This window comes from Streptomyces dangxiongensis (assembly GCF_003675325.1).
Classification (GTDB): Bacteria; Actinomycetota; Actinomycetes; order Streptomycetales; family Streptomycetaceae; genus Streptomyces; species Streptomyces dangxiongensis.
The window spans coordinates 3,791,695-4,253,067 of the sequence record NZ_CP033073.1 but is presented as its reverse complement, the minus strand read 5'-3'; the positions used below and the strand labels follow the sequence as shown (position 1 = coordinate 4,253,067).

The 461,373-nt window shown below is 71.5% G+C and carries 374 protein-coding genes, 17 tRNA genes, 3 rRNA genes, 1 other RNA gene, 23 pseudogenes and 2 riboswitches (2 of these 420 cut by a window edge); of the genes and pseudogenes, 227 read left to right on the top strand and 191 right to left on the bottom strand.

Annotated elements, in window-relative coordinates:
- Window positions 1-1,578: the 5' portion of a bifunctional metallophosphatase/5'-nucleotidase gene (locus D9753_RS19010; RefSeq protein WP_121788082.1), read on the bottom strand. It extends 207 nt beyond the left edge of the window; the window shows 1,578 of its 1,785 coding nt (coding positions 1-1,578); it begins with the start codon at window positions 1,576-1,578; the stop codon falls past the left edge of the window.
- Window positions 1,579-1,708: 130 nt separating this feature from the next.
- On the opposite strand from D9753_RS19010, the gene mshD reads away from it, so the two are divergent.
- The 7 genes from mshD (at window position 1,709) to D9753_RS18970 (ending at window position 9,400) form a co-directional block, all read left to right on the top strand.
- The gene (gene mshD, locus D9753_RS19005; RefSeq protein ID WP_121788081.1) at window positions 1,709-2,635 is read left to right on the top strand and encodes a mycothiol synthase; all 927 of its coding nucleotides are present in this window, start codon (window positions 1,709-1,711) and stop codon (window positions 2,633-2,635) included.
- 132 nt (window positions 2,636-2,767) lie between these two features.
- On the top strand, window positions 2,768-3,154 hold the full coding sequence (locus tag D9753_RS19000) for a GntR family transcriptional regulator (protein ID WP_121788080.1): 387 nt from the start codon (window positions 2,768-2,770) through the stop codon (window positions 3,152-3,154).
- Window positions 3,151-4,032, top strand: a complete 882-nt coding sequence (locus D9753_RS18995; RefSeq protein ID WP_121788079.1) for an ABC transporter ATP-binding protein — start codon at window positions 3,151-3,153, stop codon at window positions 4,030-4,032. The genes D9753_RS19000 and D9753_RS18995 overlap by 4 nt, the downstream gene beginning before the upstream one ends.
- Window positions 4,029-5,048, top strand: a complete 1,020-nt coding sequence (locus tag D9753_RS18985; protein ID WP_163010733.1) for an ABC transporter permease — start codon at window positions 4,029-4,031, stop codon at window positions 5,046-5,048. The genes D9753_RS18995 and D9753_RS18985 overlap by 4 nt, the downstream gene beginning before the upstream one ends.
- The gene (locus D9753_RS18980) at window positions 5,045-5,794 is read left to right on the top strand and encodes a hypothetical protein (RefSeq protein ID WP_121788076.1); all 750 of its coding nucleotides are present in this window, start codon (window positions 5,045-5,047) and stop codon (window positions 5,792-5,794) included. Before D9753_RS18985 ends, D9753_RS18980 begins: the two co-directional genes overlap by 4 nt.
- Before the next feature lie 155 nt (window positions 5,795-5,949).
- Window positions 5,950-8,304 (top strand): RNA degradosome polyphosphate kinase, encoded by a 2,355-nt coding sequence (locus D9753_RS18975; protein ID WP_205614197.1) that lies wholly within the window; start codon window positions 5,950-5,952, stop codon window positions 8,302-8,304.
- Window positions 8,285-9,400 carry a CHAD domain-containing protein gene (locus D9753_RS18970; RefSeq protein ID WP_121788074.1) on the top strand — a complete coding sequence of 372 codons (1,116 nt, stop codon included), beginning with the start codon at window positions 8,285-8,287 and terminating at the stop codon, window positions 9,398-9,400. Before D9753_RS18975 ends, D9753_RS18970 begins: the two co-directional genes overlap by 20 nt.
- 205 nt (window positions 9,401-9,605) lie before the next feature.
- Here D9753_RS18970 and D9753_RS18965 read toward each other — a convergent pair whose 3' ends face one another.
- A complete protein-coding gene (locus tag D9753_RS18965; RefSeq protein ID WP_121791155.1) occupies window positions 9,606-9,791 on the bottom strand; it encodes a hypothetical protein in 186 nt (61 codons plus the stop codon).
- 201 nt (window positions 9,792-9,992) lie between these two features.
- Here D9753_RS18965 and D9753_RS18960 point away from each other — a divergent pair, with 201 nt between their 5' ends.
- Both D9753_RS18960 and D9753_RS36595 read left to right on the top strand, forming a co-directional pair.
- Window positions 9,993-10,871 carry a hypothetical protein gene (locus tag D9753_RS18960; protein ID WP_121788073.1) on the top strand — a complete coding sequence of 293 codons (879 nt, stop codon included), beginning with the start codon at window positions 9,993-9,995 and terminating at the stop codon, window positions 10,869-10,871.
- A 101-nt stretch (window positions 10,872-10,972) separates the two neighbouring features.
- A complete protein-coding gene (locus tag D9753_RS36595) occupies window positions 10,973-11,134 on the top strand; it encodes a hypothetical protein (RefSeq protein WP_163010732.1) in 162 nt (53 codons plus the stop codon).
- A gap of 27 nt (window positions 11,135-11,161) precedes the next feature.
- On the opposite strand, the gene D9753_RS18955 is transcribed toward D9753_RS36595, so the two are convergent.
- Window positions 11,162-11,467, bottom strand: coding sequence for a metal-sensitive transcriptional regulator (locus D9753_RS18955; RefSeq protein ID WP_121788072.1), 306 nt, complete (start codon window positions 11,465-11,467; stop codon window positions 11,162-11,164).
- A 215-nt stretch (window positions 11,468-11,682) separates the two neighbouring features.
- On the opposite strand from D9753_RS18955, the gene D9753_RS18950 reads away from it, so the two are divergent.
- The gene (locus D9753_RS18950) at window positions 11,683-12,303 is read left to right on the top strand and encodes a DUF47 domain-containing protein (RefSeq protein WP_121788071.1); all 621 of its coding nucleotides are present in this window, start codon (window positions 11,683-11,685) and stop codon (window positions 12,301-12,303) included.
- Between the two features lie 7 nt (window positions 12,304-12,310).
- Window positions 12,311-13,309 (top strand): inorganic phosphate transporter, encoded by a 999-nt coding sequence (locus D9753_RS18945; protein WP_121788070.1) that lies wholly within the window; start codon window positions 12,311-12,313, stop codon window positions 13,307-13,309.
- Window positions 13,310-13,406: 97 nt separating this feature from the next.
- Here the strand turns inward: D9753_RS18945 and pstB are convergent, their stop codons facing one another.
- The 4 genes from pstB to pstS all read right to left on the bottom strand — a co-directional run bounded on the left by pstB (window position 13,407) and on the right by pstS (window position 17,557).
- On the bottom strand, window positions 13,407-14,183 hold the full coding sequence (gene pstB, locus D9753_RS18940) for a phosphate ABC transporter ATP-binding protein PstB (protein ID WP_121788069.1): 777 nt from the start codon (window positions 14,181-14,183) through the stop codon (window positions 13,407-13,409).
- A gap of 74 nt (window positions 14,184-14,257) precedes the next feature.
- Window positions 14,258-15,310 carry a phosphate ABC transporter permease PstA gene (gene pstA, locus D9753_RS18935; RefSeq protein WP_121788068.1) on the bottom strand — a complete coding sequence of 351 codons (1,053 nt, stop codon included), beginning with the start codon at window positions 15,308-15,310 and terminating at the stop codon, window positions 14,258-14,260.
- Window positions 15,307-16,311 (bottom strand): phosphate ABC transporter permease subunit PstC, encoded by a 1,005-nt coding sequence (pstC, locus tag D9753_RS18930; protein ID WP_121788067.1) that lies wholly within the window; start codon window positions 16,309-16,311, stop codon window positions 15,307-15,309. Before pstC ends, pstA begins: the two co-directional genes overlap by 4 nt.
- A 115-nt stretch (window positions 16,312-16,426) precedes the next feature.
- Entirely contained in the window at window positions 16,427-17,557 is a 1,131-nt protein-coding gene (gene pstS / locus D9753_RS18925) for a phosphate ABC transporter substrate-binding protein PstS (RefSeq protein WP_121788066.1), read from the bottom strand.
- Window positions 17,558-17,889: 332 nt separating this feature from the next.
- Between pstS and D9753_RS18920 the strand changes: the two genes are divergently transcribed.
- Window positions 17,890-19,467, top strand: a complete 1,578-nt coding sequence (locus D9753_RS18920) for an FAD-binding oxidoreductase (RefSeq protein ID WP_121788065.1) — start codon at window positions 17,890-17,892, stop codon at window positions 19,465-19,467.
- 156 nt (window positions 19,468-19,623) lie between these two features.
- Here the strand turns inward: D9753_RS18920 and D9753_RS18915 are convergent, their stop codons facing one another.
- The 3 genes from D9753_RS18915 to D9753_RS18905 all read right to left on the bottom strand — a co-directional run bounded on the left by D9753_RS18915 (window position 19,624) and on the right by D9753_RS18905 (window position 22,422).
- Entirely contained in the window at window positions 19,624-20,319 is a 696-nt protein-coding gene (locus D9753_RS18915) for a phosphatase PAP2 family protein (RefSeq protein ID WP_121788064.1), read from the bottom strand.
- Window positions 20,320-20,549: 230 nt separating this feature from the next.
- Window positions 20,550-21,551, bottom strand: a complete 1,002-nt coding sequence (locus D9753_RS18910; protein WP_121788063.1) for a C40 family peptidase — start codon at window positions 21,549-21,551, stop codon at window positions 20,550-20,552.
- Window positions 21,552-21,642: 91 nt separating this feature from the next.
- Complete coding sequence (locus D9753_RS18905) at window positions 21,643-22,422, bottom strand: trypsin-like peptidase domain-containing protein (RefSeq protein ID WP_205614196.1); 780 nt, start codon at window positions 22,420-22,422, stop codon at window positions 21,643-21,645.
- 268 nt (window positions 22,423-22,690) lie between these two features.
- Here D9753_RS18905 and D9753_RS18900 point away from each other — a divergent pair, with 268 nt between their 5' ends.
- From D9753_RS18900 to D9753_RS18870, 7 genes and pseudogenes are all read left to right on the top strand, one after another.
- Window positions 22,691-23,452: a hypothetical protein gene (locus D9753_RS18900; protein WP_121788062.1), complete on the top strand. Its 762-nt coding sequence runs from the start codon at window positions 22,691-22,693 to the stop codon at window positions 23,450-23,452.
- Between the two features lie 345 nt (window positions 23,453-23,797).
- Entirely contained in the window at window positions 23,798-24,106 is a 309-nt protein-coding gene (locus D9753_RS18895; protein WP_016436843.1) for a hypothetical protein, read from the top strand.
- A gap of 171 nt (window positions 24,107-24,277) precedes the next feature.
- Entirely contained in the window at window positions 24,278-25,108 is an 831-nt protein-coding gene (locus D9753_RS18890; RefSeq protein ID WP_121788061.1) for a hypothetical protein, read from the top strand.
- Entirely contained in the window at window positions 25,098-26,423 is a 1,326-nt protein-coding gene (locus tag D9753_RS18885; protein ID WP_121788060.1) for a hypothetical protein, read from the top strand. Before D9753_RS18890 ends, D9753_RS18885 begins: the two co-directional genes overlap by 11 nt.
- Window positions 26,420-27,976, top strand: coding sequence for an SCO6880 family protein (locus D9753_RS18880; RefSeq protein WP_121788059.1), 1,557 nt, complete (start codon window positions 26,420-26,422; stop codon window positions 27,974-27,976). Before D9753_RS18885 ends, D9753_RS18880 begins: the two co-directional genes overlap by 4 nt.
- A gap of 14 nt (window positions 27,977-27,990) precedes the next feature.
- Window positions 27,991-29,406 (top strand): ATP-binding protein, encoded by a 1,416-nt coding sequence (locus tag D9753_RS18875; protein ID WP_121788058.1) that lies wholly within the window; start codon window positions 27,991-27,993, stop codon window positions 29,404-29,406.
- A gap of 11 nt (window positions 29,407-29,417) precedes the next feature.
- Window positions 29,418-31,074 (top strand): annotated as a pseudogene (locus D9753_RS18870) (type VI secretion protein).
- 5 nt (window positions 31,075-31,079) lie between these two features.
- Here the strand turns inward: D9753_RS18870 and D9753_RS18865 are convergent.
- Window positions 31,080-31,578, bottom strand: a pseudogene (locus tag D9753_RS18865) (GNAT family N-acetyltransferase).
- Between the two features lie 132 nt (window positions 31,579-31,710).
- On the opposite strand from D9753_RS18865, the gene D9753_RS18860 reads away from it, so the two are divergent.
- On the top strand, window positions 31,711-32,259 hold the full coding sequence (locus D9753_RS18860) for an isochorismatase family protein (RefSeq protein WP_121788057.1): 549 nt from the start codon (window positions 31,711-31,713) through the stop codon (window positions 32,257-32,259).
- A gap of 72 nt (window positions 32,260-32,331) precedes the next feature.
- On the opposite strand, the gene rrf is transcribed toward D9753_RS18860, so the two are convergent.
- The 4 genes from rrf to D9753_RS18835 form a co-directional block, all read right to left on the bottom strand.
- Window positions 32,332-32,448 (bottom strand): 5S ribosomal RNA (rrf, locus tag D9753_RS18855).
- 89 nt (window positions 32,449-32,537) lie between these two features.
- A 23S ribosomal RNA gene (locus D9753_RS18850) occupies window positions 32,538-35,656 on the bottom strand.
- 300 nt (window positions 35,657-35,956) lie between these two features.
- A 16S ribosomal RNA gene (locus D9753_RS18845) occupies window positions 35,957-37,482 on the bottom strand.
- The 16S, 23S and 5S rRNA genes sit together here, the layout of an rRNA operon.
- Window positions 37,483-38,135: 653 nt before the next feature.
- Window positions 38,136-38,684, bottom strand: coding sequence for a MarR family winged helix-turn-helix transcriptional regulator (locus D9753_RS18835; protein ID WP_121788056.1), 549 nt, complete (start codon window positions 38,682-38,684; stop codon window positions 38,136-38,138).
- 97 nt (window positions 38,685-38,781) lie between these two features.
- Here D9753_RS18835 and D9753_RS18830 point away from each other — a divergent pair, with 97 nt between their 5' ends.
- Window positions 38,782-40,071: an MFS transporter gene (locus tag D9753_RS18830; RefSeq protein ID WP_240468219.1), complete on the top strand. Its 1,290-nt coding sequence runs from the start codon at window positions 38,782-38,784 to the stop codon at window positions 40,069-40,071.
- A 78-nt stretch (window positions 40,072-40,149) separates the two neighbouring features.
- Here the strand turns inward: D9753_RS18830 and D9753_RS18825 are convergent, their stop codons facing one another.
- Both D9753_RS18825 and D9753_RS18820 read right to left on the bottom strand, forming a co-directional pair.
- Window positions 40,150-41,796 (bottom strand): ATP-binding SpoIIE family protein phosphatase, encoded by a 1,647-nt coding sequence (locus D9753_RS18825; RefSeq protein ID WP_121788054.1) that lies wholly within the window; start codon window positions 41,794-41,796, stop codon window positions 40,150-40,152.
- Window positions 41,797-41,929: 133 nt separating this feature from the next.
- Window positions 41,930-43,306 (bottom strand): NAD(P)/FAD-dependent oxidoreductase, encoded by a 1,377-nt coding sequence (locus D9753_RS18820; RefSeq protein WP_276209438.1) that lies wholly within the window; start codon window positions 43,304-43,306, stop codon window positions 41,930-41,932.
- Window positions 43,307-43,685: 379 nt separating this feature from the next.
- Here D9753_RS18820 and D9753_RS18815 point away from each other — a divergent pair, with 379 nt between their 5' ends.
- Complete coding sequence (locus D9753_RS18815; protein ID WP_121788052.1) at window positions 43,686-44,522, top strand: TetR/AcrR family transcriptional regulator; 837 nt, start codon at window positions 43,686-43,688, stop codon at window positions 44,520-44,522.
- Between the two features lie 291 nt (window positions 44,523-44,813).
- Window positions 44,814-46,755, top strand: a pseudogene (locus D9753_RS18810) (sigma-70 family RNA polymerase sigma factor).
- 27 nt (window positions 46,756-46,782) lie between these two features.
- Here D9753_RS18810 and D9753_RS18805 read toward each other — a convergent pair.
- Both D9753_RS18805 and D9753_RS18800 read right to left on the bottom strand, forming a co-directional pair.
- Window positions 46,783-50,127, bottom strand: coding sequence for a BTAD domain-containing putative transcriptional regulator (locus D9753_RS18805; protein WP_205614195.1), 3,345 nt, complete (start codon window positions 50,125-50,127; stop codon window positions 46,783-46,785).
- A 299-nt stretch (window positions 50,128-50,426) separates the two neighbouring features.
- Window positions 50,427-52,502 carry an asparagine synthase-related protein gene (locus D9753_RS18800; RefSeq protein WP_121788050.1) on the bottom strand — a complete coding sequence of 692 codons (2,076 nt, stop codon included), beginning with the start codon at window positions 52,500-52,502 and terminating at the stop codon, window positions 50,427-50,429.
- Between the two features lie 725 nt (window positions 52,503-53,227).
- On the opposite strand from D9753_RS18800, the gene D9753_RS18795 reads away from it, so the two are divergent.
- The 4 genes from D9753_RS18795 (at window position 53,228) to D9753_RS18780 (ending at window position 58,291) form a co-directional block, all read left to right on the top strand.
- Complete coding sequence (locus D9753_RS18795; protein WP_121788049.1) at window positions 53,228-54,652, top strand: MFS transporter; 1,425 nt, start codon at window positions 53,228-53,230, stop codon at window positions 54,650-54,652.
- Window positions 54,653-54,752: 100 nt separating this feature from the next.
- Window positions 54,753-55,964, top strand: a complete 1,212-nt coding sequence (gene lhgO / locus D9753_RS18790) for an L-2-hydroxyglutarate oxidase (protein ID WP_121788048.1) — start codon at window positions 54,753-54,755, stop codon at window positions 55,962-55,964.
- Window positions 55,965-56,093: 129 nt separating this feature from the next.
- Complete coding sequence (gene trmB, locus D9753_RS18785; protein ID WP_121788047.1) at window positions 56,094-56,918, top strand: tRNA (guanosine(46)-N7)-methyltransferase TrmB; 825 nt, start codon at window positions 56,094-56,096, stop codon at window positions 56,916-56,918.
- 68 nt (window positions 56,919-56,986) lie between these two features.
- Entirely contained in the window at window positions 56,987-58,291 is a 1,305-nt protein-coding gene (locus D9753_RS18780; protein WP_121788046.1) for a PrsW family intramembrane metalloprotease, read from the top strand.
- A 54-nt stretch (window positions 58,292-58,345) separates the two neighbouring features.
- Here D9753_RS18780 and D9753_RS18775 read toward each other — a convergent pair whose 3' ends face one another.
- Entirely contained in the window at window positions 58,346-59,299 is a 954-nt protein-coding gene (locus D9753_RS18775; protein WP_121788045.1) for an aldo/keto reductase, read from the bottom strand.
- Between the two features lie 81 nt (window positions 59,300-59,380).
- Window positions 59,381-60,445, bottom strand: coding sequence for a M23 family metallopeptidase (locus tag D9753_RS18770; RefSeq protein WP_121788044.1), 1,065 nt, complete (start codon window positions 60,443-60,445; stop codon window positions 59,381-59,383).
- 9 nt (window positions 60,446-60,454) lie between these two features.
- Window positions 60,455-60,622: riboswitch (cyclic di-AMP (ydaO/yuaA leader) on the bottom strand.
- 297 nt (window positions 60,623-60,919) lie between these two features.
- Here D9753_RS18770 and D9753_RS18765 point away from each other — a divergent pair.
- Window positions 60,920-60,993 (top strand) — tRNA-Met (locus D9753_RS18765).
- Window positions 60,994-61,040: 47 nt separating this feature from the next.
- Here D9753_RS18765 and D9753_RS18760 read toward each other — a convergent pair.
- A complete protein-coding gene (locus tag D9753_RS18760) occupies window positions 61,041-62,174 on the bottom strand; it encodes a dihydrofolate reductase family protein (RefSeq protein WP_121788043.1) in 1,134 nt (377 codons plus the stop codon).
- Window positions 62,175-62,251: 77 nt separating this feature from the next.
- Here D9753_RS18760 and D9753_RS18755 point away from each other — a divergent pair, with 77 nt between their 5' ends.
- Entirely contained in the window at window positions 62,252-62,770 is a 519-nt protein-coding gene (locus D9753_RS18755) for a MarR family winged helix-turn-helix transcriptional regulator (protein ID WP_121788042.1), read from the top strand.
- Window positions 62,771-62,822: 52 nt separating this feature from the next.
- Window positions 62,823-63,050 (top strand): annotated as a pseudogene (locus D9753_RS18750) (GTP cyclohydrolase); the annotation flags it as partial.
- A 703-nt stretch (window positions 63,051-63,753) separates the two neighbouring features.
- On the opposite strand, the gene D9753_RS18745 reads toward D9753_RS18750, so the two are convergent.
- Both D9753_RS18745 and D9753_RS18740 read right to left on the bottom strand, forming a co-directional pair.
- On the bottom strand, window positions 63,754-64,344 hold the full coding sequence (locus D9753_RS18745; RefSeq protein ID WP_240468218.1) for an IS630 family transposase: 591 nt from the start codon (window positions 64,342-64,344) through the stop codon (window positions 63,754-63,756).
- Window positions 64,341-64,793, bottom strand: a complete 453-nt coding sequence (locus D9753_RS18740) for a winged helix-turn-helix domain-containing protein (RefSeq protein WP_163010731.1) — start codon at window positions 64,791-64,793, stop codon at window positions 64,341-64,343. Before D9753_RS18740 ends, D9753_RS18745 begins: the two co-directional genes overlap by 4 nt.
- A gap of 166 nt (window positions 64,794-64,959) precedes the next feature.
- Here D9753_RS18740 and D9753_RS18735 point away from each other — a divergent pair, with 166 nt between their 5' ends.
- Window positions 64,960-65,730 (top strand): transposase, encoded by a 771-nt coding sequence (locus D9753_RS18735; protein ID WP_121788039.1) that lies wholly within the window; start codon window positions 64,960-64,962, stop codon window positions 65,728-65,730.
- A gap of 465 nt (window positions 65,731-66,195) precedes the next feature.
- Window positions 66,196-67,377 carry a hypothetical protein gene (locus tag D9753_RS18730; protein ID WP_240468217.1) on the top strand — a complete coding sequence of 394 codons (1,182 nt, stop codon included), beginning with the start codon at window positions 66,196-66,198 and terminating at the stop codon, window positions 67,375-67,377.
- Between the two features lie 371 nt (window positions 67,378-67,748).
- Here the strand turns inward: D9753_RS18730 and D9753_RS18720 are convergent, their stop codons facing one another.
- The 5 genes from D9753_RS18720 to D9753_RS18705 form a co-directional block, all read right to left on the bottom strand.
- A complete protein-coding gene (locus D9753_RS18720) occupies window positions 67,749-68,144 on the bottom strand; it encodes a hypothetical protein (protein ID WP_121788037.1) in 396 nt (131 codons plus the stop codon).
- A 25-nt stretch (window positions 68,145-68,169) separates the two neighbouring features.
- Window positions 68,170-68,379, bottom strand: coding sequence for a hypothetical protein (locus D9753_RS38020; RefSeq protein ID WP_240468216.1), 210 nt, complete (start codon window positions 68,377-68,379; stop codon window positions 68,170-68,172).
- Between the two features lie 117 nt (window positions 68,380-68,496).
- A complete protein-coding gene (locus D9753_RS18715; RefSeq protein ID WP_240468215.1) occupies window positions 68,497-69,816 on the bottom strand; it encodes a hypothetical protein in 1,320 nt (439 codons plus the stop codon).
- 257 nt (window positions 69,817-70,073) lie between these two features.
- On the bottom strand, window positions 70,074-70,574 hold the full coding sequence (locus D9753_RS18710; RefSeq protein WP_121788036.1) for an NUDIX domain-containing protein: 501 nt from the start codon (window positions 70,572-70,574) through the stop codon (window positions 70,074-70,076).
- Window positions 70,575-70,610: 36 nt separating this feature from the next.
- Window positions 70,611-71,966 carry a tetratricopeptide repeat protein gene (locus tag D9753_RS18705; protein WP_121788035.1) on the bottom strand — a complete coding sequence of 452 codons (1,356 nt, stop codon included), beginning with the start codon at window positions 71,964-71,966 and terminating at the stop codon, window positions 70,611-70,613.
- 225 nt (window positions 71,967-72,191) lie between these two features.
- Here D9753_RS18705 and D9753_RS18700 point away from each other — a divergent pair, with 225 nt between their 5' ends.
- Together D9753_RS18700 and D9753_RS18695 are read left to right on the top strand one after the other, a co-directional pair.
- Window positions 72,192-72,941: a hypothetical protein gene (locus tag D9753_RS18700; protein WP_121788034.1), complete on the top strand. Its 750-nt coding sequence runs from the start codon at window positions 72,192-72,194 to the stop codon at window positions 72,939-72,941.
- Between the two features lie 79 nt (window positions 72,942-73,020).
- Window positions 73,021-73,560, top strand: a pseudogene (locus tag D9753_RS18695) (aminoglycoside phosphotransferase family protein); the annotation flags it as partial.
- Window positions 73,561-73,907: 347 nt separating this feature from the next.
- Here the strand turns inward: D9753_RS18695 and D9753_RS18690 are convergent.
- Both D9753_RS18690 and D9753_RS18685 read right to left on the bottom strand, forming a co-directional pair.
- Window positions 73,908-75,194: a DUF3631 domain-containing protein gene (locus D9753_RS18690; RefSeq protein WP_121788033.1), complete on the bottom strand. Its 1,287-nt coding sequence runs from the start codon at window positions 75,192-75,194 to the stop codon at window positions 73,908-73,910.
- A gap of 226 nt (window positions 75,195-75,420) precedes the next feature.
- Entirely contained in the window at window positions 75,421-75,651 is a 231-nt protein-coding gene (locus D9753_RS18685) for a hypothetical protein (protein WP_030746997.1), read from the bottom strand.
- 95 nt (window positions 75,652-75,746) lie between these two features.
- Between D9753_RS18685 and D9753_RS18680 the strand changes: the two genes are divergently transcribed.
- From D9753_RS18680 to D9753_RS18670, 3 genes are all read left to right on the top strand, one after another.
- Window positions 75,747-76,433, top strand: coding sequence for a helix-turn-helix domain-containing protein (locus tag D9753_RS18680; RefSeq protein WP_121788032.1), 687 nt, complete (start codon window positions 75,747-75,749; stop codon window positions 76,431-76,433).
- A complete protein-coding gene (locus tag D9753_RS18675) occupies window positions 76,430-77,947 on the top strand; it encodes a site-specific integrase (RefSeq protein WP_121788031.1) in 1,518 nt (505 codons plus the stop codon). The genes D9753_RS18680 and D9753_RS18675 overlap by 4 nt, the downstream gene beginning before the upstream one ends.
- A 208-nt stretch (window positions 77,948-78,155) precedes the next feature.
- Window positions 78,156-79,418, top strand: a complete 1,263-nt coding sequence (locus tag D9753_RS18670) for a pPIWI-associating nuclease domain-containing protein (RefSeq protein ID WP_121788030.1) — start codon at window positions 78,156-78,158, stop codon at window positions 79,416-79,418.
- 334 nt (window positions 79,419-79,752) lie between these two features.
- Here D9753_RS18670 and D9753_RS18665 read toward each other — a convergent pair.
- From D9753_RS18665 to D9753_RS18645, 5 genes are all read right to left on the bottom strand, one after another.
- Window positions 79,753-79,825: transfer RNA gene (locus D9753_RS18665), tRNA-Lys, on the bottom strand.
- A gap of 99 nt (window positions 79,826-79,924) precedes the next feature.
- Window positions 79,925-81,556, bottom strand: coding sequence for an amino acid permease (locus D9753_RS18660; protein WP_240468214.1), 1,632 nt, complete (start codon window positions 81,554-81,556; stop codon window positions 79,925-79,927).
- A 191-nt stretch (window positions 81,557-81,747) separates the two neighbouring features.
- The gene (locus tag D9753_RS18655) at window positions 81,748-83,910 is read right to left on the bottom strand and encodes a DEAD/DEAH box helicase (RefSeq protein ID WP_121788029.1); all 2,163 of its coding nucleotides are present in this window, start codon (window positions 83,908-83,910) and stop codon (window positions 81,748-81,750) included.
- A 213-nt stretch (window positions 83,911-84,123) separates the two neighbouring features.
- Complete coding sequence (locus D9753_RS18650; RefSeq protein WP_121791152.1) at window positions 84,124-84,633, bottom strand: hypothetical protein; 510 nt, start codon at window positions 84,631-84,633, stop codon at window positions 84,124-84,126.
- Window positions 84,634-84,720: 87 nt separating this feature from the next.
- Window positions 84,721-85,071: a metallopeptidase family protein gene (locus D9753_RS18645; RefSeq protein ID WP_121788028.1), complete on the bottom strand. Its 351-nt coding sequence runs from the start codon at window positions 85,069-85,071 to the stop codon at window positions 84,721-84,723.
- Window positions 85,072-85,154: 83 nt separating this feature from the next.
- Here D9753_RS18645 and D9753_RS18640 point away from each other — a divergent pair, with 83 nt between their 5' ends.
- The 5 genes from D9753_RS18640 (at window position 85,155) to D9753_RS18620 (ending at window position 87,638) form a co-directional block, all read left to right on the top strand.
- Window positions 85,155-86,720 (top strand): metallophosphoesterase family protein, encoded by a 1,566-nt coding sequence (locus D9753_RS18640; protein WP_205614194.1) that lies wholly within the window; start codon window positions 85,155-85,157, stop codon window positions 86,718-86,720.
- 80 nt (window positions 86,721-86,800) lie between these two features.
- Window positions 86,801-86,873: transfer RNA gene (locus D9753_RS18635), tRNA-Glu, on the top strand.
- A 36-nt stretch (window positions 86,874-86,909) separates the two neighbouring features.
- Window positions 86,910-86,984, top strand: a tRNA-Asp gene (locus D9753_RS18630).
- Window positions 86,985-87,008: 24 nt separating this feature from the next.
- Window positions 87,009-87,082 (top strand) — tRNA-Phe (locus D9753_RS18625).
- 244 nt (window positions 87,083-87,326) lie between these two features.
- A complete protein-coding gene (locus D9753_RS18620; protein WP_205614193.1) occupies window positions 87,327-87,638 on the top strand; it encodes a hypothetical protein in 312 nt (103 codons plus the stop codon).
- Here D9753_RS18620 and D9753_RS18615 read toward each other — a convergent pair.
- Entirely contained in the window at window positions 87,635-88,693 is a 1,059-nt protein-coding gene (locus D9753_RS18615; protein ID WP_121788027.1) for an ABC transporter permease, read from the bottom strand. The two genes, D9753_RS18620 and D9753_RS18615, sit on opposite strands and share 4 nt — an antisense overlap.
- Before the next feature lie 182 nt (window positions 88,694-88,875).
- Between D9753_RS18615 and hrpA the strand changes: the two genes are divergently transcribed.
- The 3 genes from hrpA to D9753_RS18600 all read left to right on the top strand — a co-directional run bounded on the left by hrpA (window position 88,876) and on the right by D9753_RS18600 (window position 93,365).
- Entirely contained in the window at window positions 88,876-92,829 is a 3,954-nt protein-coding gene (gene hrpA / locus D9753_RS18610; RefSeq protein WP_121788026.1) for an ATP-dependent RNA helicase HrpA, read from the top strand.
- Window positions 92,830-92,923: 94 nt separating this feature from the next.
- Window positions 92,924-92,998, top strand: a tRNA-Asp gene (locus D9753_RS18605).
- A 157-nt stretch (window positions 92,999-93,155) separates the two neighbouring features.
- A complete protein-coding gene (locus D9753_RS18600) occupies window positions 93,156-93,365 on the top strand; it encodes a DUF6274 family protein (RefSeq protein WP_121788025.1) in 210 nt (69 codons plus the stop codon).
- A 461-nt stretch (window positions 93,366-93,826) separates the two neighbouring features.
- On the opposite strand, the gene bldC is transcribed toward D9753_RS18600, so the two are convergent.
- Complete coding sequence (gene bldC, locus D9753_RS18595; protein ID WP_003949541.1) at window positions 93,827-94,033, bottom strand: developmental transcriptional regulator BldC; 207 nt, start codon at window positions 94,031-94,033, stop codon at window positions 93,827-93,829.
- A gap of 541 nt (window positions 94,034-94,574) precedes the next feature.
- A complete protein-coding gene (locus D9753_RS18590; RefSeq protein ID WP_121788024.1) occupies window positions 94,575-95,417 on the bottom strand; it encodes a hypothetical protein in 843 nt (280 codons plus the stop codon).
- A gap of 200 nt (window positions 95,418-95,617) precedes the next feature.
- Here D9753_RS18590 and D9753_RS18585 point away from each other — a divergent pair, with 200 nt between their 5' ends.
- Together D9753_RS18585 and D9753_RS18580 are read left to right on the top strand one after the other, a co-directional pair.
- Window positions 95,618-96,724 carry a Leu/Phe/Val dehydrogenase gene (locus D9753_RS18585; protein ID WP_121788023.1) on the top strand — a complete coding sequence of 369 codons (1,107 nt, stop codon included), beginning with the start codon at window positions 95,618-95,620 and terminating at the stop codon, window positions 96,722-96,724.
- Between the two features lie 290 nt (window positions 96,725-97,014).
- A complete protein-coding gene (locus D9753_RS18580; protein ID WP_121788022.1) occupies window positions 97,015-97,263 on the top strand; it encodes a DUF3073 domain-containing protein in 249 nt (82 codons plus the stop codon).
- Window positions 97,264-97,326: 63 nt separating this feature from the next.
- Here the strand turns inward: D9753_RS18580 and purM are convergent, their stop codons facing one another.
- The 7 genes from purM to purS all read right to left on the bottom strand — a co-directional run bounded on the left by purM (window position 97,327) and on the right by purS (window position 105,026).
- Window positions 97,327-98,436, bottom strand: coding sequence for a phosphoribosylformylglycinamidine cyclo-ligase (purM, locus tag D9753_RS18575; RefSeq protein WP_121788021.1), 1,110 nt, complete (start codon window positions 98,434-98,436; stop codon window positions 97,327-97,329).
- A 42-nt stretch (window positions 98,437-98,478) separates the two neighbouring features.
- On the bottom strand, window positions 98,479-100,008 hold the full coding sequence (gene purF, locus D9753_RS18570; protein ID WP_121788020.1) for an amidophosphoribosyltransferase: 1,530 nt from the start codon (window positions 100,006-100,008) through the stop codon (window positions 98,479-98,481).
- 200 nt (window positions 100,009-100,208) lie between these two features.
- Window positions 100,209-100,643 carry an META domain-containing protein gene (locus tag D9753_RS18560; protein ID WP_240468213.1) on the bottom strand — a complete coding sequence of 145 codons (435 nt, stop codon included), beginning with the start codon at window positions 100,641-100,643 and terminating at the stop codon, window positions 100,209-100,211.
- A 158-nt stretch (window positions 100,644-100,801) separates the two neighbouring features.
- Window positions 100,802-101,599, bottom strand: a complete 798-nt coding sequence (locus D9753_RS18555) for a maleylpyruvate isomerase family mycothiol-dependent enzyme (RefSeq protein ID WP_121788017.1) — start codon at window positions 101,597-101,599, stop codon at window positions 100,802-100,804.
- A 207-nt stretch (window positions 101,600-101,806) separates the two neighbouring features.
- The gene (gene purL / locus D9753_RS18550; protein WP_121788016.1) at window positions 101,807-104,089 is read right to left on the bottom strand and encodes a phosphoribosylformylglycinamidine synthase subunit PurL; all 2,283 of its coding nucleotides are present in this window, start codon (window positions 104,087-104,089) and stop codon (window positions 101,807-101,809) included.
- Window positions 104,086-104,766, bottom strand: a complete 681-nt coding sequence (gene purQ, locus D9753_RS18545) for a phosphoribosylformylglycinamidine synthase subunit PurQ (RefSeq protein ID WP_121788015.1) — start codon at window positions 104,764-104,766, stop codon at window positions 104,086-104,088. Before purQ ends, purL begins: the two co-directional genes overlap by 4 nt.
- Entirely contained in the window at window positions 104,763-105,026 is a 264-nt protein-coding gene (gene purS, locus D9753_RS18540; RefSeq protein ID WP_121788014.1) for a phosphoribosylformylglycinamidine synthase subunit PurS, read from the bottom strand. Before purS ends, purQ begins: the two co-directional genes overlap by 4 nt.
- A 333-nt stretch (window positions 105,027-105,359) precedes the next feature.
- Between purS and D9753_RS18535 the strand changes: the two genes are divergently transcribed.
- The 8 genes from D9753_RS18535 (at window position 105,360) to D9753_RS18500 (ending at window position 109,961) form a co-directional block, all read left to right on the top strand.
- Window positions 105,360-105,677, top strand: a complete 318-nt coding sequence (locus D9753_RS18535) for a histone-like nucleoid-structuring protein Lsr2 (protein WP_121788013.1) — start codon at window positions 105,360-105,362, stop codon at window positions 105,675-105,677.
- A gap of 166 nt (window positions 105,678-105,843) precedes the next feature.
- Window positions 105,844-105,915: transfer RNA gene (locus D9753_RS18530), tRNA-Gly, on the top strand.
- Between the two features lie 80 nt (window positions 105,916-105,995).
- Window positions 105,996-106,068 (top strand) — tRNA-Gly (locus tag D9753_RS18525).
- A 127-nt stretch (window positions 106,069-106,195) separates the two neighbouring features.
- Window positions 106,196-107,170 (top strand): ABC transporter ATP-binding protein, encoded by a 975-nt coding sequence (locus D9753_RS18520; RefSeq protein ID WP_121788012.1) that lies wholly within the window; start codon window positions 106,196-106,198, stop codon window positions 107,168-107,170.
- Entirely contained in the window at window positions 107,167-107,991 is an 825-nt protein-coding gene (locus D9753_RS37140) for an ABC transporter permease (RefSeq protein WP_394346721.1), read from the top strand. Before D9753_RS18520 ends, D9753_RS37140 begins: the two co-directional genes overlap by 4 nt.
- Before the next feature lie 15 nt (window positions 107,992-108,006).
- A complete protein-coding gene (locus tag D9753_RS18510; protein WP_121788011.1) occupies window positions 108,007-109,251 on the top strand; it encodes a sensor histidine kinase in 1,245 nt (414 codons plus the stop codon).
- Window positions 109,248-109,862 carry a response regulator transcription factor gene (locus D9753_RS18505; protein WP_121788010.1) on the top strand — a complete coding sequence of 205 codons (615 nt, stop codon included), beginning with the start codon at window positions 109,248-109,250 and terminating at the stop codon, window positions 109,860-109,862. The genes D9753_RS18510 and D9753_RS18505 overlap by 4 nt, the downstream gene beginning before the upstream one ends.
- Window positions 109,863-109,885: 23 nt before the next feature.
- Window positions 109,886-109,961, top strand: a tRNA-Gly gene (locus D9753_RS18500).
- Window positions 109,962-110,003: 42 nt separating this feature from the next.
- Here D9753_RS18500 and D9753_RS18495 read toward each other — a convergent pair.
- The 6 genes from D9753_RS18495 to ffs all read right to left on the bottom strand — a co-directional run bounded on the left by D9753_RS18495 (window position 110,004) and on the right by ffs (window position 118,734).
- Complete coding sequence (locus tag D9753_RS18495) at window positions 110,004-110,903, bottom strand: phosphoribosylaminoimidazolesuccinocarboxamide synthase (RefSeq protein ID WP_121788009.1); 900 nt, start codon at window positions 110,901-110,903, stop codon at window positions 110,004-110,006.
- Window positions 110,904-110,973: 70 nt separating this feature from the next.
- Window positions 110,974-112,473 (bottom strand): N,N-dimethylformamidase beta subunit family domain-containing protein, encoded by a 1,500-nt coding sequence (locus D9753_RS18490; protein WP_121788008.1) that lies wholly within the window; start codon window positions 112,471-112,473, stop codon window positions 110,974-110,976.
- 237 nt (window positions 112,474-112,710) lie between these two features.
- Window positions 112,711-114,477, bottom strand: coding sequence for a M48 family metalloprotease (locus D9753_RS18480; RefSeq protein WP_121788007.1), 1,767 nt, complete (start codon window positions 114,475-114,477; stop codon window positions 112,711-112,713).
- Window positions 114,478-114,816: 339 nt separating this feature from the next.
- A complete protein-coding gene (gene purD / locus D9753_RS18475; RefSeq protein ID WP_121788006.1) occupies window positions 114,817-116,073 on the bottom strand; it encodes a phosphoribosylamine--glycine ligase in 1,257 nt (418 codons plus the stop codon).
- 135 nt (window positions 116,074-116,208) lie between these two features.
- Window positions 116,209-118,581, bottom strand: coding sequence for a DNA polymerase III subunit gamma and tau (locus D9753_RS18470; protein WP_121788005.1), 2,373 nt, complete (start codon window positions 118,579-118,581; stop codon window positions 116,209-116,211).
- Between the two features lie 54 nt (window positions 118,582-118,635).
- Window positions 118,636-118,734: signal recognition particle sRNA small type (gene ffs / locus D9753_RS18465), an RNA gene on the bottom strand.
- A 119-nt stretch (window positions 118,735-118,853) separates the two neighbouring features.
- On the opposite strand from ffs, the gene D9753_RS18460 reads away from it, so the two are divergent.
- Window positions 118,854-118,938: transfer RNA gene (locus tag D9753_RS18460), tRNA-Ser, on the top strand.
- A gap of 297 nt (window positions 118,939-119,235) precedes the next feature.
- On the opposite strand, the gene D9753_RS18455 is transcribed toward D9753_RS18460, so the two are convergent.
- The 3 genes from D9753_RS18455 to D9753_RS18445 all read right to left on the bottom strand — a co-directional run bounded on the left by D9753_RS18455 (window position 119,236) and on the right by D9753_RS18445 (window position 120,321).
- Window positions 119,236-119,637 carry a DNA-binding protein gene (locus tag D9753_RS18455; protein WP_121788004.1) on the bottom strand — a complete coding sequence of 134 codons (402 nt, stop codon included), beginning with the start codon at window positions 119,635-119,637 and terminating at the stop codon, window positions 119,236-119,238.
- A complete protein-coding gene (locus D9753_RS18450; RefSeq protein ID WP_058850160.1) occupies window positions 119,634-119,882 on the bottom strand; it encodes a hypothetical protein in 249 nt (82 codons plus the stop codon). Before D9753_RS18450 ends, D9753_RS18455 begins: the two co-directional genes overlap by 4 nt.
- A 127-nt stretch (window positions 119,883-120,009) precedes the next feature.
- Complete coding sequence (locus D9753_RS18445) at window positions 120,010-120,321, bottom strand: calcium-binding protein (protein ID WP_121791148.1); 312 nt, start codon at window positions 120,319-120,321, stop codon at window positions 120,010-120,012.
- 273 nt (window positions 120,322-120,594) lie between these two features.
- Between D9753_RS18445 and D9753_RS18440 the strand changes: the two are divergent.
- The 3 genes and pseudogenes from D9753_RS18440 (at window position 120,595) to D9753_RS18430 (ending at window position 125,453) form a co-directional block, all read left to right on the top strand.
- A pseudogene (locus D9753_RS18440) lies at window positions 120,595-123,422 on the top strand (DEAD/DEAH box helicase).
- Window positions 123,419-124,657, top strand: a complete 1,239-nt coding sequence (locus D9753_RS18435; RefSeq protein WP_240468212.1) for an SWIM zinc finger family protein — start codon at window positions 123,419-123,421, stop codon at window positions 124,655-124,657. The pseudogene D9753_RS18440 and the gene D9753_RS18435 overlap by 4 nt, the downstream one beginning before the upstream one ends.
- Window positions 124,658-125,231: 574 nt before the next feature.
- Window positions 125,232-125,453: a hypothetical protein gene (locus D9753_RS18430; RefSeq protein WP_121788003.1), complete on the top strand. Its 222-nt coding sequence runs from the start codon at window positions 125,232-125,234 to the stop codon at window positions 125,451-125,453.
- 413 nt (window positions 125,454-125,866) lie between these two features.
- Here the strand turns inward: D9753_RS18430 and D9753_RS18420 are convergent, their stop codons facing one another.
- The 5 genes from D9753_RS18420 to D9753_RS18405 all read right to left on the bottom strand — a co-directional run bounded on the left by D9753_RS18420 (window position 125,867) and on the right by D9753_RS18405 (window position 131,203).
- Window positions 125,867-126,085 carry a hypothetical protein gene (locus D9753_RS18420; RefSeq protein WP_121788002.1) on the bottom strand — a complete coding sequence of 73 codons (219 nt, stop codon included), beginning with the start codon at window positions 126,083-126,085 and terminating at the stop codon, window positions 125,867-125,869.
- Window positions 126,085-126,255 (bottom strand): hypothetical protein, encoded by a 171-nt coding sequence (locus D9753_RS36590; protein WP_163010730.1) that lies wholly within the window; start codon window positions 126,253-126,255, stop codon window positions 126,085-126,087. The genes D9753_RS18420 and D9753_RS36590 overlap by 1 nt, the downstream gene beginning before the upstream one ends.
- Window positions 126,256-126,316: 61 nt before the next feature.
- On the bottom strand, window positions 126,317-128,119 hold the full coding sequence (locus D9753_RS18415; RefSeq protein ID WP_240468472.1) for a copper resistance CopC/CopD family protein: 1,803 nt from the start codon (window positions 128,117-128,119) through the stop codon (window positions 126,317-126,319).
- A gap of 227 nt (window positions 128,120-128,346) precedes the next feature.
- Entirely contained in the window at window positions 128,347-128,934 is a 588-nt protein-coding gene (locus tag D9753_RS18410; RefSeq protein ID WP_121788001.1) for a GNAT family N-acetyltransferase, read from the bottom strand.
- A complete protein-coding gene (locus D9753_RS18405; RefSeq protein WP_121788000.1) occupies window positions 128,927-131,203 on the bottom strand; it encodes a penicillin acylase family protein in 2,277 nt (758 codons plus the stop codon). Before D9753_RS18405 ends, D9753_RS18410 begins: the two co-directional genes overlap by 8 nt.
- A 76-nt stretch (window positions 131,204-131,279) precedes the next feature.
- On the opposite strand from D9753_RS18405, the gene D9753_RS18400 reads away from it, so the two are divergent.
- On the top strand, window positions 131,280-132,002 hold the full coding sequence (locus D9753_RS18400; RefSeq protein WP_121787999.1) for a siderophore-interacting protein: 723 nt from the start codon (window positions 131,280-131,282) through the stop codon (window positions 132,000-132,002).
- A gap of 24 nt (window positions 132,003-132,026) precedes the next feature.
- Entirely contained in the window at window positions 132,027-132,629 is a 603-nt protein-coding gene (locus D9753_RS18395; protein WP_121787998.1) for an HhH-GPD-type base excision DNA repair protein, read from the top strand.
- Window positions 132,630-132,731: 102 nt separating this feature from the next.
- On the opposite strand, the pseudogene D9753_RS18390 reads toward D9753_RS18395, so the two are convergent.
- A pseudogene (locus D9753_RS18390) lies at window positions 132,732-133,706 on the bottom strand (helicase HerA-like domain-containing protein).
- Window positions 133,707-133,819: 113 nt separating this feature from the next.
- Here D9753_RS18390 and D9753_RS18385 point away from each other — a divergent pair.
- Together D9753_RS18385 and D9753_RS18380 are read left to right on the top strand one after the other, a co-directional pair.
- Window positions 133,820-134,116: a type II toxin-antitoxin system VapB family antitoxin gene (locus tag D9753_RS18385; protein ID WP_004943146.1), complete on the top strand. Its 297-nt coding sequence runs from the start codon at window positions 133,820-133,822 to the stop codon at window positions 134,114-134,116.
- Window positions 134,117-134,214: 98 nt separating this feature from the next.
- On the top strand, window positions 134,215-134,877 hold the full coding sequence (locus D9753_RS18380) for a LytR C-terminal domain-containing protein (protein ID WP_240468211.1): 663 nt from the start codon (window positions 134,215-134,217) through the stop codon (window positions 134,875-134,877).
- Between the two features lie 47 nt (window positions 134,878-134,924).
- On the opposite strand, the gene upp is transcribed toward D9753_RS18380, so the two are convergent.
- Window positions 134,925-135,560: a uracil phosphoribosyltransferase gene (gene upp, locus D9753_RS18375; RefSeq protein WP_121787996.1), complete on the bottom strand. Its 636-nt coding sequence runs from the start codon at window positions 135,558-135,560 to the stop codon at window positions 134,925-134,927.
- A gap of 93 nt (window positions 135,561-135,653) precedes the next feature.
- On the opposite strand from upp, the gene D9753_RS18370 reads away from it, so the two are divergent.
- The 8 genes from D9753_RS18370 (at window position 135,654) to D9753_RS18335 (ending at window position 140,353) form a co-directional block, all read left to right on the top strand.
- The gene (locus tag D9753_RS18370) at window positions 135,654-135,899 is read left to right on the top strand and encodes a hypothetical protein (RefSeq protein ID WP_121787995.1); all 246 of its coding nucleotides are present in this window, start codon (window positions 135,654-135,656) and stop codon (window positions 135,897-135,899) included.
- A gap of 334 nt (window positions 135,900-136,233) precedes the next feature.
- Entirely contained in the window at window positions 136,234-136,776 is a 543-nt protein-coding gene (locus tag D9753_RS18365; protein ID WP_121787994.1) for a tRNA adenosine deaminase-associated protein, read from the top strand.
- A gap of 59 nt (window positions 136,777-136,835) precedes the next feature.
- Complete coding sequence (gene tadA / locus D9753_RS18360; RefSeq protein ID WP_240468210.1) at window positions 136,836-137,267, top strand: tRNA adenosine(34) deaminase TadA; 432 nt, start codon at window positions 136,836-136,838, stop codon at window positions 137,265-137,267.
- 45 nt (window positions 137,268-137,312) lie between these two features.
- Window positions 137,313-137,397: transfer RNA gene (locus tag D9753_RS18355), tRNA-Ser, on the top strand.
- Window positions 137,398-137,548: 151 nt separating this feature from the next.
- A complete protein-coding gene (locus tag D9753_RS18350; RefSeq protein ID WP_121787993.1) occupies window positions 137,549-137,728 on the top strand; it encodes a hypothetical protein in 180 nt (59 codons plus the stop codon).
- 10 nt (window positions 137,729-137,738) lie between these two features.
- On the top strand, window positions 137,739-138,032 hold the full coding sequence (locus tag D9753_RS18345) for a Dabb family protein (protein WP_121787992.1): 294 nt from the start codon (window positions 137,739-137,741) through the stop codon (window positions 138,030-138,032).
- Window positions 138,033-138,182: 150 nt separating this feature from the next.
- Window positions 138,183-139,043 (top strand): RNA polymerase sigma factor SigF, encoded by an 861-nt coding sequence (locus D9753_RS18340; RefSeq protein ID WP_121787991.1) that lies wholly within the window; start codon window positions 138,183-138,185, stop codon window positions 139,041-139,043.
- Between the two features lie 359 nt (window positions 139,044-139,402).
- Window positions 139,403-140,353 carry an RNA polymerase sigma factor SigF gene (locus tag D9753_RS18335; protein ID WP_121787990.1) on the top strand — a complete coding sequence of 317 codons (951 nt, stop codon included), beginning with the start codon at window positions 139,403-139,405 and terminating at the stop codon, window positions 140,351-140,353.
- 286 nt (window positions 140,354-140,639) lie between these two features.
- On the opposite strand, the gene D9753_RS18330 is transcribed toward D9753_RS18335, so the two are convergent.
- The gene (locus D9753_RS18330; RefSeq protein WP_121787989.1) at window positions 140,640-140,834 is read right to left on the bottom strand and encodes a hypothetical protein; all 195 of its coding nucleotides are present in this window, start codon (window positions 140,832-140,834) and stop codon (window positions 140,640-140,642) included.
- Between the two features lie 218 nt (window positions 140,835-141,052).
- Here D9753_RS18330 and D9753_RS18325 point away from each other — a divergent pair, with 218 nt between their 5' ends.
- The 4 genes from D9753_RS18325 to D9753_RS18310 all read left to right on the top strand — a co-directional run bounded on the left by D9753_RS18325 (window position 141,053) and on the right by D9753_RS18310 (window position 145,614).
- On the top strand, window positions 141,053-141,544 hold the full coding sequence (locus D9753_RS18325) for a MarR family winged helix-turn-helix transcriptional regulator (RefSeq protein WP_121787988.1): 492 nt from the start codon (window positions 141,053-141,055) through the stop codon (window positions 141,542-141,544).
- A 13-nt stretch (window positions 141,545-141,557) separates the two neighbouring features.
- Entirely contained in the window at window positions 141,558-144,107 is a 2,550-nt protein-coding gene (locus D9753_RS18320) for an MFS transporter (protein WP_121787987.1), read from the top strand.
- A gap of 104 nt (window positions 144,108-144,211) precedes the next feature.
- On the top strand, window positions 144,212-145,033 hold the full coding sequence (locus D9753_RS18315) for a YceI family protein (protein WP_121787986.1): 822 nt from the start codon (window positions 144,212-144,214) through the stop codon (window positions 145,031-145,033).
- Between the two features lie 110 nt (window positions 145,034-145,143).
- Window positions 145,144-145,614, top strand: a complete 471-nt coding sequence (locus tag D9753_RS18310; protein WP_121787985.1) for a PPOX class F420-dependent oxidoreductase — start codon at window positions 145,144-145,146, stop codon at window positions 145,612-145,614.
- A gap of 43 nt (window positions 145,615-145,657) precedes the next feature.
- On the opposite strand, the gene D9753_RS18305 is transcribed toward D9753_RS18310, so the two are convergent.
- The 6 genes from D9753_RS18305 to D9753_RS18280 all read right to left on the bottom strand — a co-directional run bounded on the left by D9753_RS18305 (window position 145,658) and on the right by D9753_RS18280 (window position 153,794).
- The gene (locus D9753_RS18305) at window positions 145,658-146,416 is read right to left on the bottom strand and encodes a TetR/AcrR family transcriptional regulator (RefSeq protein WP_205614192.1); all 759 of its coding nucleotides are present in this window, start codon (window positions 146,414-146,416) and stop codon (window positions 145,658-145,660) included.
- A gap of 170 nt (window positions 146,417-146,586) precedes the next feature.
- Entirely contained in the window at window positions 146,587-148,833 is a 2,247-nt protein-coding gene (locus D9753_RS18300) for an ArnT family glycosyltransferase (protein WP_121787983.1), read from the bottom strand.
- Window positions 148,830-150,293 (bottom strand): bifunctional glycosyltransferase family 2/GtrA family protein, encoded by a 1,464-nt coding sequence (locus D9753_RS18295; RefSeq protein ID WP_121787982.1) that lies wholly within the window; start codon window positions 150,291-150,293, stop codon window positions 148,830-148,832. The genes D9753_RS18300 and D9753_RS18295 overlap by 4 nt, the downstream gene beginning before the upstream one ends.
- 13 nt (window positions 150,294-150,306) lie before the next feature.
- Window positions 150,307-151,929 carry a sensor histidine kinase gene (locus D9753_RS18290; protein WP_121787981.1) on the bottom strand — a complete coding sequence of 541 codons (1,623 nt, stop codon included), beginning with the start codon at window positions 151,927-151,929 and terminating at the stop codon, window positions 150,307-150,309.
- Entirely contained in the window at window positions 151,926-152,666 is a 741-nt protein-coding gene (locus D9753_RS18285; RefSeq protein ID WP_205614191.1) for a response regulator transcription factor, read from the bottom strand. Before D9753_RS18285 ends, D9753_RS18290 begins: the two co-directional genes overlap by 4 nt.
- A 255-nt stretch (window positions 152,667-152,921) precedes the next feature.
- The gene (locus D9753_RS18280; RefSeq protein WP_121787979.1) at window positions 152,922-153,794 is read right to left on the bottom strand and encodes a DUF2797 domain-containing protein; all 873 of its coding nucleotides are present in this window, start codon (window positions 153,792-153,794) and stop codon (window positions 152,922-152,924) included.
- 365 nt (window positions 153,795-154,159) lie between these two features.
- On the opposite strand from D9753_RS18280, the gene D9753_RS18275 reads away from it, so the two are divergent.
- On the top strand, window positions 154,160-154,765 hold the full coding sequence (locus D9753_RS18275) for an RDD family protein (protein ID WP_121787978.1): 606 nt from the start codon (window positions 154,160-154,162) through the stop codon (window positions 154,763-154,765).
- Between the two features lie 341 nt (window positions 154,766-155,106).
- Here the strand turns inward: D9753_RS18275 and D9753_RS18270 are convergent, their stop codons facing one another.
- The 4 genes and pseudogenes from D9753_RS18270 to D9753_RS18255 form a co-directional block, all read right to left on the bottom strand.
- Window positions 155,107-156,996, bottom strand: coding sequence for a serine hydrolase (locus D9753_RS18270; RefSeq protein WP_163010729.1), 1,890 nt, complete (start codon window positions 156,994-156,996; stop codon window positions 155,107-155,109).
- A 413-nt stretch (window positions 156,997-157,409) separates the two neighbouring features.
- Window positions 157,410-157,880, bottom strand: coding sequence for an NUDIX domain-containing protein (locus D9753_RS18265; protein WP_121787976.1), 471 nt, complete (start codon window positions 157,878-157,880; stop codon window positions 157,410-157,412).
- Between the two features lie 2 nt (window positions 157,881-157,882).
- Window positions 157,883-158,385: pseudogene (locus D9753_RS38015) on the bottom strand (XRE family transcriptional regulator); the annotation flags it as partial.
- Window positions 158,386-158,740: 355 nt separating this feature from the next.
- A complete protein-coding gene (locus D9753_RS18255) occupies window positions 158,741-159,349 on the bottom strand; it encodes an HhH-GDP family DNA glycosylase (RefSeq protein WP_121787975.1) in 609 nt (202 codons plus the stop codon).
- A 213-nt stretch (window positions 159,350-159,562) separates the two neighbouring features.
- On the opposite strand from D9753_RS18255, the gene D9753_RS18250 reads away from it, so the two are divergent.
- Both D9753_RS18250 and D9753_RS18245 read left to right on the top strand, forming a co-directional pair.
- Window positions 159,563-160,138 carry a GNAT family N-acetyltransferase gene (locus tag D9753_RS18250; RefSeq protein ID WP_394346720.1) on the top strand — a complete coding sequence of 192 codons (576 nt, stop codon included), beginning with the start codon at window positions 159,563-159,565 and terminating at the stop codon, window positions 160,136-160,138.
- A gap of 144 nt (window positions 160,139-160,282) precedes the next feature.
- Window positions 160,283-161,710: an IS1182 family transposase gene (locus D9753_RS18245; protein ID WP_449455869.1), complete on the top strand. Its 1,428-nt coding sequence runs from the start codon at window positions 160,283-160,285 to the stop codon at window positions 161,708-161,710.
- 228 nt (window positions 161,711-161,938) lie between these two features.
- Here D9753_RS18245 and D9753_RS18240 read toward each other — a convergent pair whose 3' ends face one another.
- The 3 genes and pseudogenes from D9753_RS18240 to D9753_RS18230 all read right to left on the bottom strand — a co-directional run bounded on the left by D9753_RS18240 (window position 161,939) and on the right by D9753_RS18230 (window position 163,506).
- A complete protein-coding gene (locus D9753_RS18240) occupies window positions 161,939-162,595 on the bottom strand; it encodes a class I SAM-dependent methyltransferase (RefSeq protein ID WP_121787973.1) in 657 nt (218 codons plus the stop codon).
- A gap of 72 nt (window positions 162,596-162,667) precedes the next feature.
- Window positions 162,668-163,168, bottom strand: a pseudogene (locus D9753_RS18235) (hypothetical protein).
- A gap of 116 nt (window positions 163,169-163,284) precedes the next feature.
- Window positions 163,285-163,506, bottom strand: a complete 222-nt coding sequence (locus tag D9753_RS18230; protein ID WP_121787972.1) for a hypothetical protein — start codon at window positions 163,504-163,506, stop codon at window positions 163,285-163,287.
- 537 nt (window positions 163,507-164,043) lie between these two features.
- Here D9753_RS18230 and D9753_RS18220 point away from each other — a divergent pair.
- From D9753_RS18220 to D9753_RS18210, 3 genes and pseudogenes are all read left to right on the top strand, one after another.
- Window positions 164,044-164,648: pseudogene (locus D9753_RS18220) on the top strand (DUF6879 family protein).
- Between the two features lie 12 nt (window positions 164,649-164,660).
- Complete coding sequence (locus tag D9753_RS18215; protein ID WP_121787970.1) at window positions 164,661-165,530, top strand: helix-turn-helix domain-containing protein; 870 nt, start codon at window positions 164,661-164,663, stop codon at window positions 165,528-165,530.
- Complete coding sequence (locus tag D9753_RS18210) at window positions 165,460-165,750, top strand: site-specific integrase (RefSeq protein WP_205614456.1); 291 nt, start codon at window positions 165,460-165,462, stop codon at window positions 165,748-165,750. The genes D9753_RS18215 and D9753_RS18210 overlap by 71 nt, the downstream gene beginning before the upstream one ends.
- A 107-nt stretch (window positions 165,751-165,857) precedes the next feature.
- Here D9753_RS18210 and D9753_RS18205 read toward each other — a convergent pair.
- Window positions 165,858-165,930, bottom strand: a tRNA-Arg gene (locus D9753_RS18205).
- A 203-nt stretch (window positions 165,931-166,133) separates the two neighbouring features.
- Window positions 166,134-166,224, bottom strand: a tRNA-Ser gene (locus D9753_RS18200).
- A gap of 200 nt (window positions 166,225-166,424) precedes the next feature.
- On the opposite strand from D9753_RS18200, the gene D9753_RS18195 reads away from it, so the two are divergent.
- Both D9753_RS18195 and D9753_RS18190 read left to right on the top strand, forming a co-directional pair.
- Window positions 166,425-166,892, top strand: a complete 468-nt coding sequence (locus D9753_RS18195; RefSeq protein WP_121787968.1) for an SSI family serine proteinase inhibitor — start codon at window positions 166,425-166,427, stop codon at window positions 166,890-166,892.
- Window positions 166,893-167,225: 333 nt separating this feature from the next.
- Window positions 167,226-172,256, top strand: coding sequence for a PAS domain-containing protein (locus tag D9753_RS18190; RefSeq protein ID WP_121787967.1), 5,031 nt, complete (start codon window positions 167,226-167,228; stop codon window positions 172,254-172,256).
- 102 nt (window positions 172,257-172,358) lie between these two features.
- Here D9753_RS18190 and D9753_RS18185 read toward each other — a convergent pair whose 3' ends face one another.
- Window positions 172,359-172,943, bottom strand: a complete 585-nt coding sequence (locus tag D9753_RS18185) for a TetR family transcriptional regulator (RefSeq protein WP_121787966.1) — start codon at window positions 172,941-172,943, stop codon at window positions 172,359-172,361.
- Window positions 172,944-173,104: 161 nt separating this feature from the next.
- Here D9753_RS18185 and D9753_RS18180 point away from each other — a divergent pair, with 161 nt between their 5' ends.
- Window positions 173,105-174,331, top strand: coding sequence for an MFS transporter (locus D9753_RS18180; RefSeq protein WP_121787965.1), 1,227 nt, complete (start codon window positions 173,105-173,107; stop codon window positions 174,329-174,331).
- A 199-nt stretch (window positions 174,332-174,530) separates the two neighbouring features.
- Here D9753_RS18180 and D9753_RS18175 read toward each other — a convergent pair whose 3' ends face one another.
- Together D9753_RS18175 and D9753_RS18170 are read right to left on the bottom strand one after the other, a co-directional pair.
- Window positions 174,531-176,186, bottom strand: coding sequence for a long-chain fatty acid--CoA ligase (locus tag D9753_RS18175; protein WP_205614189.1), 1,656 nt, complete (start codon window positions 176,184-176,186; stop codon window positions 174,531-174,533).
- A gap of 117 nt (window positions 176,187-176,303) precedes the next feature.
- A complete protein-coding gene (locus tag D9753_RS18170) occupies window positions 176,304-176,897 on the bottom strand; it encodes a SigE family RNA polymerase sigma factor (RefSeq protein WP_121787964.1) in 594 nt (197 codons plus the stop codon).
- Window positions 176,898-177,157: 260 nt separating this feature from the next.
- On the opposite strand from D9753_RS18170, the gene D9753_RS18165 reads away from it, so the two are divergent.
- Window positions 177,158-178,039 carry a bifunctional DNA primase/polymerase gene (locus tag D9753_RS18165; protein WP_121787963.1) on the top strand — a complete coding sequence of 294 codons (882 nt, stop codon included), beginning with the start codon at window positions 177,158-177,160 and terminating at the stop codon, window positions 178,037-178,039.
- A gap of 251 nt (window positions 178,040-178,290) precedes the next feature.
- Here the strand turns inward: D9753_RS18165 and D9753_RS18160 are convergent, their stop codons facing one another.
- From D9753_RS18160 to D9753_RS18130, 6 genes are all read right to left on the bottom strand, one after another.
- A complete protein-coding gene (locus tag D9753_RS18160; RefSeq protein WP_205614188.1) occupies window positions 178,291-178,953 on the bottom strand; it encodes a histone deacetylase in 663 nt (220 codons plus the stop codon).
- 209 nt (window positions 178,954-179,162) lie between these two features.
- Window positions 179,163-179,250 (bottom strand) — tRNA-Ser (locus tag D9753_RS18155).
- A 783-nt stretch (window positions 179,251-180,033) separates the two neighbouring features.
- Window positions 180,034-181,092: an HTTM domain-containing protein gene (locus D9753_RS18145; RefSeq protein ID WP_121791140.1), complete on the bottom strand. Its 1,059-nt coding sequence runs from the start codon at window positions 181,090-181,092 to the stop codon at window positions 180,034-180,036.
- A 79-nt stretch (window positions 181,093-181,171) separates the two neighbouring features.
- Window positions 181,172-181,723 carry a DUF5819 family protein gene (locus D9753_RS18140; protein ID WP_338057983.1) on the bottom strand — a complete coding sequence of 184 codons (552 nt, stop codon included), beginning with the start codon at window positions 181,721-181,723 and terminating at the stop codon, window positions 181,172-181,174.
- A 416-nt stretch (window positions 181,724-182,139) separates the two neighbouring features.
- Window positions 182,140-183,522 carry an ice-binding family protein gene (locus D9753_RS18135; RefSeq protein ID WP_394346719.1) on the bottom strand — a complete coding sequence of 461 codons (1,383 nt, stop codon included), beginning with the start codon at window positions 183,520-183,522 and terminating at the stop codon, window positions 182,140-182,142.
- Between the two features lie 1,489 nt (window positions 183,523-185,011).
- The gene (locus D9753_RS18130; protein ID WP_121787960.1) at window positions 185,012-185,689 is read right to left on the bottom strand and encodes a GAP family protein; all 678 of its coding nucleotides are present in this window, start codon (window positions 185,687-185,689) and stop codon (window positions 185,012-185,014) included.
- A gap of 469 nt (window positions 185,690-186,158) precedes the next feature.
- Here D9753_RS18130 and D9753_RS18125 point away from each other — a divergent pair, with 469 nt between their 5' ends.
- The 3 genes from D9753_RS18125 (at window position 186,159) to D9753_RS18115 (ending at window position 189,406) form a co-directional block, all read left to right on the top strand.
- Entirely contained in the window at window positions 186,159-186,749 is a 591-nt protein-coding gene (locus tag D9753_RS18125; protein ID WP_240468209.1) for a hypothetical protein, read from the top strand.
- Window positions 186,750-186,865: 116 nt separating this feature from the next.
- On the top strand, window positions 186,866-188,218 hold the full coding sequence (locus D9753_RS18120) for a Dyp-type peroxidase (RefSeq protein ID WP_121787958.1): 1,353 nt from the start codon (window positions 186,866-186,868) through the stop codon (window positions 188,216-188,218).
- A 57-nt stretch (window positions 188,219-188,275) separates the two neighbouring features.
- Window positions 188,276-189,406, top strand: a complete 1,131-nt coding sequence (locus tag D9753_RS18115) for a catalase family protein (protein ID WP_121787957.1) — start codon at window positions 188,276-188,278, stop codon at window positions 189,404-189,406.
- 130 nt (window positions 189,407-189,536) lie between these two features.
- Here D9753_RS18115 and D9753_RS18110 read toward each other — a convergent pair whose 3' ends face one another.
- Window positions 189,537-191,003: a S1C family serine protease gene (locus D9753_RS18110; RefSeq protein ID WP_121787956.1), complete on the bottom strand. Its 1,467-nt coding sequence runs from the start codon at window positions 191,001-191,003 to the stop codon at window positions 189,537-189,539.
- Window positions 191,004-191,231: 228 nt separating this feature from the next.
- Between D9753_RS18110 and D9753_RS18100 the strand changes: the two genes are divergently transcribed.
- The 3 genes and pseudogenes from D9753_RS18100 (at window position 191,232) to D9753_RS18090 (ending at window position 194,241) form a co-directional block, all read left to right on the top strand.
- Window positions 191,232-192,059 carry a glycerophosphodiester phosphodiesterase gene (locus tag D9753_RS18100; protein ID WP_121787955.1) on the top strand — a complete coding sequence of 276 codons (828 nt, stop codon included), beginning with the start codon at window positions 191,232-191,234 and terminating at the stop codon, window positions 192,057-192,059.
- 138 nt (window positions 192,060-192,197) lie between these two features.
- Window positions 192,198-192,815, top strand: a pseudogene (locus D9753_RS18095) (ATP-binding protein); the annotation flags it as partial.
- A gap of 463 nt (window positions 192,816-193,278) precedes the next feature.
- Window positions 193,279-194,241 (top strand): DUF5926 family protein, encoded by a 963-nt coding sequence (locus D9753_RS18090; protein WP_121787954.1) that lies wholly within the window; start codon window positions 193,279-193,281, stop codon window positions 194,239-194,241.
- 260 nt (window positions 194,242-194,501) lie between these two features.
- Here the strand turns inward: D9753_RS18090 and D9753_RS18085 are convergent, their stop codons facing one another.
- Complete coding sequence (locus D9753_RS18085) at window positions 194,502-195,077, bottom strand: hypothetical protein (protein ID WP_240468208.1); 576 nt, start codon at window positions 195,075-195,077, stop codon at window positions 194,502-194,504.
- Window positions 195,078-195,133: 56 nt separating this feature from the next.
- Window positions 195,134-195,799: a bifunctional DNA primase/polymerase gene (locus D9753_RS18080; RefSeq protein WP_121787953.1), complete on the bottom strand. Its 666-nt coding sequence runs from the start codon at window positions 195,797-195,799 to the stop codon at window positions 195,134-195,136.
- Between the two features lie 603 nt (window positions 195,800-196,402).
- On the opposite strand from D9753_RS18080, the pseudogene D9753_RS18075 reads away from it, so the two are divergent.
- Both D9753_RS18075 and D9753_RS18070 read left to right on the top strand, forming a co-directional pair.
- Window positions 196,403-197,803: pseudogene (locus D9753_RS18075) on the top strand (PP2C family protein-serine/threonine phosphatase).
- 206 nt (window positions 197,804-198,009) lie between these two features.
- On the top strand, window positions 198,010-199,494 hold the full coding sequence (locus D9753_RS18070; protein ID WP_121787952.1) for an aminopeptidase P family protein: 1,485 nt from the start codon (window positions 198,010-198,012) through the stop codon (window positions 199,492-199,494).
- Window positions 199,495-199,976: 482 nt separating this feature from the next.
- Here D9753_RS18070 and D9753_RS18065 read toward each other — a convergent pair whose 3' ends face one another.
- Entirely contained in the window at window positions 199,977-200,420 is a 444-nt protein-coding gene (locus tag D9753_RS18065) for an ATP-binding protein (RefSeq protein ID WP_121787951.1), read from the bottom strand.
- Window positions 200,421-200,606: 186 nt separating this feature from the next.
- Between D9753_RS18065 and D9753_RS18060 the strand changes: the two genes are divergently transcribed.
- The 9 genes and pseudogenes from D9753_RS18060 to D9753_RS18020 all read left to right on the top strand — a co-directional run bounded on the left by D9753_RS18060 (window position 200,607) and on the right by D9753_RS18020 (window position 210,612).
- Window positions 200,607-201,470: a hypothetical protein gene (locus D9753_RS18060; protein ID WP_205614187.1), complete on the top strand. Its 864-nt coding sequence runs from the start codon at window positions 200,607-200,609 to the stop codon at window positions 201,468-201,470.
- Between the two features lie 151 nt (window positions 201,471-201,621).
- Entirely contained in the window at window positions 201,622-202,353 is a 732-nt protein-coding gene (locus D9753_RS18055; protein ID WP_121787950.1) for a YcnI family copper-binding membrane protein, read from the top strand.
- Window positions 202,354-202,470: 117 nt separating this feature from the next.
- The gene (locus D9753_RS18050; protein ID WP_121787949.1) at window positions 202,471-203,124 is read left to right on the top strand and encodes an SCO family protein; all 654 of its coding nucleotides are present in this window, start codon (window positions 202,471-202,473) and stop codon (window positions 203,122-203,124) included.
- Complete coding sequence (locus D9753_RS18045; RefSeq protein WP_121787948.1) at window positions 203,121-203,591, top strand: copper chaperone PCu(A)C; 471 nt, start codon at window positions 203,121-203,123, stop codon at window positions 203,589-203,591. Before D9753_RS18050 ends, D9753_RS18045 begins: the two co-directional genes overlap by 4 nt.
- A gap of 13 nt (window positions 203,592-203,604) precedes the next feature.
- Window positions 203,605-205,599, top strand: coding sequence for a copper resistance CopC/CopD family protein (locus D9753_RS18040; RefSeq protein WP_121787947.1), 1,995 nt, complete (start codon window positions 203,605-203,607; stop codon window positions 205,597-205,599).
- A gap of 6 nt (window positions 205,600-205,605) precedes the next feature.
- Complete coding sequence (gene efeB / locus D9753_RS18035; RefSeq protein ID WP_121787946.1) at window positions 205,606-206,886, top strand: iron uptake transporter deferrochelatase/peroxidase subunit; 1,281 nt, start codon at window positions 205,606-205,608, stop codon at window positions 206,884-206,886.
- 170 nt (window positions 206,887-207,056) lie between these two features.
- The gene (gene pheA / locus D9753_RS18030; protein WP_121787945.1) at window positions 207,057-207,989 is read left to right on the top strand and encodes a prephenate dehydratase; all 933 of its coding nucleotides are present in this window, start codon (window positions 207,057-207,059) and stop codon (window positions 207,987-207,989) included.
- 545 nt (window positions 207,990-208,534) lie between these two features.
- A pseudogene (gene serS, locus D9753_RS18025) lies at window positions 208,535-209,818 on the top strand (serine--tRNA ligase).
- Window positions 209,815-210,612 (top strand): HAD family hydrolase, encoded by a 798-nt coding sequence (locus D9753_RS18020; protein ID WP_121787944.1) that lies wholly within the window; start codon window positions 209,815-209,817, stop codon window positions 210,610-210,612. The pseudogene serS and the gene D9753_RS18020 overlap by 4 nt, the downstream one beginning before the upstream one ends.
- A 166-nt stretch (window positions 210,613-210,778) precedes the next feature.
- Here the strand turns inward: D9753_RS18020 and D9753_RS18015 are convergent, their stop codons facing one another.
- Genes D9753_RS18015 through D9753_RS18000 form a run of 4 tightly spaced genes read right to left on the bottom strand, consistent with a single transcriptional unit; the run spans window position 210,779 to window position 214,280 of the window.
- Window positions 210,779-211,498: an ABC transporter permease gene (locus tag D9753_RS18015; protein WP_121791137.1), complete on the bottom strand. Its 720-nt coding sequence runs from the start codon at window positions 211,496-211,498 to the stop codon at window positions 210,779-210,781.
- Window positions 211,499-211,508: 10 nt separating this feature from the next.
- A complete protein-coding gene (locus D9753_RS18010; protein ID WP_121787943.1) occupies window positions 211,509-212,420 on the bottom strand; it encodes an ABC transporter ATP-binding protein in 912 nt (303 codons plus the stop codon).
- A complete protein-coding gene (locus D9753_RS18005; protein ID WP_121787942.1) occupies window positions 212,417-213,325 on the bottom strand; it encodes an ABC transporter permease in 909 nt (302 codons plus the stop codon). The genes D9753_RS18010 and D9753_RS18005 overlap by 4 nt, the downstream gene beginning before the upstream one ends.
- Window positions 213,315-214,280 (bottom strand): ABC transporter ATP-binding protein, encoded by a 966-nt coding sequence (locus D9753_RS18000; RefSeq protein ID WP_121791136.1) that lies wholly within the window; start codon window positions 214,278-214,280, stop codon window positions 213,315-213,317. The genes D9753_RS18005 and D9753_RS18000 overlap by 11 nt, the downstream gene beginning before the upstream one ends.
- Before the next feature lie 259 nt (window positions 214,281-214,539).
- On the opposite strand from D9753_RS18000, the gene D9753_RS17995 reads away from it, so the two are divergent.
- From D9753_RS17995 to D9753_RS17975, 5 genes are all read left to right on the top strand, one after another.
- On the top strand, window positions 214,540-215,382 hold the full coding sequence (locus tag D9753_RS17995; protein ID WP_121787941.1) for a M24 family metallopeptidase: 843 nt from the start codon (window positions 214,540-214,542) through the stop codon (window positions 215,380-215,382).
- Window positions 215,379-217,133 (top strand): SDR family oxidoreductase, encoded by a 1,755-nt coding sequence (locus tag D9753_RS17990; RefSeq protein ID WP_121787940.1) that lies wholly within the window; start codon window positions 215,379-215,381, stop codon window positions 217,131-217,133. The genes D9753_RS17995 and D9753_RS17990 overlap by 4 nt, the downstream gene beginning before the upstream one ends.
- Window positions 217,134-217,335: 202 nt before the next feature.
- Complete coding sequence (locus D9753_RS17985) at window positions 217,336-217,884, top strand: RNA 2'-phosphotransferase (protein WP_121787939.1); 549 nt, start codon at window positions 217,336-217,338, stop codon at window positions 217,882-217,884.
- A gap of 35 nt (window positions 217,885-217,919) precedes the next feature.
- A complete protein-coding gene (locus tag D9753_RS17980; protein WP_121787938.1) occupies window positions 217,920-218,822 on the top strand; it encodes an LLM class flavin-dependent oxidoreductase in 903 nt (300 codons plus the stop codon).
- A 136-nt stretch (window positions 218,823-218,958) separates the two neighbouring features.
- Window positions 218,959-219,849, top strand: a complete 891-nt coding sequence (locus D9753_RS17975) for an HAD-IIB family hydrolase (protein WP_205614185.1) — start codon at window positions 218,959-218,961, stop codon at window positions 219,847-219,849.
- Between the two features lie 133 nt (window positions 219,850-219,982).
- Here the strand turns inward: D9753_RS17975 and cydD are convergent, their stop codons facing one another.
- The 3 genes from cydD to D9753_RS17960 are packed head-to-tail and all read right to left on the bottom strand — an operon-like array spanning window position 219,983 to window position 226,317.
- Window positions 219,983-223,714 (bottom strand): thiol reductant ABC exporter subunit CydD, encoded by a 3,732-nt coding sequence (gene cydD / locus D9753_RS17970; RefSeq protein WP_121787936.1) that lies wholly within the window; start codon window positions 223,712-223,714, stop codon window positions 219,983-219,985.
- A gap of 59 nt (window positions 223,715-223,773) precedes the next feature.
- On the bottom strand, window positions 223,774-224,793 hold the full coding sequence (gene cydB, locus D9753_RS17965) for a cytochrome d ubiquinol oxidase subunit II (RefSeq protein WP_121787935.1): 1,020 nt from the start codon (window positions 224,791-224,793) through the stop codon (window positions 223,774-223,776).
- Between the two features lie 15 nt (window positions 224,794-224,808).
- Window positions 224,809-226,317 (bottom strand): cytochrome ubiquinol oxidase subunit I, encoded by a 1,509-nt coding sequence (locus D9753_RS17960; protein WP_121787934.1) that lies wholly within the window; start codon window positions 226,315-226,317, stop codon window positions 224,809-224,811.
- An 84-nt stretch (window positions 226,318-226,401) separates the two neighbouring features.
- On the opposite strand from D9753_RS17960, the pseudogene D9753_RS17955 reads away from it, so the two are divergent.
- A pseudogene (locus tag D9753_RS17955) lies at window positions 226,402-226,761 on the top strand (cyclophilin-like family protein); the annotation flags it as partial.
- A 20-nt stretch (window positions 226,762-226,781) separates the two neighbouring features.
- Here D9753_RS17955 and hisC read toward each other — a convergent pair.
- Entirely contained in the window at window positions 226,782-227,861 is a 1,080-nt protein-coding gene (gene hisC, locus D9753_RS17950; RefSeq protein ID WP_121787933.1) for a histidinol-phosphate transaminase, read from the bottom strand.
- Window positions 227,862-228,314: 453 nt separating this feature from the next.
- On the opposite strand from hisC, the gene D9753_RS17945 reads away from it, so the two are divergent.
- The 3 genes from D9753_RS17945 to D9753_RS17935 all read left to right on the top strand — a co-directional run bounded on the left by D9753_RS17945 (window position 228,315) and on the right by D9753_RS17935 (window position 231,846).
- Window positions 228,315-229,427 carry a LacI family DNA-binding transcriptional regulator gene (locus tag D9753_RS17945; protein ID WP_121787932.1) on the top strand — a complete coding sequence of 371 codons (1,113 nt, stop codon included), beginning with the start codon at window positions 228,315-228,317 and terminating at the stop codon, window positions 229,425-229,427.
- A 290-nt stretch (window positions 229,428-229,717) separates the two neighbouring features.
- Window positions 229,718-230,797, top strand: coding sequence for a metallophosphoesterase (locus D9753_RS17940; RefSeq protein ID WP_121787931.1), 1,080 nt, complete (start codon window positions 229,718-229,720; stop codon window positions 230,795-230,797).
- A 179-nt stretch (window positions 230,798-230,976) separates the two neighbouring features.
- The gene (locus D9753_RS17935; protein ID WP_121787930.1) at window positions 230,977-231,846 is read left to right on the top strand and encodes a hypothetical protein; all 870 of its coding nucleotides are present in this window, start codon (window positions 230,977-230,979) and stop codon (window positions 231,844-231,846) included.
- A 102-nt stretch (window positions 231,847-231,948) separates the two neighbouring features.
- Here D9753_RS17935 and thiC read toward each other — a convergent pair whose 3' ends face one another.
- Window positions 231,949-233,733, bottom strand: a complete 1,785-nt coding sequence (gene thiC, locus D9753_RS17930) for a phosphomethylpyrimidine synthase ThiC (protein ID WP_121787929.1) — start codon at window positions 233,731-233,733, stop codon at window positions 231,949-231,951.
- Between the two features lie 249 nt (window positions 233,734-233,982).
- On the opposite strand from thiC, the gene D9753_RS17925 reads away from it, so the two are divergent.
- Window positions 233,983-235,419, top strand: coding sequence for a YibE/F family protein (locus D9753_RS17925; RefSeq protein ID WP_121787928.1), 1,437 nt, complete (start codon window positions 233,983-233,985; stop codon window positions 235,417-235,419).
- A gap of 102 nt (window positions 235,420-235,521) precedes the next feature.
- Here D9753_RS17925 and D9753_RS17920 read toward each other — a convergent pair whose 3' ends face one another.
- The 4 genes and pseudogenes from D9753_RS17920 to D9753_RS17905 all read right to left on the bottom strand — a co-directional run bounded on the left by D9753_RS17920 (window position 235,522) and on the right by D9753_RS17905 (window position 237,832).
- Window positions 235,522-235,959 carry an SsgA family sporulation/cell division regulator gene (locus tag D9753_RS17920; protein ID WP_121787927.1) on the bottom strand — a complete coding sequence of 146 codons (438 nt, stop codon included), beginning with the start codon at window positions 235,957-235,959 and terminating at the stop codon, window positions 235,522-235,524.
- 99 nt (window positions 235,960-236,058) lie between these two features.
- Window positions 236,059-236,773 (bottom strand): annotated as a pseudogene (locus tag D9753_RS17915) (IclR family transcriptional regulator).
- 396 nt (window positions 236,774-237,169) lie between these two features.
- The gene (locus tag D9753_RS17910; RefSeq protein ID WP_121787926.1) at window positions 237,170-237,382 is read right to left on the bottom strand and encodes a DUF5326 family protein; all 213 of its coding nucleotides are present in this window, start codon (window positions 237,380-237,382) and stop codon (window positions 237,170-237,172) included.
- Between the two features lie 132 nt (window positions 237,383-237,514).
- Complete coding sequence (locus tag D9753_RS17905) at window positions 237,515-237,832, bottom strand: cupin domain-containing protein (RefSeq protein WP_121787925.1); 318 nt, start codon at window positions 237,830-237,832, stop codon at window positions 237,515-237,517.
- Window positions 237,833-237,906: 74 nt separating this feature from the next.
- Between D9753_RS17905 and D9753_RS17900 the strand changes: the two genes are divergently transcribed.
- From D9753_RS17900 to D9753_RS17880, 5 genes are all read left to right on the top strand, one after another.
- A complete protein-coding gene (locus D9753_RS17900; protein WP_121787924.1) occupies window positions 237,907-238,284 on the top strand; it encodes a phage holin family protein in 378 nt (125 codons plus the stop codon).
- Between the two features lie 7 nt (window positions 238,285-238,291).
- The gene (locus tag D9753_RS17895; protein WP_121787923.1) at window positions 238,292-238,783 is read left to right on the top strand and encodes a low molecular weight protein-tyrosine-phosphatase; all 492 of its coding nucleotides are present in this window, start codon (window positions 238,292-238,294) and stop codon (window positions 238,781-238,783) included.
- The gene (locus D9753_RS17890) at window positions 238,780-239,928 is read left to right on the top strand and encodes a cystathionine gamma-lyase (protein WP_121787922.1); all 1,149 of its coding nucleotides are present in this window, start codon (window positions 238,780-238,782) and stop codon (window positions 239,926-239,928) included. Before D9753_RS17895 ends, D9753_RS17890 begins: the two co-directional genes overlap by 4 nt.
- A gap of 294 nt (window positions 239,929-240,222) precedes the next feature.
- Entirely contained in the window at window positions 240,223-241,128 is a 906-nt protein-coding gene (locus D9753_RS17885) for a LysR family transcriptional regulator (RefSeq protein ID WP_121787921.1), read from the top strand.
- A gap of 88 nt (window positions 241,129-241,216) precedes the next feature.
- Window positions 241,217-241,699 (top strand): NUDIX domain-containing protein, encoded by a 483-nt coding sequence (locus D9753_RS17880; protein WP_121787920.1) that lies wholly within the window; start codon window positions 241,217-241,219, stop codon window positions 241,697-241,699.
- Between the two features lie 5 nt (window positions 241,700-241,704).
- Here D9753_RS17880 and D9753_RS17875 read toward each other — a convergent pair whose 3' ends face one another.
- Window positions 241,705-243,054 (bottom strand): globin domain-containing protein, encoded by a 1,350-nt coding sequence (locus D9753_RS17875; RefSeq protein ID WP_205614184.1) that lies wholly within the window; start codon window positions 243,052-243,054, stop codon window positions 241,705-241,707.
- Window positions 243,055-243,727: 673 nt separating this feature from the next.
- On the opposite strand from D9753_RS17875, the gene D9753_RS17870 reads away from it, so the two are divergent.
- The gene (locus tag D9753_RS17870; protein ID WP_121787918.1) at window positions 243,728-244,594 is read left to right on the top strand and encodes a GNAT family N-acetyltransferase; all 867 of its coding nucleotides are present in this window, start codon (window positions 243,728-243,730) and stop codon (window positions 244,592-244,594) included.
- A 71-nt stretch (window positions 244,595-244,665) separates the two neighbouring features.
- Here the strand turns inward: D9753_RS17870 and D9753_RS17865 are convergent, their stop codons facing one another.
- Both D9753_RS17865 and D9753_RS17860 read right to left on the bottom strand, forming a co-directional pair.
- A complete protein-coding gene (locus D9753_RS17865) occupies window positions 244,666-245,085 on the bottom strand; it encodes a GlcG/HbpS family heme-binding protein (RefSeq protein ID WP_121787917.1) in 420 nt (139 codons plus the stop codon).
- Between the two features lie 86 nt (window positions 245,086-245,171).
- Window positions 245,172-246,380 (bottom strand): MFS transporter, encoded by a 1,209-nt coding sequence (locus D9753_RS17860; RefSeq protein WP_121787916.1) that lies wholly within the window; start codon window positions 246,378-246,380, stop codon window positions 245,172-245,174.
- A gap of 143 nt (window positions 246,381-246,523) precedes the next feature.
- Here D9753_RS17860 and D9753_RS17855 point away from each other — a divergent pair, with 143 nt between their 5' ends.
- A complete protein-coding gene (locus D9753_RS17855; RefSeq protein ID WP_121787915.1) occupies window positions 246,524-246,982 on the top strand; it encodes a MarR family winged helix-turn-helix transcriptional regulator in 459 nt (152 codons plus the stop codon).
- Window positions 246,983-246,991: 9 nt separating this feature from the next.
- Window positions 246,992-247,444 carry a GNAT family N-acetyltransferase gene (locus D9753_RS17850; RefSeq protein ID WP_121787914.1) on the top strand — a complete coding sequence of 151 codons (453 nt, stop codon included), beginning with the start codon at window positions 246,992-246,994 and terminating at the stop codon, window positions 247,442-247,444.
- Between the two features lie 86 nt (window positions 247,445-247,530).
- Here the strand turns inward: D9753_RS17850 and D9753_RS17845 are convergent, their stop codons facing one another.
- A complete protein-coding gene (locus D9753_RS17845; RefSeq protein WP_121787913.1) occupies window positions 247,531-248,916 on the bottom strand; it encodes a serine hydrolase domain-containing protein in 1,386 nt (461 codons plus the stop codon).
- A 422-nt stretch (window positions 248,917-249,338) separates the two neighbouring features.
- Between D9753_RS17845 and D9753_RS17840 the strand changes: the two genes are divergently transcribed.
- Both D9753_RS17840 and D9753_RS17835 read left to right on the top strand, forming a co-directional pair.
- Window positions 249,339-250,589 carry a phosphatase PAP2 family protein gene (locus D9753_RS17840; protein WP_240468470.1) on the top strand — a complete coding sequence of 417 codons (1,251 nt, stop codon included), beginning with the start codon at window positions 249,339-249,341 and terminating at the stop codon, window positions 250,587-250,589.
- Window positions 250,590-251,134: 545 nt separating this feature from the next.
- Window positions 251,135-251,890 (top strand): dienelactone hydrolase family protein, encoded by a 756-nt coding sequence (locus D9753_RS17835; RefSeq protein WP_121787911.1) that lies wholly within the window; start codon window positions 251,135-251,137, stop codon window positions 251,888-251,890.
- A 51-nt stretch (window positions 251,891-251,941) separates the two neighbouring features.
- On the opposite strand, the gene dnaB is transcribed toward D9753_RS17835, so the two are convergent.
- Window positions 251,942-253,420, bottom strand: coding sequence for a replicative DNA helicase (gene dnaB, locus D9753_RS17830; RefSeq protein WP_121787910.1), 1,479 nt, complete (start codon window positions 253,418-253,420; stop codon window positions 251,942-251,944).
- 481 nt (window positions 253,421-253,901) lie between these two features.
- Between dnaB and D9753_RS17825 the strand changes: the two genes are divergently transcribed.
- Entirely contained in the window at window positions 253,902-255,239 is a 1,338-nt protein-coding gene (locus tag D9753_RS17825) for an MATE family efflux transporter (protein WP_121787909.1), read from the top strand.
- 117 nt (window positions 255,240-255,356) lie between these two features.
- On the opposite strand, the gene rplI is transcribed toward D9753_RS17825, so the two are convergent.
- The 4 genes from rplI to rpsF form a co-directional block, all read right to left on the bottom strand.
- Complete coding sequence (gene rplI, locus D9753_RS17820; protein ID WP_121787908.1) at window positions 255,357-255,803, bottom strand: 50S ribosomal protein L9; 447 nt, start codon at window positions 255,801-255,803, stop codon at window positions 255,357-255,359.
- Between the two features lie 18 nt (window positions 255,804-255,821).
- A complete protein-coding gene (rpsR, locus tag D9753_RS17815) occupies window positions 255,822-256,058 on the bottom strand; it encodes a 30S ribosomal protein S18 (protein WP_003949403.1) in 237 nt (78 codons plus the stop codon).
- A 63-nt stretch (window positions 256,059-256,121) separates the two neighbouring features.
- Window positions 256,122-256,715: a single-stranded DNA-binding protein gene (locus D9753_RS17810; protein ID WP_121787907.1), complete on the bottom strand. Its 594-nt coding sequence runs from the start codon at window positions 256,713-256,715 to the stop codon at window positions 256,122-256,124.
- 76 nt (window positions 256,716-256,791) lie between these two features.
- On the bottom strand, window positions 256,792-257,082 hold the full coding sequence (gene rpsF, locus D9753_RS17805) for a 30S ribosomal protein S6 (protein ID WP_121787906.1): 291 nt from the start codon (window positions 257,080-257,082) through the stop codon (window positions 256,792-256,794).
- 258 nt (window positions 257,083-257,340) lie between these two features.
- Between rpsF and D9753_RS17800 the strand changes: the two genes are divergently transcribed.
- From D9753_RS17800 to D9753_RS17790, 3 genes are all read left to right on the top strand, one after another.
- Window positions 257,341-257,655 (top strand): hypothetical protein, encoded by a 315-nt coding sequence (locus D9753_RS17800; protein ID WP_121787905.1) that lies wholly within the window; start codon window positions 257,341-257,343, stop codon window positions 257,653-257,655.
- Window positions 257,656-257,774: 119 nt separating this feature from the next.
- Window positions 257,775-258,893 carry a lipid II:glycine glycyltransferase FemX gene (locus tag D9753_RS17795; protein ID WP_121787904.1) on the top strand — a complete coding sequence of 373 codons (1,119 nt, stop codon included), beginning with the start codon at window positions 257,775-257,777 and terminating at the stop codon, window positions 258,891-258,893.
- An 85-nt stretch (window positions 258,894-258,978) separates the two neighbouring features.
- Window positions 258,979-260,010 (top strand): alanine racemase, encoded by a 1,032-nt coding sequence (locus D9753_RS17790; RefSeq protein ID WP_121787903.1) that lies wholly within the window; start codon window positions 258,979-258,981, stop codon window positions 260,008-260,010.
- Window positions 260,011-260,100: 90 nt separating this feature from the next.
- Here D9753_RS17790 and D9753_RS17785 read toward each other — a convergent pair whose 3' ends face one another.
- Window positions 260,101-261,654, bottom strand: coding sequence for a glycosyltransferase family 87 protein (locus tag D9753_RS17785; RefSeq protein WP_205614183.1), 1,554 nt, complete (start codon window positions 261,652-261,654; stop codon window positions 260,101-260,103).
- A 129-nt stretch (window positions 261,655-261,783) separates the two neighbouring features.
- The gene (locus tag D9753_RS17780; protein ID WP_121787902.1) at window positions 261,784-264,087 is read right to left on the bottom strand and encodes a transglycosylase domain-containing protein; all 2,304 of its coding nucleotides are present in this window, start codon (window positions 264,085-264,087) and stop codon (window positions 261,784-261,786) included.
- A gap of 783 nt (window positions 264,088-264,870) precedes the next feature.
- Here D9753_RS17780 and D9753_RS17775 point away from each other — a divergent pair.
- From D9753_RS17775 to D9753_RS17765, 3 genes are all read left to right on the top strand, one after another.
- On the top strand, window positions 264,871-265,554 hold the full coding sequence (locus D9753_RS17775; protein ID WP_121787901.1) for a PadR family transcriptional regulator: 684 nt from the start codon (window positions 264,871-264,873) through the stop codon (window positions 265,552-265,554).
- Between the two features lie 44 nt (window positions 265,555-265,598).
- Complete coding sequence (locus tag D9753_RS17770; RefSeq protein ID WP_121787900.1) at window positions 265,599-266,681, top strand: inositol-3-phosphate synthase; 1,083 nt, start codon at window positions 265,599-265,601, stop codon at window positions 266,679-266,681.
- A 118-nt stretch (window positions 266,682-266,799) separates the two neighbouring features.
- Window positions 266,800-268,095: an MFS transporter gene (locus D9753_RS17765; RefSeq protein WP_121787899.1), complete on the top strand. Its 1,296-nt coding sequence runs from the start codon at window positions 266,800-266,802 to the stop codon at window positions 268,093-268,095.
- 68 nt (window positions 268,096-268,163) lie between these two features.
- Here the strand turns inward: D9753_RS17765 and D9753_RS17760 are convergent, their stop codons facing one another.
- The gene (locus D9753_RS17760) at window positions 268,164-269,630 is read right to left on the bottom strand and encodes a CCA tRNA nucleotidyltransferase (RefSeq protein ID WP_121787898.1); all 1,467 of its coding nucleotides are present in this window, start codon (window positions 269,628-269,630) and stop codon (window positions 268,164-268,166) included.
- Between the two features lie 255 nt (window positions 269,631-269,885).
- Here D9753_RS17760 and D9753_RS17755 point away from each other — a divergent pair, with 255 nt between their 5' ends.
- From D9753_RS17755 to trxA, 7 genes are all read left to right on the top strand, one after another.
- Window positions 269,886-272,258 carry a DUF6049 family protein gene (locus D9753_RS17755; RefSeq protein ID WP_121787897.1) on the top strand — a complete coding sequence of 791 codons (2,373 nt, stop codon included), beginning with the start codon at window positions 269,886-269,888 and terminating at the stop codon, window positions 272,256-272,258.
- A gap of 45 nt (window positions 272,259-272,303) precedes the next feature.
- A complete protein-coding gene (gene murJ / locus D9753_RS17750; RefSeq protein WP_121787896.1) occupies window positions 272,304-274,679 on the top strand; it encodes a murein biosynthesis integral membrane protein MurJ in 2,376 nt (791 codons plus the stop codon).
- A gap of 118 nt (window positions 274,680-274,797) precedes the next feature.
- A complete protein-coding gene (locus D9753_RS17745; RefSeq protein WP_121787895.1) occupies window positions 274,798-276,516 on the top strand; it encodes a protein kinase family protein in 1,719 nt (572 codons plus the stop codon).
- 25 nt (window positions 276,517-276,541) lie between these two features.
- Entirely contained in the window at window positions 276,542-277,318 is a 777-nt protein-coding gene (sigM, locus tag D9753_RS17740; RefSeq protein ID WP_121787894.1) for an RNA polymerase sigma factor SigM, read from the top strand.
- The gene (locus tag D9753_RS17735) at window positions 277,315-278,196 is read left to right on the top strand and encodes an anti-sigma factor family protein (RefSeq protein ID WP_121787893.1); all 882 of its coding nucleotides are present in this window, start codon (window positions 277,315-277,317) and stop codon (window positions 278,194-278,196) included. Before sigM ends, D9753_RS17735 begins: the two co-directional genes overlap by 4 nt.
- Before the next feature lie 152 nt (window positions 278,197-278,348).
- The gene (gene trxB, locus D9753_RS17730; protein ID WP_121787892.1) at window positions 278,349-279,320 is read left to right on the top strand and encodes a thioredoxin-disulfide reductase; all 972 of its coding nucleotides are present in this window, start codon (window positions 278,349-278,351) and stop codon (window positions 279,318-279,320) included.
- 50 nt (window positions 279,321-279,370) lie between these two features.
- Window positions 279,371-279,703 carry a thioredoxin gene (gene trxA, locus D9753_RS17725; RefSeq protein ID WP_121787891.1) on the top strand — a complete coding sequence of 111 codons (333 nt, stop codon included), beginning with the start codon at window positions 279,371-279,373 and terminating at the stop codon, window positions 279,701-279,703.
- Window positions 279,704-279,798: 95 nt separating this feature from the next.
- Here trxA and D9753_RS17720 read toward each other — a convergent pair whose 3' ends face one another.
- The 9 genes from D9753_RS17720 to rpmH form a co-directional block, all read right to left on the bottom strand.
- Window positions 279,799-280,416, bottom strand: a complete 618-nt coding sequence (locus D9753_RS17720; RefSeq protein ID WP_121787890.1) for a GNAT family N-acetyltransferase — start codon at window positions 280,414-280,416, stop codon at window positions 279,799-279,801.
- Window positions 280,417-280,739: 323 nt separating this feature from the next.
- A complete protein-coding gene (locus D9753_RS17715) occupies window positions 280,740-281,840 on the bottom strand; it encodes a ParB/RepB/Spo0J family partition protein (protein WP_121787889.1) in 1,101 nt (366 codons plus the stop codon).
- Window positions 281,837-282,910, bottom strand: a complete 1,074-nt coding sequence (locus tag D9753_RS17710; RefSeq protein WP_121791134.1) for a ParA family protein — start codon at window positions 282,908-282,910, stop codon at window positions 281,837-281,839. The genes D9753_RS17715 and D9753_RS17710 overlap by 4 nt, the downstream gene beginning before the upstream one ends.
- Before the next feature lie 298 nt (window positions 282,911-283,208).
- Complete coding sequence (rsmG, locus tag D9753_RS17705) at window positions 283,209-283,925, bottom strand: 16S rRNA (guanine(527)-N(7))-methyltransferase RsmG (RefSeq protein WP_121787888.1); 717 nt, start codon at window positions 283,923-283,925, stop codon at window positions 283,209-283,211.
- A 119-nt stretch (window positions 283,926-284,044) separates the two neighbouring features.
- On the bottom strand, window positions 284,045-284,557 hold the full coding sequence (locus D9753_RS17700; protein ID WP_121787887.1) for a Jag family protein: 513 nt from the start codon (window positions 284,555-284,557) through the stop codon (window positions 284,045-284,047).
- A 15-nt stretch (window positions 284,558-284,572) separates the two neighbouring features.
- Entirely contained in the window at window positions 284,573-285,853 is a 1,281-nt protein-coding gene (gene yidC / locus D9753_RS17695) for a membrane protein insertase YidC (RefSeq protein WP_121787886.1), read from the bottom strand.
- 3 nt (window positions 285,854-285,856) lie between these two features.
- Window positions 285,857-286,228, bottom strand: coding sequence for a membrane protein insertion efficiency factor YidD (yidD, locus tag D9753_RS17690; RefSeq protein ID WP_121787885.1), 372 nt, complete (start codon window positions 286,226-286,228; stop codon window positions 285,857-285,859).
- A complete protein-coding gene (gene rnpA / locus D9753_RS17685) occupies window positions 286,225-286,596 on the bottom strand; it encodes a ribonuclease P protein component (protein WP_121787884.1) in 372 nt (123 codons plus the stop codon). The genes yidD and rnpA overlap by 4 nt, the downstream gene beginning before the upstream one ends.
- A 20-nt stretch (window positions 286,597-286,616) precedes the next feature.
- The gene (rpmH, locus tag D9753_RS17680) at window positions 286,617-286,754 is read right to left on the bottom strand and encodes a 50S ribosomal protein L34 (RefSeq protein WP_005482975.1); all 138 of its coding nucleotides are present in this window, start codon (window positions 286,752-286,754) and stop codon (window positions 286,617-286,619) included.
- Window positions 286,755-287,133: 379 nt separating this feature from the next.
- Between rpmH and dnaA the strand changes: the two genes are divergently transcribed.
- The 9 genes from dnaA to D9753_RS17630 all read left to right on the top strand — a co-directional run bounded on the left by dnaA (window position 287,134) and on the right by D9753_RS17630 (window position 300,457).
- Window positions 287,134-289,059, top strand: coding sequence for a chromosomal replication initiator protein DnaA (gene dnaA / locus D9753_RS17675; protein ID WP_121787883.1), 1,926 nt, complete (start codon window positions 287,134-287,136; stop codon window positions 289,057-289,059).
- A 1,146-nt stretch (window positions 289,060-290,205) separates the two neighbouring features.
- Window positions 290,206-291,336, top strand: coding sequence for a DNA polymerase III subunit beta (gene dnaN, locus D9753_RS17665; RefSeq protein ID WP_121787881.1), 1,131 nt, complete (start codon window positions 290,206-290,208; stop codon window positions 291,334-291,336).
- Between the two features lie 178 nt (window positions 291,337-291,514).
- Window positions 291,515-292,390 carry a phosphogluconate dehydrogenase (NAD(+)-dependent, decarboxylating) gene (gnd, locus tag D9753_RS17660; protein ID WP_121787880.1) on the top strand — a complete coding sequence of 292 codons (876 nt, stop codon included), beginning with the start codon at window positions 291,515-291,517 and terminating at the stop codon, window positions 292,388-292,390.
- A gap of 34 nt (window positions 292,391-292,424) precedes the next feature.
- Window positions 292,425-293,546, top strand: a complete 1,122-nt coding sequence (gene recF / locus D9753_RS17655; protein WP_121787879.1) for a DNA replication/repair protein RecF — start codon at window positions 292,425-292,427, stop codon at window positions 293,544-293,546.
- Window positions 293,543-294,133 carry a DUF721 domain-containing protein gene (locus D9753_RS17650; RefSeq protein ID WP_240468205.1) on the top strand — a complete coding sequence of 197 codons (591 nt, stop codon included), beginning with the start codon at window positions 293,543-293,545 and terminating at the stop codon, window positions 294,131-294,133. Before recF ends, D9753_RS17650 begins: the two co-directional genes overlap by 4 nt.
- A 649-nt stretch (window positions 294,134-294,782) precedes the next feature.
- Window positions 294,783-296,879 carry a DNA topoisomerase (ATP-hydrolyzing) subunit B gene (gyrB, locus tag D9753_RS17645; protein ID WP_121787878.1) on the top strand — a complete coding sequence of 699 codons (2,097 nt, stop codon included), beginning with the start codon at window positions 294,783-294,785 and terminating at the stop codon, window positions 296,877-296,879.
- 42 nt (window positions 296,880-296,921) lie between these two features.
- Window positions 296,922-299,516, top strand: coding sequence for a DNA gyrase subunit A (gene gyrA / locus D9753_RS17640; RefSeq protein WP_121787877.1), 2,595 nt, complete (start codon window positions 296,922-296,924; stop codon window positions 299,514-299,516).
- A gap of 18 nt (window positions 299,517-299,534) precedes the next feature.
- Entirely contained in the window at window positions 299,535-300,272 is a 738-nt protein-coding gene (locus tag D9753_RS17635; RefSeq protein WP_121787876.1) for a DUF3566 domain-containing protein, read from the top strand.
- A 111-nt stretch (window positions 300,273-300,383) separates the two neighbouring features.
- Window positions 300,384-300,457 (top strand) — tRNA-Ile (locus D9753_RS17630).
- 215 nt (window positions 300,458-300,672) lie between these two features.
- Here D9753_RS17630 and D9753_RS17625 read toward each other — a convergent pair.
- Window positions 300,673-304,980 carry an nSTAND1 domain-containing NTPase gene (locus D9753_RS17625; RefSeq protein ID WP_121787875.1) on the bottom strand — a complete coding sequence of 1,436 codons (4,308 nt, stop codon included), beginning with the start codon at window positions 304,978-304,980 and terminating at the stop codon, window positions 300,673-300,675.
- A 516-nt stretch (window positions 304,981-305,496) separates the two neighbouring features.
- Between D9753_RS17625 and D9753_RS17620 the strand changes: the two genes are divergently transcribed.
- Window positions 305,497-305,712, top strand: coding sequence for a ferredoxin (locus tag D9753_RS17620; RefSeq protein WP_121787874.1), 216 nt, complete (start codon window positions 305,497-305,499; stop codon window positions 305,710-305,712).
- Here D9753_RS17620 and D9753_RS17615 read toward each other — a convergent pair.
- Window positions 305,702-306,508 (bottom strand): glycosyltransferase family 2 protein, encoded by an 807-nt coding sequence (locus D9753_RS17615; protein ID WP_240468204.1) that lies wholly within the window; start codon window positions 306,506-306,508, stop codon window positions 305,702-305,704. The genes D9753_RS17620 and D9753_RS17615 overlap by 11 nt on opposite strands.
- Before the next feature lie 184 nt (window positions 306,509-306,692).
- Window positions 306,693-307,034 (bottom strand): DUF6344 domain-containing protein, encoded by a 342-nt coding sequence (locus D9753_RS17610; RefSeq protein WP_121787873.1) that lies wholly within the window; start codon window positions 307,032-307,034, stop codon window positions 306,693-306,695.
- A 256-nt stretch (window positions 307,035-307,290) separates the two neighbouring features.
- Here D9753_RS17610 and D9753_RS38005 point away from each other — a divergent pair, with 256 nt between their 5' ends.
- Window positions 307,291-307,419 (top strand): DLW-39 family protein, encoded by a 129-nt coding sequence (locus D9753_RS38005; protein ID WP_003999697.1) that lies wholly within the window; start codon window positions 307,291-307,293, stop codon window positions 307,417-307,419.
- 322 nt (window positions 307,420-307,741) lie between these two features.
- Window positions 307,742-309,112, top strand: a complete 1,371-nt coding sequence (locus D9753_RS17600; protein ID WP_338057982.1) for a hypothetical protein — start codon at window positions 307,742-307,744, stop codon at window positions 309,110-309,112.
- On the opposite strand, the gene D9753_RS17595 is transcribed toward D9753_RS17600, so the two are convergent.
- Entirely contained in the window at window positions 309,076-310,470 is a 1,395-nt protein-coding gene (locus tag D9753_RS17595; RefSeq protein ID WP_121787872.1) for a serine/threonine-protein kinase, read from the bottom strand. The genes D9753_RS17600 and D9753_RS17595 overlap by 37 nt on opposite strands.
- A 180-nt stretch (window positions 310,471-310,650) precedes the next feature.
- Entirely contained in the window at window positions 310,651-311,199 is a 549-nt protein-coding gene (locus D9753_RS17590; protein WP_121787871.1) for a helix-turn-helix domain-containing protein, read from the bottom strand.
- A 182-nt stretch (window positions 311,200-311,381) separates the two neighbouring features.
- Here D9753_RS17590 and D9753_RS17585 point away from each other — a divergent pair.
- A tRNA-Ala gene (locus D9753_RS17585) sits at window positions 311,382-311,454 on the top strand.
- 271 nt (window positions 311,455-311,725) lie between these two features.
- Here the strand turns inward: D9753_RS17585 and D9753_RS17580 are convergent.
- The gene (locus D9753_RS17580) at window positions 311,726-312,427 is read right to left on the bottom strand and encodes a DUF5324 family protein (protein WP_121787870.1); all 702 of its coding nucleotides are present in this window, start codon (window positions 312,425-312,427) and stop codon (window positions 311,726-311,728) included.
- A 205-nt stretch (window positions 312,428-312,632) separates the two neighbouring features.
- On the opposite strand from D9753_RS17580, the gene D9753_RS17575 reads away from it, so the two are divergent.
- Both D9753_RS17575 and D9753_RS17570 read left to right on the top strand, forming a co-directional pair.
- On the top strand, window positions 312,633-313,163 hold the full coding sequence (locus D9753_RS17575) for a peptidylprolyl isomerase (protein ID WP_121787869.1): 531 nt from the start codon (window positions 312,633-312,635) through the stop codon (window positions 313,161-313,163).
- Between the two features lie 195 nt (window positions 313,164-313,358).
- A complete protein-coding gene (locus D9753_RS17570; RefSeq protein WP_121787868.1) occupies window positions 313,359-314,243 on the top strand; it encodes a rhomboid family intramembrane serine protease in 885 nt (294 codons plus the stop codon).
- Window positions 314,244-314,525: 282 nt separating this feature from the next.
- On the opposite strand, the gene crgA is transcribed toward D9753_RS17570, so the two are convergent.
- On the bottom strand, window positions 314,526-314,780 hold the full coding sequence (crgA, locus tag D9753_RS17565) for a cell division protein CrgA (protein WP_121787867.1): 255 nt from the start codon (window positions 314,778-314,780) through the stop codon (window positions 314,526-314,528).
- Window positions 314,781-314,932: 152 nt separating this feature from the next.
- Between crgA and D9753_RS17560 the strand changes: the two genes are divergently transcribed.
- The 5 genes from D9753_RS17560 (at window position 314,933) to D9753_RS17540 (ending at window position 318,569) form a co-directional block, all read left to right on the top strand.
- Window positions 314,933-315,721: a DUF881 domain-containing protein gene (locus D9753_RS17560; RefSeq protein WP_121787866.1), complete on the top strand. Its 789-nt coding sequence runs from the start codon at window positions 314,933-314,935 to the stop codon at window positions 315,719-315,721.
- Window positions 315,722-315,870: 149 nt separating this feature from the next.
- The gene (locus D9753_RS17555) at window positions 315,871-316,032 is read left to right on the top strand and encodes a hypothetical protein (RefSeq protein WP_121787865.1); all 162 of its coding nucleotides are present in this window, start codon (window positions 315,871-315,873) and stop codon (window positions 316,030-316,032) included.
- A complete protein-coding gene (locus D9753_RS17550) occupies window positions 316,029-316,667 on the top strand; it encodes an aminodeoxychorismate/anthranilate synthase component II (protein WP_121787864.1) in 639 nt (212 codons plus the stop codon). Before D9753_RS17555 ends, D9753_RS17550 begins: the two co-directional genes overlap by 4 nt.
- Entirely contained in the window at window positions 316,664-317,782 is a 1,119-nt protein-coding gene (locus D9753_RS17545) for a class E sortase (RefSeq protein WP_205614182.1), read from the top strand. Before D9753_RS17550 ends, D9753_RS17545 begins: the two co-directional genes overlap by 4 nt.
- A 28-nt stretch (window positions 317,783-317,810) precedes the next feature.
- A complete protein-coding gene (locus tag D9753_RS17540; protein ID WP_121787863.1) occupies window positions 317,811-318,569 on the top strand; it encodes a class E sortase in 759 nt (252 codons plus the stop codon).
- Window positions 318,570-318,678: 109 nt separating this feature from the next.
- Here D9753_RS17540 and pknB read toward each other — a convergent pair whose 3' ends face one another.
- The 6 genes from pknB to D9753_RS17505 all read right to left on the bottom strand — a co-directional run bounded on the left by pknB (window position 318,679) and on the right by D9753_RS17505 (window position 326,969).
- Complete coding sequence (gene pknB, locus D9753_RS17535) at window positions 318,679-320,700, bottom strand: Stk1 family PASTA domain-containing Ser/Thr kinase (protein WP_121787862.1); 2,022 nt, start codon at window positions 320,698-320,700, stop codon at window positions 318,679-318,681.
- A 195-nt stretch (window positions 320,701-320,895) separates the two neighbouring features.
- The gene (locus tag D9753_RS17525; protein WP_121787861.1) at window positions 320,896-322,380 is read right to left on the bottom strand and encodes a peptidoglycan D,D-transpeptidase FtsI family protein; all 1,485 of its coding nucleotides are present in this window, start codon (window positions 322,378-322,380) and stop codon (window positions 320,896-320,898) included.
- The gene (locus tag D9753_RS17520) at window positions 322,377-323,828 is read right to left on the bottom strand and encodes an FtsW/RodA/SpoVE family cell cycle protein (protein ID WP_121787860.1); all 1,452 of its coding nucleotides are present in this window, start codon (window positions 323,826-323,828) and stop codon (window positions 322,377-322,379) included. Before D9753_RS17520 ends, D9753_RS17525 begins: the two co-directional genes overlap by 4 nt.
- 27 nt (window positions 323,829-323,855) lie before the next feature.
- The gene (locus D9753_RS17515) at window positions 323,856-325,409 is read right to left on the bottom strand and encodes a Stp1/IreP family PP2C-type Ser/Thr phosphatase (protein WP_205614399.1); all 1,554 of its coding nucleotides are present in this window, start codon (window positions 325,407-325,409) and stop codon (window positions 323,856-323,858) included.
- A gap of 140 nt (window positions 325,410-325,549) precedes the next feature.
- On the bottom strand, window positions 325,550-326,080 hold the full coding sequence (locus D9753_RS17510) for an FHA domain-containing protein FhaB/FipA (RefSeq protein WP_121787859.1): 531 nt from the start codon (window positions 326,078-326,080) through the stop codon (window positions 325,550-325,552).
- A gap of 10 nt (window positions 326,081-326,090) precedes the next feature.
- Window positions 326,091-326,969: an FhaA domain-containing protein gene (locus D9753_RS17505; protein WP_121787858.1), complete on the bottom strand. Its 879-nt coding sequence runs from the start codon at window positions 326,967-326,969 to the stop codon at window positions 326,091-326,093.
- Between the two features lie 441 nt (window positions 326,970-327,410).
- Between D9753_RS17505 and D9753_RS17500 the strand changes: the two genes are divergently transcribed.
- The 4 genes from D9753_RS17500 to D9753_RS17485 all read left to right on the top strand — a co-directional run bounded on the left by D9753_RS17500 (window position 327,411) and on the right by D9753_RS17485 (window position 330,748).
- Window positions 327,411-327,494, top strand: a tRNA-Leu gene (locus D9753_RS17500).
- A 360-nt stretch (window positions 327,495-327,854) separates the two neighbouring features.
- Window positions 327,855-329,306, top strand: a complete 1,452-nt coding sequence (locus D9753_RS17495) for a DUF2252 domain-containing protein (RefSeq protein ID WP_121787857.1) — start codon at window positions 327,855-327,857, stop codon at window positions 329,304-329,306.
- Window positions 329,307-329,477: 171 nt separating this feature from the next.
- Entirely contained in the window at window positions 329,478-330,290 is an 813-nt protein-coding gene (locus D9753_RS17490) for a hypothetical protein (RefSeq protein WP_121787856.1), read from the top strand.
- Window positions 330,291-330,418: 128 nt separating this feature from the next.
- Entirely contained in the window at window positions 330,419-330,748 is a 330-nt protein-coding gene (locus D9753_RS17485) for a rhodanese-like domain-containing protein (protein ID WP_121787855.1), read from the top strand.
- Between the two features lie 186 nt (window positions 330,749-330,934).
- On the opposite strand, the gene D9753_RS17480 is transcribed toward D9753_RS17485, so the two are convergent.
- From D9753_RS17480 to paaA, 5 genes are all read right to left on the bottom strand, one after another.
- Window positions 330,935-331,999, bottom strand: a complete 1,065-nt coding sequence (locus D9753_RS17480; RefSeq protein ID WP_121787854.1) for a 2Fe-2S iron-sulfur cluster-binding protein — start codon at window positions 331,997-331,999, stop codon at window positions 330,935-330,937.
- On the bottom strand, window positions 331,999-332,544 hold the full coding sequence (paaD, locus tag D9753_RS17475) for a 1,2-phenylacetyl-CoA epoxidase subunit PaaD (RefSeq protein ID WP_121787853.1): 546 nt from the start codon (window positions 332,542-332,544) through the stop codon (window positions 331,999-332,001). Before paaD ends, D9753_RS17480 begins: the two co-directional genes overlap by 1 nt.
- Window positions 332,538-333,239, bottom strand: coding sequence for a 1,2-phenylacetyl-CoA epoxidase subunit PaaC (paaC, locus tag D9753_RS17470; protein ID WP_121791127.1), 702 nt, complete (start codon window positions 333,237-333,239; stop codon window positions 332,538-332,540). The genes paaD and paaC overlap by 7 nt, the downstream gene beginning before the upstream one ends.
- 68 nt (window positions 333,240-333,307) lie before the next feature.
- On the bottom strand, window positions 333,308-333,595 hold the full coding sequence (gene paaB, locus D9753_RS17465; protein WP_121787852.1) for a 1,2-phenylacetyl-CoA epoxidase subunit PaaB: 288 nt from the start codon (window positions 333,593-333,595) through the stop codon (window positions 333,308-333,310).
- Window positions 333,592-334,629 (bottom strand): 1,2-phenylacetyl-CoA epoxidase subunit PaaA, encoded by a 1,038-nt coding sequence (paaA, locus tag D9753_RS17460; protein WP_121787851.1) that lies wholly within the window; start codon window positions 334,627-334,629, stop codon window positions 333,592-333,594. The genes paaB and paaA overlap by 4 nt, the downstream gene beginning before the upstream one ends.
- Before the next feature lie 522 nt (window positions 334,630-335,151).
- Here paaA and D9753_RS17455 point away from each other — a divergent pair.
- The 3 genes from D9753_RS17455 to D9753_RS17445 are packed head-to-tail and all read left to right on the top strand — an operon-like array spanning window position 335,152 to window position 337,861.
- Window positions 335,152-335,901, top strand: a complete 750-nt coding sequence (locus tag D9753_RS17455) for a DUF5819 family protein (protein ID WP_121787850.1) — start codon at window positions 335,152-335,154, stop codon at window positions 335,899-335,901.
- Complete coding sequence (locus D9753_RS17450; protein ID WP_121787849.1) at window positions 335,898-337,109, top strand: HTTM domain-containing protein; 1,212 nt, start codon at window positions 335,898-335,900, stop codon at window positions 337,107-337,109. The genes D9753_RS17455 and D9753_RS17450 overlap by 4 nt, the downstream gene beginning before the upstream one ends.
- Window positions 337,106-337,861 (top strand): TrmH family RNA methyltransferase, encoded by a 756-nt coding sequence (locus D9753_RS17445; RefSeq protein WP_121787848.1) that lies wholly within the window; start codon window positions 337,106-337,108, stop codon window positions 337,859-337,861. Before D9753_RS17450 ends, D9753_RS17445 begins: the two co-directional genes overlap by 4 nt.
- A gap of 98 nt (window positions 337,862-337,959) precedes the next feature.
- On the opposite strand, the gene paaN is transcribed toward D9753_RS17445, so the two are convergent.
- A complete protein-coding gene (gene paaN / locus D9753_RS17440; protein ID WP_121787847.1) occupies window positions 337,960-339,651 on the bottom strand; it encodes a phenylacetic acid degradation protein PaaN in 1,692 nt (563 codons plus the stop codon).
- A gap of 160 nt (window positions 339,652-339,811) precedes the next feature.
- Here paaN and D9753_RS17435 point away from each other — a divergent pair, with 160 nt between their 5' ends.
- Window positions 339,812-341,326, top strand: coding sequence for a 3-hydroxyacyl-CoA dehydrogenase (locus D9753_RS17435; protein WP_121787846.1), 1,515 nt, complete (start codon window positions 339,812-339,814; stop codon window positions 341,324-341,326).
- Complete coding sequence (locus D9753_RS17430; RefSeq protein ID WP_121787845.1) at window positions 341,323-341,910, top strand: TetR/AcrR family transcriptional regulator; 588 nt, start codon at window positions 341,323-341,325, stop codon at window positions 341,908-341,910. Before D9753_RS17435 ends, D9753_RS17430 begins: the two co-directional genes overlap by 4 nt.
- A gap of 2 nt (window positions 341,911-341,912) precedes the next feature.
- Here the strand turns inward: D9753_RS17430 and D9753_RS17425 are convergent, their stop codons facing one another.
- Entirely contained in the window at window positions 341,913-342,410 is a 498-nt protein-coding gene (locus D9753_RS17425) for an Lrp/AsnC family transcriptional regulator (protein WP_394346717.1), read from the bottom strand.
- Between the two features lie 175 nt (window positions 342,411-342,585).
- On the opposite strand from D9753_RS17425, the gene pdhA (D9753_RS17420) reads away from it, so the two are divergent.
- The 7 genes and pseudogenes from pdhA (D9753_RS17420) to D9753_RS17390 all read left to right on the top strand — a co-directional run bounded on the left by pdhA (D9753_RS17420) (window position 342,586) and on the right by D9753_RS17390 (window position 350,600).
- A complete protein-coding gene (pdhA, locus tag D9753_RS17420) occupies window positions 342,586-343,758 on the top strand; it encodes a pyruvate dehydrogenase (acetyl-transferring) E1 component subunit alpha (protein WP_121787843.1) in 1,173 nt (390 codons plus the stop codon).
- Window positions 343,755-344,759 carry an alpha-ketoacid dehydrogenase subunit beta gene (locus tag D9753_RS17415; RefSeq protein WP_121787842.1) on the top strand — a complete coding sequence of 335 codons (1,005 nt, stop codon included), beginning with the start codon at window positions 343,755-343,757 and terminating at the stop codon, window positions 344,757-344,759. The genes pdhA (D9753_RS17420) and D9753_RS17415 overlap by 4 nt, the downstream gene beginning before the upstream one ends.
- On the top strand, window positions 344,759-346,225 hold the full coding sequence (locus D9753_RS17410) for a dihydrolipoamide acetyltransferase family protein (protein WP_121787841.1): 1,467 nt from the start codon (window positions 344,759-344,761) through the stop codon (window positions 346,223-346,225). Before D9753_RS17415 ends, D9753_RS17410 begins: the two co-directional genes overlap by 1 nt.
- 183 nt (window positions 346,226-346,408) lie before the next feature.
- Window positions 346,409-347,320, top strand: coding sequence for an NTP transferase domain-containing protein (locus tag D9753_RS17405; protein WP_121787840.1), 912 nt, complete (start codon window positions 346,409-346,411; stop codon window positions 347,318-347,320).
- Window positions 347,317-348,723, top strand: a complete 1,407-nt coding sequence (locus D9753_RS17400) for a molybdopterin molybdotransferase MoeA (RefSeq protein ID WP_121787839.1) — start codon at window positions 347,317-347,319, stop codon at window positions 348,721-348,723. The genes D9753_RS17405 and D9753_RS17400 overlap by 4 nt, the downstream gene beginning before the upstream one ends.
- Window positions 348,720-349,590: pseudogene (locus tag D9753_RS17395) on the top strand (NAD-binding protein). Before D9753_RS17400 ends, D9753_RS17395 begins: the two are co-directional and overlap by 4 nt.
- Window positions 349,591-349,619: 29 nt before the next feature.
- The gene (locus tag D9753_RS17390; protein ID WP_121787838.1) at window positions 349,620-350,600 is read left to right on the top strand and encodes an NAD(P)H-quinone oxidoreductase; all 981 of its coding nucleotides are present in this window, start codon (window positions 349,620-349,622) and stop codon (window positions 350,598-350,600) included.
- A gap of 66 nt (window positions 350,601-350,666) precedes the next feature.
- Here the strand turns inward: D9753_RS17390 and D9753_RS17385 are convergent, their stop codons facing one another.
- A complete protein-coding gene (locus D9753_RS17385) occupies window positions 350,667-351,467 on the bottom strand; it encodes a hypothetical protein (protein ID WP_121787837.1) in 801 nt (266 codons plus the stop codon).
- Window positions 351,468-351,641: 174 nt separating this feature from the next.
- Here D9753_RS17385 and D9753_RS17380 point away from each other — a divergent pair, with 174 nt between their 5' ends.
- Window positions 351,642-352,187, top strand: coding sequence for a bacterial proteasome activator family protein (locus tag D9753_RS17380; RefSeq protein ID WP_121787836.1), 546 nt, complete (start codon window positions 351,642-351,644; stop codon window positions 352,185-352,187).
- A 106-nt stretch (window positions 352,188-352,293) separates the two neighbouring features.
- On the opposite strand, the gene D9753_RS17375 is transcribed toward D9753_RS17380, so the two are convergent.
- Complete coding sequence (locus D9753_RS17375) at window positions 352,294-353,931, bottom strand: protein kinase domain-containing protein (protein WP_121787835.1); 1,638 nt, start codon at window positions 353,929-353,931, stop codon at window positions 352,294-352,296.
- Between the two features lie 340 nt (window positions 353,932-354,271).
- On the opposite strand from D9753_RS17375, the gene D9753_RS17370 reads away from it, so the two are divergent.
- Window positions 354,272-355,918, top strand: coding sequence for a protein kinase domain-containing protein (locus tag D9753_RS17370; RefSeq protein ID WP_163010727.1), 1,647 nt, complete (start codon window positions 354,272-354,274; stop codon window positions 355,916-355,918).
- A gap of 73 nt (window positions 355,919-355,991) precedes the next feature.
- Here D9753_RS17370 and D9753_RS17365 read toward each other — a convergent pair whose 3' ends face one another.
- Window positions 355,992-357,035: a phosphotransferase gene (locus D9753_RS17365; RefSeq protein WP_205614181.1), complete on the bottom strand. Its 1,044-nt coding sequence runs from the start codon at window positions 357,033-357,035 to the stop codon at window positions 355,992-355,994.
- Window positions 357,036-357,536: 501 nt separating this feature from the next.
- On the opposite strand from D9753_RS17365, the gene pdhA (D9753_RS17360) reads away from it, so the two are divergent.
- Genes pdhA (D9753_RS17360) through D9753_RS17350 form a run of 3 tightly spaced genes read left to right on the top strand, consistent with a single transcriptional unit; the run spans window position 357,537 to window position 361,120 of the window.
- Complete coding sequence (pdhA, locus tag D9753_RS17360) at window positions 357,537-358,745, top strand: pyruvate dehydrogenase (acetyl-transferring) E1 component subunit alpha (protein ID WP_121787834.1); 1,209 nt, start codon at window positions 357,537-357,539, stop codon at window positions 358,743-358,745.
- A gap of 1 nt (window position 358,746) precedes the next feature.
- Window positions 358,747-359,724, top strand: coding sequence for an alpha-ketoacid dehydrogenase subunit beta (locus D9753_RS17355; RefSeq protein ID WP_121787833.1), 978 nt, complete (start codon window positions 358,747-358,749; stop codon window positions 359,722-359,724).
- 10 nt (window positions 359,725-359,734) lie between these two features.
- The gene (locus D9753_RS17350) at window positions 359,735-361,120 is read left to right on the top strand and encodes a dihydrolipoamide acetyltransferase family protein (RefSeq protein ID WP_121787832.1); all 1,386 of its coding nucleotides are present in this window, start codon (window positions 359,735-359,737) and stop codon (window positions 361,118-361,120) included.
- Between the two features lie 100 nt (window positions 361,121-361,220).
- On the opposite strand, the gene D9753_RS17345 is transcribed toward D9753_RS17350, so the two are convergent.
- Together D9753_RS17345 and D9753_RS17340 are read right to left on the bottom strand one after the other, a co-directional pair.
- Window positions 361,221-362,204 carry a BRO-N domain-containing protein gene (locus tag D9753_RS17345; RefSeq protein ID WP_121787831.1) on the bottom strand — a complete coding sequence of 328 codons (984 nt, stop codon included), beginning with the start codon at window positions 362,202-362,204 and terminating at the stop codon, window positions 361,221-361,223.
- Window positions 362,205-362,365: 161 nt separating this feature from the next.
- Window positions 362,366-363,271, bottom strand: a complete 906-nt coding sequence (locus D9753_RS17340; RefSeq protein WP_121787830.1) for a D-alanyl-D-alanine carboxypeptidase family protein — start codon at window positions 363,269-363,271, stop codon at window positions 362,366-362,368.
- 188 nt (window positions 363,272-363,459) lie between these two features.
- Here D9753_RS17340 and D9753_RS17335 point away from each other — a divergent pair, with 188 nt between their 5' ends.
- Together D9753_RS17335 and D9753_RS17330 are read left to right on the top strand one after the other, a co-directional pair.
- The gene (locus tag D9753_RS17335; protein ID WP_121787829.1) at window positions 363,460-364,134 is read left to right on the top strand and encodes a GntR family transcriptional regulator; all 675 of its coding nucleotides are present in this window, start codon (window positions 363,460-363,462) and stop codon (window positions 364,132-364,134) included.
- A complete protein-coding gene (locus D9753_RS17330) occupies window positions 364,131-365,441 on the top strand; it encodes an MFS transporter (RefSeq protein WP_121787828.1) in 1,311 nt (436 codons plus the stop codon). Before D9753_RS17335 ends, D9753_RS17330 begins: the two co-directional genes overlap by 4 nt.
- 175 nt (window positions 365,442-365,616) lie before the next feature.
- On the opposite strand, the gene D9753_RS17325 is transcribed toward D9753_RS17330, so the two are convergent.
- Entirely contained in the window at window positions 365,617-366,441 is an 825-nt protein-coding gene (locus tag D9753_RS17325; protein ID WP_121787827.1) for a maleylpyruvate isomerase family mycothiol-dependent enzyme, read from the bottom strand.
- Window positions 366,442-366,623: 182 nt separating this feature from the next.
- Here D9753_RS17325 and D9753_RS17320 point away from each other — a divergent pair, with 182 nt between their 5' ends.
- Entirely contained in the window at window positions 366,624-367,496 is an 873-nt protein-coding gene (locus tag D9753_RS17320) for a carbon-nitrogen family hydrolase (protein WP_240468203.1), read from the top strand.
- Here D9753_RS17320 and D9753_RS17315 read toward each other — a convergent pair.
- Together D9753_RS17315 and D9753_RS17310 are read right to left on the bottom strand one after the other, a co-directional pair.
- The gene (locus tag D9753_RS17315; protein ID WP_121787826.1) at window positions 367,459-367,953 is read right to left on the bottom strand and encodes an LURP-one-related/scramblase family protein; all 495 of its coding nucleotides are present in this window, start codon (window positions 367,951-367,953) and stop codon (window positions 367,459-367,461) included. The two genes, D9753_RS17320 and D9753_RS17315, sit on opposite strands and share 38 nt — an antisense overlap.
- A 105-nt stretch (window positions 367,954-368,058) precedes the next feature.
- Window positions 368,059-369,081, bottom strand: coding sequence for a GlxA family transcriptional regulator (locus tag D9753_RS17310; RefSeq protein ID WP_121787825.1), 1,023 nt, complete (start codon window positions 369,079-369,081; stop codon window positions 368,059-368,061).
- Between the two features lie 51 nt (window positions 369,082-369,132).
- Between D9753_RS17310 and D9753_RS17305 the strand changes: the two genes are divergently transcribed.
- The 3 genes and pseudogenes from D9753_RS17305 (at window position 369,133) to D9753_RS17295 (ending at window position 372,562) form a co-directional block, all read left to right on the top strand.
- Window positions 369,133-369,519, top strand: a complete 387-nt coding sequence (locus D9753_RS17305) for a cupin domain-containing protein (protein WP_121787824.1) — start codon at window positions 369,133-369,135, stop codon at window positions 369,517-369,519.
- A gap of 222 nt (window positions 369,520-369,741) precedes the next feature.
- Window positions 369,742-370,623: a calcium-binding protein gene (locus D9753_RS17300; protein WP_121787823.1), complete on the top strand. Its 882-nt coding sequence runs from the start codon at window positions 369,742-369,744 to the stop codon at window positions 370,621-370,623.
- 70 nt (window positions 370,624-370,693) lie between these two features.
- Window positions 370,694-372,562 (top strand): annotated as a pseudogene (locus tag D9753_RS17295) (NHL domain-containing thioredoxin family protein).
- Here D9753_RS17295 and D9753_RS17290 read toward each other — a convergent pair.
- The 3 genes from D9753_RS17290 to D9753_RS17280 form a co-directional block, all read right to left on the bottom strand.
- Window positions 372,550-372,798: a DUF6458 family protein gene (locus D9753_RS17290; RefSeq protein WP_121787822.1), complete on the bottom strand. Its 249-nt coding sequence runs from the start codon at window positions 372,796-372,798 to the stop codon at window positions 372,550-372,552. The pseudogene D9753_RS17295 and the gene D9753_RS17290 overlap by 13 nt on opposite strands.
- A gap of 129 nt (window positions 372,799-372,927) precedes the next feature.
- Window positions 372,928-374,223, bottom strand: a complete 1,296-nt coding sequence (locus tag D9753_RS17285) for a M18 family aminopeptidase (RefSeq protein WP_121787821.1) — start codon at window positions 374,221-374,223, stop codon at window positions 372,928-372,930.
- A 115-nt stretch (window positions 374,224-374,338) separates the two neighbouring features.
- Window positions 374,339-376,165 (bottom strand): acyl-CoA dehydrogenase, encoded by a 1,827-nt coding sequence (locus D9753_RS17280; protein WP_121787820.1) that lies wholly within the window; start codon window positions 376,163-376,165, stop codon window positions 374,339-374,341.
- A 286-nt stretch (window positions 376,166-376,451) separates the two neighbouring features.
- Here D9753_RS17280 and D9753_RS17275 point away from each other — a divergent pair, with 286 nt between their 5' ends.
- The 3 genes from D9753_RS17275 (at window position 376,452) to D9753_RS17265 (ending at window position 379,303) form a co-directional block, all read left to right on the top strand.
- Window positions 376,452-376,937 carry an SseB family protein gene (locus D9753_RS17275; RefSeq protein ID WP_121787819.1) on the top strand — a complete coding sequence of 162 codons (486 nt, stop codon included), beginning with the start codon at window positions 376,452-376,454 and terminating at the stop codon, window positions 376,935-376,937.
- Between the two features lie 120 nt (window positions 376,938-377,057).
- Window positions 377,058-378,029 carry a pirin family protein gene (locus tag D9753_RS17270; protein ID WP_121787818.1) on the top strand — a complete coding sequence of 324 codons (972 nt, stop codon included), beginning with the start codon at window positions 377,058-377,060 and terminating at the stop codon, window positions 378,027-378,029.
- Window positions 378,030-378,238: 209 nt separating this feature from the next.
- Window positions 378,239-379,303 (top strand): AI-2E family transporter, encoded by a 1,065-nt coding sequence (locus D9753_RS17265; protein ID WP_121787817.1) that lies wholly within the window; start codon window positions 378,239-378,241, stop codon window positions 379,301-379,303.
- Here D9753_RS17265 and D9753_RS17260 read toward each other — a convergent pair.
- Entirely contained in the window at window positions 379,255-381,408 is a 2,154-nt protein-coding gene (locus D9753_RS17260; RefSeq protein WP_121787816.1) for an ATP-binding SpoIIE family protein phosphatase, read from the bottom strand. The genes D9753_RS17265 and D9753_RS17260 overlap by 49 nt on opposite strands.
- Before the next feature lie 175 nt (window positions 381,409-381,583).
- Here D9753_RS17260 and aspS point away from each other — a divergent pair, with 175 nt between their 5' ends.
- A complete protein-coding gene (gene aspS / locus D9753_RS17255) occupies window positions 381,584-383,347 on the top strand; it encodes an aspartate--tRNA ligase (protein ID WP_121787815.1) in 1,764 nt (587 codons plus the stop codon).
- 80 nt (window positions 383,348-383,427) lie between these two features.
- On the opposite strand, the gene D9753_RS17250 is transcribed toward aspS, so the two are convergent.
- On the bottom strand, window positions 383,428-384,168 hold the full coding sequence (locus tag D9753_RS17250; RefSeq protein ID WP_240468202.1) for a nucleotidyl transferase AbiEii/AbiGii toxin family protein: 741 nt from the start codon (window positions 384,166-384,168) through the stop codon (window positions 383,428-383,430).
- Between the two features lie 171 nt (window positions 384,169-384,339).
- Here D9753_RS17250 and D9753_RS17245 point away from each other — a divergent pair, with 171 nt between their 5' ends.
- Complete coding sequence (locus tag D9753_RS17245; RefSeq protein WP_121787814.1) at window positions 384,340-385,683, top strand: pectate lyase family protein; 1,344 nt, start codon at window positions 384,340-384,342, stop codon at window positions 385,681-385,683.
- 127 nt (window positions 385,684-385,810) lie between these two features.
- On the opposite strand, the gene D9753_RS17240 is transcribed toward D9753_RS17245, so the two are convergent.
- The 7 genes and pseudogenes from D9753_RS17240 to D9753_RS17210 all read right to left on the bottom strand — a co-directional run bounded on the left by D9753_RS17240 (window position 385,811) and on the right by D9753_RS17210 (window position 394,946).
- Complete coding sequence (locus tag D9753_RS17240) at window positions 385,811-386,422, bottom strand: Uma2 family endonuclease (RefSeq protein ID WP_121787813.1); 612 nt, start codon at window positions 386,420-386,422, stop codon at window positions 385,811-385,813.
- Between the two features lie 47 nt (window positions 386,423-386,469).
- A pseudogene (locus D9753_RS17235) lies at window positions 386,470-387,385 on the bottom strand (helix-turn-helix domain-containing protein).
- Between the two features lie 428 nt (window positions 387,386-387,813).
- Window positions 387,814-389,430, bottom strand: a complete 1,617-nt coding sequence (gene metG / locus D9753_RS17230) for a methionine--tRNA ligase (protein WP_121787812.1) — start codon at window positions 389,428-389,430, stop codon at window positions 387,814-387,816.
- A 102-nt stretch (window positions 389,431-389,532) separates the two neighbouring features.
- A pseudogene (locus D9753_RS17225) lies at window positions 389,533-391,199 on the bottom strand (VWA domain-containing protein).
- A gap of 88 nt (window positions 391,200-391,287) precedes the next feature.
- Window positions 391,288-393,158 (bottom strand): annotated as a pseudogene (locus tag D9753_RS17220) (FUSC family protein).
- 32 nt (window positions 393,159-393,190) lie between these two features.
- Window positions 393,191-394,147 carry an endonuclease/exonuclease/phosphatase family protein gene (locus D9753_RS17215; RefSeq protein ID WP_121787811.1) on the bottom strand — a complete coding sequence of 319 codons (957 nt, stop codon included), beginning with the start codon at window positions 394,145-394,147 and terminating at the stop codon, window positions 393,191-393,193.
- Window positions 394,148-394,163: 16 nt separating this feature from the next.
- Entirely contained in the window at window positions 394,164-394,946 is a 783-nt protein-coding gene (locus D9753_RS17210) for an alpha/beta fold hydrolase (RefSeq protein WP_121787810.1), read from the bottom strand.
- Between the two features lie 86 nt (window positions 394,947-395,032).
- On the opposite strand from D9753_RS17210, the gene D9753_RS17205 reads away from it, so the two are divergent.
- Window positions 395,033-396,379, top strand: a complete 1,347-nt coding sequence (locus tag D9753_RS17205; protein ID WP_121787809.1) for an aminotransferase-like domain-containing protein — start codon at window positions 395,033-395,035, stop codon at window positions 396,377-396,379.
- Here the strand turns inward: D9753_RS17205 and D9753_RS17200 are convergent.
- The gene (locus D9753_RS17200; protein WP_121787808.1) at window positions 396,279-397,202 is read right to left on the bottom strand and encodes a hypothetical protein; all 924 of its coding nucleotides are present in this window, start codon (window positions 397,200-397,202) and stop codon (window positions 396,279-396,281) included. The genes D9753_RS17205 and D9753_RS17200 overlap by 101 nt on opposite strands.
- Window positions 397,203-397,911: 709 nt before the next feature.
- Complete coding sequence (locus tag D9753_RS17195) at window positions 397,912-398,394, bottom strand: hypothetical protein (protein WP_205614180.1); 483 nt, start codon at window positions 398,392-398,394, stop codon at window positions 397,912-397,914.
- A gap of 164 nt (window positions 398,395-398,558) precedes the next feature.
- Here D9753_RS17195 and D9753_RS17190 point away from each other — a divergent pair, with 164 nt between their 5' ends.
- Entirely contained in the window at window positions 398,559-399,713 is a 1,155-nt protein-coding gene (locus D9753_RS17190) for a PP2C family protein-serine/threonine phosphatase (protein WP_205614398.1), read from the top strand.
- A 73-nt stretch (window positions 399,714-399,786) separates the two neighbouring features.
- Window positions 399,787-400,995, top strand: coding sequence for a hypothetical protein (locus D9753_RS17185; protein ID WP_121787806.1), 1,209 nt, complete (start codon window positions 399,787-399,789; stop codon window positions 400,993-400,995).
- A 2-nt stretch (window positions 400,996-400,997) separates the two neighbouring features.
- On the opposite strand, the gene D9753_RS17180 is transcribed toward D9753_RS17185, so the two are convergent.
- Complete coding sequence (locus D9753_RS17180) at window positions 400,998-402,971, bottom strand: YncE family protein (protein WP_121787805.1); 1,974 nt, start codon at window positions 402,969-402,971, stop codon at window positions 400,998-401,000.
- A 194-nt stretch (window positions 402,972-403,165) separates the two neighbouring features.
- Window positions 403,166-403,414 (bottom strand): hypothetical protein, encoded by a 249-nt coding sequence (locus tag D9753_RS36585; protein ID WP_163010726.1) that lies wholly within the window; start codon window positions 403,412-403,414, stop codon window positions 403,166-403,168.
- 114 nt (window positions 403,415-403,528) lie between these two features.
- Here D9753_RS36585 and D9753_RS17175 point away from each other — a divergent pair, with 114 nt between their 5' ends.
- Window positions 403,529-404,872: a helix-turn-helix domain-containing protein gene (locus tag D9753_RS17175; protein WP_121787804.1), complete on the top strand. Its 1,344-nt coding sequence runs from the start codon at window positions 403,529-403,531 to the stop codon at window positions 404,870-404,872.
- 3 nt (window positions 404,873-404,875) lie between these two features.
- Here the strand turns inward: D9753_RS17175 and D9753_RS17170 are convergent, their stop codons facing one another.
- On the bottom strand, window positions 404,876-405,676 hold the full coding sequence (locus D9753_RS17170) for a hypothetical protein (protein ID WP_121787803.1): 801 nt from the start codon (window positions 405,674-405,676) through the stop codon (window positions 404,876-404,878).
- Window positions 405,677-405,879: 203 nt separating this feature from the next.
- Between D9753_RS17170 and D9753_RS17165 the strand changes: the two genes are divergently transcribed.
- Complete coding sequence (locus D9753_RS17165; RefSeq protein WP_121787802.1) at window positions 405,880-406,845, top strand: nucleoside hydrolase; 966 nt, start codon at window positions 405,880-405,882, stop codon at window positions 406,843-406,845.
- A 52-nt stretch (window positions 406,846-406,897) separates the two neighbouring features.
- Here D9753_RS17165 and D9753_RS17160 read toward each other — a convergent pair whose 3' ends face one another.
- The gene (locus D9753_RS17160; RefSeq protein WP_121787801.1) at window positions 406,898-407,983 is read right to left on the bottom strand and encodes a Nickel transporter NicT; all 1,086 of its coding nucleotides are present in this window, start codon (window positions 407,981-407,983) and stop codon (window positions 406,898-406,900) included.
- Window positions 407,984-408,012: 29 nt separating this feature from the next.
- Window positions 408,013-408,197, bottom strand: a riboswitch (cobalamin riboswitch).
- Between the two features lie 78 nt (window positions 408,198-408,275).
- Between D9753_RS17160 and D9753_RS17155 the strand changes: the two genes are divergently transcribed.
- Both D9753_RS17155 and D9753_RS17150 read left to right on the top strand, forming a co-directional pair.
- The gene (locus D9753_RS17155; RefSeq protein ID WP_121787800.1) at window positions 408,276-408,626 is read left to right on the top strand and encodes an ArsR/SmtB family transcription factor; all 351 of its coding nucleotides are present in this window, start codon (window positions 408,276-408,278) and stop codon (window positions 408,624-408,626) included.
- Between the two features lie 81 nt (window positions 408,627-408,707).
- A complete protein-coding gene (locus tag D9753_RS17150) occupies window positions 408,708-410,354 on the top strand; it encodes a glycoside hydrolase family 13 protein (protein WP_121787799.1) in 1,647 nt (548 codons plus the stop codon).
- Here the strand turns inward: D9753_RS17150 and D9753_RS17145 are convergent.
- Entirely contained in the window at window positions 410,351-411,100 is a 750-nt protein-coding gene (locus D9753_RS17145; RefSeq protein ID WP_121787798.1) for a DUF4142 domain-containing protein, read from the bottom strand. The genes D9753_RS17150 and D9753_RS17145 overlap by 4 nt on opposite strands.
- 263 nt (window positions 411,101-411,363) lie before the next feature.
- Between D9753_RS17145 and D9753_RS38000 the strand changes: the two are divergent.
- The 6 genes and pseudogenes from D9753_RS38000 to D9753_RS17115 all read left to right on the top strand — a co-directional run bounded on the left by D9753_RS38000 (window position 411,364) and on the right by D9753_RS17115 (window position 420,209).
- Window positions 411,364-412,051, top strand: a pseudogene (locus D9753_RS38000) (DUF6445 family protein).
- Between the two features lie 30 nt (window positions 412,052-412,081).
- Entirely contained in the window at window positions 412,082-412,792 is a 711-nt protein-coding gene (locus tag D9753_RS17135; protein ID WP_121787797.1) for a DUF4328 domain-containing protein, read from the top strand.
- A 141-nt stretch (window positions 412,793-412,933) separates the two neighbouring features.
- Window positions 412,934-413,881: an MIP/aquaporin family protein gene (locus D9753_RS17130; protein ID WP_121787796.1), complete on the top strand. Its 948-nt coding sequence runs from the start codon at window positions 412,934-412,936 to the stop codon at window positions 413,879-413,881.
- A 178-nt stretch (window positions 413,882-414,059) separates the two neighbouring features.
- The gene (locus tag D9753_RS17125) at window positions 414,060-419,246 is read left to right on the top strand and encodes a wHTH domain-containing protein (RefSeq protein WP_121787795.1); all 5,187 of its coding nucleotides are present in this window, start codon (window positions 414,060-414,062) and stop codon (window positions 419,244-419,246) included.
- A gap of 1 nt (window position 419,247) precedes the next feature.
- Window positions 419,248-419,565, top strand: a complete 318-nt coding sequence (locus D9753_RS17120; RefSeq protein WP_121787794.1) for a hypothetical protein — start codon at window positions 419,248-419,250, stop codon at window positions 419,563-419,565.
- On the top strand, window positions 419,562-420,209 hold the full coding sequence (locus D9753_RS17115; protein WP_121791123.1) for a hypothetical protein: 648 nt from the start codon (window positions 419,562-419,564) through the stop codon (window positions 420,207-420,209). Before D9753_RS17120 ends, D9753_RS17115 begins: the two co-directional genes overlap by 4 nt.
- 21 nt (window positions 420,210-420,230) lie before the next feature.
- Here the strand turns inward: D9753_RS17115 and D9753_RS17110 are convergent, their stop codons facing one another.
- The 5 genes from D9753_RS17110 to D9753_RS17090 form a co-directional block, all read right to left on the bottom strand.
- On the bottom strand, window positions 420,231-420,860 hold the full coding sequence (locus D9753_RS17110) for a hypothetical protein (RefSeq protein ID WP_121791122.1): 630 nt from the start codon (window positions 420,858-420,860) through the stop codon (window positions 420,231-420,233).
- A 116-nt stretch (window positions 420,861-420,976) separates the two neighbouring features.
- Complete coding sequence (locus D9753_RS17105) at window positions 420,977-421,279, bottom strand: acyl carrier protein (protein WP_121787793.1); 303 nt, start codon at window positions 421,277-421,279, stop codon at window positions 420,977-420,979.
- Complete coding sequence (locus D9753_RS17100; RefSeq protein ID WP_121787792.1) at window positions 421,276-422,340, bottom strand: FkbH-like protein; 1,065 nt, start codon at window positions 422,338-422,340, stop codon at window positions 421,276-421,278. Before D9753_RS17100 ends, D9753_RS17105 begins: the two co-directional genes overlap by 4 nt.
- Complete coding sequence (locus D9753_RS17095; RefSeq protein ID WP_240468201.1) at window positions 422,327-424,312, bottom strand: GNAT family N-acetyltransferase; 1,986 nt, start codon at window positions 424,310-424,312, stop codon at window positions 422,327-422,329. Before D9753_RS17095 ends, D9753_RS17100 begins: the two co-directional genes overlap by 14 nt.
- Before the next feature lie 55 nt (window positions 424,313-424,367).
- Entirely contained in the window at window positions 424,368-425,363 is a 996-nt protein-coding gene (locus tag D9753_RS17090; RefSeq protein WP_163010725.1) for a BtrH N-terminal domain-containing protein, read from the bottom strand.
- Window positions 425,364-425,619: 256 nt separating this feature from the next.
- Between D9753_RS17090 and D9753_RS17085 the strand changes: the two genes are divergently transcribed.
- Both D9753_RS17085 and D9753_RS17080 read left to right on the top strand, forming a co-directional pair.
- Entirely contained in the window at window positions 425,620-426,000 is a 381-nt protein-coding gene (locus tag D9753_RS17085) for an S-adenosylmethionine decarboxylase family protein (protein ID WP_121791121.1), read from the top strand.
- Window positions 426,001-426,165: 165 nt separating this feature from the next.
- A complete protein-coding gene (locus D9753_RS17080; RefSeq protein ID WP_121787789.1) occupies window positions 426,166-426,360 on the top strand; it encodes a DUF3073 family protein in 195 nt (64 codons plus the stop codon).
- A gap of 46 nt (window positions 426,361-426,406) precedes the next feature.
- Here D9753_RS17080 and D9753_RS17075 read toward each other — a convergent pair whose 3' ends face one another.
- Both D9753_RS17075 and D9753_RS17070 read right to left on the bottom strand, forming a co-directional pair.
- Window positions 426,407-427,102 carry an alpha/beta fold hydrolase gene (locus D9753_RS17075; protein ID WP_121787788.1) on the bottom strand — a complete coding sequence of 232 codons (696 nt, stop codon included), beginning with the start codon at window positions 427,100-427,102 and terminating at the stop codon, window positions 426,407-426,409.
- Window position 427,103: 1 nt separating this feature from the next.
- Window positions 427,104-428,195 carry a PIG-L deacetylase family protein gene (locus D9753_RS17070; protein ID WP_163010724.1) on the bottom strand — a complete coding sequence of 364 codons (1,092 nt, stop codon included), beginning with the start codon at window positions 428,193-428,195 and terminating at the stop codon, window positions 427,104-427,106.
- Between the two features lie 122 nt (window positions 428,196-428,317).
- Here D9753_RS17070 and D9753_RS17065 point away from each other — a divergent pair, with 122 nt between their 5' ends.
- From D9753_RS17065 to D9753_RS17050, 4 genes are all read left to right on the top strand, one after another.
- Complete coding sequence (locus D9753_RS17065) at window positions 428,318-428,953, top strand: helix-turn-helix domain-containing protein (RefSeq protein WP_121787786.1); 636 nt, start codon at window positions 428,318-428,320, stop codon at window positions 428,951-428,953.
- Window positions 428,950-429,696, top strand: coding sequence for a 4'-phosphopantetheinyl transferase family protein (locus tag D9753_RS17060; RefSeq protein ID WP_121787785.1), 747 nt, complete (start codon window positions 428,950-428,952; stop codon window positions 429,694-429,696). Before D9753_RS17065 ends, D9753_RS17060 begins: the two co-directional genes overlap by 4 nt.
- 99 nt (window positions 429,697-429,795) lie before the next feature.
- On the top strand, window positions 429,796-431,550 hold the full coding sequence (locus D9753_RS17055) for a B12-binding domain-containing radical SAM protein (RefSeq protein ID WP_121787784.1): 1,755 nt from the start codon (window positions 429,796-429,798) through the stop codon (window positions 431,548-431,550).
- Window positions 431,547-432,497 carry a Gfo/Idh/MocA family protein gene (locus D9753_RS17050; RefSeq protein ID WP_121787783.1) on the top strand — a complete coding sequence of 317 codons (951 nt, stop codon included), beginning with the start codon at window positions 431,547-431,549 and terminating at the stop codon, window positions 432,495-432,497. Before D9753_RS17055 ends, D9753_RS17050 begins: the two co-directional genes overlap by 4 nt.
- On the opposite strand, the gene D9753_RS17045 is transcribed toward D9753_RS17050, so the two are convergent.
- On the bottom strand, window positions 432,458-433,651 hold the full coding sequence (locus D9753_RS17045) for a radical SAM protein (protein ID WP_240468200.1): 1,194 nt from the start codon (window positions 433,649-433,651) through the stop codon (window positions 432,458-432,460). The genes D9753_RS17050 and D9753_RS17045 overlap by 40 nt on opposite strands.
- Window positions 433,652-433,852: 201 nt before the next feature.
- Between D9753_RS17045 and D9753_RS17040 the strand changes: the two genes are divergently transcribed.
- The 17 genes and pseudogenes from D9753_RS17040 (at window position 433,853) to D9753_RS16975 (ending at window position 449,901) form a co-directional block, all read left to right on the top strand.
- Complete coding sequence (locus tag D9753_RS17040; RefSeq protein ID WP_121787782.1) at window positions 433,853-434,956, top strand: 3-dehydroquinate synthase family protein; 1,104 nt, start codon at window positions 433,853-433,855, stop codon at window positions 434,954-434,956.
- A gap of 150 nt (window positions 434,957-435,106) precedes the next feature.
- A complete protein-coding gene (locus D9753_RS17035) occupies window positions 435,107-436,315 on the top strand; it encodes an aromatic ring-hydroxylating oxygenase subunit alpha (RefSeq protein ID WP_121787781.1) in 1,209 nt (402 codons plus the stop codon).
- 35 nt (window positions 436,316-436,350) lie between these two features.
- Complete coding sequence (locus D9753_RS17030) at window positions 436,351-436,602, top strand: phosphopantetheine-binding protein (protein ID WP_163010723.1); 252 nt, start codon at window positions 436,351-436,353, stop codon at window positions 436,600-436,602.
- 6 nt (window positions 436,603-436,608) lie between these two features.
- Window positions 436,609-437,361, top strand: a complete 753-nt coding sequence (locus tag D9753_RS17025; protein WP_121787779.1) for an FkbM family methyltransferase — start codon at window positions 436,609-436,611, stop codon at window positions 437,359-437,361.
- A 40-nt stretch (window positions 437,362-437,401) separates the two neighbouring features.
- On the top strand, window positions 437,402-439,096 hold the full coding sequence (locus D9753_RS17020; RefSeq protein WP_121791119.1) for a carbamoyltransferase family protein: 1,695 nt from the start codon (window positions 437,402-437,404) through the stop codon (window positions 439,094-439,096).
- A gap of 12 nt (window positions 439,097-439,108) precedes the next feature.
- Window positions 439,109-439,600 (top strand): annotated as a pseudogene (locus D9753_RS39040) (DegT/DnrJ/EryC1/StrS family aminotransferase); the annotation flags it as partial.
- A 43-nt stretch (window positions 439,601-439,643) separates the two neighbouring features.
- Window positions 439,644-439,850: pseudogene (locus tag D9753_RS39035) on the top strand (DegT/DnrJ/EryC1/StrS family aminotransferase); the annotation flags it as partial.
- Window positions 439,769-440,311: a DegT/DnrJ/EryC1/StrS family aminotransferase gene (locus tag D9753_RS39030; protein ID WP_338058012.1), complete on the top strand. Its 543-nt coding sequence runs from the start codon at window positions 439,769-439,771 to the stop codon at window positions 440,309-440,311. The pseudogene D9753_RS39035 and the gene D9753_RS39030, both read left to right, overlap by 82 nt.
- The gene (locus D9753_RS17010; protein ID WP_121787778.1) at window positions 440,311-441,360 is read left to right on the top strand and encodes a Gfo/Idh/MocA family protein; all 1,050 of its coding nucleotides are present in this window, start codon (window positions 440,311-440,313) and stop codon (window positions 441,358-441,360) included. Before D9753_RS39030 ends, D9753_RS17010 begins: the two co-directional genes overlap by 1 nt.
- A gap of 50 nt (window positions 441,361-441,410) precedes the next feature.
- Window positions 441,411-442,628: a DegT/DnrJ/EryC1/StrS family aminotransferase gene (locus tag D9753_RS17005; RefSeq protein WP_240468199.1), complete on the top strand. Its 1,218-nt coding sequence runs from the start codon at window positions 441,411-441,413 to the stop codon at window positions 442,626-442,628.
- Window positions 442,625-443,287, top strand: coding sequence for an HAD-IA family hydrolase (locus D9753_RS17000; RefSeq protein WP_121787777.1), 663 nt, complete (start codon window positions 442,625-442,627; stop codon window positions 443,285-443,287). The genes D9753_RS17005 and D9753_RS17000 overlap by 4 nt, the downstream gene beginning before the upstream one ends.
- Window positions 443,284-443,760 (top strand): type II 3-dehydroquinate dehydratase, encoded by a 477-nt coding sequence (locus D9753_RS16995; protein ID WP_240468198.1) that lies wholly within the window; start codon window positions 443,284-443,286, stop codon window positions 443,758-443,760. Before D9753_RS17000 ends, D9753_RS16995 begins: the two co-directional genes overlap by 4 nt.
- On the top strand, window positions 443,757-445,946 hold the full coding sequence (locus D9753_RS16990; RefSeq protein ID WP_121787775.1) for a class I adenylate-forming enzyme family protein: 2,190 nt from the start codon (window positions 443,757-443,759) through the stop codon (window positions 445,944-445,946). The genes D9753_RS16995 and D9753_RS16990 overlap by 4 nt, the downstream gene beginning before the upstream one ends.
- Before the next feature lie 94 nt (window positions 445,947-446,040).
- Window positions 446,041-446,937 (top strand): glycosyltransferase family 2 protein, encoded by an 897-nt coding sequence (locus D9753_RS16985; RefSeq protein ID WP_121787774.1) that lies wholly within the window; start codon window positions 446,041-446,043, stop codon window positions 446,935-446,937.
- On the top strand, window positions 446,934-448,346 hold the full coding sequence (locus tag D9753_RS16980; RefSeq protein ID WP_240468197.1) for a condensation domain-containing protein: 1,413 nt from the start codon (window positions 446,934-446,936) through the stop codon (window positions 448,344-448,346). Before D9753_RS16985 ends, D9753_RS16980 begins: the two co-directional genes overlap by 4 nt.
- A gap of 68 nt (window positions 448,347-448,414) precedes the next feature.
- Entirely contained in the window at window positions 448,415-448,573 is a 159-nt protein-coding gene (locus tag D9753_RS36580) for a hypothetical protein (protein ID WP_163010722.1), read from the top strand.
- A 74-nt stretch (window positions 448,574-448,647) separates the two neighbouring features.
- Complete coding sequence (locus D9753_RS16975; protein WP_163010721.1) at window positions 448,648-449,901, top strand: condensation domain-containing protein; 1,254 nt, start codon at window positions 448,648-448,650, stop codon at window positions 449,899-449,901.
- Between the two features lie 7 nt (window positions 449,902-449,908).
- Here the strand turns inward: D9753_RS16975 and D9753_RS36575 are convergent, their stop codons facing one another.
- Window positions 449,909-450,208: a phosphopantetheine-binding protein gene (locus D9753_RS36575; protein WP_163010720.1), complete on the bottom strand. Its 300-nt coding sequence runs from the start codon at window positions 450,206-450,208 to the stop codon at window positions 449,909-449,911.
- Window positions 450,209-450,335: 127 nt separating this feature from the next.
- On the opposite strand from D9753_RS36575, the gene D9753_RS16965 reads away from it, so the two are divergent.
- Window positions 450,336-451,622 carry an MFS transporter gene (locus tag D9753_RS16965; protein ID WP_121787772.1) on the top strand — a complete coding sequence of 429 codons (1,287 nt, stop codon included), beginning with the start codon at window positions 450,336-450,338 and terminating at the stop codon, window positions 451,620-451,622.
- A 22-nt stretch (window positions 451,623-451,644) separates the two neighbouring features.
- Here D9753_RS16965 and D9753_RS16960 read toward each other — a convergent pair whose 3' ends face one another.
- Entirely contained in the window at window positions 451,645-451,995 is a 351-nt protein-coding gene (locus D9753_RS16960) for a cytochrome C oxidase subunit I (protein WP_205614179.1), read from the bottom strand.
- Complete coding sequence (gene ctaD / locus D9753_RS16955) at window positions 451,992-453,716, bottom strand: aa3-type cytochrome oxidase subunit I (RefSeq protein WP_121787771.1); 1,725 nt, start codon at window positions 453,714-453,716, stop codon at window positions 451,992-451,994. Before ctaD ends, D9753_RS16960 begins: the two co-directional genes overlap by 4 nt.
- A 244-nt stretch (window positions 453,717-453,960) precedes the next feature.
- Between ctaD and D9753_RS16950 the strand changes: the two genes are divergently transcribed.
- A complete protein-coding gene (locus D9753_RS16950) occupies window positions 453,961-454,365 on the top strand; it encodes a hypothetical protein (RefSeq protein ID WP_121787770.1) in 405 nt (134 codons plus the stop codon).
- 65 nt (window positions 454,366-454,430) lie between these two features.
- Here the strand turns inward: D9753_RS16950 and D9753_RS16945 are convergent, their stop codons facing one another.
- The 7 genes from D9753_RS16945 to D9753_RS16915 all read right to left on the bottom strand — a co-directional run bounded on the left by D9753_RS16945 (window position 454,431) and on the right by D9753_RS16915 (window position 460,115).
- A complete protein-coding gene (locus D9753_RS16945; RefSeq protein WP_240468196.1) occupies window positions 454,431-454,904 on the bottom strand; it encodes a DUF5994 family protein in 474 nt (157 codons plus the stop codon).
- A gap of 166 nt (window positions 454,905-455,070) precedes the next feature.
- Window positions 455,071-455,370 carry an SCO5918 family protein gene (locus D9753_RS16940; RefSeq protein WP_121787769.1) on the bottom strand — a complete coding sequence of 100 codons (300 nt, stop codon included), beginning with the start codon at window positions 455,368-455,370 and terminating at the stop codon, window positions 455,071-455,073.
- A gap of 20 nt (window positions 455,371-455,390) precedes the next feature.
- The gene (locus D9753_RS16935) at window positions 455,391-455,726 is read right to left on the bottom strand and encodes a CBS domain-containing protein (protein WP_163010946.1); all 336 of its coding nucleotides are present in this window, start codon (window positions 455,724-455,726) and stop codon (window positions 455,391-455,393) included.
- 147 nt (window positions 455,727-455,873) lie between these two features.
- Window positions 455,874-457,307, bottom strand: coding sequence for a DEAD/DEAH box helicase (locus tag D9753_RS16930; protein WP_121787767.1), 1,434 nt, complete (start codon window positions 457,305-457,307; stop codon window positions 455,874-455,876).
- Window positions 457,308-457,491: 184 nt separating this feature from the next.
- Window positions 457,492-457,695 carry a cold-shock protein gene (locus tag D9753_RS16925; protein WP_007383480.1) on the bottom strand — a complete coding sequence of 68 codons (204 nt, stop codon included), beginning with the start codon at window positions 457,693-457,695 and terminating at the stop codon, window positions 457,492-457,494.
- A gap of 306 nt (window positions 457,696-458,001) precedes the next feature.
- Window positions 458,002-458,346: a helix-turn-helix domain-containing protein gene (locus D9753_RS16920; RefSeq protein ID WP_121787766.1), complete on the bottom strand. Its 345-nt coding sequence runs from the start codon at window positions 458,344-458,346 to the stop codon at window positions 458,002-458,004.
- Window positions 458,347-458,912: 566 nt separating this feature from the next.
- Window positions 458,913-460,115: a PP2C family protein-serine/threonine phosphatase gene (locus tag D9753_RS16915; protein WP_394346716.1), complete on the bottom strand. Its 1,203-nt coding sequence runs from the start codon at window positions 460,113-460,115 to the stop codon at window positions 458,913-458,915.
- Between the two features lie 309 nt (window positions 460,116-460,424).
- Between D9753_RS16915 and D9753_RS16910 the strand changes: the two genes are divergently transcribed.
- On the top strand, window positions 460,425-461,186 hold the full coding sequence (locus tag D9753_RS16910) for a phytanoyl-CoA dioxygenase family protein (RefSeq protein WP_121787765.1): 762 nt from the start codon (window positions 460,425-460,427) through the stop codon (window positions 461,184-461,186).
- 99 nt (window positions 461,187-461,285) lie between these two features.
- On the opposite strand, the gene D9753_RS16905 is transcribed toward D9753_RS16910, so the two are convergent.
- Window positions 461,286-461,373: the end of an SgcJ/EcaC family oxidoreductase gene (locus D9753_RS16905; protein WP_240468195.1), read on the bottom strand. The gene runs 386 nt beyond the window's last position; 88 of the gene's 474 nt are visible here — the last part of the coding sequence; its start codon lies off the right edge, out of view; the stop codon is at window positions 461,286-461,288.

Below are 461,373 nucleotides of genomic sequence, written 5' to 3'. Positions count from 1 at the left end.
CGCGCCGTTCAGCCGGATCGAGTCCGTCACCACGCGGTCCGCGCCCGACTTCGTCAGGTCCAGCGTGTACGTCAGCCCCGCCGACGGCTGGAGGATCTTCGGCGCCGCCTCGTTGGCCCCGCTCACCTGCTCCTTCAGCACCTGGATGAGCTGGGCGCCGGTGAAGTCCTGGAGGTTGACGGTGTTCGCGAACGGCTGGACCGTGAAGCCCTCGGCGTAGGTGACCACCCCGTCGCCCTCGGCGCCCTTGGCCGCGTAGGTCAGACCGGCCCGCACCCCGCCCGGGTTCATCAGGGCCAGGCTGGTCCTCTGGTCCAGTGCGCGGCCGTGGGCGAGCTGCGCGTCGGCGATCAGGTCGCCCATCGGGGACTCGGTGCCGGTGCTGTCGACGTCGGCGGAGACGTAGCCGATGGGGCGGTTGCCGATGGGGGCCGCCAGGGTGTTCCAGCGGGAGATCAGGTCGGTCATGTCCGGTGCCCTGGGGACGTCCCGGGTGACCACGTGGTTCGCGGACCTCACCGCCGTACGCGCGATGTCGCCGGTGCGGCGGTCGTACGTCAGCGTGGTGTCCGTGTAGAGCCGGCCGAAGGAGGCCGCGGAGGTCACCATGCGGGGCCGGCCGGACGGGTCGGGGACCGTGCAGACGTACGCCTGGTGGGTGTGGCCGGTGACCAGGGCGTCCACCGCCGGGGTGACGTTCTTGGCGATGTCCACGATCGGGCCGGACAGGCCCGCGCCGGCGCCCGCGGAGTCGCAGTCGTAGTTGTAGCTGCCGGAGGCCGGGTAGCCGCCCTCGTGGACGAGGGCCACGATCGACTGCACGCCCTGCCGCTGGAGCACCTTGGCGTACTTGTTGATCGTCTCGACCTCGTCCTTGAAGGTCAGTCCCTTGACGCCGTCCGCGGAGACGATGCCCGGGGTGCCCTCCAGGGTGACGCCGATGAAGCCGATGCGGACGTCCTTCTTCTTCCAGATCCAGTACGGCTTCAGGATCGGCTTGCCGGTCCTGTCGTCCAGGACGTTCGCGGCCAGGTAGGGGAAGTCCGCGCCGCGGAACCTCTTGCCGGTGTAGCAGCCGTCCGTCGGGTGGCAGCCACCGTTCTGGAGCCGGGCCAGCTCCCGGGCGCCCTCGTCGAACTCGTGGTTGCCGACCGAGGTGACGTCCAGGTCCAGCTTGTCCAGCGCCTCGACGGTCGGCTCGTCGTGGAACAGGCCCGACAGCAGCGGGGAGGCGCCGACCATGTCGCCGCCGGCCGCCGTGATCGAGTACGGGTGGCCCGTGCGGGCCCGGCGGAGGTGGGTGGCGAGGTACTCGACACCGCCCGCGTCGACCGTCCTCGTCGTACCGTCCGGCTGGAGTTCGCTGACCCGGCCGGAGGAACCGGCCGGCGGCTCCAGGTTGCCGTGCAGGTCGTTGAAGGAGAGTAGCTGCACGTCCTGGTAGCGGCCGTGACGGCTCCCGCTCTCGTGCGCGTCCGCCGGCAGCGCGGCGGTGAGCGCGGCCATCGTGGCGAGGCCTGCGGCGGTGGCGAGAAGACCGTACGTACGACGGCCGGTGCGCCGGGGCGCGGCTGGCATGGGGACCCCCCTGTGGGTCGGCTGTGCTGGCTCGGCGCAGCCTAGGGTCAACGCGCGTAGCGCGACAGGGGGTTCGGGGTCACATCCTGGTTTCGGCACTTCCCGCCGCCCGCCCCGTACCCTCATACGCATGAGCAGCGACGACACCGTACGGGCCTTTCCCGCCCGCTCCATCGACACCTACTCCGCGCTCACCCCGGACCGGGCCGAGGCCGTGCTGCGCCTGCTCGGCGAGGCGGCCCGGGTGGACGGCCAGCAGCCGGTGTCCGAGCAGGGCCGCCTCCAGCTCCGCGGAGGCACCCGTCCGGGCGTCTCCCACCTGCTGCTGACCGTCGAGGGGGAACCCGCCGGCTACGCCCAGCTTGAGGACACCGACCCGGTGGAGGCGCCGGCCGCCGAACTCGTCGTGCACCCGGCGCACCGCGGGCACGGGCACGGCCGGGCGCTGGGCTCGGCCCTGCTCGCCGCCTCCGGCAAGCGGCTGCGCGTGTGGGCGCACGGCGGGCATCCGGCCGCCCGGCACCTCGCCCAGGTCCTCGGACTGACCCTGTTCCGCGAACTGCGCCAGATGCGAAGGTCGTTGACCGATCTGGAGCTGCCCGCCCCGACGCTGCCCGAGGGTGTGACCGTGCGCGCCTTCGCGCCCGGCAAGGACGACGCGGCCTGGCTCGCGGTGAACGCCGCCGCCTTCGCCCACCACCCGGAACAGGGCTCGCTGACCCAGCGGGACCTGGACGCCCGCAAGGCCGAGCCCTGGTTCGACCCGGCCGGGTTCTTCCTCGCCGAGCGGGACGGGGAGCTGGTCGGCTTCCACTGGACCAAGACGCACGCCGAGGAGGGGCTGGGCGAGGTGTACGTCGTCGGTGTGCGCCCCGGCGCACAGGGCGGCGGCCTCGGCAAGGCCCTCACCACCATCGGCCTGCGCCACCTGGCCGCCCAGCAGCTACCGGCCGCGATGCTCTACGTCGACGCCGACAACAAGGCGGCGGTGTCGGTCTACGAGCGCCTGGGCTTCCGGGTCCACGAGACGGACCTGATGTACCGCACGGAGACGTGAGCCCCGCCGGGCGCCCGCGCGCGTGAGGGACCCCGGCGGCACCCGCGGCCGGGGTCCGGTGGATCAAGGTTGACTTTCACGCCCCCTTGCACCACCCTTTCACTACTTGATTAGTGAAAGGGTGGTGCAGCGGTGGTCGAATACCGCATCGACCGGCACAGCGGCGTGGCCACCTATGTACAGATCGTCCAACAGACCAAACAGGCCCTCCGCATGGGCCTGCTGGAACCGGGCGACCGCCTGCCCACGGCCCGCGAGGTGGTGGAGGCCACGGCCATCAACCCCAACACCGTCCTGAAGGCGTACCGCGAGCTGGAACGCGAGGGCCTGGTGGAGGCGCGGCGCGGACTCGGCACCTTCGTGCGCCGGTCCCTCGGCACCGCCCCCGCCGACTCCCCGCTGCGCACCGAACTGGAGCAGTGGGCGCGCAGCGCCCGCGCCGCCGGGCTGGAGCGGGACGACGTGGCCGCACTCTTCACCGCCGTACTCGACAAGCACTTCCAGGGAGACCCGTCATGAGCAGCGACACGGCGTTGAGAGCCGAGGCTCTCGGGAAACGATTCGGCCGCCGCGGGGCCTGGGCCCTGCGGGACTGCTCGTTCCGGCTGCCCCCCGGGCGCGTCTGCGCCGTCGTCGGCCCCAACGGCGCCGGCAAATCCACCCTGCTGGCCCTGGCCGCCGGCCTCACCGCCCCCACCGAGGGCACGGTGAGCGTCCTCGGCACCACACCCGCCGCGGCCCGCCCCCGGGTCGGCTACGTCGCCCAGGACAAGCCGCTCTACCCGCAGCTCACCATCGCCGAAACCCTGCGCATGGGCGCCGACCTCAACCCCGGCCACTGGGACACGGCCGTCGCCGAGCGCATCGTCCAGGGCGGCGACCTGGACCCCGAGGCCCGCGTCCGCTCCCTGTCCGGCGGCCAGCGCACCCGCGTGGCACTCGCCCTCGCCCTCGGCAAGCGGCCCGCCCTGCTGCTCCTCGACGAGCCCATGGCCGACCTGGACCCGCTGGCCCGGCACGAGCTGATGGGCACGCTCATGGCGGAGGCCGCCCAGTACGGCACCACCATCGTGATGTCGTCGCACGTCGTCGCCGAGCTGGAGGACTCCTGCGACCACCTGCTGCTGGTCGGCGGTGGCCGGATCCGGCTGGCCGGCGAGATCGACGAACTGCTCGCCGCCCACCTGCGGGTGACCGGCGCCGCCGACACCACCGCCCTCGGCGGGCACACCGTGGTGGAGTCCCGGGTCACCGGGCGCCAGCTCACCGCGCTGATCCGCCCGGCGGCACCGCTCCCCGGCGACTGGCACACCTCCGCACCCTCGCTGGAGGACCTGGTCCTCGCCCACCTGCGCAACCCCGCCGCTCCGGGCCTGACCGAGGAGAGTGCCGCATGACCGCCACCCTGACCGGCGCCACCGCCACGCCGGCCGCCGCGAGACCACGCCTGACCCGCTGGGTGCTGCGCCTGCACCGGCCCGCGCTGTACGCGTGGGCGGGCCTGGTGCTCGTCCTGGCGGCCCTGCTGCTCGCCCTGCGCGGCCCGCTCGCCGACGCCGCCGCCGAGGCCTGGCGGCAGTACGACGCCTGCGCCGGTGAGCGGTGCGGCTACGACCAGGCCGCGATCCTGCGCTACAAGGACTACTACAACTACGCCACCCTCGCGCTGAACGCGCTGCCCCTCCTGGTGGCCGCCTGGGCCGGCGCCGCCCTCACCGGCCGGGAACTGGAGTCCGGCACGGCCCTGCTGTCCTGGACGCAGGCCGCGTCACCGGCGCGCTGGCTGGCGGTCCGGCTGGCCGTCCCGGCGGTCGCCGTCTCCGCCGGGACCGCGCTGCTGTTCTGGCTGCACCACCTCGCCTGGGACGCGGGCCACGGCCGCATCCACACCGCCAAACCGTGGTCCGACCGCTGGACCTTCCACGCCAACGGCCCCAGCACTCTCGCCCTGGCCCTCGCCGGGCTCGCCGCCGGCACCCTCGCCGGCCTGCTGCTCCGCCGTACCCTGCCCGCGCTCCTGCTCGGCACGGCCGTCGCCGCCGGCATCCGGGGCCTGGCCGAGATCGCCCTGCCGCACCTGTGGCCCGCCGTCACCCGCCTCTCCACGATGGACCAGGGCTTCGTCGGCTCCGGCCTCACCGTCGACCAGGGCCTGGTCACCCGCACCGGCGCCCGCGTGCCCGTCCCCGCTTGCGACTCCGTCGACGGGTGCCGCAGCGCGTACGCCGGTTTCACCGGGCACTGGAACACCTACCACCCCCTCTCCCACTACTGGCCGCTCCAGCTCACCACCAGCGCGCTCGTCCTCGCCGTGGCCGGGCTGCTCGTCCTCGGCTGCTTCCTGGCCCTGCGCCGGCTGACGGGACCGGCCACCACCGCGGGCGGGGCCGCCACCGGAGGAACCACCGCATGACCGTCCTGCCCGCCACCGCCCGCCCGGCCATCGGCCGCACCCTGCTGCGGCTGCACCGCCCGGCCCTGCTCGTGTGGACGGCATTCGTGCTCCTCGTGGCCGGCGGACTGCTCTGGATCCACTTCTCGGCGGCGCCCCGGGACCGGTCCTGCCGGTCCGGCTGGTGCGCGTACACCGCGTTCACCGACACCGGCAACGTCATGAACCTCCTCGGCGAGGCCCTCTCCTACACCCCCTGCGCGGTCGCCGCCTGGGCCGGGGCCGCCCTGATCGGCCGCGAACTGGAGTCCGGCACCGCCGCGCTGGCCTGGACGCAGGGCGCCGGCCCGGTCCGCTGGCTGACCGCGAAACTGACCACGGCCGCGCTTCCCCTGCTCGCCGGCACCGCCGTGCTCGCCCTGACCTACAACACGGTGTGGTCCGCCGACCAGGACGTCCTGGTCAGCCACTGGGCCTGGGACCGCGTCTTCGTGCCGCGCGGCCCACTGCTGCCCGCGCTCACGCTGTGCGCCCTGGTCACGGGCGCCCTCGCCGGCCTGGCCCTGCGCCGTACGCTCCCCGCGCTCGCCGCCGCCTGCGCCGGCACCCTGGCCGTACGGCTGTACCTGCGCGAGCTGTGGCGGCCACTGCGCGGCCCCCTGCACGGCTTCTGGCCGCTGCACCTGGCCGCCACCGGCATGATCCTCGCCCTGACCGCGCTCGCCACCACCGCCGCCTACACGGTCCTGCACCGCCGGTCCGGCTGAGCCCCCCCGGCCCGCGCCCGGTCCGGTACGCCACCGCACGGCACGTACCGGACCGGGCCATTTCACGGCCGGGAACCCCTTGGAGCCGCCCCGCGCTATCCCGCACGTCATGTCTCCGTAACCACTGATTCAGACGGGCTTGCGACGCTCGGCCAATGAAGCCCGCCGTGCCAGAACCTTCGCCGCCCCCCGAGGGGCCCGCGGGGAACGGGGCCGTCACGCTCCCGCCCGCACGTTCCGACGCGCCTGAGTCACCCGCCGCGCGGAAGAATGGGTTCATGAGCCAGTCAGACACCCAGGCGGAAGTCCAGCACCCGCAGCCCTCCGTGGGCTCCCTCGCCGCACACCGCCCGCACACCGTGGCGGCCACGGTCTCCGATCTGGAACCCGACATCGACGCGGACCTCGACGCCTACGAGGAGTCGCACGCCGGCGGCAGCCCCCTGCCCCAGGGCCGCTTCCTCGACCGGGAACGTAGCTGGCTGGCCTTCAACGAACGCGTCCTGGAACTGGCCGAGGACCCGGCCACCCCCCTGCTGGAGCGCGCCAACTTCCTCGCGATCTTCGCCAGCAACCTCGACGAGTTCTTCATGGTCCGGGTGGCCGGCCTCAAGCGCCGTATCGCCACCGGCGTCGCCACCCGCTCCGCCTCCGGCCTCCAGCCGCGCGAGGTCCTGGAGATGATCTGGGCCCGCTCCCGCGAGCTGATGGCCCGGCACGCCGCCTGCTACCACGAGGACGTCGCCCCGGCACTCGCCGAGGAGGGCATCCACCTCGTCCGCTGGAACGAGCTGGCCGAGAAGGAGCAGGCACGGCTCTTCACCCTCTTCCGGCACCAGATCTTCCCGGTCCTCACCCCGCTGGCCGTGGACCCCGCGCACCCCTTCCCGTACATCTCCGGCCTCTCCCTGAACCTGGCCGTCATCGTGCGCAACCCGGTCAGCGGCCACCGGCACTTCGCGCGCGTGAAGGTGCCGCCGCTGCTGTCCCGCTTGCTGGAGAGCAGCCCCGGCCGCTACGTCCCCATCGAGGACGTCATCGCCGCGCACCTCGAAGAGCTGTTCCCGGGCATGGAGGTGCTGGAGCACCACACCTTCCGCCTCACCCGCAACGAGGACCTGGAGGTCGAGGAGGACGACACCGAGAACCTCCTCCAGGCCCTGGAGAAGGAACTCATGCGGCGCCGCTTCGGGCCGCCCGTGCGCCTGGAGGTCGAGGAGTCCATCGACCGCGAGGTCCTCGACCTCCTCGTGCGCGAGCTGAAGATCTCCGAGGCCGAGGTGTACCCGCTGCCGGGCCCCCTCGACCTCACCGGCCTCTTCCGCATCGCCTCCCTGGACCGGCCGGAGCTGAAGTACCGGAAGTTCGTCGCCGGCACCCACCGCGACCTCGCCGAGGTCGAGTCCGCGTCCGCGCCCGACGTCTTCGCGGCCCTGCGCGCCCGGGACGTCCTCCTGCACCACCCGTACGACAGCTTCTCCACCTCCGTGCAGGCCTTCCTGGAGCAGGCGGCGGCCGACCCGGACGTCCTCGCCATCAAGCAGACCCTGTACCGCACCTCCGGCGACTCCCCCATAGTCGACGCGCTCATCGACGCCGCCGAGTCCGGCAAGCAGGTCCTCGTCCTGGTCGAGATCAAGGCCCGCTTCGACGAGCACGCCAACATCAAGTGGGCGCGCAAACTGGAGGAGGCCGGCTGCCACGTCGTCTACGGCCTCGTCGGCCTGAAGACCCACTGCAAGCTGTCCCTCGTGGTCCGCCAGGAGGGCGACCTCCTGCGCCGGTACAGCCACGTCGGCACGGGCAACTACCACCCGAAGACGGCCCGCCTCTACGAGGACCTCGGCCTGCTCACGGCCGACCCCCAGGTCGGCGCGGACCTCTCCGACCTGTTCAACCGCCTGTCCGGCTACTCGCGCCGCGAGACCTACCGCCGGCTCCTGGTCGCCCCCAAGTCCCTGCGGGACGGCCTGGTCGCGCGGATCGACAAGGAGGCCCAGCACCACCGGGCCGGCCGGCCCGCGTTCGTCCGCATCAAGGTCAACTCGATGGTGGACGAGGCGGTCATCGACGCGCTGTACCGGGCGTCCCAGGCGGGCGTACCGGTCGACATCTGGGTCCGCGGCATCTGCGCCGTCCGCCCCGGCGTCGCCGGCCTGTCGGAGAACATCCGCGTCCGCTCCATCCTCGGCCGCTTCCTCGAACACTCCCGGGTGTTCATCTTCGGCAACGGCGGCGAACCCGAAGTGTGGTTCGGCAGCGCCGACATGATGCACCGCAACCTCGACCGCCGGATAGAGGCGCTGGTCCGGGTCGTCGACCCCGGCCACCGCGCCGTCCTGGACCGGCTGCTGGACACCGGCATGTCCGACACCACGGCCTCCTGGCACCTCGGCCCCGACGGCGAGTGGACCCGGCACGCGACCGACACGGACGGCCAGCCCCTGCGCAACGTCCAGGAGATGCTCATAGACGCCCGGAGGCGCCGGCGTGGCACAGCGACACCCTGACCCGACGGACACCCCGGCCGTGCCGGTCACCGGGGACGCCCTCGCGGGCTATCTGCGCGCCCGGGCGACGGAGTTCCTCCGCGCCCTGCGCCTGCACCGGGAGACCGGGGGCCAGAGCGGGGGTGCCCCCGCCCGGGCCCGCGCGGGGGCGGGCGGGGTCGTGGGCGGCACGGAGGAGTCCGTCGACGCCGCCCGCGCGCTGCGCCGCTCGGCCCGCCGCATCAGCGGCAGCCTGCACACCTTCCGCCCCCTGCTCGACCCCGACTGGTCCGAGGAGATGCGCCCGGAACTGGCCTGGCTGTCCGGCACGCTGGGCCTGGAGCACGCCTACGAGGCCCGGCTGGAGCGCCTGCTGCTGGCGTTGCAGCGGCTGTCGGGAGCGGCGGTCCTCCCCGGGCGTACGGCGGCCCCGGCCGCCGTCGGCCCCGGCGGCGGGCCCGACCGGCCGGCGGCGACAGCGGAGCGCAGCGCCCTCACGGTCGGCGCGGCGAAGGCGGGCGCGCTGCTCGAACGCCAGCTCACCCTGGCCCGGACACGGGCCCACTCCACGGCCCTCCAGGCCCTCGGCTCCTCCCGCTTCCACGCCGTCGCGGACAAGGTCGCCCTGCTCGCCAGCGAGGTGCCCCTCGCCCCCGCCGCGCCCACCACCGCCCTGCACACCCTCGCCAGGGCGGCCGAGGAACGCCTCACGGACGCCGTCGCCGCCCTCCCCCTGGTCACCGCCGGCCACCCCTACAACGCGGAGGCCCTGGTCCACGGCCTGTCCCCCGAGCCGTCACCGCACCCCCAGGACGGCCCCTGGCACCAGGTCCGCCTGCTGCTGCGTCTGCACCGGTACGCCCACGAGGTCCTGCACGGCACCGGCACCGCCGCGCCTGTGGACCTGCGCCTGCTGACGGCGGGCCAGGCCCTCAACCGCCACCGGGACGCCTCGGAGGCGGCAGCGGCGGCGGCCCAGGCGGCCCGCACCCCCCGCATCACCCCGGCCACGGCCTACGCCCTCGGCGTCCTGCACGCCGACCAACGCCACGAGGTCGAAGCGTCCCGCTTCACCTTCCAACAAGCCTGGCAGAAACACACGGCCAACGCCCCCTGAGCACAGCGCCGAAAGCCGCACCCCCCCCCACCGGCCACGGACGCCCGGCGCCTGCCAGGCGCGCGGGGCGGTGGGGTTGAGGCCTGTCACCGGGCCGGGCGCGGACGCCCCATGGGGCCAGGCGGTCGACCGCGTTGCCGCGGCACCGGGCGTCGGCCACCGGCGGCCGGGACCTGCCGTGCCCGCCGGCCCCGCGCGGCCGCCGTCACTGGAGCGTTGTGTGGCCCTCCGCGTCCGTGCGGGCCTGGCTGCGGGCTCGGCGGGCGGGGCCGCGCCAGCCGCAACTGCATCTGGCCACGCAGAAACGGCCCTGCTCGGCCGTCGTCGTGAGGTGTTCCTGCCCGGGCCGGGCACGCTCCGGCCCGTCCTGCTGCGCCGCGGTGACTGCCACGCCGACAACGGTACCCATCCGCGGACCGACCCACCCTCGCGCCCCTTCCCGGCTTCCCGGGGCTTCCCCGGGCTTTCCGGGCCGCCGCCCCGGCCCCGGCCCGGCCGTGCCCGCGGCGGCGCGTGACGGCGTTCCCCAGCCGTCGTTATCCGGACGACAGGGGGACCCGTGACGGACACTCCGGCTGGGGGTAGGCAGGCGATGGATCGGCGGCAGGACAGACGCGCGGGCAGGACGGTCGTCGCGGTGGGCATCCTCCTCGGCCTCGGGGCGGGCGCCGCCGGCTGTGCCGGCAGCGGGGCCGCCGCCGAGGACGTCAAGGGCGGCGGCGATCCGGTCGCCGTGCTGCACCGGGCGGCCGACGCGCTGCGCGACGCGGGCAGTTCCAAGGCCGGCACCTCGATGGAGATGGCGACGGGCGGCACCCGGGTCACCATCCGCGGCCGGGGTGTCTACGACTACCGGCGCCGCCTGGGCCGGCTCACCGTCATGCTGCCCGAGGATCCCGCGGGCGCCTCCGAGCACCGGCCCATCACCGAACTCCTCGCCCCGGGCGCACTGTTCATGAAGAACCGGGGCGCGGGCGTGCCCGCCGACAAGTGGGTGCGGGTGGACAGCGCGACGCTGTCCGACGGCAACCTGGTCACCGGCGGCGCGACCGACCCGTACGCGGCGGCCGAGGTGCTGCGCGGAACGCGGCAGGCGGTCTTCGTCGGCCGGACCCGGGTCGGCGGGACGGCGGTCCGGCACTACCGGGGCACCGCCGACCTGGCCCGTGCGGCCCGGTCCGCCTCCGCCGGCAACAGGGCGTCCCTGGCCGCGGCGGCGAAGGGCTTCGCGACGGCCGCGGTGCCGTTCGACGCCTACCTGGACGACCAGGGCCGCATCCGCAAGCTCCGCCAGCGCTTCAGCTTCGTCAACGGCCGCCGCAAGGCCACCGTCGCGGTCGCCTCGACCCTGCTGCTGTACGACTTCGGCGTCCCCGCCGAGGTGCGGCTGCCGGCGCCGGCGGACATCTACGCCGGCCGGGTCGCCGAGCGCGCCACCACCGGCAGGATCGGAAACAGGCCAGCGCACTAGTCCGGGATGCCACCCCGTAAGTAGCCCGTCCGTGCCATGCGCGGTGTGTCGGCCGCTGCCTACTCTAGGAAGTCGGTGACGGCGGGGAAGAGGTGAGGCGGGTGGCTCCGGTCGGTGGTACGGCGGTTCAGGACCACGTGGCTCTCGCCGAGATCGAGCTGTGCGGGGAGCTGATCATCGCGGCGTCGGCCGCCGAGGACCGGCTCAGTCCGGAGAGCATCGACGAGGTGCTGCGGGTGGCTAAGGAGCGGGATCCGGCCTGACGGCGGCCCCGACCGGGGCCGGGCGGCTCAGGTGCGCAGCAGGCGGCCGATCGCCTTCGTCGCCTCGTCCACCTTCGCGTCGATCTCGTCACCGCCCTTGACGGCCGCGTCGGCGACGCAGTGCCGCAGGTGCTCCTCCAGCAGTTGCAGCGCGAAGGACTGGAGCGCCTTGGTGGAGGCGGAGACCTGGGTGAGTATGTCGATGCAGTAGGTGTCCTCGTCCACCATGCGCTGGAGCCCGCGGATCTGGCCCTCGATCCGGCGCAGCCGCTTGAGGTGCTCGTCCTTCTGCTGGTGGTAGCCGTGCGTGGCGCCGGCCTCGGTCGTCGTCATCGCTGGCCTCCGTCGCGGAACGAGCTGCGGACAAAAGGGATACATACCCCCTGTGGGTATATGGTAACGAACTTTGCGGGGTAGGGAGGCCTTGGAACGCCCCCGTGCTGATCACCGAGGTTCATGGGCGACACTGGGGGACGGCCCGTTAGCCGTGGCCGGATGATGCGCCTAGCATCAGCCTGACCGAAACCGAAGCACCCCGAGGACCCCACGTGCGCTTTCGTCTGACCCCCAGGGAGACGAGCTTCTACGACATGTTCGCCGCGTCCGCGGACAACATCGTCACGGGCTCGAAGCTCCTGATGGAACTGCTCGGGGCGGACTCCTCCGCCCGGGCCGAGATCGCCGAGCGTATGCGGGCCGCGGAACACGCAGGTGACGACGCCACGCACGCGATCTTCCACCAGTTGAACTCCTCCTTCATCACGCCCTTCGACCGCGAGGACATCTACAACCTCGCGTCGTCCCTCGACGACATCATGGACTTCATGGAGGAGGCCGTCGACCTGGTCGTCCTCTACAACGTCGAGGAACTGCCCAAGGGCGTCGAGCAGCAGATCGAGGTCCTGGCCAGGGCGGCCGAGCTGACGGCCGAGGCCATGCCGAACCTGCGGACCATGGACAACCTCACCGAGTACTGGATCGAGGTCAACCGGCTGGAGAACCAGGCGGACCAGATCCACCGCAAGCTGCTCGCCCAGCTCTTCAACGGCAAGTACGACGCGATCGAGGTGCTGAAGCTCAAGCAGATCGTGGACGTCCTGGAAGAGGCGGCGGACGCGTTCGAGCACGTGGCGAACACGGTGGAGACCATCGCCGTCAAGGAGTCCTGAGGCGTCGATGGACACCTTCGCCCTGATCGTGACCGTCGCGGTCGCGCTCTTCTTCACGTACACCAACGGTTTTCACGACTCCGCGAACGCGATCGCCACCTCGGTGTCGACGCGGGCGCTGACCCCGCGGGCGGCCCTCGCCATGGCGGCCGTGATGAACCTCGCCGGCGCCTTCCTCGGTTCCGGGGTCGCCAAGACGGTCAGCGAGGGCCTGATCGAGACACCCCAGGGCTCGAAGGGGATGGGCATCCTCTTCGCCGCGCTGGTCGGCGCGATCGTCTGGAACCTGGTCACCTGGTACTTCGGGCTGCCCTCCTCGTCGTCCCACGCGCTGTTCGGCGGCATGGTGGGCGCGGCGCTGGCCGGGGGCACGGACGTGCTCTGGAGCGGCGTCCTCGACAAGGTCATCATCCCGATGTTCGTGTCGCCGTTCGTCGGTCTGATCGTCGGCTACCTGATGATGACCGCGATCATGTGGCTCTTCCGGCGGTCGAACCCGCACAAGGCCAAGCGGGGCTTCCGCATCGCGCAGACCGTCTCGGCGGCCGGCATGGCGCTCGGCCACGGCCTCCAGGACGCCCAGAAGACCATGGGTGTCGTGGTGCTGGCCCTGGTGATCTCCGGCAACGCGACGTTCGACGACCCGATCCCGGTGTGGGTGAAGCTCGTCTGCGCGCTGATGCTCTCGCTCGGCACCTACGCCGGCGGCTGGCGGATCATGCGCACGCTGGGCCGCAAGATCATCGAACTCGACCCGCCGCAGGGGTTCGCCGCGGAGACGACGGGCGCGTCGATCATGTTCACCACCGCCTTCCTCTTCAAGGCGCCGATCTCCACGACCCACGTGATCACCTCGGCGATCATGGGCGTGGGCGCGACCAAGCGTGTCAACGCCGTCCGCTGGGGCGTGGCGAAGAACATCGTCCTCGGCTGGTTCATCACGATGCCGGCCGCCGCGCTGGTCGCCGCCGCGGCCTTCGGGATCGTCAACCTCGTGGCGCTCTGACCGGCAACGCGTCGGGCCCGCCCCCGGGATCCGGGGGCGGGCCCTTCTGCGTCCTCGCGGTGGCACCGCCATGCAGCACCGCGAGGGGTTCCTGGGGTCAGCCGAAGCGGCCCGAGATGTAGTCCTCGGTGGCCTGGACGGACGGGTTGGAGAAGATCCGCTCGGTGTCGTCGATCTCGATCAGCCGGCCGGGCTGCCCGACCGCCGACAGGTTGAAGAACGCCGTACGGTCCGAGACCCGCGCCGCCTGCTGCATGTTGTGCGTCACGATGACGATCGTGAAGCGCTCCTTCAGCTCGGAGATCAGGTCCTCGATGGCGAGCGTGGAGATCGGGTCCAGCGCCGAGCAGGGCTCGTCCATCAGCAGGACGTCCGGTTCGACCGCGATCGCGCGGGCGATGCACAGACGCTGCTGCTGGCCGCCGGAGAGGCCGGAGCCCGGCTTGTTCAGGCGGTCCTTGACCTCGTTCCAGAGGTTCGCGCCCTTGAGCGACTTCTCGACGACGTCGGTCAGCTCGCTCTTCTTGTAGCTGCCGTTCAGCCGCAGGCCCGCCGCCACGTTGTCGAAGATCGACATGGTGGGGAACGGGTTCGGGCGCTGGAAGACCATGCCCACCTCGCGGCGGACCGACACCGGGTCGATACCGGTGCCGTACAGGTCCTCGTCGTCGAGCAGCACCTTGCCCTCGACACGGCCACCCGGGGTGACCTCGTGCATCCGGTTCAGCGTGCGCAGGAACGTCGACTTGCCGCAGCCGGAGGGGCCGATGAACGCCGTCACCGAGCGCGGCTCGACGGTCATCGAGATGTCTTCGATCGCCTTGTGGGAGCCGTAGTAGGCGGTGAGTCCGCTCACGTCGATTCGCTTGGCCATTACTACTTCACTTCCAGTCAGTCGCCTGGCGGCCCCCGGTCGGCGGCCGGCCACGCGGCGGTAGCCGCGGATTGTCAGCGCGGGGCCTTCCAGCGGGCGATACCGCGGGCCACCAGGTTGAGGATCATCACGAAGGCGATCAGCGTGAGGGACGCCGCCCACGCGCGGTCGTACGCCGCGTTGGCGCCCGCGCTCTGCGCGTACTGCTGGTAGATGTACAGCGGCAGCGACGCCTGGGCGCCCTCGAACGGGTTGTTGTTGATGAACGGGTTGCCGAAGACGAGCAGCAGCACCGGCGCCGTCTCGCCCGCGATACGGGCGATGGCGAGCATGATGCCGGTGGTGATGCCGCCGATGGACGTCGGCAGGACCACCTTCAGGATGGTCCGCCACTTCGGCACGCCGAGCGCCAGGGAGGCCTCGCGCAGCTCGTTCGGGACGAGCTTGAGCATCTCCTCGGTGGAGCGGACGACGACCGGCATCATCAGGATGGCCAGGGCCAGCGAACCGGCGAAGCCGAACGGCTGCATCTTGAAGATGAGCATCAGGCTGAGGATGAACAGACCGGCGACGATCGACGGGATGCCCGTCATGACGTCGACGAAGAACGTCACCGCCTGCGACAGGCGGCCCCGCCCGTACTCGACCAGGTAGATCGCGGTGAGCACACCGATCGGGGCGCCGATGACGGTGGCGAGGCCGACCTGCTCCAGGCTGCCGATGATGGCGTGGTAGATGCCGCCGCCGGCCTCGGAGTCGGCGACGACACCCATGGAGTGGCTGAGGAAGTAGAAGTCGAGGACCTTCACACCGCGCGAGACGGTCGTCCACCCCAGGGAGACCAGCGGGACGACGGCGAGCAGGAAGGCGACCCAGACGAGCGAGGTGGCGATCCGGTCCTTGGCCTGCCGGCGGCCCTCGACCCGGGTGGCGATGCCGTAGGTGCCCAGGACGAAGAGGATCGCGGCGATCAGGCCCCACTGGACCTTGCTGTGCAGGCCGCCGGCCAGTCCGATGACGACCGCGAGGGCGACCGAACCGGCGGCGATGGCCCACGGGGACCACTTCGGCAGGCGGGCGCCGCGCAGCGAGCCGGGGCGCTTGTCGGTGACGGCTGCGGTGCTCATGCGTTGGCCCCCGAGTACTCCTTGCGGCGGGCGATGATCGCGCGGGCCGCGCCATTGACCACCAGCGTGATGACGAACAGGACCAGACCGGAGGCGATCAGCGCGTCGCGGCCCTGCTCGGTGGCCTCGCCGAACTTGCTGGCGATGTTCTGGGCGAAGGTGCCGCCGCCCGGGTCGAGCAGGCTGAGGTGGACGTCGTAGTCCGGGGAGAGCACGGTGGCCACGGCCATCGTCTCGCCGAGGGCGCGGCCGAGGCCGAGCATCGACGCGGAGATCACACCGGAGCGGCCGAAGGGCAGGACGGACATGCGGACGACCTCCCAGCGGGTGGCGCCGAGGGCCAGCGCGGCCTCCTCGTGCATCCGCGGGACCTGCCGGAAGACCTCACGGCTGACGTTGGTGATGATCGGCAGGATCATGATCGCCAGCAGGATGCCGACGGTGAGCATGGCGCGGGGGGCTCCGCCGTTCCAGGTGAACAGGCCGGTCCAGCCGAGGTAGGTGTCCAGCCAGCCGTACAGGCCCTGCATGTGCGGGACGAGGATGAGGGCGCCCCACAGGCCGTAGACGATGGACGGCACGGCGGCGAGCAGGTCGATCACGTAGGCGATGAGGCCGCTCAGCCGGCGCGGGGCGTAGTGGGTGAGGAAGAGCGCGATCGCGACGGCGATCGGCACCGCGATGACCATGGCGACGATCGAGGAGACGACCGTGCCGAAGGCCAGCACCGCGATGCCGAACACCGGCGGGGTGAGGTTGGTGTTCCACTCGAAGGTGGTGAGGAAGTTCCCGTCGTCCTTGCTGATCGCGAGGGAGGCACGGTAGGTGAGGAACACCGCGATCGCGCCCATCACCACCAGCAGCAGGATGCCGGAGCCGCGGGACAGGCCCAGGAAGATCCGGTCACCGGGGCGGGCCGCGCCACGGGACGTGCGCTTCTGCCCGGTCACCGCGGGCTGGGGGCTGGGAGGGGGAACGTCGGTCGTCGTCGATATGTCCATCGGGTTCTCCGGTCTGCGGAGCCGCGCCCCCACCGGGGGCCGCGGCTCGTGGCGGCGGTGCACCGGACGGTGCGGCCCGGACCTCGGCGGTACCGGGCCGCACTCTCGGATCAGGTCAGCTCAGGCCCTCGATGGTGGTGCGGACCTTGGCGATGATCTCGTCGGGGATCGGGGCGTAGTCGTTCTGCGCCAGCACCTTCTGGCCGTCCTCGCCGGCGATGTAGCGCAGGAACGCCTTGGTGGCGGGCAGGGTGTCGGCCTTGTTGCCCTTGTCGCAGACGATCTCGTAGGTGACCAGGGTGATCGGGTAGGCGCCGTCGGCCTTGGTCTTGTAGTCGAGCTGGAGCGCCAGGTCCTTGCCGGTGCCGACGACCTTGGCGGCTGCGATGTCGGCGGTGGCGGAGTCGGTCGACGGCTTCACCGGGGACTTGGCGCCGGTGTCGATGGAGACCGTGGTGATGTCCTTGGCGTAGGACAGCTCGAAGTAGCCGATCGCGCCGGAGTTCTGCTTCACGCCCTGGGCCACACCGGCCGAACCGGACGCCGCCTGGCCGCCCTTGGCCTGCCAGGCCTTGCCGCCGGAGTACTTCCAGTTGTCCGGGGTGGTGGCGATCAGGTACTTGGTGAAGTTGTCCGTGGTACCGGAGTCCTCGGAGCGGTGGAACGCCTGGATCTTCAGGTCGGGCAGGTTCGCGCCGGGGTTGAGCTGCTTGATCGCCGCGTCGTTCCACTTGGTGATCTTGGCGTCGAAGATCTTGGCGATCGTCGGGGCGTCCAGGACCAGGTTGTCGACACCCGGGACGTTGTAGCCGAGGGCGATCGGGCCGCCGACCATAGGCAGGTCGATGCCCTGGCCGCCGGAGCAGACCTTCTTGGAGGCGGCGACCTCTTCGGGCTTCAGCGCGGAGTCCGAACCGGCGAAGGCGATCTGCCCCTGGTTGAAGGAGGTGACACCGGCACCCGAGCCGGCGCCCTTGTAGTTGATCTGCACGTGGCAGGCCTGGGAGAAGGCCTTGACCCAGGCGTCGATCGCGTTCTTCTGCGCGGAGGAGCCGTCCGCGAGTAGCTGACCCTTGGCGTCATCACACTTGACCGAGCCGGCGCCCGCCGACGCGGAGGTGTTGCCCGACGCCTTGCCACCGTCGCCGTTGTCGTCCGAGCCGCACGCCGTCAGTGCCAGGGCGCCGGAGACGGCGACAGCACCGAGAGAGAGGGCGCGCAGCCGGTTCTTGCGCTGAAGCTTCACTTCTGGTGGTTCCTTCCAGGAGCCGCCGCTGTCGGCGGCGCGCGAGGGTCGAAAAGGTGCATGAATGCGTTGAGCGCGTTCATGCCCGCACTCAGCACCCGGTACGGCCGAAATTAGGCAGAACAGGTGAAGCCACCGATGGCCCGAAGTGAACGAGGAGTGAACCCCTGCCGTCGGCCCGGTGAGGTCACGGAATGCTCACGGTGAGAACACGTGGAGGTTCCGACGGCCGGCTTGCCCGGACGTATATTCGATGCTCTTCATCCGGTCGGGGGAACCCTACGGCGCGGGGCGTCGTCTCGTTCCCCGAGAGCCGAGGAAAGGCGACGGACATGGAACGGCGCACGTTCATCTCGGGCGGCACGGCCGCCCTGGCGACGACCGCACTGACCGCGTGCGGTGCGGGCGGAGGCGGTTCCGCCCCGGCCGCGGCGCCCCCGGGCACACCGTCACCGACGGGTTCGTCCTCGCTGACGGCTCTGCGGACCACCAGCGCGAGCGCCGCCGCGAACTGGGCCGCCCTCGCACGCGACCTCGACGGCACCCTGGTGCGGCCCGGTGACGCCTCCTGGAAGACGGCCCACCAGCTCTACAACACCCGCTTCGACGGCCTCAAACCGGCCGCGGTGGCCTACGTCGCGCACCCCGCCGACATCCGTACGACCCTGGCCTACGCCCGCGCGCACCACATCAAGGTGTCGATACGCAACGGCGGCCACTCCTACGCCGGCTACTCCTCCGGCGACAACCGGCTCGTCCTCGACGTCTCCCGGCTCAACCGGGTCCGGGCCGGCGGCGGCCAGGCCGTGGTGGGCGCCGGCGCCAAGCTGATCGACGTCTACCGCGGGCTCGCCGCCAAGGGCGTGACCCTGCCCGCCGGCTCCTGCCCCACCGTCGGCATCTCCGGCCTGGTGCTCGGCGGCGGCCACGGCGTCGCCTCCCGCGCCTACGGCCTGACCTGCGACAGCCTCACCCAGGCCACCCTCATCACCGCGGACGGCACCCAGGTCACCGCGGACGCCACCCACCACGCCGACCTGTTCTGGGCGCTGCGCGGCGCCGGCAACGGCAACTTCGGCGTCGTCACCGAGCTGCACTTCCGCACGCATCCGGCACCGCAGGCCGTGACCGCCTACCTGACCTGGCCCTGGTCCAAGGCCGCCAAGGTGCTCAAGGCCTGGCAGGAGTGGGGCCCGAGCCAGCCCGACGAGATCTGGTCCTCCCTGCACCTGTCGTGCTCCCCCGGCCGCACCCCGGCCGTCTCGGTCTCCTGCTTCTCCCTCGGCACCTACGGCGAACTCCAGAACGCCGTGGACCGCCTGGCCCACCGGGCCGGCGCCGACGCCGCCTCCGTCACCCTGCGCCGCCGCGGTTACGAGGAGGCGATGGAGATCTACGCCGGCTGCTCCTCCTTCTCCGCCGACGCCCAGTGCCACCTGCCCGGCTCCACCCCGGGCCGCTCCCCGCAGGGCAAGCTGGGCCGGGAGACGTACGCGGCCCGCTCCGACTTCTTCGACCGCTCACTGTCCGCGGCCGGCATCCAGACCGTGCTCAAGCAGATCACCGCCGTACGGGGCGGCGCGGGCAGTGTCGCGTTCACCGCGCTCGGCGGCGAGGTCAACCGGGTCTCGCCGACCGCGACCGCGTTCGTCCACCGCCGCTCCCGGATGCTGGCCCAGTACCTCGTCTCCTGGGGCGCGGGCGCCTCCGGCGGCACCGCCCAGACCTGGCTGACCTCGGCCCACAGCGCGATGAAGCCGTACGCCTCGGGCGCCGCCTACCAGAACTACACCGACCCGACCCTGAAGGACTGGAAGCAGGCGTACTACGGGGACGCGGCCACCCGGCTGGGCAAGGTCAAGAAGCAGTACGACCCCCAGCGCTTCTTCTCCTACACGCAGGGGCTGTAGCGGCAGCGGCCGCCGGGTGCCGTCCCCCGGCGGGGGACACCGGCTGCCGGGCCGTCGTGGCCGTCCGTGCGGCTCCTCGCGCCCTGGGAGGGGCTCAGCCGCCGTCCGCCGCGCCGACGCCGTACCCGGCCGTCCCGCGCGGGCACCCGCAGCGGCTCACGCGGCCAGGTCCCGTTCCTCGGACTCCGCCGGGCGGTGGGCGCCGGCGAGGACCGGGACGCCCGGCGCCGAGCGCCGCCGCACCAGCCCGCCCACCCTCGGCGAGCGCTCCACGGCCCGCATCAGCGGCGTCAGCAGGGCCGTGGCCGCCGGGGACAGGAGCAGGACGACCGCCGTACCGAGCGCGAAGCCGCCGACGACGTCCGTCGGGTAGTGCACGCCCATGTAGACCCGGCAGAAGCCCTCCAGCAGGGCCAGGCCGATGCCCACGAGGCCGAAGCGGCGGTGGGCGACGAAGAGACCGACCCCGAGCGCCATCGTGATCGTCGCGTGGTCGCTGACGAAGGAGAAGTCGTTCTTCCCGGAGACGAGGACGTCCAGGCCCTGGTGGTCCAGGAAGGGGCGGGGGCGCCGCACGAAGCCCCGTATCGGGACGTTCACCAGCACCGCCAGGCCGGCCGCCAGCGGGGCCCACACCAGCGCGGCCACCGAGGGCGCCGCGTCCTCACCGCCCCGGCGCCGCACCGACCACCAGCACCACACGAGCAGCAGCACCATGGCGAGCAGCAGGCCGTACTCGCCGACGAACTCCATGACCCGGTCCCACCAGTGCGGTGCGTCTTTGGCCAGGCCATTGATGTCGTAGAGCAGGTCGACGTCGGGGTTCGATCCGGAATCGGCGAGTACAGCCATGGTGCTGCGGCCCCTTCGTCGTTCGTCCGGACGCACCGGGTGTGCGTCGCTCCTGCCCCCTGTGGTACGTAGATCCGCTTCCGCTGCACTGCCGCACTGACGTCCGCTCGGCTACGACAACAGGAACGCACAGCCACCATTCATACGTTCCACTCTCCACCGAATGATCACGCAGACGTTATCGAAGAGAGACTCATCGCCGCAGCTCAGGGGGTGGGTTCACACTCGGTTCAGACCCTCGTGGGGAGTGCTTTTGCGCCATCTTCGGTGACCCGGGTCGCCCCGAAGTAGTCCGGGGTGTCGATGGGGTCGAACCGGATCACGGCACCCGTCCGCGGCGCGTCGATCATGTATCCGCCGCCGACGTAGATGCCCACGTGCCGGATGGCCCGGGAGTCGGTGAGATTGTCCGAGAAGAACACCAGGTCGCCGGGGAGGAGCTGGTCCCGCGAGGGGTGCGGGCCGGCGTTGTACTGGTCGTTGGCGACGCGGGGCAGGGTGATGCCCACCTTCTCGTAGGCGGCCTTGGTCAGACCCGAGCAGTCGAAGCGTCCGCCCTGGTCGGCGGTGCCGTTGCCACCCCACAGATAAGGCGTGCCGAGCCTGCTCTGCGCGAAGGCGATGGCACCCGCCGCCGCCCGGGTGGGGTCCAGCCGGCTGACCGGCGCGGCGAAGCTCTCCTCCAGGCTGCGGATGCGCTGGACGTAGTTCCGCGTCTCGCTGATGGCCGGAACACCCCGCGCCCTTATGACGCGGTAGGCGCCCGCGTTGTAGGCGGCGAGCATGTTGTCGGAGACATTGCCGGGGACGTCCTTGACGTACTTGGCCAGCTCGCAGTCGTACGACGCGGCCGACGGGATCGCGTCATTCGGGTCCCAGATGTCGCGCCTGCCGTCGCCGTTGCCGTCGATGCCGTGGGTCGCCCACGTGCTCGGGATGAACTGGGCGATGCCGCGGGCGTCGGCCGGGCTGACCACCGTCGGGTTCCACCCGCTCTCCTGGTAAAGCTGGGCGGCGAGCAGCGCCGGACTGAGCGCCGGGCACAGATTGCCCCACTGCTGCACCAGCGACTTGTAGGCGGCCGGTACGGCGCCCTTGGCGAGCCCCCGGGCACCCGAGGTCGCGCCGTTGACCAGGTTCCCGGCCACGATGTACACCCCGACGACGAGCAGCATGACGAAGCCCATGCCGAGCGCGACGGCCGCCCCACCGAACACCCATACCTTCCGCACGGTTCAACTTTCCCCCACGCGGACGCCGTTCAAGGCCATTTGGACGCGAAGTGGCGTCATTTCGCGGCTGTACCACCGCACTGACGCCCCCTCAGGACGCGGACATCGCGTCCCGGTACAGCTCGGCCGCCTCGCCGCCCAGCACCACGCTGTAGGAGACGTCGGCCGTGGCCCCGCCCTGCTCGTGGCCGCCGATGACCCCGACGACCTGGCCGTCACCGTTGACCCAGGGACTGCCGCTGGTGCCACCGGTGAAGTCCGGGCACTCGACGCGCTGCTGGGTGTCGCTGCGCGAGGCCGGCTTGTCGGTGCAGGTGACGGGCGCCTCGCGGGAGTCCGGGTAGCCGATGACGGTCACGGCGGTGGCACCGGTGGCCACCCCGGCCGCGAACCGGTTGGCCCCGACGACGTCCTCGAGCCGCTCACCGTCCCGCTCGGCGACGGCGGCGAAGGCGAGGTCACTGTCCTCGTCCTGACCGCTGGTCCACGCGTCGGGCAGGAACCGCCGCATCACCTTCCACATCCCGAACGGCGCCTGTCCGTCCCGGTAGCCCGGCGCGAACACCAGATCGCCGTCATCGCCGTCCACGCAGTGCGCGGCGGTGACGATGAGGTCGCCGCGCGGACTGTGCACCACGGAGGCGGTGCAGAAGTGGCCACCGGCCGGCCTGCCCGCCCGGTCCGCGTCGAACAGCGCCCCGACCCGCGCGCTCTGGCGGGTCGCGACCGCATCGGCCGTGACCCCGAGAGGCCCCGGCCCGTCGTCGGCGGCGGCCACCGACGCCGAGGTCAGCGCGAGCATCACCACCGCGCCGAGCAGCGCGGGCCGGGAGGTGACCGAGATGCGTGAGATGCGTGAGATGCGCTTCATCAAGCCCCACTCTGTCCCACGAAGCTGAGAAACCCGCTCCGACATCACTGAGATTGTCCTGTGAACATCGGGTGCCCCGCCACCGCAGAGCCGAAAGCCCAAGGGACAGCAGGGGCGCGGCCGCGCCCGGGACGACCGTTGGGAGGCCGTACCGGCCGGCCGCCGAAGGACGGCGGGGACTGCGGCCCGGTCTCCTTGTCCGCTTGATCACCGATGGAAGAGACTGGTGTCCTTCGTATGTCGCGGGGAACGGCGGGGGAGACGAGCGATGACCACCATGCGAACCGGCACGGTCCAGGAGGCGGCCGGATCGCCGCCGCCCCCACCGAGGGCCGGCCGGAACCGGCTGGTGGGCGCGGCACTGCTGCTCTCGTCCCTCGCCGCCGCACTGACCTGCCACTTCGTCTTCACCACCTGGCTGCCCGGCGATCGCGCCCTGTACCGGGAGTACGAGGCGGCCAAGGCGTGCCCCGCCCGCACGGTGACACCGAGGTCGGAGGACTGCCTGCGAAAGGTCACCTTCACCGTCGAGGACACCCGGAAGACCCCCAAGTACATGCGGGCGACCCTGCACGGTCGCGAGCCCTTCCCCGAGATGGTCGTGCCGTTCGGCGACTCCGGACCGGTGCTGAGCGAGCTAGAGCGGGGGGACCGGGTCACCGCAACCCTCTGGCGCGGCGTCGTCGTGGTGGTCGCCGCCGGGGACGACCGGCAGAACTCCTCCGACGCGCCGCGCGACGAACCCCAGATGACCGCCGCCCTCGGCACGTTCACGGGGCTGCTGGCGGCCCTGGCGCTGCTGTTCGGCGTGATGCGGCTGGCCAGGCCGCGCGGCCCCGGCCTCTTCACCTGGCGCCCGTACGGCATGTGGCTGTGCCTCGTCACGGTGGCCGCCTGCACCGTCGTGGGCTTCCTCACCGTGTGGGCGGGCCTCCCCTGGCTGCTCGTGCCCACGGTCTGCGGGACGGTCGTCGCAGGCACGGCGTGGCTGCTCCACCGAGACCTGCGGCACGGACGGGTCGGACGGTAGCCACGCCGACGATGACGGCCGGGTCGGCCACGGCATCCGCCCCACCGCCCGTGAGAACATCGGCACGAAGCCTCACCCGACCGGCCGTCAGACACCGCGCCCGAGAACGACGGCGGCCGTGAAAGAGGTCAACGACCGCACCACACGCCAGGTTCCGCTTCGACCTCATTGCCCGCGGTGACCTGCCGTGATACACAGAGTGACCGTGCGGGCCATTCGCACGAAACCCGCCAGTCAATGACGCCAAGTCGACATACGTAGGCGGCGTTGTCGGCGACAATGAGGCCTGACCTCTGCACACCGCAGAGGCTCACGCGGAACTACCCACCAGGGGCGGTGACTTACATGCTCTTTGCGGCCGACAAGGGAGACATCAACACCATCATCGGCGGGATCGCTCCGGACTGGGGCCCCTTCGGCAGCCTGGGCAACGAGGCCAAGGTGATGATCGAGGTGGTCATGGCCGTGGCCATCCTCCTCTGCCTCGGTCTCGCGGTATGGGGCGCGGCCAAGCAGCGCATCGGCGCCACGGCCCTGCGGGACACCTTCAGCGCGGAACAGGGCAAGGGCCTGATCATCGCCGGCCTCACCGGAGTCTTCATCATCGGCTCCCTCGGCACCCTGTTCACCATCGTGTACGGCATGGCGGTGTAACCCCTCCCCTCCCGGGCACGCCCGGCCACGGCTGTCCCCTCCACCCCACCCACCCGTCGTGCCCACCGGCTGAGGTTGCGTTTCCCTGATGTCGAGTCACCACACCGCGCCCGCGCGGGAACCAGCACGGCTACCGTCGTACGTCTACGAGGTGGAGGGGGCGTACGCGGCATGAATCCCGGAGACGAACAGAGCTACACCGACTACGGCGACACGGGCCACACCCGGACCCGTCTACCGGAGAACGACCCCTACGGCGGCGCCCCCCGCCGCCCCCACCGGTCCTCCTCCAAAAGCCTGGTCACAGTGGTCGGCGTGGTGGTCCTCCTGATCGCAGCCATCGCCTTCGCAAACAGAGGCGACGACACACCCACGGACACCGCCACCACCAAGGGATCCCGCCCCCAGACCTCCTCGACAGCCCCCTCAGGCACCCACCCCGTCGGCACCAGAACAACAGGCATCCCCTCAGGCTTCCCCCGCACGGAACAGGGAGCACAGAGCGCGGCGGCGAACTATGCGGTGGTTTTGGGATCTGCCGACATGTTCAGCGCAGCACGACGGCACGAGATCGTACTCGCGGTCTACGCACCGGCCATCGCTGCCGCCAGGCAGTCGGCTCTGGACAGCGCCTACTCCAATGAAAGCTTCCTCTCCAATATCGGCCTCACGAAGGACGGCACCCCTCCCAGAGGGCAGAACTTCGTATCTCGTGTCATTCCCGTAGGTACCAAGGTCACCTCAATGGGAGCGGACAGCGCAAAAGTCGAGGTCTGGTACACCTCGTTGTTCGGCCTCTCGGGTGAAGCCTCGACCAACCCGGTGACCGAAAGCTGGTTCACCACGACGTACGAACTGAAGTGGGTCAACGACGACTGGAAGGTCACCGACTTCCAGCAGAAGGACGGACCCGTTCCCGTGGGCCGTGACCAGAAGGCCTCCACCGCTGACGACATGACGAAGGCCGTCGAGGAGTATGGAGGGTTCACGTATGCGCGCTAACCACCGTGTCCGCAGGATCGCCACCGTCGTCGGAACCGTGCAGACAGCCGCGCTGCTGCTGGCCACCCCCGCCTTCGCCGAGCCCTCTCCGTCGCCCAGCAAGAGCAACGATCCCTGTGACCTGATCCGAGGTCCCGCCAAGCAATACTGCGAAAAAGGCGGCGGTAGTTCCAAAGGGGGGAAGCTAGGCACCAACAACCCCCTGACCGACACCCTCGACCCCCTTTCCTCTCTCGGTAAAGGGTGTGCCGAAGCCGCCGCGTGGACCGTCGGCAAGCTCAGTAAAGCCGTGAAGGAAACCGCCAACGTAGACTTCACCAACCCCAAGTTCCTCCAGCAGTACGCCATCGTCTTCGCGGCCTCCACGATCCTCACCCTCCTCCTGTGGCTCCTGGCCGTGGCCAAGCGGGCGGTCCGCGGTGTCCCGCTCACCACCGCCATCTCGGAGGCCATCGGCTTCCTGTGGCTGACGGTGCTCGCCTCCGCCTTCACGCCCCTGATCCTGTACACGGTCGTGTCGGCGACGGACGGCGTCACGGACGTCCTCGCGAAGGCCACCGGCGACCAGACCGACACCTTCTTCGGCACCTTCTCCGGCGCCCTGAACAAGGGCACGGACATCGGCGGCGGCCCCATCATGCTGATCGTGGTCTCCCTGGTCAGCATCCTCGCCGCCGGCATCCTCTGGCTGGAGCTGGTCATCCGCGCCGCCCTGCTCTACGTCGGCGCCCTCCTCGGCACCGTCGTCTACGCCGGACTCGTGGACAAGAACCTGTGGGGGCACGTACGCCGCTGGGCCGGCATCATGATCGCGGTCATCCTGGTGAAGCCGGTCATAGTCATCGTGCTCGGCCTCGCCGGAGCCCTCTCCGGCGCCGACGGCCCCGACGCCTTCTCCGCCGTCGTCTCCGGCCTCGCCATCATCCTGCTCGCCATCTTCGCCAGCGCGATGATCTACCGTTTCGTCCCCGGCTTCGGCGACGAGATCGCCGGCTCCCGCAGCAACCGCATCATGCAGGGCGCCGAGGGCAAGGCCGCCGCCGTGATCAGCTCACCCGCCACCCTCGTCGCCCAGGGCATCAAGACCCACAGCACCCGCGCCGACAACAACGGCGGCGGAGGCCAGTCCGGCAGCGCCCCGCGCCCGGCCAACCCCGTCTCCGGCGGTGTCGCCGCCCACAGCAGCCGTACCCCCTCCGGGAGCTCCGGCGGAGCAGTCCCCTCCGCCGCGCCCGCGCCCCGCGCGGCCAGCCCGGTGAACACCCCGCACGCCAGCAACACCCGCAACAACCGCTCAGGAGGTGAAGGGCGTTGACGACCGAGTCCCATCTGTCCCATCCGATCACGCCCCGCCGTACGTATCTGATCGGCCGCGCCCGGCCCAACGCGATCGTCGGCCGCAACCGCGAGTCAGGCGAGATCGCGCTGATCGTCATCGGCGCGTTCCTCGGCATGATGTGCGGCCTCCTCGTCCCGGTGCTGCCCCTGCGCATCGTGCTGCTGACCGGCTTCCCGCTGCTCGCGCTCGCCGCGGTCTACGTGCCGTACAAGCGCCGCACCTTCTACAAGTGGTTCGAGATCAACCGCAGCTACAAACGGACCGTCAAGCGCGGCCCCCACTACCGCTCGACCGTCATGGAGGCCGGCACCGGCCTCGACGGCCGCGAGGTAGAGATCGGCCCTCCCCCGGGCATCGGACGCATCAACTGGCTCGCCGCCCCCTTCGGGCCCGACGAGATCGCCGTACTGCTGCACGCCGACCGCAAGACGGTCACGGCCGCCATCGAGATCGAGGGCCCGGGCGTCGGCCTGCGCGACTCCGAGGACCAGGAAGCCCTCGTCGACCGCTTCGGCACACTGCTCAAGCACGTCGCCAACGGGGACGGCTTCGTCACCCGCATCCAGATGCTCGCCCGCACCCTGCCGGCGGACCCGGACGCGCACGCCAAGGACGTCACCCAGCGCGGCGACGACCGCTCCCCGGACTGGCTCCAGCGGTCCTACGACCAGTTGCAGTCCATGGTGTCCACCAGCAGCGAGCAGCACCGCGCCTACCTCGTCGCCTGCATGCACTACACCCGCGACCTGGCCGCCGAGGCGAACGCCATGGCCCGTGCCGTCCGCGCCCACGGCACCAAGGTCGACCGGGACGCCGGGCTCGCCGTCGTCATGGCCCGTGAGCTGACCGACATCTGCTCGCGGCTCCAGGAGGCCGACATCCGCGTACGGCAGCCCCTGGGCCAGGGGCGGCTGGCCTCCCTCATCCACTCCATGTACGACCCCGACCACCCCATCGACCACATCCAGGCGATGACCAAGCGCAACGCCTGGCCGGCCGAGCTGGACGCCATGGAGCCCACCTTCCTCCAGGCCAAGACCCGCGAGTCCCGCACCCGGGCGCCCTGGTGCCACGCCACCGCCTGGGTGAAGGAGTGGCCGATGACCCCGGTCGGCGTCAACTTCCTCGCCCCCCTCCTCGTCCACACCCCGGACGTCATCCGCACGGTCGCCGTGACGATGGATCTGGAGCCCACCGAGGTGGCCATCGAGCGCATGCTGACCGAGAAGACCAACGACGAGGCCGAGGCGTCCCGCGCCGCCAAGATGAACCGCACCGTGGACCCCCGGGACATCGCCGCCCACAACCGTCTCGATCAGCGCGGCGAGGACCTCGCCAGCGGCGCCGCGGGCGTCAACCTCGTCGGCTACATCACCGTCTCCTCCCGTTCCCCCGAGGCCCTCGCCCGCGACAAGCGCACGATAAGGGCCTCCGCCGGCAAGTCGTACCTCAAGCTGGAATGGTGCGACCGAGAGCACCACCGCGCCTTCGTGAACACACTTCCGTTCGCCACCGGCATCCGAAGGTAGGGGCTGATTCGCCGATGCGGGATCCGCTGTCCGTCCTCACCGACGCCTTCACCTCCTTCCTCTTCGGGAAGGTGGAGACGACCCGGCTGCCGGTGCGCACCTCCACGGGCCAGGCCCAGGCCGTCTACCTGCCCACGGCCGCCCCCGGCCTCGGCGACTCCGGCGTCATCATCGGCCGCGAGGTCTACTCCGGGAAGGGATACATCTACGACCCCTTCCAGTTGTACGGCCAGCAGCTCCCGGCCCCCCACTGGCTCGTCCTCGGCGAGTCCGGCAACGGCAAGTCGGCGCTGGAGAAGACGTACGTCATGCGCCAGTTGCGGTTCAAGGACCGCCAGGTCGTCGTCCTGGACGCCCAGGGCGAGGACGGGGTCGGCGAGTGGAACCTGATCGCCGAGGAGCTGGGGATAACCCCCATCCGGCTCGACCCGACGGCCGCCCTGAACCACGGGATCAGGCTCAACCCCCTGGATCCGGCGATCACCACCACCGGCCAGCTAGCGCTGCTCCGGACGATCATCGAGGTGGCGATGGGCCACGGCCTGGACGAACGCTCCGGCTTCGCCCTCAAGGTCGCCCACTCGTACGTCAACGAGACCATCCTCGACCGCCAGCCGGTCCTCACCGACATCGTCGAGCAGCTACGGCACCCCGAGCCCGATTCGGCGGAGGCGATGAACGTCGCCATAGACGACGTACGCGCCTGGGGCCTCGACGTCGCCCTGGTCCTGGACCGGCTGGTCGACGGCGACCTCCGCGGCATGTTCGACGGCCCGACCACGGTCGGCATCGACCTCGACGCCCCGCTGATCGTCTTCGACCTCTCCCACATCGACCGCAACTCCATCGCCATGCCCATCCTCATGGCGATCGTCGGCGTGTGGCTGGAGCACACCTGGATCCGCCCCGACCGGAAGAAGCGCATCTTCCTGGTCGAGGAGGCCTGGCACATCATCAACAGCCCCTTCGTGGCCCAGCTGTTCCAGCGCCTGCTGAAGTTCGGCCGGCGGCTCGGCCTGTCCTTCGTGGCCGTCGTCCACCACCTGTCCGACGTGGTCGACGGCGCCGCCGCGAAGGAGGCGGCGGCCATCCTGAAGATGGCGTCGACCCGGACGATCTACGCCCAGAAGGCCGACGAGGCACGCGCCACCGGCCGGGTGCTGGGCCTGCCCAGATGGGCGGTCGAGATCATCCCGACGCTCACCCCCGGCATCGCGGTCTGGGACGTCAACGGCAACGTCCAGGTGGTCAAACACCTGATCACGGAGACGGAACGCCCGCTGGTCTTCACCGACCGGGCGATGACACAGTCCTCCAGCGACCTGGCGGCCGACGAGGCCCTGCGCGCGGCCGAGCTGGAGGCCGAGCAGCGGGCGGCGGCCTTCGTGGAGCAGCAGCATCTGGGCGACTCCGAGTCGACGGTGGCGTAGGGAGGGGCGGGGTGAGACCGGACGACCGCCGTGACAGCCGCGGGCAGGGCCGGGGCGGCGGCATCCCCGACGGGCTGCTGGTCGGCCTGCTCGCGTTCCTCCTCGGCATGACCCTGCTGGTGTGGACGGCCACGGGGCTGGCGGCCCGGTTCGCCCAGGGCGCCTGGCCCCACGGCGTCACCTTCACCCGGACCCCCCTGGCCATGCGCCATCTCGTCGCCCGGCCCCACGACATCACCGGCGCCTGGCCGGACACCCCACCGGCCCAGTTGTCCGGCTGGGGCCTGTTCTGGGGCCTGTTCATCGGCCAGCTCATGACCCTCTTCGTCCTCACCCTGTTCGTGATCGGCACGGTGACCCGGTGGCGCGCCCGCCGGGCGACGGCGAGACGCGGTGGGCTGACGAACGCCGGGACCGGGACCGGGGGACCTGTGATCAGCGGACCTGTGCCCACTGGGCCTGGGGTCAGTGGACCTGTGACGAGCGGGCCCGGCGTCGGTGGACCCGGGGGTCAGCGGACCCGTGGCCACCGGCTTCATCGCCCCCGAACCCGCGGTCGCGAGTCCGCCACTCGAGATGGTCCCCGCAACGCCCTCACCGGCACCCACGCCGCCGCCCACACCCACTCCGCCTCCCGCGCCCGCGCACGAGATCCCGGCGCCTCGCAGCGAGCCCGAGCCGCAGGGGACCGGCACCTTCCCGGCCGGCGGTACGCGAAGGGGCGGATGGGAAACCCCCCGTACCGACGGCCAGGTCCTCTACGGCGCCCCCGCGACCCGCCGGCCGGCCGCGGTCCAGGCCATCCGGGACGCGGCCGGCCCCACCCTCGTCGTCACGTCCAACCCGGCCCTCTGGACGGAAACGAAGGACGCGAGGGCCAAACTGGGCCCCACCCTCCTCTACGACCCCACGCACCTCTGCGACACCCCGGCCCGCCTCCACTGGTCCCCCACGGCGGGCTGCGCGGACAGGCAGACGGCGCTGCTCAGAGCGACGGCCCTCCTCGGCCCCGTACGCCCCACCGCCAGGATCGACCAGGCCGTGGCCGACACGGCGACCACCCTGCTGCGCAGCTACCTCCACGCCGCCGCCCTGGAGAACCGCACCATCCGCCACGTCCACCGCTGGGCCCAGGGCACCCAGGTCCAGGACGCCGTACGCACCCTGCGCACCCACTCCAAGGCCGCCCCCGGCGCCGCCGGCGAACTAGAGGCGGCCCTCACCGCGCACCCCGAACGCCGGGACATCGCCCAGGAACTGACGAGCAGGGCCCTGTCCGCCCTCTTCACGGTCAACATCCGCGAGGCCTGCACCCCGAACCGAACCGATGCCCTCGCCCTGGATTCCTTCATCCACAAGGGGGGCACACTTTATGTGGTCGGTGAATCCATCGAGGACCCCAGGAGCAACCCGGGCGCGATGCCGCTCCTGACGGCCCTCGTCTCCAGCGTGGTCGAGCACGGCCGGCGCATGGCCGAACGGTCATCCTCCGGTCGGCTCGACCCACCACTCACCCTGGTGCTGGACGACATCGCGGCCGTGGCACCCTTCCCCGAGCTGCCGGCCCTGCTCGCCACCGGAACCGACCAGGGCCTGCCGACACTGGCCCTGCTCCGCTCGCGCGAACAGGCCCGCTCCCGCTGGCCGCACCGGGAACTGCCGGTCTAGGTTGCCTACCGCTCCAGGACGAACTCCAGCTCGTTCTCGGTCTCGTCGTGGGAGAACGCCACGACGAGACCGCTCGGCACGAACCCCACCTTCCGGTACGCGCCCTGCGCCCGCACGTTGTCCTCGTGCACGATCAGCCGCACCCGCTTCCGCCCGCTGCTGCCAGGCCCAGTCCAGAGCGGCGCCGAACAGCGCCTCGATCAACCCGTTCCCGCGGTGTTCCGGCCGGACGTACGCGCCCACGACATGTCCCTGCCGCCGCTCGACCGGATACCCGGCCCAGTCCTTCGTCCCTGCCTCCTCGACGAGCACGGTGACGGTGCCGGCCCACGACCCGTCCGGGGCCTCGGCGATGAACTGCCGGGCCGTCGTGGAGTTTTCCCCGGACCCGACGGCCCGGTCCTGCCAGAAGTCGTCCGGCCTGCCGACGGCCTCATCGTAGGTGTCCAGAAAGGCGATACCCGCGGCCGGATCCCGCAACGCGTCGAGCCGCAGCCGCCGCACGGCGGCCCACTCGTCGGGACGTATGGCACGGACGGTGTAGTCGTCCCTGGTCAGGCCAGGTTCACCGGTAGGGGCTGGTCATGTGGTCACCGTAGACCACGCGTTGTCGGTGGTACCCCGTATTTTGACAGCATGACCACACTCAACGACCGACCCAACACCGCGGTGCTCGTCATCGACGTCCAGAACGACGTGGTCGCCGGCGCCCACCGACGGGACGACGTCATCGCCAACATCAACGCCCTCATCGGCAGGGCACGCGCGGCCGACGTACCGGTGATCTGGGTGCAGCACTCGGACGACGCACTGCAGAAGGGCAGCGACAACTGGCAGTACGTCCCGGAACTCGTCCGTGAGGCCGACGAGCCGCTGGTCCACAAGAGCTACCCGGACTCCTTTGAGGAGACCGAGCTGGAGAACGTCCTCGCCCGGCACAAGGTGGGCCGGCTCGTCGTGGCGGGCGCCCAGACGGACGCGTGCATCCGCTCCACGCTGCACGGCGCGATCGTCCGTGGCTACGACGCGACGCTGGTCGCCGACGCGCACACCACGGCGGACCACACCGCGTACGGCGCACCCACCCCGGAGCAGGTCATCACCCACACCAACCTGTACTGGAAGTGGCAAGCGGCACCCGGCCGCCGGGGCGGAGCGGTGGACACCGCAGAAGTCACCTTCTAGCGGCTGTCATCCGTAACGGGGACAAACGCAGAAAACCCCCGCATCGAAGATGCGGGGGTTTTCCCAAAGATTGTTCGGCGGCGTCCTACTCTCCCACAGGGTCCCCCCTGCAGTACCATCGGCGCTGTAAGGCTTAGCTTCCGGGTTCGATATGTAACCGGGCGTTTCCCTCACGCTATGACCACCGAAACACTATGAAACACTTCAACCGAAACACCCCACACATACGGGGTGACGTGGTCGTGGTTTCAGAACCAACACAGTGAACGCGAGCATCAATGGACAAGCCCTCGGCCTATTAGTACCGGTCACCTCCACACGTTACCGTGCTTCCAGATCCGGCCTATCAACCCAGTCGTCTACTGGGAGCCTTACCCCATCAAGTGGGTGGGAGTCCCATCTCGAAGCAGGCTTCCCGCTTAGATGCTTTCAGCGGTTATCCCTCCCGAACGTAGCCAACCAGCCATGCCCTTGGCAGGACAACTGGCACACCAAGGTTCGTCCGTCCCGGTCCTCTCGTACTAGGGACAGCCCTTCTCAAGACTCCTGCGCGCACAGCGGATAGGGACCGAACTGTCTCACGACGTTCTAAACCCAGCTCGCGTACCGCTTTAATGGGCGAACAGCCCAACCCTTGGGACCGACTCCAGCCCCAGGATGCGACGAGCCGACATCGAGGTGCCAAACCATCCCGTCGATATGGACTCTTGGGGAAGATCAGCCTGTTATCCCCGGGGTACCTTTTATCCGTTGAGCGACGGCGCTTCCACAAGCCACCGCCGGATCACTAGTCCCGACTTTCGTCCCTGCTCGACCCGTCGGTCTCACAGTCAAGCTCCCTTGTGCACTTACACTCAACACCTGATTGCCAACCAGGCTGAGGGAACCTTTGGGCGCCTCCGTTACTCTTTAGGAGGCAACCGCCCCAGTTAAACTACCCATCAGACACTGTCCCTGATCCGGATCACGGACCCAGGTTAGACATCCAGCACGACCAGACTGGTATTTCAACGACGACTCCACAACCACTGGCGTGGCTGCTTCAAAGTCTCCCAGCTATCCTACACAAGCCGAACCGAACACCAATATCAAACTGTAGTAAAGGTCCCGGGGTCTTTCCGTCCTGCTGCGCGAAACGAGCATCTTTACTCGTAGTGCAATTTCACCGGGCCTATGGTTGAGACAGTCGAGAAGTCGTTACGCCATTCGTGCAGGTCGGAACTTACCCGACAAGGAATTTCGCTACCTTAGGATGGTTATAGTTACCACCGCCGTTTACTGGCGCTTAAGTTCTCAGCTTCGCCCACCCGAAAGTGAGCTAACCGGTCCCCTTAACGTTCCAGCACCGGGCAGGCGTCAGTCCGTATACATCGCCTTACGGCTTCGCACGGACCTGTGTTTTTAGTAAACAGTCGCTTCTCGCTGGTCTCTGCGGCCACCCCCAGCTCAGAGCGTAAAGCTCATCACCGGACATGGCCCCCCTTCTCCCGAAGTTACGGGGGCATTTTGCCGAGTTCCTTAACCATAGTTCACCCGAACGCCTCGGTATTCTCTACCTGACCACCTGAGTCGGTTTAGGGTACGGGCCGCCATGAAACTCGCTAGAGGCTTTTCTCGACAGCATAGGATCATCCACTTCACCACAATCGGCTCGGCATCAGGTCTCACCCTGCATGAGTGACGGATTTACCTACCACTCGGGCTACACCCTTACCCCGGGACAACCACCGCCCGGGATGGACTACCTTCCTGCGTCACCCCATCACTCACCTACTAACCGCTTGGTCCGGCGGCTCCACCACTTTCCTTTCCCCGAAGGGTCCGGAACGGCTTCACGGCCTTAGCATCACGATGCTCGATGTTTGACGCTTCACAGCGGGTACCGGAATATCAACCGGTTATCCATCGACTACGCCTGTCGGCCTCGCCTTAGGTCCCGACTTACCCTGGGCAGATCAGCTTGACCCAGGAACCCTTAGTCAATCGGCGCAAACGTTTCTCACGTTTGTATCGCTACTCATGCCTGCATTCTCACTCGTGAACCGTCCACAACTCGCTTCCGCGGCTGCTTCACCCGGCACACGACGCTCCCCTACCCATCCATACAGGCGTTGGCCCTATTGTATGAATGACACGACTTCGGCGGTACGCTTGAGCCCCGCTACATTGTCGGCGCGGAATCACTAGACCAGTGAGCTATTACGCACTCTTTCAAGGGTGGCTGCTTCTAAGCCAACCTCCTGGTTGTCTGTGCGACTCCACATCCTTTCCCACTTAGCGTACGCTTGGGGGCCTTAGTCGATGCTCTGGGCTGTTTCCCTCTCGACCATGGAGCTTATCCCCCACAGTCTCACTGCCGCGCTCTCACTTACCGGCATTCGGAGTTTGGCTAAGGTCAGTAACCCGGTAGGGCCCATCGCCTATCCAGTGCTCTACCTCCGGCAAGAAACACACGACGCTGCACCTAAATGCATTTCGGGGAGAACCAGCTATCACGGAGTTTGATTGGCCTTTCACCCCTAACCACAGGTCATCCCCCAGGTTTTCAACCCTGGTGGGTTCGGTCCTCCACGAAGTCTTACCTCCGCTTCAACCTGCCCATGGCTAGATCACTCCGCTTCGGGTCTTGAGCGTGCTACTGAAACGCCCTATTCGGACTCGCTTTCGCTACGGCTTCCCCACTCGGGTTAACCTCGCAACACACCGCAAACTCGCAGGCTCATTCTTCAAAAGGCACGCAGTCACGAGAACAAGGCAAGCCTCGTTCCGACGCTCCCACGGCTTGTAGGCACACGGTTTCAGGTACTATTTCACTCCGCTCCCGCGGTACTTTTCACCATTCCCTCACGGTACTATCCGCTATCGGTCACCAGGGAATATTTAGGCTTAGCGGGTGGTCCCGCCAGATTCACACGGGATTTCTCGGGCCCCGTGCTACTTGGGTGTCTTTCAAACGAGCCGTTGACGTTTCGACTACGGGGGTCTTACCCTCTACGCCGGGCCTTTCGCATGCCCTTCGCCTACATCAACGGTTTCTGACTCGTCTCACGGCCGGCAGACCGTAAAAGAAAGATCCCGCAACCCCGTATACGCAACCCCTGCCGGGTCTCACACGCATACGGTTTGGCCTCATCCGGTTTCGCTCGCCACTACTCCCGGAATCACGGTTGTTTTCTCTTCCTGCGGGTACTGAGATGTTTCACTTCCCCGCGTTCCCTCCACTTGCCCTATGTGTTCAGGCAAGGGTGACAGCCCATGACGACTGCCGGGTTTCCCCATTCGGAAACCCCCGGATCAAAGCCTGGTTGACGACTCCCCGGGGACTATCGTGGCCTCCCACGTCCTTCATCGGTTCCTGGTGCCAAGGCATCCACCGTGCGCCCTTAAAAACTTGGCCACAGATGCTCGCGTTCACTGTGCAGTTCTCAAACAACGACCAGCCACCCATCACCCCGAACCAGAAGTCCGAGTGCACTGGGGCCGGCGACTGAGGAAAAATCCATTCCCTCAGACACCCAACAGCGTGCCCGACACCCTCACCCCACCCAACTCACGTTCCACGCCGAAGCAGTACTAGTGACCTGAAGCAGGCCGAGTGTGCCGAATAGTCAACGTTCCACCCATGAGCAACCAGCATCAGACATTCGCCGATGTACTGGCCTCTGACCAACCGAAGCTGGTGAGAAGTGCTCCTTAGAAAGGAGGTGATCCAGCCGCACCTTCCGGTACGGCTACCTTGTTACGACTTCGTCCCAATCGCTAGTCCCACCTTCGACAGCTCCCTCCCACAAGGGGTTGGGCCACCGGCTTCGGGTGTTACCAACTTTCGTGACGTGACGGGCGGTGTGTACAAGGCCCGGGAACGTATTCACCGCAGCAATGCTGATCTGCGATTACTAGCAACTCCGACTTCATGGGGTCGAGTTGCAGACCCCAATCCGAACTGAGACCGGCTTTTTGAGATTCGCTCCACCTCACGGTATCGCAGCTCATTGTACCGGCCATTGTAGCACGTGTGCAGCCCAAGACATAAGGGGCATGATGACTTGACGTCGTCCCCACCTTCCTCCGAGTTGACCCCGGCGGTCTCCTGTGAGTCCCCATCACCCCGAAGGGCATGCTGGCAACACAGGACAAGGGTTGCGCTCGTTGCGGGACTTAACCCAACATCTCACGACACGAGCTGACGACAGCCATGCACCACCTGTACACCGACCACAAGGGGGGCACTATCTCTAATGCTTTCCGGTGTATGTCAAGCCTTGGTAAGGTTCTTCGCGTTGCGTCGAATTAAGCCACATGCTCCGCTGCTTGTGCGGGCCCCCGTCAATTCCTTTGAGTTTTAGCCTTGCGGCCGTACTCCCCAGGCGGGGAACTTAATGCGTTAGCTGCGGCACCGACGACGTGGAATGTCGCCAACACCTAGTTCCCACCGTTTACGGCGTGGACTACCAGGGTATCTAATCCTGTTCGCTCCCCACGCTTTCGCTCCTCAGCGTCAGTAATGGCCCAGAGATCCGCCTTCGCCACCGGTGTTCCTCCTGATATCTGCGCATTTCACCGCTACACCAGGAATTCCGATCTCCCCTACCACACTCTAGCTAGCCCGTATCGAATGCAGACCCGGGGTTAAGCCCCGGGCTTTCACACCCGACGTGACAAGCCGCCTACGAGCTCTTTACGCCCAATAATTCCGGACAACGCTTGCGCCCTACGTATTACCGCGGCTGCTGGCACGTAGTTAGCCGGCGCTTCTTCTGCAGGTACCGTCACTTTCGCTTCTTCCCTGCTGAAAGAGGTTTACAACCCGAAGGCCGTCATCCCTCACGCGGCGTCGCTGCATCAGGCTTTCGCCCATTGTGCAATATTCCCCACTGCTGCCTCCCGTAGGAGTCTGGGCCGTGTCTCAGTCCCAGTGTGGCCGGTCGCCCTCTCAGGCCGGCTACCCGTCGTCGCCTTGGTGAGCCATTACCTCACCAACAAGCTGATAGGCCGCGGGCTCATCCTTCACCGCCGGAGCTTTACACCATCAAGGATGCCCAAGATGGTCATATCCGGTATTAGACCCCGTTTCCAGGGCTTGTCCCAGAGTGAAGGGCAGATTGCCCACGTGTTACTCACCCGTTCGCCACTAATCCCCACCGAAGTGGTTCATCGTTCGACTTGCATGTGTTAAGCACGCCGCCAGCGTTCGTCCTGAGCCAGGATCAAACTCTCCGTGAATGTTTTCCCGTAATCGGGATGACACCACGAGAGCGGTGCGAGAGGAGGAATATCCTCTCGCACACAGCGTCCTCGCTGTGTTATTTCAAAGGAACCTCGCCCCCTCGTAACCGAGAGGAACGGGGTATCAACATATCTGGCGTTGACTTTTGGCACGCTGTTGAGTTCTCAAGGAACGGTCGCTTCCTTTGTACTCACCCTCTCGGGCTTTCCTCCGGGCGCTTCCCTTCGGTCTTGCGTTTCCGACTCTATCAGATCTTTTCTCGATCTGATTTCCTCGGCGCTTTCCAGGTTCCCGCTTCCGCGTTTCCCTTTCCGGCGGTTCCGACTCTATCAGACCCTTTCGGCGTCTGACTCCCAGTCAGAGGGGGCTTGCCTTCCCGGCTGTTGGGCCGTTCCGACGTCTCAAACCTTAGCCGATCCGTCCGGCGATTCCCAATCGGGCCGCCGAGTCCATATTCGAATTTGAATTCGGGCACGCCGAAATCAATCCGGTCAGGGGTCGTGCTGGTGTTTGAGGGTGCCGCTCGAGGCGGCTGAGGTGCGGTCGCAGAACCGTTACGGCTCTGCGGCAACCCGAAGAACTGTACGGATCAGACAAGGGCGTGTCAACACCCTGCTGTCAAGATCTTTAGGTCGCCCGCGGTGACGGCTCAGTCGAGGTCGCTGAGCCGGCCACCGGCGTCCGGCTGGGCGTGCTCCACCCTGCGCAGCAGCCGGGTCAGGACCTCGCCGAGCACGACACGCTCCACGGGGGTCAGGTCCTGGAGCAGCTCCTCCTCGAACACGGTCGCCATGCGCATCGCCTCCAGCCACTTCTCGCGGCCGCCGGGGGTCAGCTCCACGATGACCCGGACGCGGTTGGACTCGTCACGGTCCCGGGTGACCAGGCCCTCGGCGACCATGCGGTCGATCCGGTGGGTCATGGCGGCCGGGGTGAGGCCGAGCCGCTTGGCCAGTTCGCCGGGGCCCATGCGGTACGGGACGCCGGAAAGCACGAGCGCCTTGAGGACCTCCCACTCGGCGTTGCTGATGCCGAGGGCGGCGGTCTGGCGGCCGTACGCGACGTTCATGCGGCGGTTCAGCCGGGAGAGCGCCGACACGATCTTCTCGACCTGGGGGTCGAGGTCCTGGAACTCGCGCTGGTACGCCGCGATCTGTTCTTCGAGTGTCGGCTCCGCGACGCCGGGGGTGTCGGCCATGGACGCAGTATCGCACGCACCTCCTTTGCCTCGAAGTCCTTCGATGTGTACTCTTTAGCTTCGAAGTCTTCAGGTCTAACTAGTGGAAGAGGTGAACGTGACCAGGGCGATGGGCGCAGCGATGCGCCGGATCCACGTGGGTAACGCACTCAGCGCGTTCGGGCTCGGCTTCACCGTCCCCTACCTGTACGTCTATGTGGCGCAGGTGCGGGGACTGGGAGCCGTGACAGCGGGACTGGTGCTCGCCGTCTTCGCCGTGGCCGCGCTGATCGTGCTGCCGTTCGCCGGCCGGGCGATCGTGCGGCGCGGCCCGCTGCCGGTCCTGGTCGCCGCTCTGGTGACCGCCGCCCTGGGCGCGCTGAGCCTCGGTCTCGCGGGCGCCGCCGCCACCGTGCTGCTCTCCGCGGCGGCGCTCGGCGCCGGACAGGCCGTGATGCAGCCGGCCCTCGCGACGATGATCGTGGACTGTTCGACGGCGGACACCCGCTCGCGGGCGTTCGCGATGCAGTTCTTCCTCCAGAACCTGGGGCTGGGCGTCGGCGGTCTCATCGGCGGCCACCTCGTCGACACCACCCGCGCGTCCTCGTTCACGCTGCTGTTCGCGATCGAGGCGGCCGTGTTCCTGCTGCTGGTCGGTGTGGTGGCGACGGTGCGGATGCCGCACTCGCCACGGATCGAGGACGCGCCCGCGCGGTCGGCGAAGGGCGGCTGGAAGCAGTTGCTCGGGAACCGGACGATGGTGCAGTTGTGCGTGCTGGGCTTCGTACTGTTCTTCGCCTGCTACGGACAGTTCGAGTCGGGCCTGAGCGCGTACGGGGTGGAGGCCGCCGGGATATCCACCTCGGCGCTGGGGACGGCGCTGGCCGCGAACACCCTGATGATCGTGGTGGCCCAGTTCGCCGTGCTGAGGTTCGTGGAGCGGCGGCGCCGGTCCCGGGTGATCGCCGGGGTCGGGCTGATCTGGGCCGTGGCCTGGCTGGCCGCCGGGTACGCGGGGCTGGGGCACGGCAGCCAGGAGATGGCCACGGCCGCGTTCGTGTCGACGTACGCGCTGTTCGGGCTGGGCGAGGCGATGCTGTCGCCGACGGTCGCGCCGCTGGTCGCCGATCTGGCCCCGGAGGGCATGGCCGGGCAGTACAACTCGGCTTTCGCACTGGTCAAGCAACTGGCGCTGGCGGTCGGCCCGGCGGTGGGCGGCCCTCTGGGCGCGTCGCTGCACGCGCCGTACGTCGTGACCTTCCTGCTGTTCTCGCTGGGAATCACCTACCTGGCGCTGCGGCTGGGGCGGCAGCTCACCGCCGTCCAGGACCAGCCGTGGCTGGCGCGGTCCAGCCGGGTGGTCACGCGTGGTGGTGCGTCCACGGAGCCGGTGGCCGCGGAGGCGTAGGGCGCCCGTTGCCGTGCCGCGCGGCGGCGCCACTGACCGCAGCGGCGGTGGCTGTAGGGGGTCGGCGCTCGGCGGTGGTCAGCGCTTGGGCAGGACGAACTCGCACCACACCGCTTTGCCGCCGTCCGGCGTGCGGCGGCAGCCCCAGCTTGTGGCGATCGTCGCCACGATGGCGATGCCCCGGCCGGACTCGTCGCCGGGTTCGGCGCGGCGGCGCCGGGGCAGGTGGTCGTCGCCGTCGGTGACCTCCACGATGAGGCGGCGGTCGGTGCGGCGGAGTCTGAGGCGCATGGGCGGGGTGCCGTGCTGGAGGCTGTTGGCGACCAGTTCGCTGGCGGCGAGGACACCGAGGTCGTGCAGCTCGGTGGGGAAGCGCCAGCTTGTGAGGACGCCGGAGGCGAAGGCACGCGCGCGGGGGGCCGCTTCGACACCGCCGAGGAGTTCCAGGGCCGCGTTGCGGAAGAGGTCGCCGTCGGGGCCCGTGCGGGCGGGGTGCTGGAGGACGAGGACGGCCACGTCGTCGTCGTGGTCGGCGGTGACCCCGGCCGAGCGGACCAGGCGGTCGCAGACGACCTGCGGGGTGCCGGTGGCCCCGGCGAGGGCGCCGGCGAGCGAGGCGATGCCCTCGTCCAGGTCGGCGTCCCGGCGCTCGACCAGGCCGTCGGTGTAGAGGACGGCCGTGGCGCCGGGGCCGAGGGCGATGGAGCCGGAGGAGTGCATCCAGCCGCCGGTGCCGAGGGGCGGGCCGGTGGGTTCGTCGGTGCGGGAGACGGTGCCGTTCTCGTCGCGGACCAGGATCGGCAGATGGCCCGCGGAGGCGTACACCAGGCGGCCCTCGCTGGGGTCGTGGACGGCGTAGCAGCAGGTGGCGATCTGATGGGGGTCGATCTCGGTGGCGAGGCCGTCCAGTAGCTGGAGCACCTCGTGCGGAGGGAGGTCCAGGCGGGCGTAGGCGCGGACGGCCGTGCGGAGCTGGCCCATGACGGCGGCGGCGCGCACCCCGCGGCCCATGACGTCGCCGATGACCAGGGCGGTGCGGCCACCGCCGAGGGTGATCACGTCGTACCAGTCGCCGCCGACCGCCGCCTCGGTGCCGCCGGGCTGGTAGGTGGCGGCGATGCGCAGGTCGTCGGGCTGTTCCAGTTCCTGTGGGAGCAGGGAGCGCTGGAGGGTGACGGCGGTTTCCCGCTGGCGGCGCTCGCTGGCGCGCAGGCGTTCGGCGGCCTCGGCGTGGTCGGTGACGTCCGTGGCGAAGACCAGTACGCCGGCGCCGCGGTCGCCGTCCTCGGCGACGGGGGTGCAGGTGAAGGTGTACGAGCGGCCGTCTACGGCCTTGCGGGACTTCAGGGTGCGGGGTCTGCCGCTGCGCAGTACCTGGTCGAGGAGCGGGAACAGGCCCAGTTGGGCGAGTTCGGGCAGGGCCTCGCGGGCGGGGGCGCAGGTGGGCCGGGTGCCGAAGGCCGCCGTGTAGGCGTCGTTGACGTAGGCGATGCGGTGGTCCGGGCCGTGGACGAGGGCGACGAGGGCCGGGACGCGGTCGAGCACTTCACGCGCGGGCAGTTCGTCGACCGCGGGCACCGGGGGTGTGCCGTCGGCGGACCGTTCGGCGCGGGCCGCGGGCACGGAGCCTTCTCCCCGCCGGTCCGGGGGGACCGGCGTCTTGGTCCGCGCGGCAGCGCGGCGCTGCGTTCCGGGGAGCCGGGCGCTCCAGCGCGTGAAGTTCACTTGGGGAAGGCCTCGTGGGTGCTGGGGCGGGCGGGTGGCCCGTCCGACGTCGTGGGGCAGTCTGGCAGGGAGCGGGCCGCGGCGAGCGACAACCGTCAGACGCCGGGGCGCGCCGTGGAGTTCCCGGGTCGGGTCAGGACGACCCCTTCGGGTCGTCGGAGGGGTCGTGAGGGGACTTTCCACCGGCCGCAAGTTCGAATTCCGCTCGGGGGTGTTCGAGTGAGCCGAGCGAGACGATCTCGCGTTTGAAGAGTCCGGCGAGGGTCCATTCGGCGAGCACCCGGGCCTTGCGGTTGAAGGTGGGCACCCGGCTGAGGTGGTACACGCGGTGCATTAACCAGGCAGGGTAGCCCTTCAGCCGGCGGCCGTAGACCTGGGCGACGCCCTTGTGCAGGCCGAGGGAGGCGACCGAGCCGACGTACTTGTGCGCGTACGTCTCCAGGGGCTCACCGCGCAGGGAGTGCGCGATGTTGTCGCCGAGGGTGCGGGCCTGGCGGACCGCGTGCTGGGCGTTGGGGGCGGTCTCGGCGCCGGGTACGGCGGCCGTGACGTCGGGTACGGCGGCGGCGTCGCCCGCGGCCCAGGCGTGCTCCGTGCCGTCGATCGTTAGCTGGGCCGTGCACCTGAGCCGGCCGCGGTCGGTGCGCGGGAGGCCGGTGGCGGCGAGCAGCGGGTGCGGTCGCACGCCGGCGGTCCACACGACCGTACGGGTCGGGAAGCGCTGGCCGTCGCTGAGGACGGCGACGCGGCCGGCGCAGGACTCCAGGCGGGTGTCGAGCAGCACCTGGATGTTGCGGCGGCGCAGCTCGGTGACGGTGTAGCGGCCCATCTCCACGCCGACCTCGGGGAGGATGCGGTCGGTGGCCTCCACGAGGATCCACTTCATGTCGTCGGGGTGGATGTTGTGGTAGTAGCGAGCGGTGTAGCGGGCCATGTCCTCCAGCTCGCCGAGGGCCTCCACGCCCGCGTAGCCGCCGCCGACGAACACGAAGGTGAGGGCGGCGTCGCGGATGGCGGGGTCGCGGGTGGAGGAGGCGATGTCCATCTGTTCGATGACGTGGTTGCGCAGGCCGATGGCCTCCTCGACGGTCTTGAAGCCGATGCCGTACTCCGCGAGGCCGGGGACGGGCAGGGTGCGGGAGACCGAGCCGGGGGCGAGCACGAGTTCGTCGTAGCCGAGGAGTTCGGCGGGTCGGCCCTCCTCGGCGGTGGCGAGCGTGCTGACGGCGGCGGTGCGGGTCGCGTGGTCCAGGGACGTCACCTCCCCGACGACCACGTGGCAGCGGTCCAGGACGCGGCGCAGCGGGACGACGACATGCCGCGGGGAGATCGAGCCGGCGGCGGCCTCCGGAAGGAAGGGCTGGTACGTCATGTACGGGTCCGGAGTGACGACCGTGATGTCGACCTCGCCCCTCCGCAGCTCGCCCTTCAGCTTCCGCTGGAGGCGCAGGGCCGTGTACATCCCGACGTAGCCGCCGCCGACAACCAGAATGCGCGCACGTTCCTTCACCGTCCCATGACGCACCCGGCGCAGTTGTTTGTCCACAGCCCCGGCAATTTGTGTGACCGGCGGCCTGGTGTGCCCAAGGTCGGCCGCGGTGTCCCCGCAGGACGAATCGGGGCAGGTCAGCGGGGGCGGGCGACAGTGCACGAAGGGGCGCAATCGGGGCGTACGTGCTCCGTACTCCGATCGGGGGGCGCACTGTGCGGAACCTGCCCCTTCTGAATTGACTGCCTCTCAACTATGTTCGTGTGTCGACGGGGTGTAGGGACTGTGGTCGAGCGGGTCCGCGACGGGCGGGTCCGGTCGGGACCGATGCCACTTCCGCGCACTTCGCATTCAGTGGCGGGGAGTCTCCGGGGGGAGACGTCATTACCGGGGGAAACACATGCATGTTCAGGACAAGCATTGGGCATCTACGGCCACCATCACGCCCGGTGGCGGATCGATGACCGCGGCGATGGGCGACGGACGCGCGGACGGGGCGCGTACGACACCGCTGCGGGTGGACGCACAGCGCAATCTGGAACACGTGCTGCGTGCGGCGCGTGAGGTGTTCGGCGAGCTGGGTTACGGCGCGCCGATGGAGGACGTGGCGCGACGCGCGCGGGTCGGGGTCGGCACGGTGTACCGGCGCTTCCCGAGCAAGGACGTGCTGGTCCGGCGGATCGCTCAGGAGGAGACGGCACGGCTGACCGAGCAGGCGCGGACCGCGCTCGGGCAGGAGGACGAGCCGTGGTCGGCTCTGTCGCGGTTCCTGCGGACGTCCGTGGCGTCGGGGGCCGGACGGCTGCTGCCGCCGCAGGTGCTGCGGGTCGGCTCCGCCGGTCCGGACGAGTCGGAGGCGTCAGGTGGGCCGGCCGGCTCGGTGGGGATCGTCCCGCCGGTCGAAGCGGTCGCCCGGGTCTCCTCGGTCTCCTCGGCCGAGGAGACCCGGATGCCCCAGCAGCGGGTGCAGCCGGGCGGTGGTGAGCTGCGGCTGGTGGCGGACGAGGTCTCGCTGACGGCCGACGACACCGGGGCCGGGGCACTGCTCGAGGTGGTCGGGCAGCTCGTGGAGCGGGCGCGCGCGGCGGGTGAGCTGCGGGCGGACGTGTCCGTGGGCGACGTGCTGTTGGTGATCGCCACGGCGGCCCCGTCACTGCCGGACGCGGCACAGCAGGCGGCGGCGTCCGCGCGGCTGCTGGACATCCTGCTGGAGGGACTCCGGTCCCGGCCGGTGTAGGCGGGGACTCCGGTCCCGGCCGGTGTGACCGCCGCTGGCTTCGGTCCTGCCGTCGGCGGAATGCCGTCTCCCACCCGCGCCCGTGCGGCTGTCCCAGTCGTACGGGCGCGGGTGTCCCCTGTCGCGGGTGACCTCTGTCGCGCGCCGTCGCCGGCCGGGGTGTTCGAGTGGGGTGGGAGAAGTCCGCTCGGACGAGTGGATGGGCTCTGTGACGGGCCCTCCGGGCGAACGCGCTGTGGCACTCTGAGCCGGTGTCGGGTTGGGCTGGGCCGGTGTCGGGGGCTTTCCGTGATGGGCGTTGACGGGTGGGGCGAGTCACGCGGTGACGACGGGGAGACGGAAGCCCACGGGCTGACCTCACCCCACGTGCCCCACCAGGGCGGGCGCCCCGCTGCCGTCGGCGGCCCGGGTGGCGAGAGCGTGCCGGCCCAGCGCGAGGGGAGCGTCCTGCCGCCGCCCCGGGAGACACCCCCCGCCGACGGCGAGCTGATCGGGCGGATGCGCGCCGGTGACGACTCGGCCTACGAAGAGCTGTACCGGCGGCACGCGGACGCGGTGCGGCGGTACGCGCGCGGCTGCTGCCGGGACGGGCACACCGCCGACGACCTCACCGCCGAGGTGTTCGCGCGGATGCTGCAAGCGGTGCGGGGCGGGTCGGGCCCCCGACACGCCGTACGGGCCTACCTGCTGACCTCCGTGCGGCATGTCGCCGCGCACTGGAGCCGGTCCGCCCGGCGCGAGCAGCTCGTCGAAGACTTCGCCGTCTTCGCCCAACAGGCCGCACTGAAGACAGAGTTACCCGACGCCGGTACCGCCGCGGTCGGCGCCGACGTGCGCGCCCTGCACGAGGCCGAGCAGTCCATGGCCATGCGGGCCTTCCGGTCGCTGCCCGAACGCTGGCAGGCCGTGCTGTGGCACACCGAGGTGGAGGACGAGTCCCCCAGCGAGGTCGCCGTGCTGTTCGGCCTGGACGCCAACGGCACCCGGGTGCTCGCCAGCCGCGCCCGGGAAGGGCTGAAGCAGGCCTACCTCCAGGCCCACGTCAGCGCCGCCCTCGCCCAGGACGGGGAGTGCGCCCGCTACGCCGACCAGCTCGGCACGTACGCCCGCCGCAAACTGCGTGTCCGCGCCGAGCGGGGCCTGCGCAAGCACCTGGCGGAGTGCGCGAAGTGCCGGCTGGCGGCGGCGCAGATCGAGGAGGTGGCCGGCGGTATCCCCGGTGTCGTACCGGTCGCGGTCATCGGCTGGTTCGGGGCCGTCGGGTACGCCAAGGCCCTCGGGATCGTGGCCGGCAGCGCCGGGGCCGGGGCTGCCGGCGCCACCGCGGCCACCGGGTCGTCCGGCGGGGCGGGCGGCGGGGCCGCGGCCTCGGAGGGGCTCGGGGCGCCGGTGAAAGCGGGCATCGCGGCCGGTGTCGTCGCGGTGGCCGTCGCGGCGGTGGCGCTGGCCCTGGTGAACGACGGTCGTCCGGCGAAGGAGGCCGCCCGGCCGCGGCCGCCCACGCCGATCGTGCGGTCGCAGGCTCCGACGCCCACGCCGCCGGCACAGCCGGCACCGCCGACGAGGCTGACGCGTCCGGGGCGGCCGGAGAAGAAGAAGAAGCCGATGCCCCAACCGGTCGCCCTCACCCCGGAGCCGACGGCGCCGGCACCCACCGCGCCCGCATCCCCGTCACCGCCTCCGTCCCCGGCCCCCAGCCGCACCCCCACCCCCGAACCGACGCCCACCCCCGCGCCGAAGCCCGCGCCCACCCCGCCCCGGACGCCCGTCCCGGCGCCCACCCCCACCGCCGGTGGCCGCCGTCTACCGGCTGAGCGAGCTGCGCTACGACCTCGACGGCGACGGCACCCGGCCGGAGATCTCCCTGGGCGGCAGCGGCTGGGTGTGGCAGCGGTACGGCATGTCGGTCGGCGGCGGCCGGTACGCGCACGGGGTGACCGTGTCCGGCCGGTCCTCCGTCACCATCGCCCTCAACCGCCGGTGCACCGCCTACGACGCACTGGCCGGCGTCGACGACCTCACCCTCGGCCTGGGCAGGGTCTCGTTCTCCGTGTACGCCGACGGGGTCCGGCTCTGGCGGTCCCCCCTGGTCGGGGGCCGCGACCCGGCCGCCCCCGTCCATGTGGACCTGACCGGCCGCGGGACCGTACGGCTCGTGGTGGAGCCGTACCGCACCGCCTTCGACCGGGCGGCGCTCGCGGACTGGGCAAAGTCCCGGTTCACCTGCCGCTAGGCCGTGCCGGGCCGGACACACCGGGCGTCACTCGACGGCCGCCGGGACGCCCAGCTCCCGCAGGACGTCCGCGACGCCGAGGGACGCGCCCCGGGCGCTCTCGGCCGCGTAACGGTCGGCCGGGAGGGCCGCGCGGGCACCGGCGCGCACCCGGGCGGCGACGCCGCGCTCGGGCTCGGGCCGCGGGCGGCCGTCCCGCCAGTGGTCCGCGGCGGCGAACAGCCGGAGGGCGCTCGGCAGATCACCGAGCCGGGCCAGCAGGCCGGCGGCGATGTCCACCAGCCCCGCCGTGATCGACTCGGCACCCCCCTGCTCCACGGCCTCGCGCAGGGCCTGCGCCACGATCGGCAGGCCGTGTGCCGGACCGGACTCGTCGGCCGTGAGCAGCGCCTCGACCGTGCGCTGGGCCGCCACGAACTGCGGAGGACGGGTGCTCCCCCGCACGACCGCGCAGGTCGCCTCGTACAGCTCGCGGGCGCGGGCGGCGCAGCCGTCCTGCAGGGCGATGTGGGCGCGCAGCAGCATGACGAAGGCGCGTGACTCCGGCACCACGTACCGGTCGGCGGCCGTTTCCGCCTCGTCCAGGGCGGCGAGCGCGGCCTTCCGGTCGCCGGAGCGGTAGGAGATCTCGGCGAGGCGGGCCAACAGGAACGGGGACTCCGCGTACGCGCCGACCTCGTAGGCGAGCCGCAGTGCCTCCTCGTACTCGGCGCGTGCCGCGTCGAACCGGCCGCGGGCCATCGCCGCCTCGCCGGCCGCGCCGCACACCTGGGCCCGCATCCAGCGGTCGCCGACGCGCCGGCTAAGCTGCCGCAGCTCGGCCAGGTCCTCGTCGACGCCCTCCAGGTTGCCCGGCGAGTCGACGGTCACGTGGGTGCGGAACATCAGGGCGACGCCCACCTCCCAGGCACCGCCGTGGCGGCGGCAGTTGGCGACGGCCTGTGTCAGGTCCGGGTGGACGTCGGCCGGGGCACCCAGGTAGTGGGCGGTCAGCGGCCAGACGAGGCCCGGGAGCCGGGCCGCCCGCGGGCCCCCCGGCTCGTAGGCGGCGCGCACGCGCGCGACGTACTCCGGGGCCCGGTCGTCGGCCGTGAGGTTCTCCGCTCTGGAGTCGGACGTCAGGAACAGGTCGAGCATGCGCAGGTCCGTCCGCAGCTCGTGCAGCGGATGCCCGGCCTCGCCGTCTGGGGCGGCGAGGAAGGCGCCCACCGGGTCGGCCGACTCGACCAGCGCCATCAGGCCGCCGTCCGGCGCGCCCGCGGACACGGCGTCCAGGGCGACGCCCAGGCGGAGCACCAGCCGTACCCACCTCACGGCCTCCTGGCGGTGGTTGCGCAGCCACCAGAACCAGCCGATGGCCAGGACGACGGCGCCCGCCCCGGCCTCGTCGCCCGCGCGCACCGCGCGGTCCAGGGCCGCGCGGACGTTGTCCAGCTCGGTCTCCAGACGGGAGATCCAGGGCAACTGGGCCGCCGACCGCAGTCGCGGCTCCGCCTCCTCCACGAGGGCCCGCACCCACGCGCGGTGGCGTCGCTCGGCCGCTTCGCGCAGGCCGGGGACCTCGGCGGCGCGCTCGGTGGCGTACTCGTGGATGGTCTCCAGCATGCGGTAGCGCATGCCGGAGGCGGTGCCGTCGGGGTCGTGCGGGGCGGCGACGACGAGGGACTTGTCGACCAGCGCACCGAGCAGCTCCGCCACCGGGCCGGTGCACACGGCCTCGGCCGCGGCGAGGTCCCAGCCGCCGGCGAACACCGAAACCTCGCGCAGGACCGTCCGTTCCCGCTCGTCCAGCAGGTCCCAGGACCAGTCGACGACCGCGCGCAGGGTCTGCTGGCGGGGCAGGACCGTACGGCTGCCGGAGGTGAGCAGGCGGAAGCGGTCGTCCAGCCGGTCGGCGATCTGCCGTGGGGTCAGCAGCCTGAGCCGGGCGGCGGCCAGCTCGATCGCGAGTGGCAGCCCGTCCAGGCGGCGGCAGATCTCCGTCACGGCCGCGGTGTCGCCGAGGACGGTGTCGGCGTCGGGCCGGACGGCCTTCGCGCGCTCGGCGAAGAGGTGGTGCGCCTGCTCCGGGACGAGGGGCTCGACCGGGCGCACCGACTCACCCGGGACGCCGAGGGGTTCCCGGCTGGTCGCGAGGACCGTGAGGCCGGGGCAGTGGGTGAGGAGGGTCTCGGCGAGGGTGGCCGCCGCGCCGATGACGTGCTCGCAGTTGTCGAGGATCAACAGTTGGCTGCGCGGGGCGCAGTACTCGACCAGCAGCGCCGTGGGGTCGGCCTGCGGGGTCGCCAGTTCGTTGCCCAGCAGCACGGTCTCGCGCATACCGAGGGCGCTGACCACCGCGCCGGGCACCGCCTCCGGCCGGTCGAGCGGGGCCAGTTCGGCCAGCCAGGCCGAGGGGAACGCGGCGGCGGCCTCCTCGGCGAGACGGGTCTTCCCGGAGCCGCCCGGTCCGGTGAGCGTGACCAGGCGGGCCCTGTGCACATCCGAACGAATGGCCTCCAGCTCCGGTTCCCGCCCGACGAAGGACGTCAGACGGGGACGGAGATTACCGGTGCGCCGGGGAGGCCGGGCGCGGTGCGGTACCTCCGGGTGCACCGGAGGCGCCGGGTGCGCGGGGGGCATCGGGTGCGCCGGATCCACTGAGCGCGCCGGGTTCTCCTGTTGCAGCAACGCCGTGTGCAGGGAGCGGAGTTCCGGGCCGGGATCGGTGCCGAGGGTGTCGGCGAGGGTGCGGCGGACGGACTCGTAGGCGGTGAGGGCGTCGGCCGGACGGCCCGTGTCCCGCAGAGCGCGGATCAGGAGGGCGTGCAGGGGTTCGTCGTACGGGTGCGCCGTGGCCAGTTCCCTCAGCTCCGGTACGGCCTCCTGGGCGCGGCCGAGGGCGAGCGCGGCGGCGGCGCGGGCACGGGCCGCGTCCAGACGGAGGGCGTCCGGGCGGGCGGCGGCGGTGCGGTCGGGCAGGTCGGCGAGAGCCGGGCCGTGCCAGAGGGCGAGGGCCTCGGTGAGCGTGCGGTGGGCGGTGGCCGGGTCGCCGGCGGTGAGGGCGTGGGTGCCGACGCGGGTGAGCCGCTCGAAGACGTGCAGGTCCACGTCGTCCTCGGTCGCTTCCAGGCGGTATCCGCCGGGCGCGTAGGTGACGGCGTGCCTGCCGAGGGTACGGCGGAGACGGCCGACGAGTGCCTGGAGGGCGGCGGGGGCGTCCTGGGGCGGGGCGTCCGCCCAGATCTCGCCGATGAGGGTGTCGGGGGTGGTGGTGCGGCCGGGGCGGAGGGCGAGGGCGGCGAGGAGCGTACGCAGGCGTGGGCCGCCGATGGGCAGGGGGGTGCCCTGGTCGTCCGCTGCTCGGGTCACGCCCAGAATTCTGTACCGCACCAGGGCATTGTCGCGGGAGACGGCAGCCGGGGCACGGGGGTTTCGCGACCGGCGGAGCGCTGCCACCGGGCGGGGGCCGGGCTGCTGACCCGCTTCGGCTGGGTCTCCGGTGCCGCCGGATCGAGCCGTTCACCCACGCCGACAGGGGCTCCGGTGCTGTCGCCGGCCGGGGGCCGGGCCGCTCACCCGCGCTCGCGGGGTGCCGCCGCGCCCACCCGTGCCGCCCCAGCGGCACGACTGCCCGCAGCCACGGCGCGCATGCCCGCCCCCCACACGCCACCCCGCGCCCCGACGAACCCTCACGCCCCCGGTGTCAGCGCTCCCCGTCTGGGCTGGATTCCCGAGGGGACCGCTCGGGAGCGGGAGGGGGTGCCCGTCCAGCAGGTGCCGCGGCGGCCGAGGAGGCGGTGGAGCCAGAGTTCGAGGGAGACGAGGCCGGCCAGCCCGTCGAGGGGCAGCGCCTCGCCCGCCGCGGCGGTGCGCAGGGCCTTGCGGACGACGCGGGCCTCGATCAGTCCGGCGTCGGCCAGGAGGGGGCTGGAGAAGAGGTCCAGGAGGGAGTCGGCGGCGACGCGGAGACCCGCGCGCGCGGCTGCCGCCGAGGAGCCGTGGGAGGGGGTGCCCCAGCCGGGCGGGAGGTCGGTGACGCCGGAGCCCGCCAGGACCGTACGGAGGATGGCGGACCGTGCGCCGGGCTGGACGCGCAGGGCTTCGGGCAGGTCGCGGCAGGCGCGGACGACCTGGTTGTCGAGGAACGGCGCGTGCAGCCGCTGGGAGCGGATCTCCGCGGCCTGCTCCAGTACGCGGAGGTCGGCGGCGTGCCGGGCGAGCGCCGCACGCGCGCGGTAGTCGCCGGGACGCTGCGCGCCGGTCCCGGAGCGGTCGGCCTCCGCCTGGAGCAGAACCGATACTTCAGCCAGCGCCTCACCCGTCAGCCAGCGGGCGGCCGGCCCCGGTCCGGCCCAGGTCAGCGCGGCGAGCGACGCGCCGACCGCTCCCTTGGGCTCGTCGAAGCGGCGCCGCATCAGCCGCTCGGCCAGCACCTCCAGGCCCGCCCGGTAGGGGGTGCGGGCGAGCCGCCGGGCCGCGCCGTACACGCGCGCGGGGACCAGCACCGAGCCGTCGGCCCGGGCGAGCGCGGCGACCGGCCGGACCAGGTGACGTCGTCGGCGGTCCATCAGGAGGTCGGCGAGGCGGGCGGGGTGGGCGTCCAGGACCTGGCGGGCACCGTGGCCGGTGAAGTGGTCGGCGCTGCCGGCGGCGAGCCGGGCGCGGTGCCGGGCGGCCAGCACCAGGGAGGGTCCGGGTTCGTCGGTCAGGGGGCCGTCGAGGCCGGCGTAGGGCAGGGTCTCCTCGCCGCCGGTCACCACGACGTGGTGCAGGCGGGGGTTGGCGGCGAGGGCGCCGGCGCGCTGGAGTTCGGCCTCGCGGCCGGCCACGGCGAGGTCGTTGAAGGTGACGGCGAGGAGCCGCTCGCCCGCGCCCGTGCCGTGGCCGAGGAGCGTGCCGGGTCTGCCGGGCAGCCCGGCGGCGAGCAGCGCGAGGGTGCCGGAGGCGGGGCCGCCGGACAGGTCGGCGCCGATGCCGGGCACCGGCATCCCGCGCGCGGCCCGGCGCTCGGCGGGTCCCATGCCGGGCACCGGCCCGGGGTCGAGGTCGGGCACGTGCCGGGGTGCGGAGAGCCGGGTGCGGACGGCGTCCACGAGGGCGTCCCGCACGGCGTCCACGGCGCGGTCGGGGTCGGACGCGGGCGCGGCCACGGCGAGGGAGGCGACCGGCTCGTAGCCGGCGATCTCGCGCGCTCCGGCGCGCAGCACCAGGGCGTGTCCCGGCGGGATGCGCCGTACGCCCTCGTACGGGGTGGTGTCGCGCAGCGCGGCCGGTACGTCGGGGGCGGCGAGCAGCGCGGCGAGGTGGGTGAAGTCGAGGTTGGCCTCGACGAGGTCGGCGAGGGGCAGCGCGGCGGTGGCGTAGGCGGTACCGCCGGCCCAGGGCGTGTGGAACACGGGCCGGACGCCCGCGAGGTCGCCGCAGACGGTGATGCGGCGGCCGGCCTGGACGACGGCCGTGTAGCTGCCGGGCCAGTTGGTCAGATGGCGCAGGGCACCCCCGCGCGCGGTGACCAGGCCGCGCCGCAGTTCCTCGTCGGTGGCGCCGCAGATGCCGAGGACGGCGATGCGGTGCTGCGGGTCGGCGTGCACCACGCGGACCTCGTCCGGGCGCCAGTCGCCGACGGCCCACAGCGGATCCGGGTCGCCCCACAGGAGTTGTGATCCGACCGGGCGCAGGGTCTCGCCGTCGTATCCGGTGGCGCCCGCGGTGCCGGTCCCGGCGGTGCCCGCGGCGGTGCTGCTCCACCCCACCAACCACCGCATCGACGCCTCCACACGCTGTGGACAACCAGTGCACCGTACGAACCGGGTCCCCATGCTGCCATGAAGAACGCGCCGGGGAGGGGCGGCGGCGCCGCCTTCGACCGGGGGAAGTTCGCGGCACGTGCCAGGGGAGTTGGCCGGTGGCCCGCGCGGCTGGGGGGAGCGGGTTCCGGGCGGTGTCCGACGGGTGCGGCGCGAATGCGCCCCCAGTACGCGCCCCCAAACCGCCCCTCACGCCCTCAAGTTGCGTGGTGGGACCGGAAATTCGAGGTCCGGAAAGGGGGGCGGTTTTCGGCCAATTACGCGCAGCGGCAACGGAGATGAGCACGCTCCGTACAGGCCTGCGGAGCGCCGGGCGGCGCGCGCGCACGCACAGTCCGGGAGGCGGGCATCGCCTCCCGGACCGGTCCGCCACCCGCGGGGATGAAGGCGGCGGTGTCCCCCAGCCCACTGGATCCAGTACAGCGGGCCGACCCACGCAGAAGCCATGGAACCGCTCCCCCGGTGGCCGGAGAAGAGCGCACGGACGGGCGCACGGCCACACGCGCGGGGGCACGCGATGGCGGGCCGTGCACGGTGCGTACAGGACCGTACTGCCGTACGGACCACAATCCCGCCATCCGGAAGAATGCCCCTTAACGCTTGGGATGCGGCGAACTACGCTGGGTTTACGAATGCCGCGCGGTTATGCCATCGCGGCAGCCGTCTGTGTCGAGGGGTGGCGCATGTCCAGGGAGCAACGCGGGCCGAACGAAAAACTCGGCGCCGTTCTCGCCCTCGCGGGAATCAGCAACGCAGGACTCGCGCGGCGCGTCAACGACCTGGGCGCCCAGCGCGGGTTGACGCTTCGCTACGACAAGACGTCGGTGGCGCGCTGGGTGTCGAAGGGCATGGTGCCCCAGGGTGCCGCACCGCACCTCATCGCCGCCGCCATCGGGCAGAAGCTCGGCCGCCCGGTGCCGCTCCACGAGATCGGCCTGGCCGACGCGGACCCCGCGCCCGAGGTGGGCCTCGCCTTCCCCAGGGACGTGGCACAGGCGGTGAGGTCGGCGACGGAGCTGTACCGCCTCGACCTCGCCGGCCGTAGGTCCGGCGCCGGCGGCATCTGGCAGTCGCTCGCCGGGTCCTTCGCGGTCAGCGCCTACGCGACGCCCGCCTCACGATGGCTGATAACCCCCGCCGACAGCTCGGTCGCGCGCGAGACGGCTTCCGCCGAGGAATCGGGCGCACCGATCAAAGTCGGCCACAGCGATGTACAGAAGCTGCGGGAAGCCGCGGAGGACGCCAGGCGCTGGGACTCCAAATACGGAGGCGGCGACTGGCGTTCGTCCATGGTGCCGGAGTGCCTGCGGGTGGAGGCGGCACCGCTGCTGCTCGGCTCCTACTCCGACGAGGTCGGCCGCGCCCTGTTCGGCGCCTCCGCCGAACTCACCCGGCTCGCCGGCTGGATGGCCTTCGACACCGGCCAGCAGGAGGCCGCCCAGCGGTACTACATCCAGGCGCTGCGCCTCGCGCGCGCGGCGGCCGACGTCCCCCTGGGCGGGTACGTCCTCGCCTCCATGTCGTTGCAGGCCACCTACCGGGGCTTCGGCGACGAGGGCGTGGATCTCGCGCAGGCGGCCCTGGAGCGCAACCGGGGACTGGCGACCGCCCGCACCATGAGCTTCTTCCGGCTGATCGAGGCACGGGCCCACGCGCGCGCGGGGGACGCGCAGGCGGCGGGCGCCGCACTGAAGGCCGCCGAGGGGTGGCTGGAGCGGTCCAGGGAGGGCGACAACGACCCCTCCTGGCTCGGTTTCTACGGTTACGACCGGTTCGCCGCTGATGCCGCCGAGTGCTACCGCGACCTGAAGGCGCCGCGGCAGGTGCGGCGGTTCACCGAGCAGGCGCTCTCGAAGCCGACGGAGGAGTTCGTGCGCTCGCACGGGCTGCGGCTCGTCGTCTCGGCGGTGGCCGAACTGGAGTCGGGGAACCTTGACGCGGCCTGTGAGCAGGGGGTGCGGGCCGTGGAGGTGGCCGGACGGATCTCTTCCGCCCGCACCACCGAGTACGTGAAGGACCTGCTGCACCGCCTGGAGCCGTACGGGGACGAGCCGCGGGTGGTGGAGCTGCGGGAGCGGGCCCGGCCGCTGCTGGTGACGCCGGCGTAGCGGCGCCGCGGCGTCCGCTGCCGGTGCCGCTCCGGGGGCGCTGTCACCGGTCGGCGTTTGAAGCCACTGTCAGTGGCGCAGTGCACTATCGAGGGCGGAGGTGGTGCAGGTGCGGGCCGGGGCGTACGACTGTGATGTGCTCGTGATCGGTGGCGGGATCGTCGGGCTGTCGACGGCGTACGCGATCACGCGCGCCGCACCGGGTACGCGCGTCACGGTGCTGGAGAAGGAGCCCGGCCCGGCGCGGCACCAGACCGGACGCAACAGCGGCGTCATCCACAGCGGGATCTACTACCGCCCGGGCTCCCTCAAGGCGCGGTACGCGGTGCGGGGCGCCGCGGAGATGGTGAAGTTCTGCGCCGAGTACGGCATCGCGCACGCCGTCACCGGCAAGCTGATCGTGGCGACCGGACGGGAGGAGCTGCCGCGGCTCCACGCGCTGGTGCAGCGGGGCCGCGAGAACGGCATCCCGGTGCGCGAACTGGGGCCCGCGCAGATCAGCGAGTACGAGCCGGAGGTGCGCGGTCTCGCCGCGATACACGTGGGAACGACCGGGGTGTGCGACTTCGTCGGCGTCGCGCGCGAACTGGCGCGGGCGTCCGGGGCGGAGATCCGGTACGGCGCGAGGGTCGTCCGGGTGGACCGGCGGCCGGAGCGCGGCGTGGCCGTGCTCACCGCGGCCGGGGACGTGGTCCGCGCGCGCGTGCTGGTGAACTGCGCCGGGCTGTACTGCGACGAGGTGGCCCGCCTCACCGGGGACGAGCCCGAGGTGCGGATCGTGCCGTTCCGCGGGGAGTACTACGAGCTGGCGCGGCCGGAGCTGGTGCGGGGGCTGGTGTATCCGGTGCCGGATCCGGCGTTCCCGTTCCTCGGAGTGCATCTGACGCGCGGGATCGACGGGAGTGTGCACATCGGGCCGAACGCGGTGCCGGCGCTGGCCCGCGAGGGGTACGGCTGGGGGGTCGTACGGCCCCGGGAGCTGGCCGGGACACTCGCGTGGCCGGGGTCGTGGGCGATCGCCCGGCGGCACTGGCGGTACGGGGCGGGTGAGCTGCGGCGGTCGGTGTCCAGGAGAGCGTTCCTGGAGGCCGTGCGAAGACTGCTGCCCGCGGTGGAGGCCGGCGATCTGGTGCGGGCCGCCGCCGGGGTGCGGGCACAGGCGGTGCTGCGGGACGGGACGCTGGTGGACGACTTCCTCATCAAGGAGGGTGCGCGGACCGTGCATGTGCTCAACGCGCCGTCCCCCGCGGCCACCGCGTCCCTGCCGATCGGCAGGGAGGTCGGACGCCGGGCACTGGACCTGCTCGCGTAGGGCCGGGCGCTGGACCGCCCACGGGGGGGGAAGCCGGGCACTGGCTCCGCTCGGGTGGGTCCGGGCACGGGGACGGCCGGGCTCGTGCAGGAGGGCGGCCTCGTGGGGCGCCGTAAAATCGGTCGTACTGTGGCTGACTCCCTGAACACCCCCGACGCCCCGCTCTCGGCACCGCACGACCCCGGTGTCTCCGTCCGGCACACCCGGACCCGGGGTGAGCCGCGGTTCCCGGACGGGCCCAGGGCCGATCCCGCCGGATCGCACTTCGAACGGCGGATCCGGAGTTTCCAGCCGCGGCGCAGCCGGGTGACGGCCGGGCAGGCCGACGCCCTCCAGCGGCTGTGGGCCACATGGGGGCTGGACATCGACGGGCAGCGGGTGATCGACCTCGGCGAGCTGTTCGGGAACGACCGTCCCGTGGTCCTGGAGATCGGGTTCGGGATGGGCGAGGCGACCGCGCGGATGGCCGCGGCCGACCCGGACACCAACATCCTGGCCGTGGACGTGCACACCCCGGGGCAGGGCAACCTGCTCAATCTCGCGGACCGCGACGGACTGTCCAACGTCCGGGTGGGCAACGGCGACGCGATCATCCTGCTCCGGGAGATGCTGCGCCCCGACGCGCTGGACGGGCTGCGCGTCTACTTCCCCGACCCCTGGCCCAAGAAGCGGCACCACAAGCGGCGCCTCATCCAGCCCGAGTTCCTGACCCTGGCCGCGACCCGGCTGAAGCCCGGCGCCGTCGTGCACTGCGCGACCGACTGGGAGCCGTACGCCGAACAGATGCTCGAGGTGCTCGACGCGCACCCCGACTTCGAGAACACGCAGGCAGGGGGCGGATTCGCCGCACGCCCCGCGTTCCGGCCGCTGACCCGTTTCGAGGGACAGGGACTGGACAAGGGTCATGTGGTGAACGACCTGCTGTTCCGGCGCGTACCGCACCGGGGGCGATGAGCCCGGCCCCGCGCCCGGGCCGATAATCCGCTCCTGCCCCTCGTCCCGTCACCGTTAGGGTCGATGCCGTGGCCACCAGTCCTGCGTTTCCGACCTACCCCCCGAGCCCCGTCGGCGGTGCCCTCCGCCATCCGCACTGGTGGCAGCGCACGTGGGTGCGGTACGGGGCGCTGAGCACCCTGCTGGCGCTGTCGGGCCTGGTCATCCTCGCGCTCGTGCGGCGGCAGACCGGCACGGAGGGCTTCGTCGTCGGGCTCGGGCTGGCCGTGCTGCCCGTGCCCTGGCTGACAGCCGCGTTCCGGTGGCTGGACCGGGTGGAGCCGGGACCCCGGCGGAACCTGGTCTTCGCCTTCGCCTGGGGGGCGTGCGCGGCGGCGCTGATAGCGATCGTCGCCAACAGCTTCGCCACCCGGTGGATCGCCACCTCGACCGCGGACCCGGCCGGCGCCGACACCCTCGGGGCGACCGTGATAGCGCCGATCGTGGAGGAGTCCGCGAAGGCAGCGGCCGTCCTGCTGGTCTTCCTGTTCCGCAGACGCGACTTCACCGGGATCGTGGACGGCGTGGTGATAGCGGGGATCACCGCCACCGGGTTCGCGTTCACCGAGAACATCCTCTACCTCGGTACGGCCTTCGGGACCGACCAGCTCACCGGCGACCGCGGCATCGCCTCCGTCACCGCCGCGACCTTCTTCGTGCGCATCGTGATGTCGCCGTTCGCGCACCCCCTCTTCACGGTCCTGACCGGCATCGGCTTCGGCGTCGCCGCGCTGTCCGGCGAGCGGCAGCACGTGCGGCGGGTCCTCCTGCCGGTCTGCGGACTGCTGCTCGCGATGAGCATGCACGCCTTCTGGAACGGCTCCTCCACGTTCGGCGAGTACGGGTTCTTCGCCGTCTACGCCGCCTTCATGCTGCCCGCGTTCGCGCTGCTGACCTGGCTCGCGATCTGGACGCGGCAGCGGGAGCTGCGGACGGTGCGCGCGGAACTCCCCGCGTACGTGCTGGCCGGATGGCTGGGCCCGGCCGAGCCGTTCGCGCTCGGGTCGATGCGGGCACGGCGGATGGCCCGGGACTACGCCCGGCACCACTTCGGCCGCCCGGCGGCGCGGGAGGTGGCGCGCTACGAGGCGTGCGCGACCTCGCTGGCGTTCCTGCGGCACCGGGGGCGGCGCGGGCGGGCCGGGGCCGACTTCGTCGTACGGGAGCGGGAACTGCTGGACGAGCTGTGGCGACGCAGGCAACCGGCACGCCCGGCACTGGAGTACGCGGCACGGGCCGCCACGCCGCCCCGGCCGGTGTACGCGGGTCCCATGCCGTACTGGCAGGGCGCCCCGGCGGGCGCCTACCCCGCGTACAACCCGTACCGGTCGTAGCCGGACAGGACGGCCGGGGAGGACACGCGGGTCGTGGGCCGCCCCGGCCGGGGGCTACGCGGAGGCCGTGGTCAGGGTTGCCAGCTCGTCGTCCGTGAGCTTCAGGTCCGCCACGCCCAGCAGCGCCGGGAGCTGTTCCACCGTGCGTGCCGAGGCGATCGGGGCCGTGACGGTCGGCTGGGCGGCGAGCCAGGCCAGGGCGACCGTGGCGACCGGGGCCTCGTGGGCGGCGGCGATGTCGTCCAGGGCCGCAAGGACCCGCCGGCCGCGCTCGGAGTCCGCGTACTTCTGGGCCGTACCGGCGCGGGCGCTGTCGACGGTCGTGCCGGGGCGGTACTTGCCGGTGAGGAAGCCCGCGGCGAGGGAGAAGTACGGGACGGCGGCGAGGTTCTCGCGGGCGGCGAGGTCCTGGAGCGGGCCCTCGTACGTGTCGCGGGAGACCAGGTTGTAGTGGGGCTGGAGGGCGACGTAGCGGGCCAGGCCCTCGCGGTCGGAATGGTCGAGGGAGGCCCGCAGGCGCTCGGGGCTGATGTTGGAGGCGGCGATGTGCCGCACCTTGCCGGCCCTCACCAGCTCGTCCAGCGCGCCGATGATCTCCTCGACCGGCACCTCGGGCTGGTCGAAGTGGGTGTAGTAGAGGTCGATGTGGTCGGTGTCCAGGCGGCGCAGCGAGGCGTCGGCCGCGGCCTTGATGTTGGCCGCGGACAGGCCCTGGTACTCGGGGTGCTGGCTGACCTTGGTGGCGATGACGACGTCGTCGCGGTTGCCGCGGGCCTTGACCCACTTGCCGATGATCGTCTCCGACTCGCCACCCTGGTTGCCCTCGATCCAGGCGGAGTAGGAGTCGGCGGTGTCGATGAAGTTGCCGCCGGCGGCCGTGTAGGCGTCGAGGACGGCGAAGGAGGTCTGTTCGTCGGCGGTCCAGCCGAAGACGTTGCCGCCCAGGGCGAGCGGGAAGACCTGGAGATCGGAGGAGCCGAGAGTGCGGGGTGATGTGGTTGAGGTCATACGTCACTACAACGCCGACGGCGGGTGATCACATCCCCGCCACCGGCGCCGAGTTCCGGCGAACACCCGTTCAGGGGGCGTTCAGGGGGTGAGGCCCTTGTCCCGCAGCCACGTCATCGGGTCGATGCCGGTTGCTTGGCCGCCGGGGTGGACCTCCAGATGCAGGTGCGGGCCGGTGACGTTGCCGGTGGCGCCGACACGGCCGATGACCTCGCCGGTGGTGACCTTCTGACCGGCCGTGACGTTGATCGAGGACTGGTGGCAGAACCACAGCTCGGTGCCGTCGTCGAGGGTGAGGATCGTGCGGTAGCCGTAGGCGCCGGCCCAGCCCGCCTCGGTGACCGTGCCGCCGTGGACGGCCTTGATGAGGGTGCCGGTGGGGGCGGCGAAGTCGAGGCCGGTGTGGTGGCCGGAGGACCACATGGTGCCGGCCTGGCCGAACGTCGAGGTGATCGTGTACGAGGAGGTGGGCAGCGTGTACTGCCCGGCCAGTTTCGCCAGCTCGGCCTGCCGCTTCTCCTCGGCCTCCTTCGCGGCCTTCCGCTCCGCCTTCTTCGCGGCGGCGGCCTCCGCCGCGTCCTTGGCCTCGGCCGCCTTCGCGGCGGCCTCCTCCTCGGCGTGGGCGGCGGCCTGCGCGCTCTGCCTCTCGGCGGTGGCGAGCGCGACGGCGGTGGCCCTGCTGTCGGCCTGGCCCTGCTGCTGCTCGGCCTGGGCCAGGATCCGGTTGCGCAGGGCCTCGCCCGCGTCGGTGCCCTGCTGGTCGTCGGCGGAGGCCACGCCGACGCTGCTCAGCGCGGTCGTGGCGGTCCTGGGCGCCTCGGTGGAGGTGTCGCCGAAGAGGGAGCCGACGGAGGGCAGGTCCGGCAGGGAGATGGAGACCGGCGGCTTGCCGGTGTTGGCGCTGGCCATGCCGCCCGCGCCGACCGCGGCGATCACGCCGACGCCGAGGACGGTGGAGCTGCGCGCGAAGCCGCCGCGCTGCTTGGCGACGCGGTGCCGGCCGCGGACCGGGGCGACGGAGTCCTCGGTGGGGTTCCACTCCTCCCAGGGGCCCTCGTCGGCTCGGTGGGCGTCGTAGCCGAAGGTCTCGGTCTCGCGCTGAGCCGGCACGAACGGGGTTTCTGGGGCAGGCCGGTTGGACGCCACGCGGGCGTGCTCCTTTCCTTCCGCCGCCTACCGGGTTAGCTGACGGGTTCGGAGCAGGAAGGTCTCCTACGCGCGTATACCGGTCGTGGACTCCATGAGTTCCACGTCGGCGTTCGCGAGATTCACCCCAGGGTGGTGGTTCCCCGGTTCCCTTGCGGGATTCGGCGCGTGCGCACGGAGCCGTCGCTGGTGACGGCTGGGACGACCGCGCTGCGTTATCGAACGTTAATAGACCTGCCAGTCACTTTCCAAGCCGTCCGTCTTGATCATTAATGTTCACACCCGGGGACTTACCAGCCATGACTCCTGCAAACCGGACGAGTTGACCGACGTACAGGAGTCATTCGCGTCTTTGATGGTGACTCAGCCGTTGCCGCACGGCGCCCACCCACTCACTGTCGGTGACGGTCGCCGGGGGCCGGGGAACCGATGTGCATCGCACCCCGTGGATGGCGTACAGTAGAGACACAACGACGCGGGGTGGAGCAGCTCGGTAGCTCGCTGGGCTCATAACCCAGAGGTCGCAGGTTCAAATCCTGTCCCCGCTACTGAAGACTCAGGGCCGGAATCCAATGGATTCCGGCCCTGAGTGCTGTCAGGCGAGCAGATGCGCGTTCGGCGCCTTGGCGAGGGATTCCAGCTCCGGGAGTACGACGACCCGGGCGCCCGCGCCGGTCAGGACGCCCGTGCCGTCGGCCGCCGCGACGAACGTGTCGGGCTCCCGCCACGCCGTGACCACCCGGCGCACCCCGGCCCGCAGGATCAGCTCGGCACAGGGGGCGGGCCGGGAGGCCCGGCGGGCGCAGGGTTCGAGGCTGCTGTAGACCGTGGCGCCGGGCAGGCGCGGGTCGGCCGGGTCGGTCTTCGCGAGGGCCGCCTCCTCCGCGTGGACCACCGGGTCGGCGCCTTCACGGGAGTGGCCGCGGGCCAGCTCCGTACCGTCGGCGGCGACCAGGACCGCGCCGACGCTGAACGCCGTCTGGGAGGGCGGGCAGAGCGCGGCGAGTTCGCAGGCGGTGCGCAGCCAGTGCCGGTCGGCGGGCGTGGCGACCGGGCCGGTGCCGGGGGCCGTGGGCTCGTAGCGCATGAGGACGACGTCCTCGATGCGGCGGGTGTCGGTCAGGCGCAGGCGTCCGCCCTGGTAGGCGCCGGGGCCGAACAGGCGCGGGGCCGCGGGGTCGCCGACGAGGAGCGGGGCGAGGACGAGCTGGAGTTCGTCGGCGAGGTCCTGCTGGAGCAACTGGGTGTGGACCTGCCCTCCGCCCTCGACCATCAGGCGCCCGACGCCCCGCACGTCGTGCAGATGCTCCAGCAGGACCCGCCAGTCCAGCGCGGGGCCGAGCGCGACGACGTCGGCGGTGCCGCCGAGGAGCCGGGCGGCCCGGGCGGCACCGGCATCGGTGGTGCAGACGAGCTTGTCGCCGCCGGTGTGCCAGAAGTGGGCGCCGGGGTCGAGGTCCCCGGAGGCGGTGACGGTCACCTTCAGCGGGTACGCCGGCCGGCCCGCCGCCACCCGGGCCGCACGCCGCTCGGCGGAGTTGACCAGCAGGCGCGGATTGTCGGCGCGGATCGTGCCGGCGCCGATCAGGATGGCGTCGACGGAGGCCCGTACCGCGTCGACCCGGTCGAAGTCGGCCGGGCCGGACAGCAGGAGCCGCTCAGGGCCGGTGTCGTCCAGAAAGCCGTCGAGGGAGACGGCGGCGGACAGCAGTACGTACGGCAGGGGCATCGGCGTACTCCCTCGCGGCGGCCCGGTGGACCGGCCGAAGTCTTGGTTCAAATTTGGAACAAATCTACACTGGCGGCATGACGACCCGCTGGCTCACTCCGCCGGAGCAGCGCGCCTGGCGCGCCTACCTCGCCGCGTCCCGGCTGCTGGAGGACGCGATCGACCGCCAGCTCCAGCAGGAGGGGAGCATGCCGCACCTGTTCTACTCCGTGCTGGCCAACCTCTCCGAGGCCCCCGGCCGGCGACTGCGCATGACCGATCTCGCCGAGACGCTGAAGATCACGCGAAGCCGGCTGACGTACGTGGTGACCCGGCTGGAGCGGGACGGCCTGGTGCGCCGGGAGAGCTCCGGCCGGGACCGGCGCAGCTCGCTCGCGGTGCTCACGGACGAAGGGACGGCCGTACTGGAGCGTACGGCGCCCGGCCACGTCGAGACGGTGCGCACCACCCTGTTCGACCGGCTGACCCCGGAGCAGGTGGGGCAACTGGAGGAGATCTGCGCGGGGATCGCACGCGGCCTCCAGGGGGAGGACGGCGGCGCCACCGCGGCGGAGGACGTGCCGTGGCGCCGACGGTCGTCGCCTTGCGCCGACTAGGTGACCGGCGACGCCTTCGGCTCGGCCCGCTGCGACTGCGGCGCCCGGCCGCGCGAGGGCCGCCGCGCAGATGCTCACCGCCCTCGGCGTCAGCGAGCTGGACCTGCTGTCCAACAACCCCGACAACGCGGGACAGTTGCGCGCCCTGGGCGTCGCCGTGCGGGACCGGGTGCCGACCGGCGTCTTCCCCACGGACCACAACGTCCGCTACCTGCGCGCGAAGGTCCTCCACACCCAGCACACCCTGCCACTGACGGAGCTGCCGGAACTGACGGTCTGACGGGGCGGGTGATGTGGAGCGAGCGAGCAGTCCGGCGGGCGGGTCCGTGCGATCGGCGCCGGTCAGCAGTCCGCGCCCGATACGCGGACAAGGGCACCGCACTCATCGGGTCCGGCTCCCGCAGGACCCGAAAACGCCGCAGCGCCCGGGCCGACCGAAGTCGACCCGGGCGCTGCGTGGCAGGCCAGAGGGGGTAACCCCTCCCCCGCAGCCGTAGGCCCTGTGGGACTCGAACCCACAACCAATGGATTAAAAGTCTTGACCAAAGCATGACGAGTGGTTGCGGACGCTGCCTCGGCGTCCGGAACCGCCTGGTCAGGGAGAGTTCAGCGTGCGTCGGGGTTCGGTGTGTGACAGCTCCTGCCGGACCGTCCGCTCACGCATCGCTCACGCAGGACACCTCGAATGACCTGCGCAGAACATCCCCGGATGGGTCACGCATGCAGATCCATCCAAGATCACAAAATATAGGCTCGACCCTACAGACGCCGGCCCGCTCGCCGGGCACCCTGGGGGCGTCGGCTCGGCCTCGTTCCCGTGGTGCGAACCTTCAAGATCAGCAAATGCCTCAACTCTGATGCTGACCCGCGCGTTCACGGCGGCGACTCCTGTACGCGGTGCCTCAAAGAGGCTCGGCTCGTTGGGGTCAGCCGCGTGTCCGTCTGATCGCGTGGGTGAAGCCGAGGGTGATCGCGAAATGTACCTACTGATTTTTTCGTAAGTTCGGTGGGTGTGGTGGGCGGATGGTCAGGCCGGTATGGGCGAGGAATGACCATGGCAGTCGGGGGTTGGCGTTGATGCGGTGGATGCCTTGCTCGGTGGCGTCGGCGACATCGGCGAGGTGGTCGCCAGCGAGGTTGGCGAGTTCACGCTTCTTGAGCGAGGACCACAGCAGTTCCACCGGGTTCAGCTCGGGAGCGTAGGCGGGTAATCGTTCCAGGGTGAGCCAGTCCTGTTCGGCGACCCAGGCCCGCATCGCCCGGCTCCAGTGGGCGGACAGGCCGTCCCAGACCAGGACCACTCGCTCGCCGCGGTAGAACACCTTCACCTGCTCCAGGACCTCGATCAGGGTGGCGGTGTCGTAGCTGCCGGGCTTGAGGTGGAAGCACAGGCGTGCCCCGCGATCGGGGTCGGTGGAGTGGTAGCCCAAGGCTCCGGCCATCGACGCACGCTTCCAGTTCAGGCGGTGCCGCAGGAGCGGAGTCCGCCCTCGGGGCGAGTAGGTGCGGCGGATCTGAGGGAGCAGGGAGACGCCTGATTCGTCGAGGAAGACGATCCAGGCACGTGTGTTCACGGCCCCTTTTTGATGCGCGGCCATTCGTGTGCGATCCAGCGGGCGATCTCGGACTCGTTCCGCTCGACCGCCCGCCGCTCGGGCCGTTGCAGGCTCCATCCGAGCCGGCCGGTCAGCAGCCGCCACACCGACGCCCTCGACAACACCACCCCCGTTGCCCGGGTAACGACCGCGCCGACTCGTTCCAGGGTCCACAGGTCGGCCTCGAAACCATGAGCCTGGGCACCTTGCTCCAACGCGGCCCGGACGATTTCGACCTGGGTGTCGTCCAGCTTGGGTGGGCGTCCCGTGGCTGCCCGTCTCCGCAGGCCCGAAGCACCGTCTTGCTCCCACACCCGCCGCCAACGCCGCACACTCTCGGCACACACCCCCACCGCCCCCGCGATCTCCGCATTCGAGACGCCGCCCTCGAACAGCTCGACTGCCCGAACACGACGCGCCTCCGCCAACTGAGGCCGTGACAAGGGAGGAAGGCAGGAGCCGGCAACCGAAGGGGAAGGTTGATATGCCACCCCGACAGCCTCCCACCCACACGGCCACTACACCCACCGAACTTACGAAAAACTCAGTAAGGGCTGTCCCGTAACTGCTGGTCACAGGTGAGATGATCTTGCCGTGTCTGGTGTGATCACGGCGTCGGAGCCTTCCTGGATAGCCCCGTTCACCGGGCTGAGCCCGCGGCAGTTCGGCAAGCTGGTCACCGCGCTGCGGCGGGAGGGTGCGGATCCGGTCCGCAAGGGCCGGCCGTGGAGCCTGCCGCTGGAGGACCGGGTCCTGCTGGTCGCCGCGTACTGGCGCACGAACCTCACCCTGCGCCAACTGGCGCCGCTGTTCGGGGTGTCGAAGTCGGCCGCGGACCGCATCATCGACCACCTCGGCCCGGCGCTCGCGCTGCAGCAGCGCAAGCGGTTCCGCAAGGACACCATGCTCATCGTGGACGGCACCCTGGTCCCCACCCGCGACCACCAGGTGGCCGAGCAGTCGAAGAACTACCGGTACTCCACCAACCACCAGGTCGTCATCGACGCCGACACCCGGCTCGTCGTCGCTGTCGGCCGACCACTGCCCGGCAACCGTAACGACTGCAAGGCGTGGGAGCTGTCCGGCACCAAGGATGCCGTCGGCCACACCACCGTCATCGCCGATGGCGGCTACCGCGGCACCGGCCTGGTCATCCCGCACCGCCGCCAGCCCGGCCAGGCCGACCTCCCCGAATGGAAAGAGGAACACAACGCCTCACACCGCAAGGTCCGCGCCCGCGTCGAGCACGCCTTCGCCCGCATGAAGACCTGGAAGATCCTCCGCGACTGCCGCCTCAAAGGCGACGGCGTCCATCACGCCATGCTCGGCATCGCCCGCCTGTACAACCTCACCCTCGCCGGGTGACGAGAAAACAAGCAGGTCACCAGGCACGTCAAAGATCATTTACGGGACAGCCCTTAGCGGGGTACAGACTCCGCGGTGCGAGGCGGAGAGGCTGGTGCCCGAGGTGGGGAGCAGCCGATGAGGGGGCTCGCGATGGAATTCGAAGTCGCTACTGCAGTTGGTGTTGCGCGGGTTCTGATTCGCCAGCTACGAGGGCTGTTGGAGGACTTCGGTGACGCAATCCGTGCCTGGCGCTCCGTGCGGGACGCCTTGCGGAACGAGCAGGAGGAACACCTGGGCTGACCTCTGCACTCGCTCCGACTTGGCGCCGGGCGGTCGGCGCCAGACCGGGGCGCTGGGCAGCCGCGACCGCTGTCGCCGCTGGGCTGGATCTCTGCGGTCGGCCTGGTGGTCAACCCAAGGGTCACTGGGACGCTGCAGAAATCAGGTGAGAGCGCCACGCGGAGCAATCTACTATCGCTCGCCATGGGCGTGTACACAAGCCGACATCGGACAGATGCGGCACCGAAGCGGGCATCGGAGTCGGATGCCGAGTTCTTCGAACGGATCGCCGGTCCGTTCTGGGACCAAGTTCGGGATGTGATCAACGAGTGGTGGTCGCACTTTCCCCCCGATGCTCAGCCCAGCCTGCGCAGTCGCCTACGGGACCGCAATTCCAACGCGAACGTCTTCTCCGCGTTTTGGGAGCTGTACCTGCACGAGATGCTGCTCGGCTCCGGTTGCACGGTAGAGATCGAGCAGCAAATAGGCACAGGCGGGAAGAACCCGGACTTCTTGGTGACTCGTGACGACGAGCAATTCATTGTCGAGGCGATCTGGGCGAACCAGCATCTGGACGCCACCGGGAGCAGCTCGCTCCCGCCTCAGGTGGCGGACGCCATCGACCGCATTCCGAGCCCAAACTTCTACGTGTCATACAAGGTTGACAGCATCGGTTCGACCACACCGCCGCAAAAGCGACTGAAGAGTGAACTGACAGGATGGCTGGCGAACTTGGATCCCGACCTGGTCACTGCCGAGTATGAGCAGAAGGTACCGCTGCCCAGGCACACCTGGCAGGAGGCAGACTGGCGCCTCAGTTTCGAGGCGATCCCCCGCAGCCCCGGCAGGCGGGGCGATCCGGCGAGCAGGACAATCGGCTTCCATCCCTCGGTATGGGTCGCTGACGACTCCAAACGACTGCTCAAAGCCGTGAGAAAGAAGGGTGGGAGGTACGGCGACTTGGCGCTGCCATTCATCGTGGCGGTTGGCAATTCGGCCGTCTTTCCGGAAGATGAGGATATCGAGAGCGCACTGTACGGGACTTCGGTCGAATACGCCCACCGCACCGGATCGACCTTCGGCCGCAATCCCGACGGCTACTGGACTGCTGCACAGGAACAGGCCCATAGTCGGGTCAGCGGCGTACTGACTGTCGACAACCCGGCACCTTGGACCTGGACGAAGAAGGTCCCCGTTCTCTGGCAAAGCCCCACCCGTGGCTCGCTCCCGGCCCCCGTTCTCCCCACCTGGGAAACGGCACAATTGGTTGACAATCACGTCGAACGCAAGCCAGCGGCTCGCCCCATCCACACGTCTCTTGCTCTGCCCGAGCACTGGCCGAGCGGGGACGCCTTTCCCCGGCGTCAGCCAAGCACCGGGAGCTGAGGGCACGACGCGAACGGGCGGGTACACCACCTGTGGAGACTGCCCGGGAACCAGAGCAGGCCCCCGCCATATCGAGCACGGGCGTTCTCACAGCCCAGTAACCGGCTGTCCCGTGCGGGCCTGGGCAATCTGCCGCGGCTGGCCGCCGCGGGGCGCCTTCACGGACGACATCGCCGGGTTGGAGGAGGGGGCCGATGTAGGCAGCGGCGGTCTCGTTGTCGCGGACGAAGCCGATGTCGGGTACTCCGGCTGCGCCGACCGCGAGGACCTCTGCCACCGCGCTGGAACCGATCTGGGCACCGCGTTTCTTCCTGGCGTTGCCGAAACGGGGCAGCTCGCGTCGGTGAATGCCTTCTGGGTGGTGGAGGGGCTCAAGAGCCCGGCAGGAGCGCCATGACCGTGGACTGAACGAGCTGGGCTGCAGCGAGGACACCGGGTATACCCCCGCATCGCTCGACGAGATTCTGGAGCATGTACCGCAGAGTGCCCGGATCGCGTTCGGGTTCGTCCAGCCGTGGGGCGATCATGCCGAGGTCGCGCAGGGCAGCGTCCACCTCGGGGTACCGTCCACGCAGCTCTTCCAGGCGTCGCCTCAGGTCGTCGATGCTTTCGCGGGCCCTCTCGACGGCTTCGTTAGTGATGTTGTTGGTCTGGGTTGCGTTCTGGGAGAACGGCGCTGCTTGGGCGGGGCCGCTCATGTGGCCGTTGTTGACAATGCCGAAGTTAGGGCCGTTCGGGATGGGATCGGGCTGCCGGCGGATGGGCATGCGGGGCTCCTGTCGGGCCTGTGGGTCAGTTGGTCGTGGAGGGGTTGGCCGAGAACGGTGCGGCCTGGACCGGGCCGCTCATCGTGCCGCCGTTCATGACGCCGAAGTTGTAGATCGCAGTGGACTGCTGGCGGTAGGCGGCGATGTCGACGTTGTGGTCTCGCAGAAAGACCTCGGTGGAGTCGAAGACCCGGCGTTGCATCATCTGCACGTAGTAACGGGCGTCGTCGTACATGTGCATGTCCTCCAGCCGTCGGACGCTGTAGACCTCGCGGAGGCTGACCGGCCCGCTGCCGGGGTCGAGTTCGGGGCGCGGACGAGCCTTGCGACGTATGAGCCGCTCCAGACCGACCTAGGCGTCGACGAGTGCGTTGAATGCGGCGCGGCCTAGCCACTTCGGCGTGCGTGGATCGGCGGGCCCGAGACCGGCGACCTTCGGGTTGAGGGGGCCCATGATGTGCGGACGGACGGTGACGCGCAGGAAGCCACCCTGGTAAGCGAAGCGGACGAGTATGGCGGCGATCAAGTCGCCGTTCCAGGCGGTGATGCGCGCCCAGACGTAACGGCGAGCTATCTCCTCGACAGGCTTGGTTCCAGCGGTGTCCACGGCGAGGGTGTGCAGGCTGCGCCAGGTGTCCTCGTCGATCTGGTCCCAGCGCTTGTAGTGAATGCCTGCGATCCCGACAACCTCCACGCGCAGTTTCGGATGATCACGGTGGTGGGAGGGAGCCGGGTCTTCCAAGCGGCGTGCGATATAGGCGTGCAGCTGAGCGGCGGTGAAGTGCTTCATCGGCTTGCGCGCAACCGGCTTGTTGTGTCTTGCCAGTGCGTCAAGGACTGCCTGTGCCACCTCGGCCATGTCGGGACGACCTGGGTTTTGTGTCGGTGAGCTGATGCCGGGAAGCAAGCCCGTGCTGTCGTCCTCGTCGTCCTGGCTCTCGGGTGCGGGCTCGACGTCGATGCCAATGACGGCTTCCTGCCATGCCTGAAGTCCTGCTCCGATAAACCGGTGCCGGTCACCGTTGGGGCGACGTTCGTAGAAGTACGGCAGGGCATGGGCCTGTACCGCCGTCGGGGGCGCACGCAGTTCTCCGGCCAGTAGAGCATTGAGCCGCAGCTGTGCCAGGTAACGCTCCACCAGGTAGACGCCCCATATTCCCGTCAGCAGGACTAGGGCTGCCCAGCCCACCGTGAGAAGGCCAGCTATGGCCTGCCAGACAACGACCGCGATCAAGGACACGATGGCCACTCGGCGTCTGCGCATTTGCTGAATCGCACGATCACACGCGTGCACCACCGGCTCCTGATGGAAGCCGTAGACCGGTACCGGCCGTGCCGGATTCTTGATTCGACGGCGGATCCAGACGGCGTAGTCCTCACCGAGCACAACCGCTGGGGGCGCAGGCTCCGCACCAACAGCCTTTTCGGCCTCCTTCGGAGGGAACAGCCATCGCAGGCGCTTCTTCACCGCGGCCTTCAGGTGATCCCACAGTTGCGCCAGCACTGCGCGAAACGTGGCCAGCCAGTCAGGGCGGACGAACGCGGCAGCACTCAGCTGGCGTGTGATGCTCTCGGTGTAGACCCCCTGCCCGATCACCTCCCGGGCATCACCCGCGACCCCCACGGGCACCGCGGGGCCTGAGAACACCGACTGGTGCTCCGTGTACGACAAGCTGCCCCCCGTGTCTCTTGCTTCAACCACGACAGCAATTCGTGGCAGACACAAAGGGGCATCATCTTCGGACAGAAGGCACGCCGCCACACCACAAACTAGTACAAGGCGCACATCCAGGTGCTGCGATCAGGTAATGACCGAAAGCTGACCCCCGCGGCAGTCCAACCTTCGAAGTCACGGATCACGTCGCGGGGCGCGAGAAGGCGCTCCGCGAAAGTCCCCGGCTCGACGGCAGTTTTAACGGTCTCGGGAGGCTACCGCCAACCGTCAAGGGACACCTGCGAACCGCCCGTGAGGTACCGGCGGAGGGCGCTTGCCGTGGTATCGACAAACGCCTCGGGGATGGCTTCAGCATCGACCCAGCAGACCTGCGCGTGCTTACGCGGTTCACGGTTTTCGGGTTCACCAGTCCATTCATCGGCGGCGAATACCACTGTGAGGAAGCCGTTGGGAGCTTCCACACCCCAGGCGCCGTGGATGATGTGGGCAACCTTCAGGGTCTCCGGCTTCACGGTCAACCCGGTCTCCTCGTACAGCTCACGCACCGCCGTCTCGGTGATGGGCTCGCCAGGTTCGCTCTTGCCGACAGGGAGATCCCACATGCCCTGGGCGAACTTGGCGTTCTCGCTGCGCTGGAGGAGGACAACGCGGTTGGTGGCCTTGTCGTGGACGATGACGGCGGCGACCAGAAGAGTCATGGATTCGAGAGCAGGCTTGAGGGCCTTGCGCTGGTCGTCGGTTGTCGGCTGAGCCACGGTTGGTGTCCCTTCGTCGGCCGGTTGGTGGGCAGCTTAGGCCAGTGCTTCGCGTGCGCGGCGGTTGAGTTCGGCAGCTCCGGGCACTTTGCGGCGCTGGTAGATGGCGAGGGTGGAGCGGAGCGACGTGATCGCTTTACGGGTGCGGTCGGACGTCATGCCCTCCATGAGGGTCAGGGCCTGAGACCAGGCGGCGACAGCCTCGTCAGCGCGGGCCTGGGCCGCGAGGCTGTCACCGAGGTCGGCGTAGGTGAGGGCGTGGACGCGCTTGTACTTCTCGGGGTCCCAGCGCATCAGGGCATCGCGGTGCTGTTGCTCGGTGCCCACGTGGTCGGCAAGGTCGGTCAGCGTGCGGGCGGTGTGGCTGGCGACAGTGCCGGCGGCAGGGCCGCTGACGCGGGAGTAACTGGGCTGGGGCGCGTCGTCGCGCAGAAGAGCGTCTTCGGCGGCGAGCAGCGCGCGGGCCGCTGCCGGCTTCTCTCCTACCGCGGCGTAGGCGCGGGCGTGGGTGATGTGAAGGAGGGCTTCGGTCTGGCCGTCGACGTGACCGAGGCAGCGGGTGAGGGCTCCTTCGACGAGGTCGACGCAGTGGTGGGGCTGCTTGAGACTCAGCGCCTGATGGGCGAGGGCGCGCATCATCCAGGCGGCGTGACCTCGCGGGTCGGCTTCGCAGGCGAGCTGATAGCCGACCTGGTAGTAGCGCTGGGCAGCGCCTTCCTGGCCGAGATCGTGGTGCTTCCACCCAGCGAGGTAGGCGAGTTCAGCGACGGATCCGAAGGCAGCCTGCCGTAGGGCTTCGTTCGGGAAGCGCCCGCGGAGCATGGGGGCGGCCGTGTCTGCGAGGTAGGCGGCGACCGTGGTCAGGCCGTGGCCGCCACCGAGGCGCTCGTCGGCGCTGCTGAACGCTGCGGTGATCTGCCGTACGACATCCACGTCCTCGATCCCGACCAGGGAGCCACCGGTGCGAGCTCTGAGCATGCGGGCGGTGGCTTCTTGGTCGTACAGGAGGGGCATGGAAACACCGGCGGTGGTGAAGGCAGCGACGGCGAGGAAGCGTTGGCGTTCAACGTCGGCACGGCCCAGGTCGGTCACCGCCAGAACAGGGTCGGGTTCCTCGGACACGGTGTTTTCGGGTGTGCGAAGGCCGATCTCGGCCAAGGTGATGGTGCGGCCTGCCCTGCGAGAGAGCGCCTCGGCGAGGTACTGGTCAGTGCGACCGGTCGGCTGGCGCGTGCCGTTCACCCAGTGTGAGACGGCTGACTTGTTGGTCTGAAGGATCTCGCCGTTCTCCGCTGCGATACGCCGGATATCCCTCGCCAGTGCGTCGTAGGTGCAGCCGATCGCTTCGATGACCTCACGCAGGCGGGCGTTGAGTCTTCTCTGGGCTGCCACGATCGCCTCCGCTCCGGAGCTGTAAACCGCGTATACCGCTTCAACTGGCTCCCACCGTACCCACCGTGCGTGACGGAGGGTTCACTAAACATCAGCCGCCCGGCACGGTCCGACACAGTGGCCAGGTTCCCCCCTTCGGTCGGGCGGCTCCCCGAAGTTCCATACAACCGCTCCGGGTTCGGGCATCACCGTGCCCGAACTCGGCCGATCAGAGACGGAGACACGGTGACCACCATCGACACCACGGCCATCACGGTCGAGTTGCCCGAGGCGTTCGACGAGCGCTGGAGCCGACTGCCCGGCGTCCAGGTCGACGGCCGGCGCATCACTATCGACCCCGCCGAGTACTTCTTCCGCTTCGAGTCCAACACCTGGCTCGTCGCCGACTGGGAGCTGGTCAAGGCCCAGCTCCTGGACGTGCAGGAAACCACCGAGAGCGCGGTCGAGCAGCTCGCGTTGGACTTCATCAAGGCCCACGCCGGGTCGACCTCGGACGCCACACGTGTGCTCGCCACCGCCTACGAGGTGTACGCCTACCTCTTCCGCGACGAACACCTGGCCAGCCTCGGACTGCCGCAGATCACCGCCGACCACCTGCGGATGCTGCGTGAGGCCGCGACGCTGATGGCCCTCAACAAGGTGGAGCTGGACGGGCACATCTCCAACGTCGGCCCGTGCTGGTTCTTCCCCGCCGCCACCTCCGTCGTCTTCGACCTGGACGACGAGATGGGCGGGACGCTCGACGAGGTCTACCACGGCGGCTGGTTCAACGAGCACCGCCGCATCGAGTCCATCAAGGCCCACGCCGCCCTCGGCGGCCGGCTCGTGCACGGCTGCCAGTCCGTACCGGACCAGACCGGGGGTGTCGTCGCGCCCTACGGTGCCTCGATGAGCGCCTTCCGCGACGACCTCGCGGCCTTCAAGGCCGGCTGGATCGAGCGGGTCTACGCCCAGCGCGTGAGCCCTGCCGCGTAACCACCGCACGCCAGGCTCCGGGGCGGGCCGGCACTTCTCGCCTGCCCCGGACGCCTCCAACCGCACCGGAGCTTCCCTCATGGACGCGACCCTCAACGCCGCACTCCTGGACAACCTGCTGACCATCGCCGGCCGGACCTCGCCATCACGTGAAGAGGTGCGTGTCTGGTCCATGTCCGGCGTCGAGCGCCTGGCCTTCACCGACGGCACCACGGCCATTTTCAAGTACGCCAAGAGGCCCTTCGAGAACGAGGACCACGCGCTCCGCCTGGCCGACTCGCTCGGCGTTCCCGTGCCTGCCGTTCACGCCTCCGCGGTCCGGGACGGCTGGCTCGGGATGCTGCTGGAAGACCTCGGCCCCGCCATCCGTGAGGCGGACGACCTCGACGGCGCAGCAGCAGCCGTGGTCCTGCACAGCACCCGCATGGCAGCCGCGCTGCCGGTCCTCGATCAGGAACGGCTGCGTAGCCTCCCGACACGAGCCCTGGATCACCTCGGCCTACTCCGGAAGGCCGATCGGTGGCAGGACACCCCCGAAATCGAGGACGCGCTCGACCGCATCGCTCAAGCTGCTGAGGCACGCTCGGCCGGTGCCACGATCGGCCCCTTCGGCTGGGTGGGGGTGGCGGTGTAATCCGTCTTAGCCGTCTTGGCCGTTGCAAGCACAGGTCAGCGCGGGTACGGCAGTGGCTTCGGCTTGCCGTCCCAGCGCGTGTCCTTTGTGTCGGCCGGGACGGGGCTCTTGCGTCACTCCGTCCCGACCGACGGGGCCTTGACCTGCGCAGTGATACGGCGGGGACGCCCAGGACGGCACGAGACGGATCCGGGCGGTTCGCTGGCGGAGGCAGCGCGGTCTTCGTGATCGCGCTGCCGTCTTGTCCCTGGTTGCCGTCTTGCCCATATGCCGTTTGACCTGGGGAATCACGGCAGGGACGGCAGGGACGGCCACTGGGGGGGTGCGGGGGCTCAGCCCACTGCGGCAGCGGGTTCGGTGTCCACCGGGTGGACGGTGGGGCAGTAGCGCCGCCATGCGTCGATGAACTTGTTCCGCATGTAGCCCTTGCGCTGGGTTCCGTCGGCGAGGCGGACGTTGCCGGGTTTGATGCCGAACTGGTTCAGCATCCTTGCAAGGTCCCGGGCGGTCAGCCCGCTGCGTCCCCATTCCGCCCAGGGGCTTTCGGCGTTCTGCCGAAGGTGGTGCAGCAGTTCGTCCGTGGAGAGGCTGTCTACCTCCCGTTGGGCGACGAAGACACTGCGGATGTCGGCGAGGATCCGTGCTCCGCCGGGCTGTTCCTCCTCCACCTCAACCTCCGCAGCCACCATCCGCGCACATGCCTCGCGAGAGCGACGGGGCCAGGACCCGACAGCGAGATCGGCGACGATCACCAGGGGCTCCCAGGTGTCGGCGGCGCGGTCCTCGACCGGCATCGCCGGTTCCAGGTCGGCGGCCTCATCGAGCAGGGGCCTGGCCCATGCGGCGATGCGGTCGCGCAGGTCGTGGAGGGCGGGGGTGTCGCGGCGGGAGCGGAAGGGCTTGACGCTCTCGCCCTCGGCTCGGCGGCGCATACGGATGACCACGGACCGATCCATGATCGTGTCGGGCAGGTCACCGATCCCGGCCAGGGCGGCCATGGCGAAGGTGGCGAACTTGTGGGGTGTGTGGTCGTTGCCGACGACGCGGGTTACGTAGCGGTTGCGCTGGTGGCCGGCGTTGAGCAGGCCGCGCATCTCCTCGTTCTTCTCCGCCATCTTCGGGGTGCCGAAGATGGTGTCCGCCTCGTCCACCAGCAGAGTGGGGGGTTCGTCGGTGATGGAGCGGAAGACCGCCGCGGGCGTGGTGTTGATGGTGAGCATCGGCTCGTGGACCGTCTCGGTGAGTATGTCCAGGAGCCGTGACTTGCCGCACCGCTTCGCCGGCCCGACGACCGCCAGACGTGGGGCGTGCTGCCAGGCGGGCTGCAGGTGGGTGGCCGCCACCCAGAGCGTGACGGCGTCCAGCGCCTGCTCGGAGGGCAGGATCACGAACTTGGCTATCCGAGCACGTAGCTCATCCAGCAGCGCGGAGCCGTACGTTGAATCTGGGTCTGGCACTGCTTCCTCAGCCGGCTCATCGGCCGGTACAGGATCAGGTGCCCTGTCGTCGGTCGCCGGAGCGGCTTCGGGCGGGGGGTAACCGGGGCGACCAGGCACCGCGGCCGTCGGCCATACGACTTCGGCCGGTGCGGAATCCGGCTCGGGTGTCGTAGGTTGCACAGGGCAGCTCCTATCCGGTGACTTCGGGCATGCAGACCCGGGTCACGCAGGTCGTTTGTTGGAATGCGGGCAGTGGAGTGTGCTGAGCCTCCGGCGTTGGCGCGCCGGAGGCTCTCTCGCTTCCGCGGCCGGGGCGAGGGACCACGGACAGTACGTCCACGCCCGGTCACAGTCCAGCGTTTCTGTGTCAGCTCAGCGCAGAAGCGTCTGCTACGTTGCCACCCCTTCACGCTGCCAGGCCGAGCAGATCCAGCAGGTCGGCCGTCACGACCCGGTACGCGTTGCCCAGCCGCAGGACCTTGCACGGGTACTCGCCGCGCTTGGCCAGCGCGTAGCCCTTACTCCGCCCCAGCCCCAGCGCCCGATTGCCGGTGTCCAGGTCAACGGCTACGGGCAGGGTCAGCAGCTCCTCCCGCGTCATGCCCTTCGACTCCCGGTCGGTCTCGTCATTGCGCATACGACGCTCCATCCTTGAGTGAGCCCTCGGCGAACGCGGCGTCACGTCCGGCTCCAGGCCACGAATAACCATCATCGGCGAGCTAATGTGTCTTCATGACACAAAACGATTTCGATGCTGGTAGGGACGAGGACGACGTCCCGGAGTGGGCGGATCAGGTGACGGCCACCGTGGCCGCCGAGGTCCGCAGGCGGAGAAAGGAACTGCGCATGAGCGCCCAGGACTTGGCAGACAAATGCGAGGAGATCGGCTATCCGATCCCGCGCAATGTGATCGCCAACATGGAGTCCGGCCGCCGCTCAACGCTGCCCCTGGTCGAGGTCATGGTGCTGGCCGAGGCCCTGCAGACCTACCCGATCTGCCTGCTCTATCCAGTCGGCTATGTCGAGAGGGTTCAGCGGCTACCACTCCGGGACGACGAGGCGACATGGGACGCCTTGCACTGGTTCACCGGCGACAGCGAGGGCTTCGGTATGGAGGACGACATGCTCCGCGCCTTCCGCGCCCACGCCAGCCACCAGCGCGCCGCCCTGGCCGCCTTGAAGGGCGAGAAGCACGAGCGCTGGAAAGCCGAGACCGCACCCAACCAGGCCGAACGCGAGGAGGCCACACTCGCCCAGGCCGCCTACGCCGAAAGAGCCCTGGACGCCAAGTACCGGCTGCGCAGCGCGCGTGCCTTAATTCGCGCCGACGGTGGCACTCCCCCCTCGCTGCCGCCCGAACTCGCCGATATCGACCCGCCCCGAAGTGACGCCAACACCAACGAGGAAAACGGTTTTTGAAGGGTTCCACCCACCGCCGCTGCTACTGCCGTGACGCTGAGACCGGCAAGCCGCTCGGCAAGTCCTGCCCCAAGCTCTCTAGTCGCAAGCACGGTTCGTACTCCATACGCCAGGAGCTCCCGCCCCACGAGGACGGCACCCGCCGCTCCTTCAGCCGCGCCGGCTACGAGTCGCTGAAGGACGCCCAGGCGGACCTCGATCACGTCCGTTCGCTGCTCGCCCTGGCGGACAAGGACGACCCCGACAGCCTCCAGCGCCTCGTGGACATGCTGGAGGCGGTCGGAACCGAGAAAGCCCCGCTGCCGGCCCTCGAGGAGACCCGACGCCGTCTGCGGGCGGGCCTGGCCCTCCGTGGCAGCCTCACCGTCGGCGAGTGGCTCGACCAGTGGTTCGCCGCGAAGAAGCGCCGTAAGACCACACTCAACGGCTACGCCTCCCACATCCGCGTCCACCTGAAGCCGCGCATCGGCCACGTACGCCTCGACCGCCTCAACGTCGGCCACCTCGTTGAGATGTTCGACGGGATAGCCGACGACAACGAGGTCATCGCGGCCGAGAACGGGGCCCGCCGCGAGCAGATCGCCCGCTGCAAGCCGAGTAAGCCCGGCCGCCCCGTTGGAGCCGAGCGGAAGCTGCTCGCGGTCGAGCGCGCCAAGCTGGCGGAGATGAAGCCGTTCCGGAAGATCACCGGCCCGGCATCCCGTCAGGCGATCCGCCGCACCCTACGCGCGGCCCTGAACTCCGCGATCGCCCAGCAGCTCGTCACCTTCAACCCGGCGTCCCACGTCGAGTTGGAGTCCGGCAAGCGCCCGAAGCCCCTTCTTTGGACCGATGAACGAGTCCGGCGCTGGCGCGAGACGGGCGAGATACCCGGCCCCGTGATGGTGTGGACCCCGCAGCAGTTCGGCGCCTTCCTCGACGCAGCCGAGGGCGACCGCCTGTACGCGATCTTCCACCTCATGGGTACTCGCGGCCTCCGTCGCGGCGAGGCGGTCGGCCAGGACTGGCACGAGATCGACCTCGACGCCGGCCTCATCACGCCCGCCAAGGAGATCGTGGTGGACGGCTGGGACCCCTACGAATCCGAGCCCAAGACGGACGGCAGCGCCAACACGATCGCGCTCGACAGCACGACCATCTCCGAACTGCGCGACCACAAAGCCCGCCAGGAGAAGGAGCGCGCGAAGTGGGGCGAAGCCTGGCAGGACACCGGCAAGGTCTTCACGAAGGAAGACGGTTCGTGGCTCCACCCCGGGACGGTCTCCGAGACCTTCCGCCGCATCCTCGCCACGACCAACCTGCCGCCCATCACCCTGCGGGACCTACGCCACGTCACCGCGACGCTCACGCACGGAGGTGGCGGCGACATCCACACGGTGAAGGAGACGCTGAGGCACTCCACCATCACCTTGACCTCGGACACGTACACGAGCCTGCTCCCTGAGCTCGACCGTGAGATCGCGGAGAAGGCGGCTTCGTTGGTCCCCCGCCGCCCTCGAAATGGCGCTAAGTAAGCATGTTCAGTGCCGGTTTCCGGATCCCGCCCCAACCGGGTCTTACGGTCTTGTGACGCCGAGGCGAGCAAGGTGCGTGGGCTGGCTCCTTGCGTACCTGACGTAGAGCCGTTTGCGCCCTACCTGGCTGAGCGTAATGCTCTGAACAGTCCGGATGAGGGGCGTATCCTCCGTAGATCGCAGTGTGTGATCAAGGGAGGGAAATCTGATGGTCATTCAGGCCGCTGCAGACGATGGCGAAGACGACGAGGTACCCGGCATCGGCAACGAAGTCGAGCCGACATCGACGAGTTCTGACCCAGCAGTGGCCGCGGTCGCAAAGATCATCGACACCAGCAGGATCTACGGCGATCTCTTCCGCCAGCTGCAAGCAGGGCCGGCGTTCCAGGCTGCGAAATTGCTGCAGGACCAAGACCTACTGGGTACCAAGAAGTTCCTGGCCGACGTCCAGAAGAGTATGTTCCCGAGCGCTCTCACGGGCTTTGCCGCAGGACTGCGCTCGATGGACCAAGTGGCAGGGAGGGAACATCTCAAGTACCTGAAGGCGACGGCCGCGCTCAGCGAGTTGGCAGTCGGACCAGGCACCTTGTCTGCTTGGCGGACGTCTCTTCAGATCGAGAGCGTCATAGGCGAGATCATCAAGGGCCCCGTCTTCAAGGTACCGATGCCCCCGGTGTGGGCTACGGAAGAGTTCCGCAAGAGCCTCAGTCTCACGGTCCACCGCCAGGTGTATATGACGGACTGGCTGGCGCGGATGGACTCCGGCCGCGGCTTGCTGTCGGAGATCAGCAGCCGTCCTCTGTCGTTGTACCGGGACTACTTGGGCAGCCTCGGGGACAGTCCAACACGCTTCGAGCTCGACTCCTCCCTGCACGCTGGTCTGGGAGTGAACGGGCTGCTCGGAGCGGACGCACTCAGCTCCGAGACTGTCCTGGGCGACGCTGACCTAGAGGTGGAAGTCGCCGACCGCGTCGACGATCTGCTCTCCCCTCAGCAGGCCGGGCGTCTCGACGTACTGGAAGACCTCCGCAGAGCGTTGACGTCCATCGACACGAAGGTCGTGGAGATGCTCGAGGGCGGATGGCATGTAGTCCGCCAGGCCCCTCCGGCCGCCGCCGAGATGGCCGCCCAGTGCGCTGTGGAATCCATCGACAGGGCTATCCGTGCGGCAGCCCCGGATAGCGAGGTTGAGAAGTGGCTGCCTACGTCGGGGCGTCCTGAGAAGGAATGGCGGTCGTCCAACGGCCGGCTCACCCGCGCCGTGCGGATCCGCTACATCATGCGCGGGCACAAGGACGAAGCGAAGATGGCGTGCACCCTTGTGGACAACATCATCTCCCTGCAAACGCAGGCAACTGCGCGCGCCCAGGCCATCAAGCACGCTTCGGCCGGCGACTTGTCCATGGCTCGTTGTCTGCTGGGAACAGCTGAGCACATCCTGACGGTGCTGTTCGTCATCGAGAGGGACTAGATCTTGGGTCGGGAGGCTTCGCACCGAGCCGCTGCCAAGCCTCCCACGCATATCCGCGAACGATCCCACTCGTTGTCTGGGCCCCCAGCGCCTCAAGGGCTGTACGGGCGCAGAGAGGCGCCGCAGCCCTGGTTCCCTGACGGCTGCGAGTGATCAGCGCATCGCACCCTGACCGAAAGACCAACCAGCCGACGCTAGCCTCGCTGCTCTGCTCGAACATCCGCTCACGCATCGCTCACGCAGAACCCCGAAAACGCCACAGCGCCTGACCCGACCGAAGCCGACCCAAGCGCTGCGCCGCAGGTCAGAAGGGGTTTCCCCTCCCCCGCGTCCGTAGGCCCTGTGGGACTCGAACCCACAACCAATGGATTAAAAGTCCACTGCTCTGCCAATTGAGCTAAGGGCCCAGGCGATGTTGCCTGTCCGAGCATAGCGGGAGGAGGCCGTGTCTCCGATCGGGTATCGGGGACACGGCCATGTCGGAGGGGCGGGAGTGCGGGGGATCGTTACTTTTCTGCCGGGATGGGCGTGGGCGCGGGGGCGGAAGCAGGGGTGAGGAACCAGTGGCGGGCCGAGGCCAGCCACCAGGTGGCGGCGAAGCCGAGGACGGCCAGGACGGCGACCGGGGCGTAGTTGAAGGTCTTCCAGGTGACCGGGGAGACCTGCGGGAGCATGAAGAGGACCGTGATCGCCACCACCCAGCTCACCGAGACGATCCCGACGGGGCGTGACCAGCCGCCCAGGTGCCAGGGGCCGGGGGTGAAGGCGCTGCCCTTGCGGACGCGGAGGAAGGTCGGGATGACGTACGCGATGTACAGGCCGATGACCGCGATCGACGTCACCGCCGCGTACGCGGTCGTGTTGATGAGGTAGGGCAGGCCTAGGGCCAGGGCGCCGAGCGCGGCCAGCCAGACCGCGGCCACGGGGGTGCGGGTGCGCGGGCTGACCGTGTGCCACACGCGGGAGAGAGGCAGCGCGCCGTCCCGCGAAAAGGCGTAGATCATGCGGCTGTTGGCGGTGACGGACGCCATGCCGCAGAAGAGCTGGGCACCGATGACGACCAGCAGCAGGAGTTTGCCGGCCGTGGCGCCGAGGGCGTCCAGGAGGATCTGGGCGGGCGGGGCGCCCGTGGGGGAGGCCAGCTCGTCGTCGTACGACTGGATGGCGAAGGTGAAGCCGAGGAGGAGGACGAAGCCGGCGATCCAGGAGGTCCAGATCGAGCGGACGATGCCCCGGGGGCCGGCCGTGGCCGCGTCGTGGGTCTCCTCGGTCATGTGGGCCGAGGCGTCGTAGCCGGTGAAGGTGTACTGGGCCATCAGGAGGCCCAGCAGGACCACGTACGGGCCGCTGCTCCACCCCGTCCGGTTGACGAACTCCGTGAAGACGAACGCCGTCGACCGGTGGTGGTCGGGTACGAAGGCCAGCGCGGTGACGATCAGCGCCACCCCCAGTACGTGCCACCACACGCTCACGCTGTTCAGGAACGCGACGATCCGGACGCCGAAGGTGTTCAGCAGGCCGTGCAGGACGAGGATCGCGGCGAACAGCGCCACCGTGCGGCCCGGGGTCACCCGGAAGCCGAACTGGAGGTTCAGGTAGGCGCCGAGGAAGGAGGCCGCGCCGAAGTCGACGCCCGCGGTGACCGCCACCTGGCCCAGCACGTTGAACCAGCCGGTGAACCACGCCCAGGCCGCCGCCGAGCGCGGGGGCGCCAGGCGGTGGGCCCAGAAGTACAGGCCCGCCGAGGTCGGGTACGCCGAGCAGATCTCCGCCATCGCCAGTCCCACGGACAGCGTCATCAGGCCGACCAGGACCCAGCCCCACGTGATCACGGCGGGGCCGCCGGTGGTCATGCCGAAGAGGTAGAGGGTCAGGCAGCCGGAGAGGACCGAGATGATCGTGAAGGAGACGGCGTAGTTCGAGAACGCCGACATCCGGCGGGCGAGGACCTGGGTGTACCCCAGCTCGGCCAGCCGTTCCTCGTCGGACAGGCCGGACGGGTCGGGTATGCCGGGCGGGTCGGGTACGCCGGGCGGGTCCGGCGCTTCGGACAGGCCGGGCGCTCGGGACGGGCCGGGGCGGCCGGACGCCTTCCGCGGTTCGCTCGCGTTGTCGCCCGCCCTCGCGTCTTCTGTCATGCCCCCAGCAATTCCCTGCGCGAGGGCGTGACATGCGTCATGGCGCGGTCGGCGGCTGGGTGGCCCGGTCTCGCCGCCCCGGGAGGCGTCGGCGCGTCGCGCCACCGGCACCCGGCACCCGGCGGGCACCGGGCATGCAGTAAGGGCCCGTACGACCGGAGTCGTACGGGCCCTTACTGGCTCACTCAGCGTCAGCCGTTGCGCTTCCAGCGCGGCTTGTCCTCGCGGCGGCCGAAGGAGCCGGTGCCGCGGTGGTCGTCACGACGGCCGTTGGGGCGCTCGTTGCCACCGGAGCGGAAGCCCGGGCGGTCGTCGCGGCGGTCACGGTTGAACGGACGGTCGCTGCCCCGGTGTCCGGTGCGCTCGTCCCGGCGGAACCCAGAGCGGTCACCACGGTCGTCACGACGCTCGAAGCCCCGCTCGCCACGGTCACGGTCGAAGGTGCGGCGCTCGTCACGACGCTCGAACGGACGGCCACCCCGGTCGTCGCGGCGCTCGAAGCCACGGCCACCACGGTCACCACGGTCGTCACGACGCTCGAAGTTGCGGCTACCGCGGTCACCACGGTCGTCACGACGCTCGAAGCCCCGCTCGCCACGGTCACGGTCGAAGGTGCGGCGCTCGTCACGACGCTCGAACGGACGGCCACCCCGGTCGTCGCGGCGCTCGAAGCCACGGCCACCACGGTCACCACGGTCGTCACGACGCTCGAAGTTGCGGCCACCGCGGTCACCACGGTCGTCACGACGCTCGAAGCCCCGCTCGCCACGGTCACGGTCGAAGGTGCGGCGCTCCCGGCGCTCGTACGGCGCGGCGGCGGCCGGGCGCTCCTCGCGCTCGGTCTCCCGCTCCGCCGGCTCAGCGGCCACGACGAGCTCCTGCGCCGCCGTCGCCTGCGCCTCGGCCACCGCGGTCTCCGGGTCCTCGCCGCGCTCGCGGGCGGCCCGGACGACCAGCCGGTCGGCCTCTTCGCGCAGCTCGGTCGCGCGGCGCTGGGCGCGCTCCAGCTCCTTGGTGAGCTGGGCGACCTCGCGCTCGGCCTGCTGGGCGGCGTTGGCCGCGGACTCGGCCTGGACCTCGGTCATCGAGCGGGCGCCGGTGATCTCGGCGACCTCCGGGTCGAAGGCGCCGGCGCCCTGGATGATGTGACGCCCGGCGTCGACGCCGGCGTCCTCCATGAGGCGGAAGATCTGGCGCCGCTGGTGCGGCAGGGACAGGGAGACGACCGTGCCGGTGCGGCCCGCGCGGGCGGTGCGGCCGGCGCGGTGCAGGTAGTCCTTGTGGTCGCCGGCCGGGTCCACGTTCAGGACCAGGTCGATGCCGTCGACGTGGATACCGCGGGCGGCGACGTCGGTCGCGACGAGCGCGTTGACGTAACCCTTCTTGAAGTCCTCGAGCACCCGGGTACGCGCGCCCTGCGTCATGCCGCCGTGCAGCGCGTCGGCCTTCACACCGGAGTCGCAGAGCTGCTCGGCGATGCGGTCGGCGCCCAGTTGGGTGCGGACGAAGATGATCGTGCGGCCCTTGCGGGAGGCGATCGCGGCGGTGACCGGCGCCTTGTCCTTGGGCTTCACGATGAGGATGTGGTGCGACATGGTCGTCACCGCGCCCTGGGCCGCGTCCACCTCGTGCAGGACGGGCTCGTTCAGGTAGCGGTCGACGAGGGTCTTGATCTCGTTCTCCATGGTGGCGGAGAAGAGCATCCGCTGGCCGCCGGCCGGGACCTGGTCGAGCAGCTCGGTGACCTCGGGCAGGAAGCCCAGGTCGGACATCTGGTCGGCCTCGTCGAGGACCGTGATCTGCACGTCGTCCAGGGAGCAGGCGCCGCGGTTGATGATGTCGCGCAGCCGGCCCGGGGTGGCGACGAGGACGTCGACGCCGCGTTCCAGGGCGTAGATCTGGTTGCCCATCGAGGTGCCGCCGCAGACGACCTTCATCTTCAGGCCGAGGACGTCGCCGTACGGCTGGAGGGCGTCGGCGACCTGCATGGCCAGCTCACGGGTGGGCGTGAGGATGACGGCACGCGGCTTGTGCTTCTGGGTGCGGCCGCCGGCCAGGGTGGCCAGGGCCGGCAGACCGAAGGAGAGGGTCTTGCCGGAGCCGGTGCGGCCCCGGCCGAGGATGTCCTTGCCGGTCAGGGCGTCCGGGATGGTCGCGGCCTGGATCGGGAAGGGGGTGGTGACGCCGTTCTGTGCGAGCTTGCGCACGATGCCCTCGGGGAGACCGAGGTCGGCAAAGGTCTGGGGGGTGTCAGCGGCCTCGGGGGCCTCGGTGACCTCGGTCGTCACGTCGACGAGTTCGTTCTCGTTCTCGTTCTCGGACACGACGATCTGGTCAGTACTGGACACGGACATGCGAATGCGAAACCTTCCGGAGTCTCTTCGGCACGCGCCCGTCAACTCCGTGATTCGCTCACGACCGCCTCAATGCGGTCCGCCACGGTAAGGGAGAGTACGCGCCACACGGCGCTCTCTGTGATGGCGCCGGGCAAATGGGATCAAACGATCTACTACCATACGCACCCCCTGCCCCCGAAGGCAAACCGAGGCGCATAAGGCCAGGTCACATCATGCCGCGACGCCCGCCGCGGGTGCCGGTTCACGCTGCACCAGTTGCGGTCCCGTCTCCTCGTGCGCCGAGGACGACGGCTCGGCCGACGGTGGCTCCGAGACCGGCGCAGGCGGCGTGGAGGCGGGCGGCTCGGCCGGCGCGGACGTGACCGGCGGTGTAGGCGGCACCTTGCTCGGCGCCGGTTCCCCGGGCTCGGCGGTACTTCCCGGCTTCGCCGGGGCGGCGGAGGCGCTGTCCGCCCCGCTCGGGCCGGCCGTCGCCGGGTGCGACCCGCCCGGCTTCGCCTTGCCGCCGCGCCCGTGCTTGCCGCCCACCGCCGGCTCCTCGCGGCCCACGCCGCCCGCGCCGGCCACCGGGCCGCCGCCGGGCGCGCCGCCGCGGTGCCGCCCCGTGGAGTGGGCGGGCCGGGCCCGGCCCGCGTCGTCACCCACGTTCACACAGCCCGCGGCGGCGGTGACGGCCAGCACCGCGACGGCGAGACGGACGGGTACGTTCAAGGGGCGCACGGCGGCCACCTCCGGGGGCGGGGAAGGAGTCAACCTCCCCAACTCCCGCCGTCCGCGGGAGGACACGCGTCCCGCGAGCATCGCCGCTCAGCCGTAACCGAGGGCGTGCAGCCGGGCGTCGTCGATGCCGAAGTGGTGGGCGATCTCGTGCACCACCGTGACCTCGGTCTCCGCGACGACGTCCTCGCGGCTCTCGCACATCCTGAGCGTGGGCCCCCGGTAGACGGTGATCCGGTCCGGCAGCACACCGGCGTACCACTCGCCCCGGTCGGTCAGCGGGGTGCCCTCGTACAGCCCGAGCAGCCCGGGGTCGTCGGCGGGCGGCTCGTCCTCGACGAACACGGCCACGTTGTCCATGAGCCGCGTCAGCTCCGGCGGGATCCGGTCGAGCGCCTCGGCCACCAGTTCCTCGAACTCCTCGCGCGTCATCTCCAGCACACCGTCATTGTCCGGTACGCGAGGCCCGGACGTGAGTTCCGGACCGCCGCATATCCACGTCGGCACCTGGGCATACGGGACCAATGGCCCGCGTCCCCCTCGCAGCCCTGAGCACCGTGCTGAACCGGACCTCCAACCGCACACGCCCCGCCCGCCCGCGCATCCCCCCGCTCCCCTCCGTCGAGCCCACCGCCCGGGCCCGCCCCTGGTCGCGCGCCCTCGGGCTGACCGGGGTCGTCCTGCTCGGCGCCTGGCTGGGCCTGCTGGTCGTCGGCGACGTCCGGGCCCCGGTCGGCCCGATGGACACGACCATGGCGCTGCGCCCCTCCCTCACCGGCGGCACGAAGATCAACGTGTCGCCGCTGGGCGCGCTCACCCTGGACAGCCATGTGGCACCGGTGCGCCTGGACGTCAACGTGGACCAGTTGGACCCGCTGCGCTCCCAGGCCCTGGTGGACCACCCCGAGCGGCTCTCCGGGCTCCAGGACGAGGTGGCCCGGGACGTCGAGCACGGCACGCTCGACCTGGCCGTGCGCTCCTGTGTCGCGGTGGTCTCCGGGGCCACGGCCCTCGGACTCGCCGTCTACCGCCGTCCGCGCCCGGCCCTGGCCGCCGGCGGCCTCGCGCTGGTCCTGCTGGCCGCGTCGGGCGCGTCGGCGTACGCCACGTGGAACCCGAAGTCGGTCCTGGAGCCGCGGTTCTCGGGGCTGCTCAGCTCGGCGCCGTCCGTGGTCGGCAACGCCCGCAGCATCGTCACGGAGTTCGACGTCTACCAGAAGGAACTGGCCCGCCTGGTGACGAACGTGACGAAGCTCTACGACGTCACCTCCACGCTCCCGGCCTACCGCCCGGACCCCTCCACCATCCGGGTCCTGCACGTGTCGGACATCCACCTCAACCCGGCGAGCTGGAAGATCATCGGCTCGCTGGTGGACCAGTACAAGGTGGACGTGATCGTCGACTCCGGCGACACGATGGACCACGGCACGGCGGCGGAGAACGGCTTCCTGGACCCGGTCCGGGACCTGGGCGTGCCGTACGTCTGGGTGCGCGGCAACCACGACTCCCGGGCCACCCAGCAGTACCTGGAGCGCATGCGGAACGTGCACGTCCTGGACGGCGGCCGGGCGGAGACGGTCGCGGGCCTGCGGTTCGCGGGCACCGGTGACCCGCAGTTCACCCCCGACCGCTCGGCGGCGCACGGCCGGGACGCGTCCGAGGAACTGGCGGGCGACCGGCTGGCCAGTGCCCTGCGCGACCAGCGGGCGGCCGGCACCCCGGCGGACGTGGCCGTCGCGCACGAGCCGTCCGCCGCCCGGGAGACGGACGGCGAGGTGCCGCTGGTGCTCTGCGGGCACCTGCACCACGAGGGCACGGAGATGCTGCCGTACGGCACCCGGCTGCGCATGGAGGGCTCGACGGGCGGCAGCGGGCTGCGCGCGGTGGAGCACGGGGAGCCCGCGCCGGTCGAGGCCTCGATCCTGTACTTCGACCGGGACAGCCGCACGCTGCAGGCCTGGGACGCGATCAAACTGGGGGGCCTGGGACTGACGACGGCGGAGGTCAGCCGCCATCTGGCGGACGAGAACCGGCCGGGCGCCGGTGCCTCGCACACGCCCTCCCCGACCGGTTCCGCCACCTCGCCCTGAACCGTTTTGGCGATACCCCTCGCCATCCCATATGCTTCTCACGTCCCCGACGCGCTGAGAAGCGCCCAGGCGGGCCGATAGCCCTCATCGTCTAGCGGCCTAGGACGCCGCCCTTTCAAGGCGGTAGCACGGGTTCGAATCCCGTTGGGGGCACGCATTACCGTGTGCGACACTGTTGCACACACGCTTGGTCCTGTGGAGCAGTTTGGAGTGCTCGCCACCCTGTCAAGGTGGAGGCCGCGGGTTCAAATCCCGTCAGGACCGCTGGTGTTTCACGTGAAACACCGTGGCTGGGTAGCTCAGTTGGTACGAGCGTCCGCCTGAAAAGCGGAAGGTCGCCGGTTCGACCCCGGCCCCAGCCACAGCCGCCCTCACCAGGGCACGAGCCCCTCTCCGGCGTCAACGGAGAGGGGCTCTTCCGTGTCGCCCACACCAGCCGGGTACGCCAACGACTGTGGCGGTGAGCCGCCGATGGGCGAAGGCTCCTTCGGCAACTTCGTGGGCAGTGGCGCGGAGGGCCACGTCGACGTCCGGTGACCTTGGCACCACGCCCGCCCGGCGCTACGTTCAGGCGGACGAGCGTGGTGCGCACGGGGCGGGGGAGACATGAGCCGGAACGAGACCGGAGCCATCGGGGACACCGACCTGGAGAAGCTCCGGGCCCGGTACGGTCTGCTGGCGATCGTCACCAGCAATTCAGCGATCGCCGCGGTCGCGATCTTCGGCGTGTGGCGGCTCCACGGCGACAAGGCGGTGATCGTCGGCGTCCTCACGGCCGCCTTCACCGCCGTCAGCGGTATGACCACCGCCTACCTGGGCATCAAGGCCGTCTCCAACACCGCGCGGTCCATAGCCCTCGGGAACGGATCCGGCCCCAGGCACGCCGAAGCGGCCCCGCCCGCCCAGCGCACCCCTTAGGCCGCGTGGGCCGGGCGGACCGGCCGGCCGCCCGGGTGCCGGTGCCGCCAGATCAGGAAGACCGCGCAGGAGACCACCGCCCAGCCCGTCAGCACCAGGAACGGGAACGCGTGCTGGTGGCCCCGGAAGTACACCGCGGTGTGCTGGGCGTTCACCGAGGCTCCGGGCGGCAGCCAGCGGCCGATCGCGCCGAGCGGTGACGGCAGCAGCGGCCAGGAGACGGCACCGCCGGACGACGGGTTGCCCAGCAGCACCATCAGTCCCCAGGTCGGCAGCATCGCCCAGCGCCCGACGAGGGTGTTGAACATCGTGAACACCATGCCGGTGGTGAACATCGTCAGGGCGAGGATCCCCCAGGACTCCAGGAACGGCAGCTTCACCGCGCCCAGCAGCCAGTCCACCACCGCGGCGATCACGAACCCGCCGAGCAGCGCGTAGGCCACGGTGAAGGCGACCCGCTCCAGCGGATTCAGGGCCCGCGCGTGCACGCTGAGCTGGATGGAGCCGACAAAGCCGATGATCACGGCGGCCAGGGAGATGTAGAAGATCGCCAGCCCTCGCGGGTCGCCCCGCTGCAACGGCTTGAGGTCACGGACCGTCACGGTGGTGCCCGTGGCCTTGCCCACCTTCAACGCGGCCTCCCCGAGTACCTGGGCGACCGTCGCCCCGGACGCGCTCGACACGTCCAGCCTGATCGACCGGCCGTCGGCGGACGCCTCCACCACCGCGAACTCCTTCTGCTCGTCCACCGCCCGCGCCGCGGCCGGCCGGCTGCCGTACGGGTGCAGTTTCAGCGAGGCGCCCAGGGTCTGTTCCATGCCGTCGAGGAACCGCCGGGCGGCCGGCTGACCGTAGGCGCCGGTCACCGCCGTCGGAATGTTGTGAGGAGTGGGGTTGGCCATGGCGTACGTGTAGGAACCGGCGAAGAGCCCGGCCGCGGCGGCGATGATCAGCAGCAGGACCGTGGCCGGCAGGAAGGGCGATTCCCGGAACGCCGACCAGCGTTCCGCGCGGGTTGGGGGGCGACCGTGGCTTCCGTGGGGGGAATCGGGCATAACGCCCACGCTAGGTCACGTCCCGTCGCCCCGTCGTTCCGCCGCGACGACGTGGACTGTTCGCGGGGGGGGCGGCTGCCGGCACGGCCAGAACCCGGGCCGGCTGGCCGCGCGGCCCGCCGACCGCGCCCGAGTCAATTCGTTCGCGTGTTTTTCGGGCGAGGTGAGATCCTGGAGGCCGTATGTCTACGCATCCCGCCCCCGCCCTCGGCACCCTCGCCCCCCGCCTGTCCGAGCTGTCGCTGCGCGACGCGCACCGGATCGGCAGGCGGCTGGAGGGCGCGCGCAAGATCCGCAAGCCGGAGGCCCGCGCCGCCGTCCTCGCCGAGATCGACACCGAGATCGCCCGCGCCGAGGAGCGGATGGCCGAGCGGCGCTCCCGCGTGCCGGCCGTCACCTACCCCGAACAGCTACCCGTCAGCCAGAAGAAGGACGTGATCGCGGACGCCATCCGCGATCACCAGGTCGTCATCGTGGCCGGTGAGACCGGGTCCGGCAAGACGACCCAGATCCCGAAGATCTGTCTGGAACTGGGCCGGGGCGTGCGCGGCATGATCGGGCACACGCAGCCGCGGCGGATCGCCGCCCGGACCGTCGCCGAGCGGGTCGCGGACGAGCTGAAGTCCCCCCTGGGCGAGACCGTCGGCTGGAAGGTCCGCTTCACCGATCAGGTGAGCCCGGACGCCACCTTCGTCAAGCTGATGACGGACGGCATCCTGCTCGCCGAGATCCAGACCGACCGCGAGCTGCGCGCCTACGACACGATCATCATCGACGAGGCCCACGAACGCTCCCTCAACATCGACTTCCTGCTGGGCTACCTGGCGCAGCTACTGCCCAAGCGCCCCGACCTGAAGGTCGTCATCACCTCGGCGACGATCGATCCGGAGCGTTTCTCCCGGCACTTCGGCGACGCGCCGATCGTCGAGGTCAGCGGCCGGACGTACCCGGTGGAGGTGCGTTACCGGCCGCTGCTGGAGGAGTACTCCGACGACGCGGCGGACGCCGACCGGGACCAGATCACCGCGATCACCGACGCCGTCGAGGAGCTGATGGCGGAGGGCAACGGCGACATCCTCGTCTTCCTCTCCGGTGAGCGGGAGATCCGGGACACCGCGGACGCGCTGGAGAAGAAGAGATACCGGTTCACCGAGGTACTGCCGCTGTACGCGCGGCTCTCGCACGCCGAGCAGCACCGCGTGTTCCAGCAGCACACCGGACGCAGGATCGTCCTGGCGACGAACGTCGCGGAGACGTCCCTCACCGTGCCCGGCATCAAGTACGTCATCGACCCCGGCTTCGCCCGGATCAGCCGCTACAGCCACCGCACCAAGGTCCAGCGGCTGCCCATCGAAGCCGTCTCCCAGGCCAGCGCCAACCAGCGCAAGGGCCGCTGCGGCCGTACGTCCGACGGCATCTGCATCCGGCTGTACTCCGAGGACGACTTCCTCGCCCGCCCCGAGTTCACCGACGCGGAGATCCTCCGTACGAACCTGGCGAGCGTCATCCTGCAGATGACCGCGGCCGGTCTCGGCGACATCGAGAAGTTCCCCTTCATCGACCCGCCGGACCACCGCAACATCCGTGACGGCGTGCAACTGCTCCAGGAGCTGGGCGCGCTGGACCCGGCCCAGAAGGACGCCCGCAAGCGGCTCACCGACACCGGCCGCAAGCTGGCCCAGCTACCCGTCGACCCCCGCCTGGCCCGGATGGTCCTGGAGGCCGACAAGAACGGCTGTGTCCGCGAGGTCATGGTCATCGCCGCCGCGCTGTCCATCCAGGACCCGCGCGAGCGCCCGGCCGACAAGCAGGCCCAGGCCGACCAGCAGCACGCCCGGTTCAAGGACGAGACCAGTGACTTCCTCGCCTATCTGAACCTGTGGCGGTACGTCCGCGAGCAGCAGAAGGAGCGCGGCTCGTCGTCCTTCCGGCGGATGTGCAAGCAGGAGTACCTGAACTTCCTGCGCATCCGCGAATGGCAGGACATCTACAGCCAGCTACGCACGGTCGCCAAGCAGATGGGCATCCACCCCAACGAGGACGACGCCCCCGGCGACCGCGTCCACCTCTCCCTCCTCGCCGGCCTCCTGTCCCACATCGGGATGAAGGACGTGAAGGACGGCAACAAGAACGAGTACCTGGGCGCCCGCAGCGCCAAGTTCGCGATCTTCCCGGGTTCGGCGCTGTTCCGGAAGCAGCCCAAGTTCGTGATGTCGGCAGAGCTGGTGGAGACGAGCCGCCTCTGGGCGCGGGTCAACGCCAAGATCGAACCCGAGTGGGTCGAGCCGCTCGCCGGGCACCTGCTGAAGCGGACGTACAGCGAACCGCACTGGGAGAAGGACCAGGCGGCCGTCATGGCGTTCGAGAAGGTGACGCTGTACGGCGTCCCGATCGTCGCCCAGCGGAAGGTCAACTACGGCCGCATCGACCCCGAGGTCTCCCGCGAACTCTTCATCCGCAACGCGCTGGTGGAGGGCGACTGGCGCACGCACCACAAGTTCTTCGCCGACAACCGCCGGCTGCTCAGCGAGGTCGAGGAGCTGGAGCACCGCGCCCGGCGGCGGGACATCGTCGTGGACGACGAGACGCTGTTCGACTTCTACGACCAGCGGGTGCCCCAGCACATCGTGTCCGGTGCCCACTTCGACTCCTGGTGGAAGCACAAGCGGCAGGAGCAGCCGGACCTCCTCGACTTCGAGCGGGAGATGCTCATCCGGGAGTCGGCGGAGGCGGTCACCGAGGCCGACTACCCGGACACCTGGCGGCAGGGGCAGCTCTCCTTCCGCGTGACCTACCAGTTCGAGCCCGGCACGGACGCCGACGGCGTGACCGTGCACGTCCCGCTCCAGGTGCTCAACCAGGTCACCGGCGAGGGATTCGACTGGCAGATCCCGGGCCTGCGCGAGGAGGTGGTGACGGAGCTGATCCGCTCGCTGCCCAAGCCGGTCCGCCGCCACTACGTCCCGGCGCCGAACTACGCGAAGGCGTTCCTGGACAAGGCGGTGCCCCTCCAGGAGCCGCTGACGGTGACCATGGCCCGCGAGCTGAAGCGCATGGTCGGCGTCCCCTTCGAGGCGGACGACTTCGACTGGGCCAAGGTTCCCGACCACCTCAGGATCACGTTCCGGATCGTCGACGAGCGGCGCCGGAAGCTGGCCGAGGACAAGGATCTGGAGGCGTTGCAGCTCCAGTTGAAGCCGAAGGCGAGGAAGGCGCTCTCCCAGGCCGCCGCCGCGACCGCCTCCCGCGAGGGCGGGGAGTCCCTGGAGCGCGCGGGCCTGACCGACTGGACGATCGGCTCGCTCACCCGCGTCTTCGAGACCCGCCGGGCCGGACAGCCGGTCAAGGCGTACCCGGCGCTGGTGGACGACGGCGACACCGTCTCGGTCCGCCTCTTCGACACCGAGGCCGAGCAGATGGAGGCGATGTGGAAGGGCACCCGCCGCCTGATCCTCCGCAACATCCCGGTGAACGCGGCGAAGTTCGCCTCGGACCGGCTGACGAACCAGCAGAAGCTGGCCCTGTCCGCGAATCCGCACGGTTCCGTGCAGGCCCTGTTCGACGACTGCGCGACGGCCGCGGCGGACAAGCTCGTCGCGGACTTCGGCGGGCCGGCGTGGGACGAGGAGTCGTACCGCAAGCTGTACGACAAGGTGCGTGCGGAGATCGTGGACACGACGGTCCGTACAGTCGCCCAGGTGCAGCAGGTCCTCGCCGCCTGGCAGGCCTGTGAACGCCGTCTCAAGGCCGTCTCCAGCCCGGCGCTGCTCGCCAACCTCACGGACGTGCGCAAGCAGTTGGACGCCCTCGTGAAACCCGGCTTCGTGACATGGGCGGGCATACGCCGGCTGCCCGACCTGCTGCGTTATCTCGTGGCCGTCGACCGGCGTCTGCAGCAGATGCCGACGGGCGTCCAGCGGGACACCACGCGCATGGAGAAGGTCCACGACATGCAGGACGAGTACGCCTGGCTCCTGGAACAGCTCCCGGAGGGCCGCCCGGTGCCGTCCTCCGTCCTGGACATCCGCTGGATGCTGGAGGAACTCCGGGTCAGCTACTTCGCCCACGCGCTGGGCACGGCGTATCCGATCTCCGACAAGCGGATCCTGAAGGCGATCGACGCCGCCGCGCCGTGACGGGGCCCGCACGGAGGGTGAGTTCGACCAGGACCCTCACCCTCCTGTAGAGTCCTTCTCGCAGCGCAACGCAGCAACAAGCGCCGCGAGACCTGGTCCTGTGGAGCAGCTTGGAGTGCTCGCCACCCTGTCAAGGTGGAGGCCGCGGGTTCAAATCCCGTCAGGACCGCACAAAGGCTGAGGCCCGCATCCCGCAAGGGACGCGGGCCTCAGCCGTATCCCTAGCGACACTCCCCGCGCCAACGGCGTGCGGTCTTGACGGCGTTGCTTTCCCTCGGTACCCAAGGAGCAGGGCTCGTCCTCCCGTGCGGCCCCGGAGGTGGCGTATGGCGGCTTCGGCCAGGCACGAGACGCGGGCGCTCCTCAGGGCGCATCTGTCGGCCGCCTCGTCGTACGGGCATCTCACCCGTCACTGCCCCATCTGTCACCGCCTGCTGCGGCTGGCGATGGACACCGGCCCGCGGAGCCAGGAGGACGAGGACGAGTACGCGGGCGGGCGGCAGGCCGTCGAGGACGAGGATCCGCGGCCCGCGTGACACCGGCCGGCCCCAACGCCCGTACAAGCGTGGGACCCTGGACCAGGCGCTTCCACTAGCGCACGCGTGCCGGAGACAACAAGCGTCCCGGCGTGTGACGGGAGTCACCGCATGAGTTTCTGAAACGGCGGTATTTACCCCCTTCATACAACGGGTCGATTTAATATGTGCAATTGCACCGGCCCCAGGGGTCACGCACAGCCGTTCCGACAGGCCTCCCCAGACTCCGACAAGGACGCTCACGACGCCGCCCCCCGCCCCCGGCCCGCGCACAAAAAAGATCGCGCTGGACTCGGCGGAGTCCAGCGCGATCGACGACGCACCCTGTGCGGCTTGCCTGAAACGTTCTCTTCGGCTCGGGCGTGGGCCCTGTTGGGGCAGGTCCCGCGTCGCTTGTAGCTAGGGTTTCGGGCGCCTCGGCCGGTTGGGGGACCGACCGTCTTGCCCGGTTATGGAGTTGTTCAGGCCTCGCTGCGCTGCTGCGGGATGCCCGCGAGCAGCGCGCGGACCTCGGCCTCGCGGTAGCGGCGGTGCCCGCCGAGCGTGCGGATGGAAGTGAGCTTGCCGGCCTTCGCCCACCGCGTGACCGTCTTGGGGTCGACACGGAACATGGTGGCGACCTCAGCCGGGGTCAGCAGCGGCTCGGCATCAGGGGTGCGAGCGGTCATGAGCGGCCTCCTCGGGAGAACCGAACCTTCTCGGTTCTTTCCTCTAAATTCTGCACCTTGACCCGCGTTGCCCGAAATGGCGGACGCGAGTCGAGTCGGTTATAGGACGAACGGCTTGTCCTCGGCACTACAACTACACCATCCGTCCAGCCCCGTCGGCCAAACCGATGGAATTGCCCTCCCAGGTGTTCATCAGCGACGGATGCCGATGGACCGTGCCATAGCGGACAGTCACGCCACTGTGACGATCAGTCACAGGGCGATCAGAGGTCACCAGACCCCCCAAAACTTACAAAGCGGAGAATCCGCCCAGCATCGAGCATAGTTGGACGGAAGAAGCCCTCCCCGGACCCCTTGTCCTATTTTGGCATGAGGGGTGGCAAGAGACGCAAGGGCCGGGTAAGTGCCGTCCATCACCCTTGGGACGAAAGTCCAGCTCTGAACCAACGTCCCGTCAGATGGCCCAAGTGCGTAGACCGTACGTCGTGCGCGGCGGTTTGGGCCGTGACGTACGTCACTCAGTTCGAATTTGATCCCGCGCTCAGTTCGCGGAGCGCCGGTCCCGTACCGCCCGCCAGCGCTCCACAAGGCGCCCGTACGCCTCCCCGGCCGCCGTCCCGTCACCCCGGCGCAGCGCCTCGATCCCGGCGGCCACGTCCGCCGCCGAGCGGTCGTCCTCCAGCTCACCGGCCGGCAGCACGTGCACCAGGCCGCCGTAGTCCAGCTCGACCAGTGAGCGCGGGTGGAACTCCTCCAGCCAGCGGCCCACGTCCATCAGGCCGTCGATCAGCGGCCCCTCCTCGACGGTGTCCCTGAGCGTGCGCAGCGCCCGCGCCACCCGGCGCCTGGCCTGCACCATCGGCGTGCGGTAGCGCAGCACCGGGGGCACCTCCGCGGTCCCCTCGTCGTACCGGCGCTCCTCGTCGGAGACCAGCACGAACCAGTGCAGCGGCACCTGCCAGGTCGCCGTCCGGATCCACGGGCGGGCGTCGGGGTTGCGGGCGAGCCAGCGCTCGTGGTCCTGGGCGGCCTGGCGGCGCACCAGCGGCGGCAGCACCGCGTCCAGCACCGTCGGCGGCAACTCGCCCGGCAGCTCGTCCAGGGCCTGCCAGCCGCGCAGCCGGGTCCGCCACGGGCACACGCAGACCATCCCGTCGGCCTCCAGCACGAAGGCGTCGGCGCTCTCGTGCACCGGGACCGCGACCGGCGGGGTGGGCAGCAGGGCGGCGAGGGAGCGGCGCAGTTCGTCCTGGTAGGAGGGGCGGTCGGGGCGGCGGGCGTAGCGCTCCCAGTGGGCGCGTTCCGCGTCCGGGAAGGCGCCCAGCGGCTCGTACACACGCAGGTACGTGGCGTAGGGGACGACCACCGAGTACTCCTTGGCCACGCCTGCTCCCTCCCCAGCGGGTCCGGCTCGAAACCACTGCGCATCGTGCCACGGCGGTGCGTGCGCCCAGGACCCGGGAGAGTGATCCTGAACACTGCGCGGATGGTGCTCGGGCGGAGGCTCTACGCTCATGCCACGGCACCCCGCCACCCGTACGGGGTCCGGCCCCACTCGCCGCTCTTTACACAGGAGTCACCACAGTGACCGACGTAACCGGCGCGTCTGCTGATGTCCTGCACACCCTGTTCCACTCGGACCAGGGCGGCCATGAGCAGGTCGTGCTCTGCCAGGACCGCGCCAGCGGCCTCAAGGCCGTGATCGCCATCCACAACACCGCCCTGGGCCCCGCTCTCGGCGGCACGCGCTTCTACCCGTACGCGACCGAGGCCGAGGCCGTCGCCGACGCCCTCAACCTCGCGCGCGGTATGTCGTACAAGAACGCCATGGCCGGTCTCGGTCACGGTGGCGGCAAGGCCGTGATCATCGGTGACCCGGAGCGCGACAAGACCGAGGAGCTGCTCCTCGCGTACGGCCGCATGGTCGCCTCGCTCGGCGGGCGCTACGTCACGGCGTGCGACGTCGGCACGTACGTCGCCGACATGGACGTGGTGGCCCGCGAGTGCCGCTGGACCACCGGCCGCTCCCCCGAGAACGGCGGCGCCGGCGACTCCTCCGTGCTCACCGCCTTCGGTGTCTACCAGGGCATGCGCGCCTCCGCCCAGCACCTGTGGGGCGACCCGTCGCTGCGGGGCCGGAAGGTCGGCGTCGCCGGCGTCGGCAAGGTCGGTCACCACCTGGTCGGGCACCTGCGGGACGAGGGCGCCGAGGTCGTGGTCACGGACGTGCGCGCGGACGCCGTCCAGCGCATCCTCGACCAGTACACCGAGGGCGTGACGGCCGTCGACGACACCGAGGCGCTGATCCGGACCGAGGGCCTGGACATCTACGCCCCCTGCGCCCTCGGCGGGGCCCTGAACGACGACTCCGTGGCCGTGCTCGCCGCCAGGGTGGTCTGCGGGGCAGCCAACAACCAGCTCGCCCACCCCGGCGTGGAGAAGGACCTCGCCGACCGCGGGGTCCTCTACGCGCCGGACTACGTGGTGAACGCCGGTGGGGTCATCCAGGTCGCCGACGAGCTGCACGGGTTCGACTTCGACCGGTGCAGGGCGAAGGCGGCGAAGATCTTCGACACCACGCTGGCCATATTTGCGCGCGCGAAGGAAGACGGCATTCCGCCGGCCGCCGCGGCCGACCGGATCGCCGAGCAGCGCATGGCCGAGGCCCGCGCGGGCGGCATCGCACACTGAGGCGATCGGACGACGAGCGGTTCCCGTCGGCGGGAACGTGGGAGACAACTCTCACTTCCACCGGCGGGTCGTTCCTCCAGAACTGGTTAAAATCACCACTGACCAGCGAGGACAGGGCGCCTCGAGGGTTCTGGGCACACGCGCGTACCGCGGGCGACGTACCGTATGGGCGCGGGCTCAGGTACCGTGGGAGCCCTACGGACCGGCCTCTCCTCGGAGAGTCCGTTCCAGACCATGAACGCGTGTCAGACTCTGGGGCCGTCGAGCCCCGTCGTTGAGGGGGTCGAGCCATGGGGCGCGGCCGGGCCAAGGCCAAGCAGGCGAAGGTTGCCCGTCAGCTCAAGTACAACAGCGGCGGGACGGATCTCTCGCGCCTGGCCGAGGAGCTGGGCGCATCGACGTCGAACCAGTCGCGGAACGGCGGCCGTTTCACGGACGATGAGCAAGACGACGACCTGTATGCACGGTACGCCGACCTCTATGGGGACGACGACGAGGACGAGGACGAGGAGTCCTCATCGCATCGTCGCGGCGCTTGACCTTGCACGGACCAGTCCGGTCGGTGGCCCAGCCACCGACCGGCTTTCGTGCTGTCCGCACGGTCAGACGGCGTAGTCCCCGACCAGCTCCGCGCCGGTGGTCTTCCCGTCCCGCTCGGTGATCTCGCCGGCCACCCACGCCTCGACGCCGCGGTCGGCCAGGGTCGCCAGGGCCACCTCGGTGGACTCCTGAGGGACGATCGCCATCATGCCGACGCCCATGTTCAGGGTCTTCTCCAGCTCCAGGCGCTCGACGTTGCCGGCCGTACCGACCAGGCCGAAGATCGCACCCGGGGCCCAGGTGGAGCGGTCGACCACGGCGTGCAGGCCGTCCGGGATCACCCGGGCCAGGTTGGCGGCGAGACCACCGCCGGTGATGTGGCTGAAGGCGTGCACGTCGGTGGTGCGGGTGAGCGCCAGGCAGTCCAGCGAGTAGATCCTCGTGGGCTCCAGCAGCTCCTCGCCGAGGCTCCGGCCCAGCTCCGCGACCTCCGTCTCCAGGGCCATCCCGGCGCGGTCCAGCAGGACGTGCCGGACCAGGGAGTACCCGTTCGAGTGAAGCCCGGAGGACGCCATGGCGATCACGGCGTCACCCGTGCGGATGCGATCCGCGCCGAGCAGCCGGTCGGCCTCCACGACGCCCGTACCGGCGCCGGCGACATCGAAGTCGTCCTCGCCCAGCAGACCCGGGTGTTCGGCCGTCTCGCCGCCCACCAGGGCGCAGCCGGCCAGCACACAGCCCTCCGCGATGCCCTTGACGATCGCGGCGACCCGCTCGGGGTGGACCTTGCCGACGCAGATGTAGTCGGTCATGAACAGCGGCTCGGCGCCGCACACCACGATGTCGTCCATGACCATGGCGACCAGGTCGTGGCCGATGGTGTCGTAGACGCCCATGCGGCGCGCGATGTCGACCTTCGTGCCGACGCCGTCCGTGGCGGAGGCCAGCAGCGGGCGCTCGTAGCGCTTGAGGGCGGAGGCGTCGAAGAGCCCGGCGAAGCCGCCGAGGCCGCCCAGCACCTCGGGGCGCCGGGTCTTCTTCACCCACTCCTTCATCAGCTCCACCGCGCGGTCGCCCGCCTCGATGTCGACGCCGGCGCCCGCGTAGCTGGCGCCGTCCGCGGCGGACGGGTCGGCATGCGGGGCACGCTGATGAGAACCAGCAGAAGACATGACCTTGAGAACTTTCCTGTCGTACTGCGTGAACAGCGGGGATTACGGGCGGCGGATCGCGTCGGACGCGGCCGTGGCGGCCGGGCCCGCGGCCAGCTCCGTCTCCAGAAGCTGCTTGCCGAGCAGCTCCGGGTCCGGCAGGTCCATCGGGTACTCGCCGTCGAAGCAGGCGCGGCACAGATTCGGCTTGGCGATGGTGGTCGCCTCGATCATGCCGTCGATGGAGATGTAGGCCAGGGAGTCGGCGCCCAGGCTGGTGCCGATCTCCTCGATGGTCATGCCGTTGGCGATCAGCTCCGCGCGCGTGGCGAAGTCGATGCCGAAGAAGCAGGGCCACTTCACGGGCGGGGAGGAGATCCGGATGTGGACCTCGGCGGCGCCCGCCTCGCGGAGCATGCGGACCAGGGCCCGCTGGGTGTTGCCGCGCACGATCGAGTCGTCGACGACGACCAGGCGCTTGCCCTTGATGACTTCCTTCAGCGGGTTCAGCTTGAGGCGGATGCCCAACTGGCGGATGGTCTGCGATGGCTGGATGAACGTACGGCCGACGTAGGCGTTCTTCACCAGGCCCGCGCCGAAGGGGATGCCGGAGGCCTCCGCGTAGCCGATGGCGGCCGGGGTGCCGGACTCCGGGGTCGCTATGACCAGGTCGGCCTCGGCGGGGGCTTCCTTCGCCAGGCGGCGGCCCATCTCCACGCGGGAGAGGTACACGTTCCGGCCGGCGATGTCGGTGTCCGGGCGGGCCAGGTACACGTACTCGAAGACACAGCCCTTGGGCCTCGCTTCCGCGAAGCGCGAGCTGCGCAGGCCGTTCTCGTCGATGGCGACGAACTCGCCCGGCTCGATCTCGCGCACATAGCTGGCGCCGCAGATGTCGAGGGCGGCGGACTCGGAGGCGACCACCCAGCCGCGCTCCAGGCGGCCGAGGACCAGCGGACGGATGCCCTGCGGGTCGCGGCCGGCGTAGAGGGTGTGCTCGTCCATGAAGACGAGGGAGAAGGCGCCCTTGACCTTCGGGAGGACCGCGTGGGCGGCGTCCTCGATGGTCAGCGGCTTGCCGTCCTCGTCGACCTGGGCGGCCAGCAGCGCCGTCAGCAGGTCGGTGTCGTTGGTGGCCGCGACCCGGGTGGAACGGCTGTTGTTGTCGTTGGGCAGCGCGGCGACCATCTCGGCGAGCTGCGCCGTGTTGACCAGGTTGCCGTTGTGGCCGAGGGCGATCGAGCCGTGCGCGGTGGCACGGAACGTCGGCTGGGCGTTCTCCCACACGGAGGCACCGGTGGTCGAGTAGCGGGCGTGTCCGACCGCGATGTGGCCCTGGAGCGAGCCGAGAGAGGTTTCGTCGAAGACCTGGGAGACCAGGCCCATGTCCTTGAAGACGAGGATCTGGGAGCCGTTGCTGACCGCGATTCCCGCGGATTCCTGACCCCGGTGCTGGAGGGCGTAGAGCCCGAAGTACGTGAGCTTTGCGACCTCTTCACCCGGAGCCCAGACACCGAAGACGCCGCAAGCGTCCTGGGGGCCTTTTTCGCCGGGAAGCAGATCGTGATTGAGTCGACCGTCACCACGTGGCACGCCACCGAGTGTAGGCGAGATCGGTCACCGGTCCGAATTGGGGATCGTGTCGGTTGCCGAGAACGCAGTCGCGATCACTTTGGATGTTTCCGTGTTTATGCAGGTCAGAGCGGTGACTCACGAGCAGCCCAAGGCGTTGGTCGTGCCGTGCGGGGGCACCCCGGGGCATTTCTGCGGGTGCGTGAGTGAGGTGTCGCACATCAGCCGGGCGCGCGGCGGCTGAGGTGCACGCGGTCGCCGTCGCCGTCGGTGAGCGTCGCCTTCGCCCCGTCGGTCCGCGCGGTCAGGGTGCCGGTGGTGAGGGCGCGGGCGAGAGCGCGTTCGAAGTCCATCCGGGCCGGGGCGCAGGCCATCCGGGTCGTGCGCAGGTCACCGATGGTGATCCGGTCGCCGTGCACGGTGCCCCGGGCGCTGAAGCGGTTGCAGCCGAGGTTGCCGGCCGCCCTGCCGTCCTCGTCGATGCGGAGGCGGGCGGTGGCGGGCGCGTGCCGGGTCGTGCCGCCGGCGGTGATGCCGTCGACCCGCCAGTCGATCCCGGTCACCGGCTGCTGGTCGCTCACCGCTCCACTGTCCCCCGCCGCGCTGCCGCAGGCCACCGTGAGCGGCAGGAACACGGCGGCTACCGCCAGGGACATGTGCTGCTTGTGCCGGTTCATACGGTTTCGACGGGCGAGCGGTGCGGCCGGTTCCGCGGTGGGGGCCGCCCATGACGGACCGGCGGACAGGGGGTGACGAGGCCGTCGAGCGGGGCCGCGAATCGGCGTGCAGGGCTGCGGGAGTCCCGCGAGCAGCGCTACGACATGACCGGCAGGAGTCCCCCGATGTCCGCCCGCTCCCCGCTCGCGCCGACCTTCGCCCCGGCCAGCGCGTCGGCCCAGGACAGGCGCCCGGTGGCCAGCCGGATCCAGGTCAGCGGGTCGGTCTCCACCACGTTGGGCGGGGTGCCGCGGGTGTGCCGGGGCCCCTCGACGCACTGCACGACGGCGTACGGCGGCACCCGCACCTCGGTGGAGCCGCCGGGCGCCTTCACGGCGAGGGCGTCGGCGAGCAGCCGGGTGGCGGCGGCCAGGGCCTGCCGGTCGTAGGGCACTTCCAGGCCCGGGACGGCGTCGTTGAGGTCGTCGGTGTGGACGACGAGTTCGACGGTGCGGGTGACGAGGTAGTCGTCCAGCGGCAGGGCACCCGCGTTGGTCTCCAGGAGCCGGCTGCCGGGGTGTGCGGCGAGCAGGGCGCGCAGGCTGTCCTCGACGTCGGTGAGGTAGGCGTCGAGGTCGGGGCGGTCCGCGGCGAGGTTGCGGGTGAAGTCGGCGATCTCGGCGGACTTGGCGGCGGTGGCGAAGGGCCACTCGACCACCTGGACGTCCTGCCTGGGCGGGGCCGGCCGGTCCAGGGCGCGGTGGACGGCCGTGACGGCCATGCCGATGTGCGCGATCAGGTCCCTTACGGTCCAGTCACCGAGCCGGGTGGGCAGGGCGAGCTGCCCGGGATCGAGGCGGCGGACGGCCTCCCGTACGGTGCCGAACTGGGCGAAGACCGCGGCGCGGGTCTTGGCGGGGTCATAGCTGCGGGCGCGCTTCCTGGCCGGTGGCATGGGAGCGACCTTAATCCCGATGGCACCGGGACCTCAGGCGCTTTTCCCGGGCCACCGCCCCGGGGCCCGTCGCGGCCGTCAGGGTTCGTCCGGTGGCGGTGTGAGCACCCGGGGGCAGAGTCCGGGACCCGGGACGGGCATACAGCGGGGAGTACGCGCGAACGCCCTGCCCGGGGCCGGGCAGGGCGTTCGGCGGTGCTGCGGGAACTACGCCAGCAGCGCCGGGATCGTGTTCTCGTGGACCTCGCGGAGTTCGGTGAGGGTGAGGGTGAACTCGCCCTGCACCTCGACCGTGTCACCGTCCACGACACCGATGCGCGTGGCCGGCAGACCGCGTGCACCGCACATGTCGTTGAAGCGGACCTCCTCCGAGCGCGGTACGGCGACGATCGCGCGGCCGGCCGACTCGGAGAACAGGAAGGTGAAGGCGTCCAGGCCGTCCGGGACGACCAGGCGGGCGCCCTTGCCGCCGAGCAGCGCGGACTCCACCACGGCCTGGACCAGGCCGCCGTCGGACAGGTCGTGCGCGGAGTCGACCATGCCGTCGCGGGAGGCGGAGATGAGGATGTCGGCCAGCAGCCGTTCCCGCTCCAGGTCGACCTTGGGCGGCAGGCCGCCGAGGTGGTCGTGGATCACCTGGGACCAGGCCGAGCCGCCGAACTCCTCGCGGGTGTCGCCGAGGAGGTAGAGCAGGTGGCCCTCCTCCTGGAAGGCGACCGGGGTGCGGCGGGCGACGTCGTCGATCACGCCGAGGACGGCCACGACCGGGGTCGGGTGGATGGCGGCCTCGCCGGTCTGGTTGTACAGCGAGACGTTGCCGCCGGTCACGGGCGTGCCGAGCTGGCGGCAGCCGTCGGCGAGACCGCGCACGGCCTCCGCGAACTGCCACATGACCGCCGGGTCCTCGGGCGAACCGAAGTTCAGGCAGTCGGAGACGGCCAGCGGCTTGGCGCCGGTGGTCGCCACGTTCCGGTAGGCCTCGGCCAGGGCCAGTTGGGCGCCGGTGTACGGGTCCAGCTTGGCGTAGCGGCCGTTGCCGTCCGTCGCGATCGCGACGCCGAGCCCGGTCTCCTCGTCCACGCGGATCATGCCGGAGTCCTCCGGCTGGGCGAGGACGGTGTTGCCCTGCACGAAGTGGTCGTACTGAGACGTGATCCACTTCTTGGAGGCCTGGTTGGGGGAGCCGACCAGCTTCAGGACCTGGTCCTTCAGCTCCTCGGAGGTCTCCGGGCGCGCCAGCTTGTTCGCGTCGTCCGCCTGGAGCGCGTCCTGCCACTCGGGGCGCGCGTACGGGCGCTCGTAGACCGGGCCCTCGTGCGCGACCGTGCGCGGGTCGACGTCGACGATCTTCTCGCCGTGCCAGAAGATCTCCAGCCGGTCGCCGTCGGTCACCTCACCGATGACGGTGGCGATGACGTCCCACTTCTCGCAGATCTCCAGGAACCGGTCGACCTTCTCCGGCTCCACGACCGCGCACATGCGCTCCTGCGACTCGCTCATGAGGATCTCCTCGGGCGAGAGCGTCGAGTCGCGCAGCGGTACGTCGTCCAGCGTCACGCGCATGCCGCCGGAGCCGTTGGAGGCCAGCTCGGAGGTGGCGCAGGACAGGCCGGCCGCACCGAGGTCCTGGATGCCGACGACCAGCTTCTCGCTGAACGCCTCCAGGGTGCACTCGATGAGGAGCTTCTCCTGGAAGGGGTCGCCGACCTGCACCGCGGGCCGCTTGGACGGCTTGCCCGTGCCGGAGGCGCTGTCGGATGCGTTGTCGAAGGTCTCGGAGGCGAGGATCGAGGCGCCGCCGATGCCGTCGCCGCCGGTCCGGGCCCCGTACAGGATGACCTTGTTGCCCGTGCCGGAGGCCTTGGCGAGGTGGATGTCCTCGTGCCGCATCACACCGATGGCGCCGGCGTTGACCAGCGGGTTGCCCTGGTAGCAGGCGTCGAAGACGACCTCGCCGCCGATGTTGGGCAGGCCCAGGCAGTTGCCGTAGCCGCCGATGCCCGCGACCACGCCGGGCAGGACGCGCTTGGTGTCGGGGTGGTCGGCGGCGCCGAAGCGCAGCGGGTCCACGACCGCCACCGGGCGGGCGCCCATCGCGATGATGTCGCGGACGATGCCGCCGACACCCGTGGCCGCGCCCTGGTAGGGCTCGACGTAGGAGGGGTGGTTGTGCGACTCGACCTTGAAGGTGACCGCGTAGCCCTGGCCGACGTCCACGACGCCGGCGTTCTCGCCGATGCCGACGAGCATGGCGTCCGACTCGGGCGCCTTCTCGCCGAACTGGCGCAGGTGGACCTTGGAGGACTTGTACGAGCAGTGCTCGGACCACATGACCGAGTACATGGCGAGTTCGGCGCCGGTGGGGCGGCGGCCGAGGATCTCCACCACCCGCTCGTACTCGTCCTTCTTCAGGCCGAGTTCGGCCCAGGGCAGCTCGACGTCGGGGGTCCCGGCCGCGTGCTCGACCGTGTCCAGAGGCGTCCGGCTCATGCGTTGACCAGCTTCTTGAGGATCGAGGTGAAGAAGGGGAGGCCGTCGGTGCGGCCGGTGCCGACGAGCGGCTCCACGGCGTGCTCCGGGTGCGGCATCAGCCCCACGACGTTCCCGGCCTCGTTGGTGATGCCGGCGATGTCCCGGAGCGAGCCGTTCGGGTTGAAGTCCACGTACCGGAAGGCGACCCGGCCCTCCGCCTCCAGCTCGTCCAGCGTGTACGCGTCGGCGACGTACCGGCCGTCCATGTTCTTCAGCGGGATGTGGATCTCCTGGCCGGCGCGGTAGTCGCCGGTCCAGGCCGTCTCCGCGTTCTCCACCCGCAGCTTCTGGTCGCGGCAGATGAAGTGCAGGTGGTCGTTGCCGAGCATCGCGCCCGGGAGGAGGTGGGCCTCGGTGAGGATCTGGAAGCCGTTGCAGATACCGAGGACCGGGAGCCCGGCCTTCGCCTGTTCGATCAGGGACTCCATGACGGGCGAGAAGCGGGCGATGGCGCCGGCCCGCAGATAGTCGCCGTAGGAGAAACCGCCGCACAGGACGACGGCGTCGACCTGCTTGAGGTCCTTGTCCTTGTGCCACAGGGCGACCGGCTCGGCACCCGCCAGACGGATCGCGCGCCGGGTGTCCTGGTCGTCCAGGCTGCCGGGGAAAGTGACGACGCCAATACGAGCGGTCACTTGGCCGCCTCCGCGACTTCGTCGACCCGGACGGTGAAGTCCTCGATCACGGTGTTGGCGAGGAAGGATTCCGCAAGATCGCGGATGCGGGTGAGCGCGGCCTCGTCGACCGGCCCGTCAACTTCCAGTTCGAAACGCTTTCCCTGACGTACGTCCGAGATCCCCTCGAAACCCAGGCGCGGCAGCGCACGCTGGACCGCCTGGCCCTGGGGGTCGAGGATCTCCGGCTTGAGCATGACGTCGACTACGACGCGTGCCACTGGCACTCCCGGTGTGTGGTGCTGAGCAGGTCCCTTCAGACTACCCGCACAAAATTTCTACGCGGGTAGAGTTGGAGGAAACTACGTGAGGCGCATCACGATCGGGTGTCGAACCCGCCCGCCCGCGAAAAGTTCTGGGAAAGTTCGACCATCCTCCCGATCCACCTATTGTGCTCGGACACGCGGGCGGATTTAGTCGGGCTTCACTTTGCATTGCCGGGCACTGTACATTTGCATTGCCGGGCACCGTACAAATGAATTGGCAATAGCCGTTACCCGGCACGTCATCGGCGGTGAGCTGTATCGACGTGCCGCACGAAGGGACCGATATTCGTGGCGCAAAAGGTCGTGGTCACTCTCTCCGACGACATCGACGGCTCGGAAGCGGCGGAAACGATCGCCTTCGGACTCGACGGCCGTTCGTACGAGATCGACCTGAACGAAACCAACGCCAGGAAACTGCGCAAGGCGCTCGCGCCCTACGTCGAGGCCGGCCGCAAGCGGTCGCGGTCCGGCAAGGCGTACAAGCAGACGGAGGTCGCCCCCGACCCGGCGGCCGTCCGCGCCTGGGCCCAGGCCAACAAGATGGACGTGCCCGCACGCGGGCGTATCCCGAAGAAGGTCTACGAGGCGTTCAGCGCCGCGCAGTGAGCCCGCGAAGGGGCGAGTCCTCAGGGTCCGTCAGCGGGCCCTGAGGACCGTGCACTTGGGGCGAACCGGGTCACAAGGGGAGCCGACTTGCGCTACCCCCCTGCCGATCAGCTAATGTCTGGCACACGCCGAGGGGCGAGGCCGGAAGGCCGGATCCCGAGGACACGCGGGTGTAGTTCAGTAGTAGAACATCCCCCTTCCAGGGGGAAGGCGCAGTGTGCAATTCCTGTCACCCGCTCTGCACCGCCGACACGACCACCACGGTGGATCAGGTAGGCTGGTGCCCGCACCGATCGGTGGGAGCCGGTCGGGGGCAATGCGGACGTAGCTCAGTTGGTAGAGCGCAACCTTGCCAAGGTTGAGGTCGCGAGTTCGAGCCTCGTCGTCCGCTCGGGAAGAAGACCCCGGTCCACTGGACCGGGGTCTTCTCGTTGTCCGGGCCCCACTCTGACATGTGTCATGCCGGACGATGACACCGCGCACTGCCCGCCGGACGACGCCGCCGGGACGCTTGTCCCATGGACATCGAAGGACACGAGCACGTGATCGAGGCCACCGGCCTCACGCGGGTCTACGCAGACGGGTTCGAGGCCGTACGCGGCGTCACCTTCTCCGTGCGGCGCGGGGAGATCTTCGCTCTGCTGGGCACCAACGGCGCCGGGAAGACCTCCACGGTCGAGCTGTTGGAAGGGCTCGCGGCACCCGCCGCCGGCCGGATCCGGGTCCTCGGCCACGACCCCCACCGCGAGCGGGCCGCCGTACGCCCCCGCACCGGCGTGATGCTCCAGGAGGGCGGCTTCCCCGCCGGGCTGACCGTCGCGGAGACCGCCCGGATGTGGGCGGGATGCACCAGCGGAGCCCGGCCGGAGCACGAGGTCCTGGCCCGGGTCGGGCTCGCGGACAAGCGACGGGTGCGGGTCGAGCAACTGTCCGGCGGGGAGCGCCGCCGCCTCGACCTGGCACTCGCCCTGCTCGGCGACCCCGAGGTGCTGTTCCTCGACGAGCCGACGACCGGGCTCGACGCCGAGGGCCGCCGGGACACCTGGGCGCTGGTGCGCGAGCTGCGGGACGCGGGCACGACCGTGCTGCTCACCACGCACTACCTGGAGGAGGCCGAGGGCCTCGCCGACCGGCTCGCCATCCTGCACGAGGGGCGCATCGCCGCCTCCGGCACCCCGGCCGAGGTCACCGCCGGCCGGCCGTCCCGGATCTCCTTCGAACTGCCCGCCGGCCACTTCCCCGGCGACCTGCCGCCCCTCGCCGGCCTCGGCGTCTGCGGACACGAGAGCGACGGCCGGATCGTGCGGCTGCGCACGCGCGAACTCCAGCGGACGGCCACCGCCGTCCTCGTCTGGGCCGAGCGCACCGGCGTCGAACTGCGCGGCCTGGAGGTGCGCTCGGCCTCCCTGGAGGAGGCGTTCCTCGGGATCGCGCGGACGGGGGTCCCCCCGCTCCGGCGAAGCCGGGAGTGCGGGAAGGAGGTGGCGGCGTGAACGGCGTGTCCCCCGGCGTCGGAGCCGGCCACGCACACCGTCCGTCCCCCGGTGCCCCGGCGTCCGCGACCCGGCGGCTGCAGGCGCTGGCCCGGGCCGAGCTGGCCCTGCTCGGCCGCAACCGCGGCGTCCTGTTCACCGCGCTCGTCGTGCCGCTCGCACTGCCGTTCAGCGTGCGGCCGGCCCTGGACCGACCGGACCTGGAGAGGCACGACGTGAGCGCCGGCACGGTCATGCTCACGGCCGCCGTCGGTTTCTCCCTGCTCTTCACCGTCTACACCGCGCTGGTCAACATCTTCGTCGCCCGCCGCGAGGAACTCGTCCTCAAACGGCTGCGCACCGGCGAACCGACCGACGCCGAGATCCTCACCGGCACCGCCCTGCCCGCCATGGCCGTGGGCCTCGCGCAGGCGCTGCTGCTGTGCGCCGGGGGCGCGGTCCTGCTGCACGCCGGGGCCCCCAGGGCGCCGTACCTGAGCCTGCTGGGGCTCGCTGCCGGGCTGGTGCTGAGCGCCGCACTCGCCGCGCTGACCGCTTCCTTCACACGGTCCGTGGAGAGCGGCCAGGTCACCTCGCTGCCCCTGGTGCTCGTGACGATGACCGGCTCGGGGGTCATGTTCCCCACCGAGGTCATGCCGGGCAGGCTGGCCTCCGTCTGCGAACTGCTCCCGCTGTCCCCGGCGATCCGGCTCGTCCGGGCGGGCTGGACCGGACAGTTGGGCGCGTACGAGATCCTGGGCACCCTCGCGACCGCGCTGGCCTGGACGGTCGTGGCGGTGTTTGCTGTACGGCGGTGGTTCCGGTGGGAGCCACGGCGCTGAGGGACGGGGGCGCGCATGACGGGGTGGGTACGGCGCTGGCAGCAACGGCAGTGGCGGGAACGCAGCAAGGCCGAACGGGTCGAGCTGTACACCGTCGTCTCCTGGTACGTGTCGGTCTGGATCTTCTCCCTCGGCTGGCTGCTGCTGCCCCTGGTCTCCGGGCTCGGCCACCGGCCCGGAGCCCTCGCGCTCGGCGTCCTGCTCGTCCTCGTGTCGGTACTCCAGTGCGCGGCCTCGAACCGGCTCACCCGGCTCGCACTCGACCACTACCTGGGGCGGGCCCGGCTGCCGGCCGGCGCGCACCGCGTCCCGGCCGTCCTGCTCGGGCTGGCACTGGCGCTGGTCCTGGCCCTGTCCGCGCTGGACGCGGCCGACCCGCTGACCGTCCGCTGGGCGGTCGCCGCCGTCCTGCTGCCGTTCGGGCTGCTCTACGGACTCACCGTCCCCGTACGGGGGTTCCTGCGCCGGTCGGCGGTGCTCGCGGTGCTGGTGACGGGTGCCGTCTGGCTCACCGACCACGACGGGGTCGGCCTCCTCGCGACCGGTCTGACGGCCGCCTTCCAGGCGGTGTTCGCGCTGATCGCCTTCCGCGCCGGTGCCTGGACCCTGTCCGTGCTCTGGGAGGCGGAACGGGCCCGTGAGACCGAGGCCCGGCTGGCGGTCGCCGAGGAACGGCTGCGGTTCGGGCGGGACCTGCACGACGTGCTGGGCCGGAACCTGTCCGTGATCTCCCTCAAGAGCGAGCTGGCCGTCCAACTGGCCCGCCGCGGGCGGCCGGAGGCCGTGGAGCAGATGATCGAGGTGCAGCGCATCGCGCAGGAGTCCCAGCGGGAGGTACGGGCCGTCGTGCGGGGCTACCGCGAGGCCGACCTCGGTGCCGAACTCGCCGGCGCACAGGGGGTGCTGGCGGCGGCCGGGATCGACTGCGCGGTGCGCGCGGAGGCCCCCGGGCTGCCCGCCGAGGTGCAGTCCGCGCTCGGCTGGGTGGTGCGCGAGGCGACCACCAACGTGCTGCGGCACGGGGACGCGGGCCGGTGCGAGGTGGGACTGTCGGTGCGGGAGGGACATGTGGTGCTGACGGTGGAGAACGACGGGGTCCCGGACGGGCCGGGCGGCGGCGGCACGGGACTCGCCGGGCTGCGGGAGCGGCTGGCCGCCGTCGACGGGACCCTGGAGGCGGGCGTGGTCGGGACCGGACGGAACCGGTTCCGGCTGGTGGCGGACGTACCCCTGACCCAGGTGGGAGGAGTCACCTCGTGAACGCGCCGGTACGGCTGTTGCTCGCCGACGACGAGCATCTGATCCGGGGGGCGCTGGCCGCGCTGCTCTCCCTGGAGGACGATCTGCTGGTCGTCGCCGAGGCGGCCAGCGGGCCCGAGGCACTGGCCATGGCCCGGGCGCACACCCCCGACGTGGCCGTGCTCGACCTCCAGATGCCGGGCGCCGACGGTGTGAAGGTCGCCACATCCCTGCGCGCGGAACTGCCCGGCTGCCGGGTGCTGATCGTCACCGGGCACGGCCGGCCCGGGCATCTGAAACGGGCGCTCGCGGCAGGTGTGCGCGGGTTCGTCCCGAAGACCGTCAGCGCCCAGCGCCTCGCCGAGATCATCCGGACCGTGCACGCGGGAAACCGTTATATCGATACGGAGTTGGCCGCCGACGCGATCTCCGCGGGCGACTCACCACTGACCGCGCGGGAGGCCGAGGTGCTGGAGCTGGCCGCCGACGGCGCGCCCGTCGCGGAGATCGCCGAGCGGGCCGCGCTGTCCCCGGGGACCGTGCGCAACTACCTCTCCTCGGCCGTCACGAAGCTCGGCGCCGAGAACCGGCACACGGCGGTGCGTCTCGCCCGCGAGCGCGGTTGGGTATAGTTGCTCTCGCGCCACGGCGCCACGCGGACGTAGCTCAGTTGGTAGAGCGCAACCTTGCCAAGGTTGAGGTCGCGAGTTCGAGCCTCGTCGTCCGCTCCAGATCGAGCCCCCCGGTTCTCACCGGGGGGCTTCTTCGTGGCCCTATGCCCAGCCGGTGCCCGTCAGGTGCTCGTACGCCTCCACGTACTTCTGCCGGGTGGCCGCCACGACCTTCTCCGGCAGCGGCGGCGGGGGCAGCTCACTGTGACGGTCCCAGCCGGACTCCGGCGAGGTCAGCCAGTCGCGCACGAACTGCTTGTCGTACGACGGCTGCGCCCGGCCCGGCTGCCACTGGTCGGCCGGCCAGAAACGGGAGGAGTCCGGGGTGAGGATCTCGTCGGCGAGGACGAGCGTGTCGCCGTCGAAGCCGAACTCGAACTTCGTGTCCGCCAGGATGATGCCCCGCTCCCGGGCGATGTCCCGGGCGCGCGCGTAGACGGCCAGCGTGGCCTGGCGTAGCTGTGCGGCGGTGTCCGCGCCGACCTGGCGGGCCACCTCCTCGTAGGAGACGTTCTCGTCGTGCTCGCCGACCTCGGCCTTGGTGGCCGGGGTGAAGATCGGGGCGGGGAGTTCCGAGCCGTTCACGAGTCCCTCGGGGAGGGCGAGGCCGCAGACCGTACGGGACTCCTGGTACTCCAGCAGGCCGGAGCCGGTGAGGTAGCCGCGGGCCACGCACTCCACCGGGACCATCCGCAGCGACTTGCAGACCAGGGTGCGGCCCTCCCAGTCGGCGGGGGCGCCCTCGGGGACGTCCGTGCTGATGACGTGGTGGTCGGCCAGGTCGCGTAGCTGGTCGAACCACCACAGGGAGAGCCGGGTCAGGACGCGGCCCTTGTCGGGGATCTGGGTCGGCAGCACCCAGTCGAAGGCGGACATGCGGTCGCTGGCGACCATCACGAGGTCGCCCGCCTCGTTGCGGTACAGCTCGCGCACCTTGCCGGTGTGCAGGTGCACCAGGCCCGGAACCTCGATCGGCTCGGGCTTTTCTACGAATCCGGACACGGTTCCTCCCCGTGGCTCTGTACAAGTGCCTCGATTCTCCCGTACGGGGGCGATCGGCCGCGCCCGGGGGTCAGTCGCGCTTGCAGATACGGTCCAGCAGATTCGCCGTGGCGCGCTGAACCCGGGGATCCAGGTGCTCGGGGCGGTCCAGGGCCGGGGACCAGGCGAAGGTGCCGGAGGCGAACACCCAGGCGCCGGAGGGGGCGCGGTAGAGGGAGGTCTCCTGGTGGCGCAGGACGCCGTCGTTGTCCGTGTAGGGCGAGTGCGCGAGCAGGATCCGCTCGTCGTGCCCCGGCAGCGGGGTGCGCGGGAAGTAACGGTCCGCCTCACCGGCGACCAGGCCCTCGATCGGGTCGCCCTCGTGGGCCCCGGTCGCCTCCCACAGCCAGTGGCCGGCATTGCGGACGATCAGCGGGTGCGGTTCGGGGACGCGGCCCGCGTACTGGATGCCGACCAGCTGCTGCTCGGGCCGGTCGACCTCCCGCCACAGCACCGGCCGGCCGGGGCCCTTGCGTTTGCGGCAGGTCAGCAGCCGGTCCGGGACGCCGGACGGGGACGGCCCCAGCTCCACCTGCCAGTACATGGTGTTGGCGGAGAGGAACACCAGTGAGGTGCCGCGGTCGCGGGCGTCCTCGACGGCGCGGCGCATCGGCACCGACCAGTACTCGTCGTGGCCGGGGAAGACCAGGCCCCGGTAGCGGGTGGGGTCGACGCGGCCGGCGTGCAGGTCACGGGCGTCGGCGTAGGCGAGGTCGTAGCCGTAGCGCTCGGCCCAGCGGATGAAGTCGTAGGCGTGGCCGACGTGCAGGGGCAGGCCCGCGCCCGCGTACGGACGGTCGAAGGAGACGGTGGTGGCCGCGTCGGCCTCGCCGAGGAGACGGCCGTGCTCGTCCCAGGCGTGGTAGAGGCTGGCGCCGGTGTGACCGTCCTCCGGATAGAGGTTGTACGCCTGCCAGGTGATGTCCGGCAGCAGCAGGAGCAGGTCGGCGGGGTGGTCGTCGCGGACCGTGAACGGCACGTGGGAGCGGTAGCCGTCGACGGTGGTGAGGACGGCCACATAGGCGCCGATGTTCCAGTAGGAGGGCACCTGGAGGCGCCAGGACAGCCACCAGTGGTGGCAGGAGACCGTGCGGTCGGCGGCCAGCGGCGGGGGCTGGACGATGCCGGAGAGCCGGGGGCTCGTGGTGATCTTGGACGCGCCGTCGCCGCCGTAGTGGCCGATGCGGTAGATGTCGACGCTGAACTCCTGCGGCGGGTCGACCGTGACGTGGAAGTCGATCGCCTCGCCGGGTGCGACCGCGCCGGTGGCGGTGAAGCCCTTGATCTGGCGGTGCACGTCGTCGGCCGAACGGGGCCCGGAACCGGCCGACCGCGGCGCGGGCACACGCGCGCCGGACCTGCTGGTGTACTGCTGCGGGCTGGGGTCGACGTACCAGGGGACGACGTGACCGGTGTCGTCGAAGTACGTCTCGCTGCCGCGCAGCCAGGGCACCGGGCCCTGGCCGAAGGGGTCCGTGACGGCGTGCGCGAGTGCTCCGGACTCCCAGCGGCGGATGTGGTCCGAGGCCATGGTCGCTCCCCTCCCTGGTGCCCCCGTGTCCTGTCAGTGCACGCCGGGCCGTGCCCGCCCGTGCTGCCGTATGCGGTGTCGTACGTCGCCGTGTCGTATGTCGCGAGCTTTTGCCAACGGCGTGGTCGGTCCCAGCACATCACATAACGCACGGGCCCGGTCACTAGTCGTTGCGAATTGACCTGAAGTGGAAGTCGCCTTTCCGTTACGGCGGACGGTACGGGCGGGACGGCGGGGTCAGACGAGCCGTACGGGCTTCTCCGGGCGTATCCCGGACGCGGCCAGCCAGTCCCGCAGCGGGCCCGGGTCCCCCTCCTCGATCAGGCTCAGCACCCTGGGCGTCAGATCGGCGGCCCGCTCGCCGTCCAGCAGCAGGGACGGGCCGTCCAGCCAGTCCAGGGCGGGGGCCGCGCCGGCGGTGTCGACGGCCGCGCAGCACACCATCGCCGTCACGTGGTCGGTGAGCAGCTCGCGGGCGGTGCGCGGCGGTTGCAGCGGGAAGAGCGGCAGGCAGCCGTCGTCCCACAGGTCGCTCTCCGCGCTGCGCCGGGCCGCGCCGGCGCCTGCCGCCCCGGCACCCTCCTCCCGGGCCACCTCGGCGCTCAGCCCGGCGGCGAGAACCGCGCTGCGCTCGGTGGTGGGATCGGGGTCCTCCTCGCCGCCGTGCAAGGCGCCGGTGCCGGTGGCGGGGGCGGGGGCGGCCCGGCCGGCCGGTTCCGTGAGGTGGTCCAGGACGCGGGCCAGGGTGGCGCCGTTGTGCTCGGGGGCCGTGGGGCCGTCCTGGGCGGGGCGGACGCCCAGGGAGTCCAGGACGCGGTGCAGACGGGCCGCGTGGGCGCGCCAGGCGCGGTCCACGACCTCCTCCGGATACGCCTGCCAGTCCACCGGGGCCCAGTCCGGACCGGTCTCGGCCGGGCCGCCGTGGAACAGCCGGGCGGCGAGCAGCGAGGCGGCCTCGTCCACGGCGCCGGGCTCCTCCAGGAGGTCACAGGCGGGCCGCTCGCCGAGCCGGGAGGCGAAGCCCTCGGCGAGACGGTCACGGCGGGACAGCTCGGTGAGCGCCGCCACCACGCCCGCGTCCAGCCGGGCGGGCCAGCGGCCCATGCGCCAGGCGGGCAGCGCCACCCTGGTCAGCAGCCGGTCCCAGCCGGCATAGGCGAGTCCGACCTGCTCCTGGGCGACGATCCGCAGGCCGTAGTCCACCGTCCGGGCGCGCTCGGCCGCCGCCGCCGCGACCCCGCGCTCCATCAGCGTGGCGTGCTCCCGGCAGCCGCGCAGCAGCAGCCGGGCCACCCAGCCGAGGGCCGCGCACACCCCGCGCACCGGCGGACAGCGCCCCGGCGTCGAAGCGACGGCCACGGCCGCGTCCAGCCCGCGCACGAAGCGGCGGGCGGCGGCTATGTCCGGGTGCGCCGAGGGGCCCGTGCCGGCGATGACCGGCGCGAGGACCGCGCGCAGCTCGCCGACGCGCATCCACCACAGGAACGGGGAACCGATGACGAGGACCGGCGCGACCGGGGTCCGGCGGCGGCCCGGGGCCACCGGCCCGTCGGTCACCGGCCCGCCGGTCACCGGACGCGGGGGCGGGCCGTGGGCCGCGTGGGTGCGGTCCTCCAGCCAGCTATCGCAGTCAGGGGTGAGCGCTATGGCGGAGGGGACCGGCACGTCCAGGCGATCGGCGAGGTCGCGCACCATCCGGTACAGGTCCGGGGCGGTCTTCTCCGCGATCGGCACCGTGGGGCTCACGGCGGGGCGGGCCCGGGCGACGACCAGGCCGACGCCGGCCGCGGCCAGCAGCACCAGCACGGCGAGCACGCCCGCCGTCCAGCAGGCGGCGTCCCAGGCCGGGCCGACGAGACGGCCGGTGGAGGCGCCGGTCAGCAGGATCACCGCGGCGCCCGCGGGCAGCAGGGCCACGGCCAGCGCCCGGCCCCGCACCCGCAGCACCGCGAGCGCCCGGGAACGCGCGGCCTGCGCGCCCGCCTCCACACCGATTCCGGTCACGTGCCGACCTCGCCCCCTCGCTGTCCGACGTGTGCCGTTCTGGTCTTGCTCACTCCCCCACTGTGGCACCCGCCACCGACATCGCAATGCCGGTGCGGCCAAGTGCCGGAACGCTTGCGCGGCACCCTAGTTGGGGCCCACGCCCCAGTCAGCCGTATAGGCGATCGCTCACTCGATGGAATGGCTTTGGTCAGAGCTGGGTGACAGACAGCGAAGATCAGGCCCCGGATCAAGATCCGGGGCCTGAAGCAGAACGAGCAGGTCGGACAGGGGGCGCCAAGGCCGGGCAGGCCCTGCGGCCACGGATCATTGCGCCGGCCGCGCCGCCCTAGCCACGGATCAGCCCGCCGCCCTCGCCACCTTCGCCGCGATGTCCGTGCGGTACTGCGAGCCGTCGAGCCCGATCCGGCCCACCGCCCGGTACGCCCGCTCGCGCGCCTCGGCCAGGTCCGTGCCGGTCGCCGTCACGGACAGCACCCGGCCGCCCGCACTGACGACCGCGTCGCCGTCCCGCCGGGTGCCGGCGTGCAGCACGTACGCGTGCGGGGCGTCCTCGGCGGCCACCTCGTCCAGGCCGGTGACCGGGTCACCGGTGCGCGGGGTGCCGGGGTAGTTGTGCGAGGCGACGACGACGGTGACGGCCGCGTCCTCGCTCCAGCGCAGGGGCGGCAGGTCGGCGAGGGTGCCGGTGGCGGCGGCCATCAGGACACCGGCCAGCGGGGTCTGCAGCCGGGCCAGCACGACCTGCGTCTCGGGGTCGCCGAAACGGGCGTTGAACTCGATGACCCTGACCCCGCGCGAGGTGATCGCGAGACCGGCGTAGAGCAGCCCGGAGAAGGGGGTGCCCCGGCGGCGCATCTCGTCCACCGTCGGCTGGAGCACCGTCTCCAGCACCTCGTCGACCAGCTTCGGGTCGGCCCACGGCAGTGGCGAGTACGCACCCATGCCGCCGGTGTTCGGGCCCTCGTCGCCGTCCAGGGCGCGCTTGAAGTCCTGGGCGGGCTGGAGCGGTACGACCGTCCGTCCGTCGGTGACGGCGAACAGGGAGACCTCGGGGCCGTCGAGGAACTCCTCGATCACCACGCGGTCGCACGCGGCGGCGTGCGCCTTGGCGGCGTCCGGGTCGGAGGTGACGACGACACCCTTGCCGGCGGCCAGGCCGTCGTCCTTGACGACGTAGGGGGCGCCGAACGCGTCGAGCGCCACGGCGGCCTCCTCGGCGGTGGTGCAGACGTAGGAGCGGGCGGTCGGCACGCCGGCCCGCGCCATGACGTCCTTGGCGAAGGCCTTGGAGCCCTCGATCCGCGCGGCCTGCCCGGAGGGGCCGAACACGGGGATGCCCGCCGCCCGGACGGCGTCGGCCACCCCGGCGACCAGCGGGGCCTCCGGGCCGACGACGACCAGGTCGGCACCGAGGCGGGTGGCCAGCGCGGCCACCGCGGCACCGTCGAGCGCGTCGACCTGGTGCAGCTCGGCGACCCCGGCGATGCCGGCGTTGCCGGGGGCGCAGTGCAGCGCGGTGACGTCGGGATCGAGGGACAGGGAGTGGCACAGGGCGTGTTCGCGGGCGCCGGTTCCGATGACGAGGACCTTCACGCGCCCAGCCTAATGGCAAGGTCGCCGAAGCCTGGGGGGCGGGTTTGTCGTACGTTCGTCCAAGGAGGCGGGCCCGGGGAACCGGGGGCGGGTCCGGGGGACTGCGCCTCGGGGCGGCCCGTCACCCGCGGAGCGTCACTCGTTGGCGATCTCCTCCACCACCGTCGCACCCAGTTCCCGCACGATCAGTTCGTGGCCGGAGAGTGCCGACTCGTCCAGATCCGGGTCGTCGTCCTCGGCAGTGTCGTCCTCGGGCGCGACGGACCGCGGCTCGGGCGCGGCCACCGGCCGGGGAGCCGGGGCGGGCGCGGCGGACCCGCCCGGTGCGTCGTACGGGGCGGCGGGGGCCTGCGCAGCCGACTGGGGCGCCGTGGGGCGGGGGGCGGCGGCCGGGGCGCCGTAGCCACCGCCGGGTGTGCCGCCGTGGCCGGCCGTGGGAGCGCCGCCGTAGCCACCGCCGCCGTAACCGGACGGGCCGCCCGGGGCCATGGGGGCCGAGCCGCCACCGGACGGGTCCACGACCGCCTCGATCTTCCAGTGCACGTTGAACTGCTCGGTCAGCGCCTGCCGCAGTACGTCCTCGCTGCCGCTGCCGGCGAAGTTGTCACGGGCACCGGCGTTGACGAAGCCGAGCTGGAGCGTGGTGCCGTCGAAACCGGTCACCTGGGCGTTCTGGCTGAGCAGGATCCAGGTGAAGCGGCGGCGGTTCTTCACCGCCTCCAGGATGTTCGGCCAGAGCGAGCGCGGGTCGGGGCCGCCGGCGGGAACGGGCGTCGGGGCCGTCGGCGCGGTGGCGGCCTGGCTCGGCTGGGGCTGCGGCTGGGCGGGGGCCGCCGGGCCGGGTCCCTGTCCCGGCCGGCTCTCCGCCGGAGCGGCGGCCGTCGGCCAGCCACCGGGACGCCTGCCGCCGCCGGCGGTGGCAGCGGTGGGCCAGGCGCCGGGGGCGGGGGCGGGAGCGGCGGCCGGGGCGGCCGACGGTGACGCCGGGGCCTGGGCGGCGGGGGCGGGAGCGGGGGCGGACACGGCGGCCGGAGCAGCAGTGGGCGCGGGGGCAGGGGTATGGGCAGGGGCCGGGGCAGGGGTCGTAGGCGCGGCAGTGGCCGCAGCCCCGTCCGCGTCAGCCGGACCCGCCGGAGCGCCCGGGCCACCCGCCGCACCGGCCGTACCCGGACCGCCGGGACCGCCGCCGCGTACGGCCGCGCGGGCCGCCGCGGGGCCGCCGCCGGGCGCCACGGGCACCGCACCGGCGCCCGCGTCGGCACCGGCACCCGCGCCGACGAGGGCCGCACCGTGGGCTTCCGGGCCCGGGGCGTAACCCATGGCGGGCGCGCCGGCGCCGCCGGAGAACTGGACGCCGCGCTCGATGCGGTCGAGGCGGGCCATCAGCGACCGCTGGTCGCCATAGGCGGCGGGAAGGAGCACGCGCGCGCAGATCAGTTCCAACTGGAGGCGGGGCGAGGTGGCGCCGCGCATCTCCGTGAGGCCCTCGTTGACGAGGTCGGCGGCGCGGCTCAGCTCGGCGGCCCCGAAGGTGCCGGCCTGGGCCTGCATGCGCTCCAGGACGTCGGCGGGGGCGTCGATGAGCCCCTTCTCCAGGGCGTCCGGCACCGCGGCGAGGATGACCAGGTCCCGCAGCCGCTCCAGCAGGTCGGCGACGAACCGCCGCGGATCGTTGCCCCCCTCGATGATGTGGTCGACGACCTCGAAGGCGGCGGCCCCGTCACCGGTGGCGAAGGCCTCGACCACGGAGTCGAGGAGAGAGGCGTCGGTGTACCCGAGGAGGGACGTGGCCATGGCGTACGTCACACCCTCGGTCCCGGCGCCGGCGAGCAACTGGTCCATGACGGACATGGAGTCACGCACGGACCCGGCGCCGGCGCGCACGACGAGCGGCAGCACGCCTTCGGCGACCGGGATGTCCTCCGCGCGGCACACCTCGCCGAGGTACTCCCGCAGGGTGCCCGGCGGGACGAGCCGGAACGGGTAGTGGTGCGTGCGCGACCGGATCGTGCCGATGACCTTTTCGGGCTCGGTGGTCGCGAAGATGAACTTCAGATGCTCGGGCGGCTCCTCGACGACCTTCAGCAGCGCGTTGAAGCCGGCCGACGTGACCATGTGGGCCTCGTCGATGATGTAGATCTTGTACCGGCTGCCGGCGGGGCCGAAGAAGGCCTTCTCGCGCAGCTCACGCGCGTCGTCCACGCCTCCGTGGGAGGCGGCGTCGATCTCGATGACGTCGATCGAACCCGGTCCGTTGCGGGCCAGGTCCTGGCAGGACTGGCAGGTGCCGCACGGGGTGGGGGTGGGACCCTGCTCACAGTTCAGGCAGCGGGCGAGGATCCGCGCGCTGGTCGTCTTGCCGCGGCCGCGCGGTCCGCTGAACAGGTACGCGTGATTGACCCGGTTGTTCCGCAGCGCCTGCTGCAACGGGTCGGTGACATGCTCCTGCCCGATGACCTCGGCAAAGGTCTCCGGTCGGTAGCGGCGGTACAGCGCGAGAGACGACACGCATACGAGGTTAATGGCGCCCACCGACAACGTGCTCCGCCCGAAGGTCCCGGGAACGCAAGCGCCCCCCACGCACCCGCCAGAGCCGACCTACCCTTGCTGCCTTCCGGCCCTGGGGGAGTTCAGTCAGATAGCGCCGCGTGAGGGGCTGCGCCCACAGTACCCGATGCGGGCCCGCGATCAGTACCCGATGCCGGCCTGCGAGCAGACCCGATGCGGGCCTGCGGGAACGGGTTCGTGAGCACCCCCCACGGTCATGTAATGTTTGCGGCGGAGGATTCGCCTAGAGGCCTAGGGCGCACGCTTGGAAAGCGTGTTGGGGGCAACCCCTCACGAGTTCGAATCTCGTATCCTCCGCAGTCGCCTGACCAGGCATACCGAAGAGCTGGACCACTCCTTGTGGTCCAGCTCTTCGGTATGCCTTGGTTGCAGTTTCGGTTGCATTTATAGACGACATTTAGGACATTACCTCAAGCAGGAACGGCGCACGCTCACGCCCTATGGGCCGACCGGCGCCGACTGCGGGGAGCCACGCCATCTGACGGGATAGGCCACGACGGTTACCGGCAGCCAGGACCCACACGATGGCCCGGTGCGACTCTGGCCTCGGCGGATCCACGCGGATCTGTCCATGGTCCCGGGACGATGTCGCGGTCAAAGCCCGATCATCAGGGCCTTGCTGCCGCACAGCCGGGTCATGTCATCGACATCCGACGTGAGGATGGCGACCGGGCCAGGCTGACGCAAGGCCGCTTCCGCCACGGTGGCGTCGATCGCGTACTTGTGTCCGTGCAGACCGGCGCCCTTGAGCAGTTGGGCCGCCGCCTTGGCCGCTGCCTCCGTGACCGGCTCCACCTTGACCCGGGAGAGCGCCCATTGCAGTCGGGGCAGGTTCACCCTGGCGTGACTCACCTCCACAATGGTGTTGGCGCTGACGACAAGGTCCGCTCCCATGTCGTGGAACACCTGGAACATCGCCAGAATTCTCCGGTCCTGCGCCACCCAGGCCGACAGCCCCTCGCTGTCCAGGACGACGGTCTCGATGTGCCCGCTCACGCGGCGCTCGCGCCGCCGGCGGCCGACGTCGTACCGAAGATGCGCGCCCGCGCCTCGGCCAGCTCTTCCTCGCTGAAGGCCCCGTGCTCGTCTGTGTGGCTGCGCAGGTCGGCCCCCAGGAGCTGGTGCCGGATCTGCCTGGCGACCGCTTCGGCCACGTAGCCGGAGATGTTGTCCGTGATCTTCTTCAGCTCCGCCACCTGCTCAGTGGGGAGTGTCACCGTGATGCGCGTGGTGTCAGCCATAGCCGCAAGCATACTGCGGTATGCGCGGTACGTGCTGTCTGTTCCCGCAGTCGGTCCGGTCAGCGGCAGTCGGGGCGACTGTCCGTTCGAGCAGGGGCTCAGCTGGGCAGTTGTACGACGCGCCAGTTCAGCGGGCCCAGTAGCGGTATGCCTCGATCCATTGCCAGCCCTCGGGGGCGGGTTCCGGCAGCGGCAGGTCCAGAATTCCGATGTCCTGCCGGACCGACCCCCGGGCGCAGCGTGCGACCACGCGTCCGTCCTCAGCCAGATCGACACCGACCACGCTCACCTCGACGCCGAGAACAGTCGTGGTGAAGGGCACGGCAAGGCTCTCCTCGATCATCGTGAAGAAGCCGGTGAGCTGCTCGTCCTCGCCGTAGGCGTCGACGGTGGCCTCTTCGATCAACGCCTCCAGTGCGGCTGGGGCCCAGGGACTCATGGCCTCACCGTAGCGCTGCACCGTACGGCTGAGGACCGGTGTGTTCAGCAGCGGCGTATCCGTCGTGGCACCGTCGCCAGCAGTCAAGCCAAGGCTCGCGGTTGCCAGCGTGTGACGTTGCCTGGTGGGGTTCGGTAGTGAGCGGCCCAGGGGAGGGTCCCGGCAAGCGACAGGGGCGGAAGAGAGTGGCACGAGTCGTCGTACGAGAGCCGAGGCCGAGTACGGGCGCGAGGGGCGCACCGCCACTGGCCCCGGCAGGAAACATCCGCCATCGTGAGGGAGCTGCTCGACGACGGCTGGGCGGCGGTGTTCCTGCCCGGTGAGCCCGCCCGCCTTGGGCGGCTGCTGCTGTGGAAGCCGACCGGGGCAGCAGCCGGAGACAGTATGGCGCCCACCGGCCTTGAGACCGAGGCGGTGGAGCTGGTCCTGCCGCACGGCCGCTCGGTCAGGCGGCGCAGGGTCGAGGGTTACGCGCTGCCTGTCGCCGTCGCTGTCTCCGCCCTGACCAATGCGGAGCCGACGCATCCCTCCGGCGCCGCCTGGCAGGCCGCCACTCGCTTCGCGCTGCGGCTGCTCGCCGACGGCCGCCTCCACCCGACCCCCTCACCCCCGCCGGTTACGACACCTGGCAGGTGGGTCCCTTCACCGCCGCCCAGCGCCGGACGCTGGACGCCCTGGCCGCCGCCTTCCCGCCACACGCCCACTGCCTGCCCGAGCCTGGCCCTGCTCCGGTACGGATCGCCGAACCGGCCGCACTGGTACGCCAGTTCTGCGACGCGGTCGCCGATGATCTGGTCCGTACGCCGGCCGCGCCGCTCGCCATGGGAGCGTTGCCGTACGCCTGGCGCGAGGCCCGCGCCGTGCCCACCTTGCGTGAATGGACCGAGGAAACTCAGGCGGCGCTCACCGCCGAGGTCAGTGCCTCCCTGCGCGTCGACGTACCCGAAGGACGCCGACGGCAGTTCCGGGCCGTCCTGCAACTGCACACCGCGGCGGACCCGGCGCTCGTCGTCGAGGCCGCACGGCTGTGGAGCGAGCCGGCCGAAGTGGAGCGGCTGCTCGGCCCACGCGCCGAGACCGAGACCCTGCTCGCCCTACGCCGCGGCGCCCGCGCCTGGCCCCCGCTGCGGAGGCTGCTCGACGATGCCGCTCCCGATCAGCTCCGGTTGAGCGACGACGAAGTCTTCGAACTCCTGGGGGATGCCACGAACGCGCTGCGCGCGGCCGGTGTCGACGTGCACTGGCCGCGCGACCTGGTCAAGGCGCTCACCGCAACCGCGGAGATCGGGCAGCGCACCGCCCCCGGCTCCGCCGCGGGCGGCCTGCTGGACACCGAGGCCCTTCTCGACTTCCGCTGGCAGATCTCCCTCGGCGGCGAACCGCTCACCGAGGCCGAGATGGATGCTCTCGCGGAGTCACGCCGCCCCCTCGTCCGGCTGCGCGACCAGTGGGTGCTCGCCGACCCGAATCTGGTGGCCCGTGCCAAGCGCCGCCGGATGGAACCGCTCACCCCCATGGAGGCGTTGAGCGCCGCGCTGACCGGCGAAGTCGAGCGGGACGGTGACCGGGTCCCCTGTGCGGCGGTCGGTGCGCTCGGCGACCTGGTCGCTCGTATCCGCGATCCCGAGTCCCGCACCCTCGTGCCCCAGCCCGCCGCCCTCAAGGCCACGTTGCGCGAGTACCAGAAGCGGGGCCTGGCCTGGCTGGCCGAGATGTGCGCACTCGGGCTCGGCGGCTGTCTCGCCGACGACATGGGCCTGGGCAAGACCATCACCTTGCTCGCTCTGCACCTGCACCGCCAGAGCGACCCCACCACCGCGGGCCCCACCCTTGTCGTCTGCCCGGCCTCCCTCCTCGGCAACTGGCAGCGCGAGGCCGCCAGATTCGCACCGCTCACCCCCGTACGCCGCTACCACGGCGGCGACCGCCACCTGGGGGACCTGGCCGACGACGAGATCGTCCTGGTCACCTACGGGGTGCTGCGCCGCGACCGCGAGGTGCTCGACGAGACAGCCTGGTCGCTGGTGGCCGCCGACGAGGCCCAGCACGTCAAGAACCCTTACGCCGTCACCGCCCGCGAGCTGCGTGCCCTGCCCGCCCGCGCCCGCGTCGCTCTCACCGGCACCCCCGTGGAGAACAACCTCTCCGAGCTGTGGGCACTGCTCGACTGGACCACCCCCGGGCTCCTCGGCTCACTCACCGCCTTCCGTGACCGGCATGCCCGCGCCGTCGAGGCGGGCGAGGATCCCGAGGCAGCCGAGCGCCTGTCCCGTCTCGTACGTCCCTTCCTGTTGCGCCGTAAGAAGTCGGACCCCGGCATCGCGCCCGAGCTGCCGCCCAAGACCGAGACCGACCACGTCGTTCGGCTGACGGCCGAGCAGACCAGCCTGTACGAGGCCGTGGTCCGCGAGACCATGGCGAGGATCGCGGAGTCGGAGGGCATCGCCCGACGCGGTCTGGTGCTCAAGCTGCTCACCGCGCTGAAGCAGATCTGCAACCACCCCGTCCAGTACTTGAAGGAGCCCTCGTACGGGAAAGAGCACAGCCTGCGCCAGGCCGCTCCCCTGCGGGGCCGCTCCGGCAAGCTCGACCTGCTCGACGAACTTCTCGACACCATCACGGCCGAAGGCGAATCCGTGCTGGTCTTCACGCAGTACAAGCAGATGGCGGCTCTGCTGGAGAGGCATCTCGCCGAGCGCGGCGTCCCCACTCTCTTCCTGCACGGCGGCACGCCCATCGCGCGGCGCGAGGAGATGGTGGACCGCTTCCAGCGCGGTGAAGTGCCGGTGTTTTTGCTGTCGTTGAAGGCGGCGGGCACCGGGCTCAATCTCACCCGCGCCACTCACGTCGTGCACTACGACCGCTGGTGGAACCCGGCCGTCGAGAACCAGGCCACCGACCGCGCCTACCGCATCGGCCAGGACAAGCCCGTCCAGGTGCACAAGCTCCTCGCGGAGGGAACCGTGGAGGACAAGGTGGCGAAGCTGCTCGAAGCCAAGCGCGCCCTCGCCGACGCCGTCGTCGGCTCCGGTGAGGCGGCCCTGACCGAACTGTCCGACGCCGACCTCGCCGAACTCGTCGCCCTGGGAAGGCAGTCATGAGCCCCGTCGTCCCCGGCCCGCGCCGTGCACCCGGCCGCGGTAAGCGCGCCTTCGCCGCGACCTGGTGGGGCCAGGCATGGGTGGCCGCCCTGGAGGACTCCACCCTGGACGCCGGACGGCTCTCGCGCGGACGCACGTACGCCCGCAAGGGCATGGTCGGACCGGTCATCGTCGCTGCGGGCAAGGTCAGCGCCGCGGTCCAGGGCAGCCGCCCGCGCCCGTACCGCTCCTCGGTCCATCTGCCCGTCCTCACCGACGCCCAGTGGGACACCCTGCTCGGCGCGATCGCGGCCCGCGCCGGACATCTCGCGGCGCTTCTCGACGACGAGATGCCCGCCGAACTCGTGGACGACGCTCGGCACGCGGGCGTCCCCCTGCTCCCCCTGCCCACCGAGCTCGATCCGGAGTGTTCCTGCCCCGACTGGGGACACCCCTGCAAGCACGCCGCCGCGCTCTGCTACGCCATCGCCGCCACCGTCGACACCGACCCGTTCGTGCTCTTCGCACTGCGCGGCCGCGGGCGCGAGGAGGTCTTCACCCGGCTGCGCGCACTCCGTACGGCGGCGCAGGAGACCGCCGCCCCACCGGCACCGGCCGGCATCCCGGCCGCCGCCGCGTACGCGCACTGGGCCGAAGGGCGCCCCGAACTGCCCGGACTCCCGGAACCCGCCGCCCACACCACAGCACTGCCCGTCGCCCCGCCACCCGGCAGCGGCCTGGACGCCGCGGACCTGGAACGCCTCATGGCCGACGCCACCGCGCGCGCCGCCCGGCTCCTCGCGGGCGACACCGCCGACCTGCACCTGACCCAGCACCAGGACGCCGTCCGCATCGCCGCGAGCAACCCCGGGCCCGAGTGGTTCCACCACCTGAGCCGGAACACCGGCACCAAACCCACCGCCTTCGCACGCCTCACCCGCGCCTGGCGCCACGGCGGCCCCACGGGCATCACCGTCGCCGAACAGCCCCACACTCCCGACCCGACGGTGATGAAGGCCGCCCGCACCGCCCTGGAAGCGGCCCTCGCCGAGATGACCGACTCCCCCACCCACCTCAGAGCCTGGCGCAACCGCCTCACCCTCACCCACCACGGCATCCAGCTACGTCTGGGCCCCGACGCCCGCTGGTACCCCTACCTCCAGGACGACGACAGCGAATGGTGGCCCGCGGCACAGGCAGCCGACAGCGACCCGGTCACCGCGCTCACCGCGGTCTGGTCGCAGAACGGGGAGTAACGAGGCGATTCCCGCTGACCAGGAACCACGAGCAGAAGCCGGACACACTCACGCTGTCCGCTTCCGTGGTTGCAGTTCTGGTTGCATTCACCACTGTTCAGCACCGTCCAGGACATGCTCGCAGCGCCGCTCCGGCGCAGGTCAGAACGCTCCTGATCGTCCCCGTACCCCCAGACGAACATTTGGAAAGCGTGTTGGGGGCAACCCCTCACGAGTTCGAATCTCGTATCCTCCGCCAGTGCCTCACCGGGCACGATGTCGAAGGGCCCCGCCGCTTGCGGTGGGGGCCCTTCGTCGTTGTCCGCCCCGCCACGGGACGCCGGATCGACCCGGGGCCGGACGCCGCGACGAGCGGAAGCGGGACGCCGGGACGAGCGGAGGCGGAACGTCGGAGCGAACCGTGGTCGGCCGCCGTCACCAAGGACGGCTGCGGCCCCGGCCATGGAAGACGCAGGTCACGGGCAGCGCGGCCCGGATTCCGCCCGCGCGCGGCCGGTGCCGGCCGCACCCCCGCCGGATAACGGATGTGCACGGCCGCAGCGGACCGGAGGCACTTGGGCGCATACTGGGGACAATGACAAAGCCTGCTGCACCCAAGCGTCACTTGCCGACCAGCCCCTTCAAGGCCCCGGCCGCACCGGCTCCCAAGCATTTCGCCGTGGGCGACCAGGTCACACACGACATGTACGGCCTCGGCCGCGTGATCGGCGTCGAGGAAGGAATCGCGGTGCTCGTCGATTTCGGCTCGGCGCAGATGCGGATCCTGAGCCCGTACGCCAAGATGACCAAGCTGTAGACCGCTGTGCCCGGTCACGGCACGCCGGGCCCCGTCAGGGGCCTGTAACGAAAGAGAGACCTCTCATCGAACCGACGTCGCTGTTCTCCGCTCCGGAAGGCCAGCCCCGCAGTTCCACCGCGGGCTCGCCGCGTCCGACGACGAACCCCTTCCAGGCCCCGGACTTCGGGGACGACGAGACGCTCTGGACCGAGGACGCCGAGGCCCCGGGCCCTGACAGCGGCTCGGACGGGCGCCCCGCGCGGCGCGCGGCCGCCTAGCTCCTCCCGGGCGCGCCGCACGGCCGTCGGGCCCTGTGCGGCGCCCGCCTCCACCACTGGCGGGCGCCCGCGTCGGCGCCCGTCCCGCAACGCGGGAGGTGGCGCCCGCGTGGCCTGCTTCACCGAGCACCGCCGCTCCGGCAGCCGGACGGTTCACCGGCCCTGCTGCGCGAGCGCCTCGGACACGAGGTCGCGGCACTTCGTGTGATTGATCAACAGCGGGGCGAGGAACGCGCCCGCGTAGCGCGCGTCCACCACCTCGCCCGACAGCGCGCCGAGTTCCCGGCTGAGTCCGGCCGCCCGTCGCAGGAGTCTGCCGGGGCCGGCATCGGGGTCGTGCGCTGTGGCGAAGCCCCGCCGTGACATCACCATCACCGGACGGGCGATGAGCCGGTTCCCGTGGACGCCGACAGCCGGCCGCCCGCCCTTCGGCTGTCCTCGGACATGGTGCGCAGCCGTGGCGGCTCCGCACCGGTCAGCCGGAGTGCCAGGACGCCGTTCACCGGCACGCCCTCCGCGGTCACCGCGACCTCGCCACCCATAGACGCGTGATACGTGCGGCCTTGACCACCGAGAAGCCGCTGCCGGGCCGGAGTGGTCGCGTCAGCGCGTCACCCGTAGCGGTGCCGACACCGTCACCTGATCGAGGTCCGAGACGCGGACCGTCGCCTTCATCGTCCAGGTACCGGGCAGGGGCAGGGTGAAGGAGGGGGCGGACCAGTAGCCGCCGCGGTCGGTGACCCGCGTGTCCAGGGGTCCCAGGTGCCGGGACGGGAGCGTGAGGGTGAGGCGGAGTCCGGGGACGGCGGAGAGGCCGCCGTCGGAGCCGTAGATCACCGCCTGGACGGAGTTGGTGCCGACGCGGCCGGGGTCCAGGGTGATCTGGACCGTGCCCCGGCCGCCGGGGGCCCCGGTGTCGAAGGGGATCGTGATGACGGACGCCGTGGGGATGCCGGCCGTCGCCTGGGCGCCGGACGACACGGAACCGGTCGCCGCGCGGCCTGGCACGGTGCTGGTCAGCAGTGTCGTCAGGGCCAGCACCAGCACGGCGGCCATCGCCTCCGCCAGCACCGACCGCCGCAGCAGGTGGAGGGGGACGGCGGGGGGAGGCTCCGGGGGGAGTAGGGGCAGCGGGGGGCCCGTGGCCGGTTCGGGGACGCGCTGACGGACGGGGGCGGCGGCGGCCCGGGTCAGGCGGGCGGTCCAGGTGCGGGAGCAGGCCGCCGCCAGGAGGAGGGCGGCGACCGCGGCCAGCTTGGCCAGGAGGGTACGGCCGTACGTCGTGTCCGTCAGGGCCTGCCAGGAGCCGAGGCCCCGCCAGGACTGGTAGACGCCGGTCAGCGTTAGGACCGTCACCGAGGCGGCGGCCAGACGGGAGAAACGGGCCGGGACCGAGGCCGGCAGACCGGCCGGCGCCGGGGTGTGCCGGAACGTCCACAGGAGGGCGGCCAGGCCGCCGAGCCACGCCGCCATGGCCAGCAGGTGCAGGGTGGAGGAGACGATCGCCGCGGGGACCTGGATACCCGCCGAGGCGTGGTCGGACGCCGACCAGGTCAGGGACAGGGCGACGGCGAGGACCGCGGCTGCCGCGAGGCCGGCCCTGCGCGGGAGCCGCGCACGCCTGATTCTCGGCGGGGCCGCGAAGATCGCGGCCGCAAGCGACAGCAGCGCCAGCCGGACCAGGAGGAGCTGACCCGGGCGGGTCGTCGCCGTGTGGGTGAGGGCGGAGAGCCTGAGGGCGGTGGCCGGGGAGGCCGCCTCCTCGTAGGGGGCGCGCAGGAGGTACAGCGCGCCGGTGGAGAGGACCAGCGTGACCGTGGCGGCCAGGGCGGGGGCGCGCAGGTGGGCCGTCGTCGGCGGACGGCAGTACGCCACGAACGCGGCCGTACCCAGGAGCAGGGCCAGGGAGAGGTAGGCGAGGTAGCGGGCGATCGTGTGGAGGGCGGTCGTCGCCCCGTTCTCCGTGCCGTCCGGGGGCGGGGCCGCCGGGGTCGCCGTGCGCTTGCCGACCGAGAAGGTGAGGGCGCCGGACACCGGGTGGCTGTCGGCCGACACCACCCGCCAGGCGACCGTGTACGTGCCGGTGGCCGCCCGGGCGGGCAGGGACACGCGGGCCGTGTCGGAGCGGCCGGGGGCGTGGCCGGCGGGCCCGGTGCGCAGCCGGTGGTTACGGGGGTCGTACACCCGGAAGGAGTCGGTCAGCAGGCCGACCGACTCGGTGAAGGTGAGGGTCACGTGACGGGGTGCCGTACGCAGGACGGTTCCGTCGGCGGGATCCGTGGCGCGCAGGACGGCGTGCGCGGAGGCGGGGGCGGCCGTGCCCAGCACCAGGCCCGGCAGGAGGCCGAGCAGGAGGGCCGGGAGCAGCAGGAGCGCCGGGAGGGGGCGCCTTGTGGCGCTTGGGATGTGTTGCCGTTCCGGTCGTCGGTGTCCGTCGCGCAGCACCGTCGTCAGCCTCCGTCCCCACGACCATGTGCACCCGTGCCAGTGCCTCGGTAGGGGTACGGGTGGGAAGGCCCGTCCGCTCACCGGGCGGCCGGGTGGCCTTCGCGCCGTCCACCACCGGAAGGCCGGGAAGCGGCGGTGGGCCGGGGCTCCGGGTCCGTGGTGGGCGGTCGGCTCCTCGGGTGTCGTCACCCGGGGAAGGCCGCCGCCCGGTCGAGGAACGCGAGTTGGGCGTGCTTCTGAGGCAGGTGCACCTCGGGAAGGTCGATCTCGGGGAGGACGACCGCGGGGCCCCGGCGGAAACCCTGGCGTTCGAAGCGGGCGAGCGCCTTGGCGTTGCGGACGTCCGGGTCGACGACGATCCGGTGCCGGTCCAGGACCCGGAGCGCGAACGTCGTCATCGCCGTCAGCAGGGCCGAGGTCCAGTTGGTGTGCGGGCCGTCGGGGCCGGCGGGGGCGAGGAGGAGGTGTACGCCGAGGTCGCCGGGGCGGACGTCGTAGCACTCGCCCACGCGGTCGGCGGCCGGCTCGTACGTCTGGAGGAGCGCGGCCGGCCGGTCGTCCTTGGTGACGAGGTAGGCGTGGTGGGTGTCCAGGGTGGCCATGTGGGCGTAGATCTCGGCGACCTGCGCCTCGGACAGGCCGTTCATGCCCCAGAACGCGGCCCGTTCCTCGCTCACCCAGGCGTGGACCGGCCCCGCGTCGCCCTCCGGGTCGAGGGGACGGATGCGGACGGTGCCGTAACCGTCGATGTGCTGGATGTGCAGATCAGTCATCGGTCTCCTCGGGGGTGAGCAGGGTCCAGTCGGTGACGACCGGGGCGAGGTCTCCCCCGAGCCACAGGGGGAGCTGGTCGCGGTTGTGGGCGGCGCCGGGGACACCGTCGGCTCCGAAGGGGACCACCCAGCGGCTGTTGTCGCGGTCGGCGAGGTCCCAGACGTAACGGGCGGCCGGGCCGCGGGCGGAGCGGTCGGTGAGACCGGGGACGGCCGAGGTGCTGAGCACGCAGTCGTGGTCACCGGCGAGGCCGGGAGCGGTGGGGCCGGGAGCGGTGGGGCCGGGAGCGGTGGAGCGGGGGGTGTCGGGGACGGGAGTGCCGGGGACGGGAGTGTCCGGGCCGGTGGGCGGGTCCGTCGGCAGTGCCCTCCAGGGGGCCAGCCGGTGGGTGGCCGACCAGGGGCCGGTGGGCGGTGCGGCGGCGACCTCCTCCAGGGCCGCACGGACCGCCGCGGCGCGGTCGATGCCGTACAGGCTCTCGGCGCGCAGCAGGTGTTCGAGGGCGTAGCCGACGCGGGGCATCAGGGCCAGCCACGGAAGCAGGACGTCCGGGTAGGCCGGGGGCGCGGTGAGCGGGGCGAGGGCGGGGTGCGCGGCGAGGTGGCGTACGACGGCGCCGCGCACCGCCGCGTACACCGCCGCGTCGGTGCTGTCCGCCTCCATGCGGCGGTCCCAGGCGAGGAGGCGGTCGCGGAGGCCGGCGGCGGCGGGGGTGAGGCCGGTGAGGGCGGCGAGGTGGTCCAGGAGCGGGCCGGCGGAGGCGAGGTGGGTGTCCGTGTGGATCGCGGCCATGTCGTCGGCGGTCCAGGTGCGGCGCGCGTCGAGGAGGGCGCGGATGCGGGCGGCGCGGTGGGGTGGGGCGAACTCGACGCCGAGGGGGGCGGCGAGGCCGCGTTCGTTCGCCATCACCGCGATGCCGTCGGCCGGGGCGGCGTACGGCGTCTCGTGCGTGCCCTGCCATGCGTGGCCGGGAATCCAGGCGGGGACCGGGTGGAGCCGGTTGGCCTCGGCCCGTGCGGGGACGCGGCCGGCGACGCGGTGGAGGGTGCCCCCCTCGGTGTCGGCGGCGTGGACGACGTTGACCGGTTCGGCCCAGGCGTCCAGGGCCCGGTCGACGTCGGAGACGGTGCGGGAGCGGAGGAGCGGGAGGAGGGCGCCGAATCCGAGGTCTTCGGTGACCCGGGGCGGGTAGCGGAGGGCGAGCGCTTCGACCAGCCCCCCGGCGGGACTGCCGCTCCCGCCCGGCCCGGCCGTACGGCTCTCGTCGGCGGTGGGCGGCCCCGGGGGTACGGCCGTACCGTCGGCGGCCTCGGGCCCGTGCGCCCCGTCCGGCGTGCCGTCGAAGCCGTCCGGGCCGCCGGCGATGACCGGGCCCCGGGCGGTTTCGACGATCTCCAGTACGAGCGGGGGTCCGCCGGCGACCTCGACGGTCTCGGTGTGCCGGGCGGCGCGGTGCCAGGTGCCGTCCGGGGAGAGGGCCTCGACGCCGGCGCCCGTACGGCGCAGGCGTTCGCGGTAGAGGTCCTGGTAGTCGGCCATGGCGTTGGTGATGGCCCAGGCGACGGTGCCGGTGTGGCCGAAGTGGGCGATGCCGGGGACGCCGGGGACGGCGAGGCCGACGACGTCGAACTCGGGGCAGGAGAGGCGGAGCTGCTGGTAGACGCCGGGGTCCTCGATGAAGCGGTGCGGGTCACCGGCGATGAGGGCGTGGCCGCTGGCGGTGCGCTCGCCGGTGACGAGCCAGCCGTTGCTGCCGGCGGTGCCGGGGCCGTCGGCGGCGAACAGGCGGACGGCGTCCGGGCCGAGGTGCCGTATCGCGTGCTCGCGCCAGAGCTTGGCGGGGAAGCCGGCGAAGAGGATGTGGGTGGCGAGCCAGATGCCGAGGGGCGTCCAGGGCTGCCAGCGGCCGGGCGCCAGGCCGGTGCGGGCGAACTCGGGGGCGCGGCGGGCGCCCGCGGGCAGGCCCGCGTTGACGCCGTCGACGTACGCCCGGACCCAGTCGGCCGTCCCGGGGTCCCGGCGCTCCAGGGCGGTGAAGCAGCGGCGGGCGGTGTCGTCCAGCCGGGCGCGGCGGGCGAGGACGTCCCAGGAGACGGCCGGGGCGCCGAGGAAGGCGGCCGAGGTGCCCTGCGCGCGGTGCCGTTCGACCTCCAGTTGCCAGGCCCGGTCGTGGGCGGTGACCCTGCCCTGGGCGTGGGCGAGTTCGCGGACGCCGGACGCGCGCAGGTGGGGGATGCCCCAGGCGTCGCGGTAGGTCTCGGTGGTCACCCGGGAACCCCTCCCTCTCTTTAGGTTAGCCTGGCCTAAGTTTTTGGGGGAATCGTACGCGAGCGGCGGAGGGGTCATGGGGCAGGGGCGGGGTTGGGAAGGCACGGTCCTCAGGCTGCTGGGCGGCAAGGATTTCCGCTGCACGGTCCTCGACGCCGAGGACGTCACCCCGCGCTACCGGCGGCTCCGGCTCAGCGACGGCGGGCTCCTCGCCGCGGCCGGCGTCCACCCCACGATGTGGGTACGGCTGTGGTTCGCCGACGCCGGCCGGCCGCACCAGCGCGCCTACACCCTGGTCGACCCCGACCCGGCCGCCGGCACCTTCGGCCTGGAGTTCGCCCTGCACGAGGGCCGGGCCTCCGACTGGGCGCGGGCCGCGCGGCCCGGCGACACCGTCGAGGCGACCGTGCAGGGCACCGGGTTCCGGCACCCGGATCCCACGCCCTCGCATCTCGTCGCGATCGGTGACCCGGCCTCCCTGCCCGCCGTCAACTCGCTCTTGGCCGCGCTGGGTCCGGTCCCGGCGACCGTCTGGTTCGAGGGCGACCCGGCGGGACTGCCCGGGCCGGCCGGCCGGGCCCCGCACGAGATACGGCCGGTGCCGCGCCGGGACGGGGGTGCCCACCTGGTGGAACGGGTCCGCGCCGAACTGCCCGCCGCCCTCGCCGGCACTCCCGACCCGTACGTCTGGATCGCCTGCGACACGGCGACGACCCGGACGCTCGCGGGCTACGTCCGCAGGGAACTGGGCGTGCCGAAGCAGCGGGTGCACGCGCTGGGGTACTGGCGCGCGGACTGAGGGACCGCGCGGGATCATCGACCCATGGACGTCACCCTGCACCTCGCCCAGGAGCCCGCGGCCGACGCGCTGCTCGGGCGCTCCCCGCTCGCCGCGCTGACCGGGATGCTGCTGGATCAGCAGGTTCCGATGGAGTGGGCGTTCAAGGGGCCCCGGACCATCGCGGACCGGCTCGGCACCGAGGATCTGGACGCGCACGAGATCGCGGCGACGGATCCGGAGGCGTTCGCCGCGGTGCTCGCCGAGAAGCCCGCGGTGCACCGCTATCCGGGTTCGATGGCCAAGCGGGTGCAGCAGTTGTGCCAGTACCTCGTCGAGCACTACGACGGGGACGCCGAGGCGGTCTGGCGGGACGCCGGCAGCGGGGCCGAGCTGCTGCGGCGGCTGGAGGACCTGCCGGGGTTCGGGAGACAGAAGGCGCAGATCTTCCTGGCCCTGCTCGGCAAGCGGCTCGGGGTCGCCCCCGAGGGCTGGCGGGAGGCCGCCGGGCCCTACGGCGAACCGGACTCCTTCCGCTCCGTCGCCGACATCACCGGCCCGGAATCATTGGCCAAGGTCCGCGCGTACAGACAGGAGATGAAGGCGACGAAGAAACAGAGCCGGCCCCCGAGGGACACGGGCAACTGAGGCGGCCAGCCCCCGCGCACCCGCACCCACCCCCAGCCGCACGGGAACGCCGTTCACCACCCCGGCAGGCGCGAGCCCCAACTACCCACGGGCGGCGCCGTACTACCGTCGCCGTCGGGCCGTGCCGAACAGGGAACGGGTGATCTCCCGCCCTAGCTGGGTGCCGACCGAGCGGGCCAGCGACTTGAACACGCCGCTGCTCACGACCTGTTCGGCCAGCGACGGCTCCTCCCGCGGTGCCGCCCCCTTGTGCTTCGGCTCGCGCGCCGACGGCGCCTCCGCCTCCGCCGCCGCCCGGCCCACGCTCAGCTTCTCGTACGCCGACTCGCGGTCCACAGCCTGTGCATAACGTCCGCGGAGCGAGGAGCCACGGACCGCCCGGTCCAGCGCGGCGGCCGGCAGCTCCAGCACGGAGACGATGCCGCGGCCGTCCTCCGCCGTGCGCAGGAGGCCGGCCGTGTCGAACTCCGGCTCGCCGAAGAAGTCCGCCGCGCCCTCCGCCTCGAAGGCGGTCAGCGCGCGCAGGAAGACCCCGGCCGTGGCGCCGGACAGCCCGCCGATGTTCCTCAGCTCGTCGCCTTCCTCGTCGGAGGCGAGGAAGGCGACGACCGCGCGCAGGTCCTTGAGGTCGATCAGTTCCAGGCCCTTGGTGTCGGCGTAGTGGAAGACCAGGCCAAGGGACTGTTCCTGGGTCGGGTTCAACTGGAGCACCTTGGCCAGCAGCACCGGCCCGAAGCTGGTGACGGTCGCCCGTACGGGGATGCCGTGGCCGAGGCCGCCGAGCGCCAGGAACTCCGCCGGGAATCCGGCCGGGGTCCAGTCCTGGCCCACTTCCGCGGCCCGGCCGCGCACCCGGTCGCCGTCCTGGCCCGGCCGGGTGCGCGGCCGGACAGGTCGCCCTTGATGTCCGCGAGGAACACCGGCGCGCCCGCGTGACACCGTCCGTCCCACAGGGAGGGCGCCGAGGTCGAGGGCGGGGCCGGTGAAGGCGTACCCGGAGGCGATCGCGCGGGCCCCGGCGGGCAGCGCGGCGGACTGTTGCGGGCCGGCGGTCGGCGCCTTGTCGCTGTCACTCATCCACGGCCCCTGTTCCCGTAGTAGCCCGTTTGCCTGATTTGTTCCATCTTTTCAAGCGTGGCACTCGGCCACCATGGCTGCGCCCGGAACGTCTTGACCGGTAGGCTTTCCGTGTGATCTTCAAGCGCATCGGAAACGGCCGGCCGTACCCCGACCACGGCCGGGAAAGCACCCGGCAGTGGGCGGACGTCGCGCCGCGCCCGGTCCGCCTCGATCAGCTCGTCACCACCAAGCAGCAGCTCGATCTGGAGACCCTGCTGGCGGAGGACTCGACGTTCTACGGCGACCTCTTCGCGCACGTCGTGAAGTGGCAGGGCGACCTGTATCTGGAGGACGGACTGCACCGCGCGGTCCGCGCCGCGCTCCAGCAGCGCCAGGTGCTGCACGCACGCGTGCTCGAACTGGACTGACGCGGCGCGACACGGCCGTTGGCCCTTTCGGGTTCCGCTGGGCGGCATGAGCTGATCATCTGATAGGCATCGTCGCCCGGGCGCACTACGCTGCGTTCATGAGCATGCTGACTCCCCCCGGCATGGGCGGCCGGTACCGCATCACGGGGAACACCTACCCGCGGATGCGCCCGCCCCGGCGGCACGTCAGGCTCGTGGCCGTCGTAGTGGCGTCGGCCGCCGTGCTCGGCCTGACCGGCTGGGGCACCCTGCAGCTCATCGACGTCTTCTCCGGCGACAGGAAACCCGCGGCCGGTTCCGCGGCGGACTGCCGGCTCAAGGCCGCGGCGGCCCCGGCGGCCCGGGCCGTGGCGCTGCCCGCGCCCGGCCGGATCAAGGTGAACGTCTACAACGCCACCCGGCGCACCGGACTCGCCAAGGACACCGCGGACCAGCTACGCAGACGCGGCTTCCGGATCGGCGCCGTGGGCAACGCGCCAAAGCAGTTCGACAAGAAGGTCAAGGGCACGGGGCTGCTCCTCGGCCCGGCCGCCGCGCGGGACACCTCGCTGCGGGTGCTCGGCACCCAGCTCGGCGGGGCCGGCCTGAGCACCGACGCGGGCCGCAAGGGAACCGACCTCGACCTGGTCATCGGGGACGCGTTCAAGGGGCTGACCGGGCAGGCGTCCGCCGACCGGGCCCTCGCCGAGCTGAACGCACCCGCGGCCTCCGCCGCGCCCTCGTCCGCGGCCACGACGAAGAAGGGCTGCGCGGCGCGGTAGTACCCGCCCCGTGCAGCCCTCGTGCCGTGGTCGTACCCGCGCGGCGCCTACTCCGCCGCGCCGTACAGCCGGTCCCCCGCGTCACCCAGACCCGGGATGATGTAGCCGTGCTCGTTGAGGTGGTCGTCCACGGCCGCCGTGACGACCGTGACCGGGGTGCCGGCCAGCTCGCGCTCCATGACCTCGACGCCCTCGGGGGCGGCCAGCAGGACGACCGCCGTGACGTCGTCGGCGCCGCGCCTGATCAGCTCCCGGATCGCCGCGACCAGGGTGCCGCCCGTGGCCAGCATCGGGTCCAGGACGTACACCTGGCGGCCCGAGAGGTCCTCGGGCATGCGCGAGGCGTACGTGGAGGCCTCTAGCGTCTCCTCGTTGCGGATCATGCCCAGGAAGCCCACCTCGGCGGTCGGCAGCAGCCGGACCATGCCGTCCAGCATGCCCAGACCTGCGCGCAGGATCGGCACGACGAGCGGGCGGGGGCGGGCGAGCTTGACGCCGGTGGTCTGCGCGACCGGCGTCCGGATGCCCACCGTCTCGGTGCGCACGTCCCGCGTGGCCTCGTAGGCGAGCAGGGTGACCAGCTCGTCGGCGAGCCGCCGGAAGGTCGCGGAATCGGTGCGCTGGTCGCGCAGCGTGGTGAGCTTGTGGGCGACCAGAGGGTGGTCGACGACGTGGAGGCGCATGCCCTAACGGTACCTGCGCCGCGCGCCCCCTCACGCTGGCGTCAAACCGGCCGTCCGGGGGAAAGTGGGTAGGACGGACAGGGGTGGTGTGACGTGTCTGACCTGCCTGACAAGCGTATGGACGTTCTCGGGGCCACCGGCGGAGCGGCCGGTTCCGGGAGCGAGTCCTCGAGAACCGGTCCCGACGCGCCCGAGAGCGCGGCCGACCGCCGGCGCCGCCGCGCCCAGTTTCTGCGCGATCTCGCCGAGGCCCGGGAACTGCGCGCCCGCGTCCAGCCGCGGCGCGCCAAGGTCGCCCGATTGCGCCACGCGATGCGAATGCGCACGTTCCGCCGATAGGCGGGCCGCCCGGACGGGAGCCGCGCAGGCCGGGCCCGGTGCGGACGTCCGGAGGACGGAGATCCAGCCCGCACCGGTGTCGGTACGGCGGGCATGCGTGAGCGCCGGGGAAAGCCGCGTACGATCCGCAGGTGGCGGCAATGAGCGCGCTGGTGGACCGATCACCGATCCCGGTCGAAACAGCCAGACACAGGGAGCCGAAGACGTCCCCTGGACGCCTTGTTTCTGCCACGATTCCGAGTGGGTGGGGCTCGGGGCCCAGGCTCTCCCCTCCCACGTACCTCCGCCGGGGGGACCCCCAACCGGCACGCCTATGACCAGTGGGAGAGTCACGGTGTACTTCGCCGCACTGCTCGCGCGCACCGAAGACGGGTGGGAAGCGAGCGACACGGAGCTGGACGATGTGGAGACCCTGTCGGATCTGGCCGACCTGGCCCGGGAAGCCTCTCCCGACGAGGACACCGTGCTCGTCCTGATCGAGCAGGAGGACTCCTGGTTCGGAGTCTTCCGCGTGGACGGCGAGGAGGACCCTCGCATCTACGTGTCGGACGCCGCCGCCGCCCGGCGCAGCGCGTACGGCGAGCTGCTGCTCACCGACGAGCTGCTCGGCCGGGAGCCCGGCTCGGACGACGGCCCGGATCTGGACTCCCTGGACCTCGACGGCACGGAGGACGGCGAGTCCGAGGACGCCGAGGACGCCGAGGAGGACGGCACCCCCGGCGCCGACTCGGTGCCGCACAGCCCGGTGGGCGACAGCGAGATCCTGGAGGACCTGGGCATCGGCGAGAAGCAACTGCGCGCCCTGGACGCCGACGACGCGCTGAACACGATCGCCGAGGCCCTGGGCGCCTCGGAGGTGCTGGAGACCGTCCGCTGACCGCGATCCAGGACCCGCGGGGCACACCGGACCCGGTACGCGACCGCTGGCGGCCCGCGATGCGGCTCGCCCTGGACGAGGCCGGGCTGGCCGCCCGGGGCGGTGACGTCCCGGTCGGCGCGGTCGTGCTGTCCCCGGACGGTACGACCGTACTGGGGGCCGGGCACAACGAGCGCGAGGCCACCGGTGATCCCACGGCCCACGCGGAGGTGCTCGCGCTCCGGCGGGCCGCGGCCCGGCTCGGGGAGTGGCGGCTGACCGGCTGCACGCTGGTCGTCACCCTGGAGCCGTGCACGATGTGCGCCGGCGCACTGGTCCAGTCCCGGGTGGACCGGGTGGTGTACGGCGCCCGGGACGAGAAGGCGGGCGCCACGGGTTCCCTGTGGGACGTGGTGCGCGACCGAAGGCTCAACCACCGCCCGGAGGTCATCGAGGGCGTCCTCGCGGCGGAGTGCGCCCGGCTCCTCACCGGGTTCTTCCGGGACCGCTGAATCACGATTTCAAACCCGGCCGCACCGTGCTGTAAGGTCTCCCTCGGTAGCGTGTCCGAGCGGCCGAAGGAGCTCGCCTCGAAAGCGAGTGTGGCGCAAGTCACCGAGGGTTCAAATCCCTCCGCTACCGCTTGCAGAAAGGCCCCGCCCCACGGCGGGGCCTTTCTCGTGTCCCGGGCCCGACCGCGCCGACGGGCTGTCGGCGGTGGGGGAAGGCGCGAAGGTTACACTCGCCGCCGGCAACAGGGGGCCCTCGGGGCACTGGCACAGGGGAGGCCGCGATGGCGGTGAACGCCAAGAAGATCGCCGTGTACGTGCTCGTGGTCTTCGCGCTGTACGTGATCATCACAGACCCGGCCAAGGCGGCCGACTACGTGCAGATAGGCTTCGAAGGCATATCGGACGCGGCCAGCGCCATAGGCGACTTCATGACCTGGCTCGCCAACGGAGGAAAGAGCTGAGGTACGTCCCATGATCCGTCATCTGGTCCTCTTCAGGCTCAACGACGGCGTCGGACGCGACGATCCGCGCGTGGTCGCGGGTGTCGAGGCCTTCCGGGCGCTCGGCGGACAGATCGAGGAGCTGCGGTTCTGGGAGTGCGCCTGGAACATCAGCGACCGGCCGATCGCCTACGACTTCGCGATCAACTCGGCCGTCGAGGACGCCGACGCCCTGCGGCGCTATCTGGAGCATCCGGCCCATCAGGCGGGCGTCGCGCTGTGGCGCGAGTTCGCCACGTGGGTGATCGCCGACTACGAGTTCTGAGCCCTTCCCCCGTGAAAGCCCCCCGCCGGAACGGCGGGGGGCTTTCACGCGTCTTGAGCCCCAACTTGTCAGTATTTGAGCACAACACGGGGTTATGCGGTGCTTGCACACAGTGCACATGTCTTGTGATGCTATGACAGCTTTTGACGGATGATTGACCGTGAAGAGGTGGCGTTGACCGTGTCGGCCAGTACTGCGCCGCCCCAGGAGGAGGCACCTGCTCCGCCCCCGCCGACCCCCGAGAGGCGCCGGGGCGCGGACACCCGGGCCCTCACCCAGGTGCTGTTCGCCGAGCTGAAGACGCTCACCCCGGGCACGCCGGAGCACAACCGCGTGCGGGGGGCGCTCATCGAGGCCAACCTCCCGCTCGTGCGCTACGCCGCCGCCCGCTTCCGCTCCCGCAACGAGCCGATGGAGGACGTCATCCAGGTCGGCACCATCGGCCTGATCAACGCCATCGACCGCTTCGACCCCGACCGGGGGGTGCAGTTCCCGACCTTCGCCATGCCGACCGTCGTCGGCGAGATCAAGCGGTACTTCCGGGACAACGTCCGCACGGTCCACGTCCCCCGCCGGCTGCACGAGCTGTGGGTGCAGGTCAACAGCGCGACCGAGGACCTGACCACGCTCCACGGCCGCTCACCGACCACCGTCGAGATCGCCGACCGGCTGCGGATCAGCGAGGAGGAGGTGCTGAGCTGCATCGAGGCGGGACGCTCGTACCACGCCACCTCGCTGGAGGCCGCGCAGGAGGGCGACGGGCTGCCCGGACTGCTCGACCGGATCGGTTACGAGGACCCGGCGCTGGACGGCGTGGAACACCGTGACCTGGTCCGCCATCTCCTCGTCCAGCTCCCCGAACGGGAACAGCGCATTCTCCTGCTGCGCTACTACAGCAATCTCACCCAGTCCCAGATCAGCGCGGAACTCGGCGTCTCCCAGATGCATGTCTCGCGGCTGCTCGCCCGCAGCTTCCAACGGCTGCGTTCCGCGAATCGGATCGACGCGTAGACCCGCGGACCACGCGACCGCCGAACCGTCGCACAGCGGGCGACACGTGGTTGCACAGCGGGCGCACGGAAGCACACTCCGGACGGCACTGCATCGCAAATCCGAGCGAGCCGTAACCGGCGCGGGCGAATCCCTCACCAGGGCAGTTGCCGACAGTTGCGGCCCGAAATACCGTCAGACCCCTTCTCTGCAGGGGGTATTCACTTCTTACATGTCGACATGTCACTACAGCGCGTTGCCGACATGTGACATTCTGCGGGAAGCGCGTTTGCCGAGGCTTCGGCTCCGGTATTCAGGTGAAGGCTGCGTCGCTCGGGAAGGACGCCGCCGCGACCGTCCCGCGACCCAAAGGGGGTGGCATGTCCGCAGACCAGGGCAGCTCGAAGGTGCTGACGCCCACGCTGAGCGAGGCAGCGCCCAAGGAGCTCGACGCTCTCGACGCTCTCGACGTCCTCGACGGCTTCGAGGGCGTCACAGCCCTCGAGGCCGTGCCGTCCCCGGCCGCCGCCCCGGCCGCCGAAGCTGTCCCGGCCACGCAGGCCACGGCGAACCTCGACACCCGCACCCTGTCCCGCTCACTGTTCCTGCGCCTCGCCGCGCTGGACGAGCACAGCCCCGAGCGGGCCTACGTCCGGGACACCCTCATCGAGCTGAACCTGCCGCTGGTGCGCTACGCGGCAGCGCGTTTCCGCTCACGCAACGAGCCGATGGAGGACATCGTCCAGGTCGGCACGATCGGCCTGATCAAGGCGATCGACCGGTTCGACTGCGAACGGGGCGTGGAGTTCCCGACGTTCGCGATGCCGACCGTCGTCGGTGAGATCAAGCGCTTCTTCCGCGACACCTCGTGGTCGGTGCGCGTCCCGCGCCGCCTCCAGGAGCTGCGCCTGGCCCTCACCAAGGCCAGCGACGAGCTGTCGCAGAAGCTGGACCGCTCGCCCACGGTGACGGAACTGGCCGCCGTGCTCGGCGTCTCCGAGGAGGACGTCGTCGACGGCCTCGCGGTCGGCAACGCCTACACCGCGTCCTCCCTCGACTCGCCGGCCCCCGAGGACGACGGCGGCGAGGGCTCCCTCGCCGACCGGCTCGGCTACGAGGACAGCGCGCTGGAGGGGGTCGAGTACCGCGAGTCCCTCAAGCCCCTGCTGGCCAAGCTCCCGCCCCGGGAGCGGCGGATCATCATGCTGCGCTTCTTCGCCAACATGACCCAGTCGCAGATCGGCGAGGAGGTCGGCATCTCCCAGATGCACGTCTCCCGGCTGCTCACCCGGACGCTGGCCCAACTGCGGGAGGGTCTGATCTCGGACTGACCGGCCACCGCCCACCGGACTCCCCCGCCGCGACAGCCGTCAGCGACGAGAGCCGGGACCGGGCGGGGCCACAGGGACGACGCGTACGACGGATACGCGTGGCCGCCGAAGCGCCGTGACAGGCAGCGTCGGCGGCCCTCGTCCGTCCGGGGCCGGGTCGCGCCCGTCGTCCGGCATCCGCCCGGAAGGGCGTACGGCACCGGCGCGCCCGGCATCGACCGGGGAGGCGTCGGCATGCGCATCGCACGCGGAACGCGCCCGTCCGGGGCAGCGGGACCCGCCGGCGTTACCTGAGCGCCAGCCAGGCGACCCCCGCCACCACGACGAGCGCCACCACGATGCCGACGATCAGGCCGATACGGGGGCCCGAGGGGGCTGCCTGCTGCTGTCGGCCCTGCGGGGCCTCGTCGACGAACGCGCGGAACATCTGGGTGTTGCCGGCGGGGTCGTAATTGCCCTGGGGGCCCTGGGTGTTAGCCATGGCCCGAGACCTTAGCGAAGTACCGCCCCGCGACCCAAGCGGGGGCCTGCGGGGAGGGCTCCGGGAGAGGGAAGAGCACTTTTCCCGCACCTCACCTGAATATTTACGCCAGCAATACTTGTGTTTGCCAAGTTTTTGCGCCGCCGGATCCCAACTTGTTTGCCTTCAGCAACCAAGCACCCTTATGGTTGCTTCAAGCAACGAATACGGGAGGTGTGATGGCCGAGCGGGCGCAGTTCGAAGAGCTGGCGCGTCAGCTCAGTGCCGTCGGAGCCGTGAAACGGGACATGGGGCGGATCCTGCCGCCCGACTGCCCGGCCGGCTCGGCCGCCGTGCTGACCCTGCTCGGCCGCCACGGCGACATGCGCATGAGCAAGCTCGCGGAGCTGCTCGCCGTGGACATGTCGGTCACCAGCCGGCATGTCGCGCACGTGGCCGCACGCGGCTGGATCGAACGGCACCCGGACGCCGCGGACAAGCGCTCGCGCATCCTGCGCCTGACACCCGAGGGTCTGGAGCAGCTCGACGAGCTGTCCCGGCGGACCACGCACCTGCTCGCCGAGCGGCTGGCCGACTGGACCGACGAGGAGGTCGGCCAGCTCATCGGGCTGATGACACGGCTGCGCGCGTCCTTCGGTGACTGCCGGTCCGCCCCGCGGCTCCCCGCCCCCGTACTCGAAGAGACCACCCGTACACCCGCAAGCACGTAAGAAAAGGAAGTCCATGGCAACGACCACACCAGCCGGTGTGCGGGCTCACGCCAAGCACGGGGGAGGCTCCCACGGCGACGCCCCGATGACCCACCGGCAGATCATGGAGGCCCTCTCCGGGCTGCTGCTCGGCATGTTCGTGGCGATTCTGTCGTCCACGATCGTCTCCAACGCCCTGCCGCACATCATCGGGGACCTCGGCGGCGGCCAGTCCGCCTACACCTGGGTGGTCACCGCCGCCCTGCTGTCGATGACCGCGGCCACCCCCCTCTGGGGCAAGCTCGCCGACCTGTACAGCAAGAAGGCTCTCGTCCAGATAGCCCTCATCATCTACGTCGTCGCCTCCATGGCGGCCGGCCTGTCCCAGAACCCGGGCATGCTGATCACCTTCCGGGTGTTCCAGGGCATCGGCGTCGGCGGTCTGTCCGCCCTGGCGCAGATCGTCATGGCGGCGATGATCTCCCCGCGCGAGCGCGGCCGTTACTCCGGCTACCTGGGTGCCACGTTCGCCGTCGCCACCGTCGGCGGCCCGCTGCTCGGCGGTGTCATCACCGACACCTCCTGGCTGGGCTGGCGCTGGTGCTTCTACGTCGGCGTCCCCTTCGCGATCATCGCGCTGATCGTGCTGCAGAAGACCCTGCACCTGCCCGTGGTCAAGCGGGACGTCAAGGTCGACTGGGGCGGCGCGACCCTCATCGCCGCCGCGGTCTCCCTGCTGCTGATCTGGGTCACCTTCGCCGGTGACAAGTACGACTGGGTCTCCTGGCAGACCTACGCGATGATCGGCGGTTCGATCGTCCTCGGCGCGCTCTTCGTGCTCGTCGAGTCCAGGGCGAGCGAGCCGATCATCCCGCTGCGCCTGTTCAGGAACCGCACGATCACCCTGGCGTCGCTCGCCTCCCTGTTCGTCGGTATCGCGATGTTCTCCGGCACCGTGTTCTTCAGCCAGTACTTCCAGTTGGCCCGGGACAAGTCCCCGACCATGTCGGGCGTCATGACCATCCCGATGATCGGCGGTCTGTTCGTCTCCTCGACCGTCTCCGGCCAGTTCATCACCCGCACCGGCCGCTGGAAGGCGTGGCTGGTCAGCGGTGGCGTCCTGGTGACGGCCGGCCTGCTGCTGCTCGGCGGCATCCGGTACGACACCGACTACTGGAAGATGGCCATCTACATGGCCCTGCTGGGTCTCGGCATCGGCATGATGATGCAGAACCTGGTGCTCGCCACGCAGAACCAGGTGGCCCCGTCCGACCTCGGCTCCGCCAGCTCCACGGTGACCTTCTTCCGCTCCCTCGGTGGTGCGGTCGGCGTGTCCGCGCTGGGTGCCGTGATGGCGAACAAGATCACCGACTACGTCAAGGACGGCGTCTCCGACCTCAGCCCCAAGTACCAGGCCGCCCTGGCCGGGGGTTCCGGCTCCACCGACACCATCCCGGACATGGACAAGCTGCCGGCCCCGATCCGGACGCTGATGGAGAGCGCCTACGGCCACGGCATCGCCGACGTCTTCCTGATCGCCGGCTGCCTCGCCGCCGTCGCCTTCCTGATCACGCTGTTCATCAAGGAGGTCCCGCTGAAGACCAGGGGCGCGCTCGCCCAGGGCGCCGAGGCCGACGCCCCGGTGACCGACCCGGCCGCCGCTCCCGCCGTCGCCGAGGCCCAGGCCCCGGCCGCCGAGCAGGTCCCGGCCGCCGTCTCCGCCGCCCCGGTGTCCGACACCGCGGGGTCCGACGGCACGGCCACGGCGACCGCCACCCGGCAGCTAACGGCCGTCGCCTCGGCCGCCGAGCCCGGCACCGCCGGCGGCACCCCGGTCCACGGCTTCGTCCGCGGCGCCGAGAGCGCCCCGGTCCCGCAGGCCGCCGTCACGCTGATCTCGCTGTCGGGCCGCCAGCTCGGCCGCTCGGTCGCCCGGGCCGACGGCTCCTACACCCTGGCCGCCCCGGGCGCCGGCTCGTACGTCCTGATCGCCTCCGCCGACGGCTACCAGCCGCAGGCCTCCACCGTCATGGTGGGCGAGGACGCGCTGTCGTACGACATCCTGCTCAGCGGCACCAGCGGGCTGACCGGCGTGGTCCGGGCCGCCGGGAGCGCGCTGCCGGTCAAGGACGCGATGGTGATCGTCACCGACGTGCGCGGAGACCTGCTGGCCACCGCCGCCAGCGGTGAGCAGGGCGACTTCGCTCTCACCGACCTGGTGCCCGGCACCGTGACCGTCGCGGTCAACGCCAGCGGGTTCCGGCCGCGCGCCCTGCCGGTCGAGGTCGGCGCCACCGGCGTCACCCGGATCGAGGTCGACCTGGACGCCGGCGCCCGGCTCCAGGGTGTCGTCCGGGCCCCGCACGGCGCCCTGGCGGACGCCCGGGTCACCCTGGTCGACCAGGCGGGCAACGTGGTCGGCACCGCCACCACCGGCACCGACGGCGCGTACGCCTTCACCGACCTGGACAGCGGTGAGTACACCGTCATCGCGACGGGCTACCCGCCGGTGGCCACCGCGCTGACCGTGGCCGGTACCGGAGTGGACGGCCACGACATCGAACTCGCCCACCCCGGCGAGTAGTCGACACCCCGGCCCGTGGCGGCGCGCGCCCTGAGCGGAGGGCGCGCCCGCCACGGGCCGGTCTCATACGACCATTTTTTGAGCTTTTCCAGGGAGATAACGGGATGGGACTGACCGCGAAGATCCGTACGCGGGACGGGTGGGCCGTGTCGCACGCGGTCGTCACGGTGACCGACATGACCGGCACGCAGGTGCTGCGGGCCGAGGCGGACGCCGAGGGGGCCGTACGGGACACCACCGAGCTGACGCCGGGGGCGTACACGGTGATCGTGACCGCCGTCGGGTACGCGCCCGCCGCGTCCAGCGCGATCGTCACCGCCAGCGGCCGGGCCGAGGTCGGCACGGTCACGCTGACCCGGCAGGGCGGCACCGAGCTGCCGCCGCCCGGCCCCTGGACCATCGACCCGGTGCACTCCTCCGTCGCCGCGGTCGCCCAGCACCTGGGCATCTCCAGCGTGCACGGCCGGTTCACGGAGTTCGGCGGCACGATCGAGATCGCGCCCGACGACGTCGCCAAGTCCCGCGTGGAGGCGGTCATCCGGGCGGCCTCCATCGACACCGGCAACGGCATGCGGGACACCCACCTGCGCTCCGGCGACTTCCTCGACGTCGAACGGCACCCGGAGATCACCTACCGCTCGACGGGCCTGACGCTGGCCGCCCAGGACCGCTGGACCGTGCACGGCGAGCTGTCCCTGCACGGTGTCGTACGCCCCGTCGACCTGGACCTGGCCTACCTGGGCACCGGCGCCGACCCGTGGGGCGGCACCCGTGCCGCGTTCCGGGCCACCGCCGAACTGCACCGCGAGGACTTCGCCATGAACTACAACCAGGTCCTCCAGGCGGGCATCGCCGCCATCGGCACCACCCTCAGGGTGGAACTGGACATCCAGGCCGTACAGGGAGACTCCCTGCCCACCGCGTGACACCCCGGGTCCCCGGGCCCCGACGCGTGCCACTCCGAGGCCCTGATCAGCCGAACCTGCCCCTGGCGGGGACAGGCCGACCGGGGCCTTTCCGGCCTACGCTTGCCTCCATGGCACCGAACATCGCGTCCAACACCCGGGTATCGGCAGCCGAGCTGCTGGACTTCGTCCGCCCGCGCCACCGCGCCCTCCTCATCACCCGCCGCGCCGACGGCAGCCCGCAGGCGTCCCCGCTGACCTGCGGCGTCGACGACTCCGGCCGGATCGTGATGTCGACCTACCCCGAGCGCGCCAAGACCCGCAACGCCCGGCGGGACAGCCGCGTCAGCCTGGTCGTCCTCAGCGACGACTGGAACGGCCCCTGGGTCCAGATCGACGGCACCGCCGAGGTCGTCGACCTGCCCGACTCCGTGGAGCCCCTGGTCGAGTACTACCGCAACATCGCCGGCGAACACCCCGACTGGGACGAGTACCGGCAGGCGATGGTCAAGCAGGGCAAGTCCGTCATCCGGGTGACACCCGAACGGTGGGGTCCCGTGGCCACCGGCGGCTTCCCGGCACGGCTGGCACCCGAGGCGTAGTCGGCCGCGCACGACCATGGCCTCGACGCCGCCCGGGGAGTGGTCAGCCGCGGTCGACCATCGCCTCGATGCCGGCGATGAGCAGGTCCAGGGCGAAGGCGAAGTCGCGTTCCATCATCTCGCCCACCGTGTCGCCGCCGCGGGCCGCCATGAGCTCCTCGGACTCCCGCATCACCTCGGCGGTGCCCGGGGCCTCGGCCACGACCGTCATGGCCTGCTCGAAGTACTCGTCGGGACTCAGCCCCGTGTCCGCGCTGCGGGCGAGGAAGTGGCCCTCGATCGTGCCGTAGCCGTACACGAACCGGAAGACGGCCGCGATCGCCCCGGTCACCCCGCGCACGGGCAGCCCCGCCCGCCGGACGACCCGCTGGACCACGCGGGAGAAGGCCACCGACCGGGGTCCGATGTTGAGGAAGCGGCCGGCCAGCGGGGACACCCAGGGATGGCGGACCAGCAGCGTCCGGTACGCGGTGGCCAGCTCCCGGAGCTGCTCCCGCCAGTCCGCGTCCGTGTTGTCCGGGTCGGGCAGCCGCAGCTCGGCGTAGGTCGCGTCCAGGGCGAGTTCGAGCAGGTCGTCCTTGGTGTCGACGTACCAGTACAGAGACATGGCGGTGACGTTCAGCTCGGCGGCCAGCCGCCGCATGGAGAACTTGGCGAGGCCCTCCGCGTCCAGCAGCCGCACCGACGCCTCGGTGATCCGCTCCCGGTCGAGCCCCGAGGGCTGCCCGCTGCGCCCGCCACGGCGGGCCCTGTCCGCCAGCCACACGCTGTGCCGCGCCGACCGACCTGCTGCCTTCGTCACCGGCGCACCTTCCTCCACCTCGGATGTCGCTTCAGATGCTAGGGCCGCGGCCGGCCCGGAGGGGGGCGCGGGACCGAGCGGGGACCCAGCGCTGCGGACGACCTTGGGGCAACGAAGTGCCGTACACCGTACAGCAGTCACTGTACGGTGTACGGCACTGAGAGGTGACGTCAGCTACCGGCCTTCCGCGTGAGGTCGTAGAACGTGGCCGAACCGACCGTCACCTTCTTGAAGGTGCTCTGGACCCACGAGCTGATCCGGGAGGCGCTCCCGCTGTTGCCGCCCATACCGCCGCCCATACCGCCGCCGGCGATGAAGTAGTGGACCCTCCCCTGCTCGACGTACTTCTTGAACTGGGCGAGCGTCGGGGACGGGTCCGTGCCGTTGAAGCCGCCGATCGCCATCACCGGGTCACCGGTGGCGAGCTGGTAGGCGGCCGCGTTCTGCGAGCCGACGGAGGCGGCGACCCAGGTGTACGCCGAGGCGTTCCTCTCCAGCAGCTTCCTGGCCTGGGACGACACGCTCGTGCCGTTGAGCAGACCGCCGGCGCCGCCACCGCCCGGGCCGCCCTCGCCGATCAGGCCACCACCGGGGAAGCCGTTGCCGTTCTGCGGGCCGGGTTGAGCCTGCTGCCCCTGTTGCCCGGGCTGACCCGGCTGCGTCCGACTGTTGCCGTTGCCGTTCTGCTGGTTCTGGCCCGGCACGCCTCCGCCGAAGCCGCCACCACCGGGGAACCCGTTGCCCTGCTGGTTCTGCTGTCCTTGCTGGTTCTGCTGTCCTAGGCCGCCGGGTACCCCGGCGCCGAAGCCGCCCCGCATGCCGTCACCGCCGGGACCGCCGCCCCGGCCGCCCATCATGCTCGCGCCCGCCGGGCCCGCCGTGACGATCGAACCGGTGTGGCCCTGCCCGAGCGTGCTCAGCGTGTACGCGGTCGGTCCGGCCAGCGCGGCCACGAGCCCCACGGCCGCCGCCCCGAGCGCCGGTCGCCGCGGGACGCGGCCCGCGAAGACCAGGCCGAGCGCGGCGGTGAGCCCGCCGACCAGGACCAGCCACTTCAGCCAGGGCAGATAGCCGGAGGTCCGGTTCAGCAGGACGTACCCCCAGGCCGCCGCCGCGACCACGGACGCGGCGAGCGCGATCGACGCCCACAGCTCCCGCCGCTTCTCCCACAGCAGCCCGGCGCCCATGCCGACGACCGCGGCGAGGTAGGGCGCGAGGGCCACCGTGTAGTACTGGTGGAAGATGCCCGCCATGTAGCTGAACACCACCGCGGTCGTCAGCAGCGAACCGCCCCAGACCAGGAACGAGGCGCGGGTGACGGACGTCCGCCCGAGCCTGCGGGTGGCCACCAGGCCGGCGACGAGCAGGATCAGCGCGGAGGGCAGCAGCCAGGAGATCTGGCCGCCGACCTCGGAGCCGAACATCCGGTCCCAGCCGGTCTCGCCCCACATGCCGGTGCCGCCCCCGCCGCCCCCGCCGCCGACGCTGCCGGTCTCCTCGCCGTTGAGGCGGCCGAGCCCGTTGTAGCCGAAGGTCAGCTCCAGGAAGCTGTTGTTCTGCGAACCGCCGATGTACGGGCGGGAGGAGGCAGGCCACAGCTCGACGACGGCCACCCACCAGCCGCTGGACACGACCAGCGCGAGCGTCGCCGCGGCAAGCTGCCCGAACCGCCTCCGCAGCCGCACCGGCGCGCACACCGCGTACACGGACGCCAGCGCCGGCAGGATGAGGAACGCCTGGAGCGTCTTGGCGAGGAACGCGAAACCGATCGCGACACCGGCCCACACCAGCCACTTCGTACGGCCGTCCTCCAGCGCCCGGACGACGAGGCAGCAGGCCACCGACATCAGCAGGGCCAGCAGGGCGTCCGGGTTGTTGAACCGGAACATGAGCGCCGCGACGGGGGTCAGTGCGAGCACCGCGCCCGCGATCAGACCGGCCGCGGGGCTGAACCGGCGGCGTACGGAGGCGTGGACGACGGCGACGGCCGCCACGCCCATCAGCACCTCGGGAGCCAGGATCGCCCAGGAGTGCAGGCCGAAGAGCCGGACCGACAGCTCCATCGGCCACAGCGCGGCCGGCGGCTTGTCGACGGTGATGGCGTTGCCCGCGTCGAGCGAGCCGAAGAAGAACGCCTTCCACGACGTGCTGCCCGCCTGGACGGCCGCGGAGTAGAAGGAGTTGGCGTACCCGGAGGCGCTGAGGTTGTACAGGTAGAGCAGGAAGGTGGCGGCCAGCAGGCCGAGGAGGGCCGGACGGGCCCAGCGCGGGTCCTCGGGCCGGCCGCGCCACAGCCCGCGGACGAACGGCTGGCGCGGCTCACCGGCCCCGGGGGCCCGCGCGGGTGCGACCGGGGAGGGTTCCCCGCCGCCCGTGGCGCCCTGCGGTGCGGTCGGCGGGTCGTAGTGGGTCGTCATCGGGAATCCCCCGGGTCGTTGTGGTGAGGGCGCACCGGCTCGCAACCCTGTCGGCTGTGCACCTGCTGCTCGTAGGGCTGCTGCTCGTGGGGCTGTTGCTCGTACGGCTGCTGCTCGTACGCCTGCGGGGTCGGCACCCGGCGCTGCGGCAGCGGTGCGTACGGCGCCGTCGTGCCGTGCGCCGGTGTGGCCGCGGTGGGGGTCGACGTGCCGCCGACCCCGTCGCGGTCCGGGAAGACCCAGGCGCGGAAGAGCAGGAACCGCAGCACGGTCGCCGCGAGGTTGGCGGCGATGAGCACCGCCAGCTCGGTGGAGTGGGCCGGGCTGCCGGTCGCCGCGCTCAGGGCGGCCAGGGAGCCGCTGGTCAGGGCGAGACCGATGCCGAAGACGACCAGGCCCTGCGCCTGGTGCCGTACGGCGCCGCCCCGGCCGCGCACCCCGAAGGTGAGCCGGCGGTTGGCGGCGGTGTTGGCGACGGCGGAGACCAGCAGGGCGAGCGCGTTGGCGATCTGCGAGCCCGTGAACTGCCGGAAGGCGCTGTAGAGCGCCAGGTAGAACAGGGTCGACAGGCCGCCGACCACGCAGAACCCTACGAGCTGACGGGCCAGTCCCTTGGGCACGTCGGGCAGTTCGCGGTCGCGCGGGTCGTCGCCGAAGGGCCGGGCCAGCCGGTCCAGCGGCAGCGAACCGGTGGCCAGCGCCCTGCCGACCCGCCACACGCCCCGGAGGTCGTCGGTGGCCGTCCGCACGATGTGCACGGTGGAGTCCGGGTCGTCGACCCAGTCGACCGGCACCTCGTGGATCCTGAGGCCGGCCCGTTCGGCGAGCACCAGCATCTCGGTGTCGAAGAACCAGCCGGTGTCCTCCACCAGCGGCAGCAGCACCTGCGCCACATCGCGCCGGATGGCCTTGAAGCCGCACTGCGCGTCGGAGAAGCGGGCCTGGAGAGATCCGCGCAGGATCAGGTTGTAGGCCCGGCTGATGAACTCCCGCTTGGGGCCCCGTACGACCCGGGAGTCACGGGCGAGCCGGGAGCCGATCGCGAGGTCGGAGTGGCCGGAGATCAGCGGTGCCACCAGCGGCAGCAGGGCGTTGAGGTCGGTGGACAGGTCGACGTCCATGTAGGCGAGGACCGGCGCCCGGGACGCGGACCACACCGTCCGCAGCGCCCGCCCCCGTCCCTTCTGCTCCAGGCGGAAGGTGCCGACCTCAGGGATCTCGGCCGCCAGCCGCGCCGCCACCAGCGGGGTGCGGTCCGTGGAAGCGTTGTCCGCGATCGTGATGCGGAACGCGTAGGGGAAGGTGCGCGTGAGGTGCTCGTGCAGTCGGCGGACGCACGGCTGGAGGTCCTTCTCCTCGTTGTACACGGGGATCACTACGTCGAGGACAGGCGTTCCGGCGTCTGTGGCCGGGAGGTGCTCCCGCGCCGGCAGGGTGCCGGGAGAAGAGTCGGTTCGCATGGACCGACTCTCGTCAACCGCCCTGTCCCGCCCATGTGGTGGCACTGTGCTGTGCCTGTGAGAACGACTCCCGGCCCGCTTCCGGGGAGGACCCCGGGACGGCGGGGGCCGGCGCGGGCAGGTGCACGGTGAACACCGTGCGGCCGGGCACGCTGTCGACGGTCACGGCACCGCCGTGCGCGATCGCGACGGCCTGCACGATGGCGAGCCCGAGCCCCGTGGACCCGGTGGCGCGGGAGCGCGCGGAGTCGCCGCGCGCGAACCGCTCGAAGACGTGGGGCAGCAGCTCGGGCGGGATGCCCTGCCCGTCGTCCTCCACGTCGACGCACATCCACGTCCCGCGCCGCCGCACGCGCGCGGTCACGGTCGTACCGGGCGGGGTGTGCTTGCGGGCGTTGCCCAGCAGGTTGACCAGCACCTGTTGCAGCCGTGCCGCGTCCGCCGAGACCAGCGCCGGTTCGTCGGGCAGGTCGAGCCGCCAGTTGTGGCCCATGCCGGCCGCGCGGGAGTCGCTGACGGTGTCGACGACCAGCGGGACCAGATCTGTCCGCTCGAACTGGAGCGGCCGGCCGGCGTCGAGCCGGGCGAGCAGCAGCAGGTCCTCGACGAGGAGGGTCATCCGGCCCGCCTCGGACTCGATCCGGCCGAGGGCGTGCCGGGTGTCGGGGCCTACCTGCTCGCGCCCGCGCCGGGTCAGTTCGGCGTACCCGCGGATGGAGGCGAGGGGGGTGCGCAGCTCATGGCTGGCGTCGGCCACGAACTGCCGGACCCGCGTCTCGCTCTGCTGCCGGGCGAGCAGTGCCCCGTGGACGTGGTCCAGCATCCGGTTGAGCGCGGCACCGACCCGGCCGACCTCGGTGTGCGGGTCGCACTCGGACTCCGTGACCCGCTCGCTGAGGTTCACCTCGCCGGTGTGCAGAGGGAGTTCGGAGACCCGGGTGGCGGTGGCGGCGACCTTGCGCAGGGGGCGGGTGGCGACGCCGACGAGGACGTAACCGGCGATGGCGGCGGCGACCAGACCGGCGGCGGTGACACTGACCTCGACCAGGATCAGGGTGTTGATCGTGTTGTCGACACCGGAGGTCGGTACGGCGACGTAGTAGGAGCCGTTGCCGCCGGTCCGGTACTCGACCCGGTACCGGCCCGCACCGGGGACGACGACCGTGTGCTGCTGCCCGTCGACTCGGGGGACGGACCCGAGGACGGTGAGCTGTGCCCTGGTCAGCGGCTCGGGACTCATCTCGAAGTCGCTGGCGGACTTCACGCCCCGCTTGGCGTCGGTGATGACGCCGTTCTCCACCTTGGCCGCGATGGTGCCCTGGGGCTGCGGGCTCCTGGTGACGAATTCCGTGAGGGTCGGCGGGTACGCCTTGAACCTCTGCCCGTCCGGCGCGACAACGCCCCCGGGGTGCTGCCCCGGCGGCCCGAAGGCCCCGGACGCACGTGACGCCACCTCCTTGAGCTGACCGTTGAGCTGGTCGTACAGGTGCGAGCGCAGCGCCAACGTGGTGACCGTACCGATCACGGCACACACCACGGCGATCAACGCCACCGACGCGACGACGAGCCGCGTCCGCAGGGTGCGCGGCTGTCCCGCCCGCCGCTTCCGCTGACGCGGCCGTCGTCGTCCGCTCATGACACGGCGGGCTTGATCAGATAACCGGCTCCGCGCCGGGTGTGGATCATCGGCTCCCGGCCGGCGTCGATCTTCCTGCGCAGGTACGAGATGTACAGCTCCACGACGTTGGCCTGCCCGCCGAAGTCGTACGACCACACGCGGTCCAGGATCTGCGCCTTGCTGAGCACCCGCCGGGGATTGCGCATGAGGAACCGCAGCAGCTCGAACTCGGTGGCGGTGAGGTGGATGTTGTCCCCGGCCCGTGACACCTCGTGGCTGTCCTCGTCCAGCGTCAGGTCGCCCACGACGAGCACGGAGTCGGACCGCCGGTCGGCGGCCCCGGCGCGGCGGATCAGCCCGCGCAGCCGCGCGACGACCTCCTCCAGGCTGAACGGCTTGGTGACGTAGTCGTCGCCGCCGGCGGTCAGCCCGGCGATACGGTCCTCCACCGCGTCCTTGGCGGTGAGGAACAGGACGGGCACGTCCGGCAGCTCACGGCGCAGCCGGCCGAGCACGGCCAGGCCGTCCATGTCCGGCAGCATCATGTCCAGCACGACGGCGTCGGGGCGGAACTCGCGGGCCGCCTGCACGGCCCCCTGCCCGTCCCCCGCACTCCTGATCTGCCAGCCCTCGTAACGCAGGGCCATGCTCAGCAGTTCGGTGATCGACAGCTCGTCGTCCACCACAAGCACGCGGACGGGGCTCCCGTCCGGCCTCAGCAGTTCGGTGCGCCCCTGGGGCGAGGTCGTGGTCATGCCGGACACCATGTCGGGGTCCTCTGAGAACACGCTTTCCGGAGTCTGTGTTTTCTCTGAGAAGCGCACAGGAACCTCTCAGGCACCGCCTGGGAGGCACAGGCACCGCCTGGGAGAGGCGCATCAGGAACGCCGGAAGGCGGGACCGTGCTCGACCCGCGCGATGTGGATCACGTACCGGTCCCCCCAGTGCTCGCGCCCCGCCTTCCCGGCGCCTCGCCACGGACCGGCCGCCCTCCCCCGGGGGGCCGTACGTCAGAACAGCCCGTCCTGCTCCCTTCTGAACTGCCGTACCGGGACGGTGAACGTGCCGGACGGCAAGGCCACCGGGGCCAGCTCCCATCCCGTCATCAGCCGGGTGTCCAGCACGGTGACACCGAGGCCGGCGACCGCCAGATGCAGATCGGGCCCGGCAGCCGCGACCAGCTCACCGTTCACCGCGCCGCCCGGCACCAGCTCCACGACCTCGCCGAGCGCCCCCGGCACCTCCGCCAGCCCGAACGCCCGCACATGGTCGGTGACGTCGCACGCCTCCCGCCGCAGGGACTCCGGCCACCCGGGGAGAGCGACGGCCCGGGCATGCAGCTCCCGCACCTCGGCGGCACGCTCCGCCTCCGTCCCCGGCAGCGCCGACCGCACGGCACGCTTCTCGGCGTACGCGATCCGGTCCGGCACCCGCAACGCGGCCCGCAGCAGCTCCTCGGTGCGCCGGGCGGCCATCAGCGGACCGGTACCGAGCCAGCCGAAGCAGACGGCACCCTGCTCGAGCAGCCGGGCCGGCCCGCGTTCGAGGGCGGTGATGCCGACCTTCACCAGTCCCGGCCCGAACCACGCCAGATACACGCGGTACGGCCGCGGGTCGTCCGCGATCGTGTCGGCGGCCACGGAGTGCGCCCGGTCCAGCCGCGCACACTCCTCGCACCGGGCCCCCGTACTCCGCCCCGGCACGGCGACCCCCCGCGGGCAGGCGTGCCCCCGAGCCCCCACGCACCTCCGCACGCCCCCCTCCGGCACCGCGAACACGACCCGCTTCCCCCAGGGCAACGCACTGCGCCGCCCACCGCCCCACTCCAGCACGGGCCCACCGCCCACCCACCGAAGCCCCGCGCATCTCCAGACCTGTGCCATCACTCGTCAGGGTAGAAGGAGGCACTGACAGCGGCGGGACGGTCCCGGTGCGGTCCCGGTGCGATACCGCGCTTGATCGAGGTGCGGCGACCGCATCCCCGTGTTCCGCTGGAATCAGGTTCTGCCCGCGTCGCCGTAGGCCCTGTGGGCACATCGCGCCTGCTGCCGGACTCCGCGTCCGACGAGAAGCACGGCGGAGACTTCCCTTCCTCCGCCCGGTGCGACAGCAGACGGTCGTCCGTCCTATCCGTCCGCCCCTCTCTGGATGTGTGGCGAGGAACATCCGCAGGGTTGTGACCGGCTCATTTCCGTCAGCGGGCGCGTATGCGACACAAGGCACCCTGGGTGTGCCGAGGGAGTCGGTCATGACCACGAACCCGGGCGAGAGCCGAGGTACGGGGACCAAGCCGGGACAGCAGTGGTCCACACGCCCCCGGCCGGCATCAGCGGCGGCGCTGGCCGCCCCGACGGCGGTCGCCCCGAGGACCGCGTGCACGGCCTGCGGGCACGCGACCGGGGTCGAGCCGTGCTGTCAGTTCTGCGGACAGGTCCTCTTCCTCCCGCGGGGCATCGCGCTCTCCACCGCCGGACTCCGCTTCGGCGGCCACCTGCTGGAAGCGGCACTGTTCGTCTGCACTCTCGGCATCGGCTGGCTGATCTGGGCGTTCGTCGTCTTCCAGCACGGCCAGACGCCCGCCAAGCAGCTCCTCCACATGAGGGTCGTCCACATCACGCGGGCCGGCACCGCCCGGTGGGGGCGCATGTTCTTCCGGGAGTTCATCGCCAAGGGGATCATCGGCGTCCTTGCCGCGTACACGCTGCTGATCCCGTACTTCTGGCTCCTGTGGGACCGCAACCGGCAGGAACTGTGGGACAAGATGGCCACGACCCTCGTCGTCACCGACCGGGCGGACCAGCTACGGCCCCCCTCCGCGGACCGCCCCGCCCAAGCGGACACCCGGACCCGATGACCACCGATCCACAGCCCTGCTCCCGCACGACACGGCATCACGACCTCACCGGCGGGCACCCGAACTCCGCGCCCACCGAAGGAGGTTCGATGCCCAGAACCACGCCTGTCGCCTACAAAGGCCTCGAGTTGATGCCGACGTGGTTCGTCGTCCTGATAGCGGTGCTGTCCGTGGTCGGGATCGTCCTGGCCGCGCTGAGGGGACGCTGACGTCCGTACTCGTCCGCCGTTGTACGCCGACGTCGTCACGCAGTTGGATGCTCACCACGTAGGGCACGGTTTTGAGGCCGCCACCCCGCTCCCGCCTGTTGAGCCTCGGTTCCCCAACCAGTGCGGGAAGTCTCACAGCGGCTCATTCGTCGGCCAGACATCGACCCGGTCGTGGATCTTCCACATCAGATCGTCGAGGCCCGAGGTGGTGGAGTTTTTGCGCCCCGTGTTAGTCACCGCCGCCCAGCAGTAGCCATCCGTAGTCCGTACAAGGATCGACGCCGTCCCTTCGAGAATGCCATCGTGCCACCAGTTCCCGTCGCTGGTGACGTGCCAGCCCTTCGCGTAGTCGCCGGATCCGGGCAATCCGGAGGCTGTGGTCATGTAAGTGATCTGTTCCGCCGGCAGGAGGTCGGGAGGGGTAGGCAACCCGTCCACGCGCACAACGAAGCGCAGTAGGTCGGTCGGCGTGGCCAGCCATCCGCCGTGCGCATCCATCCGGTGGACCGGGATGCCGTAGGGGTCGTCGCCATCAAGGCCGTAGTACGTCACCTCGCCCGGCCGCCTCTCCATTGCTGTGTTCCCCGCGATGAACATGTCTTGTACGCCGCAGGGCAGCAGGACGTTCTGCCGCACATAGTCCTCGTAGGTTTGGGTGGTCACTTCCTCGATGATCCGGCCGAGCACGCAGTAACCGAAGTTGGAGTAGGCGTAGGCCGTGCCCGGTGCGTGGTCCAGCGAACGATGGGTCAGCACGTCGGTGATGAGATCGCGAGCGCTGAGTTCTGGCTTTGAATACATCGGGTCGTTCGGTGCGGCGTTGGACCAGCCTCCGCAAGAGTGCTCCATCAGGTGACGCACGCCGATCTGGGCGGCGCGGGAGTCCACGGGAGTTCCGAGCGCGCTCAGACGGCCGCCGGGTCCGAAGACTCGATCCTCGTCAGGGTGGATCCTGCCTTCGGCAGCCAATCGCATCAAGGCCACCGCCGTGATCGGCTTCGAGACACTGGCGATGCGGAACAGACTGGACGGTGTCACCTGTGTACCTGTGGTCTTGTCCGCAAGACCGAATCCGGCTGCGTAAACCAGGCGGCCGCCCTTCGCCACGGCGAGCGAGAGGCCGGGGACCTCGAAGTCCCGCATGAAGGTGGCCGCGAGCCCTGGGATGACGGTATTCGCGTCCCGGTACTCCCAGATGGGATTGAACCGCTGTACTGCTCCGGTACCGTGACCGACGGAGTACCCGCCTACTGCGATCTGCCGCCAATTCGTACTCTCAAACTGCAAGCGGTCCGAGTCGTAGTTCACGGAGGATCTGCCGTGGCGGGCTTGGCGAGCATTCCCCCGCAGCTCCTCGAAGAGGGCAACGAAATGCTGTTTGCCGCCAAGGTTGAAACCGCTGACTCTTGCCGGGAAACGGCCGAGGTCGATCTGGCGGTTGAATTCGGCCTGGTACACGTCGCTGTTCGCTGGGAGGCTCACGTCCCAGTCGCGCCCGTCGGCAGGAGCCCAGATCGATGCGAAACGAGTGACCCAGACAAGCGGCGCGGGGCCGGGCCCCAGATAGTCCGGGTTGGGCTCCCAGCTCGTATAACAATCGATGTCGACGATACGGGCCCCTTGAGCGCGGACCTCACGAAGATGCTGTGCCAGGTTTAGGATGTTAGGGCGGCCAATATTCGTCTGCTGGTCGTTCAAGCCCGGGTCAGATGCCCAGATAAAAGCGATTAGCGTCTTGTCGCCGACGCTGTAACAGTTCACCCGTACGGGCCTGTATCCCTGAATCCACCACTGGTCATTGAGCAGGTCGTAATCGGTAGGTGACATTGCGTGCTTGGTGATATAGTCCTGTACGGGGTCCAGGCCGTGCGGGGGCTCCCAGATGGCGGAATAGCGGGCCTGGCCATTCACTTCATAGCCGCAGATCTCGACTAGGCGCATCCCTTTGACACGGGTCAAATCCTGGAATGCGTCCTGGTACTGCCCATCCGTGAGATCAGTTTTGACTACCGCTGGACTCATGTTGAACCCGCCTCTGGTAACTCGCATCCCAACACTTGAGTCACCGCATCATGCATGGTCGAATGTCGCGAACCGGTGCATTGCGCATCGTAGGGGCGCGTCTGTTGCGGAGACGTCTGGTCTTGCACGCGATGTGCTGGCCTGATGAAATCCGTGACCCCGTCGAGCTACTCGGCACACCAACTGAGGCCCGCGAGGAGATCGCTGGGGACGGATTCCGGCGCTGGGTCGACGACCACCTTGGCATGCTCGGAGCACGCGTCATGCTCACCGACGACGAACCTCAGCCGACGACAGTCACTCTCGGCACATCGCGGATCGAGCTTCAAGGCGCAGCTTGACCTGGTATGGAACCCCAGCTCAACGGCACGATGGCGCTGTCTCTCTCCTGAAAGCGGGTGTCGCGGGGGCTATCAGCCGAGATAGGGCCGCTCACGGTGCTCCAGGAAGTGGCGGATCCGGAGTTGCTGCGTGTGGTGCATCGGGAGCTGATCGATCTCCTCCGGCCGGACGAACCGCAGCTCCGTGGACTCGTCCGAGATCGCGAGCCGGCCCCCGATCACACGGGCGGTGAAGCAGACGTTGAACTGCCTGCGCACCTCACCGTCCGAGTAGGCGATGACGTGACAAGGGTCGGTGTAGGTGCCCACAAGCCCGGTGACCTCTACGTCCAGACCGGTTTCTTCCTTCACCTCGCGGACGGCCGTTCCTGGGAGTGAATCGGTCAGCTCCATGCCGCCGCCAGGTAGCGCCCAAAGATCGTTATCCCGGCGGCGCTGAAGGAGTACGCGCCCTTCGTCGTCGGTGACCACGGCGGACGCGGCGACCACCAAACTGTTCGGCTCCGGTGCCGCTGGGTCGTCGTAGTACTCGGTCCGTGCCATGGTCACCCTTCTCGTACCGGCGTCGCGGTTTCCCACACCGCGTCGAAGCTGCTGGCGTAGGTGTCGAACATGCCGCCCTTCCCGCTGCGCCGAAGATGCCACACGGGAGCACCCCGTACGCGTTCACGCCCCAGCCATGGGCGTTGACCAGCGCCTGGTCATCCGCACGATAAATGGAGTTGTAGAGCGTGGTGGCATGGGTCCGCACCTCGATGCCGGGTACCTCGGCCAGGGGGCGGTAGTGCATGAGGGTGAGTCGGCAACAGGACTCGATCCCGTGGCAGAACCTCTCCTCCTCACCGTGCTGTTGGACATTCGTGCTGTCCGGATCGCCGATCGCAATACGGACGGCACACCCGTCGGCAACGCGCTCTCGTAGCAGGTCATTGAGCCGCGGGTACGCCTCGTGCAGGAAATCGGCGGCGTACACCAACACGTCGATGTGCTCGCGGGCCTGGGTCAGCATGTCAACGAAGGTCGACACGGGAATGTCCGACCGCTCCTCGGGGTGAAGATCAGCTCGCGGGTGTCCTGCCCCAGGTCGCCGGCCGCCTTCCGGTCCCCGGTCTGCTGGGTACACCGCATCGCGCGCTTCGGGGATCGAGCCGGGCGACCTCACCCGCATGTTCGCCCTGCGGGCCAGCGCGCCAGGTTCCGCGTGATCCCGCACGATATAGATCGAAGACAGTTCCAGCCATGACACCCCACCCGTCACCACCGAAACCGAGGGAATGCAATGTGATGGGATCCAAGAGTTCATCAGCAAGCCCGATGGCCAGGGCACTCGGGCTGGCGCCGTCCGTGGAGCCACCCCCGACGCGCGCAGGGGCCACCGTGTAGAGGCTCTGCGGCTTGTCGGGCTATAGGGTCTGCGACTTGAACCGCCAGACCGCGTGCTCCAACCCACCGCGTTCGTGCCCGAGAATGGTGGCGGTCGCCTCGTACACAGCTCGCAACTGCCCGTACGCGAGGCCGGAGACACCGGCATCCGCAGCGAAGGCCCGCAGGTGAACGTCAACGGCGACCTGCGATCGGCCGACGAGGTTCCCGATGTAGTCCACCGTCTTCGGCCCAACACCCTTCACCGAGCGTAGGGCGGCACGGTTGGCCTGTTGGTCGAGCCATAGGTGGAGGTCGTCACGGGTATTGACCCCATTGGCGGCCAGCAGATCGGTGATGCCGTGGGCTGTCGCTACCCTGCGGGGGCTGTTGAAGTTCATGGCGGCGGCGAGATCTTCCATAGCAAGTCGCGCTTGGAAGCCTTGGACCGTGGCAGCGTCGGGCCATGCCGACTGGAGCTGGAGAATCCGCGGCCGGATCGTCGACTCGTACTTGCGGCGTGCCTGGAAGCTGGCGTCGCAAATCACGGCACCCATGTGCATCCAGCCGCCGGGCGACGGGAACGGGCCGTCGCCGAGGGTCGTCCTGACGTAGGCGGCCAACCGCTGGGCGTGGCTGAGTGAGGTCACGGACCAATCATGGCGTTCCGGCCTGACAATCTGCCTCGGTCTTTCACAGTGCTCTGAGTGTTGGTGCCTGCGCGTTATCCGGCAGTGGAGATGGCGCCCTCACCTGCGATGATCTGCGGTGCCTAGGAGCATGGGTCAGTAACGGGTTGGCTGCAGCCGAGGCTGGAGCGAGGGGCCTCGGCTGGGCCTTGGGGCTGGCCTAGGCTGCAGGTCATGAATCCGGCCATGACCAGCGGTGTGACCAATGTGCCCGCCATCCTTGACGCCATGGAGCTGACTTCCGATCCGGAACTGGAGGTCCGGTTCGCGGAGTCGGCCCACCGGATCCTGGCGGACCTGGTGGGTGGAGGTGCCGCGCTGGGCTGGGTCGAACCACCCTCGCGGGATGAGGTGGCGGAACTTCTCGGCTACGTCGTCTCTGCGGTGCAGGCCGGGGATGCGGCCCTGCGTGCCGCTTACCTCGACCGTCGGCTTGTCGGGTTGGGGTACTGGCTCCGCTACGCCCGACCGACCCATCGGCCACACGCCGATCTGGAGAAGATCGCGGTAGATGCTGCTGCCCATGGTCGTGGTGTCGGTCGGGCGCTGACCGCTGCCTTGATCGCTGACGCCCGGGAGGCGGGTATCGAGGTCCTCACCCTGGACGCCCGTGGCGACAACACCAATGCCCTGCACCTCTACCGGTCGCTGGGCTTCGCCGAATACGGCCGTCTGCCCGACTTCGTCGCCGTCGGCGAACACCGCTACGACAAGGTCTTCTACATGCTGGACTTCCGCCAGCAAGGCTGACCACTGCCACGCACGAGGGCCCGGCGGCGCCCCGCCAGCGCTTCGCGATCTTTCATGCGAAATGATCACGATATGCGTGGTGGGGATGGACTGTTCGAGGTCGAGCCGGTCGAGAAGAAGCGGTCTGGAGGCCGTCCGGCGGCGGTGGACAAGACGTTCCGGGCGTTCGACCCGCACCAGGTCCTGTTGCTGCCTCCGTCGCTGAACGACTGGCTGCCCGAGGGCCACCTCGCCCGGTTCGTCGCCGACCTGGTCGACGAGGTGCTCGACCTCTCGCCGGTGCTGGCGGACTACACCGACAAGCGCGGCTACCCGCCATACGACCCCCGGCTGATGCTGCGGCTGCTGATCTACGGCTGCACCATCGGCGTCCGCTCCTCGCGGGCGATCGAGCGCAAGTGCACCGACGACGTCGCGTTCCGGTTCCTGGCCGCCGACCAAGCCCCGGACTTCCGCTCGATCTCACGGTTCCGCCGCCGCCACCTGGACGCGCTCGCCACCCTGTTCACCCAGTCGCTGCACCTCGCGACCAAGCTCGGCATGGTCAAGATGGGCCGCGTCGCCCTGGACGGCACGAAACTTCAGGCCAACGCCTCCAAGCACAAGGCGATGAGCTACGGCCGCCTGGTCGACAAGGAGGAGCGGATCGAGGCCGACACAGCAGCCCTGGAGGCGAAGGCCCAGGCGCTGCTGGCCGATGCGCAGGCCACCGACGAAGCCGAGGACCAGATGTTCGGCACCGACGGCAAGGACACCGACCTGCCCGCCGAGCTGGACCGCCGGGAGAAGCGCCTGGCCAAACTGCAGGCCGCTCGCGCGCAGATCGAGGCCGAGGCCGCCGCCAAGGCACGCCGCCGCGCCCAGGACAAGGAACGCCGCCGTCAGGAGCGTGGCGGCACCAGCGACGAGCAGGCCGTCACCGACGCCGGGGACAAGGCCGCCGCGAAGGCGCATCCCAAGCCCAAGGCGCAGGCCAACTTCACCGACCCCGACTCGCGGATCATGAAGAACAGCGACGGCGCCTACATCCAGGCTTACAACGCCCAGGCCGTCGTGGACGAGAAGCACCAGGTCACCACCGCAGCCGACGTGACGACCAACCCCTCGGACGCGCTGAACTACACCACCATGCTCGACCAGTCCGCGGCGAACACCGGCCGCCACCCCAAGCAGGCGCTGGTCGACGCCGGCTACTGCTCCGAGGCCAATCTCAACGCCGCGAGGGACCGTCAACTCGTTTGCGACACGGATACGTTCATGGCCACCGGACGCCTGGCACACGACGAGCAGGTCCCGCCCGCACCGCGCGGACGGATACCAGCGAACGCCACCCTGAAGGAGCGGATGGCCCGCAAGCTGCGGACCAGGCCCGGCAAGGCCGCCTACAGTCGCCGCAAGGCCATCGTCGAACCCGTCTTCGGCCAGATCATGACCTGCCAGAGCGGCCGCCGGCTCCTCCTGCGCAGCGAAGACGGCGCCCGCGGCGAGTGGCGCCTGCTGGCCGCCTGCCACAACCTCCGCGAGATCTTCCGACACGCCGGAACCGCCGGACTCGCCACCGTGGTCGGCTGATCAGCCGGTCCCCGGCCCCGTCACGGCCCTACCAGGCCGCTCACCTGACGGGCAGAACCTCATCCCTGCCTCACAGGCGCCAACCGGACGACCGCGACTGATCTCACCGCTCACGGCCTCCCAACCAGTTGCCTGTTACTGACCCACGCTCCTAGTCACTGACAGGATCTTGGGGCACCGAATCCGTTCTCAAGGGTGGTGGGGACGGCATTCTCATGGGATGAGAAGTCACGGAACGACCGCGCGGACGAGGAGCGTCCCGATGTACCCAGGGTGAGGCGCGTCGAGGACCTGCGCGTCGGCTGTGGCGAACCCGGCCCGTGTCAGCATGCGCTTCCACACCGCCGGACGGTAGCTGTAGCGGTAGGTGAACATCGCCTTGCCGGCGAAGCCTCCCTTGTACATGCCCTGGGGCCCGTACGCGCCGGGGATGGCTGGAGGCTGTGAGAAGACGAAGACGCCGCCGGAGTTGAGCCGCTGACGGACAAGGGGGAAGAGGCGGCTCGGGTCAGTGAACCAGGCGGCTCCGAAGATCGAGTAGACGGCGTCGTACGCGTCCTCATGCTCGCCCAGGTACTCCAGGACCTCGGAGCACACGAACTCCGCTCCAGTGCTGGCCCACTTCGTGGTGGTCCTCTCGACCATGACGGGAGACAAGTCCACGCCCCGAGCCGTGATGCCGCGCTGAGTGAGGTGGGCGAGGGCGCGGCCGGTGCCGCAGCCGATCTCCAGGACGGTGTGTGGGTTGCCGAGTAGTTCCGGGCCGGGTCCGTGTCCGGCGTACTGGGTCCAGCAGAAGCTCGGCTCCGCGTCGTCTGCGAAGGCGGAGGCGGCGTAGGTGTCCCACAGCTCCGTCTCGGCGGCGATGTCGTGTTGTGCGGGCAAGGCGATTCCTCTTCGAAAGGGCTGGCCCCTGTCCTCCGGGGGGACCGAGGACAGGAGCGAGGGTAGGACCGTTCAGTGGCTGTCGGGCACCTTGTTGTCGCACGGTGAGCAGTCCGTGCTGTCGATCGCCCACAGCTCCTCGTCGACGTCGAAGCCGATGGACTTCAGGAAGTCCGCCGTGCGCAGGCACAGACCGTCGCGGCGGCGCTAGATGAACGGGGCGTGGTGCTTGTAGCGGCCCTCGTTGTACACGTCGCAGAGGGCCCACCACACCGGCGTGTCGAGGATGAGCCGGTGGACGCCGATGTCGACAAGCTTGCCGACCCCCAGGTGGACCTCGGGCTGCTCGATGCAGCCAATGGTGTACATGACGGCGTTGCCGAGGATGCGCTCGGCCATGTCACGGACCATCGTGTGGTCGCGCAGCAGCAGGGCGACCTCACGGTCCCAGAGGGTCATGCCGCTGTCCAGGACGTTGATCGTCAGGTGCTTGATGTGGGGCTGGACGGCGTTGAGGAGTTCCTTCGGGTTCCGTGTGCGGGCGCTCGTAGGTCGGTCGAGCGTGACGGTCATGGACTACTCCTTCGGAGACAGGTCGTGCCGTACCGGTTCAAGCCCGCCCCGTCTGCCAGCCTGTCCAGGTCTGGACGCACGGTGGGGGCGCCTTGCGGATCCCGTCCCAGCGGGAGCTACTGAGTCATCTGGCTGGAACGGGCGACTCGGGTGGTGCCCTGGCGGTTGTAGGCGTGGCACAGGCAGGTGCAGCGGTGCACGAGCAGGAGTCCGGTGGCGTAGGGCAGAGGAACGTCCTCCGTCTGACGGCACTGTGCGTGCAGGTCCTCGTAACCCGGGCGGAGAGCGAGAGCGCACTCCGGGGACCATGAGGCGGTGTCGGTGGTGGGGGCGCTCATCGCACTGTCCTCATGGCCCGGTGGTGAGGGCACGCACAGGGAGGGAACTCCTGCCCAAGGCTTGTGGCCGTTTCGGCTTCGGCGCCCTCGAAGCCGTGGATGCCGGAGTCGCTCGTGACGCGACCTTTGCGGTCCACGGTGTAGACCCGCAAGGTCATCCGGGGCGGGAGACCGCAGTCCTCGCCGGGCCTACCCGCGCCGCCCACTCGTCGCCGCCATGTCGGAGCGCCTCTGCCAGTCGCATGGCTACGTCGGCACGCGCGCGGCCCAGTTCCACGAGCCCAAGAGCGGGCGAGCCGGCATCGACTCCGAGCGAGGGCAGCACGATGCGTGCCTGATCAGGAGCCGCCTGTAGGGACTCCATGACTGCGAAGGGATCAACATCGTCGCGTGCTGTGACCATGGACAGGACGGTAAGGACGGGAGCTACTGGCCGCGATGCGATGTTCTCGAATGTTCTCTCAGTCTGGCTGACCGTTCTCGTGTGGTCTCACGCGAGGGGGTGCACGCTGTGGTGCGGGCGCATCAGCGCCGGTGATGCTGGTGGCGACAGGGCCCCACACCCACGAGGATCTCGACTCCGGTGAGATCATCGTCCAGGGAACACCGCTCACCGGCCCCGAGGACATCGCCCAGCTCCAGCACTTCGGTCCCGGAGATACTGCGGTGATCGTGCCGCGTGAACTCCTCGTCAATCACGGGCCCAAGAAGGTCACCCGCGTGCCCAAGCTGATCCACCGGCACGGCCCCGTGCGACCTCGACAGCGAGTGGTGCGCGAACATCCGCCAGCAGACGGCCAGCGGCAAGTACGTCGGGCGGGTCCGCGTCGTCGACAACCCGCCGACAGAGGGACAGTTGTTCCTGCTCGACTACGCGAAGTGCAACGCGGCGACGGGTGAGGACGTGCGGAACCTGTGGCGCGAGGACGCGGAGCGGCTCCGGGTTGCCCGCGGAAGACTTCTGGATTTTCGACAGTCGGTTGGTGGCCGTCCTGCGCTTCGATGACGAGGACGCCTTCCATGACGTCGAGGTCATCACGGAGCCTGCCGAGGTCTTGCGGTACTGCCAGGTCCGCGACGCAGCGGTGCACGGGTCCGTCCGGTACGACGAGTTCGCGGCGCTCCTCGGCGCCGACCACTAGCGAGCGGAACCAGTGAGCACAGACTTCCAGCAGGCCAGGGAGGCCCTCGGGCTGCGCTTGAGGGAACTCCGGCTGTCGGCCCCGGGAGGGCGGCTCACCGGCACGCAACTAGCTCAGCGACTCGGCTGGCCCCACTCCAAGATCTACAAGCTGGAGAACGGCCAGCAGACCGCCACCAGCGAAGACCTACGGGCCTGGGCCGGAGGCGTCGGCCAGCCGGACGTCTTCGATGAACTGGACGCCCGGCTCAAGGGCTTTGAGTCCCACATCCGCTCCTGGCGCCGGCAACTGGCCGCCGGGCACCGGCCCGTGCAAGACAATTGGAACCTTGAGGTCGGGCGATCCCAGGCCATCTACGCCTGGGAGGAGTCTGTCGTCCCTGGCATGCTGCAGACGGCCGACTACGCACGTCACATCTTCCTGCGGTACGCAGACCTCCAGGGCTCGGTCCGCGACACAGATGCTGCCGTCCGCGCCCGTATGCGGCGCCAGGAGTGGTTGTACGAGGCAGGCCGGAAGTTCCACGCCCTGGTGTGGGAGGCGGCTCTACACGCCCTGATCTGTCCTCCGTCTGTCCTCGCCAGCCAACTCGACCGGCTCGCGGGCATCATCGGCATGGACACCGTGAAGCTGGGGATCATTCCGCTCGGCGCCTCGCTCAAGATCCCGACAGCCAACGGTTTCTGGATCCTGGATGACAGGCTCGTGATCGCCGAGGACTGGCATGCAGAGCTGTGGCTGGACGACGCCGAGAGCGTGGCTACCTACCTGCGGGGCTGGAACACGCTCCGAGAGGCCGCCGTGTACGGCGTTGACGCTCAGAACCTCATCGAAGGCCTTCCACATCGGCAAGGACTGGAAGACGGACAAGCTGCGGCGTGAGGCGTACAAACTCATGGCCTCCGCCGGAGTCCGCAAGACCCGGCTGTACGACGCTCGCCACGCCTGCCTGTCGTGGATGGCCGACGGTGGCGTGCCGGACACGGTGGTCTCGGCGTGGGCCGGGCACAGCGACCTGGCCTTCACGAAGCGCAACCACGTCCACCCCGACCCGCAGTCGCTCATGGCGGGCTCCGAGAAACTGATGGAACTGCTCGGCTGAACTGTAACTGATCAATCACGTACAGTGACGAGTGATTCCGTGAGACGCAACGCAAAAGCCCTGACCTCCACTTGGGAGAATCAGGGCCTTGACCTGGTGTTTCTTTGTGCACTCGGCAGGATTCGAACCTGCAACCTTCTGATCCGTAGTCAGATGCTCTATCCGTTAAGCTACGAGTGCTTGTTCTTTTGTTTTGTCTTCGCTCCCGGCCCTTTCGGCCCGCTCGCGGCGACAGGAAGAACATTACATGACTGCCGCCGTCATGTGAAATCCGGTTCGCATACCCCTTGTGACCTGCGGAAACGTTGCTCCGGGCGGAGGGGCGATCGCGGCCGGGGAACACCGAAGCCCCGGTCCTGGGGACCGGGGCTTCGGGATCGGTGCGGAGGCGGAGGGATTTGAACCCTCGATGGGCTTTAAGACCCAAACCGCATTAGCAGTGCGGCGCCATAGACCGGACTAGGCGACGCCTCCAGCACAACCGCTCACGCGAGCGCGTGATCGGTGCGTGCAGATGATGACACAGGCGAGCGCCCTGTCACCAATCGCCCCCCACGGTACTAGGCAGTCGGGCCGCAGGGCAAAGGCCTTCCCCGGCGGGGCGGGAGGGTGGACCGGAGGAGTGAAGGGAGGCGGTTGCGCAACGTCCTGGACGGTTCGGCGTTGGACGGGGCATGACCTCTCTTCTGTCGGGTGCCGCGCGGCGCCTGCTGCTGGCGTCTCTCGCCGGCGCCGCCTCCCTTCTCCCGCTCGCCACCGCCGTACCCGCCGCCACGGCCGGTGCCATGCCGCCGCCCGTCCGGCCCGAGGACCGGGGTGATCACCTCACCGTCGTGGTCCGGCACGCCGGGGCCGGGCGGGACGGGACGTACGAGCTGTCCTGTCACCCGGGCGCCGGCCGTCACCCGGACGTGGCCGGGGCCTGCCGGGAGCTCGACACGAACACCCGGTGGGGGCGCGATCCCTTCGCGCCGGTGGACCCGGGCGCCCTGTGCATCCCCCTCTACGGCGGCCCGGCCACCGCCCATGTCACCGGCGTCTGGGCCGGACGCCCGGTCGACGCCTCGTACGACCGCAGTGACGGGTGCCAGATCGAGCGGTGGGACCGGATGGTGCCCCTGCTGCCGCGCGCCGGCGCGTAGCGGGCGGCCGGGGGGTGTGGGAGGGGCTTGGCGGACGCAGTGGTTCCGTAAAGGTCCGGGGGAGGGATCGGGGAGCCGGGGCGCACGGTCACACACGTTCGGCGTCACTTCCCCGTGGGACCTCCCTCGCATCCGGCGCCGCCGGCACGACCCGTGCGCTTAGACTCCCTCGCGTGACACGTCGCGGGCCGGTTGGCAATATGGCCGGAGCGGTCGGCAAGGTGCGGTAACAGGGAGGAAGGCGTCTCGTGAGCAGCAGGCCATCCCGAGGCGCTGCTCGCCTCGCAGCCATACTCGACGCGCTGCCGGACGCGTTGGTCCTGGTCAACGCCGTTGGTCCTGGTCAACGCCAACGGAACCGTCGTCAACGCCAACACCATCGCGTTGGAGGCCTTCGAGGCGCCGGGGACCGCGCTCGTCGGGCGCGGGCTGCTCGATCTGCTGCCGCAGTTCGACTCCCGGCTCATCCCCGGCTCCATGCGGCGGCCCGATCACATGGATCCCCGCGGGCGTACGAAGCCGACGCGGATGGTCGCGCGGCGGACCGACGGGACCGAGTTCCCGGTCGAGGTCACGAGCGCGAACCTGGAGAACGGGCAGCAGGCGTACGACGGTTACGGCTACACCGGTGACGAGCTGCTCATGCTCGTGGTCCGGGACCTGTCCGGGACCGTCGACACCGAGGCGGAGCTGGCGCGCTCGCAGCGGCAGACGGAGATGATCCTGCGGGCCGCGTCGGAGGGCGTCGTCGGCACGGACACCGACGGGCGGATCGTGCTCGTCAACCCGGCCGCCGCGCAGATACTGGGGTACCGGGCCGGTGAACTGGGCGGCAAGGAGCTGCACACCCTGGTGCTGCACTCGCGTGCCGACGGCTCGCCGTTCCCCTACGAGGAGTCGCCGCTCGCCGACACCCTGCGCTCCGGGCGCAAGCATCGGGTGCGCGGGCAGGCGCTGTGGGCCAAGGGCGACCGGAAGGTGCCGGTCGATCTGACCACCGCGCCGGTACGGGACGGCGACCAGCTCGTCGGCGCCGTGATGACCTTCGCCGACCGGCGGCCGTTCGACTCCCTGTCGGAGGAGAAGGCCGCGCTGGAGAAGGCGCACGCGGAGGAGCTGGAGCGGCTCTCCGAGGAGCACGCCTCCGATCTGACCGCACTGCGCCAGCAGCACGTCACCGAGCTGGAGGAGCTGCGCGAGCAGCACGCGGAGGAGATCGCGGCCGGCGAGGAGCGGTACACCTCGCTCGCCGAGCGGGAGAAGGACCGGTACGCGTCGCTCGCCGAGCGGGAGAAGGACCGGTACGAGGCGCTGGCCGGCCGGCACGAGCAGCTCCTCACGCTGCTCGGGCAGTCGCTGCGCGGGCCGCTCGACGAACTGCGCCGCGAACTGGCCGCGCTGGCCGCCGACGACGCCGGGCAGCTTTGGCCCGAGGCCAACCAGGTGCTCCACCATCTCTCGGCCGGCTACTCACGCATCACGACGCTGATCGACAACGTCCTCGGATACCAGCGGCTGGACACGGGCGCCGAGAACATCACCCGTACGAAGGTGCTGCTGGACGCCGTCGTCGCCGCCGGTGTGGACGGTGCCGTCGAGCTGATCGGGCCGGGCCGGGTGCAGTTCGCCGTCCACGCGCCGCCCATCGAGGCGGAGGTCGACCCGCAGCGGCTCGCCACCGCGCTCGCGCATCTCGTGGCGGATGTCGCCGGAGTCGACGCCACGGGCAACACGCCCGTCTCGGCGGGCGGCTATCTGGACAACACGGTCGTCGTGGCGGCGGCGCAGCGCGGAGAGGTCGCACGCATCGAGGTGCGCGGGCCGTACGCGGGCGGAGACCCCGTGCACGAGCCGATCGTGCGCGGGATCGTGCGCGCCCACGGCGGTGTCCTCCAGACGCACGAGGTGCCGGGCATGAGCGGCAGCGCGTACGTGCTCGAGGTGCCGCTCGGCGGCGGAGCGGGCGCGGTCGCCGGGGTCGCGGCACGGCTGGCGCTCCCGGGCCAGGCGGCCCCGGGCGGGCAGGCGCCGGGCACCTTCGGTGAGGGTGGTGCCGACGATGCCGGCATGGGTGAGCAGGGGGCCGGCGGCGGGCGGCGGCGGGCGCGCCGGGGCTCCACGGACGCCTTCCTGGAGAGTGACGTCGCCGGCGCGGTTGACGCCGGTGACGCGGACGCGCCCCTGCCGACCGGGCGACGCCGGCGGCGGGCCGCCGCCCCCGCCGGGGAGCCGGCCGCACTGCCGGCCGCGGTACCGGCGGAGGCCGTGGAGATCACGCCCGAGCCCGGCGGCACCGGGCGACGCCGTGGGCGGCCCTCCGACATCGACGCCGACATCGACGCCGACATCGACGCGGGTGACGGTGCTGCCGGTGCCGGTTCACCTGCCGGCGAGGCCGGCGGTACGGGCATGGTCGGCATGGTCGGCATGGTCGAGAGCGTGACCGAGGGGGCGGTGGTGACCGCGGCCGAGCATGCCGCGGGGGCGGCCGCCTCCGGTACGGGACTCGGTGGGACCGTCCCGCCGCAGGGCGTACCCGTGCCCACGGGCCGGCGCGCCCGCCGCGACGGCGCCCCGCAGGCTGCCCTGCCGCCGGCCCTTCCCGCGGCAGGCAGCGCGTCGCACGCGGTCCCGGCGAGCGGTGCGGACGTTCCTCCCGGAGAGGGTGCGCAGGCGGTCCACGACGACGGGCAGCCGACCGGGCGGCGCCGCCGGGCGCTGGCCGCGGCGGCGGAGCGGGCGGCGGCGGCTCAGGAGGCGGGGGCCAGTACGGGTGCGGGTGCGGACAACCCGCGTGCGGTCTTCGCCCTGCCCCCGGCCGAGGCCGACCGGGCCCCGGACTACGCGGACCCGGTCGACGCGCCTGACACGGCGGACGCGGCGGCTCCGGGTACGGGCCCGGCGCCGATGCCGGTAGCGGGTCCCGGTCCGGTGGCGCCGGTAGCGGGTCCGGTGGGGCCACCGGTTCCGGGTCCTGTCGCTCCCGGGGTGGCGGACGCCGGTGTCCCCGGGGAGCCGGGCACGGACGCCCCCCTGACTCCCGCCCCCCTCGCGGCCCCCGCGGCTCCGGGTGCCGATGCCGGTCAACCGCAGGCCGCCGGTGCCGGGCCGGTGCCCGGACAGGCGCAGATGCCCGCGCAGCAGCCGGTGTCCGTCACGGGGGTCCCGGGCACCCCGGACGTCCCGCCCACCCCGGGCTTCCCGGGCTTCCCGGGCTTCCCGGGTGAAGACGGCCGGCACGACGCCGTACCGCTCGACCAGTCCGAGGACCACACCCCACCGCAGGCGCACCCGACCAGCGCCCCGACCGGCCGGCGCCGCCGGGCCGTGGCCCAGCCGGCCGGGCCCGCCGGGGCGGTGGCGCCGGGGACCGCGCCCGCGACCGTCCCGGCACAGGCTGTCCACGGACAGACGGCTCCCGGACAGTCGGCCACAGGACAAGTGGGTCCCGGACAGACGGGTCCTGGGCAGGCGCCCCCCGTCCAGCCGGTGCCGGTGCCTGCGGTGGCGCCGGTCACCCCCGGCCAGGGCCCGCACGACACCGCCGTACCGCCGCCTGCTCCCGGTCAGCAGGTCCCGGGACACCGCGTTCCGGCGCAGGGTACGGCCGGAGCGGGCATCCCGGTCCAGGCCGGTCCCGTCCCGCCCGCGAGCCAGCCGCAGGCCGCGGCTCCGGGCGCCGCGCAGCCGGGCCCCGGTACCCAGCCCGGTGCCGCCGCCCCGGGCCTGCCGGCGACGGCCACCCACCCCGTCGTTCCCGCCCAGGGCACGGCGCACGGCCGGCCCGGGCCCGGCCCCCAGGGAGCACAGCCGTCGGCTGCTCCGGCCCACGGCACCGCCGCGCCGCCCGCCTCCGTCCCCCAGGCCCGGCACCAGGCCACCGCCGTACCGGCCCAGGGCGCGCCCGGCCAGTCCGTAGCCGCCCAGGCCCCGGCAGCACAGCTTCCGGCCGGGCAGCCGGGGACGCCGTCCGCCGGCGGCCCGGTCGTACCGCCGCCGGGCGCCCATCCGCTGCCCACGGCGACCGGGGCCGGGCAGGCAGCGGCGGGGCAGACCCCGCCCGTGCCGTCCGGTGCCCCCCGGCAGTGGCCGGGTGCCGGCGACACCGGCGGTGCGGGGACGTCCGCACCCGGTACGGCGCTGCCCGGTGGACGGCCGCAGCGGGCCGCGCAGCCGTTGCCCGCGGAGGCCGCGGGTGGCGCGCCGGTCGACCCCGACTCGACGCAGGGGCGGGCGATCAGCGTTCGCACGCTCGGACAGGGCGTACCGTTCGCGCGGCAGGCCGCGCAGGTGCAGCAGCCGACGGCCACGCCGCCTCCGCACGCCCCGGGTGGTTCGGGCCGCCGGCGCAGGCTGGGTACGCCTCCCGACCCGGCCGCGCGTACGGCACCGCAGCCGGAGCAGTCGGGCCGACCGCACCCGTCGGCCGCACCGGCGCCCGCCCAGCCGTCGCTGGGCGGCCAGGCGCCCCTGCCCCCGTCCCGGCCGGCCCCGGGGACCGAGGGGATCGGGCGGTCGTACGCCATAGGGGCTCCGGAGCCCGACGCCGCCGAGGGGCCGGAGCCGCTGGACGGGCCCGGCGGTGCCGTCGAGGTGGCGGACACCCCGCGCCCGCAGCCGATGGACGCCGAGCTGCCCCCGGAGCCGTTGGACAACCCGCGCCGGCTGCTGGTGTGGCCCGCGCCGGACGTGACCACCCAGCAGGCGCTCAGCGACCGCGGGTACCGGCCGGTCATCGTGCACTCGCGCGAGGAGGTCGACGCGCAGATCGCGGCGTTCCCCGCCGCGCTGTTCGTGGATCCCCTCACCGGGCCCATCACGCGTACGGCGCTCCAGTCGCTGCGGCAGGCCGCCGTGGCGGCCGAGGTTCCGGTGCTGGTGACGGCCGGGCTCGGGCAGGCGACGCGCGAGGCGGCGTACGGCGCCGATCCCGCCGTTCTGCTCAAGGCGCTGGCCCCCCGGGACAGTGAGCAGCATCCGCCGCGGGTGTTGCTCATCGAGGAGCACGCGGAGATCGCGCTGGCGCTGACGTCGACGCTGGAGCGGCGCGGGATGCAGGTGGCGCGGGCCGCGAGCGACGACGACGCGGTGACGCTGGCCGGGCAGTTCCGGCCGAACCTGGTGGTGATGGACCTGATGCAGGTGCACCTGCGGCGGGCCGGACACACCGGGATCATCGACTGGCTGCGGGTGAACGGGCAGCTCAACCGCACCCCGCTCGTCGTCTACACCGCCGCCGTCGAGCAGGCCGACCTGCCCCGGCTGGCCTCGGGCGAGACCGTGCTGTTCCTCGCCGAGCGGTCCACCAGCACCGAGGTGCAGAGCAGGATCGTCGACCTGCTCGCACGGATCGGGACCAACTAGCCGCCCGGGGCGCCGGAGCCGGCCGGCCGCGCGGCGAGCAGCCGGCCGCACCGGACGCCACCCGCACGGAACGCCGGGGTCAACCGCGACCAGGCGTCTGGGTCAGCCGGCGACCAGGCGTCGGGCCGCTTCCCTGACCGAGGCGCGCAGGCGGTCCCGGTCGGCGTCCTCGGTGCCCACCACGATGCGGCGCATCTGCGGGACGACGGCGGCCCAGTTGGCCAGGCCGATGAGGAGGAAAAGCAGGTCGCGGGCCGGGATCGCGTCGGTGATCACGCCCCGTTCCTGGCCGTCGCGGAGCGCGTCGATCTTCTGGCGGTAGTGCTCCTGGCGCCCGTTCTCATCGGGCAGTTCGGTGTCGGCGCCGTACTCCAGGCCCTCCCAGAAGAGCAGGCGGAGCACTTCGGGGTGCGCCGCGTGGTAGTCGATCACGCGGTCGACCCAGCCCTCGATGTCGTCGGGGTCCACGGGGACGGCGACGGCCAGGTCGAGCATCGACCTCTCCAGGACCCGGGTGAACAGCTCCGCCTTGTTGCCGAAGTAGGCGTAGATGAGCTGCTTGTTGGCCTTCGCCCGCTCGGCGATGCGGTCGATGCGGGCGCCCGCGATGCCGTGCCGGGCGAACTCGGCGAGCGCCGCGTCGAAGATGCGGGTCCTGGTGGCCTCGGGGTCCCTGACTGTGCCCATGCGGACAGGGTAGAGCGCGGGCGACGGGTAACCAACTATTTGGTTGCCATGATTGACGGGAATGCGGGGGCCGGGCACGCTGTTGCATAGTTCCAACCAACCAGTTAGTTGTGTGCGCCCCGTCCGTCACGCGAGCCGGTTCCCAAGGAGTAGCTCCGCCCATGCCGACAGCCACCAGCACCCAGCAGGCACCCGAGGTCCGGGTTCCCGCACGCGAACGGCCCGCCTCCGGCTCCCTCCTCCTCCTCATCGCCGTCTGCACCGCCGTCACGGCCGCCAACATCTATCTCGCGGCCCCGCTGCTCCCCCTCATCGCCCACGACTTCGGCACGGTCCCCTCGGCCGTGACCTGGATCGCCTCCGTGGCCCAGTTCGGCTACGCCGCCGGGCTGCTCTTCTTCGCCCCGCTCGGTGACCGGGTCAACCGGCGCCCGCTCGTCGCGGGCCTCTCCGTCGCCACCACGGTGGCCCTGGTCGTCGCCGCCGTCGCTCCCGGCACCGCGGCCCTCGCCGCCGCCGTGTTCGCCGCCGCCGCCGCGACCGTCGTCCCGCAGTTGCTCGTCCCGCTGGTCGCCGAACGCGCCCCCGCCGACCGGCGCGCCCGGCATGTCGCGGCCGTCATAGCCGGACTGTTCACCGGGATCGTCGCGGCGCGCGTCCTCGGCGGTCTCGCCGGGCAGTCCTTCGGCTGGCGCTGGGTGTTCGCCGGTTCCGCGGTGCTGACCCTCGCCCTGGGACTGGCCACCGCCCTCGCCCTGCCGACGGAGCGGCGGACCCGGCGGGGCGCCCTGTTCTCGGGCATCGCCGAGCTGCCGGGGCTGCTGCGCCGCTCGCCCGACCTGTGGCGGGCGTGCCTGCGCCAGGCGGGGATGTTCGGCGCGTGGAGCGCTCTGTGGACCACTCTCGCGCTGCTGCTGACCGGCCCCCCGTACGGCCTGTCCACCGCGACCGCCGGGTTCTTCGGCCTCTTCGGACTGACCTCCACCGCGGTGGCGCCGCTGGCCGGCGGCCTGGTGGACCGGTTCGGCGCCGCGCGGGTCGTGGGCACCGCGTATCTGCTGGCCGCGGTGGCCGTGCCGCTGTTCTGGCTCGGCGGACAGGTGCTGGTCGCGCTGTGCGCCGCGGCGATCGCGATCCACGCCGCCCTGGTCGCCTCCCACGTCGCCAACCAGACCCTGGCCCTGACCACGACCTCCACCCCGGCGACCGCCAACACCGCCTACGTCGTCTCCGGTTTCGCCGGCGGCGCCCTCGCCTCGGCCGCCGCGGGCCCTGCCTTCGGCCACTGGGGCTGGGGCGGGGTGTGCGCGGTGGCGGGTGTGTGGCTGGCACTGGGCTGGGCGGGCACGGCGAGCCGGCCGGGGCGGCAGGAGCGGTCGGCCCGGTAGAAGCGGTCGGCCCGGCAAGAGCGGTTGCCCCGGTCGCGTCGCCGATGGGGACGCCCGCCCGCCCAGACGGACAGGGCACCACCGGCACCAGGACCGTACGGCACCCGTCGGGTCGTACGACTGCCAGGAGAGCGCCCGTGTCAGAGACGGCTGGCGTCCGGGCGCCCGTGTCCGGACGCGGTTGGCGTCCGGGCGGCTGTCAGAGGCGGGTGATGTCCAGGCGGCCGTCCGCGTAGTGCCTGCGCAGCACCTTCTTGTCGAACTTGCCCACGCTCGTCTTCGGCACCGACTCGATCACCGTCCAGCGCTCCGGTAGCTGCCACCTGGCGATGTGGCCCTCCTCGGCGAGGAAGGCGCGCAGGGCGGCGAAGTCGGTGGTCGCACCCTCGCGGAGGACGACGGTGGCCAGCGGGCGCTCGCCCCACTTCTCGTCGGGTACGGCCACGACGGCGGCCTCGGCGACGTCCGGGTGGGACATCAGCGCGTTCTCCAGCTCGACGGAGGAGATCCACTCGCCGCCGGACTTGATGACGTCCTTGGCGCGGTCGGTGAGGGTGAGGAAGCCGTCGGTGGAGATCGTGCCGACGTCACCCGTCTTCAGCCAGCCGTCGTCGCTGAACTTGTCGGCGGGGCGCAGAGGATCGGCGTCGGGGCCGTTGTAGTAGGCGCCGGCGATCCAGGGTCCGCGCACCTCCAGTTCGCCCGCCGACTCGCCGTCCCAGGGCAGGCGCCCGCCGCCGGGGCCGGTGAGCCGGGCCTCGACGCCGGCCGGGAAGCGGCCCTGGGTGAGGCGGTAGGCCAGTTCCTCCTCGGTGCCGACCGCGTGGGCCGGCGGGCGGGCCACCGTGCCGAGGGGGGAGGTCTCCGTCATGCCCCAGGCGTGACAGACCCGCATGCCCAGCTTGTCGAAGGCCTCCATCAGGGAGGGCGGGCAGGCGGAACCGCCGATGGTGACCTGGGTGAGGGAGGAGACGTCGCGGGGGCGGGCGGTGAGTTCGGCGAGCAGGCCCTGCCAGATGGTGGGCACGGCCGCGGCGTGCGTCGGCTGCTCGGTCTCGATCATCTCGGCGAGCGGGGCGGGCTGGAGGAAGCGGTCGGGCATCAGGAGGTTGACGCCGGTCATGAAGGTGGCGTGCGGCAGGCCCCAGGCGTTGACGTGGAACTGGGGGACGACGACCAGGGAGGTGTCCTGGTCGGACAGGCCCATCGACTGGGTCATGTTCACCTGCATGGAGTGCAGGTAGATCGAACGGTGGCTGTAGACGACGCCCTTGGGGTCGCCGGTCGTGCCGGAGGTGTAGCACATGGCGGCGGCCTGGCGTTCGTCCAGCTCCGGCCAGTCGTAGTGGGTGGGCCGGCCGGCGATCAGCTCCTCGTACTCGTGCACCCGCGCGCCGGCGCCGGCCAGCGGGGTGCGGTCGCCGGGGCCGGAGACGACGATGTGCTCCAGCGTCGGCAGCTTGGGGAGCAGCGGCGCGAGCAGCGGGATGAGCGAGCCGTTGACGATGACGACCTTGTCGGCCGCGTGGTGCACGATCCACACCAGTTGTTCGGCGGGCAGCCGCAGGTTGAGGGTGTGGAGCACGGCACCCATGGACGGGATCGCGAAGTACGCCTCGACGTGTTCGGCGTTGTTCCACATGAGGGTGGCGACCCGGTCGTCGCCGGTCACCCCCAGCTCGTCGCGCAGGGCGTGCGCCAGCTGGGCGGCGCGGGCACCGACCTCGGCGAAGGTGCGCCGGTGCGGCTCGGGCTCCCCGGTCCAGGTGGTCACCCGCGACGAGCCGTGGACCGCTGCCCCGTGGGTCAGGATCCTCGAGATCAGCAGCGGTACGTCCTGCATGGTGCTCAGCACGGCGGCGTCCTCCTGGGCGACATTGCCTACGCGGTGGTAGAGGTTGCGCTGATTCTGCGCACATACCGCGCGGTATGTCACTAGCGGGAGGAAAATTGGGGTCAGGGCGCAAGGGGATCAGCGCGCCGGCATCAGCTCCGGGTCCTCCCGCAGCTTGCCGAGCGCGCGCGACACCGCCGACTTCACCGTGCCCACCGACACCCCGAGCACCTCGGCGGTCTGGGCCTCGCTGAGATCCTCGTAGTACCGCAGGACGACCATCGCCCGCTGCCGCGCCGGCAGCTTCATGACCGCGCGCCACATGGCGTCGTGCAGCGCCTGCCGCTCGGCCGGGTCCTCGTCGCCGGGCGCGTGGTCCGGCTCGGGCAGCTCCTCGCAGGCGAACTCGTCCACTCGGCGCCTGCGCCACTGCGAGGTCCGGGTGTTCAGCAGGGCCCGGCGCACATAGCCGTCGAGTGCCCGCTGGTCCTCGATCCGCTCCCACGCGACGTACGTCTTGGCGAGCGCGGTCTGGAGCAGGTCCTCGGCGTCGCACGGGTTCGCGGTCAGTGAGCGCGCGGCGCGCAGCAGGACGGACTGGCGGGCCCGCACGTACGAGGCGAACGACGGGTAGGCGGGGGTCCCGCCACCCGGGCGGAGCCGGGAGTCATGGAGGGTCTGCCGCGCTGGTGCGGCGGCGGCCGAGGCGCTGGTGCAGACGGGCGTGGTCATGGCTCCACGCTAGGAGCGGGCCCCACTCCGGCGGATCGGCCCCAGGTCCCGGAGCGAAGTCCCCCTCAGGTTGTAGGGGTAGGGCTTGCTCCACCTCCTGTAGGTGGAGTACGGGGCCCGCTCCGTCTGCGGGTACGGCCCCCAGAACGCGGCCGCCCGCCACCCGGACCAGCCCCGTCCACCCTCCTCAGGACACAACGGCACCCTAGGGGGCACGACACCACCTTCCCTTTTTCGAACATACATACGAACATAGACCCATGGCCACCACCGACCGGCAGGCCACGACGCTGGCCCTCGCACACGCCCTGTCAGCCGCCGAACGCGGCCTGGCCGTCATCCCCCTCGGCCGGACGAAACTCCCGGCCCTGCGCTCCCCCCACCACGACGACCCCGACCCGGCCGGACCCCGCTGCCACGGCCGGTGCGGCCGTTCCGGCCACGGTGTGTACGACGCCTCGGCCGACCCCACCCGCATCCGCGCCCTCTTCGCCGCCGCCCCCTGGGCCACCGGCTACGGCATCGCCTGCGGCCTGCCCCCGTACCACCTGATCGGCGTCGACCTGGACACCAAGTCCGCCACGGACTCCTCGGCCGCCCTGCGCGAACTGGCCCTGCGCCACCTGTTCACCGTCCCGGAGACGGTCGTCGTCCTCACCCCCAGCGGAGGCCGGCACCTGTGGCTGACCGGCCCGCCGGACGTCACCGTCCCCAACTCGGCCGGCCGCCTCGCCCCCGGCATCGACATCCGCGGCGCCGGCGGCTACCTCGTGGGCCCCGGCTCCCGCACCGACCACGGCGTCTACGCCACGGCCCCCGGCACCGCCGACCTGCCCCCCGCCCCCTGCCCGCCGTCCCTCCTGCGCCTCCTCCTGCCCCCGCCGCGCCCGAGCCCCCCGGCACCGCCCGTCCCCGGCGGCCACGGCCGCGGCCTGGTCCAGTTCGTCCTCTCCGCGCACGAGGGCCAGCGCAACACCCGCCTGTTCTGGGCGGCCTGCCGCGCCTACGAGAACGGCATCGGGCCGGCCCTGGAAGCACCCCTCACCGAGGCGGCCCTCCACACCGGCCTCTCGGAACGCGAGGCCCGCGCCACGATCACCTCGGCGGCCCGCATGACAGGCCACCGCCCCCAGGTGTGGTGATCAGCTCAGAGCCTTCCCGACGGCTTCGGAAACGCACGCGTCGGTCCTCCCACTGCGGGGTGTCGTCCCACGGCGTGTCGTGCCCGGCCTTCGGTCGGCCACCACGCTCAGCCGGTCCCGAGCAGCAGGCGACCTGAGCGCATCGCGCGTGAAGGCTGCGAGAGAGCCGTGGTGGAGCCCTCACGACGCGGCGGTTCCCCGAGTCGGGCCCGGGAGCCGTCCGGCCCGCGCACGGCCCACGGGCCACGCAATCAGTCCCGCAACATGGCCGCGATGGCTTCCTCCGACCAGTGACCCGCCGCGCCCGGACAGGCCGCCACGTACGAAGCGACCGCGTCCACGTCCCAGGCCTCCGCGGAGAGCAGGCCCGCCGCCAAGTAACGCACGTACGCGGCAGACGGAGGGTTCCACGTAACGTCCCGCAACCCCCATGGGGCGGTGAAGGTCAGCAGCGGCAGCCCTTCCACTTGGCCCGCACACACCAACGTCTCGTAGCGCCCGTCGCCCAGGACCGCCGTGCCCCGGGTCAGGACGTCGGTCAGGTCGATCCCCGTACCCGGTTCCCGGTACATCTCCTGAGCCGCGACATCCGAGAACTGTCCCGCCGTCACCAGGTGCGCTCTCGCGAGAACGCGGCCCTCTGCTCTCGGGTCGTAGAACGCCCTCCCGCCACCCCATAGCGCCGACTCGGTCGCGAAGTACACAACACCGCGCAGCTCGACGGGGATCGAGCGGGTCGGCATCCGTGGATCTCTGCACCCGGGACAGACCGTCGCCGTGCCTGGCGGCCGTCCGCCTTGCAAGTAGAACCGGAGGCGGTCCAGGTGCATGTTGGAGCCGTATGACGTGTACCAGACATGCTCGGGGTTCAGATCGTCCGGCAGCGTCGGGTCGACTTCCTGCAGCGCCTTCACGCGTAGTGCTCCTGGAGAACGTCGTCACTCGGCGGATACGTCCTACCCGCTGACAGCGGTCCCCCGGAACAGCACTCGCAGGCGACGGTGGCGGCTGTTCTCTTCGCAGCCCGTACGCATGTGGACAGTGGGAGACCGGCGAGCCGAGGTGCGACGAGGTCACGGGGAAGGGGGTGCCGCTCCGGAGAGCCGCACCCCCTCTGACCCGCTGGCGGTGGGTGTGGGATTTGAACCCACGGTGACTCGCGCCACGACGGTTTTCAAGACCGTTCCCTTAGGCCGCTCGGGCAACCCACCTGCGCCCCGGCCCACCTGGGGCGGAGCGGGTACAGCGTACCGGGATCGGAGCTGATCGTGGGGGTGTGGTCCACACAGGGTCCACTGGCTCCGTCCACTCGTCCAGGTTCAGCTCTGAGTCGCGCCCCAGTGCGGGGCTCGGAGACCGAGCCCGGCCCCCCGACATCACCATTGCGTTCCGATGACTCCCGCCCCCGCGCTCTTCCTGGTTCCCCCCGGCGCGGGGGCGGGTCCACCACTCGACCGCTGAAGCACACCCGCCGCTCTGCGGCGCGGTCCTGCCCAGCTACCGAGGGGAGGACGTGGTGACCACCTATCCCGCATCGCCGAACACCGTGCTCGCCAACGCGCTCACGAGTGCGGAAGACCTGCTCAGGCCGCACATCGTCAACGCGGAGCCCGAGCGGATCGTGTTCGTGGTGGCAACGCAGATCAACGGAGCCCCGCACGTCGGAACGTCCCCGGCCCAGTCGCTCACCTTCGCCACGGCGGTCGGCATCACCCGCGGGCAGTTGCCCGCCCGACTGTTCTGCCCCCAGGGGGTCACGGACACGGGCGCGAAGCTGTCCAAGTCCCTCATCCGGGAGGGGCGCGCACCCCTGCCCGACGGTGCGGCCCCGTGGATGCTCGACACCCGGGAGTGGCCCGGCTCGTTGGCTGAGTACGTCGACCGCCTGCTCGGTCTGACCGACGTATTACTCCATCCCGGCAGCCCTGCCCAGCTCCGGTACCTTCGACGAACTCGCCGTCCGCCTGACCGTCACCCTGGCAGAACGGGGCCCCTCACTGGCGCGAGAATGCGTGCTGCGGCGGCACGAGTACCGGCTCTCCGCGGGGCGGAGTCTCCGCCTCCCAGGTGTCTGTCCGCCGGGCGACGCCCCGCCACCGCTGTCCGAGATACCGGTAGAAGCGGTCCGGAAGGAAGACGGCGTCCGCGACGATCATCGCGCCGGAGAAGAGCGGCAGGCCCAGGAACACCGCGATACCCACGTGCATACTCAACAACACGATCAGAGCCGGGTACTTGAGCCTGCCGAACAGGACGAACGGGAAAGCCACCTGCACCAGCACGGTCAGGTAGCAGGTGAGGGCGATCAGCAGGACGTGTCGGTCCGCCATGGTGGAAAGCCAGGGCCAGGGCCGGAACAGGTCGAGGTTCAGGGCGTAGTGGAGGGCGGTGCCGTTGCCCCAGGAGGCGCCCTGCACCTTGTACAGGCCGGCGGCTCCGTAGAGGAAGCAGACCTGGGCGGCAATGACGAGCATGCCGCAGTTGTGCAGCACGGTGATCACTGTCAGGCGCGCGTCGTGGAGGTGACGTCGCAGCTCGCCGGATGCCTGGCTCAGCGGAAGTCGCCCAGCCTTGCCGGCGGAGGCTCGGAGCCGGGCCCTGCGCGCGTCGAGGGACCAGCGCCGGCCGCATGCGGTGACGACGAGGTAGAGGGCCATGAGGAGGATGAGGTTGTCCCCTCCGTCCGTCATGAAGATCGCCTTGGCATGGAAAGACGCCACTACGACCGCGAAGAGCACGGATACCGCTCTGGTTCGCCAGCCCAGCATGAACAGCGCCGAGGTGACGAGGGCTGCCGCGTAACAGACCTCGAAGTAGGCGCGGCTGTCGGACAGGGTGAGGATGCTGACCCAGCCGGTCTGGTCGAAGAGTTGCCTGGCCAGTGTCGGCGTCCACGGTGAGCCGGGACCCCAGATCTCGTCGTGGTGGGGAAACTCGCGCAGCAGGAAGGTGAAGTAGAGGAACCCGTACCCGATGCGCAAGACCGCCGCGGCGTACAGGGAGATCGGCTGCTCCAGCAGGAGGGTGAGTAGCGTGGCGACGCGGGTCAGCATCTGCTGCGGCACATGCGCGCCCGCTTGCCCGGTGCCGTGTCCGGATCGCGACGGCGTGGTCGCCCGGGTCGATGTCGGCTCAGCGTGTTGCATGACGGGCCACCTTCCACCAGGGCAGGTAACGGGTGTCGGCGGGCTTCCGTGCGGCCGCGCCGGGACCGGAGCCGCCGGCTGGGGGTGGCGCGGTGATGGACACGGTGATCACCCGCAACTGGATGGATTCGAATGTGCCGTGACGATGAGCGGCGACGCGATCCGCCGCGATGTTGCGCAGGTACTGCTGGATCATCAGAGCGCGCTGCGAGTGCGGCCGGTCGTCGCCGCCGTGCGTCTCAAGGTAGGAGGTCCAGGCCCGGCGCAGCATGTTCTGTGCTGTGTGGCTCGGGTAGGGGTCGTGTTTCACCGCGGCTGTGTCGACGGTGGTCAGGTCGAACCAGTTGCTGACCTGGACAGTGCCGTCCGGGGCGGTGTGCATGGTCCTCGCCGAGATCTGCAGGTTGGCCGACTCCGGGTCCGGGGCGAAGAGCCGCCAGTTCTGCTCGAAAAAGGGGTAGATCCAGGCATTGACCTGCCGGCTGTACTGTCGGGAAATGGAATTCGGAGGTGCCACCTGCAGGAATACCAGGAGCACGTGCACCAGGGCCGTCGCCAGACATAGGACCACAGCGACGTGCACTCCGGCCTTGACGGCGACGGGCGGCCTCGAAGGCGCTTCGACGGCAGGGGGTCTGCCGCCCTCGTTCTGTGCGGCTCTCCCAGTGCCGGTCCGGTTCAATTCGTCGGCATCCACTGATGCGACGCCACCCCGCACGGTCCCGCCCAACTCCTGCGGCCCGACTTCTCTCACTTGGTTCTCCCGAGGTTTCACCGACGGCGTGCGGCGGAAGCGATGACGATCCGCGCCGCACGCCGTCCGTCCTACTCACGCACGTGGGCGGCTGCCCCCGCGCACACCCGCTGCCGGGGAGCGCACGCACGTGATCCGGCTACACCGTCGCAAACCCCAAAGGCATGTGGGATTCGCTCCCGGCCACGCTGACCATCGCGCTAGGCAGGGTCACAGTCGTAGCCGTAGTCCGTGCCGGACTGGTCGTCATAGTCGGCGTGATCGTCATACTCGCCGGGCTTGCCGAACTTGCCAGGCTTGCCGAACTTGCCGAACTCATCGGTCTTCCCGAACTCGCCGGTCTTGCCGAACTCATCGGTCTTGCCGAACTCATCGGTCTTGCCGAACTCGTCGGTCTTGCCGAACTCGTCGGTCTTGCCGTGCTTGCCGTGCTTGCCGAACTTGCCGTGCTTGCCGAACTTGCCGGGCTTGCCAGGCTTGCCGGGCTTGCAGCCATGCCCGTTTCCGCCGGTGTTGCCACCGGTCGTGCTACCCGTAGTCCCGCCCGTGGTTCCGGCGGTCGTCGAACCCGTGGTGCCGGCCGTGGTTCCGGCGGTCGTCGAACCCGTGGTGCCGGCCGTGGTTCCGGCGGTCGTCGAACCCGTCGTCCCGGCCGTCGTCCCGGCCGTCGTCCCGGCGGTGGTTCCGGCGGTGGTCGAACCCGTCGTCCCGGCCGTGGTTCCTGCGGTCGTCCCGGCCGTCGTCCCGGCCGTCGTCCCGGCCGTGGTTCCGGCGGTCGTCCCGGCCGTGGTTCCGGCGGTCGTCCCGGCCGTGGTTCCGGCGGTCGTCCCGGCCGTGGTTCCGGCGGTCGTCCCGGCCGTGGTTCCGGCGGTCGTCCCGGCCGTGGTTCCGGCGGTCGTCCCGGCCGTGGTTCCGGCGGTCGTCGCACCGGTAGTGCCAGCGGCGCACTGCGGCCGGGTGATCGTGTTGGTGTCCAGCGTCACAGCACCGTTACGGGCCAGCGCCCGCCCGTCGATGGTCGCGCCCGTCGTGGCAGAGATCGACGTCAGGGCCAGGATGTTGCCCACGAAGGTGGAGTCGGTGCCGAGGGTGGCCGAGCTGCCGACCTGCCAGAAGACATTGCACGGCGAGGCGCCGTTGATGAGGAGCACCCTGCTACCGGACGCCGTCGTCAGACCCGAACCGATCTGGAACACCCAGACGGCGTTGGGGTCCCCCTGGGCGTCCAGGGTGAGGGTGCCGGTGAGCCCGAGAGTGGAGGAGGCGGTGTAGACGCCCGGAACCAGCGTCAGGCCTCCAGCGTCCGCAGGAAGGGCACCGTCGGTGGCCTGTCCGGCGGCGTCGTTGTACGCGGCGACCAGGTCGGCCTGGGCCTGGGCAGCCACAGCGTCCGCAGAGTGCTGGGTCCCGTTCACCAGGCCGGGCGGGAACCCGCTGATGGCCGTCCCCGGACTCACTCCGAGATCCCCGGTGACCACCGTGGGACCGGTGTTGGTGACGGCCGAACCGGCCAGTACCGCAAAGCTCTCCGCCGTACCCAGTGGTACAGGTGTGGCGAGGGCACTTGCCTGCGTCGGCGTCACCGCGACTACGACGGCGGCGATCGCTACGGCAACTGCCGCCGCGATCCAAACCGACAGCGTGCGCCGTAGCGACGCAACAGGGATATTCAGCGTCATTGAGGGGCCAACTCCTCTGAGGGGATGGTGACGTCTGGCGATTCTCGATTATTCAGAATCGCCGGGTTTCTGCCGCTGTCATATTACGCAGGAACATGGGGCGGGTTACGATTCATCTGGGTGATTTCACCGAACCTGACGAGCGGATCGCGACATGCAAAAATGCTTAATGGGCCGAATGGCTTCAATCATCCACGCAGACGGGCAACGGACTACATCACTAAAGAGGACTGCTTATCCAGGAGGGACAGTCGGCCGGCACCGCCGGAACAGAAGCCCCGCCACGGGGAGTTCATGCAACCCTCGCGTGATATCGCTGAAGGCAACCGCCTTACGGGCACCCACAGGAGCGAAACACTTTGTTGTCCTTCTTCAGCGTTCGCCCACCGATGCCGAAGGCAAGCGGGATTCCGTTGTACTCGGTTCTTCCCCGTGGCACGCATGCGTCCGAGAGCGGCTGATCGCCTATACGGGTGACGGGAATTCAATGCCCCCCGCAGGTGGAAGAAATCCTTAGCAGCGATGTGCGAGGATGCTTCTGACTCCGGTCACCTTGCCGCTCGGTTCACGGCCGGGCCGATGGCGCGGACTGTTGCGCCACTGTCGTTCCTCCGGTGCCGGCCACAGGCGCAGCCAAGAGACGGGCCGTCGCTTCGCGCATGGGCGGCGGCCCGCCTCCTGGCTGCGCCACAATCCGACCCGGCCTGATTGACAGAGGGCCGTGGGGCAGTCGCCGATAGGTTCTGGTCCGGCGTCTGTGACAGGTCGTCGCATTGTGACTGGAGTTCCCTCGATGAGGACACATGAGGGACGCTGCCTGGTAGCCGGAGTCAGCGGCGAGACGGAGTACGTGACGGGTCCGGTACTCGGGGCACAGTCCGGGAACTGGTTCTCCCGGGTGAGCGATCCATGGTCCTGGATCTGTCCCCCGTGCCGTTCCTGGACTCGGCGGCCCTCGATGTGCTGAATCGGGGTGGGACAACGCCCATGCAGAAGGGGCGCCTCTCACCGAGGGACACCCCTTCTGACCAGCACGTCGCTGACCCGCGGAGGCGGTGGGAATCGAACCCACGGTGACGTTCTCACGCCACGGCGGTTTTCAGGACCGTTCCCCCAGGCCGCTCGACCAACCCACCTCGGCCCTCGCCCACCTGGGGCGGAGCGGGTACAGCGCACCGGCCTCCGGCCTCGCGCGGGGTCCGCGGTTCACACGGGACCCACTGGCTCGGTTTCCGGTCGCCAGTGCCGCCGCGGCCGGGCTCTCCTCGTAACCTCCTGAGCGACAGCTCTGCCGCCGCCCCCGTGCGGAGCCATCGGCCGGCATCGCTACGGGCGACCTGCTCGGCCGCGTGTCAGTGATCGGATCACTCCCGCCACGCGTGGACCTGTCCTCTCAGGGGGTGAGGATGGAGATGCCGTCCCCGAGCAGTTTCAGCCCGAGGACGAAGAACAGGACGGCCATCACGGCGACATTGTGCTGAGCTGCCCAGTCCTTCCAGTTGCCGAGCGTGGTCTTGGCCCGCTCTCCCCCGAGGAGGAAGACTCCGAGCGGGGCCAGCAGACCGAGCGTGGCGATCACGACGAAGATCGCCAGCGATGCGACCTGCTGCCCGACCGGCAGTCCGGCCGAGCCGATGGTGGCACCCGCGGCGATGGTCAGCGGGGCGTTCTTGGCGTTGAGCGCGGCCAGGGCCGTACCGAGGCCGAAGACCTTGACCGGCGTGAGGCGGTCGATGGCGCCCATCCACTTCGGCAGTTGTGCCTGCGAGGGATCCTTCGGGCGCCGCCGCCACTGCCGGGCGCCGAAGAGGAGGAGGAGCAGGCCCAGAGCGATTTTGAGAGCCCCGACCCAGGTGGCCGGGTGCTTATGGGCGGAGGCACCTGCGGGGGAGGCGATCACCAGCATCACCGCGCCCAGTGCCGACAGTCCAAGGATCCAACCGACGGTGAAGAGGATGCCGTTGAGACGTCCCCGCGGCGTGGCGAGGATGAGGATGAGGGCGATGATCGGAAGCGGGCTGACCGCGACCGCGGCCGCGAAACCCAGCACGTCACCGAGAACTGCGCCCATGGTTTCCTCCAGACTGGGGTAGGGGTGGCGGTCCGGTTGGGGAAGGGTCCGGCGGAGGAGAGGGGTGCCCCGGCCGCCTGGGCGGCGCGACGGGTTCCTGTGCGATCGGCTGCGCCGCGGCTTCACGGCCATGCGGAAGTGGCTGACCGAGAAGGTGACGACCCCGTAGTCAGCACGCACCCAGTGCCATCCTCCTGCGCCCGGCTCGATCTGTCCTCGGGAGCTTCTCGGGACGCGAAGACGGCGGCATCGGCCTGCCGCCCCGTGTCGCCTCCTTCCTGAACCGGACGGCAGGCCGGCACCGGGATCGCTTTCCCTCTCGTGAATCCGACCCAGGCGATCAGCGGCTGAGAGGCGAAGATGCGGGGCTGCGCATCCGCGGTGAGGATTGAGTCGTGAGGGCGATGGCGCCTCATGTCGGAGGACGCTTGGTGACCCTCGCACCGATTCGTGGCAGGGGATTCTCACGATGACTGCGACGTCAGGTGCAGCTCAATCAGCTCACCCCGAGCGCCCGGGCAGGGCGGACGGGGTGTGCAGCGAGTTCACCGTCTTCACCAAGATCAAGCCGGGCCATGCGGAAGCGCTGCGTGAGGATCTCGCCACGCTCGCCGACCCGACGGGTGACGAGAGGGTCCATGCGGCGTTGCGCCAGATCGGCACCCTGCACGACGCACGGCACGTGATCTTCGACAACGACACCCGGTTCATGTTCGCCAGCGTCTTCGACGGCTCCTGGGACACCTACATCGACGACTTCGCCAAGACAGTGGTCGGGGACCGCTTCGACAAGGTCTTCTCGCACAGCGAAGGGTTCCCCGGCGTCAGAGATCCGGGAGCGAAGGAGTGGTTCCTCGCCCACCAGGCGCCCGCGGGTGTCTTCGTCAGCGCCTATCCCGACCTGACCGTTCAGCAGATCTACAAGGACCACCGCGTGGAGGAGGCATTCGAGGAGGTACTTGACACCCCTGAGTTCCGGGCGGTGCTGGACAACCCGGACAACGCGGAGCTGGTGGCCACGCCTGCCTTCCAGAAGCTGCTGGAAGAAGCCTCGGCCTGACACCCGCCCACAGCCATCACTCAGAGCCGACCCCACTTCGGTGGACCGCGTCCGCGGGCGCGCACCGGTCGCTCCGGGGCTGTCCGGACAGGACCGATGTGGAGGCACACACACTCATGACCACGGCAGACAGCGGCAGCGCGGCGGGCGTGCGCGTCGAGATCGAGGACGTCCAGAGCGGGGCACTGCGTCCGAGGCCCGTGCCCTACGAGGGAAAGTTCCTCTTCCTGCGCGTCGACGACCGCCACGCCGGTCGTGCTCTGCTGCGGCGGCTGCTCCCGGTGACCTCCGGTGGCCTGCCGAGCGCGGACCGGAGCCAGGATGCCTGGGTGGCCGTGGCGTTCACCTACCAGGGGCTGAGGGCCCTGGGGGTGCCTCAGGAGTCGCTGGACAGCTTCCCGCGGGCGTTCCGTGAGGGCATGGCCGCTCGGGCGGAGCTGATCGGTGATGTGGGGGAGAACGCCCCGGCCCACTGGGAGGCACCGTTCGGGACGGGCGATGTCCACATCGCGTTGAGCGCCCTCTCCTCGGATGCGGAACAGTTGGACAAGGAGCTGGAGCGCGCCCGAGTCGCCTACCGGGAAACCCCGGGGGTCCAGGTGATCTGGCAACAGGACGTCCACCAGCTTCCGACCGGGCGCACCACCTTCGGCTTCCGGGACGGCATCAGCCATCCGAACATCGAGGGTGTCGGACTGCCCGGCTCGAACCCGCAGGAAGTCCCCGTCAAGGCGGGCGAGTTCATCCTCGGCTACCCCGACGAAACCGGCAATCTGCCGCCCATGCCCAGCCCTGATGTGCTGGGACGCAACGGAACCTACGTGGCCGTTCGCAAGATCCACACCAACGTGGCGGCCTGGCGCCGATACCTGCGCGCCAACAGTTCCAACGCCGAGGAGGAAGCACTGCTGGCGGCGAAAATGGTCGGGCGCTGGCCGAGTGGGGCTCCGCTGACGCTGGCGCCGGAGCACGACGACCCGGAGCTGGCGGCGGATCCGCAGCGCGTCAACAACTTCCTGTACCGGGAGAATGACGATCGCGGCTTGCGGTGCCCGGCCGGTGCGCACATCCGCCGGAACAACCCCCGCGATGCCACCATCGTCGGCGACGCACGGATGCACCGGCTCATCCGCCGTGGCACCACCTACGGTCCGCCGCTGCCCGAGGGCGTGCTGGAGGATGATGGTGCCGACCGGGGCCTGGTCGGAGTCTTCATCGGGGCCCACCTGGAACGTCAGTTCGAGTTCATCAAGGCCGAGTGGGTCAACGACGGCAACTTCATCGGCTACCCCGGCGAGAAGGACCCGGTGGCCGGACATCACGACGGAACCGACAGCGTCACCATCCCGGAGAAGCCCGTCCGGCGCCGCCTGCGGAACCTGCCCAGCTTCGTGGCCACCCGAGGCGGCGAGTACTGCTTCGTGCCGGGCCTTCGTGCCCTGCGCTGGCTCGCCGAACTGGAGGACTGAGGGAGATTCGCACCCTCCCCGAGGTCCGATACCGCTCTCCGAGGAGAGGTCGAGGTCATGGCAGCACAGTTCGTCCCCTACACCCCTGACGTCGAAGACGATGACTCGGACTTCGACCAGAACCTGCAGACGGTGATCGAGAGGACCGAGAGCTACATCACCGAGTCGGTCGAGGCCGGCGGCACCGGACAGGCCCTGCGGGACGCCCATGCCAAGGGCTACGGACTCGTCCGAGGGCAGGTGGAGATCCTGGACGGGCTCCCCACCGAGTACGCCCAGGGCATCTACGCCACCCCGGGAACCCACGATGCGCTCATCCGCTTCTCCAACGGCTCACCTCACGCCGGAGCCGACGCGCGTCTGGGCGCCGCCACCGGACTGGCGCTGAAGATGTTCGACATCCCCGGTCCGACCCTGCTGGAAGACGAGCCGGACACGGGCACCTTCGACTACGCCAACATCAACGGACCGATCTTCTTCTGCAACACGGTCGAGCACTACCTGTTCATCCAGGAACTGTTCCTGAACGCGCCGGCCTACTTCGCCCAGGGCCGACCCGGCGCACACCGCTTCTTCACCGACTTCCTGACCGGAAAAGGAACCCTCGAGCAGGACAACTGGGCATGGGACGAGTTCCTGGCCTTCCTCCGCCTGGCAAAGACCCCTCCGGCGAACCTGCTCCTGTCGACCTACTGGACGATGGGCGCGGTCCGGCACGGGGACTACATCGCCAAAGTACGCATCACCCCCGACCCGGACTCCGCGGCCTCGGTGGTCCGGCGCACCATCGCCCCGGCTTCCGGGGCGGAGGTCTTCCGGCCCGCGCTGCAGGCCGAGCTGCAGGAGCGGCCCTACGCCTTCGACATCCAGGTCCAGCTCTGCACCGACCTGGAACGCATGCCGGTGGAGGACACCACCGTGGAGTGGCCCGAGCAGCTCTCGCCGTCCGTCACCGTAGCCAAGCTGCGGCTGCCCCAGCAGGACATCTCCAGCCCGGAAAACCTGGAGAAGATGGACTCACTGTCCTTCACCCCCTGGCGGGTCACCGCCGAGCACGCCCCCCTCGGCAACATCATGCGGGCCCGCAAAAAGGTCTACCGGCGCTCCTCCGTCCAACGCCACAAGCTCAACCAGCAGCCGCGGACAGAGCCCCGCAGCGCCGACGAGGTACTCGGGCCGGCCCCGTGAAGCCAGCCGGTCAGCCTCTGCCGCTGTAGCTCCCAGGAGTATCTCCAGTGGGGCACCGAGGGCTGCGGTGGGATGCGAACCCACGGAGACATCGCTGCCTCGAGGCGTACCGGGATCGGGGCGGGGCGTGTCAGCTATCGCCGTCCCGGGCTCCCAGGGTCAGGTCGACCGTGTGTTCCTGGCCGTCCCGCTTGTAGGTGACCGTGACCTTGTCGCCGGGCTTGTGGGTCCAGATCTCGCCGATCAGCGTGGGGCCGCTGTCGATCACGTGGTCGTCGAGCTTGCTGATGAGGTCGCCGGGCTTGAGGCCGGCCTTGTCCGCGGGGCCGCCGGACTCGACCGCGGCGGAACCGCCCGTGCCCTGGTCGGTGATCTTCGCACCGTCGGTGGTGTCCTCCAGGGAGACGGAGGCACCGATCTTGGCGTACACCGGCTTGCCGGTCTTGATGAGCTGCTGGGCGACGTACTTCGCCTGGTTGATCGGGATGGCGAAGCCCAGGCCGATCGAGCCGGACTGGCCGGAACCGCCGAATCCGCCGCTGCTGCTGGACTGGATCGCCGAGTTGATCCCGATGACCGCGCCGGAGGAGTTCAGCAGCGGGCCGCCGGAGTTGCCGGGGTTGATGGACGCGTCCGTCTGGAGGGCGCTCATGTACGAGGCCTTGCTGGTGGAGCTGCCGTCGCTGGAGGCCACCGGACGGTCCTTGGCGCTGATGATGCCGGTCGTCACCGTGTTGGACAGGCCGAAGGGGGCGCCGATGGCGATGGTCTCGTCGCCGACGGCCACCTTGTCGGAGTCGCCGAGGGCGAGGGGCTTCAGGTCCGACGGGGCGTTCTTGAGCTTGATGACGGCGACGTCGTAGCCCTGCGCGTGGCCGACGATCTCGGCGTTGTACTTCCTGCCGCTCGGGAAGGTGGCCGTGAGCTTGCCGCCGTCCACCGCGTCCGCGACGACGTGGTTGTTGGTGACGATGTGGCCCTGGGTGTCGAAGACGAACCCGGTGCCCGTGCCGCCCTCGCCGTTGCTGCTCTCGGCCTCGATGGTGACCGTGCTGGGCAGCGCCGTGGCGGCGACGTTGGCGATCGTGCCGGGCGCGCGCTTGACCTGGGCGGCGCTGCTGTCGGAGGCCGAGACGGTGGTGGAGCCGTGGTCGTCGTGGTCCTTGGCCAGGGTGTAGCCGAGGCCGCCGCCCAGACCGCCCGCGACCAGCGCGGCCACGAGGACCGCCGCCACGAGGCCGCCGCGTCCGCCGCGCGCCTTGGGGGCGGGCTGCTGGTACGCGGCTCCCCAGCCGGTGCCCGGTCCGCCGGTGCCGCCGTCACCGTAGGACGGGGTGCTCGGCGGCGGAGGCGGCCAGGAGCCGTCGGCGGCCGGACCGGGCTGGTGCGCCGGACCGTGCCCGGGCGCCCCGTAGGCCGCGGGGGCCTCGGGCGTCCCGTAGGCCGCGGGGGCCTCGTGGGGCACGGGCGGGAGCGGTGCCGTCGGCGCGTTCCCCTCGGGCACGGCGCCCTGCGGGGAGGCATCGTGAGGGGCCACCGGCACGGGAGGTGCGGACGGGGCCGGGGGTACCGCGTTGCCCTCGTTCTCGGTGCTCACAGCTCTTCTCCTCGATCCACGCCTGTGTCGTCGGTCGCACTCGGTCGGTAGTCAGCTTTTCCCACGGGCCGTCAGAGCACCATAAGCGGTGGCTGTGGGTCCGAGACTCTTCTTTATATAGGATCTTTGACGCAAACGTTATACAGAGGAACAGGGTGACCGCCCTCGTTCGCCGACCGGCCGTGCGGGCGCCACCCGTGTACCCGATGACGGTGGCACCATGACGCGGTGACCCACGCACCACAGCACTCCATCCAGGTCGTCGCCCACCGAGGTGCCTCCGAGGACGCTCCCGAGCACACCCTGGCCGCCTACCGCAAGGCGATCGAGGACGGCGCGGACGCCCTGGAATGCGATGTACGGCTGACCGCGGACGGCCATCTGGTCTGCGTCCACGACCGGCGGGTGAACCGTACCTCCAACGGCCGCGGCGCGGTCTCCGCGCTGGAGCTGGCCGATCTGGCAGCCCTCGACTTCGGGTCCTGGAAGACGCGCGAGGCCTGGCACGGGCGGGACGAGGAGCCCGACTGGGAGCACCGCCCCGAGGACCGCGAGGAGACGTCCGTCCTCACCCTGGAGCGGCTGCTGGAACTGGTCGCGGACGCCGGGCGGCGGGTGGAGCTGGCCATCGAGACCAAACACCCCACGCGCTGGGCCGGCCAGGTCGAGGAGCGGCTGCTGACCCTGCTGAAGCGGTTCGGCCTGGACGCGCCCGACCCGGCCGCCGGCTCGCAGGTGCGGGTCATGAGCTTCTCGGCGCGTTCGCTGCACCGCGTGCGTGCCGCGTCGCCGACGCTGCCGACGGTCTACCTGATGCAGTTCGTCTCGCCCCGGCTGCGCGACGGGCGGCTGCCCGCGGGCGTGGGGATCGCGGGCCCCTCGATCCGGTTCGTGCGCAGCCACCCCTCGTACGTGGAGCGGCTGAAGCGGGCCGGCCACCAGGTCCACGTGTGGACGGTGAACGAGCCCGCCGACGTCGACCTCTGTGTCGGACTGGGCGTCGACGCCATCATCACCAACCGCCCGCACGCGGTACTGCGGCAACTGGGACGCTGACTCCGCGGACTCTGACTTTCCGGGACCACTCTTCGGCTGCTCCCCCGGGCGGTCAAATCGCGCCATACCGGTTGCCATCCGGCGGCCTCGGTCACAGGGAGTGCTCCGGCGCGTTCACCGCGTGCGGCCGTGTTCCGAATGCGTCACCGGAAGGGGACTGGCCGGTTTCCGGCACAGGCCGATGGGGCATCCACACCGTGGCGTGGGGCGAAGGAGGTCTCGGGGGTGGCGTTGGTGGTGGCACAGGAGGTGCCCACGTCGTCGAGCATGGCCGTACCCCATGGTCCTGCGGGCGTGGGGAAGGCGCGGCACCGGATGCGTGCGCAGCTACGCAGTGGTGGCGTCGCCGAATCGGTCGTCGACGATGCCGTACTGATCCTTTCCGAACTCTTGAGCAACGCCTGCAAACACGGCCGACCGCTGGGTGACGAGCCGGTCGGGGACGGGGACGTCCGCGCCGCCTGGCGCGTCGACACGCGCGGGCGGCTCATCGTGGAGGTCACGGACGGCGGCGGCCCGACCCGCCCGGCGCCGGCCACCCCGTCGGTCACCGCGCACGGCGGTCGCGGGCTGAACATCATCACCGCCCTCGCCGACGACTGGGGCGTCCGGGACGACGTCCACGGCGAGGTGACGGTCTGGGCGGTGGTCCACGAAGACGTTCACGACCCCGACGCCGGGTGCCGTCGCGGCAGCCTCGCTACGCGCGTCGCACCCGCCGCACCCGCCGCACTGCCGGAGATGACGCTCGCGGACCTGACGTCCACGGACATGACGCTCCCGGACCTCGCGGCGGCGGACTCGACACTCCCGGACCTGACCCTTTCGGATTTCACGTGCACCGACGTGACGCTGCCGGACCTGACGGACCTGACGGATCTGCCCCTTACGGACCCGACGTCCTCCGACGGCACCTTTCCGGGCCTGAGACTCCAGGATTCGGGGCTCCAGGACCTGGGGCTCCGGGATCTGGCGCTCCCGGATCTGCCCGCCCTGAACCTCGCGGACGCCTTCGAGGACCTCGAATGACCCGGGACTGATCCCGGCCGACCCGGGGCGGCCGGGGTCGGCGCTGATCCCGGCCGGCAGCGGGTCGTCGTCCACAGGTTCACACCACCGGCGTCGGGCGCGCGTGCGTTGTCCACAGGTTCCCGTCGCTCCCGGCCCGAACGGCTAGGCTCCGGACGTACGAGAAGCGCCGTAACCGGGAGACCCCACCATGGCCAAGAAGCGACCCCAGACGAAGGCCAAGCCGCTGCTGACCGACGGGGAGATCCCGGTCGTCGGCGCCCGCGAACCCTGCCCCTGCGGCAGCGGCCGGCGCTACAAGGCCTGTCACGGCCGGGCCGCCGCGCATGCCGCGACCGAGCTGGTGCACCGTCCCTTCGAGGAACTGCCGGGCGAGTGCGACTGGGTCGCCCTGCGCGAGCTGGTCCCGGCGGCGACGGCGGAGCTGACCCTCCGGGACGGCCTGCCCGCGGGCGTCCCGTCGGTCACGCTGGCCACCGTGCTGCCGATGGCGTGGCCCGCGTTGCGCCGCGACGACGGCTCGGTCCTGATCGGCCTCCAGAACGACACCGCGTCGGGCGACATCAGCCGTGACCTCGCGGACACGCTGTTGCGCGCGCTGGAGGCCGAGCCCGGCAGCCCGGTGCAGGGCCGCCGCGCCCCCGCCGAGGGGCCCCGGCTCCAGGACCTGCTCGACCCGGAGGGCGCTTTCGAGCCGATCGTGCACAGCGGCTTCGAGTTCTGGGTGCCGGACGCGGAGAACGCCACGCCGGAGGTGACCGCCTCCCTGGAGCGGGCCAACGCCGCCGCCATCCCGACCGTGAAGCTGGCCGGCGTGGACGCCGCGTACTGGTGTCGGACGCCGGAGAAGAACCACCTGCGCTGGGTCATGCCCCATCCGGAGGAGCAGCTTCTGGACGCTCTCGCGCGGCTGCACGCGGCGGGGCGCTCCAGCCTCGGCGACGGCACCCGGCTCGTGGGCTCCTTCCGTGCTCACGGCCTCACCGTGCCGGTCTGGGACCTGCCGAGCGAGGTCGGGGCCGAGGACGTGGAGAAGCCGGCCGCCGAGTTCGCCGAGCGACTGGCCGCCGCCCTCGCCGTGACGGAACCGCTGACGGCGGACGAGCGCCGGGCGCGCGGCGGACTCACCAACCGGCAGGTCACGCTTAGCTGACTTCCGCGCGGGGGGACCACGGCTGACCGGTCGGTCAGCCGTGGAGCCGGCCCGCCCTGTAGGTGACTCCTGTCACAACTCCCCGCCGCGCCGGGGAAATCGGTGTCCGAATAGCCCAGGCGGAATTTGCGAACCGCCGATCTCTTGTTACCGTTCCAGTAGCCCGGTTGCTGGTGCATCCCCCGTCGCCAGCAACCGGGTCTTTCCATGTCCGCACCCGGTGTACAGCGCGCCGGTGGACGTCAACCGCCCGGTGCGCGCTAAGAGTTGCTGCCCGAGCGCAGCAGCAGCGCCCCGTCGGTGCCGTGTGCGGCGAACTCGGTGACGGCCGTGTAGGCGTCCGGTCCGCCCCGGCTGCGTTCGCGGGGCGTCTCGCAGGTGGCGGGCTCGTCGTCGGCGCCCGTGACACAGCGCATCTGCACGGTCCGGCCGCCCGGCCCCATCAGGCTCAGCACGGAGTCCAGCGACTCGCCGGTGGCGTTGCGGTAGTAGGTGCGCGCCCAGGTGTCCGTGCCCTGGGTCAGCACACAGGTCTGCGCCTCGATGCCGTCGGGCGAGGTGAGTCCGGGGCCGCAGCGTGCGGCGGTGGCGAGGCCCAGACCGAGCAGGAACGGGGAGCGGCCGGAGTGGGTCGTGCGGACCTTGGCGTCGCCACGGGGCGCGGCCGGTACGGCGGCCCGGCCGGTGTCTGCCCCCTGCCCCGCCGACGCCACGGCCAGCGGCAGTGCGGCGACGGCCGCCACGATGCCCAGGAGGGCGAGCAGACGAAGCTTTCGGCCGTCCGGCCCGCCGCGGAGCGGCTGGGGGGCGCTGTGTCCCCGGGAATGACGCGGCATGGACGGAACAGTACGAGCGGACGGGGCCCGTCCGCCGCGTCCGCGCCCGACACCCCCTACAACTCGGGTGCGCTCACACCCGTACGAGTGAGGGCGTCGACCACGGCGTCCACCACGGCCTCCACGTCGGGCACCCACGGCGAGGCCGAGCCGGGCAGCGGGGCACGCTCCCAGCGGACGGTGCCCTGGCCGGTCTCCGACGGGGGCAGGGCGACATAGCCGCCCTCGCCGTGGAAGCGCAGGGAGCCGGGAACGAAGTCCTTGGCGTAGAGCAGTTCGCCGAGCTGCTCCATGGAGTACGGCTTGACCAGCAGCGCCCACCGGGTCGGCGAGGCGATCACCGGGCCCAGCCGCATGCCGCGCCGGTCGAGCAGGGCGAGCGCGCGGGAGGCGGCGAGCGCCGGCAGACTGACCGCGCAGGGCGCCTTGCCGCCGGTGGCCATGATGACCGGCGCGCCCGGCCGGTTGGTCCACCACCAGCGCACCAGGCGCGCGTCGGTGCTGGCCGCGAGCAGGCCGGGGTCGAAGGGGTGCGCGCCGGGCACCGTGCACTCCGGGTCCGGGCAGGCGCAGCGGGCCCGCCCCTGTGGGTCCGGGGCCACACCCGGGAGTACGGGCCACTGCCATTGCGTCGCGAAGGTCAGGGCCGCGCTGATCAGCTCAGGCTGCCCGTCGTTCCGCCTGGACAGGAGCCTGCGTCGCCTTCCGAGGATCTCGCGCATGAGCGCTCGTTCCTTTCCGTTGCACCGCTGGCAACACCGTGGTCCACATCACACCATGTGTCGATCGATTCACTGTGCGTACCTGTTGGCGCATCACACCCCTGCGCACGGCAGGGGGAACCCCAGGGGTCGAGCGTGGGCCGCGCCCATGGTGCGTCTCTCACACGCACGGCTGCGGCATGGGGGTGGCGAAGTCTGGCGTTTCGCCGTCGCGCGTGGTTCTTCCGCCTCCGCCACGGGAGGATGGGGCTCGGCCGTCGGTGGCTATGACGCCCGGGTCCGTCGCCAGGTTCCGGGCGGTCCCCAACCACCCCTGGCCTTCTCCGAGTACGTACCCATCACGACCGCTGTGACGCTCCGTGGAGCAAGGCCAGTCGACCGCAATGAACCGATACCCGAGACAGTTTTCAGCCAACTTGCCAGTAAGGCAAGGACTTCGGGAAAAACCTCGTCCGCCCCATGGACACCAGGAATCCCCGCAGGACAATGCTGGACATCCCCTCACGAGTGCGTGTACATGTGGAGACACTGCCAGCGGCGCAGAATGACATGGGGGTTTGCGATGCTTCTGAGCTATACGCACCGGTCTGAAAGCCGGACACCATGAACGCCCCGCACCCTCCGAAAGTGGCCGGAATCGATCCAACGGTTCCCACGCCCGTCCACACTGTCGCGCCCACCCCTCCCGCCCCCGGGGCCGGCCCCGCCCCGGACACCGCCCCCGTCCCCGCTCCCCCACCCGCCCGCGCCCGGCGCCGTCCTCCAGGACCGGCTGGCCGGCTGGGTCTCGGACCTGACGACCCTCCACGAACTCACCGAGCGCCTCACGCGCACCAGCACCATGGACGCCGCCCTGCACGAACTGCTGGGCGCCGGGGCGTCCCTCGTCGGCGCCCGCCGCGGCCTGGTCGTCCTGGAACCCGGCGCCGGCATCGGCCCCCGCACCACCCTCGGCCTCGGTCTCGGCCGCGCCGACCTCGGCCTCATCGAGACCGTGCCCCGCGGCGCCCTGCCGTACGACACGGGCGCGGCGCCGAGGCCGTCCACCCCGACCTGCTCGCCGAGGTCGGCCTCGACCCCCGCCACCGCGAGGTGGCCGTCCGCCTCGGCTACGCCGCCAGTTACGCCCTGCCCCTCGCGACCGGATCCGCGGGCCGCCTCGGTGCCGCCGTCTGGTTCTACGACGAACCGGCCGAGCCGCACGAGCGGCGGCGTCACCTCGCCCGCCTGTACGTCCGGCACGCCACCGAGCACCTCGCCCGGCTGCTGGAGGTGGAACGCACGCGCGCGTCCATGGCGACCATCACCGCGGAGCTGCTGCCTTCCCGGCTGCCCCGGGTGGCCGGCGTCCAGCTCGCCGCCCGGCACCGCACCGGCCCGCGCGGCGGAGGCGACTGGTACGACGCCCTGCCGCTGCCGGACGCCGCACTCGGCCTGTCCGTCGGCTCGGTCACCGGCTCGGGGCCCAGCGCGGTGGCCGCCATGGGCCGGCTGCGCGCCTCCCTGCGGGCGTACGCCGTGATGGAGGGCGAGGACCCGGTGGCCGTCCTGTCCGACCTGGAGCTGCTGCTGCGGCTGACGGAGCCCGCCCGCTCGGCCACCGCCCTGTTCGCCTTCTGCGAGCCCGCCCTGCGCAAGGTCACCCTGGCCGGCGCCGGACACAGCCCGCCGCTGCTCATCGGGGAGCGGCGCACCGAGTTCGCCGAGACCTCCGTCTCCGCACCGCTCGGCATGCTCGCCTGCTGGGAGGCGCCCAGCGTGGAGATCCAGGCGGAGGCCGGGGAGACGGTCCTGCTCTACACGGACGGGCTGCTGCACCGTACCGGCGACCCGATGGACCGCGCCTTCGCCCGGCTGCACGCGGCCGCCGCGGGCGTCCCGCGCGCGGTGCGCCACGACCCTGGGGCCGTCGCCGACCACGTCCTGCGCACGGTCCTGCCGGACGGGCTGGAGGCGGCCGACAGCGACGAGGACGTGGTCCTGCTGGCGGCCCGCTTCGACTGAACCGCGCGCCCGGCGCTCGAACCGAGCCGTGCGCCGGCGCTCCGGTCCAGAGCCGTGCGCCCGGGACCGGCATGACCGGGCATAACAGGTCATCCGGCCGGGCCCGCCCGCGGTACGACCGTACGATGATGGAGGTCCCCGCTCGGCCACAAGCAGGAGCGTCGCGGGCCCCGGGGGAGATCACATGGCGTATCGAGGAGGATCACGTGTCCGACGAGCTCAACCCGGCTGTGCCCGACTCCGCTACCGCGGAGGGCGCCGAGACCGAGTCCGACGAGCCCATCAAGCAGCGGAAGAACGGCCTGTACCCGGGCGTCTCCGACGAGCTGGCCGAGAACATGAAGTCCGGCTGGGCCGACACGGAGCTGCGTGACCTGGAGCCGGTCGAGCAGGCCGGGCACACCGCCCGCCGCCGTGCCGCGCTCTCCGCCCGCTTCCCGGGCGAGCGCCTGGTGATCCCGGCGGGCAACCTGAGGACCCGCTCGAACGACACGGAGTACCCCTTCCGCGCCTCCGTCGAGTACACCTACCTCACCGGCGACCAGACCGAGGACGGCGTCCTCGTCCTGGAGCCCACCACGGACGGCCACCAGGAGACGATCTACCTCCTGCCGCGCTCCGACCGCGAGAACGGCGAGTTCTGGCTCTCCGGCCAGGGCGAGCTGTGGGTCGGCCGCCGCCACTCCCTCACCGAGTCCGAGGCGCTCTACGGCATCCCGGCCGCCGACGTGCGCGAGCTGGCCGAGCAGTTGCGCGAGGCCACCGGCCCGGTCCGCGTGGTGCGCGGGCACGACGCCGGCATCGAGGCGGCCCTGACCGACAAGGTCACCGCCGAACGCGACGAGGAGCTGCGCGTCTTCCTCTCCGAGGCCCGGCTGGTCAAGGACGAGTTCGAGGTCGGCGAGCTGCAGAAGGCCGTCGACTCCACGGTCCGCGGCTTCGAGGACGTCGTGAAGGTCCTCGACAAGGCCGAGGCGACGAGCGAGCGCTACATCGAGGGAACGTTCTTCCTTCGCGCCCGCGTGGAGGGCAACGACGTCGGGTACGGCACGATCGCCGCCGCCGGCCCGCACGCCTGCACCCTGCACTGGGTCCGCAACGACGGCCCGGTCCGCTCCGGCGACCTCCTCCTGCTCGACGCGGGCGTGGAGACGCACACGCTGTACACCGCCGACGTCACGCGCACCCTGCCCGTCAGCGGCACGTACACCGAGATCCAGAAGAAGATCTACGACGCCGTGTACGAGGCCCAGGAGGCCGGCATCGCGGCCGTGCGGCCGGGCGCCAAGTACCGCGACTTCCACGACGCCGCCCAGCGCGTGCTCGCCGAGAAGCTCGTCGAGTGGGGACTGGCCGAGGGCCCGGTCGAGCGCGTGCTGGAGCTGGGCCTCCAGCGCCGCTGGACGCTGCACGGCACCGGTCACATGCTGGGCCTGGACGTCCACGACTGCGCCGCCGCGCGCGTGGAGACGTACGTCGACGGCACGCTGGAGCCGGGCATGGTGCTCACGGTCGAGCCGGGCCTGTACTTCCAGGCCGACGACCTGACGGTTCCGCAGGAGTACCGGGGCATCGGCGTCCGCATCGAGGACGACATCCTCGTCACGGAGGACGGCAACCGGAACCTGTCCGCCGGGCTGCCGCGGCGGTCCGACGAGGTCGAGGCGTGGATGGCGGCCCTGAAGGGCTGACCGGCACGGACCGTACGAACGGAACGAACGGTAGGAACAAGGCGATGATGGCCGGGCACCGTGGCGGTGCCCGGCCATCGGCACGGGGGCGGGCGCGCGAAGGTCTCACGCGCCCGGGGGGAGGGTGTGCGTGGACGGTCTCCGGTCCGGCGCGGGCGTGGACCTGCATCTCGAACCCGACGCGGCGCGCACCGATGAGGGGGCCACCGAGGACGGGGCGCGCCGATGACGGGCGAGTCCGCCACCGGGCGCGCAGCCACCAGGGCCAGGCCACCGTCCGGCACGCCGACCACCAGGCCAAGCCACCATCCGGCACGCCGGCCACCAGGCCAAGCCACCGTCGGCAGCCGATCGGGCCCCGGGCTGCCCGGGTGGGCCGGGGCCCCGGGTGCCTCACGCACGCCTGCCCTCCGGCTGACCCGGCCCGCCTCACGCGCGCGTGCCGGCCGCTGCCGCACGCACCCCGGCGCCCCGCCGGCCCGTCAGGCCGTGAGCAGGGTGGGGTCCTTCGTCCACTTGAGGATCTTGTCGAAGCTGACCACCGTCCCGCCCCGGCCCGGCTTGGGCCCGATGTGGACGTGGTCGGCGAGTTCGCGGATCAGACACAGGCCGCGGCCGTGCTCGGCGTCCGGGCGGGCGGGCCGGATGTCCTGGGTACGGACACAGCCGGGCCCCCAGTCGGCCACCTCGATACGGCACTTCTCGCCGTCGAGGTACGCGGTCACCCGGTACGCCTCCGAGGCGCCGGGCGCGCTGTCCCCGCCGTGCTCGACGGCGTTCGCGCAGGCCTCGCTCAGGGCGACGGACAGATCGTACGAGACCTCCGGATCGACGCCCGCCGTCTCCATGGTGCCGATCAGTAACCGCCGGGCGAGCGGCACGCTCGCGGCGTCACGCCGCAGATGGAGTGACCACCAGATGCTCATGCTCCAGCCTCCCGGCCGCGGCTCGACATACCGTTACGTATTGCCGCCCGTAGGCGGCCGTAAGCACTGCGTGGGCGTGACTCCGCCCATACAGCCGATGCGCCGGGGGAGGAATCGGTGTATGAAGGACGGCCCGGCCGCCCCGCCGTAGGCACCCGGCGGGCTCAGTGCGATGATGACCCCGCCATGACTGCCCCCCACCCGCGCACGGCGCGCCCCGGAGCCGGGCTCCGGCTGCTGCGGGCCGCGGTGTTCGCCGCGGTCTGCGTCGCGCTGGCCGCGGCCGGGCACACCCTGGCCTCCTGCGCGAGCGTGCCGCTGTGGACGCTGGGCGCGGGCTTCCTCGGCTCCTTGCTGCTCGTGGCCCCGCTCGCCGGGCGGGCCCGTTCGCTGCCGGGTATCGCCGCGCTCCTCGCCCTCGGCCAGGCCGTGCTGCACACGCTGTTCGGACTGGGCCGGCACGGGGCCGCGGCGGCCTCCGACGCGATGACCATGCCGTCGATGCCGTCGTCCGGGCCGGCAGGTTCCGCCGGCGGGGCGTTGAGCGACAGCGCGCTCGTCGAGCAGGCCGCGCGCCTGGTGTGCGGCTCGGCCCCGTCGTCCCTGACCCCGGGGCACGCCTTCCGGCTGCTGCTCGACGCGCGTCTCATCGACCGCGCCGGCCGCCCCACGGGCGCCCTGCCCGTCCTGCACCACGCGCACGACGTCACCGGCTCCGCCACGGGGCTGCTGCCCTCGCTGCCGATGCTGCTCGGCCACCTGCTCGCGGCCGTCACCGCCGGCTGGCTGCTGCGCCGCGGGGACCTCGCCGTGCTGCGGCTGATCGAGCTGTCGGCGCACGGAGTCGTGGAGGGGGCGCTCGTACGGTCCCTGCGCGCGGCGCTCGCGCTGGCGCACGCCCTGTGCGCCGGGCTGCTGCCCACCGACGAGCCCGGCCCGCGCGGCCGTCGTACCGACCGCGACGAGGCACCGGCCCCGCACACCGCCGTACTCCAGCACACGGTGATCCGGCGCGGCCCGCCCGCCGCCGCGTTCCTCCTCGCCGCCTGACGCGACCCCCGCTCCACGGACCCGGTGGGCCGCCGACGCGCGGCACGCGCGCGTGCGCGTCTTTTTCCAGTGGTACGGCCCGCACGTCGGCCACGCACGCGCGTATTCCTCTTCATCACCGGACCTGACTCAGAGTGGAGTACTTCCTTCCATGAAGGCTTCTCGTATCGCCGCCGCCGCTGCCGTCGCCGGCTCCGCCGTCCTCGCCCTCTCGGCTCCCGCCTTCGCGCACGTCGGCGTGCAGCCGGAGGGCACCGCGGCCAAGGGCGGTTACGCGGTCGTGGACTTCAAGGTCCCCAACGAGCGCGACAACGCCTCGACCACCAAGATCGAGGTCAACCTCCCGGCCGACCACCCGATCGCCTCGGTGATGCCGCAGCCGATCCCCGGCTGGAAGATCGACGTCACCAAGTCCAAGCTCGACAAGCCGCTGACGATGCACGGCGAGAAGATCGACGAGGCCGTCACCAAGGTGACCTGGACCGCCGACGGCGGCAAGGGCATCGCGCCCGGCTACTTCCAGAAGTTCCCCCTCTCCCTGGGCGCCCTGCCCGAGGACACCGACCAACTGGTGTTCAAGGCGGTGCAGACGTACTCGAACAAGGAGGTCGTCCGCTGGATCGAGGTGCCGCAGAAGGGCCAGGACGAGCCGGAGAACCCGGCCCCCGTCCTGGAGCTGACCGCCGCCTCCGACGACGACCACCACGGCACCACAGCCGCCGCCGACGACGACGCGGACGGCAAGAGCGGGAAGACGGCCGCGGCCGAGGACTCCGGCAGCGGCAGTGACACCACCGCGCGCGTGCTCGGCGTGATCGGCATCGTCGTCGGCGTCGCGGGCGTGGCCTACGGCGTCCTCGCGGGCCGCCGCCGCACCGCCTGAGCCCCTTTCCCCAGCGCGCGCCGGGCGTCGTGCGGCTCCGTCCGCCGGCCCCGGCCGAGGACGCCCGTCGTACGACCCCGGTGCGCGCCGGATTTCACACATCTGGGACATTTTCCTATGCGCAAGAAGACGTTCGCCGCGGCCGTGACGCTCGCCGCCGCCACCCTGACCCTCTCCGCCTGCGGCACCGGCGACGACAGCGGCGCGCCGGTCGCCGTCGTCTCCGGAGGGTCGGACGCGGGCAAGGCCGCCACCGTTCTCGACCAGCCGTTCACGAAGCCGGACCTGGTCCTCACCGACACCCACGGCAAGAAGTACGACCTCCGCAAGGAGACCGAGGGCCACCCGACCCTGCTCTACTTCGGCTACACGCACTGCCCCGACATCTGCCCCGCGACGATGAGCAACATCGCCGTCGCCCGCAAGACGCTGCCCAAGGCCGAGCAGAACGATCTGCGGGTCGTCTTCGTCACCACCGACCCCGGCCGCGACACCCCCGCCGAACTGGGCAAGTGGCTCAAGGGCATCGACTCCCGGTTCATCGGTCTGACCGGTGACTTCGCCGCCGTCAAGACCGGTGCCCGCTCGGTCGGCATCTCCGTGGAACCGACGACGAAGGACAAGAACGGCAAGCTCGTCTCGGTGCACGGCACCCAGGTCATCGCCTTCTCCCCGAAGACGGACGCCGGCTACGTCCTCTACGGCGAGGACACCACGGTCGACGACTACAGCCGGGACCTGCCCAAGCTCGTCAGGGGAGCCAACCCGTGACACGTCCCACGGCCGTCCTGGCCGCCGGTGCCCTCGCCGGTGCCCTGGCCCTCACGGGCTGCTCCGGATCCGGCTCCGACTCCGGCCCGGACCGGGCCGAACTGTCCGTCAGCTCCCCGTACATGCCCAAGCCCGTCTCCGCCGACATGGCCGCCGGCTTCCTGACGATCACCAACGAGGGCGGCGCCGGGGACGAGCTGACCTCGGTCAGCAGCGACGTCGCCGGCGAGGTGACCATGCACAGCACGCAGGGCGGCGCCATGGCGGAGAAGTCCTCCTTCGCGGTGCCCGCCCACGGCCGGCTCGTGTTCGAGAGCGGCGGCAACCATCTGATGTTCGAGAAGCTGAGGCGCGCGCCGAAGCAGGGCCAGACGGTCACGGTGAAGCTCACGTTCGCCCGGTCGGGGCACCTCACCGTCGAGATGCCGGTGGAGTCCGCCACGTACCACCCGTCGACCGGCCACTGAGGGAGGGACCACCGTGACCCGGACCATCACCCCCCGCCTGCGGTACCTGGTGCTGTTGTTGCTCGCCGTCACCGGCGCGCTGCTCGCGGGCGCCGGACCGGCCTCCGCGCACGCGGCACTGACCGGCAGCGACCCCGCGCAGGGGGTGGTGGCCGACAAGGCACCCACCCAGGTGTCGCTCACCTTCTCCGAGAAGGTGGCGATGAACGACGACTCCCTGCGCGTCCTCGACCCCCGGGGCAGGCCGGTCCAGACGGGCAGCCCGGCGAACATCAGCGGGACGACGTACGCCGTGCGGCTCAGGAACGGCCTCGGCAAGGGCACCTACACCGTCACCTACCAGGTCGTCTCGGCAGACAGCCATCCCGTCTCCGGCGCCTACACCTTCTCCATCGGCGCGCCCTCGCAGACCGTCGTGCAGGGCACCGGACCGGCCGCGGGCGGCGGAGTGGTGGGCGGGCTGTACGCGTTCGGACGGTACGTGTCCTACGCCGGTTTCCTCGTGCTCGCCGGCGGCGCGGCGTTCGTGCTCGCCTGCTGGCAGCGCGGCGCGGGCGTACGGGCCCTGCAACGGCTGGTGGCCGGCGGCTGGGTCGCGCTGACCGCGGCCACCCTGTGGCTGCTGCTCCTGCGCGGCTCGTACACCACCTCCGGCAAGCTCGCCGATGTCTTCGACCTCGGTCTGCTCGGCCAGGTGCTCCAGACCAAGACCGGTGCCGCGCTGGTCTCGCGGCTGCTGCTGCTCGCCGCCGCCGCCGCGCTGTTCGTCGCCGTTCTCTTCGGCACCTACACCCGGCGCGAGGAGCCGCAGGAGAAGCGCGACCTGACCTTCGGCCTCGCGGTCGGCGGGGGCGTCGTCGCGGCCGGACTGGCGACCAGTTGGGCGATGGCCGAACACGCCTCCACCGGGCTCCAGCCGGGCATCGCCATGCCGGTCGACGTCGTCCATCTGCTGGCCGTCGCCGCCTGGCTGGGCGGGCTCACCGCACTGCTGGTCGCCCTGTACCGGGCGCCCGCCGAGACCCCGGTCGGGCGCGCCGCCGTACAGCGGTTCTCCCGGGTGGCCTCCGGTTCCGTCCTGGCGCTCGTCGCCACCGGCGTCTACCAGTCCTGGCGGCAGCTCGGCTCGTGGTCGGCGTTCACCGACACGCGGTACGGGCAGCTACTGCTGGCCAAGATCGCGCTGGTGGCGCTGCTGGTCGGTGTCGCGGCGCTGTCCCGGCGCTGGACGGCCCAGCTCACGGACCCGGCCGTCCGCACCGGGAAGGCGAAGAAGGACCGGGCCAGGGAACAGGTCACCGCGTCCAGGGCGACCCGTGCCGACGATGGCTCCGGCGCCGGTGCCGGGCAAGGCGCCGGTGCCCGTGCCGACCAGAAGGCCGGTGCCCGTGCCGACCAGGCGGCCGGTGCCGGTTCAGGTGACTTCCGGCGTGCCGCCCAGCTCGCCCGGCAGCGCGCGGCCGTCGACGCCGCCCGGCAGAAGCGGCTGCGCGACGCCGACCCGCACCGCGCCGGCCTGCGTCGCTCGGTGCTCGCCGAGACCGGCGTCGCCCTGGCGCTGCTCGCCGTCACCACCGCGCTGACCCAGACCGAGCCGGGCCGCACCGAGCAGGAGGCCAGGGCCGCCACCTCGGCCGCGTCCGGCTCCGCCACCTCGGCCCCCTCCGGGGCCCTCACCCTGGACATGCCCTTCGACACCGGCGGCACCGACGGCAAGGGCGTCGTCAGCCTCGACCTCGACCCCGCGCGCGTGGGCGGCAACGAGATGCACGTCTACGTCCAGCGCCCCAACGGCCGGGCCTTCGACGTCCCGGAGGTGAAGGTCTCCTTCACCCTGGCGGCGAAGAAGGTCGGCCCGTTGCCCGTGACCCCCGACCACATCACCACCGGGCACTGGTCGGCGAGCGAGGTGCAGATTCCGATGGCCGGCGACTGGACCGTCGCCGTCAAGGTCCGCACCTCCGACATCGACCAGACGACCGTCTCCAAGCACGCGCAGATCGGCTGAACCACCATGCCCGACCAGTCCCTCCCGCAGACCCGTACGCCCGGCACGCCGGTGGCCGGGCCGGTGTCCGGGGCGCGCGGGGTCTCCCGGCGCGCCCTGCTCGGCACGGCCGGCGCCACCGGGCTCGCGCTCGGCGCGGCGGGCGGCGCCGCGGGCTACGCCGCCGCGCCCGCCCAGGCCGCTCCGCTGTCCTCGGTGGGCTCCGGCCGGGTGATGTTTCACGGGAAACATCAGCCCGGCATCACCGAGGGGCTCCAGGCCTGCGGCCATCTCGTCGCCTTCGACCTGACGGCGGGCGCGGGCCGCAGGGAGGCGGCGGCCCTGCTGCGCCGCTGGTCGGTGACGGCCGGACGGCTCATGGCGGGCGAGGCCGCCCCGCACGACGACACCGGCGTGGCGCGGGACGCGGGTCCCTCCTCGCTGACCCTCACCTTCGGCTTCGGTCGCGGTTTCTTCGCGCGGACCGGCCTGGAGAAGCAGCGGCCCGGCGCCCTCGACCCGCTGCCGGACTTCTCCTCCGACCACCTCGACAGGGCGCGCAGCGACGGCGACCTGTGGGTGCAGATCGGTGCCAACGACGCCCTGGTCGCCTTCCACGCCCTGCGCGCGATCCAGAAGGACGCGGGCTCGGCCGCACGGGTGCGCTGGCAGATGAACGGCTTCAACCGCACTCCGGGCGCCACGGCCCACCCCATGACGGCCCGCAACCTCATGGGCCAGCTCGACGGCACCCGCAACCCCAAGCCGGCCGACACCGACTTCGAGAAGCGGATCTTCGTGCCCGCGTCGGGCGAGCCCACGTGGATGGCGAACGGCTCCTACGCCGTCGTACGCCGGATCCGCATGCTCCTGGACGACTGGGAGAAGTTGTCACTGACGGCGCAGCAGCAGGTCATCGGGCGCCGCAAGGCCGACGGGGCACCGCTGTCCGGGGGCGACGAGACGACCCCTATGGACCTGGAGAAGACCGACGCCGACGGCGAGTACGTCGTCCCGCTCACCGCGCACGCCCGGATCACCCGGCCCGACAAGAACGGTGGCGCGGCCATGCTCCGGCGCCCCTTCTCCTACCACGACGGGATCGGCCCCGACGGCACGCCCGACGCCGGCCTCCTCTTCGTCTGCTGGCAGGCGGACCCGCTGCGCGGCTTCGTGCCGGTGCAGCGCAAGCTCGACCGGGGCGACGCGCTGTCGAAGTACATCCGCCACGAGGCGAGCGGGCTGTTCGCGGTGCCGGGCGGCGCGGCCGAGGGCGAGTACGTGGGGCAGCGCCTGCTGGAGGGCTGACCGCCGCCGCCCGTGCGGCCTGGCAGTGCCGGGCGACGGCTGCCGGAGGGCTGAGACCGCGTACGCACATCGGCACCCGTCCGTGGGACGTTCCTGGTTGAAACCACCCGGCCGGGTGGATCCCGTGAGACGGCGGGACCGGCCGGCCACGCGGCCATTAGGGTGAGGGCATGCCAGCGAGCTATGCCTATCTCGGCCCGGAGGGCACCTTCACGGAGGTCGCCCTGCGCACGCTTCCGGAGGCGGCCACCCGGGAGCTGATCCCGTACGTGTCGGTGCAGTCCGCGCTGGACGCGGTACGGGCCGGCGAGGCCGAGGCCGCGTTCGTGCCGATCGAGAACTCGGTCGAGGGCGGGATCACCACCACCCTGGACGAGCTGGTCGCGGGCGCGCCGCTGACGATCTACCGCGAGGTGCTGCTGTCCATCACCTTCGCGCTGCTGGTCCGGCCCGGCACGAAGCTCACGGACATCAAGACCGTCTCCGCCCATCCCGCGGCCCAGCCGCAGGTGCGCAACTGGCTGCGCGCCCACCTCCCGGAGGCGGTGTGGGAGTCGGCCGCCTCCAACGCGGACGCCGCCCGCCTGGTCCAGGAGGGCCGCTACGACGCCGCGTTCGCCGGTGAGTTCGCCGCCGCCCGGTACGGCCTGGAGGCGCTGGAGACCGGCATCCACGACGCGGAGAACGCCCAGACCCGGTTCGTGCTGGTCGGCCGCCCCGCCCGGCCCGCCGCGCCGACCGGTGCCGACAAGACGTCGGTGGTGCTGTGGCAGCGGGACGACCACCCCGGTGCCCTGCGCGACCTGCTCGGCGAGTTCGCCTCGCGCGGCATCAACCTCATGCTGCTCCAGTCCCGGCCGACCGGCGCCGGTATCGGCAACTACTGCTTCTGCATCGACGCCGAGGGCCATATCGCCGACCGGCGGATGGCGGAGACGCTGATGGGCCTGAAACGCGTCTGCCTCCAGGTGCGTTTCCTGGGTTCCTATCCGCGCGCGGACATCACGCCGGACGCGGTCCGTCCGACGCTGCCGGGGACGTCGGACGAGGAGTTCATGGCGGCGTCGGACTGGGTGGCGCGCTGCCAGGACGGCCGGTTCTGAGCCGGCCGTTCCAGCGGTCGTACCTGGATACCAACGTTATCCACAGGAGTTATCCACAGGTGCCCTTCTCGACCTGGGGACAAGTCGACAGTGGGGGGCCCGACGGGTCGACAAATCGCCCTACACCACTCCGGCACCGCCACCCTCCATAGGGCCACCCTTCGCTCATCCGTTTGCTTCGATTCATCTTTTAGGGCGACCGTTTTCCACCCGAACGTGGGTGTCGATGGGGTTTGACCCGGGAATTCTTCAGCCGATCCGGGGTTTCCGGAGTGATCAATTCAGAAATCCACAGATCTTCCACACAGCCTGTGGATAACTTTTCGGAGGGTGCGGATCTCTGTGGACAACCGGGCCGCCAAATCCCGTCCGCCGCAAAGGGAATCCGGTCAACGCGGCGGTCGGAGCGTGGCCCGTCCCAGGGAGTGGGATGCTTTTCCTTGACACGTTCGGCAATTAGTGCATAACGGAACGTAAGCGGCGAATCGCAACACCCCGGAATAGTGATTCGTGAGCGGCGACCGGGCACCGGTAGCCTTGGCCCCGTGATTGACCTTCGCCTGCTCCGTGAGGACCCCGACCGTGTGCGCGCGTCCCAGCGCGCCCGTGGAGAGGACGTCGCGCTCGTCGACGCCCTCCTGTCTGCCGACGAGCGGCGCAGGTCATCCGGCGTCCGCTTCGACGAACTGCGCGCCGAGCAGAAGCAGCTCGGCAAGCTGATCCCCAAGGCCTCCCCCGACGAGAGGGCCGAGCTGCTCAAGCGTGCCGAGCAGCTCAAGGCCGACGTCAGGGCCGCCGACGCCGAGCGCGACGCGGCCGACACCGAGACCCAGGAGCTGCTGCTCCGGCTCGGCAACCTCGTCCACCCCGACGTGCCCGTCGGCGGCGAGGAGGACTTCGTCACGCTGGAGACGCACGGCACGATCCGTGACTTCGGTGCCGAGGGCTTCGAGCCCAGGGACCACCTGGAGCTGGGCCAACTGCTCGGCGCGATCGACGTCGAGCGCGGCGCCAAGGTCTCCGGCTCCCGCTTCTACTTCCTCACCGGTGTCGGCGCCCTGCTGGAGCTGGCCCTGGTGAACGCGGCGATCGCGCAGGCCTCCGCGGCCGGCTTCACGCCGATGCTCACCCCGGCGCTGGTCCGCCCGCAGTCCATGGCGGGCACCGGCTTCCCTCGGCCAGGCCGCCCAGGACGTCTACCACCTCGACAAGGACGACCTCTACCTGGTCGGCACCTCCGAGGTCCCGCTGGCGGCCTACCACATGGACGAGATCATCGACGCCGACCAGTTGCCGCTGCGGTACGCGCGCGGGCTTCTCGCCCTGCTTCCGCCGCGAGGCCGGCTCGCACGGCAAGGACACGCGGGGCATCTTCCGCGTACACCAGTTCGACAAGGTCGAGATGTTCTCGTACGTCGCTCCCGAGGACTCGCAGGCCGAGCACCAGCGCCTGCTGGCGTGGGAGAAGCAGTGGCTGGAGTCGCTGGAGCTGCCGTTCCGCGTGATCGACGTCGCCTCCGGTGACCTCGGCTCCTCGGCCGCCCGCAAGTACGACTGCGAGGCGTGGATCCCGACGCAGGGCAAGTACCGCGAGCTGACCTCGACCTCGGACTGCACCGAGTTCCAGTCCCGCCGCCTGTCCATCCGGGTCCGCGACGGCAAGCAGGTCAAGCCGCTCGCCACGCTCAACGGCACGCTGTGCGCCGTACCGCGCACGATCGTGGCGATCCTGGAGAACCACCAGCTTGCCGACGGCTCCGTCCGGGTCCCCGAGGTGCTGCGCCCCCTACCTGGGCGGACGCGAGGTCCTGGAGCCGGTGTCCCGGTGACCTTCCCGTACGGGCTCATCGCCACCGACCTCGACGGCACGCTGCTGCGCTCCGACGAGTCGATCTCGCGGCGCACCCGGGACGCGCTCGACGCGGCGACCGCGGCGGGCGCCGCGCACATCGTCGTCACCGGCCGCGCGGTGCCCTGGACCCGGCACATCCTGGACGACCTCGGCTACGACGGCCTCGCCGTCTGCGGCCAGGGCGCCCAGGTGTACGACGCCGGCAGCCACCGCCTGCTGACCTCCGTCACCCTGGACCGGCAGCTGGCGGGCGTGGCCCTGGCCAAGATCGAGGCCGAGGTCGGCCCGCTGTACCTGGCGGCCAGCCGGGACGGCCTGGACGGCGAGGTCCTGGTGGGCCCGGGGTACGCGGTCACGGGCAGGCTCCCCGCGACACCGTTCACGGACGCGTCCGACATCTGGGCCGCTCCGCTGAACAAGGTCTACATACAGCACCCGACGCTGGGCGACGACGAGCTGGCGGACGCCGCCCGGCGGGCGGCCGGCGGCTTCGTCACGGTGGCCATGGCGGGCGAGGGCATCGTGGAACTGCTCCCGCTCGGCCTGTCCAAGGCCACGGGCCTGTCCCTCGCCGCACGCCGGCTCGGCCTGAAGGCCGCCGACACGATCGCCTTCGGTGACATGCCCAACGACATCCCGATGTTCGCCTGGGCGTCCCGGGGCGTGGCCATGGCCAACGCCCACCAGGAACTGAAGGCGGTGGCCGACGAGGTGACGGCCTCCAACGAGGACGACGGCATCGCGGTCGTGCTGGAGCGGTCGCTGGCATAGCGCTCGCGCGTCGGGCCCGCGGCCCGGCACCGGGCGCGGAATGCGACGGGGGCCGCTCGCGCGGCCCCCGTACCTGTTCACGGTGTTCGCGGGGCGGAGCCGGTCCGGACACTCCGCCCGGACCGGCGTCAGGCCTCCCGTCGGGCCGCCGGCGGCCCCGCCGCGGCTACTCCTCGCCCGCCAGCTTCAGCGCCCGCAGCTTCTGCCCGGCGTACCAGGTGGCGAGCACGGTGACCGCCACCAGCAGCACGGTGGCCGTCGGCAGGCTCACCTCGGAGGTCACCAGGTCCCCGCCGGCCAGCTTGTGGGCGACGGCCAGCGACCACTGCTGGACGCTCAGCGTGCGCGCACCCGGTACCAGGGAGCCGAACAGCGCCTCCCAGACCAGGGCGTAGACGAGTCCGAAGACCACCGCGTGCCGCGAGACCGTGCCGAGCAGCAGGAACAGCGCCGAGTAGGCGATGGAGGAGACCAGCGCGGCGACCGTGTAGGCGACGGCGATCTGCTGGCCGTTGCCGTTCAGGATCAGGCCGGCGATCAGGGTCGGCACCGCCGAGAAGACCATGGTGACGGCGACGGCGACGATCAGCTTGGTCAGGATGATGGTGGGCCGCTTGAGCGGCTTGGACAGCAGGTAGACGACGGAGCCGTCGTCGATCTCCGGTCCGATCGCGCCCGTCCCCGCGATGACACCGATGATCGGCACCATGGTGGCGAGCGCGAACCCGCCGAGGACGTCCGCCGCCGTCTGGTCGTCGGCTCCGGTCAGGCCGCGCACGGCCACGGAGATCACGATCAGCAGCAGCGGCAGCGCGCCGAGGATGAGGGCCCGGCGGCGGCCGAGCAGGGCCCGGTAGGTGAGTCGGGCGACGGTGGGGTCATACATCATGGGCCTCCTACGCCGCGACCAGGTACGAGAAGACGGACTCCAGGGACTCGTCGGACGGCGAGACCGTGAGCAGCCGGATGCCGTGGTCCCTGGCGACCTTCGGCAGCAGGGCGGTGAAACGGCCGAAGTCGACGGCCTGGACGCGCAGCGCGCCCTCGGTCACGTCGACCTCGATGCCGGACGTCGACGGGTCGGCGATCAGCGCGGCCGCGAGGGCGCGGTCGTCGCTGGAGCGCACCAGGTAGCGGTGCGGGCGGTCGGTCATCAGCCGGCGGATCCGGCGGAAGTCACCGCTGGCCGCGTGGCGCCCGGCGACGACGACCTCGATGTGCCGGGCGAGCTGCTCGACCTCCTCGAGGATGTGCGAGGAGAACAGGACCGTGCGGCCCTCGTCGCCCATCCTGCGCAGCAGCTCCATCAGTTGCATGCGCTGACGCGGGTCCATGCCGTTGAACGGCTCGTCCAGCAGGAGCAGCGACGGGTCGTGGACGAGGGCGCTCGCCATCTTCACGCGCTGCCGCATGCCCTTGGAGTACGTGGAGATCTTCCGATCCTGCGCGTACTCCATCTCGACCGTGGCGAGGGCGCGCTGGGCCGCCTTGGCGCCCAGGCCGTGCAGCTCGGCGTTGGCGACGACGAACTCGCGGCCGGTGAGGAAGTCGTACATCGCCTCCCGCTCGGGGACGATGCCGATGTGCCGGTAGATGGCCTCGTTGCGCCAGACCGGCTGCCCGTCGAGGGTGACCGTGCCGGTGGAGGGCGCGAGGAAGCCGCCCATCATGTTGATCAGGGTGGACTTCCCGGCGCCGTTGGGGCCGAGCAGACCGGTGACGCCGGGGCCGATGGTCATGGTGATGTCGTTGACGGCGACGACGTTGCCGAACCAGCGGGACACGTGGTCGATGGTGAGCGTGGTCACAGTCCCACCTTCTTGTAGCGGCGGTTCAGGAGGCCGTAGCAGGCCGCGATCAGGGCCAGGACGAGGACGACGTACACGGCGCCCTCGCCGCTGGACGGGCCGACCCCGCCGGGGAAGCCGGAGCTGCCGCCGAGGAAGGCGTGCTGCACGCCGTCGATCAGCGTGACCGGCGAGAACAGGCCGATCCACGGGACGGCGTCGCTGCTGCCCTGGGAGTCGGCGATGGCCTGGAGCGTGGACACGGCGCCGTAGGAGATGGTCAGCACGGCGATGACGGCGGCGATGCCGAAGCCCCGGCGCGGGGTGAAGGCGGCGATGACCAGGCCGATGCCGGCGAAGAGCAGGGAGAGCAGGGCCACGCAGACCAGTCCTTGGCCGAATTTCTCGGTCTGGTGGGCGAAGCCCATCTTGGACAGCAGCGCGCCGATGTACATCACGAGCAGCGGGGCGCCGGTGAGCACGAACAGGGCCGAGGCGAGCGCCGCGAACTTCGCGCGGACGTAGTCGATGCTCTCGATGGGCCGCGAGAAGTACAGCGGTACGGTCTTGAAGCGCAGGTCGCGCGAGACCGCCTGGGGAGCCTGCGAGGCGACGTACAGGCTGATCACGGCCTGCATGGTGATCGCGTAACGGGTGTACGACACCGGCAGTTCGTGCGCCTTGGTGGCGACGGCGACGGCCACCATGATGGCGGCGGGCACGCACATCACCGCGAACAGCAGCATGGGCAGCACCTTGGACTTCACCGACCGGCCGAGGCCGTAGGCGCCGCGCAGGGACTGCGAGTACAGCGAGCGGCGGGCGTAGGCGCGGCCGAGACGGGGGCCGTCGTAGCCGCGGTAGCCGATGTCGTGGATGCGGGACCGGTCGCCGGTGGGCGCTGCCGGGGAATGCTCAACCGCCATGGCCGACGGCCTCCTTCCGCTGTTCGTCGCCGCTGGTGAACACCTCGGAGATGTGGTGCCGGCGCTGTTCCATGCGCACCAGGCCGAGCCCGAGGTCCGCGACCACGTCACGGACGAGGTCGTACGTCTCCTCGCCCGCGGCGGTCAGCAGCAGGATGTGTCCGGCGCCGGGCAGGCCGCCCGCCTCGGCGTGCGTGTCGACCCCGCGCGCGTGGAGCGCCTCGCGGACCGCGCGGGTGCCGTCGGGGTGGCTGTCGCTGTCGGTGACCTCGATGGCGAGGGTGGTCGTGGTCTGGGTGAAGTCGGTGGTGGAGCTGGAGCGCAGGAGCTTGCCGCCGTCTACGACGACGACGTGGTCGCAGGTGCGTTCCAGCTCGCCCAGCAGGTGGGAGGTGACCAGGACGGAGATGCCGAAGTCGGTGTGGATGCGGCGGATCAGGCCGAGCATCTCGTCGCGGCCGACCGGGTCCAGGCCGTTGGTCGGCTCGTCCAGGAAGACCAGCCGCGGATCGTGCACCAGCGCCTGGGCGAGCTTCACCCGCTGCTTCATGCCGGTCGAGTAGCCGCCGATCGGGCGGTACCGCTCCTCGTACAGGCCGACGTGGCGCAGGGTGTCGGCGGTGCGTTCGCGGGCCGCGGTGGGCGGCAGGCCGGACATGCGGGCCATGTGCACGACGAACTCGGTGGCCGAGACGTCCGGCGGCAGGCAGTCGTGCTCCGGCATGTACCCGACGCGCTCGCGGATGGCGGCGCCCTCGGTGGCGACGTCGAGGCCGAGCACCTCGGCGCGGCCCTCCGTGGCGGGGGACAGACCCAGCAGGATCTTGATCAGGGTGGACTTGCCGGCGCCGTTGGCCCCGACGAGCCCGGTCACACCGGGTCCGATGTCCACGGACAGCCGGTCGAGCGCGGTCACCCGGGGGAACCGCTTGCTCAGGCTTTCGGTCGCGATCACAGTCACGCCCCTGACAGTAGTGACCCGGACCACGCCGGTCGTCAGACCTCAGAGCCGTTCCACGTCAGACCCAGGTAGGACGGGCCCCTGAGGGAGGCCTGTCCAGGGGTGGTCCCGGACGGCCCCGCGGCGGTCGTCCACAGTCCGGGATCTTCCCTATTGACGCCTCCTCTAACAACTGTCACATTCACCAGTGTCAAGTTACGGACGCGTACCGCGGTCGACGGGACGAGTCGCCGGGACGACGGGACGGGGCGGCATGACGACGGCAGTGAGCAGCGGACTCTCCGTGGAACTACGGGGCTTCAGAAGGGTGCAGCGCCTCGCCTACGAGTGCGCCGAGGCGGTCGCCGCCCGTCTCGAACCCGGTGTGACCGAACGCGAGGCGGCCCGGATGCAGCGCGAGTGGCTGCGTGAGCGCGGGGTGCGGGACTGGTTCCACCTCCCCTTCGCCTGGTTCGGGGACCGCACGGCGTTCACGGGCTTCCGCGTCCCGCTCCAGTTCTTCCCGACCGGCCGCGCGCTGGAGCCCGGGATGCCGTTCATCCTGGACATGGCCCCGGTGTACGAGGGGTACACGGCGGACATCGGCTACTCGGGCTCGCTGGGCGTGAACCCCGTGCACAACCGGTTGATGGCCGATCTGGAAGCGCACCGCGAGCTGATCCTGCGCGAGGTGCGCGAGCGGCGCCCGCTGCGGGAGATCTACGAGGACGTGGACCGCCTCATGATCCGCCAGGGCTATGCCAACCGGCACCGGGCGTATCCCTTCGGGGTGATCGCCCACAAGGTGGACCGGGTGAGGCAGCGCCGCTGGTCGCCGCACCTGTTCGGGTTCGGCACGCAGTCCCTCAAGGGTCTGGCCGCCGACGCGCTGCACGGCCACCGCGAGGGCTGGTCGCCGCTGTGGTCGCCGTACCGCTTCTCGGACCACCCGCCGCGGCCGGGTCTGTGGGCGGTCGAACCCCACCTCGGCTTCCGCGGCACGGGGGCCAAGTTCGAGGAGATCCTGGTGGTGACCGACTCACGGGACCCCGGGGAGAGCGCCTTCTGGCTGGATGACGACCTGCCGCACCTGCGGCGCTGGGCGGAGGAGAAGTGACACGGAAAGACGCGCGTGAGCGCTGGGTGCGGACCGGCGGGGTCGAGCTGTGCGTGGCCGAGCTGGGCGACCCCGAGCGGCCGACGGTCGTCCTGCTGCACGGCTACCCGGACAGCAAGGAGGTCTGGTCGCAGGTCGCGGACCGGCTCGCCGACCGCTTCCACGTGGTCCTGTACGACGTCCGGGGCCACGGCCGCTCGACGGCGCCCCGGCCGCTGCGCGGAGGCTTCACGCTCACCAAGCTCACGGACGACTTCCTCGCCGTCGTGGACGCGGTCAGCCCGGACCGGCCGGTGCATCTCGTCGGGCACGACTGGGGCTCGGTGCAGTCCTGGGAGTTCGTCACGGTCGCCCGCACCAAGGGCCGGATCGCCTCCTTCACCTCGATCTCCGGGCCCTCCCTCGACCACTTCGGGCACTGGATCGACGCGCGCGTGAGGCGTCCGACGCCCCGCCGGGCCGGCCAGCTCCTCGGCCAGGGCGCCCGGTCCTGGTACGTCTACCTGCTGCACACCCCGGTCCTGCCGGAACTGGCCTGGCGCGGCCCGCTCGGCAGGCGCTGGCCGAAGATCCTGGAGCGGGCCGAGCGGATCTCCGACGGCGACTACCCCACCGCCTCCCTGCCCACCGACGCCGCGCACGGCGCCTGGCTGTACCGGGACAACATCCGCGCACGGATGCGCAGGCCGCGCCCGGACGCGTACGCACACGTGCCCGTGCAGCTCATCACCCCCCAGGGCGACGCGTTCCTCTCCGAGCGGCTCTACGACGACCTGGACCGGTGGGTGCCACAACTGACCCGCCGCACGCTCCCGGCCGGGCACTGGGTCCCGCGTACCCGGCCCGACCAGGTCTCGGCCTGGATCGACGGGTTCGTCACGTCCGTGGAGGAGGGCCGTCCCGCCCCGGAGGCCACCGGCCGCCACGCCGACCGCTTCGCCGGGCAGTTGGTGCTGATCACCGGCGCCGGCAGCGGCATCGGCCGGGCGACGGCGTTCGCCTTCGCGGAGGCCGGCGCGCGCGTGATCGCCGTCGACCGGGACGCCGACGCCGCGACCCGCACCGCCGAACTGTCCCGGCTGGCCGGTGCGACCGACGCCTGGGCCGAGCCCGTGGACGTCTCCGACGAGCAGAGCATGGAGAAGCTCGCCGAGAGGGTCCACCGCGAGTACGGCGTACCGGACGTGCTGGTCAACAACGCGGGCATCGGCCTGTCGGGCTCCTTCTTCGCCACGACGGCCGACGACTGGCGCAAGGTCCTGGACGTCAACCTGTGGGGGGTGATCCACGGTTGCCGGCTGTTCGGCGCGCGCATGGTCGAGCGCGGCCAGGGCGGCCACATCGTCAACATCGCCTCCGCCGCGGCGTACCAGCCCTCCCGCGCCCTGCCGGCCTACAGCACCTCCAAGGCGGCGGTGCTGATGCTCTCCGAGTGTCTGCGCGCCGAACTGGCCTCCCAGGACATCGGCGTCACGGCGGTCTGCCCCGGCTTCGTCAACACGAGCATCACCTCCACGGCCCGCTTCACCGGCGTCGACGAGGCCGAGCAGCGGCGCCGCCGGCAGCGGTCCGCCCGCCTGTACGGCCTGCGCAACTACCCACCGGAGAAGGTCGCCAACGCCATCCTGGACGCGGTGGCGCACAACAGGGCGGTGGCCCCGGTGACCCCGGAAGCCCGGGCCGCCCACCTGCTGTCCCGCTTCCTGCCGGGCACGCTGCGCAGGATCGCCCGGGTGGAACCGAGACTATGAGCCGGGGCTGGGTGCGGGCGAGCGCCCGCACACGCCACCCCACACCATCCGCCGCGGTGAAGATGTTCGCGAAACCGCCTGAACGGGGCACCAGTTGTCCACACCTTCGCCAATTCCCCTGTGGATAACCCCACTTGGTTGTGGACCAAACCCGCGAAGAAAAAAACCTGCGTGATCCGCGTCTCTCCCGCACGCTGGCCCCATGGACGAACGACGCACCGTGAAGGTGTCCAAGTACCTCTCCAGACACCTGCGCCACCAGCCCGAGCGCATCGGGATCACGCCGGACCCGGGCGGCTGGGTGAAGATCGACACCCTGATCGCCGCGGCCACCGCGCACGGATTCCGGTTCACGCGCGAGGAACTGGACCATGTCGTCGCCACGAACGACAAGCAGCGCTTCGTGACGGACGGCGACAGGATCCGCGCCCGCCAGGGGCACAGCATCGAGGTCGACCTCGGTCTGCCCCCGGCCACTCCACCGCCGTACCTCTACCACGGTACGGTGGCCGGCAGCCTGGACGCGATCCGCGCGGAGGGCCTCAGGGCCATGGGCCGGCACGACGTCCACCTCTCCGCCGACCGGGAGACGGCCACCCGGGTCGGCGCCCGCCGGGGCCGTCCCGTAGTGCTCAGCGTCGACTCCGGCGCCATGCACCGCGACGGACACGTCTTCCGCGTCAGCGCCAACGGAGTCTGGCTGACGGCGGCCGTACCCCCGCGCTACCTGCGCTTTCCGGGCCCGCGCTGAGCACCGGCCCGCGCCGGGCGCTTACTCTCGAACCCATGAGTCTGCGTCTGAGCACCGTGATCCTGCCGTACCGCCGCTGGAGCGAAGGCAGCCGTGCGTCCTGGGAGCGGGCCGAACAGCTCGGCTTCCACACGGCGTACACGTACGACCACCTGTCCTGGCGCACCTTCCGTGACGGGCCTTGGTTCGGCGCGATCCCGACGCTGACCGCGGCCGCGGCGGCCACCGACCGACTGCGCCTGGGCACGCTCGTCACCTCGCCGAACTTCCGGCACCCGGTCACGCTGGCCAAGGAACTCGTCACCCTCGACGACATCTCCGGCGGCCGGGTCACCCTGGGCATCGGCGCCGGCGGCACCGGCTTCGACGCGACCGCCCTCGGCCAGGAGTCCTGGAGCCCGCGGGAGCGCGCCGACCGGTTCGCCGAGTTCGTGCCCCTCCTCGACCGCCTGCTCACCGAGGACACCGTGTCGCACGAGGGCCGGTTCTACTCGGCGCACGAGGCGCGGAACATCCCCGGCTGTGTGCAGCGCCCCCGGCTGCCGTTCGCGGTGGCGGCCACCGGCCCCCGCGGCCTCGCGCTCGCCGCCCGGTACGGCCAGGCCTGGGTGACCACCGGCGACCCGAAGCTGTACGAGACCGGCTCCCCCGAGCAGTCCGTCGAAGCGCTGCGCGGACAGATCGGCAAGCTGTCCGAGGCGTGCGAGGCCGCCGGACGGGACGTGGCCGGGCTGGACAAGGTCCTGCTGACCGGCTTCACCCCGGACCGCGGCCGGCCGCTCGGGTCCCTGGACGCCTTCGTGGACTTCGCGGGCCGCCACCAGGCGCTGGGCTTCACCGAGATCGTGATCCACTGGCCCGTCCCGGACTCCGACTTCGCCGCGGACGAGAAGGTCTTCGAGCGGATCGCCACCGAGGCCCCGGCCCGGCTGGCCTGAGCCACGCGGGGGCCGGGCGAACCGGCCCCACCCGCCGTCCTGCCGCGGGCGGCGTCGGCCCGTGTCGGCCCGCGTCGGCCCGCCGAGCGTCATCTGCGTCTCATCTGTGCGCACTTCCGCACGACCGTGCAGGCATATGCGCGAGAATGACCGGGTGACCTCAGCGACCAGACAGCCCGGGACCCCGTCCGCCGCCATCCGGCCGCGGTTGATCGCCACCGACCTCGACGGCACCCTGCTGCGCGACGACAAGTCGGTCTCCCCGCGGACCGTCGCCGCGCTGGCCGCCGCCGAGGCGGCCGGCATCGAGGTCTTCTTCGTCACCGGCCGGCCGGCCCGCTGGATGAACGTGGTCAGCGACCACGTCCACGGCCACGGCCTGGCGATCTGCGGCAACGGCGCCGCCGTGGTCGACCTGCACGGCGGCCCCGGCGCCCACCGGTTCGTCAAGGTACGCGAGCTGCTCCGGGAGAACGCCCTGACCGCCGTACGGCTGCTGCGCGAGGCGGCACCCGGCACGGTGTTCGCGGTGGAGCAGACGTACGGCTTCCACCAGGAGCCGGACTATCCCAAGCTGCATATGGAGATCCCCGACAACCTCCGGCCCGCCGAGGAGCTGCTCGCGCCCGAGGGCCCGGACGCCGACCAGCCCGTCCTGAAGATCCTCGCCTACCACCCGTCGCTCGACCCCGACGCCTTCCTCACCCTGGCCCGCCTCGCCGTCGGCGACCACGCCAACGTCACCCGCTCCAGCCCCAGCGCCCTGCTGGAACTCAGCGGCCCCGACGTCTCCAAGGCCAGCACCCTCGCCCTGTGCTGCGCCGAGCGCGGCATCTCGCACGAGGAGGTCGTGGCCTTCGGGGACATGCCCAACGACGTCGAGATGCTCACCTGGGCCGGCCGGTCGTACGCGATGGGCAACGCCCACCCGGACGTCATCGCCGCCGCATCGGGCCGCACCGTCGCCAACAACGACGACGGGGTCGCGGTGGTGATCGAGGACCTGCTCACGAACCACACCGTGTAACGCCCCCCGAGCCGGATCCCGGACTCGGGTCCTCAAGCCCGCTCCAGATCCCCGAGCCCGACTCCCGATCCTCGAGCCCGGCTCCCGATCCCCGGGCCCGGCTCCCGGCTCTCGCTCCCGGCTCCCCGGCCGCCTATCCGGGGCTTCCCACCGTGGCGGCCGGGGCTCCCACCAGGGCCTCCGCCTCCGCCTCCCGCCGGGCCAGCTCCCGCAGCGGCCCGTCCTCGGCGATCAGCCGCGCGTACGGCCCCCGCTGTACCACCCGGCCCGCGTCGAGCACGAGCACCTCGTCCACCGCGTCGAGCCCCGCCAGCCGATGGGTGATCAGCAGTGTCGTACGGCCCTCCGTGGCGGCCAGCAGATCGGCGGTCAGCGCGTCCGCCGTCGGCAGGTCCAGATGCTCGGCGGGCTCGTCGAGCACCAGGACGGGGAAGTCCGCCAGCAGCGCGCGGGCCAGCGCCAGCCGCTGCCGCTGCCCGCCGGACAGCCGTGCCCCGTGCTCGCCCACCAGCGTGTCCAGACCGTCGGGCAGCGAGTCCACCCAGTCCAGCAGCCTGGCCCGGGCCAGTGCCTCACGCAGTCCGGCCTCGGTGGCGTCCTTCCTGGCCAGCAGCAGGTTCTCGCGTACCGAGCTGTCGAAGAGGTGGGCGTCCTGGGCGCACAGCCCGACGAGCCGCCGCACGTCGTCACCGGCCAGCGCGTACGCGTCCACACCGGCCAGCGTGTACGAGCCCGCCTCCGGGTCGAGGAACCGCAGCAGCACCTGGGCGAGGGTCGACTTGCCGGCACCGGACGCGCCGACCACGGCGACCCGGCGGCCCTGCTCCAGCGTCAGGTCCAGCCCGCTCAGCGCCTCCCGCCGCTGTCCCGCGTACCGTGCGGTCAGCCCCTTGACGATCACCGGGAACGGCGAGGCGGGCGCCTGCCGGGGCCGCTCGGGCTCCCGTACGGGCTCGGGGGCGTCCAGGACCTCGTACACGCGCTCCGCGCTGCGCCGCACCCGCTGCCGGTGACGCACGGCGAGCGGCAGCCCGAGGACGGCCTCGAACGCGGCCAGCGGGGTCAGGACCACCACGGCCATCGCCACGCCGCCGAGCCGGCCGGCCGCCACCGCCTGGGCGCCGAGCAGCGCGGTGGCCGTGACGGTCAGCCCGGAGACCAGCGCGGTCAGCCCGTCACCGAGCCCGGTGACCGTGGCGGCGCGCGCGGCGATCCGGGTGAGGGCGCCGTCGGCGCGACGGACCGCGGCCGTACGGCTGGGCAGCGCGCCGGCGACGGTCAGCTCCGCGGTGCCGGTGAGGAGGTCGGTCACGCGGGTCGCGAGGACTCCCCGGGCGGGCGCCAGCCGCCGCTCGGTCCGCCGGGCCACGCGTGCCGTCAGCAGGGGTACACCGACGCCGGCCGCGAACAGGCCCGCCGCGAGAGCTGCCCCGGCCTCGGGCAGCAGCCAGGCTGTGAAGCCGACGGAGGCCGCGGAGACGGTCAGGGCGACCGCGGCGGGCAGCAGCCAGCGCAGCCAGTAGTCCTGGAACGCGTCCACATCCGCGACCAGCCGGGTGAGCAGATCACCGCGGCGCACGGTACGCAGTCCGGCGGGCGCGAGGCGTTCGAGACGCCGGTACACCGCGACCCGGGTGTCGGCCAGCATCCGCAGGACGGCGTCGTGCGACACGAGCCGCTCGGCGTACCGGAACACGGCCCGCCCGATCCCGAATGCCCGCGTGGCGGTCACGGCCACCATCAGGTACAGCACCGGCGGCTGCTGCGAAGCCCGCGAGATGAGCCACCCGGAGGTCGCCATCAGCCCCACGGCACTCCCGACGGCCAGACTCCCGAGCCCCCAGGCAAGCCCCATCCGCCCCCGCCAGGCCCCACCACCCCGCAACACCTGCCGAAGAACCCCCCGCGCCCCACCGGAACCGTTCCCCACCGGCCCACCGAAGCCAACGGGCGCACCGGAACCGGCCTCCACCGACCCACCGAAGCCAACGGGCTCGCGGGAACCGGCCTCCACCGGCCCACCCGCGACTCCGCCGAGTCCAGCGGACCCGCTTGGTCCAGCCCCCACCGGCCCGACAAGCCCAGCTCCCACCGGCGCAGCCACCGGCCCGCCGGGAGCAGCCACCTCGGGCTCGCCTTCCAGTTCGCCGAGTCGGGTGGCGGGTGGGCGAAGGCGGGGTCCCAGGGGGCGGAGCCCCCTGGTCGGCCGGCTGCCCGCCGGGTACGTCACCGGCTCGCCGCCACCCAGCCGTACCACCCGGTCGGCCAGCTCCAACAACGCCGGCCGATGCACGACGAGCAACACGGTCCGCCCCGCGGCAAGCCTCCGCACCGCAGCGACGACCTCCCGCTCCGTCACCCCGTCCAGCGCGGCCGTCGGCTCGTCCAGCAACAGCACGGGCCGGTCGGCGAGGAACGCCCGCGCCAGAGCCAGCCGCTGCCGCTGCCCCGCGGACAAGCCTGCCCCGTCCTCCCCGAGCACGGTGTCCACCCCGTCGGGCAGCGCCGCCACGAACTCCCACGCCCCCGCGTCCCGCAGCGCACGCCGTACGGCGTCGTCGTCCGCTCCGGGCCGGGCGAGCCGTACGTTCTCCGCGATGCTCCCGGCGTACAGGTGCGGTCGCTGCGGCACCCACGCGATCCGCGACCGCCACTCCGCCACGTCCAGCCCGGTGAGATCGGCTCCCCCGATCCGCACCCGCCCCTCATCGGGCCGTACGAACCCCAGCAGCACGCTGAGCAGCGTCGATTTGCCCACTCCGCTCGGCCCGACCAGAGCGACGGTCTCCCCGGGCTCCACGGTGAAGGACACACCGGTCACGGCATCCGCGGAGCGCCCGGGATAGCGGACGGTGACGCCGTCGAAGGCCACCGCACCCGCGGGCACCGCACCGGTACCCGGCTCCGGCATCGGCGTCTCCAGCACGGTGAAGATCTCCTCCGCCGCGGCGAGCCCCTCCGCCGCCGCGTGGTACTGCGCGCCCACCTGCCGCAGCGGCAGATACGCCTCGGGCGCCAGCACCAGGATCACCAGTCCGACGTACAGATCCATCTCGCCGTGGACCAGCCGCATCCCGATCGTGACGGCGACCAGCGCGACGGACAGCGTGGCGAGCAGCTCCAGCGCGAACGAGGAGAGGAACGCGATCCGCAGCGTCCGCAGCGTGGCCTGCCGGTACTCCCCGGTGATCCGCCGGATGGACGCGGCCTGCGCCTTGGCCCGGCCGAACACCTTCAGCGTGGGCAGCCCCGCCACCACGTCCAGGAAGTGGCCGGAGAGCCGGGACAGCAACCGCCACTGCCGGTCCATCCGGGACTGGGTCGCCCATCCGATCAGCATCATGAAGAGCGGGATGAGCGGCAGGGTGCCGACGATGATCGCCGCGGACACCCAGTCCTCGGTGACGATCCGGGCGAGCACCGCGACCGGCACGACCACCGCGAGCCCTAGCTGCGGGAGATAGCGCGAGAAGTAGTCGTCCAGGGCGTCGATCCCGCGTGTGGCCAGGGTGACGAGCGACCCGGTCCGCTGTCCGCTCAGCCATCCGGGTCCGAGCGTCGCCGCCCGGTCGAGGAGTCGCCCGCGCAGCTCGGATTTCACGGCCGCGCTCGCCCGGTGGGACGCGAGTTCGGTCAGCCAAGCGACCACCGCCCGCCCCACGGCCACGGCCGTCAACAGCAGCAGGGGGGTAGCCAGGCCGGCCGCCGACTTTCCGTGCTGGAACGCGCCGACGACGATCTCGGCGACGAGCATCGCCTGGGCGATGACCAGCCCCGCGCCGACAGCGCCCAGGACGACGACCGCCGCGAGAAAGAACCGGGTGGCGCGGGCATACCGCAGAAGGCGTGGATCGATCGGTTTCACGTGAAACAGGCCCTTCGGTCCTGAGGGTGTGTTTCACGTGAAACACACCCTCGGCGGACTCAGTGCGCGGTGCCGGCAGCGGCGTCGGCCGCGATGTGCTGCGTGCCGATCCGCTTGCGGAACACCCAGTAGGTCCAGCCCTGGTAGAGCAGGACGATCGGTGTGGCGATCGCCGCACACCACGTCATGATCTTCAGGGTGTAGGGGCTCGACGAGGCGTTGGTGACCGTCAGGCTCCAGTCGCTGTCGAGGGTGGACGGCATGACGTTCGGGAAGAGCGACAGGAAGAGCATCGCCACGGTGGCCACGATGGTGAGGCCGGACAGCGCGAACGCCCATCCCTCACGCCCGAACTGGTTGGTCACGAGGGCGATCACCAGGGCGGCCACCGCCACGACCAGGGCCACCAGGCTCTTGTCGTCACCGCTGTCGGCCTGTGTCCACAGCAGGAACGCCAGCGCCGCCACCGCCGTGACGAGACCGACCCACCGGGCCAGCCGCCGCGCCCGCACCCGGATGTCGCCGACGGTCTTGAGCGCGGTGAACACCGCCCCGTGGAAGGTGAACAGCGTCAGCGTCACCAGGCCGCCGAGCAGGGCGTAGGGGTTGAGAAGGTCCCCTACGCTGCCGACGTACTCGAAGTTCCGGTCGATCCGCACGCCCCCGACGATGTTCCCGAACGCGACGCCCCACAGGAACGCCGGGAGCAGAGAGGTCCAGAAGATCGCCGTCTCCCAGTTGCGCTGCCAGTTCTCCTCCGGGCGCTTGGCCCGGTACTCGAAGGCGACGCCCCGGACGATCAGGCAGACCAGGACGAGGAGCAGGGGCAGGTAGAAGCCGGAGAAGAGGGTGGCGTACCACTCCGGGAACGCGGCGAAGGTCGCGCCGCCCGCGGTGAGCAGCCATACCTCGTTGCCGTCCCAGACGGGGCCGATGGTGTTGATCAGAACTCGGCGCTCGGCCCGGTCGCGGGCCAGCAGCCTGGTGAGGATGCCGACTCCGAAGTCGAAGCCCTCCAGGAAGAAGTAGCCGGTCCACAGGACGGCGATCAGGACGAACCAGACGTCGTGCAGTTCCATGACTGTTCCCTCGGCCTAGTACGAGAAGGCCATCGGCTTGTCGGCGTCACGGGTGTCGCCGCCGATCTTCGTTGGCGGGTTGAGGTCGGCCTCGGTCAGCTCGGGCGGGCCGGCCTTGACGTACTTCGCGAGCAGCTTCACCTCGACCACGGCGAGGATCGCGTACAGCGCGGTGAAGACGGTCATCGAAAGGAGGACCTCACCCTGCGAGACACCGGGGGAGACCGCGTCCCGGGTCTGGAGGACGCCGTAGACGGCCCACGGCTGGCGGCCCATCTCGGTGAAGATCCAGCCCCAGGAGTTGGCGATCAGCGGGAAGGCCAGGGTCCACACCGCGATGCGCCAGTACCAGGGGGTGAGCTTCGGTCCCAGGGTCTTGTTCCTGAACACCACCAGGTGGGGCACCTCGTCGTCGCCGACCCTGAGGTGCTGCGCCAGCATGAACTTCTTGCGCGTCAGCCAGAGACCGGCCAGGCCGATCGCGAACGAGGCCATGCCGAAGCCGATCATCCAGCGGAAGCCCCAGAAGGCGACCGGGATGTTGGGCCGGTAGTCGCCGGGCCCGAACTTCTGCTGCTCCGCCCTGTTGACGTCGTTGATGCCGGGGACGTACGAGGTGAAGTTGTCGTCGGCGAGGAAGGACAGCAGGCCGGGTATCTCCACGGCCACGGTGTTGTGGCCCTTGTCGACGTCCCCGTAGGCGAAGATCGAGAACGGCGCCGGCTGCCGGCCGTCCCACAGCGCCTCGGCCGCGGCCATCTTCATCGGCTGCTGCTTGAACATGACCTTGCCGAGCACGTCACCGCTGACTGAGGTGAGCAGACCGGCGATGACCACGGTGATCAGGCCCAGCCGCAGCGAGGTCTTCATCTCGCGGATGTGCTTCTTGCGGGCCAGGTGGTAGGCGGAGATACCCACCATGAAGGCGCCACCGGTGAGGAAGGCGGCGGACAGGGTGTGGAAGGCCTGGCTGAGGGCGGTGTTCTGGGTCAGCACGGCCCAGAAGTCGGTCAGCTCCGCCCGCCCCTTCGCCTTGTCGATCCGGTAGCCGACGGGGTGCTGCATCCAGGAGTTGGCCGCGAGGATGAAGTACGCCGACAGCACCGTGCCGATCGAGACCATCCAGATGCACGCCAGGTGGATCTTCTGCGGCAGCTTGTCCCAGCCGAAGATCCACAGGCCGATGAAGGTGGACTCGAAGAAGAAGGCGATCAGCGCCTCGAAGGCGAGCGGAGCACCGAAGATGTCCCCGACGAAGCGCGAGTAGTCCGACCAGTTCATGCCGAACTGGAACTCCTGCACGATGCCGGTGACCACGCCCATCGCGATGTTGATCAGGAAGAGCTTGCCCCAGAACTTCGTCGCCCTGAGGTACTTCTCCTTCTCCGTACGCACCCAGGCCGTCTGGAGCCCGGCCGTGAGGGCGGCCAGGGAGATCGTCAGCGGGACGAACAGGAAGTGGTAGACGGTGGTGATGCCGAACTGCCAGCGCGCCAGTGTCTCCGGCGCCAGAGCCAGGTCCACGTCGTCACTCTCCTTACTACGCCGTGGTACAGCGGCGGTTTGCCCCGTTCGTTGCGCACATACCGGAGCAATCGGGACGCGCTTGTGAACGCGTTCACATTCACAAGCCATTATGCACGCACTGATTTTCGGCCGTCGAACGGGGGGCACCTCACCGTCGCCGCGACCCTCTACGCAGGCAACCCGACCACACAGGTCCTGCCGAAGGTGCTGCCGCTCGCCTCTACCGCGCACACATGGGGTGAGGAGCTGTATTTCGACACAGGCGTCTCTGTTTCACGTGAAACGGGCGCCCGGCAGATCGTGGAACCGGGCACGGTCGCCTTCTGGACGGGGAATGCCGCCTCGCGAGCCCGTGCAACGTCCTCGGCAAGCGCGGACGGGGACGCCGACGTCCTGGCAACCGTACGAAACGGCGACCCCGTCCGTGTGGAGCTGATCGAGGAGCAGAGAACAGCGCCGGGCTACAGCGCCCCGCGGAACGCCTCCGCCGCCTTCAGGAAGATGTCGTTCGCCTCGGTCTCCCCGACCGTCACCCGCACACCCTCGCCAGGGAACGGCCGGACCACCACGCCGTGCTCCTCACAGGTCTGTGCGAACGCGGCCGTACGCTCCCCCAGCCGCAGCCACACGAAGTTGGCCTGCGTCTCGGGCACCGTCCAGCCCTGGCCCCGCAGCGCGTCGACCACGCGCGTGCGCTCACACACGAGCGAGCCGACCCGGCCCAGCAGCTCGTCCTCGGCCCGCAGCGAGGCGATCGCCGCCTCCTGCGCGAGCTGGCTCACCCCGAACGGCACCGCCGTCTTGCGCAGAGCGGCGGCCACCGGCTCATGGGCGATCGCGAAACCGACGCGCAACCCGGCGAGCCCGTACGCCTTGGAGAAGGTGCGCAGGACGCAGACGTTGGGCCGCTCCCGGTACAGCTCGACGCCGTCGGGTACCTCCGCATCCCGAATGAACTCCCGGTAGGCCTCGTCCAGCACCACCAGCACGTCACCGGGCACCCGGTCGAGGAATCGTTCCAGCTCGGCCCGCCGTACCACCGTGCCTGTCGGGTTGTTGGGGTTGCAGACGAAGATCAGCCGCGTCCGGTCGGTGATCGCGTCCGCCATCGCGTCCAGGTCGTGCACATCACCCGGCGTCAGCGGCACCGGCACCGACCGGGCGCCGCTGATCTGCGTGATGATCGGGTAGGCCTCGAACGACCGCCAGGCGTAGATCACCTCGTCACCCGGCCCGCTGGTGGCCTGCACCAACTGCTGGGCGACCCCGACCGAGCCCGTTCCGGTGGCCAGGTGGGCCAGCGGGACGCCGAAGCGGTCCGACAGTTCGTTCACCAGTCCGGTGCAGGCCATGTCCGGGTAGCGGTTGAAGGCGCAGGCCGCCGCGGTCACGCTCTCCAGCACGCCGGGCAGCGGCGGGTACGGGTTCTCGTTGGAGGACAGCTTGTAGGCCACCGGTCCGCCGGTCGCGGCCGGCTTGCCCGGCTTGTAGGTGGGGATCCCCTCCAGCTCGGCGCGCAGCTTGGGGTTCGTCTCGCTCACCGCAGTCCTCCTCGCGACCACCGGCGGACCATCGACGCCGCCGGCTTCCCATACTCATCACCTTATGAGGATTCGACGCCCCTGCGTACAGGCGCGGGACGAGCAGAAGTGCGAGCGCGGTCCGCAAACAGGACGAACCTCGCCCGGCCAGGCGGCATCACGGGCATCACCACACGAAGGCGTGCGATTCAGGGGGCGCGCCGTACATATATCTACGCGCCGGTGCCACGCGCCCTGGCGCGCGTCCCCCGTGAAGGTGAGTTGAGACCTCTTCGAGACATCGGACCCTCGGCAGGTCCATCCGCGTCGACACATCACGTCGTATCATTGGATTGCTCAACTACCTTGTTTTCCAAGGGTGTTGACTCCGTATGACCATGCAGAAACGTGCCTGTCAACGCGTGCATATGCGTCCGCACTACCCCACCGCATGAGCCCTACTATCGGCTCGCCATGACAGCAGCAGGGAGGCACCAGGTGAGCCGCGCGGAAACCTCGCGTCGAGGCAACCGGCCCGGCCGGGCCGGCATCAGAGACGTCGCCGCCGCAGCCGGGGTCTCCATCACGACCGTCTCCGACGCCCTCAACGGCAAGGGCAGACTCCCGGACGCCACCCGCCGCCATGTCCGCGAGGTCGCCGACCGGCTGGGGTACCGGCCCTCGGCCGCCGCCCGCACCCTCCGTACCGGCAAGTCCGGACTGATCGGTCTGACCGTGACGACGTACGGGGATGAACCTTTCACCTTCACGGAGTTCGCCTACTTCGCCGAGATGGCCAGGGCCGCCACCTCGGCCGCGCTCGCCCGCGGCTACGCCCTGGTCATCCTGCCCGCGACCTCCCGTCACGACGTCTGGTCCAACGTCGCCCTCGACGGCACGATCGTCATCGATCCCTCCGACCAGGACCCGGTGGTCAGCGAACTGGTCCGGCAGGGACTGCCCGTCGTCTCCGACGGCCGCCCGGCCGGCGCGCTCCCCGTCACCGCCTGGGTCGACAACGACCACGCCGCCGCCGTGCTCGACATCCTGGACCACCTCGCCGACTCCGGCGCCCGCCGGATCGGCCTGCTCACGGGCACCTCGACGGACACGTACACCCATCTGTCGACCTCCGCCTACCTGCGCTGGTGCGAACGTGTCGGCCAGGAACCGGTCTACGAGGCCTACCCGGCGCACGACCCGTGCGCGGGCACCGTCGCCGCCGACCGGCTGCTCGCCCGCCCCGACCGCCCCGACGCCGTCTACGGCCTGTTCGACCCCAACGGCACCGACCTGCTCGCCGCCGCCCGCCGCTACGGACTCCGCGTCCCCGAGGACCTGCTGGTGGTGTGCTGCAGCGAGTCGGCGGTGTACGCCAGCACCGAGCCGCCCGTCACCACGCTCTCCCTGAAGCCGCGCCGCATCGGCACGGCGGTCGTGCAACTGCTCATCGACGCCATCGAGGGCGTCCAGGGCGACCGGCCGGTCGAGCAGGTGATACCGACCGAGCTGATCGTGCGCACCTCGTCCCAGCGACGCCCGCCGCGCACGACGATCAGCCCACCCCGTACGCCGGACGACACGTAACGCCGGCGCAGCGTCCCGGGCGCCGGGGGACGGGGAGCCCGGGGTGCCCCGGGGCTTGGTCACGGCCGGCCGGTGCGTGGCCGGCCGACACTCCGGTCGTCCGACAGCCTGCCGAACACCTGCCCAAACGGGGCGAAAGCCGCGGCGAACCGGAGTCTTGTTCCGATTCACCACCCCTGGGTCATCACACGGCGCTACGCGCATTCCTATGATGGGCCCACGACACCGCGGACCGCTGCGACCAGGCAGTCCGAAGCGGTGCAGATGCGGCGCGATGGTGGAGGGGTCTGATGACTCAGGGGGCCGGTCAGGGACCCGAGGCGGAGCGGACGGCGACGCTACGCGACTTCCGGGTACCCGCGTACGTCCACGAGACCGGTCCGTACGTCCACGGCATCCACCCGGGCGACGCCGAACCGCCGACCGGCGAGGCGTACCCGGAGGACTACACGCCCACCCAGCGTGACCTGCCCGTCATCGGCCCCGGTGACACGCTCCAGGTCCCCGTCGAGCCGGCCGCCGCCGCTCCGGCACCGCAGCCCGTCGCCGGTCCCGGACCGCTCTACGTCGTCGGTGACGTCCACGGCTACCTCGACGAACTGATGACCGCCCTCCAGGCACAGGGCCTGGTCGACGCCTCGGGCCAGTGGTGCGCCGGCACCTCCCGGCTGTGGTTCCTCGGCGACTTCACCGACCGCGGCCCCGACGGCATCGGCGTCATCGACCTCGTCATGCGGCTGTCCGCCGAGGCCGCCGCGGCCGGCGGCTACTGCAAGGCCCTGATGGGCAACCACGAGCTGTTGCTGCTCGGCGCCAAGCGGTTCGGCGACACCCCCGTCAACTCCGGCGCGGGCACCGCCACCTTCCAGGCGGCCTGGCTGCTCAACGGCGGCCAGAAGACCGACATGGACCGCCTCCAGGACCACCATCTCCAGTGGATGGCCCGCCTCGACGCCGTCGAGGAGGTCGACGGCCATCTGCTCATTCACTCCGACACCACCGCCTACCTCGACTACGGCGACTCGATCGAGGCGGTCAACGACACCATCCGCGAGGCCCTGACCCGCAACGACGCCGACGAGGTCTGGGACCTGTTCCGCAAGTTCACCAAGCGCTTCTCCTTCCGGGACGAGGGCGGCGCCGACGCCGTCCGCTCCCTCCTCGATACGTACGGCGGCACCCGGGTGGTTCACGGGCACAGCCCGATTCCCTACCTCCTCGGCGAGGTCGGCTCCGAGGAGAGCGAGGAGGGCGGCGGCCCGGCCGTCGAGGGACCGCACGTCTACGCCGACGGCCTCGCCATCGCCATGGACGGCGGGGTGACCATGGCCGGGAAGCTGTTGGTCCAGCAACTGCCGCTGGAGGGCTGACCGTTCCCCGGGCACGGGTCACCCGGCCGCGTAAGCGCAGGCCGGGACGCAATTTCCGGTAACCCCTGTCACCGCGCGCCATGCCGGCTCTACCATCGGCTTATCCGTAGCAGGCTCCCCTCCGTTTCTGCCCGACGGCTCGCCGGCGTGCGAGCCCCAGCCCTACGGAGCACCGGGGGATGCACATGAACAGCGTTCCGCAGCACCTTCAGAGCGAGGACCGCCAGGACTTCGAGCGGCTCCTCGATGAGGCGCTGCGCTCCGCACCCGACCGACCTGAACTGGCCGCTGTGGGTCAGCGGCTCAACCCCGAACAACTGCGCACCATGGCACGGAGCGCCGAGGCCCTGATCACGGCGGCCGCGGTGGCCGAGTACCAGCACTACGTCACGGTCCGCGACGAACTGCGTCACCCGGCGCTGTCCGTCCAGCCCGCCGCCGGCAGCCCCGGCGCCGTGGAGCGAGGTCCGGACACCACGGACCTCGCCACCGCCCTCGGGGAGGCCGCCGAGAACACCGGCGCGGGTGCCGTCGCCGTCATCGCCGTCCTCGCTCCCCTCCTCTCCGGAACCGCGGCCGTCCTCTTCCTGCTCGTCGGCTACATCCTGAAGGTGCTGGATCCCGGGCAGACCTTCGCCCGCACCATGCTCACCACCGGCTGGGTGTTCGGCGCTCTGACGGCGGCCGGCATACTCGTCGCCGCCGTCGGGCTGCTGCTCACCGCCCTGCGCAACAACACCTCGGCGGAGGCCCGCGCACAGGAGGCGGCGCACGAGGAGCTGGCCAGGGCCAGAGAGGCGTGGCGGGAGGCCCTGCTGGAGCGTGGCATCCTGCCGTTCCTGCGGGAGGCGCTCACCGAACCGGGCCCGCCCGCCCTGCGCCACACGGCCCCGCCCGCCCCGACGCCCGGCCGCATCCCACACCTGGGCTACGACCGCCCCGGCTTCAGCAGCCCCGGGGACGGCGGCACCACGACCGGCCGGCCGAGCTTCACCAGCCCCGACTACACGAGCCCGGACTACGGCGGCCCGGAGCACCAGCCCGACTGACCCCACCCGCGGCGGTCCCGACTCGTGTGCCGGACGACTCGAGCCCGCCGCACCAGCCGTCCTGTCACGGACCCGGCGGGCGCGGCGGGTTCACCGTGCCGTTCAGTCCGCGACCGGCAGGTACACCCGGTTGCCCGCCGCCGCGAATTCCTGGGACTTCTGGGCCATCCCCTGTTCGATCTCGGCCCGGTCGCCACCGTGCTCGCGCCGGATGTCCTGCGAGATCTTCATGCTGCAGAACTTCGGCCCGCACATGGAGCAGAAGTGGGCCGTCTTGGCGGGTTCCGCGGGCAGGGTCTCGTCGTGGAACTCCCGTGCCGTGTCCGGGTCCAGGGCCAGATTGAACTGGTCCTCCCACCGGAACTCGAAACGGGCGTCCGACAGCGCGTCGTCCCATTCCTGCGCGCCCGGGTGTCCCTTGGCGAGGTCGGCCGCGTGCGCGGCGATCTTGTAGGTGATGACGCCGGTCTTGACGTCGTCCCGGTTGGGCAGGCCCAAGTGCTCCTTGGGCGTGACGTAGCAGAGCATCGCCGTACCCCACCAGGCGATCATCGCGGCACCGATGCCGGAGGTGATGTGGTCGTACGCCGGCGCGACGTCCGTGGTCAGCGGGCCGAGCGTATAGAACGGAGCTTCATCGCAGATCTCCTGCTGAAGGTCGATGTTCTCCTTGATCTTGTGCATCGGGACGTGCCCGGGGCCCTCGATCATCGTCTGTACATGGAAACGCCTGGCGATGCGGTTGAGTTCCCCGAGCGTCCGCAGTTCCGCGAACTGCGCCTCGTCGTTGGCGTCCGCGATCGATCCGGGCCTGAGCCCGTCGCCCAGCGAGTACGTGACGTCGTAGGCGGCGAGGATCTCGCACAGCTCCTCGAAGTTCTCGTACAGGAACGACTCCTTGTGGTGCGCCAGGCACCACGCGGCCATGATCGAACCACCGCGCGAGACGATGCCCGTCTTACGGTTGGCGGTGAGCGGGACGTACGGCAGCCGGACGCCCGCGTGGACGGTCATGTAGTCCACACCCTGCTCGGCCTGCTCGATGACGGTGTCCTTGTAGATCTCCCAGGTCAGTTCCTCGGCCCGGCCGTCGACCTTCTCCAGTGCCTGGTAGAGCGGCACCGTGCCGATGGGGACGGGGGAGTTGCGCAGCACCCACTCCCGGGTGGTGTGGATGTTGCGGCCGGTGGAGAGGTCCATGACCGTGTCGGCGCCCCAGCGGGTCGCCCAGGTCATCTTCTCGACCTCCTCCTCGATGGAGGACGTCACCGCGGAGTTGCCGATGTTGGCGTTCACCTTCACCAGGAACCGCTTGCCGATGATCATCGGCTCGATCTCCGGGTGGTTGACGTTGACCGGCAGCACGGCCCGGCCCGCCGCGATCTCCTCACGGACCACCTCGGGAGAGACGTTCTCCCGGAGGGCCACGAACTCCATCTCCGGCGTGATCTCACCCCGTCGGGCGTAGGCGAGCTGCGTCACCGGCCGGCCGCTCCGGCCCCGGCGCGGCTGGCGCGGGCGTCCCGGGAAGACCGCGTCCAGGTTGCGCAGCCCGCCGCGCGGCGAGGTGTGCCTGAGCCCGTCGTCCTCGGGGCGGACGGGACGGCCCGCGTACTCCTCGGTGTCACCACGGGCGATGATCCAGTTCTCGCGCAGCGGTGACAGGCCCCTGCGGACGTCCGTGTCGGCGAGCGGATCGGTGTACGGCCCCGACGTGTCGTACAGCGTGACCGACTTCCCATTGGTGAGGTGCACCTGACGGACCGGCACCCGCAGGTCGGGGCGCGAACCCTCGACGTACGCCTTGTGCCAGCCGATGGACTTCCCGGCCTCCTCGGACTTCTCGTCCTGAACGGAGGCAGGCGTGCGTGCGTCCTTGTTGGTCATCAGACCTACTCCCTACGCCGGCATTACCCGGTAACAGGTTCGGCGGTCGACGCAGCGGTTCCCGTGTGCCGATGTCCTGCGTGAAACCTGTTCGTTCCACGTGAAACATCGCGTCTACGGAGGTCAGCGCCCTCTCAGCCCGGTGCTCCGAGCTCCCGCGTGTGCAAAGGTGCCCCCACGCTAGCGGCATGGGAGGCACCGTGAACAGTGGGCCCCCACCGTTCTTGCGATGATCTGGCGGTGACCAGGATGGAGCAGTACCCCCACCAGCCGCCCGATCCGCCCCGCCGAGACGGCCCGGAGCAGGACGACACTCACGGCCACGACACCGGTACGGGCGGCCACCACGGTCACACGCACCGCCACGGAACCGGTGGAGGCGGCCACCACGGTCACGCGCACGGCCACGGCCCGGCCGCGCCGGTCTCCCAGCATCTGCGGAAGGTCATCGCGGCGGTCCTGATCCCGTTCACCGTGGCGGTCGTGGTCGGTCTCGTGGTGCTCTGGCCCGGCGGGGCCCCGTCCCATACGCGCACCGGCGTCGGCTTCGACCGGCAGACCCAGCAGGCCACGGTCACCCGGGTCACCGAGGTCGGCTGCGCGTCGGTGAACGCCTCCGGCGGCGCCCCGACCGGTGCCCCCTCCGCCACCGGCGGCGCCCCCGTGAAGCAGGAGGCCGGCAGACCCTGCAAGAAGGCGACCGTCCGGGTCGACACCGGCGAGGACACTGGCCGTACGTTCACCGAGATCGTGCAGCCCGACCAAACACGGCGGCTGCACCAGGGCGAGAAGGTCGTCGTCGCCTACGAGCCCTCGGCACCGAGGAACCTCCAGTACTCGGTGACCGATGTGAACCGCACGTTCCCCATGGCGTTGCTCGCGGGGATCTTCGCCGTCGCCGTCGTCGTGGTCGGCCGGCTGCGCGGTGTCATGGCACTGGTCGCCCTGGCGGTGAGCTTCCTGGTGCTGACCCTGTTCATCCTGCCCGCCATCCTCCAGGGCTCCGACCCGCTGGTCGTGGCCGTGGTGGGGGCGAGCGCCATCATGCTGATCGCGCTGTACATGTGCCACGGCCTGTCGGCCCGTACCTCGGTGGCGGTGCTCGGCACGCTGATCTCCCTGTCGCTGATCGGCCTGCTCGGCTCGCTGTTCATCGGCTGGTCGGCGCTGACCGGCAACACGGACGACAACACCGGTCTGATCCACGGCCTGTATCCGTCGATCGACATGAGCGGTCTGCTGCTGGCCGGCGTCATCATCGGTTCGCTCGGCGTCCTCGACGACGTGACCGTGACGCAGACGTCGGCCGTCTGGGAGCTGCACGAGGCCAACCCGGCGATGGGCTGGCGGGCGCTGTACCGGGCGGCCATCCGTATCGGCCGCGATCACATCGCCTCGGTGGTGAACACCCTGGTGCTCGCCTACGCCGGCGCCGCGCTGCCGTTGCTGCTGCTGTTCTCGATCGCGCAGAGCAGCGTGGGGACCGTGGCCAACAGCGAGCTGGTGGCCGAGGAGATCGTGCGCACGCTGGTGGGGTCGATCGGCCTGGTCGCCTCGGTACCGGTCACCACCGCACTGGCCGCGCTGGTGGTCTCGGCCGACCGGCCCGGACCGGCTGCCCCGGCGCCTGCCGGGGGCCGTTCCGCACCGGCGCGCGGCGGCCGGGGCCGGCGCCGGAAGCGGTGAGCGCGGCCGGGTGTGGGGCGGGGCGCCGCCCATCGGTTGCAGAAGCGTTCCTGCACAGAGCCGACGAGTTGACGGGGCGTCGGCGCCTCGTGCCGTGACGCTTCAGCCGGCGCTCTGTTCCTCGGCCAGGATGCGGTCCAATGCCTCCTCGAGATGAGCGTCGAAGTCGGCCAGCGCACCCTCCTGACCGAGCGGCACGAGCTTGTCCGTCCGGTCGAGGAAGGCCACCAGCGGCGGCGCCGACGAACGGAACAGCGCCTGGTCCCCGCCCACCTGAAGCCGGATCAGCACCTCGCCCAGCACCTCGGAATCGGCGGGGGCGATGCGCACATCACCCTCCCCGCAGGGGCGTCCGACCCCGTCGATCAGCAGCTCGCGCCCGAAGGCCCAGGTCACCGGGGCGTCACCGGGCAGGTGAAAGGTGAGCCGCACCGCGTACGGATCACAGGTCTCGTAGCGCAACTCCACCGGGATGCGGAAGGAGAGCTCCTCCGACACGAGAAAGCTCATCATGACTTCTGCCTGTACGGACTCGCGCATCGCCTACCCCGTCATATGACATCGACTGGCCGGGATTGATCCCTCTGACCATGGGCAAATCTTGCTGAAAGTGCGCAACAGATCACAAGGAGTAAGTTTTCACATACTGATAGAGAGCGTGAGCGATCCGACGTGCCGCCCGATCTCCGTCTGGAGCCGGCGGGCGGCGGGCAGCAGCCGGTCGGCCCGCTGGCCGGGCAGGGAGATGGCCATGGTGGCCGCGGTCGTACCGACCGTGATGGGGACCGCCGCACAGACCGTCCCGAGCGCGTACTCCTGACGCTCCACCGTCAGTTCCATGCGCCGCGTCCGGGCCAGCCGCCGCAGCAGCGCGCCGTGGTCCCGCACGGTGTACGGCGTGAGGGGCTCCGCCGGATAGCGGGCGAGGTGGTCGCGGCGGGCGTCCTCGTCCAGTTGGGACAGCAGGCACTGCCCGATGGCATGGGCGTGGCCGGTCTCCCGGAAGTCGGCCCACTCCTCGACCGCGGGTGTCTCGCGGGACTCGGAGACGCACATCACGTCGATCTCGCCATCCCGGTACATCGCGTAGTACACCGGTACACCGATCGAATCCCGCCAGTGCGCGAGCGTGTCCGCCACCGCGCTGCGACGTTTCTGCTGTGCTCCGCTGCTGGCGAGCCGCGCGGCGGCGTCACCCGAGGAAGAACAGCCCCTTCTCCCGGTACAGGTAGCCCTCGTGCACCAGGGTGCGCAGCAGGTGGTAGGTCGTGGGCAGCGCGAGGCCCGTCTCCCGGGCGAGCTGTTTGGCGGGGGCGCCGTAGGCGCGGGCGGCGACGGCCTCGAGCAGGCGCATGGCGCGCTGGACGGATCCGATGAGCGTCGCGCCGGCCGGTGGTCCCTGGGCGGCGGCCGTGGGTTGTCCGGGGAGAGTGGCGGCCGTGGGTTGTCCGGGGACGGCCGGGGAGGCCGGTCGCCGGGCGGGCGGCGCGCACGAGCGCGGTGGGACGGGGGGTACGTGGGGTTCTGCCGGTGCGGTGTCGACCGTGGCCAAGGGGTACTCCCGTAGCGCGAGGGGGCAGCCCGTGCGGGGAAGAGCACGGAGGGGGGTCTGCGCCACCCACGAGGCCGGAGCCCGTGGGAGTTCCGGACTCTAACCGTCGGCCACCGCACGCGCAGACGGCTCCCGGGGAAACTTCCCTCCCCCGAGGGAACCGGTGGTCCCCTCATCGACCTCCGGTCCCCATGGGGCTCACCAGTCGCTGCGCGACGAGGAACTCGCCGTGAACCTGCGTACGACGTAGATCAGTCCGCCGACCAGGGCGACGAAGACCAGCGCCTTGAACAGCAGGCCGATCACGAACCCGACGACGGTCGCTATCAGGCCGCCGAACACGACCAGGGCGATGACCGGCACCGCGACCCACTTCACCCACCACGGCATCCCCGCGAAGATCTCCCGCATCGTCCTCGTCCCTCGTGTCTCGTGCGCTGTCGATGTCCTGCACTCGATGCTAGGGCCGCGAAGGGGCCGCACGGGGGCCGCGCATCCCTTGTCCTCCCCTGATCCGTCCCCTAGGGAGTCAGGGGTCCGGGCTCACGCTTCGGGCGGAGAGAACACGACGAGGACCCTTAGGTCCTCGCTGATGTGGTGGAACTTGTGCGGCACCCCGGCCGGCACGTACACGACGCTGCCCCGCGCCACCTGCGTCGTCTCCGGACCGACCGTGATCGACGCCCGGCCGCTGACGACGAAGTACACCTCGTCCTGCCGGTGGGGCTTCTGCGGGTCGTGCTCACCCGCGTCGAGGGCGTACAGGCCGACCGACATGTTCCGCTCGCGCAGGAACTGGAGGTAGGCGCCCTCGTGAGCGGCACGCTCCGCCTCCAGTTCGTCCAGCCGGAATGCCTTCATCGCCGCTGCCGCCCTCGTCTCGCTGCTCGCCGTGACCCTGCTCGCCGACCGTACGGTCTGCCACGATCAGACACATGATGAATTTCGTAGTCAAGACGATCGCCAACGCGGGTGCCCTTGCGGTCGCCGTGTGGCTGCTCGACAAGATCACTCTCACGGGTGACAACACCGCGGAGAAGGCCGGCACGCTGATCGTCGTCGCGCTGATCTTCGGTCTGGCGAACTGGCTGGTCAAGCCGGTTGTGAGGCTGCTCACCCTGCCGCTGTTCATCCTGACCCTCGGCCTGATCACCCTGGTCGTCAACGCGCTCATGCTGCTGCTGACCTCCTGGCTGTGCGGCAAGCTCGACCTGAGCTTCCACGTGGAGGGCTTCTGGACGGCCGTGCTCGGCGGCCTGATCATCTCGATCGTCTCCTGGGCGCTGCACGTCGTCCTGCCCGACGAGGACTGAGCCCGTCATGACCTATCGCGTCTGCTTCGTGTGCACCGGCAACATCTGCCGCTCCCCGATGGCCGAATCCGTCTTCCGCGCGCGTGCGGCGGAGGCCGGGCTCGACGGCCTGGTGGCGGTCGACAGCGCCGGCACCGACGGCTGGCACGAGGGCGAGCACGCCGACCCGCGCACCGTCTCGGTCCTGGAGGAGCACGGTTACGGCGGCGCGCACGTCGCCCGTCGGTTCGAGCCGTCGTGGTTCGCCCGTCTCGACCTCGTGATCGCCCTCGACACCGGTCACCTCAGGGCCCTGCGCCGCCTCGCGCCGACCGGGGAGGAGGCGCGCAAGGTCCGTCTGCTCCGCTCGTACGATCCCACCGCCGGCGACGACCTCGACGTACCCGATCCGTACTACGGACACCGGGACGGCTTCGAGCGGTGTCTTGAGATGGTGGAGGCGGCGAGCACCGGTCTGCTCGCCGCCGTACGCGAAGAGCTGGAGGGACGGGCCGCATGAGCGACGCCACGAAGGACGAGGGCCGCACCGGAGACGGTACGCGCGCGGTACGGGCGGGGCTGCCCGAGCCGGTCAAGCACGAGCCGACCCTGCCCGGACCGGTGTTCGCGGCGCACTTCCACCTGCCCGGCGAGGTGACGGGACCGTACGCGTACGGCCGGGACGACAACCCGACCTGGACACTGCTGGAGCGCGCCGTCGGCGAGCTGGAGGCGCCCGGCCGGGAGGACGTCGAGACTCTGGTGTTCGCCTCGGGCATGGCGGCGATCTCCGCCGTGCTGTTCTCCCAGTTGCGCGCAGGCGACGCGGTCGTGCTGCCGTCCGACGGCTACCAGGTACTGCCGATGGTGGGCGCCCAGCTAGAGGCGTACGGCATCGAGGTGCGCACCGCGCCGACCGGCGGCGACGCGCAACTGGACGTGCTCGACGGCGCCCGGCTGCTGTGGATCGAGTCCCCGTCGAACCCGGGGCTCGACGTCTGCGACATCCGGCGGCTCGCGGAGGCGGCACACGCGCGTGGTGCTCTGGTGGCCGTCGACAACACCCTCGCGACCCCGCTCGGGCAGCGCCCGCTGGAGCTGGGCGCCGACTTCTCCGTGGCCAGCGGCACCAAGCAGCTGACCGGCCACGGTGACGTCCTGCTGGGTTACGTCACCGGCCGGAGCGCCGAGGCGATGGCCGCCGTACGCCGCTGGCGCAAGATCGTCGGTGCCATCTCCGGACCCATGGAGGCCTGGCTCGCGCACCGGTCCATCGCCACGCTCCAGATGCGCGTCGACCGGCAGAACGCCACCGCGCTCACCCTCGCCGAGGCCCTGCGGCAGCGGCCCGAGATCTCCGGCCTGCGCTACCCGGGGCTACCCGACGACCCTTCTCACAAGATCGCCGCGCAGCAGATGCGCCGCTACGGCTGTGTCGTCTCCTTCGCGCTGCCCACGCGCGCGCGTGCCGAGCGTTTCCTCCGGGCCCTGCGCCTGGTGGAGGACGCGACCAGCTTCGGCGGGGTGCGGTCCACGGCCGAGCGCCGCCGCCGCTGGGGCGGGGACGCGGTCCCGGAGGGCTTCGTCCGGATGTCCGTGGGCGCCGAGGACCCCGAAGACCTGGTGACCGACGTCCTGCGCGCCCTGGACGAGTCCGCGGACTGAACCGGAGGACGCCGTCGCCCAGGTGCGGAACGGCACCGAAGGGGGCACGCCGGATGGTGCGGTGGCCGGCGGCACCCCGGGCCTCGGCGGCGCGCAGAACAGGCCTTGATGACGGTCCGAGCCTCCCCCCCTCGTGGCTCGGACCGTCTGCGGATTCGCTCGCGAAGAGCCGCGCGACCAAGGCTAGTTGACTCTGCGTCAGTGTCCAATCACGCTAGCGACAGGAGCCTATCGACATATTTATAGTTGGTGCCTGCCTGGGGGCCGGAGGAGGCAGGTAGAGGGAGGCATGCCATGGATCTGGCCCTGCTGCGGACCTTCGTCACCGTGCACCGGGCCGGTTCCTTCACTCGCGCCGCCGCATTGCTCGGCCTCTCCCAGCCCGCCGTCACCTCGCAGATCCGCACGCTCGAACGCCAGCTTGGCAGACCCCTCTTCCTTCGCCAGGCGCGCGGCGTCATCCCGACGACCATCGGTGACGAACTCGCGCACAAGGCCGCACCGCATCTCGACGCCCTGGTGGAGATAGCCGAGAGCGGCCTGGACGACGAGACCTCACCCCGGACGCTGCACTTGGCCGGGCCCCCGGAGTTCACGGCCGAACGCGCCCTGCCCGCCCTCACGGGGCTCACCGGCGACGACGACCGGCGTCTGGCGCTGCGCGCCTCCTTCGGCACCGCCGAGGAGGTGCTGGAAGGACTGGCCTCCGGCCACCACGATCTGGCCATCAGCACGGCCCGGCCACGTGGAGCCCTGCTCAGCGCCACTCCGCTCTGCGACGAGGAGCACGTCCTGGTCGCCGCGCCGCGCTGGGCCGAGCGCATCGACTCGGAAGCGCTGCGACTGAAGGGCGCGCCGGCCCTGGACCATCTGCCCGTCGTCGAGGTGCACGAGTCGCTGCCGTTCGTCGCGCGCTACTGGGCCTCCGTCTTCGACTCCCGCCCGGCCGCCTCGGGCACGGTCGTCGTCCCTGATCTACGGGCCGTCCTCTCCTGCGCGATCGCGGGTGCCGGACTGGCGGTGCTGCCCCGCTATCTGTGCGCCCCGGCCCTGTGCCAGGGCACGCTCGTCGCCCTGCACGACCCGGTGGTCCCGCCGCTGCGCACGTACTTCCTGGTGGTGCGCACCGGCACCCTCGCCCTGCCCCTTGTCGCACGGGCCCACGCGTGCCTCCAGCGTGCCGCCGCGGCTTGGTACTGACACCGTCGGGCCGGTTACGCACGCCCCGCGGTCACGTCATGGCGCTTTGCGATGTTTCACGTGGAACCAGCCGGGCCACATTTCTCCCATGACCGTCCGACCCGTGGTCAAGCGCACCGCCCGTGCCGTTCTCCTGGACGGTGACGACCTGATCCTCATCAAGCGCACCAAGCCCGGCCTCGATCCCTACTGGGTCACCCCCGGTGGCGGAGTCGAGCCCCGGGACTCGACCGTCGTGGACGCCCTGCACCGGGAGGTGTACGAGGAACTCGGCGCCAAGATCGCCGATGTCGTGCCGTGCTTCGTGGACACCGTCGAGCACATCGGCGAGGACAGCAGCACGACCGGCGTGAAGGTGCAGCACTTCTTCGTCTGCCGCCTGGAGTCCATGGATCCCTCGCTGCGTCACGGCCCCGAAGTGGAGGAGCCGACCGGGGAGTACGAGATCGTCCGCATCCCGTTCACCCGCGTCGGCATCGCCTCCGTCCATCTCGTCCCGCTGTCCCTGCGGCACTACCTGGACGGCAACATCGAGGGGGTACGCGCCATGCACGCCCCCGACCTCGGCTGACGCGCTCAGTCCGCGACGACGAGCCGTTCCTCCACCGAGTCGTGCCGTATGCGGCCCGGCGCGATACCGCTGTCCCGCAGCGCGTCGATGCCGCTGCGGATCATGCCCGGCGGACCCGACAGGTAGGCGTCGTACTCGTTCCAGGGGCCGTATCCGCGTACGGCGTCGGGGAGCCGCAGTTGGGCCTGCTGGTCGGTGACCGCGCGGACCGACAGCCAGTGATGCTTCTGCTGGAGCCTGAGCATGGTGTCGATGTCGTACAGGTCGTGGTCGGTGCGTGCGCCGTAGAACACCTCGACAGGCCGGTGTCCGCCGTGCCCGGCGACATCCTCGACCAGGGCCTTGATGGGCGCTATGCCGGTGCCACCGCCCAGGCAGAGCAGTCCGCTGTCGGTGGTGTGGTCGACGGTCATCGAGCCGGTCGGCGGACCGAGCCGGATGACGTCTCCGGGCCGCGCCCGGTGCGTCAGCGCGTTGGAGACCCAGCCGGCCGGTACCGCCTTCACATGGAACGTCAGCAGCCCGTCCGGCCGGGGCGCCGAGGCGAAGGAGTAATGCCGCCACACCCGTGGCCACCAGGGCGTCTCCACGCTCGTGTACTGGCCCGCGAGAAAGGGATAGGGCTGGTCGGGGCGGACGGTGAGGACCGCGACATCACGGGTGCGCAGCTCATTGGCGACGATCTCGGCCTGCCACCAGGCCGGGGCCCGCAGTTCGTCCGCCGCCGCCGCGTCGATCATGACCTGGGAGATCGTCGTGTACGCCCGCACCCAGGCCGCTTCGGTCTCCGGGTTCCAGACGGTGGCGGCGTACTTGCTCAACGCGCCGATCAGGCATTCGCCCACCGCCGGATAGTGCTCGGCACGCGTTCCGTACTTGCGGTGCCCGCGGCCCAGGTTCTGAAGGTAGTCGACGAGGACGCGGGCGTTGTCGAGGTGCTCGGCCGCCGTGAGCAGCGCCCTCAGCAGGCGGTCCCGCTGGATGTCCATCGCGGCCGGGAACAGTGAGCGCAGTTCGGGATGGCGGACGAAGAGGAGGGCGTAGAAGTAGGAGGTGACCTTGTCGGCGACGGGGCCGATCTCGGTCATCGTGCGGCGGATGAGGAACGCGTCCGCCGAGTCCCCCGTGGCGGCCGGCGCCGACCGTCGAGCGAGCACGCGCCGCGGGGTCAGGGCATCGCCCTGCGGGGCCGCGGAGTGTCCCTGAGGGGGTGCCGGTGCGGGTCGCGGGGCGGCTTCCTCCGGCATTGCCGGATCACCGTCCGGCGGCGGAGCCGATGGATCCCTGCGCGGCAGGAACCAGCCGCCCTCGCCCGACATGTCGTTCTCCCCCGACGTGGTGGTCGGAGCGTCCATGGTGTGCCCTCGCCTCGAACATCTCTCGGTCGGTCCGCGCACCCCGCTCCTCGCAAGGCGCATGCATTCCCCCGGCGGGTGGCCGGCCGTAGCACTCGGTCCGCAGCCTTGCATTCCGATCGGCTGCCGCGGTCGCGTACCCGAAAACGCGGGTCTCGATCTCTCCTTCCCGTTAGGCTGCTTGCCCTGTTCTCGGCCCGCACGGGCACGTGCGTCGCATCCCGTACGGAAACCGCATTCGACCCTACCGGCCGTCGCCGCGCTCACGAGTCCCCTTCTCCACTCTCGCGCCGACAGCACGTCGCACACGGTGCGATTCGACAACTGCGGCGCAGGGCCGATCAGTTCGTGGGTAGCCACAAGCCGCGACGCGTGGAGGAGTGGTCGCGGGCGCGGCCGGACGACCGTCGGCGTTCACAGCGACGGAAAGTGGTACGGCAGCGAACGGATTTCTGTCCGAGAACGCGTCGCCGTCCACCATGCAACCCCACCCATGCCCCGTCGAACAGAAACACGATGGTGGCCCGAGGTCGGTCGGCTGCTGATGTTTCACGTGAAACACCCGCAGAAACTGTCCTCGTGCTGTCCACGGGGCCACGAGATGGCCAAAAGCACGTGCGTCTGCATCGAAACGGGTGGACGGCGAGGGTGTCGGTCGGACAGCCTGACCTGCGTGCCGACTCCTCCCCTCGCCGCTCTGCCCATCCGCCGCCTGACGCTTCGCGATCTCACCGCGTGCGCCGATCTGTCCGAAGACCGGGGGTGGCCCCGCGAGGAACACAAGTGGGGTTTCCTCCTCACAGCCGGGAAGGGCCTGGGCATCGATGACCCCGAGGGCGGCCTCGTGGCCGCGTGCGTGGTCACGGAGTACGGCCCGTGGGGGCGGCCGGATCTCGGCGCCGTCGGCATGGTCCTGGTGGCCGGACGCCACGCCCGCCGGGGCGTCGGTCGACGCCTGATGCGGCATGTCATGTCGACCATGGGAGCCACCCCGCTGACCCTGCACGCCACGCCCTACGGCCGTCCCCTGTACGAGGAGCTGGGCTTCAAGGTGACGGGCCGGGCGGAGATGCTCAGGGGCAGCTTCGTTCCGGGCGGGCTCGAGCCACGGATCGCCACCCGCGCCGCCACGGCGGACGACCTCCCGGCGATCCTGCGTCTCGACGAGGAGGTGTTCGGCACCGACCGCACGCCCCTCATCACCCGGTTGCCCGCGTTCGCCGATCAGCTACGGGTGGCCGAGGAGGGTGGCCGACTCATCGGCTATACGGCCGCGTGGCCCAACATGGACACCCATGTCGTCGGTCCGCTGGTTGCCCGGGACACCGAGACCGCCAAGGCGCTCGTCGCCTCGCTGGCGGCCCACACGGACCGTCCGCTGCGCACCGACATCGACGTGCGGCACGAGGAGCTGCTGACCTGGGCGAAAGCGCGCGGGCTGGTCTCCGTCGGCTTCAACGCCGTGATGACCCACGGCATCACGGACCTCCCGGGGGACTGGACCCGGCGGTTCGCGCCGCTGACGGTGGCCGCGGGCTGAACCGCGTACGACGCACGCAGGCCCCGCCGCTCGAAGCGGCGGGGCCTGCGTCACTGGCATCGTCCGTGTGCTCAGGCGAGTACCTGCACGGCCGCGGTGGCGAAGCCGTGGTCCTGCTCCGGTGCGCCGCCGCCGACACCGATGGCGCCGATCAGCCGGCCGTCCCGGTGGACGGGTAGACCGCCCGCGATGAACAGCAGGGGCCGGTCCAGGGCCGTGGGCAGCGTGTGGAAAAGGCCGCCGGGCTGGACCGCGTCGACGAGGTCGGCGGTGGGCGCGTTCAACTGGAGCGCCGTGTAGGCCTTGCGCGTGCTGGTCTCGCCGGAGATCAGCACGGCCCGGTCGTCCCGGCGGAAGGCGAGCAGGTTGCCGCCGGCGTCCAGAACGGTGACGCTGACGGTGACTCCGGCGTCCTCGGCCGCCCGGCGGGCCGTACCGATGAGCAACTCGGCGTCCTGGATGGTCAGCGGGGCGACGGCGGTGGTGCTCATGGAACTGTTCTCCTTGGTGGTGCTGGGTTGGATGTCCGCCGTACCGGGGGCGCACCCCGGTACGGATGTCCGGTGTGCCGGACGGCTCAGTGGTGGACGGGCGTCCGCTGCCCGGCGGGCGTCCCGGAGGCGGCCACGGTGGTGCGTGCGCCGTCGCGACGCTCCAGGGCGGCTGAGAGGACGGCGAGGATCAGAGCCGCGGCGGCGAGGGCGGCGCCGACCCAGTTGGGGGCCGTGTAGCCGAAGCCGGCCGCGATCACGAGGCCGCCCAGCCAGGCGGACAGGGCGTTGCCCAGGTTGAAGGCGCCGATGTTCACCGCCGACGCGAGCGTCGGGGCGCCGTGCGCCTGGTCGAGGACGCGCTTCTGGAGCGGCGGCACCGTGGCGAAGCCGAGGGCACCGATCAGCGCGATGGTCACCGCGGCCGCGATCTTGTTGTGGGCGGTGAAGGTGAAGAGCGCGAGGACGACGGCCAGGGCACCCAGGGAGACGTACAGCATCGGCATGAGCGCGCGGTCGGCGAACCTGCCGCCGAGGAGGTTGCCGCCGACCATGCCGAGACCGAAGAGCACCAGCAGCCAGGTGACCGAGCCGTCGGCGAAGCCGGTGACGTGGGTCATCATCGGCGCGATGTAGGTGATGGCCGCGAAGACGCCGCCGAAGCCGAGAACGGTCATCGCCATGGCGAGCAGGACCTGGGCGTTCTTGAAGGCGGCCAGCTCGTGTCGCAGGTGGACGCCCTGTGGGCGCGGCAGGTCGGGCACCAGCTTGGCGATGCCGGCGAGACCGATGAAGCCGAGGACGGTGACGACGGCGAAGGTGACACGCCAGCCGACGGTCTGTCCGACGAGTGTGCCCAGCGGGACGCCGATGACGTTGGCGACGGTCAGACCGGTGAACATCATGGCGATGGCGCCGGCCTTCTTGTGGGGCGCGACCAGCTCGGCGGCCACGACCGAGCCGATGCCGAAGAAGGCACCGTGGGCGAGCGAGGCGACCACGCGTCCGATCAGCATGACCGAGAAGGCCGGGGCCACGGCGGAGAGCAGGTTGCCGGCGATGAACAGGCCCATCAGCAGCATCAGCATCCGCTTGCGCGGGACCTTGGTGCCGAGGACGGTCATCAGCGGGGCTCCGATGACCACGCCGAGTGCGTAGCCCGTCACGAGCAGACCCGCCATGGGGATGGACACCCCGAAGTCGCTCGCGACCTCGGGCAGCAGGCCCATGATCACGAACTCGGTCGTGCCGATTCCGAAGGCCCCGATCGCGAGGGCCAGAAGCGCGAGAGGCATGGAGGGGTACACCTTCCAGACGATTGCAGGGGCGCTTTGCGTTCGCCCACAATAGTTGCACACGCGGGTTACTTGCAATCGCTGACTATTGCGGGCGTGCTCTATCCTGGTGGTGCAGCCGCTCCGGGACGGAGGAAACGCCAATGACAGCGACGGACCCCGCGCTCACCGCGCTCGCCCAGGGGTGGTGCGCCCTTTCTGCGCTGCACGGAAGGATCGAGGCGCACATCGAGCGCGCCCTGCAGGCCGGGCACGACCTGAGCGTGCGCGAGTACTCCCTGCTCGACGTGCTCAGCCGGCAGCATGACGGCGAGGGCGGCCATCTACAGATGAAGCAGGTCGCCGACGCGGTCGTGCTCAGCCAGAGCGCCACCACGCGCCTGGTGACCCGGCTGGAGGACCGCGGCCTGCTGGAGCGGTATCTGTGCCCCACCGACCGGCGCGGCATCTACACCAACGTCACTCCGGCGGGCCTGCGCCTGCTGGACGAGGCGCGGCCCACCAACGACGCCGCACTGCGTGAAGCCCTGGACGAGGCGTCCAGGAACGCCGAACTGGCGCCGCTGGTCCGAGCGGTGGAGTCCCTGAACGTGCCCGCATAGGGTGCGGGCATGGGAGATCTTGAAATACGGGACGCGACCGCCGACGACCTCCCGGCGATCGTCGCCATGCTCGCCGACGACCCGCTGGGCGCCCAGCGTGAGTCACCCGACGATCTGACGCCGTACCGGGCCGCGCTGGGACGGCTCGAGGCCGACCCGAACCAGCATCTCGTCGTCGCGGTCCGCGAAGGCCGTGTGATCGGGACCCTCCAGCTCACGCTCGTCCCGGGTCTGTCGCACAAGGGCGCGACCCGCGCGCTCATCGAGGCGGTCCGGATCCACGCCGACGAGCGTGGCAGCGGACTGGGCAGCCGGCTGATCGAGTGGGCGGTCGACACCTCCCGGCGGCTCGGCTGCCAGTTGGTGCAGCTCACGTCCGACAAGTCGCGCACCGACGCCCACCGCTTCTACGAACGGCTGGGCTTCACCGCGTCCCACGAGGGCTTCAAGCTGCGCCTCTGACCGCCGTACCGGGCGGGCGAAAACATCAGGAACCGCCCAGGGGGTGTGTTTCACGTGAAACACACCCCCTCGGACGTCCCAGGGGGCTAGCCGATGCCCCGCCACCCCTCCGCGTCGACCCCGCCGGGCACCGGTGCCTCGGGATCGTACGGCTGCCGCGTGAACACGAACGAGCCGAGATCGAGGTGGCTCATGGTTCCGTCGGAGCGCCGTACCGGCCGCAGCACTTCGCCGGCGTAGTAGCCCTCCGTACCCGTCCACGTGCCGTCGCCGTTCGCGCGGAAGCGGGCGCGACGACCGCCGCCGGTCAGCGGTGCCAGCACGAGGAGACCGTCGGAGGTCACCCGCATGGCGACGGCATGCGGGCCCCAGTACCACTGCCCCGCCAGCTCCAGCACCGCCGGCTCTACCTCTCGCAGGGGCCGCCAGGGCTCAGGGATCCGTGGCTCCGCCTCGGCGACGATCCGGACGAGGTCCGCGCCCACCGCACCCAGTAGCGGTCCGCTCGTGCAGTTGGCGAGCACCACCGCGGCCACGTCGTCCTCCACGCTGATGGTGAGGTTCGCCAGGAATCCCGGCAGGGAGCCGGAGTGCCCCACGAGGAGCCGGCCGTCGCGGCGCTGGATCTGCATGCCCAGGCCGTAGGTGGCTCCGTCCATCACGTCCGCGGCCTCGGTGGGTGCCGCCGGGGTCCGCATCTCTCGCACCGACTCCGCACTCAGGACCCGGTCGTCGCCACGGGCCAGGAAGGAGGCGAACCGCGCCAGGTCCCCGGTGGTCGACCAGAGCTGGCCGGCCGGCGCCATCCGGCCCAGGTCCTCCAGCGGCTCGGGCAGCAGGACATCGGCCCACGGATGCACCGCCCAGCCACCCGCGTGCGGGGCCCGTGGCTGCGCGCTCGTACGGTGCAGGCCCAGCGGCTCCAGGATCTCTTCTCGCAGGACCTTCTCCCAGGAGGCCCCGCGCAGCTCCTCCACCAGGGCGCCGAGCACCGTGTAGCCGGGGTTGGAGTAGTGGAACCGCCGGCCGACGGGATGCAGCAGGGGCTGATCACCCAGCACGTCGCTCAGCTCGGGCCGCAGCGCGCCGGAAGTGCGCTCCCACCACGGCGCGGGCGACTCGGCCGCCAATCCGGCGGTGTGCGCGAGCAGTTCCCCGATCGTCGCCTCGCCCACGCCGGTGCCCGGCAGATGCCTCTCCAGCGGATCACCGAGGTCGAGCACACCCGCGTCTCGCAACCGCAGCACCAGTACGGCGGTGAAGATCTTGGTGAGGGAGCCGATCCGGTACTGCACGGTCTCGTCCGGCCCGTGCCCCTCCACCGAGGTCCGCGCTCCGTGCCACACGGTCTGTCCGTCCCGTACGACGGCGGCCACCAGCGACGGAGCCCGCCCCTCGGCCTGCGCGACAGCGATCCGGTGCAGCAGGGCTCGCCGGGTGCCGGGGAGCAGTGCTTCCTGAGATGTCGTCATGGGCTCAGTCCACCGGTTGCGGCGCCGGACGTCGAATGCGGGCCCGTGCGGTGCGAAAGCACGCCCTCGGGACGCGCGGACCGTACAGGGGGCTGTACCGGCGGGGGCGGACAGTGCCATGGTCATCCCCGGGACGTTGGACCAACGAGCGCCGGACCGCCCGGCCTTCGCCGCATCGGTGACCGACGAAACCCGCTCGCACCACTCCGATAACATGTTCTAACTTACGACGATCGCCCTCATCACCCGTCCTTACCGGAAAACGATGCCACCAGCACGATGAGTGACCTACTCCACCAATCCCTATCGCATCGGCCAGACAATTGACATCTATGGCATCGCAGGTATTTTCGCGAATAAGGTGCGGAATTACATCTTCCGCGTGGCGTCGGCCACGAACCGTACTGTGGGCCACGGTGGGCGTGGTGGCCCTCGGATTCCTCATCGCGCTGGAGATCGCCGCTCGTCACTACGGTCTGCCGGGGCCGATCACCAACCAGGTGAAAGAGGTCGTGGTCGCCCCTAAATCAGGGCCACTGCTGTACGCCAGCATGGCGTTGATGATGGTGGTGCTCACCTGGCGGGAGCGATTGATCGCCGCTGGTGTCGCGGTCGGCATCGATGTCGTCTTCCTGCTGGTGCGCTGGGCGACCGACACCAAGATGGGCTTCGGCAACGGTGCGTTGTGGGTGGTCCTGGGCTATGCGGTCATCGCTGTCACGCGCCGCACCGGACGGGAACGCGTCCTGCTGCTGAAGGGTGTCGGGCTGGGCCTGCTCCTGGTGGCCGGCCGCAAGACCGGTGACACCTGGCTGCTCATCACGTCGAAGACCCGGCCGACGGTGCTGGACCAGTACGTGGCGACCGCCGATCACGCGCTGGGCAACCCGTCCTGGGTAGCGGGCCGGATCGTCAGGGCCACCGGCTCGATCGGTGACCATGTCCTCGACTACGTCTACATCCAGCTCGCGGTGGCCGCGGTCGTCGTCGCGCTCTACCAGCTGCGCAACGTGGCGGCCGAGCGCCGGTTCCCGCGCCATCACCTGGTGCGCACCTTCCTGGTGATCGGCCTCCTGGGGCCCGGCATCTACATGCTCTTCCCGGTGGTCGGGCCGATCTTCGCCTACGGCGCGGACGGCGGGCACTGGGCGGTGGCCGACCAGTGGCCGCACACGGCGCCGGCCCTGGCGACCCCGCACCACATGCCGTTCGACGAGATCACCCCGCGCAACTGCATGCCGAGCCTGCACACCGCGTGGGCCACCGCGATCTTCATTCACTCCCGCAAGGGCCCGCGGCTTCTGCGCTTCGCCGGCACGTTCTGGCTCATCGCCACGCTCGGCGCCACCCTGGGCTTCGGCTACCACTACGGCACGGACATCATCGCCGGCGTGGTGTTCACCCTCACGATCGAGGCGGCTCTGCGCTCGCTCGAACGCGGCTGGGACCGGTCGGGAATCCAGTTGGTCGCCTACGGCACGACGGTCTTCGCCGCGCTCCTGGTGTCCTATCGCTATCTGCCGGTGGAAATGGCCGCGCTTCCGTCGGTGTTCGGACCACTTCTCGCGCTGGCGATGGTCTCCGTGATCTACGGCTACATACGGACCACCGGACCGTGGGAACCGAAAACCGCACCAGTACCCCAACCGGAACCCCAGCCGGAACTGGTCTGAGACACCAAGCCGGTCCGAGGACTGCCCCATGAACGCTGCCGGCAGGCGGTCACCCGCCTGCCGGCCGGCGGTCCTCACGGCCCGTGTCGTCTGCCCTCTCCCACCTGAACGGTTCTCGGGCGCCGCGGAGGTTCCTCAGGAGTGCCCGCGTGTCCGAGATATCCGGGACGGACGGACGGCGCGCATCGGCGGGTCGATCGTCGAGAACGCCGAGGTTGACGACGACGCGGGGCAACGCCGCACAGTCCTGTCGCCGGCACGCCAACCAGTCCGGGAACGAGACCAGGGAGAACTGTGAGCATCCGACACATCCTCACGGGCAGTGCCGTGATCGCCTTACCGGCGGTGCAGCCCATGGCCGCGAATGCCCCCCCCCCCCCGCCGCCTCGACGCACGATCACCACGCCCTGCTGACGTGAGCCGAGCGGTGCGGTGAAGAACCAGGGGTGCCTTCCACGGCGTCAGCCACGGGCCCGCACCCGCCCCGTTCCGCCGACGGCGAAGCCCGGCCCGGCCGGGCTCGACGATCACTAGAGTCCGGTCTCATGACGACTGTCACCACCCGTACGGTCGAATACCCGGCCGACGGCTTGACGATGATCGGGCACCTCGCGCTCCCCACCGGTACCGACCGCCGGCCCGCGGTCCTGATCGGGCCCGAGGGGCCGGGCCTGAACGACTTCCAGCGCCGCCGGGCCGACGCCCTGGCCGAACTGGGTTACGTGGCGCTGGCCTTCGACATCAACGGCGGGCGCTGGTTCACCGACCCGGCGGAGATGCTGGCGCACACGACCCCGCTGCTCGCCGACCCCGACCGGATGCGGGGCATCGGTCACGCGGCACTCGATGTGCTGCGTGCCGAACCGCGGACCGACCCGGCCCGGGTCGCCGCCATCGGCTACGGCACCGGGGGCACCATCGTGCTGGAACTCGGCCGCGACGGCGTCGACCTGCGCGCGATCGGGACGGTCAACGCGCTCACCACGGGCCGACCGGGTGAGGCGGCACGCATCCGGTGCCCCGTGTGGGCCGGGGTCGGATCGGAGGACCCGATCATGCCCGCTGAGCAACGGGACGCCTTCACCGCCGAGATGCGGGCCGCGGGCGTCGACTGGCGCCTCGTGGTCTACGGCGGAGCCCTGCACGCCTTCCACCACCCACCGGTCGACCAGAACGTGGTCCCCGGCGTCGGCTACCACCCCCGGCACGCGCAGCGAGCCTGGCGCGACGTCGTCGGCCTGCTCGCCGAGTGCCTGCCCGTGACGGAACCGTCCGGCGCGTCAGGACCGCCGTCGCGATGACACGACAGCGGAGAAAACGACACCGAGCCTGAGGCCCCGCATCGGCTCGGATCAGGTCTGGGCCATGTCCACGAAACGGGAGTAGTGGCCCTGGAAGGCGACCGTGATCGTGGCGGTGGGGCCGTTGCGGTGCTTGGCGACGATCAGGTCGGCCTCGCCCGCGCGCGGGGACTCCTTCTCGTACGCGTCCTCGCGGTGCAGCAGGATGACCATGTCGGCGTCCTGCTCGATGGAACCGGACTCACGCAGGTCGGAGACCATCGGTTTCTTGTCGGTGCGCTGCTCGGGGCCACGGTTGAGCTGGGAGAGGGCGATGACCGGGACTTCCAGCTCCTTCGCGAGCAGCTTGAGGTTACGGGACATGTCCGAGACCTCCTGCTGGCGGCTCTCGGCGCGCTTGGAGCCGCCGGACTGCATCAGCTGGAGGTAGTCGATGACGACCAGCTTCAGGTCGTTGCGCTGCTTCAGGCGCCGGCACTTGGCGCGGATCTCCATCATCGACAGGTTCGGCGAGTCGTCGATGTACAGCGGTGCGGCCGAGACGTCCGGCATGCGGCGGGCGAGCCGGGTCCAGTCCTCGTCGGTCATCGTGCCGGAGCGCATGTGGTGCAGGGCGACCCGGGCCTCGGCGGACAGCAGTCGCATCGCGATCTCGTTGCGGCCCATTTCGAGCGAGAAGATGACGCTCGGGAGGTTGTTCTTGATCGAGGCGGCCCGCGCGAAGTCCAGTGCGAGCGTCGACTTACCCATGGCGGGACGGGCCGCGATGACGATCATCTGCCCCGGGTGGAGGCCGTTCGTCAGCGAGTCGAAGTCGGTGAACCCGGTGGGCACGCCCGTCATCTCGCCGCTGCGGGAACCGATCGCCTCGATCTCGTCGAGGGCGCCTTCCATGATGTCGCCGAGCGGCAGGTAGTCCTCGCTGGTGCGCTGCTCGGTGACGGCGTAGATCTCGGCCTGGGCGCTGTTGACGATCTCGTCCACGTCGCCGTCGGCCGCGTATCCCATCTGCGTGATGCGCGTTCCGGCCTCGACCAGGCGGCGCAGGACGGCCCGCTCGTGGACGATCTCCGCGTAGTACTCGGCGTTGGCCGCCGTCGGCACGGTCTGGACGAGGGTGTGGAGATAGGCGGCCCCGCCGACCTTGTTGATCTCACCGCGCTTGGTGAGTTCGGCGGCGATGGTGATCGGGTCGGCCGGCTCACCCTTGGCGTAGATGTCCAGGATGGCCTGGTAGATCGTCTCGTGCGCGGGCTTGTAGAAGTCGTGGCCCTTGAGGATCTCGACGACGTCGGCGATGGCGTCCTTCGACAGCAGCATGCCGCCCAGCACCGACTGCTCGGCGTCCAGATCCTGGGGCGGAACCCGCTCGAAGGCCGAACCCGAGCCCTCCCAGGAACCATTGTCCCGGCCCCGGTCGTGCTGTTCGTCACGGCTCCGGCCACCGTCACCGCGCCGCCGGGAGGCCGGCAGACGATCACTGGGCCCGCTGTCGGCCCACGGATCGTCCAAGGGCTCGGAAATGCTCACCGAGCCACCTCCTCCCGTCCGCACGGCGGACCTCGCCGTGACCTCTTTTGTACGGCACGGCACTGACAAACAAGAGGCCCAACTCCGCTTCTGTCGCGTCGGATTTGTGACGTTTCCCGGGCCGGAACAGGGATACTTCCGGGGCCGCGAAAAGGAGCGGGCGCCGGACCACGGTAGGCCCGTCGGCACCGTCAGCCAATCTGGTTATCCACAGGCCATGTGGACGACCGCCCGGATGCTGTGGAGAACTCGCCGAAACCTGTGCACGACCCGGTGGACAGCCCTGTGAACAAGCCCTCGATCCCCTCAAGGAGAACCCGTTGACCTGCGCTTTTGCCATCCACCGGCTGTGCAGAAGAAAAACTTTCCCCATCGGGCCAAGATCGCTTCGAACGGTGCCCGAAAGGACACGCCACCAGATGGCAAGTAAGGATCGATAGCCAGTTGCATCACTTACCTGTGGATGATTACATTGACGCTCATGACACAGGCTCCAGCGACCCCCCGCGCCACCCGACGGCAACACGACCGGGCCATCGTCGCGCTGGCCGTCCCGGCCTTCGGTGCCCTCGTCGCCGAGCCCCTGTTCGTCCTGGCGGACAGCGCCATCGTCGGCCACCTCGGGACCGCGCAGCTCGCCGGTCTCGGCGTCGCCTCGGCGCTCCTCACCACCGCGGTGAGCGTCTTCGTCTTCCTCGCCTACGCCACCACGGCCGCCGTCTCCCGGCGCCTCGGAGCCGGTGATCTCCAGGCAGCCATCCGGCAGGGCATGGACGGGATCTGGCTGGCGTTGCTGCTCGGTGCCGCGGTGATCGCCGTCGTCCTGCCCCTCGCCCCAGGCATCGTGGACCTCTTCGGCGCCTCCGCGACAGCGGCTCCCTACGCCACGACGTATCTGCGCATCTCCTCGCTGGGCATCCCCGCCATGCTCGGTGTCCTGGCTGCCACCGGTGTCCTGCGCGGCCTGCACGACACCCGGACCCCCCTCTACGTCGCGGTCGGCGGCTTCGTCGCCAACGCCGGACTGAACCTGGCGCTGGTCTACGGCGCCGGGCTCGGCATCGCCGGCTCCGCCTGGGGCACGGTCATCGCGCAGTGCGGGATGGCGGCCGTCTACCTGGCCGTCGTCGTCCGCGGGGCCCGACGGCACGGTGCCTCCCTCCGCCCGGACGCCGCCGGCATCCGGGCCTCGGCCCGGGCAGGCGTCCCCCTCCTCGTCCGCACCCTGTCCCTGCGAGCGATCATCATGATCGCCACGGCGGTAGCGGCACGCCTCGGTGACGCCGACATCGCCGCACATCAGATCACCCTGTCGCTGTGGAACCTGCTGGCCTTCGCGCTCGACGCGATAGCGATCGCGGGGCAGGCCATCATCGGCCGGTACCTCGGCGCCGACGATGCGGAAGGCGCACGCGAAGCGTGCCGTCGCATGATCCAGTGGGGGATCGCGACCGGTGTCGTACTGGGTCTGCTCGTGGTGGCCGCCCGGCCGCTGTTCCTGCCGCTGTTCACCAGCGACCCCGTGGTTCAGGACGTCGCCCTGCCGGCGCTGCTGCTGGTGGCGCTCTCCCAACCCGTCTGCGGGATCGTCTTCGTCCTGGACGGGGTCCTGATGGGCGCGGGCGACGGCCCGTACCTGGCCTGGGCGATGGTCGTCACCCTGGCGGTGTTCGCCCCGGTGGCCCTGCTGGTGCCCGCTCTCGGTGGCGGGCTCACCGCGATCTGGGCGGCGATGGCGCTGATGATGACGGTGCGCATGCTGACCCTGTGGCTGCGGACGCGCTCGGGCCGCTGGATCGTGACGGGCGCTGCGCGCTGACCGTTTCACGTGAAACACGGTGCGGCGCCCTTTCCCCCGGCCATGGGAAGGGGGCCGCACCCTGGACGGATACGGCCCCTTTCACCTGCTCAGGTGAGCACAGCGATCACGCAGCGATCAGGCCGCGACGACCTCGATGTTGACCTTGGCGGCAACCTCGGGGTGCAGACGCACGGACGTCTCGTGGGCGCCCAGGGTCTTGATCGGAGCGGTCAGCTCGACGCGGCGCTTGTCGACCTCGGGGCCACCGGAAGCCTTGATCGCGGAAGCGATGTCGGCCGGGGTGACGGAACCGAAGAGACGGCCGGAGTCGCCGGAGCGGACGGCCAGGCGGACCTTCACGCCCTCGAGCTGGCCCTTGATCTGGTTGGCCTGCTCGATGGTCTGGATCTCGTGGATCTTGCGAGCACGACGGATCTGCTCGACGTCCTTCTCGCCACCCTTGGTCCAGCGGATAGCGAACTTCCGCGGGATCAGGTAGTTACGAGCGTAACCGTCCTTGACGTCGACGACGTCGCCCGCGGCACCGAGGCCGGAGACCTCGTGGGTGAGGATGATCTTCATTAGTCGGTCACCCTTCCCTTATCGCGCGGTGGACGTGTAGGGCAGCAGCGCCATCTCACGGCTGTTCTTGACGGCCGTGGCGACGTCACGCTGGTGCTGCGTGCAGTTGCCGGTCACGCGGCGGGCACGGATCTTGCCGCGGTCGGAAATGAACTTCCGCAGCATGTTCGTGTCCTTGTAGTCCACGTACGTGACCTTGTCCTTGCAGAATGCGCAGACCTTCTTCTTCGGCTTGCGCACAGGCGGCTTCGCCATTGGTGTTTCTCCTGTGTGATCAAGAAGTTGGGGTACGACCCACCCTCACTCGGCCCGACAGGCCTAGAAGGGGGGCTCGTCCGAGTAGCCGCCGCCATTGCCGCCGGAGCTTCCGCCCCAGCCGCCGCCACCCTGGTTGCCACCGGCAGGAGTGCCGGTCGCCCACGGGTCTTCGGCCGGAGCGCCGGAGCCGCCGCCCTGCTGGGCACCGCCGGAGCTTCCGCCCCAGCCGCCGCCCTGCTGGCCGCCGGCACCGCCGCCGCTGTAACCCCCCTGGCCACCGCGGCCGCCACCGGCGGTCTTGGTGACCTTGGCCGTGGCATTGCGCAGGCTGGGGCCGACTTCCTCGACGTCCAGCTCGTAGACCGTGCGCTTGACGCCCTCACGGTCCTCATAGGACCGCTGCTTCAGCCGGCCCTGCACGATGACGCGCATGCCTCGCTGGAGCGACTCGGCGACGTTCTCCGCCGCCTGACGCCAGACCGAGCAGGTCAGGAAGAGGCTCTCGCCGTCCTTCCACTCGTTCGTCTGGCGGTCGAAGGTGCGGGGAGTGGACGCGACGCGGAACTTCGCGACCGCCGCACCGGACGGGGTGAAGCGCAGCTCGGGGTCGTCGACAAGATTGCCGATGACCGTGATGACGGTCTCGCCTGCCATGGGGGAACCTCTCGGCGGGTTTGCTGCTGGCTGCTTGGTGCTGCTACTCGAGTCCCGGGATCAGCTGAGCGGAAGCTCAGTGCATCTCGGGGCGGAGGACCTTGGTCCGGAGGATCGACTCGTTCAGGTTCATCTGGCGGTCGAGCTCCTTGACGACCGCAGGCTCGGCCTGAAGGTCGATGACCGAGTAGATGCCCTCGGGCTTCTTCTTGATCTCGTAGGCGAGACGACGACGACCCCAGGTGTCGACCTTCTCGACCTTGCCGCCACCGTCACGGACGACGGACAGGAAGTTCTCGATCAGCGGGGAGACAGCACGCTCTTCGAGATCGGGGTCGAGGATGACCATCACCTCGTAGTGACGCATGTGGAACCCACCTCCTTCGGACTCAGCGGCCACGGTCGTTCCGTGGCAGGAGGGTTGTGATGCGTACGCAACGGTATCGGCCACCACTGACACTCGGGGGTCCCGAAGGGCACCCGGCGGGCGTGGGCAGACACCGTGCAGACGTTACAGACTACCCGCACACCTGCTTCCGGTTGAAATCCTGCCGCCGACGCCCTCAATCTGTACACATCGGGTGTCTACGGCGCTACGATGCGCCGCTTCCGCAGGAGGTGCCCCATGGCACAGGCATTGCAGCCCAACACAGCCGGATCCCTGTTCGCGACGGACGGCAAGTCCCATCCGCTCCAGGACGCCCTCATGGCGGTGACGCTGGTCCTGGGGCTGCTGTCCTTCATCACGTCGTTCTTCCACGGCCTCCACCTGCTGACGTCCTGGGCCGGCCTGGTCGGTCTCTTCGTCGGCGCGTACGGACAGTGGATCTCGGTGACCACTCGCGAGCGTTTCGGTCTGATCCTGGGCCTCGGTGCCTCGGGAATCGGATTCCTGCTCGGCATGGCGCACGGCGGGCTGTTCGGCGGGCTCATCAGCTGACCCGTCAGGGTTAAGGCCCGTACGCCCAGTCGGGGCGCTCGCGGGGCGCAGTAGGCTTCGGCGCGAGAGCCGGAGCCCCTGTACCCATGGGGACACACCAGCCCGAGGAGCGCCCCGACATGAGCCTGACCCTGAGGACCATCAGCCGTGAGCAACATCTGGCTTTCATCCAGAGCCTGCCGGCGGCGAGCCATATGCAGGTCCCGGCATGGGCCGATGTGAAGGCCGAGTGGCGCTCGGAGAGCCTCGGCTGGTTCGACAAGAGCGGCCAGTTGGTCGGCGTGGGCCTGGTCCTCTACCGCCAGTTGCCCAAGATCAAGCGTTATCTGGCGTATCTGCCCGAGGGCCCGGTCATCAACTGGTATGCGCCGAACCTCGACGAGTGGATCCAGCCGATGCTGGCGCATCTGAAGCAGCAGGGCGCCTTCTCGGTGAAGATGGGCCCGCCGGTGATCATCCGTCGCTGGAACGCGGACACCATCAAGAGGGGCATCCAGGACCCGGACATCAAGCGGCTGCGCGATCTGGAGGCCGACTTCATCGAGCCGCGCGCCTTCGAGGTGTCCGACAAGCTGCGTCGCATGGGCTGGCAGCAGGGCGAGGACGGCGGTGCCGGCTTCGGTGACGTGCAGCCCCGCTACGTCTACCAGGTGCCGCTGGCCAACCGTTCCCTGGAAGAGGTCCACAAGAACTTCAACCAGCTTTGGCGCCGCAACATCAAGAAGGCCGAGAAGGCGGGCGTGGAGGTCGTCCAGGGTGGCTACCAGGACCTGCCCGAGTGGCAGCGGCTGTACGAGATCACGGCCGTCCGCGACCACTTCCGACCGCGCCCGCTGTCGTACTTCCAGCGCATGTGGACGGCCCTCAACACCGAGGACCCCAACCGCATGCGGCTGTACTTCGCGCGGCACAACGGGGTGAACCTGTCCGCGGCGACCATGCTGATCGTCGGGGGGCACGTCTGGTACTCCTACGGCGCCTCCGACAACATCGGCCGCGAGGTCCGGCCGTCGAACGCGATGCAGTGGCGGATGCTCTGCGATGCCTACGCACTCGGCGCCACCGTCTACGACCTGCGCGGTATCTCCGACTCGCTGGACGAGACGGACCACCTCTTCGGCCTCATCCAGTTCAAGGTCGGTACCGGCGGCCAGGCCGCCGAGTATCTCGGCGAGTGGGACTTCCCCCTGAACAAACTGCTCCACAAGGCGCTCGACATCTACATGTCGCGCCGCTGAGCCGCGCGGACGTTTGATTCCATAGCCTTCACAGTCCTCACATCTCCGATCCACCGCAGTCACGAGAAAGGTCCCGGGTCCGGCCATGGCGCTCACGCTCTACGTCGACACCGCGCGCTGGCGTGCGCACCACAAGCACGTGCAGGAGCAGTTCCCGGGGCTGGTCCCGGTCTGCAAGGGCAACGGCTACGGCTTCGGGCACGAACGGCTGTCGGAGGAGGCCACGCGGCTCGGTGCCGACCTGCTCGCCGTCGGCACCACGTACGAGGCCGCGCGCATCAAGGACTTCTTCAGCGGTGACCTGCTGGTGCTGACGCCGTACCGGCGCGGCGAGGAGCCGGTGCCGCTGCCCGACCGGGTGGTGCGCTCGGTGTCGTCGATCGACGGTGTGTACGGCCTCGTCGGCGCCCGTGTCGTGATCGAGGTGATGTCCTCGATGAAGCGGCACGGCGTCAGCGAGCAGGAGCTGCCGCAACTGCACCAGGCCATAGAGAACGTCCGGCTGGAGGGCTTCGCCATCCACCTGCCCCTCGACCGCACCGACGGCTCGGACGCCGTCGAGGAGGTCATCGGCTGGATGGACCGGCTGCGCGCGGCCCGGCTGCCGCTGCACACGATGTTCGTCAGCCACCTCAAGGCGGACGAACTGGCCCGGCTTCAGCAGCAGTTCCCGCAGACCCGGTTCCGTGCCCGCATCGGCACACGGCTGTGGCTGGGGGACCACGAGGCCACCGAGTACCACGGAGCCGTCCTGGACGTCACCCGCGTGGCGAAGGGCGACCGGTTCGGCTACCGCCAGCAGAAGGCCGCCTCCGACGGCTTCCTGGTGGTCGTGGCGGGCGGTACGTCGCACGGGGTGGGCCTGGAGGCCCCGAAGGCCCTGCACGGCGTCATGCCGCGGGCCAAGGGTGTCGCACGGGCCGGGCTCGCCACGGTCAACCGGAACCTCTCGCCGTTCGTCTGGGGCGGCAAGCAGCGCTGGTTCGCCGAGCCGCCGCACATGCAGGTGTCCATCCTGTTCGTCCCCGCGGACGCCCCCGAGCCGAAGGTCGGTGACGAGCTGGTGGCCCATCTGCGGCACACCACCACCCAGTTCGACCGGATCGTGGACCGCTGAGCCCGTCCGGACAGCGTGAAGGCCGTACTCCGGAGTTCCGGGGTACGGCCTTCTGCATGACCTGACGACCGGCCGAGGATGCCTGTTCGCTCAGAGCAAACGGTCGCTGCCGGCCGGTGTCCCGCCTCTGCCCCAGTCCACCTGCGGCCCCTCAGAACGGGCCGCGTGCAGCGGCGGACGGGTCGCCGCACCGAACACGAAGGCGTCCTCCGCCCCGTCGAGCACCCCGCCCGAGGGATCGTCGTCACCGGCTCGGCGCACGACGTCCTGTTCCGGCATGAGGATGTCCCGTACGACGACGGCACACAGGTAGAGCGTGCCCAGCAGATGCACGACGATCACCCAGTGGTAGCCCTGCGTCGGCAGGCCCTTGTGGGCGTCTCCGCTGGTCGTGTAGGCGAGGTACAGCCAGATACCCAGGAAGTACGCCACCTCGCACGCCTGCCAGACCAGGAGGTCGCGCCACTTCGGCCGGGCGAGGACCGCCAGTGGCACCAGCCACAGGACGTACTGCGGGGAGTAGACCTTGTTGGTGAGGACGAAGGCCGCCACCATCAGGAAGGCCAGTTGGGCGAAGCGCGGTCGTCGCGGAGCCGTGAACGCCAACGCGGCGATGCCGAGGAAGCTCAGCACCACCAGCACCATGGCCGCGTTGTTGACGAAGCCGATGGTGGGCGGGTTGCTGGAGTTCTGCGACCAGATCAGCCAGAAGGAACCGAAGTCGACCCCGCGCTCCTCGCTGAAGGTGTAGAACTTCGCCCAGCCTTCGCGGATGTGGAAGCCCGTCGCGTCGTGCGTGAGCATCACGGGCAGGTCCACCACGAGCCAGGCGCCCACCGCGCCGGCCACGGCCCGGCCGAACTGCCGCCATCTGCCGGCCCGCCAGCAGAGCACCAGCAGGGGACCCAGCAGCAGGACGGGGTACAGCTTGGCGGCCGTGGCGAGGCCCAGCAGAACCCCGAAGGCGAGGGCCCGGCCCCGCGACCACATCAGCATCGCGGCGGCCGTCAGAGCCACCGCCAGCAGGTCCCAGTTGATGGTCGCCGTCAGGGCGAAGGCGGGCGCCAGGGCGACCAGCAGGCCGTCCCAGAGGCGCCGGCGGTGGGTGCGAGCCACACAGACGGCGACGACCGCGGCGCACACCATCAGCATCCCGGCGTTGACGAACCAGTACCACTGCTCCTGGTGCTGGATGCTGCCGCTGTGCGGGGTCAGCCAGGAGGCCACTTCCATGAACAGCCCGGTCAGCACCGGGTATTCGAGGTATCCCATGTCGCCGGGCAGCTTGTCGAAGTACGGCACGAGATGATCGGCGAACCCACGGCCCTGGTAGAGGTGCGGGATGTCCGAGTAGCAGGCGTGCGTGTACTGGCTGCTCGCGCCGAAGAACCAGGCACTGTGGTAGCAGGGCGCCTTCTGGACCAGGCCGAGGGCGAACATGCCGATCGCCACGAGCAGCACGATCCGTACGGGTGTCCACCAGGTGGTCCCGGGCAGGGCGCGTTGCCCCAGGGGGCCGCCGATCAGCTCACTGCCGGCGGCGGCGACCTCGTCCTCCCTGGTCGGCTGCACCGGTTCTGCCGTGGCGGCCCGCACGGGCTCGGGCTCGTGCATGCTCGTGGGCGTCATCTCTGCACTGGGCATGAGGCACATCCTGCCGTACCCGCCCAGGAACACGCCGAGGGCCGCCGCACCTCGCGGGTGCGGCGGCCCGTGTTTCACGTGAAACACCCCTGCCCGGCGATAAGGCTGCCAATCGGGCGGATCGCCTCGTCAGCCGGTCGGGCCTCCGAAGAAGCCTCCGTTGCCGTTGCCGTTGCCGTTGCCGTTACCCCGGGTGCTCCCGTTGCCGGCCGTGTCCGTGGGCGTCGGGCTGGTGCCTCCGTCGGTTCCCCCGCCCGTGTCCGTGCCACCTGGGCCCGTGGTGTTCCCGTCACAGGTGTTGCCCCACCCGGGGACGCAGGACGCGCTGGCCGAGGGAGACGGCGTGGGTGTCGTCTCGCTGGGTGTCGGGCTCGGCGTGGCGCTCGGCGTCGGGGTCGGGGTCGGGGTGAACGTGGCGCTCGGGGTCGGGGTGGGGGCGCCCACCTCGTTCTGGACCGTGCCGATCTCGGTGGCGGGCGGGAAACCAGGGTCGTTCTTGCCCTTGAGCGCGGTCTTCATGTACTCGGTCCACACCGACGTCGGGATGTCACCACCGTGGATGGAGTCCACGCCCGCCGTGCCGTTCATGGACAGCAGCTTGTGGTCCTTGGGGTTCTCCCGGAACATCGCCACCGAGGTCGACAGCTGCTGGGTGTAGCCGACGAACCAGGCCGACTTGTTCTCGTCGGTGGTACCCGTCTTGCCGGCCGCCGTCCGGCCGAGAGCCTTGGCGTTCGTGCCCGTGCCGTTCTGGATGACGTTCTCGAGGACGTCCGTGACGTTGTTGGCGATGTTCGGGTCCAGTGCCTGCTGTGGAGCGGGCCTGGGCTTGACGAAGCTGGGCGCGTCCGCGCCATTGACCTTGACCGCGGTCACGGAGTACGGGGCCGTCTGCTTGCCGGACGCGGCGAACGTCGCGTAGGCATCGGCCATGCGGATCGCGCTGGGCGTCGACGTACCGATGGCGAAGGACGGGTTGAGGTCCTGCGACATGCTGTCACCGAGGATGCCGGCGGACTTGGCGACGTCCCGGACGTGCGTCATCCCCACATCGACACCGAGCTGCACGAACGGTGTGTTGACGGACTGCTCCATCGCCTTGCGCAGGGTGATGTACCCCCACTGATGGTCGCTCTCGTTGTTCTGGAAGAAGTACGAGTTGTCCTTGTTGAGATAGAACGACCCGTCCGGCTTATGGACCTTCAGGTGGTCGTTGCCGTTGTACTTGCTCAGCGGGGAGACGCCCTCGCCCTTGGAGTCGTACGTGCCGTACTGCATGGCCGCGGCGAGCACGAACGGCTTCCAGGTCGAACCCACCGGGACGCCGGAGGTGTCCGCGTTGTTCGTGAAGTGCCCGTTCTCGTAGCCGTCACCGCCGTAGAGAGCGACGATGGCGCCGTCCCTGGGCACCACCGAGGCCGCACCGAACTGGACGTACTTGTCGAGTTCGCGGTGCTTCGGGTCGAGACGGTCCTTCTGGACGTTCTTGACGGCCTTGGCCAGGGCGTTGACCTTGCCCTTCTGGAACGTCGTGTAGATCTGGTAACCACCCCGGTCGAACTGGGCCTCGGTGATGTCGGAGTGGGTGAGGACGTACTTCTTCGCCGTGTCGGCCAGGTAGCTGATCTGCCCGGTCATGCCCTTGGTCGCCTTGCGGCCGTCGGGCATCGGGTACCTCTTGATCGCCTTCTGGTAGTCGGCGTCGCTGAGGTGCTTGTCCTTGTGCATCTCGCCGAGGATCCAGGCCCAGCGGTTCTGCGACCGCTTCTTGTTGGCTTCGGCGTTCGCCGACCTGTCAAGATCCGGGTTGCCCGCCGGGTCGTAGTACGTCGGGCCCTTGAGCAGGGCCGCGAGGACGGCGCACTCGCTCGGCTGGAGGTCGACCGCGTCCTTGCCGTAGTAGGTCTGCGCCGCGGCCTGGATGCCGTACGCGCCCCGGCCGAAGTACGAGGTGTTCAGGTACCCCCGCAGGATGACGTCCTTCTTCAGCTTCGTGCCCACCTTGATGGAGATGAACATCTCCTTGAACTTGCGGGTGAGCGTCTGATCCTGGCTGAGGTACGTGTTCTTCACGTACTGCTGGGTGATGGTCGAGCCACCCTGCGTCTGACCGCCCCGCGCCATGTTGGCCACGGCGCGCGCGATGCCCATGGGGTCGATACCCGAGTCCTGGTAGAAGGACTTGTTCTCGGCGGAGATCACGGCCCAACGCATCGCCGGGGGGATCTGCTCGATGTTGACGTTCTGCCGGTTGACGCCAGTGCCCGTGGCGACCATCTGGCTGCCGTCGGCCCAGTAGTAGACGTTGTTCTGGGACTTGGCCGCGTCGTTCTCGTTGGGGATCGAGACCATCGCGTAGCCGATGCCCACCATCGCGACCAGGCTGCCGACGAACCCGATGAACAGGCCGCTGACCAGCTTCCACGACGGCACCCAGCGTCGCCAGCCGTGCCTGCCGGCCCGGGGGTAGTCGATCAGTCGCTTCTTGCCGGGTGCCGTCGTCGCCCGCCCCCGGCCGCGTCCGGGGCCGGTCGGACCGCCCGGACCACCGCGTCGCCCGTCCGGGACCGCCGCGTCGGCCGGTCTGCGACGGGCGCCTTTCTGCGCCGCCCGGCGGGCCTCGGCACGACTGCCGTAGACATCGCCTCCCGAGTCCTGGGAGTCCGGTCCGTAGGAACCGGACGCGTAGGAATCGGCAGGGGACCCGGTGGCGCCCCGCGGAGCCGCACGGCGGCCTGGGGACGAACCGGACTGGCCGCGTCGGGCCGCGGCACGTCCGCCTCCCTGCGGCTGCGGCGGTTTGCGACGGTGCTCGCTCATCGAACGATTACTCCTCGGGCAGGCGCACCCGTGCGCGCCTGGAACGGCGGCTGGTTTCCGGTCCCCCCGAAGTACGGATGTGGTCGGTTCCGCATTCACCCGTACTGCACCAAGGACGACGACGCGTCCCAGGCGCCGCGGGGTTCCCGGTGGTGTGCATGCCGCACAGACTACGCACCGCCAAAACCCGCCGAGCTCCGAAGTTCACCCCAAAACAGGCAAGTTGCCTCCAACGAATCGGTGATGTGATCCCGTTCACCGTCATCCCCCTTGTCGCCCACAGTGAGCCGTTCTATCGTGCTGATGTATCGAGTCGATACATCTGCACGGTATAAAGACACGGACAGGCACTGCGAGACCTGCGGGATCGCCCTGCGGGACCGGGAGGAGGCGACGATGAGCCGGCGTTCCGGCATCCTCGAGTTCGCCGTACTCGGCCTGCTCCGGGAGTCCCCGATGCACGGGTACGAGCTGCGCAAACGTCTGAACACGTCACTGGGTGTGTTCCGTGCGTTCAGCTACGGGACGCTTTACCCCTGCCTGAAGACGCTGGTCACCAACGGCTGGCTGATCGAGGAGCCGGGAAGCACCCACGAGGACGCGCTCGCCGCTCCCCTCGCCGGCCGCCGCGCCAAGATCGTTTACCGGCTGACCGCGGAAGGCAAGGAGCACTTCGAGGAGCTGCTCTCCCAGACCGGCCCGGACGCGTACGAGGACGAGCACTTCGCCGCACGGTTCGCCTTTTTCGGGCAGACCTCGCGCGATGTGCGCATGCGCGTGCTGGAGGGCCGGCGCAGCCGCCTGGAGGAGCGCCTGGAGAAGATGCGCGCCTCGCTGGCGCGCACCCGGGAGCGCCTGGACGACTACACGCTTGAGCTGCAGCGCCACGGCATGGAGTCCGTGGAGCGCGAAGTGCGCTGGCTGAACGAGCTCATCGAGAGCGAGCGGGCCGGGCGGGACCTGAAGGGTTCCGCATCCGGGGGACCCGCTCAGCAGAACACCACCACAGGATCGACGGGCGGCCTGCCCCGTCCCGGGGACACCTCCGGGACGGATACGCCCGACGACACCGCCACGTGAGCGCCCAGTCAGGGCCTCACTCGTACACACAGGGAGCAACCGGAATGGGTTCGGTTCGCGTAGCCGTCGTCGGCGTGGGCAACTGCGCGGCGTCGCTGGTGCAGGGAGTCGAGTACTACAAGGACGCCGACCCGGCGTCCAGGGTCCCCGGCCTGATGCACGTGCAGTTCGGTGACTACCACGTGCGTGACATCGAGTTCGTCGCCGCGTTCGACGTCGACGCCAAGAAGGTCGGCCTGGACCTCGCGGACGCCATCGGCGCCTCCGAGAACAACACCATCAAGATCTGTGACGTTCCCACCACCGGTGTGACGGTCCAGCGCGGCCACACCCTCGACGGTCTCGGCAAGTACTACCGCGAGACCATCGAGGAGTCGGACGCCGAGCCGGTCGACATCGTCCAGGTCCTGAAGGACAAGCAGGTCGACGTCCTGGTCTGCTACCTCCCCGTGGGCTCCGAGGCCGCGGCGAAGTTCTACGCCCAGGCCGCCATCGACGCCAAGGTCGCCTTCGTCAACGCCCTCCCGGTCTTCATCGCCGGCACCAAGGAGTGGGCGGACAAGTTCACCGAGGCCGGCGTGCCGATCGTCGGTGACGACATCAAGTCCCAGGTCGGCGCCACCATCACGCACCGCGTCATGGCGAAGCTGTTCGAGGACCGCGGTGTCGTCCTCGACCGCACGATGCAGCTGAACGTCGGCGGCAACATGGACTTCAAGAACATGCTCGAGCGCGAGCGCCTGGAGTCCAAGAAGATCTCCAAGACGCAGGCCGTCACCTCCCAGATCCCCGACCGGGACCTCGGCGAGAAGAACGTCCACATCGGCCCGTCGGACTACGTGGCCTGGCTGGACGACCGCAAGTGGGCCTACGTCCGCCTCGAGGGCCGCGCCTTCGGTGACGTCCCGCTGAACCTGGAGTACAAGCTCGAGGTCTGGGACTCCCCGAACTCGGCGGGTGTCATCATCGACGCCCTGCGCGCCGCGAAGATCGCCAAGGACCGCGGCATCGGCGGCCCGATCCTGTCGGCGTCCTCGTACTTCATGAAGTCCCCGCCGGTCCAGTACTTCGACGACGAGGCCCGCGATAACGTCGAGAAGTTCATCCGCGGTGACGTCGAGCGCTAGTCACGGCTGATCGCCGGCCCGGCACGGCGGCGCATCGCACAGAACGCTCCTGCCAGGGCGGTGAAGGTCCCCGGGTCCCCTGACCCCGGGGACCTTCACCTGTGTGAGGCTGTGCCCCATGCCTGTCGTACGAGACCTGCGCCTCCTGTCGCGTCTGCGGTACTTCCGGCGTCTGCTGTACGTCCGTCTCCTGTCCCAGGGGGCCGACGGCGTCTTCCAGGTCGCGCTCGCCGCTTACGTCGTCTTCTCCCCGGAGAAGCAGACCTCGGCCGCCGCGGTCGCCTCCGCGATGGCGGTCCTGCTGCTCCCCTACTCCCTGGTGGGCCCGTTCGCAGGGGTCCTGCTGGACCGCTGGCGGCGACGGCAGGTCTTCGTGTACGGCAACCTGCTGCGGGCCCTGCTCGCCGCGACCACCGCCGGGTTGATCATCGGCCACGTCCCCGACTGGCTGTTCTACGTCTCCGCCCTCTGCGTCACCGCAGTCAACCGCTTCGTTCTCGCCGGGCTGTCCGCCGCCCTGCCCCGCGTGGTGGACGCCGAGTGCCTGGTGCTGGCCAACTCGGTCTCACCGACGGCCGGCACGCTCGCCGCGACCGCCGGTGGCGGGCTGGCCCTCGGTGTAAGGCTCCTGGCCTCGGGCTCCGACGCCGCGGTCGTCCTGCTCGGCGCGCTCCTCTACCTGTGCGCGAGCCTGGCGTCGCTGAGCCTGGCCCCCGGCCTCCTCGGCCCCGACCGGCACCCGGCTCGCCCCCACCTCGGTACGGCGCTCACCGGGACGGCACGCGAGCTGGCCTCGGCCGTCCGGCACCTGGCCGCGCCCCGCCGCCGGGAGGCCGCCTGGGCTCTGGTCGCGATGACGCTGATGCGTTTCTGCTACGGCGCGCTCCTCGTGCTGCTGCTCATGCTCTGCCGCTACGCCCTCTCCGACACTCCCGATGAAGGACTGCGCCTGCTCGGGCCGGCACTGGGGCTGTCCGGCGCGGGATTCTTCGCGGCGGCCGTGGTGACGCCCTGGGCGGCGGGGCGGCTCGGCCCGGGCCGCTGGATCGTGGCGTGCTCCGGCACGGCAGCGGTGCTGGTACCGGCTCTCGGCCTTCCCTTTACCACCGCCCCGCTCCTGGCGGCGGCCTTCGTCCTGGGGGTGATCACCCAAGGCGCCAAGATCGCCACGGACACCGTCGTGCAGGCCGGTGTCGACGACGGCTTCCGCGGCCGGGTCTTCTCCGTGTACGACGTCCTCTTCAACGTGGCCTTCGTCGGCGCGGCAGGTGTGGCGGCCCTGATACTGCCACCGGACGGCCGCTCGACCGTCCTGGTAGTGCTGGTCGCCTTGGTCTACGGCGGGATCGCCGCGTTCCTGGCCCGCTTCGAACGGCAGAGGGCCGGAAGCGAGGAGGAACGGTGTTTCACGTGAAACACCGCCCCGGTCGCCGTCGGCCCGCGTAGATGTTTCACGTGAAACACCGCCGGGCGCGGTGCGGCTCAGCCTTGCGCGGCCCACCACTCCTTGAGGGCCTCCACCGCGGCGTCGTGCCCCATCGGCCCGTTCTCCAGGCGCAGCTCCAGCATGTGCTTGTACGCCTTGCCGATGACCGGGCCGGGCCCGACGTCCAGGATCTGCATGATCTGGTTGCCGTCGAGGTCGGGGCGGATGGAGTCCAGTTCCTCCTGCTCCTGTAGCTGGGCGATGCGCTCCTCCAGGCCGTCGTAAGCCCGGGACAGTGCGGTTGCCCTCCGCTTGTTACGGGTGGTGCAGTCGGAACGGGTCAATTTGTGCAGCCGGTCCAGCAGCGGACCCGCGTCACGGACGTAGCGACGGACCGCCGAGTCCGTCCACTCCCCGGTGCCGTACCCGTGGAAGCGCAGGTGGAGTTCGACCAGCCGTGAGACGTCCCTCACCAGCTCATTGGGGTACTTCAGGGCGGTCATGCGCTTCTTGGTCATCTTCGCCCCGACCACCTCGTGGTGGTGGAAGGAGACACGGCCGTCGTCCTCGAAGCGGCGCGTGCGCGGCTTCCCGATGTCGTGGAGCAGCGCGGCCAGGCGGAGCGTGAGATCCGGTCCGTCCTGCTCCAGCGCGATCGCCTGTTCCAGGACGATCAGCGTGTGCTCGTAGACGTCCTTGTGCCGGTGGTGCTCGTCGCGCTCCAGGCGGAGCGCCGGCAGCTCGGGCAGGACGTGGTCGGCGAGCCCGGTGTCCACGAGCAGGGCCAGCCCCTTGCGCGGGTGGGCGGAGAGAACGAGCTTGTTCAGCTCGTCACGGACCCGCTCCGCCGAGACGATCCCGATGCGCCCGGCCATTTCCGTCATGGCGGTGACGACATCGGGGGCGATCTCGAAATCAAGCTGGGCGGCGAACCGGGCGGCCCGCATCATGCGCAGAGGATCGTCCGAGAACGACTCCTCGGGCGTGCCCGGGGTCCGCAGCACGCGCGCCGCGAGGTCCGACAGGCCGCCGTGCGGGTCGATGAACTCCTTCTCCGGCAGCGCCACGGCCATCGCGTTCACCGTGAAGTCACGGCGGACCAGGTCCTCCGCGATGGAGTCGCCGTACGACACCTCGGGCTTGCGCGAGGTGCGGTCGTAGGCCTCCGACCGGTAGGTGGTGATCTCGATCTGGAAGTGCCAGTCGGTGTCTCCGACGCGGGCGCTCTTGTGTGCGCCCACCGTGCCGAACGCGATCCCCACCTCCCAGACCGCGTCCGCCCACGGCCGGACGATCTTCAGTACGTCTTCGGGGCGGGCGTCGGTGGTGAAGTCCAGGTCGTTGCCGAGCCGGCCGAGCAGCGCGTCACGGACCGAACCGCCGACCAGGGCGAGTGAGAACCCGGCCTCCTGGAATCGGCGGGCGAGGTCGTCGGCGACGGGAGCCACCCGCAGCAGCTCGGCGACCGCGCGCTGCTGCGCCTGGCTCAGGGCAGAGGGAGTGTCTTCGTTGGGGTTCGGCACAACAGAAAAGGGTACGTGCCCGCGCGACCGGGGCGCCCCCGTCGAACGGCGCGGACAGCTCCCTCCATACCCGTGCAAGCGATGTTCTTACGGCGTACGGCCGCTCTCCCCTCGATACTGGATATAGAGGACGGGTCGCCGTCGGCCTTCCGATCTTGCGGAGCAGACCGCGGCACTTCCCCTCAGCGCGCATCGTTACCATGCGTGGACGCACATTCCGACGACCACTGACGACGACGAGGGACGGGCGAGCGCGTGGCCGAGGCGGCTGACTTCCAGGGGACCAGTGCCTCACCTGCCCGCCGGTGGATGCGACGCGCGGGAGCACTGCTCGCCGGGGCGCCTCTGCTGGCCGGCCTGCTCCAGCTTCCCGCCGCGGCGCCCGCACAGGCCGCCTCCTCGGACACGGTGTCGGTGTCCCTGGACACCCTGAGCCCCAGCGTCCCGACGGACGGCGACACGCTGACCGTCTCCGGCACGGTGACCAACAACGGCAAGCGGACCGTCACCGGCGCCCACGTGAACCTGCGGGTGGGGCCCCAGCTCACCACCCGCTCGGCCATCGACGCGGTCGCCCGGCACTCCGACGAACCGCAGGGCGGCACCGGCTCCGAGGTCGACGGCAAGTACGAGGAGAAGTTCGCCACACTGACCCCGGGCGTCGCCGAGCACTTCAGCATCTCCGTCCCCGTGGACAAGCTCGACCTCGGCGAGGACGGTGTCTACGAGTTCGGGGTCTCCCTGTCCGGGCAGACCTCCGCGCAGCCCTGGGACCGGCTGCTCGGCATCCGGCAGACGTTCCTGCCGTGGCAGTCGTCCGAGGCCGGCACCCGGACGAGGACGACGTTCCTGTGGCCGCTGATCTCCACCGTGCACATGACGGCCAAGACGGGCGCCGGCGACCTTCAGACACCGGTGTTCCTCGACGACGACCTGGCCAAGGAGCTGGCACCGGGCGGCCGGCTGGCCCAGATGGTGGATCTGGGCAAGGACCTCGACGTGACCTGGGTGATCGATCCGGACCTGTTGGCCTCGGTCGACGCGATGGCCACAGGCAACTACCGGCTCCCGAGCGCCGACGGCACCACCACGCCCGGCTCCCGGGAACATCAGGCGGTCGCCAAGCAGTGGCTGGCAGGACTCCAGAAGGCGGTGGCCGGCAAGGAGGTCGTCGCCCTGCCCTTCGCGGATCCGGACCTGGCCTCCCTGGCACACAGGGGCACCAGCGTCACCGGCTCGCTCAGCCACCTCAAGGACGCCACCGATGTCGCCGTGACCACGGTGAAGACGGTGCTCCACGTCACGCCGACCACCGACTTCGCCTGGCCCGTGAACGGCGCCGTGGACCCCTCGATCATGAAGGTCGCCACGTCCGCCGGCGCCGACCGGGTGATCGCCCGCAGCGACAGCCTCCAGGAGACCTCCGGGCTGCCGTACACGCCGTCCGCCGCCCGCCCGGTCGGCGGGGGCACCACGGCGGTGGTCGCCGACGCCCGGCTGTCCAGGGCGTTCGAGGGTGACCTGACGAAGGCGGGCTCGGCCACACTCGCCGTACAGCGGTTCCTGGCGCAGAGCCTGGAGCTGAACGCGCAGACGGACAAGGAACGCAGCATCGTCGTCGCCCCGCAGCGCGTGCCCACGGCGAGCCAGGCACAGGCGATGGCGGCAGCACTGACGGCGCTCCAGGGCAGCGGCTGGTCCCAGTCGCAGGACCTCAGCGCGGCGGCGAAGGCCAAGCCCGACCCGGGGGCCACCACGCGCATCCCCTCGACGTCCGCGTACCCCTCCTCGCTGCGCCGGCAGGAGCTGCCGCGGGCGGTCTTCGCACAGATCGCCCGTACCCAGGACAAGCTCGACAACTTCCAGGTGATCCTCAGCGACCGGTCCCGCGTGGCCACTCCGTTCGGGCTGGCCATACACCGGGAGATGTCCACGTCATGGCGCGCCGGCGGTGACGAGGCGGCCGGATACCGGGACGGTGTGGAGGCGTGGCTCGACGAGTTGGCCGACCAGGTCAGGCTGATCGACAAGTCGGAGACCAAGCTCTCCGGCCGCAGCGCCACCATCCCGGTGACGGTCCAGAACCGCCTGGTCCAGCCGGTCGGTCACCTGGTGCTGCGCCTCACCTCGACCATGCCGACCCGGCTCAAGATCGGCGGCAAGGCCTACTCCGAGCAGCAGGTGGACGTCTCCGGCGGGCACAGCCAGTCGGTGAAGTTCACCACCTCGGCCAACGCCAACGGCCGGGTGGCGGTCGTCGCCCAGTTGTTCACCGAGGACGGTCAGGAGTACGGCGACGCCGTCACCTTCGACGTGAAGGTCACCGAGGTCACGCCCACCGTGATGCTGGTCATCGGTGGCGGCGTGCTGCTCCTCGTCCTCGCCGGTTTCCGGATGTACACCCAGCGCAAGCGTGCCGCCGCCCGGCAGGCCGACGAGGAGGGTCCCGGCACCGCGGAAGGGGACTCGGACGAACCGGGGAACCCCGAGGCCCCCGGAGACCGTCTCCCGGACGAGCCCGACCCCGCCTCCGGGGCAGGCGGCCCGGAGCAGCCGAGTGACCCTGCGCCGGACACCGCACCGGAAAGCACCGGCCCCTCCGGGACGGGTGAGAGAGTGGACCGTTGAGCGATGTCGTGGCCGGTGGGCCCGGGACGATGAGGTGGGGTAAGCATGAGCGCGCCGTACGACGGTGACCGCGGCGAGGGCGCTGCCGGTTCGGGCTACCCCGAGCCGCCGCCCGAGCCTGGCCAGGTGCCGCCGCAGCACGCGGCGGACATGTACCTCCAGGACGCCTACGAGCAGGATCCCTACCGAGCGCACGACCTGTCCGCCCAGGACCCGGTCGCCGAGGCGCTCTACGACCGCGCCGCACACCCTCCGCCGCCGCCGGGCACGTACGACCCGCAGCAGCCGCTGTACGCCCCACCCGCCCAGTCGCCGTACTCGCCCGACCCGCGCGTGTGGGCCCAGCCCCCGGCGCCCGAGCCGGAAGCACCGGCCCCGTACCTGCCGTACGGCGACGACCCGCGCACCACCCAGTTCGTGGGCGTGGACGACCTGGTCACGCACTCCGGCGAGGAGTACCACGAGCCGGACGCCTTCGCCCACCTCTTCAAGGACCAGCAGCACAGCGGCGGCCACTCGCCCGTGGACCCGTCGGCCGCCCCGGGCTCGGCCACCGCGCCGGGCGGCGGTCCGTACGGCCAGGGCCCCCAGCAGGGCGACCCGTACGCCGCGGGCGCCTACCCGGCCCACGCCTCGTACACCGCCGGTGCCACCGCCGGACACCCGGCGCAGTCCACGGTGCCCGCTCCGGCCGCCGCGCCGGCCCTGGCCGGTGTCCCGGGCGGCCCCGGGACCACCGAGCCGGAGGGCCGCGCGGCCGACACCGCTTCCGCCGCACCCGCCAAGAAGGGCGGACGGGCCACCGGGCTGCTGAAGTCCAGTGCCGTGATGGCGGCGGGCACGATGGTCTCCCGCCTCACCGGTTTCGTCCGCTCCGCGCTGATCGCCGCCGCCCTCGGCCTCGGCTTCCTCGCCGACTCCTTCCAGGTGGCCTACCAGCTACCGACGATGATCTACATCCTCACCGTCGGCGGCGGCCTGAACTCCGTGTTCGTGCCCCAGTTGGTGCGCTCCATGAAGGAGGACGAGGACGGCGGCGAGGCCTTCGCCAACCGGCTCCTCACCCTGGTGATGGTGGCGCTGGCCGCGCTGACCGGGCTCGCGATGTTCGCCGCGCCCCTGCTGGTGCGCCTGCTGTCGAACCCGGTCGCCACCAACCCGGCGGGCAACGACGTCGCCGTCACCTTCACCCGCTACTTCCTGCCCTCGATCTTCTTCATGGGCATCCACGTGGTGATGGGTCAGATCCTCAACGCGCGCGGAAAGTTCGGCGCGATGATGTGGACCCCGGTGCTGAACAACATCGTCATCATCGTGGCGCTCGGCATGTTCATCTGGGTCTACGGCACCGCGGCCAACTCCCACATGACCGTCACGAACATCCCGCCGGAGGGCCAGCGCCTGCTCGGCGTCGGCGTGCTGCTCGGTCTGGTCGTCCAGGCGCTGGCGATGATCCCGTATCTGCGGGAGACAGGGTTCCGGGTCCGGCTGCGCTTCGACTGGCGCGGCCACGGCCTGGGCAAGGCCGCGATGCTCGCCAAGTGGACGGTGCTGTTCGTCCTCGCCAACCAGGCGGGCGCCATGGTGGTGACCCAGTTGTCCACCGCCGCCGGCAAGGACTCCGGCATCAAGGGCGCCGGCTTCGCCGCCTACGCCAACGCCCAGCTGATCTGGGGCCTGCCGCAGGCCATCATCACCGTCTCCCTGATGGCCGCCCTGCTGCCGCGCATCTCGCGCTCGGCCGCCGAGGGCGACGGAGGCGCGGTCCGTGACGACATCTCCCAGGGCCTGCGCACCACCGCCGTGGCCATCGTCCCGATCGCCTTCGGCTTCCTCGCGCTCGGCATCCCCATGTGCACGCTGATCTTCGGCTCCGCGGGCACGAGTGCCGCCGTGAACATGGGATACATGCTGATGGCCTTCGGTCTCGGCCTGATCCCGTACTCCGTGCAGTACGTCGTCCTGCGCGCCTTCTACGCCTACGAGGACACCCGCACCCCCTTCTACAACACGGTCATCGTGGCCGCGGTCAACGCGAGCGCCTCGGCTCTCTGCTACTTCCTGCTGCCGCCGCGCTGGGCGGTCGCCGGCATGGCCGCCGCCTACGGCCTCGCCTACGCCATCGGGGTGGGCATCGCCTGGCGGCGGCTGCGCAAGCGGCTGGGCGGCGACCTGGACGAGGCCCGGGTGCTGCGCACGTACGCGCGGCTGGCCATCGCCTCCCTGCCCGCGGCCCTGCTCAGCGGCGCGGTCTGCTACGGCATCGGGCACACCCTCGGCCAGGGCGTCGTCGGCTCGTTCGCCGCGCTGCTCGCCGGCGGCGCCGTCCTGCTGGGTGTCTTCTTCGTGGCGGCCCGGCGGATGCGCATCGAGGAACTCAACTCGCTCGTGGGTATGGTGCGCGGGCGTCTGGGGCGTTGAGGCGGGGGTACGCGCACAACCATCGTCCGCCGCTGTGTGTCGTGCATAGCGGCGGACTGTGGGCACAATTGGTTTCGGCGTCGGACAGCGTGCAACGGATGGGGAGGCAGGGACGACGGTGGCGGAACGGAGCACGGCTGCCGTCGACGTGGCAGACACCAGCGGTGAGCAACCGCTGACCGCCAAGGCGGACCAGTCCACGGCCGACGGGGTGGCCAAGAACCCGGAGCGGGACACGGACAGCGACCAGGCACAGGGGAGTGGCGGCACCGAGAGTCCCGCGCAGAAGGCTTCGCCTCCGGAACTGCACAGCGGTCACAAGCTGGCCAGACGCTACCGGCTGGAGGAGTGCGTCACCCGTCTGGACGGCTTCAGCAGCTGGCGTGCGGTCGACGAGAAACTCCGCCGCGCCGTCGGCGTCCACGTACTGCCCGCGGAACACGTCCGGGCCCGCTCCGTCCTCGCCGCCGCCCGTTCCTCCGCGCTGCTCGGTGATCCGCGTTTCGTCCAGGTCCTCGACGCCGTCGATGAGAACGACCTCGTGTACGTCGTGCACGAGTGGCTGCCCGACGCCACCGAGCTGACCGCCCTTCTCGCCGGCGGTCCGCTGGAGCCGCACGACGCCTACCAGATGGTCAGTCAGGTCTCCTCGGCCATGGCCGCGGCGCACCGCGAGGGCCTCGCCCATCTCCGACTGAATCCGAACGCCGTACTGCGCACCTCCACCGGTCAGTGGCGCATCCGCGGCCTCGCCGTGAACGCGGCGCTGCGCGGCGTCAGCTCCGACACCCCGCAGCGCACCGACACCGAGGCCATCGGCGCCCTGCTGTACGCCGCGCTGACCCAGCGCTGGCCGTACGAGAACGACGCCTACGGCCTGTCCGGCCTCCCCAAGGACATCGGCCTCATCGCCCCGGACCAGGTGCGGGCCGGTGTGCACCGCGGCCTGTCCGAGCTGACCATGCGCGCCCTGGTGAACGACGGGGCCACGGCGTCCCGTCACGAGGCCGCGTGCGCCACGCCGGAGGAGCTGGTGAAGGCGATCGGCGAGATGCCCCGCATCCGCCCGCCGGAGCCGTCGTTCACGGCCCCGCCGGACTACCAGCGCACGACCTACCAGCAGGGCACCTACGGCCGCCCGGCGCCGCACCCCGGGACCGGTCAGCCGATCACGGCCCCGCCGCCCCCGCTCCAGAGCCGCACCGGCAAGGCCCTGAAGTGGGCCGTGTCGGCACTCCTGATCGCCGCACTGGGCCTGGGTAGCTGGCAGCTGGCGGATGCCCTGATGGACCGGAGTGATACGTCGGACGACACCAACAAGAGCCAGACGACGGACGGCGACAAGAACCCCGTGAAGACGAAGCCGGTTCCGATAAAGATCGAGCACAGTCAGGAGTTCGTCGCCGGGGGGGACGCCCAGCGCCCGAACGACGTCACCAAGACGTACGACGGGGACGCGTCCACCTACTGGAGGACGAGGAGCTTCAACGAAGGCCCCACGATCGCGCCGCTCAAGCCGGGCGTCGGCATCGTCTACGACCTCGGCTCGGTCAGGAAGCTCAGCACCGCCACCATCGACATGCGCTACGCCGGTGACCACACGACGGTCGAGCTGTACACGGCCGACTCGCTGACGCCACCCTCGCTGGACTCGATGGAACAGATCGGCAAGGTCACGACGACGGGCACCAGCGCTACGGTGAAGGTCACCAAGTCGGTGAAGACGCAGTACGTCCTCGTCTGGCTGACGGCGGTACCGAACTCAGGGTACGACTCCGTCCTGTACGCCGGGGCCGGCTGGAAGCAGGCCATCGGCGAAGTGAAGTTCACGGGCTGACGTCTCACCCGGACCGGAGGGGCAGATGGCGGAGGGCGCCGGATACGACGCAGCGAGCGACAAGGATCTGCTCGCCCGTCATGTGGAAGGCGATCCCGAAGCCTTCGGTGAGATCGTGCGGCGCCACCGGGACCGGCTCTGGGCGGTCGCGCTGCGGACGCTGGGGGACCGGGAGGAGGCCGCCGACGCGGTGCAGGACGCCCTGGTCTCCGCCTACCGGGCCGCCCACACCTTCCGGGGGCAGTCGGCCGTCACCACCTGGCTGCATCGGATCACCGTGAACGCCTGCCTGGACCGCGTCCGCAAGGCGGCCTCACGCAAGACCGCCCCGATCGACGACACCGAGCGGCTGGAGCAGCTACTGGAACCGCACGAGTCCGCGTCGGCACCGGCCGAGCGCGCGGATGTGCACCGCCAGCTCCTCGAGGCGCTCGGCACCCTTCCGGCGGAGCAGCGGGCCGCTCTGGTCCTGGTGGACATGCAGGGATACCCGGTGGCCGAGGCCGCGCGGATCCTGGATGTGCCGACGGGGACGGTGAAGAGCCGGTGTGCCAGGGGCAGGGCCCGGTTGTTGCCTCTGCTCACCCATCTGCGACCCGAGGCCGGCGCGGACGCACGGTCCGCCCGTACCGGCGGCGGTGAAGAGGCCGAGGGCGCCGGGGGACGGAAAGAATCCGGCCCGAGACGGAACCGGGGGCCGGGGGCATCCGTCCCACCGGCAACGGGATCAGCGAGCGGACACCCCCGGGACGCGGGGCCGAGCGATTCAGCCGCAGTGAAGGGCGGAGGTGGGCGAGCGTGACTTCCACGACGGACACGGCGGGGCACCCGGACGTCGCCGAGATCTCCGACCTCACCGAAGGCCTGCTTCCGCCGGACCGGAGCACCGGTGTGCGGCGTCATCTGGGCACGTGCGAGCCGTGCGCGGACATGTACGCCTCGTTGGAGGAGATCCGGAGCCTGCTGGGATCCGTACCGGAGCCGGAGCGGATGCCGGACGACGTGGCCGAGCGTATCGATGCCGCCCTGGCCGCCGAGGTACCGCTGCACGTCGGCGGCGAGGAAGCCGCCGGTCACGTTTCACGTGAAACAGTGACCGTGGCGAATCGTCCCGCCGGGCGACCGCGCGCGACGACCGGGCCCGGGCGCAAGCCGTCCGAGCGCGGGCGGCGCCGCGGCCGGTTCGTCCTGGGTGCCGTGCTCACTGCCGCGGTACTGGGCGGCGGCGGCCTGGTTGTGACGTCGCTCGGTGACCACACCGGCCATACGACGGCCCACGGGACGCCGACCCCCTCTGCCACCGCCTTCTCCGGTGACAGCGTGCAGCACCAGGTGCGTGGCCTCCTCGCCGCGCAGAGGGGGTTGCCGCACGGCAGTGAGCAGCCACGGTTGAACACCGAGGGCGGGTCGGAGACGCCGGGGGTGACCCCGGGCCCGAACACCTTGATGCAGACCGCCGTCCCCGTCCCGGACTGTGTCCGGCTGGCGCTCAGCCGGGGCGCCGATGTCCTGGGTGCCAAGACGGGCACCTATGCCGGGAAGGCCGCCTACCTCGTCGTCGTGGCCGATGCTCGCGAGAGTAAGCGGGTCACCGCGTATGTGATCGACGAGGCCTGTGTGCGGCAGCAGAGCGCCCCGGCCGGCGAGGTCCTGCTGAAACAGTCCGTCGCACGGCCCTGAGCCGGCGGGAACACTCCTTCGGCCGCCGGAGCGCATGCGTGTGCCCGGACACACCGGGAATGCACGCCCCGTAGGATCCGTTGGGTGGGTGAGAGTCCTGAAAAGGGCTCTCACCGGTCGACTGACGCTGACCAGAGACGAGGAATCAAGCCGTGAGCGACGTCCGTAACGTGATCATCATCGGCTCCGGGCCCGCCGGCTACACGGCGGCGCTCTACACCGCCCGTGCGTCGCTGAAGCCCCTGGTGTTCGAAGGCGCCGTCACCGCGGGTGGGGCCCTGATGAACACCACCGAGGTGGAGAACTTCCCCGGCTTCCGCGACGGCATCATGGGTCCCGACCTGATGGACAACATGCGCGCACAGGCCGAGCGCTTCGGCGCCGAGCTGGTTCCGGACGACATCGTCTCCGTCGACCTGAGCGGTGAGATCAAGACCGTCACCGACACCGCGGGCACCGTCCACCAGGCCAAGGCCGTCATCGTGACCACCGGGTCCCAGCACCGCAAGCTGGGCCTGCCGAAGGAGGACGCACTGTCCGGCCGTGGTGTCTCCTGGTGCGCCACCTGTGACGGGTTCTTCTTCAGGGACCAGGACATCGCCGTGATCGGCGGCGGTGACACCGCGATGGAGGAGGCCACCTTCCTCTCGCGGTTCGCCAAGTCCGTGACGATCGTCCACCGGCGGGACACCCTGCGCGCCTCGAAGGCGATGCAGGAGCGGGCCTTCGCCGACCCGAAGATCAAGTTCGTCTGGGACAGCGAGGTCGCCGAGATTCAGGGTGACCAGAAGCTCTCCGCACTGAAGCTGCGCAACCTCAAGACCGGCGAGCTGTCCGAGCTGCCCGTCACGGGTCTGTTCATCGCGATCGGTCACGACCCGCGCACCGAGCTGTTCCAGGGGCAGCTAGACCTGGACGATGAGGGTTACCTGAAGGTCGCCGCTCCGTCCACGCGCACCAACGTGACCGGGGTCTTCGCCGCCGGCGACGTGGTCGACCACACCTACCGCCAGGCGATCACCGCGGCCGGTACCGGCTGCTCCGCCGCTCTCGATGCCGAGCGCTTCCTCGCCGCACTCGCGGACGAGGACCAGGCGGAGCCCGAGAAGACCGCCGCCGTCTGACCTTCCCCTCTTCCCTCGCCCCACCGCACGACCAAGGTAAGGAGCCCGCCGTGGCCGGCAACCTCAAGATTGTGACCGACGATTCCTTCGACCAGGACGTCCTGAAGAACGACAAGCCTGTCCTGGTGGACTTCTGGGCGGCCTGGTGCGGCCCGTGCCGCCAGATCGCCCCGTCGCTGGAGGCGATCGCTGCCGAGTTCGGCGACCAGATTGAGATCGTCAAGATCAACATTGACGAGAACCCGGGCACGGCCGCCAAGTACGGCGTCATGTCCATCCCGACCCTGAACGTCTACCAGGGCGGCGAGGTGGCCAAGACGATCGTCGGCGCGAAGCCCAAGGCCGCGCTGCTGCGTGACCTCGAAGAGTTCATCACCAAGTGACGTTTCACGTGAAACACGAATGGGCCAACCCCTCGGGGTTGGCCCATTCTCGTGGGACGACCGTCCGCTGACGACAGCCCACCCATATCCGTCCGCTACAGCGGTCTCAGCGCGGGTTCCTTCTGGACCGCGCCCAGGAGACGGTCGAGCGCCATCTCCACGTCTTCCTTCCAGGAGACCGTGGACCGCAGCTCCAACCGCAGCCGGGGGTGTGCGGGGTGCTGACGGACCGTCTTGAAGCCCACGGCCAGCAGATGGTCGGCGGGCAGCAGACAGGCCGGCTCCTTCCAATGGGTATCGCCGAACGCCTCGATCGCCTTGAAGCCCCTGCGCAGCAGATCCTTGGCGACCGCCTGCACCAGCATCCGGCCCAGTCCCTGTCCCTGATAACCGGGCAGGATGAAGGCCGTTATCAACTGAACCGCGTCCGGTGAGACCGGGCTGGTGGGAAAGGCCGTCGAACGCGGCACGTAGGCGGGCGGGGCGTAGAGCACGAATCCCGCCGCTACGTCATCGACGTATGCCACCCGGCCGCATGATCCCCAGTCCAGCAGGACGGCGGAGATCCAGGCTTCCTTCTCCGTCGCGGATGTGCCCGCTGTCACCGCCGCTTCGCCGCTGACGGGGTCCAGTTCCCAGAAGACGCATGAGCGACAGCGTTGGGGAAGGTCCTGAAGGTTGTCCAGCGTGAGCGGCACGAGCCGACGCCCCATGAAGGCTGATCCTCGCTTCCTTCGCCCGCCGCATCATGTGCGGCTGTCAGAGCACTCCGCTCCCTGAGCAGGCTGCCGATGAAGCCACCGACCGCGCCGAGGCCCAGACCCGCGCTCACCAGTCCGGTGCGGCTGATCGATCGCATGGCCCCGACTCCCCGCTCAGAGATGCAGATGCTGTCCGGTGGATGCGCCATACCTGTTCGCATCGTATCCACGATGGGAATCGCTCGATACCGCCGCAAAGCAAAGAGCGGGCCGTGTTCCGGCATACGCCGGACGCGGCCCGCTCCCCTGCACAACGAGATGGATCCGCACGAGAATCAGTCGTGCGTCTCCTCGCTGTCGCCCTCGCGAAGGCTCTTCTGGAGGGCCAGCTTCTCACCCGGGGCGAGCGCGCTGAGGATCCGCTCGAGGTCGTCCGGCGAGGCGAACTCGACGGTGATCTTGCCCTTCTTCTGGCCCAGTTCGACCTTCACCCGCGTCTCAAAGCGGTCCGACAGCCGGGTGGCCAGCTCGCTCAGTGCCGGAGAGGGCACTGAGCCGGCTCGGGGCCCCCGGGAACGCGAGGCCTTCTGAGGGCGCGAGCCCATCAACGTGACGATCTCTTCCACAGACCGCACCGACAGTCCCTCGGCCACGATCCGGTGTGCCAGCCGGTCCTGCTCCTCGGAATCATCGACGGCCAGCAGCGCCCGGGCGTGGCCGGCCGAGAGCACTCCGGCGGCCACCCGCTTCTGCACGGTCGGGGACAGCTTCAGCAGACGCAGGGTGTTGGAGACCTGCGGACGGGAGCGTCCGATCCGGTCCGCCAACTGGTCGTGCGTGCAGTTGAAGTCGCGCAGCAGCTGGTCGTAGGCAGCGGCTTCCTCGATCGGGTTCAACTGCGCCCGGTGCAGGTTCTCCAGCAGCGCGTCCAGGAGGAGCTTCTCGTCGTCCGTGGCCCGGACGATGGCCGGGATGGCCTCCAGGCCGGCCTCACGGCAGGCGCGCCAACGGCGCTCGCCCATGATCAGCTCATAGCGGGCCGGTCCTAGCTGCCGCACCACGACGGGCTGGAGGAGACCGACCTCCCTGATGGAGGTGACCAGCTCCTGGAGCGCGTCCTCGTCGAAGATCTCGCGCGGCTGACGCGGGTTCGGCGTGATGTCGTCCAGCGGGATCTCGGCGAAGTGGGCGCCCAACGGAGGCGCGGGCACCTCCACGGCCGGGCTCGCCGGGGCCGCCTCGCCCTCGTGCACGACAGGCGGCAGCGTAGCCACCTTCGCCGCGGCCACCCCCCGGTCGGTCGTCAGTACCGGGACGGCTGCGGGCGAGGTCGATGCTCCGCCGCCCATCGCGGCCGGCGCCGGGGTCTTCTCGGTCGGGGCAGCGGGGATCAACGCACCGAGTCCACGGCCCAGTCCCCTCCGTCGCTCGCTCACTGGATGCCCTCCACCATGCTCGGGTCGTTCTGGGCGCCGATGTGGGCATGGCCGGCGTCGTAGCCGACACCGATGCCCCTCAGCGCGATTTCTCGGGCCGCCTCAAGGTAGGAGAGGGCGCCGCTCGATCCTGGATCGTAAGTCAGCACCGTCTGCCCGTAACTCGGCGCCTCGGAGATACGGACGGAGCGGGGAATGCTCGTCCGCAGCACCTCGTCGCCGAAGTGGGTGCGCACCTCTTCGGCGACCTGGGAAGCGAGACGCGTCCGGCCGTCGTACATGGTGAGCAGGATGGTCGACACATGCAGCGTGGGGTTGAGGTGCCCCCGCACCAGGTCGACGTTGCGCAGTAGCTGGCCCAGTCCTTCCAGCGCGTAGTACTCGCACTGGATCGGGATGAGGACCTCCTGGCCCGCGACCAGCGCGTTGACCGTCAGCAGACCGAGGGAGGGAGGGCAGTCGATGAGGATGTAGTCCAACGGCTGCTCGTACGCCTGGATCGCCCGCTGGAGCCGGCTCTCCCGGGCCACCAGGGACACCAACTCGATCTCCGCACCGGCGAGGTCGATGGTGGCGGGGGCACAGAAGAGGCCCTCGACATCGACGACGGGCTGGACGACCTCGGCGAGGGGCCTGCTCTCCACCAACACGTCGTAGATGGAGGGGACCTCGGCGTGGTGGTCGATCCCCAGAGCCGTGGATGCGTTGCCCTGCGGGTCGAGGTCTACCACCAGGACGCGGCTGCCGTGCAGAGCCAGCGAGGCGGCAAGGTTGACGGTCGTCGTCGTCTTGCCCACGCCGCCCTTCTGGTTGGCGACCACGATCAGTCGGGTCTGTCCCGGTCGCGGCAGACCTTCGCCGGCGCGGCCGAGAGCCTCCACCGCCAGTTGGGCCGCTCGACCGATGGGAGTGTCGTCCATCGGGGGCGGTGTTTCACGTGAAACATCCGCCCCCATCGACTCGGTGCGGGGACCGGGGACCGGATCGGTCATCGGTCCCGCGATGTTGGCGTCGGACCGCACGGATTCACTCTCCTCGACATCAGGCTCGCAATGAACAGAGCCTCCCATGCCGTCGGGGTCATGAACCAGTGAGGCCTGGTGTTCTGTGGAGAAATCCACCTCTGTGGACAACTCCGTGCCCCGGGAGGGGGGCGGGGCGCCCGGAGGGGGTTCCTGCCCGAGCGAGCCGAGAGACTTCCGGTCGCGGGGTTCGGCCGCGGCGCGGCCGCGACCGATGATGCCGTGCAGCAATGAGCGACGTTTCACGTGAAACACGATGCACAGCACCTGCGACCGGACCTCCGCGACACTCCGCAGCACGGTAGAGGGGCAGCTTGTGTGGAGTACGGCTCGTCGTCAGGAAGGATCAGCGACGGCGACGGACGCGACCGGTGCGGGCCGCCTTCGCACGCTTGGCCGCGAAGCGCACACCGCCCGGGCTCTCCCCGACCTCGACCCGCACCACGGTGGACAGCGGATCCACCACGCCCTCGCCCACATGCAGGATCGACGTCTCGACCGCGCCGAGCTTGCTGAGGGCCGAGGCCGCGGCTTTCAGCTCCTCCTCGGCCGTGTCACCCTTCAGCGCGAGCATCTCGCCGTACGGACGCAGCAGCGGAATGCCCCAGGTGGCCAGGCGGTCCAGCGGAGCCACCGCACGAGCGGTCACCACATGCACCGGAGGCAACTTGCCCATGACTTCCTCGGCACGGCCGCGCACCACGGTGACGTGGTCCAGGCCGAGCAGTTCGACGACCTCGCTGAGGAAGTTGGTACGCCGCAGCAACGGCTCCAACAGGGTGATGTTCAGATCGTCGCGGACCAGGGCCAGCGGGATACCCGGCAGGCCGGCGCCCGAGCCGACATCGCAGACCGTCACCCCCTCGGGGACTGCCTCGGACAGCACCGCGCAGTTGAGAAGGTGCCGCTCCCACAGGCGGGGCACCTCCCGCGGGCCGATGAGGCCACGCTGCACGCCTGCCTCGGCGAGCAACTCCGCATAGCGCACCGCATCCGCGAAGCGATCACCAAACACTTCCCGCGCCTGCGCGGGTGCGGGGGGAAGCTCCGCTGCCTCCGTCACGGGGACCGTCCTTCCGTACAGCGCCGGTGCTTCGCACACCGGCCACCAGAACCACCAGGCTGACAAATATTCGGCCCCGCCTGCTCAACAGACGGGGCCGGTGAAACGCGAGGGTCCGATCAGGCGGGCAGGACGACGACGAACCGCTGCGGTTCCTCGCCCTCGGACTCGCTGCGCAGTCCTGCGGCCTTGACCGCGTCATGCACGACCTTGCGCTCGAACGGGCTCATCGGCGCGAGCTTCACGGGCTCGCCGCTGCTCTTCACCTCGGCGGCGGCCTTCGCGCCCAGCTCGGACAGCTCGGCCCGCTTCCGGGCCCGGTACCCCGCGATGTCCAGCATCAGCCGGCTGCGGTCACCGGTCTCCCGGTGCACCGCCAGGCGCGTCAGCTCCTGAAGCGCCTCCAGCACCTCGCCGTCCCGGCCGACCAGCTTCTCCAGGTCGCGGCTGTCGGCGTCGCTGATGATCGAAACGGCGGCGCGGTCGGCCTCGACGTCCATGTCGATGTCGCCGTCGAGGTCAGCGATGTCCAGCAGACCCTCGAGGTAGTCCGCCGCGATCTCACCCTCCTGCTCCAGGCGGGTGAGGGTGTCTGCACCCTCGGCAGCGGCGGAGGTGGTGCCTTCCGTCACGGGATGGGCTCCTTCTTACTTCTTGGACGGGGACTTGGGCCGCTGCGGGCCACCCTTGCGCTGGCCGGACTGGGCCTTGCTGCGGGTGGCGGAGCCGGGCTTCTGGGGCTGCTTGGCCGCTGCGGGCTTGACGTCACGCGGCTCGTCGGCCTTCTCCAGCGACGGCGAGTCGTCGCCCGGCTGCCTGGGCCCGCCGGACTGCCGCTGGGACTTGCTCTGCCGCTTGGGCTGCTGGCGCCGGGCCGCGGTGTCGGTCACGGCCGTGGTGGTGGTCACGCCGTCCTCGGTCTGCGCCGCGGCCTGGGCCGAGCTGCGCACCACGGTGCCGTCGGCCTGAGCGGCGAGACCGGCCTTGTTCAGCGCGTTGATGAACTTGCGCTCGAACTCGTTGCGGTCGCGGCCCTTGGTGACGATCGCCTTGACGATGGCCTTCTCACCGCGCCGGCGGATCTTGCCGTGCTGGGTGACGTGCTTGGTCAGACGCTCCAGGTAGGCGGCCTGCGCCTTGGAGCCCGGCGTCGGGTTGTTGCGGATGACGTACATCTGCTGGCCCATGGTCCACACGTTGGTGGTCAGCCAGTAGACGAGGACACCGACCGGGAAGTTGATGCCGAAGACGGCGAACATGACCGGGAAGACGTACATCAGCATCTTCTGCTGCTGCATGAACGGCGTCTTCACCGTGGTGTCGACGTTCTTCGTCATCAGCTGACGCTGCGTGTAGAACTGCGAGAACGACATCATCACGATCATGACCGCGGTCACGACCCGGACGTCGGTCAGCGTGGCGCCCAGGGCCTCGACCGTGGCCGCGCTGTCCATGAACTTCGCGGCGAGCGGGGCGCCGAAGATGTGCGCCTGTCGGGCGCTGGCGAGCAGCTGCTCGTCGATGACGCCGATCTTCTTGCCCGAGGCGATGCCGCTGAGCACGTGGTACAGGGCGAAGAAGAACGGGGACTGCGCCAGGATGGGAAGGCACGAGGAGAGCGGGTTGGTGCCCGTCTCCTTGTACAGCTTCATCATCTCTTCGGACTGGCGCTGCCGGTCGTTCTTGTAGCGCTCCTGGATCTTCTTCATCTCCGGCTGGAGCGTCTGCATCGCGCGCGTCGACTTGATCTGCTTCACGAAGAGCGGGATCAGGCAGATGCGGATCAGGATCACGAGGGACACGATGGACAGGCCCCAGGCCCACCCCGTGTTCGGGCCGAAGATGGCGCCGTACACCGTGTGGAACTGGACGATGACCCATGAGACGGGTGTCGTGATGAAGCTGAAGAGGCTGGCAATCGTGTCCACTAATCATGCTCCTTGGGCATGGGACGAGGTCTCTGCGGCCGGGCTCGGGGGAAGCTCGGAAGCAGGCTTCTCGGGCTTCGCTTCGATGGCCGGGGCGGCGGAGGGCCCGCCCCTGCGTGCGCGCCAGGCGTTGCGCAGCCTTTCGTGCCACCGCGGGTGCTTACGCGGAGGGACATGGTCCACACCGCCGAGCGACCACGGATTGCACCGGAGGATGCGCCAGGCGGTGAGTGCCGTTCCCTTGACCGCGCCGTGCCGGTCGATGGCCGTGTAGCCGTAGTGGGAGCACGACGGGTAGTACTTGCACACCGGCCCCAGCAGCGGACTGATCGTCCACTGGTACAGCTTGATCAGAGCCAGCAGCGGGTACTTCATCGCGCGCCCCCTCCCAGCAGCCGCTGTAGGGCGGCGTCCAGGTCTCGGGCCAGCTGTGCGTGGTCTGCGTCGCCCGATCCGGGCAGCGCTCGTACGACTACCAGGCTACCGGGGGGGAACAAGGCGACTCGGTCACGCATCAGATGGCGCAGTCTGCGCTTCACTTTGTTGCGCACGACCGCACCACCCACGGCCTTGCTCACGACGAAACCCGCACGCGTCGGGGGAGCGCTCTCCCCAGGCGCGTGCGGGTCCGTGGCACCGCTACGAAGGTGGACGACGAGTGTCGGGCGGCCGGCCCGGCGCCCTCGTCGCACCGCGGTCGCGAAGTCCTCGCGCCGCCTCAGCCGGTTGTCGGTGGGCAGCACGATGTCATGACCTGATCGGATCAGGCGGACAGGCTGGCGCGACCCTTGCTGCGGCGGTTCGCCAGGATCGCGCGGCCGGCACGGGTACGCATCCGCAGGCGGAAGCCGTGGGTCTTCGCGCGGCGACGGTTGTTCGGCTGGAAGGTGCGCTTGCTCACTCGGGGGCTCCAGAAGAAAGGTAGTGGCGGGGTGCCGTCCTGGCTGTCACCGTGCGCCCACGAGTAGCTCGCTTCACGCCCGAGTGCACCGCTTCCCGATCACCCAAGTGATCTGTGCCCATCGGAGGCAGGCGGCAGCAGCCATCGACAACTCGACCTGGTTACGGTACGCGCGGCTGGGCCGTCCGGTCAAACCGGCGGTTGCCGAGAGACACTGTCCACAGGCTGGGGACAACAACTTGAACCCTACCCGCCGCGCTGACTACCGTGGCCGGACTTGGACTCCGATTCGTTCCCTTGTCCCACTCACCACCCGATTCAGATCCCGACCCGTCCCCCCGGACCACACGTTCGTGGGACCTGTGAGAGAGCGTGCCCTGTGGCTGACGTACCTGCCGATCTTGCCGCAGTGTGGCCACGCGTACTGGAGCAGCTCCTCGGGGAGGGCCGCGGTCAGGGTGTGGAGGCCAAGGACGAGCACTGGATCCGACGCTGCCAGCCGCTGGCGCTGGTCGCCGACACCGCGTTGCTCGCCGTACCGAACGAATTCGCGAAGGGCGTACTGGAGGGCCGGCTCGCGCCGGTCGTCAGTGAGACCCTGAGCCGCGAGTGCGGCCGGCCCATCCGGATCGCGATCACCGTCGACGACTCGGCGGGCGAACCGCCGGCGCCCACCCCGCAGCAGGCCCCCGCGTCGCGCTACGAGGAGCCGGAGCTGCCCTCGGGACCGTACGAGGGCTACGGCCGCCACCGCGGCCCCGACCAGATCCCGGGTACCGAGCCGCGTGGCGAACAGTCCCCGCAGAGCCGGCCGGACCAGCTCCCGACCGCCCGCCCGGCCTACCCGTCGGAGTACCAGCGCCCCGAGCCCGGCGCCTGGCCGCGTCCCCCGCAGGACGACTACGGCTGGCAGCAGCCGCGGCTCGGCTTCCCCGAGCGCGACCCGTACGCGTCGCCGTCGTCCCAGGACGGCTACGGCTCCGGGGGGGACTCGTACGGTTCGCCGTCGCAGGACTACCGGCCGCAGGGCAGGGACCGGCCGTCGTACGAGCGGCAGCGCGGCGACTACGACGCCCCGCGTGCGCCCTACGAGCCGTCCCGCCCGGACTACGACTCCTCCCGGACCGAGTACGACCAGCGCGACCCGGTCCGCCGCGAGCTGCCCGACCCGTCGGCGCACCGCGGCGGCCACGGCCGCCCGGACATGTCCGGGCCTGGTGTCCCCGGACCGCCCGCCGGGCAGTCGGCGAAGACGAACGGACCCGGCGAGCCGACCGCGCGACTGAACCCCAAATACCTGTTCGACACGTTCGTCATCGGCGCGTCGAACCGGTTCGCGCACGCGGCGGCGGTCGCGGTCGCCGAGGCGCCGGCGAAGGCCTACAACCCCCTGTTCATCTACGGGGAGTCGGGGCTCGGCAAGACGCATCTGCTGCACGCGATCGGGCACTACGCACGCAGCCTCTACCCGGGCACGCGTGTGCGATATGTGAGCTCGGAGGAGTTCACCAACGAGTTCATCAACTCGATCCGCGACGGCAAGGGCGACAGCTTCCGCAAGCGGTACCGCGAGATGGACATCCTGCTCGTCGACGACATCCAGTTCCTGGCGGACAAGGAGTCGACGCAGGAGGAGTTCTTCCACACGTTCAACACGCTCCACAACGCCAACAAGCAGATCGTGCTGTCGAGCGACCGGCCGCCCAAGCAACTGGTGACGCTGGAGGACCGGCTGCGGAACCGTTTCGAGTGGGGTCTGATCACCGACGTCCAGCCGCCCGAGCTGGAGACGCGGATCGCGATCCTGCGCAAGAAGGCGGTGCAGGAGCAACTGAACGCGCCGCCGGAGGTGCTGGAGTTCATCGCCTCCCGGATCTCGCGGAACATCCGTGAGCTGGAGGGCGCGCTGATCCGGGTGACGGCGTTCGCCTCGCTCAACCGGCAGCCGGTGGACCTGGGCCTGACCGAGATCGTCCTGAAGGACCTGATTCCCGGCGGCGAGGACTCGACGCCGGAGATCACCGCGCCGGCCATCATGGCGGCGACCGCGGACTACTTCGGGCTCACGGTCGAGGACCTGTGCGGCAGCTCGCGGGGCCGCCAGCTCGTCACGGCCCGGCAGATCGCCATGTACCTGTGCCGCGAGCTGACGGACCTGTCGCTGCCGAAGATCGGTGCGCAGTTCGGCGGCCGTGACCACACGACCGTCATGCACGCCGACCGCAAGATCCGCGCGCTGATGGCCGAGCGGCGCTCGATCTACAACCAGGTCACCGAGCTGACGAACCGCATCAAGAACGGCTGAGGCAGCCCGGCAGCCTGGCAGGCCAGCAGGCGGGCCGTACGCCGACCGGCACGGAGGGCGCCCCGGAACACATCCCGGGGCGCCCTTCGCCGTACCCGGGTGCCCTCCGCAGTCCCCGGACGTCCGGCGCCGTCCCCGGGAGCCGTGCCGACGGGGCGGGAGCCGTGCCTGTGGCCGAATCGACAGGGCGGGAACCGTCCCGGCGGGGGACCGCCCGGCGCCCGGCAGGCCCGCTCGGCTCTCTCCGCCCTCCGTCCCCTCCGTTCGCTCGCAGAGGCCCGCTTCCGGCGGCGTGGGTGGTCGCTCGCCGGGGCCGTTCGTCGGTGTTCCGGCCTTCCGGGGCGCCCCGCCCACCCCGGTGGGCCGTTCCTCCCTTGTCATCCGGTGTTCGAATACTTGCCGGGTTACGGCCACTCTCCACAGATTCGGTGACTTTCTTCCGTCCACACCCTGGGGACCGCGGAGTTGTCCCGAACTGTGTCCACAGGCAGGCTGGCCCTACGGCCTCCGCCCAGCTCAGAGGCCTGTGGATTCGTGGATGAACGATCTCCACAGCCTGTGGACAACTTGAGGGCCGTCAACCTGTGGACGAAGTTGTCCACGGGCAACCCACAGGCTGGGGGCGGTTGTCCCCAGCGATCGGCCGCTTCTCCACATGGCTGTCCACTGTTCGGCAACCCGATGACCCCGGTCACCACGTCGAGTGAAAGGCGTCACACGATGCTGCCGGATTGGGGTGTGGGAAACCCGGGTATTCCTGGGGACACAACTGGGGAGAACTGCCCTCACCCTGTGGGCGCTGTGTGCAGAACTTTTTGTTCTCCACAGACGGGCCAGGTTGTCCACCGGCTCCACCCACAGGCCCGGTGGATAAAATTCGCGGGCTGAACTGGGAAAACGTAGTTATCCACGGTATCCACAGGCCCTACTACTACTCCCGACTAGAGATAGCTGGGAAACCGCTTCGAAGCGGGGCCTGTGCACAACTCGCCGTCTCGAGCCCGGCTGCCCCCCGGACCGACTTGACCCCGACGGGCACCTACTGTCAGTGCCGTGCGTCAGACTGGTCCCCGGTGCTCCGCCCGTCGCAGTGGGCGGCGACACCGAGTCGGAGGACTCAGTAGCAACAGCAGGAGGCGGCTTACGGTGAAGATCCGGGTGGAACGCGACGTACTCGCGGAGGCAGTGGCCTGGGCGGCACGCAGCCTCCCGGCCCGTCCGCCGGCGCCTGTCCTCGCCGGCCTTCTGCTGAAGGCCGAGGACGGCAAGCTGAGCCTGTCGGGTTTCGACTACGAGGTCTCCGCCCGGGTGAACGTCGACGCGGAGGTCGAGGAGGAGGGCACCGTCCTCGTCTCCGGCCGCCTGCTGGCCGACATCTCCCGGGCCCTCCCCAACCGGCCGGTGGAGATCTCCACAGACGGTGTACGGGCGACCGTGGTCTGCGGCTCCTCGCGGTTCACCCTCCACACCCTGCCGGTGGAGGAGTACCCGGCGCTGCCGCAGATGCCGAACGCGACCGGCACCGTCCCCGGTGAGGTCTTCGCCGCCGCCGTGTCCCAGGTGGCCATCGCCGCCGGGCGTGACGACACGCTCCCGGTGCTCACCGGTGTCCGCATCGAGATCGAGGGCGACACGGTCACCCTGGCCTCCACCGACCGCTACCGCTTCGCGGTCCGCGAGTTCCTGTGGAAGCCGGAGAACCCGGACGCCTCCGCGGTCGCCCTGGTCCCCGCCAAGACGCTGCTGGACACCGCCAAGTCGCTCGGTGCCGGTGACAACGTCACGCTGGCGCTCTCCGGCTCCGGTGCCGGTGAGGGCCTGATCGGTTTCGAGGGCGCGGGCCGGCGTACGACCACGCGGCTGCTCGAGGGCGACCTGCCGAAGTACCGGACGCTGTTCCCGACCGAGTTCAACACCGTCGCCGTGATCGAGACCGCGCCCTTCGTGGAGGCCGTCAAGCGCGTGGCGCTGGTCGCCGAGCGGAACACCCCGGTGCGGCTGAGCTTCGAGCAGGGCGTGCTGATCCTCGAGGCCGGGTCCAGCGACGACGCACAGGCTGTGGAAAGGGTCGACGCCCACCTGGAGGGTGACGACATCTCGATCGCCTTCAACCCGACGTTCCTGCTGGACGGCCTCAGCGCGATCGACTCCCCGGTTGCCCAGTTGTCCTTCACGACGTCCACGAAGCCGGCGCTGCTCAGCGGGAAGCCCTCGGTGGACGCGGAGGCCGACGACGCGTACAAGTACCTGATCATGCCGGTGCGGCTCAGCGGCTGAGCGGCCGGCGGTCGTCCACAGGCCGGTGGAGAACCGTCCCGGCCTGTGGAGGAAATCCGCAGGTGAAGGGCTACGGATGAGCACGTATGCCCACAGCTGTGCGTGACCGGGCGGGTTTAGGCTCGGCTCGGCACTCCGGTGCCTGTCACGCCACACAGCGACCTAAGGAACACAACTGATGGAGCTCGGTCTCGTCGGCCTCGGCAAGATGGGCGGCAACATGCGCGAGCGGATCCGCCGCGCGGGCCACACCGTCCTCGGATACGACCGCAACGCCGACCTCGCGGATGTCCACAGCCTGGAAGAGCTTGTGGGCAAGCTCAGCGGCCCGCGCGTCGTCTGGGTGATGGTCCCGGCCGGTGAGCCCACGCAGTCGACCATCGACCAGCTCGCCGAGCTGCTGGAACCCGGTGACGTGGTCGTGGACGGCGGCAACTCCCGTTGGACGGACGACGAGAAGCACGCCGGGGAGCTGGCCGCGAAGGGCATAGGCTTCGTCGACTGCGGCGTCTCCGGTGGCGTCTGGGGCCTGGAGAACGGGTACGCGCTGATGTACGGCGGCGACGCCGAGGACGTCGCCAAGGTGCAGCCGGTCTTCGACGCGCTCAAGCCGGAGGGTGACTTCGGCGCGGTGCACGCCGGCAAGGTCGGCGCGGGCCACTTCGCGAAGATGGTCCACAACGGCATCGAGTACGCGATGATGCAGGCCTACGCCGAGGGCTGGGAGCTGCTGGAGAAGGTCGACTCCGTGGAGAACGTCCGCGAGGTCTTCCGCTCCTGGCAGGAGGGCACGGTCATCCGTTCCTGGCTGCTGGACCTCGCGGTGAACGCCCTGGACGACGACGAGCACCTGGAAGGCCTGCGCGGTTACGCACAGGACTCCGGTGAGGGACGCTGGACGGTGGAGGCCGCGATCGACAACGCGGTGCCGCTGCCCGCGATCACCGCCTCGCTGTTCGCGCGGTTCGCCTCCCGGCAGGACGACTCGCCGCAGATGAAGATGATCGCCGCGCTGCGCAACCAGTTCGGCGGCCACGCCGTAGAGAAGAAGTAGCCGCCACAGGAGCAGGGAGGTCGGCGGAACGACCATGCACGTCACGCATCTTTCGCTGGCCGACTTCCGTTCGTACGCCCGGGCCGAGGTCCCGCTCGACCCGGGCGTCACCGCCTTCGTCGGCCCCAACGGGCAGGGCAAGACCAACCTGGTGGAGGCGGTCGGGTACCTGGCCACGCTCGGCAGCCACCGGGTGTCCTCCGACGCGCCCCTGGTCCGCATGGGCGCCGAGCGGGCGGTCGTCCGGGCGCAGGTCCGGCAGGGCGAGCGGCAGCAGCTGATCGAGCTCGAGCTGAACCCCGGCCGGGCCAACCGCGCCCGCGTCAACCGGTCTTCGCAGGTCAGGCCGCGGGACGTGCTGGGCATCGTACGCACCGTGCTGTTCGCGCCGGAGGATCTGGCGCTGGTCAAGGGGGACCCCGGGGAGCGGCGGCGGTTCCTCGACGAGCTGATCACCGCGCGGTCCCCGCGGATGGCGGGCGTGCGCTCCGACTACGAGCGGGTGCTCAAGCAGCGGAACACCCTGCTGAAGTCGGCGGCGCTCGCGCGCCGGCACGGCGGGCGGTCCATGGACCTGTCCACCCTCGACGTGTGGGACCAGCACCTCGCGCGCGTGGGCGCGGAGCTGCTCGCCCAGCGGATGGATCTCGTCGCCGCGCTGCAACCGCTGGCCGACAAGGCGTACGAGCAACTGGCTCCGGGCGGTGGCCCGGTCGCCCTGGAGTACAAGCCGTCGGCGCCCGGCGAGGCGCACGGGCGCGAGGAGCTGTACGCCCGGCTGACAGCGGCCCTCACGGAGGCGCGCAAACAGGAGATCGAGCGGGGCGTCACACTGGTGGGCCCGCACCGGGACGACCTGCTGCTCAAGCTGGGGCAGCTACCGGCGAAGGGGTACGCCTCGCACGGCGAGTCCTGGTCGTACGCCCTGGCGCTGCGGCTGGCCTCGTACGACCTGCTGCGCGCCGAGGGCAACGAACCGGTGCTGATCCTGGACGACGTCTTCGCCGAGCTGGACGCCCGCCGCCGGGAACGGCTGGCGGAGCTGGTCGCGCCCGGTGAGCAGGTGCTGGTCACCGCCGCCGTGGACGACGACGTGCCGCACGTGCTGGCCGGCGCGCGGTACACGGTGGCCGACGGGACGGTGGAGCGCGTATGAGCCCCGACGGACCCGCACCGAAGAACCCGGGGAAGGACCCGGGCAGGAGCCTGGGGAAGGCCCCGGGGAAGGACCCGGGGAGGACGGAACCCTCCGGTGTCGACCTCGCGCGCGTGGCGTTGCGCGCGGCGAAGGAGCAGGCACGCGCGCGTGGGGACGCGGCACGGCAGAAGAAGCAGGCCCGGCGGGGCGGCGGACTGCGCTCCGGTGCGCGTGCCGACGGCCGTGATCCGCTGGCGCTCGGCGCGGCGATCAACCGGCTGATCACCGAGCGGGGCTGGGAGACGCCCGCCGCGGTGGGCGGGGTGATGGGCCGCTGGCCGGAGATCGTCGGCGAGGACCTGGCCAAGCACTGTGTGCCGCAGCGGTACGACGAGGACGAGCGGGTGCTGACGGTGCAGTGCGACTCGACGGCCTGGGCGACCCAGCTCCGGCTGCTCGCGCCGGAGCTGGTGGCCCGGCTCAACAAGGATCTCGGGCAGGGCGCGGTGCGGCTGATCAAGGTGCAGGGTCCGGGCGGTCCCCCCCGCCGCTACGGTCCCCTGCGGGCGCCGGGCAGCACGGGCCCCGGCGACACCTACGGCTGAGCCGGCGACGGGGACGCGCAGGGGCACGGACGAGAGGCCGGCACGGGCTCTTCTGCGGACACGGGTGCCACCCGTGCCGGGCGCAGCCCTTCTGTGGATACGGGTGCCACCCGGCCGGGCGGGGCTCCGCGGGCGCGGGCAGGCACCGGTACGGGACCGTCGCGGCGCAGCCGGGAGGGCCGCCCAGGGCACGGTCCGGACACCGGAATCCGCCCCCTGTGGATGCGCCGAGACCCCGGAGAAGGGCCCCTGAAGCCCGGATGACGCCGAGGTGACGTACCTCACGTACGAGGCGGACGGGCGGCACCGTCGTATCCCCGCGCACAGGCCCGGATCACCCTCGTGCACAGGTGTGGATCGCCATCTGACCCGGGAGTAGCCAAGGGTTGACGGCTCAAGGCGCTGAGTGCCGCCGTGAGCCCCCTGGAGCCCCCATCCGTATATCGGGACCCGGCGGAGACCGGTTGAGGGCGGCACATGGGGACTCAGGTACCGGCAAACCCCCATCGATGTCAGCGCTACCGGTAGACTGGAAGACAATCCCGCCCCCACGTGGGGACCGCCCGGGAAAAGCTGAGCAACGCTGATCAAGGCTTACCAACGCAACATGCCGCAGCCGCTCCGGCAACCCCGCCGACGAGCCCGGCTCGTGCTGTGCCAGAAAGGGCGCTTCGTGGCCGATTCCGGCAACCCCAACGAGAACATCCCGTCCACCGACGCCGGCGTGAGCCGCGAGGCCCCTCAGGCCCCCGCGAGCGGCGAGGCCACCGCCACCGCCTCCTACGACGCCAGCGCCATCACCGTGCTCGAAGGGCTGGACGCGGTCCGCAAGCGGCCCGGCATGTACATCGGCTCCACGGGCGAGCGCGGTCTGCACCACCTGGTGTACGAGGTCGTCGACAACTCCGTCGACGAGGCGCTGGCCGGTTACGCGGACACCATCGACGTGACCGTCCTCGCCGACGGCGGTGTGCGCGTAGTCGACAACGGCCGCGGCATCCCGGTGGGCATCGTGCCCTCCGAGGGCAAGCCGGCCCTAGAGGTCGTGCTGACCGTGCTGCACGCGGGCGGCAAGTTCGGCGGCGGTGGCTACGCGGTCTCCGGTGGTCTGCACGGCGTCGGTGTCTCCGTGGTGAACGCCCTGTCGTCCAAGGTCTCCGTCGAGGTCAGGACCGACGGCCACCGTTGGACGCAGGATTACAAGATGGGCGTCCCGACGGCCCCGCTCGTCCAGCACGAGGCGACGCAGGAGACCGGCACCTCGGTCACCTTCTGGGCGGACGCGGACATCTTCGAGACGACCGAGTACTCCTTCGAGACGCTGTCCCGGCGTTTCCAGGAGATGGCGTTCCTCAACAAGGGCCTGACGATCCGGCTCACCGACGAACGCGAGTCGGCGAAGGCCGTCACCGGTGCGGACGAGGCCGGTGCGGACGAGAAGGCCGAGGTCAAGACCGTCACGTACCACTACGAGGGCGGCATCGTCGACTTCGTGAAGTACCTCAACTCCCGCAAGGGGGAGGCGGTCCACCCCACGATCATCGACCTGGAGGCCGAGGACAGGGACAAGAGCCTGTCCCTCGAGGTCGCCATGCAGTGGAACAGCGGTTACAGCGAGGGTGTGTACTCCTTCGCGAACATCATCCACACCCACGAGGGCGGTACCCACGAAGAGGGTTTCCGGGCCGCGCTGACCTCGCTGATCAACAAGTACGCGCGGGACAAGAAGCTGCTGCGCGAGAAGGACGACAACCTCACCGGTGACGACATCCGTGAGGGTCTGACCGCGATCATCTCGGTCAAGCTGAGCGAGCCGCAGTTCGAGGGACAGACGAAGACCAAGCTGGGCAACACGGAGGCCAAGACCTTCGTGCAGAGGGCGGTCTACGAGCACCTCAACGACTGGCTGGACCGCAACCCGGTCGAGGCCGCGGACATCGTCCGCAAGGGCATCCAGGCGGCCACCGCGCGCGTGGCGGCCCGCAAGGCCCGCGACCTGACCCGCCGCAAGGGCCTGCTGGAGTCGGCGTCCCTGCCGGGCAAGCTGTCGGACTGCCAGTCCAACGACCCGACCAAGTGCGAGATCTTCATCGTCGAGGGTGACTCCGCCGGCGGCTCGGCCAAGTCCGGCCGCAACCCGCAGTACCAGGCGATCCTCCCGATCCGCGGCAAGATCCTGAACGTCGAGAAGGCCAGGATCGACAAGATCCTCCAGAACCAGGAGATCCAGGCGCTGATCTCGGCCTTCGGCACGGGTGTGCACGAGGACTTCGACATCGAGAAGCTCCGCTATCACAAGATCATCCTGATGGCGGACGCCGACGTCGACGGCCAGCACATCAGCACCCTGCTGCTCACCTTCCTCTTCCGCTTCATGCGGCCGCTGGTCGAGGCCGGGCACGTGTACCTCTCCCGTCCCCCGCTGTACAAGATCAAGTGGGGCCGGGACGACATCGAGTACGCCTACTCCGACCGCGAGCGCGACGCGCTGATCGAGATGGGCCGGCAGCGCGGCAAGCGCATCCGCGAGGACTCGATCCAGCGCTTCAAGGGTCTCGGCGAGATGAACGCCGAAGAGCTGCGCGTGACCACCATGGACCAGGAGCACCGGGTCCTCGGCCAGGTCACCCTCGACGACGCCGCCCAGGCCGACGACCTGTTCTCGGTCCTCATGGGCGAGGACGTCGAGGCCCGCCGCGCGTTCATCCAGCGCAACGCCAAGGACGTCCGCTTCCTCGACATCTGAGTCGGTCTCAGCTGACCGCACCAGGAAGGATCTTCACCAGCAATGGCCGACGAGAACACTCCCGTCACCCCTGAAGAGGGCGGCGAAGTCGCGATGCGTGTCGAGCCCGTCGGGCTCGAGACGGAGATGCAGCGTTCGTACCTCGACTACGCGATGTCCGTCATCGTGTCCCGCGCGCTGCCCGACGTCCGCGACGGCCTCAAGCCCGTCCACCGCCGCGTGCTGTACGCGATGTACGACGGTGGCTACCGTCCCGAGCGCGGCTTCTACAAGTGCGCCCGCGTCGTCGGCGATGTCATGGGCAACTACCACCCGCACGGCGACTCCTCGATCTACGACGCCCTGGTGCGCCTCGCCCAGTCGTGGTCGATGCGGATGCCGCTGGTGGACTCCAACGGCAACTTCGGCTCCCCGGGCAACGACCCGGCGGCGGCGATGCGGTACACCGAGTGCAAGCTGGCGCCGCTGTCGATGGAGATGGTCCGCGACATCGACGAGGAGACCGTCGACTTCACGGACAACTACGACGGCCGCTCCAAGGAGCCGACCGTCCTGCCGGCCCGCTTCCCGAACCTGCTGATCAACGGCTCGGCCGGTATCGCGGTCGGCATGGCGACCAACATCCCGCCGCACAACCTGCGCGAGGTCGCGGCCGGCGCCCAGTGGTACCTGGAGAACCCCGAGGCGTCCCACGAGGAGCTGCTGGACGCGCTCATGGAGCGCATCAAGGGCCCGGACTTCCCGACCGGCGCGCTCGTCGTCGGCCGCAAGGGCATCGAGGAGGCGTACCGCACCGGGCGCGGCTCCATCACCATGCGCGCGGTGGTCGAGGTCGAGGAGATCCAGGGCCGCCAGTGCCTGGTGGTCACGGAGCTGCCGTACCAGACCAACCCGGACAACCTCGCACAGAAGATCGCCGACCTGGTCAAGGATGGCAAGATCGGCGGCATCGCCGACGTCCGCGACGAGACGTCGTCCCGTACCGGCCAGCGCCTGGTGATCGTCCTGAAGCGGGACGCGGTCGCCAAGGTCGTGCTGAACAACCTGTACAAGCACACCGACCTCCAGACCAACTTCGGCGCCAACATGCTGGCGCTGGTCGACGGCGTGCCGCGCACGCTGTCCCTGGACGCGTTCATCCGCCACTGGGTGACGCACCAGATCGAGGTCATCGTCCGCAGGACCCGGTTCCGGCTGCGCAAGGCCGAGGAGCGGGCGCACATCCTGCGCGGTCTGCTGAAGGCCCTGGACGCCATCGACGAGGTCATCGCGCTGATCCGGCGCAGCGACACCGTCGACGTCGCGCGCACCGGCCTGATGGGCCTCCTGGAGATCGACGAGATCCAGGCCAACGCCATCCTCGAGATGCAGCTGCGCCGGCTGGCCGCCCTGGAGCGCCAGAAGATCGTCCAGGAGCACGACGAACTCCAGGCGAAGATCACCGAGTACAACGAGATCCTCGCCTCCCCGGTCCGCCAGCGCGGGATCGTCAGCCAGGAGCTGGCCGCGATCGTCGAGAAGTACGGCGACGACCGGCAGACCAAGCTGATCCCGTACGAGGGCGACATGTCCATCGAGGACCTGATCGCCGAGGAGGACATCGTCGTCACCGTCTCGCGCGGCGGTTACGTCAAGCGGACGAAGACGGAGGACTACCGGGCGCAGAAGCGCGGCGGCAAGGGCGTGCGCGGGACGAAGCTGAAGGAGGACGACATCGTCGACCACTTCTTCGTCTCCACCACCCACCACTGGCTGCTGTTCTTCACCAACAAGGGCCGGGTGTACCGGGCGAAGGCGTACGAGCTGCCGGAGGCCGGCCGGGACGCGCGCGGACAGCACGTGGCGAACCTGCTCGCCTTCCAGCCGGATGAGGCGATCGCCGAGATCCTCGCCATCCGTGACTACGAGGCGGCGCCGTACCTGGTGCTGGCGACCAAGTCCGGACTGGTGAAGAAGACGTCGCTGAAGGACTACGACTCGCCGCGTTCCGGTGGTGTCATCGCGATCAACCTGCGGGAGCGCGAGAACGGTACCGACGACGAACTGATCGGTGCCGAACTCGTCTCGGCCGACGACGATCTCCTGCTGGTCAGCAGGAAGGCGCAGTCGATCAGGTTCACCGCCTCGGACGAGTCCCTGCGCCCGATGGGCCGCGCCACCTCCGGCGTCAAGGGGATGAGCTTCCGGGAGGGCGACGAGCTCCTCTCGATGAATGTGGTGCGACCCGGTACGTTCGTGTTCACTGCCACCGACGGTGGGTACGCGAAGCGGACCGCCGTCGACGAGTACCGCGTCCAGGGCCGTGGCGGCCTCGGCATCAAGGCCGCCAAGATCGTGGAGGACCGTGGGTCGCTCGTCGGCGCGCTGATTGTCGAGGAGAACGACGAGATCCTCGCCATCACCCTCTCCGGTGGTGTGATTCGTACGCGAGTCAACGAGATCAGGGAGACGGGCCGTGACACCATGGGCGTCCAACTGATCAACCTGGGCAAGCGCGATGCCGTGGTCGGTGTCGCACGTAACGCCGAGGCGGGACGCGAGGCGGAGGAAGTCGACGGCGACGTGGCCGTGGACGAGACCGACGAAGGTGCCGCGACGACCGGCACGGACGAGGGCGAGGCGCCCTCGGCCGAGTAGCACGAGGAGAGAGTCATCGTGAGCGGAGCCACGGGCGCCGGATCGGCCGGTACCTCCACGGGTACGGAAACGGACGGCGGCGGCCGTGGCTCCGCCGCGCCGGCGAATAACGCCGACGACCCGCACACGACGAACCTGAAGCCGGTGAAGGCTTCCGCGCCGGAGGCGTCCGGCACGAAGGAATCCCAGCAGGAGCCCCAGGGGGGAACCGTGACGGACACCCGAGGCCCGGCCCGGGCCGGCGAGGCGCAACCGGCTTCGCCGCTTCCCGGCGAGCGGCGTCCGGAGCAGGCCGGCGGGCCGTACCACCCGCCGCAGGCCTACCCGGCGCAGGCCCCCACCGGTGCGACGCGCAAGCCGCGCACCGGTGTACGCACGACACCGCGCACCCGCAAGGCGCGGCTGCGGGTGGCCAAGGCCGACCCGTGGTCGGTGATGAAGGTCAGCTTCCTGCTCTCCATCGCGCTCGGCATCTGCACGGTGGTCGCCTCGGCGGTGCTGTGGATGGTCATGGACGCGATGGGCGTGTTCTCGACGGTCGGCGGCACGATCTCGGAGGCGACCGGCTCCAACGAGGCGAACGGCTTCGACCTCCAGGCGTTCCTGTCCCTCCCCCACGTCCTGATGTTCACGATGGTCATCGCGGTCATCGACGTGGTCCTGGCCACCGCGCTCGCGACGCTCGGCGCGTTCATCTACAACCTGTCCGCGGGCTTCGTGGGCGGCATCGAGCTGACCCTGGCGGAGGACGAGTAACGGCCCGCGGCCACCCGGCCCGACAGCCCCCGGCAACCGATTTTGGGACTGACGCGGTCGTGCGCTAATCTTCAGGAGTCAGCGCGCGGGACATACACCGCAGAGCGCGGCGGGGCTATAGCTCAGTTGGTTAGAGCGCATCCCTGATAAGGATGAGGCCACAGGTTCAAATCCTGTTAGCCCCACAGCACGGAGACCCCCAGCCGATCACGGTTGGGGGTCTTCGGTTTGTGTGCCCGGTGATGGCCGGTGGGGTGGGCCGGCCGGTCCGGTGGGTGCCGGGACGCGAACGCCCGACCGCTGGCGACGGGGGATGCACCAGCGATCGGGCTATGGCCAAGGGTAACAAGGTTGTCGGTTCCGTGGGGCAAGTCCGGGAGAATCCCCGTACGTTGGCCGATCATCGACCACACGGGGGGTCGTAGGAGAGGCGCGGCAGGTATTCGTGCCATTTGTGTTCGGTCAGTACGTTGCGGGTGACCGAGCAGATGTGCCGGATCGCCGCGTCGGCGTCCAGGCTCCACAGGCGGATCGTGTCGGTGCCGCTGGAGACGCCGAGGACCCGGGTCGCGGGGCTGAAGGACAGGAAGTTGCCCGTCTTGGCGTTGGGGCTCATCGACTGGCCGACGGGGGTCGCCGAGGCGGGGTCGGAGACGTTCCACAGGCGGACCGTGTTGTCGTTGCCGCCGCTGGCCAGGGTGTGGCCGTCCGGGCCGAAGGTGAGGGACGTGACCGCCTCGGTGTGGCCGGTGAGGCGGGCGCCCCGCGCGCTGGCCGCGGCCGGGTCGGTGACGTTCCACAGGCGCACGGTGTCGTCGTCGCTGCCGCTGGCCAGGGTGTGGCCGTCCGGGCTGTAGGCGAGGGCGTTGACGGGCCCGGAGTGTTCGGTGAGCGGGGTGCCGAGCGGTACGGGCCGGCCGGGGTCGGTGACGTTCCACAGCCGGATCGTGCTGTCGGCGCTGCCGCTGGCCAGGGTGTGGCCGTCGGGCGCGAAGACCAGGGTGTTGATGAAACCCCGGTGGCCGGTGAGCGGCTTGCCGAGGGGCACCGCGCGCGCCGGGTCGGTGACGTTCCACAGCCGGATCGTGCGGTCGTCGTAGGCGGTGGCCAGGGTGTGCCCGTCCGGGCTGTAGGCGAGCGCGTCGGGGCCCATGAAGCGGGACCGCAGGCGCAGCGGCGGGCCGGCGGGGACCGGGTGGGCGGGGTCGGTGACCTTCCACAGGTACACCGACTCGTCGCCGGTGAGGACGGCGAGGGTGCGGCCGTCGGGGGAGAACACGGGGGAACGCTGGCCGCCGTCGGCCCGCATGAACGGCTCGCCGAGCGGGACGGGCCGACCGGGCCGCGCCACGTTCCACAGCCGCAGCCGGCCGTCCCGGGCGGCCGTGGCCAGGACCCGGCCGTCCGGGCGGAACGCCCCGCTCCGGCCGATCATGTCGGAGGTGGGGACCGACCACAGGCGCACCTTGCCGTCCCCGCTGCCGGTGGCCAGGGTCCGTCCGTCGGGGCTGAACCCCAGGGCGTACATCTCGCCGCTGCTGCCCGCGAGCGGCTCGCCGACCTGGGACGGGGACGTCGGATCGCTGACGTTCCACAGGCTCGCCGTGCTGTCCGCGCTCGCGGCGGCCAGCCGGCCGCCGTCGGGGCTGAACGCGACGGACCAGATCGGCCCGGTGTGGCCGGACAGCGGCGGGCCGGCCGCCGCCGCACGGCCCGGGTCGGACACGTTCCACAGCCGGACCGTGTCGTCCGCGCTGCCACTGGCCAGGGTGTCGCCGTCGGGGCTGAAGGCCACCGTGTGCACCAGGCCCGTGTGTCCCCGCAGCGCCCCGACCGGCCGTGGCCGGCGCGCGGTGGACACGTCCCACAGCCGCACCGTGTCGTCGTCGCCGCCCGTCGCGAGCGTCCGCCCGTCCGGGCTGAACGTCACACAGCGGACCGCGGCGCTGTGGCCGCGCAACGTGGCCAGCGGGGTGGGCCGGTGCGGATCGGCCAGGTTCCACAGCCGTACGGTGCGGTCCTCGCCGGCCGAGGCGAGCGTGTGCCCGTCCGGGCTGAAGGCGACCAGGTAGATGGTGCCCTCGTGGCCGGTGAGCGGCGTGCCGAGCGGTACGGGGTGGGCGGGGTCGGTGACGTCCCACAGCCGGATCGTGCCGTCGTCGCCGGCGCTGGCCAGGGTGTGCCCGTCCGGGCTGAAGACCGCGCTGCTCACCCAGCTGGTATGCCCGGTGAGGGGTTTGCCGAGCGGGGCCGGGCGATGCGGGTCGGTGACGTTCCACAGCCGGACCGTGCGGTCGTAGCTGGCGGTGGCCAGGGTGTGGCCGTCGGGGCTGAAGGAGGTGAGGTAGACGGCGCCGGTGTGGCCGGTCAGCGGGGTGGCGAGGGGTGCGTTCACGATCGAGATCAGGCGGCTGTACGTGCCCTCGTCGCCGGGGCGCAGATGGTGGGCGACGAGGTCGAGCTGGGCGGCCAGGGACGGGTCCGTGTGCTGGACCCGGTCGGCCTCGGCGAGCACCTGCTCGAACACGGCGTCGTCGCGCTGCTTCCAGGCGATCACCGCCGAACCGGCCGCCAGCACGGCCAGCACCACCAGCGCCGCCACCGCGGCCCGGCTCAGCCACACCGTGCGCCGGTGCAGCCGTACCGACGCGGCCAGGAACTCCACCGCGCTGCGGGTCAGACTCGTGTCCCCCGTCGCCCGGGCCCAGTTGCGGGTCTTCTCCAGCCGGGTCCCCCGGTACAGCAGTGAGCTGTCCCGGCCCGTGCTCTCCCAGGCCCGGCCGTCCTCCTCCAGCCGCTGGCGCACCAGGTGGTCGCCGCGGCCCTCGTCGATCCAGTGCCGCAGCCGGGGCCAGGCGTGCAGCAGCGCCTCGTGGGTGATCTCCACGGTGTCCGCGTCCAGCGTCACCAACCGGGCCTGGACAAGGGCCTCGAGGGACTCCTCCGTCTTGCCGGGGTCCGCGGACTCCTCCGCCAGTTGCCGCCGAGTGCCGCGCCGGCGGGTGGCCTGGGTGTCCTCGCCGAGGCGGACCAGGCGCAGCAGGAGCAGCCGGGCGGCGATACGGGCGGCGGGGTCCAGGCCGGACCAGGCGCGCTCGGCGGTCGCCGCCACCGCGCCCTGGATGCCGCCCGCCGCGCGGTAGCCGGCCAGCGTCAGCCGTCCGGCCTTGCGGCGCTGCCAGGTGGCCAGCAGGGCGTGCGAGAGCAGGGGCAGCACGCCCGCGTCGTGCGCCCCGCGCGGGCCGTCGGCGCTCACCTCGCGGACGATCAGCTCGGCGAGCCCGGACTCCAGCTCCAGGCCCACGGCCCTGGCCGGACCGGTCACCGCGTCGCGCAGCTCGGCGCTGGTCAGGGGGCTGAGCACCATGTGGCGGTGCTGGAGGGCGTCGGCGAGTTCCGGGTAGCCGAGGCACTGCTCGTAGAAGTCGGCGCGGATGCCGAGGACGACGAGGACGGGCGCCGGCCCGTCGGAGCCGGTACCCGGGGTGCAGGCCGCGTGCAGGAGCTGGATGAAGGTGCGCCGGTCCGCCTCGTCGGGGCAGAGGGTGAACGCCTCCTCGAACTGGTCCACGATGACGACCGGCCGGGTGTCCCCGGGGGTCTCCCGGTGCGCCCAGGCGGTGACCGCCTCGCGGACCGCCCGGGTGAGGTGCGGGGCGTCGGAGCCGGGGGCCGCCGGGTTCTCCGTCGCCTCCTGCTCGGCCCGGCGCGCGTCGGCGGCGACGCGGGCGAGGTCCGGGACCCGGCGGACCAGCTCCGCCAACGGGTCGGCGCCCGGGACGAACTGGAGGACGGGGCCCGACGGTTCGGTGTCCGTGGCGGGCGGTCCGGTGCCGGACGCGGTGGGGGCGGTGGGGGGCGCGGGGGCGGCTGGAGAGGGCTTCCCGGACACCGTGGCGGAAACGGTCCTGGAGGCGGCCCCGGAGGCGGTCCTGGAGGCGGCCCCGGACGTGGTGGCGGAAGCGGTCCGGGAAACGCTGGTGGACGCGGTCCCGGACGCGGTCCCGGCCGCGCCCCGGGAAGCGGTCCCGGACGCGGTGACGGCACTGTCGGCCACCCGCGTCCCGTCGGCGCGTGTCCCGCCGGCGCGCGTCGCGAGGGCGCCGGCGCGGACCGCGGGCACCAGGCCGGCGTTCAGCAGGGACGATTTACCGGCCCCGGAGGCGCCGACCAGCATCACCAGCCCGCCCGCCTGCTCGGCGGCGCGCAACTGGTCCACGAGTGCCCGCGTGCTGCGCTCCCGGCCGAAGAACCACCGGGCGTCCTCCTGCCGGTAGGGGGCCAGTCCCCGGTACGGGCAGACGACTCCGGTGACGGGCGGGACCTGGGCCGGTGGCCGCCGGTTCTTCTGCGCCTCGGGCGCGGTACCGTCACCGACCGGGCCGGCGAGCGCGCGCTCCCACAGCCGCTGCCAGTGCGCGAGGTCGTACAGGCCGGTGGAGACCGGTGTGGGACGCAGGCGCCGGGCCTCCGGGATCAGGATCTGGAGGACCGCCGCGAGGGCGGCGAACTGAGCCGGTACGTTCCTGGCCCGGCGCCAGTCACTGATCCGCTGCGCGGACACCCGTACGGGACGGCCGCGCTCGTCGACCCGCCGGAGCCGTACGACAGCCTCGGCGACGCTCTTGAGGGGAGGGTTGCCGGCCTCCCTGTACAGCAGCGCGAGGCGTTCGGCGAAGGCTGTGCGTGCCCCTGAGTCGGAACTCAAGGTCCCACCCCTTACTTCCCCCCACCCCAGGACGTCCGGACCGGAAAACTCACCTTATACGCCTGACCTGGGGAGAAGGGCTGGAGTGGAGACCGGAACCTCCTCGGAAGCGGTAACAGATGGCAGGATCCGAACCCGGTATCGGATCCGTCACACACCGTTCGGACAGGCCACCGGCCCCGTATCCGGAGAAGGCGGCCCATGGCGCCGAACGTTATCGGTCAACTTCCGACACAGACAGGGAACGGCGACGACACCGGCGGGTGACAGAGCCCGCCGGCGCTCCGCAACCGGTTCCCTTTTCGACCCGCGCCGGTACGCCGTCGTGGCGCGGGCCGACAGCCCCGCACCGTCCGGTACCGGTCCCCACGAGGGGAGGGACCGGTGCCGGACGGGCAGGGCGCGCGGACGTGCCGCGGCCGGACACCGATGCGTGCGGGGGCGGTTCGGCGGGTGCTCCGCCGGGCAGGGACGGGACCGGATGCCACCGAGTCACCGCTGACGGCTGGAGGACGTATGAAGGTCTTCGTCGACCGCTCCCTGTGCTACGGCTCGGCCGAGTGCGCGCACCGGGCGCCGGCCGTGTTCGCGTTCGAGGACGGCTACGGCGTCGTACGGCCCGGTGGCGCTCAGGCCGCCGCGGACCCCCGGAGCCGGGAGGCGATCCGGGAGGCGGCCGAGAGGTGTCCCTCGCAGGCGATCGTCTGCACGGAGCAGGACGTCACGTCGTAGCCGGGGCGGAGGGGGACGGCGTCGGCGCGGCGGGCGGGTAGCTCCAGCCCAGGCCGGCCAGGTCTCGGGCCCGGGCCTCCGCGACCGCCGCACGGGCGGCGCGCTCGACGGGATCACCGTGCGGCGCCTGACCCGTGACCTGCCCCTCCCACTTGCGGTACAGCAGGCCGGTCTCCGCCGAGAACCAGCCGCGGCTCACCGCGCTCAGCGCCAGCAGCAGGCCGGTGTCCTCGGAGGCCGGCAGCGCCATCCAGCCGCCCAGGGCGGTCAGCAGCTCCCGCCGGACGCAGAGGGTCGCGGGGTGGACCGGTGCGCGGAAGTCGTTGCGGCTCCAGTGGTCGAGGACGGTACCGCGTTCGAGCGGCCCGTCGTCCGGGTCGCCGGGGAAGCCGGCCGTGGAGCCGTCGGGCAGCAGGTCCAGGACGCGGGACGTGGTCCATCCGATGGCCGGGTCCGCCTCCAGCACGGCCAGGTCGCGGGCGAGCGCGCCCGGTGTGAGCCGGTCGTCGGCGTCCAGGACCTTGACGTACGGGCCCTCGGCGCGCGCCAGCGCGATCGTCCGCGCGACTCCGGGCCCGCCGGGGCGTCCCTGACGGAAGGCCACGCGTGGGTCGCCCTCCGGGACGTGCGGGCGGACCTCGTCCGTGAAGCCGTCCTCCTGGACGACCCACTGCCACTCCCAGCCGTCCGGGAGCCGCTGACCGCACAGGGAGGCGTAGGCGTCCGGCAGGAAACGGGCGGACGGGCCGTGGACAGCGGTGACAACGGTGACGCGCCGGGTCACGGCGGCACTCACCACCTTCCGGGGCCGCGGGTCGGTGTCGTGACAAGCATGACGTACGGGCCGGGCGCGCCCGCGACGCGGGGGCCGGAACAGCGCGAGACCCCCGACCGATCCCGGCCGGGGGTCTTCCGTGTCGACTGGTGCGTACGCAAGTCGCCGTGGTGTCGAGACGTTGCGGTACTGCGGCAGGAACGGATCAGCAGTCGAGGGACTCCGCGGCGTCATCGGTGTCCGTCGTCCCGTTCTGCGCCTCGGTGCGGGGGCGGTGCCGGCAGCGCGGGGCCTTTCCGTGGGCCTCGGCCCGGATCCGCTGCTTCATCGTGGGGGGCAGGGCCCTGCCGTGGGACCAGGCCCAGTGACTGGTCGCCGGGATCATCGGTGCCGACTGCTGCGCGGTGCCGGTGCGGGGGCTCTCGGCCCGGGGTCCGGCCGCGGCGGCGGTCGCGGTGCCCGCGGTGGCGAGTCCGAGCGCCGTGCACAGCGCGAGGAAGGCGGTGACGATGGCGGTCCACAGCTTCATGACCTTGTTCTGGGTCATGGCCCCTCACTTTCGGGTTGGGCGATTTGCGTACTTTCCTCATGATGTGTATGAGGTTCGCGAAGTGGTGGACCAACGGCCGTGGCGCGTCGATGTTCCGATGAACACCACCCGGACGGGTGCACGGGGAGGGAGAACCCCGGGGCTGCCGAAGGCGGGGAGTCGGGGCCCCGACGCAGGTCACCGATCGATATCGGTCGGTGTGTATAGTCGGGCGCCAGAGGTCCCTTACGTCAAGGAAAGACGAGGTCGCGCGGTGAAGAAGCTGCTCCTGGTCGCACTGGCCGCCATCGGCGGGCTCCTCGTGTACCGGCAGATCCAGGCGGATCGCGCCGAGCAGGACCTGTGGACGGAGGCGACTGACTCCGTGCCCACGGGTTCGTGAGTCCCCCACACCCGAGCTGAACCGACCCCGGCCGCCTTCGCGGTCGGGGTTTCGCGTTCCCGGGAGGCGGGGTTCCGTGTTGCGGGGTTCCGGTGGGTGGGGTACGGCGGCTCGGCGGGGCGGCGGCGGGCATTTCGGACGGCCGTACGGATGCCCCGGACGGCGCAGGGGCGGCCGGGGCAGGATGGGACGCGGACGACGGGGGCGGACCGAGGACCGGGGGTGGCGGCACATGCGAGGACGTACGGAGCGGTGGCGGCACCTGGCAGGGCCCACGGCGTGGCGGTGGGACGCGCGAGGATGTACGGAGCGGTGGCGGCACGTGGCAGGGCCTCCGGCGTGGTGGCGGGGCGTCCGACGGCACGTGCTGCCGGCCGTCGGTGCCGCCCTCGCCGCCGCTTTCCGCGCCGCTCTCGCTCCGGTGGCCGTCTGTGCCGCGCTCGTGCTGCCGGCCGCGTCGCCGGCGGCAGCCGCCGGTGCGGACCCGGGGCCGTACGCCTTCGCCCCCGGCGCCCGGGGGGTCGTGGGCGCGCGGGACACCGCCGGGGCCGCCCTGCTGGACCCCGGCCGGACCTATCGCGGCACTCTCCCGCGCAACGGCAGGCTCTATTACCGGCTCGAACTGACCGCCGGGGACACCGCGTACGTCCCCGTCACCGCCGTACCGCCGGTGGACGCCACCGTCTCCGCCACCGACGGCATCCGCGTCTCGCTCCGGGACGCGCACGGCACGTCCTGCTCGTACGCCTCCGCCCGATTCGGCGCCGGGCTCAGCCCGCGCCCGGTCACGGCCCTGGGGCAGCGCGAGGCCGGTAAGTCGCTGTGCCAGGGCGCCGGTACGTACTACCTCCTCGTCGAACGCCTCGACGCCCAGGGCTCCCACGCGGCGGCCCCGGACGACGCGTGGGAGCTGGAGATCGCGCCCGCCACGGAACCGGCCCTGGCCCGGACCGGCACCACCACCGCACCCCGGGCCTGGGACTCCGCCACCCCGGCGCCCCTGACCGACGCGCCCCGCGACCGTTCCGGCGGCACCGGCTTCACCGCGGCGCGTCCGCTGGGCGAGGGCGTCTGGCGGACCCGCCTCGAACCCGGACAGACCCGGTTCTACAAGGTGCCGCTCGACTGGGGCCGGCGGCTGTACGCCTCCGCCGGCCTGGGCGACTCCCCGGGACACGGATACGTCGGCGGCGCCCTGAACCTCTCCCTGTACAACCCCGTCCGCGGCTACGTCGACGACGCCTCCGTCGGCTACACCGGCACCGCCGGGCCCGCCGCCCTCCAGCCGCTCCCGCCGGTGGAGTACGCCAACCGGTACGCCGTTCCCACCGCGGTGACCTCCGTCCGCTTCGCCGGTGACTACTACCTGGTGCTGCACCTCAGCGCGCGGACGGCCCGCACGTTCGGGCCGGGGCCGTTCGAGGTGACCCTGCGGGTCCGGGTGGGCGGACAGGCGCACTCTGGGCCGGCGTACGCCGGGCGGCCCGTCCCGGCCGGCGTCCTCACGGTCACCGGGCAGGACCGGACGGCCGCGCTGACCGGGGCCACCGGGGACGGTGGTGACCCGACGATGACGCTGGTCGCCGTCGGCGGGATCGGCGGGGGAACCGCGCTGCTGCTGTTTCTCGGCGGCTGGACGGTGGTGGCCCGGCGGGCTCAGCGACGGGTCAGCGCCCAGAAACCGACCGCGTAGCAGGCGAGCGCCAGCAGCAGCACCGGGAGCGCGACGCGGGCCGGGGGACCGGGGCGGCGGGCCGCACGCCGACCGCGGCGCCGCCGGGCGGGCGGAGTTGCCGGGGCCGGTGGAGCTGCCGGGGCCGGTGGAGGTGTTCGGGGCGGTGCCTGGGGATCAAGGGCGGTGTAGGAAGCGGTGCCGGAGCCGGCACGCGGATCCGGTGCCGGGGGGTGCCGCGGTGGGGGCAGGCGGAAGCTGCCGGTGTCCGAGAGGGAGCCGGTGCCCGTCGGGTCGGTGTCCTTGGGGCCGCTGTCCGGCAGGGAGCCGGTGCCCGTCGGTGTGCTCCCACGCCGGGCGCCGGAGCCGGTGCCGGCCGCGGGGGCCGCCGAGTGAGCTGGGTGAGCCGGGTGAGCTGGGTGAGCCGCCTGAGCCGCCTCCGGGACTGTCCACGCACCCGTCCCCGGGACCGTCTCCAGGGCCACGCCGGAGGCCCGGGCGAGGGGACCCTCGGGGCCGAAGCCCGGGGGCAGCGGGCCGAGTTGGTCGAAGATCTCGATGAGTTCGTCGTCGGGGCCGGGCTCCGGCAGGAGTTCCGCCGCCGCGGCGAGCGCCTTGCGAGCCCCCGTGGCGGTGCGGAAACGGTCCGCGGGGTCGGGCTGGAGAAGCGTGGCGACGACCTGCCAGAGCGGTTCCGGGACGCCTTTGGGCGGTCCGGGAGTCCCGTGTTCGAGGAAGTACTGCACGAGCGCCTTGGCGTCGGGTCTGGCGCCCTCCAGGAGGTACAGGGCGACCAGGCCGACGGCGAACAGGTCGGCGGGGAAGTCGGGTTCGGCGCCCAGCATCTGCTCGGGGGCGAGGTAACCGGGCGTGCCGACCACGAGGTTGGTCTCCGTCAGCCGGGGCTCACCCAGCCGCATGGCGATGCCGAAGTCGGACAGCCGGAGCCGCGGCCGGCCGGTACCGGTGGCTTCCAGGAGCACGTTGGCGGGCTTGATGTCCCGGTGGACGACGTCCTCGGCGTGCACGGCGGCGAGCCCGGACAGCAGTTGGTCGAGCAGGGTGCACACGAACGCGGGCGGCAGGGGCCCGTAGTCGCCCACCAGGTGGACCAGGGAGCCGCCACCGACCAACTCCATGGTGAACAGCACCTTGTCGTCGTCGGCGGCCCAACTGGCCGGGGCGAGGACGTGCGGGTGGTCGATGCGCAGGGCCTGCTCGCGGACGAAGCGGAGCAGGGAGTGCGCGTCGCGCTGCTGGAGGACCTTGGCGGCCACGTACCGCCGGCGGCGGTGGTCCCAGGCCCGCCATACGGCGCCCACGCCACCGCGTCCGATCGGGTCGGCCAGCTCGTACCGGCCGGCGAAGACCTCACCCATGACAGCCGCCGCTCCTCCCCCTGGCCCTGCGAGGCCCCCGCGCCCCCCGCTCCCCTTCCCTACCCATGTGACGGGAGATACGCGCCTGTGCGCCCGGGTGCCTCCGCCCGGAGCACCTCCATCCGGGCGCCCCGGCCCGTGTCCCGCCCGGACGTCCCTCAGGTGGCGCGGGCCGTGCCGTCAGTTCTGGTGGGACTGGTAGTGCGCGACGGCGTCGGAGGTGCGGCCAGCGCCGTAGACGCGCAGGAACTCCGCCAGTTCGGGGTGGCTCGGGGCGAGGGTGTCCGCGGCGTCGATGATGTCGCCCGCGGCGGCCACCGAGCGGAGCAGCGACTGGATCTCGCGGACGACGCGCTTGACCGTGGGCGCCCCGGAACTGCCCGTGGTCTGCGTCGTGTTGTTGAGCACGGAGCCTCCCTGCGACTTCCTGATCTCGTCCATGCGCTCGGTCGCCTCGGCGGCGCTGGCACTGCCGTCCGCGACCTGGGCCGCCAGCTCCTGGAGCAGTTGTACCCGCTGCACCACCGCGGGGTTGCCGATCTTCGCGCGCTGGCCGCTCATGAGCTGCGAGAGCATCGGAGCGGACAGACCCAGGACTGCCGCGAGACGGGCCTGGTTCAGCCCGAGATCGTCGATGAGCTTACGGAAGAGCGCCCCCAACGGCTCCCCGTACCAGTTCCGCTGGAGCTCCCGCGCTCTCGTGGTGGCTTCCTGCTGTGCGGCGTCCATTGCGTCTCCCCATCGCTGCCCCTGAAAACCGCGGTTCGCTGTAGCGAACCACGTCGAGCATCCTACGGAGAGTGGTCATCCGCGGGGACCCCCAATCTTTTTGCGGGATACGGGGGGTGACCCGGTACTCTGGTCTGCGGCACCCGCCGGAACGAGGTTCCTCCGGCCGGGCGCTGCTTCCCGGGGCCTTAGCTCAGTTGGTAGAGCGCCGTCTTTGCATGGCGGATGTCAGGGGTTCGACTCCCCTAGGCTCCACGCTGTTCCACCCCTCTGACATGCGGAAACGCCGTCAGGGGGGTGTTTTTGTCCTGCTTGCGCAGCCTTCGGCTGCCCGTGTTCACGGGGCAAGGGACGGCCTCGGCGCTGCTCTTTTCTCCGATCGCGGTCCGGCCTGTTCAACGGGCGGGCCGGCGTCCGCGCGGACCCGCGGGTGCCGGCGTCCGCCCTTGGGCATGGGGAGGCCCCTCCGGCCCGTTCATTCGCGGGCCGGAGGGGCCTTCTCCCGGGTGCGGTGGGAGCGCGTGGGTCAGGCCTGGTCGTCGCGGTCCGTCAGGTCGTCCTGCACCTGCTTGGCCTCGACCTCCGGGTCCAGCGTCGCGGCGTCCGTGCCGTCCACGGAGCTGAGGCGGCCCGCGTCGGGGACCTCCGTCGCCGCGGACGGTTCGACCAGCCAGTCGGGGTTCGCCTGCCGGTCCCACCACTTCCACGCGGCGAAGGCGCCACCCGCCACGGCGCCGACCACCAGCAGCGCCTTCACGGTGCGGCCGGTCCGGGAGCGCCGTTCGTTGCGCCGGGCCAGCTTCTGGATCTGCTGGGCCGAGACCTGGCCGCGCAGCGCTGCCAGGGCGGCGGCGCCGCGCGCGGCGGCCTCGTCGCGTACCGGAGCGGTCGCGGCCACGGCCTGTTCGATCCGGGGGAGCGAGTACTCGGCGGCCTGTCGGGCGGCCTTGCGGGTGAGTGCGGCGGCTTCGTGCGCGGCCTGGTCGACCTTCGGCGGTACGTGGGTCAGCGCCTGCTCCACGCGTGGGGCGAGCCGGGCGTCGTACTGCACGCGGGCCTGTCCGGCGGCCTGCGACACCACGGGCGCCAGCCGTACGCGTGCCTCCTGCGCATAATGCGAGGCACGCTCCTTGGCCGTGTCGGCGTAAGGCGCCACCACTTCCGCGGCGTGCAGCACGCTGTCCTTCGCCGAACCGGTCGCGGCGCGCACGCTCTCGATGCGGGTCACGGGTTCCTCCTCCTCGGTGGCGTACGGTATTTCGACTTTCCACCCTTTTACGGATCATGCCTGTCAACCGCGGCCGCAGCATGTGCGGACGCGCATACGGGTGCCGACAACCCTCTCCCGGCGGAAGTCGCGGCCGCGCGGCGACGCGCGGGCGGGACCGTGCGAGGATCGAGTCGTCGCAGCGCACGACGACGGAAGGCACCTCGTGGCTGAGAAGCTGTATGCCACTCTGAAGACCACCCTCGGCGACATCGAGGTGCGGCTCTTCCCGCACCACGCTCCCGTGACGGTGCGGAACTTCGTCGAACTGGCCCGGGGCGAACGCGAGTGGACGCATCCCGGCACCGGCGAGAAGGGGCGGAAGCGGCTCTACGACGGCACGGTCTTCCACTCCGTCATCAGCGGCTTCATGATCCAGGGCGGCGATCCCCTGGGCAACGGCATCGGCGGACCCGGCTACGGGTTCGAGGACGAGTGCCATCCCGAGCTGTCCTTCGGCGTCCCTTACCTGATGGCCATGGCCAACGCGGGTCCGGGCACCAACGGCTCGCAGTTCTTCATCACGGTCACCCCGAGCACCTGGCTGAACGGCAAGCGGACCATCTTCGGCCAGGTCACGGACCCGGCGGCGCAGAAGGTCGTCGATGCCATCGCGAGCGTGCCGACCGGACGCAACGACCGTCCGCTGGAGGACGTCGTCATCGACACGGTGGTCATCGAGACGCGCGAGGGCTGACCCCGGCTCCCCGGACCCCTTCACTCCCGCCCTCTCGGACCCCTTCACTCCCGGCTCCCTTCCCTCCCCGGTCCCCCGGAGAAACCCCGCCTTCCCGGAAAAGCCCCGCGGGGAACCAACCGCGGCGCCCGTCCGTAAGGATGAGCGGGGCAGGATAGTGCCGTCAGGCAGGGACACGACGACCAAGGGGATCCGATGGAGCAGGCCGCAGGCAGCGCACAGGACGCCGGGAGCGCGCCCGTGTGCTTCCGGCACCCGGACCGCGAGACCGGCGTGCGCTGCACCCGGTGCGAACGCCCCATCTGCCCGGAGTGCATGGTCAGCGCCTCGGTCGGCTTCCAGTGCCCGGACTGCGTCCGCGGCGGTTCGGGTACGGGGCACGCGCCGCAGGCGTCCCGGCCGCGGACGCTCGCGGGCGGCACGGTCACGTCCGATCCCCGGCTGCTCACCAAGATCCTCATCGGGATCAACCTCGCGGTGTTCATCGCCGTCCAGGCCGACCGGTCCCTGCTGGAGCACCTGGTCCTCATCGGCCAGTGGCCCCCCAGACCGTTCACGCCGACCACGGGGGTCGCGGACGGCGAGTGGTACCGCTTCGTGACGTCGATGTTCGCGCACGAGGAGTACTGGCACATCGGCTTCAACATGCTGAGCCTGTGGTGGGTGGGCGGTCCGCTCGAAGCGGCCCTCGGCCGGGCCCGCTATCTTGCGGTGTACTTCGTCTCCGGGCTGGCCGGCGGCGCGCTCACCTACCTGATCGCCTCCCCTACGACCGCCTCGCTGGGCGCCTCCGGTGCGATCTTCGGTCTCTTCGGCGCCACCGCCGTGCTGATGCGCCGGCTGAACTACGACATGCGTCCGGTCATCGCGATGCTGGTGATCAACCTGTTCTTCACGTTCCGGTTCAGCAACATCGCCTGGGAGGCGCACATCGGCGGCCTGGTCGCCGGGGTCGTGACGGGCTTCGCGATGGTGCACGCCCCACGGGAGAAGCGGTCGCTGGTGCAGTACGGCACCTGTGCCGCCGTCCTCGTCGTGACGGTGGCCGTGGCACTGGTCAGGACCGCTCAGCTCACCTGACCGGGCCTGCGAACACCCGGCTACCGAACCGTTGTCCACAGAGGGTGGCGAGTGTTGTGCACGCTGTGCGGGCACGACTGTGCCCCCTGCCGCTCGGATGTGTTTCCGCAGGTGGGCAGGGGGCGAACGTATGTGTGGCGGGCCGTCCGCCAGTCACACCGGCGTCAACACGCGACGGGTTATCCACAGATCGTCGTTCTTTTTCCCCACTGTGGAAAACAGTTGTGGATAACTCAGTGGATAGCCCTGGGCAGAGCTACGCCACCCGGAGGCGGCCCGCCGCTACTTCCACTGCGTGGAGACGCCGAAGCCGGCGGCGATGAAGCCGAAACCGACCACGATGTTCCAGTTGTCCAGGCTGTCGATCGGCAGCGATCCGTCGGTCACGTAGAAGACGACGATCCAGGCCAGACCGATCAGGAACATGGCCAGCATGACCGGTGCGACCCAGGCACGGTTGGTGAGCTTGATGGCCTGCGCCTGCTTCGCCGCGGGCGGCGTGTAGTCGGCCTTCTTGCGGATACGTGACTTCGGCACGAGGGACTCTCCTGTCGATGCGCTGCGTGGCCGCGCAGGGAACTGGGTCGGGCTCGGGGCAGCGTACAAGGGGCCGACATGACGACTCTGTGTGCTCCCCCGGGCGTCCGTTAGCGTAGTGCTTCCGTGGCGCCGAAGGAGATAAGGGTACGTTGAGCAATTCTGCCGACTTTCCCGGGACGGGATCAACGGACTCCGGCCCGGCCCGCCGGCCGCGCCCCCGGCCCGTGCGGATCCTCACGGCGGCCGTCTTCGCCCTCGCCGGGCTCATCTTCTTCACCAGCTTCGACACCGCCCGGGGCACCGACATCCGGCAGGACGGCTCCCTGCTGAAGCTGTCCGACCTGATCCAGCAGCGCAGCCGCAAGAACAAGGGGCTGGACGAGTCCGACGCGGCCCTGCGCGCCGGAGTGGAGTCGCTGGCCGAGAGCGACGACGGCAGCACCAGGGCCGAGGACGAGAAGCTCGGTGCCCTGGAGAACGAAGCGGGCACCCGCGGGCTCACCGGCAAGGCCGTCACCGTCACCCTGAACGACGCCCCGCCCAACGCCACTGCCAAGCTCCCCGGCTATCCCGAGCCCCAGCCCGACTACCTGGTGATCCACCAGCAGGACCTCCAGGCCGTCGTCAACGCGCTGTGGCAGGGCGGCGCCCGGGGCATCAAGGTCATGGACCAGCGGCTGATCTCCACCAGCGCGGTGCGCTGCGTCGGCAACACCCTGATCCTCCAGGGCCGCGTCTACTCGCCGCCGTACAGGATCACGGCGGTCGGGGACCCGGGGCGGCTGAAGGAGGCGCTCGCGGCGAGCAAGGCGATCCAGACCTACATGGTGTACGTCAACGTCTACGGCCTCGGCTGGAAAGTCGCCGACGAGGGCACGGTGACCCTTCCCGGCTACTCCGGCACGGTGGACCTGCACTACGCCAAGCCCGTGGGGTGACCGGCCCGCGCGCACAACCCCGGCGTGCGCGCCCCGGACGGCACCGGCTCCGCGGAGGCAGGAGAACCGGGGGCGCCGCGCCGCTAGTCTGGTGACGTACGGCGTGGGTCTGGTGCCGTAGGGAACACGGAAGGACGGCAGGGGACGGCATGTACGGCTGGATCTGGCGGCATCTGCCGGGCAACGCGTGGGTGAGGGCGTTCGTCTCGCTCGTACTGGTCCTGGCCGTGGTCTACGTCCTGTTCCAGTACGTCTTCCCGTGGGCCGAGCCGCTGCTGCCCTTCAACGATGTGACGGTGGACAACCAGTGAGCGCGCGGATTCTCGTCGTCGACAACTACGACAGCTTCGTCTTCAACCTCGTCCAGTACCTGTACCAGCTCGGCGCCGAGTGCGAGGTGCTGCGCAACGACGAGGTGTCGACCGCGCACGCCCAGGACGGCTTCGACGGCGTGCTGCTCTCGCCCGGACCCGGGACGCCGCAGCAGGCCGGCGTGTGCGTGGACATGGTCCGCCACTGCGCCTCGACCGGCGTACCGGTCTTCGGCGTCTGCCTCGGCATGCAGTCCATGCAGGTGGCGTACGGCGGCGTGGTCGACCGGGCGCCCGAGCTGCTGCACGGCAAGACCTCGCCGGTCGAGCACGGGGGCAAGGGCGTCTTCGCGGGCCTGCCCTCCCCCTTCACGGCGACCCGCTACCACTCTCTGGCCGCCGAGCCGGCGACCGTCCCGGCCGAGCTGGAGGTGACGGCCCGCACGCACGACGGCATCATCATGGGCCTGCGCCACCGCGAACTCCCGGTGGAGGGCGTGCAGTTCCATCCCGAGTCGGTGCTGACCGAGCACGGCCACCGGATGCTGGCCAACTGGCTCGCCGAGTGCGGCGACCAGGGCGCCGTGGCGAGATCGGCGGGGCTCGCCCCGGTGGTGGGCAGGGCCACGGCGTGACCGCGCTGCGCCCCGAGCGCGAGGATCTGTACGGCGGCGGCAGGCCGTACGAGTCCTCCGGCGGTGCGCGGCCGCACACGGGACGCCGGGAGGATCCGCCGACGGCCCCGATGCCCCGGCTGACGGAGGCGGGCCCGGCGCGGGGCGAGCACCTCATGGCGCCGTCACCTCCCGCCGACGAGGAGACGATGGCGCTGCGGATCCCGGTACCGGGGGGCACCGGCCCGCAGAACGCGCCCGTGCGTCCGCCTGCTGCCTCCCCGGCCCCTTCCGCAACCGGAGTCACACCGGGCGGCCGGGCGGCCCGCAGAAAGGCCGCCAAGCGCCGCGGCGGGCGCCACGGCGGGGCGAGGGGGACGGAGGCTCCGCCGTCGGCGGAGCCGGTCGCGGGGCGCCCGCAGTCCCGGGTGGAGGCCCGGCGGCAGGCGAAACTGCGCAAGCCGGGCCCGGCCGTCTTCGTGAGCCGCGCCGTCGGCGAGGTCTTCATCACCACCGGCGTGCTGATGCTGCTGTTCGTCACCTACCAGCTCTGGTGGACCAACGTCCGCGCGCACGCGCAGGCCGGCAGCGAGACGCACCAGCTCCAGGACGACTGGGCCAGCGGCAGGCGCAAGCCGGGCGTCTTCGAACCGGGCCAGGGTTTCGCCATCCTGCACATCCCCACCCTCGACGTGGTCGCGCCCATCGCGGAGGGCGTCAGCAACAAGAAGGTCCTCGACAAGGGCATGGTCGGGCACTACGGCGGCCGGAGTGCGCTCAGGACGGCGATGCCCGACGCCCGGACCGGCAACTTCGGTCTCGCCGCGCACCGCAACACCCACGGTGAGCCGTTCCGGTACATCAACCGGCTCAAGGCCGGCGACGCGGTCGTGGTCGAGACGCAGGACACGTACTTCGTGTACAAGGTGACCTCGATGCTTCCGGTGACCCCCCCGTCCAACACGAGCGTGCTGGACCCCGTCCCGCCGGGCTCGGGGTTCACCGGGCCCGGCCGCTACATCACCCTCACCACCTGCACGCCGGAGTTCACCAGCAGGTACCGGCTGATCGTCTGGGGCAAGATGGTCGAGGAACGCCCGCGGAGCAAGGGCAAGCCGGACGCGCTCATCGAGTAGGGCTCACCGAGTAAGGGCAGAGAGAACTGTGGCAGCGACCACCGACGAGACCGAAGACACCACGGACGCGTCCGAACCGGACCCGGATCCGACTGCGCGCGGTCGGCGCCCCGGCCGGATCGCGACGGCGGTCAGCGTCTTCGGTGAACTCCTCATCACGGCAGGCGTGCTGCTCGGCCTGTTCGTCGTCTACTCGCTGTGGTGGACCAACGTCATAGCGGACCGCAAGGCGGACCGGCAGGCCGACCGGGTCCGCGAGCACTGGGCGCAGCAGGAGGAGACCGGCCCGGGCGCGCTCGACACCAAGGACGGCATCGGCTTCCTGCACGTGCCGGCGATGAAGAACGGTGAGGTGCTGGTCGAGAAGGGCACGGGCACGGACGTCCTCAACGACGGCGTCGCCGGCTACTACACGGACCCGGTCAGGTCCTCGCTGCCCAGCACCGGCAAGGCCGGCAACTTCGCCCTCGCCGCCCACCGCGACGGCCACGGCGCGAAGTTCCACAACATCGACAAGCTGCGCGAGGGCGACCCGATCGTCTTCGAGACCCGGGACGACTGGTACGTCTACAAGGTCTACTCGGTCCTCCCCGAGACCTCGAAGTACAACGTCAGGGTCCTGTCGTCCGTCCCCAGGGAGTCCGGCCGGAAGAAGCCCGGCCACTACATCACCCTGACGACCTGCACCCCCGTCTACACCTCCCGCTACCGCTACGTCGTCTGGGGCGAACTGGTCCGCGTGCAGAAGGTCGACGCCCGGCGGACCCCGCCGGCGGAACTGCGCTGACGGAACCGCGCAGCCGGCATCGTGCCGGCGCGCCGCTCATGGGACGCCGGGAACGGCGTGGGCCCCTGCCGGGATGTCCCGGCAGGGGCCCACGTGCGAGCGCGGGGCGTCAGCCGGTGGTGCCGCCGAAGAAGTTCGTGCCGCCGTTGCCGCCGCCGTTGCCGTTGCCGTTCCCGCCGCCGTTGTTGTTCCCGAAGCCCAGGGTCGTCAGGGTGACGGTGGTGCCCGCCGGGTCGTCGACCTGGTCGTTCTGCTTCGGGTCCTGGGCGGCGACGATCGCGGTGTCGCTGCCGTCACTGCCGTTCGCGAACTGGATGTTCGTGAAGCCCGCGGCGTTCAGCAACTGCCTGGCCACGGCGACCGTACGGCCCCGGACGTCCGGGACCTGCGTCTTCGGCTGTTCCTGCGCCTTGCCGACGTTGATCACCACATTGGTGTTCTTCACGACCTGCTGGCCCGCCGCCGGGTTGGTGTTCTGCACCTTGCCGTTCTGGGCGGGGTCGCTGACCTGAGTGTCGTTGCAGGTCGGCGCGAGCCCCTTGGCCTGGAGTTCGGCCTTCGCCTCGTCACAGGACCTCCCGGTGACGTCGGGCACGGTGATCTTCTCCTCGGCCTTGGCGACCGTGAGCGTGATCGTGGTGCCCTTCTCCTTGCTGGTGCCGCCCGCCGGGTCCTGGGTGATGACGACACCGGGCGTGCGGGTCGACACCTGGGTGCTCTTCTCGACGTCGAACCCCTTGGACTTGAGTTCGGCCTCCGCCTGGTCGTACTGGGCGCCGCGCACGTCCGGCACGGTCACCTTCGGCGCACCCGTGGAGATCACCAGGGTGACCGTGGAGTCCTTGGCGACCTTCTCATCCGGATCCGGGTTCTGGGTGCACACGTTGCCCGTGGCCTGGTCGTCGCAGGACTTCCTGGTGACCGAGACCTGGAGGCCGGCGTTGTCGGCCAGCTTCCGGGCCCTCTTCTCCGATTGGCCCACGAACGTCGGTACGGTCACCTTGTCGTCGCCCGAACCCCCGCCGGTGAAGGCCCACTTGCTGATCAGGATCGCGCCGACCAGCACCAGCAGGCCCGCCACCACCAGCAGGATCGTGGAGGTGTGGGACTTCTTCTGCTGGCGGCGGCGGTCCGGGCGGTCGTCGTAGCCGTAGCCGCCCTCGTCGGGTTTCATGGGCGGGAGCATGCTGGTCGCGCCCGCGCCCGCGTCCGACCGCAGGGCCGTCGTCGCCTGATCGTCGGGGTAGCCGCCGTAGCCCACCGCGCCCATCGCGGCCGTGGCCGCGACCGGCTGGCCGTCCAGGCACGCCTCGATGTCGGCGCGCATCTCGTCGGCCGACTGGTAGCGGTAGTCAGGGTCCTTGACCAGCGCCTTCAGGACGATGGCGTCCATCTCGGGGGTGATCTCGGGGTCGAAGACCGAGGGAGCCTGGGGTTCCTCGCGCACGTGCTGGTAGGCGACGGCCACGGGGGAGTCGCCCACGAAGGGCGGCCGTACCGTCAGCAGCTCGTAGAGGAGACACCCGGTCGAATAAAGGTCGGACCGGGCGTCGACCTGCTCGCCCTTGGCCTGCTCCGGCGAGAGGTACTGGGCCGTGCCGATCACCGCGGCCGTCTGGGTCATGGTCATCCCGGAGTCGCCCATGGCGCGGGCGATGCCGAAGTCCATGACCTTGACCTGGCCGTTGCGGGTCAGCATGACGTTGGCCGGCTTGATGTCCCGGTGCACGATGCCGCTGCGGTGCGCGTACTCCAGGCCCTGGAGGATGCCGATGGTCATCTCCATCGCACGCTCGGGCAGCAGCTTGCGGCCGGAGTGCAGCAGCTCGCGGAGCGTGGAACCGTCGACGTACTCCATCACGATGTACGGGATGGAGACCCCGTCGATGTAGTCCTCGCCCGTGTCGTAGACCGCGACGATCGCGGGATGGTTGAGCGAGGCGGCCGACTGGGCCTCCCGGCGGAACCGGGCCTGGAAGGACGGATCACGCGCGAGATCCGCGCGCAGCGTCTTCACCGCCACGGTGCGGCCGAGGCGGGTGTCATGCGCGAGGTAGACCTCCGCCATGCCACCGCGGCCGAGCACCTGGCCCAGCTCGTACCGGCCGCCGAGGCGACGCGGCTCTTCCATAGCTACCTACCAGCCCTCTCCGTGGGTCCCGGCCGCGCACCTCTGTGTGCGGCCGGAGGCTGCCGTCCGGGCCTACCGTACCCGGCTCGCTCTGTGTGACCTGGCCAAGCCCGTAACCCGGTACAGGACCGGGACCGCAACGTGCGGTGATGCGAGGGCGGTGTGAGCGGCGTCACTCGGCGGTGACCGGGACGCTCACTTCTTGGAGTTGATGACCGCCTTCATGACGTCCTTCGCGATCGGCGCGGCCAGGCCGCCGCCGGAGATGTCGTCGCGGTTGGCACCCTCGTCCTCGATGACCACGGCCACGGCGACCGGGCTGCTGTGGTCGCTCAGCTTGGCGTAGGAGATGAACCACGCGTACGGGTTCTCGCTGTTCTCCACACCGTGCTGGGCGGTACCGGTCTTGCCGCCGACGACCGCCCCGTCGATCTTCGCGCGGGTACCGGTGCCCTTCTCGACGACCGTCTCCATCATCGACTGGAGGATCTGCGCGTTCTCGGGCGACAGCGGGCGGCTCAGCTCCTCCGGCTGGGTCTTGGCGACCGGGTCCAGGTAAGGGGACTGCAACGAGTCGACCATGTACGGCTTCATCAGCTTGCCGTCGTTGGCGACCGCCGAGGCGACCATGGCCATCTGGAGCGGGGTGGTCGCGGTGTTGTACTGGCCGATGGAGGACAGCGCGGTCTGCGACGCGTTCATGTCGTCGGAGAACACCGAGGCGCTGGACCGCACCGGGGTGAACTGCTGGGAGTCGAAGCCGAACTTCTTCGCCTCGGCGAGCATCTTGTCGTTGCCGAGGTCGGCGCCGATCTTGCCGAAGACGGTGTTGCAGGAGTACTGGAGCGCGACCCGCATGGTCGCGTTCTCGCACGGGATGTTGCCCTCGTTCTTCAGCTGGGTGGTGGTGCCCGGCATGGTCCACGGCAGCGGCGATTCGGTCTTCTGGTCGGCCGAGGTGTACTTGCCGTTCTCCAGCGCCGCCGCGGCCGTGACCACCTTGAAGGTGGAGCCCGGCGGATAGGTCTCGCGCAGCGCCCGGTTCAGCATCGGGTCGGCCGGGTTGTACTTCTTCTGGAGCTTCTTCCAGGCCGCCGCGTCGTCGTTGGTGTTCCCCGCGAAGGACGACGGGTCGTACGACGGGTAGGAGGCCAGCGCCAGTATCTTGCCGGTGGACGGCTCCAGGGCGACGACCGCGCCCTTGCCACCCTGGTGGCGCAGACCGTCGAACGCGGCCTTCTGCGCGGCGGCGTTGAGCGTGGTGACGACGTTGCCGCCCTGCTGTTCCTTGCCGGTGATCATGTCCAGCGTCTTGCGGAAGAACAGCCGGTCGTCGTCGCCGGTGAGAATGCCGTCCTCGATGGACTCCAGCTGGGTGGCACCGAAGGCCTGCGAGGCGTACCCGGTGACCGGGGCCCACATGGCGCCGTTCTTGTAGGTGCGCTTGTACTTCAGGTCGTTCTCGCCGGTCTTGCTGGTCAGCGCGGATCCGGTGATGGGGCCGCCGCCGACGATGATGTCGCCGCGCGGGGTGGCGTAGCGGGCGATCGTGACCCGGCGGTTGTTCGGGTCGTCCTTCAGCTTGTCGGCCCTGACGTACTGGAGGTAGTTGTCCCGCAGCAGCAGGGTCAGGACGAGGAGTCCGCAGAAGAGCGCGATCCGGCGCAGGGGCTTGTTCATGACGGGCGGACCACCTGGGTCATCTCGGCGTCGGGGTTGGCGGCGGGGGCGGGCGCCGGGCGGCGGGCGGTGTCACTGATGCGGATGAGGATGCCGATCAGAGCCCAGTTGGCCAGCACGGAGGAACCGCCGTACGCGAGGAACGGCATCGTCATACCGGTCAGCGGGATGAGGCCCATCACACCGCCGGCCACGACGAACACCTGGAGCGCGAAGCCGCCGGACAGGCCGATGGCGAGCAGCTTGCCGAACGGGTCGCGGGCGGCGAGGGCGGTGCGCACACCGCGCTCGGCGATCAGACCGTAGATCAGCAGGATCGCCATGATGCCGGCGAGCCCCAGCTCCTCGCCGAAGGTGGCGAAGATGAAGTCGGAGTTGGCGGCGAACTTGATCAGGTCCGAGTGGCCCTGGCCGAGGCCGGTGCCGAGGGTGCCGCCGGAACCGAACGCCCACAGGGCCTGCTGCAACTGGTCGGAGTGGAGGATGCCGTCATGGGTGATCTGGCGGCTGAGCTGGTACTCGCGCATCGGGTCGAGCCAGGCGTGCACACGCGTTTGGATGTGCGACTCGAAGCTCGCCACGCCGACGGCGCCGACCGCGGACATCAGCAGACCGAAGACGATCCAGCTGGTCCGCTCGGTGGCGACGTACAGCATGATGACGAACATTCCGAAGAACAGCAGCGACGTGCCCAGGTCGGTTTCGAAGACCAGGATGAGGATCGAGATCGCCCAGACGACCAGGATGGGACCGAGGTCGCGGCCGCGCGGCAGGTACAGGCCCATGAAGCGGCGGCTGGCGAGGGCGAGGGCGTCGCGCTTGACCATCAGGTATCCGGCGAAGAAGACCGCGAGGACGATCTTCGCGAACTCGCCGGGCTGGAGGGAGCCCAGGCCGGGGATCTTGATCCAGATCTTGGCGCCGTAGATGTTGGCACCGAGGCCGGGCACCAGCGGCAGGATGAGCAGGACCAGCGCGCTGAACATCGAGATGTAGGTGTAGCGCTGTAGGACCCGGTGATCCTTCAGGAAGATCAGCACCACGGCGAACAGGGCGATGCCCAGCGCGGTGTAGAGCAGCTGGCGGGGCGCGGCCGGGGCGAAGTGGGGCAGCGACTGAAGCAGTTTCGACTGGTCCAGCCGCCAGATGACGACGAGTCCGAGCCCGTTGAGCAGGGTCGCCAGCGGTAGCAGCAGCGGGTCGGCGTACGGCGCGAACTTCCGTACGACGAGATGGGCGACGCCGGCCAGCAGGCCCAGCCCGAGCCCGTAGCTCAGCAGGCCCGCGGGGACCTGGTCGTCGATGGCCAGGCCCACGTTGGCGTAGGCGAACACGGGGATGACCACCGCGAAGACCAGCAGGGCCAGCTCGGTGTTGCGACGGCTCGGTGCGCCGATCGCGCCGATCGTGGACGTGTGATGCGTCGGCGAATTCGTAGTACTGCTCATCGTGTGACGGGGCCTCTCACGGCTTGCCTACTGCTTACCGCACAGCGAGACGACCTTCTGCTCATCCTCCGAGAGAGTGGGGCCGGGGCTGGGGGTCGCGGACGGGGTCGTGGACGGAGACTTCGGAGGGGACGTCGGGGACGTGCTCGAAGCCGACGGATCGGGGCTCGGGGATGCCTTGGTGAAGGCGGCGTGCGTGGCGGTACCGATGGCGCCGCCGGACTTGCCCCGGTCGTTCTTGGCGTTGTTCCGCGCCTTGTCGGCGGCCTGCCGCTCTTCCTGCTTGCGGCACGCGGACGCCTGCACGGCCAGTTCCTGGACCTTCGTCCGGGCGTCCGTGAGACCGCCCTCCGTGATCGTGGCCTTCACCTGCTTCTGCTGGTACGGCGGCAGGTACTTGAGTTCGATCTCGGGGTGGTCCCGCTCCACCTTCGACAGCGACACCCAGGCCAGGTCCTGGCTGATCCCGCGGTACAGCGCGACGTGCTCGTCATTGGCGCCGACGTAGTACTGCGTCTGTGTCCAGCGGTAGCCGCCGTAGAGGCCGCCGCCGACGACGGCGAGCGCGAGGGCGCCGTACAGGGATCTCTTCAGCCACCGGTGCTTCCCGCGCGGCTTGGTGAAGTCGTCGTCGGCGTAGTCGTCGAAGCTGCCGTCCGGGACGTAGCCGGCGGTGTCGCCGGAGCCGGGGGGGCCGAACTCGCCGCCACCGTTGCGCTGGTTCTGGCGGCCCAGGTGGGAGGCGCGGCCGGCCGGCGTCTGCATGATGCCGTTGTCGTGCAGGTGGAGCTGGTTCTCGGCGACGGCACCGACCACGACCGGCTGGTCGGACAGTTGCCCGGCGATGGTGTCCCCGGTGTCCAGATCGAGGACGTCGGCGACGATGACCGTGATGTTGTCGGGGCCGCCGCCGCGCAGCGCGAGCTGGATCAGCTCCTGCACGGTCTCCTGCGGGCCCTGGTAGCTGGCGAGGGTCTCCTCCATCGTCTGGTGGGAGACGACTCCGGACAGCCCGTCGGAGCAGATCAGGTAGCGGTCGCCGGCCCGGACCTCACGGACCGACAGGTCGGGTTCGACGTGCTCGCCACTGCCGAGGGCGCGCATCAGCAGGGAGCGCTGCGGGTGGGTGGTGGCCTCTTCCTCGGTGATCCGGCCCTCGTCGACGAGGCGCTGCACCCAGGTGTGGTCCTGGGTGATCTGCGTGAGCACGCCGTCGCGGAGCAGATACGCGCGCGAGTCGCCGACGTGGACCAGGCCGAGCCGCTGCCCGGTCCACAGCAGGGCGGTGAGGGTCGTCCCCATGCCCTCGAGCTGGGGGTCCTCCTCGACCATGGAGCGTAGCTGGTCGTTGGCGCGCTGCACGGCCACACCGAGGGAGGTGAGCAGGTCGGAGCCGGGCACGTCGTCGTCGAGGGTGACCAGGGTGGAGATCACCTCGGAGGAGGCGACCTCGCCCGCGGCCTGGCCGCCCATGCCGTCGGCGATGGCGAGCAGGCGCGGACCGGCGTAACCGGAGTCCTCGTTGCCCTCCCGGATCATGCCCTTGTGCGATCCGGCGGCAAAGCGCAGTGACAGACTCATGCGCACCTCGCCCGTCGGCTCCGGGTACAGCCGGTCGTGTCGAGCCACACTGCCCACCCTCCGGTCGGGAGCGCGCCGGAGACCGGGTGGCGGCCTGCCGCTGCGTGCTCGCTCCGCTCGCGCTTACTCATGACGTAGCACTACTTCCGCAGCTCGATTGCGGTCTTGCCGATGCGGATCGGCGCGCCCAGCGGGATCGGTGTGGGGGTCGTCAGCCGGGACCGGTCCAGGTAGGTGCCGTTGGTGGAGCCGAGATCCTCGATGATCCACTGACCGTTCTGGTCCGGGTAGATCCTGGCATGGCGGCTGGAGGCGTAGTCGTCGTCCAGCACGATGGTGGAGTCGTGCGCCCGGCCCAGGGTGATGGTCTGGCCCTGCAACGCGACGGTGGTACCCGCCAGGGTGCCCTCGGTCACGACCAGCTTGGAGGGAGCGTTGCGGCCACGCCTGCCGCCGCCCTGCTGCCCACGCTGGGGCGGGGGCGCGGCGGCCTGCTGCCGGGTCTGCGGCCGGGCAGCCTGCTGCGGGCGCCCGGCCTCCCTACGCGATCCGCGCTGAGTGACGCGCGTACCGAACAGGTCGCTCCGGATGACCTGCACGGCCACGATCACGAACAGCCACAGTACGGCCAGGAAACCCAGCCGCATGACCGTGAGGGTCAGCTCTGACATTGCCCCCGCTTCACCCTTCGGCTTGCCTATAGATAACGGTGGTGCTGCCCACGACGATCCGCGAGCCGTCGCGGAGCGTAGCGCGGGTGGTGTGCTGCCCGTCCACCACGATGCCGTTGGTGGAGCCGAGATCCTGGATCGTCGAGGGCGTTCCGGTCCGGATCTCGCAGTGCCGGCGGGAGACGCCCGGGTCGTCGATCCGCACGTCGGCGTCGGTGCTGCGGCCCAGCACCAGCGTCGGGCGGGAGATCTGGTGGCGGGTGCCGTTGATCTCGATCCAGTAGCGGGTGCGCGCGCCGCTCATCGGGGCGGCGGCGGGTCGCTGGGTGGCGGGCTGCGGGTAGCCGTAGCCGCCGGGGCGGGCGCCGGGGGGCGGCGCGGCCGGCATCGGGGGCGGTCCGGCGGGCGCGGCGGGCGCGGGGCCGTAGCCGCCCGGGGCGCCGGCGCCCGTGGGGCCGCCTGGAGGGCCGGGCCGCCCGGCCGGTGCGGCGGGTGCCTGGCCCTGCTGGTTGCTGGAGGAGGCGAGGGTGCGCGAGCGCACCCGGTACAGGCCGGTGTCCAGGTCCTCGGCCTTTTCCAGGGTGACCTTGATCGGTCCCATGAAGGTGTAGCGCTGCTGCTTGGCGTAGTCGCGCACCATTCCGGCCAGCTCGTCGCCGAGCTGCCCGGAGTAGGGGCTGAGGCGCTCGTGGTCGGGCGCGCTCAGCTCCACGATGAAGTCGTTGGGTACGACGGTCCGGTCACGGTTCCAGATGGTGGCGTTGTTGTCGCACTCCCGCTGGAGCGCTCCGGCGATCTCCACGGGCTGGACCTCGGACTTGAAGACCTTGGCGAAGGTGCCGTTCACCAGACCTTCGAGACGCTGCTCGAACTTTTTCAGGACTCCCATGGGGCACCTCCTCCGTCCCTGCCGCTGTCTTGCCCTGCTGTCTGCCGCTGTCTTGCCGGGTACTGCCGGTACTGCTCACTGATCGTATCTACGCGCCCGTCAATCAGCCGGTTCCCCCAGCGGCTCCCCTTCGAACTCCTGGCACGTGTCCTGCTGGCATGGATCGTAGAGGCGGGCGAGGACCAGTGTCCCGCACCCGGCTGTGGACCCGGTCCTGCTCCTGGTGAGACGGCCGGGACCGGTACGAGGTTGATACGTGAACCGCGTCTCCTTGATACGCGCGCCGCCGCGCCACGGCCACGGACGCGCCGCACCGGACCCCCCGGACCGGCGGCCGGGGCGGCCGGGAAGGGATGTGATTCCACCCCGTCCCACGTGCTAATGTTCTGCGTGTCGGAAGGGGCCAGCCCGCAAGGGCCGGAAACGGAAGACACACCCAATGCGCGGGTGGCGGAATAGGCAGACGCGCTGGATTCAGGTTCCAGTGCCCGCAAGGGCGTGGGGGTTCAACTCCCCCCTCGCGCACAACGAGAACCGATGAAACGGGTCTCCACCGGTGACGGAAGTCACGGTGGGGGCCCGTTTCTCGTTGTGCCGTGCCTGTGAGGCATCGCACAGCCGTGGAACCGACCGCGCCCGTCCTTCCGGTCCATCCGGTGAGCTATCTCACGGTGACTCAGGGGGACTCGCGGGGAGTCAGGGGCTGCCGGTGCGGTTGCGGGTGCGGTTCTCCCTGCTGCTGTCGGGTGCCGCTGTCGGTGTCACTGCCGGTGTTGCTGCCGGTCTGACGTGTTCCGGTCACCGGTTGTACGGTCTCCCCCGAGTCGGTGTTCGTACCGGCGCCTGCTCGGCAGGCGTGCGGGAGTGGCGGGGGAGGCGGTCGTGATGACCGGAACCGGTGTGGCGGTCGTGGGGGACGGGGCCGAGGGCGGCGAGGGGGCGGGCCGGGGCACGCGTCGGTTGCCCCGGGTCCGCGGATTCGCCCAGTGGCCGCCGCAGGACTCGCCGAAGAAGGAGGGCAAGGCGCTCAGGGCGAGCGTGCCGCGCGGCGCGCACCGCACCCTCGACCTGGACTCCGCCCGCCCCGACGCGGTGGGCGCGGTGGTCGAGTCCAACGCCGGGCGGCTGCCCGAGCTGACCCCGATACGGGTGGGCCGGATGGCGGCCACCCCGTTCGCCTTCCTGCGCGGCTCGGCCGGGCTGATGGCGTACGACCTGGCCCGCACCCCCGTGACCGGCATCGGCACCCAGATCTGCGGTGACGCGCACGCAGCCAACTTCGGCCTGTACGGCGACGCCCGCGGTGGGCTGGTCATCGACCTCAACGACTTCGACGAGACCGTGCACGGCCCCTGGGAGTGGGACCTGAAGCGACTCGCGACCTCCCTGGTGCTCGCCGGGCGCGGGGCCGGCGCCGACGAGGACACCTGCCGAGCGGCGGCCCGGGACGCGACCGGCGCCTACCGGCGCACCATGCGCCTGCTCGCCGCCCTGCCCGTCCTGGACGCCTGGAACGCCATCGCCGACGAGGAACTGGTCTCCCACACCGACGCCCACGACCTGCTCGGCACGCTGGAGCGGGTCTCGGAGAAGGCGCGGGCCAACACCAGCGGCCGGTTCGCGGCGAAGTCGACCGAGGCGCTGACGGACGGCGGACGCCGGTTCGTGGACGCCCCGCCGGTCCTGCGCGAGATCCCGGACGCCGAGGCCGCGGCCGTCGCCGCGTCCCTGGAGTCCTACGCCGGCACCCTCGGCGAGGACCGGCACCCGCTGCTCGCCCGGCACGCGGTCCACGACGTGGCCTTCCGGGTGGTCGGCACCGGCAGCGTCGGCACCCGGTCGTACGTCGTGCTGCTCCTCGACCACCGTGGGGAGCCGCTGGTGCTCCAGGTGAAGGAGGCCCGCCCTTCGGCGCTCGTCCCGCACCTGGCCACGGCCGGTTTCGAGGCGCCACCCGTGGAGCACGAGGGGCGCCGGGTGGTCCTCGGGCAGAAGCGGATGCAGGTGGTCAGCGACATCCTGCTGGGCTGGACGACCGTCGAGGGGCGGCCGTACCAGGTGCGACAGTTCCGCAACCGCAAGGGCAGCGTCGACCCGGCCGCGCTCGCCGCCGACCAGGTCGACGACTACGGCCGCATGACCGGCGCCCTGCTGGCCCGGGCCCACTCCCACAGCGCCGACCCCCGGCTGATCGCCGGGTACTGCGGGAAGAACGAGGAGCTGGACGAGGCGGTGGCCGACTTCGCCGTCGCCTACGCCGACCGCACCGAGGCGGACCACGCCGACCTGCTCGCGGGCGTCCGGGCGGGACGGATCGCGGCCGAGTCGGGGGTGTGAGGGGAGCGGGCCGGTTCCGCCACGGCAGCGGAACCAGCGGAACCGCGGCTTCCTGGGGGGCGCTGTCTCGCCGCTGGAGAAGGGCCCCCGCGTGGGACCAGGGTGCGGTCAGGCCGGACCGGCCCCCGGTGCGTGCCGGTCCGCGCCGGATGCAGCGGCTACGCTGGGCGGGTGACGACCCCGGAAGCCGATCAGTCCCAGGCACCGCGTCCCGAGGAACGGCTGGAACAGGCCGTACGGGCCGCCGAGCAGGCGTTGATCGAGTTCGAGATCGCCGTGGAGACCTACCGCGTCGAGGTCGAGAACTTCTCCCGCCTGCACGAGCAGCGCCTCGGCCCGCTCTACCTGCGTATCGAGGAACTCGACGCGGAGATCGCCGAGGCCAAGGCCGCCCGCACCCAGGACCCCGAGGACATCCGGCGGGCCGCGGAGGCCCGCGCCCACGTCCTGCCGATCCCGGGCGTGGAGGAACTGCTGCACGGCTGGATGGACGGTGACGGTCTCTTCCCGGAGGCCGCCGCCATGCTCACCGACCAGGCGGTACGGCCCCCGCAGCGGGTACGGCCCAGCGAGGAGGCCCGCAAGCTCTACCGCGAGCTGGCCCGCAAGGCCCACCCCGACCTGGCGCAGGAGGACGAGGAGCGCAAGCGGCGCGAGGAGTTCCTCTCCCGGGTCAACGCGGCCTACGCCCGCGGCGACGCGACGCTGCTCCGGGAGCTGGCCGCGGAATGGGCGGCCGGCCCGGTGCCGCCCGAGCGGCGGCCGAGCCCCGCCGAGGAGCTGTACGCCCGCCTGGAGTGGCTGGCCCAGCGCAAGGAGCTGCTCACCCTCATCGCCCGCGAGCTGGAGGAGGGGGCGATCGCCGGCATGCTCCGTCTCGCCCCGGACGACCCGGACGGGCTGCTCGACGAGATCGCCGGCCGGCTGCGCGCCGACATCGCCGAGCGGGAGACGAAGCTGGCGGACCTGCTGGGACAGGCCTGAGCCGCATCGCCCCGGGCCGTACGGTTCCCCGGGCGAACCGTTCACGGACCGCACGGTCCCCGGGGCGAACCGTTCCTGGGCCGCACGGTCCTTCGGGTAGCGTCGGGGCCATGAATATCGGAGCTGGCGTGCCCACGGTCCCGGTCACCGACCTCAAGGACGGCGACTTCCTGCTGGACGTCCGGGAGGACGACGAGTGGCAGGCGGGTCACGCCGAGGGAGCGCTGCACATCCCCATCAGTGAGTTCGTGGCCCGGTACGGCGAGCTGACCGAGGCCGCCCCGCAGGACGGCCGCGTCCACGTCATCTGCCGTTCGGGCGGCCGCTCGGCCCAGGTGACCATGTACCTGGTCCAGCAGGGCATCGACGCGGTGAACGTCGACGGCGGCATGCAGTACTGGCACGCCACCGGCCGCCCGGTGGTCACCGACGAAGGCAAGCCGGGCTTCGTCCTGTAACCGGGCGGGCCCGGTCCGATCCGGGCTGTCCCGACCCGTCCGGTCCTGTCTCGTCCTCCCGTACGCCGCCGCCGGGACGAGCGCCGGCTCCAGGTGCTCGGTCCGGGCGGGGTCGCGGTGCGGTGAGCGATCAGCGGTGGGTGTCGTGCGGTGGCCCGTCAGCGGTGGTCAGCGGGGCGGTGGGGGTCAGCGGTCGAAGTCCAGCTCCACCTTCTCCGTCAGCGGATGCGACTGACAGGCCAGCACGTACCCGGCCTCCGTCTCCTCCTTCTCCAGCGCGAAGTTGCGGTCCATGCGGACCTCGCCCGAGACCAGGAAGGCCCGGCAGGTCCCGCACACCCCGCCCCTGCAGGCGTACGGCGCGTCGGTCCGGTTGCGCAGCACCGTCTCCAGCAGCGACTCGCCCTCCCGCACCGGCCAGGTGCCGCCGCGTCCGTCCAGCCGCGCGGTGACGGTGCTGTGCGCGGGCGCCGAGGCGGTGACCACCGAGGCGGTCCCCGCGTCCACGTGGAAGATCTCCTGATGGATCCGCGACCGGTCCACGCCCAGCTCGCGCAGTGCCCGCTCCGCGTCCTCGACCAGCCCGTACGGCCCGCACAGGAACCAGCCCGCCACGCGCTCCACCGGCAGCAGCGCCGGCAGCAGCCCCGCCAGCCGGTCCCGGTCGAGCCGGCCCGACGGCAGGCCCGCCTGCTGCTCCTCCCGGGAGAGCACGGTCACCAGCTGGAACCGCTCGGGATAGCGGTCCTTCAGATCCGCGACCTCCTCCAGGAACATCGTCGAGGCGGCCGTGCGGTCGCTGCGTATCAGGCAGAACCGGGCCGCCGGCTCGCGTGCCAGCAGTGTGGTGACGATGGACAGCACCGGGGTGATGCCGCTGCCGCCGACCACCGCCGCGTACAGCCCCGGCGCCGGGTCCAGGGTGAAACGGCCCGCCGGGGTCATCACCTCCAGCTCGTCACCGACGGCGATCTCCTTCAGCGCGTACGAGGAGAAGGCACCGCCCTCGACCAGCCGCACCCCCACCCGCAGGGTGCCCGGCCCACCGCCGGCCGGGTCGGGGGCGGGGGAGCAGATCGAGTAGGTGCGCCGGATCTCCGTGCCGTCGACCCGGCGGCGCAGCGCGAGATGCTGGCCGGGCCGGTGCCGGTACTCCTCGCGCAGCCCCGGCGGGACGCTGAGGGTGAGGGCGACGGAGTCCTCGGTGAGCGGGTCGACCGCGGCCACCGGGAGCGGGTGGAAGCGTGCCATCACAACTCCTTGAAGTGGTCGAACGGTTCACGGCAGGCCAGACAGCGGCGCAGCGCCTTGCAGGCGGTCGAGGAGAAGCGGCTCAGCAGCTCGGTGTCGGCCGAGCCGCAGTGCGGGCAGCGGACGGGATCCGCGGCGCCGTGAATGCCGGTCTCCGTGCCGTGCGTGCGGGTCGGGCCGAGCGTCAGCGGGACCGGGTCGGAGGCGGCGTGCAGGCGCGGGGGCGCGATGCCGAACTCCTGGAGTTTCCGCCGCCCTTCGGGGGTGATGTCGTCGGTCGACCAGGCGGGCGTGAGCACGGTGCGGACGGTCACCTCGCGCATCCCGTGGGCACGCAGGACCCGTTCGATGTCGAGGCTCATCGCCTCGACGGCCGGGCAGCCGGTGTAGGTCGGGGTCAGGTCGACGTCCACCGTGTCCGTGCCGTGCACGCGCACCCCGCGCAGCACACCCAGCTCCCGCAGGGTGAGCACGGGCAGTTCGGGGTCCGGCACCGCGCCGGCCAGCTCCAGCAGCTCCGCCTCCAGGGCGGTCGCGGTCACCATGACGCCCCCGGATGGCTTCGGTGCAGGTGCTGCATCTCGGCGAGCATCCGGCCGAACGGTTCGGTGTGCAGGCCCTGCCGGCCGGCGCCCGCCGCCCAGGCCCCGGTGCGCGGTCCCTGCGGGACGGTGAGGGTGGCCCGGCCGAGCACGTCGCCGGCGTACTCCAGCCAGCGTGCCTCCAGCACCGGCCAGTCGACGTCCAGGCCCTCCACCGGCTGGAACATCTCCCCGGTGAACCGCCACAGCGCGTCGCAGGCCCGCTGCATCCGCTCGTGGCCGGTCCGTGTGCCGTCACCGAGCCGCAGCGTCCACTGCTCGGCGTGGTCGCGGTGGTAGGCGACCTCCTTGACCGCCTTGGCGGCGAGCGGCGCGAACGGGCCGTCACCGGTGGCCAGTTCGCCGTAGAGCAGTTGCTGGTACACGGAGAAGTAGAGCTGGCGGGCGATGGTGTGCGCGAAGTCGCCGTTCGGCTGCTCGACCAGCTGGAGGTTGCGGAAGGCGCGCTCCTCGCGGAGGTAGGCCAGCTCGTCCTCGTCGCCGGCCAGTGACAGCAGCACCCGTGCCTGCCCGAGCAGGTCCAGGGCGATGTTGGCGAGGGCGACCTCCTCCTCCAGGACCGGGGCGTGCCCGGCCCACTCCCCCAGGCGGTGGGAGAGCACCAGGGCGTCGTCGCCCAGGGCGAGCGCGGCGGTCACCGGGACGGTGGCGGCGCCGGTGGGGGGCACCGGGCCGGCGGTCGGGCCGGTGGCGGGGCCGGTGGCGGTCACAGGTGCTTCACACCTTCCGGGATCTCGTAGAAGGTCGGGTGCCGGTAGGGCTTGTCGGCGGCCGGCTCGAAGAACGGGTCCTTCTCGTCCGGTGACGACGCGGTGATCGCGGCGGCCGGCACCACCCAGATCGAGACGCCCTCACCGCGCCGGGTGTACAGGTCGCGGGCGTTGCGCAGGGCCAGCGCGGCGTCGGGGGCGTGCAGGCTGCCGGCGTGGGTGTGGGAGAGGCCGCGCCGGGAGCGCACGAAGACCTCCCACAGGGGCCAGTCGGTGGTGCTCATGCTCGCGTCGCTCCTGTCTCATCGGTGCTGCCGGTGCTGCCGGTGCTGCCGGTGTTGCCGGTGTGCTTGGCCGCGTAGGCCGCGGCCGCTTCCCGTACCCATGCGCCCTCGTCGTGGGCGCGCCTGCGCTGGGTGATCCGCTGTTCGTTGCACGGCCCGTTGCCCTTGAGGACCTCCCAGAACTCGGTCCAGTCGATCGCTCCGAAGTCGTGGTGTCCCCGCTCCTCGTTCCACCGCAGGTCCGGGTCGGGGAGGGTGAGGCCCAGGGAGGCGGCCTGCGGGACGCAGATGTCGACGAAGCGCTGGCGCAGCTCGTCGTTGGAGTGGCGTTTGATCTTCCACTCCATCGACTGCGCGGAGTGCTGGGACTCGTCGTCGGGCGGGCCGAACATCATCAGCGACGGCCACCACCAGCGGTCCACCGCGTCCTGCGCCATGGCGTGCTGCTCCGGGGTGCCCCTGCTCAGGGCCAGCAGCAGTTCGTAACCCTGGCGCTGGTGGAAGGACTCCTCCTTGCAGATCCGCACCATCGCGCGGGCGTACGGGCCGTAGGAGCAGCGGCACAGGGGGACCTGGTTGGTGATCGCGGCGCCGTCCACCAGCCAGCCGATCGCGCCGACGTCGGCCCAGGTCAGCGTCGGGTAGTTGAAGATCGAGGAGTACTTCTGCCGGCCGGAGTGCAGTTTGCCGAGCAGCTCGTCGCGGCCGGTGCCGAGGGTCTCGGCCGCGCTGTACAGATACAGGCCGTGGCCGGCCTCGTCCTGGACCTTGGCCATCAGGATCGCCTTGCGGCGCAGGGAGGGCGCGCGCGTGATCCAGTTGGCCTCCGGCTGCATGCCGATGATCTCGGAGTGCGCGTGCTGGGCGATCTGCCGGACCAGCGTCGCCCGGTAGGCGTCGGGCATCCAGTCACGCGGTTCGATGCGTTCGTCGGCGGCCACGGCCGCGTCGAAGGCGCTCTGGTAGGCCGCCGTGTCGGTGCGGGCGCCGTCCGCCTCCGTACGGGCCGTGCGCTGCGCGGCTGCTGTGGCCATGTGGTCCCCCTGACCTCGGGCTCTGCGGTGAGCACTGTCCTGATCGGGCCGCCACCCAAGTCCCGACCGATCGTTCGGTTCGTGCGCATCCATGGTGTGCCGGGCCGCCACGGGGTGTCAACCGCTGTGGAAAACTCCACCAGCCACCTGTGGACAACGCCCGCGAGCAGGCCGGAGACCGGCCGGGGCGAGGCGGGACCCGGGCCGGGGACCCACCGTGCGGCCGGCCGGACGGGACCGGACGCGCAATGCGTCGTGAAGGTCCGCCTGTGCCGGGCCCGTACCCGGGGCTGCGCCCGGTGCCCGGGGCTGAGTACCGTTCCGTCGAGCGCCGAGACATGGCGCTCGTGAGGCATGCGGGGCCTGTGCCGGGCGCCGTGCCACCGGATCGTCCCGCTCAGCCGCACCGCTGGGCCGGGCGACCGGGCCGTATGACCGAGCGGGACGCAGGACCGAGCGGACGAACCGACCGAGCGGGACGACCGAGCCGACCGCATGAGCCGAAACGGGGGACGGGACCACATGGACGCGTACGACGAGGACCCGAGGGGCCCGCAGGGCCCGGACGGGTCGGCCGGGACGCGTCTCCCGGAAGAGCCGCCACAGCACCCGCCGCCCCCGCCCCGCACCGGAGTCGCCGCGCTCTCCCCCCGTTACCAGGTCGGCGCCGCGCTGGCGCTCGCGGTGGTCGCCGTCGCCGCCTGCGTGCACGTGCTGATGGTGTTCCTCAGCCTCGCGCCCGCCAACACGGTGACCAAGCAGCACGGCAAGGCGATAGAGGAGTGGCTCTATCCGGAGTTCGAGCAGAACTGGAAGCTGTTCGCGCCGAACCCGCTGCAGCAGAACATCGCCGTCCAGGTGCGCGCCCAGGTGCGCCTGCACGACGCAGGCGTGCGCACCACCGGCTGGACCGATCTCTCGGCCCAGGACGGCGCCGCCATCGACGGCAACCTGGTGCCCAGCCACACACAGCAGAACGAGCTGCGCCGGGCCTGGGACTATTTCGCGGCCACGCACGGCGCCGACAACCGGCCCGTGGGGCTGCGCGGCTCCCTCTCCGAGCAGTACCTGCGGCGGATCGTGGTGATGCGCCTGTACCGGGACGATCCGACTAGCCGGGAGGGTGTGATCCAGCGCGTGCAGGTCCGCTCCAGCACCACCAACGTCCAGCCGCCGGCGTGGAGCCGTGAGCGGGTCTCCGACAAGCCCGTCTACCGTCTGATGCCCTGGTGGTCCCTGACGGCCGACGAGGCGGCGGGAGGCGTGCGGTGAACGAGCTGTCCCTGGCACTGTCACGCGGTGTCGCCCGGGTCACCGAGGCGGCCCTCGGCCCCTACCAGAGCGCTGTGATCCGGATCGGTTTCTCCGTGACCTGGCTGCTCTTCCTGCTGCGCGAGTTCCCCCACCGCCAGGAGCTGTACGGCCCCACCGGACCGTGGGGCTGGAACCTCGCCAAGCAGTTGACGGCCGACAACCACGCCTTCACGGCGCTGCTGTGGTCCGACAGCCGGCTCTGGTTCGAGTGCTGCTACACGCTGGCGATCCTCGCGAGCGCCGCCCTGCTGCTCGGCTGGCGCACCCGGACCGCCTCCCTGCTGTTCATGGTGGGCGTGCTGTCGCTCCAGAACCGCAGCGTCTTCGTCGGTGACGGCGGTGACAACGTCCTGCACCTGATGTCCTTCTACCTGGTGTTCACGCGCTGCGGCCAGGTGTGGTCCCTCGACGCGCGGCGCGCGGCACGCGCCGAGGCGGCACGCGCGCGTGCCGAGCACGTGGCCGCCGACCGGGTGGGACCGGTGCTGTGGGCGGTGCTCGGCTCGGCGCTCGGCGCGGTCACGCTGAGCGGCCGCTTCGACAACGGCTGGCTGATCCCCGCGCTGCTGTGGACGGCCTGGGCGGCGCTCGGCCTGTGGTGGGCCGTCGGCCGCCGTGAGGCCTGGGACCAGCCCCGCATCCTGCTGGACGTCGTCGCCAACGTCCTGAACAACGGAGCCCTGGCCGTGATCATGGCGGAGGCCTGTCTGATCTACGCCACGGCGGGCTGGTACAAGATCCAGGGCTCGCGCTGGCAGGACGGCACCGCCGTCTACTACCCGCTGCACCTGGACTACTTCTCGCCCTGGCCCGGACTCGCCGACCTGATGTCCTCCAGTGGCACCATCATGATGGCCGTGGCCTACGGGACCGTCATGGTGCAGGTCGCCTTTCCGTTCGCCCTGTTCAACCGGCGGGTCAAGAACGTCCTGCTGGTGGTGATGATGACCGAGCACGCGGTGATCGCGGTCGTCCTCGGCCTGCCGTTCTTCTCGCTGGCGATGATCGCGGCGGACGCGGTGTTCCTGCCGACGGGCTTCCTGCGCCGGCTGGGCGGCCTGACGGCACGCGCGCGTGGACGGCTCGTGCGGCGCGGCGGACGTACGGTGCCGCCGCCACGCTCCTCCGAGGAGGCCACGCCGGGCCGCGTAGGGTTCACCGCATGACCGACCCGCTGGCCCGCTGGCGCGCACACGCCGAGGACGCCGTGCTGCTCGACGGCTTCCACGCCCTGAAGCACGCGGTGCGCTTCGGGGCCGAGGTGCCGGTGGCGGTCACCACCGACCGGGAGGCCGCGCTCACCCTCGCCGGGGAGCTGGCCGGGGACGTACGGGACACGCTGGACGCCCTGCTGACGGAGGTGTCCGGGCCGGCGTACGCCGCCCTCGTCCCCCGCCCGCATCCGACCGGCGTGGCCGCGCTCGCCGTGCGGCCGTCGCGCGCGGCCGGTCTGCGGGCGCTCGCCCGCACGCCGCGCACCGCGCCCGTCGTGGTCCTGGACAACCCCCGCAACCTCGGCAACGCCGGTGCCGTGATCCGGCTGGCCGCCGGTTTCGGGGCCACCGGTGTGGTCACCACGGGCACGCTGGACCCGTGGCATCCGGCGGTGGTGCGCGGCGGCGCGGGCCTGCACTTCGCGACCACCGTGGAACACCTCGACGTCGGTGACCTGCCCGCCGGCCCGCTGTTCGCCCTCGACCCGGAGGGCGAGGACATCCGCGGCACCCGGCTGCCCGACGACGCCGTGCTGGCCTTCGGCTCGGAACGCACCGGCCTCTCCGCGGAGCTGCGGGCCCGTGCCGACCACCTCCTGCGCCTGCCGATGCGCCCTCAGGTCTCCAGCTACAACCTGGCCACCAGCGTGGCGATGACGCTGTACCACTGGAGCGCTGACGGCACGCCCGGGGACGCGCCCTAGCCGGCTGCCCCGGGCCGGCCCTGCTGTGCGTACAGGGCCCCCGGGCCGCCCGTCGGCTGCGAACGGCCCGCGGCACCCGGCCGGTGAGGAGCGGGCGTCTACGCCTCCCGGCGGACCTCCACCACCCGGAAGCGGCCGGCCACGAACGCGCCGTCGCACAGGGCCGCGTTCGCCGCCGGGTTGCCGCCCGAGCCGTGGAAGTCGGAGAAGGCGGCCGTCTGGTTGACGTAGACCCCACCGGTCAGGTTCAGCGAGAGCTGGGCCGCCTCCTCCAGGCAGACCTCCTCGACGGCGCCCTCGGTCCCGGCGTCGGTGGTGTACGCGCCGACCGTCATCGCGCCCTTCTCCCGGACCGTGCGGCGCAGCAGCTCGACCGCGTCCGTCACCGAGTCGACGGCGACGGCGAAGGAGACGGGTCCGAAGCACTCGCTCATGTAGGCCGCCTCGTCGTCCGGCTTGGCGCCGTCGAGCTTCACGATGACGGGGGTGCGGACCACCGCGTCCGGGAACTCCCGGTTGGTGATCTCGCGGGAGGCCAGGGCGACCTCACCGAGACCGGCCGCTGCCTCCAGGCGGGCCTTGACGTCCGGGTTGACGATCGCGCCGAGCAGGGCGTTCGCGCGCGCGTCGTCGCCCAGCAGGCCGTCGACCGCGCGGGCGAGGTCGGCGGTGACCTCGTCGAAGGTCCTGGGGCCCTGGTCGGTGGAGATGCCGTCCCGGGGGATCAGCAGGTTCTGCGGGGTGGTGCACATCTGGCCGCTGTACAGCGACAGCGAGAACGCCAGGTTGGACAGCATGCCCTTGTAGTCGTCCGTGGAGTGCACGATCACCGTGTTGACGCCGGCCTTCTCCGTGTAGACCTGCGCCTGGTGGGCGTTGGTCTCCAGCCAGTCGCCGAAGGACGTCGACCCGGTGTAGTCGATGATCCTGATCTCGGGGCGGGTGGCGAGGGTCCTGGCGACGCCCTCGCCGGGGCGCTCGGCGGCCAGCGCGACCAGGTTCGGGTCGAAGCCGGCCCCGGCCAGCACGTCCCGGGCGACCTGCACGGTCAGGGCGAGCGGCAGCACCGCGCGCGGGTGCGGCTTGACCAGGACCGCGTTGCCGGTGGCCAGGGAGGCGAACAGACCCGGGTAGCCGTTCCAGGTGGGGAAGGTGTTGCAGCCGATGACCAGGCCGATGCCGCGCGGGACCGCGGTGAACCGCTTGGTGAGGGTCAGCGGGTCCCGCTTGCCCTGCGGTTTGCTCCACTCCGCCGTGCCGGGGGTGCGGACCTGCTCCGCGAACGCGTACGCCACCGCCTCCAGGCCACGGTCCTGGGCGTGCGGGCCGCCCGCCTGGAACGCCATCATGAACGCCTGACCGCTGGTGTGCATCACGGCGTGCGCGAACTCGTGCGTCCGGTCGCTGATCCGCTTGAGGATCTCCAGACAGACCACCGCGCGCACCTCCGGGCCCGCGTCCCGCCACGCCCGCTGTCCGGCTCGCATGGCCGGCAGCAGTACGTCGATGTCCGCGTGCGGGTAGGTGACGCCCAGCTCGATGCCGTACGGCGAGACCTCACCGCCCACCCAGTCGTCCGTGCCGGGCTGGCCGAGGTCCAGACGGGTGCCGAGCAGGGCGTCGAAGGCGGCTTTGCCCGCCGCCGCGTCCAGGCTGCCGTGCTCGCCGTACGCCTTGGGGTGTTCGGGGTGCGGGGACCAGTACGCGCGCGTGCGGATCGTTTCCAGGGCCTGGTCGAGAGTGGGCCGGTGCTTCGCGGTCAACTCGTGCGCGGTCAGTTCGGCGGCCATGCGGGACCAACTCCTCGTCTGGAGAACTCTGCGTCAGAGTTCACGACCTGGCAGAAAGAGCAGCGGGATGGGGCAGTCAGAGCTAGAGTAACCGAACGATCGGTCGGGACAAGGGGGTCCGCCGCATCTGTGGAAAACCCCGTGCGGGAGGATCGCGCACATGACAGCACTCGACCTCAGCAGCCCCGTGGCCGTCGTCGGCACCGGCACCATGGGCCAGGGAATCGCCCAGGTCGCGCTGGTCGCCGGCCACCCCGTGCGGTTGTACGACGCCGTCCCCGGGCGTGCCCGGGACGCGGCCGACGCGATCGGCGCACGCCTCGACCGGCTGGTGGCCAAGGGCCGGCTCACCGACGCGGGCCGGGACGCGGCCCGTGCCCGCCTGCAGCCCGCGGACAGCCTCACGGAGCTGGCCGACTGCGCGCTCGTCGTGGAGGCCGTCGTGGAGCGGCTCGACGTCAAACAGCGGCTCTTCGGCGAGCTGGAGGACATCGTCGCCGAGGACTGCCTGCTCGCCACCAACACCTCCTCGCTGTCGGTGACGGCCGTCGGCGGCGCCCTGCGCCACCCCGGACGTTTCGTCGGCCTGCACTTCTTCAATCCGGCGCCGCTGCTGCCGCTGGTCGAGGTGGTCTCCGGGTTCGCCACCCACGCCGGGTCGGCCACGCGCGCGTACGAGACCGCCCGCGCCTGGGGCAAGACCCCGGTGGCCTGCGCGGACACCCCGGGCTTCATCGTCAACCGCATCGCCCGGCCGTTCTACGCCGAGGCGTTCGCGGTGCACGAGGCCCGGGCCGCCGACCCCGCGACCGTCGACGCGGTCCTGCGCGAGTGCGGCGGGTTCCGGATGGGCGCGTTCGAGCTGACCGACCTCATCGGCCAGGACGTCAACGAGTCCGTCACACACTCGGTGTGGCAGTCGTTCTTCCAGGACGCGCGCTTCACCCCCTCCCTGGCCCAGCGCCGGCTGGTGGAGTCCGGCCGGCTCGGCCGCAAGAGCGGGCACGGCTGGTACGACCACACCGAGGGCGCCGAGCGGCCCCGGCCGCACACCGCCGGCAAGGAGCAGCCGCCCGCCCACGTCGTCGTCGAGGGCGGCCTGGGCCCGGCGGCCGGGCTGATCGAGCTGATCCGCGAGGCGGGCATCGAGATCCGCGCGGAGGACGCGTACGGCGGCACCCGCCTGGTGCTCCCCGGCGGCGGCCGGCTGGTCCTCGCCGACGGCCGGACCTCCGCCGAGTTCCGGGACGTCGTCCACTTCGACCTCGCCCTGGACTACCGCACGGCCACCCGCATCGCCCTCTCCTCCTCCGAGGACACCTCGCCGCGGGCCCTCGCCGAGGCCACCGGCCTGTTCCAGGCGCTCGGCAAGGAGGTCAGCGTCATCGGCGACGTGCCCGGCATGATCGTCGCCCGCACGGTCGCCCGGATCATCGACCTCGCCCACGACGCCGTCGCCAAGGGCGTGGCCACCGAGGAGGACATCGACACCGCGATGCGCCTGGGCGTCAACTACCCGCTCGGGCCCTTCGAGTGGGACCGCAGGCTCGGCTCCGGCTTCGCCTTCGGCCTCCTGCGCGAGATGCACGACCGCGACCCCTCCGGACGGTATGCGCCCTCCCTCGCGCTGTACCGCCACGTGTATGCCACCGACAAGCGGGAGGGCACCTCATGACCACGGCCAGGCGCGACACGTACACCCCCGAGACACTGCTCGCCGTAGCCGTCCGCGTCTTCAACGAGCGCGGCTACGACGGCACCTCCATGGAACACCTCTCCAAGGCGGCCGGGATCTCCAAGTCGTCGATCTACCACCACGTCAGCGGCAAGGAGGAACTGCTGCGCCGCGCCGTCAGCCGTGCCCTGGACGGCCTGTTCGCCATCCTGGAGGAGGAGCACGCGCGCGTGGGGCGCCCCGCCGACCGGCTGGAACACGTCGTGCGCCGCATGGTCGAGGTGCTCATAGCCGAGCTGCCCTATGTGACGCTGCTGCTGCGCGTGCGCGGCAACACCGCCACCGAGCGGTGGGCGCTGGAGCGCCGCCGCGACTTCGACCACCGGGTCGCCGAGCTGCTCAAGGCGGCCACCGCCGAGGGGGACGTGGGCGGCGACGTGGAGGTCCGCCTCGCCACCCGGCTGGTCTTCGGGATGATCAACTCGATCGTGGAGTGGTACCGGCCGGACCCGAGGGGCGCGAGCGCCCGCGACGTGTCCGACGCCGTCGTCCGGCTGGTGTTCTCGGGGCTGCGCCGGGGCTGACCTCAGCCGTCCGGCTCCAGGTCCTCCTCCTCGAAGACCAGCAGCGTGCGGGTGCTGAGCACCTCGGGGATCGCCTGGAGCCGGGTGAGCACCAGCTCGCGCAGCGCCTTGTTGTCGGGTGTGTGCACCAGCAGCAGCACATCGAAGTCACCGCCGACCAGCGCGATGTGGGAGGCGCCGGGCAGCAGTCTGAGCTGCTCGCGGACCGTGCGCCAGGAGTTCTGGACGATCTTCAGGGTGATGTAGGCCGATGTGCCGTGGCCCGCGCGCTCGTGGTCCACGCGCGCGCTGAAGCCCCGGATGACCCCGTCCTCGACGAGCCGGTTGATGCGGGCGTAGGCGTTGGCACGCGAGACGTGGACGCGTTCGGCGACGGACCGTATCGAGGCCCGGCCGTCAGCCTGGAGGATCTTCAGGATGTCCTGGTCGATGGCGTCCAGTGGACGGGGCGGCAGCAGGCCACCGTCCTGAGGCCCGTCGGCCATTTGTTCAGGTCCCATGTCCCCCCGCTCCCTCACCGTGGACGTCCTGCGTTCATTGCAGGCTGTGCAGAACCGTTTGTCCACAGCCTGGTGGTGCCTGTAGCCAAAATGCGCCCACGACCGAACAATCGGTTGGTGAGGCGGGTCACAGCCGACACGTCTCCCGTAGCCGCTCCCACGAGGAGGTGCCGTCATGACGGTTCTGGAGCAGCGGGGCGCGTACCGGCCTTCGCCGCCACCCGCCTGGCAGCCCCGTATGGACCCCGCGCCGCTGCTGCCCGACGCCGAGCCCTACCGCGTCCTCGGCACCGAGGCGGCCGGCAAGGCCGACCCGGACCTGCTGCGCCGGCTGTACACCCAGTTGGTGCGCGGGCGGCGCTACAACGCGCAGGCCACCGCGCTGACCAAGCAGGGCCGGCTCGCCGTCTACCCGTCCACCACCGGCCAGGAGGCCTGCGAGATCGCCGCCGCGCTGGCCCTGGAGGAGCGCGACTGGCTCTTCCCGAGCTACCGCGACACGCTCGCCGTCGTCGCCCGCGGCGTGGACCCCGTCGAGGTGCTCAGCCTGCTGCGCGGCGACTGGCACAACGGCTACGACCCCCACGCCCACCGGGTGGCCCCGCTCAGCACCCCGCTCGCCACCCAGTTGCCGCACGCCGTCGGCCTCGCCCACGCCGCCCGTCTCAAGGGCGACGACGTGGTCGCGCTCGCCATGGTCGGCGACGGCGGCACCAGCGAGGGCGACTTCCACGAGGCGATGAACTTCGCCGCGGTCTGGCAGGCACCGGTCGTCTTCCTGGTGCAGAACAACGGCTTCGCCATCTCGGTCCCGCTCGCCAAGCAGACCGCCGCGCCCTCCCTGGCCCACAAGGCTGTCGGGTACGGCATGCCGGGCCGGCTGGTCGACGGCAACGACGCCGCGGCCGTGCACGAGGTCCTCAGCGACGCCGTACGGCACGCGCGCGCGGGCGGCGGCCCGACCCTGGTGGAGGCGGTGACGTACCGCATCGACGCCCACACCAACGCCGACGACGCCACCCGCTACCGCGGCGACGCCGAGGTCGAGGCCTGGCGCGCGCACGACCCGGTCCAGTTGCTGGAGCGTGAACTGACCACGCGCGGGCTGCTCGACGGGAGCGGGATCGAGACCGCCCGGCAGGACGCCGAGACGATGGCCGCCGACCTGCGGGAACGCATGAACCGGGACCCCGAACTACAGCCCATGGACCTCTTCGACCACGTCTACGCCGAGAGCACCGCGCAGCTTCGGGAGCAACGCGCCCTGCTGCGGGCCGAGCTGGAGGCCGAGCAGGAGCAGCACGGCGGGCACGGCGAGCACGGCGCACGGGAAGGCGGCGCCCGATGACCACCGTGGCCGTCAAGCCCGCCACCATGGCGCAGGCCCTCACGCGCGCGATGCGCGACGCGATGGCCGCCGACCCGGCCGTGCATGTCATGGGCGAGGACGTCGGCACCCTCGGCGGCGTCTTCCGGGTCACCGACGGGCTCGCCAAGGAGTTCGGCGAGGACCGCTGCACCGACACCCCGCTCGCGGAGGCCGGCATCCTCGGCACCGCCGTCGGCATGGCCATGTACGGCCTGCGGCCCGTGGTGGAGATGCAGTTCGACGCCTTCGCCTACCCGGCGTTCGAGCAACTGATCAGCCATGTCTCCCGGATGCGCAACCGCACCCGCGGCAGGTTGCCCCTGCCGATCACGGTCCGCGTCCCGTACGGCGGCGGCATCGGCGGCGTCGAGCACCACAGCGACTCCTCCGAGGCCTACTACATGGCGACCCCGGGCCTGCACGTCGTCACGCCCGCGACCGTCGCCGACGCCTACGGACTGCTGCGCCGGGCCATCGCCTCCGACGACCCGGTCGTCTTCCTGGAGCCCAAGCGGCTGTACTGGTCCAAGGACGCCTGGAATCCCGAGCACCCCATGGACGTCGAGCCCATCGGCCGGGCCGTGGTCCGGCGGGCCGGCCGCACCGCCACGCTCATCACCTACGGCCCCTCGCTCCCGGTCTGCCTGGAGGCCGCCGAGGCCGCCCGGGCCGAGGGCTGGGAGCTGGAGGTCGTCGACCTGCGCTCCCTGGTGCCGTTCGACGACGAGACGGTCTGCGCGGCCGTCCGGCGCACCGGACGCGCGGTCGTCGTGCACGAGGCCACCGGGTTCGGCGGGCCGGGCGGGGAGATCGCGGCCCGGATCACCGAGCGCTGCTTCCACCACCTGGAGGCGCCGGTGCTGCGCGTGGCCGGGTTCGACATCCCGTATCCGCCGCCCATGCTGGAGCGGCACCATCTGCCCGGCGTCGACCGCATCCTGGACGCCGTGGCCCGGCTGCAATGGGAGGCCGAGGGCTGATGGCCCAGGTGCTGGAATTCAAGCTGCCGGATCTCGGCGAGGGGCTCACCGAGGCGGAGATCGTCCGCTGGCTGGTCCAGGTCGGTGACGTGGTCGCCGTCGACCAGCCGGTGGTCGAGGTCGAGACGGCCAAGGCGATGGTCGAGGTGCCCTGCCCCTACGGTGGCGTGGTCACCGCCCGCTTCGGTGAGGAGGGTGCCGAACTGCCCGTCGGCGCCCCGCTGCTGACGGTGGCCGTGGGCGAACCGACGGCGGAACCCGAGGGCTCCGGCAACGTCCTGGTCGGCTACGGCACCCAGGCACCGGCGGCCCGGCGGCGCCGGGTCAGGACGGCGACGGCCGGTACGGCGACGGCCGGTACGGCGGCCGGGCACGGTCAGGGAGCAGGCCCCGGCCAGGGTGCCGGTCCCGGGCAGGGCATCGGTCCTGGGCAGAGTGCCGACAATGGGCAGGCCGCAGTGCACGGGAACGCCCCGACGGGCGCCCGCGCGCGCGTGACCGCAACGGCAGCGGCACCGGCCTCCCCGCCGGCACCGCCACAAGCCCCCGCACCGGCACCGGCCCCCGAGTCCGCCGACGGACCGGTCCCCGTGATCTCGCCCCTCGTGCGCCGGCTCGCCCGTGACAATGGTGTGGACCTGCGACAGCTGGCCGGATCGGGGCCCGACGGGCTCATCCTGCGCGCGGACGTCGAGGACGTGCTGCGGGCCAGGGCGGCGCAGGCACCGGCGGCCGGGGAGACGGCCGTAAGCACGCCCGTCGCGGCCCCGGCCGGGGGCGCGGTCCGTGTCCCGCTCAAGGGAGTGCGCGGTGCCGTCGCGGACAAGCTCTCCCGCAGCCGCCGGGAGATCCCGGACGCGACCTGCTGGGTCGACGCCGACGCGTCCGAACTGCTGCGCGCCCGCGCGGCGGTCAACGCGGCCGGGGGGCCGAAGATCTCCCTCCTCGCCCTGCTCGCCCGCATCAGCACGGCCGCCCTGGCCCGGTTCCCCGAGCTGAACTCCTTCGTCGACGCCGACGCCCGCGAGGTCGTCCGGCTCGACCGGGTCCACCTCGGGTTCGCCGCCCAGACCGAACGCGGACTGGTCGTACCGGTCGTCCGGGACGCCCACGCGCGTGACGCCGAGTCGCTGACCGCCGAGTTCGCCCGCCTCACCGAAGCGGCCCGCGCGGGGAGGCTCACGCCCGGGGAACTCACCGGCGGCACGTTCACGCTGAACAACTACGGGGTGTTCGGTGTCGACGGATCCACCCCGATCATCAACCACCCCGAGGCGGCCATGCTCGGCGTCGGCCGCATCGTCGCCAAACCGTGGGTGCACGAGGGCGAGCTGGCCGTCCGCCAGGTGGTGCAGCTCTCGCTCACCTTCGACCACCGGGTATGCGACGGCGGCACGGCGGGCGGCTTCCTGCGGTACGTGGCGGACTGCGTGGAACAGCCGGCGGTGCTGCTGCGCACCCTGTGAGCGCGCCCCGGGGGCGCGCCTGCCGGAGACGGGGGAACACCTGCCGGGGACCTGAGCGCACCCTCCCGGGGGACGTGAGCGCACCCTGCCGGAGGGGTGAGCGCACCCTGCGAAAGGTGAGTACACGCATGGTGTGACGTACGCCCACACCGGCAGGGCAGGCCGGCAGGACATACTCGGACGGTGACCGACACCGCCCCCGCCGCCCCCGGGACGTCCGCGCCGTACGACGCCGTCGTGCTGGCCGGCGGCGCCGCCCGGCGGCTCGGCGGGGCCGACAAGCCCGGACTCCGGGTCGGCGGCCGTACGCTCCTCGACCGGGTGCTCGCTGCCTGTGCGGGCGCCCGGACGACCGTCGTGGTGGCCGCGCCCCGCCCCACGGCCCGGCCGGTGCGCTGGGCGTGCGAGGAGCCGCCCGGCGGTGGACCGGTCGCCGCGCTGGAGGCCGGCCTGCGACTCACCGCCGCCGCGCACACCGTCGTCCTCTCCGCCGACCTGCCGTTCCTCCAGCAGAGCACGGTGCGGCGGCTGTTGACCGTCCTTCGGGACACCGGAGCCGACGGCGCGCTGCTCACCGACGCCGACGGCCGTGAGCAGCCGCTCGTGGCCGCCTACCGCACCGCCGCGCTCCAACGCGAGCTGACCGCCCTCGCCGCCACGCCCGACGGCCTCTCCGGGTTGCCCCTGCGCCGGCTGACGGGCGCCCTCCGCCTCACCCGCGTCCCGGACACGCAGGCGTCCTTCGACTGCGACACCTGGGACGACATCACCCATGCCAGGGCACGCATCAGGGAGCATGGGCACGTGTTGGATGAATGGATCTCCGCAGTCAAGGACGAGCTGGGCATCGACCTGGACGTCGACACCGGCGCCCTGCTCGACCTGGCCCGTGACGCCGCGCACGGCGTGGCCCGGCCCGCCGCCCCGCTGACCACGTTCCTCGTCGGTTATGCCGCGGCCCAGGGCCGGGGCGGCCCCGAGGCCGTCGCGGAGGCCGCCCGCAAGGCCGCCGCGCTGGCCCTGCGATGGGCGGAGGAGAGCGACGGCGGCACGGAAGAGAACAGCGGGGGCCCGAGTGCCCCGGACGCCGGATGACCGCCCCCGGTACCCGGGCCCAGGCATCCGCCGAGGAGAGCGACGACCTCGACGTCGAGGAGGCCCTGGCCCTCGTGAGGGAAGCCCCCCCGGAAGCCGGGGACGACAGCACGGGCCATGTGAGCGCTCCGGCTCCGCAGCCGTCCGGCGTGCGGCCCGCCGAGCGGCACAGGGCCACGGACTGGCCCCGCGCCCGTGAGATCGCCGCCCGCGCCGCGCGCCCTGCTGCCGCGAAGGGCTCGGCGGCCGTCCCCGCCGGTGCCCGCCGCACCCCCGTCTCCGTCCCGCTCGGTGACGCCCTGGGACTGGTCCTGGCCGCCCCCCTCGACGCGCTCACCGACCTGCCCTCCTTCGACACCTCCGCGATGGACGGCTGGGCGGTCGCCGGCCCCGGTCCTTGGCAGGTACGGGCCGAGGGCGTGCTCGCCGGGCATGCGCAACCCGACCCGCTGACCGACGGGGAGGCGGTCCCGATCGCCACCGGTGCCCGCATCCCCGCCGACACCACCGCCGTCCTGCGCGCCGAGCACGGCCGTACGGACGCCAAGGGCCGCCTCCACGCCACCCGCGACATGCTCCACGGCCAGGACATCCGCCCCCGCGGCCAGGAGTGCCGCACCGGGGACCAACTGCTGCCCGTCGGCACCCTGGTCACCCCGGCCGTCCTGGGCCTGGCCGCGGCGGCCGGATACGACACGGTCACCACCGTGCCCCGCCCGCGCGCCGAGGTCCTCGTCCTGGGTGACGAGCTGCTGACCGGGGGACTCCCCCACGACGGGCTGATCCGGGACGCGCTCGGCCCCATGCTGCCGCCCTGGCTGCGGGCGCTCGGCGCCGAGGTCGTCGCCGTACGCCGGCTCGGCGACGACGCCCGGGCGCTCCGCAAGGCGATCACCGGCTCCGGCGCCGACCTCGTCGTCACCACGGGCGGCACCGCGGCCGGACCCGTCGACCACGTCCATCCGGTCCTGGAACGCATCGGCGCCGAACTCCTCGTCGACGGCGTCAAGGTGCGCCCCGGTCACCCCATGCTGCTGGCCCGCACCAAGGAGGACCAGCACCTCGTCGGACTGCCCGGCAACCCGCTCGCGGCCGTTTCCGGGCTGCTCACGCTCGCCGAGCCGCTGCTGCGGACCCTCGCCGCCCGGCCCGCCCCCGAGCCGTACACGCTGCCGCTGCGGGAGGCGGTGCAGGGGCATCCGTACGACACCCGGCTCGTCCCCGTGGTGCTGCGCGGTGACCATGCCGTGCCGCTGCACTACAACGGCCCCGCCATGCTCCGTGGCATCGCCGCGGCCGACGCGCTGGCCGTCGTACCGCCGGGCGGGGCCCGGCAGGGCGAGGAGACGGAGCTGCTGGACCTGCCGTGGGCGACCGCCGGGATCGGTGTGTGTTTCACGTGAAACTTCCGGGCCGCGACGCGATCGCCCGTCAGGCGGACGAGTATCTGGTGACCCATCGGGTGAAACTCCCGAGGAAAGTGGTGGAGCGGCCCGTCCGCCAGGCCGTCGAGCGGCTGTTCATGGCCCTGCTGGTGCTGGTCGTCACCGCGTTCGTCGTCTACGCCGACCGGGACGGCTACCGCGACAACTCCGACGGCTCGGTGGATCTGCCCGACGCGTTCTACTACGCGACCGTCACCCTCTCCACCACCGGATACGGCGACATCACCCAGGTCAGCGACAGCGCCCCGCTCACCCAGCGCCAAGGCGGTCGACGCGGCCACCGCCGAGGGCTACGCCGGCGTCATGGGCGACGCCACCCGCAGTGACGTGCTCAGACGGGCCGAGGCGCACCGGGCCCGGCAGATCATCATCGCCCCGCAGCGCGACGACACCTCCGTCCTCGTCACGCTGACCGCCCGCCAGCTCAACCGCGGCGCCAAGATCGTGGCCGCCGTGCGCGAGGAGGAGAACGCCCCGCTGCTCAAGCAGTCCGGAGCGGACGCGGTCATCACCAGCGCCAGCGCGGCCGGCCGGCTGCTGGGGCTCTCCGTGCTCAGTCCCGCCGCCGGCATGGTGATGGAGGACCTGATCCAGCAGGGCAGCGGGCTGGACATCGTCGAACGGCCGGTCGTCCGCGCCGAGGTGGGCAGGGCGCCCCGCGAGACGGACGACCTCGTGGTCAGCGTCGTCCGCGGACACCGCGTGCTCGGCTACGACGATCCGTCGCTCGGCACCCTCCAACTGACGGACCGGCTCATCGCGATCGTCCGTGTCACGCCCGGTGCCCGGACCACACCGGACACCCGCCCCCTCCCACACGGGTGACGGGGCCCGCGGGGGGTAGCGTCACCCGCATGCATGCGATCACGATTCCCGAACCTGGTGGTCCCGAGGCTCTGGTGTGGGACGAGGTCCCCGAACCGGTGCCCGGGGAGGGCGAGGTGCTGGTCGAGGTGGTGGCCAGCGCCGTCAACCGTGCCGACATCATGCAACGTCAGGGCTTCTACGACCCGCCGCCCGGCGCATCCGCTCATCCCGGCCTGGAGTGCTCCGGCCGGATCGCCGCCCTCGGCCCCGGGGTGTCCGGCTGGTCCGTCGGCGACGAGGTGTGCGCGCTGCTCGCCGGCGGCGGTTACGCCGAGAAGGTCGCCGTACCGGCCGGGCAGCTCCTGCCCGTCCCCCAGGGCGTCGACCTCAAGCAGGCCGCGGCGCTGCCCGAGGTGACCTGCACGGTCTGGTCCAACGTGTTCATGGTCGCCCATCTGCGCCCCGGCGAGACGCTGCTGGTGCACGGCGGCTCCAGCGGGATCGGCACCATGGCGATCCAGCTCGCCAAGGCATTCGGTGCCAGGGTCGCGGTCACCGCCGGCACGAAGGAGAAGCTGGACTTCTGCGCCGAGCTGGGCGCCGACGTGCTCATCAACTACCGCGAGCGGGACTTCGTCGCCGAGATCAAGGAAGCCACCGACGGCGCCGGTGCCGACGTCATCCTCGACAACATGGGCGCCAAGTACCTGGACCGCAACGTCCAGGCCCTCGCCGTCAACGGCCGCCTCGCCATCATCGGTATGCAGGGCGGCACCAAGGGCGAGCTGAACATCGGCGCGCTCCTCGCCAAGCGTGGCGCGGTCAGCGCGACCTCGCTGCGCGCCCGCCCGCTGGAGGAGAAGGCGACGATCGTCGCCGCCGTACGCGAGCACGTGTGGCCGCTGCTCGCCGACGGCCACGTCCGCCCGGTCGTCGACCGTGAAGTGCCGATGCCGCGGGCTTCCGAGGCGCACCACCTGGTGGAGGCCAGCGGCCACATCGGCAAGGTGCTCCTGGTGGCGCCGTGACGGAAGCGGCAGGCGGACGGGTCGTGCGGGGTCCGACCCGGGCCGGGGAACGCAGGGGCCCCGGGGTCAGGTTCTGCGGAGTCTCAGGCCCAGGAGGGCCAGGGCCAGGCCCAGGCCGATGAGGACCAGCCCCGTGCCCAGGGGAAGGATTTGCAGGACCGGCTCCGTGGGGCCCTCACCCTGCTGGACCGCCTGCTGGGCCGCGGGCCGCAGCGGAGGCCTGGCGGGGTCGAGCCCGGCTTCCTCGGGCGGCGGTGAGGCCGCCTGCGTACCGCGCGGCACGTCCGCCGTCTCCGGCTCCTGCGCCTGCGCGGCCTCGGTGTCGGGGTCCTCGTCGCCCTCCACCTCGGCGGCGGGCCCGTCCGGCCGTCCGGGGCGTATCCGCCCCTCACCGGCCCGGCTGCCCGCCCGCGACGGCTCGGCGGTGAGACGGGCGGAGACCGAGGGGCGGACCGACGCCGACGCCGAGTCGGACGGCATGGGGACGGCGGCGGCCGGTGGATCGTCGGCGGGCCGATCCTGCTCGCGCACGCCGTGCACGGGACCGAGGGTGGAGAGGGCGGCGGTACCGGGGAGGCCGTGTTCCGGCCGGTCGCTTCCCGGCCGGTCGTGTCCCGGGCCGCCGCCGTCGGGCTCGTTCCGGCCCGGCCGCCCGGGGCCCGGTGGCACGGCGCCCGGCAGCGCCGGCTCCCGCTGCTCCCGGTGCCCCGGAGCGGACGGGTGGACGGGGTCCCGCTCGGCGCCGTGGGCGGGCGGGGCGCCGTAGACGACGGCGACGGTGACGCCGTACGCCGGCAGAGCCGCCGCCGTGAGGAGGAGGAGCAGCAGCCGGACGCAGCGGAGCGCCAGTCGCAGGCATGGAGTCACGTCGGTGACCTCCCGGAGCCCAGGTGCCGTGACCGATGGAAACCCGACGGGGACAAGCCTCACATCCGGCGATCGGCGTGGCACGTCGGATTGCGCCGACGGGTCTAAAACGGTGGAGTGGCCACACAGGGGGCACCACGGTGATGAGGTGGCGGTGTGCGAGACAATGGCGGCATGGAGATGCCGAGGAACGAACGGTCGCCGGAGAATCCCCAGATCCTCGTCGTGGGGCAGGACGGGATGGCGCTCGGTGGCGGCGGGGACGAGGAGTCCCGCGAGACCCCGGTGACGGAGATGGTGGAACAGCCGGCCAAGGTGATGCGGATCGGCAGCATGATCAAGCAGCTCCTGGAGGAGGTGCGCGCGGCTCCCCTCGACGAGGCCAGCCGGGTGCGCCTGCGGGAGATCCACGCCAGCTCCGTGAAGGAGCTGGAGGACGGCTTGGCCCCCGAGCTGGTCGAGGAACTGGAACGGCTCTCGCTGCCGTTCACCGACGAGGTGACCCCGAGCGACGCGGAACTGCGGATCGCGCAGGCGCAGCTCGTGGGCTGGCTGGAGGGTCTCTTCCACGGGATCCAGACGACGCTGTTCGCCCAGCAGATGGCCGCGCGGGCCCAGCTTGAGCAGATGCGCCGCGCTCTCCCGCCGGGCGTGTCCGGTCCTGACGGGCTGGGTGACGACCACCGCGGCGGCGCCCACACGGGCGGGCCGTACCTGTAGGCGGCCCACCCGGCCCGGTCACGAGGTCATGACATCCGAAGGGCCCGGCGGACACCCGCCGGGCCCTCTCTGTGTCCGGTGCGGCCTCACCGCGCCCGGTACGGCGTCACTGCGGCGGATTGCCCGTCGACACGCTCAGGTCGATGGTGCCGACGTCGTCGGGGTCGACATCGGTGCCGTGGTCGGGGAACTGCTTCAGCACGGTCCCTTCGCCCCAGGTGGCGTCGTCCTCGTGGTCGATACGCAGCTTCCAGCCCGCGGCCTGGAGGCACTTCTTCACGGAGCCGATGTCCTTGTAGCGGAAGTCGGGCATCTCGACCTTCTTCGGGTCGGTGTACGACTCCTGCGGCTCGGTGCACTCCGACTTGTCGATCTGCCGCGTGGGGTCCGCCCCGCGGTAACCGGCCCGGTGCGAGGCGGACGCCGACGCGCTCGAACCGCCGGTCACGCCCTTGATGTCGTCACCGGCGTTCTTCAGCGTGAGCACGACGATCAGCCCTGCGACCGCGACGGCCACCACCGCGACCGAGCCGATCACCAGTGGCCTGCGCCGCTTGCCCCGCCCGGCACCGGGGGAGGCCGGGGTGGACTGCGGGGCGATCGTGTACGGCGGCGGGGTCGGGGCGGTCTGCGGGCCGTAGCCCACCGGGGGCGTCTGGTAGCCGCCCTGCTGGGGGTAGCCGTAGGCCGCGGCGGGCGCCGGGTGGCCGTACGGGTTCTGGGCCGGGGCATGCGGGTACGGCGTCTGCACCGGCCCGTGCGGCGCCTGGGCCGACCGGTCGACCGGCGGGAACACGGCGGAGGCGACGCCCGCACCGCTCTGTGCCGGCCCGGCGCCCGGCACGATGCTCGGCGGGACCGCCTGGAGGGACGCGGCGACGCGCAGGCACTCGTCGCGCATGGACTCGGCGGTCGGGAAACGCTCGTTCGGGTTCTTCTTCAGCGCGCGGGCGACCAGCGCGTCCACGGCCGGCGGCAGCGCGCGGTTGACCGAGGAGGGCGGCACCGGCTCCTCCTGCACATGCGCGTACGCGATCGCCAGCGGGGAGTCCGCGTCGAACGGCAGCCGCCCGGTCACCAACTGGAACAGCATGATGCCGACCGAGTACAGGTCGGAGCGCGCGTCCACTCCGCGGCCGAGGGCCTGCTCGGGCGAGAGGTACTGCGGGGTGCCGACGACCATGCCGGTCTGGGTCATCGAGGTGACCCCGGACTGCATGGCGCGGGCGATGCCGAAGTCCATGACCTTGACCACGCCGCGCCCGGTCATCATCACGTTGCCCGGCTTGATGTCGCGGTGGACCAGCCCCTTCTCGTGGCTGATCTCCAGTGCGGCGAGCACGTCGGCGGTGAGCTTCAGGGCCTTGTCGGCGGGCATCGCACCGTACTGCCGGATGTCCTCGGCCAGGACCGAGCCCAGCGGACGGCCCTCGACGTACTCCATGACGATGTACGGCGTCGCCATGCCGTTCAGCTCGTCCTCGCCCGTGTCGAAGACGGAGACGATGTTGGTGTGGGTGAGCTTGGCCACGGCCTGGGCCTCGCGGCGGAACCGCTCGCGGAAGGCCTGCTCCCGGCCGAGTTCGGTGTGCAGCGTCTTGATGGCCACCTGGCGGTCCAGCACGGCGTCGTACGCGAGGTGCACCGAGGCCATGCCGCCCTCACCCAGCAGGTCGCGCAGCTGGTAGCGGCCCCCGGCCAGCGCCTGCCCCGCGTACCGGCCGTGTGCGCCGTCCTGGCTCATCTGTCCGCGTCCCCCACTGGCCCTCCGGCGCCGTCACCGGCGAACAGGCCTTGATCGTGTGTCATTCCCGGCCAAGTCTGCCCCAGGGCACGGGCACGTCAAGCTCGGTGCCCGTTCCGTGACCGTACGCGCAAGAAGCGTCGCGCAAGCGTTACCGGTGTCGTACGACAGGCACACGGGATTTGCACGACAGCGCGTGCTAGAGGTTTCATGACCGGTCCGTCGCGGACCGGTCCGGGTTGCGGTTCCGGACCGGTGGCCCCCGCGGAGGCTGTAGCGTGGCCGACGGAGACCGTGACAACACCGCGCGCACCGCGGGCAGAAACGACGGCGAGGACTGATGGCACAGCAGCAGCGCTCTCAGGGCCCGTCCGACCCCGAGGCGACTGGCGGCGGCATGTCGGACGCGCCGGAGATGTGGGGCAACGGAGGGCTCGTCGGCGACGGCCGGTACCGGCTCACGCACCGGCTGGGCCGGGGCGGCATGGCCGAGGTGTTCGCGGCGGAGGACGTCCGCCTGGGCCGCACCGTCGCGGTCAAGCTGCTCCGCGCGGACCTGGCCGAGGACCCGGTCTCCAAGGCCCGCTTCACCCGCGAGGCCCAGTCGGTCGCCGGACTCAACCACCACGCGATCGTCGCCGTGTACGACTCCGGCGAGGACAGCGTGGGCGGCCAGTCCGTGCCGTACATCGTCATGGAGCTGGTCGAGGGCCGCACCATCCGCGACCTGCTGCTGAACGCCGAGGCGCCGGGCCCCGAGCAGGCCCTGATCATCGTCTCCGGGGTGCTGGAGGCGCTCGCCTACTCGCACCAGCATGGCATCGTGCACCGTGACATCAAGCCGGCGAATGTCATCATCACCCACAGCGGTGCCGTCAAGGTGATGGACTTCGGCATCGCCCGTGCCCTGCACGGCGCGTCCACGACGATGACGCAGACCGGCATGGTCATGGGCACCCCGCAGTACCTCTCCCCGGAGCAGGCGCTCGGCAAGGCCGTCGACCACCGCTCCGACCTGTACGCCACCGGCTGCCTGCTCTACGAACTGCTCTCGCTCCGGCCCCCCTTCACCGGCGAGACCCCGCTGTCGGTGGTCTACCAGCACGTCCAGGACATCCCGACGCCGCCGTCGCAGGTCGCGGACGGGACCTGCCCGCCGGAGCTGGACGGCCTGGTCATGCGCTCCCTCGCCAAGGACCCCGACGACCGGTTCCAGACGGCCGAGGAGATGCGCGGCCTCGTCCAGTACGGCCTCCAGATGCTGTACGAGCAGGGCGGCCACACCGGCACCTGGAACACCGGCCCGGTGGCGGCGCACGACGGCCGGCACGCCCCGGCGGCCGGCTTCGCCGGCACGACCGTCATGCCGCACCCGATGGACGCCTCGGGCACCGCGCAGATCCCGCAGCCGATCCTGCCGACGGGCTACGGCAGCGGCGACGACGGCGGCTTCGAGGGGCACGGCAACAAGGGCAGCGGACGCGGCAAGATGTGGATCCTGGCCGTCCTCGCGGTCGTCGCGATCGCGGCGGGCGTGGCGCTGGCGCTGAAGGGCGCCGGCGGCGACGGCGGCGGCAAGGGCACCGACACCAAGCCGTCGAGCACGCACTCCAAGAGCACCAAGCACGAGAAGCCCTCCGCGAGCCCGTCCGACGACGACACCGGCGCGCCCTCGGACCCCTCCACGCACACCGGCTCGGACACCGGAACCGGCACCGGCACCGGCAACGGCTGGCCGCCGGCGACCACGCCGTCGTACACCCCGTCGAAGCCGGCCGACTCCACCCCGACCGACGAGCCGACGGACCCGCAGACCTCGCAGTCCCAGCCCACGGACCCGACGAACGGCGGCACGGACACCGGCACCACCGACGGCGGCACGGACACCGGCACCACCGACGCGGGCACGGACGCGGGCACCGGTGACGGCGGTGCCACCGCGGGCACCACGACGGACGGCAGCACCACGGGCGACACCACCGGTTGAAGGACACCGACACCGACGGCGACCGGGACGGCGGTCCCCGCGGGCTGATCCCGCCCCCGGCCGCCCGCCCGGCTCACCGCACGAACGCGTCGCACACCGCGTCGTACTCGCGGGTCCACCACACCGCGAGCGCCGACGCGGCCGGGAACTGGCAGTCCGCGCGCGTGTCGCCGCGTTCGTAGTGCCAGCGCAGCATCCAGAAGTCGTTCAGCCGCTCCCACCACACCCGGTGCGCGGCTGCCGCCAGCTCCGCGGGCGGGGCACCGGCCGCATGCCGGTACGCGCGCGCGTAGGCACGCACTTTCGGCAGGTCCAGCGTCCCGCCGGGGCGGACGAAGAAGATCACCGCGGCGCGCACGGCCTCCTCCGCGCGCGGCTGCACACCGAGCCGGTCCCAGTCCACGATGGCCGCCGGAGCGTCGTCCTTGTAGAGCAGGTTGAACGGGTGGAAGTCGCCGTGCACCCAGCCCACCGAGCCGCCGCGCGGCGGGCGCCGGCCGGCGTGCTGCTCCAGGAGGGCGCGGCGTTCCAGCAGCCGGTGCCGGGCCAGCTCGTCGAAGGCGTCGGCGGGGCGGTGCCGGCGCACCCGGCCGAGCAGCGCGTCGATGAGGGCGAAGGTGTCGGCCGGGTCGGCGCTGCGCACGGGGTGGGGGCTCGACGCCGGTCGGGTGCGCCCCTTGGGTGGCATCACGCGCTCCAGACAGGCGTGTACGGCCCCCAGGAGCGCCCCCAGGCGGGCGCTCTGCCCGCGCGTCAGCTGGCCGCCGTGGCGGTGCCTGCCGTCGATCCAGGGGTGCAGGGCGTAGGCGTGGCCGCCGACGACGGCGACCGTACGGCCCTCGCGGTGGGCGAGCGGCGGGGCGACCGGGACGCCGAGGTCGGCCAGGCGCTGGGTGGCCCGGTGCCGGCGCTCGATGGCGGCCGGGTCGGCGGTGTCCGGGTCGAAATGGTGCTTGAGGAAGTAGCGGCCACGCGTGGTGCACAGCCGGTAGCCGCGGTTGAGCAGTCCCTGGTCCACCGGCTCACAGGTGAGGGCGGTACCCGCGCCGTACAGGCGCAGCAGGGCGCCCAGAGGGGGCGCGTGGGACTTGTGGGGTGGTACACATGAGCGCGGCACGCGCCAGATGGTAGGGCACTCGCTGCCCCTGTGAGCTGCGGGTTGTCACAGACAGTCGCTGACGGTCGCTTTCGGTCATGCGCGGGGCTTTTCCGTCGGCCGACGGGCGCCCGCAGGACGCGGGACGGATGAGGACGGGACGGTCGCGGGTGATGTCCCGACTTTTCCCACTTCATGTGCGAGGTCGGTCTCACATACGACTCTTCCCGTGACCTGGGTGCGCGGGATAACGTGCGGGTGCTCCGGACTACCGCAAGGCTGTGACCAGCACGCTTTCACCTCCCCTCGATTTACTTGGAAATCCAAGCAAAATCGCAGGTCAAAGGGGGTTTCACAGAAATGTGAAGCACTGGGTAACGTGTTGGTTGCAGGGCGCTCGCCGGGGCACCTGTCACGCCTGTTCCCGGCCGAGTGGCACCCACCCCGTGCCCGGTGGTCGGAACAGGTGAGCCGCACTGGCCTACCGGCAACCCCGGGGGCCGGAACGACGGAGGAGCACACGTGACCGTGGAGAGCAGTGCCGCGCGCAAGCCGCGACGCACCGCCGCAGGCAAGGCCGGCACGGCCGGCGACACGACCGGAGCCGCCGGCACCAAGCGCACCACCCGCAGCACCGCCGGGAAGGGCACCGACCCGGAACTGGTACAGCTCCTGACCCCCGAGGGCAAGCGGGTCAAGAACGCCGAGTACGACGCCTACGTCGCCGGCATCACCCCCGACGAGCTGCGCGGCCTGTACCGCGACATGGTGCTCACCCGCCGCTTCGACGCCGAGGCCACCGCCCTGCAGCGCCAGGGCGAGCTGGGACTGTGGGCCTCCCTGCTGGGCCAGGAGGCCGCCCAGATCGGCTCCGGCCGGGCCACCCGCGAGGACGACTACGTCTTCCCGACCTACCGGGAGCACGGCGTCGCCTGGTGCCGCGGTGTCGACCCGACCAACCTGCTCGGCATGTTCCGCGGCGTGAACAACGGCGGCTGGGACCCGAACAGCAACAACTTCCACCTGTACACGATCGTCATCGGCTCCCAGACGCTGCACGCCACCGGCTACGCGATGGGCATCGCCAAGGACGGCGCGGACTCGGCGGTCATCGCCTACTTCGGCGACGGCGCCTCCAGCCAGGGCGACGTGGCCGAATCGTTCACCTTCTCCGCGGTGTACAACGCCCCCGTGGTGTTCTTCTGCCAGAACAACCAGTGGGCGATCTCCGAGCCGACCGAGCGCCAGACCCGCGTCCCGCTCTACCAGCGCGCCCAGGGCTACGGCTTCCCCGGCGTCCGCGTCGACGGCAACGACGTGCTGGCCTGCCTCGCGGTCACCAAGTGGGCGCTGGAACGCGCCCGCAACGGCGAGGGCCCGACCCTGGTCGAGGCGTACACGTACCGCATGGGCGCCCACACCACCTCCGACGACCCCAGCCGGTACCGGGGCGACGAGGAGCGGCTGGCCTGGGAGGCCAAGGACCCGATCCTGCGTCTCCGCCGGTACCTGGAGGCCTCGAACCACACGGACGAGGGATTCTTCGCGGAACTCGAGGCCGAGTCCGAGACGTTGGGCAGACGAGTGCGCGAAGCGGTCCGCGCCATGCCCGACCCGGACCACTTCGCCATCTTCGAGAACGCGTATGCGGACGGGCACGCGCTCGTCGACGAGGAGCGTGCCCAGTTCGCCGCCTACCAGGCGTCGTTCGCGGAAGAAGGGGGTCACTGAGATGGCCGAGAAGATGGCGATGGCCAAGGCCATCAACGAGTCGCTGCGCCGCGCCCTGGACGCCGACCCCAAGGTCCTCGTCATGGGTGAGGACGTCGGCAAGCTCGGCGGCGTCTTCCGCGTGACGGACGGCCTCCAGAAGGACTTCGGCGAGAGCCGGGTCATCGACACCCCGCTCGCCGAGTCCGGCATCGTCGGCACCGCGATCGGCCTCGCCCTGCGCGGCTACCGCCCGGTGGTGGAGATCCAGTTCGACGGCTTCGTCTTCCCGGCCTACGACCAGATCGTCACCCAGCTCGCCAAGATGCACGCCCGCTCACTGGGCAAGGTCAAGCTGCCGGTCGTCGTCCGCATCCCCTACGGCGGCGGCATCGGCGCGGTCGAGCACCACTCCGAGTCGCCGGAGGCCCTGTTCGCGCACGTGGCGGGCCTGAAGGTCGTCAGCCCGTCCAACTCCTCCGACGCGTACTGGATGATGCAGCAGGCCATCCAGAGCGACGACCCGATCATCTACTTCGAGCCCAAGCGGCGCTACTGGGACAAGGCCGAGGTCGACCCCGAGGCGATCCCGGCCCCGCTGCACAAGGCCCGCGTGGTCCGCGAGGGCACGGACCTCACCCTGGCCGCCTACGGCCCGATGGTGAAGCTGTGCCACGAGGCCGCGGACGCGGCGGCAGAGGAGGGCAAGTCCCTGGAGGTCCTGGACCTGCGCTCGGTCAGCCCCCTCGACTTCGACGCCGTGCAGGCCTCGGTGGAGAAGACCCGCCGCCTCGTCGTCGTCCACGAGGCACCGGTGTTCTTCGGCTCCGGCGCGGAGATCGCCGCGCGGATCACCGAACGCTGCTTCTACCACCTGGAGGCACCCGTCCTGCGGGTCGGCGGCTACCACGCCCCGTACCCGCCGGCCCGCCTGGAGGAGGAGTACCTGCCCGACCTGGACCGCGTGCTCGACGCCGTCGACCGCTCGCTGGCGTACTGAGGAGAGGGTCGTGACGACGATGACGGAAGCGTCCGTACGCGAGTTCAAGATGCCCGACGTGGGCGAGGGACTCACCGAGGCCGAGATCCTCAAGTGGTACGTCCAGCCGGGTGACACGGTCACCGACGGCCAGGTGGTCTGCGAGGTCGAGACCGCCAAGGCGGCCGTCGAACTCCCCATCCCCTACGACGGCGTGGTCCGCGCACTGCACTTCCCCGAGGGCACCACGGTGGACGTGGGCACGTCCATCATCGCGGTGGCCGTCGAAGGCGCGGCAGCCCCCGAGGCCCCGGCCGAACCGGCCCGGGCCGTGCCCGCGCAGCCGAAGGAGGAAGCGAAGCCGGAGGGCCGCCAGCCGGTCCTCGTCGGCTACGGCGTGGCCACCTCCTCCACCAAGCGCCGCCCGCGCAAGGGCCCCGAGGTCACCGTTCCGGCGGCGGCGCAGGCGGTCCAGTCGGAGCTGAACGGCCACGGCGCGGTGGCGGACAAGGTCCGTCCGCTGGCCAAGCCCCCGGTGCGCAAGCTCGCCAAGGACCTGGGCGTCGACCTCGCCGCCATCACCCCCTCCGGCCCGGACGGCGTCATCACGCGCGAGGACGTCCACGCGGCGGCCACCCCGCGCACCGCCGAACCGGCGGCACCGGCCCCGACGGCCCCCGTGGCGGCCCCGGCGCCCGTGGCGTCGTACGACATCGCGCGCGAGACCCGCATCCCGGTCAAGGGTGTCCGCAAGGCGACCGCGCAGGCGATGGTGGGCTCGGCGTTCACGGCGCCGCACGTCACCGAGTTCGTGACCGTGGACGTGACGCGCACGATGAAGCTGGTCGAGGAGCTGAAGCACGACAAGGAGATGCAGGGCCTGCGGGTCAACCCGCTGCTGCTGATCGCCAAGGCCCTGCTGGTCGCGATCAAGCGCAATCCCGACGTCAACGCGTCCTGGGACGAGGCCGGCCAGGAGATCGTGCGCAAGCACTACGTCAACCTGGGCATCGCGGCGGCCACCCCCCGCGGCCTGATCGTCCCGAACATCAAGGACGCCCACGACAAGACGCTCCCGCAACTGGCGGAGGCGCTGGGCGAGTTGGTGACGACGGCCCGTGAGGGCAAGACCTCGCCCGCCGCCATGCAGGGCGGCACGGTGACCATCACCAACGTCGGCGTGTTCGGCGTCGACACCGGCACGCCGATCCTCAACCCGGGCGAGTCGGCGATCCTCGCGGTCGGCGCCATCAAGCTCCAGCCGTGGGTGCACAAGGGCAAGGTCAAGCCCCGCCAGGTCACCACGCTGGCCCTGAGCTTCGACCACCGCCTGGTGGACGGGGAGCTGGGCTCGAAGGTGCTAGCGGACGTCGCGGCCGTTCTGGAGCAGCCGAAGCGACTGATCACCTGGGCGTGAGGCTTCGGCCATCGCTTGGGCGGGAGGGCCTTCGGCAGGTAATCTCCGACCCTGTGGGGGACGGCCGCAACGTCTGTTTGCGACCGTCCCCCCGTTCTTTTCAGCCCTGGTTGAGTACGTACACCGGTGCGCCGTCATCGGTACCGCCCTGTGAGCGGATGCAGGCGTGCATGCGCAGCAGGCGCAGGCACGCGTTGACGTGGCGCACCGTCAGTCCCGTACGCGCCGCGATGGATTCCAGCGGTTCGCGCAGCTCACCCTTCTCGACCAGGATGGGGGCGATCACCACGGCGACCGTCCACACGTCCTCCGTCACGGACAGCCGCTGACGCCAGTCGGCCAGTACGGATTCCGTGGTGGGCGACGCGGTGAGGCGGCCCCCGGGGGCCGGACGCGTGAGGACGAGGGCGTCGAGCCGGTCCGCGATGCGTTCCATCGCCCGGACCATGGCCTGATGCACAGCGACCGTGGCCCTCTGGACCGCCAGCGTCTCCCGCTGGACGGCCAGCATCTCCTTCTGTACGGCGATCGAGTCGCGCTGCCCGCTCGCGAGCTCCTCGTCCAGTTGGAGGTTGTGCGCCTCCAGCCGGACGATGGCCTCCGCGACCTGCTCGGGCATGGCGTACGCGACGGGCGCCCCCGGTTCGGTCGGCTGCACCTCGGCCTCTTCGAGGGCGTAGGCACCCTCCCGCTGCACGGTCTCGATGACCTCGGCGACCCACTGCTTGAAGGGGGCGCAGGCGGGCTTGGTGCAGGCGCTGACGAGGAGGATGAGACCTTGCAGAGAGATGATATTCAGGTCTCGACGCCACTCCCTACCTGCGGGAATGCTGAGACCGTAAGCTCCAGTTACGGTCTCGAGAATCTCTCGATGGCTCTCGGGGACGTGGTCGGAGAGCGCCTGCCTCGAGTTGGTGTGCCCGAGTTCCTTGCACACATCCACCGCCGGGAACCAGTGACTTCCGTCCGGCATGGTCAGTCGGCGGACGCGGGCGCCGGTCGCGGCGTAGACGAAGTCGCTGACGTCGATCGCCTCACGCCGTGCTGCCGAGTCGGACTCGGACTGCTTCTTGGGTTCGTTCATGTGAACCACCTCCGCTGCGGAACGTAGAGCGGATGAAATGGAATATGCCAGTGGAAAAAGGGATGTTCACGATTGCGAGTGAAAAGCGGCGATATCGCTGGCCGGACACGGCGAAGGGCCCGTCGCATCGCTGCGACGGGCCCTTCGCTGTTCCGCCGGCGTCAGCCGAGCTTGGCGAAGCCGTAGGTGAGGAGCTTCTTCGCGTCCGTCGCGCGCTGGGTGATGGACGTGGAGGCGAGGACGGTGCCGATGACCGTCCTGCCGTTCCGGGTGGCGGCGAAGACCAGGCAGTACTTGGCCTCCGGGCCGGAGCCGGTCTTCACACCGATGGTGCCGCTGTAGCTGGACAGCAGCGTGTTGGTGTTGTCCCACGTCTTCATGGTGCGGGTGCTGCCGGTCTTCGTGATCGTCTTCGCGGTGTAGTGCTTCGTCTTGACGATCGTGCGGAACATGGAGTTCTTCATCGCGCTGCTGGCAAGCTTCGTCAGGTCGCGCGGAGTCGAGTAGTTGGCGCCATGCCCGATGCCGTCGAACGAGTCGAAGTGGGTGTTCGGCAGGCCCAGGCTCTTCGCTGTGCTGTTCATCTTGCCGATGAACGACTTCACGCGTGCTGCCCGCGTCGAGCCCGAGCCGAACTTGTCGGCGAGCGCGTACGCCGCATCACAGCCGGACGGCAGCATCAGCCCGTACAGCAACTGGCGGACGGTGACCTTGTCGCCGACGATCAACCCCGCGTTCGACGCGTAGTTGTTGTCGACGATGTAGTCGCTGTACGCCTTCTGGATCGTGACTTTGGAGTCGAGGTTGAGGTTCGACTGGGCGAGCACGACCTTGGCGGTCATGATCTTCGTGGTGGAGCCGGTGGACCGCTTGGTGTCGGCCGTCTTGGTGTACAGCGTCGAGCCGGTGGCGTCGTTCATCACGAAACCGCCCTTCGCCACGATCGAGGGCGTCGTGACGGCCTGCGCGGGCGCTGCGGTGAGGGCACCGGTCGCGAGCAGCGCGCCGGAGCTGACGGCGACGGCGGCGGCTCTGCGAAGGCGGGTGCCCTGAATGCCGGTAATCAAAGTGATATACCTCGAATGTCTTGAATGCCCTTGGTGTGCGGCCGAGTTGGCGTGGCAACGGAGCGGGCCGCACGTGTGTGACACGTAAGTAGCACAGAAGGTTGTGCGGTCGCTGCGGGGGGCGTTCGTCACGTCCGCATGATGGACTGGACTCCTGCTTGCGTACGTGATGTATCTATGCTGTCGGCATGACCACGGCCGTCGAGCAGTCCGCGCCCCAGTCCCTGAAACCGCCACCCGCTGCCGACCGCGTGTACGCCCATGTCAAACAGGGCGTGCTCGACCGCCACTACCAGGGCGGCACCCTGCTCACCGAGGGTGAGCTGGCCGAGGCCGTCGGGGTCTCGCGCACGCCCGTCCGGGAGGCGCTGCTCCGGCTGGAGGCCGAGGGCCTGATCCGCCTCTACCCCAAGAAGGGCGCCCTCGTCCTGCCCGTCTCCGCGCAGGAGATCGCCGACGTGGTGGAGACCCGGCTGCTGGTCGAGGAGCACGCGGCCCGCAAGGCCGTACCCGCCCCGCCGGGCCTGCTGGAACGGCTGACGGAGCTGCTGGCGCGGCAGAAGGCGCAGGCCGCCGCCGGTGACCTGGCCGCCGCCGCGGTCACCGACCGCTGCTTCCACGCCGAGATCGTGCGCAGCGGCGGCAACGAGATCCTCTCCCGGCTCTACGACCAGCTACGCGACCGCCAGCTACGGATGGGCGTCGCCGTCATGCACTCGCACCCCGACCGGATCGCCAAGACGCTCGCCGAGCACGAGGAGATCCTCGACGCGCTGCGCGCCGGGGACGCGGAGGCGGCCGTCGGGGTCGTGCACCGGCACGTGAGCTGGTTCTCGCACCTCGCGCGAGGTGAGGTCCGATGAGCGGTCCCGCGCGCAGCGCCACCCTTCCGGGCGATCCGCCCGGCGGGCGGGGCGCCGTCGCCGTGTGGTCCATAGGCGTGGCCGTCTACTTCGTCGCCGTCATCTTCCGTACGTCGCTGGGCGTGGCCGGACTCGACGCGGCCGCCCGCTTCCATGTGAACGCCTCCGCCCTGTCGACGTTCTCCATCCTGCAGCTCCTGGTCTACGCGGGCATGCAGCTACCCGTCGGCCTGCTGGTCGACCGGCTCGGCACCAAGAAGGTGCTGAGCATCGGGGCGGTGCTGTTCACCGCCGGGCAACTGGGCTTCGCCTTCTCCCCCTCGTACGGCACCGCGCTCGCCTCCCGGGCCCTGCTGGGCTGTGGCGACGCGATGACCTTCATCAGCGTGCTGCGGCTCGGCACCCGCTGGTTCCCGGCCCGGCGCGGACCGCTGGTGGCACAGCTCGCGGGGCTGGTCGGCATGGCGGGCAACCTGGTCTCCACCCTCGCACTCGCCCGGCTGCTGCACGGCATCGGCTGGACCCGGGCGTTCGCGGGCAGCGCGCTCGCGGGCGTGGTCGTCCTCGTCCTGACCCTGCTGTTCCTGAAGGACCACCCCGAGGGACACGAACCGGAGCCGTCGCCGCACCAGGGTTCGGTGTACGTCCGCCGGCAGATCGCCGCGGCCTGGCGGGAGCCGGGTACGCGGCTCGGAATGTGGGTGCACTTCACCACCCAGTTCCCGGCGATGGTGTTCCTGCTGCTGTGGGGGCTGCCGTTCCTGGTGCAGGCGCAGGGGCTCAGCCGGGCCACGGCCGGCGAGCTGCTCACCCTCGTCGTCCTGTCCAACATGGTGATCGGCCTGGTCTACGGCCAGATCGTCGCCCGGCACCACGCGGCTCGGCTGCCGCTGGCGCTCGGCACGGTGAGCGCGACGGCGCTGCTGTGGGCGGCCACGCTCTCCTACCCCGGGGAGCACGCGCCGATGTGGCTGCTCGTGGTGCTGTGCGCGGTGCTCGGGGCGTGCGGGCCGGCGTCGATGCTCGGCTTCGACTTCGCCCGGCCGGCCAACCCGCCCGAGCGGCAGGGCACCGCGTCCGGCATCACCAACATGGGAGGGTTCATCGCCTCCATGACGACGCTGTTCGCGGTCGGCGTGCTGCTGGACGCCACCGGGGACGACTACACCGTGGCCTTCTCCGCGGTGTTCGTGCTCCAGGCGCTCGGGGTCAGCCAGATCCTGCGGTTGCGGGGGCGGGCGGTTCGGCGGGAGCGGGAACGGTTGGTGGCCAGCCGGGTGGAGACGGTGCATGTGCCTGCGGCTTGAGGCGGTGGTTCGCCCACCCGCGCGCCGCCCGCTTCCAGTGGGCCGAGAGGCTGGGTGACCTGTGGGGGCGGGCGTCCGCCGGCGGCTTTCCGGCTGTCAGCGGCTGGCACCCCGCGCCACCTGGTTCACGCCCACCAGGCTCACCGGGCCGCCCCTTCTCCCGGACGGCGGACCCCTACGGCGTCACCGTGAAGTTGTGGAGGATGGCTGCTGCCAGGTCCTGGTCGCCCTCGGTCTTCACCCGGTCCGCCACCGCCTGGGGGGTGACCCGGCCGCAGGCCAGGCGGACGTAGGTCTCCCAGTCGAGGGTGAGCGTGGCCGCGGGGCCCAGGGCCGGGGCGGTTTCCACGGTGCCGCGGCCCTGGATGTCGACGCGGACGGTGCGCAGGAACTCGACCGGGCCGTGCACGTCGAACACGATCGCCGAACTGCGCGGGGCGTCCGCGTCCTTCGCGACGACCTTCGGCAGTGCGGCCAGCAGGACGTCCCGGGTGACGTACGCGCCGGGAGAGTCCAGGTTGCCGGGACGGCCGAGGGCCGTACGCAGGTCCTGTTCGTGCACCCACACGTCGAACGCGCGGGCGCGGTAGGCCTGTTCCAGGGTGATCTGGGTGCTGAGCGGGCCGCGCACCGTGGTCCCGGGGTCACGGGACTCGTTGCGTAGCTGGCGGTTGCGGCGGATGACGGTGTACTCCAGCTCGGCCGTCATCTCCGGCGCCGTGTGATGACGGCGGACGTCGACCTGCATCTCCATGTAGCGCTGGTGCTCGGTGGCGACGTGGAAGAGGTCGCGCGGCAGCGCGTGGATGGGGCGCGGGTCGCCGAGCATCTCGCAGTCGAGGCCGATGACGTGCGACACGATGTCCCGGACCGACCAGCCGGGGCAGGGGGTCCGCCGGTTCCACTCGCCCTCGACGAGCGACTGCACCATCTCGGATATCGCTTCGATGGAGTGCGTCCAGGCGTCGGCGTAGGGCTGGAGGGTGGGATGCAGACTCACGGAACGGGACCCCTCGGCGGTCGGTACACGGGCGGGTTGTGGCGGCGTTGCCAGCGGGCGGCGGCTGCACTTCGGCGGGTGTCTTGACGCTAAGTTACGCTGCGGAGAGGCACCCCGGCAGTGCTTTCGTGTGACGATCGTAGGCCTGTGTGGACGACTCGAATTGCCAGGACGGTGGTAGTGTGCGCGCCTCGCTGATCCAGATCGCCGTGGACGAGGGCGAAACGGTCGACTCCCGGCGGCGGCGGGCCGCCGCGCTGGTGCGGGAGCAGGCCGGTGCGGACCTCGTCGTACTGCCCGAACTGTGGACCACCGGCGCCTTCGCCTACGAGGACTTCGGCCGCGAGGCCGAACCGCTCGAAGGTCCGACGTACCAGGCGATGGCCGAGGCGGCGCGCGACGCGGGCGTGTGGCTGCACGCCGGCTCCGTCCCCGAACGGGCGGCGTCCGGCAGCGGCTCCGTCACCCAGGACGGCCCCCTCTACAACACGTCCCTCGTCTTCTCCCCCACCGGTGAACTGGCCGCGGCCTACCGCAAGATCCACCGCTTCGGCTTCGACAAGGGCGAGGCCGTGCTGATGGGCGCGGGCCGGGAGCTGGTGACGGTCCGGCTGCCCGGGACCACGCTCGGCCTGGCCACCTGCTACGACCTCCGTTTCCCCGAACTCTTCCGTGGACTGGTCGACGCCGGCGCCGAGATGCTGGTGATCCCGGCGGGCTGGCCCGAGCGGCGACGCGCGCACTGGACGCTGCTGGCTCAGGCGCGAGCGGTGGAGAACCAGGCGTTCGTGCTCGCTTGTGGAACGGCCGGGACCCACGCCGCAGTTCCGCAGGCGGGTCACTCGATCGTGGTGGATCCGTGGGGCGAGGTGCTCGCCGAGGCGGGTCCCGGCGAGGAAATCCTCACGGTCGACCTCGACCCGGCGAAGGTGTCCGCCACCCGCGAGCAGTTCCCGGCACTGAAGGACCGGGTCCTCGGTCTCCAGGCACCCCCCGGCTGGTCCCGCCACGCCGGGGTCAGTTCTCCTCCCCTTCCTTCTCGGCGAGGTGGATGACGCACACCGCCACCGCGATCAGCAGCGCCGGGTCGGCGTCCTCCCGTACGACGTCGACGCCGTAGGTGTCGCGCACGGTCAGCCAGCGGCGGGAGATCACCGCGAGGAGTTCGCCGTCGTACTCGACGGCGAACTCGCGGTCCAGGATCTTGCCGCTGACGTCCAGTTCGGTACCGTCCGCCAGCGAGACCCGGTAGTGGTTGCGCAGCAGGGACAGCCGTTTGCGCCTGATCCTGGCCAGGGCCTCGCCGTCCCGTTCGATCACCATCGTGTCGCGCAGGGCGAACATCTTCTGGTGGATGTCGATCAGGATCCGGCCCTGGGCGTCCTTCAGCTCGAAGGTGTCCCGTAGCCGCATCGCCTTGCCGTCGACGAGGAACACCTTCCGGCCGTGCTCGTCCTCGATCCACCAGTCGTCACCGATGCCGAGGATCCGGTCGCGTACGAGGAATCTCATACGGGTCATGCTTCCCCGGCACCGGCTGATCGTCACAGGGCCGTCACCGCCGGCGCAGAGCGGCCTGTCCGCGCCGGCCCCGCGACGGCGCCCGCGCACCCCGGGTCACCCGACGGCCGCCCCCACCGCCCCTGCCTCCGCCCGTTCCGCCGGCCCTCCGCCGAACCGCCTCCGGTACGCCGACGGGCTCAGCCCCGTCTCCCGCCGCAGCCGCGCCCGCAGGTTGGCCGCCGTACCCAGGCCGCTGCGCGCCGCCACGACGTCCAGCCGCTCCTCGCCCCGCTCGATCAGCCGGCATGCCAGCGCCACGCGCTCCCCGGTGAGCCAGGCCAGCGGGGTCGTACCTAGCTGGCTGCGGAACCGGCGGTGCAGGGTGGCCGGGGAGACGGCCGCGCGGGCGGCGAGAGCCGCGACGGTCAGCGGCTCGCCCAGCCGTTCCTGGGCCCAGGCCAGCAGCGGGCCGAGCGACGCGTCGGGCACCTCGGGCACCGGACGCTCCACGAACTGCCGCTGCCCGCCGTCGCGGTGCGCGGCGAAGACGAGCCGGCGGGAGACGGCGTTGGCCGTCTCCGCGCCGTGGTCCTGCCGCCAGATGTGCAGGCCGAGGTCGAGCGCGGCGGCGCTGCCCGCGGCGGTGAGGATGTCACCGTCGTCCACGAAGAGCACGTCCGGCTCCAGCAGTACCCGCGGATGCAGCTCCCGGAAGGCGTCCGCCCACATCCAGTGGGTGGTGGCGCGGCGCCCGTCCAGCAGGCCCGCCTCGGCGAGCGCGAAGGTGCCGGTGCAGAAGGCGACGACACGGGCACCACGCGCGTGCGTGCGGCGGATCGCGGCCAGGACGTCGGGCCCGCGCGGTACGACGTTGTCGGGACGGCCGGGGACCACCAGGGTGTCCGCCCCGTCCACCGCCTCCACCCCGGGCAGGCCGCTCATGGTGAAGAAGCCGTGGTTCATCCGCACCGCGCGCGTGGGCGCGCACAGCGTCACCTCGTAGCGGGGCTCTCGCAGGCCCAGCTCCGGCCGGGGCAGCCCGAACAGCTCGGTGGCGACGCCGACCTCGAACGGGTTCGTGCCCTCGTCGACGATCACGACGACGCGGTGCGGGGCCTGCGAGGATCGTTGCGGCATGTGCGATTCCTAGCACTCGTGGGACGGTCCCGTCACGCGCACGATGAGCGCATGGAACCGATCTCCCTGGAAACGGCCCTCGCCTCCTTCACCGAGCGGTGGAGCCCCCGCATCGTCACGACCGTCAACGACTACGACGTGCGCGTGACGAAGGTGGAGGGCGAGCACGTCTGGCACGTCCACGACCACACCGACGAGTTCTTCCTGGTCCTCGCCGGCGAACTGCACATCGGCCTGCGCGAGTCCACCGGTGAGCGCACGGTGGTCCTGCCCCGGGGGTCGGTGTTCACCGTCCCGCGCGGCACCGAACACAGGCCGTACGCGCCCGTACCGACCGAGATCCTGCTCTTCGAACCCACCGGCACCCTCACCGTCGGCGACCGGCACGAGGACGTCCCCGGCCACGTGGACGCGACCACGGGCCACGCGCTCACCTGACGGGGCCTCATGGGGGGGGGCTCACCGGGCCGGCCGCACCGGACGGGATCCCGCCGGGCCGGGCCCCACCTGACCGGGCACCGGAATCCGCCGGGCCACCGGGTGATGCCCGGGTGAACTTCCCGTTCTCCCGCGGCGGGCGACCAACCGGCGGGCGGGCCGGCGAGTCGGACCGGACGGAAGTCGGCGACCACGCCGAACCGTTCCTCCCGGAGGTCCGCCATGTCCGCTCGCCCCGACCGCCACCGGCCCGTACGCACGCTCGCCCTGGCCCTCGGCACGGCCGCCGCCCTGGCCGTGCCGTGCGCTCTGACCGGCAGCGCCGCCGCGGCCGTCCCCGTGTCCACCCGCACGGCCGTCCCCCCGGCCACCGCCGAGGTCAACCGGTACGGCTGGCAGCTCGCCTACACGGCCGCGCCCGGCCAGACCAACAGGGCGGCCGTCACCGCGTCCCGCACCGGCGGCGGCGCCGGCATCACCTATGTGATCGACGACGTCGTGCCGATCGGCGCGGGCGACGGCTGCGCCCACCCGGACGCCGCCGATCACACCAAGGTCTCCTGCACGGTCACCGCCGAGGAGAGCCAGGACCCGTACGCCGCCCTCACGATGGACCTCGGCGACCGCGACGACACGGTCGCCTACGCGAACCACACCGGCCAGGTGTACTGCTTCGCCGAGATCTCCCTGGGCGCCGGCGACGACAGGCTCACCGACAGCGGGCGCCTGGACGGCAACGACGTCTCGGGCGGCGCGGGCGACGACACCCTCACGGTCGGCGAGGCGGGGCTGGCCTTCGGCGGTGACGGCGACGACACGGTCCACGCGAACGGCGACCTGGTCATCGCGAGGGGCGGCAGGGGCGACGACGTCCTGCGCGGCGGCGCCGGCGGCCAGGACCTGTCCGGCGACGACGGCACCGACACCCTCTACGGCGGGACCGGCACCGACACCCTGTACGGCGGCAGGGGCGACGACGTCCTGTACGGCGGCGCCGGCGACGACAGGCTCTACGGCAACAGCGGGAACGACAGGCTGTACGGCGGCACCGGCCGGGACACGCTCTCCGGCGGCCCCGGCCGCGACGTGGTCCACCAGGGCTGACGACCGGACGGCCCGGAGTCGTCCACAGGCGCCGGACCGGTCGTCGGCGCCGGATGGCACCCTTGGCACCATGAGCGACTCCGCGCCCCGACGCGTCCGCGTCCGCGCTCCCGAGCTGGCCGGCAGGGGCGGTTGGATCAACACCGGCGGGAAGAACCCGACGCTCGCCGACTTCCGCGGCCGCATCCTGGTCCTGGACTTCTGGACCTCCTGCTGCATCAACTGCCTGCACGTCCTGGACGAGCTGCGGGAGCTGGAGGAGAAGCACCGGGACACGGTCGTGGTGATCGGGGTGCACTCGCCGAAGTTCGTGCACGAGGCCGACCACCGGGCGGTCGTGGACGCGGTCGAGCGGTACGCCGTGGCGCACCCGGTGCTGGACGACCCGGGAGCTGGTCACCTGGAAGCAGTACGCGGTCCGGGCCTGGCCGACGCTCGTCGTCATCGACCCCGAGGGGTACGTCGTCGCGCAGCACGCGGGCGAGGGGCATGTGCACGCCATCGGGCGGCTGGTGGAGGAGCTGGCGGCCGAGCACGAGGCGAAGGGCACCCTGCGCCGCGGTGGCGGCCCGTACGTGCCGCCGGAGCCGGAGCCGACGACGCTGCGCTTCCCCGGCAAGGCGCTGCTGCTGCCGTCGGGGACCTTCCTGGTCAGCGACACCACCCGGCACCAGGTGGTGGAGCTGGCCGAGGACGCCGAGACCGTCGTACGCCGGATCGGTTCCGGTGCGCGGGGGTTCGCCGACGGCGGTCCGCGGGAGAGGCGTCCTTCAACGAGCCGCAGGGCCTCGTGCTCCTCGACGACGGCGCGGTGGTCGTCGCCGACACCGTCAACCACGCCCTGCGCCGCCTGGATCCGGCCACGGGCGAGGTGACCACCCTGGCGGGGACGGGGAAGCAGTGGTGGCGGGGTTCGGCGACCTCGGGTGCGGCCCGTGAGGTGGATCTGTCCTCACCGTGGGACGTGGCGGTCTTCGGCGGCCGGGTGTGGATCGCCATGGCGGGCGTCCACCAGCTCTGGACGTACGACCTGGCCGCCCGCACGGTCGCCGTGGAGGCGGGCACCACCAACGAGGGCCTGGTGGACGGTCCCGCCGCGGAAGCCTGGTTCGCCCAGCCGTCCGGGCTCGCGGCCACCGCCGACCGGCTGTGGCTCGCCGACTCAGAGACGAGCGCCCTGCGCTGGGTGGATCACGACGGGCGGGTGCACACGGCCGTCGGGACCGGGCTGTTCGACTTCGGCCACCGGGACGGTGCCGCGGACCAGGCCCTGCTCCAGCACCCGCTGGGTGTCACGGCCCTGCCGGACGGTTCGGTGGCCGTCGCCGACACGTACAACCACGCCCTGCGCCGCTACGACCCGGCCACCGGCGAGGTGACCACGCTCGCCACCGATCTGCGCGAGCCCGGCGACGCGGTCGTCGACGGCGCGGACATCGTGGTCGTGGAGTCGGCGCGGCACCGGCTGACCCGGCTGCGGCTGCCGGAGGAGGCGGTGCGGGTGGAGCCGGTCGCCCACCGCACCCGGCCGGCCGCCACGGAGGTCGCTCCCGGCCGCCTCCGCCTGGAAGTGATCCTCGAGGTCCCCGCGGGCCGCAAACCCGACACGAGCTACGGGTCCGCCACCCGCCTGCTGGTCTCCGCCACACCGCCCGGGCTGCTGCTCAAGGGCGAGGGAGCCGACACGGACCTCTTCCGCGAGCTGGAGCTGAACCCGGCCGTCCCGGAGGGCGTCCTGCACGTCTTCGCGACGGCGGCATCCTGCGACGACATCGCGTCCGACGGCGCCTCTGCCGAGGACGCCGACGCCCACCCCGCCTGCCATGTCCGCCAGCGGGACTGGGACGTCCCGGTCCGCCTCACCGAGGGCGGTGCGGACCGCCTGCCGCTCGTCCTGGCGGGCCTGGACGAGCAGGAGGCGGTGCGTCAGACGCCGTAGCCGTCGGAGTAGCCGTCGACGTGGTGGTGGCGGGATTCCTCCTCCACCACCGGTGTCGTCGGCACCACGACGCGGCGGCGGCGCGCGATGCCGCTGAACGTCGCCACGCCGATCAGACCCACGGCCATCAGGATCAGCCCGACCACGGTGACGTTGACGCCCGTCATGTGCCAGTCGGTCGCGAACGTCAGGATGGCCCCTACGGCGATGAGGATGATGCATCCGCCGAGACCCATGAGACCTCGCCTCCCCTTCCGGTTCCGGAATCTCCGGTGCCGTGCGGGTACCCGGCGCGGGCCCGACTAGGCCGCGTCACCGAACTCCCTTCCGTCCAGGGGACGTACGGGAGTCCGGCGAAGCGTGATCTAGCCCTCCAGGAAGGCCGTGAGGGCGTTCGCGAGGAGGAACGGATCGTCCGCGCCGCACAGTTCGCGCACGCTGTGCATGGAGAGGATCGCGACGCCGATGTCGACCGTGCGGATGCCGTGCCGGGCCGCGGTGATGGGGCCGATGGTGGTGCCGCACGGCATGGAGTTGTTGGAGACGAAGCTCTGGAAGGGGACGTCCGCCTTCTCGCAGGCCGCGGCGAACACCGCGCGGCCCGAACCGTCCGTGGCGTAGCGGTTGTTGACGTTGACCTTGAGGATGGGGCCGCCGTTGACGCGCGGGTGGTGCGTCGGATCGTGCCGCTCGGCGTAGTTGGGGTGCACGGCGTGGCCCGTGTCGGAGGACAGGCAGACCGTGCCGGCGAAGGCCCGGGCCCGGTCCTCGTACGTCCCGCCGCGCGCGAACACCGAGCGTTCCAGGACCGATCCGAGCAGCGGGCCGTCGGCGCCGGTGTCCGACTGGGAGCCGTTCTCCTCGTGGTCGAAGGCGGCCAGCACGGGGATGCGGGTGGGCGGGGTGCCGGCGGCGGCGACGGCGGTCAGCGCGGCCACGCCGGCGTGCACGGACAGCAGGTTGTCCATGCGCGGGCCGGCGACCAGCTCCCGGTCCCGGCCGAGGTAGGCGGGCGGCTCGACGGGGTGCGCCATCAGGTCCCAGCCGGCGACCGAGCCCGCGGCGAGGCCGGCCTCCTGCTCCAGGAAGGCGATCAGGTCGCCGTCGCGCACCTCGCCGAGGCCCCACACCGGCTGGAGGTGGCGCTGCTTGTCCAGCTTGAGCCCCTCGGCGGAGACCGAGCGGTCCAGGTGGATGGCGAGCTGCGGCACCCGCAGCAGCGGCCGGTCCACGTCGACGAGGGCCGAGGAGCCGTCGCGCAGGGTGAGCCGGCCGGCCAGGCCCAGGTCGCGGTCCAGCCAGGAGTTGAGCAGCGGGCCGCCGTAGATCTCCACGGCGACCTGGCGCCAGCCGTGCGCCCCGCTGTCGGGGCGGGGTTTGACGCGCAGGCTGGGGGAGTCGGTGTGGGCGCCGATGATGTGGAACGGGGTGTGCGGCTCGGCGCCCTCGGGGACGTACCAGGCCACGATCGCGCCGCCGCGCAGCACGTACCGGCCGCCGTGCGTGCCGTCCCAGGCGTCCGTCTCGGCGACCTGCCGGAAGCCTGCCTTCTCCAGCCGCTCGGCGGTGTTCGCGACGGCGTGGTACGGCGTGGGGCTCGCCGCCAGGAAGGTCATCAGGTCGTCGGTGTGGCCGCGGTCGAAGCGGGCTGCTGCGCTCATGGGTTCACCTTAACGACGTGCACGGGCCCGCTCCCGGTGGGAGAGCGGGCCCGTGCGGCCAATCAACGGATACGGACGCCGGATTCCGGTTTGTGCTCCGGGGCCGGGCGGGGGCCTAGAACGCGGCCTCGTCCAGCTCCATCAGGTCCAGCTCGACGCCGGCGGCGACCTTGCGGGCGAGCGTGACGCCCGGCAGGACGTTCGCCGCGAAGAACTTCGCCGCGGCGATCTTGCCGGTGTAGAACGCCTTGTCCTTCGCCGAGGCCGTGACCAGCTTCTCGGCGGCGATCGCGGCGCCCCTGAGCAGCAGGTAGCCGACGACGACGTCACCGGAGGCCATCAGCAGGCGGGTGGTGTTCAGGCCCACCTTGTAGATGTTCTTGGTGTCCTGCTCGGTGGCGGCGAGGTCGGTCAGCATCAGGCCGACGATTCCCTCCAGCTCCACGGCGGCCTTGGCCAGGTGCTCGCGGGCGCCGGCCAGGTCCTCGCCGCCGGTGCCGAGCGCGAGGAACTTCTTGATGTCCTCGGCGAGCGAGTTCAGCGCGGTGCCCTGGTTGCGGACGATCTTCCGGAAGAAGAAGTCCTGGCCCTGGATCGCCGTGGTGCCCTCGTACAGGGTGTCGATCTTGGAGTCCCGGATGTACTGCTCGATCGGGTACTCCTGGAGGAAGCCGGAGCCGCCGAAGGTCTGCAGCGACTGGGCGAGCTGCTCGTAGCCCTTCTCGGAGCCGTAGCCCTTGACGATGGGCAGCAGCAGGTCGTTCAGCGCGTGCTCGGCGGAGGCGTCCTCGCCGTTCGCCTCCTTGAGCTGGATGGCGTCCTGGACCGAGGCGGTGTGGAGCACGAGGGCGCGCATGCCCTCCGCGTACGCCTTCTGCGTCATCAGCGAGCGGCGCACGTCGGGGTGGTGGGTGACGGTGACCTTGGGCGCGGTCTTGTCCATGAAGTTGGCCAGGTCCGGACCCTGGACGCGCTCCTTGGCGTACTCCAGCGCGTTGAGGTAGCCGGTGGAGAGCGTGGAGATCGCCTTCGTGCCGACCATCATGCGGGCGAACTCGATGATGCGGAACATCTGGCGGATGCCGTCGTGCTTGTCACCGATCAGCCAGCCCTTGGCGGGGTGCTTGTCGCCGAAGGTCATCTCGCACGTGTTGGAGGCCTTGAGGCCCATCTTGTGCTCGACGTTGGTGGCGTAGACGCCGTTGCGCTCGCCCAGTTCGCCGGTCTCGAAGTCGAAGAGGTACTTCGGGACGAGGAAGAGGGACAGGCCCTTGGTGCCGGGGCCGGCGCCCTCGGGGCGCGCGAGGACGTAGTGGAGGATGTTCTCCGACATGTCGTGCTCACCCGAGGTGATGAAGCGCTTCACGCCCTCGATGTGCCAGGAGCCGTCCTCCTGCTGGACCGCCTTGGTGCGGCCGGCGCCCACGTCGGAGCCCGCGTCGGGCTCGGTGAGCACCATGGTGGAGCCCCACTGCCTGTCCACGGCGACCTTGGCGATGTGCTTCTGGACCTCGTTGCCCTCCTCGAAGAGGATGCCGGCGAACGCGGGGCCCGAGGAGTACATCCACACGGCCGGGTTGGCGCCCAGGATCAGCTCGGCGTAGGCCCAGATGAGGGAGCGGGGCGAGGTGGTGCCGCCGATCTCCTCGGGCAGGCCGAGCCGCCAGTACTCGGAGTCCATGAAGGCCTGGTAGCTCTTCTTGAACGACGCGGGGACCGGCGCGGTGTTGGCCTCGGGGTCGAAGACGGGCGGGTTGCGGTCCGCGTCGGTGAAGGACTCGGCCAGCTCGTTCTCGGAGAGGCGGGTCAGCTCCTCCAGGACGCTCTTGGCGGTCTCGACGTCCATCTCCTCGAACGGGCCGGTGCCGTACACCTTGTCGCGCCCCAGTACCTCGAAGAGGTTGAACTCGATGTCGCGGAGATTCGACTTGTAGTGCCCCATGGTGACGGCTCCGTAGAGAGATCGGCGAGGCACTGACTCCTCGCACCTAGTTCGCATACCAACAAGTAGCTACGATGATGCTACCCGCCGGTAATAAGAAGCAACCCCTGCCGGTGAAGTGTGAGAAGGGTCTACCCGGCCGAACCCCTGGACAGGGCTGCCCGGCGGTCCGGGTGACCGGCCGAGGACGGGTGACCGGCCGGTATGCCCGCCCCGTGCGCCCCGGGGTGCCGCCGTGCCCCGGACGGCGTCCTTCCCGGGTCGCCGCCTCGGTACGCTTGCGCGCATGTACGGATACGGCCAGCCGATGGACGGGGGCACTGCCCAGCAGCAGTACGCCTCGCCGCAGCAGCAGATGCCGGGCGGAGCGGGCGGGTACGGCCAGCAGCCGCCGCTCTACCCGGAGCCGTCCCCGCCCTCGCTCGCGGACGCGGTGCGCGCCTTCACCACGGGTCAGATGGCCGCCGAGGACTTCCAGCAGATCTTCGCCACCTCGAAGGTGTACTGCCCGCGCGGCGACACCCCCGGCTTCCTGGCCCTGCACAACACCCAGCAGCCGGTGATCCCGATGTTCACCTCGCTCAAGGAGCTGCGCCGGTACGCGGGCAAGGAGTCCAAGTACTTCGTCATCACCGGCGCCGAGGTGATCGACCTCCTGCCGACCGGCTACGGCTTCGTCCTGGACATGGAGGGCGAGCACCGGATGGTCTTCGACGCCAAGGCCGTCGAGCAGATGGTGGATTTCGCGATGCGCCGGATGTACGGCGGCTGAACGCCCCGTCTTCGCCCAGGCCGAACGGGTGGCCCGGAGGGAATGTCCTCCGGGCTTTCTCTGTTCTGGGGAGCAAGAAGTTCAATCGTCAACTAAAGTGGGCGTACCTAGGAGGTACCCATGCCTGCAGTGACTGTCGAGAACCCGTTGACGCTGCCCCGTGTGACCGCTCCCGCCGACGCCGTGGCACGTCCCGTGCTCACCGTCACGACCGCGCCGAGCGGTTTCGAGGGCGAGGGCTTCCCGGTGCGCCGGGCGTTCGCGGGGATCAACTACCGCCACCTCGACCCGTTCATCATGATGGACCAGATGGGCGAGGTGGAGTACGCGCCGGGCGAGCCCAAGGGCACCCCCTGGCACCCGCACCGCGGCTTCGAGACGGTCACGTACATCATCGACGGGATCTTCGACCACCAGGACAGCCAGGGCGGCGGCGGCACCATCACCAACGGCGACACGCAGTGGATGACGGCGGGCTCGGGCCTGCTGCACATCGAGGCGCCGCCGGAGTCCCTCGTCGTGTCCGGCGGCCTCTTCCACGGCCTCCAGCTCTGGGTGAACCTCCCGGCCCGCGACAAGATGATGGCGCCCCGCTACCAGGACATCCGCGGCGGCAACGTCCAGTTGCTCACCTCCCCCGACGGTGGCGCGCTGCTGCGTGTCATCGCCGGTGAACTGGACGGCCACGCCGGCCCCGGCATCACCCACACCCCGATCACGATGGTCCACGCGACGCTCGCGCCGGGCGCGGAGCTGACCCTGCCCTGGCGGGAGGACTTCAACGGGCTGGCGTACGTCCTCGCGGGCCGTGGCGCGGTCGGTGCGGAGCGCCGCCCGGTCCACATGGGCCAGACGGCCGTCTTCGGCGCCGGATCCTCGCTGACCGTCCGCGCGGACGAGAGGCAGGACGCCCACACCCCGGACCTGGAGGTCGTCCTCCTCGGCGGACAGCCCATCCGTGAACCCATGGCGCACTACGGCCCGTTCGTCATGAACACCCGCGAGGAACTCCAGCAGGCCTTCGAGGACTTCCAGAAGGGCCGCCTGGGCACGGTCCCGGCGGTGCACGGGATGTCGGAGGGCGGGCTGTAGGCCTGCCTCGCCGGAGCCTCCCGCGACGAGCCCCGTCCGCACACGGACGGGGCTCGTCCGCGTGTGCCGCCCGGCCCGGTCCGTCCCGGCCGCCCGTGCGTACGTGTGCTCGCCGGGCCGCGCGGCCGTCACCCGGACCTCCCTCCCGTGCTCACCCGCCCGGCCCCCGGTCGTAGGACAGGCGCCGGGGTGTGTGGTCGGGTGGGGGTGTGCTTCTGTTGCCCGCGGCCGTTCGGCGGCTCGCTGCCTGGTGCGTCGTGCTGCTGCTCGTCGCGGGGGTGGGCTGGGTCGGGGTGCGGCTGTGCGCGGAGCTGCGTACGGCCGTCACGCCGGTGCTGCTCGCGCTGCTCGGGACCGCGCTGCTCGGGCCGCTGTACCGGCGGCTGGTGCGGGCCGGGGTGCAGCCGTCGGTCGCGGCCGGGCTGACCTGCGTGGCCGTGGTGGCCGTCGTCGGCGGTGCCCTGTACATCATCGTCGCCGCGCTGATCGACACCGGCGGGCAGATCCTCGCCTCGCTGCGGGCCGGCGCCCACAGCGTCACGCGGCACTTCGGGGCCGCCGGGTCCGGGCTCGGTGATTTCCCCGGCAACGCGCGCAAGCTGCTGGGGCGGTTCGGCGGGACCGCCGTGTCCAACGTCATCAGCGGGGTCGGTCTCGTCGGCGAGACCGTCGCCATGGCCGTGCTCGCGCTGCTGCTGGTCTTCTTCTTCCTGCGCGACTCCCAGCGGGCCGTGGCCGCCGCGAGGTCGCTCGCGCCCGGCGGCACCGCCGACACCGTGGAGGCCATCGGCCGGCGGGCCTTCGCCGCGGTCGAGGGGTTCATGCGCGGGACCACCCTCATCGCCCTCATCGACGCCCTGTGCATCACCGTCGGCCTGCTCGTCCTCGGGGTGCCCGGCGCGGTCGGGCTGGGGGCGCTCGTCTTCGTCGGCGCCTACATCCCGTACCTGGGGGCGTTCGTCTCCGGTGCGGTGGCGGTGCTGGTCGCCCTCGCCGACCGGGGTTTCGTCATCGCGCTGTGGGCGTTCGGGGTGGTGCTCGCCGTGCAACTGCTGGAGGGGCACGTGCTCCAGCCGGTGATCCAGAGCCGGACCGTGCAGATGCACCCGGCCGTGGTGCTGCTGGCGATCACCGCGGGCGCCTCCGTAGCGGGCGTCCTCGGCATGCTCCTCTCGGTCCCGCTGACCGCGGCGGCCTTCGGGGTCGTACGGGAGTTGAAGGAACGTCACACGGCAGGGTCCGGGCCGTCCGCCGACGCGTCCGGCGGCTCGTAGAGGACGAACCAGATGCTCTTGCCCTCGCCCCGCGGGTCCACCCCCCACCCGTCCGCGAGCAGCTCGATCAGCATCAGGCCGCGGCCGGAGGAGGCCAGTTCGCCGGGGCGGCGCTTGTGCGGGAGGTCGTCGCCGGTGTCGAAGACCTCCACCCGCAGCCGCCGCCCGCCGCCCTCGCCGGTGACCTCGGCGAGCAGCAGTGCGTCGGCGTCGGTGTGCACCAGCACGTTGGTGACCATCTCGGAGACCAGCAGCACCGCCGAGTCCACCTGGTCGGCCGACGCCCAGTCGTGCAGCAGGTCGCGCAGGTACTGACGCGCCTCGGCGATCCGCTCGGGTTCGTCCTGCCCCACCGACAGCAGCGTGCGCCGCACCCTGGGCGGTACGGCCGTGTCCTGTACGGAGGCGGCCGAGCAGCCGCCGTCCGCACCGGGCCGGCAGAGCAGCAGCAGCGCGATGTCGTCCTCACGGCGGTCGGCCAGCGGGCCGGTGGTGTGGTGGGAGGACGGCCCGTGCACGCCTTGCACCAGCGCGTCGGCCAGCGTCTCCAGGTCGTCCTGATGCTCCTCCAGGATCGCCCGCAGCCGGTGCCAGCCGCTGGCCATGTCGTGTCCGCCGGTCTCGATCAGGCCGTCGGTGCACAGCATCAGCGTCTCGCCGGGTTCGAGGGCGAACCGGGTCGTCGGGTAGTCGGCGTCCGGGTCGATGCCCAGGGGCAGTCCGCCCGCCGTCGGCCGCAGCATCACCGTGCCGTCGGCCATCCGGATCACCGGGTGCGGATGCCCGGCGCGGGCGATCTCCAGCATCCCGGTCGCCGGGTCGACCTCGCCGTACAGGCAGGTCGCGAACCGCAGGTCGGTCATCTGTTCGTCGTGCGTGATGCCGTGCAGGAAGCGGGAGGCGCGGGTGAGGACGGCGTCCGGGCGGTGTCCCTCGGCGGCGTAGGCGCGCAGTGCGATGCGCAACTGGCCCATGAGCCCGGCGGCGCGGACGTCGTGGCCCTGGACGTCGCCGATGACCAGCGCGAAGCGGCCGGAGGGCAGCGGGATCATGTCGTACCAGTCGCCGCCGACCTGGAGTCCGCCGCCGGTCGGGATGTAGCGGGCGGCCACCCGCATGCCCGGGATCTCGGGGCCCAGCGACGGCAGCATGGAGCGCTGGAGCCCGTCGGTCAGCTCCCGCTCGGACTCGGCGGTGCCGGCTCGGGACAGGGCCTGGGCGAGCATCCGGGCGACCGTCGCCAGCACGGCCCGCTCGTCGGGCGTGAACGCCACCGGATAGGTGAAGCCCGCCATCCAGGTGCCCATGGTGCGCCCGGCCAAGGTCAGCGGCAGGAACGCCCAGGACCGGCGGGCGAAGTGCCGGGCGAGCGGCCAGGTGGCCGGGTAGCGGGCCTTGTACTCCTCGGGGGAGGACAGGTAGACCGCGCGGCCGGTGCGGACCACCTCGGTCGCCGGGTAGTCGGTGGTCAGCGGCATGTACGCGAAGGGGCCCATGTCACCGGGCTGGTGCCCGTGCTGGCCGGTGATGGTCAGCCGGTCGCCCTCGACGCCGAACAGGATGAGTCCGTCCGGGGTGAACCCCGGCATCGACAGGCCGGCCACCACCCGCAGAACCTCCTCCGTCGACCGGGCCTCGGCCAGCGCCCGGCCCGCGTCCAGCAGGAACGCCTCCCGGGAGCGCCGCCAGTCGCCGGTGACCGCGCTGCGGGCGGCTGCCGTGCCCGGGATCGGCTCGGTCACCTCCTGGAGGGTGCCGATCAGCTCGTACGCCCGCCGTTCGGGGTCGAAGGACGGCTTGGAGCGGCTGCGGACGACCCGCAGGACGTCGCCCTCCTCGTCCATGATCCGGATCCGGACCTCGGCGAGGGTGCCCTCGGCGACCGCCAGCGGCACCACGCCGGTGATCTCGCTCCAGTCGACCGGGTGCAGCCGGGCCCGGGTCTGGGCCTCGGTGAGGGTGGCCGGCTCCGCGGGCAGCCCGAGCAGCCGCGCCGCCTCCGCGTCCACGGTGACCAGCCCGGTTGCCGTGTCCCAGTGCCACGTCCCGGTCGCGAGGGCGGCGAGGACGTCCTCGACGGACGGGAAGGGCTCGCCTGTGCGCATTGCCCTACTTTAGGGAGATATGAACGATAGCTGCCAGTGTAGGCGAGCGGACGGTAATGGTGGGGAGCCGATCACGGGCTGCCCGGTACCCTTGACGGGTCCGGGCCCCGTGCCCGTTCCCGCCGGTCGGCAGAGCCGGCGGGAGGAACCCCACCACGAAGGACGATGAACGACGATGCATCGGTACAGGTCCCACACCTGCGGCCAGCTCCGCGCCTCTGACGTCGGCACCGACGTCCGGCTGAGCGGCTGGCTGCACAATCGGCGCGACCTGGGCGGCATCCTCTTCATCGATCTGCGCGACCACTACGGCATCACCCAGTTGGTCGCCCGCCCCGGCACCCCCGCGTACGAGGCCCTGGACAGCATCTCCAAGGAGTCCACGGTCCGCGTCGACGGCCGCGTCGTCTCCCGCGGCGCCGAGAACGTCAACCCCGACCTGCCGACCGGCGAGGTCGAGGTCGAGGTCGCCGAGGTCGAGCTGCTCGGCGCGGCCCAGCCGCTGCCCTTCACCATCAACGCCGAGGACGGGGTCAACGAGGAGCGGCGCCTGGAGTACCGCTTCCTGGACCTGCGCCGCGAGCGCATGCACCGCAACATCATGCTGCGTACGGCGGTCATCGGCGCGATCCGCCAGAAGATGACGGCGCTCGGCTTCAACGAGATGGCGACCCCGATCCTGACGGCCACCTCCCCCGAGGGCGCCCGTGACTTCGTGGTCCCCTCCCGGCTGCACCCGGGCAGGTTCTACGCCCTGCCGCAGGCCCCGCAGCAGTTCAAGCAGCTATTGATGATCTCCGGCTTCGACCGCTACTTCCAGATCGCGCCCTGCTTCCGCGACGAGGACGCCCGCGCCGACCGCTCGCCGGGCGAGTTCTACCAGCTCGACGTCGAGATGAGCTTCGTGGAGCAGGAGGACGTCTTCCGGCCGATCGAGCGGCTGATGACCGAGCTGTTCGAGGAGTTCGGCGGGGGACGCCACGTCACCTCCCCGTTCCCGCGCATCCCGTTCCGCGAGGCGATGCTCAAGTACGGCTCCGACAAGCCGGACCTGCGCGCCAAGCTGGAGCTGGTGGACATCACCGACGTCTTCGAGGGCTCGGAGTTCAAGGCGTTCGCCGGCAAGCACGTGCGCGCCCTGCCGGTGCCGGCGGTCCAGGGCCAGCCGCGCAAGTTCTTCGACCAGCTCGGTGACTTCGCCGTGACGCTGGGCGCGAAGGGCCTGGCCTGGGTCCGCGTCGGTGAGGACGGCGCGCTGTCCGGCCCGATCGCGAAGTTCCTCACCGAGGAGAACGTCGCGGAGCTGACCAAGCGGCTCTCCCTCGCCCCCGGCCACGCGGTGTTCTTCGGCGCGGGCGAGTTCGACGAGGTCTCCAAGATCATGGGCGCGGTCCGCGTCGAGGCCGCCAAGCGGGCCGGCCAGTTCGAGGAGAACGTCTTCCGCTTCTGCTGGATCGTCGACTTCCCGATGTTCGAGAAGGACGAGGAGACCGGCCGGATCGACTTCTCGCACAACCCGTTCTCGATGCCGCAGGGCGGCATGGACGCGCTGGAGAACCAGGACCCGCTGGATGTCCTGGCCTGGCAGTACGACTTCGTGTGCAACGGCGTCGAGCTGTCCTCCGGCGCGATCCGGAACCACGAGCCGGACATCATGCTGAAGGCCTTCGAGATCGCGGGCTACGACCACGAGACCACCGAGCGTGAGTTCGCGGGAATGCTCCGCGCGTTCCGCTTCGGCGCCCCGCCGCACGGCGGCATCGCCCCGGGCGTGGACCGTATCGTCATGCTCCTCGCGGACGAGCCCAACATCCGCGAGACGATCGCCTTCCCGCTCAACGGCAACGCCCAGGATCTGATGATGGGCGCCCCGACCGAGCTGGAGGAAACCCGCCTGCGCGAGCTGCACCTGAACATCAGGAAGCCGCAGCCGAAGTAGGGCACGCTGTCGCCGGTGCGCGCCGATCCGTCCTGACCCACTCTCGACGATCGGCGCGCACAGCCGTCTCCGGACCCTCGCTAGCCGCGGGTGCCCGGGCCGGCCTCACCGTCGTACCCGTCCTCGCCGTCGTCGTCGCCGTCCTCGGCCATGGCGTCGGGTGAGGCCCCGTCCTCCAGCAGCCGCTCGGCGATGTCGTCGGACCAGTGCTGGGCCCAGGCGCGCAGGGCGGCGATCCGCTCACCGTCCAGCCCGAGGCGGAGGAAGTCGGCGTCGGCGTAGAAGTCCGTTCCGGTCAGCCGGGACTGGAGGGTGGGCAGGTCGAAGGAGTCGTGGGCGTGCCGGCGGCCCAGCTCCTCCAGACGCGGCAGGGAGAACCGGGCCGCCGCCGCCCGCGCGTCCACGAGGTCGACGGCCGCGCCCCGGTCGTACAGCGCGCGGATCTTCGTACCGACCGCGTCCTCCAGGGACAGCGCCAGGCCGTACCCGGTGAGTTCCGGCGGCTGCCAGAACACCTCCTTGTGCAGCGTGAGCGCGCACTCCTCGCCGCTCACCGGGTCCGTGACCGTTAGCTGCGCGGTGAGCGCGGTGCCGGCGCCGGTGCGCACCTGCCGCCCCCGCGCCTCCAGCGCCGCGCCGACGGTGGCGGCGATGTGCTCCATGGCCCCGGAACTCTCCGTGGCGAGATCGAGGTCGGCGTGCGGGCGCCGCAGCAGCCCGTGGGCCTGGAGCGCGTACCCGCCGGCGAGTACCAGGCCGTACGGTCCGCCCGCCGGGACGACGTCCGCGAGGAGGCGGTGATGGGGTTCGGGGATGTCCACGGGGAGATCATTTCCGGCTTCCCGGCACGCACACGCGACGTCCGGCGCGACAGGGGCGCCGGAAGCCCACGGATCACCCGAAGGAATTGCTCCGGACGCGGCAACCTTCCGGCGGCCGGCGGCCACTGAGGGGGCGTAAGACTCGTCCAGCAGACCCTTAAGGACTCCTCCGTGGCAGCTCCCTCCCACCGCCGGTCCCTCCGCGGGCGGCGCGCCCTCGCCGTGTCCGCCGCCGTAGTGGCCGCCGGTGTCGGCGCCGGGGTGTTCGTGATGACCGCGAACGCCGACGCCGTCGACCTGTACCACCAGACGCTCACCGCCAAGGACGGCTGGGCCGCCTCCGGCACGGGGACCACCGGCGGCGCGAAGGCCGACTCCGCGCACACCTTCACCGTCGCCAGCCGCGCCCAGCTCGTGAAGGCCCTCGGTTCGGCCTCCGACACCACGCCCCGGATCATCAAGGTCAAGGGCACCATCGACGCCAACACCGACGACAGCGGCAAGAAGCTGACCTGCGCGGACTACGCGGCCGGCACCGGGTACGCGCTGTCGGCCTACCTCAAGGCGTACGACCCCGCCACCTACGGCCGCGCCAAGCTGCCCTCCGGCACCCAGGAGAAGGCCCGCGCCGCCGCCCAGGACAAGCAGGCGAAGAACATCGTCTTCAAGGTGCCCGCCAACACCACGATCATGGGCGTGCCCGGCACCGGCGCCGGGATCACCGGCGGCAGCCTCCAGGTGAAGAGCGTCGACAACGTCATCATCCGCAACCTGGCCTTCTCCGCCACCGAGGACTGCTTCCCGCAGTGGGACCCGACCGACGGCGACGACGGCAACTGGAACTCCGCCTACGACGCCGTCACCCTGCGCGGCGCCACGCACGTGTGGGCGGACCACAACACGTTCACCGACGCCCCCCACCTCGACCGGGCCAACCCCAGGTACTTCGGCCGCGAGTACCAGATACACGACGGCGCCCTCGACATCACCAACGGCTCCGACCTGGTGACCGTCGAGCGCAACCGGTTCACCGACCACGACAAGACGATGCTGATCGGCTCCAGCGACAAGGACAGCACCGGCAAGCTGCGGGTCTCCATCCACCACAACGTGTGGAAGGGCATCGTCCAGCGCGCCCCGCTCGCCCGCATCGGCCAGATCCACGTCTACAACAACGTGTACGACACGACGACCGTCGACGGCTACGCGCCCCTGTACAGCATCAACTCCCGCGCGAAGGCCCAGGTCGTCGCCGAGGACAACTACTGGACGGTGCCGTCCGGCGGCAAGGTCGCCAAGCTGCTCAGCGGCGACGGCACCGGGTCGGTCGCGGGCAGCGGCAACCTCGTCAACGGCACGGCCACCGACCTGGTCGCCGCGTACAACGCCGCCTCCTCCAAGAAGATCAGGACGACGGTGAACTGGACCCCGACGCTCACCGCGGGCCTGGAGACGTCGGCGAAGAACCTCCCGACGGAACTGGCGACGACCACCGGTGCCGGTGTGCTGAAGTAAGGATCACCGACCGAGGGGTCCGGGAAGCGCACCGATGCTCTCCGGGCCCCGCAGTACCGTCCACCATGGCTTCGTCAGGACGGCGCTCAGCTCCCGCGGAGCCTTCCGGGCGAAGCGGGAGCGGGGCTCACCGCCGCTCGCCGGTCCCGTGTTCGTAACGCGGCAGGTCCTCGGTGGAGATGGTCCAGTCCGCGATGGTCACGTCCTCCCCGTAGACGAAGTCCTTGCGGGTGGCGTAGCGGGGGCCGTCGGGGGTGGCGTGAATGTCGGTGAGGACGGTGCCGGTGCCGGTGCGGGGGTCGAAGACCGCGTAGACGGGGACGCCCATGAGCGGGTAGTCGCGCATCTTGGTGACCCAGTCGTTGTCCGGGTTGGAGCGGGAGACGACCTCCACGGCGGCGACCAGCGAGCGTGGGGCGAAGGAACCCTCTCCTTCCATCTCCGCCTCGGCGATCACCATCACGTCGGGCCGGCGCATGATGCCCTCGTGCTCGTCCTCCACGTCGGGTTCACCCGTGTGCGCCACGATCTCGTCCGGCATCACCTTTTCCAGGCGCTTGCGGACGCGCAGCACGGTGAGCTCGTGCGGCTTCATGGGCGACATCATGTCGAGGACGATTCCTTCTTTGGTGATCTCGAACTTGCCGGGGAGGTTGTCGTCCGCGGACCGAACGAAGTCGCGCATGACCCGGTACAGGTGGGAGGCGCCCTGCCGCGCGTCCTCCGGGGCGATGGTCATGGCGCTCGCTCCTCGTCGTCTGTGCCCAGGGGCAAGGATCGTCACGTTCATGCTAGGCGGCCTCGAGGAGGATCGGACCGGCAATCGCCGCAGTGACCGCCGGAGGGGCCGCGGAAGGCGCGGTCGCAGCCGTCGCAGTTCACGAGGGAGTGCGGGACGGCCGGTCGGGACGCGGGTGCTCGGTACGGCGGAAGGGGCGGGAGCTTGACCGTCAGGCGGTGGGCCAGGAGCGCGGCCGGGCGGAGCAGGGGTTCCGGCGGCAGGTCGGCGGTCAGGGCGTGGTGTACGGCGGTGGAGGGCAGGTCCCGCTCCAGCCAGGCGACGACGCCGGGGGCGAGGTGCTCGGTGTCGGTGGCGGAGAGGAGGAGACGGGGGTCGGTGCGGCGGAGACCGGCGAGGACGTCGACGGCCGTCCGCAAGAGGGCGGGCGAGCTGTAGGCGGGCTTCGGTACGGCCGGGAGGGCTGCGCGGCGTGGGGGCTTCTGTCGCGGGGCCGTGGTCGCGCGGCGGGCGCGGGGCTCGGACGGGGCCGTCTCGGGGGAGTCGGGGTCGTTCCGGCGGCCCGGCTGGTTGCAGGAGACGGTGCGGGTGACGATGGCCGGCCGGCGTGCGTTCGCGGGTGCGGCGCAGGTAGCCGTGGGCCTCCAGCTCGCGCAGGGCCGCGGCGATCCGGGTCGGACCCTCGGGGAAGCGGGCCGCCAGGGTCTTGATGCCGATGGGAGCGCCCGCCGGGAGGAACTGGATGTGGCAGGCCAGGCCGATCGCCAGCAGCGACAGGTCCCGGTGCTGCGTGAGGTGGTTGCCGATCACCGTGAAGCGGGTGGTGTGGCGGGTGTTGTCGTGGGTGACGCCGCCGGGACGCGCGTGCGCGGTCGCGTTCGCCGGGGAGCGCCGGTGCGGGTGGTTTTTCCCGCCGATACGGGACTGGGCGTGCGGGCGCACGCTAGTGTCTTGGGTGTCCATCGGGAAGGCTGTTACTTCCTTGGTGGTCAGGCCCTCGCAACGGGATGCCAGTCCCTGCGAGGGCCGTCGTATGTCCGGGGTTGTCGTGCCGTGCTGCGCTGAGCGTAGGGCGGACAACCGGTGCCGAATCCAGCTCAGTTGGTGATGTTCACTCGGGGGAGACCGCCGACGGCACCGGAACCCACGCTGTCGGGTTCCGGTGCCTGTGCTGTTTCCGCTGGTCGCGTGCGACGGCAGTCGAGGCTGCGGCGGGCGGTGGCGGTGGCCGTGTGGATGGCCCGTCGTTCGATCTGCGAGCGGTCACCGGTACACGGGCAGTGGGCGGACGGTGATACCCCGGTTGGGCGGGTCTGGCCTACCGCCGGGGAACCACGGTGAAGAGGCCCGGAAACAAGTGTTTCCGGGCCTCTGCGCGTCAGGGGTGCGCCCTACGCGGTCGGCTTCTCCTCCAGGCGCGGGAAGAGGACCGCGCCCTTGGTGACCGTGGAACCGGCCGGCAGCTTGCCCCATACACCGGCCTCCTGGACCCGCTGGTCGGCCAGGGCGCCGAGCGAGGCGTCCGCGCCGAGGGAGTCCCAGAGCTTCTGGGAGGTCTCCGGCATGACGGGGTTCAGCAGCACCGCCACAGCACGGAGGGACTCCGCGGCCGTGTAGAGGATCGTGGCCAGACGGCCCTTGCCCTCCTCCGACGTGTCCTTGGCCACCTTCCACGGTTCCTGCTCCGTGATGTAGCCGTTGACCTGCTTGACGAAGTCGAAGACGGCCAGGATGCCGCCCTGGAAGTCCAGCTCGTCGCCGATGCGGCGGTCCGCCTCGGTCACGGCCCTCGCCAGCCCGTCATGGACGGCCTTCTCCGCCTCACCGTCGGCAGTCGCTTCCGGCAGTGCGCCGCCGAAGTACTTGCCGACCATGGCGGCCACGCGCGAGGCGAGGTTGCCATAGTCGTTGGCCAGCTCGGAGGTGTAGCGGGCGGAGAAGTCCTCCCAGGAGAAGGAGCCGTCCTGGCCGAAGGCGATGGCCCGCAGGAAGTACCAGCGGTAGGCGTCCACGCCGAAGTGCGAGGTGAGGTCCTGCGGCTTGATGCCGGTCAGGTTCGACTTCGACATTTTCTCGCCGCCGACCATCAGCCAGCCGTTGGCGGCGATCCTGCCGGGGAGCGGCAGACCCTGCGCCATCAGCATGGCGGGCCAGATCACCGCGTGGAAACGCAGGATGTCCTTGCCGACCAGGTGGACGTCGGCCGGGAAGGTCGCCTCGAACTTCTCCTGGTTCTCGTTGTAGCCGACCGCCGTGGCGTAGTTCAGCAGTGCGTCGACCCACACGTAGATCACGTGCTTGTCGTCCCAGGGGATCGGGATGCCCCAGTCGAAGGTCGAGCGCGAGATGGACAGGTCCTGGAGGCCCTGGCGGACGAAGTTCAGGACCTCGTTGCGCGCGGACTCGGGCTGGATGAAGCCGGGGTTCGCCTCGTAATGGGCGAGCAGCTTGTCGCCGTACTCGCTCAGCTTGAAGAAGTAGTTCTCCTCGCTGAGGGTCTCCACCGGCTTCTTGTGGATCGGGCACAGTTTCTGACCCGCGAACTCGCCTTCACCATCAAGGAGTTCGCCCGGAAGCTTGTATTCCTCGCAGCCCACGCAGTACGGGCCCTCGTAGCCGCCCTTGTAGATCTCGCCCTTGTCGTACAGATCCTGGACGAATTCCTGGACGCGGTCGGTGTGGCGCTTCTGTGTGGTGCGGATGAAGTCGTCGTTCGCGATCTCCAGGTGCTCCCAGAGCGGCTTCCAAGCCTCGGTGACGAGCTTGTCGGCCCACTCCTGGGGCGTCACCCCGTTGGCTTCGGCCGTACGCATGATCTTCTGACCGTGCTCGTCCGTGCCGGTGAGGTACCACACCTTCTCGCCGCGCTGACGGTGCCAGCGGGTGAGCACGTCCCCTGCGACGGTCGTGTAGGCGTGGCCCAGGTGAGGAGCGTCGTTGACGTAGTAAATGGGGGTGGAGACGTAGTACGCCTTTCCACCCTGCTTCTCGGATCCAGTGGCCGCCATAAGTCGAAATCCTACTGGCCCACCGAAGATCGACTCACACGCGTTTCGGGGGGTGGACCGGTGTCGGTGATGTGGACGGCGGCCCGCCCCCCGCGCGGGTGGCTAAGGGCGCCAGGTGGCCAGTACGCCCTCGTACAGCTCGGTGTCCGTCAGCTCGCGGGGCGTCGGTCCGGCGTGGAGGAAGGACGTGTTGCCGGTCTTCAGCCTGCGGAGGTAGTCGAAGGCCTTGTTGTCGTGCTCACCGAAGGCGACGAAGGAGAAGAAGACGGCGGGGTGGCCGGCCGCGGCCTTCGTGAGGGACTGGGTCGCCGGGGTCTTCGCGTCCGGGGCGCCGTCGGTCTGGAAGACGACCAGGGCCGGGGTGCCGGGGGCGACCTTCTCGTCGTAGTGGGCGAGTACGGCGTCCACGGCGGCGTGATAGCTGGTACGGCCCATGCGGCCGAGGCCGGCGTGCACGTCGTCGATCTTCGTCTCGTGGTCCGGGGTGAGGGTGAGGTCGGTGGTGCCGTCCACCTCCGTGGAGAAGAAGACGACGTGGACCGTGGCCTCCGGGGTCCAGGTGCGCGGCGAGAGCGAGGGTCTGGTCGGCGAGGGCCTGGGCGGAACCGTCCTTGTAGTACGGGCGCATGCTCGCGGAGCGGTCCAGCACGAGGTAGAGCTTGGCTCGGGTGCCGGTGAGGCCGGTCTTCGTGAGGGTGGCTGCCGCGGCCTTGTACGCGGTGGCGAGGGCGGGGGGCGGCGCGCTTCAGCTCCGCGAGGGGGAGGGCGGGGTGGGGTTCCGTCTCGGCTTCGCCTTCGGCGTCCGTGTTCCCACCCGCACCACCCGTGCGGGTCTCGTCGTCGGGTGCGGGTGCCCCCGGTGAGGCGTCCTCGCCGTCGGCGGCCTGCGGGGCCGTCGTCTCGGTGGGGACGGTCTCCGGGGATTCCGGCTCCTCCACGGTGCCGGCCTCGGCCGTCGCCGGCTCCGGCTCCGGTGCGGTCTCCTCGGCCACCGGCGTGCTCCGGTCGGCCTCCGGCTCGGGCTCCGCCTCGGTGGCCGGGGCGGTGCGCTCGGCCTCCTCGGCTGCGGCTGCGACCGTGTCCTCGGCCGGTGCGGTCTCCTCGGCCGTCGTCCCGGCGGCCTCCACGGACGCCGGCTCCGCCTCCGCCGTGGCCGACTGCTCAGTGCCCTGCTCGGACTCCGGACCGTCCTCGACCGCGGGCGACTCCTCCGCCGCATCCTCGGCCGGGCCCGTCGTCCCCTGAGTCTCCTCCTCAGCCGCGGTCGTCGTCTCGGACGCGGCCTCGGCCTCGGTGTCGGCCGTGGCTTCAGGCTCGGTGTCGGCCGAGACCTCGGCCTCGGCCTTCCCCTCGGGCGCGGCGCCGGCCTCGGCCTTCTCCTCAGCCGTGGCCTTGGGTTCGGCGTGCTTCTCCGCCTCGGCCTCGGCGTCGGCCGTGGCCTTGGGTTCGGCGTGCTCCTTGGCCGTGGCCTCGCCCTCGGCGTTGGCCGTGGCCTCGGCCTCGGCCTTCTCCTCAGCCGGAGCCTCCTCCGCCTCAGCGGTGGCCTCGGGCTCGGGCGTGTGGTCGGGTTCGGGGGTTTTCTCGGGGGCTGTCGGGGCGGGGATCTTTACCTTGTCGAAGGCCGCCGCCACCAGCTCGTGCTCGTCGGTGGGGGCCGGGATGGCGGAGGCGGGGGTGCGCTCGGGGGACCGGTCCGCACCCTCCGCCTCGGTGGCTCGTGCCTTGCGTGAGCGGCCGAACGCGTTCCGCAGGAGAGTGAGAATGCCCATGTGCGCAACCCTTCGCGTGAGTTGTAGCCCGTCAATCACTGGCCAGGACGGACACGTAAGGTTAGCGGCCCCGGATGGCCGGTCCGCGTCAGTGCGGGGACGTGATCGAGCGGGCCGCGGCCAGCTCCTGGCGGAGGGGTTCGAGGACGCTGCCCGCGGGACCGGTGAGGTCGGTGCGGACGGCGGTCAGGGTCTTGGCGCCGCGGCGGACGCGGACGCGGGCCGCTGTCGTGGCGTCCACGACGCGTTCGACGGCGATGACCAGCGGCCACCACGCGGCGGCGCGCCGGCCGGTCGGCGGGGGTTCGGTCAGGGCCCGCTGGAACTCGGTGCGGATGACGGACAGGTCGCGGTAGAGGCGGCGGCGCATGCGGGCGCGGGCGGCGGGGTCGGGGGCGGGTCCGAAGGCCGCTTCGACGTAGGCGGCCGTGTCGGCGACCGCGTCGGCCAGGCGGTCGCCGACGCGGGTGTGCCAGCTCTCGGGCCACAGGAGGTAGCCGGCGATCAGGGCGATGGCGCAGCCGAGGAGGGAGTCGGTCAGCCGGGGGAGCAGCAGGGCCGTTCCCTGGTGGTTGAGGATGTCGGAGAGGAGCAGGATCACGGGGGTGATGGCCGCGGTCTGGTAGCCGTAGCCCCGGGGGGTGAGGGCCGGGATCAGGGGCGCGAGGAGGAAGAGCGTCGGGACGTCCCACCAGCCCAGCGGGACCTCGGCGAGGACGACCGCCGCGACGACCAGGCCGGCCACCGTGCCGAGGGCGCGCAGCAGGGCGCGGGAGAAGACCGAGCCGAAGTCGGGTTTGAGGACGAAGGTGATGGTCAGGGCGACCCAGGTAGGAGCGGGGGACGGGGATGAGGGAGACCAGGGCCTGGGCGATGCCGATGCAGAGGGCGAGGCGTACGCCGTAGCGCCAGGAGTTGGCGGACAGGACGACGTCGCGAGCGACGCGGGCCGTGCGGACGCGCAGGGCGGCGGGGCGGCCGAGGCGGTCGTCGGTGCCCCGGGGGTCGACGTCGGGGGTGGCGACGACCTCGGCGGCGTGGCGCAGGGCGTGGTCGACCGCGCGGGCCGTCTCCGTGGTGGGCAGGGGCAGGGTGAGGGGGGTGGGGGGTGTGCGGTCCGTCTCGACGGCGTCCGCCAGCCGGTGCAGTGTCGCGGGGATCGGCTCGGGGAGGGGGGCGGGCGGCCAGGTGGGCCGCGGGGGCGGCCTCGATCAGCGGGGTGATCGCGTTCAACCGGGCGAGCATCCGGGTCAGTTCGGGGCTGCGGCCGTGGTGGCGGGCGCGCCGGGCCAGGATGAGGTCGTAGGACTGGTTGAGGGACTGGGTGACGGTGCGGCGGGCCTCCTCGTACTCCTCGGCGCGGTCCGTGCCGGCGGCGGCCAGGAGCGCGGCGACGGCGCGGTAGGTGGCGGCGACCGCGGCGCGTTCGGGGACGCCCGCGCGCAGCGGCCAGGCCAGCAGGGCGAGCAGCAGGATCAGCAGGCCGCCGCCGGTCATCAGGGCCGGGGCCAGCCACCAGGGGGAGGGCAGCGGGAGGCCCGCGCCGACCACGCAGTTCAGGAGCAGGAGCAGGCCGGAGACGGAGGCGACCGCGCCCATCGTGGAGATCATGCCGGACAGCAGGGCGACACCGGTCACGACGGCCACCGCGTACCAGCCGTAGCCGTGCGCCAGTGCGCCGAGGGCCACGCCGGCCGCGCCGAAGAACTGCGGGACGGCGATGTTGAGGATGCGCATGCGGTAGGCGTCGGCGGTGTCGCCGATGACGCCGGAGAGGGCGCCCATGGACGCGAGGGCGCCGTAGGCGGGGCGGTCGGCGGCGAGGCCGAGGGCCAGGGGGAGGGACATGCCGACGGCGGCGCGGGCGAGGGCGGCCCGGTTGAGGGGGGCCTGGTGGGGCTTGAGGTTCCGGACCAGCCAGTCGGGAGGGGTGAGGCTGATGGGGAACTCTCGGGACATGCGCCCATTATGGCGGCTTCGATCGGACCGGTTCAGGTGCGTCGGCGCAGGGTGAGGTCCACGACGAGGGCGCGGTGGTCGGTGCCGGCCAGGGGCAGGAAGCGGGCGCCGGCGGCGGTGAAGTCCCGGGAGACCAGGACGTGGTCGAGCTGGGCGCCGAGGACGGAGGCGGTGCGCGACGGCCAGCTCGGGACGCGGTCGTGTCCGGTGAGGCGGGCCGCGTCGGTCAGGCCGGTGTCGATGATGTGCCGGAAGGCCGCGTGGTCCTGGGAGGCGTTGAAGTCGCCGGCGAGGACGGTGGGGGTGCGGGGACCGGTGGCGGCGAAGGCGCGGAGCCGGCCGAGTTCGCGGCGCCACACGCCGACCCGGCCCGGCAGCGGGGGCACGGGGTGGGCGAGCTGGAGGCGTACGGCGTGGCCGTGGACGTCGGCGACCGCGCCGGGCATGCCCAGGGTGCCGTGGACGCCGGGGGCCGGGATCAGCGGGTAGCGGCTGAGGACGAGGGAGCCCCGGGAGCCGTCCGCCTCGACGGCCCGGCGGTGCGGGTAGCGGGTGCCGGTGTCGTGTTCCAGGGTGGCCCGGCAGCCGGACTCGCACTCCTGCACGAAGACGATGTCCGGGTGCCGGTCGCGCACGGCACGGGCGAGGGCGGGGGTGCCGCGGCCGAACTCGACGTTGGCGGTGAGGACGCGGAGGGCGGCGAGGGGCGGGCCGTCCGGCTCACTGGTTTTGCCGTACGGCTCCAGGTACCAGGCGAGCAGGCCGAGCACGGCGACTGCCCAGACCAGGCCCGTCCACCAGCGGGTGAACAGCGCGCACAGCAGGGCGAGACCGGCCGGTGCGAGCAGCCAGGGCAGGAAGGCGAGCAGTTGGGGCACGGGGGTGATGCCGTCGGTGTCGGCGATCCGGCAGCCGACGACCGCGCTCACCCCGGCGAGCAGCAGACCGGCACACCAGGCGCCGGGCCTGCGGCCGCGGTGCTGGGTCATGGGGGCGAGCCTACGATCACCCGTCGAGCCGCGCCAGGAAGGCGGCCAGGGCCCGGTTGAACTCCTCGGGCCGTTCCAGGTTGGGCAGATGGGCGGCGCCCTCGATGACGTGCAGGACGGAGTCGGGCAGGGCCGCGTGCAGGGCCTCGGCGTCGGAGACGGGGGTGTAGGTGTCGTCGGCGCCGACCAGGACGAGGGCGGGCACGGTGAGCGTGGTCAGCAGGTCGCGGTAGTCGGGGCGCCGGGCCCGGCCGCGCAGGGCCGCCGCGGCGCCCTCCGGGGAGGTGGCCGTCATCATGCGGTGGACGTGCGCCTTGACCTCGGGGCGGGCGTAGGGGGCGACCATCTTCTCCAGCACCTCGTCGGCGTAACCGCGCATGCCCTCGGCGAGCAGCCGGCCGGCCATGGCGTCGCGGGCGTGCCGGCCCTCGGGGGTCTCGGCGGCGGCGAAGGTGTCGGCGAGGACCAGGCCCCGGACGCGGTCGCCGAGGCGGCCGGCGCACTCCATGGCTATCTGACCGCCCATGGACAGGCCGGCGAGGGCGAAGGCGCCCACCCCGAGGTGGTCCAGGAGGGCGGTGATGTCCTCGGCGTGCCGGGCGAGCGGGACCGGGCCGGGGGTGACGGGGGAGGCGCCGTAGCCGCGCAGGTCGGGGGCGATCACGCGGCGGCCGGCGGCGAACTCGGCCAGTTGCGGCTGCCACATGGTGCGGTCGAAGGGGTGTCCGTGGACCAGGACGAGGGGGACCCGCGAGGACGTTCCGGGGCCCTTGTCCTCGTATGCGAGGAAGGGGGGCATGATCCGACCCTAGGCCGGGCCGTCACTCGGTGCAATAAGATCTTTGCACTCGGTGCAATCCAAGGCGCCGGCGAACGGGGGGACTTGTGGACGACTACCGGCGCATCGCCGACCTGATCGCGCGGGACATCACGGGCGGCCGGCTGCGGCCGGGGCAACGGCTGCCGCCACAGCGCGTGTTCGCGCGCCGCCGGGGCATCGCGCCGTCGACGGCGGGCCGGGTGTACGCCGAACTCGTGCGCCGGCAACTGGTGGTGGGCGAGGTCGGGCGCGGCACGTTCGTGCGGGCCGCCGCACCGGACCGGCAGCCCGGACACGCCCTGACCGAGGCCGCCGGGGCACCGACCGTCAACCTGGAACTCAACTACCCTTCCGCGCCGGGCCAGGCGGAGCTGCTGGCGCCGGGTCTCGCGCCCTTGCTGCGGCCGGACGCGCTCGCCCAGGCGCTGCGGCCCGCCGCCGCCGCGGGCACCCCGGACGCCCGGGACGCGGTCGCCGCCCTGCTGGCCCGGTCCGGGCTGCGGGTCCCTCCGGAGCGGATCCTGTTCACCGGCAACGCCCGCCAGGCGATCGCCGCCACCCTCGCCTCGCTGGTCCGGCCCGGCGGCCGGGTGGGCGTGGAGCCGCTGACGTATCCGCTGGTGAAGGAGATCGCGGCCCGCCTCGCCCTCACCCTCGTCCCGCTCGCCACGGACGAGGAGGGGCTGCTGCCCGGGTCGGTCACCGCCGCGCACCGCGGCGCGCCGCTGTCCGCCCTGTACCTCCAGCCGACCTTGCACAACCCGACCTCGCGGACGACGGGTGCCGGGCGGCTGCGTCGGCTGGCCGAAACTGTCCACAGCCTGGGGATACCGGTGGTCGAGGACCGGATCTGGTCCTTCCTGCACCCGGGCGGCACCCCGGCGCTCGCCGCGCTCGCCCCCGAACGCGTCCACCTCGTCGACGGTCTGTCCAAGCGGGTCGCACCCGGTCTCACCGTCGGCTTCACCGTCGTACCGGACGACCGCGTCGAGGCGGTCGCGCGGGCCGTCCGGTCCGGTGGCTGGGGAGCGGGAGGCTTCGCGCTGGAGGCGGCCGTGCGGTGGCTCGGCGACGGGACCGTGGACCGGCTGGTGGCCGCCAAGCGAGCCGACGCGCGGCGGCGGCAGCGGCTGGTCGCCGAGAAGCTGGCCGGGTTCGCCGTGCGCTCCGACCCGGCCGCCTACTTCGCCTGGTGGGAGCTGCCCCCGCCGTGGCGCGCCGACACCTTCACGGCCGCCGCGCGGGCGCACGGCATCGCCGTCACCCCGGGTACGGCGTTCGCGGTCGGCCCCGGCCGGACCCCGGACGCGGTCAGGCTCGGGCTCGCGTCGGCGCCGGAGCCGGAGCTGGCGCGGGCGCTGACGACCCTGGCGGGCGTCGCGCGGGACGCGTCAGGCGCAGGTACCGGGTGAGCCAGGCGGTGAGGGCCACCACGAGGCCGAGACCGAGCAGCAGCCAGGCCACGGTGCGCAGGGTGGCGGTGAGGGCGTCGTAGACGGCGCCCGCGGCCGGATGGGGCACGTCGGCGGGCAGACCGGCGAGGGTCAGGCTGCGGCCGACGGCGAGGCAGCCGGCGAGCAGGGCGCCGCCCAGGGCCGTGCCCAGCGCGGTCGCGGTGACGGCCCGGCGGCGGCGGACGGCGAGGGCGATCCCGCCGACGGCGAAGACGACGGCCGCCACCGGCAGCCAGAACCCGGCGACTTCGAGCACGTGGAACCCCTTCCGGAGCGCGGTCAGTTCGCCCGCCGGCAGCACGGCCACCGTTGTGTGCTCCACCGGGATGCGCGCGGCGAGCGGGACATGGTCCTGGGTGAGCCGGAGTTTGACCTGGGCGGTGACGGGCGCCAGGTCGACGGTGACGTCCCGGTCGTCCGCCCCGCGCAGGGCGCGCAGGACGGCGTCGTGTGTGACCTGGTTGCCGGTGTCCCAGGCCATCCGGAAGGCCCGGGTCTGGGTGAAGGAACGCACCGCGTCGCGCACGAACGGGCGTAGCGGGCCGGGCAACGGGGGAACGTCCAGGTGCTGGTCCACCGCGCGCAGGATGCCGTCGCCGACCGTGTCCGCGACGGCCTCGCGCACCGCCGGGTCGGTGGCGAGCGGCGCCATCGCGGTGACGTACCGGTCCGTGTCGGCGAGTTCGTACGCCGCCCAGGCCGCCAGCGCGCCGAACGGCACGAGGAGGCCCGACAGGGCGATCAGTACGGCCGACAGGGCGGCCCTGAGGCGTGGGGGCACGTTTCCAGGCAATGGCCTCGGGCAGCGGCGCGCGAGCGGGGCGACTGCGTTCGGGCGGCGGACGACTCGTTCGGCGGAGCCGGTGTTCCCCCCTCTCCGGTGGAGGGTTCGCCCGAACGGGTGTTTCCTGGTGCTGGGGAGAAGGAGGCGAGTCGGATGCCCGTCACCGAGGCCCCGCGGTCCCCGGGTACGGTCCCGCGGTTCCCGGGAGCCGTCCCGCCCACCGGCGCCGGCCGCCGACTCGCCGGCCGCCGACTCGCCGGCCGCCGACTCGGCTCCCGCCGCAGCGGGTGGCGGCGCCGCACGCGTCGCGGGGTGCCGCGCCCCGCGCACTACCGCCCGGCGCCCGCGCGACGCCCGGCACTCGGCCCACCGCCCCGCGCCGGCCGCACACGTGACGGTGACTCACCGGTGCCGGTGCCGGTGCCGGCACCCCGAGCCGACCGCACACGTGACGCGGACCGCAGACCGCGGGGCACGCCCCGCGCCGGCCGCGTCGGAGTCCCCCGGTGTCGTCGTCCCGCGCACGCCGGCCGCACCCGTCACGGTGACCCCGGCCGGCACCGGACCACCAGCGGGTCCCCCCCCCCGCTCCGGCTTCTCAGGGTCGTGGAGCCGGAGCGGGGCCGGGATCCCCGTCTGGTGAGGAGGGGGACACAGGGGAGTGCGGGGGCCCCGGCCACCCGGCCGGGGCCCCCGCACGGCGTGCTCAGCGGACCCGGTGTCCGAACGCGTCCTCGTGCGTGTAGTACCGGTAGAAGAGCACGGCGAAGGTGGCCGCCGCCACCACCAGGGACAGCAGCGCCGCCCCCAGCACCGTCACGCCGCTCTGGCTGTACAGGAAGCCGAACGCGCACCCGGTGAACGCCGCCCACGACAGCGCGTGCACCTCCCGGCGCATCCGCGGGGCCAGCACCAGCAGGGCCGCGCAGACCACCGCGAACACCAGCGCGCTCACGACGCCGAGCAGGACGTTCCAGCCGGTGATGGGGCCGCCGAAGCGGTTGTCGGCCGCGACCCAGCAGCCGTAGATCAGCCCCAGCAGGACCGGCACGGCCAGCCGGGCGATCCGGTGGGCGCGGGCGTCGAAGACGTCCGGCGGTCGCTGACGCACGTCGGTGTCGCTCCGCTCCGCCCCGGGCGTGCGGCCGGGCCGGGACATTCCGTCGGGCGCGGGTGCCGCTTGAGCCATGAGAGCACTCCTTCCAGTCCTCGCCCCCGATCCACCCCCGTCTTCCAGGGCACACCGGGGCGCACGGCCCGGCAACTCGGCCAGGAGGGTGAGGGGTGCCCGGATGCGTGCCGATGGCCGCCGTGATTCGCTGAAGCAATGGAGGGCGGCCCGGCGTGACGGAGATGGAGTTCGGACGGCGGCGCCCGCTGCTGCGGCTCCGCGGCCGGAGCATCGCCTGGCTGCCGCCGCTGCTGCTGCTCGTCGGCGTCATCCTGCTGGACCTCTACACCGGCGAGGATTTCCGCATCATCACCTGGATCGTCCTGGTCCCGGGCATCGCCGCCGCGATCTGCGGCGTGTGGACGACGGCCGCCTACAGCGTGCTGTCACTGGTGACGTACGTCGCGGTCGACAGCGCCTGGCCCGACCAGTACCGGGCCGGGTTCGGCAACTTCCTGCTGGTCGCCCTCGGCGGCCTCCTCGCCACCCTGGCCGCCGCCGTGCGGGTCCGCCAGGAACGGCAGGTGCTGCACATCCGGGACATCGCCGAGACCACCCGGCGTACCGTGCTGCGCCCGCTGCCGGCCCCCTGGGGCGGCCTGGAGCACGCGGGGGTGTACCTGACCGCCGATGTCGACGCCCGGGTCGGCGGCGACTTCTACGACATCCAGCCCGGCCCGCACGGCACCCGGCTCCTCGTCGGTGACGTGCAGGGCAAGGGACTGGGGGCCGTGGAGACCGCCGCCGCGCTGCTCGGCACCTTCCGCGAGGCCGGCTACCACGAATCCGACCTCGCGACCGTCGCCGCCCGTCTGGAGACCCGGATGCTGCGGCACCGCTCCCACAGCATCGCGCTCGGTCACCACGACGGTGACCGCTTCGCCACCGCCGTGCTCATCGCCTTCCCCGAGGACACCCCGGAGGCGATCGAGATGGTCAACTTCGGTCACGAACCTCCGCTCGCCGTCGGTCCGCGCGGGGTGCGCGAGCTGCCCAGCGGCGACGGCGTCCCGCTCGGCCTCGGCGACCTAGCGGGCGCGCTGCCGCCCGTGCACCGGGTGCCGCTGGCCGCCGACGAGACGCTGCTGCTGGTCACCGACGGGGTCACCGAGGCCCGCGACAAGCCAGGCGCCTTCTACCCGCTGGCTCGCGATGTCGCCCGCGCGGTCGCCGACGACCCGCGCCGCGCCGAACCCCGGCTCCTGGTCCGCCGGGTCCGTGACGGTGTCCTGCGGCACAGCCGGGGGCGGTTGGAGGACGACACCACGGTCTTCGCGGTGCGGCGGGCGGAACACGCGGTGGGCGAACCCCCCGAACGGGGACGTTTGCGCGCCTGAAGCGCCGGTGAGCAGCGCCAGCGGCTACGGTGCTGGCTGGTAAGCGGATCCACAGGTGACAGGGGGAGGCACGATGCCCGGAACCGTGCTGCTGCTCGCGGCGGCGCCGCTGGGCCGGGGACGCCTGGTGGACGCGGCCGGTGTGCTGCCGGTGCTGGCCGCCGTCGCCCCCGCCGTGCTGTCCGGCGCGGACACCGCGAACGTGGTCGAACTCGCCGACCCGCTGGAGCCGCAGGCCGTCCTCACCCGGCTGCGTGCCGCCGCCGCCGCGCCCGGCCCGCTCACCGTGTACCTCACCGGCCAGCTCCACCTGGACCGCCGCCAGCACCAGCCGCATCTGGCCCTGGCCCGCACCACCCCGGCCACGGTCCGCTACACGGCGGTGCCCTGGCACTGGATCCGGGAGGAGCTGCGGCTGCGGTCCGCCGCGGACACCGCGCTCGTCGTCGACCTGCACGCCGATGCGGAGGCCTGGCGGTACGTCACCGAGCGCGGCCTGGACTCCGGCCCCAGCACCGCCGTGTACGGCCGTGTCGCCCCGCCGCCCGGCCGGCGGGGCCCGGCCGGTCCGGCGTACATGAGGACGATCGCCACGCTGTTGCGCAGCGGCCACCGGCCACCGCTGGACGTCCTGCACCGGCAGGCGCTGGAGCGCGTCCCCGAGGAGACCCGGGGGAACGCCCTGCTGGCGGGCGTGGGCACGGTCACCGGCGGGGGCTTCGCCGGTGGTGCCGTGGGCGGGACGGCGCCCGGTGCGGCGGCGGACGCGTACGCGACCGGCCCCGTGTCCGGTGGGGGCGCCGGCGGGTTCGCGGCCGTACCCCGCCCGGGTGCTGGTCCCGGGGCGGGTGCGCGCCCGGACGATCCGCACGCCGCGATCAGCGCCGCCGTACGGGACGGGCGGCACGAGGAGGCCGACGGGCTGGCCGCGCGGTACGAGGAGGCCGCCGCGCGGGCGCACGGGGCCGGCTCCGAGCAGGCGCTGCACTGGACCGAGGTCCGGGCCGACCTCGCGATGTTCGCGGGGGACCCGGTGCGTAGCTGCCGGGCCTGGCTGGAGGTCGCCGCGGCCCGGCTGGCGGCGGGACAGGCGGTGGACGCGCCCGCCGTGGAGGCGGCCGTGGACCGCGCCCACCACCAGTGGGGCCGTATCGACGACACGGCGCGGGCCCGTGAACTCGGGCCCGCGCTCGCGGAACTGAGGCTGCGGGTGCCGGGACGCCGGCGCGGCGCGCTGGAGAACGTCCAGCGGCAGCTACGCCAGCTCCAGGCCACCTCGTAGCGCTACTTGGTGAAGGTGTAGTACTTCCAGGCGCCGTGCGTCGTGGAGTTCACGGTGTCACCGGAGGCGCTGTTGATGTACGACGAGCGGATCCGGAACCGCCAGCCGACGTCCTGGCCGTGGTCGCCGGTGATGCGGACCCTGGAGACGCCGTCGGTGCCGAGCTTGAAGTAGGCGGGGTCACCGGGGTACCAGCGGCCCTGGTAGTACACCTCGAACTCGAACTTCTGCGCCCGGCCCGGGTAGTACGGCATCTTCGTCGTGGCCAGCGGGTCCTCGGTCTTGTGGAAGAAGGCGTACGTGTGACCCCACGCCGACTTCGACTTGTACTGGCCGGCGAGCGACGTCGACACGCTGACCTCGGCGCCGACGGTGCTGGACGCGGAGGCGGACGTGTAGCGGGAGTCGCCCGAGAACTTCGCGGTGACCTTGGTGTCCCGCTTGAGGTCCAGGGTGACCGACAGGTTGCCGTCGGAGTTGACCTTGCCGGACTTCACCAGCTTGTCGGTCTTGTCGGAGCCGAACGGGTCGGCCCAGATCTCCACCGTGCGGTTCTTGTAGGTCCTGCCCAGGTGGGCGGTGAACCGGACGTCCTTGCCGTACGCGTACACCTTGCCGTTGTTGTCGACGGTCAGCGCCGGCTTGGCACGGGAGACGTCGACGGTGTCCGAGCCGGAGCCGGCCGTGTGACCGGCGTCCCCCGCGTACGCCACCGTGTACTTCACCTTGCCGCCGGCCGGCGGGGTGTCGGTGAAGGAGAACGTGCCGTCGGCCCTGGTGGTCGCCGCGGCCAGCGCCTTGCCCTTCGGCGACTCCAGGTCGGTGCGGGTCACCGTCAGCCTGCTGCCGGCCGGGAGGGCCGCCGTGGAGGTGACCTTGCCCTTGACGGTGAGCTGCTTGGCGCGGGTGGCGGTGGCCGGTGCGTCCACGGTGACGGTGGTGGCCGCCTTGGTGGGCGCGGTGAGGACGCGCAGCGAGTAGGCGCCCGCGCTGTTGCTGGTCACCGCGAACAGCCGGGAGCCGTCCGGGGTCCAGGCCAGCCCGGAGGGGGCCAGCAGGTCGGAGCCGCTGCTCTGGCCGGTGCGGGGGAAGTCGTAGCTGCGCAGCGCCTCGCTGCTGCCCGGACGGAAGATGTAGACGTCCGGGTCGTAGGAGCCGTTGATGCCGGCGGCGACCGTGCCGTCGGGGGCGATGGCCACGGAGTTGGGGTAGGCGTTCGTGACGTACTTGCCGTCCTCGTTGAGGTCGGAGGTCCGGAACACCTGCTGGTAGTAGGGGGCGCCGCTGGCCACCACGACGTCCTTGCCGTCGGGGGTGACCTGGAGGTCGCCGAGGTTGCTGCCGGCCTCCCGGGTGCCGGCCAGCTTCGTGGCGGTGCCCGAGGAGACGTCGTAGGAGGCCAGCTCGACCGGGCTCTGCCCGACCGCGCCCGCGACCAGCGTGCCGGAGCCGGGCGCGGCGTCCAGCATCGGGGCCTGGTACCAGCTCTTGTCCTGGTCGAGGGTGACCTCGTGCTGCTCGCCGGTCAGGTCGACGGAGCCGATGTTGCCCGCGGCGGCGCCGCCGTAGCCGAACCACAGCCGGCCGCCCGCGAGGGCGACGCTGAGCGGCTTGTCGCCGACCGTGTACCGGGTGGTCTCGGTGTCGGTGGCGGTGTCGATGGCGGCGATGGCGTCGAGGTCCTGCACGGCCGCGTAGAGCGTGCCGGAGTCGGCGGACAGTTCCAGGCCGCTGACGCCGGAGAGGTTGGTGGTGAGCTGCTTGAGGGTCTTGCCGGTGTAGTCGGTGACGACGATCTTGCCGTTCAGCGGGTCGCTGACGAAGACCTGCCGGTGGACCGCGTCCACGACGATGTCACCGGTCGTCCTGACCGGCAGACTCGTGCTGGAGTCGGCGTGGGCCGCGGTGGCGGCGAGGGCCGCGGAGCTGAAGAGGACCGCCAGAGTGGTGGCAGCGGTGAGAGAGCGCTTGCGCACGCTGATTCGAACCCCCCGGAACGAATGGGAAAGGCATGGGTGCCGCGCGGGCACGGCGTTGCGTGAGCCCCCTGTGCATGAGCCGTGTGTGCCTCGCGTGGCGAGTGTGCAAAGAGTAGGTCATGCCTCTGACAAGTACGCCGGGGGCCCCGGGGACGTCCGGGGGCGGGAGCGGGGGCGCCGGGTGAGGGGGGTCAGGGACGCGCCTGCGGGGGCGCCGCCGGGGCCGGCGCCGCCGCCGGGGCGGGGGCCGGTGCCGCCGCCGGGACCGCGGCGGGGGCCGGTGCGAGAGCCGCCGCCCTGGCCGGGCCGGCGTTGGCCGCCAGGAGGAGGGCCGTGGCGGCGACGACGGCCGCGATCACCCCTCGGGCGGGCGAGGGCGCCCCGGCCGGGCGCAGCGGGGCGTGGGGGCGTGCGTAGGGTGCGGATGGACGTCCGGCCACGGCTACCTCGCTACACGAAAGCGGCGTATCAAGCATGCTTGACCCGCCATTTAACCTAGGGGCTGCCGGAGCCGAACGGCAAGAGGCGGCGGGGGGGTCGGGGGGATGAGACGCGTGCGGGACAGGGACGACCCGGAGGTCATCGGGCGGCGCGTGCAGCGGCTGCGCGCCCAACGCGGGCTGACGCAGCGGCAGCTCGCCGAACCGGCGTACACCCCCGCCTACATCTCCACGCTGGAGGCCGGGCGGGCGCGGGCCTCCGAGGAGGCGCTGAGGCATATCGCCGGGCGGCTCGGCGTGGCCTTCGAGGAGCTGACCACCGGCCGGCCCGCCCACCTCGCCACCGGCCTCAGGCTGCGGCTCACCGAGGCCCAGCGCGTCCTCGCCGACGGCCGGGCCGAGGAGGCGGCCGCGCAGTACGGGGTGCTGCGGGCGGAGGCGGAGGCCCACGGACTCGGCTGTGAACAGGCCGCCGCCCTGCTCGGGCTCGGCGACTGCGCCCTGGAGACCGGCGAGCTGACCAGGGCACGCGAGTACTTCGAACAGGCCGAGGAGCAACTGGCCGGCGAGTCCCTGCCGATGCGGGTGCCCGCCGTCCGCGGCCGGGCGGTCGCCCACTACCTCGCCGGGGAACTGCGCTACGCCGTCTACCTCCTGGAGAGCGCCCTCGACGAGCTGAACCGCGGCGGGCTGCACGACCCCGACGCCCTCCTGCTGCTCTACGCCGGCGTGATCGGCCCGTACATGGACATGGGCGCCCACGCCCGTGCCGCCCAGGCCGCCGAGTTCGCCCTCGCGCTCGCCCCGCGGGCCGGCGACCCCGCGCTCATCGCCCGCATGCACCGCTCGGTCGCCCGCACCCTGCTCGCCGAGGGCCGGGCCGCCGAGGCCGACGCCTCCCTGGCCAAGGCCGCCGAGCTGTACCGGCAGCTTAGCCTGCGCACCGAACTGGCCAACTGCCACTGGATGCGCGGTTACGTCTGCGCGCAGAACGGCGAACTCGACCGCGCCGAGGCCGAACTGCGCCAGGCCCACACCATGCTCGCGCAGAGCCGGGCCGCCCTGTACCGCAGCCAGGCCGCGGTCGAACTGGCCGACGTGCTGCACCGCCGGGGCAAGTCGGAGGAGGCCGCCGAGCTGCTCCGGGGCGTCGCCGGGGACTTCTCCTCCGAGCGCGGCGCCGTCCACGCCGCCGCCGCGCACCGCCTGCTCGGCATCATCGCCGAGGACGCGGGGGACACCGAGGCCGCCGAGGAGCACTACGTCCGCGCCCTCAGCCTGCTGGAACGCGCGGGTGCCGCCGGCGACCTGGCCGACCTGTGCCGCCTCCTGGGCGACCTGCTCCGCCGTACGGGCCGTGTCGAGGCGGCCCTGGACGCCTACCGCACCGGGCTGGGGCACCGCACCGCCCCGGGCACCACCACCCTGGGCCCCGCCCCGGCCCACCCGCCCCTGTGAGCCTCACACCTGGGCCCGGCCCCGCGCGCGGATGTCGGCCAGGCGCAGGGCGCCGATCTGGACGGCGGCCTGCGTCGCGTCGTTCGGTACGTCACCCAGGCCGCCGTTGGTGAGGGCGAAGGAGTCCTTGCCGACCCGGACCGTGGCGAGGTCCAGCGTGAGCAGGCTCTCCTCACCGTCCGGTGTCGTACCGGCCACGCTGACCCTGAGGCCCTGGCGCGCGTCCCCGACCTCGGGCAGCGGCGCGTCGATCACCCGGACGTCCTCCACCGCCCCCAGCTCGGTGGTGGCGGTGAACCGCGCGCACCGCGCCGGCATCGTCTGCAACCAGGCCAGTACGGCGTTCACGTCCGACGGGCGGCGGGTGCCGATCTGGTAGCGGAGCTGGGCGTCGGTGTCGGCGTCGTCCAGGCCGATGGCGGCGCGGGCCGGGGCGCCGAGCAACTCGTCGCTGTAGAGGGCGTCCAGCAGTCGCTGGCACTCCCCGGCCGAGGTGGTCGCCTTCAGCAGCCCGTCCCGCCAGGTGGCCGCGCCGCGCGTGGAGGTCCAGGGGGCGCCGAGGTCGCCCTCGGTGATGAGCGCGGCCTGTGCCTGCTCGTCGCTGAGCGTGGACCCGTCGGGCCGCGGGGACGTCCTGGGCGTCGCGGCCGGCCGGTCGACGGTGGGCAGGGGGTGCGGGGCGGACGCCGGTCGGTTCAGGCCGAGGGCGGCGCAGCCGCCGGCGGTGAGCAGACCGGCGCCGAGGAGGGGCAGCAGGACGGCCCGGGGGAGCCGGGCGACGCGGGTGGCTATCGCGGGGGTCATCGGTGCCTCCTGGGCTGCGTACGGACCGGCGGGACGCCTGCTCCCACGGCACCACCGCCCCGCCCCGCCCACCAGCGCTCCGGGGCCGTACGGGTGAGGGGACGCGCGGGACGCCGCGCGGTGCCGCCCGGGGGCCGGCCGGGCCGGTGCCGGTCGGGTGCGCGGAGGCTGATCTAAGGTCGGGACGACGGAAGGAGTGCGCTGTGACCGGTGAGCCGATCCCCGTGATCATCGACTGCGACACCGGCGTCGACGACGCCCTGGCCCTGCTGTTCGCCGTCCGGCACCCGGGTCTCGACCTGCGGGCGGTGACCTGCGTGGCCGGGAACACCGACGTCGACGGGGTGGTCCGCAACACGCTGACCGTGCTGGAGCGGGCGGGCGCGCCCGACATCCCGGTGGCGCGGGGCGCCGCACGCCCGCTGATCGAGCCGGCCCGCTCGGCCCGGCACGTGCACGGCACGGACGGCATGGGTGACCTGGGCCTGCCCGCGCCCACCCGGGCCCCGGCGGCCGTCGACGCCGTCACCCTGCTGCACCGGGAGATCCTCGCCTCCCCGCGCCCGGTGACCCTGGTCCCGACCGCCCCGCTGACGAACATCGCGCTGTTGCTGCGCACCCATCCGGAGGTGACGTCGAACATCGGGCGGATCGTGTTCATGGGCGGGGCCGTGGCTGTCGGCAACGCCACCCCGGTCGCGGAGTTCAACGTCTGGCACGACCCGGAGGCGGCGGCGATCCTGCTGACGGCCGGGGTGCCGATCACGATGTACGGCCTGGACGTCTTCCAGCAGGTCGTCGTGGACGGCCCGGAGGTGCACCGGCTGCGCGCCAGCGACGAGCCCGGCACCCGCCTGGCCGGCGACCTCCTCGCCCACCGGCCGACCTCGCCGGGCGGGCCGGCCGAGGCGGAGGAGGCGGGCGGCCTCGGCGACGCGGGCGCGGTGTGCGCGGTCGCCGACCCGCGGGGCATCACCACCCGGCTGCTGCCGGTGGAGGTCACCCTGGCCCCCGGCCCGTCCCGCGGCCAGACGGTCGTGGACCGCCGGCCCCGTCCCGGCGAGTCGGAGATCCACGAGGGCCGCCGCGAACACGCCCTGGTGGACGTGGCCCTGGAGGTGGACGCGGACCGGTACGTGAGGCTGTACCTGGAGACCGTCGGCCGCTAGGCCGTGCCGTCGAACCCCCGCCCGCCCCACGGCGGGAGTTCGACGCCACGCCCTAGTCGGCGGTGGCCGGTACCCGTTCCGACCAGCGTTCCTCCACCCTGGCGAACCGCCAGTACGCCAGTGCCGCCGCCCACACGACGACGAACAGGCCGACGATGAGGTAGCCGACGTTGTCCAGGTCGAGGCCGGCGACCCAGCCGGTGACGTCGTCGTGCAGGTCGAACTTCTCGTGCAGGACGCCGACCAGCTCGATCGTGCCGATGAAGAAGGCGACGGCGACGGACAGGCCGGTGATGGCGAGGTTGTAGAACACCTTGCGGACGGGGTTGGAGAACGCCCACTGGTAGGCGAAGTTCATGAACGTGCCGTCGAGGGTGTCGAACAGGCTCATGCCGGCGGCGAAGAGCAGCGGCAGGCAGAGGATCGCGTACCAGGGCAGGCCGGCCGCCGCACCCGAGCCGGCCATCACCATCAGCGTGACCTCGGTGGCCGTGTCGAAGCCGAGGCCGAAGAGGAAGCCGAGCGGGTACATCTGGCCCGGCCGGGACACGGACCTGGTGAGCCGGCCGAGGAGCCGGTTCATGAAGCCGCGCGAGGCCAGGTGCTGTTCCAGCTCCTTCTCGTCGTACGCTCCGGCGCGCATGGCGCGGAACACCCGCAGGATGCCCACCAGTGCGACCAGGTTCAGGGCCGCGATGAGGTAGAGGAACGTGCCGGAGACCGTGGTCCCGAGGACGCCGAGCACCTGGTGGGTGCTGGACCCCTCGTTCATGACCTTCCCGGCGAGGGAGGTGCCGCCCGCGATCAGCAGCGCCAGCAGGACGACGACGCTGGAGTGGCCGAGCGCGAACCAGAAGCCCACCGACACGGGCCGCTTGCCGTCGGCCATCAGCTTGCGGGTGGTGTTGTCGATGGCGGCGATGTGGTCGGCGTCGAAGGCGTGCCGCATGCCGAGGGTGTAGGCGGTGACGCCGAGTCCGACGCCGAAGACGTCGGTGCCCACCCGGTAGTGCTCGGGGGCGACGAGGAGGAAGAGGATCCCGAAGGCGACGACGTGCAGGGCGACTATCACCGCCATCAGCCCCGCCGTCTTGACGGTGTCCTCGCGTCGCCAGCGGAAAGACGCGGCATCGGCCATCAGGTTCACGCTCCAGCACCTCGTGGATCACTTCGTGAGTCGCCGTGGCCGGTCTCCTGGCTTACAGGTCCGCGTCCGCCGTCCCTGCCTTCCCGGTCGCGTACGACCAGTGGCCCGGCTGCTGCCGGACGGAACGGGAACTCCCTGATCACAGTGGCGAGGGCCGCGTCGACCTTGCATCGACTTCCCGAGCACCACGGCCCGCCCACCGTAGAGGGGCGGCAGGTTCCCTGCATAGCTGCGCACCTGCGCAGGTATTCAAGATCACATCGGTGCCTGCGAGGATGGCGTCATGCATCTCGTGCCTGCCGACCGAGCCGACCGTCGCACCATCGACGGTCACCGGGTGTGCGAGGCGATCGCCGCCATCGGCGACGCGGACCACCTGCGCACCTGGGCCGGCCGTTTCTCCCTCCTGGCCGACGCCAACCGGCTCGCGCTGCTGCTCGCCCTGCACCGCACCGGCCCGCTCGCCGTCTCCGACCTCGCGATCGCCACCGGCATGAACGATCCCGCCGTCTCCCAGGCGTTGCGGCTGCTGAGGGCGGCCGGGGTGGTCGCGGGGGAGAAGGAGGGGCGCGTGGTGCGCTACCGCGTGGTGGACGCGCGGGTGCGGGACCTGCTGGAGCACTGCACCCCCTGACCGGCCTCGAAAAAGGTTCCCTTTCCGGGCAATGTGGACAGATACCGAGTCCGTACCGTCGTCCGTCCTCTGGGAGCCCGCATGGCAGACCTCTCGTCCAGGAACCCCGACTGGTGGCGGCAGGCCGTCATCTACCAGGTCTACCCGCGCAGTTTCGCCGACGCCGACGGCGACGGCCTGGGCGACCTCAGGGGCATCACCCAGCGCCTGAACCACCTGGCCACGCTCGGCGTGGACGCCCTGTGGCTGAGCCCCTTCTACCCCTCCGAACTCGCCGACGGCGGCTACGACGTCGCCGACCACCGGGACGTCGACCCGCGCCTGGGCACCCTGGACGACTTCGACGCCCTGGTCACCGAGGCGCACCGGCTCGGCCTGAAGGTCGTCGTCGACGTCGTCCCCAACCACACCTCCGACCGGCACCCCTGGTTCCAGGAGGCGCTGCGCGCCGCCCCAGGCTCCGCCGCCCGCGACCGCTACGTCTTCCGCGAGGGCCGCGGCGCGCACGGCGAACTGCCGCCCACCGACTGGCAGTCGCTGTTCGGCGGCAGCGCCTGGCGGCGGGTGCCCGACGGCGAGTGGTACCTGCACCTCTTCGCCCCCGAACAGCCCGACCTCAACTGGGACGACGAGGAGGTCCGCGCGGACTTCCGCACCACCCTGCGCTTCTGGTCCGACCGGGGGGTCGACGGGTTCCGGGTCGACGTCGCGCACGGGCTGGCCAAGGACCTCACCGAGCCGCTGCGGGACGTCGGCGATGTCGGCGCGACCGGTGAGGAGGCCCTGCTGGCGGTCCCGCCCGGCAGCCACCCGTACTGGGACCGCGACGAGGTCCACGCGATCTACCGCGACTGGCGCACGGTCTTCGACGCCTACAGCCCGCCGCGCACCGCCGTCGCCGAGGCCTGGGTGCCGGGCACCCGGCGGGCCCTGTACGCCCGCCCCGACGAACTCGGCCAGGCGTTCAACTTCGAGTACCTGGGCGCCCCGTGGGACGCGGAGGAGCTGCGGGACGTCATCACCGCCTCGCTGGCCACCGCCCGTGCCGTCGGCGCCCCCGCCACCTGGGTGCTGTCCAACCACGACGTCGTCCGGCACGCCTCCCGCCTCGTGCTGCCGCCCGGCACCGACCCGGCGGCCTGGCTGCTGTCCGGCGGCACCGCGCCCGCGGTCGACGCGGCGGCGGGCCTGCGCCGGGCCCGGGCCGCGACCCTGCTGATGCTGGCGCTGCCCGGGTCGGCGTACCTCTACCAGGGCGAGGAACTCGGCCTGCCCGAGGTCGCCGACCTGCCCACCGAGGTGCTCCAGGACCCGATCTGGGAGCACACCGGCCACGTCCGCAAGGGCCGCGACGGCTGCCGCGTGCCCCTGCCGTGGACGACGACCGGGCCGTCGTACGGCTTCGGGTCCGGCGCCGCCTGGCTGCCGCAGCCGGAGTCCTTCGCGGCGTACGCCGTCGAGGCGCAGGCGGGCACCGAGGGCTCCACCCTGGAGCTGTACCGCACCGCGCTGCGGCTGCGCCGCAAGCTGCTGGAGGACGAGTCGCTGACCTGGACGCCCGAGGCGCCCGCCGGGGTGCTGGACCTCACCCGCGGCGAGGCCTGGCGGTGCGTCACGAACCTCGGCGCCGAGCCGGTACCGCTCCCGCCGGGCGAGGTCCTGCTGAGCAGCGTCCCGCTGCCGGGCGGCGGCACCCTGCCACCGGACACCACCGTGTGGCTGGCCTAACGCACCGTGGGCGCCGGACTCGCGCCGGGCGCCGGGACGTTGCCGCCGCCACCGGCGATGCCGTCGATGTCCACGGGGGTGGAGGTGGCGGTCGGCGGCGGGGTGAGGACCACCTCCGGCTGGCCCGCGGCCGGGGGCGGCGGGGTCAGGTCGGTGTCGGGGAGCTTCGGCGGGGTCGTCTGCTGGAACAGGGTCTGGTCGAAGTCGACCAGGCCCGTCTTCTCCATCACCGTCATGTGGTCGAGCACGGTGTCGTTGGCCTGGTCGGCCAGGGCCCGCACCAGCGAGTTCTTGGTCGTGGACCGGATCTTGGCGATCGTGTTGAAGATCGCGCCGTGGGTCATCCGCAGGATGTTGGCGAAGTCGGTGTCGAACTGCTTGCCGCTGTCCGACTTCAGCGTGCTGACGAAGCCCTCCTGCTGGGGGCTCGCGATGTTGGGCAGGGTGATGTTCAGCATGGGCGCGATCTTGCGGCAGGTGGTGTCCAGGGCCGAGTGCCCGTCGACCAGGTGCCGGCTGGCCGTGATCACCTCCTTGGAGCCGCCCTTCTGCAGCCCGATCTGCCCCACCGGGTACTCCCACAGCCCCGCCGCCCGCACCTTGACCACGAAGTCCCGGTCGGACTCGGTGAGCGGGCCCCACTGGGTGTTGGCGATGACCCGGGTGGGGGAGCTGGAGACGGTGCTGAGCCCGAGCATGCCCGGGTAGGCGAGTGCCGCGAGGGTCAGGGCCATCGCACCGCCCACGAAGAGAGTTCCCGTCGCGTTCCGCGAAAAGCGCACCGTGCCTCCTGTCCGGTCGTGGATCCGGCCCGCGGGAGAACGCGGGCGGGTGGGACGCACAGCAGTACGGACGGGAGAGCGATCCGTCTCTGCCTCCCGGGTAAAAATTCCGCATGGCCGTGTCGCCGTGCGGGGATTGCCAGGTGTTGGTGACCATGACGAACGGTTGCCGAAAGGTTGACCCTGCGCCGGGAGAAGTCCGGCGGACGCGGCCCTAGATTCGCCGCATGCCCCCGCAACCACCGCCCCGCCCCGCCGCCGCGCTGCCCGTCCTGCCCTACCGCCGGCCCACCCGGGGCCGCGACTACTGGGTGCTGGACGACGTCCTGCCCGGCATCGACGCCGTACGGGAACGGTGTCTGGCGAAGGACGACTGGACCGAGGGCTATCCGTACACCTCCGAGAGCTGGCCCGGACTGCGTGCCATGCCCGGCCTGGAACCGGGGGAACTGGCCCGCGTCGAACGGCTGGTGAAGAAGGCGACCGGCGCGAAGGACCTGTGGGTGCAACGGGCGCCCGGCGGCGGCACGCTCAACCACAACTGCGTCCAGGTGGTCGGCGAGGGCGAGGGCGAGCCCCGCCCGCACACCGACTCCCGCGCCCTGTGCCGGTACGCGGCCGTCCTCTACCTCAACCCCGGCGTGCCCAAGGAGTACGGCACCAGCTTCTACCGCCAGCACCTGTCCGGCGGCCGGCTCGGCGGGAACGTCGTCCAGGCCCCGCACACCGACCTCGTCGAGGCCCTCGGCACCCGGTTCGTCGCCCCGGACGCCTTCGAGGAGGACGTCCGGGTCCCCCCACCGGTACAACCGCCTGCTCCTCTACCAAGCCAACCTCGTGCACAGCGCGACCGGTTACACCGGGCGCACGCTGGAGGAGAAGCGCATGACGGCGGTGTTCTTCTGGATGGCGTGAGCCGCCTGCCACGGATGGCAGGATGCGGTGATGACCGAACAGACGTACCAGGCCGGCAGCCTGTCCTCCGACTGCCGGTTCGTGGCGAAGACGGGCCGGCTGGCAGCCGGGGGGCTGCTCCTCGCCGGGGCCGCCTGGGTGGCGCGGGCCGTGTGGGAGGTGCGGCTGGCGCTGGCCGGGGAACCGGCGTCGGGCCCGCCGGACCAGGGCGGCGGGGAACACCGCCCCCTGAACTCGCTGGAGAACTCCTACCACCTCGTCACCTCCCTCGGGGGCGGCGCCGTGGTCCTCTGCGCGCTGCTCTTCCTGTCGTGGCTGGCGCGGGTGCGGGACAACGCGCGGGCGCTGTCGGGGGAGGAGCCCAAGTACGCGGGGATCTGGCTCTACCTCGGGTGGATCGTGCCGTTGGTCAACCTGTGGTTCCCCCGGGGGATCGTCGCCGACGCGTTCCGGCGCACGGCGCCGGGGCGGAGGCTGCCCGTCTCCGTCGACGTGTGGTGGGTGCTGTGGGTGATCGGCATGCTCAGCGGGGTGGGACTCCTCTACGAGGACTCCACGGACGAGATCATCACCCGCGCCTACACCGAGGTGTGGCCGCTGCTCGCGAGTGACGCGGCCGTCGTCGGCGCAGCCGTCGCCGGGGCGCTCGCCGTGCGGGCCGTCACGGCCGTACAGACGGAGCGGATGCGGGCGACGGAACGGGCGTCCGCCGTGCCGACGGGGGCCCCGCCCGCCGCCTAGCCCGCCCCGCCGCCCAGCCCGCGGGCCGGCACCCGGGCCCCCCGTCCTGCGGCCGGCGCCCGGGGCCGTCACCCTGCGGGGAGTGGCTTTGTGAGCCAATATGGTGATATTGGGCGCATCGCATTCTCGAAGGGGGCCTCCATGGCTGTGGAAATCCCTCCGCTCGTCAAGCCGTCCCGGCTCAGGGCCCGCGGCGGGCTGCTGGGCGAGTGTCTGGCGGAGTTCCTCGGGACCTTCGTCCTCATCTCCTTCGGCTGTGGCGTGGTCGCGATGGCGGTCGCGGCACTGCCCGGATCGGGCCGGGCCGCCACCACCACCACGATCTTCCTCGCGGCCGGCGACTGGCTGCTGATCACCTGGGGCTGGGCGATGGCCGTCATGCTCGGCGTCTACGTCGCGGGCGGCATCAGCGGCGCCCACCTCAACCCGGCGGTGACCCTGGCGATGGCCCTGCGCCGCGGGTTCTCCTGGGCCAAGGTCGTGCCGTACTGGTTCGCCCAGGTCGTCGGCGCCCTCACCGGAGCGGCCCTGGTCTACCTCGTCTACCACAGCGCGATCAACGCCTTCGACAGCGCGATGAAGGGGCCCAAGACGGGCGGGCACACCCTCGCCACGTTCTCGATCTTCGCGACGTTCCCGGCGCCGTACTTCCACGGCGGCGTCTGGGGGCCGCTGATCGACCAGATCGTCGGCACGGCCTTCCTGCTCATGCTGATCGCCGCCGTCATCGATCTGCGCAACCAGGCCGTGAAGGCCAATCTCGGGCCGCTCATCGTGGGCTTCATCGTCGCCGCCATCGGCATGTCGTACGGCGCGAACGCCGGCTACGCCATCAACCCGGCCCGCGACTTCGGCCCCCGCCTGTTCACCTACGCGGCCGGCTGGGACGGGCTGGCGTTCCCGGGGACCCTGCCCGGCGCGTTCACCGCCTACTGGTGGATCCCGATCGTCGGGCCGCTGGTCGGCGGCGCCATCGGCATCCTGATCTACGACCTGTTCATCGGTGACGTCCTGGTCGTGCGGTCGGAGATGGCCGAGCTGCCCGAGCCCGGACGCTCGAGGCCGGTCATCACCAGCGACGAGGAGTAGCCGGGAACGGAACGGCCGCCGCGCCCCGGCCCGGGGCGCGGCGGCCGTCCGCGCGCACCCGGAGACAGGGGCCCCGGGGCCTGCGGTTGTGCCCCTGTCGGCGGCGCCTGTCTGCGATAATCGCCCTCCGCGCCGCAGCCGGCGTGAACTCGCTTGAGCCCAGGGGGGTCTGAGCACGATGAGCGCCGGGCGTCGGCGGGCTCTGCTGATCGCGGTGCCCGCGTATCCGCAGCTCGAACAGGTGCCGGAGCTGAAGGACGACTTCCCGGCCCTGCCCTTCACCGCCAGGGACGCGGCGACCCTGCGCAACACGCTGCTGCGCAGCAACTTCCCGCCGGAGCACGTGACCGTCCTGGACGACGAGGACACGACCGACGGCGGCACCGTCCGTGACGAGCTGGGCCGCTTCCTGAACTCCTGCGAGGACGGCGACGTCGGCCTCGTCTACTTCGCCGGCCACGGCGTCCGGTTCGGCGAGACCGACTACCTCCTGCCGAGCGACACGCGCGCACGGTGGGGGCCCGACGGGCAGCGGACCCTGGGCCCGCAGGGACTCATCGAGGTGGTGCCCGACGAGCTGCTGGCGCCCCTCACCTCCAGCGCCACGGTGATGCTCGTCTTCGACGCCTGCCGCAGCGGCGGCGGTACCCCCGCGGCCACCTTCGAAGGGGTGAGGGTCAGCCGCGACCGGGACAACGTCGTCATGCTGAGCGCCTGCTCCCCCGGCGAGGAGGCCCTCGGGCACCCCGACAGCGGCAGCGTCCTGGCCAGGGCCCTGAGCGAGTCCCTGGCCCCGGAGTCCTCGGCCAGCACGTTCGGCGAGGTGATCCGGCGCGTGCAGCGTCGCGCCCCGCAGATCGCGGCGAACTACACCTCCCGCAGGCCGCCCGGCATCGCCACCCGGTGGCTGAGCTTCGACGGGAAGGCCGGCTCCCACGCCGACGTACCGCTGTGCGAGGCGATGACGTCCTCCGGTCCCTGGATGGACGCGGTCGTCCAGTCGGACCTGTGGGAGCGGACGGGAGGCACGGACGCCCAGCAGGCCAGGGCGAAGGGACACCTCGCGGAGGTCGTGACCAAGGTCGGCGAGATCCGCGGGGCCAAGCAGGCCGAGTCCGACCCGTGGGACGACCCGCTCGTCCAGGAGCGGCTGATCAAGCGGCTCGGCCACCTCCTGGAAGCCGCCGACGCGCGGCTGAGCCTGATCGAGACGGTGGTCCTCCTCGGCGCGCCGTTCCTGCGCGAGGCCGCGCTGGCCTGCGGCCTGCAGGCGCTGCGCAACCTCCGCGGGGACGGCCCGGACGACACCGCCACCGCCGCGGCCACCGTCCGGCCCCTGCCCGAGGGCACCTTCGCGTGGCATCTCGACCGCGACATGGGCGACGTACGGCGCGCACACCGGCAGATCGAGGCGACCCGCCGGACGCTGCTGCGGCGCGGGCGGAAGGACGACGCCCGCGGCGCGGAGTACTGGCTGCGCCACCGCTTCCTCGCCGACTGGGACCTGCTGTGGGAGGAGCGCGGCGACACGGAGCTGGAGAGCCTGCGCCGCGCGGTCGACCTGCTGGTGCGGGCGGCGGAGAGCGCCGCCGACCTCACCCTGGGCGCCGAGGGCCGGGACAAGCTGCGGCACGCCGTGATCCAGGTCGTCTCCCAGCTCGGCACCGGCACCCCGGCGGACACCGTGGCACCCGACGGCACCGACTGGGAGACCGACCTGTGCACGTATCTGTGCGGCGAGGAGCGGTGGAGCTGGCGCCCACGCGACCTGGCCGCGCTGCTGCACCTCGCCGGGCTCCTCGCCATCGACCCGCGCATGCTCGACGGCGTGCTCATCGACCACCTGGGCCCGCGCGAGCCCACGCAGGTGCGGCCCGAGAGCATCATCGGCGAGATCACCACGAACGACGGCTTCCGGCCCAGCACCGGCGGCCGGTCGGGGGACCTCGCCGCGCCCGGCCAGGGCCCGTCCACCCGCTGGCTGCTGGTGTTCAAGTGCGGCAACGCGGCCCTGTACACGGCGCTGGAACGGCTCACCACCCGGATCATCACGGTGTCGGAGGCGACCCGGCGCAACCAGGGCGCCGTGCGGACCGGTGACCTCCTCTCCGGCCTGCCCAAGGTGATCAAGACCGACGGTCTGATGCCCAGGAACAACGGGTTCGACAGGCCACCGCCCCGGTTCCGGCTGGCCGAGGACGAGGTCAAGCCGCTCATCATGGGCACCCAGCTCTACGGGGACCGGATGCTGGCGGTGCGTGAGCTGTACCAGAACGCCCTCGACGCGTGCCGGGTCCGCCAGGCACGGCGCCGGTACTGGGACCACGCGCGGCAGACCGGCGACGAGACCGAGCAGGAACAGCTCGCCGGATGCCGCATCGTCTTCACCCAGGACGTCGACCCGGCCACGGGCCGGACGTACATCGAGTGCGAGGACAACGGCGTCGGGATGACGGCCGAGGAGCTGAGGGACCTCTTCGCCCAGGCCGGCCGCCGCTCCGAACAGTCCTCGTCCCGGATGCGCGAGATGCGCCGGTGGCGCCGGCGGGGCATCACCACCGAGCTGAACAGCCGGTTCGGCATCGGCGTCTTCAGCTACTTCATGCTGGCCGAGGAGGTCGAGGTGGTCACCCGGCCGGTCACCCTGTCCGGGAGCGTGCCCCTTGAGGACGGCCACCGGGCCAGCGTCACCGCGGGCTCGGGTCTGATGCACCTGAGCAGGGAGCAGACGGGACTGGAGAACGGGGGCACCAGGGTCCGGCTGTATCTGCACGACGAGCCCGACGCGACGGAGGACCAACGCCCCTCCCTCGTGCAGGCATTACGCGAGTTCCTGATCAGCACCCCGCTGGAGGTGACCGCCCGGGAGCACGGCCGTGACCCGGTGACCTGGCGGCCGGGCGAGCTGTACGGCGACTCCTCGCTGCCGGGCACGCGCATCAAGGCCACCGAGGGCGTGTGGTGGGTACAGGGCACGGGCATGCTGCTGGCCGACGGGCTGCTGGTCTCCGAGGACGACGCGCCGGACGGCTATGTGGTGAACCTGCGGGCCCGGCACCGGCTGGAGCTGAGCGTCGACCGCAACCGGTTCCTCGGGTACGACGAGCACCGCGTCGAGGAGGACCTGGAGGCGGCGGTCCCGGCGCTGGTCCGCAAGGCGTGGCGGCCGTTCCCGCTGGAGTGGCTGTGGAACCTGGCCGAGGCCCGCCCGAGGATCGCCGAACAGGTCATCGGCCGGCTGATGGAGGCCGACGTGCGGGTGTCGGTCCCGGCGCAGCCGCTGCGCGACCACTGGATCCTGGACCACCGCGATCTCACGCTGGCCGACGTCGGGTGTCTGCCCGTCGACGAGGCCATCCTCAGGGCGAGCATCGGGGAGGCCGACCTCGGTGTGCGCTTCTTCGCGGCCTGGCGCGCCGGCGTCCTGGGTGTGCAGCAGGAGCCCGAGCCGGTCACCACGCCCGCGGGCTTCCCCCGGCCGGAGCCCCTCGACGCGATGCTGTTCCGCAGCGCACCGGACAGATCGTGGAGAGAACCGCTGCGCGCCGCCATGGACACCGGCCGCTCGCTGCGGGAGGTGACACGCAGGCTGCGCCGGTACGCCCTCACGGGCGCGTTCGTTCCGGAGGTCGCGGACATCCGCGTCCTGGACGACATCGTCCCCAATCGTCTGGCGGCCACCTTGTACGAGGAGTTCCGTGACGCGAGGGGCTCGTCGGCCCGGGGGGACGACGAGAGCCGGGGCCATGCCCTGAGGCAGGCGATGGTGCGCGTGTCGGCGGCCGAGAAGGTGAGCCTGGGGAGTCTCGCGCAGTTGCTCGCGCAGTTGTCGGCCGTCGATCCGTCGATACCCGATCCCCCGGACCTCGGGCCACTCGAAACCCATCGCGTGGACGCCCGTGAACGGCGCGTCCTGTTGAACGACCGGGCCACGTCGTCGTTGGTCATCGCGCTCGCGTTCTCCGGGCCGGTGCGTCCGGTGGACGTCGCCTACCGGGCACACCAGACCGGTATCCCGCCGGCGGAGATCGAGGCGGTCGTACGTCGCTTCGAACCCCTGGGGTACCGGCTCACCGGACCCGATCTGCCCTGCCTCCTGGACGAGGAGCAGCTCGACGCGCTCAGCCGCGATCTGGATGCGGAACCGCCCTTCCTGACCCCGGGCCCGATCGGTCTGCGGCACCTGGTCCGGCTGGCGGCGAAACGGGAGGAGACCGTCGGGGCCACGGCGGCCTGGCTGGCCGGCTGGGCAACCCCGTTGGGCGTCGAGGTCGCGGAGCCGGGCCCGCTCGCCTCCCTGGTGCCGCCCGGCTGGTGCAGGCAGCTCCCGGCGGAGCGGGCCGCCACCCGCGGTCACGGTGACGCGCCCGGGGCATCACCGATCACCACCTGGCAACTGCTGGGGCGGATCGCCGACGTGGACGACCCCGCATCGCGGGCGCAGCACATCGCCGCGGTGGAGGCGCTCGCGGAAGCGGGCCTCGCCGAGCGCGGGGCGGTCGAGGCGGCCCGCACCTGGCTGTCCCGGTCCCGGTCCGCGCGCCCCCGGAGTCTGTGGGGGCGCAGCTCGTTGTCGCTGCGTCAGCGGAGTTCGGGACGCCCCCTCGGCTCGAGGCGCTTCGGGCGGCGCGACGCCCGGATAGGGCTCTCTTCACTCATGGCTCTCGCGGCGGATTCCGAGGACGACCTCGGCACCATCGAGAAGAGAGTGCGGGACCAGCTTGCCCCCTACGGCTTCGACGTGCCGGAGATCCCGCGGGAGGCCGTCGGCCTGAGACCGGACGACGACGTGGTCACCGCCCTGTCCTCCAGGGACGGGAGGTGGCGGGAGGGCATCTGGCTGCACGACCTGGTCAGATTCGCGTACAACTTCGGTATCGACCTCGTCACCGCCGCCGCCGTCCTCAACGAGTACCGCTCCCTGGGCGCCCCCACCGTGCCCGTGCCCCCCGGTTCCGTCCCGCCGTCCGAGCGTGTGGAGCGGGACGAAGCCGCCGAGATCGCGCTGCTGCAGGCCGCCCTGGAGAGGTCCTGGACGCTGACGCCGCTCGCCCTGGTGGTGGCCGCCGGCCGGCTCGGCAGCGGGTTGCGGGAGACGTACCGCAGGCTGCGGCCCTTCGTCGCGATCGGGCTGGACATCCCGTTCCCCGAGCCCGGCTGCACCCGCGTCCCCGACTGGCGGGACGTCGTCCTGCTCACCGCCCGGTTCACCGGCCGGGAACCGGTCCTGTCCGGTGACGTCCCCGAGGACCACATCCGGCTGGCCGCAGAGGAGACGGACCTGACCGCCGACGACGTCCGCGCCCGGCTCCGGGACTACGCGCCGCTGTTCGGCCTCCGCCTGCCGCCGTACGAGAGGAGCTGACGTGCCGCACGTCGAGAAGGACTACGAGGCCGTGTATCTGCCGGACCAGCGGGCCGGGTTCGTGTGGGACCTCTCCGGTGGGCGGCTCGTCATCTCCGGCGGCTGCCCGGCGTGCGCCGGCCCGACCGTGCACCCGGTCCCGGACGTGATGCCCGGCGCGGTGACGATGGGCCGGCGCCGCCGCACGGCGGAGGAGACGGTCCCGGACGAGGTGTACATGCAGTGCCGGTGCCTGCGGGCGCACGCCGGGGACGAGCAGGAGACCGGGGGGTGCGGCGCCGCGTGGACGGCGGTCCGCCCGGCGGGTGCCGGCGCGTGACGGCGTCCGGGAGGAGGTACACACCCCTGGAACTGCGGCGCGCCCAGGGGCGGCTGGACGCGATGGTGGAGGGCCAGGTGGCGATCGCCCGGGCGCAGGCGGAGGGCTGGCGGAACTTCCTCACCCTCGCCACCGGGCTGCTCGCCGCCGTCCTGGTCCTCAAGGGCCGTGAGAACGTCGCCGAACTGCCCGCCGGTTACCGGCTGACGGTCGTCGTGCTGGTGGCGACGGGGCTGGTGGCGCTGCTCGTCGCCGCCTTCGCCGCCGTGTCGGCCGCCCACGGCCGGCCCGGTGACCGGCTGCCGTACGCCCATGCCGTGGCGCTGCTGGACTGGGAGCGGGTGGAGCGGGACCGGATCGCGAAGCGGATCCGGGTCACGCGCTGGGCGACCGTGCTCGGCGTGTCGGCCACCGCGCTCGGGATCCTGGCCACCTGGGTGGCCCCGGGGCCCGACGAGCCGGCGCGGTCGGTCCTGGTGCACACCCGCGGGCAGACGGTGTGCGGCGAACTGCTGGCGGCCGACGGCAGCGGTGTCACGGTCAGGCTCCGGCAGGGCGGCGCGAACGGCAAGGGTGCCGCGACGGTCCGCCACCTGACCTGGCAGCGCGACGCGGTGAGCGTGGCCCCCACGGACAAGTGCTGAACCGCCCGCCGGGACCGGTCGTCAGGTTCCCTCACCGGTGACGGTGGTCTCGGCACGGGACGGCCGCCGCGTCGCCACGGTCGTGGTCACCCGCACGAGGCTGGGCCTGCGGGGGGCCGAACCGAACCCGAACCGCACGGGCGGTACGACCGGCGCGAGCGGTCCGAGGTCCCGGCCGGCCCGGAGCACGGTGGCCGACACGACCGGGCGGAGATCGAGCGCGCCGTACCACTCGCGCCGCCCGCCGCCCGCGCTGCCGCGGGTGCGCACCCCCAGCAGCCGGGCGGGGAGGTACGTCACCGCCGTCCAGGCCGGCCGGGCGGCGAGCGGTGCGGGCACGGCCCGCAGCAGCAGCCCCGGCAGACCGCGCCGGCCCGCGGTGAAGCACAGGTCCAGCGGGCCGGCCGCGACCGTCCACCGTGCCGCCTCGACCCGCACGGAGACGGGCGTGATCTCGACGTCGTCGAAGTGGTAGGTGCCGGCGATGAAGTCCGCGATCCGCCGGGAGGGCGCGAGTAGCTGCCGGTGCCCGTCCTCCCGTTCGACCATGACGTCACTGAACGGCCCGAACGGCGACCGCGTCCAGTGCCCCAGCACCACACGGGTGCCGGACGCCGTCCCGAGACCGGCGATCCAGCCGTCGAATCGCATCATCGGCTTCCTCCCGGCCGCAGACGTGACCTCCGCCGGTCCGCCCGCCGGGTACCCGCTCGCGGCACACCATGTGCCCAATCTCCGGCCCGCCCGGGGCCCCGGTGGCCGGACGGTCACACGCCGCTCTCGGGCGATCTGGGCAGGTGCCGTACCACGAAGTCGACCAGTGTGGAGATGGACTCCAGGCACTCCAGGCTCAGGTCCTGGGCCGCCACGTCGACGCCGTAGCGGTCGGTGATGGCGGACAGCAGGGTCACGCCGGCGAGCGACGACAACGAGAGCTCGGCGCCGAACAGCTTGGTGTCCGAGGGCAGCCGCTCGACGCGGGCCCGCTCCGCACGCGTCGCGTCGGCCAGCATCCCGCGGATCTCCCGCTCCACCCGGGTCCGTCGTGCGCGCGAGGTGTCTTCGGTCATGAGGGCGTTCCGATCGGCAGCGGACGCACCCGCAACCAGGCGGGCCAGGGGGGCAGGTCCCCATGAAGGGTCCGGGACAGCGTCACCGTCGACGGCGCCGGACCGCCGCCGTCGGCGCCGGCCCGCAGGCCGGCCTGGCGGAACAGCAGCCGCAGCTCGGTGTTGGCCTCGGTCGGCCTGAGATCCAGCGCGAACGTGTCCGCGCCGGCCGACCGGGCCTGTTCCATCAGCCAGCGAAGGAAGGCCACGGAGGCACCCCGGCCGGCGATCCGGCAGGACAGCGCGAACAGCGGCACCGACCACTCGGCGGGACCGGGCCGAACCAGCGCCGTGCCGATGATGCCGTAGTCCCCGAACCGGTCGGTCATACGGGCTGTGAACAGCCGGTGTCCACCCCGCTCGACCAGGACCCGGACCTGCTCGCGGTCCAGGCCGGAGGAGTTCAGCCGGTGGGTGCGCTCGGCGAGTTCCAGTGCCCGCGGCAGCTCCGCACCGCCCGCCGCACCGGCCTCCATCCGCATCCCGCACCACCGCAGGAACTCCTCCCTGCCGCCCGCGAAGCGCTCGCCCGCCCGGCGGCGGGCCTCCTCGGTGCGGTACAGGCCGGCCCGCGCGCGTGCCTCCGGGGTGACCGGCCGCCCGGCGAGGGCGTCCAGCAGCGCGGGCACGTCCTGAGGGGCCGCCGTGCGCACCCCGGGCAGCAGGGCCTCCACCTCGGCCCGCTCGTACGGGGAGTCGTCGACCAGGAGCAGCGACTCCACGGCCACACCCAGCTCCGCGGCGATGGCGCGCAGGGCGTGGCTCTTGTCCTGCCAGGAGACCCGCGGGGCCAGGAAGCGGGCGGCGAGCCGGGGGTCACGGGTGACGCGCTCCAGCACCTCCGGGGCGCTGCGGCTGGCGATGCCGCTGAGCACACCGTGTCCGGCGAGCGTGTCGACCGCCGCCAGCATGTCGGGCCGGACCTCCGGGAGCCCGCCGTCGGCGCGCTCGACCGCCACGCCGTCCCACAGGGTCCCGTCCAGGTCCCACACCACGCACTTGACGCCGTCAGCGCTCGGCATGGCTCGGATCCCGCCGTACGGCCGGCGGGCTGTCGTCCGCCGCGGGCAGGCGCAGCTTCATCACCAGGTTGGTCGGGGTGAAACCGAACTTCCGGTACAGGGTGCGCATCGGCACGTTGGCGACGTGCACCCGGCCGACGACCTCGCTGAGCCCGTGCCGTACGGCGAAGTCCAGCCCCGAGGAGATCAGCAGCTCCGCGATCTCGGCCCGGCGCTCCACCGGGGCCACGGCCAGCGAGCGGAAGTTCGCGTACCGGTCACCGGTCATCGTGTTCTGGTTGATGCTGACCCACAGCCAGCCGATCGCCGGGTCGCCCGGCCGGTGCGCGACGAACATCCCTTCCCTGGACTTCTCCATCGCGCGCGCCAGACGTGTGCGGTGCCGCAGGGGATCGTCCACGGCGTCACCGCCGAAGGAGACACGCGCGATGTCGACCTCGAAGGCCCCGATCACCGGCAGGTCGTGCTCGCCGGCCTGCCGGGTGACGTAGGGAGCCGCCCGTTGCTCCAGCAGGGCACGCTCGTCCGGGGTGGGGGGCCGCCAGGTCCGGTCGGCGAGGACGGACGGGGCCGGCTCCTCGAAGGCCTCCAGCGCGGCTGCCTCCTCGGCGGTTCCCGGTACGGCGGCCTCCCCGGCTGCCTCCGGTACGGCGGCCTCCTCGACGGGCCCCGGCGCGCTCCGGGGCCGCGGGCCGCCGTCGGTGTCCGGGGCCGGGACCGCCGGTTGCCGGGTCCGGTCCTCCGGCTGCCGGTGCTGGTTCTCCGCTCCGAGGGGCACCAGCGGGCCGGGACGGAAGGGACCCTTGCCGCAGTTCGGACAGCCCTCCGCGCGCAGCACGCCGACCGAGGTCCACTTCGCCCCCGCGCCGACCCGGACCATCTCACCGCAGGCCACGCACTCGTACATCCGCTGCCGCGAGCGCTTGTCACCCGTGTAGAGGGGACCCTGGTAGCCGCCTTCCTGGGAGGGCGCGGTCGCGCTCGTGGTCAGCAGATGCTGGAAGAATCCGACACCGCCGAGAATTCCGCTGCCCTCGTACTCGTTGAAGTTGCGGATGTATCCGTTGGTGACGAGACCGAGTTCCATGATTTCGCGCTGCACCTGGAGCATTTCGTCCGGGCTCTTTCCACCGAACGAGAAGAAGATGCTGTGGGCCGGCCCCTGGCGAAGTCCCTCCACCGCACGCGAGAGGAACAGCCGGGCGCCCTCCGGTGTGTACGGCGGATCGGTCATCGCGACATCGAACTGACGGTGCAGTCCTTCCGGCAGCGGATTCCGCAGATCGTGCTGCACCGTCTCTATGCGGGTACCGAGATCCGCCGACACCCGCTCGATGTAACCGAGGATGTCGGGCGAGATGTCGACCACCGTCACCTGGTCGACGAGCGGCGCGCCGAGCACGTCCCCCACCACGGCGACCGCCAGCGAGATCAGGTCGTCGTCGCCGATCAGGAGCAGCGAGCCGCCGGGCAGCGTGCCGGCCGACAGCAGCGCCAGGACCCGCCGCACCTTGGTCTCGGAGGTGCACTTGGACTGGTCGAGCGTCATGTCGGCGGCCGGGCCGTCCCCCATGACGGCGTCCAGCCGGGCGACGGCTTCCTCCAGCACCTCCGGGATCACCAGTTCCCGCCCGTCACAGGTGTGGCAGGTGGCGTCCAGGGTGAGATCCATGCCCAGCTCGGTGACGACGGCCCGGCCGGCCGGGGTGAGCTGCGACGGCCGCTCGTGGGTGATCAGCCCGCGGCTGCGCAGTTCGTTCCCCACGGCCGCCACGATCGGCACGGGAAGCCCGACCGCCCGGCTGATGTCCTTGGTGGAGGCCGGAGCCAGCCGGCGGATGGCACGCAGGATCGACCGCACACCCGGAGGCCCCTCCTGGAGCCTGACGGCGTCCGCGACGTCATTGAGCACTCGGTCGGCGCTGAGACGGCGGTGTCGTCCGCGGGCGTTCGTCACAATGCTGCTCCACATGGGGTGAGAATGTTCGTGCCAGTATACGGGCCCGGCAAAGTGCGATGCCAGGTGTCTAAGGGCGTTCCAGCAATTCCAGAAAACGGCTGTTCCAGCTTTTTTCCTGGTCCGCGATATCGTCGAGCATTTCGGCTGTGCGGATCACGGCCGGAGCGCCTTTTCGTATCCGGAGAAAGAAATAGTTGCGAATGGTCTCCCACTGCCGGGCGAGCGCGTCCGCCGTGACGGCGGCCTCGTGCAGCGCCGGCATCCCGCAGACCGTCGCCGCCAGCCGCAGGAAGCGCGCGTTCAGCGCCCGCTGGCTGGCCAGCTCGCCGAACCAGGCGCTGATCGAGATCATTCCCACCGGCGTGGGCGCGGCGAACCCCTCCGGCGCCTCCCGCAGCCGGCGCGCGCTCCGGCGCAGCAGGCCCGTCTCGCCGGCCCCGGCCGCGTAGGCGGTGGCGGTCCGCGCGATCGATGCGCGGAAGCGGTCGGCGGCGGGGGCGGTGACGGGGCCGGGCAATGGTGTGACGACGATGGTGCGGTGCCGCCAGTCCGGGTCGCCCCGGTGGCCGTCCGCCAGTTCCGGCGCGGACACCGCCGCCAGCAGGGTCCGGCTGTCCAGGGTGCCCTCGTGGAGCGAGCCCCGGTAGCGGTCCACCACCTCGTAGCCGTCGTCCGCGGTGGCGCGCAGCACCACCCGGTGACAGTGGTGCTGCTGCCGGTACTGCGCGGTGTAGGGCAGGTGGAAGGCGTCGACGAACACGATGACGGGGGTGCCCTCGCCCAGTCGTTCGCCGAGGTACCGTCCGACCTCCCGCGGTCCGTCGTGCACGATCTGGCGCGACGTCAGGCCGTACCAGCCGGCCAGGACGTCCTCCGCCGTCCGCCGGCGGGTCGCCACGTCCTCCAGGGGCCATTCCGAGCCGCTGAGCGGCCGCTCCCGGTAGCCCCAGTCGTCGCCCAGTACGGCGGGATCGCGCCCGAGCCAGGCCGTTATCGTGCCGAACGTGGCGGCAATGCAATCCAGCGCGGTGAAATCCGGGTCGTCCCCCGACGGCCTTACCAAGAAAATGCACCCCTCCGCTGGCCGGCCAACAAGACTTCGGCGGGCGCCGCGGCGGACGGAACCGCAGGCCACCGCAGCGCGCTGCGGTAGGTTACCCTGCGTGCTAGCCTGGTGTGGCTAAGTGTCGGCAGTCGGGATGTCAAGGCCCCGATCCGGTCACCGTGATCGTTGTGAATCCGCGTGGGTGAATCCGCGCGGTGAATCCCCTGGAGAGGAGATGCGGGAAGCGGCTCAGGCGCGCGCTTCCCGGAGCGCCATGAGTAATCCCGCGGAACTCGCCACCGAAGGTATAGACGTCGACGACCTGTGCTCCTACGCGGTCGACGTATGGGTGAGCGATCACAGCATTCTGACCGATGAGCAGCGCCTTCTGAAGGTGCTGCGCGACGCCGCGGACAAGGGCAACGCCAAGGTTCTCGGGGAGGCGTCGCATGTCTTCCCCAACGGCGCCGTGACCGCGATTCTTCTGCTTTCCGCGTCGCATCTGAGCATTCACACCTGGCCGGAATTCAGCCTTGCCAACGTCGATCTGCTCGCCTACGGCCGGCTGAACGGCGAGCGCATGATGCAGAGCGTCGAACTCGGGCTCTCCCCGACCAGGATCAACGTGACCCGGATGCTCCGGGCCGTGCACTGAGCACTCGGTCGTCGGCAGGTACCGGGTCCGGACCACCGGCCCGGGGCTCCGGCCTGTCTGCTGGGAACAGGCCGACTGAGCTAGCATGGTGTGGTGTCTAGGGAGTATCGGTCGCGGGGATGACGTACGGGCCCCTGTGTCCGGGCATCTGTGAGGAGATGGATCATGGGACGCGGTCGCGCACGTGCGAAGCAGGCCAAAATCGCTCGCGAACTCAAATATCGCGCTCCCAGCACCGATCTCAGGGCACTCCAGCAGGAACTGGCGTCCGCTGACGACGACCCACGCCCTGCTTCGGCGGACATCCTGATCGACGAGGACGACACCGACGAACGGGAACGTCCGCTCGACCCGCAGTGACCTCCCCGCGCCTCCTTCCCGTCCCGGACGCCCGGCACCCTCTCGTCTACAGCCAGCCCTCCAGTGACTCCACGAACGCGTCGAAGTGATCGCGGTGGGGGGAGTGGCCGACGTCCGGCAGCGTGCGCACCGCGAAACCCCGGTCCCGCAACTCCCGTCGGTGCGGTGGGCTGATGAGCGAGCTGGGGTCGGCCGCCTGGACCAGTGAGGGCACCAGCGGCCGGTCCGGGGTGTGATCGACGCGCCGGTACGCGGAGAGCGCGTGGGCCGATGACTCGTCCCACGCCGTGAGCGCCGCCAGTTCGGCCGCGACCCGGTCCTCGTCCCACTCCGGCCGGAACGTGTTCATCAGCAGCCGGGGAACGCGCTTGAACGCCGCGAAGGCCGCCGGGTCCAGGGTGCCGTCGGGTCCGCCGAGCCGCCAGGCGGGCTCCGAGTACACGGCCCGGCCGGGCCTCAGCCGTCCCACCGCGAGCGCCAGCGCCAGGGCGCCCAGCGAGTGACCGAGCATCAGCTCGGGACCCGCGTCCAGCGTGTCCACCAGGTCGTCGGCGAAGTCCTCCGGGGAGTAGGACCCGCGCGGGCTGCGGCCGTGACCGCGCAGGTCGACGGCGACGACCCGGTAGCCGTGCCCGGTCAGCACCGGTACCAGCGGATCCCAGGTGCGGTGGTCCGCCATGATGCCGTGCACCAGCACCGCGGTCCGGGCGCCCGCACCCCACCGCCGGGTGTGCAGCCGCATCTCAGCGCGCTGCCCGGCCGGAAACCGTCTGTGCGAGCCGGCGCACCGCGTCCAGGGCGGCCGCCGGCGCCCACAGGCGTTCCACGGACGCGGCCGGCTCCGCCTCCGGCAGCCGGGCCGCGAGGTTCTTGCCGTACCGGACGATCCGGCGGCTGGTCGCCTCCAGGACCTGGAGCCGGTACGGCCACAGCGCCTCCTGCTTCGCCTCGACCGCCCGCTCGTCCAGGGGCACGGGCACGGGGGCCAAAGGTCCGTCCCACTCCACGGACAGCCGCGCCGACGCCGTCCCCGGGTCGGCGAAGAGCGAGTACGGCATGTCCTCGTAGAACGCCACGCGTTCCGCGGCCAGTTCCCCCTCGGTCACGAGCCGGCGGACCGCCTCCCGGGCCAGGACGTGGTCGACATGGCCGCCCACCGCGAGCGGCACGAGCACCAGATGCTCGCCGGCCAGTTCCCGGGCGAGGTCCGCGGTGACCCGGTCCAGCAGCTCGGGCTCCGCGGCACGCACCCGGGCCGCCGCGTCGTCCTGGAGGAGGAAGCCGTCGGCCCAGGCCGCCCGGGCCTCACCGTCGACATGTCCGAGCAGGGTCAGCGAGGTGTCCAGCACCCGGCAGGCGACGCGCTCCTCCTCGATCAGCGTCCGGGAGGCCAGCTCGGGCCGTTCCTGGTAGTAGGGCCGCCGGGTCCACGTCTCGTGCGAGAACACGTCCACCACGCGTCCGCCGGACCGGTGCAGCAGCCCGCCCAGGGCCAGTTGGGCGTCGTCGGGGTGCGGGGAGACGATGACCGGGGGGAGGCCGGGAGCCGCGGGCCGTAGGGGCGCCGCCGGCGCGACGACCAGCAGGCCGGCCCCGTACCAGCGGGTGATCAGCTCCTGGTCCCCGGCGTCGAAGGACGACAGCGGACGCGTTCCGTCGCACGCGCGCCACAGCCGCGCGCCGTCCGCGGGGAACAGACCGGTGTCGACCGGCTCGCCCAGGAAGCGCACCGACGCGCCGTCAAGAACAAGGTGCGGCAGGCCCGTTGGCCGGTCGGACGGTGCGAGTGCCTTCGTCGACCGCCGGGACGGCGGTGTGGCAGGGCGCTGCGGCATGCCGAGCAGTGTAAAGCACCGTCCGATCATGGAACTATGGGAGAAGCACACCCGGCGGAAAGGGTCCCGGAAGGCTCGCGAGGCCTTCGGGACGGACCTCGGACACGGTGAAGGGCTGACACATGTACGTACTGTCCTGGGGGCTCGAACCGGCCGACCTCTCCGCTCTGGAGGAGGCCTGCGAGCAGGCGGGACTCCCCCTGGAGGCACCGGCCGTGGACGCCGGCGGCCCGGCCGGTCACCGCCGCGACGACCTGCTGGTCGCGTTCACCGGCGCACACGGGCCCGCCGACCCGCGGGAGATCACCCGCGACGGCGCCTACGTCGTCACGGTGCAGAGCGCCCCGGACGCCGCCGGCACCCTGCGGGCCGTACGGGCGGGGTCGAGCTTCCTGATGGCCTCCCCCCTGCGCGAGGAGCGGCTGCGCTCCTTCCTGACCTATCTGCGGGACGTCGCCGCGCCCACCGCCACCCAGGTGCTGGACCTCGACGACTCGGGGCTCCTCGCCACGCCGTCCGCCTCCGTGCGGCTGACCGGGGCGGAGGCGAAGGCCCTGCGCGCGCTCGCCGACCGGTCCGCGCGCATCGTCGCCCGGCCCGAACTGCTGCGGCTCACCGGTGAGGACCCCCGCGACCTGGTGGAGGCCCTGCGCGCGCGGTTCCGGGAGATCGGATCGGGCGCCCAGATCCTGAAGGTGCCGCACATGGGGTTCCGGCTGGTCGGCGAGGTGCGCACCACGACCGCCGCCCCCCGGTGACCGGCGCCCAGGACGCCACGCGGCCCGTCCAGGTGTGGTGGGCCCGGCTGTCCGGCGACCGGCCGCGACTGCGCCGACTGCTCGACCCGGTGGAGACCGCCCGCTACGAGGCGACCGTCGACCCGCTGGGCCGGCAGCAGTTCCTGGTCGGCTGCGCGCTGAGCCGGCTGGTGCTCGGCCGCCTCCTCGGCATGCCGGCCGCCCGGGTGCCGCTGCGCCGGGTCTGCCCGCGCTGCGGCGGCCCGCACGGCAAGCCCGCCCTGGACCCGGCGGCGGACCCGCCGGACGGCCTGCGCTTCTCGGTCAGCCACAGCGGGCCCACCGTGGGCCTGGCCGTGTGCCGGGGCGCGGACATCGGGCTGGACGTGGAGCGGGCCGACGACCCGCCCGACGTGGACCTGGTGGCGCCACGCGTCCTGTCCGCGGCCGAACTCGCCGTGCTGCACGCCCTGGAGCCCGCCGACCGGACCGCCGCCCTGCTGCGGTACTGGACCCGCAAGGAGGCGGTGCTCAAGGCCCTGGGCACCGGACTGCGGCTGCCACTGCGCCGCCTGGAGGTGTCATCGCCCGGCGGCCCGGCCCGGGTCGAGCGGTGGCAGGACCGGCCCGCACTCGTGCCGGACCTGCGGCTGGCGGACCTCGTCGTGGAGGAAGGGCATCCCGCGACCGTGTGCGTGACCGGCGGTGCACGACCCCTGATCACCCAAGAGGACGCGCACGCACTGCTGTTGGGGGCGGACTAGCAGCCCGCCACCCGGCGGTGCGAAGGTGGGGGCGGCGGCTGCCACGTGTGTACGATCCACATCTGCCCAGCCTCAGGCGCGGGGAAGGACCGGACCGAGATGACCGATGTCGTTCTGTTGACTCCGCGGGAGATCAACACAGGCAGTGCCAGTCTGAACAACCAGAACGTGGCGATCACCGACGAGGAGTACGTCCGGCTGGACCCGGCCCTGCGCGCCTTCTACGAGAAGGTGCGGGAGAACCTGGGGCTCGCCTGCATCACGGGGTACCTGCGACACGCCGGACACACCGTCACCTCGCTGAACCTGCACGGCCGCGCGCCCAGCGACGAGGCGGTCATCGAGCTGATCCGCCGCGAGAAACCCCGCTTCGTGGGCATCAGCATCATGTACGACCTGCACATCATCGACGCCATCCGGCTCATCAGGTGCGCCCGCGCCGCCGACCCCGGCGTGTTCATAGCCATCGGCGGCGCCTTCTGCACCTACAACGCCAAGCTCATCGCCGAGCGGGTGCCCGAGGCCGACTGTGTCGCCTTCGGTGAGGGCGAGCTGACGGTCGTCGGCCTGGTGGACCGGCTGACGGCGGGCACCGACTGGCGCGAGACACCCGGGATCTACTACCGCGACGGCGACCGGGTACGCACCAGCGGCATGCCGGTCCTGCCGGACCTCGCCCACCTGGTCTGGCCGGCCCGGGACGTCCTTGAGACCCACCGGGCGGCCGGTATCGCGACCCCCGTGGCCTCCACGTTCACCAGCCGCGGCTGCCACGCCAAGTGCACCTTCTGCTACGCCCCGCGCCAGCCCGGAGTCGTCGACGGCTTCTGGCGGCTGCGCCCGCCCGGTGACGTGGTCGACGAGATCGAGTACCTGCAACGGGAGTTCGGCACCCGCTTCATCTGGTTCAACGACGACAACTTCGGCGGCGCGTTCAGCGACGGCTTCGCGCACGCCGTGGAGTTCGCCGAGGAAGTGCTGCGGCGCGGGCTGAAGTTCCAGTTCCACTGCGAGTTCCGGGTGGACTCCGGACTGATCGACCACGAGGCGCTCGGACTGCTGCGCCGGGCCGGGCTCGCCTCGGCGCTGCTGGGCATCGAGTCGGGATCGCCCGGCATGCTGCGGCGGTTCAAGAAAGGCACGACCGTCGCGTACAACCTCGACGCGGCCCGGATGTTCAAGCGCGAGGGCCTCGGCCTCGACCCCGGCTGGATCATGATCGAGCCCAAGACCTCCCTGGACGAACTGTGGGAGAACCTGGGCTTCATCGTGGCGGCCCGCATCCACGAGACCGACAACCCGTTCTTCCTCGTCAACCGCGCCATCGCCCTGCGCGGCACGGAGATGTACGACCGGATCGAGGAGCCGCTGGCCCCGGCGGACATCGCCGGCAAGGAGGGCGACGCCTTCGACATCCTGCGCACGGCCCGCCGTGACTACCGCGTGCCCGACCCACGGGTGGAGGCGCTGTGGGGGGCGTGGAGCGCGATCGGCGAGGAGATCAGCGACTGGAAGGAGAACGTCCTTCCCTTCCTCGCCCAGGACCTCGCCGTGGCCGCCCGCCGGCTGCGCGGCACGCCGGCGGCCACCGCCGAGGACGGCCCGCGTGCCCTGCTGAGCCGGCTGCGGGCCTGGCGCAACGGACTGCCCGAGCTGTTCCTGACGTTCGTCAACTTCGGTCTGGTGCTGGCGGAGACGGACCCGCCGGATCTCGCCGAGCGCCTCGACGCGGAGCTGCGCGCGGTCGTGGCGGAGTACGACGGCGAGCACCTGGGAGTGCCGTTCGCCGAGTTCAAGGGCCGCGTGGACGCCGTCCGCGCGCCGGAGACCGTCGGAGCGGGGGCCGCGCGATGACCCTGCGTTACGGTGTGGTCGGCTGCGGCCGGGTCTTCCAGCGGTTCCACCTGCCCGAGGTGACCCGGCACGAGGACGTCGAGCTGGTGGCCGTGTGCGACGCGGACGAGGCCGGCGCCCGCAAGGTGCTCGGTCCGGCCGCCGACGGGGTGCTGGTCACCACCGACCTGACGGAGTTCCTCGGCGCGGGCCGGCCCGACGTGGTCGCCGTGTGCACCCCGAACGACGCGCACACCGGGCCGGTGCTGGCCGCCCTGGCCGCCGGGGCCCACGTCCTGTGCGAGAAGCCGCTCGCCGCGGACCTCGACGAGGCCCGGCGGCTGGCCGCGGCCGATTTCGCCGGCCGGCTGTCGGTCAACCTGCCCTACCGCTTCCACGAGCTGGTGCCGGTCTTCCGCGACGCGCTCCCCGGCGACCTGCACGAGGTCACCCTGACCTTCACCACGGCCGGTCAGCGCCTGTGGCGTCCGGTGACGAACTGGTACGGCGACCCGCGACGGGCCGGTGGCGGGGCGCTGCTGGACCTCGGCGCGCACGCGCTGGACCTGCTGGGCGCGGTGTTCGGCGGGCCGGCGGAGGCGGTCGGCTGCCGGGTGGACCGGCAGGGCGCGGAGGAGCGGGTGGTCGCCGAGGTGAAGCTGCCCGCGGGGCCGGCGACCGTGCGGATCGACCGGGCGAGCCGGACCCTCGGGCTGGGTGTCGAGGCGGTCGGCGCCGACGGGGAGAGCGTGGTGCTCGACCTGAAGCGGGGGGAGGTCCGCGGCGCCGCCGGAGTGGTCACGGCGAGCGAACGGCAGCCGGAGCTGGCCGCGATCCGCGGCTTCCTGGACGCGGTCACGGGCCGGGCCGGCGGCCGGACGGTACCGGCCGCCGAGGCGCTGGCGGTGCAGGAGCTGATCGCGCGGCTCTACGCCGTCTCGGTGTGCGTGGAGGGGCTGACCGTCTGACGGGCCGCGCCCGCCTCCGGGCCGCCGTCGCCGCTGATCACGGGCCGGAACGCCTGCTTCATCATGCGCAGCCGGGCCTGTGAGCGCTCGCCCGAGTACAGGTGGGTGCGGCCGATCTCCTCGTCGGTGACACGGTCCAGGAAGTAGAGGTTGATCACGTCCGACGGCGTCGCGCACGTCTTGCAGAAGGCGAAGCGCGGCCGGTCGTGCATGAACAGGTCGTAGTGCTGGTGGGAGCCGTACTGATCGAGCAGGAGCGTACGGTTCTCCGCCAGGTTGCCCATCGGCTTGACCCAGGCGTGCGGGCAGGCCGACACCTCGCCCTGGCCGAACAACTGGGCCATCGTCGCGGTGACGAAGCAGCCCATGGTGCGCACGTTGGTGCGTAGCTGGTCGGCCATGTGCTCGACATAGGCCCGCGGCGGCAGCACGGAGCTGAACTCGTCGTACCGCTCGACCAGGGGCACCAGGTGGTCGCCGGCCGGCGGGCCCATCCGCTCGGCGGTCTCGCCGCGGACCGGGAAGAAGTAGAGGGTGGCCCGGCCGGCGTACCGGTCCCGCAGGAACTCGGCGAACTGAAGCTGCCCGTGGTAGTTGGCGTCGGTGAGGACGGACTGGATGTCGATCTTCAGTCCGGCCTTCGCGGCGGTGTCGAGGCCGCGCATGATGACGTCGTGCAGCTTGGCCTGTTTGGGCGGCAGCCGATGCCGGTTCAGTTCCAGCGTGTGGCCGTCCAGCGAGATGTTGAGCTGTACGTTGCCCAGGGCGGCCAGCGCCTCGACGCGCCGCTCGTTCAGGAAAACGCCGTTGGTGATGACCTGGACCGTCTCGTAGCGGCGGCTCGCCTCCTCGACGAATTCCGTCGATCCCTTCAGCCAGAAGAACTCACCGCCGGAAAGCCGCAGAATGGGGGCGTCCACGTGTTCGTGGTAGAGGTCGAGTATCTCGTGCCAGTCCTGGCGCCGGTCGGTGGTGAGCCGGAGCCGGGCGTCCGGGACGTTCATGAGGAGGTTGTATTCCTCGGTGAGGCAGTAGGAGCAGCGCATATGGCAGAGCTGCTCCTCGATCACCATGTCGTTCACCAGGAAGGGCAGGCGGTCGCCGTCTGCCGCCATGGCGGTCATCGCGGCGCGGAACTTTTCCTTAAGGCGCATGAGATTCCCCGGAGAAGGTGCGGTGGACGAGTGCGCTCCGGCAGGCGATCGGGTCGCACGCGGTTCCTGCCTGCGTCGGTGGCCACGGGACGGCGTGCCGCAACCCTAACCGGACCGCAACGGCCGCACCAGTGGCCCACCGGCCGCGCGGGACCAGCGGGTTAGCATGTGCGCCCGACGCGGGAGAGCCGGGGGATCACGATGAACACACCGTCCGGGACAGCGAATTCGGGCGCGGCGGGGGACATACGCCGTATCGAGGTGGCGCTGCGGGACCACGGCTACGCGGTGCACATCGGCCCCGGAGCCCGCCGGCTGCTGCCCTCGGTCGTGCGGGACCTCGGGGCGCGGCGCGTGGTGGTGGTGACGGCCCTGCCCGACGCGGACCTGCCCGATCCCGGGGTGCCCTGCCACGTCGTACGGGCCCGGGACGGGGAGAGGGACAAGACCCTCGCCACGGTGGAGGAGTACTGCCGGGCCTTCGTACGGTTCGGGCTGACCCGCTCGGACGCGGTGGTCGCGGTCGGCGGCGGTACGGTGACCGACACGGTGGGCCTGGCGGCGGCCCTGTACCACCGGGGCGTCCCCGTGATCCACGTGCCGACCACCCTGCTCGCCCAGGTCGACGCGAGCGTCGGCGGCAAGACCGCGGTCAACCTTCCCGAGGGCAAGAACCTGGTCGGCACCTACTGGCAGCCCGCCGCCGTCCTGTGCGACACGGACCACCTCGCCACCCTGTCGCCCCGCGACATGCTCTCCGGCTACGGCGAGATCGCCCGGTGCGCCTTCATCGGCGCGGGCGACCTGCGTGGACTGCCGCTGCACGAGCAGATCGCGGCCGGCGTGGCCCTGAAGGCCGCCGTCGTCGCCCGGGACGAACGTGACCAGGGGCTGCGGCACATCCTCAACTACGGTCACACGCTGGGCCACGCGATCGAGCGGGCCACGGACTACGCCTGGCGGCACGGCGAGGCGGTCGCCGCCGGCACCGTCTTCGCCGGCCGCCTGGCCGGGGCGCTGGGCCGCGTCGACGACCGGCGGGTGGCCGAACACCAGGAGATCGTGGCGCACTTCGGCCTGCCGACCTGGCTGCCGTCCGGGGTCTGCGCGCAGACGCTCGTCTCGCTGATGCGGCGGGACAAGAAGGGCCTGGACACCGCGGACGGTGCGCTGACGTTCGTCCTCGACGGGCCGGACGGCGCCGAACTGGTGCACTCCGTACCGGAGTCGGTGGTCCGCTCCGCCCTCGCCGCCATGCCCACCGGCCCCGAACCCACCGCCGGGGCCCGGCCGGACCCCGCCTGAGGGTGGCCGTGTCCCACCCGACGGCACCGGGCCGACCCGTGCGGAACAGGCACGCTCCGTGGTGCGTACGGCTCGTCCCGCGCGAACCGCTTTTCGGTCGGCCGTCCACGGCCCGCTGACAGGCGGAGACCTTCGTGCGAGCATGGGTCCATGATCGAGCGCGCACAGGCCGTGGCCCTCGCACAGCGGGCGCTGATCCACCTGGAGCAGGGCACCACGGACCAGGCGCACGACATCCTGCGCGTCCCGGTCTCGGACTACCTGGACGCCGGACTCTGGCACGAGGAGATCGACCGCGTCTTCAAACGCGTCCCGCTGATGGCCGCGCTGACGGCCGAACTGCCCCGCCCGGGCGACTACAAGGCCGTGGACATGCTGGGCGTGCCGCTCCTGCTGTCCCGGGGCCGCGACGGCCTCGTACGGGCCTTCCTCAACGTCTGCCGGCACCGCGGCGCGCAGCTCTGCCCGGCCGGCACGGGCACCCGCCACCGCTTCCGCTGTCCCTACCACGCCTGGGTCTACGACGACCGGGGCGCGCTCGTCGCCGTCCACCGCCCGCACACCTTCGGCGACGTCGAGGCCGGCGACTTCGGGCTGCGCCCGCTGCCGGCCGCGGAGCGGCACGGGTTCGTGTGGGTGCGGCTGACCGGCGCCGAGCCGATCGACCTGGACGCCTGGCTCGGCGAGGAGTACGGCACCGAGCTGGCGCGGCTGGACCTCGCCGCCTGGCACGTGTACGAACAGCGTGAACTTCCTGGGCCGGGCTGGAAGGTGGCCTACGACGGCTACCTGGAGAACTACCACGTGCAGGCGCTGCACCGGACGACGTTCGCGCCCACCAACACGTCGAACCTGATGGTGGTCGACGCCTTCGGACCGCACCAGCGCATTCTGTATCCGTCCAAGTCGCTCGCGTCACTGCGGGACGTGCCGGAGAGTGAATGGGACCCCGCCGCGCACTGCGGGACGGTGTACACGTTCTTCCCGAACGTGTCGATCGCCGGCACCTGGGACGGGCACGCCGTCGTTTCGCAGATACTCCCCGGGCCCACCCCCGGGCAGAGCCGCACCATTCAGACGGTGCTGACCCGCGAGCCCTGTGAAAGCGAGGCGGAGCGCGCCTACCTGGCCGAGTTCAGCGAACTGCTGCGCCGTGGTGTTCTCGAGGAGGATTACCGTACGGGCGCGCAGGTTCAGGCGGCTCTCGGGTCCGGCGCCAATACGCACTTCGTTTTCGGGCGCAACGAACTGGCGCTCCAGCATCATCACCGTTCCCTCAAAGCGCTCCTGGGTCATGACACCGCTAAACCCGAGGAAGCCGTAAGGGAGTTGGTGGACACCCCACGGACCGCCGACTAGATTGTCATCCGACCAGACCGATGGAAAGGGCACCTGTGAACCGCGACGAAGTGCTCCAGGAGATACACCAGATCGCCAAGGAGTTCGCCGCCTCCAGCGGCCGCACGGTCAACGAGAACAGCCAGAACTTCCTCGACGCCTACGGCTTCACGTCGCTCGACGCGCTGGAGTTCCTGCTGCTGCTGGAAGAGCGGTTCGGTGTCACTTTCGAGGACGAGGACCTGACCGAGGACACCCTCACCTCCGAGGACCGTCTCGCGGAGTATGTCGTCGAGCGGCTCGGCTGACGCTTCGTGGGCGCGCCGACACCGCCGCGGCTGACGGAGGTCGCGGACGGCTTCCACGTCCATTCCGCCAGCTCGCTGGACGCCCGGTTCCTGTACCGGGAGATCTTCGAGGGCGGCACCTATGCCCGGGTGGACCTGCCCGAGGAGCCGTTCGTCATCGATGTCGGCGCCAACATCGGACTGTTCACGCTGTTCGTGAAGCAGCGGCGGCCGAAGGCCGAGGTGCTGGCCTTCGAGCCGCTCCCGGATCTCGTCGCGGCACTGCGTGCGAACGCCGGCCGGTTCGCCCTGGACCGGGTGGCCGTGCACGAGCGGGCCCTGGGCGCCGAGGACCGGGACGGCGTGGAGTTCACGTACTACCCGCTGCTGCCCAGCAGCTCCACCCTGTTCCCGCAGGACCAGGGACAGCTCCGCGAGCTGCTCGGCCGCAGCTTCCCGCCGCGGGTCGTGGAGCGGATGTTCCGGGGGCGCCGGGTCTCCGTGCGCGTCGACCGGCTCACCCCCTACCTCGACGGCGGACGGTCCGTCGACCTGTTGAAGATCGACGCCGTCGGCTCCGAACTGGCCGTGCTGCGCGGCGTCGAGGAACGGCTGTGGCCGCTGCTGCGATCGGTGTTCATCGACGTCCAGGACGTCGGCGGCCGGGTGGCCGAGGTGTGCCGCCTGCTGCGCACGATGGGCCTGGACCCGGCCGTCCATGAGCCGCCCGCCTCGGGCGGCGACGGCCTGAACTACGTGATCCACGCCGTACGGCCGTGACGGTGGAAACCTCTCAGCCTTCGTGAAGGGACGGACCGGCATGCTGACACTCGGCCTCGGCGGCTCCAACCACGACTTCGCCGCATGCCTCGTCTCGGACGGTGCCATCGCCGCCGGCATCGAGGAGGAGCGCGTACGCCGGGTCAAGTACTCGGTCGGTGTGAACTCGCTGTTCAACCAGTCCTGGCGGTACTGCCTCGACATGGCCGAGGCCCGGCTGGCCGACGTGGACGTCATCGTCGCCGACGACACCCTGCTGGCGCCCGCCTACTTCCCGTTCCGCAAGCGGGTCCACCTCATCCGCCACCACATGGCGCACGCCTCCTCGGCCTTCTACCCGTCGCCCTTCGAGCGGGCCGCGATCCTCGTCGTCGACGGGGCCGGCAGCCTCATCGAGGGCGAGGGCGTGGAGACGCTCACCACGGCCGTCGGCGAGCACACCACCATCACCGAGCTGACGAAGGTCTACGGCACCAACTGGTCCACCGACGGCCTCAGCGCCCTGCGGGTGTACCAGGCCGGCGACAGCGACCACTCCCTCGGCTACATGTACAAGGCGGTCAGCAAGGCCATCGGCTTCGTGCTGTACGAGGACCGGCACTGGTACCTGTCCGAGGACGGCAAGACCATGGGGCTCGCCCCCTACGGCACCCCGCGCTACTGCGACACGTTCCGCCGGTACCTGGAGCTGCTGCCCGACGGCCGCTACCGGCTGCACCTGAAGAACGGCGGCCTGCTCGACTTCATCGAGCACGCCCTCGACGGCTACGAGGGCGAGGAACGCTTCGCCCGCGGCGCCGACCTCGCCTACGCCGCGCAGGACACCCTGGAGGAAGCCCTCCTGCACGTCGCCCGCCGGCTGCACGCCGACACCGGCCTGACCGACCTGTGCCTGGCGGGCGGCGTCGCGCTGAACTGCGTGGCAAATGGCCGGCTGCTGCGGGAGACCCCGTTCGAGAACGTCTTCGTCCAGCCGGCCGCCGGTGACGGCGGCTGCGCCGTCGGCAACGCCTACTACGGCTACCACGTCGTCGCCGGCCGGCCGCGCGCCGAACCGGCCCGCACCGCCCAGCGCCACGCCTACCTCGGGCGCGGCTACGGCGACGGGGAGATCCGGGCCGCGCTCGACGCCTCCGGTCTGCCCTACCGCAAGGTGGACAACCCGGCCGAGGTGGGCGCCGCCCTGCTGGCCCGCGGAGAGCTGCTCGGCTGGTTCACCGGCGGCTCCGAGTTCGGCCCCCGGGCGCTCGGCCACCGCAGCATCCTCGCCGACCCGCGGCGCGCGGAGATGAAGGACATCATCAACGCACGGGTCAAACACCGGGAGGGATTCCGGCCGTTCGCGCCCGCGGTGCTGCGCGAGCACGCCCCGGACTACTTCGAACTGGACATCGAGTCGCCCTACATGCTGATCGTCGCGCCGGTACGGCCCGAGAAGCAGGGCGAGGTGCCGGCCATCGTCCACGTCGACGGGACGGCCCGGGTCCAGACGGTCACCCGGGCCGACAACGGGGTCTACCGGGAGCTGATCGAGCACTTCCACCGGCTGACGGGTGTGCCGGTGATCCTCAACACGTCGTTCAACGACCGCGGCATGCCCATCGTGGAGACCCCCGAACAGGCACTGGACTTCTACGGCGGCAGCCGGCTGGACCATCTCCTCATGGAGGGCTACCTGGTCGCACACTCCGCCGAGGACCTGGACGCGGCGGTGGCGGACGCCCCTACCGAGTGAGAGGAGATCACCATGGCTCTGGCACTGGACGGAGGCAGCCCCGTACGCATGCGGGAGTTCCCGGCCTGGCCCCAGCACGACGACACCGAGCGCCAGGCCCTCCTCCGCGCCGTCGACCAGGGCCAGTGGTGGCGTGTCGGTGGTGGGGAAGTGACCGCCTTCGAAGCCGAGTTCGGGGCCCTGCACGGCGGACCGGTGCTCGCGGTGACCAACGGCACCCACGCGCTGGAACTCGCCCTGGAGATGCTCGGCCTGGAACCTGGTGACGAGGTCGTCGTCCCCTCCTTCACGTTCGTCTCCACCTCCATCGCCGTCCAGCGCATGGGCGGGGTCCCGGTGCCGGTGGACGTCGACCCCGGCACCTACTGCATGGACCCCGCGGTGCTGGAGGACGCCCGCACCCCGCGGACACGGGTCGTCGTGCCGGTCCACATGGCCGGACACGTCGCCGACATGGACGCCATCACCGCCTGGGCCGCCCCCCACGGCATCGCGGTCCTCCAGGACGCCGCGGCACGCGCACGGCGCGGTCTGGAAGGGCCGGCGCATCGGCGACCACGGCACCTTCGCCGCGTTCAGCTTCCAGAACGGCAAGCTGATGACCGCCGGCGAGGGCGGAGCGCTGCTCCTGCCGTCGGAGGACCACTTCGCGGAGGCCTTCGCCCGGCATAGCTGCGGCCGGCCCATCGGCGACACCCACTACGAGCACCTCAGCGCCTCGTCCAACTACCGCATGACCGAGTTCGCCGCGGCCGTCCTGCGGGCCCAGCTCACCCGCCTCACCCGGCAGAACGAGCTGCGCGCGAGAGCCGCTGGAAGACGCTGGCCGCGCTGCTCGGCGAGATCCCCGGGACCGTGCCCCAGGGCCGCGACCCCCGGTGCGAGATCAACCCGCACTACATGGCCATGTTCACCCTGGACCCGCAGGTCCACCCCGGTCTCGACCGCGACCTCGTGGTCCGCGCGCTCGTCGCCGAGGGCCTGCCCGCGTTCGTCAACTACCCGCCCGTGTACCGCACCGAGGCGTTCCGGTCGGTGCCCGGCCCCGGCACCGAGGAGCTGGCGGAACGCAACCCGGTCGGCGAACTGCTGGGCCGGCGGGGCATCTGGCTGCACCACCGGGTGCTGCTGGGCACCGACGACGACTGCGCGGACGTCGCCGAGGCACTGTCGAAGGTGCTGACCGGCCTGACGGCCCAGCGGAACCCGGTGTGATGAGGGCGGCCGTCGTCGGGCTCGGCTGGGTGGCCCGCGAGGTATGGGTGCCGCGCCTGCTGCGGCACGACGCCTTCGAACTCGTCGCCGTGGTGGAGCCCGACGCCGGGGCACGGGAACGGGCCGGCGCCCTGCCCGACGGCGTCCGCGTGCACCACGGCCACGAGGAACTGGACGCGGCCGGCACCGACGTCGTGTTCGTGCTGACCCCCAACCACCTGCACGGCGCCGTGGCGGGATCGCTGCTGCGCCGGGGCGTAGACGTCTTCCTGGAGAAACCCACGGCGACCGAGGACTCCCACCTCGCGCTGCTGCGCGACGCCGCCGGGGCCGGGGGCGGCCGGCTCGTGCTGTCGACGGCCGCCCGCCACCGCGGTGACGTGGGCGAGCTGGCCCGGCTGGTGGACGGCGGCTTCCTCGGCACCCCCCGGCTGGCCGAGCTGAGCTGGGTCCGCTCCCGGGGCGTACCCGGAAGCGGCTGGTTCCGGCAGCGCCGGACGGCCGGCGGCGGGGTACTGGTCGACCTGGGCTGGCACCTCGTCGACGTACTGCACCATCTGTGGGGCCCGTCCGCGGTGCGCGACGCCACGGCCGTCGCCTCGTCCGACTTCCTCGGCCGGGCCGGCTCCGGCGCCGCCTGGCACCGGCCGGGGGCCGCCGAGCCGGCCGGCGGCGACGTCGAGGACCAACTGACCGCCCTGGTGGCCGCCGAGGACTACGCCGTCCAGCTCCGGCTGGCCTGGGCCTCCCACGCCCCCGTCGACACCACCCGGCTGGTCCTGCACGGCACCGAGGGCACCGCCGAACTCACCACGACGTTCGGGTTCAGCACCTGCCGGGTCGAGCGGCCCACCCTGACGCTGGCCCGCCGGGACGGCGTCACCGACGTGCCCCTGCCCGGCACCGGGGTCGGCGACGAGTACGACCGCCAGCTCGACGCGCTGCCGGAGGCGTTCGCCCGAACGGACGCGACCGCGGTCGCCCTGCGCGAGGCCACGGACGCGCTGGCGGTCGTGGACGCCTGCTACCGCGCCGCCGGCCTGCGCTGAACGCCGTCCACCGCCACGCACCAACCGAGTTCCCACCGGAGAAGATCGCCGTGACCAACCCCGTGAGTCCGACCGTGCCACCGCGGTACGAGCCGATGCGTGGCCTCGCCCTGTGGGGCGAGGAGGAGAAGGCCGCCGCGCTCGAGGTGCTGGAGAGCCGTTCGCTCTTCCGGTACTACGGCCCGGCGCTCCAGCACCGGGTGGCAGAGTTCGAACGGAGATTCGCGGCCGTCCACGAGGCGCCGTACGCCGTCGGCGTCTCCTCGGGCACCGCCGCCCTCACCTGCGCGCTGATCGGCATGGGGATGCCGGCGGGCGCCGAGGTGATCGTGCCCGCCGCCACCTTCGTCGGCTGCGTCAGCGCGGTCGTCGCGGCCCGCGGCGTACCGGTCTTCGCGGACATCGACGCGTCGCTCACCCTGGACCCCACGGCGTGGGAGTCGCTCGTCACCGAGCGCACCTTCGCCGTCATGCCCGTCCACCTCAACCACGCCGCCGCCGACATGGACCCCGTCCTGGCCGTGGCCCGCAGGCACGGCATCCGCGTCCTGGAGGACGCCGCCCAGGCCTGCGGCGTCAGCTACCGGGGTCGCCCGGCCGGCTCGCTCGGCGACGCCGGAGCCTTCAGCTTCCAGCTAGAGAAGAACATCACCGCGGGCGAGGGCGGTGCGGTCGTCACCGGCGACCCGCTCATCCACGACCGCGTCGCCCGCTACCAGGACCAGGGCGGCCAGTTCTTCACCTCCCGCGGCGGCGAGCGGGGCGGCACGGAGGGCGGCCCCTTCCTGGGCGCCAACCTGCGCATGACCGAGATCGCCGGCGCCCTGCTGTCGGTCCAGCTCGACCGGCTGCCCGGCATGCTCACGCGGCTGCGCGACATCGCCCGCACGGTCCGCAAGGAACTGTCCGGGCTCGACGTGACCTGGCGGACGCTGCCCGACGAGGAGGGCAGCGGAGGCGACCTGACGCTGCTGGCCGAGGACCGGATGGCGGCCCGCCGGCTGGTGACCCGGCTCACCGCGGCCGGCGTCCCGGCCGCCACCCTCTACCAGGGCCGGACGGTCTACCAGAACCCGGCCGTGCACGCCGGCCGCACCGCCTGGGGCACCGAGTGGACACCGCCCGCCCGGCTGCGCGCCAGCGAGGCCCTCCTCGGCCGCTCGGTGACCGTCGGGCTGGGCGCGACGATGACGGACGACGACGTCACCCACGTCATCGACAGCCTGCGGGCGGCCCTGACCGCGGGCGCCGCCGGGAGCGCCCGGTGAGCGGCGCCCGGCCGGTCCGGACCGTCGTCCTGGACCTGGACGGTGTCCTCATCGACAGCATCCACGTCATGCGCAAGGCGTTCCAGCGGGCGTACGAACTCGTCGTCGGCGCCGGACAGGCGCCGTTCGAGGAGTATCTGCGGCATCTGGGCCGGCACATGCCGGACACCCTCGCGATCATGGGGCTGCCCGCCACGATGTACGAGCCGTTCGTGATCGAGAGCCGCAAACTCGTGCACGAGATACCCGCGTGTCCCGGCGCCGCCGACCTGCTCCGCGCGCTGCGCCGCGCCGGGGTGCCCACCGCCGTCGCCACCGGCAAGACCCACAGCCGGGCCGTGGAGGCGCTCGCCGCCACCGGCCTGCTGGAACTGCTGGACGCGGTCTGCGGCAGCGACGAGGTCGCGCACGGCAAACCCGCCCCGGACATCGTGCTGCTCGCCCTGGACAAGCTCGGCGCCGGCCCGGACGGCGCCGTCATGGTGGGGGACTCCGCCCTCGACCTGGAAGCCGGGCGCCGCGCCGGAGTGGGCACCGCGGCCGGCCTGTGGGGCCAGGGCGGCCGGCAGGAACTCCTCGCCCACACCCCGGACCTGGTCGCCGGGTCATGTACGGAACTGAGAGAACTGCTCCTCGCGGGCAGGGAAGGTGCAGCGTGACCGCTTCCCCCACCGCCCCGGCGGACATCCTGCTGCTCAACGGCCCCAACCTGGGCACGCTCGGCAGGCGCCAGCCGGAGATCTACGGCAGCACCACCCTGGCCCAGGTCGAGGAGGCCGTGGCCCGGCGGCTGCGCCCGCACGGCTTCGGGCTCCGCGCCGAACAGCACGACTGCGAGGGCGAACTGATCCGCGCCCTGGACCGGCACCGCGACACGGCCGCCGCCATCGTCAACCCGGGCGCACTGATGATCGCCGGCTGGAGCCTGCGGGACGCGCTGGCCGATTATCCGGCTCCCTGGGCCGAGGTGCACATCTCCAACGTGTGGGCGCGGGAGGAGTTCCGGCACAACTCCGTGGTCTCGCCCCTGGCCGTCGGCGTGATCGCCGGCTTCGGCGTCCACGGCTACGAACTGGCGGCCGACGCCCTGGTGCACCGGCTGCGCCGAGGCGCCGCAGGAGCCACCGGATGACCAGCACCGCCCTCGGCGGCCCTGCCGCCCCGGACGACGGACCGCCCCCCGCCGATCTCGCGGACCACCTGTTCCGGCATCCGCACGACCCGCACCGCCCCCTCGTCGGTGACCTGACCGCCGACGAGACCCGGCGGCGGGTCGGCGAACACGCTCGGACCCTGCGCGAACAGGGGGTACGGCCCGGGGAGGCCGTCGGCCTGCACGGGCCCAACGACCCGGACTGGGTCCTCGCCCTGCTCGCCCTCGTCCGGGCCGGCGCGCGCCCGCTGCTGCTGCCCGCAGAGTCCCCGCCGGGCGAGATCCGCCGGCTGCTCGGCCTCGCGGGCGCGACCCGGCACCTGGACGCGGCGCGCCCCGGAGCGGAGCTGGTCACGGACGGTACGCCCGGGGCGGCCCCGCCGGGCCGCGGCGTGCCGGGCACCGTCCTGCTCACCTCCTCCGGCTCGACCGGCGCGCCCAAGGTCGTGGCGCGCTCCCAGCGTTCCCTGCTCGACGAGGGGTACCGGTACCGCCGGGCCGGGCTCGTCCGGCCCGACGACACCGTCCTGGCGCCGGTCCCGCTGAGCCACGCCTACGCCCTGGGCTGGCTCGCCGGGGCCCTGGTGGCCGGGGCACGCGTCCTGCCGGTGCCCGCGCGCGCCGTGGGCGCCGTCCACGCCCGGCTGCTGGAGGGGGCGACCGTCCTGCTGGCGGTGCCCGGACTGGCCCGTGTGTGGGCCCGGCGCCGGGCCCTGACCGAGGACGCCCCCTATCCGGCGCTGCGCCTGGTGATGGCCGGGGCCGGCTATGTGGACGACGAGCTGGACGCCCTGTGGACACGCGCCCTCGGCATCGGGGTCTCGCGCAACTACGGCTCCACGGAGACCGGCGCGGTGCTGTGGGGCCACAGCGGGCTGCCGTCGGGCGCGCTCGACCGGGAGATGCCCGGCGTCCGCGTGGACCTGCTCGGCCCGGACGGCGAACGGCTGACGGGAGCGGGCCGGGGCGAGCTGGCGGTGCTGCTGGAGGACGGCACCCGTCATCCGATGCACGACGTGGCGGAACGCGACGACCGGGGGGCGTACCGCGTCCTGGGCCGCAAGCACCGCGGTGTCGTCCGCCGCGGCGCCCGCTGGGTGTCCACTCTTGAAGTGGAGTCCGTGCTGCGGCAGGCGCCCGGCGTCGCCGACGTGCGGGTCATGGCCACCGGGGCGGAGGACTCCGACGACCGGGGCCTGGTCGCCGAGTACGTCGCGGCGGACGACACCCTCGCGGGCCCGGACCGGGTCATGGCGTTCGCGCGGTCCGCGCTGGCCTCGTACAAGGTGCCCGACCGGTTCGAGCACCGCTACCGGCTGCGCCGTTCGGCCCTCGGCAAGGCCCAGGCCGACCCCGTCCACCACCTCCGCCCCGCCGGCCGCCCCCGCACCGGCCCGGCGGCCGTGGTGGCCGGCGCGCTGTCCGCGCTCGGGCTGACCGGGCCGCTCACCGAGGGCGCCACGGCGGCCGGCCTCGCACGCGACCACGGGCTGCGGGCCGACGTACTGCCCCTGCTGCTGGACACGGCCTGCGCCCTGGGCGTGCTCGGCACCGAGCCACCCACCGGACACCCCGCTCCCGCCGACGCGGATGCCGACGCCGCTGCGGACGCCCACGCCGTCCCGGACGCCCGAGCCGACGCCGTCGCCGGCCCGCCGTCGTCCGAGGTCCTCGCCCTGGCGGAGCTGGTACGCCGGGGCCCTGCGGCGGCCCCCGCCACCGGCGCGCCCCTCCCCACCGAGGTACGAGCACGGGTGGACGGGCTGCTGACCGCGGCGGCCGGTGCGGGGCGGGCACGGGAGTCCGGTGACGGGTCCGGGTGGGACGGCGACGGCGACGACGAGCCCCTGGCGGACGCCGACCGGCCGGCCGCGTGCCTGGTCACGGGGGTGCACGGCCCGTCCGTCCGGCTCGGCCGGCTGGCGGCACTGCTGCGGCCCGGGGGGCTGCTCGTCGTGGCCGACACGTTCGTCGCGGACCCCCGCGTCCTGCCGGACGAGCACAGCCGCACCACGGTCGTCGACTGGCTCGTCCACGGCCACCTGCGCCGGTGGACGCCGCAGGAGATGCAGGCGGCCCTGGAAGCGGTCGGCCTGGTCTGGGAGGCGACGGAAGCCGTTCCCGGCACCGCCCACACCCTGGTGACGGCCAGGAAACCCGCATGAGCCCCACGACACCCGGGATCCCGCCGGCCGCCGCGGGCTCGCACACCGGGGCAGGCGACGGCGCGCGGAGGCCGGAGAGCGGACGGCGGGCCGCATGACACCCGAGCGCGTGAGCGTGGTCGTCCCGACCCGCGACAAGGCCGGCAGTCTGCGGCTGACGCTGGCCTGCCTGGCGGACCAGAGCTGTCCGGTGCCGGTGGACGTGGTCGTCGTCAACGACGCCGCGCCACCGCGGGACGGGACGCCGGACGCGACGGAGCGGGTCGTCGCGGAAGCCGCCGGCCGGCCGTCCCTCCCCGTGCGCGCCGTACGCGGCCCCGGCCGGGGCCGGGCGGCGGCCCGCAACGCCGGCGCCGCGGTCGCGGTGGGCGATCTGCTGCTCTTCCTGGACGACGACATCCTGCTGCCGCCCACCGCGGTGGCCGCGCACGTCGCCGCCCACCACCGGGACGCGGACGCCTGCGTGCACGGCCCGGTACGGGACCTCCCCGGTGCGCGCCGGCTGCTGGCGAGCACCGAACCCGGGGTGCGGCGGGCCCCGTACGAGGCCGTGGCCGCGGGCCGGTTCGGCCGTACGGTGGTGACGGCCCTGGAGCGGCTCGTCGCGGCCATGGCCGAGGGCCGAGCACCGGCGGTGGCGCCCTGGCTCGTGTGCATCGGCGCCAACACCTCGATGCCGCGGGCCCTGTGGCGGCGGTCGGGCGGCTACGACGAGGGGTTCGGCACCACCTGGGGGTGCGAGGATCTGGAACTGGGCCGCCGGCTGTGGTCCCTCGGCACGCGCATGCGCCTCGCACCGGACGCTCCGGGCGTGCATCTGACCCATGAGCGGCCCGACCGCTGGGAGCAGCACGCCCGGACCCTCGCCCGGTTCACCGACAAGCACCCCGAGCCCGCGGTCCGGGCCCTGGCGGCACTGCTCGGCCCCTCGGGGACCCCGGACCGCTATCTCGAAGCTCTTCGCACGCTGGAAGGAAGCACCCCCTCATGAGCGCTCCCGGCCGATCGGCCGCCGTGTCCCCCGGCGGCGTCCGGATGCCGGAGCGCGGTGCCCTGCCGGCCTCCTCGCGGCAGGACTGGTGCTGGCACTGGACACGCAGCCACACCGGGGACTCCACCCCGCTGGAGTCCCCGGAGGTCCTGCTGCTGCGGGGGCGCCTCGACACCGGGGCCCTGCGGGAGGCGCTGGCCGAGGTGGAGACCCGGCACGAGGCGCTGCGGCTGCACCTGGCCGGCGACGCGGGTCCCGGCGCGGACGCCACCTGGCCCGGCCAGCGGCTGCGGTCAGCCCCGGGCGCCCTGCATGTCGTACCGGCCGGCGCGGACGGCGTACGGGCCGGGGTGCGGCGCACGCTGGCGCGGCGGCTGGACCTGACGGACCGCATGGCCCGTACGACGCTGCTGCGGTCGCCCGACGGGGAGCACGTCCTGGTGGCGCAGTTCCACCACCTCGTCGTGGACGGCACCAGCCACGACGTGTTCCGCCGGGACCTCGCCGCCGCCTACGCCGCCCGGACCGGCGCCGAGCGGCACGCCCCGGCCGGCCGGCCCGCCCCGTTCGGCTACGTGGACCTGATCCGCCGGGAGCAGTCCGAGCCGTCCCGCGCGGACCGCCGGGCCCGGGCCGCCGCCCTCGCGCGGACCCTGGCGGCCCACGGCGCGCGGGAGCCGCTGCCCGCCCGGCCGGGCGCGGAGGTGTCCGACCGGGCACGGTTCGCCGGCGTACCGCTGGCACTGTCCGCCGGGCACACCGAGGGCCTGCTCGGGTGGTGCCGCGAGCAGCGGACCACGCCGCACAACACGCTGCTGGCCCTGCTGGCGCGGGCGGTGGCCGACGAGTACGGCCGGGACCGGCTGGTGGCGTCCGTGTACATGCACGGCCGTACGACCCCCGAGGCGCGCCACGCGGTCGGCCTGCTGTGCAACGTGGTGCCCGTGCCGCTGGACCTCGGCGACCGGGACCTGCCCGGTCTGGCCCGGCACGTGGGCGGGGCGGTGCTGGACGCCTGGGACCGTGTCGACCTTCCGCTCGGTGCCGTGGTGGGCCACACGGACGGGGAGGGTGCCGGGACGGAGGCGGTCTACCGCACCGCCCTGTCGCACTTGGAGTTCCGGATGACGGGCGGGGCGGGGCGCGCCGGCCGCGCGGGCGCGGTGCCGCCGTTCGGGCCGGAACTCTCGGCGGAGAATCTGACGTACGAACCGCCGGACCACGGACTGCGTTTCACCGGCCGGCGCCAGGCACTCCAGTGCGCGCGGAGTCTGTACGCCGCTGTGGAGATGGCGGGCGGCGAAATCACCGGTTCCCTCTGGTACGACGAGCAATACCACCACGCGGTACGTCTCGCGCGGGTGGCCGGCGCATTCCGCACGGCCGCCCAACAGCTCCTCGCCGCCTGAACCTTTTCGGCCGCCGACTCCGGTCAGAACCACTTCGTTGTCCTGAAATGGCCTTTACCTCAAGGGCGTTGACTCCCTTCGGGCCCGATGCGAGGATTCCCCCGGGCCGTCGTCCACGGCCGGTCCCGACCCCTCACGGATTGGAGATGGATATGACGAAGGTCAACTCCGTCAGCGCCACGCTCGCGGACATCGAGAAGCTCAAGAAGCAGGTCGCCGCCAAGTGAGGCGGTAGCCACACGACATGTGCCGCCCGGAGACTGTTCTCCGGGCGGCACGTCCGTTGCCGGAGGTGGGGGGCATGCACCAGGAGACGCTGACGGCGCACCAGTCGCGGATGTGGGAAGCGGAACGCGTGGTGCGGGGATACCCCGTCCTGCACACGGGTATCGCGCTCCGGGTGCGCGGTGACGTGGACCCGGACCGGCTGAGCCGTGCCGTCGAGCGGGCCTTCGCCCGCCACGAAGTGCTCCGCACCGGGTTCCGCGCCGAGGGCGAGACACTGCACACCGGGCCGGCCCCCCACCACCGGGTCCGCGTGCTGCGCCACCCGGAACTGTCCTTCGCCGACGCCGATCTGCCCGCTCTGCGGCAGCGCGTGGAGGAACTCTCCGGGGAGGTCTTCCCGTTCACCGGTGAGGCACCGGCCCGAGCGCGTCTTCTGCTGATGGCCGATGGCCAGGCGCTGCTCCTGCTGTATTTCCACCGCCTGGTGATGGATCTGTATTCCCTGCACCAGGTGGTCGCCGACATCGCAGAGGCCTGGCGCACCGAAAGGCCGCTGCCGCCCGCTCGGCGGTATTCCGAGCTGGTCGGGATGCGGGTGCGCCGGCGCGCGGACGACCTGGAATTCTGGCGCGCGGAATTGTCCGCCTGCCCCACTGTCCGGCTGGGGGACGCGCGCCCCGAGGACGACTGGACACCCCGGGGCGCGGAAGTGCGCCGCACCCTGGACGCCGGGTTCGCCGCGACGGTACGGGCCCACGCCCGCGCGGCCCGCTGCACCCCGGTCGTCCGGATCATCGCCGCGGCGGCCGGGACGGCACTGGCCCTGTCCGGCGCGCGGGACCTGGTGGTCGCCACCATGGCGGCCCACCGGATGGACTCCGACGCGGTCGGCCCGCTGGCCCAGGCACTGCTGATCCGGGTGGGCGCCGCGGCACCGCACGGAGCGGACGGCGTCCTCGCCCAGGTCCGCCGGGGCCTGCGGGAGGGCATGGCCCACCAGGGCGTGGAGTTCGAGGAGATCGCCGCGATGCTGGCGGCGGAGATGGGGGTCGGCCGGGACCGCGTGGCCCCCCTGACGGTCGGGGTGAGCCCACGCTCCCACACGGTGTCCGCCGGATCACTGTCCCTCACGGAATTCGACCCGTACCCCGACGACGCCCAGATCCTCGTCGGCTGCGGCCAACTGGACGTCGACGTAAGGCTCGACGACGAGGAGCCGTGCCTGCTGGTGCAGTACGACCGGGAGAGCTACAGCCCCGAGTGGTGCGAGGCGTTCACGGACGCGCTGCTGAGAGAACTGCGGCAGCCGCCCGCCGGCCGTCCCTGACAGTTCATCAAGAGCCGTTGGCGGCGCGCGCGATGAACTCCCGGCCGGAGCGCACGACGTCGGCCAGCCGGGCCTCGTTGAGCAGCGCGGTCATGAGGTGGACGTCCAGGTCCTCCACCTCCGGCAGGGCCCGGGCCGTGGCGGTGGCGATCCGCGCCGCGTCGATGGACTCCCCGCCGAGGTCGTAGAAGTTGCTGTCGTCGTCCGGCAGTACACCGAACGTCGCGTGCCAGGCCTCCGCGAGACGGGACGCGAGGGCGTCCGCCGCGTCGTCGGCGCCTTCCGGGAGCGGTTGCACGTCTGCCATGGCCAGCAACATAGCCCACGGCGTCCAGGGCCGTCCCTTCCCGCCGGGGACCCGGCCACCTAGGGTGGTCGCCGTGACGTGGGAGACGGGCGGGAACCCGCCCCGGGGGAGCTGAGGAGGGCGGAACATGGCGGTCTCGTTCGCGGAGCGCTTCTCACTCCTGCGTGAGCGCGATCCCCGGCTGCTGTTCCTCGCCCAGGCCACCTCGGTGCTCGGCAGCAGCATGATGCCGGTCGCCCTGGCGTTCGCCATCCTCGGCACCGGGGGCGGCACCGACGAGATCGGCTGGGTGATGGGCGCGCAGACCGCGCCGCTCATCGTGTTCCTGCTCCTCGGCGGAACCCTGGCGGACCGGTGGGGGCGCCGCGCCACCATGATCGGCAGCGACCTGGTACGGGCCGCGCTGGACGCCGCCGTGGTGATCCTGCTGCTGACCACCCAGCTCCCGCTCGCCGGCTTCGTGCTCTTCGTCGTCCTGCGCTCCGTCGCCGCGTCCTTCTTCCTCCCCGCGCTCTACGGCTTCATTCCCGAGGTCGTCCCCGGCGCGCGGCTCCAGGAGGCCAACGCGCTCAACACCACGCTGAACTCGGTCGGTTCGCTGGCCGGCCCGGCCCTCGCGGGCCTGCTGGTCACGGTGACCGAACCGCACTGGGTGATCACGATCGACGCCGCCACCTTCGTGGTCAGCGCCCTGCTGCTGCTCGCCGTCCGGGCGCGGCCCACGACGGCGGACGCGGAGGACGGGCAGGCGACGCCCGTGCACCACCAGCTCCTCCAGGGCTGGCGGGAGTTCAGCTCCCGCACCTGGCTGTGGTCCCTGCTGGTGTACACGTCGCTGTCCACCGCGCTGGTGCTGTGCCCGGCGATGGTGCTCGGCGTGTCCCTGGTGGGCGCCCGCCACGGCGCCTCCCAGTGGGGTCTGGTGCTGGCCGCGGAGGGCGCGGGGGCCGTGCTCGGCGGGCTCGTCGCCATGCGCCTGTCCTTCGCCCGGCCGCTGCTGGCCTCGGTGTTCTGCACCTTCGGGCTGGGGGTGTTCGCCGCGCTGATGGCCCTGCACGTGCCGGTCCCCCTGCTGATGGCGGGCGCGGCCCTGTCCGGCGGTGGCTTCGCGCTGTTGCACGTGCTGTGGACCAGCAGCCTCCAGACCCAGGTCCCCGCGGACGCCCTCTCCCGGGTGAGCGCCTACGACGGGGTGGCCACGGTCAGCTCCATGACGCTCGGGTACTGGTGGGCCGGCCCGGTGGCGGACCGGACCGGGCCGGAGGCGGTGCTGTGGTGCGGCGTGGCGTGGATCGTGCTGAGCGCCGCGGTCATGTCCGGCGTCCCCGACCTGCGCCGGGTCGTACCGGTCCCCGGCGCGAGGGAGCACGGGGGAGTGGGCGCCCCGGCGGGCACCGAACCGTCCGGGACGTGACGCGTCCGCCGGGTGTCCGGTGTCAGAGGACCAGCAGCAGCGTGGCCACCGTGGTCAGGCCGGCGCAGACGGCCAGTGTCATGGCCAGGCAGCGCCGCCGCAGCTCCCCGTAGCGCTGCTCGTACTCGGCGCGCAGCGACATGCACCGGGCCGCGACGCGTTCGAGGTCCGCGCGGGCCCGGCGCAGGCTGTCGGCGGCGTACCGCCGCTCGATCTCCTCACGCTGCGCCGTCGTCAGCCACTCCAGGGACCCGGTGAACTCCCGCGCCCGCCGCTCGGCCTCGGCGACCCTGGCCTGCCACAGCAGGTACCCCTCCACCTCGTTGCCGAGGTCGCCGCCGGTGCCCGCCCCCTGCTTCGGCAGTCCGTTCACCCGTGACCCCGGTCGGTCGTCGCGGGGTACCCGGCGCTCTCGTGCTCCGACAACGCGATGTCGGGGTGGTGCAGGTCGAACGCCGGGGACTCGCTGCGGATCCGGGGCAGGGTGACGAAGTTGTGCCGCGGCGGCGGGCAGGAGGTCGCCCACTCCAGCGAGCGGCCGTAGCCCCACGGGTCGTCCACGCCGACCGGCTTGCCGTACTTGGCCGTCTTCCACACGTTGTACAGGAACGGCAGCATCGACAGGCCCAGCAGGAACGCGCTGATCGTCGAGACCGTGTTCAGGGCGGTGAAGCCGTCGGCCGCCAGGTAGTCGGCGTACCGGCGCGGCATGCCCTCGGCGCCCAGCCAGTGCTGGACCAGGAAGGTGCCGTGGAAGCCGACGAACAGCGTCCAGAAGCACATCTTGCCCAGGCGTTCGTCCAGCATCTTGCCGGTGAACTTCGGCCACCAGAAGTGGAAGCCGGTGAACATGGCGAAGACGACCGTGCCGAACACGACGTAGTGGAAGTGCGCCACCACGAAGTACGAGTCGGAGACGTGGAAGTCCATCGGCGGCGAGGCCAGGATGATGCCGGTCAGGCCGCCGAAGAGGAACGTGACGAGGAAGCCCGTCGCCCACAGCATCGGCGTCTCGAAGGAGAGACTCCCCTTCCACATCGTGCCGATCCAGTTGAAGAACTTCACCCCGGTCGGGACGGCGATCAGGAAGGTCATGAACGAGAAGAACGGCAACAGCACCGCGCCGGTGACGAACATGTGGTGCGCCCACACCGTCACCGACAGACCCGCGATCGCGATGGTGGCCGCCACCAGCCCCATGTAGCCGAAGATCGGCTTGCGGCTGAACACGGGGATGACCTCGGTGACGATGCCGAAGAACGGCAGGGCGATGATGTACACCTCCGGATGGCCGAAGAACCAGAAGAGGTGCTGCCACAGCAGCGGGCCGCCGTTGGCCGCGTCGAAGACGTGGGCACCGAACTTGCGGTCCGCCTCCAGGGCGAACAGGGCGGCGGCCAGCACCGGGAAGGCCAGCAGGACCAGGACGCCGGTCAGGAGCACGTTCCAGGTGAAGATCGGCATGCGGAACATGGTCATGCCCGGGGCCCGCATGCAGATGATCGTGGTGATGAAGTTGACGGCGCCGAGGATGGTGCCGAAGCCGGAGAAGGCCAGACCCATGATCCACAGGTCGGCGCCGAGCCCGGGGGTGCGGACGGCGTCGGACAGCGGGGTGTAGGCGAACCAGCCGAAGTCGGCCGAGCCCTGTGGGGTGAGGAAGCCGCCGACCGCGATGGACGAGCCGAGCAGGTAGAGCCAGTAGGCGAACATGTTCAGCCGGGGGAACGCCACGTCGGGCGCGCCGATCTGGAGCGGCATGATCCAGTTCGTGAAGCCGGCGAACAGCGGGGTGGCGAACATCAGCAGCATCACGGTGCCGTGCATCGTGACGAACTGGTTGTACTGCTCCTTGGAGATGACCTGGAGGCCCGGGCGGGCCAGCTCGGCGCGCATGACCAGCGCCAGCAGGCCGCCGAACAGGAAGAACAAGAACGACGTCGACAGGTACAGCGTGCCGATCGTCTTGTGGTCGGTGGTCGTCAGCCACTTCACCACGACGTTGCCGGGCTGCTTGGGCCTGACCGGCAGCTCGTTCTCGTACGAGTCCTCAGCGGCCGCGGCTCCGTCCTGGGGTTCGTTGAGGATGCTCACAAGTCGTCTGTCTCCCGATGCTCGCCGTCCGCCCACGCCTTGGCGGCAGTCACCCGCCATCCTCGCCGTGCGAGCCCGGACCGGACGCCCTGGGCGCCTCGCGCTCGGCCGATCGGATGACGGATACACACGGATGGAGCAGCGGTGACGGCCGTGCGCCCGGGTCTTGTGGGGCAGGGATGCTCAGACGGGCCTGAGTATCCGTGCTCTGTCCGGTGACCGGGCGGGCCGCGAGGCTGGAATCATGCGACAGAGACCGCACACACCCGTTCGCCGGCTCCTGCCCCTCCTCGTGACGGCCGCGGCGGCGTCGGCCGCGTGGGCCGCCTGGCTGGGCTGGGACCGGAATCACGACGTGCGCGCCGACGGTACGACGACCGGGCCGTACGCGGTCTGGCAGGTGGCGGGGCTGGTGCTGACCCTGCTGCTGTCGGTGGGCCGGGCGGCGGCCCGTGGACATGTCGCGGGCGCGGTTCTCGGCACCACGGCCGGGCTGACCGCGGCCGCCTACCTCGACTGGTCGGACGACTCCACCGGCCTCTTCATGGTCGGCGTCACCCTGGTCATGCTGGGCAGCCTCGCGGGGACCGCCGTCGTGACCACCGCGGTCCGCGCCGTGCGGCGGGACGAGGGCCACCCGGCGGCCTGAAGCCGTCGGCCGGCACCGACGTCCGCTGATCGGGGACGAGTTGTCGGCCCGGCCGGGCCCGCCCCTCAGCGCTCCCAGTTGGCCTGGGCGAGCGCCAGCATGTGCGGGGCCGACAGGGCGTTGCCCGGATCGGAAGCGGTGGTCAGCAACCAGCTCGCCGCGCCCGCGGGTTCGCCCGGCGGGACGACCAGCAGCTCCCGGCGCCCCAGGGGACCGCAGTCCAGGGTGATGGTGTGCGCCTCGATGTCGACGGCCGACAGGAACACCTCGATGACATGGCCGGGCGCCGGCACCGTACGCGGGACGTCGGGCCAGGCGGCGGTGTCCACGGTGACGCCGACGACCGTGCCGAGTCGGTGTCCCAACGCGCCGAGCAGTGAGGGAAGTTCGAGTTCGAGCGCGTCACAGCGGGGCCACCAGGCGCCGTGCAGCGGGCCGTGGCCGGCGTCGGGGGTGAGACTCAGCCGGGGGAGAGGCATCCGGTACGTGTTCGCCCCGCCCGGGAAACCGTCCGCGGCGGGCCAACCGTTCGTGTCCATACGTGCGATCCCGTCCCGGACGGCTCCGGCCGTCCGTTTTCCGTCGTACGCCGGGAACGGCACCGTCACGGTCGCCGCGCGACTTGCTTCCGGTGCCGACCAGCGTACGTCCGCCCGCGGCACGGAGCGAGAGCGGCCGACGGCGACCGCGACGGCTCGGGGGTCTCTAGCCCAGCGAGTGGTCGGCCCAGGGGAGGGTCGAGGGCTCGCCGTGGTCCTGGGGGGCGACGGGCGCCACCTCGTGGCAGGTGAAACCGAGCCGGGTCAGCGCCCGGCTCACCTCGGCGGCGGTGAAGTCGCGGCGGTCCTGCCGGGTGATGACCTGTCCGACCTGCTTGACCGGGTAGACCCGGCGGTCGATGGTCACGCAGCTACCGACGGCGGGTTCGGGCCGGATGCCCTCCATCGACTGCTCGACCTCGCTCTTGGTCAGGTCGAAGGGGAAACGGGCGATGACACAGCGCATGCTGCCTCCACGGGGAGCGGTCAGGGGATGACGGTGAGGACGCCCAGGGCGTAGCCCTGCTCGTCGACCACGGGGGAGACGTCCAGTGTGCGGACCCGCATGGCGGTCTCCGCGTCGCCCAGGGCCGAGACGGAAGAGGTGAACGGTCCGCGGTCGAGCGGTATGTCCCGCAGCCGGGCCCGGTCGCTGTACGAGGAGGCGGCGCGGTGGGCGGTGAGCTGGGCCCTGGTCACCAGCCCGGAGCAGCGGCCGTCGTCGTCCTGGAGGAGAAGGTGGCCGGCGCGGGCGCCGATGAGCACGGACAGGGCCACGTCGACGGTCATGTGGTCGTCGATCTGGAGGCCGGGGGCGTCCATGGCGTCACGGGCGATCAGCCCGGTGCCGCCGGCCGTCCGCACCGAGCGGGGTGCGGCGGCCGGGGACAGGGGAGTTTCCACGGGTGGGTTCAAGGGCTTCCCTTCCTCGGCGGAGCGCCTCTCGGACCCCGCCCGGGGTTCAGACGGTCAACGGGTCCTGCCGGAGCCGGGACGGCGGGTGCGCCTCGCCCGCCCGCCGCGGGCACGCCCGGCGGAACCCGCGCGCTCGGGGCGCTCGGCCGCCGGCGTGGCGAGGACGACGGGCACGCCGGAGGGGGTCCGGGCGCCGGTGATACGGCTCAGCTCGGGCTCGCCCGGGCGGACCTGGGTGGCGCGGGCGGTGATGCCGGCGTCGGCCATGAGGCGGTTCACCGTGCGCCGCTGGTGCGGCAGGACGAGCGTGACGACGGTGCCGGACTCGCCGGCCCGGGCGGTACGGCCGCCGCGGTGCAGGTAGTCCTTGTGGTCGCCGGGCGGGTCGAAGTTGACGACGAGATCGACGTTGTCGACGTGGATGCCGCGGGCGGCGACGTTGGTGGCGACCAGGACCGTGACGTGCCCGTCCCTGAACTGGTCCAGGGTGCGGGTCCGTTGGGGCTGGGACTTGCCGCCGTGCAGGGCCGAGGCCCGGACGCCGACCGACAGCAGGTGCCTGGCGAGACGTTCCGCCGCGTGCTTGGTGTCCAGGAACATGATCACGCGGCCGTCTCGGGCGGCGATCTCGGTGGCGGTGGTGTGCTTGTCGTCGTCGTGGACGTGCAGCAGGTGGTGCTCCATGGTGGTGACCGCGCCCGCCGACGGGTCGACGGAGTGCACCACGGGGTCGTGCAGGTAGCGCCGGACCAGCTTGTCGATGTTGCGGTCCAGCGTGGCCGAGAACAGCATCCGCTGGCCGTCGGGGCGCACCTGGTCGAGCAGGCCGGTGACCTGGGGCATGAAGCCCATGTCGGTCATCTGGTCGGCCTCGTCCAGGACGGTCACGGCCACGCGGTCCAGGCGGCAGTCACCGCGGTCGACGAGGTCCTTGAGCCGCCCGGGGGTCGCGACGACGACCTCGGCGCCGCCGCGCAGCGCGGCGGCCTGCCGGCCGATCGACATGCCGCCGACGACGGTGGCCGGCCGCAGGCGCAGCGCCCGCGCGTAGGGGGTGAGTGCATCGGTGACCTGCTGGGCCAGTTCCCGGGTGGGTACGAGGACGAGGCCGAGGGGCTGCCGGGGCTCGGCCCGCTGGCCGTACAGGCGGGCCAGCAGGGGCAGGCCGAAGGCGAGCGTCTTGCCGGAGCCGGTGCGTCCGCGGCCCAGGACGTCGCGGCCGGCCAGTGAGTTCGGCAGGGTCGCGGCCTGGATCGGGAAGGGAGCGGTGACGCCCTCGGCGAGGAGAGCGGCGAGGAGCGGCTCGGGCAGGTCGAGGTCGGCGAACGCCTCCACGGCCGGCAGCGGCTCGGTGAGGCTGACGGGGAGCGCGAACTCCGCGTGCGGCGCCCGCCTCGCCTGTGGGCTCGACCCCTGCGGGCTCGTCCTGCGCGAACGGAACCGGGCGGGATCGTTGCCGGTACGACGGGTCTGCTGGGCGCGGCTCACGCGGAACCCTCCTCGATGCGTGCGGCACGTATCGAGGAATTCGTTTCGGCGGTGCGGAACCGCGATGGAATTCGCAAGAACAAGCCGAAAGGGAGCCAAAAAGGCGAAGACAGAAAAGCGTGGGGAAAACGGGCTGGGGCCCGCGCCCAAGAGCGCGGGCCCCACCACGTGCAAATCGTCAGCGTCAGGCGGGAACGATGTTCTCGGCCTGCGGGCCCTTCTGGCCCTGCGTCACGTCGAAGGTCACCTTCTGGCCCTCCTGAAGCTCGCGGAAGCCGGAGGTGGCGATGTTCGAGTAGTGCGCGAACACGTCGGCGCCGCCGCCGTCCTGCTCGATGAAGCCGAAGCCCTTTTCCGCGTTGAACCACTTCACGGTGCCAGATGCCATATTAAATCTCCCTAGGGGCAGTGCCGGGATCCACACTGTGCAGAACCCGAGTCGCCGCGATGATCACCCCTCAAGGGGACCCGGAAAGGCCTGGGAATATTCACAGGCGTTCTCCGGCAATCAAAACTGCAACTGTTATCACGGTAACACAGGGAGCCCCTGGCGTCCCAGACTTTCCAGCATTCCGGTCCCGCCGACGGGTAATTCTGACGCCACGAGGCCGGAAAAACTCCTGGCATCCCGGACGTGATTCTGCACCGGCGGCGACAGATATTCGTCCGGGGCGGGACGGGGCGGGCGTGGCGCTCAGTGACCCCCGTCGTTCCCGCCACCGCCGCCCGGTCCGTGGCGCATCGTCTCGTTCAGCCGCAGGGCCTCCTCGAGCTGGTCCTCGAGGATGATGATGCGGCACGCGGCCTCGACGGGCGTGCCCTGATCGACCAGCTCGCGGGCGCGGGCGGCGATGCGTAGCTGGTAGCGGGAGTAGCGGCGGTGGCCGCCCTCCGAACGCAGCGGGGTGATGAGTTTGGCCTCCCCGATGGCCCGCAGGAAGGCGGGCGTGGTGCCGAGCATGTCGGCGGCGCGGCCCATCGTGTAGGCGGGGTAGTCGTCGTCGTCGAGGTTGCCGGCGGGTGTGTTCTCGGCGGGCATGGCACCTTCGTTTCGGGGGCGCGGGTCCGTCTGGCGCCCCGGTGGACACAACCCTAACGTCGACGCGGCCGGATATGTGGCGCTGCCCCGACAGATTTCCGACCGCCGTCATGCGCGCCCTCCGAAACCGCCCTGATCGGGCGCCGGCCGGGGATGCGCCACCGGAGTGATCCATCGCACGTCCGGCGTGGCGACTGGTCCGGACGGGGATGCCGGCGCCCTCGGCAACCGCCGTCGCCACCCGACGGCGCCGGCGTCCTCGGTGACCGCCGTCGCCGCCCGGTCTGCCGGGTCCGCCGGGTCCGCGGGTGCCGGGCCGGTTGCGTGGGCCGGACCCTGGTTACTCGCCGTTCAGGGGTTGGGAAAGCAGCCCCGACCGGGTTCTCCGGGCGGCCGTCCGGAGAACCCGGCTGCGTGGCCCGCCGTGGCACCCCCGGCTCTGCGTGGCCCGCCGTGGCATCCCGAACTTCGCGTGGGCCGCCGCGGTGCCCGGGTGGTCGCCGACGCCGCCGCGGCATCGCGCCGGCCACGGTGCGGACCGGGCCGCGCGGGCGGCGAGCGGGGCGTCAGGAGAATGCGGCGTCGGCCGCGTGCAGCTCCCCGAGCCGGGAGCCGTGCCAGTCCAGGACCAGGATGGTGGCGTCGTCGGCCAGGACGCCCCCGCACACGTCGTGCACCGAGTCGGCCAGCGCGCGCACGACCTCGCGGGGGTGCTCGCCATAGGTGTCCCGCAGCAGGGCCGCCATGTCGAGGGTGGCGGCCTCCCGTTCGCACATGCCGTCGGTGAACAGCAGCAGGCGGTCACCGGCGCGCAGGTCGATGTCCTGTGCCTCGTAACGGACCGGGAGCGGCACCCCGAACGGCAGGTTGATCCGCAGGGGGATCTCCTCCACCAGCCCGTCGCGCAGGCGCAGGGGCCACGGGTGCCCGGCGTTGACCAGCCGGCAGCGCCCGCTGTCCAGCTCGATGTGCAGTAGCTGCCCGGTGGTCATGCCGCGGCCGTGCGTCCGGATCGCCTGATGGGCGGCGTGGGCCTGCTCGGTGAGGCCGAGCCCGGCGCGCCGGGCGCCGCGCAGGGCGTTGACGGTGAGGGTGGCCAGCAGGGCGGAGGCGGTGTCGTGCCCCATGGCGTCGGTGATCGACAGGTGCAGCGCGTCGGCGTCGAGGGTGTAGTCGTAGGTGTCGCCTCCCACGTCGTCCGCCGGGAGGAGGCCGCCGGCGAGGGTGAACTGCGGGGCCTCGCAGCAGGCGGCCGAGGGCAGTAGCTGGTGCTGGATCTCCGCGGCCAGGCTCATGCCGGTGGTGCGTCTTCCCCAGTGGTACAGGTCGGTGAAGCGCCGGTCGGTGACCACGATGTACGCCAGCGCGTGCGCGGCCTTCCCGATCTCCTCCCGTACCTCGTCGTCCAGGCGGGGCACCGACAGCTCCAGCACCCCGATGCAGTCGCCCCGGTTCGACACCGGCGCGACGACGCGGAACCCCTCGTCGGCGTCGTACTCGTGGTGCAGGTGCTGGCTGCGCAGGACCTGGTCGTACACGCTGCCCCGCAGCCCGGCCCGCTGTGTGCCGTCGCGCAGGGACTCGCCGGCGCGGGGCAGCCGCACGGCCTCCCGCCCGATCAGGTCGACGAGCCAGAACGACACCGCTCGAACGCCGAACCGCTTCTCCAGGTTCCGGGCGACGACGTCGACCGATTCGGTCGGCGCCGCCTCCTCGGCGGCTCGCAGCACCTCGTCCAGACCCAAGCCCTCGTTCCCCACCAGGTCCACCTCCCTCCTTGCGGATGCCCCGACCCCGCTCGCGGCACGCCCGGGGCCATACCGGCGAGGGACGCCGACGCCGTCCGTGAGCGGCCCGCCGTCTCCCGGGGCGGCGCTCCGGACGCGTTCGACCAGGGCCGCCGCGGCGTGCCCGACGCGGAGCCGGTGGCGGACCACGGCGCGTGGTCCGCCGCACCGGGCCGAGGAGCCGAGCGTCACGACGGGCCGCGCGGCCCGCGGGAAAACGCGGTTGCCGTCGTGCCGCCGCTCGGTGAGGCTGCCCGGGTAGCCGGCGAGCCAGGCCCATGGGGGATACGGATGCTTACCGACGCCGAGATCGAGTCCTTCGTCGCGGACGGTTTCGTCCGCGTCCCGGGAGCCGTCCCGAGGGCGACGGTGGAGGAGTGCCGCGCGCAACTGTGGGCGGCGAGCGGCTGCTCACCCGACGACCCCCGGAGCTGGACCGAGCCGGTCGTGCGGATCGGCGCCATGGCCACCGCGGCGTTCCGCGAGGCGGCCAACGGCCCGGCGCTGCACGAGGCGTACGACCAGTTGGCGGGAGCGGGGCGCTGGCGTGCTCCGCTCGGGCTGGGCACCTTCCCGCTCCGCTTCCCGAGTGAGAAGGACCCCGGTGACGACGGCTGGCACCTGGACGCGGGCTGGACCTCGGAGACGGGCGAGTACCGGGTGAGCCTGCGTTCACGCGGACGCGCCTTGCTGATGCTGTTCCTCTTCTCCGACGTCGGTCCGGACGACGCACCCACCCGCATCCGGGCCGGCTCACACCTGGACCTGCCGCCGCGGCTGGCCGGCGCGGGCGAGGAGGGCCGGGCGTGGTTCCCGCTGTGCGCGGAGGCCGTTCCGGCCTCCGAGGGCCGCCGCGAGGTGGCCGCCACCGGAAGGGCCGGGGATGTGTTCCTGTGCCACCCGTTCCTCATCCACGCCGCCCAGCGGCACGGCGGGAGCACCCCGCGCCTTCTCGCTCAGCCGCCGCTGGAGCCGACGGGCCTGCTGGACCTCGACGGCCCGGAGCCGTCGCCCGTGGAGCGGGCCGTACTGGCGGGCCTGCGCCGGGCCTGAGGGCGCGAACGCGGGACGGCCACCCGCCACGGCGAGCGCGGTGATGTGCGCCCGGGGCGTGATCACCGCGGCTGCCACTCGTCCTCCGGCGGCCCGTCCTCACCGGGTGGCGGGCCGGGTGGCGGGCTGGAGCCGGAACGACAGGGCCTCCATCAGGCGCTTGTGCCGGGTCTTCTGCACGGCGGCG

What these genes read in the sequence shown, in the direction of transcription:
- D9753_RS18800 (WP_121788050.1), bottom strand. Translation starts at nt 52,502, where the DNA reads ATGCGGTGGTTGGTGGGGTGGAGCAGCACCGCCGCGGGCACCGCCGGG.
- D9753_RS18885 (WP_121788060.1), top strand. Translation starts at nt 25,098, where the DNA reads ATGCGCGCTAACCACCGTGTCCGCAGGATCGCCACCGTCGTCGGAACC.
- D9753_RS18490 (WP_121788008.1), bottom strand. Translation starts at nt 112,473, where the DNA reads ATGGCCTCGGACCACATCCGCCGCTGGGAGTCCGGAGCACTCGCGCAC.
- D9753_RS17315 (WP_121787826.1), bottom strand. Translation starts at nt 367,953, where the DNA reads ATGAGATTCCTCGTACGCGACCGGATCCTCGGCATCGGTGACGACTGG.
- D9753_RS18600 (WP_121788025.1), top strand. Translation starts at nt 93,156, where the DNA reads ATGGCGGCTTCGGCCAGGCACGAGACGCGGGCGCTCCTCAGGGCGCAT.
- D9753_RS17105 (WP_121787793.1), bottom strand. Translation starts at nt 421,279, where the DNA reads ATGACCGAAGACACCTCGCGCGCACGACGGACCCGGGTGGAGCGGGAG.
- D9753_RS16985 (WP_121787774.1), top strand. Translation starts at nt 446,041, where the DNA reads ATGACACCCGAGCGCGTGAGCGTGGTCGTCCCGACCCGCGACAAGGCC.
- D9753_RS17290 (WP_121787822.1), bottom strand. Translation starts at nt 372,798, where the DNA reads ATGGGTCTCGGCGGATGCATCATCCTCATCGCCGTAGGGGCCATCCTG.
- D9753_RS18145 (WP_121791140.1), bottom strand. Translation starts at nt 181,092, where the DNA reads ATGCTGACCCGCGTCGCCACGCTACTCACCCTCCTGCTGGAGCAGCCG.
- D9753_RS18345 (WP_121787992.1), top strand. Translation starts at nt 137,739, where the DNA reads ATGATCCGTCATCTGGTCCTCTTCAGGCTCAACGACGGCGTCGGACGC.
- D9753_RS18330 (WP_121787989.1), bottom strand. Translation starts at nt 140,834, where the DNA reads ATGGCTAACACCCAGGGCCCCCAGGGCAATTACGACCCCGCCGGCAAC.
- recF (WP_121787879.1), top strand. Translation starts at nt 292,425, where the DNA reads ATGCACGTCACGCATCTTTCGCTGGCCGACTTCCGTTCGTACGCCCGG.
- D9753_RS18050 (WP_121787949.1), top strand. Translation starts at nt 202,471, where the DNA reads ATGCGCAAGAAGACGTTCGCCGCGGCCGTGACGCTCGCCGCCGCCACC.
- D9753_RS18980 (WP_121788076.1), top strand. Translation starts at nt 5,045, where the DNA reads ATGACCGTCCTGCCCGCCACCGCCCGCCCGGCCATCGGCCGCACCCTG.
- D9753_RS18660 (WP_240468214.1), bottom strand. Translation starts at nt 81,556, where the DNA reads ATGACAGAAGACGCGAGGGCGGGCGACAACGCGAGCGAACCGCGGAAG.
- D9753_RS17345 (WP_121787831.1), bottom strand. Translation starts at nt 362,204, where the DNA reads ATGAACGAACCCAAGAAGCAGTCCGAGTCCGACTCGGCAGCACGGCGT.
- purM (WP_121788021.1), bottom strand. Translation starts at nt 98,436, where the DNA reads ATGTCTTCTGCTGGTTCTCATCAGCGTGCCCCGCATGCCGACCCGTCC.
- D9753_RS17445 (WP_121787848.1), top strand. Translation starts at nt 337,106, where the DNA reads ATGACCGACCCGCTGGCCCGCTGGCGCGCACACGCCGAGGACGCCGTG.
- murJ (WP_121787896.1), top strand. Translation starts at nt 272,304, where the DNA reads ATGAGCGCGCCGTACGACGGTGACCGCGGCGAGGGCGCTGCCGGTTCG.
- D9753_RS17770 (WP_121787900.1), top strand. Translation starts at nt 265,599, where the DNA reads ATGGGTTCGGTTCGCGTAGCCGTCGTCGGCGTGGGCAACTGCGCGGCG.
- D9753_RS17720 (WP_121787890.1), bottom strand. Translation starts at nt 280,416, where the DNA reads ATGGGGCGTCGGCTCGTGCCGCTCACGCTGGACAACCTTCAGGACCTT.
- D9753_RS18815 (WP_121788052.1), top strand. Translation starts at nt 43,686, where the DNA reads ATGCATGTTCAGGACAAGCATTGGGCATCTACGGCCACCATCACGCCC.
- D9753_RS18065 (WP_121787951.1), bottom strand. Translation starts at nt 200,420, where the DNA reads ATGAGCATCTGGTGGTCACTCCATCTGCGGCGTGACGCCGCGAGCGTG.
- D9753_RS17935 (WP_121787930.1), top strand. Translation starts at nt 230,977, where the DNA reads ATGCACATGAACAGCGTTCCGCAGCACCTTCAGAGCGAGGACCGCCAG.
- D9753_RS17865 (WP_121787917.1), bottom strand. Translation starts at nt 245,085, where the DNA reads ATGAGCACCACCGCCGTCGCCCCGCTGACCATCCAGGACGCCGAGTTG.
- D9753_RS17240 (WP_121787813.1), bottom strand. Translation starts at nt 386,422, where the DNA reads ATGACCATCGCCCCGGAGGACGCGCGGCAGGGCGCCTCCCACCTGTAC.
- D9753_RS18005 (WP_121787942.1), bottom strand. Translation starts at nt 213,325, where the DNA reads ATGGCGGTTGAGCATTCCCCGGCAGCGCCCACCGGCGACCGGTCCCGC.
- D9753_RS18290 (WP_121787981.1), bottom strand. Translation starts at nt 151,929, where the DNA reads ATGAGCGGACGACGACGGCCGCGTCAGCGGAAGCGGCGGGCGGGACAG.
- D9753_RS17810 (WP_121787907.1), bottom strand. Translation starts at nt 256,715, where the DNA reads ATGGCAGGCGAGACCGTCATCACGGTCATCGGCAATCTTGTCGACGAC.
- D9753_RS17620 (WP_121787874.1), top strand. Translation starts at nt 305,497, where the DNA reads ATGAAGGTCTTCGTCGACCGCTCCCTGTGCTACGGCTCGGCCGAGTGC.
- D9753_RS17130 (WP_121787796.1), top strand. Translation starts at nt 412,934, where the DNA reads ATGGCTGTGGAAATCCCTCCGCTCGTCAAGCCGTCCCGGCTCAGGGCC.
- D9753_RS18325 (WP_121787988.1), top strand. Translation starts at nt 141,053, where the DNA reads ATGGCCGAGCGGGCGCAGTTCGAAGAGCTGGCGCGTCAGCTCAGTGCC.
- D9753_RS17495 (WP_121787857.1), top strand. Translation starts at nt 327,855, where the DNA reads ATGACCGGAACCGGTGTGGCGGTCGTGGGGGACGGGGCCGAGGGCGGC.
- D9753_RS18975 (WP_205614197.1), top strand. Translation starts at nt 5,950, where the DNA reads ATGAAGCCCGCCGTGCCAGAACCTTCGCCGCCCCCCGAGGGGCCCGCG.
- D9753_RS17285 (WP_121787821.1), bottom strand. Translation starts at nt 374,223, where the DNA reads ATGAGCGCAGCAGCCCGCTTCGACCGCGGCCACACCGACGACCTGATG.
- D9753_RS17895 (WP_121787923.1), top strand. Translation starts at nt 238,292, where the DNA reads ATGACCTATCGCGTCTGCTTCGTGTGCACCGGCAACATCTGCCGCTCC.
- D9753_RS17900 (WP_121787924.1), top strand. Translation starts at nt 237,907, where the DNA reads ATGATGAATTTCGTAGTCAAGACGATCGCCAACGCGGGTGCCCTTGCG.
- D9753_RS17125 (WP_121787795.1), top strand. Translation starts at nt 414,060, where the DNA reads ATGAGCGCCGGGCGTCGGCGGGCTCTGCTGATCGCGGTGCCCGCGTAT.
- D9753_RS18510 (WP_121788011.1), top strand. Translation starts at nt 108,007, where the DNA reads ATGACGGGGTGGGTACGGCGCTGGCAGCAACGGCAGTGGCGGGAACGC.
- D9753_RS36575 (WP_163010720.1), bottom strand. Translation starts at nt 450,208, where the DNA reads ATGGCAGACGTGCAACCGCTCCCGGAAGGCGCCGACGACGCGGCGGAC.
- D9753_RS18520 (WP_121788012.1), top strand. Translation starts at nt 106,196, where the DNA reads ATGGACATCGAAGGACACGAGCACGTGATCGAGGCCACCGGCCTCACG.
- D9753_RS18295 (WP_121787982.1), bottom strand. Translation starts at nt 150,293, where the DNA reads ATGCGAACCGACTCTTCTCCCGGCACCCTGCCGGCGCGGGAGCACCTC.
- D9753_RS18180 (WP_121787965.1), top strand. Translation starts at nt 173,105, where the DNA reads ATGCCGACAGCCACCAGCACCCAGCAGGCACCCGAGGTCCGGGTTCCC.
- D9753_RS17110 (WP_121791122.1), bottom strand. Translation starts at nt 420,860, where the DNA reads ATGCGATTCGACGGCTGGATCGCCGGTCTCGGGACGGCGTCCGGCACC.
- D9753_RS17065 (WP_121787786.1), top strand. Translation starts at nt 428,318, where the DNA reads ATGTACGTACTGTCCTGGGGGCTCGAACCGGCCGACCTCTCCGCTCTG.
- pheA (WP_121787945.1), top strand. Translation starts at nt 207,057, where the DNA reads ATGCCAGCGAGCTATGCCTATCTCGGCCCGGAGGGCACCTTCACGGAG.
- D9753_RS18350 (WP_121787993.1), top strand. Translation starts at nt 137,549, where the DNA reads ATGGCGGTGAACGCCAAGAAGATCGCCGTGTACGTGCTCGTGGTCTTC.
- D9753_RS17370 (WP_163010727.1), top strand. Translation starts at nt 354,272, where the DNA reads ATGGCACAGCAGCAGCGCTCTCAGGGCCCGTCCGACCCCGAGGCGACT.
- metG (WP_121787812.1), bottom strand. Translation starts at nt 389,430, where the DNA reads ATGGCGGCCACTGGATCCGAGAAGCAGGGTGGAAAGGCGTACTACGTC.
- D9753_RS17765 (WP_121787899.1), top strand. Translation starts at nt 266,800, where the DNA reads ATGCCTGTCGTACGAGACCTGCGCCTCCTGTCGCGTCTGCGGTACTTC.
- D9753_RS18580 (WP_121788022.1), top strand. Translation starts at nt 97,015, where the DNA reads ATGGGGCGCGGCCGGGCCAAGGCCAAGCAGGCGAAGGTTGCCCGTCAG.
- bldC (WP_003949541.1), bottom strand. Translation starts at nt 94,033, where the DNA reads ATGACCGCTCGCACCCCTGATGCCGAGCCGCTGCTGACCCCGGCTGAG.
- D9753_RS17100 (WP_121787792.1), bottom strand. Translation starts at nt 422,340, where the DNA reads ATGCCGAGCGCTGACGGCGTCAAGTGCGTGGTGTGGGACCTGGACGGG.
- D9753_RS18555 (WP_121788017.1), bottom strand. Translation starts at nt 101,599, where the DNA reads ATGCCACCGGCCAGGAAGCGCGCCCGCAGCTATGACCCCGCCAAGACC.
- D9753_RS18400 (WP_121787999.1), top strand. Translation starts at nt 131,280, where the DNA reads ATGGGGCAGGGGCGGGGTTGGGAAGGCACGGTCCTCAGGCTGCTGGGC.
- D9753_RS18775 (WP_121788045.1), bottom strand. Translation starts at nt 59,299, where the DNA reads ATGACCTCAACCACATCACCCCGCACTCTCGGCTCCTCCGATCTCCAG.
- D9753_RS18915 (WP_121788064.1), bottom strand. Translation starts at nt 20,319, where the DNA reads ATGGCTGTACTCGCCGATTCCGGATCGAACCCCGACGTCGACCTGCTC.
- D9753_RS17905 (WP_121787925.1), bottom strand. Translation starts at nt 237,832, where the DNA reads ATGAAGGCATTCCGGCTGGACGAACTGGAGGCGGAGCGTGCCGCTCAC.
- D9753_RS17035 (WP_121787781.1), top strand. Translation starts at nt 435,107, where the DNA reads ATGATCGAGCGCGCACAGGCCGTGGCCCTCGCACAGCGGGCGCTGATC.
- D9753_RS18985 (WP_163010733.1), top strand. Translation starts at nt 4,029, where the DNA reads ATGACCGCCACCCTGACCGGCGCCACCGCCACGCCGGCCGCCGCGAGA.
- D9753_RS16935 (WP_163010946.1), bottom strand. Translation starts at nt 455,726, where the DNA reads ATGGACGCCCCCGGCCTCCAGATCGACGACCACATGACCGTCGACGTG.
- D9753_RS17920 (WP_121787927.1), bottom strand. Translation starts at nt 235,959, where the DNA reads ATGCGCGAGTCCGTACAGGCAGAAGTCATGATGAGCTTTCTCGTGTCG.
- D9753_RS18640 (WP_205614194.1), top strand. Translation starts at nt 85,155, where the DNA reads ATGGCCCGCGTCCCCCTCGCAGCCCTGAGCACCGTGCTGAACCGGACC.
- D9753_RS18395 (WP_121787998.1), top strand. Translation starts at nt 132,027, where the DNA reads ATGGACGTCACCCTGCACCTCGCCCAGGAGCCCGCGGCCGACGCGCTG.
- D9753_RS18430 (WP_121788003.1), top strand. Translation starts at nt 125,232, where the DNA reads ATGACAAAGCCTGCTGCACCCAAGCGTCACTTGCCGACCAGCCCCTTC.
- D9753_RS18615 (WP_121788027.1), bottom strand. Translation starts at nt 88,693, where the DNA reads ATGCCCGATTCCCCCCACGGAAGCCACGGTCGCCCCCCAACCCGCGCG.
- D9753_RS18835 (WP_121788056.1), bottom strand. Translation starts at nt 38,684, where the DNA reads ATGGCCGACACCCCCGGCGTCGCGGAGCCGACACTCGAAGAACAGATC.
- D9753_RS18170 (WP_121787964.1), bottom strand. Translation starts at nt 176,897, where the DNA reads ATGACCACGCCCGTCTGCACCAGCGCCTCGGCCGCCGCCGCACCAGCG.
- D9753_RS17795 (WP_121787904.1), top strand. Translation starts at nt 257,775, where the DNA reads ATGAGCCTGACCCTGAGGACCATCAGCCGTGAGCAACATCTGGCTTTC.
- rpsF (WP_121787906.1), bottom strand. Translation starts at nt 257,082, where the DNA reads ATGCGTCACTACGAGGTGATGGTCATCCTCGACCCCGATCTCGAAGAG.
- D9753_RS17160 (WP_121787801.1), bottom strand. Translation starts at nt 407,983, where the DNA reads ATGGCCGATGCCGCGTCTTTCCGCTGGCGACGCGAGGACACCGTCAAG.
- D9753_RS17525 (WP_121787861.1), bottom strand. Translation starts at nt 322,380, where the DNA reads ATGAACAAGCCCCTGCGCCGGATCGCGCTCTTCTGCGGACTCCTCGTC.
- D9753_RS17860 (WP_121787916.1), bottom strand. Translation starts at nt 246,380, where the DNA reads ATGCCTCTCGCGCTTCTGGCCCTCGCGATCGGGGCCTTCGGAATCGGC.
- D9753_RS16940 (WP_121787769.1), bottom strand. Translation starts at nt 455,370, where the DNA reads ATGCGCTGTGTCATCGCCCGTTTCCCCTTCGACCTGACCAAGAGCGAG.
- D9753_RS17150 (WP_121787799.1), top strand. Translation starts at nt 408,708, where the DNA reads ATGGCAGACCTCTCGTCCAGGAACCCCGACTGGTGGCGGCAGGCCGTC.
- D9753_RS17215 (WP_121787811.1), bottom strand. Translation starts at nt 394,147, where the DNA reads ATGACCCAGCACCGCGGCCGCAGGCCCGGCGCCTGGTGTGCCGGTCTG.
- D9753_RS18860 (WP_121788057.1), top strand. Translation starts at nt 31,711, where the DNA reads ATGACCACACTCAACGACCGACCCAACACCGCGGTGCTCGTCATCGAC.
- D9753_RS17790 (WP_121787903.1), top strand. Translation starts at nt 258,979, where the DNA reads ATGGCGCTCACGCTCTACGTCGACACCGCGCGCTGGCGTGCGCACCAC.
- D9753_RS18310 (WP_121787985.1), top strand. Translation starts at nt 145,144, where the DNA reads ATGGCACCGAACATCGCGTCCAACACCCGGGTATCGGCAGCCGAGCTG.
- D9753_RS16975 (WP_163010721.1), top strand. Translation starts at nt 448,648, where the DNA reads ATGCACCAGGAGACGCTGACGGCGCACCAGTCGCGGATGTGGGAAGCG.
- D9753_RS17515 (WP_205614399.1), bottom strand. Translation starts at nt 325,409, where the DNA reads ATGAGTCTGTCACTGCGCTTTGCCGCCGGATCGCACAAGGGCATGATC.
- D9753_RS17400 (WP_121787839.1), top strand. Translation starts at nt 347,317, where the DNA reads ATGACCGCCCCCGGTACCCGGGCCCAGGCATCCGCCGAGGAGAGCGAC.
- D9753_RS18340 (WP_121787991.1), top strand. Translation starts at nt 138,183, where the DNA reads ATGATTGACCGTGAAGAGGTGGCGTTGACCGTGTCGGCCAGTACTGCG.
- D9753_RS18875 (WP_121788058.1), top strand. Translation starts at nt 27,991, where the DNA reads ATGCGGGATCCGCTGTCCGTCCTCACCGACGCCTTCACCTCCTTCCTC.
- D9753_RS17055 (WP_121787784.1), top strand. Translation starts at nt 429,796, where the DNA reads ATGACCGATGTCGTTCTGTTGACTCCGCGGGAGATCAACACAGGCAGT.
- D9753_RS18730 (WP_240468217.1), top strand. Translation starts at nt 66,196, where the DNA reads ATGGGCGTGTACACAAGCCGACATCGGACAGATGCGGCACCGAAGCGG.
- D9753_RS18920 (WP_121788065.1), top strand. Translation starts at nt 17,890, where the DNA reads ATGGAACGGCGCACGTTCATCTCGGGCGGCACGGCCGCCCTGGCGACG.
- D9753_RS17650 (WP_240468205.1), top strand. Translation starts at nt 293,543, where the DNA reads ATGAGCCCCGACGGACCCGCACCGAAGAACCCGGGGAAGGACCCGGGC.
- tadA (WP_240468210.1), top strand. Translation starts at nt 136,836, where the DNA reads ATGCGGCTCGCCCTGGACGAGGCCGGGCTGGCCGCCCGGGGCGGTGAC.
- hrpA (WP_121788026.1), top strand. Translation starts at nt 88,876, where the DNA reads ATGTCTACGCATCCCGCCCCCGCCCTCGGCACCCTCGCCCCCCGCCTG.
- D9753_RS17555 (WP_121787865.1), top strand. Translation starts at nt 315,871, where the DNA reads ATGTACGGCTGGATCTGGCGGCATCTGCCGGGCAACGCGTGGGTGAGG.
- paaB (WP_121787852.1), bottom strand. Translation starts at nt 333,595, where the DNA reads ATGAGCACCACCGACTGGCCCCTGTGGGAGGTCTTCGTGCGCTCCCGG.
- D9753_RS18195 (WP_121787968.1), top strand. Translation starts at nt 166,425, where the DNA reads ATGACCTCTCTTCTGTCGGGTGCCGCGCGGCGCCTGCTGCTGGCGTCT.
- paaN (WP_121787847.1), bottom strand. Translation starts at nt 339,651, where the DNA reads ATGGCCGCCGAACTGACCGCGCACGAGTTGACCGCGAAGCACCGGCCC.
- pstA (WP_121788068.1), bottom strand. Translation starts at nt 15,310, where the DNA reads ATGAGCACCGCAGCCGTCACCGACAAGCGCCCCGGCTCGCTGCGCGGC.
- D9753_RS36590 (WP_163010730.1), bottom strand. Translation starts at nt 126,255, where the DNA reads ATGGGTGGCGAGGTCGCGGTGACCGCGGAGGGCGTGCCGGTGAACGGC.
- aspS (WP_121787815.1), top strand. Translation starts at nt 381,584, where the DNA reads ATGCATCGGTACAGGTCCCACACCTGCGGCCAGCTCCGCGCCTCTGAC.
- D9753_RS18450 (WP_058850160.1), bottom strand. Translation starts at nt 119,882, where the DNA reads ATGGCTGACACCACGCGCATCACGGTGACACTCCCCACTGAGCAGGTG.
- D9753_RS17925 (WP_121787928.1), top strand. Translation starts at nt 233,983, where the DNA reads ATGGAGCAGTACCCCCACCAGCCGCCCGATCCGCCCCGCCGAGACGGC.
- D9753_RS18120 (WP_121787958.1), top strand. Translation starts at nt 186,866, where the DNA reads ATGACCACGGCAGACAGCGGCAGCGCGGCGGGCGTGCGCGTCGAGATC.
- D9753_RS17310 (WP_121787825.1), bottom strand. Translation starts at nt 369,081, where the DNA reads ATGCCGCAACGATCCTCGCAGGCCCCGCACCGCGTCGTCGTGATCGTC.
- D9753_RS17430 (WP_121787845.1), top strand. Translation starts at nt 341,323, where the DNA reads ATGACCACGGCCAGGCGCGACACGTACACCCCCGAGACACTGCTCGCC.
- D9753_RS17570 (WP_121787868.1), top strand. Translation starts at nt 313,359, where the DNA reads ATGGAGCAGGCCGCAGGCAGCGCACAGGACGCCGGGAGCGCGCCCGTG.
- D9753_RS18900 (WP_121788062.1), top strand. Translation starts at nt 22,691, where the DNA reads ATGACCACCATGCGAACCGGCACGGTCCAGGAGGCGGCCGGATCGCCG.
- D9753_RS17610 (WP_121787873.1), bottom strand. Translation starts at nt 307,034, where the DNA reads ATGACCCAGAACAAGGTCATGAAGCTGTGGACCGCCATCGTCACCGCC.
- D9753_RS17185 (WP_121787806.1), top strand. Translation starts at nt 399,787, where the DNA reads ATGCCCGGAACCGTGCTGCTGCTCGCGGCGGCGCCGCTGGGCCGGGGA.
- D9753_RS17595 (WP_121787872.1), bottom strand. Translation starts at nt 310,470, where the DNA reads ATGGGTGAGGTCTTCGCCGGCCGGTACGAGCTGGCCGACCCGATCGGA.
- D9753_RS17050 (WP_121787783.1), top strand. Translation starts at nt 431,547, where the DNA reads ATGACCCTGCGTTACGGTGTGGTCGGCTGCGGCCGGGTCTTCCAGCGG.
- rpsR (WP_003949403.1), bottom strand. Translation starts at nt 256,058, where the DNA reads ATGGCGAAGCCGCCTGTGCGCAAGCCGAAGAAGAAGGTCTGCGCATTC.
- D9753_RS17980 (WP_121787938.1), top strand. Translation starts at nt 217,920, where the DNA reads ATGAGTCTGCGTCTGAGCACCGTGATCCTGCCGTACCGCCGCTGGAGC.
- D9753_RS17835 (WP_121787911.1), top strand. Translation starts at nt 251,135, where the DNA reads ATGACGACTGTCACCACCCGTACGGTCGAATACCCGGCCGACGGCTTG.
- D9753_RS17335 (WP_121787829.1), top strand. Translation starts at nt 363,460, where the DNA reads ATGACCACGGCCGTCGAGCAGTCCGCGCCCCAGTCCCTGAAACCGCCA.
- D9753_RS17300 (WP_121787823.1), top strand. Translation starts at nt 369,742, where the DNA reads ATGTCCGCTCGCCCCGACCGCCACCGGCCCGTACGCACGCTCGCCCTG.
- D9753_RS17195 (WP_205614180.1), bottom strand. Translation starts at nt 398,394, where the DNA reads ATGGCTCAAGCGGCACCCGCGCCCGACGGAATGTCCCGGCCCGGCCGC.
- D9753_RS17890 (WP_121787922.1), top strand. Translation starts at nt 238,780, where the DNA reads ATGAGCGACGCCACGAAGGACGAGGGCCGCACCGGAGACGGTACGCGC.
- D9753_RS16910 (WP_121787765.1), top strand. Translation starts at nt 460,425, where the DNA reads ATGCTTACCGACGCCGAGATCGAGTCCTTCGTCGCGGACGGTTTCGTC.
- D9753_RS17210 (WP_121787810.1), bottom strand. Translation starts at nt 394,946, where the DNA reads ATGCCCCCCTTCCTCGCATACGAGGACAAGGGCCCCGGAACGTCCTCG.
- D9753_RS17940 (WP_121787931.1), top strand. Translation starts at nt 229,718, where the DNA reads ATGACTCAGGGGGCCGGTCAGGGACCCGAGGCGGAGCGGACGGCGACG.
- D9753_RS16945 (WP_240468196.1), bottom strand. Translation starts at nt 454,904, where the DNA reads ATGGACACGAACGGTTGGCCCGCCGCGGACGGTTTCCCGGGCGGGGCG.
- D9753_RS18435 (WP_240468212.1), top strand. Translation starts at nt 123,419, where the DNA reads ATGAGCCCCGTCGTCCCCGGCCCGCGCCGTGCACCCGGCCGCGGTAAG.
- cydB (WP_121787935.1), bottom strand. Translation starts at nt 224,793, where the DNA reads ATGGAACTGCACGACGTCTGGTTCGTCCTGATCGCCGTCCTGTGGACC.
- D9753_RS17380 (WP_121787836.1), top strand. Translation starts at nt 351,642, where the DNA reads ATGGAGATGCCGAGGAACGAACGGTCGCCGGAGAATCCCCAGATCCTC.
- D9753_RS18655 (WP_121788029.1), bottom strand. Translation starts at nt 83,910, where the DNA reads ATGTCCGTGTCCAGTACTGACCAGATCGTCGTGTCCGAGAACGAGAAC.
- mshD (WP_121788081.1), top strand. Translation starts at nt 1,709, where the DNA reads ATGAGCAGCGACGACACCGTACGGGCCTTTCCCGCCCGCTCCATCGAC.
- D9753_RS17910 (WP_121787926.1), bottom strand. Translation starts at nt 237,382, where the DNA reads ATGCGGGAGATCTTCGCGGGGATGCCGTGGTGGGTGAAGTGGGTCGCG.
- D9753_RS17390 (WP_121787838.1), top strand. Translation starts at nt 349,620, where the DNA reads ATGCATGCGATCACGATTCCCGAACCTGGTGGTCCCGAGGCTCTGGTG.
- D9753_RS17510 (WP_121787859.1), bottom strand. Translation starts at nt 326,080, where the DNA reads ATGTCAGAGCTGACCCTCACGGTCATGCGGCTGGGTTTCCTGGCCGTA.
- rplI (WP_121787908.1), bottom strand. Translation starts at nt 255,803, where the DNA reads ATGAAGATCATCCTCACCCACGAGGTCTCCGGCCTCGGTGCCGCGGGC.
- D9753_RS18125 (WP_240468209.1), top strand. Translation starts at nt 186,159, where the DNA reads ATGACTGCGACGTCAGGTGCAGCTCAATCAGCTCACCCCGAGCGCCCG.
- D9753_RS18720 (WP_121788037.1), bottom strand. Translation starts at nt 68,144, where the DNA reads ATGCCCATCCGCCGGCAGCCCGATCCCATCCCGAACGGCCCTAACTTC.
- D9753_RS18895 (WP_016436843.1), top strand. Translation starts at nt 23,798, where the DNA reads ATGCTCTTTGCGGCCGACAAGGGAGACATCAACACCATCATCGGCGGG.
- D9753_RS17170 (WP_121787803.1), bottom strand. Translation starts at nt 405,676, where the DNA reads ATGACCCCCGCGATAGCCACCCGCGTCGCCCGGCTCCCCCGGGCCGTC.
- D9753_RS18230 (WP_121787972.1), bottom strand. Translation starts at nt 163,506, where the DNA reads ATGAGCGCCCCCACCACCGACACCGCCTCATGGTCCCCGGAGTGCGCT.
- D9753_RS17010 (WP_121787778.1), top strand. Translation starts at nt 440,311, where the DNA reads ATGAGGGCGGCCGTCGTCGGGCTCGGCTGGGTGGCCCGCGAGGTATGG.
- D9753_RS18285 (WP_205614191.1), bottom strand. Translation starts at nt 152,666, where the DNA reads ATGACCACGACCTCGCCCCAGGGGCGCACCGAACTGCTGAGGCCGGAC.
- pstB (WP_121788069.1), bottom strand. Translation starts at nt 14,183, where the DNA reads ATGGCCAAGCGAATCGACGTGAGCGGACTCACCGCCTACTACGGCTCC.
- gnd (WP_121787880.1), top strand. Translation starts at nt 291,515, where the DNA reads ATGGAGCTCGGTCTCGTCGGCCTCGGCAAGATGGGCGGCAACATGCGC.
- D9753_RS17275 (WP_121787819.1), top strand. Translation starts at nt 376,452, where the DNA reads ATGTACGGATACGGCCAGCCGATGGACGGGGGCACTGCCCAGCAGCAG.
- D9753_RS17710 (WP_121791134.1), bottom strand. Translation starts at nt 282,910, where the DNA reads ATGGGAGGCTCTGTTCATTGCGAGCCTGATGTCGAGGAGAGTGAATCC.
- D9753_RS18560 (WP_240468213.1), bottom strand. Translation starts at nt 100,643, where the DNA reads ATGTCCCTGGCGGTAGCCGCCGTGTTCCTGCCGCTCACGGTGGCCTGC.
- D9753_RS16980 (WP_240468197.1), top strand. Translation starts at nt 446,934, where the DNA reads ATGAGCGCTCCCGGCCGATCGGCCGCCGTGTCCCCCGGCGGCGTCCGG.
- D9753_RS17435 (WP_121787846.1), top strand. Translation starts at nt 339,812, where the DNA reads ATGACAGCACTCGACCTCAGCAGCCCCGTGGCCGTCGTCGGCACCGGC.
- D9753_RS17995 (WP_121787941.1), top strand. Translation starts at nt 214,540, where the DNA reads ATGACGACGGCAGTGAGCAGCGGACTCTCCGTGGAACTACGGGGCTTC.
- D9753_RS17785 (WP_205614183.1), bottom strand. Translation starts at nt 261,654, where the DNA reads ATGCCCAGTGCAGAGATGACGCCCACGAGCATGCACGAGCCCGAGCCC.
- D9753_RS16950 (WP_121787770.1), top strand. Translation starts at nt 453,961, where the DNA reads ATGCGACAGAGACCGCACACACCCGTTCGCCGGCTCCTGCCCCTCCTC.
- D9753_RS17775 (WP_121787901.1), top strand. Translation starts at nt 264,871, where the DNA reads ATGAGCCGGCGTTCCGGCATCCTCGAGTTCGCCGTACTCGGCCTGCTC.
- D9753_RS18265 (WP_121787976.1), bottom strand. Translation starts at nt 157,880, where the DNA reads ATGGCACGGACCGAGTACTACGACGACCCAGCGGCACCGGAGCCGAAC.
- D9753_RS18955 (WP_121788072.1), bottom strand. Translation starts at nt 11,467, where the DNA reads ATGACGACGACCGAGGCCGGCGCCACGCACGGCTACCACCAGCAGAAG.
- D9753_RS18680 (WP_121788032.1), top strand. Translation starts at nt 75,747, where the DNA reads ATGACACAAAACGATTTCGATGCTGGTAGGGACGAGGACGACGTCCCG.
- D9753_RS17375 (WP_121787835.1), bottom strand. Translation starts at nt 353,931, where the DNA reads ATGAGCCAGGACGGCGCACACGGCCGGTACGCGGGGCAGGCGCTGGCC.
- D9753_RS17280 (WP_121787820.1), bottom strand. Translation starts at nt 376,165, where the DNA reads ATGGGGCACTACAAGTCGAATCTCCGCGACATCGAGTTCAACCTCTTC.
- D9753_RS16990 (WP_121787775.1), top strand. Translation starts at nt 443,757, where the DNA reads ATGACCAGCACCGCCCTCGGCGGCCCTGCCGCCCCGGACGACGGACCG.
- D9753_RS17800 (WP_121787905.1), top strand. Translation starts at nt 257,341, where the DNA reads ATGGCACAGGCATTGCAGCCCAACACAGCCGGATCCCTGTTCGCGACG.
- D9753_RS18115 (WP_121787957.1), top strand. Translation starts at nt 188,276, where the DNA reads ATGGCAGCACAGTTCGTCCCCTACACCCCTGACGTCGAAGACGATGAC.
- D9753_RS17070 (WP_163010724.1), bottom strand. Translation starts at nt 428,195, where the DNA reads ATGCCGCAGCGCCCTGCCACACCGCCGTCCCGGCGGTCGACGAAGGCA.
- D9753_RS18250 (WP_394346720.1), top strand. Translation starts at nt 159,563, where the DNA reads ATGAATCCGGCCATGACCAGCGGTGTGACCAATGTGCCCGCCATCCTT.
- D9753_RS18015 (WP_121791137.1), bottom strand. Translation starts at nt 211,498, where the DNA reads ATGTATGACCCCACCGTCGCCCGACTCACCTACCGGGCCCTGCTCGGC.
- purL (WP_121788016.1), bottom strand. Translation starts at nt 104,089, where the DNA reads ATGAGCCGGACGCCTCTGGACACGGTCGAGCACGCGGCCGGGACCCCC.
- yidD (WP_121787885.1), bottom strand. Translation starts at nt 286,228, where the DNA reads ATGAAGTACCCGCTGCTGGCTCTGATCAAGCTGTACCAGTGGACGATC.
- D9753_RS18380 (WP_240468211.1), top strand. Translation starts at nt 134,215, where the DNA reads ATGAGCATGCTGACTCCCCCCGGCATGGGCGGCCGGTACCGCATCACG.
- D9753_RS18280 (WP_121787979.1), bottom strand. Translation starts at nt 153,794, where the DNA reads ATGGCACAGGTCTGGAGATGCGCGGGGCTTCGGTGGGTGGGCGGTGGG.
- D9753_RS17505 (WP_121787858.1), bottom strand. Translation starts at nt 326,969, where the DNA reads ATGGGAGTCCTGAAAAAGTTCGAGCAGCGTCTCGAAGGTCTGGTGAAC.
- D9753_RS17075 (WP_121787788.1), bottom strand. Translation starts at nt 427,102, where the DNA reads ATGCGGCTGCACACCCGGCGGTGGGGTGCGGGCGCCCGGACCGCGGTG.
- D9753_RS17155 (WP_121787800.1), top strand. Translation starts at nt 408,276, where the DNA reads ATGCATCTCGTGCCTGCCGACCGAGCCGACCGTCGCACCATCGACGGT.
- paaA (WP_121787851.1), bottom strand. Translation starts at nt 334,629, where the DNA reads ATGGCCACAGCAGCCGCGCAGCGCACGGCCCGTACGGAGGCGGACGGC.
- thiC (WP_121787929.1), bottom strand. Translation starts at nt 233,733, where the DNA reads ATGACCAACAAGGACGCACGCACGCCTGCCTCCGTTCAGGACGAGAAG.
- D9753_RS18185 (WP_121787966.1), bottom strand. Translation starts at nt 172,943, where the DNA reads ATGGGCACAGTCAGGGACCCCGAGGCCACCAGGACCCGCATCTTCGAC.
- D9753_RS18090 (WP_121787954.1), top strand. Translation starts at nt 193,279, where the DNA reads ATGGCCAAGAAGCGACCCCAGACGAAGGCCAAGCCGCTGCTGACCGAC.
- D9753_RS18960 (WP_121788073.1), top strand. Translation starts at nt 9,993, where the DNA reads ATGGATCGGCGGCAGGACAGACGCGCGGGCAGGACGGTCGTCGCGGTG.
- D9753_RS16920 (WP_121787766.1), bottom strand. Translation starts at nt 458,346, where the DNA reads ATGCCCGCCGAGAACACACCCGCCGGCAACCTCGACGACGACGACTAC.
- D9753_RS17190 (WP_205614398.1), top strand. Translation starts at nt 398,559, where the DNA reads ATGGAGTTCGGACGGCGGCGCCCGCTGCTGCGGCTCCGCGGCCGGAGC.
- D9753_RS17880 (WP_121787920.1), top strand. Translation starts at nt 241,217, where the DNA reads ATGACCGTCCGACCCGTGGTCAAGCGCACCGCCCGTGCCGTTCTCCTG.
- D9753_RS17040 (WP_121787782.1), top strand. Translation starts at nt 433,853, where the DNA reads ATGAACACACCGTCCGGGACAGCGAATTCGGGCGCGGCGGGGGACATA.
- D9753_RS18270 (WP_163010729.1), bottom strand. Translation starts at nt 156,996, where the DNA reads ATGAGTCCAGCGGTAGTCAAAACTGATCTCACGGATGGGCAGTACCAG.
- D9753_RS18300 (WP_121787983.1), bottom strand. Translation starts at nt 148,833, where the DNA reads ATGACGACCCACTACGACCCGCCGACCGCACCGCAGGGCGCCACGGGC.
- D9753_RS16925 (WP_007383480.1), bottom strand. Translation starts at nt 457,695, where the DNA reads ATGGCATCTGGCACCGTGAAGTGGTTCAACGCGGAAAAGGGCTTCGGC.
- D9753_RS18335 (WP_121787990.1), top strand. Translation starts at nt 139,403, where the DNA reads ATGTCCGCAGACCAGGGCAGCTCGAAGGTGCTGACGCCCACGCTGAGC.
- D9753_RS17885 (WP_121787921.1), top strand. Translation starts at nt 240,223, where the DNA reads ATGGATCTGGCCCTGCTGCGGACCTTCGTCACCGTGCACCGGGCCGGT.
- efeB (WP_121787946.1), top strand. Translation starts at nt 205,606, where the DNA reads ATGCCCGACCAGTCCCTCCCGCAGACCCGTACGCCCGGCACGCCGGTG.
- D9753_RS18905 (WP_205614196.1), bottom strand. Translation starts at nt 22,422, where the DNA reads ATGAAGCGCATCTCACGCATCTCACGCATCTCGGTCACCTCCCGGCCC.
- gyrA (WP_121787877.1), top strand. Translation starts at nt 296,922, where the DNA reads ATGGCCGACGAGAACACTCCCGTCACCCCTGAAGAGGGCGGCGAAGTC.
- D9753_RS17045 (WP_240468200.1), bottom strand. Translation starts at nt 433,651, where the DNA reads ATGCGCCTTAAGGAAAAGTTCCGCGCCGCGATGACCGCCATGGCGGCA.
- D9753_RS18890 (WP_121788061.1), top strand. Translation starts at nt 24,278, where the DNA reads ATGAATCCCGGAGACGAACAGAGCTACACCGACTACGGCGACACGGGC.
- D9753_RS17875 (WP_205614184.1), bottom strand. Translation starts at nt 243,054, where the DNA reads ATGGACGCTCCGACCACCACGTCGGGGGAGAACGACATGTCGGGCGAG.
- D9753_RS18315 (WP_121787986.1), top strand. Translation starts at nt 144,212, where the DNA reads ATGGGACTGACCGCGAAGATCCGTACGCGGGACGGGTGGGCCGTGTCG.
- D9753_RS17985 (WP_121787939.1), top strand. Translation starts at nt 217,336, where the DNA reads ATGGACGAACGACGCACCGTGAAGGTGTCCAAGTACCTCTCCAGACAC.
- D9753_RS16965 (WP_121787772.1), top strand. Translation starts at nt 450,336, where the DNA reads ATGGCGGTCTCGTTCGCGGAGCGCTTCTCACTCCTGCGTGAGCGCGAT.
- D9753_RS18420 (WP_121788002.1), bottom strand. Translation starts at nt 126,085, where the DNA reads ATGGTGATGTCACGGCGGGGCTTCGCCACAGCGCACGACCCCGATGCC.
- D9753_RS17590 (WP_121787871.1), bottom strand. Translation starts at nt 311,199, where the DNA reads ATGGACGCCGCACAGCAGGAAGCCACCACGAGAGCGCGGGAGCTCCAG.
- D9753_RS18620 (WP_205614193.1), top strand. Translation starts at nt 87,327, where the DNA reads ATGAGCCGGAACGAGACCGGAGCCATCGGGGACACCGACCTGGAGAAG.
- D9753_RS18755 (WP_121788042.1), top strand. Translation starts at nt 62,252, where the DNA reads ATGACGACCCGCTGGCTCACTCCGCCGGAGCAGCGCGCCTGGCGCGCC.
- D9753_RS17425 (WP_394346717.1), bottom strand. Translation starts at nt 342,410, where the DNA reads ATGGGACCTGAACAAATGGCCGACGGGCCTCAGGACGGTGGCCTGCTG.
- D9753_RS17305 (WP_121787824.1), top strand. Translation starts at nt 369,133, where the DNA reads ATGGAACCGATCTCCCTGGAAACGGCCCTCGCCTCCTTCACCGAGCGG.
- D9753_RS17260 (WP_121787816.1), bottom strand. Translation starts at nt 381,408, where the DNA reads ATGCGCACAGGCGAGCCCTTCCCGTCCGTCGAGGACGTCCTCGCCGCC.
- D9753_RS18055 (WP_121787950.1), top strand. Translation starts at nt 201,622, where the DNA reads ATGAAGGCTTCTCGTATCGCCGCCGCCGCTGCCGTCGCCGGCTCCGCC.
- D9753_RS17080 (WP_121787789.1), top strand. Translation starts at nt 426,166, where the DNA reads ATGGGACGCGGTCGCGCACGTGCGAAGCAGGCCAAAATCGCTCGCGAA.
- upp (WP_121787996.1), bottom strand. Translation starts at nt 135,560, where the DNA reads ATGCGCCTCCACGTCGTCGACCACCCTCTGGTCGCCCACAAGCTCACC.
- D9753_RS18685 (WP_030746997.1), bottom strand. Translation starts at nt 75,651, where the DNA reads ATGCGCAATGACGAGACCGACCGGGAGTCGAAGGGCATGACGCGGGAG.
- D9753_RS17355 (WP_121787833.1), top strand. Translation starts at nt 358,747, where the DNA reads ATGGCCGAGAAGATGGCGATGGCCAAGGCCATCAACGAGTCGCTGCGC.
- D9753_RS17135 (WP_121787797.1), top strand. Translation starts at nt 412,082, where the DNA reads ATGACCGAACAGACGTACCAGGCCGGCAGCCTGTCCTCCGACTGCCGG.
- D9753_RS17480 (WP_121787854.1), bottom strand. Translation starts at nt 331,999, where the DNA reads ATGGCACGCTTCCACCCGCTCCCGGTGGCCGCGGTCGACCCGCTCACC.
- D9753_RS17410 (WP_121787841.1), top strand. Translation starts at nt 344,759, where the DNA reads ATGGCCCAGGTGCTGGAATTCAAGCTGCCGGATCTCGGCGAGGGGCTC.
- paaD (WP_121787853.1), bottom strand. Translation starts at nt 332,544, where the DNA reads ATGGTGACCGCGACCGCCCTGGAGGCGGAGCTGCTGGAGCTGGCCGGC.
- D9753_RS18085 (WP_240468208.1), bottom strand. Translation starts at nt 195,077, where the DNA reads ATGCCGCGTCATTCCCGGGGACACAGCGCCCCCCAGCCGCTCCGCGGC.
- D9753_RS18410 (WP_121788001.1), bottom strand. Translation starts at nt 128,934, where the DNA reads ATGACTGATCTGCACATCCAGCACATCGACGGTTACGGCACCGTCCGC.
- D9753_RS17020 (WP_121791119.1), top strand. Translation starts at nt 437,402, where the DNA reads ATGCTGACACTCGGCCTCGGCGGCTCCAACCACGACTTCGCCGCATGC.
- D9753_RS18670 (WP_121788030.1), top strand. Translation starts at nt 78,156, where the DNA reads ATGGTCATTCAGGCCGCTGCAGACGATGGCGAAGACGACGAGGTACCC.
- pstC (WP_121788067.1), bottom strand. Translation starts at nt 16,311, where the DNA reads ATGGACATATCGACGACGACCGACGTTCCCCCTCCCAGCCCCCAGCCC.
- D9753_RS18995 (WP_121788079.1), top strand. Translation starts at nt 3,151, where the DNA reads ATGAGCAGCGACACGGCGTTGAGAGCCGAGGCTCTCGGGAAACGATTC.
- D9753_RS17520 (WP_121787860.1), bottom strand. Translation starts at nt 323,828, where the DNA reads ATGAGCAGTACTACGAATTCGCCGACGCATCACACGTCCACGATCGGC.
- D9753_RS18945 (WP_121788070.1), top strand. Translation starts at nt 12,311, where the DNA reads ATGGACACCTTCGCCCTGATCGTGACCGTCGCGGTCGCGCTCTTCTTC.
- D9753_RS17855 (WP_121787915.1), top strand. Translation starts at nt 246,524, where the DNA reads ATGACAGCGACGGACCCCGCGCTCACCGCGCTCGCCCAGGGGTGGTGC.
- D9753_RS17415 (WP_121787842.1), top strand. Translation starts at nt 343,755, where the DNA reads ATGACCACCGTGGCCGTCAAGCCCGCCACCATGGCGCAGGCCCTCACG.
- D9753_RS17850 (WP_121787914.1), top strand. Translation starts at nt 246,992, where the DNA reads ATGGGAGATCTTGAAATACGGGACGCGACCGCCGACGACCTCCCGGCG.
- D9753_RS18130 (WP_121787960.1), bottom strand. Translation starts at nt 185,689, where the DNA reads ATGGGCGCAGTTCTCGGTGACGTGCTGGGTTTCGCGGCCGCGGTCGCG.
- D9753_RS17270 (WP_121787818.1), top strand. Translation starts at nt 377,058, where the DNA reads ATGCCTGCAGTGACTGTCGAGAACCCGTTGACGCTGCCCCGTGTGACC.
- D9753_RS17455 (WP_121787850.1), top strand. Translation starts at nt 335,152, where the DNA reads ATGGACGCGTACGACGAGGACCCGAGGGGCCCGCAGGGCCCGGACGGG.
- D9753_RS18320 (WP_121787987.1), top strand. Translation starts at nt 141,558, where the DNA reads ATGGCAACGACCACACCAGCCGGTGTGCGGGCTCACGCCAAGCACGGG.
- D9753_RS18445 (WP_121791148.1), bottom strand. Translation starts at nt 120,321, where the DNA reads ATGAGTCCCTGGGCCCCAGCCGCACTGGAGGCGTTGATCGAAGAGGCC.
- D9753_RS18795 (WP_121788049.1), top strand. Translation starts at nt 53,228, where the DNA reads ATGTCCAGGGAGCAACGCGGGCCGAACGAAAAACTCGGCGCCGTTCTC.
- D9753_RS17330 (WP_121787828.1), top strand. Translation starts at nt 364,131, where the DNA reads ATGAGCGGTCCCGCGCGCAGCGCCACCCTTCCGGGCGATCCGCCCGGC.
- pknB (WP_121787862.1), bottom strand. Translation starts at nt 320,700, where the DNA reads ATGGAAGAGCCGCGTCGCCTCGGCGGCCGGTACGAGCTGGGCCAGGTG.
- D9753_RS17975 (WP_205614185.1), top strand. Translation starts at nt 218,959, where the DNA reads ATGCGCGAGAATGACCGGGTGACCTCAGCGACCAGACAGCCCGGGACC.
- D9753_RS17845 (WP_121787913.1), bottom strand. Translation starts at nt 248,916, where the DNA reads ATGACGACATCTCAGGAAGCACTGCTCCCCGGCACCCGGCGAGCCCTG.
- D9753_RS17095 (WP_240468201.1), bottom strand. Translation starts at nt 424,312, where the DNA reads ATGTGGAGCAGCATTGTGACGAACGCCCGCGGACGACACCGCCGTCTC.
- sigM (WP_121787894.1), top strand. Translation starts at nt 276,542, where the DNA reads ATGGCGGAGGGCGCCGGATACGACGCAGCGAGCGACAAGGATCTGCTC.
- D9753_RS18060 (WP_205614187.1), top strand. Translation starts at nt 200,607, where the DNA reads ATGACTGCCCCCCACCCGCGCACGGCGCGCCCCGGAGCCGGGCTCCGG.
- D9753_RS17085 (WP_121791121.1), top strand. Translation starts at nt 425,620, where the DNA reads ATGAGTAATCCCGCGGAACTCGCCACCGAAGGTATAGACGTCGACGAC.
- D9753_RS18760 (WP_121788043.1), bottom strand. Translation starts at nt 62,174, where the DNA reads ATGCCCCTGCCGTACGTACTGCTGTCCGCCGCCGTCTCCCTCGACGGC.
- D9753_RS18165 (WP_121787963.1), top strand. Translation starts at nt 177,158, where the DNA reads ATGGCCACCACCGACCGGCAGGCCACGACGCTGGCCCTCGCACACGCC.
- D9753_RS18275 (WP_121787978.1), top strand. Translation starts at nt 154,160, where the DNA reads ATGACCACGAACCCGGGCGAGAGCCGAGGTACGGGGACCAAGCCGGGA.
- D9753_RS38020 (WP_240468216.1), bottom strand. Translation starts at nt 68,379, where the DNA reads ATGTACGACGACGCCCGTTACTACGTGCAGATGATGCAACGCCGGGTC.
- D9753_RS17825 (WP_121787909.1), top strand. Translation starts at nt 253,902, where the DNA reads ATGACACAGGCTCCAGCGACCCCCCGCGCCACCCGACGGCAACACGAC.
- pdhA (WP_121787843.1), top strand. Translation starts at nt 342,586, where the DNA reads ATGACGGTTCTGGAGCAGCGGGGCGCGTACCGGCCTTCGCCGCCACCC.
- D9753_RS17945 (WP_121787932.1), top strand. Translation starts at nt 228,315, where the DNA reads ATGACAGCAGCAGGGAGGCACCAGGTGAGCCGCGCGGAAACCTCGCGT.
- D9753_RS18080 (WP_121787953.1), bottom strand. Translation starts at nt 195,799, where the DNA reads ATGCGCGAGATCCTCGGAAGGCGACGCAGGCTCCTGTCCAGGCGGAAC.